Origin of the sequence: Sphingopyxis sp. GW247-27LB, from assembly GCF_002277025.1 — a bacterium.
Lineage (GTDB): Bacteria > Pseudomonadota > Alphaproteobacteria > Sphingomonadales > Sphingomonadaceae > Sphingopyxis.
Genome location: NZ_NIWD01000002.1, coordinates 1 through 456,561, shown reverse-complemented (window position 1 = coordinate 456,561; position 456,561 = coordinate 1). Strand labels below are relative to the sequence as shown.

At 66.9% G+C, this 456,561-nt stretch carries 424 protein-coding genes, 2 tRNA genes, 1 other RNA gene, 1 pseudogene and 1 riboswitch; of the genes and pseudogenes, 163 read left to right on the top strand and 265 right to left on the bottom strand.

The features are described from left to right. Nucleotides 1-7 precede the first annotated feature (7 nt). A complete protein-coding gene (locus CD928_RS02215; protein ID WP_141237062.1) occupies nt 8-745 on the top strand; it encodes a tetratricopeptide repeat protein in 738 nt (245 codons plus the stop codon). 48 nt (nt 746-793) lie between these two features. Here the strand turns inward: CD928_RS02215 and glmU are convergent, their stop codons facing one another. Continuing rightward, a complete protein-coding gene (glmU, locus tag CD928_RS02210; RefSeq protein ID WP_255247015.1) occupies nt 794-2,155 on the bottom strand; it encodes a bifunctional UDP-N-acetylglucosamine diphosphorylase/glucosamine-1-phosphate N-acetyltransferase GlmU in 1,362 nt (453 codons plus the stop codon). 59 nt (nt 2,156-2,214) lie between these two features. On the opposite strand from glmU, the gene CD928_RS02205 reads away from it, so the two are divergent. After that, nucleotides 2,215-2,883, top strand: coding sequence for an HAD-IA family hydrolase (locus tag CD928_RS02205; protein ID WP_095384269.1), 669 nt, complete (start codon nt 2,215-2,217; stop codon nt 2,881-2,883). Nucleotides 2,884-2,892: 9 nt separating this feature from the next. Here the strand turns inward: CD928_RS02205 and CD928_RS02200 are convergent, their stop codons facing one another. From CD928_RS02200 to CD928_RS02190, 3 genes are all read right to left on the bottom strand, one after another. Next, entirely contained in the window at nt 2,893-4,209 is a 1,317-nt protein-coding gene (locus CD928_RS02200) for an aspartate aminotransferase family protein (protein WP_095384266.1), read from the bottom strand. 22 nt (nt 4,210-4,231) lie between these two features. Then, nucleotides 4,232-5,167 (bottom strand): DUF808 domain-containing protein, encoded by a 936-nt coding sequence (locus CD928_RS02195; RefSeq protein WP_095384263.1) that lies wholly within the window; start codon nt 5,165-5,167, stop codon nt 4,232-4,234. 80 nt (nt 5,168-5,247) lie between these two features. Then, on the bottom strand, nt 5,248-6,219 hold the full coding sequence (locus CD928_RS02190; RefSeq protein WP_095384260.1) for a glucokinase: 972 nt from the start codon (nt 6,217-6,219) through the stop codon (nt 5,248-5,250). A 170-nt stretch (nt 6,220-6,389) separates the two neighbouring features. Between CD928_RS02190 and CD928_RS02185 the strand changes: the two genes are divergently transcribed. Beyond that, nucleotides 6,390-7,736 (top strand): MFS transporter, encoded by a 1,347-nt coding sequence (locus CD928_RS02185; protein WP_095384257.1) that lies wholly within the window; start codon nt 6,390-6,392, stop codon nt 7,734-7,736. A gap of 17 nt (nt 7,737-7,753) precedes the next feature. Here CD928_RS02185 and CD928_RS02180 read toward each other — a convergent pair whose 3' ends face one another. The 6 genes from CD928_RS02180 to CD928_RS02155 form a co-directional block, all read right to left on the bottom strand. Then, entirely contained in the window at nt 7,754-8,128 is a 375-nt protein-coding gene (locus CD928_RS02180; protein ID WP_095384255.1) for a glycine zipper 2TM domain-containing protein, read from the bottom strand. 431 nt (nt 8,129-8,559) lie between these two features. Then, nucleotides 8,560-9,468 (bottom strand): HAMP domain-containing sensor histidine kinase, encoded by a 909-nt coding sequence (locus tag CD928_RS23255; protein WP_176473411.1) that lies wholly within the window; start codon nt 9,466-9,468, stop codon nt 8,560-8,562. 503 nt (nt 9,469-9,971) lie between these two features. Beyond that, nucleotides 9,972-10,658 carry a response regulator transcription factor gene (locus CD928_RS02170; RefSeq protein ID WP_095384249.1) on the bottom strand — a complete coding sequence of 229 codons (687 nt, stop codon included), beginning with the start codon at nt 10,656-10,658 and terminating at the stop codon, nt 9,972-9,974. A gap of 52 nt (nt 10,659-10,710) precedes the next feature. Then, complete coding sequence (locus tag CD928_RS02165; protein ID WP_095384246.1) at nt 10,711-11,586, bottom strand: class I SAM-dependent methyltransferase; 876 nt, start codon at nt 11,584-11,586, stop codon at nt 10,711-10,713. Nucleotides 11,587-11,929: 343 nt separating this feature from the next. After that, nucleotides 11,930-12,646 (bottom strand): TVP38/TMEM64 family protein, encoded by a 717-nt coding sequence (locus tag CD928_RS02160; protein ID WP_176473410.1) that lies wholly within the window; start codon nt 12,644-12,646, stop codon nt 11,930-11,932. A gap of 14 nt (nt 12,647-12,660) precedes the next feature. After that, nucleotides 12,661-13,770 (bottom strand): glycosyltransferase family 1 protein, encoded by a 1,110-nt coding sequence (locus CD928_RS02155; RefSeq protein ID WP_255247014.1) that lies wholly within the window; start codon nt 13,768-13,770, stop codon nt 12,661-12,663. Between the two features lie 325 nt (nt 13,771-14,095). Here CD928_RS02155 and CD928_RS02150 point away from each other — a divergent pair, with 325 nt between their 5' ends. Both CD928_RS02150 and CD928_RS02145 read left to right on the top strand, forming a co-directional pair. Continuing rightward, nucleotides 14,096-14,374 carry a hypothetical protein gene (locus CD928_RS02150; protein ID WP_141237061.1) on the top strand — a complete coding sequence of 93 codons (279 nt, stop codon included), beginning with the start codon at nt 14,096-14,098 and terminating at the stop codon, nt 14,372-14,374. A 121-nt stretch (nt 14,375-14,495) separates the two neighbouring features. Continuing rightward, a complete protein-coding gene (locus CD928_RS02145; protein WP_095384235.1) occupies nt 14,496-17,681 on the top strand; it encodes an efflux RND transporter permease subunit in 3,186 nt (1,061 codons plus the stop codon). A gap of 42 nt (nt 17,682-17,723) precedes the next feature. Here the strand turns inward: CD928_RS02145 and CD928_RS02140 are convergent, their stop codons facing one another. Then, the gene (locus CD928_RS02140; protein WP_095384232.1) at nt 17,724-19,181 is read right to left on the bottom strand and encodes an efflux transporter outer membrane subunit; all 1,458 of its coding nucleotides are present in this window, start codon (nt 19,179-19,181) and stop codon (nt 17,724-17,726) included. 7 nt (nt 19,182-19,188) lie between these two features. After that, nucleotides 19,189-20,337: an efflux RND transporter periplasmic adaptor subunit gene (locus CD928_RS02135; protein WP_095384230.1), complete on the bottom strand. Its 1,149-nt coding sequence runs from the start codon at nt 20,335-20,337 to the stop codon at nt 19,189-19,191. 584 nt (nt 20,338-20,921) lie between these two features. Here CD928_RS02135 and CD928_RS02130 point away from each other — a divergent pair. The 6 genes from CD928_RS02130 (at nt 20,922) to CD928_RS02105 (ending at nt 25,577) form a co-directional block, all read left to right on the top strand. Further along, a complete protein-coding gene (locus tag CD928_RS02130; protein WP_176473409.1) occupies nt 20,922-21,476 on the top strand; it encodes a PepSY-associated TM helix domain-containing protein in 555 nt (184 codons plus the stop codon). Nucleotides 21,477-21,604: 128 nt separating this feature from the next. After that, nucleotides 21,605-22,750, top strand: coding sequence for a hypothetical protein (locus CD928_RS02125; RefSeq protein WP_141237060.1), 1,146 nt, complete (start codon nt 21,605-21,607; stop codon nt 22,748-22,750). Between the two features lie 4 nt (nt 22,751-22,754). Continuing rightward, the gene (locus CD928_RS02120) at nt 22,755-23,363 is read left to right on the top strand and encodes a DedA family protein (RefSeq protein WP_291718967.1); all 609 of its coding nucleotides are present in this window, start codon (nt 22,755-22,757) and stop codon (nt 23,361-23,363) included. A gap of 61 nt (nt 23,364-23,424) precedes the next feature. Further along, a complete protein-coding gene (locus CD928_RS02115; RefSeq protein ID WP_095384221.1) occupies nt 23,425-24,210 on the top strand; it encodes a sulfite exporter TauE/SafE family protein in 786 nt (261 codons plus the stop codon). A 103-nt stretch (nt 24,211-24,313) separates the two neighbouring features. Then, a complete protein-coding gene (locus CD928_RS02110; RefSeq protein WP_095384218.1) occupies nt 24,314-25,237 on the top strand; it encodes a LysR family transcriptional regulator in 924 nt (307 codons plus the stop codon). Between the two features lie 31 nt (nt 25,238-25,268). After that, a complete protein-coding gene (locus tag CD928_RS02105; protein WP_095384217.1) occupies nt 25,269-25,577 on the top strand; it encodes a hypothetical protein in 309 nt (102 codons plus the stop codon). A 14-nt stretch (nt 25,578-25,591) separates the two neighbouring features. Here CD928_RS02105 and CD928_RS02100 read toward each other — a convergent pair whose 3' ends face one another. From CD928_RS02100 to CD928_RS01995, 22 genes are all read right to left on the bottom strand, one after another. Further along, the gene (locus tag CD928_RS02100; RefSeq protein WP_095384214.1) at nt 25,592-25,816 is read right to left on the bottom strand and encodes a DUF2274 domain-containing protein; all 225 of its coding nucleotides are present in this window, start codon (nt 25,814-25,816) and stop codon (nt 25,592-25,594) included. After that, nucleotides 25,813-26,994: a TrbI/VirB10 family protein gene (locus tag CD928_RS02095; RefSeq protein ID WP_095385153.1), complete on the bottom strand. Its 1,182-nt coding sequence runs from the start codon at nt 26,992-26,994 to the stop codon at nt 25,813-25,815. Before CD928_RS02095 ends, CD928_RS02100 begins: the two co-directional genes overlap by 4 nt. Nucleotides 26,995-27,029: 35 nt before the next feature. Continuing rightward, on the bottom strand, nt 27,030-28,043 hold the full coding sequence (gene trbG, locus CD928_RS02090; RefSeq protein WP_095384211.1) for a P-type conjugative transfer protein TrbG: 1,014 nt from the start codon (nt 28,041-28,043) through the stop codon (nt 27,030-27,032). Then, nucleotides 28,040-28,723, bottom strand: a complete 684-nt coding sequence (gene trbF / locus CD928_RS02085) for a conjugal transfer protein TrbF (RefSeq protein WP_095384208.1) — start codon at nt 28,721-28,723, stop codon at nt 28,040-28,042. The genes trbG and trbF overlap by 4 nt, the downstream gene beginning before the upstream one ends. Nucleotides 28,724-28,727: 4 nt before the next feature. After that, a complete protein-coding gene (gene trbL / locus CD928_RS02080) occupies nt 28,728-30,032 on the bottom strand; it encodes a P-type conjugative transfer protein TrbL (RefSeq protein ID WP_095384205.1) in 1,305 nt (434 codons plus the stop codon). Between the two features lies 1 nt (nt 30,033). Beyond that, a complete protein-coding gene (gene trbK-alt / locus CD928_RS02075) occupies nt 30,034-30,336 on the bottom strand; it encodes a putative entry exclusion protein TrbK-alt (protein WP_095384202.1) in 303 nt (100 codons plus the stop codon). A 4-nt stretch (nt 30,337-30,340) separates the two neighbouring features. Beyond that, complete coding sequence (trbJ, locus tag CD928_RS02070; RefSeq protein ID WP_095384200.1) at nt 30,341-31,099, bottom strand: P-type conjugative transfer protein TrbJ; 759 nt, start codon at nt 31,097-31,099, stop codon at nt 30,341-30,343. Then, nucleotides 31,096-33,531: a conjugal transfer protein TrbE gene (gene trbE, locus CD928_RS02065; RefSeq protein ID WP_095384198.1), complete on the bottom strand. Its 2,436-nt coding sequence runs from the start codon at nt 33,529-33,531 to the stop codon at nt 31,096-31,098. The genes trbJ and trbE overlap by 4 nt, the downstream gene beginning before the upstream one ends. Beyond that, nucleotides 33,528-33,800: a VirB3 family type IV secretion system protein gene (locus CD928_RS02060; protein ID WP_095384195.1), complete on the bottom strand. Its 273-nt coding sequence runs from the start codon at nt 33,798-33,800 to the stop codon at nt 33,528-33,530. The genes trbE and CD928_RS02060 overlap by 4 nt, the downstream gene beginning before the upstream one ends. Beyond that, nucleotides 33,800-34,132: a TrbC/VirB2 family protein gene (locus tag CD928_RS02055; RefSeq protein WP_095384192.1), complete on the bottom strand. Its 333-nt coding sequence runs from the start codon at nt 34,130-34,132 to the stop codon at nt 33,800-33,802. The genes CD928_RS02060 and CD928_RS02055 overlap by 1 nt, the downstream gene beginning before the upstream one ends. Continuing rightward, nucleotides 34,129-35,115 (bottom strand): P-type conjugative transfer ATPase TrbB, encoded by a 987-nt coding sequence (trbB, locus tag CD928_RS02050; RefSeq protein WP_095384189.1) that lies wholly within the window; start codon nt 35,113-35,115, stop codon nt 34,129-34,131. The genes CD928_RS02055 and trbB overlap by 4 nt, the downstream gene beginning before the upstream one ends. Before the next feature lie 168 nt (nt 35,116-35,283). Beyond that, nucleotides 35,284-35,709, bottom strand: coding sequence for a CopG family transcriptional regulator (locus CD928_RS02045; RefSeq protein ID WP_069318827.1), 426 nt, complete (start codon nt 35,707-35,709; stop codon nt 35,284-35,286). A 9-nt stretch (nt 35,710-35,718) separates the two neighbouring features. Then, nucleotides 35,719-37,692: a conjugal transfer protein TraG gene (locus CD928_RS02040; protein WP_095384187.1), complete on the bottom strand. Its 1,974-nt coding sequence runs from the start codon at nt 37,690-37,692 to the stop codon at nt 35,719-35,721. 15 nt (nt 37,693-37,707) lie between these two features. Further along, nucleotides 37,708-39,468, bottom strand: coding sequence for a DUF3363 domain-containing protein (locus CD928_RS02035; protein WP_095384184.1), 1,761 nt, complete (start codon nt 39,466-39,468; stop codon nt 37,708-37,710). 238 nt (nt 39,469-39,706) lie between these two features. Beyond that, nucleotides 39,707-40,618, bottom strand: coding sequence for a lytic transglycosylase domain-containing protein (locus CD928_RS02030; RefSeq protein ID WP_095384181.1), 912 nt, complete (start codon nt 40,616-40,618; stop codon nt 39,707-39,709). Nucleotides 40,619-40,622: 4 nt separating this feature from the next. After that, entirely contained in the window at nt 40,623-40,958 is a 336-nt protein-coding gene (locus CD928_RS02025; protein ID WP_095384179.1) for a DUF736 domain-containing protein, read from the bottom strand. Nucleotides 40,959-40,994: 36 nt separating this feature from the next. Then, nucleotides 40,995-41,552 carry a S26 family signal peptidase gene (locus CD928_RS02020; RefSeq protein ID WP_095384176.1) on the bottom strand — a complete coding sequence of 186 codons (558 nt, stop codon included), beginning with the start codon at nt 41,550-41,552 and terminating at the stop codon, nt 40,995-40,997. Beyond that, the gene (locus CD928_RS02015; protein WP_095384174.1) at nt 41,549-42,055 is read right to left on the bottom strand and encodes a DUF2840 domain-containing protein; all 507 of its coding nucleotides are present in this window, start codon (nt 42,053-42,055) and stop codon (nt 41,549-41,551) included. The genes CD928_RS02020 and CD928_RS02015 overlap by 4 nt, the downstream gene beginning before the upstream one ends. Then, nucleotides 42,052-42,318 carry an AlpA family transcriptional regulator gene (locus tag CD928_RS02010; protein ID WP_095384171.1) on the bottom strand — a complete coding sequence of 89 codons (267 nt, stop codon included), beginning with the start codon at nt 42,316-42,318 and terminating at the stop codon, nt 42,052-42,054. The genes CD928_RS02015 and CD928_RS02010 overlap by 4 nt, the downstream gene beginning before the upstream one ends. 129 nt (nt 42,319-42,447) lie before the next feature. Further along, complete coding sequence (locus CD928_RS23690) at nt 42,448-43,116, bottom strand: DUF2285 domain-containing protein (RefSeq protein ID WP_255247013.1); 669 nt, start codon at nt 43,114-43,116, stop codon at nt 42,448-42,450. Further along, nucleotides 43,010-43,231 carry a DUF6499 domain-containing protein gene (locus CD928_RS23685; RefSeq protein ID WP_095384168.1) on the bottom strand — a complete coding sequence of 74 codons (222 nt, stop codon included), beginning with the start codon at nt 43,229-43,231 and terminating at the stop codon, nt 43,010-43,012. The genes CD928_RS23690 and CD928_RS23685 overlap by 107 nt, the downstream gene beginning before the upstream one ends. Nucleotides 43,232-43,377: 146 nt before the next feature. Beyond that, entirely contained in the window at nt 43,378-43,650 is a 273-nt protein-coding gene (locus tag CD928_RS01995; protein WP_095384166.1) for a DUF2285 domain-containing protein, read from the bottom strand. A gap of 169 nt (nt 43,651-43,819) precedes the next feature. Between CD928_RS01995 and CD928_RS01990 the strand changes: the two genes are divergently transcribed. Next, a complete protein-coding gene (locus CD928_RS01990) occupies nt 43,820-44,047 on the top strand; it encodes a helix-turn-helix domain-containing protein (protein ID WP_095384164.1) in 228 nt (75 codons plus the stop codon). Between the two features lie 149 nt (nt 44,048-44,196). On the opposite strand, the gene CD928_RS01985 is transcribed toward CD928_RS01990, so the two are convergent. The 5 genes from CD928_RS01985 to CD928_RS01965 all read right to left on the bottom strand — a co-directional run bounded on the left by CD928_RS01985 (nt 44,197) and on the right by CD928_RS01965 (nt 47,449). Continuing rightward, nucleotides 44,197-45,039: a DUF932 domain-containing protein gene (locus tag CD928_RS01985; protein ID WP_095384161.1), complete on the bottom strand. Its 843-nt coding sequence runs from the start codon at nt 45,037-45,039 to the stop codon at nt 44,197-44,199. A gap of 322 nt (nt 45,040-45,361) precedes the next feature. Continuing rightward, nucleotides 45,362-45,970, bottom strand: a complete 609-nt coding sequence (locus CD928_RS01980; protein WP_095384159.1) for a cation transporter — start codon at nt 45,968-45,970, stop codon at nt 45,362-45,364. A gap of 3 nt (nt 45,971-45,973) precedes the next feature. Continuing rightward, the gene (crcB, locus tag CD928_RS01975; protein WP_095384156.1) at nt 45,974-46,354 is read right to left on the bottom strand and encodes a fluoride efflux transporter CrcB; all 381 of its coding nucleotides are present in this window, start codon (nt 46,352-46,354) and stop codon (nt 45,974-45,976) included. A gap of 92 nt (nt 46,355-46,446) precedes the next feature. Further along, a riboswitch (Fluoride riboswitch) is annotated at nt 46,447-46,509 on the bottom strand. 95 nt (nt 46,510-46,604) lie between these two features. Next, nucleotides 46,605-46,904 carry a DUF736 domain-containing protein gene (locus CD928_RS01970; RefSeq protein WP_095384153.1) on the bottom strand — a complete coding sequence of 100 codons (300 nt, stop codon included), beginning with the start codon at nt 46,902-46,904 and terminating at the stop codon, nt 46,605-46,607. Nucleotides 46,905-47,197: 293 nt separating this feature from the next. Then, entirely contained in the window at nt 47,198-47,449 is a 252-nt protein-coding gene (locus CD928_RS01965) for a hypothetical protein (RefSeq protein WP_141237059.1), read from the bottom strand. Nucleotides 47,450-47,494: 45 nt separating this feature from the next. Here CD928_RS01965 and CD928_RS01960 point away from each other — a divergent pair, with 45 nt between their 5' ends. Genes CD928_RS01960 through arsH form a run of 4 tightly spaced genes read left to right on the top strand, consistent with a single transcriptional unit; the run spans nt 47,495 to nt 50,083 of the window. After that, nucleotides 47,495-47,827: a helix-turn-helix transcriptional regulator gene (locus tag CD928_RS01960; protein WP_095384147.1), complete on the top strand. Its 333-nt coding sequence runs from the start codon at nt 47,495-47,497 to the stop codon at nt 47,825-47,827. Between the two features lie 14 nt (nt 47,828-47,841). Continuing rightward, the gene (arsC, locus tag CD928_RS01955) at nt 47,842-48,270 is read left to right on the top strand and encodes an arsenate reductase (glutaredoxin) (RefSeq protein ID WP_095384144.1); all 429 of its coding nucleotides are present in this window, start codon (nt 47,842-47,844) and stop codon (nt 48,268-48,270) included. Then, nucleotides 48,270-49,337, top strand: a complete 1,068-nt coding sequence (arsB, locus tag CD928_RS01950; protein WP_217983705.1) for an ACR3 family arsenite efflux transporter — start codon at nt 48,270-48,272, stop codon at nt 49,335-49,337. The genes arsC and arsB overlap by 1 nt, the downstream gene beginning before the upstream one ends. Continuing rightward, nucleotides 49,337-50,083: an arsenical resistance protein ArsH gene (gene arsH / locus CD928_RS01945; RefSeq protein ID WP_095384138.1), complete on the top strand. Its 747-nt coding sequence runs from the start codon at nt 49,337-49,339 to the stop codon at nt 50,081-50,083. Before arsB ends, arsH begins: the two co-directional genes overlap by 1 nt. Before the next feature lie 155 nt (nt 50,084-50,238). Here the strand turns inward: arsH and CD928_RS01940 are convergent, their stop codons facing one another. Continuing rightward, nucleotides 50,239-52,317, bottom strand: a complete 2,079-nt coding sequence (locus CD928_RS01940) for a ParB/RepB/Spo0J family partition protein (protein WP_095384135.1) — start codon at nt 52,315-52,317, stop codon at nt 50,239-50,241. 664 nt (nt 52,318-52,981) lie between these two features. Between CD928_RS01940 and CD928_RS01935 the strand changes: the two genes are divergently transcribed. The 3 genes from CD928_RS01935 to CD928_RS01920 all read left to right on the top strand — a co-directional run bounded on the left by CD928_RS01935 (nt 52,982) and on the right by CD928_RS01920 (nt 55,696). Continuing rightward, entirely contained in the window at nt 52,982-53,230 is a 249-nt protein-coding gene (locus CD928_RS01935) for a plasmid stabilization protein (RefSeq protein WP_095384132.1), read from the top strand. Further along, entirely contained in the window at nt 53,227-53,649 is a 423-nt protein-coding gene (locus tag CD928_RS01930) for a type II toxin-antitoxin system VapC family toxin (protein ID WP_095384129.1), read from the top strand. Before CD928_RS01935 ends, CD928_RS01930 begins: the two co-directional genes overlap by 4 nt. Before the next feature lie 346 nt (nt 53,650-53,995). Beyond that, a complete protein-coding gene (locus tag CD928_RS01920; protein ID WP_095385144.1) occupies nt 53,996-55,696 on the top strand; it encodes a recombinase family protein in 1,701 nt (566 codons plus the stop codon). Here CD928_RS01920 and CD928_RS01915 read toward each other — a convergent pair. The 6 genes from CD928_RS01915 to CD928_RS01890 form a co-directional block, all read right to left on the bottom strand. Next, nucleotides 55,652-55,728: transfer RNA gene (locus CD928_RS01915), tRNA-Arg, on the bottom strand. The two genes, CD928_RS01920 and CD928_RS01915, sit on opposite strands and share 45 nt — an antisense overlap. A 52-nt stretch (nt 55,729-55,780) precedes the next feature. Next, entirely contained in the window at nt 55,781-58,459 is a 2,679-nt protein-coding gene (gene ppdK, locus CD928_RS01910; RefSeq protein WP_095384126.1) for a pyruvate, phosphate dikinase, read from the bottom strand. Between the two features lie 88 nt (nt 58,460-58,547). Further along, a complete protein-coding gene (locus CD928_RS01905) occupies nt 58,548-59,009 on the bottom strand; it encodes a hypothetical protein (RefSeq protein WP_095384123.1) in 462 nt (153 codons plus the stop codon). Between the two features lie 33 nt (nt 59,010-59,042). Continuing rightward, nucleotides 59,043-61,196, bottom strand: coding sequence for a glycine--tRNA ligase subunit beta (gene glyS, locus CD928_RS01900; RefSeq protein WP_095384120.1), 2,154 nt, complete (start codon nt 61,194-61,196; stop codon nt 59,043-59,045). Continuing rightward, on the bottom strand, nt 61,193-61,663 hold the full coding sequence (locus tag CD928_RS01895) for an endonuclease domain-containing protein (protein ID WP_095384117.1): 471 nt from the start codon (nt 61,661-61,663) through the stop codon (nt 61,193-61,195). Before CD928_RS01895 ends, glyS begins: the two co-directional genes overlap by 4 nt. Next, nucleotides 61,663-62,586 carry a glycine--tRNA ligase subunit alpha gene (locus CD928_RS01890; RefSeq protein ID WP_095384115.1) on the bottom strand — a complete coding sequence of 308 codons (924 nt, stop codon included), beginning with the start codon at nt 62,584-62,586 and terminating at the stop codon, nt 61,663-61,665. Before CD928_RS01890 ends, CD928_RS01895 begins: the two co-directional genes overlap by 1 nt. A 250-nt stretch (nt 62,587-62,836) precedes the next feature. Between CD928_RS01890 and CD928_RS01885 the strand changes: the two genes are divergently transcribed. Genes CD928_RS01885 through CD928_RS01870 form a run of 4 tightly spaced genes read left to right on the top strand, consistent with a single transcriptional unit; the run spans nt 62,837 to nt 65,585 of the window. Continuing rightward, the gene (locus tag CD928_RS01885) at nt 62,837-63,037 is read left to right on the top strand and encodes a helix-turn-helix transcriptional regulator (RefSeq protein WP_095384112.1); all 201 of its coding nucleotides are present in this window, start codon (nt 62,837-62,839) and stop codon (nt 63,035-63,037) included. Nucleotides 63,038-63,041: 4 nt separating this feature from the next. Then, complete coding sequence (locus tag CD928_RS01880) at nt 63,042-63,668, top strand: cytochrome c-type biogenesis protein CcmH (RefSeq protein ID WP_141237058.1); 627 nt, start codon at nt 63,042-63,044, stop codon at nt 63,666-63,668. A 55-nt stretch (nt 63,669-63,723) separates the two neighbouring features. Continuing rightward, the gene (locus tag CD928_RS01875; protein WP_095384109.1) at nt 63,724-64,689 is read left to right on the top strand and encodes a TraB/GumN family protein; all 966 of its coding nucleotides are present in this window, start codon (nt 63,724-63,726) and stop codon (nt 64,687-64,689) included. Beyond that, nucleotides 64,686-65,585, top strand: coding sequence for a TraB/GumN family protein (locus CD928_RS01870; RefSeq protein ID WP_255247012.1), 900 nt, complete (start codon nt 64,686-64,688; stop codon nt 65,583-65,585). Before CD928_RS01875 ends, CD928_RS01870 begins: the two co-directional genes overlap by 4 nt. Nucleotides 65,586-65,751: 166 nt before the next feature. Here the strand turns inward: CD928_RS01870 and CD928_RS01865 are convergent, their stop codons facing one another. Genes CD928_RS01865 through CD928_RS01830 form a run of 8 tightly spaced genes read right to left on the bottom strand, consistent with a single transcriptional unit; the run spans nt 65,752 to nt 73,382 of the window. Continuing rightward, nucleotides 65,752-66,774 carry a nucleotidyltransferase family protein gene (locus CD928_RS01865; protein ID WP_176473406.1) on the bottom strand — a complete coding sequence of 341 codons (1,023 nt, stop codon included), beginning with the start codon at nt 66,772-66,774 and terminating at the stop codon, nt 65,752-65,754. Next, nucleotides 66,771-67,637, bottom strand: coding sequence for an HprK-related kinase A (locus CD928_RS01860; RefSeq protein ID WP_095384107.1), 867 nt, complete (start codon nt 67,635-67,637; stop codon nt 66,771-66,773). The genes CD928_RS01865 and CD928_RS01860 overlap by 4 nt, the downstream gene beginning before the upstream one ends. Then, the gene (locus CD928_RS01855; RefSeq protein ID WP_095384104.1) at nt 67,634-67,915 is read right to left on the bottom strand and encodes an HPr-rel-A system PqqD family peptide chaperone; all 282 of its coding nucleotides are present in this window, start codon (nt 67,913-67,915) and stop codon (nt 67,634-67,636) included. Before CD928_RS01855 ends, CD928_RS01860 begins: the two co-directional genes overlap by 4 nt. Further along, the gene (locus CD928_RS01850) at nt 67,908-68,354 is read right to left on the bottom strand and encodes a MarR family winged helix-turn-helix transcriptional regulator (RefSeq protein WP_095384101.1); all 447 of its coding nucleotides are present in this window, start codon (nt 68,352-68,354) and stop codon (nt 67,908-67,910) included. Before CD928_RS01850 ends, CD928_RS01855 begins: the two co-directional genes overlap by 8 nt. Nucleotides 68,355-68,411: 57 nt before the next feature. Next, nucleotides 68,412-70,493: a TonB-dependent receptor gene (locus tag CD928_RS01845; protein WP_095384098.1), complete on the bottom strand. Its 2,082-nt coding sequence runs from the start codon at nt 70,491-70,493 to the stop codon at nt 68,412-68,414. After that, the gene (gene maiA, locus CD928_RS01840; protein WP_095384095.1) at nt 70,490-71,134 is read right to left on the bottom strand and encodes a maleylacetoacetate isomerase; all 645 of its coding nucleotides are present in this window, start codon (nt 71,132-71,134) and stop codon (nt 70,490-70,492) included. The genes CD928_RS01845 and maiA overlap by 4 nt, the downstream gene beginning before the upstream one ends. Nucleotides 71,135-71,142: 8 nt before the next feature. After that, entirely contained in the window at nt 71,143-72,168 is a 1,026-nt protein-coding gene (locus CD928_RS01835) for an SO2930 family diheme c-type cytochrome (protein WP_095384092.1), read from the bottom strand. Beyond that, entirely contained in the window at nt 72,165-73,382 is a 1,218-nt protein-coding gene (locus CD928_RS01830; protein WP_095384090.1) for a parallel beta-helix domain-containing protein, read from the bottom strand. The genes CD928_RS01835 and CD928_RS01830 overlap by 4 nt, the downstream gene beginning before the upstream one ends. Before the next feature lie 101 nt (nt 73,383-73,483). On the opposite strand from CD928_RS01830, the gene CD928_RS01825 reads away from it, so the two are divergent. After that, the gene (locus CD928_RS01825; RefSeq protein ID WP_095384087.1) at nt 73,484-73,897 is read left to right on the top strand and encodes a DUF2147 domain-containing protein; all 414 of its coding nucleotides are present in this window, start codon (nt 73,484-73,486) and stop codon (nt 73,895-73,897) included. A 28-nt stretch (nt 73,898-73,925) separates the two neighbouring features. Here CD928_RS01825 and CD928_RS01820 read toward each other — a convergent pair whose 3' ends face one another. The 5 genes from CD928_RS01820 to CD928_RS22895 form a co-directional block, all read right to left on the bottom strand. After that, entirely contained in the window at nt 73,926-74,624 is a 699-nt protein-coding gene (locus CD928_RS01820) for an aspartate/glutamate racemase family protein (protein WP_095384084.1), read from the bottom strand. 121 nt (nt 74,625-74,745) lie between these two features. Beyond that, a complete protein-coding gene (locus tag CD928_RS01815) occupies nt 74,746-76,245 on the bottom strand; it encodes an NAD(P)(+) transhydrogenase (Re/Si-specific) subunit beta (protein WP_095384081.1) in 1,500 nt (499 codons plus the stop codon). 1 nt (nt 76,246) lies between these two features. After that, nucleotides 76,247-76,528, bottom strand: a complete 282-nt coding sequence (locus CD928_RS01810; RefSeq protein WP_095384078.1) for a proton-translocating transhydrogenase family protein — start codon at nt 76,526-76,528, stop codon at nt 76,247-76,249. A gap of 24 nt (nt 76,529-76,552) precedes the next feature. After that, nucleotides 76,553-77,674 (bottom strand): NAD(P) transhydrogenase subunit alpha, encoded by a 1,122-nt coding sequence (locus CD928_RS01805; protein ID WP_095384075.1) that lies wholly within the window; start codon nt 77,672-77,674, stop codon nt 76,553-76,555. A gap of 10 nt (nt 77,675-77,684) precedes the next feature. Then, nucleotides 77,685-77,810 carry an aa3-type cytochrome c oxidase subunit IV gene (locus CD928_RS22895; protein ID WP_141237057.1) on the bottom strand — a complete coding sequence of 42 codons (126 nt, stop codon included), beginning with the start codon at nt 77,808-77,810 and terminating at the stop codon, nt 77,685-77,687. A 235-nt stretch (nt 77,811-78,045) separates the two neighbouring features. On the opposite strand from CD928_RS22895, the gene CD928_RS01800 reads away from it, so the two are divergent. The 3 genes from CD928_RS01800 (at nt 78,046) to CD928_RS01790 (ending at nt 80,552) form a co-directional block, all read left to right on the top strand. After that, nucleotides 78,046-79,479, top strand: coding sequence for a sigma-54 dependent transcriptional regulator (locus CD928_RS01800; protein WP_095384072.1), 1,434 nt, complete (start codon nt 78,046-78,048; stop codon nt 79,477-79,479). Between the two features lie 64 nt (nt 79,480-79,543). Next, nucleotides 79,544-80,200, top strand: a complete 657-nt coding sequence (locus CD928_RS01795; RefSeq protein ID WP_095384069.1) for an SRPBCC family protein — start codon at nt 79,544-79,546, stop codon at nt 80,198-80,200. Between the two features lie 10 nt (nt 80,201-80,210). Next, a complete protein-coding gene (locus CD928_RS01790) occupies nt 80,211-80,552 on the top strand; it encodes a helix-turn-helix transcriptional regulator (protein ID WP_095384066.1) in 342 nt (113 codons plus the stop codon). A 26-nt stretch (nt 80,553-80,578) separates the two neighbouring features. Here the strand turns inward: CD928_RS01790 and folP are convergent, their stop codons facing one another. The 7 genes from folP to glmM all read right to left on the bottom strand — a co-directional run bounded on the left by folP (nt 80,579) and on the right by glmM (nt 87,425). After that, nucleotides 80,579-81,709, bottom strand: coding sequence for a dihydropteroate synthase (gene folP / locus CD928_RS01785; protein ID WP_095384064.1), 1,131 nt, complete (start codon nt 81,707-81,709; stop codon nt 80,579-80,581). A gap of 122 nt (nt 81,710-81,831) precedes the next feature. Further along, nucleotides 81,832-82,971 (bottom strand): site-specific DNA-methyltransferase, encoded by a 1,140-nt coding sequence (locus tag CD928_RS01780; protein WP_095384061.1) that lies wholly within the window; start codon nt 82,969-82,971, stop codon nt 81,832-81,834. A gap of 228 nt (nt 82,972-83,199) precedes the next feature. Then, a complete protein-coding gene (locus CD928_RS01775) occupies nt 83,200-84,096 on the bottom strand; it encodes an oxidoreductase (protein ID WP_095384058.1) in 897 nt (298 codons plus the stop codon). A 27-nt stretch (nt 84,097-84,123) separates the two neighbouring features. Next, the gene (locus CD928_RS01770) at nt 84,124-84,687 is read right to left on the bottom strand and encodes a ribonuclease HII (protein WP_255247011.1); all 564 of its coding nucleotides are present in this window, start codon (nt 84,685-84,687) and stop codon (nt 84,124-84,126) included. After that, nucleotides 84,675-85,829, bottom strand: a complete 1,155-nt coding sequence (gene thiD, locus CD928_RS01765; protein WP_095384052.1) for a bifunctional hydroxymethylpyrimidine kinase/phosphomethylpyrimidine kinase — start codon at nt 85,827-85,829, stop codon at nt 84,675-84,677. The genes CD928_RS01770 and thiD overlap by 13 nt, the downstream gene beginning before the upstream one ends. Nucleotides 85,830-85,851: 22 nt before the next feature. Then, nucleotides 85,852-86,082 carry a DUF1272 domain-containing protein gene (locus CD928_RS01760; protein WP_095384049.1) on the bottom strand — a complete coding sequence of 77 codons (231 nt, stop codon included), beginning with the start codon at nt 86,080-86,082 and terminating at the stop codon, nt 85,852-85,854. A 2-nt stretch (nt 86,083-86,084) separates the two neighbouring features. Beyond that, nucleotides 86,085-87,425, bottom strand: a complete 1,341-nt coding sequence (gene glmM / locus CD928_RS01755; protein WP_095384046.1) for a phosphoglucosamine mutase — start codon at nt 87,423-87,425, stop codon at nt 86,085-86,087. A gap of 121 nt (nt 87,426-87,546) precedes the next feature. Between glmM and CD928_RS01750 the strand changes: the two genes are divergently transcribed. The 3 genes from CD928_RS01750 (at nt 87,547) to CD928_RS22890 (ending at nt 90,355) form a co-directional block, all read left to right on the top strand. Continuing rightward, on the top strand, nt 87,547-88,794 hold the full coding sequence (locus CD928_RS01750; RefSeq protein WP_095384044.1) for a dicarboxylate/amino acid:cation symporter: 1,248 nt from the start codon (nt 87,547-87,549) through the stop codon (nt 88,792-88,794). Beyond that, nucleotides 88,791-89,786 (top strand): aldo/keto reductase, encoded by a 996-nt coding sequence (locus tag CD928_RS01745; protein ID WP_095384041.1) that lies wholly within the window; start codon nt 88,791-88,793, stop codon nt 89,784-89,786. The genes CD928_RS01750 and CD928_RS01745 overlap by 4 nt, the downstream gene beginning before the upstream one ends. 83 nt (nt 89,787-89,869) lie before the next feature. Beyond that, complete coding sequence (locus CD928_RS22890) at nt 89,870-90,355, top strand: hypothetical protein (protein WP_141237056.1); 486 nt, start codon at nt 89,870-89,872, stop codon at nt 90,353-90,355. A gap of 165 nt (nt 90,356-90,520) precedes the next feature. Here CD928_RS22890 and CD928_RS01740 read toward each other — a convergent pair whose 3' ends face one another. Genes CD928_RS01740 through CD928_RS01720 form a run of 5 tightly spaced genes read right to left on the bottom strand, consistent with a single transcriptional unit; the run spans nt 90,521 to nt 96,398 of the window. Continuing rightward, nucleotides 90,521-91,075 carry a DUF1003 domain-containing protein gene (locus CD928_RS01740; protein ID WP_095385132.1) on the bottom strand — a complete coding sequence of 185 codons (555 nt, stop codon included), beginning with the start codon at nt 91,073-91,075 and terminating at the stop codon, nt 90,521-90,523. Nucleotides 91,076-91,082: 7 nt separating this feature from the next. Next, complete coding sequence (locus CD928_RS01735) at nt 91,083-91,784, bottom strand: NnrU family protein (protein WP_176473405.1); 702 nt, start codon at nt 91,782-91,784, stop codon at nt 91,083-91,085. Between the two features lie 53 nt (nt 91,785-91,837). Next, nucleotides 91,838-93,142 (bottom strand): amidohydrolase family protein, encoded by a 1,305-nt coding sequence (locus CD928_RS01730; protein WP_095384035.1) that lies wholly within the window; start codon nt 93,140-93,142, stop codon nt 91,838-91,840. Further along, nucleotides 93,139-94,551, bottom strand: a complete 1,413-nt coding sequence (locus CD928_RS01725) for an amidohydrolase (protein WP_176473404.1) — start codon at nt 94,549-94,551, stop codon at nt 93,139-93,141. Before CD928_RS01725 ends, CD928_RS01730 begins: the two co-directional genes overlap by 4 nt. Nucleotides 94,552-94,553: 2 nt before the next feature. Beyond that, nucleotides 94,554-96,398 (bottom strand): peptide MFS transporter, encoded by a 1,845-nt coding sequence (locus CD928_RS01720; RefSeq protein WP_095384032.1) that lies wholly within the window; start codon nt 96,396-96,398, stop codon nt 94,554-94,556. Between the two features lie 178 nt (nt 96,399-96,576). Here CD928_RS01720 and CD928_RS01715 point away from each other — a divergent pair, with 178 nt between their 5' ends. Next, nucleotides 96,577-97,158, top strand: coding sequence for a nitroreductase (locus tag CD928_RS01715; protein WP_095385126.1), 582 nt, complete (start codon nt 96,577-96,579; stop codon nt 97,156-97,158). 71 nt (nt 97,159-97,229) lie between these two features. Beyond that, the gene (locus CD928_RS01710) at nt 97,230-97,577 is read left to right on the top strand and encodes a GntR family transcriptional regulator (protein WP_095384028.1); all 348 of its coding nucleotides are present in this window, start codon (nt 97,230-97,232) and stop codon (nt 97,575-97,577) included. Nucleotides 97,578-97,781: 204 nt separating this feature from the next. On the opposite strand, the gene CD928_RS01705 is transcribed toward CD928_RS01710, so the two are convergent. The 5 genes from CD928_RS01705 to CD928_RS01685 form a co-directional block, all read right to left on the bottom strand. Then, on the bottom strand, nt 97,782-99,626 hold the full coding sequence (locus tag CD928_RS01705) for a tetratricopeptide repeat protein (protein WP_095384025.1): 1,845 nt from the start codon (nt 99,624-99,626) through the stop codon (nt 97,782-97,784). Further along, nucleotides 99,627-101,006: a PEP-CTERM-box response regulator transcription factor gene (prsR, locus tag CD928_RS01700; RefSeq protein ID WP_095385124.1), complete on the bottom strand. Its 1,380-nt coding sequence runs from the start codon at nt 101,004-101,006 to the stop codon at nt 99,627-99,629. Then, on the bottom strand, nt 101,006-103,117 hold the full coding sequence (prsK, locus tag CD928_RS01695) for an XrtA/PEP-CTERM system histidine kinase PrsK (RefSeq protein ID WP_095385122.1): 2,112 nt from the start codon (nt 103,115-103,117) through the stop codon (nt 101,006-101,008). Before prsK ends, prsR begins: the two co-directional genes overlap by 1 nt. A 2-nt stretch (nt 103,118-103,119) precedes the next feature. Continuing rightward, a complete protein-coding gene (locus CD928_RS01690; RefSeq protein ID WP_095384023.1) occupies nt 103,120-104,508 on the bottom strand; it encodes a TIGR03013 family XrtA/PEP-CTERM system glycosyltransferase in 1,389 nt (462 codons plus the stop codon). 110 nt (nt 104,509-104,618) lie between these two features. Then, entirely contained in the window at nt 104,619-105,350 is a 732-nt protein-coding gene (locus CD928_RS01685) for an energy transducer TonB (RefSeq protein WP_095384021.1), read from the bottom strand. A gap of 95 nt (nt 105,351-105,445) precedes the next feature. On the opposite strand from CD928_RS01685, the gene CD928_RS01680 reads away from it, so the two are divergent. The 7 genes from CD928_RS01680 to CD928_RS01650 all read left to right on the top strand — a co-directional run bounded on the left by CD928_RS01680 (nt 105,446) and on the right by CD928_RS01650 (nt 116,617). Continuing rightward, the gene (locus CD928_RS01680; RefSeq protein ID WP_095384018.1) at nt 105,446-106,480 is read left to right on the top strand and encodes a mannose-1-phosphate guanylyltransferase; all 1,035 of its coding nucleotides are present in this window, start codon (nt 105,446-105,448) and stop codon (nt 106,478-106,480) included. A gap of 65 nt (nt 106,481-106,545) precedes the next feature. Next, nucleotides 106,546-108,042 carry an amidohydrolase family protein gene (locus CD928_RS01675; RefSeq protein WP_095385120.1) on the top strand — a complete coding sequence of 499 codons (1,497 nt, stop codon included), beginning with the start codon at nt 106,546-106,548 and terminating at the stop codon, nt 108,040-108,042. Between the two features lie 89 nt (nt 108,043-108,131). Then, a complete protein-coding gene (locus CD928_RS01670) occupies nt 108,132-110,198 on the top strand; it encodes a TonB-dependent siderophore receptor (protein WP_095384015.1) in 2,067 nt (688 codons plus the stop codon). Further along, entirely contained in the window at nt 110,195-110,776 is a 582-nt protein-coding gene (locus CD928_RS01665) for a hypothetical protein (RefSeq protein WP_095384012.1), read from the top strand. The genes CD928_RS01670 and CD928_RS01665 overlap by 4 nt, the downstream gene beginning before the upstream one ends. Then, complete coding sequence (locus tag CD928_RS01660) at nt 110,773-112,116, top strand: PepSY domain-containing protein (RefSeq protein ID WP_095384009.1); 1,344 nt, start codon at nt 110,773-110,775, stop codon at nt 112,114-112,116. Before CD928_RS01665 ends, CD928_RS01660 begins: the two co-directional genes overlap by 4 nt. Before the next feature lie 268 nt (nt 112,117-112,384). After that, a complete protein-coding gene (locus CD928_RS01655; RefSeq protein WP_255247010.1) occupies nt 112,385-113,962 on the top strand; it encodes an MFS transporter in 1,578 nt (525 codons plus the stop codon). Between the two features lie 885 nt (nt 113,963-114,847). After that, on the top strand, nt 114,848-116,617 hold the full coding sequence (locus CD928_RS01650) for a hypothetical protein (protein ID WP_095384003.1): 1,770 nt from the start codon (nt 114,848-114,850) through the stop codon (nt 116,615-116,617). Between the two features lie 9 nt (nt 116,618-116,626). Here the strand turns inward: CD928_RS01650 and CD928_RS01645 are convergent, their stop codons facing one another. Continuing rightward, the gene (locus CD928_RS01645) at nt 116,627-118,015 is read right to left on the bottom strand and encodes a short-chain fatty acyl-CoA regulator family protein (protein WP_095384000.1); all 1,389 of its coding nucleotides are present in this window, start codon (nt 118,013-118,015) and stop codon (nt 116,627-116,629) included. Nucleotides 118,016-118,154: 139 nt separating this feature from the next. Between CD928_RS01645 and CD928_RS01640 the strand changes: the two genes are divergently transcribed. Next, entirely contained in the window at nt 118,155-119,747 is a 1,593-nt protein-coding gene (locus CD928_RS01640) for an isocitrate lyase (protein WP_095385117.1), read from the top strand. 174 nt (nt 119,748-119,921) lie between these two features. After that, nucleotides 119,922-120,224: a hypothetical protein gene (locus CD928_RS01635; protein WP_095385115.1), complete on the top strand. Its 303-nt coding sequence runs from the start codon at nt 119,922-119,924 to the stop codon at nt 120,222-120,224. Nucleotides 120,225-120,242: 18 nt separating this feature from the next. On the opposite strand, the gene CD928_RS01630 is transcribed toward CD928_RS01635, so the two are convergent. After that, on the bottom strand, nt 120,243-121,235 hold the full coding sequence (locus CD928_RS01630) for a TerC family protein (protein WP_095383997.1): 993 nt from the start codon (nt 121,233-121,235) through the stop codon (nt 120,243-120,245). A 69-nt stretch (nt 121,236-121,304) separates the two neighbouring features. After that, nucleotides 121,305-121,481 carry a DUF465 domain-containing protein gene (locus CD928_RS01625; protein ID WP_095385112.1) on the bottom strand — a complete coding sequence of 59 codons (177 nt, stop codon included), beginning with the start codon at nt 121,479-121,481 and terminating at the stop codon, nt 121,305-121,307. A 268-nt stretch (nt 121,482-121,749) separates the two neighbouring features. On the opposite strand from CD928_RS01625, the pseudogene CD928_RS01620 reads away from it, so the two are divergent. Then, nucleotides 121,750-122,502 (top strand): annotated as a pseudogene (locus CD928_RS01620) (crotonase/enoyl-CoA hydratase family protein). A 12-nt stretch (nt 122,503-122,514) separates the two neighbouring features. Here CD928_RS01620 and CD928_RS22885 read toward each other — a convergent pair. The 5 genes from CD928_RS22885 to CD928_RS01595 form a co-directional block, all read right to left on the bottom strand. Beyond that, nucleotides 122,515-122,910 (bottom strand): hypothetical protein, encoded by a 396-nt coding sequence (locus tag CD928_RS22885; RefSeq protein ID WP_141237055.1) that lies wholly within the window; start codon nt 122,908-122,910, stop codon nt 122,515-122,517. 17 nt (nt 122,911-122,927) lie between these two features. After that, nucleotides 122,928-124,238, bottom strand: coding sequence for an amidohydrolase (locus CD928_RS01610; protein ID WP_095383991.1), 1,311 nt, complete (start codon nt 124,236-124,238; stop codon nt 122,928-122,930). 18 nt (nt 124,239-124,256) lie between these two features. Continuing rightward, on the bottom strand, nt 124,257-124,883 hold the full coding sequence (locus CD928_RS01605; RefSeq protein ID WP_255247009.1) for a DUF4893 domain-containing protein: 627 nt from the start codon (nt 124,881-124,883) through the stop codon (nt 124,257-124,259). 88 nt (nt 124,884-124,971) lie between these two features. Then, nucleotides 124,972-125,757 (bottom strand): 3-hydroxybutyrate dehydrogenase, encoded by a 786-nt coding sequence (locus CD928_RS01600; RefSeq protein ID WP_095383989.1) that lies wholly within the window; start codon nt 125,755-125,757, stop codon nt 124,972-124,974. 29 nt (nt 125,758-125,786) lie between these two features. Next, nucleotides 125,787-126,956 (bottom strand): patatin-like phospholipase family protein, encoded by a 1,170-nt coding sequence (locus tag CD928_RS01595; RefSeq protein WP_095383986.1) that lies wholly within the window; start codon nt 126,954-126,956, stop codon nt 125,787-125,789. Between the two features lie 153 nt (nt 126,957-127,109). Between CD928_RS01595 and CD928_RS01590 the strand changes: the two genes are divergently transcribed. The 3 genes from CD928_RS01590 to CD928_RS01580 all read left to right on the top strand — a co-directional run bounded on the left by CD928_RS01590 (nt 127,110) and on the right by CD928_RS01580 (nt 131,636). Continuing rightward, nucleotides 127,110-128,015 (top strand): neutral zinc metallopeptidase, encoded by a 906-nt coding sequence (locus CD928_RS01590; protein WP_095383983.1) that lies wholly within the window; start codon nt 127,110-127,112, stop codon nt 128,013-128,015. Further along, nucleotides 127,988-129,271, top strand: coding sequence for an amidohydrolase family protein (locus CD928_RS01585; protein WP_095383980.1), 1,284 nt, complete (start codon nt 127,988-127,990; stop codon nt 129,269-129,271). The genes CD928_RS01590 and CD928_RS01585 overlap by 28 nt, the downstream gene beginning before the upstream one ends. A gap of 280 nt (nt 129,272-129,551) precedes the next feature. Continuing rightward, nucleotides 129,552-131,636 carry a S9 family peptidase gene (locus CD928_RS01580; protein WP_095383977.1) on the top strand — a complete coding sequence of 695 codons (2,085 nt, stop codon included), beginning with the start codon at nt 129,552-129,554 and terminating at the stop codon, nt 131,634-131,636. An 8-nt stretch (nt 131,637-131,644) separates the two neighbouring features. Here CD928_RS01580 and CD928_RS01575 read toward each other — a convergent pair whose 3' ends face one another. Beyond that, on the bottom strand, nt 131,645-132,886 hold the full coding sequence (locus tag CD928_RS01575) for a hypothetical protein (RefSeq protein WP_095383974.1): 1,242 nt from the start codon (nt 132,884-132,886) through the stop codon (nt 131,645-131,647). A 97-nt stretch (nt 132,887-132,983) separates the two neighbouring features. Between CD928_RS01575 and CD928_RS01570 the strand changes: the two genes are divergently transcribed. The 4 genes from CD928_RS01570 (at nt 132,984) to CD928_RS01555 (ending at nt 139,222) form a co-directional block, all read left to right on the top strand. Next, nucleotides 132,984-135,767, top strand: coding sequence for a valine--tRNA ligase (locus CD928_RS01570; protein WP_095383971.1), 2,784 nt, complete (start codon nt 132,984-132,986; stop codon nt 135,765-135,767). Then, nucleotides 135,764-137,224 (top strand): MATE family efflux transporter, encoded by a 1,461-nt coding sequence (locus CD928_RS01565; protein WP_255247008.1) that lies wholly within the window; start codon nt 135,764-135,766, stop codon nt 137,222-137,224. The genes CD928_RS01570 and CD928_RS01565 overlap by 4 nt, the downstream gene beginning before the upstream one ends. Nucleotides 137,225-137,315: 91 nt before the next feature. After that, nucleotides 137,316-138,488 (top strand): sensor histidine kinase, encoded by a 1,173-nt coding sequence (locus CD928_RS01560; protein WP_095385105.1) that lies wholly within the window; start codon nt 137,316-137,318, stop codon nt 138,486-138,488. Between the two features lie 2 nt (nt 138,489-138,490). Further along, the gene (locus tag CD928_RS01555; RefSeq protein ID WP_095383968.1) at nt 138,491-139,222 is read left to right on the top strand and encodes a LytTR family DNA-binding domain-containing protein; all 732 of its coding nucleotides are present in this window, start codon (nt 138,491-138,493) and stop codon (nt 139,220-139,222) included. Between the two features lie 57 nt (nt 139,223-139,279). Here CD928_RS01555 and CD928_RS01550 read toward each other — a convergent pair whose 3' ends face one another. Further along, the gene (locus CD928_RS01550) at nt 139,280-139,618 is read right to left on the bottom strand and encodes a UrcA family protein (RefSeq protein ID WP_176473402.1); all 339 of its coding nucleotides are present in this window, start codon (nt 139,616-139,618) and stop codon (nt 139,280-139,282) included. Nucleotides 139,619-139,842: 224 nt separating this feature from the next. Here CD928_RS01550 and CD928_RS01545 point away from each other — a divergent pair, with 224 nt between their 5' ends. Next, nucleotides 139,843-140,361, top strand: a complete 519-nt coding sequence (locus CD928_RS01545) for a hypothetical protein (RefSeq protein ID WP_095383962.1) — start codon at nt 139,843-139,845, stop codon at nt 140,359-140,361. Here CD928_RS01545 and CD928_RS01540 read toward each other — a convergent pair. Then, entirely contained in the window at nt 140,358-140,816 is a 459-nt protein-coding gene (locus CD928_RS01540) for a hypothetical protein (RefSeq protein WP_141237054.1), read from the bottom strand. The genes CD928_RS01545 and CD928_RS01540 overlap by 4 nt on opposite strands. A 117-nt stretch (nt 140,817-140,933) precedes the next feature. On the opposite strand from CD928_RS01540, the gene CD928_RS01535 reads away from it, so the two are divergent. Beyond that, the gene (locus CD928_RS01535; RefSeq protein WP_095383956.1) at nt 140,934-142,469 is read left to right on the top strand and encodes a BCCT family transporter; all 1,536 of its coding nucleotides are present in this window, start codon (nt 140,934-140,936) and stop codon (nt 142,467-142,469) included. A gap of 6 nt (nt 142,470-142,475) precedes the next feature. Here CD928_RS01535 and CD928_RS01530 read toward each other — a convergent pair whose 3' ends face one another. After that, complete coding sequence (locus tag CD928_RS01530) at nt 142,476-144,524, bottom strand: M13 family metallopeptidase (RefSeq protein ID WP_095383953.1); 2,049 nt, start codon at nt 144,522-144,524, stop codon at nt 142,476-142,478. Between the two features lie 218 nt (nt 144,525-144,742). On the opposite strand from CD928_RS01530, the gene uvrA reads away from it, so the two are divergent. Further along, complete coding sequence (gene uvrA / locus CD928_RS01525; RefSeq protein WP_095383950.1) at nt 144,743-147,637, top strand: excinuclease ABC subunit UvrA; 2,895 nt, start codon at nt 144,743-144,745, stop codon at nt 147,635-147,637. 604 nt (nt 147,638-148,241) lie between these two features. On the opposite strand, the gene CD928_RS01520 is transcribed toward uvrA, so the two are convergent. From CD928_RS01520 to CD928_RS01515, 3 genes are read right to left on the bottom strand one after another with little or no spacing between them, the layout of a single operon-like run. Beyond that, nucleotides 148,242-148,550, bottom strand: a complete 309-nt coding sequence (locus CD928_RS01520; protein ID WP_095383947.1) for a putative quinol monooxygenase — start codon at nt 148,548-148,550, stop codon at nt 148,242-148,244. Between the two features lie 8 nt (nt 148,551-148,558). Continuing rightward, nucleotides 148,559-149,074: a hypothetical protein gene (locus CD928_RS22880; RefSeq protein ID WP_141237053.1), complete on the bottom strand. Its 516-nt coding sequence runs from the start codon at nt 149,072-149,074 to the stop codon at nt 148,559-148,561. Then, on the bottom strand, nt 149,071-150,483 hold the full coding sequence (locus CD928_RS01515) for a DUF3696 domain-containing protein (protein WP_141237052.1): 1,413 nt from the start codon (nt 150,481-150,483) through the stop codon (nt 149,071-149,073). The genes CD928_RS22880 and CD928_RS01515 overlap by 4 nt, the downstream gene beginning before the upstream one ends. A gap of 132 nt (nt 150,484-150,615) precedes the next feature. Here CD928_RS01515 and CD928_RS01510 point away from each other — a divergent pair, with 132 nt between their 5' ends. The 6 genes from CD928_RS01510 (at nt 150,616) to phoB (ending at nt 156,724) form a co-directional block, all read left to right on the top strand. After that, complete coding sequence (locus tag CD928_RS01510; RefSeq protein WP_095383941.1) at nt 150,616-151,677, top strand: substrate-binding domain-containing protein; 1,062 nt, start codon at nt 150,616-150,618, stop codon at nt 151,675-151,677. Nucleotides 151,678-151,867: 190 nt separating this feature from the next. Next, a complete protein-coding gene (pstC, locus tag CD928_RS01505; RefSeq protein ID WP_095383938.1) occupies nt 151,868-153,244 on the top strand; it encodes a phosphate ABC transporter permease subunit PstC in 1,377 nt (458 codons plus the stop codon). Beyond that, nucleotides 153,237-154,493, top strand: coding sequence for a phosphate ABC transporter permease PstA (gene pstA / locus CD928_RS01500; protein WP_095383935.1), 1,257 nt, complete (start codon nt 153,237-153,239; stop codon nt 154,491-154,493). Before pstC ends, pstA begins: the two co-directional genes overlap by 8 nt. A gap of 2 nt (nt 154,494-154,495) precedes the next feature. Then, nucleotides 154,496-155,278 (top strand): phosphate ABC transporter ATP-binding protein PstB, encoded by a 783-nt coding sequence (pstB, locus tag CD928_RS01495; protein WP_095383931.1) that lies wholly within the window; start codon nt 154,496-154,498, stop codon nt 155,276-155,278. Nucleotides 155,279-155,303: 25 nt separating this feature from the next. Then, nucleotides 155,304-156,026, top strand: coding sequence for a phosphate signaling complex protein PhoU (gene phoU, locus CD928_RS01490; RefSeq protein ID WP_095383929.1), 723 nt, complete (start codon nt 155,304-155,306; stop codon nt 156,024-156,026). Beyond that, nucleotides 156,026-156,724: a phosphate regulon transcriptional regulator PhoB gene (phoB, locus tag CD928_RS01485; protein WP_095383926.1), complete on the top strand. Its 699-nt coding sequence runs from the start codon at nt 156,026-156,028 to the stop codon at nt 156,722-156,724. The genes phoU and phoB overlap by 1 nt, the downstream gene beginning before the upstream one ends. 343 nt (nt 156,725-157,067) lie before the next feature. On the opposite strand, the gene CD928_RS01480 is transcribed toward phoB, so the two are convergent. After that, the gene (locus CD928_RS01480; protein ID WP_095383924.1) at nt 157,068-158,447 is read right to left on the bottom strand and encodes an OprO/OprP family phosphate-selective porin; all 1,380 of its coding nucleotides are present in this window, start codon (nt 158,445-158,447) and stop codon (nt 157,068-157,070) included. A 195-nt stretch (nt 158,448-158,642) separates the two neighbouring features. Between CD928_RS01480 and CD928_RS01475 the strand changes: the two genes are divergently transcribed. After that, nucleotides 158,643-159,545, top strand: a complete 903-nt coding sequence (locus CD928_RS01475) for an SDR family oxidoreductase (RefSeq protein ID WP_095383921.1) — start codon at nt 158,643-158,645, stop codon at nt 159,543-159,545. A gap of 211 nt (nt 159,546-159,756) precedes the next feature. Further along, nucleotides 159,757-160,824 carry a hypothetical protein gene (locus tag CD928_RS01470; protein WP_095383918.1) on the top strand — a complete coding sequence of 356 codons (1,068 nt, stop codon included), beginning with the start codon at nt 159,757-159,759 and terminating at the stop codon, nt 160,822-160,824. Here CD928_RS01470 and CD928_RS01465 read toward each other — a convergent pair. The 7 genes from CD928_RS01465 to eno (CD928_RS01430) all read right to left on the bottom strand — a co-directional run bounded on the left by CD928_RS01465 (nt 160,802) and on the right by eno (CD928_RS01430) (nt 167,390). Further along, on the bottom strand, nt 160,802-161,149 hold the full coding sequence (locus tag CD928_RS01465) for a DUF2794 domain-containing protein (RefSeq protein ID WP_255247028.1): 348 nt from the start codon (nt 161,147-161,149) through the stop codon (nt 160,802-160,804). The genes CD928_RS01470 and CD928_RS01465 overlap by 23 nt on opposite strands. 264 nt (nt 161,150-161,413) lie before the next feature. Beyond that, complete coding sequence (cysE, locus tag CD928_RS01455; protein WP_095383912.1) at nt 161,414-162,127, bottom strand: serine O-acetyltransferase; 714 nt, start codon at nt 162,125-162,127, stop codon at nt 161,414-161,416. Nucleotides 162,128-162,212: 85 nt separating this feature from the next. Beyond that, the gene (locus tag CD928_RS01450; protein WP_095383909.1) at nt 162,213-162,854 is read right to left on the bottom strand and encodes a hypothetical protein; all 642 of its coding nucleotides are present in this window, start codon (nt 162,852-162,854) and stop codon (nt 162,213-162,215) included. 123 nt (nt 162,855-162,977) lie between these two features. After that, complete coding sequence (locus CD928_RS01445; RefSeq protein ID WP_095383905.1) at nt 162,978-164,381, bottom strand: pyruvate dehydrogenase complex E1 component subunit beta; 1,404 nt, start codon at nt 164,379-164,381, stop codon at nt 162,978-162,980. A 1-nt stretch (nt 164,382) separates the two neighbouring features. Continuing rightward, nucleotides 164,383-165,453, bottom strand: coding sequence for a pyruvate dehydrogenase (acetyl-transferring) E1 component subunit alpha (gene pdhA, locus CD928_RS01440; protein ID WP_095383903.1), 1,071 nt, complete (start codon nt 165,451-165,453; stop codon nt 164,383-164,385). Nucleotides 165,454-165,719: 266 nt separating this feature from the next. Next, nucleotides 165,720-166,046, bottom strand: coding sequence for a septum formation initiator family protein (locus CD928_RS01435; RefSeq protein WP_095383900.1), 327 nt, complete (start codon nt 166,044-166,046; stop codon nt 165,720-165,722). A gap of 69 nt (nt 166,047-166,115) precedes the next feature. After that, entirely contained in the window at nt 166,116-167,390 is a 1,275-nt protein-coding gene (gene eno / locus CD928_RS01430; protein WP_095383897.1) for a phosphopyruvate hydratase, read from the bottom strand. Nucleotides 167,391-167,590: 200 nt separating this feature from the next. Between eno (CD928_RS01430) and CD928_RS01425 the strand changes: the two genes are divergently transcribed. From CD928_RS01425 to CD928_RS01405, 5 genes are all read left to right on the top strand, one after another. Then, the gene (locus CD928_RS01425; RefSeq protein WP_255247007.1) at nt 167,591-168,145 is read left to right on the top strand and encodes a hypothetical protein; all 555 of its coding nucleotides are present in this window, start codon (nt 167,591-167,593) and stop codon (nt 168,143-168,145) included. 4 nt (nt 168,146-168,149) lie between these two features. Beyond that, the gene (locus CD928_RS01420; RefSeq protein ID WP_095383895.1) at nt 168,150-168,596 is read left to right on the top strand and encodes a phage holin family protein; all 447 of its coding nucleotides are present in this window, start codon (nt 168,150-168,152) and stop codon (nt 168,594-168,596) included. After that, on the top strand, nt 168,596-168,991 hold the full coding sequence (locus tag CD928_RS01415) for a hypothetical protein (RefSeq protein ID WP_095383892.1): 396 nt from the start codon (nt 168,596-168,598) through the stop codon (nt 168,989-168,991). The genes CD928_RS01420 and CD928_RS01415 overlap by 1 nt, the downstream gene beginning before the upstream one ends. Beyond that, nucleotides 168,975-169,331: a hypothetical protein gene (locus CD928_RS01410; RefSeq protein WP_095383889.1), complete on the top strand. Its 357-nt coding sequence runs from the start codon at nt 168,975-168,977 to the stop codon at nt 169,329-169,331. The genes CD928_RS01415 and CD928_RS01410 overlap by 17 nt, the downstream gene beginning before the upstream one ends. A 76-nt stretch (nt 169,332-169,407) precedes the next feature. Then, entirely contained in the window at nt 169,408-169,623 is a 216-nt protein-coding gene (locus CD928_RS01405; protein ID WP_095383886.1) for a DUF4170 domain-containing protein, read from the top strand. A 41-nt stretch (nt 169,624-169,664) separates the two neighbouring features. On the opposite strand, the gene CD928_RS01400 is transcribed toward CD928_RS01405, so the two are convergent. Further along, complete coding sequence (locus CD928_RS01400) at nt 169,665-170,369, bottom strand: hypothetical protein (protein ID WP_255247006.1); 705 nt, start codon at nt 170,367-170,369, stop codon at nt 169,665-169,667. 451 nt (nt 170,370-170,820) lie between these two features. On the opposite strand from CD928_RS01400, the gene CD928_RS01395 reads away from it, so the two are divergent. Then, entirely contained in the window at nt 170,821-171,438 is a 618-nt protein-coding gene (locus CD928_RS01395) for a TetR/AcrR family transcriptional regulator (RefSeq protein ID WP_217983704.1), read from the top strand. Nucleotides 171,439-171,570: 132 nt separating this feature from the next. Here CD928_RS01395 and CD928_RS01390 read toward each other — a convergent pair whose 3' ends face one another. Further along, complete coding sequence (locus CD928_RS01390) at nt 171,571-174,690, bottom strand: TonB-dependent receptor (protein WP_255247005.1); 3,120 nt, start codon at nt 174,688-174,690, stop codon at nt 171,571-171,573. 365 nt (nt 174,691-175,055) lie between these two features. On the opposite strand from CD928_RS01390, the gene CD928_RS01385 reads away from it, so the two are divergent. Continuing rightward, the gene (locus CD928_RS01385) at nt 175,056-175,919 is read left to right on the top strand and encodes a metal-dependent hydrolase (protein ID WP_095383883.1); all 864 of its coding nucleotides are present in this window, start codon (nt 175,056-175,058) and stop codon (nt 175,917-175,919) included. 74 nt (nt 175,920-175,993) lie between these two features. On the opposite strand, the gene CD928_RS01380 is transcribed toward CD928_RS01385, so the two are convergent. From CD928_RS01380 to CD928_RS01370, 3 genes are all read right to left on the bottom strand, one after another. Beyond that, nucleotides 175,994-176,272 carry an ETC complex I subunit gene (locus CD928_RS01380; protein ID WP_095383880.1) on the bottom strand — a complete coding sequence of 93 codons (279 nt, stop codon included), beginning with the start codon at nt 176,270-176,272 and terminating at the stop codon, nt 175,994-175,996. A 66-nt stretch (nt 176,273-176,338) separates the two neighbouring features. Then, on the bottom strand, nt 176,339-178,804 hold the full coding sequence (hrpB, locus tag CD928_RS01375; protein ID WP_176473401.1) for an ATP-dependent helicase HrpB: 2,466 nt from the start codon (nt 178,802-178,804) through the stop codon (nt 176,339-176,341). Nucleotides 178,805-178,808: 4 nt separating this feature from the next. Then, nucleotides 178,809-179,822, bottom strand: coding sequence for a polyprenyl synthetase family protein (locus CD928_RS01370; RefSeq protein ID WP_095383874.1), 1,014 nt, complete (start codon nt 179,820-179,822; stop codon nt 178,809-178,811). A gap of 109 nt (nt 179,823-179,931) precedes the next feature. Between CD928_RS01370 and CD928_RS01365 the strand changes: the two genes are divergently transcribed. Together CD928_RS01365 and CD928_RS01360 are read left to right on the top strand one after the other, a co-directional pair. Beyond that, the gene (locus CD928_RS01365; protein ID WP_095383871.1) at nt 179,932-180,219 is read left to right on the top strand and encodes a chorismate mutase; all 288 of its coding nucleotides are present in this window, start codon (nt 179,932-179,934) and stop codon (nt 180,217-180,219) included. Next, nucleotides 180,216-180,905 (top strand): glutathione S-transferase N-terminal domain-containing protein, encoded by a 690-nt coding sequence (locus CD928_RS01360; protein WP_095383868.1) that lies wholly within the window; start codon nt 180,216-180,218, stop codon nt 180,903-180,905. The genes CD928_RS01365 and CD928_RS01360 overlap by 4 nt, the downstream gene beginning before the upstream one ends. Nucleotides 180,906-181,089: 184 nt before the next feature. Here the strand turns inward: CD928_RS01360 and CD928_RS01355 are convergent, their stop codons facing one another. The 11 genes from CD928_RS01355 to CD928_RS01305 form a co-directional block, all read right to left on the bottom strand. Next, entirely contained in the window at nt 181,090-182,394 is a 1,305-nt protein-coding gene (locus tag CD928_RS01355; RefSeq protein WP_255247027.1) for a HAMP domain-containing sensor histidine kinase, read from the bottom strand. 114 nt (nt 182,395-182,508) lie between these two features. Further along, nucleotides 182,509-183,174, bottom strand: a complete 666-nt coding sequence (locus CD928_RS01350) for a response regulator transcription factor (RefSeq protein ID WP_095383863.1) — start codon at nt 183,172-183,174, stop codon at nt 182,509-182,511. A 111-nt stretch (nt 183,175-183,285) separates the two neighbouring features. Next, nucleotides 183,286-183,597 (bottom strand): hypothetical protein, encoded by a 312-nt coding sequence (locus CD928_RS01345; RefSeq protein ID WP_095383860.1) that lies wholly within the window; start codon nt 183,595-183,597, stop codon nt 183,286-183,288. 75 nt (nt 183,598-183,672) lie between these two features. Further along, nucleotides 183,673-183,747, bottom strand: a tRNA-Val gene (locus CD928_RS01340). Nucleotides 183,748-183,907: 160 nt separating this feature from the next. Further along, nucleotides 183,908-184,180, bottom strand: a complete 273-nt coding sequence (locus CD928_RS01335) for an HU family DNA-binding protein (protein ID WP_054588053.1) — start codon at nt 184,178-184,180, stop codon at nt 183,908-183,910. Nucleotides 184,181-184,350: 170 nt separating this feature from the next. Next, nucleotides 184,351-186,747, bottom strand: coding sequence for an endopeptidase La (lon, locus tag CD928_RS01330; RefSeq protein WP_095383857.1), 2,397 nt, complete (start codon nt 186,745-186,747; stop codon nt 184,351-184,353). Between the two features lie 209 nt (nt 186,748-186,956). Beyond that, nucleotides 186,957-187,292, bottom strand: a complete 336-nt coding sequence (locus tag CD928_RS01325; protein ID WP_095383854.1) for a YbaB/EbfC family nucleoid-associated protein — start codon at nt 187,290-187,292, stop codon at nt 186,957-186,959. Continuing rightward, nucleotides 187,289-188,959, bottom strand: coding sequence for a DNA polymerase III subunit gamma/tau (locus tag CD928_RS01320; protein WP_255247026.1), 1,671 nt, complete (start codon nt 188,957-188,959; stop codon nt 187,289-187,291). The genes CD928_RS01325 and CD928_RS01320 overlap by 4 nt, the downstream gene beginning before the upstream one ends. 82 nt (nt 188,960-189,041) lie before the next feature. After that, nucleotides 189,042-189,139: signal recognition particle sRNA small type (ffs, locus tag CD928_RS01315), an RNA gene on the bottom strand. Nucleotides 189,140-189,428: 289 nt separating this feature from the next. Continuing rightward, on the bottom strand, nt 189,429-189,767 hold the full coding sequence (locus CD928_RS01310; protein ID WP_095383848.1) for a 2Fe-2S iron-sulfur cluster-binding protein: 339 nt from the start codon (nt 189,765-189,767) through the stop codon (nt 189,429-189,431). After that, nucleotides 189,764-190,849: a cysteine desulfurase family protein gene (locus CD928_RS01305; RefSeq protein WP_095383845.1), complete on the bottom strand. Its 1,086-nt coding sequence runs from the start codon at nt 190,847-190,849 to the stop codon at nt 189,764-189,766. Before CD928_RS01305 ends, CD928_RS01310 begins: the two co-directional genes overlap by 4 nt. Before the next feature lie 276 nt (nt 190,850-191,125). Here CD928_RS01305 and CD928_RS01300 point away from each other — a divergent pair, with 276 nt between their 5' ends. Beyond that, nucleotides 191,126-191,782 carry an alpha/beta hydrolase gene (locus tag CD928_RS01300; RefSeq protein WP_053553654.1) on the top strand — a complete coding sequence of 219 codons (657 nt, stop codon included), beginning with the start codon at nt 191,126-191,128 and terminating at the stop codon, nt 191,780-191,782. 35 nt (nt 191,783-191,817) lie between these two features. On the opposite strand, the gene CD928_RS23250 is transcribed toward CD928_RS01300, so the two are convergent. Beyond that, nucleotides 191,818-191,982 carry a hypothetical protein gene (locus tag CD928_RS23250; protein ID WP_176473400.1) on the bottom strand — a complete coding sequence of 55 codons (165 nt, stop codon included), beginning with the start codon at nt 191,980-191,982 and terminating at the stop codon, nt 191,818-191,820. Between the two features lie 111 nt (nt 191,983-192,093). On the opposite strand from CD928_RS23250, the gene rpiB reads away from it, so the two are divergent. The 7 genes from rpiB to CD928_RS01265 are packed head-to-tail and all read left to right on the top strand — an operon-like array spanning nt 192,094 to nt 198,274. Beyond that, nucleotides 192,094-192,546, top strand: coding sequence for a ribose 5-phosphate isomerase B (gene rpiB / locus CD928_RS01295; protein WP_095383842.1), 453 nt, complete (start codon nt 192,094-192,096; stop codon nt 192,544-192,546). After that, entirely contained in the window at nt 192,543-193,850 is a 1,308-nt protein-coding gene (gene glyA, locus CD928_RS01290; protein ID WP_095383839.1) for a serine hydroxymethyltransferase, read from the top strand. Before rpiB ends, glyA begins: the two co-directional genes overlap by 4 nt. Before the next feature lie 2 nt (nt 193,851-193,852). Beyond that, entirely contained in the window at nt 193,853-194,065 is a 213-nt protein-coding gene (locus CD928_RS01285) for a hypothetical protein (RefSeq protein ID WP_095383836.1), read from the top strand. Between the two features lie 3 nt (nt 194,066-194,068). Then, on the top strand, nt 194,069-194,539 hold the full coding sequence (gene nrdR / locus CD928_RS01280; protein WP_053553650.1) for a transcriptional regulator NrdR: 471 nt from the start codon (nt 194,069-194,071) through the stop codon (nt 194,537-194,539). Then, a complete protein-coding gene (locus CD928_RS01275) occupies nt 194,536-195,279 on the top strand; it encodes an RNA methyltransferase (protein ID WP_095383833.1) in 744 nt (247 codons plus the stop codon). Before nrdR ends, CD928_RS01275 begins: the two co-directional genes overlap by 4 nt. Nucleotides 195,280-195,336: 57 nt before the next feature. Beyond that, on the top strand, nt 195,337-197,616 hold the full coding sequence (locus CD928_RS01270) for an FdhF/YdeP family oxidoreductase (RefSeq protein WP_095383831.1): 2,280 nt from the start codon (nt 195,337-195,339) through the stop codon (nt 197,614-197,616). A gap of 7 nt (nt 197,617-197,623) precedes the next feature. Continuing rightward, complete coding sequence (locus CD928_RS01265) at nt 197,624-198,274, top strand: DUF1345 domain-containing protein (RefSeq protein ID WP_095383828.1); 651 nt, start codon at nt 197,624-197,626, stop codon at nt 198,272-198,274. Here CD928_RS01265 and fdhD read toward each other — a convergent pair. The 7 genes from fdhD to CD928_RS01230 form a co-directional block, all read right to left on the bottom strand. Continuing rightward, nucleotides 198,271-199,077 carry a formate dehydrogenase accessory sulfurtransferase FdhD gene (gene fdhD, locus CD928_RS01260; RefSeq protein ID WP_095383825.1) on the bottom strand — a complete coding sequence of 269 codons (807 nt, stop codon included), beginning with the start codon at nt 199,075-199,077 and terminating at the stop codon, nt 198,271-198,273. The genes CD928_RS01265 and fdhD overlap by 4 nt on opposite strands. A gap of 113 nt (nt 199,078-199,190) precedes the next feature. Further along, nucleotides 199,191-200,879 carry a hypothetical protein gene (locus CD928_RS01255; protein ID WP_095383822.1) on the bottom strand — a complete coding sequence of 563 codons (1,689 nt, stop codon included), beginning with the start codon at nt 200,877-200,879 and terminating at the stop codon, nt 199,191-199,193. 39 nt (nt 200,880-200,918) lie between these two features. Then, nucleotides 200,919-203,600: a TonB-dependent receptor gene (locus CD928_RS01250; RefSeq protein ID WP_095383819.1), complete on the bottom strand. Its 2,682-nt coding sequence runs from the start codon at nt 203,598-203,600 to the stop codon at nt 200,919-200,921. Nucleotides 203,601-203,719: 119 nt separating this feature from the next. Further along, nucleotides 203,720-204,919 carry an alginate lyase family protein gene (locus CD928_RS01245; RefSeq protein ID WP_095383816.1) on the bottom strand — a complete coding sequence of 400 codons (1,200 nt, stop codon included), beginning with the start codon at nt 204,917-204,919 and terminating at the stop codon, nt 203,720-203,722. Next, nucleotides 204,916-206,145, bottom strand: a complete 1,230-nt coding sequence (locus CD928_RS01240; RefSeq protein ID WP_255247004.1) for an alginate lyase family protein — start codon at nt 206,143-206,145, stop codon at nt 204,916-204,918. The genes CD928_RS01245 and CD928_RS01240 overlap by 4 nt, the downstream gene beginning before the upstream one ends. Beyond that, the gene (locus tag CD928_RS01235) at nt 206,142-209,063 is read right to left on the bottom strand and encodes a TonB-dependent receptor (protein ID WP_095383813.1); all 2,922 of its coding nucleotides are present in this window, start codon (nt 209,061-209,063) and stop codon (nt 206,142-206,144) included. Before CD928_RS01235 ends, CD928_RS01240 begins: the two co-directional genes overlap by 4 nt. A 164-nt stretch (nt 209,064-209,227) precedes the next feature. Beyond that, a complete protein-coding gene (locus tag CD928_RS01230) occupies nt 209,228-210,379 on the bottom strand; it encodes a glycoside hydrolase family 105 protein (protein WP_095385088.1) in 1,152 nt (383 codons plus the stop codon). 117 nt (nt 210,380-210,496) lie between these two features. Between CD928_RS01230 and manD the strand changes: the two genes are divergently transcribed. From manD to CD928_RS01215, 3 genes are read left to right on the top strand one after another with little or no spacing between them, the layout of a single operon-like run. Then, on the top strand, nt 210,497-211,708 hold the full coding sequence (manD, locus tag CD928_RS01225) for a D-mannonate dehydratase ManD (protein WP_095383810.1): 1,212 nt from the start codon (nt 210,497-210,499) through the stop codon (nt 211,706-211,708). After that, complete coding sequence (locus CD928_RS01220; RefSeq protein WP_255247003.1) at nt 211,696-212,601, top strand: DUF4861 family protein; 906 nt, start codon at nt 211,696-211,698, stop codon at nt 212,599-212,601. Before manD ends, CD928_RS01220 begins: the two co-directional genes overlap by 13 nt. 34 nt (nt 212,602-212,635) lie before the next feature. Continuing rightward, entirely contained in the window at nt 212,636-213,382 is a 747-nt protein-coding gene (locus CD928_RS01215) for a FadR/GntR family transcriptional regulator (RefSeq protein ID WP_095383805.1), read from the top strand. A 78-nt stretch (nt 213,383-213,460) separates the two neighbouring features. On the opposite strand, the gene CD928_RS01210 is transcribed toward CD928_RS01215, so the two are convergent. Further along, nucleotides 213,461-213,721 carry a hypothetical protein gene (locus tag CD928_RS01210; RefSeq protein WP_095383802.1) on the bottom strand — a complete coding sequence of 87 codons (261 nt, stop codon included), beginning with the start codon at nt 213,719-213,721 and terminating at the stop codon, nt 213,461-213,463. Between the two features lie 93 nt (nt 213,722-213,814). Here CD928_RS01210 and CD928_RS01205 point away from each other — a divergent pair, with 93 nt between their 5' ends. Then, nucleotides 213,815-215,275 carry a DUF87 domain-containing protein gene (locus tag CD928_RS01205; protein ID WP_095383799.1) on the top strand — a complete coding sequence of 487 codons (1,461 nt, stop codon included), beginning with the start codon at nt 213,815-213,817 and terminating at the stop codon, nt 215,273-215,275. A gap of 110 nt (nt 215,276-215,385) precedes the next feature. Here the strand turns inward: CD928_RS01205 and CD928_RS01200 are convergent, their stop codons facing one another. After that, nucleotides 215,386-215,850, bottom strand: coding sequence for an Lrp/AsnC family transcriptional regulator (locus CD928_RS01200; protein ID WP_095383796.1), 465 nt, complete (start codon nt 215,848-215,850; stop codon nt 215,386-215,388). 105 nt (nt 215,851-215,955) lie between these two features. Here CD928_RS01200 and putA point away from each other — a divergent pair, with 105 nt between their 5' ends. Continuing rightward, nucleotides 215,956-219,555: a trifunctional transcriptional regulator/proline dehydrogenase/L-glutamate gamma-semialdehyde dehydrogenase gene (putA, locus tag CD928_RS01195; RefSeq protein ID WP_095383793.1), complete on the top strand. Its 3,600-nt coding sequence runs from the start codon at nt 215,956-215,958 to the stop codon at nt 219,553-219,555. A gap of 143 nt (nt 219,556-219,698) precedes the next feature. Here putA and CD928_RS01190 read toward each other — a convergent pair whose 3' ends face one another. Genes CD928_RS01190 through cyoA form a run of 7 tightly spaced genes read right to left on the bottom strand, consistent with a single transcriptional unit; the run spans nt 219,699 to nt 226,425 of the window. Next, on the bottom strand, nt 219,699-220,232 hold the full coding sequence (locus CD928_RS01190) for a response regulator transcription factor (RefSeq protein WP_095383790.1): 534 nt from the start codon (nt 220,230-220,232) through the stop codon (nt 219,699-219,701). Next, on the bottom strand, nt 220,229-221,533 hold the full coding sequence (locus CD928_RS01185) for an ATP-binding protein (protein ID WP_176473399.1): 1,305 nt from the start codon (nt 221,531-221,533) through the stop codon (nt 220,229-220,231). The genes CD928_RS01190 and CD928_RS01185 overlap by 4 nt, the downstream gene beginning before the upstream one ends. Further along, entirely contained in the window at nt 221,530-222,246 is a 717-nt protein-coding gene (locus tag CD928_RS01180; RefSeq protein ID WP_095383784.1) for an SURF1 family protein, read from the bottom strand. Before CD928_RS01180 ends, CD928_RS01185 begins: the two co-directional genes overlap by 4 nt. Then, entirely contained in the window at nt 222,243-222,620 is a 378-nt protein-coding gene (gene cyoD, locus CD928_RS01175) for a cytochrome o ubiquinol oxidase subunit IV (RefSeq protein ID WP_095383781.1), read from the bottom strand. Before cyoD ends, CD928_RS01180 begins: the two co-directional genes overlap by 4 nt. After that, nucleotides 222,617-223,246 (bottom strand): cytochrome o ubiquinol oxidase subunit III, encoded by a 630-nt coding sequence (gene cyoC, locus CD928_RS01170; protein ID WP_095383778.1) that lies wholly within the window; start codon nt 223,244-223,246, stop codon nt 222,617-222,619. Before cyoC ends, cyoD begins: the two co-directional genes overlap by 4 nt. A 1-nt stretch (nt 223,247) precedes the next feature. Next, complete coding sequence (cyoB, locus tag CD928_RS01165) at nt 223,248-225,257, bottom strand: cytochrome o ubiquinol oxidase subunit I (protein WP_095383775.1); 2,010 nt, start codon at nt 225,255-225,257, stop codon at nt 223,248-223,250. A gap of 19 nt (nt 225,258-225,276) precedes the next feature. After that, entirely contained in the window at nt 225,277-226,425 is a 1,149-nt protein-coding gene (cyoA, locus tag CD928_RS01160) for a ubiquinol oxidase subunit II (protein ID WP_095385085.1), read from the bottom strand. Nucleotides 226,426-226,596: 171 nt separating this feature from the next. Between cyoA and CD928_RS01155 the strand changes: the two genes are divergently transcribed. From CD928_RS01155 to CD928_RS01135, 5 genes are all read left to right on the top strand, one after another. Then, the gene (locus tag CD928_RS01155) at nt 226,597-227,937 is read left to right on the top strand and encodes an MFS transporter (protein WP_095383773.1); all 1,341 of its coding nucleotides are present in this window, start codon (nt 226,597-226,599) and stop codon (nt 227,935-227,937) included. A gap of 308 nt (nt 227,938-228,245) precedes the next feature. Continuing rightward, on the top strand, nt 228,246-229,037 hold the full coding sequence (locus CD928_RS01150; protein WP_176473398.1) for an NIPSNAP family protein: 792 nt from the start codon (nt 228,246-228,248) through the stop codon (nt 229,035-229,037). 13 nt (nt 229,038-229,050) lie between these two features. Further along, nucleotides 229,051-229,515 (top strand): DUF1579 domain-containing protein, encoded by a 465-nt coding sequence (locus CD928_RS01145; RefSeq protein ID WP_095383768.1) that lies wholly within the window; start codon nt 229,051-229,053, stop codon nt 229,513-229,515. Then, nucleotides 229,512-230,120: a glutathione S-transferase family protein gene (locus CD928_RS01140; RefSeq protein ID WP_095383765.1), complete on the top strand. Its 609-nt coding sequence runs from the start codon at nt 229,512-229,514 to the stop codon at nt 230,118-230,120. Before CD928_RS01145 ends, CD928_RS01140 begins: the two co-directional genes overlap by 4 nt. Before the next feature lie 65 nt (nt 230,121-230,185). Continuing rightward, on the top strand, nt 230,186-230,401 hold the full coding sequence (locus CD928_RS01135; protein WP_095383762.1) for a DUF2945 domain-containing protein: 216 nt from the start codon (nt 230,186-230,188) through the stop codon (nt 230,399-230,401). Between the two features lie 3 nt (nt 230,402-230,404). On the opposite strand, the gene CD928_RS01130 is transcribed toward CD928_RS01135, so the two are convergent. The 3 genes from CD928_RS01130 to CD928_RS01120 are packed head-to-tail and all read right to left on the bottom strand — an operon-like array spanning nt 230,405 to nt 232,118. Further along, nucleotides 230,405-230,995 carry a uracil-DNA glycosylase family protein gene (locus CD928_RS01130; protein WP_255247002.1) on the bottom strand — a complete coding sequence of 197 codons (591 nt, stop codon included), beginning with the start codon at nt 230,993-230,995 and terminating at the stop codon, nt 230,405-230,407. Between the two features lie 6 nt (nt 230,996-231,001). Next, nucleotides 231,002-231,613 carry a TetR/AcrR family transcriptional regulator gene (locus tag CD928_RS01125; RefSeq protein WP_095385080.1) on the bottom strand — a complete coding sequence of 204 codons (612 nt, stop codon included), beginning with the start codon at nt 231,611-231,613 and terminating at the stop codon, nt 231,002-231,004. Between the two features lie 40 nt (nt 231,614-231,653). Then, the gene (locus tag CD928_RS01120) at nt 231,654-232,118 is read right to left on the bottom strand and encodes an Lrp/AsnC family transcriptional regulator (RefSeq protein WP_095383759.1); all 465 of its coding nucleotides are present in this window, start codon (nt 232,116-232,118) and stop codon (nt 231,654-231,656) included. 127 nt (nt 232,119-232,245) lie between these two features. On the opposite strand from CD928_RS01120, the gene CD928_RS01115 reads away from it, so the two are divergent. Continuing rightward, nucleotides 232,246-233,301: a Glu/Leu/Phe/Val dehydrogenase family protein gene (locus CD928_RS01115; RefSeq protein WP_095385077.1), complete on the top strand. Its 1,056-nt coding sequence runs from the start codon at nt 232,246-232,248 to the stop codon at nt 233,299-233,301. A 169-nt stretch (nt 233,302-233,470) separates the two neighbouring features. On the opposite strand, the gene CD928_RS01110 is transcribed toward CD928_RS01115, so the two are convergent. The 6 genes from CD928_RS01110 to CD928_RS01085 form a co-directional block, all read right to left on the bottom strand. Beyond that, nucleotides 233,471-235,492, bottom strand: a complete 2,022-nt coding sequence (locus CD928_RS01110) for a glycoside hydrolase family 97 protein (RefSeq protein ID WP_095383756.1) — start codon at nt 235,490-235,492, stop codon at nt 233,471-233,473. Between the two features lie 24 nt (nt 235,493-235,516). Beyond that, nucleotides 235,517-236,551, bottom strand: a complete 1,035-nt coding sequence (locus CD928_RS01105; RefSeq protein WP_255247001.1) for a cupin-like domain-containing protein — start codon at nt 236,549-236,551, stop codon at nt 235,517-235,519. Continuing rightward, complete coding sequence (locus tag CD928_RS01100; protein WP_095385074.1) at nt 236,544-238,019, bottom strand: tryptophan 7-halogenase; 1,476 nt, start codon at nt 238,017-238,019, stop codon at nt 236,544-236,546. Before CD928_RS01100 ends, CD928_RS01105 begins: the two co-directional genes overlap by 8 nt. Then, nucleotides 238,016-239,563 (bottom strand): tryptophan halogenase family protein, encoded by a 1,548-nt coding sequence (locus tag CD928_RS01095; RefSeq protein ID WP_095383751.1) that lies wholly within the window; start codon nt 239,561-239,563, stop codon nt 238,016-238,018. Before CD928_RS01095 ends, CD928_RS01100 begins: the two co-directional genes overlap by 4 nt. 56 nt (nt 239,564-239,619) lie before the next feature. Beyond that, a complete protein-coding gene (locus CD928_RS01090; RefSeq protein WP_095383748.1) occupies nt 239,620-242,991 on the bottom strand; it encodes a TonB-dependent receptor in 3,372 nt (1,123 codons plus the stop codon). A 278-nt stretch (nt 242,992-243,269) separates the two neighbouring features. Beyond that, nucleotides 243,270-244,808 (bottom strand): MFS transporter, encoded by a 1,539-nt coding sequence (locus CD928_RS01085; RefSeq protein WP_255247000.1) that lies wholly within the window; start codon nt 244,806-244,808, stop codon nt 243,270-243,272. Between the two features lie 53 nt (nt 244,809-244,861). On the opposite strand from CD928_RS01085, the gene CD928_RS01080 reads away from it, so the two are divergent. Continuing rightward, on the top strand, nt 244,862-245,866 hold the full coding sequence (locus CD928_RS01080) for a LacI family DNA-binding transcriptional regulator (RefSeq protein ID WP_095383745.1): 1,005 nt from the start codon (nt 244,862-244,864) through the stop codon (nt 245,864-245,866). Nucleotides 245,867-245,872: 6 nt separating this feature from the next. Here CD928_RS01080 and CD928_RS01075 read toward each other — a convergent pair whose 3' ends face one another. The 10 genes from CD928_RS01075 to CD928_RS01030 all read right to left on the bottom strand — a co-directional run bounded on the left by CD928_RS01075 (nt 245,873) and on the right by CD928_RS01030 (nt 260,623). Further along, nucleotides 245,873-248,335 (bottom strand): glycoside hydrolase family 3 protein, encoded by a 2,463-nt coding sequence (locus tag CD928_RS01075; RefSeq protein ID WP_255246999.1) that lies wholly within the window; start codon nt 248,333-248,335, stop codon nt 245,873-245,875. A gap of 112 nt (nt 248,336-248,447) precedes the next feature. Then, entirely contained in the window at nt 248,448-249,644 is a 1,197-nt protein-coding gene (locus tag CD928_RS01070; protein ID WP_095383739.1) for an MFS transporter, read from the bottom strand. Beyond that, on the bottom strand, nt 249,641-250,702 hold the full coding sequence (locus CD928_RS01065) for a LacI family DNA-binding transcriptional regulator (RefSeq protein ID WP_095383736.1): 1,062 nt from the start codon (nt 250,700-250,702) through the stop codon (nt 249,641-249,643). The genes CD928_RS01070 and CD928_RS01065 overlap by 4 nt, the downstream gene beginning before the upstream one ends. Then, complete coding sequence (locus CD928_RS01060; protein WP_095383733.1) at nt 250,702-251,643, bottom strand: family 16 glycosylhydrolase; 942 nt, start codon at nt 251,641-251,643, stop codon at nt 250,702-250,704. The genes CD928_RS01065 and CD928_RS01060 overlap by 1 nt, the downstream gene beginning before the upstream one ends. Further along, on the bottom strand, nt 251,640-253,124 hold the full coding sequence (locus CD928_RS01055; RefSeq protein ID WP_095383730.1) for a tryptophan halogenase family protein: 1,485 nt from the start codon (nt 253,122-253,124) through the stop codon (nt 251,640-251,642). Before CD928_RS01055 ends, CD928_RS01060 begins: the two co-directional genes overlap by 4 nt. 14 nt (nt 253,125-253,138) lie before the next feature. Next, nucleotides 253,139-254,170, bottom strand: coding sequence for a cupin-like domain-containing protein (locus CD928_RS01050; RefSeq protein WP_095383727.1), 1,032 nt, complete (start codon nt 254,168-254,170; stop codon nt 253,139-253,141). Further along, nucleotides 254,163-254,882, bottom strand: coding sequence for a SapC family protein (locus CD928_RS01045; protein WP_095383724.1), 720 nt, complete (start codon nt 254,880-254,882; stop codon nt 254,163-254,165). Before CD928_RS01045 ends, CD928_RS01050 begins: the two co-directional genes overlap by 8 nt. Further along, entirely contained in the window at nt 254,882-256,417 is a 1,536-nt protein-coding gene (locus CD928_RS01040) for a tryptophan halogenase family protein (protein ID WP_095383722.1), read from the bottom strand. The genes CD928_RS01045 and CD928_RS01040 overlap by 1 nt, the downstream gene beginning before the upstream one ends. 116 nt (nt 256,418-256,533) lie before the next feature. Next, nucleotides 256,534-259,545, bottom strand: coding sequence for a TonB-dependent receptor (locus tag CD928_RS01035; protein ID WP_369679292.1), 3,012 nt, complete (start codon nt 259,543-259,545; stop codon nt 256,534-256,536). A gap of 172 nt (nt 259,546-259,717) precedes the next feature. Further along, nucleotides 259,718-260,623 carry a hydroxymethylglutaryl-CoA lyase gene (locus CD928_RS01030; protein ID WP_095383717.1) on the bottom strand — a complete coding sequence of 302 codons (906 nt, stop codon included), beginning with the start codon at nt 260,621-260,623 and terminating at the stop codon, nt 259,718-259,720. A 137-nt stretch (nt 260,624-260,760) separates the two neighbouring features. On the opposite strand from CD928_RS01030, the gene CD928_RS01025 reads away from it, so the two are divergent. Both CD928_RS01025 and CD928_RS01020 read left to right on the top strand, forming a co-directional pair. Beyond that, on the top strand, nt 260,761-261,918 hold the full coding sequence (locus tag CD928_RS01025) for a CaiB/BaiF CoA-transferase family protein (RefSeq protein WP_095383714.1): 1,158 nt from the start codon (nt 260,761-260,763) through the stop codon (nt 261,916-261,918). Between the two features lie 4 nt (nt 261,919-261,922). After that, nucleotides 261,923-262,627: a glutathione S-transferase family protein gene (locus CD928_RS01020; protein ID WP_095383711.1), complete on the top strand. Its 705-nt coding sequence runs from the start codon at nt 261,923-261,925 to the stop codon at nt 262,625-262,627. A 204-nt stretch (nt 262,628-262,831) separates the two neighbouring features. Here CD928_RS01020 and CD928_RS01015 read toward each other — a convergent pair whose 3' ends face one another. Continuing rightward, nucleotides 262,832-263,557, bottom strand: a complete 726-nt coding sequence (locus tag CD928_RS01015) for a glutathione binding-like protein (protein ID WP_095383708.1) — start codon at nt 263,555-263,557, stop codon at nt 262,832-262,834. After that, complete coding sequence (locus CD928_RS01010; RefSeq protein WP_176473396.1) at nt 263,557-264,060, bottom strand: DUF3237 domain-containing protein; 504 nt, start codon at nt 264,058-264,060, stop codon at nt 263,557-263,559. The genes CD928_RS01015 and CD928_RS01010 overlap by 1 nt, the downstream gene beginning before the upstream one ends. 132 nt (nt 264,061-264,192) lie before the next feature. Here CD928_RS01010 and CD928_RS01005 point away from each other — a divergent pair, with 132 nt between their 5' ends. From CD928_RS01005 to CD928_RS00995, 3 genes are read left to right on the top strand one after another with little or no spacing between them, the layout of a single operon-like run. Then, entirely contained in the window at nt 264,193-266,436 is a 2,244-nt protein-coding gene (locus tag CD928_RS01005; protein ID WP_176473395.1) for a TonB-dependent receptor, read from the top strand. Next, nucleotides 266,436-266,933, top strand: coding sequence for a nuclear transport factor 2 family protein (locus tag CD928_RS23245; RefSeq protein ID WP_176473394.1), 498 nt, complete (start codon nt 266,436-266,438; stop codon nt 266,931-266,933). Before CD928_RS01005 ends, CD928_RS23245 begins: the two co-directional genes overlap by 1 nt. Then, nucleotides 266,930-267,640, top strand: coding sequence for a glutathione S-transferase N-terminal domain-containing protein (locus CD928_RS00995; RefSeq protein ID WP_095383696.1), 711 nt, complete (start codon nt 266,930-266,932; stop codon nt 267,638-267,640). The genes CD928_RS23245 and CD928_RS00995 overlap by 4 nt, the downstream gene beginning before the upstream one ends. 9 nt (nt 267,641-267,649) lie before the next feature. Here CD928_RS00995 and CD928_RS00990 read toward each other — a convergent pair whose 3' ends face one another. Beyond that, nucleotides 267,650-268,417, bottom strand: coding sequence for an SDR family NAD(P)-dependent oxidoreductase (locus CD928_RS00990; RefSeq protein ID WP_095383694.1), 768 nt, complete (start codon nt 268,415-268,417; stop codon nt 267,650-267,652). A 106-nt stretch (nt 268,418-268,523) separates the two neighbouring features. Here CD928_RS00990 and CD928_RS00985 point away from each other — a divergent pair, with 106 nt between their 5' ends. The 7 genes from CD928_RS00985 (at nt 268,524) to CD928_RS00955 (ending at nt 273,967) form a co-directional block, all read left to right on the top strand. Further along, the gene (locus tag CD928_RS00985) at nt 268,524-269,819 is read left to right on the top strand and encodes an MFS transporter (RefSeq protein WP_095383691.1); all 1,296 of its coding nucleotides are present in this window, start codon (nt 268,524-268,526) and stop codon (nt 269,817-269,819) included. Then, a complete protein-coding gene (locus tag CD928_RS00980; RefSeq protein ID WP_095383688.1) occupies nt 269,816-270,703 on the top strand; it encodes an SDR family oxidoreductase in 888 nt (295 codons plus the stop codon). The genes CD928_RS00985 and CD928_RS00980 overlap by 4 nt, the downstream gene beginning before the upstream one ends. 9 nt (nt 270,704-270,712) lie before the next feature. Further along, nucleotides 270,713-271,108 carry a nuclear transport factor 2 family protein gene (locus tag CD928_RS00975; protein ID WP_095383685.1) on the top strand — a complete coding sequence of 132 codons (396 nt, stop codon included), beginning with the start codon at nt 270,713-270,715 and terminating at the stop codon, nt 271,106-271,108. 10 nt (nt 271,109-271,118) lie between these two features. Next, nucleotides 271,119-271,766: a carboxymuconolactone decarboxylase family protein gene (locus CD928_RS00970; protein WP_095383682.1), complete on the top strand. Its 648-nt coding sequence runs from the start codon at nt 271,119-271,121 to the stop codon at nt 271,764-271,766. Further along, entirely contained in the window at nt 271,763-272,677 is a 915-nt protein-coding gene (locus CD928_RS00965) for an SMP-30/gluconolactonase/LRE family protein (RefSeq protein ID WP_095383679.1), read from the top strand. Before CD928_RS00970 ends, CD928_RS00965 begins: the two co-directional genes overlap by 4 nt. 61 nt (nt 272,678-272,738) lie before the next feature. After that, a complete protein-coding gene (locus tag CD928_RS00960; RefSeq protein ID WP_095385068.1) occupies nt 272,739-273,356 on the top strand; it encodes a glutathione S-transferase family protein in 618 nt (205 codons plus the stop codon). Nucleotides 273,357-273,373: 17 nt separating this feature from the next. Further along, nucleotides 273,374-273,967: a VOC family protein gene (locus CD928_RS00955; RefSeq protein ID WP_255246998.1), complete on the top strand. Its 594-nt coding sequence runs from the start codon at nt 273,374-273,376 to the stop codon at nt 273,965-273,967. Between the two features lie 243 nt (nt 273,968-274,210). On the opposite strand, the gene CD928_RS00950 is transcribed toward CD928_RS00955, so the two are convergent. Beyond that, the gene (locus CD928_RS00950; RefSeq protein WP_095383673.1) at nt 274,211-275,776 is read right to left on the bottom strand and encodes a long-chain-fatty-acid--CoA ligase; all 1,566 of its coding nucleotides are present in this window, start codon (nt 275,774-275,776) and stop codon (nt 274,211-274,213) included. Between the two features lie 86 nt (nt 275,777-275,862). Here CD928_RS00950 and CD928_RS00945 point away from each other — a divergent pair, with 86 nt between their 5' ends. Continuing rightward, entirely contained in the window at nt 275,863-276,915 is a 1,053-nt protein-coding gene (locus CD928_RS00945) for a cobalamin-independent methionine synthase II family protein (RefSeq protein ID WP_095385065.1), read from the top strand. A 121-nt stretch (nt 276,916-277,036) separates the two neighbouring features. Here CD928_RS00945 and CD928_RS00940 read toward each other — a convergent pair whose 3' ends face one another. The 6 genes from CD928_RS00940 to CD928_RS00920 are packed head-to-tail and all read right to left on the bottom strand — an operon-like array spanning nt 277,037 to nt 283,716. Next, nucleotides 277,037-277,729, bottom strand: coding sequence for an alpha/beta fold hydrolase (locus CD928_RS00940; protein WP_095383670.1), 693 nt, complete (start codon nt 277,727-277,729; stop codon nt 277,037-277,039). Then, entirely contained in the window at nt 277,729-278,649 is a 921-nt protein-coding gene (locus CD928_RS00935) for an NAD(P)-dependent oxidoreductase (RefSeq protein WP_095383667.1), read from the bottom strand. Before CD928_RS00935 ends, CD928_RS00940 begins: the two co-directional genes overlap by 1 nt. Then, complete coding sequence (gene eno / locus CD928_RS00930) at nt 278,646-279,944, bottom strand: phosphopyruvate hydratase (protein WP_095383664.1); 1,299 nt, start codon at nt 279,942-279,944, stop codon at nt 278,646-278,648. Before eno (CD928_RS00930) ends, CD928_RS00935 begins: the two co-directional genes overlap by 4 nt. Further along, on the bottom strand, nt 279,941-280,921 hold the full coding sequence (locus CD928_RS00925; RefSeq protein ID WP_255246997.1) for a phosphotransferase family protein: 981 nt from the start codon (nt 280,919-280,921) through the stop codon (nt 279,941-279,943). The genes eno (CD928_RS00930) and CD928_RS00925 overlap by 4 nt, the downstream gene beginning before the upstream one ends. Nucleotide 280,922: 1 nt before the next feature. Beyond that, the gene (locus tag CD928_RS23680) at nt 280,923-282,056 is read right to left on the bottom strand and encodes a lysophospholipase (protein WP_255246996.1); all 1,134 of its coding nucleotides are present in this window, start codon (nt 282,054-282,056) and stop codon (nt 280,923-280,925) included. Nucleotides 282,057-282,081: 25 nt separating this feature from the next. Next, nucleotides 282,082-283,716, bottom strand: coding sequence for a long-chain-fatty-acid--CoA ligase (locus CD928_RS00920; protein WP_095383658.1), 1,635 nt, complete (start codon nt 283,714-283,716; stop codon nt 282,082-282,084). A gap of 180 nt (nt 283,717-283,896) precedes the next feature. Between CD928_RS00920 and CD928_RS00915 the strand changes: the two genes are divergently transcribed. Further along, nucleotides 283,897-284,325, top strand: a complete 429-nt coding sequence (locus tag CD928_RS00915; RefSeq protein WP_095383655.1) for a MarR family winged helix-turn-helix transcriptional regulator — start codon at nt 283,897-283,899, stop codon at nt 284,323-284,325. Between the two features lie 21 nt (nt 284,326-284,346). Here CD928_RS00915 and CD928_RS00910 read toward each other — a convergent pair whose 3' ends face one another. Next, nucleotides 284,347-284,922, bottom strand: a complete 576-nt coding sequence (locus CD928_RS00910) for an NADPH-dependent FMN reductase (RefSeq protein ID WP_217983703.1) — start codon at nt 284,920-284,922, stop codon at nt 284,347-284,349. Between the two features lie 70 nt (nt 284,923-284,992). Continuing rightward, entirely contained in the window at nt 284,993-285,499 is a 507-nt protein-coding gene (locus CD928_RS00905) for a MarR family winged helix-turn-helix transcriptional regulator (protein ID WP_095385062.1), read from the bottom strand. A gap of 185 nt (nt 285,500-285,684) precedes the next feature. On the opposite strand from CD928_RS00905, the gene leuD reads away from it, so the two are divergent. Then, nucleotides 285,685-286,269 carry a 3-isopropylmalate dehydratase small subunit gene (gene leuD / locus CD928_RS00900; protein WP_095383649.1) on the top strand — a complete coding sequence of 195 codons (585 nt, stop codon included), beginning with the start codon at nt 285,685-285,687 and terminating at the stop codon, nt 286,267-286,269. A gap of 325 nt (nt 286,270-286,594) precedes the next feature. Here the strand turns inward: leuD and leuC are convergent, their stop codons facing one another. Further along, a complete protein-coding gene (gene leuC, locus CD928_RS00895) occupies nt 286,595-288,007 on the bottom strand; it encodes a 3-isopropylmalate dehydratase large subunit (RefSeq protein ID WP_095383646.1) in 1,413 nt (470 codons plus the stop codon). Between the two features lie 381 nt (nt 288,008-288,388). Here leuC and CD928_RS00890 point away from each other — a divergent pair, with 381 nt between their 5' ends. After that, a complete protein-coding gene (locus CD928_RS00890; RefSeq protein WP_176473392.1) occupies nt 288,389-290,665 on the top strand; it encodes a TonB-dependent receptor in 2,277 nt (758 codons plus the stop codon). A gap of 79 nt (nt 290,666-290,744) precedes the next feature. After that, nucleotides 290,745-292,433, top strand: a complete 1,689-nt coding sequence (locus tag CD928_RS00885) for a sulfatase-like hydrolase/transferase (protein WP_176473391.1) — start codon at nt 290,745-290,747, stop codon at nt 292,431-292,433. A gap of 126 nt (nt 292,434-292,559) precedes the next feature. On the opposite strand, the gene CD928_RS00880 is transcribed toward CD928_RS00885, so the two are convergent. From CD928_RS00880 to coxB, 10 genes are all read right to left on the bottom strand, one after another. Beyond that, a complete protein-coding gene (locus CD928_RS00880; RefSeq protein ID WP_176473390.1) occupies nt 292,560-293,450 on the bottom strand; it encodes a class I SAM-dependent methyltransferase in 891 nt (296 codons plus the stop codon). Continuing rightward, a complete protein-coding gene (thrC, locus tag CD928_RS00875; protein WP_095383637.1) occupies nt 293,443-294,840 on the bottom strand; it encodes a threonine synthase in 1,398 nt (465 codons plus the stop codon). The genes CD928_RS00880 and thrC overlap by 8 nt, the downstream gene beginning before the upstream one ends. Nucleotides 294,841-294,980: 140 nt before the next feature. Continuing rightward, nucleotides 294,981-295,622, bottom strand: a complete 642-nt coding sequence (locus CD928_RS00870; RefSeq protein ID WP_255246995.1) for an SURF1 family protein — start codon at nt 295,620-295,622, stop codon at nt 294,981-294,983. Further along, nucleotides 295,615-296,013 carry a DUF983 domain-containing protein gene (locus CD928_RS00865; protein ID WP_255246994.1) on the bottom strand — a complete coding sequence of 133 codons (399 nt, stop codon included), beginning with the start codon at nt 296,011-296,013 and terminating at the stop codon, nt 295,615-295,617. Before CD928_RS00865 ends, CD928_RS00870 begins: the two co-directional genes overlap by 8 nt. Before the next feature lies 1 nt (nt 296,014). Next, nucleotides 296,015-296,890: a cytochrome c oxidase subunit 3 gene (locus CD928_RS00860; protein ID WP_095383631.1), complete on the bottom strand. Its 876-nt coding sequence runs from the start codon at nt 296,888-296,890 to the stop codon at nt 296,015-296,017. Between the two features lie 78 nt (nt 296,891-296,968). After that, nucleotides 296,969-297,535: a cytochrome c oxidase assembly protein gene (locus CD928_RS00855; RefSeq protein ID WP_095383628.1), complete on the bottom strand. Its 567-nt coding sequence runs from the start codon at nt 297,533-297,535 to the stop codon at nt 296,969-296,971. Beyond that, nucleotides 297,535-297,678, bottom strand: coding sequence for a hypothetical protein (locus CD928_RS23240; RefSeq protein WP_176473389.1), 144 nt, complete (start codon nt 297,676-297,678; stop codon nt 297,535-297,537). Before CD928_RS23240 ends, CD928_RS00855 begins: the two co-directional genes overlap by 1 nt. Beyond that, a complete protein-coding gene (locus tag CD928_RS00850) occupies nt 297,675-298,586 on the bottom strand; it encodes a heme o synthase (RefSeq protein ID WP_095383625.1) in 912 nt (303 codons plus the stop codon). The genes CD928_RS23240 and CD928_RS00850 overlap by 4 nt, the downstream gene beginning before the upstream one ends. A 58-nt stretch (nt 298,587-298,644) precedes the next feature. Further along, nucleotides 298,645-300,312 carry a cytochrome c oxidase subunit I gene (ctaD, locus tag CD928_RS00845; protein WP_095383622.1) on the bottom strand — a complete coding sequence of 556 codons (1,668 nt, stop codon included), beginning with the start codon at nt 300,310-300,312 and terminating at the stop codon, nt 298,645-298,647. An 18-nt stretch (nt 300,313-300,330) separates the two neighbouring features. Further along, a complete protein-coding gene (gene coxB / locus CD928_RS00840; RefSeq protein ID WP_095383619.1) occupies nt 300,331-301,422 on the bottom strand; it encodes a cytochrome c oxidase subunit II in 1,092 nt (363 codons plus the stop codon). A 229-nt stretch (nt 301,423-301,651) separates the two neighbouring features. Between coxB and pyrE the strand changes: the two genes are divergently transcribed. From pyrE to CD928_RS00815, 5 genes are all read left to right on the top strand, one after another. Further along, entirely contained in the window at nt 301,652-302,236 is a 585-nt protein-coding gene (pyrE, locus tag CD928_RS00835; RefSeq protein WP_095383617.1) for an orotate phosphoribosyltransferase, read from the top strand. Next, nucleotides 302,233-302,982, top strand: coding sequence for a pyridoxine 5'-phosphate synthase (locus CD928_RS00830; protein ID WP_095383614.1), 750 nt, complete (start codon nt 302,233-302,235; stop codon nt 302,980-302,982). The genes pyrE and CD928_RS00830 overlap by 4 nt, the downstream gene beginning before the upstream one ends. A gap of 121 nt (nt 302,983-303,103) precedes the next feature. Beyond that, nucleotides 303,104-303,508 carry a holo-ACP synthase gene (gene acpS / locus CD928_RS00825; protein WP_095383611.1) on the top strand — a complete coding sequence of 135 codons (405 nt, stop codon included), beginning with the start codon at nt 303,104-303,106 and terminating at the stop codon, nt 303,506-303,508. Continuing rightward, on the top strand, nt 303,508-304,359 hold the full coding sequence (gene lepB / locus CD928_RS00820) for a signal peptidase I (protein ID WP_095383608.1): 852 nt from the start codon (nt 303,508-303,510) through the stop codon (nt 304,357-304,359). The genes acpS and lepB overlap by 1 nt, the downstream gene beginning before the upstream one ends. A gap of 4 nt (nt 304,360-304,363) precedes the next feature. After that, entirely contained in the window at nt 304,364-305,455 is a 1,092-nt protein-coding gene (locus CD928_RS00815) for an AI-2E family transporter (protein WP_095383605.1), read from the top strand. 33 nt (nt 305,456-305,488) lie between these two features. On the opposite strand, the gene CD928_RS00810 is transcribed toward CD928_RS00815, so the two are convergent. Next, entirely contained in the window at nt 305,489-306,010 is a 522-nt protein-coding gene (locus CD928_RS00810; RefSeq protein WP_095383602.1) for an FKBP-type peptidyl-prolyl cis-trans isomerase, read from the bottom strand. 269 nt (nt 306,011-306,279) lie between these two features. Here CD928_RS00810 and CD928_RS00805 point away from each other — a divergent pair, with 269 nt between their 5' ends. Together CD928_RS00805 and CD928_RS00800 are read left to right on the top strand one after the other, a co-directional pair. Beyond that, nucleotides 306,280-307,764 (top strand): UxaA family hydrolase, encoded by a 1,485-nt coding sequence (locus CD928_RS00805; protein ID WP_095383599.1) that lies wholly within the window; start codon nt 306,280-306,282, stop codon nt 307,762-307,764. A 306-nt stretch (nt 307,765-308,070) separates the two neighbouring features. Continuing rightward, on the top strand, nt 308,071-310,851 hold the full coding sequence (locus CD928_RS00800) for a TonB-dependent receptor (RefSeq protein ID WP_095383596.1): 2,781 nt from the start codon (nt 308,071-308,073) through the stop codon (nt 310,849-310,851). A gap of 314 nt (nt 310,852-311,165) precedes the next feature. Here the strand turns inward: CD928_RS00800 and CD928_RS00795 are convergent, their stop codons facing one another. The 3 genes from CD928_RS00795 to CD928_RS00785 form a co-directional block, all read right to left on the bottom strand. Then, nucleotides 311,166-311,537 carry an L-rhamnose mutarotase gene (locus CD928_RS00795; protein ID WP_095383593.1) on the bottom strand — a complete coding sequence of 124 codons (372 nt, stop codon included), beginning with the start codon at nt 311,535-311,537 and terminating at the stop codon, nt 311,166-311,168. A 19-nt stretch (nt 311,538-311,556) separates the two neighbouring features. Further along, nucleotides 311,557-312,588 carry an aldo/keto reductase gene (locus tag CD928_RS00790; RefSeq protein ID WP_095383590.1) on the bottom strand — a complete coding sequence of 344 codons (1,032 nt, stop codon included), beginning with the start codon at nt 312,586-312,588 and terminating at the stop codon, nt 311,557-311,559. A gap of 137 nt (nt 312,589-312,725) precedes the next feature. Further along, entirely contained in the window at nt 312,726-313,445 is a 720-nt protein-coding gene (locus CD928_RS00785) for a GntR family transcriptional regulator (protein ID WP_095383587.1), read from the bottom strand. A gap of 58 nt (nt 313,446-313,503) precedes the next feature. On the opposite strand from CD928_RS00785, the gene CD928_RS00780 reads away from it, so the two are divergent. Together CD928_RS00780 and CD928_RS00775 are read left to right on the top strand one after the other, a co-directional pair. Next, nucleotides 313,504-314,652: a mandelate racemase/muconate lactonizing enzyme family protein gene (locus CD928_RS00780; RefSeq protein WP_095383585.1), complete on the top strand. Its 1,149-nt coding sequence runs from the start codon at nt 313,504-313,506 to the stop codon at nt 314,650-314,652. Nucleotides 314,653-314,698: 46 nt separating this feature from the next. Further along, on the top strand, nt 314,699-316,000 hold the full coding sequence (locus tag CD928_RS00775) for an MFS transporter (protein ID WP_095383583.1): 1,302 nt from the start codon (nt 314,699-314,701) through the stop codon (nt 315,998-316,000). Nucleotides 316,001-316,016: 16 nt separating this feature from the next. Here the strand turns inward: CD928_RS00775 and CD928_RS00770 are convergent, their stop codons facing one another. The 11 genes from CD928_RS00770 to CD928_RS00720 all read right to left on the bottom strand — a co-directional run bounded on the left by CD928_RS00770 (nt 316,017) and on the right by CD928_RS00720 (nt 330,643). Next, on the bottom strand, nt 316,017-318,143 hold the full coding sequence (locus tag CD928_RS00770; protein ID WP_095383580.1) for a pectate lyase: 2,127 nt from the start codon (nt 318,141-318,143) through the stop codon (nt 316,017-316,019). Nucleotides 318,144-318,160: 17 nt separating this feature from the next. Further along, nucleotides 318,161-318,931, bottom strand: coding sequence for an enoyl-CoA hydratase/isomerase family protein (locus CD928_RS00765; protein WP_095383577.1), 771 nt, complete (start codon nt 318,929-318,931; stop codon nt 318,161-318,163). Between the two features lie 10 nt (nt 318,932-318,941). Continuing rightward, nucleotides 318,942-320,129, bottom strand: coding sequence for a CaiB/BaiF CoA-transferase family protein (locus tag CD928_RS00760; RefSeq protein ID WP_095383574.1), 1,188 nt, complete (start codon nt 320,127-320,129; stop codon nt 318,942-318,944). A 164-nt stretch (nt 320,130-320,293) separates the two neighbouring features. Continuing rightward, on the bottom strand, nt 320,294-321,040 hold the full coding sequence (locus tag CD928_RS00755; protein ID WP_095383573.1) for an SDR family NAD(P)-dependent oxidoreductase: 747 nt from the start codon (nt 321,038-321,040) through the stop codon (nt 320,294-320,296). Continuing rightward, the gene (locus tag CD928_RS00750) at nt 321,037-322,227 is read right to left on the bottom strand and encodes an aldose 1-epimerase family protein (protein WP_095383570.1); all 1,191 of its coding nucleotides are present in this window, start codon (nt 322,225-322,227) and stop codon (nt 321,037-321,039) included. Before CD928_RS00750 ends, CD928_RS00755 begins: the two co-directional genes overlap by 4 nt. 159 nt (nt 322,228-322,386) lie before the next feature. Further along, complete coding sequence (locus CD928_RS00745) at nt 322,387-323,511, bottom strand: fumarylacetoacetate hydrolase family protein (protein ID WP_095383568.1); 1,125 nt, start codon at nt 323,509-323,511, stop codon at nt 322,387-322,389. After that, nucleotides 323,508-324,305 carry a kinase gene (locus tag CD928_RS00740; RefSeq protein ID WP_095385047.1) on the bottom strand — a complete coding sequence of 266 codons (798 nt, stop codon included), beginning with the start codon at nt 324,303-324,305 and terminating at the stop codon, nt 323,508-323,510. Before CD928_RS00740 ends, CD928_RS00745 begins: the two co-directional genes overlap by 4 nt. 13 nt (nt 324,306-324,318) lie before the next feature. Then, nucleotides 324,319-325,281: a D-glycerate dehydrogenase gene (locus tag CD928_RS00735; protein WP_095385044.1), complete on the bottom strand. Its 963-nt coding sequence runs from the start codon at nt 325,279-325,281 to the stop codon at nt 324,319-324,321. Beyond that, complete coding sequence (locus CD928_RS00730; RefSeq protein ID WP_255246993.1) at nt 325,278-326,915, bottom strand: glycoside hydrolase family 28 protein; 1,638 nt, start codon at nt 326,913-326,915, stop codon at nt 325,278-325,280. The genes CD928_RS00735 and CD928_RS00730 overlap by 4 nt, the downstream gene beginning before the upstream one ends. 9 nt (nt 326,916-326,924) lie before the next feature. Further along, nucleotides 326,925-328,562, bottom strand: coding sequence for a glycoside hydrolase family 28 protein (locus tag CD928_RS00725; RefSeq protein ID WP_255246992.1), 1,638 nt, complete (start codon nt 328,560-328,562; stop codon nt 326,925-326,927). Next, nucleotides 328,559-330,643, bottom strand: coding sequence for a right-handed parallel beta-helix repeat-containing protein (locus tag CD928_RS00720; RefSeq protein WP_141237050.1), 2,085 nt, complete (start codon nt 330,641-330,643; stop codon nt 328,559-328,561). Before CD928_RS00720 ends, CD928_RS00725 begins: the two co-directional genes overlap by 4 nt. A gap of 100 nt (nt 330,644-330,743) precedes the next feature. On the opposite strand from CD928_RS00720, the gene CD928_RS00715 reads away from it, so the two are divergent. Then, nucleotides 330,744-333,371 (top strand): glycoside hydrolase family 2 TIM barrel-domain containing protein, encoded by a 2,628-nt coding sequence (locus CD928_RS00715; protein ID WP_176473388.1) that lies wholly within the window; start codon nt 330,744-330,746, stop codon nt 333,369-333,371. Nucleotides 333,372-333,390: 19 nt separating this feature from the next. Here the strand turns inward: CD928_RS00715 and CD928_RS00710 are convergent, their stop codons facing one another. The 3 genes from CD928_RS00710 to rpsU all read right to left on the bottom strand — a co-directional run bounded on the left by CD928_RS00710 (nt 333,391) and on the right by rpsU (nt 336,106). Then, nucleotides 333,391-334,155: an SDR family NAD(P)-dependent oxidoreductase gene (locus CD928_RS00710; RefSeq protein ID WP_095383559.1), complete on the bottom strand. Its 765-nt coding sequence runs from the start codon at nt 334,153-334,155 to the stop codon at nt 333,391-333,393. Nucleotides 334,156-334,180: 25 nt separating this feature from the next. Further along, entirely contained in the window at nt 334,181-335,623 is a 1,443-nt protein-coding gene (locus CD928_RS00705) for an aldehyde dehydrogenase family protein (protein WP_095383556.1), read from the bottom strand. A gap of 276 nt (nt 335,624-335,899) precedes the next feature. Then, on the bottom strand, nt 335,900-336,106 hold the full coding sequence (gene rpsU, locus CD928_RS00700) for a 30S ribosomal protein S21 (protein ID WP_003047635.1): 207 nt from the start codon (nt 336,104-336,106) through the stop codon (nt 335,900-335,902). Nucleotides 336,107-336,384: 278 nt separating this feature from the next. Between rpsU and CD928_RS00695 the strand changes: the two genes are divergently transcribed. From CD928_RS00695 to CD928_RS00685, 3 genes are all read left to right on the top strand, one after another. Continuing rightward, nucleotides 336,385-337,149 (top strand): class II aldolase/adducin family protein, encoded by a 765-nt coding sequence (locus CD928_RS00695; RefSeq protein ID WP_095383553.1) that lies wholly within the window; start codon nt 336,385-336,387, stop codon nt 337,147-337,149. Between the two features lie 27 nt (nt 337,150-337,176). Then, on the top strand, nt 337,177-337,722 hold the full coding sequence (locus CD928_RS00690; protein ID WP_095383550.1) for a (2Fe-2S)-binding protein: 546 nt from the start codon (nt 337,177-337,179) through the stop codon (nt 337,720-337,722). 111 nt (nt 337,723-337,833) lie between these two features. Next, nucleotides 337,834-338,694, top strand: a complete 861-nt coding sequence (locus CD928_RS00685) for an RcnB family protein (RefSeq protein ID WP_255246991.1) — start codon at nt 337,834-337,836, stop codon at nt 338,692-338,694. A gap of 64 nt (nt 338,695-338,758) precedes the next feature. On the opposite strand, the gene CD928_RS00680 is transcribed toward CD928_RS00685, so the two are convergent. Then, nucleotides 338,759-341,386 carry an EAL domain-containing protein gene (locus CD928_RS00680; protein ID WP_255246990.1) on the bottom strand — a complete coding sequence of 876 codons (2,628 nt, stop codon included), beginning with the start codon at nt 341,384-341,386 and terminating at the stop codon, nt 338,759-338,761. Nucleotides 341,387-341,553: 167 nt separating this feature from the next. Between CD928_RS00680 and CD928_RS00675 the strand changes: the two genes are divergently transcribed. Beyond that, nucleotides 341,554-342,585, top strand: coding sequence for a fatty acid desaturase family protein (locus CD928_RS00675; protein ID WP_095383543.1), 1,032 nt, complete (start codon nt 341,554-341,556; stop codon nt 342,583-342,585). Nucleotides 342,586-342,588: 3 nt separating this feature from the next. Here CD928_RS00675 and CD928_RS00670 read toward each other — a convergent pair whose 3' ends face one another. Together CD928_RS00670 and CD928_RS00665 are read right to left on the bottom strand one after the other, a co-directional pair. Beyond that, nucleotides 342,589-343,068 carry an asparaginase domain-containing protein gene (locus CD928_RS00670; protein WP_095383540.1) on the bottom strand — a complete coding sequence of 160 codons (480 nt, stop codon included), beginning with the start codon at nt 343,066-343,068 and terminating at the stop codon, nt 342,589-342,591. Between the two features lie 115 nt (nt 343,069-343,183). Further along, nucleotides 343,184-344,800, bottom strand: coding sequence for a lysine--tRNA ligase (locus tag CD928_RS00665; protein WP_095385036.1), 1,617 nt, complete (start codon nt 344,798-344,800; stop codon nt 343,184-343,186). Nucleotides 344,801-344,906: 106 nt separating this feature from the next. Between CD928_RS00665 and CD928_RS00660 the strand changes: the two genes are divergently transcribed. The 4 genes from CD928_RS00660 (at nt 344,907) to CD928_RS00645 (ending at nt 349,786) form a co-directional block, all read left to right on the top strand. After that, the gene (locus CD928_RS00660; protein WP_095383537.1) at nt 344,907-345,275 is read left to right on the top strand and encodes a PilZ domain-containing protein; all 369 of its coding nucleotides are present in this window, start codon (nt 344,907-344,909) and stop codon (nt 345,273-345,275) included. 236 nt (nt 345,276-345,511) lie between these two features. Beyond that, nucleotides 345,512-346,354, top strand: coding sequence for a hypothetical protein (locus tag CD928_RS00655; protein ID WP_095383534.1), 843 nt, complete (start codon nt 345,512-345,514; stop codon nt 346,352-346,354). A 99-nt stretch (nt 346,355-346,453) separates the two neighbouring features. Continuing rightward, nucleotides 346,454-349,186: an ATP-dependent DNA helicase gene (locus tag CD928_RS00650; RefSeq protein WP_095383531.1), complete on the top strand. Its 2,733-nt coding sequence runs from the start codon at nt 346,454-346,456 to the stop codon at nt 349,184-349,186. Nucleotides 349,187-349,240: 54 nt separating this feature from the next. Then, nucleotides 349,241-349,786 (top strand): histidine phosphatase family protein, encoded by a 546-nt coding sequence (locus CD928_RS00645; RefSeq protein WP_095383528.1) that lies wholly within the window; start codon nt 349,241-349,243, stop codon nt 349,784-349,786. Here CD928_RS00645 and CD928_RS00640 read toward each other — a convergent pair. The 5 genes from CD928_RS00640 to rpmF all read right to left on the bottom strand — a co-directional run bounded on the left by CD928_RS00640 (nt 349,783) and on the right by rpmF (nt 352,868). Further along, nucleotides 349,783-350,184, bottom strand: coding sequence for a MerR family transcriptional regulator (locus CD928_RS00640; protein ID WP_095383525.1), 402 nt, complete (start codon nt 350,182-350,184; stop codon nt 349,783-349,785). The two genes, CD928_RS00645 and CD928_RS00640, sit on opposite strands and share 4 nt — an antisense overlap. A 14-nt stretch (nt 350,185-350,198) precedes the next feature. After that, entirely contained in the window at nt 350,199-350,492 is a 294-nt protein-coding gene (locus CD928_RS00635) for an integration host factor subunit alpha (protein WP_095383522.1), read from the bottom strand. Nucleotides 350,493-350,673: 181 nt separating this feature from the next. Beyond that, the gene (locus CD928_RS00630; protein WP_095383520.1) at nt 350,674-351,639 is read right to left on the bottom strand and encodes a beta-ketoacyl-ACP synthase III; all 966 of its coding nucleotides are present in this window, start codon (nt 351,637-351,639) and stop codon (nt 350,674-350,676) included. Beyond that, nucleotides 351,636-352,670 carry a phosphate acyltransferase PlsX gene (plsX, locus tag CD928_RS00625; RefSeq protein WP_095383517.1) on the bottom strand — a complete coding sequence of 345 codons (1,035 nt, stop codon included), beginning with the start codon at nt 352,668-352,670 and terminating at the stop codon, nt 351,636-351,638. Before plsX ends, CD928_RS00630 begins: the two co-directional genes overlap by 4 nt. 21 nt (nt 352,671-352,691) lie before the next feature. Beyond that, the gene (gene rpmF / locus CD928_RS00620) at nt 352,692-352,868 is read right to left on the bottom strand and encodes a 50S ribosomal protein L32 (RefSeq protein ID WP_095383514.1); all 177 of its coding nucleotides are present in this window, start codon (nt 352,866-352,868) and stop codon (nt 352,692-352,694) included. A 285-nt stretch (nt 352,869-353,153) separates the two neighbouring features. Between rpmF and CD928_RS00615 the strand changes: the two genes are divergently transcribed. Beyond that, complete coding sequence (locus CD928_RS00615; protein ID WP_095383511.1) at nt 353,154-353,594, top strand: MAPEG family protein; 441 nt, start codon at nt 353,154-353,156, stop codon at nt 353,592-353,594. Between the two features lie 127 nt (nt 353,595-353,721). Here the strand turns inward: CD928_RS00615 and CD928_RS00610 are convergent, their stop codons facing one another. From CD928_RS00610 to CD928_RS00590, 5 genes are all read right to left on the bottom strand, one after another. Then, a complete protein-coding gene (locus CD928_RS00610; RefSeq protein WP_303620931.1) occupies nt 353,722-354,387 on the bottom strand; it encodes an MBL fold metallo-hydrolase in 666 nt (221 codons plus the stop codon). 57 nt (nt 354,388-354,444) lie between these two features. After that, nucleotides 354,445-355,638: a chromate efflux transporter gene (gene chrA / locus CD928_RS00605; protein ID WP_095383508.1), complete on the bottom strand. Its 1,194-nt coding sequence runs from the start codon at nt 355,636-355,638 to the stop codon at nt 354,445-354,447. Between the two features lie 136 nt (nt 355,639-355,774). Beyond that, complete coding sequence (locus CD928_RS00600; RefSeq protein ID WP_095383505.1) at nt 355,775-356,329, bottom strand: TIGR02281 family clan AA aspartic protease; 555 nt, start codon at nt 356,327-356,329, stop codon at nt 355,775-355,777. Nucleotides 356,330-356,380: 51 nt separating this feature from the next. Continuing rightward, nucleotides 356,381-356,989 carry a hypothetical protein gene (locus CD928_RS00595; RefSeq protein WP_095383503.1) on the bottom strand — a complete coding sequence of 203 codons (609 nt, stop codon included), beginning with the start codon at nt 356,987-356,989 and terminating at the stop codon, nt 356,381-356,383. A 32-nt stretch (nt 356,990-357,021) separates the two neighbouring features. After that, entirely contained in the window at nt 357,022-357,750 is a 729-nt protein-coding gene (locus tag CD928_RS00590) for a folate-binding protein YgfZ (RefSeq protein WP_095383500.1), read from the bottom strand. A 140-nt stretch (nt 357,751-357,890) separates the two neighbouring features. On the opposite strand from CD928_RS00590, the gene pyrC reads away from it, so the two are divergent. Beyond that, nucleotides 357,891-358,913 (top strand): dihydroorotase, encoded by a 1,023-nt coding sequence (pyrC, locus tag CD928_RS00585; protein ID WP_095383497.1) that lies wholly within the window; start codon nt 357,891-357,893, stop codon nt 358,911-358,913. Here the strand turns inward: pyrC and rarD are convergent. After that, the gene (gene rarD / locus CD928_RS00580; protein ID WP_095383495.1) at nt 358,910-359,827 is read right to left on the bottom strand and encodes an EamA family transporter RarD; all 918 of its coding nucleotides are present in this window, start codon (nt 359,825-359,827) and stop codon (nt 358,910-358,912) included. The two genes, pyrC and rarD, sit on opposite strands and share 4 nt — an antisense overlap. Before the next feature lie 25 nt (nt 359,828-359,852). After that, complete coding sequence (locus CD928_RS00575; RefSeq protein ID WP_095383493.1) at nt 359,853-360,074, bottom strand: hypothetical protein; 222 nt, start codon at nt 360,072-360,074, stop codon at nt 359,853-359,855. Between the two features lie 178 nt (nt 360,075-360,252). Here CD928_RS00575 and CD928_RS00570 point away from each other — a divergent pair, with 178 nt between their 5' ends. The 4 genes from CD928_RS00570 (at nt 360,253) to CD928_RS00555 (ending at nt 362,668) form a co-directional block, all read left to right on the top strand. After that, entirely contained in the window at nt 360,253-360,657 is a 405-nt protein-coding gene (locus CD928_RS00570; protein ID WP_095385030.1) for a glycine zipper 2TM domain-containing protein, read from the top strand. A 185-nt stretch (nt 360,658-360,842) separates the two neighbouring features. Next, entirely contained in the window at nt 360,843-361,394 is a 552-nt protein-coding gene (locus CD928_RS00565; RefSeq protein ID WP_095383490.1) for a GNAT family N-acetyltransferase, read from the top strand. Beyond that, nucleotides 361,391-361,831, top strand: a complete 441-nt coding sequence (locus CD928_RS00560) for a DUF1330 domain-containing protein (protein ID WP_095383487.1) — start codon at nt 361,391-361,393, stop codon at nt 361,829-361,831. The genes CD928_RS00565 and CD928_RS00560 overlap by 4 nt, the downstream gene beginning before the upstream one ends. An 87-nt stretch (nt 361,832-361,918) precedes the next feature. Beyond that, entirely contained in the window at nt 361,919-362,668 is a 750-nt protein-coding gene (locus CD928_RS00555; RefSeq protein WP_095383484.1) for a hypothetical protein, read from the top strand. 4 nt (nt 362,669-362,672) lie between these two features. Here CD928_RS00555 and CD928_RS00550 read toward each other — a convergent pair whose 3' ends face one another. Further along, nucleotides 362,673-363,413: a Crp/Fnr family transcriptional regulator gene (locus CD928_RS00550; RefSeq protein ID WP_095383481.1), complete on the bottom strand. Its 741-nt coding sequence runs from the start codon at nt 363,411-363,413 to the stop codon at nt 362,673-362,675. A 129-nt stretch (nt 363,414-363,542) separates the two neighbouring features. Between CD928_RS00550 and CD928_RS00545 the strand changes: the two genes are divergently transcribed. Beyond that, the gene (locus CD928_RS00545; protein WP_095383478.1) at nt 363,543-364,952 is read left to right on the top strand and encodes a DUF1254 domain-containing protein; all 1,410 of its coding nucleotides are present in this window, start codon (nt 363,543-363,545) and stop codon (nt 364,950-364,952) included. 70 nt (nt 364,953-365,022) lie between these two features. Here the strand turns inward: CD928_RS00545 and CD928_RS00540 are convergent, their stop codons facing one another. The 3 genes from CD928_RS00540 to thiS form a co-directional block, all read right to left on the bottom strand. Beyond that, complete coding sequence (locus CD928_RS00540) at nt 365,023-365,205, bottom strand: CsbD family protein (protein WP_095383475.1); 183 nt, start codon at nt 365,203-365,205, stop codon at nt 365,023-365,025. 115 nt (nt 365,206-365,320) lie between these two features. After that, complete coding sequence (locus CD928_RS00535) at nt 365,321-366,094, bottom strand: thiazole synthase (RefSeq protein WP_095383472.1); 774 nt, start codon at nt 366,092-366,094, stop codon at nt 365,321-365,323. Between the two features lies 1 nt (nt 366,095). Beyond that, nucleotides 366,096-366,296, bottom strand: a complete 201-nt coding sequence (gene thiS / locus CD928_RS23995) for a sulfur carrier protein ThiS (RefSeq protein ID WP_176141558.1) — start codon at nt 366,294-366,296, stop codon at nt 366,096-366,098. Nucleotides 366,297-366,375: 79 nt separating this feature from the next. Here thiS and CD928_RS00525 point away from each other — a divergent pair, with 79 nt between their 5' ends. The 5 genes from CD928_RS00525 (at nt 366,376) to CD928_RS00505 (ending at nt 370,750) form a co-directional block, all read left to right on the top strand. Further along, on the top strand, nt 366,376-366,828 hold the full coding sequence (locus CD928_RS00525; RefSeq protein ID WP_095383469.1) for a type II 3-dehydroquinate dehydratase: 453 nt from the start codon (nt 366,376-366,378) through the stop codon (nt 366,826-366,828). 69 nt (nt 366,829-366,897) lie between these two features. Beyond that, nucleotides 366,898-367,377: an acetyl-CoA carboxylase biotin carboxyl carrier protein gene (gene accB, locus CD928_RS00520; protein ID WP_095383466.1), complete on the top strand. Its 480-nt coding sequence runs from the start codon at nt 366,898-366,900 to the stop codon at nt 367,375-367,377. An 8-nt stretch (nt 367,378-367,385) separates the two neighbouring features. Then, on the top strand, nt 367,386-368,744 hold the full coding sequence (accC, locus tag CD928_RS00515) for an acetyl-CoA carboxylase biotin carboxylase subunit (protein ID WP_095383463.1): 1,359 nt from the start codon (nt 367,386-367,388) through the stop codon (nt 368,742-368,744). Nucleotides 368,745-368,842: 98 nt separating this feature from the next. Further along, nucleotides 368,843-370,234, top strand: a complete 1,392-nt coding sequence (locus CD928_RS00510; RefSeq protein WP_095383460.1) for a L,D-transpeptidase family protein — start codon at nt 368,843-368,845, stop codon at nt 370,232-370,234. A gap of 39 nt (nt 370,235-370,273) precedes the next feature. After that, on the top strand, nt 370,274-370,750 hold the full coding sequence (locus tag CD928_RS00505; RefSeq protein ID WP_095383457.1) for a hypothetical protein: 477 nt from the start codon (nt 370,274-370,276) through the stop codon (nt 370,748-370,750). A 4-nt stretch (nt 370,751-370,754) separates the two neighbouring features. Here the strand turns inward: CD928_RS00505 and CD928_RS00500 are convergent, their stop codons facing one another. Then, on the bottom strand, nt 370,755-371,477 hold the full coding sequence (locus CD928_RS00500; protein WP_255247024.1) for a murein L,D-transpeptidase catalytic domain family protein: 723 nt from the start codon (nt 371,475-371,477) through the stop codon (nt 370,755-370,757). A 200-nt stretch (nt 371,478-371,677) separates the two neighbouring features. On the opposite strand from CD928_RS00500, the gene CD928_RS00495 reads away from it, so the two are divergent. Then, the gene (locus tag CD928_RS00495; RefSeq protein ID WP_095383454.1) at nt 371,678-372,022 is read left to right on the top strand and encodes an arsenate reductase family protein; all 345 of its coding nucleotides are present in this window, start codon (nt 371,678-371,680) and stop codon (nt 372,020-372,022) included. Between the two features lie 146 nt (nt 372,023-372,168). Here CD928_RS00495 and recF read toward each other — a convergent pair whose 3' ends face one another. Beyond that, complete coding sequence (gene recF, locus CD928_RS00490; RefSeq protein WP_095383451.1) at nt 372,169-373,278, bottom strand: DNA replication/repair protein RecF; 1,110 nt, start codon at nt 373,276-373,278, stop codon at nt 372,169-372,171. A 337-nt stretch (nt 373,279-373,615) separates the two neighbouring features. On the opposite strand from recF, the gene CD928_RS23675 reads away from it, so the two are divergent. Together CD928_RS23675 and CD928_RS00485 are read left to right on the top strand one after the other, a co-directional pair. Then, nucleotides 373,616-373,744, top strand: a complete 129-nt coding sequence (locus tag CD928_RS23675; protein ID WP_255246989.1) for a hypothetical protein — start codon at nt 373,616-373,618, stop codon at nt 373,742-373,744. 61 nt (nt 373,745-373,805) lie between these two features. Then, nucleotides 373,806-373,985, top strand: coding sequence for a PspC domain-containing protein (locus CD928_RS00485; protein WP_095383448.1), 180 nt, complete (start codon nt 373,806-373,808; stop codon nt 373,983-373,985). Nucleotides 373,986-374,097: 112 nt separating this feature from the next. On the opposite strand, the gene CD928_RS00480 is transcribed toward CD928_RS00485, so the two are convergent. The 6 genes from CD928_RS00480 to CD928_RS00455 all read right to left on the bottom strand — a co-directional run bounded on the left by CD928_RS00480 (nt 374,098) and on the right by CD928_RS00455 (nt 385,599). After that, nucleotides 374,098-374,937, bottom strand: coding sequence for a hypothetical protein (locus CD928_RS00480; RefSeq protein WP_095383445.1), 840 nt, complete (start codon nt 374,935-374,937; stop codon nt 374,098-374,100). A 48-nt stretch (nt 374,938-374,985) separates the two neighbouring features. Continuing rightward, on the bottom strand, nt 374,986-375,690 hold the full coding sequence (locus CD928_RS00475; protein WP_095383442.1) for a TonB-dependent receptor: 705 nt from the start codon (nt 375,688-375,690) through the stop codon (nt 374,986-374,988). 289 nt (nt 375,691-375,979) lie between these two features. Continuing rightward, entirely contained in the window at nt 375,980-380,263 is a 4,284-nt protein-coding gene (gene rpoC, locus CD928_RS00470; RefSeq protein WP_095383439.1) for a DNA-directed RNA polymerase subunit beta', read from the bottom strand. Beyond that, nucleotides 380,260-380,457, bottom strand: coding sequence for a hypothetical protein (locus CD928_RS00465; protein WP_141237048.1), 198 nt, complete (start codon nt 380,455-380,457; stop codon nt 380,260-380,262). Before CD928_RS00465 ends, rpoC begins: the two co-directional genes overlap by 4 nt. Before the next feature lie 26 nt (nt 380,458-380,483). Continuing rightward, entirely contained in the window at nt 380,484-384,662 is a 4,179-nt protein-coding gene (gene rpoB / locus CD928_RS00460) for a DNA-directed RNA polymerase subunit beta (RefSeq protein WP_095383433.1), read from the bottom strand. Between the two features lie 394 nt (nt 384,663-385,056). Further along, nucleotides 385,057-385,599 (bottom strand): redoxin domain-containing protein, encoded by a 543-nt coding sequence (locus CD928_RS00455; protein WP_255246988.1) that lies wholly within the window; start codon nt 385,597-385,599, stop codon nt 385,057-385,059. Nucleotides 385,600-385,856: 257 nt separating this feature from the next. Here CD928_RS00455 and CD928_RS00450 point away from each other — a divergent pair, with 257 nt between their 5' ends. Next, nucleotides 385,857-386,699 (top strand): hypothetical protein, encoded by an 843-nt coding sequence (locus CD928_RS00450; protein WP_176473387.1) that lies wholly within the window; start codon nt 385,857-385,859, stop codon nt 386,697-386,699. A 266-nt stretch (nt 386,700-386,965) separates the two neighbouring features. Here the strand turns inward: CD928_RS00450 and CD928_RS00445 are convergent, their stop codons facing one another. Further along, nucleotides 386,966-387,574 carry a TetR/AcrR family transcriptional regulator gene (locus tag CD928_RS00445; protein WP_303620930.1) on the bottom strand — a complete coding sequence of 203 codons (609 nt, stop codon included), beginning with the start codon at nt 387,572-387,574 and terminating at the stop codon, nt 386,966-386,968. Between the two features lie 87 nt (nt 387,575-387,661). Between CD928_RS00445 and CD928_RS00440 the strand changes: the two genes are divergently transcribed. Further along, entirely contained in the window at nt 387,662-389,101 is a 1,440-nt protein-coding gene (locus tag CD928_RS00440) for a carotenoid oxygenase family protein (RefSeq protein WP_095383427.1), read from the top strand. On the opposite strand, the gene CD928_RS23670 is transcribed toward CD928_RS00440, so the two are convergent. The 3 genes from CD928_RS23670 to CD928_RS00430 are packed head-to-tail and all read right to left on the bottom strand — an operon-like array spanning nt 389,022 to nt 390,911. Then, nucleotides 389,022-389,459 (bottom strand): hypothetical protein, encoded by a 438-nt coding sequence (locus CD928_RS23670; protein ID WP_255246987.1) that lies wholly within the window; start codon nt 389,457-389,459, stop codon nt 389,022-389,024. The two genes, CD928_RS00440 and CD928_RS23670, sit on opposite strands and share 80 nt — an antisense overlap. Then, nucleotides 389,419-389,883, bottom strand: coding sequence for an NTP transferase domain-containing protein (locus CD928_RS23665; protein ID WP_255246986.1), 465 nt, complete (start codon nt 389,881-389,883; stop codon nt 389,419-389,421). Before CD928_RS23665 ends, CD928_RS23670 begins: the two co-directional genes overlap by 41 nt. Beyond that, nucleotides 389,880-390,911: a phosphoribosylglycinamide synthetase gene (locus tag CD928_RS00430; protein ID WP_095383424.1), complete on the bottom strand. Its 1,032-nt coding sequence runs from the start codon at nt 390,909-390,911 to the stop codon at nt 389,880-389,882. The genes CD928_RS23665 and CD928_RS00430 overlap by 4 nt, the downstream gene beginning before the upstream one ends. A gap of 129 nt (nt 390,912-391,040) precedes the next feature. Here CD928_RS00430 and CD928_RS00425 point away from each other — a divergent pair, with 129 nt between their 5' ends. Together CD928_RS00425 and CD928_RS00420 are read left to right on the top strand one after the other, a co-directional pair. Next, on the top strand, nt 391,041-392,552 hold the full coding sequence (locus CD928_RS00425) for a hypothetical protein (protein ID WP_095383422.1): 1,512 nt from the start codon (nt 391,041-391,043) through the stop codon (nt 392,550-392,552). A gap of 164 nt (nt 392,553-392,716) precedes the next feature. Next, nucleotides 392,717-393,721: a hypothetical protein gene (locus CD928_RS00420; protein ID WP_141237047.1), complete on the top strand. Its 1,005-nt coding sequence runs from the start codon at nt 392,717-392,719 to the stop codon at nt 393,719-393,721. A 105-nt stretch (nt 393,722-393,826) separates the two neighbouring features. Here CD928_RS00420 and rplL read toward each other — a convergent pair whose 3' ends face one another. The 4 genes from rplL to CD928_RS00400 all read right to left on the bottom strand — a co-directional run bounded on the left by rplL (nt 393,827) and on the right by CD928_RS00400 (nt 397,405). Further along, nucleotides 393,827-394,204, bottom strand: a complete 378-nt coding sequence (rplL, locus tag CD928_RS00415; protein WP_095383416.1) for a 50S ribosomal protein L7/L12 — start codon at nt 394,202-394,204, stop codon at nt 393,827-393,829. Nucleotides 394,205-394,261: 57 nt separating this feature from the next. Continuing rightward, nucleotides 394,262-394,777: a 50S ribosomal protein L10 gene (gene rplJ, locus CD928_RS00410; RefSeq protein WP_095383414.1), complete on the bottom strand. Its 516-nt coding sequence runs from the start codon at nt 394,775-394,777 to the stop codon at nt 394,262-394,264. Between the two features lie 334 nt (nt 394,778-395,111). Next, entirely contained in the window at nt 395,112-396,050 is a 939-nt protein-coding gene (locus CD928_RS00405) for a hypothetical protein (RefSeq protein ID WP_095383411.1), read from the bottom strand. After that, nucleotides 396,047-397,405 (bottom strand): glycosyltransferase family 2 protein, encoded by a 1,359-nt coding sequence (locus tag CD928_RS00400; RefSeq protein ID WP_217983701.1) that lies wholly within the window; start codon nt 397,403-397,405, stop codon nt 396,047-396,049. Before CD928_RS00400 ends, CD928_RS00405 begins: the two co-directional genes overlap by 4 nt. A gap of 505 nt (nt 397,406-397,910) precedes the next feature. Here CD928_RS00400 and CD928_RS00395 point away from each other — a divergent pair. Then, nucleotides 397,911-398,465 carry a PadR family transcriptional regulator gene (locus CD928_RS00395; protein WP_095383408.1) on the top strand — a complete coding sequence of 185 codons (555 nt, stop codon included), beginning with the start codon at nt 397,911-397,913 and terminating at the stop codon, nt 398,463-398,465. An 11-nt stretch (nt 398,466-398,476) separates the two neighbouring features. Continuing rightward, nucleotides 398,477-398,806, top strand: coding sequence for a DUF2218 domain-containing protein (locus CD928_RS00390; protein WP_095385018.1), 330 nt, complete (start codon nt 398,477-398,479; stop codon nt 398,804-398,806). 7 nt (nt 398,807-398,813) lie between these two features. On the opposite strand, the gene CD928_RS00385 is transcribed toward CD928_RS00390, so the two are convergent. Further along, nucleotides 398,814-401,639 carry a DUF3857 domain-containing protein gene (locus CD928_RS00385; RefSeq protein WP_255246985.1) on the bottom strand — a complete coding sequence of 942 codons (2,826 nt, stop codon included), beginning with the start codon at nt 401,637-401,639 and terminating at the stop codon, nt 398,814-398,816. A gap of 55 nt (nt 401,640-401,694) precedes the next feature. Continuing rightward, on the bottom strand, nt 401,695-401,988 hold the full coding sequence (locus tag CD928_RS00380; protein ID WP_095383405.1) for a 4a-hydroxytetrahydrobiopterin dehydratase: 294 nt from the start codon (nt 401,986-401,988) through the stop codon (nt 401,695-401,697). A 53-nt stretch (nt 401,989-402,041) separates the two neighbouring features. On the opposite strand from CD928_RS00380, the gene CD928_RS00375 reads away from it, so the two are divergent. The 5 genes from CD928_RS00375 (at nt 402,042) to arr (ending at nt 404,707) form a co-directional block, all read left to right on the top strand. After that, the gene (locus tag CD928_RS00375) at nt 402,042-402,470 is read left to right on the top strand and encodes a metallopeptidase family protein (protein ID WP_141237046.1); all 429 of its coding nucleotides are present in this window, start codon (nt 402,042-402,044) and stop codon (nt 402,468-402,470) included. Beyond that, nucleotides 402,467-403,051, top strand: a complete 585-nt coding sequence (gene ccmA, locus CD928_RS00370; RefSeq protein WP_255246984.1) for a heme ABC exporter ATP-binding protein CcmA — start codon at nt 402,467-402,469, stop codon at nt 403,049-403,051. The genes CD928_RS00375 and ccmA overlap by 4 nt, the downstream gene beginning before the upstream one ends. A gap of 115 nt (nt 403,052-403,166) precedes the next feature. After that, on the top strand, nt 403,167-403,814 hold the full coding sequence (locus tag CD928_RS00365; protein WP_095383399.1) for a heme exporter protein CcmB: 648 nt from the start codon (nt 403,167-403,169) through the stop codon (nt 403,812-403,814). After that, nucleotides 403,811-404,227 carry a VOC family protein gene (locus CD928_RS00360; RefSeq protein WP_095383396.1) on the top strand — a complete coding sequence of 139 codons (417 nt, stop codon included), beginning with the start codon at nt 403,811-403,813 and terminating at the stop codon, nt 404,225-404,227. The genes CD928_RS00365 and CD928_RS00360 overlap by 4 nt, the downstream gene beginning before the upstream one ends. Nucleotides 404,228-404,284: 57 nt before the next feature. Next, on the top strand, nt 404,285-404,707 hold the full coding sequence (gene arr, locus CD928_RS00355) for an NAD(+)--rifampin ADP-ribosyltransferase (protein ID WP_095385012.1): 423 nt from the start codon (nt 404,285-404,287) through the stop codon (nt 404,705-404,707). Nucleotides 404,708-404,775: 68 nt separating this feature from the next. Here the strand turns inward: arr and rplA are convergent, their stop codons facing one another. The 5 genes from rplA to secE all read right to left on the bottom strand — a co-directional run bounded on the left by rplA (nt 404,776) and on the right by secE (nt 408,025). After that, nucleotides 404,776-405,471, bottom strand: a complete 696-nt coding sequence (rplA, locus tag CD928_RS00350; protein WP_095383393.1) for a 50S ribosomal protein L1 — start codon at nt 405,469-405,471, stop codon at nt 404,776-404,778. A gap of 4 nt (nt 405,472-405,475) precedes the next feature. Further along, entirely contained in the window at nt 405,476-405,907 is a 432-nt protein-coding gene (gene rplK, locus CD928_RS00345; RefSeq protein ID WP_095383380.1) for a 50S ribosomal protein L11, read from the bottom strand. Between the two features lie 310 nt (nt 405,908-406,217). Beyond that, entirely contained in the window at nt 406,218-407,153 is a 936-nt protein-coding gene (locus tag CD928_RS00340) for an acyl-CoA thioesterase II (protein ID WP_095383378.1), read from the bottom strand. A 109-nt stretch (nt 407,154-407,262) separates the two neighbouring features. Then, nucleotides 407,263-407,799 (bottom strand): transcription termination/antitermination protein NusG, encoded by a 537-nt coding sequence (gene nusG / locus CD928_RS00335; protein WP_095383375.1) that lies wholly within the window; start codon nt 407,797-407,799, stop codon nt 407,263-407,265. 28 nt (nt 407,800-407,827) lie between these two features. Then, nucleotides 407,828-408,025 carry a preprotein translocase subunit SecE gene (secE, locus tag CD928_RS00330; protein WP_095383372.1) on the bottom strand — a complete coding sequence of 66 codons (198 nt, stop codon included), beginning with the start codon at nt 408,023-408,025 and terminating at the stop codon, nt 407,828-407,830. Between the two features lie 506 nt (nt 408,026-408,531). On the opposite strand from secE, the gene CD928_RS00325 reads away from it, so the two are divergent. Beyond that, nucleotides 408,532-409,152, top strand: a complete 621-nt coding sequence (locus CD928_RS00325) for a PilZ domain-containing protein (RefSeq protein WP_095383369.1) — start codon at nt 408,532-408,534, stop codon at nt 409,150-409,152. A gap of 23 nt (nt 409,153-409,175) precedes the next feature. Here CD928_RS00325 and sugE read toward each other — a convergent pair whose 3' ends face one another. The 3 genes from sugE to CD928_RS00310 all read right to left on the bottom strand — a co-directional run bounded on the left by sugE (nt 409,176) and on the right by CD928_RS00310 (nt 413,047). Further along, nucleotides 409,176-409,496 (bottom strand): quaternary ammonium compound efflux SMR transporter SugE, encoded by a 321-nt coding sequence (gene sugE, locus CD928_RS00320; protein ID WP_095383366.1) that lies wholly within the window; start codon nt 409,494-409,496, stop codon nt 409,176-409,178. A 154-nt stretch (nt 409,497-409,650) separates the two neighbouring features. Then, entirely contained in the window at nt 409,651-411,744 is a 2,094-nt protein-coding gene (locus CD928_RS00315) for a malate synthase G (RefSeq protein ID WP_095383363.1), read from the bottom strand. Between the two features lie 103 nt (nt 411,745-411,847). Beyond that, nucleotides 411,848-413,047, bottom strand: a complete 1,200-nt coding sequence (locus CD928_RS00310; RefSeq protein ID WP_095383360.1) for a GGDEF domain-containing protein — start codon at nt 413,045-413,047, stop codon at nt 411,848-411,850. Between the two features lie 415 nt (nt 413,048-413,462). On the opposite strand from CD928_RS00310, the gene CD928_RS00305 reads away from it, so the two are divergent. Both CD928_RS00305 and CD928_RS00300 read left to right on the top strand, forming a co-directional pair. Then, a complete protein-coding gene (locus tag CD928_RS00305; protein ID WP_095385009.1) occupies nt 413,463-413,711 on the top strand; it encodes a hypothetical protein in 249 nt (82 codons plus the stop codon). Nucleotides 413,712-413,761: 50 nt separating this feature from the next. Continuing rightward, the gene (locus CD928_RS00300; RefSeq protein ID WP_095383357.1) at nt 413,762-414,517 is read left to right on the top strand and encodes an alpha/beta fold hydrolase; all 756 of its coding nucleotides are present in this window, start codon (nt 413,762-413,764) and stop codon (nt 414,515-414,517) included. Here the strand turns inward: CD928_RS00300 and CD928_RS00295 are convergent. The 3 genes from CD928_RS00295 to CD928_RS00285 all read right to left on the bottom strand — a co-directional run bounded on the left by CD928_RS00295 (nt 414,468) and on the right by CD928_RS00285 (nt 418,688). After that, nucleotides 414,468-415,505, bottom strand: a complete 1,038-nt coding sequence (locus tag CD928_RS00295) for an alpha/beta fold hydrolase (RefSeq protein ID WP_095383354.1) — start codon at nt 415,503-415,505, stop codon at nt 414,468-414,470. The genes CD928_RS00300 and CD928_RS00295 overlap by 50 nt on opposite strands. Nucleotides 415,506-415,566: 61 nt before the next feature. Further along, entirely contained in the window at nt 415,567-417,192 is a 1,626-nt protein-coding gene (locus CD928_RS00290; protein ID WP_095383351.1) for an MFS transporter, read from the bottom strand. A 116-nt stretch (nt 417,193-417,308) separates the two neighbouring features. After that, on the bottom strand, nt 417,309-418,688 hold the full coding sequence (locus tag CD928_RS00285) for a DEAD/DEAH box helicase (protein ID WP_095383349.1): 1,380 nt from the start codon (nt 418,686-418,688) through the stop codon (nt 417,309-417,311). A gap of 334 nt (nt 418,689-419,022) precedes the next feature. Here CD928_RS00285 and CD928_RS00280 point away from each other — a divergent pair, with 334 nt between their 5' ends. Beyond that, nucleotides 419,023-420,495 carry a glycerol kinase gene (locus tag CD928_RS00280; RefSeq protein WP_095383347.1) on the top strand — a complete coding sequence of 491 codons (1,473 nt, stop codon included), beginning with the start codon at nt 419,023-419,025 and terminating at the stop codon, nt 420,493-420,495. Between the two features lie 12 nt (nt 420,496-420,507). Here the strand turns inward: CD928_RS00280 and rpmE are convergent, their stop codons facing one another. The 12 genes from rpmE to rpsB all read right to left on the bottom strand — a co-directional run bounded on the left by rpmE (nt 420,508) and on the right by rpsB (nt 431,999). Then, on the bottom strand, nt 420,508-420,735 hold the full coding sequence (rpmE, locus tag CD928_RS00275) for a 50S ribosomal protein L31 (protein WP_095383345.1): 228 nt from the start codon (nt 420,733-420,735) through the stop codon (nt 420,508-420,510). Between the two features lie 227 nt (nt 420,736-420,962). Next, on the bottom strand, nt 420,963-421,442 hold the full coding sequence (fabZ, locus tag CD928_RS00270; protein ID WP_095383342.1) for a 3-hydroxyacyl-ACP dehydratase FabZ: 480 nt from the start codon (nt 421,440-421,442) through the stop codon (nt 420,963-420,965). A gap of 4 nt (nt 421,443-421,446) precedes the next feature. Then, a complete protein-coding gene (locus CD928_RS00265) occupies nt 421,447-422,151 on the bottom strand; it encodes an OmpH family outer membrane protein (protein WP_095383339.1) in 705 nt (234 codons plus the stop codon). Beyond that, a complete protein-coding gene (gene bamA, locus CD928_RS00260) occupies nt 422,151-424,841 on the bottom strand; it encodes an outer membrane protein assembly factor BamA (RefSeq protein ID WP_095383337.1) in 2,691 nt (896 codons plus the stop codon). Before bamA ends, CD928_RS00265 begins: the two co-directional genes overlap by 1 nt. A gap of 71 nt (nt 424,842-424,912) precedes the next feature. Beyond that, a complete protein-coding gene (rseP, locus tag CD928_RS00255; RefSeq protein WP_095383334.1) occupies nt 424,913-426,043 on the bottom strand; it encodes an RIP metalloprotease RseP in 1,131 nt (376 codons plus the stop codon). Then, nucleotides 426,036-427,199, bottom strand: coding sequence for a 1-deoxy-D-xylulose-5-phosphate reductoisomerase (locus CD928_RS00250; RefSeq protein ID WP_095383331.1), 1,164 nt, complete (start codon nt 427,197-427,199; stop codon nt 426,036-426,038). Before CD928_RS00250 ends, rseP begins: the two co-directional genes overlap by 8 nt. Nucleotide 427,200: 1 nt before the next feature. After that, nucleotides 427,201-427,878 (bottom strand): phosphatidate cytidylyltransferase, encoded by a 678-nt coding sequence (locus CD928_RS00245; RefSeq protein ID WP_095383328.1) that lies wholly within the window; start codon nt 427,876-427,878, stop codon nt 427,201-427,203. A 2-nt stretch (nt 427,879-427,880) separates the two neighbouring features. Then, nucleotides 427,881-428,567 (bottom strand): polyprenyl diphosphate synthase, encoded by a 687-nt coding sequence (uppS, locus tag CD928_RS00240; protein WP_095383325.1) that lies wholly within the window; start codon nt 428,565-428,567, stop codon nt 427,881-427,883. A gap of 121 nt (nt 428,568-428,688) precedes the next feature. Next, nucleotides 428,689-429,243, bottom strand: coding sequence for a ribosome recycling factor (frr, locus tag CD928_RS00235; RefSeq protein ID WP_095383322.1), 555 nt, complete (start codon nt 429,241-429,243; stop codon nt 428,689-428,691). An 11-nt stretch (nt 429,244-429,254) separates the two neighbouring features. Continuing rightward, the gene (gene pyrH / locus CD928_RS00230; protein WP_095383319.1) at nt 429,255-429,980 is read right to left on the bottom strand and encodes a UMP kinase; all 726 of its coding nucleotides are present in this window, start codon (nt 429,978-429,980) and stop codon (nt 429,255-429,257) included. A 116-nt stretch (nt 429,981-430,096) separates the two neighbouring features. Then, nucleotides 430,097-431,023, bottom strand: a complete 927-nt coding sequence (gene tsf / locus CD928_RS00225; protein ID WP_095383316.1) for a translation elongation factor Ts — start codon at nt 431,021-431,023, stop codon at nt 430,097-430,099. Between the two features lie 142 nt (nt 431,024-431,165). Then, the gene (gene rpsB, locus CD928_RS00220) at nt 431,166-431,999 is read right to left on the bottom strand and encodes a 30S ribosomal protein S2 (RefSeq protein WP_095383313.1); all 834 of its coding nucleotides are present in this window, start codon (nt 431,997-431,999) and stop codon (nt 431,166-431,168) included. Between the two features lie 239 nt (nt 432,000-432,238). Here rpsB and CD928_RS22875 point away from each other — a divergent pair, with 239 nt between their 5' ends. Next, complete coding sequence (locus CD928_RS22875; protein WP_141237045.1) at nt 432,239-432,535, top strand: hypothetical protein; 297 nt, start codon at nt 432,239-432,241, stop codon at nt 432,533-432,535. Between the two features lie 507 nt (nt 432,536-433,042). Then, nucleotides 433,043-433,303 carry a hypothetical protein gene (locus CD928_RS00215; RefSeq protein WP_095383310.1) on the top strand — a complete coding sequence of 87 codons (261 nt, stop codon included), beginning with the start codon at nt 433,043-433,045 and terminating at the stop codon, nt 433,301-433,303. Here the strand turns inward: CD928_RS00215 and CD928_RS00210 are convergent. After that, entirely contained in the window at nt 433,266-434,060 is a 795-nt protein-coding gene (locus tag CD928_RS00210; protein ID WP_095383307.1) for a phosphatidylcholine/phosphatidylserine synthase, read from the bottom strand. The genes CD928_RS00215 and CD928_RS00210 overlap by 38 nt on opposite strands. Beyond that, nucleotides 434,061-434,795: a phosphatidylserine decarboxylase gene (locus tag CD928_RS00205; RefSeq protein ID WP_095383304.1), complete on the bottom strand. Its 735-nt coding sequence runs from the start codon at nt 434,793-434,795 to the stop codon at nt 434,061-434,063. A gap of 136 nt (nt 434,796-434,931) precedes the next feature. Between CD928_RS00205 and CD928_RS00200 the strand changes: the two genes are divergently transcribed. After that, on the top strand, nt 434,932-436,146 hold the full coding sequence (locus CD928_RS00200) for an NADP-dependent isocitrate dehydrogenase (RefSeq protein ID WP_095383301.1): 1,215 nt from the start codon (nt 434,932-434,934) through the stop codon (nt 436,144-436,146). A 257-nt stretch (nt 436,147-436,403) separates the two neighbouring features. Beyond that, complete coding sequence (locus CD928_RS00195; RefSeq protein ID WP_095383298.1) at nt 436,404-438,191, top strand: cation:proton antiporter; 1,788 nt, start codon at nt 436,404-436,406, stop codon at nt 438,189-438,191. Nucleotides 438,192-438,197: 6 nt separating this feature from the next. Here CD928_RS00195 and CD928_RS00190 read toward each other — a convergent pair whose 3' ends face one another. Further along, nucleotides 438,198-441,152, bottom strand: a complete 2,955-nt coding sequence (locus CD928_RS00190; RefSeq protein ID WP_095383295.1) for a pitrilysin family protein — start codon at nt 441,150-441,152, stop codon at nt 438,198-438,200. A 95-nt stretch (nt 441,153-441,247) separates the two neighbouring features. Between CD928_RS00190 and CD928_RS00185 the strand changes: the two genes are divergently transcribed. Then, nucleotides 441,248-442,102 (top strand): carbon-nitrogen hydrolase family protein, encoded by an 855-nt coding sequence (locus CD928_RS00185; RefSeq protein ID WP_095383292.1) that lies wholly within the window; start codon nt 441,248-441,250, stop codon nt 442,100-442,102. A 136-nt stretch (nt 442,103-442,238) separates the two neighbouring features. Here the strand turns inward: CD928_RS00185 and CD928_RS00180 are convergent, their stop codons facing one another. Both CD928_RS00180 and CD928_RS00175 read right to left on the bottom strand, forming a co-directional pair. Next, entirely contained in the window at nt 442,239-442,475 is a 237-nt protein-coding gene (locus tag CD928_RS00180) for a hypothetical protein (RefSeq protein WP_095385007.1), read from the bottom strand. A 178-nt stretch (nt 442,476-442,653) separates the two neighbouring features. Then, nucleotides 442,654-443,451, bottom strand: coding sequence for an NUDIX domain-containing protein (locus CD928_RS00175; RefSeq protein WP_095383289.1), 798 nt, complete (start codon nt 443,449-443,451; stop codon nt 442,654-442,656). Between the two features lie 101 nt (nt 443,452-443,552). Between CD928_RS00175 and CD928_RS00170 the strand changes: the two genes are divergently transcribed. Next, nucleotides 443,553-444,170 carry a DUF4126 domain-containing protein gene (locus tag CD928_RS00170; RefSeq protein WP_095383286.1) on the top strand — a complete coding sequence of 206 codons (618 nt, stop codon included), beginning with the start codon at nt 443,553-443,555 and terminating at the stop codon, nt 444,168-444,170. 70 nt (nt 444,171-444,240) lie between these two features. On the opposite strand, the gene CD928_RS00165 is transcribed toward CD928_RS00170, so the two are convergent. The 6 genes from CD928_RS00165 to CD928_RS00140 all read right to left on the bottom strand — a co-directional run bounded on the left by CD928_RS00165 (nt 444,241) and on the right by CD928_RS00140 (nt 449,714). Next, nucleotides 444,241-445,209 carry a copper resistance protein B gene (locus CD928_RS00165; RefSeq protein WP_095383283.1) on the bottom strand — a complete coding sequence of 323 codons (969 nt, stop codon included), beginning with the start codon at nt 445,207-445,209 and terminating at the stop codon, nt 444,241-444,243. Beyond that, nucleotides 445,206-446,996: a copper resistance system multicopper oxidase gene (locus tag CD928_RS00160; protein WP_095383280.1), complete on the bottom strand. Its 1,791-nt coding sequence runs from the start codon at nt 446,994-446,996 to the stop codon at nt 445,206-445,208. Before CD928_RS00160 ends, CD928_RS00165 begins: the two co-directional genes overlap by 4 nt. A 94-nt stretch (nt 446,997-447,090) precedes the next feature. Then, entirely contained in the window at nt 447,091-447,657 is a 567-nt protein-coding gene (locus tag CD928_RS00155) for an RNA polymerase sigma factor (protein WP_095383277.1), read from the bottom strand. Continuing rightward, complete coding sequence (locus CD928_RS00150; RefSeq protein ID WP_095383274.1) at nt 447,654-448,091, bottom strand: periplasmic heavy metal sensor; 438 nt, start codon at nt 448,089-448,091, stop codon at nt 447,654-447,656. The genes CD928_RS00155 and CD928_RS00150 overlap by 4 nt, the downstream gene beginning before the upstream one ends. Then, a complete protein-coding gene (locus CD928_RS00145) occupies nt 448,092-448,358 on the bottom strand; it encodes a hypothetical protein (protein ID WP_095383271.1) in 267 nt (88 codons plus the stop codon). A 75-nt stretch (nt 448,359-448,433) separates the two neighbouring features. Beyond that, a complete protein-coding gene (locus tag CD928_RS00140; RefSeq protein ID WP_095383268.1) occupies nt 448,434-449,714 on the bottom strand; it encodes an MFS transporter in 1,281 nt (426 codons plus the stop codon). Between the two features lie 143 nt (nt 449,715-449,857). Between CD928_RS00140 and uxaC the strand changes: the two genes are divergently transcribed. Then, nucleotides 449,858-451,297: a glucuronate isomerase gene (gene uxaC, locus CD928_RS00135; RefSeq protein ID WP_095383265.1), complete on the top strand. Its 1,440-nt coding sequence runs from the start codon at nt 449,858-449,860 to the stop codon at nt 451,295-451,297. After that, a complete protein-coding gene (locus CD928_RS00130) occupies nt 451,294-452,718 on the top strand; it encodes a mannitol dehydrogenase family protein (RefSeq protein WP_095383263.1) in 1,425 nt (474 codons plus the stop codon). Before uxaC ends, CD928_RS00130 begins: the two co-directional genes overlap by 4 nt. Here CD928_RS00130 and CD928_RS00125 read toward each other — a convergent pair whose 3' ends face one another. Next, on the bottom strand, nt 452,719-453,753 hold the full coding sequence (locus tag CD928_RS00125) for a LacI family DNA-binding transcriptional regulator (RefSeq protein ID WP_095383260.1): 1,035 nt from the start codon (nt 453,751-453,753) through the stop codon (nt 452,719-452,721). A gap of 1,197 nt (nt 453,754-454,950) precedes the next feature. Here CD928_RS00125 and CD928_RS00120 point away from each other — a divergent pair. Beyond that, nucleotides 454,951-456,417 carry a TonB-dependent siderophore receptor gene (locus tag CD928_RS00120; protein WP_176473386.1) on the top strand — a complete coding sequence of 489 codons (1,467 nt, stop codon included), beginning with the start codon at nt 454,951-454,953 and terminating at the stop codon, nt 456,415-456,417. A gap of 31 nt (nt 456,418-456,448) precedes the next feature. Here CD928_RS00120 and CD928_RS00115 read toward each other — a convergent pair. Then, the coding region (locus CD928_RS00115) for an integrase catalytic subunit (protein ID WP_095385535.1) at nt 456,449-456,561 on the bottom strand (113 nt) is incomplete at its 5' end.

Here is a 456,561-nt window from a genome sequence, read left to right as displayed (position 1 = left end):
AGTGACGATGTTTCGACCAGTTGCCATGATATTTGCCGCGACCCTAAGCCTTGTCGCGGTTCCCGCATCGGCGGACACGCAGGACGATGCCGACTCGATCGCCATCGGAGAAGCCATGGATGCCTTGCGTGCCAAGGACTTCGGCCAGACTGTTGCCAAGGCACAGGAGATCATCGGGCGCTTCGAGGCCGGGCGCAGCCCCGACACCGCCTATGTCTGCGCGTCGGGACCGGGCGATACGCTGACCCAGTTGATGAGCGCCGCGGCGGCTGCAAACGAGGGAAGCAGCAAAGAAACTGCGACGACCGTCGCTCTGTCGCCCAATATCTGCGACGCCTATTTCCTCAAGGGATTTGCGCTGATCGACCTTGGCCGCCGCGATGACGCGCTGCCCAATCTCGAGGCGGCGGTCGCGATGGATCCTGACAATAATCACTACGCCAATGAACTCGGCGAATGGTACAAGGCCGGGCGCCAATGGGAAAAGTCGCTCGAAATCTTCACCCGGGCGAGCGAGACGAACGATCTGTCGCTCGACTTCATGGAAGACAAGGCCGCGGTGCAGCGCATTCGCAACAACCGGCGTTGCCGATCCTATCGCGGCATCGCCTTCAACCAATCCGAACTGCGCCACTGGGACGAGGCCCGCGCCGCGCTCGACAAATGCCTGGCGATCGTGCCCGGCGACGAAGCCTCGCTGCAGGAACTGAACTATATAGCCGAACAGAGCGGCAAGGATCGCTGACGCGAAACCGGACCTGGCGACGCGGCGCCGGGATCGAATGCCGGGAGGCTATTTCGTCCCTTTCTCCGCCGCCTTCTTCTTGCGCATCGCGTCGTGGAAGCGGTCGGCCCAGCCGGGCTTGACGAGTTGCTCGCCGCGGACGAGGCGCAGTTCGCCGTCGGCGACGTCGCGGGTCACCGCGCTGCCCGCGCCGACGATCGCGTCGCGGCCGATCTTCACCGGCGCGACGAGCGCGCTGTTCGATCCGATGAAGGCGTTCTCGCCGATCACCGTCTGATATTTGAAATAGCCGTCGTAATTGCAGGTGATCGTCCCCGCGCCGATGTTCGCGCCCGCGCCGACGGTGGCGTCGCCCAGATAGGTCAGGTGGTTCGCTTTCGCGCCCTTGCCGAGCACCGCCTTCTTGGTCTCGACGAAATTGCCGATCTTCGCCTTTTCGCCCAGCACCGTGCCGGGGCGGAGGCGCGCGAAGGGGCCGACCTCGCACCCCGCGCCGATCGCCGCGCCTTCGATATGGCTGTTGGCGCGGATCCGCACGCCGTCGGCGACGCTGACTCCGGGACCGAAGAAGACGTTGGGTTCGATCAGCACGTCGCGGCCGAGCTGAGTATCCCAGGCGAACCAGACGGTATCGGGCGCGATCAGGCTGGCGCCGCCCGCCATCGCCGCCGCGCGTCGCCGCGCCTGCCACGCGCCCTCCATCGCCGCGAGCTCGGCGCGGCTGTTGATGCCTGTGACGTCGAACGGATCGGTCGTGACCACCGCGCAGGGCCGCCCGTCGGCGTTGGCGATGTTGACGATATCGACGAGGTAATATTCCTTCGCCGCATTGTCGTCGGTGACGCGCGCGAGCAGCGCGAACAAATCCGTCGCCTTCGCGGCCATCAGCCCCGAATTGCAGAGCTTGACCGCGCGTTCGGCCTCGGTCGCATCCTTATATTCGACCATCTTCGTCACGCGATCGGCTTCGGTGATCACGCGGCCATAATGCTGGGCGTCGGCGGGCTCGAAGGCGAGCACGACGACCGCGGGCGCATCGGGCGCGTTCAGCCGGTCGATCATCGCCCGCATCGTCGCTGTGGGCACGAACGGCACGTCGCCGTAAAGGATCAGCACATCGCCGTCGAAGCCCGCGAGCGCCGCTTCGGCCTGCTGCACCGCATGGCCGGTGCCGAGCTGCGGCTCCTGCACCGCGAGGCTCGCGCTGCCGCCCAGCGCCGCCTCGATCTGATCGGCCTTGTCGCCGACGACCACGACCTTCTTTGCGGGGTTCAGCGCGTCGACGCTCGCCATCAGGTGCATCAGCATCGGCCGGCTGGCGATGGGATGCAGCACCTTGTGCAGGTCGGATTTCATGCGCGTGCCCTTGCCCGCGGCAAGGATGATGGCGGCGATCGGTCGGTTGCTCATGCGCGCTCCCATGCCAGCAAATCATTGCGGTTTCCAGACCGTCGCGGCATGCGCGGGCGATGAATGATTTTCCTTTCGCGATCGTCGGTTTCGACCTCGACGGAACGCTCGTCGACACCGCGGGCGACCTGACCGCCGCCGTCAACCACGCGCTGTCGCTGATCGGCCGCGCCCCGCTGACCGAAGCCGAGGTGCGGCCGATGATCGGACTCGGCGGCAAGCATATGCTCGAACAAGGGCTGGCGGCGACCGGCGGCATTCCGACCGATGATGTCGAACGGCTCTATTCGGAACTGCTGCGCTATTACGAAGCGCATATCGCGATCGGCAGCCGCCCTTTCCCGGGCCTGCATAAAGCGCTCGACCGGCTCGACGCGTTGGGCGTCCGTACGGCGGTCGTCACGAACAAGGCCGAGCGCCTGGCACGCAAGCTGCTGGGCGAACTCGACCTTGCGGACCGGATGGCGACCATCATTGGCGGGGACACGCTGGGGGCCGGCAATCGCAAACCGTCTCCGGCGCCGGTACTAGCGATGATCGAACGATGCGGCCGCGGCCGCACCGTCTTCGTCGGAGACAGCATCTATGACGTGAGGGCCGCGCGCGCAGCGAATGTGCCCTGCATCGCGGTTCGCTTCGGTTTCCTCGACCGCCCCGTCGAGGAACTGGGCGCCGATCATGTCATCGGCGATTATTCCGAACTGGTCCCGCTGCTCGAACGGCTTTGAAGCGGAGACTCAGGCGATCGTCTCGATCAGCTCGCCGAGCGTCCCGAACATTGCATCGATCTCGGCCTTCTCGACGATCAGCGGCGGCGACAGCGCGATGATGTCGCCGGTGGCGCGGACGAGCAGGCCATTGTCGAAGCAGGCATGGAACAGCTCCATCGCGCGCGCGGTCGGCGCGCCGGGCCGCGGCTCGAGTTCGATGCCGGCGACGAGGCCGATGGTGCGGATGTCGATGACATGCCGCCGGCCCTTCAACCCGTGCGCCGCATCTTCCCAATAGCCTGCCAGCTCGTCGGCGCGGTCGAACAGCCCGTCGCGGGCATAGAGGTCGAGCGCGGCGAGCCCCGCGGCGCAGGCGAGCGGATGCCCCGAATAGGTATAGCCGTGGAACAGCTCGATACCGCCGGGCGCGCTGTCGATCACCGCGTCGTGCAGTTCGCGCTTCACCGCGACCGCGCCCATCGGCACCGCGGCGTTGGTCAGCCCCTTCGCCATGGTGAGGATATCGGGGGTCACGCCCCACCGGCCGGCGGCCGTCGCGCCGCCGACGCGCCCGAAGGCAGTGATCACCTCGTCGAAGATGAGGAGAATGCCGTGCCGGTCGCAGATCTCGCGCAGCCGCTGGAGATAGCCGGCCGGCGGCAGCAGGACGCCGGTCGATCCCGCCATCGGCTCGACGATCACCGCCGCGATCGTTTCCGCGCCGTGCAGGTCGACGAGCCGCTGGAGATCGTCGGCAAGCTCGGCGCCATGCGGAGGAAATCCGCGCGAAAAGGCGTTGCGCGCGATATCGTGCGTGTGGCGCAAATGGTCGGCGCCGGGCAGCCCCCCGCCGAAGGTCCGGCGATTGCTGACGATGCCGCCGACGCTGATCCCGCCGAAGCCGACGCCATGATAGCCGCGCTCGCGCCCGATCAGCCGGGTGCGCGTCCCCTGCCCCCGCGCGCGCTGGATCGCGAGCGCGATCTTCAGCGCGGTATCGACCGATTCGGACCCGCTGTTGGTGAAGAAGATACGGTCGAGCCCCTCGGGCATCAGTGCCGCGAGTCGCTGCGCCAGCTCGAACGCCTGCGGATGCCCGAGCTGGAAGGTCGGCGCGAAATCGAGGCTCGCCGCCGCCTTCGCGATCGCCTCAGCGATCTCGGGCCGGCAATGCCCCGCGTTGCTGCACCACAGGCCGGCGGTGCCGTCGAGGATCGTGCGGCCGTCGGCGCTTCGATAGTGCATGCCGCTCGCCGAGACGAGCTGGCGCGGGTGCGCCTTGAAGGCGCGATTGGCGGTGAAGGGCATCCAGAAGGCCGCCAGCGGATCATTTTCGCCCTTCATTCGCCCGTCTCCTTTGGGTCGATCAATGCGCCTTCTTGCCCGGCAGCAGGTGGAGCAGCCCCACGATCAACCCGCCCAGCAGCAGCCCGAACACGCCCGCGCCCGCCGCTCCGATCAGCCATTCCCACGCGCCGCCCAGCGGCAACCCGCCGCCGATCCGGTGCGCGAAGTCGTGGAGGGCATGGCCAAGGCCGCCGATATGATATTCGTCGAGGCCGTGGAGGACGATCTGGCCGCCGACCCACAGCATCGCCGCGGTGCCGATCGTCGCGAGCGCGGCGAGCAATTTGGGCATCAGATGCACGAGCCCACGCCCGAGCGCGCGCCGCGCGCTCGATCCACGCTCGGCCATATGGAGCCCGATATCGTCCATCTTCACGATCAGACCGACCACGCCATAGACGGCGATCGTGATCGCGACCGCGACCAGCGCGAGCGTCGCCCCGCGCATGACCAGATGCTCGTCGAGCACTTCGTTGAGCGCGATCACCATGATCTCTGCCGAGAGGATGAAGTCGGTGCGCACCGCGCCCTTCACCATCGTCTCTTCATGCGACTTGTCGGCGACGATCGCGGCATCCTCGGCGAGGCTCGTCTTGTCCTCCTGCAGCGAATGCAGCACTTTCTCCGCGCCCTCGAAGCAGAGATAGGCGCCGCCGAGCATCAGCAGCGGCGTGATCGCCCACGGCGCGAGCGACGAGAGCAGCAGCAGCGCGGGCAGGATCAGGATCAGCTTGTTGAACAGCGACCCCTTGGTGATCCGCCAGATGATCGGCAGCTCGCGGTCGGGGGTGAAGCCGGTGACATAGCGCGGCGTCACCGCCGTATCGTCGACCACCACGCCCGCGGCCTTCACCCCCGCCTTCGACGCCGCGGCGCCGATATCGTCGATGCTCGCGGCGGCGACCTTGGCGATGGTCGCGACGTCGTCGAGCAGGGCAAAAAGGCCTGAAGGCATGAAAAATCCGTCCCCTGTTTCGTGATGCTGCTCCGCTCTACCGGGCGAAAGCGGCGCGCGAAAGGGGTGTTGCGAACGGGTCAGCCATGCTCGCGCGCGAAGGCCGCGGCGGCGCCGAACAGGCCGGGCTGCGGGTGGGTGATCAGCTTGACCGGGATCGCCGCCATGAAATTTTCGAACCGCCCCTTCGACACGAAGCGTTCGGGGAAGCCCGAGCGGACCAGATGATCGCGAATCCGAAGGCCAAGCCCGCCCGCGATCACCACCCCGCTCGCGCCCTGGGCAAGCGCCAGGTCGCCCGCGACGCTGCCGAGCGACAGGCAGAAGCGGTCGACCGCGGCGGCGGCGAGGCTGTCCTCCTGCGCCATGCCGCGCGTCCAGATCGCGACATCCTCCTCGGGCGTCACCGCCCGCCCCTCCATCGCCGCGAGCGTTTCGAAGATGTCGACGATGCCGGGCCCCGACACGATGCGCTCGACCGACACGCGGCGGTGGCGTTTCCTCAGCCGCGCGAGGATCGCGTCCTCGATGCTGTCGAGCGGCGCGAAGTCGATATGGCCGCCCTCGGTCGCCTGGACGCGATAGGCATCGCGGTCGCGCCAGACATGCGCGACGCCGAGCCCGGTGCCCGGCCCGATGACGCTGATCGTTCCGCTTTCGGGCAGCGGCTGGTCGGGGCCGCACAGCGGCTCGAAATAGCGCGCGTCGGCCTGCGCGACGGCGTGGCCCACCGCCTCGAAGTCGTTGACCAGCACATAATCGTCGACGTTCAGCTTTTCGCGGATCAGCGCCGGGCGGATGATCCACGGATTGTTGGTGAAGCGGATGATCTCGCCGCGTGTCGGCCCCGCGATGGCGATGGCGACGGCGCGCGGCAGGCTGCCGCCCTGGCGCCGCTCGAAATCCTGCCACGCGGTCTGGAAGCTCGCATGATCCTCCGTATGCAGGGTCGTGGCCTCGCCGAGCGCGATGCAGCGGCCGCCCTCCACCTCGGCGATCGCGAAGCGCGCGTGGGTCCCGCCGATATCGACCGTGACGATGGACTGGCTCATGTCTCTCCCTCGTGCGACCGAACGCCGCCTTTGGCCCAGATTGTCGCGGCCGCCGCGGCGACGCAACAGGGCATAGCTATGCGCGCAGCCCGGCCCGCTGCAAGGCGCGCCCTTCAAATCCCTGCTCGACCGTTCCATAGAGAAGGCGGGAGCGGCACGGGAGCGGGACTATGGAGCATGAGCAAAGGGCCGACCTGCCCTATCTGAAAAAGGTCGTCGGCGCCTCGATGGCGGGCACGGTCGTCGAATGGTACGAGTTCTTCCTTTATGGCACCGCCGCGACATTGGTGTTCGGCCAGCTTTTCTTCCCCGAGACCGGCAACGACCTCGACGGCATCATCGCCGCCTTCGCGACCTATGCGGTCGGTTTCATCGCGCGGCCGCTCGGCGGAGTGGTGTTCGGCCATGTCGGCGACCGCATCGGGCGCAAGTCGCTCCTCCAGTTCAGCCTGATCCTGATCGGCGCGTCGACCTTCCTGATGGGCTGCCTGCCGAGCTTTCAGAGCATCGGCTATTGGGCGCCCGCGCTGCTCGTGCTGCTGCGCTTCGTTCAGGGCTTCGCGCTCGGCGGCGAATGGGGCGGCGCGGTGCTGCTCGTGACCGAGCACAGCCCGAACAAAAGCCGCGCCTTCTGGGGCAGTTTTCCGCAGGCGGGCGTCCCGCTCGGCAATCTGCTCGCGACGGTCGTGTTGCTCGTCCTTTCGGCGACGCTGTCCGAGGAGGCGTTTCTTTCCTGGGGCTGGCGCGTCGGCTTCTGGCTGTCGGTGGTGATCGTCGCGATCGGCTATTACATCCGCACCCAGGTCAGCGATTCGCCGATCTTCGAGGCGGCGAAGGCGAAGGCCGAACGCGCGGCCGAGGCGGGCTATGGGCTCGTCGAGGTGTTCAAGCGCTATCCGCGCGGCGTGTTCACCGCGATGGCGCTGCGGTTCGGCGAGAATATCGTCTATTACATGATCGTCACCTTCTCGATCACCTATCTCCACCACCGCGCCATCGACACGACGCGCATCCTGGCGCTGCTCTTCGCGGCGCATATCCTGCATGTGGTCGTGATTCCGCTGGTCGGCGCGCTCGCCGACCGGGTGGGGCGGCGGCCCGTCTATATCGCGGGCGCCGCGCTCACCATGGCATGGCCCTTCGCCGCCTTTCCGATGTTCGACACCGGGGGCACCGTGATGATCCTCGCCGCGATCATGCTCGGCCTCGCGATCCACGCCTTCATGTATGCGCCGCAGCCCGCGATCATGGCGGAGATGTTCCCGACCCGGATGCGCTATTCGGGCGTCTCGATCGGCTATCAGGCGACCGCGATCGTCGCGGGGTCGTGGGCGCCGCTGATCGGCACCGCCTTGCTGCGCGAATATGACAGCTGGACACCGATCGCGATCTATATCCTGTTCGCCGGCGCCGTCAGCCTGATCGCCGCGCTGGTCATGCGCGAGACGCGCGGCGTGTCGCTGCTCGCGATCGACGAAGCCGACGCGCGCCGGACGGATGTATTACAGGATGGCTGAACGCGGGAGCGCGAACGTCAGCGGCATTTGAGCTCGCCGCGATCGATCGCCCGCCCGAGCAGGCCGCCGCCCGCCGCGCCGATGATCGTGCCGACCGTGCGGTCGCGCCCGCCGTCGAGTTCGCGGCCCACCAGCGCGCCGACCGCGGCTCCGATGATCAGCCCGGTCGTGCCATTGTCGCGCCGGCAGTGATAGCGTCCGTCCCTGCTCCGCCAGATGCGGTCGTCTCGCGACAGGCGGCGCGGCTCATAATAGCGGCCATAGCTGTCATAAAGGCCGCGATCCTTCGCGCGTTTCCCGTGGGCCGGGGCCCAGGGCGGCGGATCGGCGAACGCGGGAGCCGCGGGCAAGGCGAGGCTCGCGAGAATGGCGGCGGCAAGGAATTTCTTCACGGCTGATTCTCCTGAGAGGACCGGACCGGCATAGGGGGACGGACCCGAACCGTTGCTGAACGATAGCGCGGGCACGGCCAGCGGCGCAAAACCGGGGCGCCAAACGCTCGGTCGCGTCGGCGAGCCGCGTTGAAATCCGTCAATATGGGAGGAATGGCGCCCCGCACCGGATAAACATAACGAATATGTATCGCCGTTTGTACTACCCTAGGGCCGCCTGAGGCAGCCGCTCTCCGCCCTTCACAGCTCCGCGTCACCGTGAGCGCTACTGCTTGGGGCGAGAATCGCCGGGAGCGGACTTGCGGCTTTCGGTCTTGCCGAGCGGCGCTTCAGACCAGGGATTGATGCTTTCAATCACAAGCGTCTAGGTGGGCGACGAGAAAGGCCGCTTCCCGCACATCGCTGATCAACGGCCCGCAATTGCCGCCCTCTCAGTCTGAGATTGGCCGCGGTGATACCGGCAGCGTGACGCGCACCGCGCACCCTTGGCCATCAATGAAAGCGGCGTCTCCGCCGTGGCTCTCGGCAACATGCCGAACGATCGCGAGGCCAAGACCAGCCCCTGGCGCGGCGCTGTCGCCTTTACGAAAGCGCTCGAAGACCGTCGCGCGTAGCGCGGCTGGCGGGCCTAGTCCTTCATCCGTCACGGTGAGCACTGCAACGGTGCCGCTCAATTCGGTTTGCTGCTCGACAGCGACGGTGATTGCGCCAGCACCGTGGATGAGGGCGTTCTCAATCAAGTTGCGGGTCATATCGCGGAGGTCGTCCTCGGCTGCGTTGCGGACAGATACGGCCTCGGGCGCGTTAACGGACAGCGTGCGTCCAGCCTTCTCCACAAATGGCAACACAAGTGCCGCTGTTTCCCGAGCTACCCTGGAAAGATTGACGCGCCCCGTCCGAACGGTATCGCCCTGCTCCTTGCGTGCCAGATCGAGTAGTTGCCCCGTAAGGCGGTCGATTTGAGCGAAATCGCGTCGGATGGCGTCCCAGGCCATTGGGTTTTCCTCCGCGAAACCAGATTGCTCTAGACGCATTCGCAGCACCGCCAAGGGCGTGCGAAGCTCGTGAGCAGCGTCTGCGGTAAGACGTTTTTCTACCTGATAGGCTCTGTTCAGCCGGTCCAAGGCGCCGTTGAACGCAGCAGCAAGGGGGATGATCTCCGACGGCAGACCATACGGGTTCACTCGCGCGATCGGTGACGCGGGGCCAATGCGCGAGGCTTCGGAGGACGCCCGCTGGAGCGGACGCAGTGTGCGATTGATGACAAGGACAATAACAACGAAGCCGACGAAGATGAATGGAACGAACAAAAGCAGTGGCGTGGCGTCCTGCTCGATCAAGCTGCCAGCAAGAGCTTTGGGATCAGGGTCATCCCGAGAAACGACGAGAAAGTAGCTGTTGTCCGGTGCTCGCGTAGTTATCGCCGCGTTTCGACTTGGGCCAACAAAGTACACTGGTCCAAACTGCTCATTAGGGGCCGGGATTTCAATAAGCGGAAGGGACGCATTGCCCGCCCTGCTTGGCGATTCCGCCTTCAGTGAACCGTTTCGGTCGAAGAGAGCATAACCAAAGCCAGAATTGGGCTCAGTGTAGACGGGGTTCAGAGACCGACCAGAAGGGATGGTCGGTGCTCCGGCGGCATCCAAGCGGACGCTCTGTAACAGCTCACGCGCCTGCTCCTGAAGACTCCGCTCTTGCAGCGATCTGTGGATTGCCGTTGCCTCCCAATAAAAGAATAGGAGTGCTGCTAGGATCCCTACGGCAAAAGTAGCAGAGAGGATCAGGATAAGTCGCGCGCGTAGGCTCGATGGCGAAATGAGACGCCCGAGGCGAGCGCGAGGACTCATGAGGTCGGCTCCACGTCGGGTGTTATTCTATATCCAATACCGCGTTTGGTTTGAATGCACGTTCTAGCGCCGAGCAGTTCCAGCTTGCGACGGAGACGGGAAACGACTGCCTCGATCGCGTTCGGTGTGACCGGCTCGTTGAACGAATAGAGCCGCTCTTCCAGAACATCGCGGACAACAGTGCGGCCCTCGGCCCTCAGCAACACTTCCAGCATCGAAGCCTCTCGCCTGGCCAACGACATGGCTCGGTTACCAACGAAGCCTTCGCGAGATAACAGATCGAGCTTCACATCTCCGCAGGCAAGGATTCCGGTATGTCGCTCTCTGGGACGACGCAGAACGGCATGCGCCCTTGCCTGCAATTCAAGTAGATCGAAAGGCTTGACCAGATAATCGTCGGCCCCAGCATGCAGTCCCGCAATACGCGAAGCCAGGGCGTCTCGTGCAGTGATGATGATGATCGGAGGCGTTCCAGCCCGGCTTGCCATTTCTGCGACAAGGCTCAGGCCATCACAATCTGGCAGGCCTAGATCGAGAAGCAGAATATCATAGGTCGAGGTGGCGAGGGCGGCGCGCGCCTCGGCACCTGTCACGAAAGAATCCACGACGTACCCGCTGGCCGTGAGATACGACGCGATCATCCCGCGTAAATCAGGATTGTCTTCGATCAGCAGTGCCTTCATCGAGTTCCGCTCACATCATTACCTGCCCTACGCGAACAGCATTGAACCCGATTTATAGCACCAAAGCACCTTTTGCAGCGGTTTCAATAGTCTCACCCGGCGCCGATCTCTGCCGAGCGCTCCTAATCTCGCTGCTAAACCCGTCCCCGATCCTACGCCCCACAACAGTACCCTTCATCGTGTCGACATTGGAAAATTCGATGTCCGGGTATGCACGGCGCCAGCGCGAGAGGATTTTGCGCTCTCCAGACCGATGGGCGTCGTCCAGTAACACCATGCCGCCATTGCGAAGCTTGGCAAAGGTCGCAGGCCCGGCACTGCCTCTCGTTTCAGGATGCAGCGATGCTGGCGGACCATCAACTATGATAAGATCAATGGCGTGGGGAAGGTCGTTCGCATCATACCAGAAGCCGGGATGGTCCGCGCTCTCGGAAGGTCGCAGCGGGACGACACGAATGTCCGCCGACAGCCGCTGGCGTTCGAGCTGACGCCGCGTGAGCTCAGCAAATGCCGGGCTATGGTCGAAACTAATCAGGCGGCCGGTCCCGTTCATCTCCAGACACTTTGCGAGCACGAATGTGGATACACCGGACCCGAATTCGACAATCACCTCAGGACGTTCCGTGAGAACCGCTCGCGCGAGCAACAAGAGAAAATCGGGTGCTCCAGCGCAATTGCCTGTAGGAGGCAGCTCGCTAATCGAAATTCGCAGCAAATCAGCGAGATGCCGCAGGTCGTGATCTGCCCTCCTATAGCAATCCAGTTTGGTCCGTATTCCTCGCAGAGGGATCATATGACGGACCATTCGATCGGCAGACCACAGGAGGCGCAATAAGGCGCGGGTCGTGACAATCCACACCTTCGCTGCGAGCAAGTTGCTCCACCTCACCTCAATGGCGATAGCGCCGTCGACTGTTTGTGAACCCATATTCTGACTGCCTCATGCAATTCGCGAGATTCCGGTTCGCCGGAGTTGGCGCTCTTTGCTGACCACTTCCTGACACGCCGACTTTGTGGGGACAGGATGCGGCGAACGCCCGGTCAAGATCAGATCAGGTCGGGCGCCACGCCTGCCTGCCAGCACTGTCGGTAAGCCCGGCGGCACTCAGGCAGTGTGAGGCATGGTGCTCGCCGTGTGACTTGTGGCGCCGTTGGAGTCGGGGTTCCGCTCTTTGCCGGGCCACGTTCAGCTCGTGGCGGACCTTAAGGCAAATCGACGTGCTCCGCCTCGGCGACTGTAAGTCAGGCGACATGCCTCACCAATCGCAAACCTAACGCGAGACGTGTTTCGACCAGGTTCGCGAAAGCAGAGCTTTCATGAGCAGCGGAAGCACGCCGAGGAGCACCAGCGAGATGATCAATTGTGGAGAAAGCACATCAGCAGGTGTGCGGATGACTGCGACTTTAGATCCCGCATTAACATACAAAATGGATGACGGAATCAGCCCAAGGAGACTTACTGGGGCGAATATCCGTAAGCGCATGCGTGTAAGCGCCATGCCGACATTAATCACGAAGAATGGAACGGCTGCTGAGAGACGAAGGGAAAGGAGGTAGAGCGCTCCATTGCTTGAGATTTCGCGTTCGATGTAAGTCAGTTGCTTGGAGCAGCGTTCTCGAATCCAATCCCTCAAAAGGTGGCGGGCCACCAAAAAGCCTAAACTATCGCCGACGGTCAGTGAGGCAACTATTATAACCGAGCCCCAAAGTGGACCGAAAATCGCGCCCGCGACGACGCAAAAAGGGAGAACCGCTCCAGGTAGAGATAAAGTCAGAGCTAAAATGTGCAGAAAAACGAAGATCGACAAAAGCGGCAACGGGTTGCTTTCGAATGCAGCAGCTAAGTAATTTTGGTTTGATTGAATCGCGCTGATCAACTTTATTGGATCCAGCCCCAGCGCCTTTGCAGTGAACGCGGACAGGAAGAGGAAGCCAAATAGGATTAGCCTTCTTTGAGCGCTGGTATGAGCAACGGATTTCATCACCATGATGGTAGGACCGCTCAACATTGGACTGGGTGGGGGTGATATGAAACCGTGCGATCATATGCTTTCAGCACCTGATCGAGCACCGTTGGCCAACCACGTTGAGCGGCTGCCCGGACAGCGGCGAGCGCGATGTGCTGACGGCACGAAGGATTCTGCATCAGTCTGATCAGCAAGGAAGCGAAGCATTGGGTGCTGTGTGGATCGACAAGGAAACCAGTCTTGGAATCTTCGATCAGGGCCCTGGCGCTTGCGACGTCGGCACTGACGACCACAAGGCCCGACGCCATTCCTTCCAGATTGACATTGCCAAATGCCTCTGTGGTGCTGGGATTCAGAAGGATGTCGGCACATGCGACGGCGCGCCCGAGCTCGTGCCCTTCCAAGTGGCCGGTAAAGACGGCGTCGCCTACCAGCCGAGCCATCTCGGCCCGCGAGGGGCCTGCTCCAATCACTAAGGGTCGCACCGGCAGGCCGGCTGACCGGATTAAAGATACAATCTTGGCGAAGGTCGCGATGCCTTTCTCTCGAACCAATCGACCGAAAAAAAGGATGATCGGCTCGTCGTCCGAATACCCCAGGCCGCGCCTCCAACACATATCCCGACGGCTGGGTGAAAAAGTCGACTCGTCGACACCACGACTCCAGACCGCGACCTGCTCTTCCGGAAGAAACCGACGCAGCTCATCGGCAAGAGGCGGGGTCGGAGCCAAGACCAGGTCGCAACGACTGTAAAACGATCGCAAATAATATTCTACCCATCGTCGGGCGAAGTTTAGGCCGTAATATGTCAGATAGGTCTCGAATCTTGTATGCAAGCTTGCGACGACAGGGACACCTTGCTGTCGCCCAAGCGTTTGAGCGCTCCAGCCCAACGCATCGGGCGCCGAGACGTGAATTATGTTGGGGGCGAACGTCACAATGTCTGCACGAAGCGTTCGGGAGAGGGGGAGCCCGAAGCGGTATTCGGAGCGCCCAGGGATGTGGACCGACCGCACTGAGATCAGTTCACCAGCAGGGGCAAATGCCGGAGTTCGATTGGTCGGGGAATAGACCCGAACCGACGCGCCGCACCATTGCAGATGTTCGCAGAGGCGGTTGAGCGCATTGTTCGCACCGTCGCGCACGCAATTGTAATTACCGGAAAAGAGCGCAACTCGTCGCGCCCCCACCCTCACTCTCGGCGATTGACCAGTGCTTGTCCGCGACAACCACTCAGATTGGCACGGATAGCTGGATAATGGGCTACATTCTTCGTCTCTCATCCCAGCGCCGGTACGCGCCTTTACTGACGCTAGCCTGACGTGGCCGCTTAGGGCGCACGCGAGGGGACTGCAGAGGTCGGTCAGATTGCCGTCAGCTTTCGCTGCCATTTATGGTTCATGTTCATGCGATTTGTTTCTGGCGCGTGCCAATTCAGCGGCCGTTCGCCAGCAAGGCTGCCGCTCAATCGTGATGTTCGCCAGAGAAAAGAACTCGTGCGCCTCGATCTTGGCAAGCCACACAGTCAGCTTCTCCAGATCGCGATCAATTCTCTCCCACTCGGTGAAGCTGACCTTGTCCGCGGCCCTTCACCTCTCGATCTCCGCCAAAAGGCCGACCCCGCAGGTCGCGAACTCGCCATACTCGCTTGCGCTCGCGTCGCGCGGGATCTGGCCCCTCCTCGGCGACGGCTACGCGATGGCACGATTCTCGGTTTTCGAGCGGTCGGCGCTGCGCATCTTCCTCTAACGCTACACCCGCCATTTGAGGACAGCATCATTTTGACCGTGCCGCCGAGTTCCTCAGTAAGCGGGATTGACAGCCAGAACCGAAGAGGCGTTCGTCGCGGTCGTATCAAGGCCGTGGCCTCGTGATCAGCCAGCCGTTTATCGCCCGGCCGATCCTCGCTTGGGTCATCGCAATCGGGATCATGCTCGCCGGCGCGGGCGCAATCTTCACCCTGCCGATCGAGCAATATCCCGATATCGCACCGACACAGGTGAATGTGCGCGCCCACTATCCAGGCGCCTCAGCGGAAACGCTCGAATCCAGCGTCACGCAAATCATCGAACAGCAACTCACCGGCCTGCCCGGACTGCTCTATTTCTCCGCCACGTCGAGTTCGGACGGACAGGTCACCGTCTCGGCGATGTTCAACAAGGATATCGACCCCGACATCGCCCAGGTCCAGGTGCAGAACAAGGTGCAGCAGGCGCTCTCACGCCTGCCGCAAGAGGTCCAGGAGCAAGGGCTTACCGTTACCAAGTCGAACGACGACACGCTGTTGCTGCTGGCGATCTATGACGAAACCGACCGCCAAACGGACGGCGACGTAGCCGATTATCTGGTGTCAAACCTTCAAGACCTGATCGCCAGACTGCCCGGCGTCGATTCCACGAATGTCTTCGGCTCGCAATACGCCATGCGCATCTGGCTCGACCCGTACCGGCTCGCCGCCTTCTCGCTCATGCCCTCGGACGTGATTGCGGCGATCGAAGCGCAGAACACGCAAGTCGCCGCGGGCCAGATCGGCGGGCAGCCCTCGCCGCGGACTCAAATGCTGAACGCGACCGTGACGGCCAGGTCGCGACTCACGACCCCCGCGGAGTTCAGGAACATCATCCTGAAGACTCGGACCGACGGGTCGCAGGTGCTGCTGTCGGACATTGCCCGCGTCGAGATGGGCAACGAAAGCTATACGACGATCAGCCGCTACAATCGTCATCCCGCCGCGGGAATCACCGTCCAACTCGCGCCCGGTGCCGATGCCTTGGCGACCGCGGATAGCGTCAAGGCGTTGGTCGCGCGGCAGGCCCAATCGTTTCCATCAGGGTTCCGCTATGCGTTTCCGCGCGACAGCACGGTCTTTATCCGCCTGTCAGTCAGCGCGGTGGCCAAAACCTTGGTCGAAGCGATCGTTCTCGTCGTGGTGGTCATGTTCGTGTTCCTGCAAAGCTGGCGGGCGACGTTGATCCCGGCCATCGCCGTTCCCGTCGTGCTGCTCGGCACCTTCGGCGTGCTCGCGTTGTTCGGATACTCGATCAACACCCTCACCCTTTTCGGGCTCGTGCTGTCGATCGGACTCCTCGTGGATGACGCGATCGTCGTGGTCGAGAATGTCGAACGTGTGATGGAGGAGGATCCCGACATTTCGCCGCGGGACGCGACGCTCGCCTCCATGTCCGAGATCCAATCGGCGCTGATCGGGATCGCATTGGTGCTTTCAGCGGTGTTTCTGCCGATGGCCTTCTTTGGCGGCTCGATCGGCGTGATCTACCGGCAATTCTCGATTACCATCATCTCATCGATGATTCTATCCGTCGTGGTGGCGCTGATCCTCACCCCGGCGCTCACGGCCACCCTGCTCAAGCGTCCGGAATCGCACGCGGCCGAACGCCGATCGGGTCGCATCGCCCACATTGCAGCGCGGCTTCGGACGGGCTTCAATGATCGCTTCGACCGCACTCGAATCCGCTACGTGGCGGGGGTGGAGGGTGCGATTCGACGGCCCGGCGTGACGCTGCTCGGCTACGCCGGCATCGTCGGCCTTCTGATGATCGTCTTCCTTCAACTGCCCAAGGGGTTCCTGCCGATTGAGGATCAGGGGCAGGCGACTTTCGAATATACGCTGCCCACCGGCGCGACCACCGCCCGTACGCTGGAAGTCGCGGAGGCGGTCGAGCGCTACTTCCTTGGGCCGGAGAACGCCAACGTCGAGGGCGTCTTCACCGTGACGGGTTCGCGCTCGGGCGGAACGGGTCAGAATGTCGGACAGGGCTTCCTTCAGCTCGCCCCTTGGAGCGAGCGGGCGGGCACTGCCCACAGCGCCACCGGCATCACCGAGCGCGCGACCGAAGAACTGTCGGCGCTACGCGATGCCGATGTGGTCGCCCGAACGCCACCGCCAGTGCAAGGGTTCAGCCAGAGCGCCGGCTTTACCATGCAGTTCCAGAACGCGGCCGGCTTAGATCGCGAAACCTTCAAGGCCCGTCGTGATCAGCTCCTCGCGGCCGCCAGGGCCGATCCCGTTCTCGCGTCCGTTCGTCTGCGGAACCTTGAGGATACGACTACCCTGCAAGTGGAGGTGGATCAGGCCAAGGTTGGTGCGCTTGGCATCGATCAAGCCGATGTCGACGAGACGCTGACCGCCGCTTGGGGCGGCGTCTATGTGAACGACTTCGTTGATCGGGGCCGCGTGAAGCGCGTTTACGTCCAGAGCGACGCGTCATACCGGGCATCGCCCGAAGACCTGCGCAACTGGCATGTGCGGACCGCCGGCGGGCAGATGGCGCCGTTCGCTTCGTTCGCCACGACGAGCTGGTCACAGGCTCCCGCCACCCTCACCCGGTTCAAGGGACTGCCCTCGTTCGCGATCCAAGGGCAACCAGCGCCGGGGAGAAGCTCCGGCGAGGCGATGGCGAGAATGATCGAGTTAGCCGAGCAGGTGCCCGGCACTTCGGTGGATTGGAGCGGGCTTTCCTATCAGGAACGCCTGTCGGCCGGGCAAGCGCCGCTTCTCTACGCGCTCTCGATCCTGGTCGTGTTCCTGTGCCTGGCTGGCCTATACGAAAGCTGGTCGATCCCCATTTCCGTCCTGATGGTCATTCCTCTGGGGCTGGTCGGAGCGGTGCTGGCTGTCGCTCTGCGCGGGCTGGAGAACGACGTGTATTTCCAGGTGGGCGTGCTCACCACCATCGGCTTGTCCGCCAAGAACGCGATCCTCATCGTCGAGTTCGCGGAGCAGGCGGAGAAGGCGGGCAAGTCCATCCGCGACGCGGCTGTCCACGCGGCGCGGCTGCGGCTGCGGCCGATCCTGATGACCAGCGTCGCCTTCATCTTCGGCTCGCTTCCGCTCGCGCTCTCGACAGGTCCAGGCGCACAGAGCCGTCTGGCGATCGGCACCTCCGTGATCGGAGGCATGCTCGCCGCCACCGTTCTCGCCATCTTCTTCGTTCCGCTATTCTTTGTGGTCGTCCGCAAACTGTTCGGCGGAGGAACGGCGAGAAACGACGACGCTGGAACTGTTAATGGTGCCGGTCACCTTCGCCCAGACTGATACCGCCCGGCGCCATTGGTCGCCGCCGCGCGGTGGTCCCCGTCAGTTGCCGGTTGCCAGGTCCGACCGCCCATCAAGTCCAGGATCGCCCCCCAGTGTACGGTAGAGCGTAACCAGGTTTGTCGCGCGGATGAGCCGCGTCGTCACCAGCGTGCGCTGTGCCGCGTAGAGCGAGCGTTGCGCGTCGAGGACGGTCAGAAACGGATCGATCCCGCCGCGATACCGTGCCTCGGTCAGCCGGGCGGTATCCTGGGCGGCGGCGACCAGCGACGTATCGGCGCGGAGCTGGTCGCCAATGGTGCCGCGGCGAGCCAGCGCGTCAGCAACCTCGCGGAATGCCGTCTGGATCGCGCCTTCATAGGTGGCGAGCGCGGCGTCGCGCTCCGCCTGGCTCTGGCGCACGCCGGCGCGGCCTGCCCCACCCTGGAAGATGTTGTAGTCGACGCTAGGCGCGACCGACCAGTTGAACGAGCCATTGGCGAACAAACTGCTGAGCGCCGGGCTGGCAAAGCCAAGGGCCGAGGTGAGGGAGATCCGTGGGAACAGCGCCGCGCGGGCCGCGCCGATCCGGGCATTGGCGGCGCGCAGCTGATATTCCGCCTGGAGCACGTCCGGGCGGCGCAGCAGGACCGATGAATCGAGCCCGGCGGGCACTTCGCCCACGCTCTCAGCAACCTGTTCGATCGAAGCAGGCAGCAGCGCGGCGTCGACAGGCGCGCCGACCAGCAAGGTCAGGGCGTTGACGTCGCGGGCCAGCGCGGTGCGGCTTGCCGCCAGGTCAGATTGCGCCTGGGCCAGAATCTGCTCGGCCTGGCGCAGATCGGTGCGCGGGGCGATGCCGCCGCTCAGCCGCGCGCCGGTAAGCTCCACGCTGCGCCGGGCGTTGCGTTCGGTCTCTAAGGCGACGTCATAGAGGCTCTCGTCGGCCGCATAGGTGAGCCAGGCAGTCGCGATGTCGCCGACCAGGGTCAGGCGCGTGGCACGGGCTGCGGCTTCGGTGGCGAAAAACCGGTTGAGCGCCGCGTCGCTTAAGGAACGGATGCGACCGAACAGGTCGATCTCGAACGCGGTGATGCCGCCGCTTACCGTGTAGAAGGTCGAGACCGTCGCGGAATCCGTCGCGCTTTCGATCGCGCCCGAGGTGCCGCCGCGATTGCGATCGACGGTGGCGTTTGCGGCGACGACAGGCAGCAGTTCGGCGCGCTGGATGCGATATTGGGCGCGAGCGACTTCGATATTAGCGGCCGCCACACGCAAGTCGCGATTATTGACAAGCGCGGCCTCGATCAGTTGGCGCAGGCGGGCGTCGCGGACCACCTGATCGAAGCTCAAGCTGGCGAGATCTGCCTCGCTCTGGGGCAGATAGGCGTCGCCGACCGGCCAGGAGGGGGTGACCGGCGGCGGCGGCCGTTCATAACGTGGCGCAAGCGAGCATCCGCTCAGCAGGACCAGCGTCAGCGCAGCGATGACCGGCCGAGCGACGAAAGCGCGTGAAATCATAGCGCAATCAATCCCGCTTCGCCGCGCCGCCCGCTGGGCGGCGCGGCGCAACGCGCTGAGGCGTATCCGCCGGTACGACCACTACGGCCTGGCCGGGTCGCAGATTGGCGGTACCTTGCACGATAACCCGATCGCCCGGCGCAAGACCGTCGGTCACAACCCAGTAGCTTCCTTGCGTAAGATCTGCCCGGACCGTCTTTTCCACGACCTTCCCGTCGCGGCTCACCACCAGCACCCGTGCCTGTCCGCGGGGATCGCGGGTCAGGCCGGATTGCGGGACCAAAAAGGCGCGGGTGTTGATCGCCTGAGCAAAGCTGGCGCGCACGAACATGCCTGGCAACAACAATTGCTGCGGATTTGGAAAGCGCGCCCGCAGGGTGACGGTGCCGGTCGCGGGATCGACGATCACTTCGGAAAACTGGATGACGCCGGTGGGGCCGTAGTCGCTGCCATCCTCAAGCTTCAGTCTGACCACGGCTTCGGCCGCGGTCACGCCCTCACGGCCGAGCGACCGGCGCAGCGCCAGCAACTGGGCGCTGGACTGCTGGATGTCGACAAAGATCGGATCGAGTTGCTCGATCACCGCCAGCGGTTCGGTCTGGTTGGCAGTGACAAGGGCGCCCTGAGTCAACATTGATCGGCCGATGCGACCCGAGATCGGCGCGGGCACGCGCGTGAAGCCGAGGTTGATGCGGGCGGTTTCGAGCTGGGCCTGACCTAGCTGGACGGTCGCGGCCGCCTGGCGGGCGGCAGCGGCGGCATCAGTATACTCCTGCCGGCTGACCGCCTCGATATCGGCCAGCGGCTTCAGGCGATCAGCGCGCAACCGGGTCGCCTCGGCATTGGCGCGGGCGATCGCGACATTGGCTTGGGCCTCATTGACACTGGCACGATAGAGGCTGGGATCGATCTGATAAAGGGGCTGGCCGGCGCGGACCAGCGCGCCTTCGATGAACAGTCGGCGCTGGATAACCCCCGAAATCTGGGGGCGCACCTCTGACATTGCATAGGGTGCGGTGCGTCCGGCCAGTTCAACATCAACGGACACGCTAGTCGGCTGGACCGTGAAGACACCAACGGTCGGCGTTTCCTGACCGCGTGCGCCATTTCCGTGTTCTGCTTCGCCACCACATCCCGACAGCGCACACAGTATCATCGTCCAGCCGACGGCAAAGGCGGGGCGCAGCCATCTTTGCCGTCGTGGCACTAGCGTAATATCCAAGCGCCAAGTCGAGCAGATTGTACTGCAAGAATTCCTGATTGATCAGTTTTTTCCAAGTATAGTCTCCACCAAGACGGCAAGTGGCGATCAGGTCGCCCCAGCTTGTTAATAGCCGGGATTTGGGTTCCAGTTTGGACGCACGAGACAGATCAAGCAATTCGTCCAATCGGACTTGCCGGGGCGAGTGCGACGCAGCGCAAGCTTGGATTTTGCGCCGGACGAGCCTCTGTCCGTGATGATCGCTCGGAACGACAGTGGTCACTGGCCGATGGGCAACTCTCTCCGTATCGCATCGCAACTCCAGTACCTGCCTTTTCTGACGCCAGCCTGACGTGCTCGTTGAGGAAAATGGCGCGCGTACATAGAGCTTCGTCAGGTTGCGGTCAGCTTCCGGTGCCATCTACAGATCTTGTTCCCGCGATCTATTACTACCGCGCGCCGCTTGAGGAACGTCTTGATAGGCGCCACGGCACCCTTGCGAATATCACGGCACCCTTGCGAATATCATGGAGACGGTTATGCCCTCGAAGGGCTGGCACATCGAATTGCGGAAGTATCACAGATGGATCAGCGCAGTTGCTGCGCTGTTTCTCATCGTTGTTGCAGTCAGCGGCGTCATTCTTCAAATCCAGCGGTTAGGAGGCGAAGACTCTGATGCGGACCGGGCCGGTTCGACGGTGCTTTCGACGGCGATTCCATCTCCTGTTTACGGAGCGCTTGTCTCCCACACATTGGATGCGGTGCGTCAGCGCGCACCAAACGCGGTCATCGCATCCGTCTCGCTTCGCGGCGAAGGCAGCGATATCGAGGGCGTAGTTGACATGCCTGGCGATCCGCTCCGCGAGATCATTGTCGATGCCAACTCGGGCCGGATCAAGAGCGACGAACGCCGTGAGACAGAATCACTAATCCTCCGCATCCACAGCGGCGAAATTCTCGGAGAGCCTGGTGTGGTGCTGGGTGTGATGTGGGGCACGGCTTTGATCGTGCTCCTGATCACCGGAGGCTGGGTCTATGTCGATATGTATCGGCGCCGCCTCAAGGGCAGCGGCAAGCGCGGGTTGTTCTGGTGAGGGCCTTCTCCTGCCTTCCAATAGTCCTCGCGGCGGGTGCAGCGGCCGTTTCTGCGCCGGCTTGGGCGCAAGACTCGCTCGGTCCTCCGGCCCCGACCAGCTCCGAGTCGCCGCCCGCCCACCAAAATGTGACGCCGCCGCCCAAAGCGGACTTTTCATTCAACCCTGATGCCGGTGTGGTCTATCAATCAGGCGACTTCCGCGTCACCGCGTGGGGATATTCGGAGCGCGCGATCGACCCGGACGGTTCCGATTATTTCCGACGCGTCCGTCAAGGCATGGAAATCGACCTACCGCGCCTGTCTGACAGCCTGCGCCCCGCGATCGTCTATGAGGTCGATCTCACAAACACCAATTTCTTCGGCGACTTCGGTGGCAAGGGCGGTAACCTCGGCCGCCGCAACTTCGAGAACCTGTTCGTCGCGCTCCAGCACCCGGACGATCCCGGCAAGTTCCGCCTGCTCGTCGGCGAGAATACCCATATCCTTTCGCGCGAGGACAATCTGTCGTCGGGCAACCTGCCGACGATTAATCGCTCGCTGATCCTGGAAGAACATGGCTCGGTCAACAGCTTTGGGACACAGTTTGGCGTCCAGTTCCAGAGGGCGCTCTCCGACCGGCTGACGATCCAGCTCGCCGCCCTCGACAATCGGGGGTCGCTTAATGCTCCTGACCCTCGCTATTCGGTCGGCAACTCCTTCTCCGGCAAGGTCATCCTGACGCCGGTGAACTCCGATGGCCGAAAGCTCACTATCGGCGCGGCCGTGGATCATACCCGCGACATTCGCGATCGGGTGTTCACGCTCGCCACCGCGATCGGCGCAACGCCGCTGGGCGGCGTGGCCGCTACCGGCAATAAGCTCACCGGCGAAGCTGACATCGCTTACACCTTCCCGCTATTCGGCCGCCCGACGACAGTCGAGGCGGAAGCGCTCTATTCGACCTTCTCGGGCAGCAACGCCGACGTGGGCGGCGGCTATGCGATGGTCCAGTTCTCGTTGTTCGATGCGCCGCATACGGGTGATCTCGACCTGTTCGCGCGTTATGACCTGGTAAGTCTCGGCATCGACAGCATTGCCGGCCGGGCGACGCAGCGGGCGGTCCGTGTGGGGGCGAACTATAACCTCCCCTACACGAACAAGCTCGCCAGCCTGCACGTTGAGTATGCGCATAACGCGCTCTCTGGTCCCGCTGCGATCGTTACCGACCGCAACCCGGGAGATGAGTTCCGTGTGGTGCTGCGCGTCAGTCTCCAACGCTATCTTCGGCATTAGGGCGATGATGTTCGAGCACCTTGTCGAACTGTTGAACCGCGCCGGCTATCTCGGGATCGCCGTGCTGATGTTCCTCGAAAATCTGTTCCCGCCGATTCCTTCCGAAATCATCATGCCGTCGGCCGGCTATAGCGCCGGGCAAGGAAAGCTCAGCTTAGCGGGCGTGATCGCGGCGGGAACCGCAGGGTCGGTCGCCGGCGCGCTATTCTGGTATTACGTCGGCAAGTGGATCGGAACCGATCGCTTGAGACGCTGGGCGGGGCGACATGGCCGCTGGCTCACGCTCAAGCCCCTTGACGTTGATCGAGTCGATCGCTGGTTCCACCGGCACTGCGGCAAGGCCGTGTTTTTTGGTCGCCTCGTGCCCACCCTCCGCACGCTTATCTCGGTTCCAGCGGGGGTGTTCAGGATGAATCTGCCGCGGTTCCTGCTCCTTACGACGCTTGGAACGGCGCTCTGGACGGCATTGCTGGCGGGCGCGGGTTATTTGCTCCAAAATCGGTATCAGACCGTCGCAGAGTATCTGAACCCGATCTCGACCATCATCGTCGGGGGCATCGTCGTCGTCTACATCTACCGAGTGGTCACCTTCCGAGAGGGGTCGGCCGAATGAAAGCCCGGCTTTCCTTGCACCCGTCCTTGTCGAAGCGCGCGCGGCGCTCGGAGTAGGCGCGATGGACTATCTGATCATCGGGACGGTTGCTTTCCTGGCTTCAGGATTGACGCTTTACTCAGGTTTCGGCCTCGGCACGGTGCTGCTCCCTGCGTTTGCGCTCTTCTTCCCGGCGGAGACAGCCGTTGCGGCGACTGGCACCGTTCACCTCCTTAACAATCTCTTCAAGGGTGGCCTCCTGCGGCGGACCGCGGACTGGCGGATCGTGATGCGCTTCGGCCTCCCGGCAATACCTGCGGCTATCCTAGGGGCTTGGGTTCTCGCTCAGCTGGGCGAGACGGGAGTCGTTTACGATTGGAGCGCGTTTGGCCGCGCGTTTCGGCCATCGGGCGCAGGCGTTGTCATTGGGGCGCTTATGATCATATTCGCCCTGCTGGAACTCCAGCCGTGGTTCCAACGGCTGGCCGCGCCGCCTCGGCTGATGCCCTTAGGAGGGCTCCTGACCGGCTTCATCGGGGGCCTGTCGGGCCAGCAGGGCGCCTTACGCTCAATGTTCCTGCTGAAGTCCGGCCTTGATCCGCAGCACTACATCGCCACCGGCGTCATGATCGCCATCATCATCGACCTCTCGCGGCTGCCGACTTACGCGGCGAGCTTCAGCGGGGCGGCGTTGGGCGGTGATCAGGGGCTGAGATTGATAGTAGTAGGCACCCTTTGCGCGTTTGCTGGTGCCTGGCTCGGCGCCCGTTATTCCAAGAAAGCAACGGTTGGCGTGGTGAGGGCTATCGTCGCTTCGCTGATGCTCGCCATCGGTACGGCCCTGATACTTGGGTTTCTCGGGGCATAGGCTGAACCGGGACGAGCATGGAGGCTCGACCGGGCGCGGGAGCGTCCAAGGCTCTCTACGACATTTTTGTTTGACGTAAGTTGATGGCGTTCAGGAGTTCTGTGTGACATTCGACATTCGCCAGCTTCGATACGCTATCGCGGCTGCGGATCATGGCAGCTTCTACCGCGCGGCGCGCGCGCTCGACATCGAACAATCGACGCTCAGCCGGAACATCTTGAAGCTGGAGCGCTCCATCGGGATGCCGATCTTCGAGCGATCTCGCGCGGGTGTCTCTGCAACCCTTGCAGGCAGCACATTCCTCAGCGGCGCCAGGACAATGGTCGCCAGCGCTGACAAGCTAGTGGTAATGATGCGGGCCGCTGGACAGGGCCGGGCCGGCGGGCTGAGGCTGGGACACAACAATTCCGTCTCAGCCGGAAATCTGCGCGCGACGATGATGAGCTGGCGCGACGCGCATCCCGACGTGGAGGTCGAGTGTGTGGAAGCTGACCGCAGCGTCCTGCTCGCTGGGCTCGATATAGGCGAGATCGACATCGCGATCCTCATGGGCGCGGCCGGCCATGACGGGTTTCGCTGCGAGCCGCTATGGAGCGAACGGATGCTCATCGCGCTGTCCGCTTCGCATCCGCTTACTGACCGCGATGTGGTTCACTGGACGGATCTTCGGAGCGAACGGTTCCTGTTGCCCGCCGCTGATCCCGGCCCGGAGATGCGCGACCTGTTGCTCGGCCGACTGTCGGTGTCGGGCGCGAAACCCGACATTCGGATGCACCAGTCGAGCCGCGAGACGATCCTCAGCGTCCTCGGCGGCAGCTCCGGGGTGAGCATCGTCTGCGAGGGTTCAACGGGAGCGCGGTATCCCGACGTCGTTTATCGTCCAATACACGGTGAACAGGGGCCGGCGCTGACCGGCTATTCCGGTTGCTGGCGCGACGACAACGGCAATCCAGCCCTTCACCGTTTCCTTGGATTCATCAAGGCACGCTACGCGCTGTCTTTTGATTTTCTGCCGAGATTCCAGTAAAATGAACAGCTAGTTGTTGGAGTTGAGGGCCATGTCGCAAGGTAAGACAATCATCGTTGTGCTTGTCACTTTGCTTGTCGGTTTCGCGGGTGGATTTGTCCTGCGGCCGGTGATCGTGCCGGCGCAGCAGACAGCGCCCGTCGCCATCCCGTCGCCCATCGCTGCGGCGCCCAGCGAGGCGCGCGGCACGCAGTATTTCGTGGCGCATATCGACGAAGCGCGTCAGGTCGTTGCTGGATGCCAGGACGGCTCGGTGCGGGGCGGCGAATGCGCCACCGCCGAGGAAGCGATCATCAAGGTCGACGCCCAGGAACGGCGCAAGCGGTTCTTGGGCAACTGATCGCAGCGCAGCACTCAGTTTTTCGCGCCACCTCGCCGGCGCACGAATCCGCGGTCGCTCGCCATGAATCTCTCCAACATGGGCGCAACCAGCTTTTCCGGCGTGACCGGCTCACCGCCCGTCTCAACCGCGAGTGCGGCGGCATAGGCGACAAGATCGCGGTGGACGGCGGCGGGCACCTCCGCCGCTAATTTCACCGGCCTGTCATCGGCGAGCGCCCCCAGCTTCAACTTCGTCATCGTGATGCTCCAATCGGTTCGAGAACCAGGTCGCGGGTAAGAACGACGCGCAGCGGATGGCCCGGCCGGATGGTGAGCGTTGGTTGCACGTTGAGCTGCCGACGCACGATCTGCTGGCCGGTTTGATTAATGGTGTCTTGCGAGCCACGCCGTAGCGCGCGGGTCAGGTCGTTCTCGCTGTCCGCGCCCAGCTCGGCCCCGACGCCGAGCAGTGTCGAGATGGCGGCGGCCTTGAGCAAATTGCCCCAATGCTGATTCACCCGGTCCTGCAAGCCAGCGAACCCGGCTCCGTCCGCACCTGGCTGGCGCTCGAGAACGATCGAGCGGCCGTCCGGCATGATGAGCCGATCCCAGGCGAGCAGCACGCGGGTCTGGCCGGCGGCAACCTCGCTGTCATACTCGCCGAGCAGCCTCGCGCCCTGCGGGATGAGCAGGATGCGGCCGGTCGGGCTGTCGTAGACATTGGCCGTCACCTGGGCGGTGATCTGGCCGGGGAGGTCGGAACGGACGCCGGTGATGAGCGCGGCCGGGATGATGCTGCCGGCCTGCACGATGTTCGGCGATGCCGGGGCTGTCAGTCTTTCGACGCTGACCGTGCGCTGGTTCGACGCTTGGGCCATGAACGCGCGCTTACCGGCCTGGTCGCCCTGCGCAGCTTGCTGAACTGGCTCCTGCCTGGACGGTGCCGGCAAGCCGGGCGCCGCGACGGGCTCCGCACTTGCACGCGCGCCGCCGCTGCCGAGGAAGACCGAGCTGGTGCGCGCCGCATCGCGCTCCTGAGCGGCGCGCTGCCGAGCCGCCTCCGCCGCCTGCGCGCGCGGATCGGGCGGACCCGGCTGCGCACCGATCGTTGGCATAGGCACGTCCTCGCCCCCCTGCTGCGCCGACACGATCGGGCGGCCGAGGTCGCCGGGCAGCGGCGGCCCGAGCCGGGGCGTCTGGGCGTAGTCGCGCGGCCCGGACGTGATCGTCTCGGATGTTGCGCGGCTGTCAGTGTTGTAGAGTTCCTGCGCGGCCTTCTCACCCGGCGGCCGGAGCGCATAGATTAGCGAACCGCCGATGCCGAGGCCGGCGGCGACGCCGACGACGGCGAGTGCCTTACGGGACAGCCGCATGACGCGCGGCGGATCGCCGCGAAGCTGGAACGCGGCAGGATCGGGCCGTTCCGCTTGGGGCATGGGCCGGCCTTCAACGGCGGGATCGTGGCTGTCGGTCACGGCCGCCCCCTCCGCGCGTCGTCGCGCACGATGCGGACGCGCTGTTCGCTGCGCCGGTCGCCCAGGCGCAGCTCCGCGGCGGCGAACAGGCGATCGACCACCATGTAGCGGCCCTGCACGCGGTAATTGACCAGCTCGGCGTCACCGGTCGTCCCGGTGACGAACAGCGGCGGCATCTCGCCCTGCGAGATCCCGGCCGGAAACTCCACGAACACCTGCCGGCCATCGTCGAACGCGCGAACGGGCTTCCATGCCGCGCGGTCGCCCTCGATGCGGTAGCGGAAGTTCAGCGTGGAAACGTCCACGCCGGTCGCGACTGGCGCAGCGGCAACGGCCGCAGCGTTGCGACCCTGCAAGGCAATGAGATGGTCCTGCGGATAGGTCCAGCTCACCGACGCCATGTAGGTCGTCGGGTTAGCGCGTAATTCGAGATGATATGTGCGCCGGTCGGTGTTGATGACCAGGTTGGTGCCGAGATCGGGCCGGGTCGGCTTGACGAGGATATGCACGCGGGCCGTGGCGCCGCTGCCGCTCACCGTGTCGCCGATGATCCAGCGCACCGTGTCGCCGGCCGCGACCGGCCCCGGCCCCACGAGCTGCTCTCCTTCCTGCAACGCGATGTCCGTAATCTGGCCGGGCGCAGTATAGACCTGATAGAGCGCGCCATCCGTCCACGGGTATTGCTGGATGGCGTTGAGGAACCCATCGCGCACCGGCTGGATACGGGCGGCAGCGTTGGCGTCGCCCACGCGACGGCGCGGATCGGCGGGCTCCGCCGGTCGCGGGCTCTCCGCCAGCGGTTTCAATTGACCGGGCAGCGGTAGAGGTTCGGGGATCGTCACGATCTCGACGGCGCGCGGCGGCTCGGCCGCGAGCGTCGCCGCGACCGCGGGCGGCGGATCGTCATAGGCGATCACGGGCGGCCTCGCCGATGTGGTGGCGCAGCCAGCGAGAGCGGATGCGGAAACGAGGAGAACCGCCGAAGCGGAGCGGAATGGCGAGCGCATCATTGCGACAGTTCCTTTGACCAATTGAGGGCGTTGACGAAGACGCCGAGCGGGTTCTTGCGCAGGGCGTCTGTCGTGCGCGGCGGCTGGACGACGACGGTGAGGATCGCCGACCAGCGCTCGGTGGCGGAGAGGCTGCCATCCTGATAGCGCCGCTCGGTCCAGGCGACGCGGAAGCTGTCGGGCGACGCGCGGATGACGCTCGACACATCCACCGCGACCTGCACTCGGCCGACATTGGCGAACGGGTCGTTGGCACGCGCATAGTCGTTGAGTGCGAGCGCGCCGCGATCGGTCGTGAAGTCGTAAGCCCGTAGCCAGTTCTGGCGGACGATGACCGGATCGGCCGGGATCGCGCGGACCTGTTCGATGAAGCGCGCGAGATGGAACGCGACCTGCGGATCGGTCGGGCGATAGCCGGCCTCGGCCGGCGCAACGGCTTGCGCCTCGCCCAGCCGATCGACTTGCACTACCCAGGGCACGATATGGCCTCGCGTCGATTGCCAGACGAGGCCGCCGGCGAGCCCGCCGGACAGGGCGAGCGCGCCGAAGCACGCGAGCCGCCAGCTCCGCGCCTGAATGCGCGCCGAGCCGATGCGGTCGTCCCACGCTTGCGCCGCGCGCTGATAGGGCGTGGCCGGCTCGGGAGCCTGGCCGTATCGGATACTTGGGCGTCTAAACATGGCTTCAATCCTTCTGGCTGGTGTCGACGGACGCGCCGCCGCCGCCGCCGTCGCCGGAGCGCAGCGTGTGGGCGGCGACGGTCGCGCCGTGGGTCATGGTCTGGCGGCGTTTCATCGCCGCCGCCCAGGCGGGCTGGCCGGCCTCGGGCGATGGCGTGGCGCTGCCGCCCGAAATCGTTCCGCCCGTGGCGGTAACGGCGGCGCGGCCGCCGGAACGGTAGCTGTCCTTGAGCGAGGCTGCGGCCTTGCGGAGCGGCGACATGGCTGCGCCGGCCGCCGCTTGGCCAACGCCGCCAGCGCCGCCCGCGACGGCTGCCGCGCCGGTCTTACCGGTGGAGCCGAGCGCATAGGCGCTGTTGGCGGCGCCGGAGGTGAAAGCTGCCCCTCGGGCCGCACCGCCGATCGCGCCTGCCGCCGCGCCGACACCGAGGCGGGCGGCAGCGGCGCCGCCAGCCAGCGCGCCGCCGGCCGCGAGCACGGTTCCGGCCGCCGCGCCCGCGCCGAGCGCCGGGCCGCCGGAGACGATGCCGTTGGCAATTGACGGCCCGAAGATGCCGAGCCCCAGCAGGCAGAGCGAGGCGAGCGCGACGGCCAGCGCGTCCTCGATGCTCGGCTGCGCGCCGCCGAACCCTGCGCGGAACTCGTCGAACAATGTCGAGCCGATGCCAACGATGACGGCGAGCACCAACACCTTGATGCCCGACGAGATTACCAGCCCCAGCACACGCTCGGCCATGAAGGCGGTCTTGCCGAACAGGCCAAACGGGATGAGGACGAAGCCGCAGAGGGTCGCCAGCTTGAACTCGATCAGCGTCACGAAGAGCTGGATCGCCAAGATGAAGAAGGCGAGGATGACCAGCAGCCAGGCGATCAGCAGCACCGCGATCTGGATGAAGTTCTCGAAGAATGCGACCCAGCCCATCAAGTCTGAAATGGATTCTAGGATCGGCCGACCCGCCTCCAGACCGACTTGGGCGACGCGGCCCGGCTGGAGCAGCTCTGCGGCGGTGAAGCCGGTGCCGGACGCTTTGAGGCCGAGCCCGGCGAAGCTCTCGAAGACGATGCGCGCCAGGCTGTTCCAGTTGCCGATGATGTAGGCGAAGACGCCGACGAACAGCGTCTTTTTCACCAGCCGGGCGATGATGTCGTCGCCTTCGCCCCACGTCCAGAACAGCGCGGCCAAGGTCACGTCGATGACGATCAGGGTGGTGGCGATGAACGCCACCTCGCCGCCGAGCAGGCCGAACCCGCTGTCGATATAGCGCGTGAAGACATCTAGAAAGCGATCGACGACGCCGGTGCCGCCCATGTCAGTTCTCCTTGGCCGACGTGCCGTCGGCGATGCGGGCGGCGGGGCGCGCGCCGGGCGCAAGGAATCGGCGACGATTCTCCCCCCAAGCGCGAAGGCAGTCGGGGTCGCTCGCCCCGGCCGCGCCGATCGACTGGCATCGACGCAGCTCGATCAGCAGCGGGTCCGTCGCCGATGTCTCGGCGACGGCGGCTGACTCCGCACGCGCAGTTTCGGGAGCACGGCTCATCTCGATCGCCGTCATCGTGAACGCGATGGCAATGAAGATGACGGCGCCGATGCGCGCGAGGAGCTTGGTGTCCATCGACTCAGTCGTGGAACATGCGCGCGTTGCCCGGCTGGTAGCCGGTGCGCGGGGTCAGGAAGCGGCGCAGCCGTTCGCGGCTTTCGGCTTCGACGGCCGCATTGCGTGCGGAATCCAACGCCTGCGCACGGCCCTGCGCGGCGAGCAGCGCCGTCAGGTCCGCGAGCTGCTGCGATTGCAACGCGAGAAGCTGGTTGCCCGCCTGCGCAGCCTGAAGCGCACCGGTCGCCGACTGGCTAGACGAGACCAGGCCGTCCATCGTCGTGCGTGCGCCGTCGATATTGCCGACGACGCCGGCTTGAACGCGCAGCGCGTCCTCGAACGCACCGACGCTATCCTCCCAGCGCGCATTGGCGTTGGCGACCATCTGCGCGTGGGTTCCAGTCAGTGCCGCGCCCTTGTAGCGGCTGCTGAACACCTGCTGGACGTTCTGCACATCGTAGGCGATGCGCTGCGCTTCGCCGAGAAGCTGCTGGGTGCGCTGCACCTGCTGCTGCAACTGCTGAAGCGAGTTGAACGGCAGCGAAGCCAGATTGCGCGCCTCATTGATGAGGCTGGTCGCCTGCTGCTGAATTTGCTGGATCTGATTGTTGACCTGCTGGAGCGACCGGGCGGCCGTCAGCACGTTCTGCGCATAGTTGGTCGGGTCATAGACGATCCCGCCGAACTGGGCGTGAGCGGGCGTGGCGGCGGTGATGCCAATGACGCTCGACGTGGCGATGGCGCCGGCCAGGATGGCTCGGCGCAGGATGGTGGTCTTCATATCGGCAACTCCTGCTGGCTGGGGGGAAGAAGCTCGACGGCCCAGGCGCAGCCGCGATGGCGCAGCCATTCGGCGGCGAAGCGCTCGCGGCCGTGGGTCTCGACCAGCTCGGCGATGCGGAGCTGGTCGGTCTTGGAAGAGGCGGCGGCGAAGGCGAGCGCGACCTCGCCCAACCCCAGCTCGAACAGCCGGTCGCCGCGCCGCGACTGGCAGTAATAGTCGCGCTTCGGCGTGGCCCGGCTGAGGATTTCGATCTGCCTGGCGTTCAGGCCGAAGCGCTCATAAATGGCGGCGATCTGCGGTTCGGCGGCGCGCTCGTTCGGCAGGAAGATGCGCGTCGGGCAGCTCTCGATGATGGCCGGCGCGATGTTCGACGTCTCGATGTCGGCAAGGCTCTGCGTGGCGAACACCACGCTGGCGTTCTTCTTCCTGAGCGTCTTGAGCCACTCGCGGAGCTGCGCCGCGAAGTCCGGGCTGTCGAGGACCAGCCAGCCCTCGTCGATGATGATGAGGGTCGGCGAGCCGTCCAGCCGGCCTTCGATCCGGTGGAACAGGTAGGACAGGACCGCGGCGGCTGAGCCGGCGCCGACCAGACCTTCCGTCTCGAACGCCTGCACGTCGGCTTCGCCCAGGCGCTCGGCCTCGGCGTCGAGCAGCCGGCCCCACGGCCCGCCAAGGCAATAAGGGGCAATCGCCTGCTTGAGCTGCTGGCTCTGCAACAGCACAGCCAGGCCCGTCAGCGTGCGCTCCGACATGGGGGCGCTGGCGAGAGAGCCGAGCGCAGACCACAAATGCTCCTTGGCCTGCGGATCGACCGCGACGCCTTCGGACGTGAGAATCGCCGCCAGCCATTCGGCCGCCCAGGCGCGCTCGGCCGGATCGTCGATGCGGGCGAGCGGCTGGAGCTGGACGGCATCGCCCGCCTCGTCGGCGAGCATCCCGCCCAAGTCCTGCCAGTCGCCGCCCATGCCGATCGCGGCGGCGCGGATGCTGCCGCCGAAGTCGAAGGCGAAGACCTGCGCTCCCTCGTAGCGGCGGAACTGCATCGCCATCAGCGCGAGCAGCACCGACTTGCCAGCACCGGTCGGGCCGACGATCAGCGTGTGGCCGACATCGCCGACGTGAAGGGAAAACCGGAACGGGGTCGATCCTTCGGTCTTGCCGTAGAGCAAGGGGGGAGCACCGAAATGATCGTCCCGTTCCGGCCCCGCCCATACAGCTGACAGGGGGATCAGGTGGGCGAGATTGATGGTGGAGATCGGCGGTTGCCGGACATTGGCGTAGGTGTGGCCGGGAAGGCTCCCGAGCCATGCCTCGATCGCGTTCATGCCCTCGGGGATGACCGTGAAGTCGCGGCCCTGGATCACCTTCTCGGCCAGGCGCAGCTTTTCGGCTGCGATGGCCGGATCGCGGTCCCACACCGTCACCGTCGCGGTGACATAGGCCATGCCGGCATAGTCGGCGCCCAGCTCCTGCAGGGCGATGTCGGCGTCGGCCGCCTTGTTCGAGGCGTCGCTGTCGATCAGCGCGCTCGCCTCGTTGGTCATCACCTCTTTCAGAATGGTCATGACGCTCTTGCGCTTGGCGAACCATTGACGGCGAATGCGGCTCAGAAGCTTGGTCGCGTCGGTCTTGTCGAGCATGATCGCGCGGGTGGACCAGCGATACTCGAAGGCGAGCCGGTTCAACTCGTCGAGCAGGCCGGGGAACGTGACGCTCGGAAATCCCGTGATCGTCAGCGTGCGGAGGTGATGGTCGCCGAGCTTCGGTTCGAGCCCACCGGTCAGCGGCTCGTTGGCCAACAGCGCGTCGAGGTGCATCGGCGTTTCCGGCACCCGCACACGCTGGCGGCGGGTCGAGACGGTGGAGTGAAGGTAGGTCAGCGTCTCGGCGTCATCGAGCCAGCGGACCTCAGGCACGAAGCCTTCGACCAGATTGAGCACGCGGTCGCTGCGGTCGGTGAAGCCTTTGAGCAGCTCCCACGGATCGACGCCGGTCGTGGCCCGGCCCTCGTAGAGCCAACCTTCGGCGCGCGCGGCTTCCTCGGCGGGAGGCATCGACAGCAGCGTGAGGAAATAGCCGCTCTCGAAATGCGCGCCTTCCTCGCTGAACTGCTCGCGCCGCTCCATATCGACCAGCTCCGCTACGGGATCGGGGAAACTGGAGGCCGGGTAGTCGAGCGCTGGCGTCCGCTGCGCCTCGACGAAGATCGCCCAGCCCGAGCCGAGCCGGCGGAGTGCCCCGTTCAGCCGCGAGGTCGTGGCGACCAGCTCGGCAGGTGTCGCGCTGTCGAGATCGGGACCGCGGAAACGGGCGGTGCGCTGGAAGCTTCCGTCCTTGTTCAGAACGACGCCCTCGCCGACTAGCGCCGCCCAGGGCAGGAAGTCGGCCAAGTGCGCAGCCTTGCTGCGATATTCACGCAAACTCATCATGGCCGCATCCATGTCGGGTAACGGAGGTGGCGGCGGGCCACGTCCACGAATTGCGGATCGCGGCGCGCGGCCCAGACGGACAGCCCGTGGCCGACGGCCCAGATGACCAGGCCAGCGATCCAGAGACGCAGGCCGAGACCGATCGCGCCCGCCAGCGTGCCGTTGACGATGGCAAGCGAGCGCGGGGCGCCGCCGAGCAGGATCGGCTCGGTCAGCGCCCGGTGGACTGGCGCGAAATAGCCGGGGATCGGCTCGGCCCCGTCCAACATCAGACCAACGCCCCGCCGCCGAAGCTGAAGAAGCTGAGGAAGAACGAGCTGGCCGCAAACGCGATCGACAGGCCGAACACGATCTGGATCAGCTTGCGCGCGCCGCCCGACGTGTCGCCGAACGCGAGTGTCAGTCCGGTGATGATGATGATCATAACCGCGATGATCTTCGCCACTGGCCCCTCGATGCTTTCGAGGATGCTTTGCAGCGGCGCTTCCCACGGCATCGACGAGCCGCCCGCATGGGCGGGGGCGGCGATTGTCAGCGCGACGACGCTGGCGGTGGCGGCGAGCATGGCGCGGCGTGCGCCATACCGAACGGCATGGATCATTGTTCGTCTCCTTGGGGTGCGGATGTGAGGGAGGTCAGGCAGTAATCGCCGGTCGCGGCGTCGAGTCCTTCGACGCGGGCCAGTTCGGTGAGCCGGCGACCGTGTCCGTCGCGAACCAGCACGGCGATCAGGTCGATCGTCTCCGCCAGCAGCGCGCGCGGGACCGTGACAACGGCTTCCTGAATGAGCTGCTCCATCCGGCGCAGCGCCCCGAGCGCTGAGCCGGCGTGGATCGTGCCGACGCCACCCGGATGGCCGGTGCCCCATGCTTTGAGAAGGTCGAGCGCCTCGGCGCCGCGCACCTCGCCGATGGGGATGCGGTCCGGCCGCAAGCGCAGCGACGACCGAACCAGCTCGGACAGCGAGACGACGCCATCCTTGGTTCGCATGGCGACGAGATTGGGCGCCGCACATTGCAGTTCGCGCGTGTCTTCGATCAGAACGATGCGGTCGGTTGTCTTCGCCACTTCGGCGAGCAGCGCGTTGACCAGCGTCGTCTTGCCGCTGCCGGTCCCGCCGGCGACGAGGATATTGGCGCGGGTTTCGACACCGTGCCGCAGCGCCTCGGCCTGAACCGCCGACATGATCCCGGCACGCGCATAGTCGTCGAGCGTGAAGACGGCGACGGCCGGCTTGCGGATTGCGAAGGTGGGTGCGGCGACGATGGGTGGCAGAAGCCCTTCAAAGCGTTCCCCACCCTCCGGCAGCTCGGCTGAGACGCGCGGGGCGCGGGCGTGAACCTCGACGCCGACATGGTGCGCGACCAGGCGGATGATCCGCTCACCATCGGCGGCCGACAGTAACTCGTCCGTATCGCTGATGCCTGCGCCCAGTCGATCGACCCACAGCCGGCCGTCCGGATTCAACATCACTTCGATGACGGAGGGATCGTCAAGCCAAACGGCGATCGACGCGCCTAGCGCCGTGCGCAGCATCCGCGCGCCGCGTGTCTTGGCCTCGGATCGGATCGGCTGGACGTTCAAGGATCGGCCCCTAAAGTGGCCGGGCAAACCGCCGCCCGGCGTCAGGAGCACATCAAGAGACGCAGAAATATCGAGGCTGCAACAGCTACTTGGCGGCGTAGTAGAGGCGGCGGCCGATACTTGCGCGATGCGGACTACCAGTTCGCCACAGTCCGGCTTCAGATGCCTTTATTCCGAATCGGTCGGCGACTTCGGCCAGACATCCTCAGGGATTTCGTCCATCAAGCTCTTGCCGCTGGCGTAGCGCCGGCCAAGCGTCTCCACGAACCCCTCATAGCGCTTGCGGCCCTTCACCTGCGCGGCCGCCTGATCCTCGTCGGGCAGCGGCGGGGTCACGGACAGCCAGAACCGAACGAACAGCGCCAGCGCCTCGGTCGTCAGGCCGGTGTTGCGCTCCAACCGCAGCACCTGCCGCGACAGGCGGTCGAGCCGCCGCGCGAACGCCGCCTCCATCCGATCTGCCCCGTCCGGCGAAAGATAGGACGCCACCGCGGCTTCAACGATCGCCGAGCGCGAGATGCGGCGGCGGATCGCCAGTTCGTCGACCTGCTTGGCGAGCGCGGGTGGGAAATAGACGTTGAGCCGGGTTCGCACTGTCGTCTCCTAAAGCTCGATACCGTCGCCGGGGTCGAGCGACGCCTGCCGCGCGAGTCCTCGCATCTGGCGCCGTGCCGCCGCCTGCCGCACGGCGTCGTCGGGCTCGTCATCGACGATCGCAAATTCCTGCGCCGGCGAGGCCGGCGTCTCCGGCACGATCGCGACGTGCTCGGGCAGCTCGGGCTCGCGGCGCAGCCCGCCGTTGGCGGCGTCTTCCTCGTCGCGGACGATCCGTGCGACCTGCGCCGGATCGGCCGCCGCCGTCCGCCCGGTCCAATCATCCGTGCGCGCCACGACCGCGGCCGGCGATGGCGCGTCCATGATCCGTTCGGCGAGACGCCGGTCCTGATAGTAGCGCGCTTTCTTCGCCCGGATCGGATGCACGCCAGCCACCATCACGATCTCGTCGTCGGGCGAGAGCTGCATCACCTCACCGGGCGTAAGGAGCTGGCGGGCCGTCTCCGACCGCGACACCATCAGATGCCCCAGCCACGGCGACAGCCGGTGCCCGGCATAGTTCTTCATCGCCCGCATTTCGGTTGCGGTGCCGAGCGCATCCGACACGCGCTTGGCGGTCCGCTCGTCGTTGGTGGCGAAGCTCACCCGGACATGGCAGTTATCGAGGATCGCGTTGTTCGGGCCGTAAGCCTTCTCGATCTGATTGAGGCTCTGCGCGATCAGGAAAGCCTTGAGCCCGTAGCCCGCCATGAACGCCAACGCGGACTCGAAGAAGTCGAGCCGGCCGAGCGCGGGAAACTCGTCGAGCATCAACAGCACGCGATGGCGGTTATGCTTCGGAGTCAGCTCCTCGGTCAGCCGGCGCCCGATCTGGTTGAGGATGAGGCGGATGAGCGGCTTGGTGCGCGAGATGTCGCTGGGCGGAACGACCAGGTAGAGCGTCGCGGGCCGCTCGCCATCGACCAGATCCGATATGCGCCAATGACAGGCGCGTGTGACCTGCGCGACGACGGGATCGCGGTAGAGGCCGAGGAACGACATGGCCGTGCTGAGCACGCCCGACCGCTCGTTGTCCGACTTGTTCAGCAGCTCGCGCGCGGCCGATGCGACGACAGGGTGAACGCCAGTGTCGCCCAAGTGCGGCGTCGCCATCATCGCCGCCAGCGTCTGCTCGATCGTTCGCGCCGGATCGGATAGGAACCCCGCGACGCCGGCCAGCGTCTTGTCCGGCTCGGCGTAGAGGACGTGGAGGATCGCGCCGACCAGCAGCGAGTGGGAGGTCTTCTCCCAATGATTGCGGCGCTCCAGGCTTCCCTCGGGATCGACGAGCACGTCGGCGACATTCTGGACGTCGCGCACCTCCCACTGGCCGCGCCGCACCTCCAGCAGCGGGTTGTAGGCGGCCGACGCCGCGTTGGTCGGATCGAACAACAGCACGCGGCCGTGGCGCGCGCGGAAGCCAGCGGTTAGCGTCCAGTTCTCGCCCTTTATGTCGTGGACAACACAGCTTCCCGGCCAGGTCAGCAGCGACGGCACCACTAGGCCAACGCCCTTGCCGCTGCGCGTCGGGGCGAAGCAAAGCACATGCTCGGGACCGTCATGGCGCAGATACTCGCGCGCGAGCTTACCAAGCACGACGCCGCTCGGCTCGAGAAGCCCGGCCGTGCGCACCTCCTTTTCGCTCGCCCAGCGCGCCGAGCCGTAGGTCTCGGCGTTCTTCAACTCGCGCGCGCGCCACACCGACATGCCGATGGCGACGGCGATCGACGCGAACCCGCCGGATGCGGCGATATATGCCCCCGTCAGGAATATGTGGGGTGCGTAAGCGTCGAAGCTGAACCACCACCAGAAGAAGGCCGGTGGCGGATAGACTCGCCACTCGCCGAGCATGAACCAGGGCGGGCCAAGCTCGGGCTGATAGGCGAGCGCGGCAGCGGTCCATTGGGTCGCGCCCCACACAGCGGCGAGGACGATCAAGAACACGATGATGACCTGGCCCCATAAAATCTTGGTCGCGGACATGAGTTCTCTCCTGAGTCAGATGCCGAGGTCGCGCTTGCGGCCAAGCGTCCAGTCGATCCCGCCGCCGGCGCGGACAACGCCGGACACCTGACGGCCCAGCTGCTGTTCGAGGGTGCTGGCCCAAGGGACGAGACGGAAACCCAGGCCATCGTCGATCATGGCGAAGCGGCCGGACGCGAGGGCGAGGCGCTGGCGAACGACGCCCGCCACCTTTTCGCCGGACGCGGCGGGGCGATAGGCAAGCCCGGTTTCGCCCGCGATCTTCGCGCCCACGGAATCCAGTTCGCGCTTGCGCAGCGTGTCGAGCATTCCGCGCTCGAACACGGTGCGCTCGCCAAAGCGACGCGCCAGCCCCTCGCGGACGAGATGATCGGTGCGCGCGTCCATCGCACGTCGCACCTCCGCACCGAACCCGCCGTCCGCGACACCGGCGCCGCGCTCGATCAGGCGGTGGTCGAGCCAGGTCGCGCCCGGCGCCTTCACCTGTGCGGCGAGATCGAAATCGGAGCGGGTGGCAAGGGTCAGTGTCGGACGCTGCTCGCCCGGCCGGCCGATCGCCCGAGCTTCGACGATACCGCCGATCGCCGGGCTATGCTCAAGTGTCTCAATGCCGGGCAGGCGGACATGATGGGTGCGCCCGTCTGTGCCGTCGATCACGGCAAAGGCGGTGCCGGCCAGCTCGTCGTGCAAGCCCTTGTCGATCAGCCGGCCAACGATCGGTGTTTCGGGGGCGCCGCTCACCACGGCGTAGCTGTCGAGGGGTCGATCCTGTCCGTGATCTTTCAGAGCCTTGCCGATCGTGCGGATGATGTCGCCACGCGCGCCCAAGTCGCGCAGCTTCTGTTGCGCGCCATCCGCCATCGCCCACTGGCCGGGCTCGCCCTCGGCAGCCAGGCCCATCGTTTCAAGCTGCTGCAACCGCCCGATCATCAGCCTGCGAAGCTGGGGATCGTCCGGCCCGGAATGCTCGGGGCGCAGGTCAATGACGCCCAACTCGTCGGCCGCGCGGCCAATCTCGGAGTCGAGGCGAGTCCAACGCTCGGCCCTTACCTCGCGGTCTAGCGCACGCTGGATTTCCTGCTCGGGCTTCGGCCCGAGCTCGGCCTGTGCCAGCTCCTCGGCGTTCGAGCGCAGATTGTGGCTGATGTAGTCGCGCGCCATGACGAGATCGGCCCCCTGATCGGTCACGCCGCGGACGATCAGGTGGACATGGGGATTGTCGGTGTTCCAGTGATCGACCGCCACCCAATCGAGGCGCGTCCCCAAGTCCGTCTCCATCTGGCGGACAAGATCGCGGGTGTATTCGCGCAGGTCAGACAGCTCGGCCGCATCCTCGGGCGAGACGATGATCCTGAAATGATGCCGGTCGTCCTTGCACCGCTCAGCGAAACCGCGATCGTCGGCGCGGTCGCCCCCCGCGTCGAACATCCGCGTCGGCGAGCCGTCGCGGGTGACGCCCTCGCGCTTCAAATAGGCGACGTGCGCGGACAGCGGCGCCATGCGCCGTCCGCTGCGGCTTCGGTGGGTGACGGGCAGCGCCTTGACCATCACCCGCCGCCCCGATCCGAACAGGCGGCTGCGGGCGAACGCCGTGCGGCCTCGGCCGAAGCTCGACTGGCCCTGACGGCGCGACCCGCTCGAACCGCCGCGCCGGCCCCCACTATGGAGCGCGGCGACACGCAGAACCTCAGCGACCAGGCTGCGCGCGTTACGCCCTTGCGCCTTGCTGCGCTTCGCCTTGCCCGGCCGGACGCGGAACTCGCGCTCCTTGCTCATGGCCGGGCCGCTTCCCGCCGAAAATGGCCTATGGTGCCATTCGAGGCGTTGATATTGCTGACTTTTCTCTTCCGAGCGGCACGCTCGCCGACCGACGCCCCCGCGTGAAGCCACGGAAAAGCCTCGGCTTTTCGGCGAAACGGGGTGCGCCTTATATCTTGCCCTCGTCTGTCCCTGCCGTTTATTTCCTCCCCAGCCACAATGCTGTTTCGGACGGATGATGGGGATGTCAGACCGATCATTGCGGTCGGCCCGCGCGGGCGCGGGGGACGAACAGCGTGTCTGCCTGCCTGTCCGGCAACGGCGCTGCTGCGGTTTCCTCGTCCGCACCGATGCGTTCGGGCGGCAATCCGGACGCATCCGGCACGTCGCCCGATTGCACGGCGACTGCATCGGATGCGGCACCCCCAGTGCGCACGAACAGCGCCGCGCGGCGCCAGGCGAATGGATCGGGCGGAGCGCTCGCCGCCACCTCCGCCGCGCCCGACGTGCCGACTACGGCCGTGAGCTGGGCGAGATAGCCGACCGTCTCGGCGGGCAACGGCCTGCCGCGCGAGAGATAGTCATCGTAGCGGCCCGGCCCCGCATTATACGCCGCCAGCATCGCTCTCGCGTTGCCGTAGCGGTCGTGCATCTCGCGCAGGTAGGCCGCGCCCGCCATGATGTTGTCGCGCACGTCGAACGGATCGGCGCCAAGGCCGTAGCGCGCGCGAAGGTCGGTCCAGGTCGCGGGCATGATTTGCATCAAGCCCATCGCCCCGGCCGGCGAGACAGCGCGCGAAACGCCACGGCTCTCGACGCGCATCACCGCCCAAATCCAAGCCTCGGGGATGCCGAACCGCCGCGCAGCGTCGGCGACATGGCCGGCGTAAGGATGAACGGTCGCCGATCGCGCGGCCGGCATATCCTGCGCCAACGCCGCAACAGGCGCAGCGCTGCCGGACAGCAGCATGACGGCAAGCGCCACCGCCGATCCGACTCCGCTCCGCCGCCAGCCTGCCAGCGTGCTCGCTGCGGTAAAGGGTGTGCGCGGTGCGCCGGCCGCTGGCCGCCCTTGACCTTCGCTGCGCGCGCCGGCCGGCCTGCAACCGAGCGGGACGAAGGGATGAGACGGTCTTCCCGCGAACAAAGGGATGATGATTGGTCGCACCGGATCAATCCTGCTCGCGTGACTTCGGCTGGCGGTTCCAGCGCAGCGACCAGGCCGACTTGTCGCTGCCGCTCTGGAACAGGGCGGCGCGAATTGGCTGCGGAAAGGCAGGATCGTCGATGCGCAGCGAGACGTAATCGCCGGCGCGTTCGCCATTCTCGTTCCAGCCGGCGCCGATCTCCGGGCCTTCATCGCCGTCGCCGCGGTGAACTCGCCAGTCCGGCGCTTTGTCGGCGTCGCTCGGCTCGGCCGGAACGATGGAGATACGTATGTCGAGCGTCGCCGTCTCGATAATGCCCTCGTAGCCGTTGGCGGTGCGGAAGAAGCTACCGATCTGCATGGGATGGTCCTTTCGGTTGGCAGGTGGATGCGGGGATCAGGGACGGGCGGCGCGCCAGGTCAGCGGCGCGTAGGGCGTGTCTCGGGTGAGGATCGGGATCGCTCGGCCGAGCACGGTCGAGGCCGGCAGCGAACCGAAATAGCGGCCGTCCAGGCTGTCGGGATGAGCGGGATTGAGCAGCAGCAGTTCGCCGGAAGCGAGGGCGCGACAGCCTTGCCAGACGGGCAGCAAACGGCCGATGCGGTCGCGGGTCAGGGCGACGACGACCGGCCGTCCATCGACGCTCACCGCGACGCCGATCCGGCACACCCGCTGGCCGGCCGTGGCGGCGACGTGCTTCAACAGCGGCACGTCCTTGCCGAGATAGCCGCGCTCGGCCATCCACCGGCCGAGCCGCTCTGGCGGTGCGACCGCGACCAGCGCACCGCGCGGCAGATCGCGGTCCGGCACGATCCGGTAGAGGCCAATTGGCGCGCTCGCGCTGGCGTTCCAGACGACGCGCGGCAGCGGATCGGTGATCGCGATAACGGCGAATGTAATGGCGAACGCGGATGCCGTGATCGCCGTCGCGCGGATGTAGAAGCGGCGCGTCATCGTTCGATCTCCCGGCGCTTGAGCCATGCGCGATGGCGCTCCAGCGTGTAGGAGCGCGGCTGATGTCCGGCGACGATCCGGTTGTGGACGTGCCGCCAATGGTCGGGCGCGGCGTCGCAGGGATCGACGCCGACGGCTTCTGTCGCGTCGATCGCGGCGAGCACTTGGCTAACCTTGGGCCAGCCCTCAATCTTGAGCAGGATGTCGCCGCCGGGCCGCACGAACGGCAGGGTCGTGAACGGCTCGCCGGCGCCGACCGCGCACATGATGTCGATGCGCGAGCTGACCGTGCCGTAGTCGTTCGCCGCCCAGCGGACGAACGCGAAGATCGCACCCGGACGGAACCGGACGATGCGGCGGCGGCGGTCCACGATCTCGTCCACGGCGACGCGGCCGAACCTGATCCAGTGCTCGATCCGCTTCTCGATCCACGTCAGTTCGACGCGCGTCATGCCGTCGTCGGACGGCTGGCGGTGGCGCATGGGAGACGGCGGGACGGTCATCGCCGACTCCGGGCAAAGGCCGAGTCCGCGCGTGGCATGAGGTCGTCCTGCCCTGGATCGGAGGTGGAATGCTTGATGCCGATGTCGGCCCAGGCGCGCAGGTCATCGACCGAATAGACGACCCGGCCGCCGATCCGGCGGTAGGCCGGGCCGGTCCCGAAATAGCGGTGCTTCTCCAGCGTGCGGCCGGAGAGGCCGAGAAAGCGCGCGGCTTCCGGCGTTCGCAGGAAGCGGGGCGGCAGGTTTGCTGGCGTATTGGACAAGTGACGGCTCCTGCGGACGGTTGCGGCAGGAGGCGAAAGTGACGAAGCGGGCGCGGCCGGGTGGAGTATGAAGATGTGCGACCGCACGGATGTCGCCACCCCCGGAGAGGGTGCCACCGGGTGAGCGGATCAGCGGATGCGCAGCAGCTTGCGGTAGTCGCCGTTCATAAGCGCAGTCGCGTCGCGGACCAGCCGCACGACGAACGAGCGCGCGGACGAGATCTTCCACTCGGTCGCGGGAAGCCGGGCAGCGTCTTCGCGCCCCAGCTCGGCGGCGATCTGGCGGTATGTCGCGCCGCCGTGACGTAGGTCGAGCGCGCGGAGCATGAGGTCGAGGCGCGCCAGCCGGTAGGCGGTAAGCGGCCAGCCGCGCGGCAACGGCCCCGGCGCTCGGCCGAGCAGGCGGCGGTGAAAGCGAAGCAGGCTTGCGATGCGGGTGACGAAATCCTTGTCGAGCGGGACGATCGCGGCGAGAGGCCGGCCGGGCGTCGGGTCGCGCAGCCACAGCCGATGTTCGCCGGCGGCGTCCGCGACGATGATATGTCGTCCGTCTATACCGGCCTGATCGGCGAGCAGCGCGCCCAGCGCGCGCGGATCGACCGGGGCTGCGGTCTCGAACCCATCCGGCGCGGCGTCGAGAATGACCGTGACGGCAGTCAGTTCCGGGCGCCAGACAACCGGCTCTGCAAGATCATCCGGCGCCGTGGCGAAAGGATAACCCCCAGCGCCGCGCGAACGCCGACTCGGCGGCGTTCTTCGCGACGGCGCCGTCCGCGATGCGCTGCTGCATCTGCGCATGTTCGGCGCGGTAGGTGCGGTTTCGCCGAAGGAACTCGGCGGCTATGTCGGCGCGCCCGATCGCGTCGGACAGACTGCCGTCGCGTCGCTGGCGCCGTCGCTGTGGCGTCGGCATTGCATCCTCCCAACCGCGCTCCGCGCGGATTTCAGGAAGCGCAGCATCGACTTGGCCGCAAGGTCGCGACAGCGCGAAGGCAGCGCTCAACCATGCCGGGTGCGCCGTGGCGCCAGCAACGAAAGGACTCCAAAACGGATGAAATCTTAACGCTTTACTGGTCGCTCGCATCCGAGAAGATGGGCATAGCCAACCTCGGTCATCCATCTAGCTCGCGCAAGATGACTGTCGTGCATTGTCTTTGCCCTGTGCGGTTCGGAGGCGACGTCGATGCCGAGAATATGGGCGGCGGCCTCGCGCCAGTCTGCGCCTTCACCGTCAGCGTCCAGCAAACGCAGATAATCTACGAGATGGGTTTCATCGTAGGTGGTGAGCTGCGATACGTCCGGCGCGCGATCCGCGAATTGGCTGGTGCTCATGGCGCCCCCGTCATGTCTCCCGTTAACCAACCTAGACCAAATACAGACGCCGGTTACGCGCAGGTATCGCATCGTTCGATGCAAGAATTGCAGCGACAGCCCGACTCCGTGTCCTGATACACCTTATATGGGATAAACCGCATAGTGTGTATCGTCCAGCTTGGCGCGCATGGACATGCGCCGCCTTGTGGGACTGAATTTCGCCAGACTGAGGAAGGAGAAGGGCTTTACCCAAGAGCGTTTCGCCGAGACCTCGGGATTTACGCAGCAATATGTCAGTGATCTCGAACGAGGCCGCCGCAATCCTACGGTCGTGACGCTGTTTCACCTGGCTTCCCCACTTGGCATCACGCCGGCTGAACTTGTCGCCGAAATTGATGAGACCGACGCCGATTAGCCTTCTCTCAAATCGCGAGCCGGGCGCAAGCCCGGCGAGCGCGCCAGTAGCGGTGCCCGCGCGACCTTCGGGGAGCGCGGGCACTGCGATTTCGCCGGCCCCAGAAAAAGAGCCGTAGGACCGGAAGCCCGGCCCTACGGCGGTGCGGCTCACGCCGCCTTCAAGCGCTGCATTCCCTCTGCCAGCGTCCACAGCGCGCGGTTGAGGGTGACATTCTGGTCAATGCCGTTGATGGCGCGGGTCTGGCTGCGGCGGATGCGGCCTTCCGCGTTGCGCTTGCGGCCCTGCAATCCGCCCCGGACGACATTCTCCTGAATGACGTTGAACGTGGTCCATAGGCTACGCCCAACATCGTCGCGGCGGCGCGGCTCGATGACCTGTTCGGGCTGCAACGGGCTTTCGTCCTCGCCATAGCGGGCGACCAAGCTCACCTCGCCGAGCAAGCGCTGCTCGTCTTGGGAAAGCTGGATCTCCTTCATAGTCTCGCTGGCGTCGATCAGGCGCGGGAAGTCCTCCGCGACGGTGTAGACGCCCTCAATAATTTCATGCTGGATATTGCCCTTGTGCTGCACGCGGACCTCCTCGAAGCGCTCGCCCGCAATCATGCTGTTGGTGCAGACGAAGCGCAGCATCCCGGCGAACATCTGGTAGGCGCTGGTGCCATCGTGGCTGTTGACGATGATGACTTCGGCGGCCTCGGGCTTGCCGATACCGTCATCCCGGCGCAGGCGCAGCATATGCTTGGCGTGGCCGTGACGATTGCCGTCGCGGGGGACCGACTGAACGGCGAAGAACGGGAACCATCCCTCCCGGCGCAGCCCCTCCACGACTTCGATGGTCGGGACATAGACATACCGCTCCGACCGGCTGTCATGCGCCTCTCGGGCAAAGATGGACGGGACGTGCCGATACAGCGCCTCATTGTCGAGCGCCTCGCGCCCGCTGATCTGATGGGCGTTGCGGCCGAACCGGGTGGCAAGCTGGTGATACATGGTCTGTTCCTTCCTTGGGCTTGGGTTTCGCGCAGCGAAGCGCCGCGCTGAAACCCTGCCCGTCGGCGAGACCGGGGGTGCAAACGGAAGGCGGCTTCGCGGGGAACCGGCTGCACTGAGCGAAGCGAGGGAAGCTGGGCGGAAGCCGCTTGAAGTGCGCCGGGGGCGGAGCCCCAAGCACCGCGGCGCAGTCCGGCGACGCAGAATATCAAGACGTGCCGGAGCTCAGTCGAGATCGGACCTAGAGTCCTGCCTTGCTCCGGCGCCAACGCCTCCACGCTGACAGATCGTGGCGCAATGGCCTATTCACGACACCGGGATTTCAAGTTGCTGCCCGGCGCTCTTCGCGGGCCGCTTTCCAGACCTCGCGAGCAGCGTCAGCGTTCATCGCCGCGATGGCGATGCCCACGATCAGGTCCGGCCACGCCGAGCGCCACAGGGAGGCAGTAATCAAGCCGGCCGCCACGATCGCGACGTTGGCGAGCGCGTCGTTGCGGGCCGACAGAAACGCCGCTTTGGTCAGGCTGCCGCTGTGGTGGCGGTAACGCGCGAGCATGAAGGCGCAGGTTAGGTTCACCGCGAGTGCGCCCAGGCCCGCGAGCGACAGCAGTAGCGGGTCGGGGGCGACGGGGAGGTTGAACTTCTGCCACGCTGTCCAGAGCGTGGCGAGACCCGGCACGAGAAGGATCGCGGCGAGCGCCATGCCTACCTGCGCGCGGCGACGCATCGACCAACCGAGCGCGAGGAGGATCAGCAGGTTGACTGAGGCGTCTTCGAGAAAATCGACGCTGTCGGCGAACAGCGACACCGATCCGATCGCGAGCGCAACCGCGAACTCGATACCGAAATAGCCGAGGTTGAGGAGCCCCACGAGGAGGACCACTCGCCGAAGGCCGAGGTTTGTCGCGTCGTCCGAGCTATGCTGATCCATGAATCAGACTTTCACCAAAGAGCGGGTGATGGCCAGTGCCACGAACAATGCGGTGATCGACAGTATGACCGACGCCAGCACGTAGGCGGCGGCCAGCGCTGGCCTGCCGCGCTCGTAGAGCAGCGCAGCTTCCAGTGCGAACGCCGAGAAGGTGGTGAAACCGCCAAGGATGCCGGTGGTAAGGAACAGCCGCCAGTGCTGCGGCAGGTGCGCCTTCAGAGCAAAATACTCGACGATGACGCCCATCAGGAAGGAGCCGATTACGTTGACGGCGAGGGTGCTGGCCGGGAACGCCGTCCAGCCGAGCCGCAGGACGGCCACGTTCACGCCGTGACGCAGAGCGCCGCCGACGCCCGCTCCCAAGAACACGATCAGGTAATCCATGCCGCTCTCCGTCTCCTCGAGAGGGCAACAAAAAAACCCGCCGATGGCGGGTTCGCTTCGGACGCGCTCCCGCCACGGTTGGGCTGTTGGCCCTCGCAGCAGGAGCTATCAGCCCTCGCGGGCGGTTGTCGGGGAGCTCCATCCCCATCCCACGCAGCGAAGACTAACGCCGATCGAATCTGGGTCAAGGGTGTCGCAAAGCCTTTGGGGGGAGACGCCCCGCCCACTCGGAGCGGGGCGTCGTTGCCGATCAGCGCGACCAAATGAGCGCGTATTCGCCGGCGGTGTCGGTCTCGACCAAGGTGGGATAGATTGGAGCCGGAAACGTCGGATCGTCCAGCTTCACTACGATGTAGTCGCGGTTCTCGCGGCTGGTCTTCTTCCACCCGGCGCCGCATTCGACCGATCCAATGGCGAGGCGGTAGTCGGGGGCCTTGTCGCTCTCCTTGTCGACCGGGCGAATGGTCGTCTTTGCTTTGAGGGTGAGGGTCGTGATGGTCCCGTTGAAGTTGCCGTTGTCGGCCTTGGTGAAGGTGCCGATGGTCGCCATGTCGAAGTTCCTTTCGCTCTCGGGCCACGACCACCGCGGCCTCGATGGCGATCGGTGAAGCGGGGACGATCGGACGCGCACCGCTTGCGGCCGCAGCGCAGCGGAGGACGGCGGCGCGCGGCTTTTTTGCTTCGCGATGCAAAGCCGAAGGCGGCGGAAAAAAGCCGCGCGCCGCCGTTGCGCCAGTCCGATCGAGGCGGAGCCGGCCCCGGTTAGATCAAGCCAATCAAGAGGCCGTGTGGCTGTGGCTGCGCGGATGCGGATCGTGACGCGACAGCTCCTCGTCAGCTTCGTCAGCACACCGGAAATAGCGGACCATCCATTCCATCGTCAGCGAAATCGGTGACATCATGCCGGCCGTCGAGCCACATGGCGCCGTTTCCGCGCCGTCGGTTCGACGAGGTTCGCCGGGTGAAAAACCAGCCGCGATGATCTTGCCGCGACACGTCAAACTGGATGCTCTCCGCTCTGGCTGTCACCGCGCCGGTCGGGACCGAGCTGAAGACGGCTGCCGGCAGGCTCGTCCATGAGGCCGGCTCGAACAACAGAAAGTCTCTCGCCAGCGCCAACATATCGTTTAAGCTGGATATATGGAAAGCGAATCGGCCATTGCTGCGCTGAGTGCGCTCGCTCAAGGCACTCGTCTCTACGTATTCCGCCTGCTGGTGCGGCACGAACCGCATGGCCTCGCGGCCGGCGAAATCGCCCGCCAGCTCGACGTGCCGCAGAACACCATGTCAGCGCACCTGGGCATCCTCGCGCGAGCCGGCCTGGTCCGCTCGGAGCGGCATAGCCGCTCGATCATCTACCGCGCCGATCTGGACGGCCTGCGCGCGCTCACACTGTTCCTCGTCAAAGACTGCTGCGACGGAGACGCCAGCGTGTGCGCGCCGCTGGTCGCCGAACTCGCCCTCTGCCGCTGAAAGGACGCCAGCACATGCCCGTCGATATCATCATCTACCACAATCCCGAGTGCGGAACGTCGCGCAACGCGCTGGGCCTGATCCGCAATGCCGGGATCGAGCCGCATGTGGTCGAGTATCTGAAAACCCCGCCCTCGCGCGCGCTGCTGGTCCAGCTCATTGACCGCGCCGGGATCACTCCGCGCGACCTGCTGCGCGAAAAGGGCACGCCTTCTGCCGAGCTGGGTCTCGACGATCCCGCGCTGCCGGATGACGCGCTGGTGGACGCGATGATGGCGCATCCGATCCTCATCAACCGGCCGCTCGTCGTGTCTCCCTTGGGCGTGAAGCTCTGCCGACCATCCGAAGCCGTGCTCGATCTGCTGCCCGCGCCGCAGCGAGGCGCGTTCGCCAAGGAAGACGGCGAGCTGGTGATCGACGGTTCCGGCGCGCGGGTGGCCTGATGGCGACGCTTGCTTCCGAACAAACGCGCCCAAGCATGTCCACCTTCGAGCGCTATCTGACGCTCTGGGTGGCGTTGTGCATCGTCGCCGGCATCGCCTTGGGCTCGGTCATGCCGGGGATATTCGCGACCATAGCCGCGGCGGAGGTCGCGCGCGTCAATCTGGTCGTCGCCGTTCTGGTCTGGCTGATGATCGTCCCGATGCTGCTCAAGATCGATTTCGGCTCGCTCGGCAGCGTCCGCCAGCACTGGAAGGGCGTGGGCGTCACGCTGTTCATCAACTGGGCGGTCAAGCCGTTCTCGATGGCGGCGCTCGGCACGTTCTTCATCGGCTATCTGTTCGCGCCGCTGCTGCCGGCCGGCGAAGGCCCGTCCTACATCGCCGGGCTGATCCTGCTCGCCGCCGCGCCTTGCACGGCAATGGTGTTCGTCTGGTCCAACCTGTGTGACGGCGAGCCGAACTACACGCTCTCCCAAGTCGCTTTGAACGACGTGCTGATGATCTTCCTGTTCGCGCCGCTGGTGGCCCTGCTGCTCGGCGTCGCGGCCGTCACCGTGCCCTGGGACACGCTGATGCTGTCGGTCCTGCTCTACATCGTGGTGCCCGTCATCGTCGCGCAGGTGATCCGGCGCGGCGTGCTGGGAAGCGGGGGCAAGCCCGCGCTCGATCGGGTGCTCGCCCGCCTCGGGCCGGTGTCGCTGGTCGCGCTCTTGGCGACGCTGGTGCTGCTGTTCGGTTTCCAGGGCGAACAGATACTGGCGCGCCCGCTGGTGATCGCCCTCCTGGCCGTTCCCATCCTTATCCAAGTCTATTTCAACGCGGGCCTCGCCTACTGGCTCTCGCGCCGGTTCGGGGTCGCCTGGTGCGTGGCCGCCCCGGCTGCGCTGATCGGCGCGTCCAACTTCTTCGAGCTGGCGGTGGCGGCCGCGATCTCGCTGTTCGGGCTGAACTCGGGCGCGGCGCTCGCAACAGTGGTGGGCGTGCTGGTCGAGGTGCCCGTCATGCTCTCGGTCGTCGCGATCGTGAAGCGCACACGTGGCTGGTACGAGCGGGGCGCAGTCGCCTGATGCGGCTGCGCCAGCTCGTCGATTCCGATCATCTGCCGGCGCTCGATCCGGCCTATGCCCGCCAGCGCCCTGCAATCGGGCTGGGCTCGCTTGATCCAGCCCCGCGCATCCTCCTGCTCTACGGCTCGCTGCGGGAGCGGTCCTACTCGCGTCTATGCGTTGAGGAGGCTGCGCGCCTGCTGCGCTTCTTCGGGTGCGAGACGCGCATCTTCGATCCCGGCGAACTGCCGCTGCCGGACCAGGTAGCCGGAGACGACCATCCAGCGGTCCACGAACTGCGTGAGCTGTCAATGTGGTCGGAGGGGCAAGTGTGGTGCTCACCGGAGCGCCACGGCCAGATCACCGGCGTGATGAAAGTGCAGATTGACCATCTGCCGCTGAACATGGGCGGGATGCGCCCGACGCAAGGCCGCACGCTCGCGGTCATGCAGGTGTCGGCCGGGTCGCAGTCGTTCAACAGCGTCAACACGCTGCGCGTGCTCGGACGCTGGATGCGGATGGTCACGATTCCCAATCAGTCGAGCGTTGCAAAGGCGTTCAACGAGTTTGACGATGCTGGCCGAATGAAGCCGTCAAGCTATTATGACCGGATCGTGGACGTGATGGAGGAGCTGGTTCGGTTCACAGTGCTGCTGCGGCCCCATGCCGATCAGCTCGTGGACCGCTATTCCGAACGCAAGCAGGCCGGGGTGACATTGGATCCTGCCACGGACTGGTCGAGCATTGCAGTAGCGCGGCAAGGCTGACGCGCCGCCTCCTATCTCTATGCGCGAGCCGGGCCGTGGCCCGGCGAGCGCGCCGGTTCCATCAATGACGATCGGCCGCGCACCCAACGGGGTGCGCGGCCGATTTCCGGCGGGCCAGAAAAGACCGGGGCCGCTCGCGCGACCCCGGTCCACCGTTACTCGGCAGCGACAGCGTAAGGCTGGTCCGCCTCGTCCTCCGCTCCGGTTTCAGTCGCCTCCACTGCGGACGGCTGATCCGCATCCCCCGTATTGACGGCATCGGCTTCGATCGCCTTCGGCTCGGGCTGCGTGGTCCGCAAGGTCGCGGGCAACCATCCGGTCCCGGCCAGAAGCTGCTCGGCGGCTTGCGCCATGTCCGGCTTCTTCATGTCGGCGATGCGGCAGGCGGCGTCCTCCGACACGCCTTCCGTCACGGCCTCGACGATATGCGCCTTGGTGACGCGGCCAAGATAGCTGTCCACGGTGGGCGTCCAGTCCTTCGCCATATCAAGCCCCAGCGCGCTCGCCAGCCTGTCCGCCGTCTGCAACGAACGAGGCTTGCGGTCCCACGGCAGCCGCAAGGCGTTGACGGTGCGGGACGCGCAATGCGCCAGCAACGCCAGCCGCTTCGCATCGTCCAGCCCGACGATGAAGCCCCACAGGTCCGCCACGTCACGCGGCATCCGCTCGGCCCATGCCTCGTGCGCCTCGCTTGCGCGCGCCGCCAACGGGGTGTCGTCGATCCCATCGGCATGGCTGCCAAGCGGGGTGGCGGTCGGACGGACCTCAAGGCAACCGGCCTCGGCATAGCTGTAGAACAACTGCGCCGTCAGGGTGTGGGTGAGCGCCACCACCGCAAGGTCGGGCCGTTCGCCAAGCGCCACGCGCAAGGCGAGCGTCCGGTGCGCGGACAGGTCACGAATGAGGCTGTCGGAAATCGGCTTACCCGGCTCCTCTTCCTCGGCTTCCTGCTCGTCCTCGGCCTGCTCGTCTCCGCCCTCGTCCTCGTCTTCACCGCCGGACGAAACAACTTCGCCCTCCGGTTCATCCTCGGGCTGCGGGTCTGCCAGCGCCTCGTCCTCGGGCCGGACGAAACCGCGCTCGATCCGCGCCGTGCCGTCGTGATTGAGGATGACGAACACGCCGCCGTTGGCGATCACCTTCGGGTCGTAGGCCGAACGCTTGGCGCTGATGGCGTCGATCTCGTCGGACAGCCCCTCCAGCTTCTCCGCCAAGTCCTCGGGCATTTCGTCATAGGACGAATAGCCTTCGGCTAATGCGTCATGCTCGGTGGACAGCGCCTCCAGCCGCGTCTCGTCCTCGTCGGACAGGGCGACCGGCTCGGGATAGAAGCGCCGGAAACCGTTGGCGTGGGGATAGTCGATATAGGCTTCGGCCCATTTCCAGCCCTCGGCCTGCACCTCGCCCGCGATCTCGCGCAGCTTCTCGACGGCTAGCATGTCGAGCAAGCCAGCATCCTCGAAGAAGCCGCCCCGGTCCTCGCTGAACAGGTCGCGGATGATGTTGCCACCCGCCTCGACGTAAGCGTCTGCACCGACGAACACCGCGCGCCGATCTGTGGCGGGCACGTTGCTCGCGGTCATGTCGCGGCGGATGATCCACGGCTCGCGGTTATGATGCAGGCTCTCGAACACCTGCTCCTGCCGGGCATGATCCTCGGTGATGGCGAAGGCCATCAACTGGTCCAGCGTCAACCCGTCCTCGCGATAGACCTGCAACAGCTTCGGGGAGACAGCGCCCAAGCGGAGGCGCTGCTTCACCACAGAAGCCGACACGCCGAACCGCGCGCCGATTTCCTCCGCGCCGTAGCCCTTGCTCTCGGAAAGCTCACGGAACCGCTCGAACTGGTCGGCGGGGTGCATCGGGGTCCGGGTCACGTTCTCGTCCAGGCTGATCTCGGCCGGATCGTTCGCGGTATCGAGCCAGCAGCGCACGGCTTCCGACTTCTTGATCTGCTTGCGCTTGACGCGCAGCAGCATCGCCAGCCTGCGGCCCTCGCCAGCGGTGACGAGATAGTACCCGGTCGGCGTCCCGTCCTCCTTGACCTCGGGCTCGATCACAAGGTTCTGGATCAGCCCCTTGTGCTGGATCGAAGCGGCCAGCGCCACGATAGCGGCTTCCCCGTGCGGCACCTTGCGGGCATTGCGCGGAGACTTCTTGAGCTTGGCGAGCGGCACGAAAATCTCGACGCCAGACACAGGCTCTGCGGCTGCGGTTTCGGTAACAGCGTTCATCACACGACTCCTTCTAAAACCACACACACCCCGGAATGGGGTGGGCGGCGAAAGAGCGACCGGCAGGCCCGCCGGCGGAGCCGGGCAGCACCCGCAGGGCCGGAACGAAGAGGAGGTAAGCGCGGCACGCGCGTTGCGGCCCGGCGCGGCGGGCCTAGAGGGAAGCGACGCCCACCCCATCTCGGGGAGTGCAACGACCGTAAACGCGATCGGGCTGGCGCAGCCCTGGCCCGATCTCCGCAGCGTGCAAAGACATCGAACCCGCCCCGGCGGGTTCACCGATCAGCGCGCCACCGGCGCCGAACGAAACTGCGCACCCTTGCGGCTACCGGCCGGCGCGGCGGCGTGCGCGCGGGCCTGGGGGCCAGCCGCCGCCGCGCCCTCCGGGAAGAGCAAGAGTGCCACGCGGCCGTGACAACGCGCGCACCCTGTCGGCTTCGCCAGAAGCCGCAGAGAGCGGCCGATTGAATCCGCGTGCTGCTCGGCGCGGTAGCGCCGACCCGCCAGTCGGATCGTCACCCGGATGGGCCAAGACCCGTCAGGGGCTTGGTCGAAGCGCAGCGGAGATAGAGCGGCGGTCCCGCAGGGAGGCGCAAACTCCGCTAACCTTGCAAATTCCAACATCATCGACTAACATGCAGTCATTGACTTATGGAGGCCGGGCATGGCGGTGATGACGATCCGAAACATCGACGATGTAATCAAGAAGCGCCTCCGCGTGCGCGCGGCCGTCAATGGTCGGTCGATGGAGGATGAGGCGCGCGACATTCTGCGCTCGGCGCTCTCCACAGACGATCCGCGACCCCGCAATCTCGCTCATGCGATCCATGAGCGCTTCGGCCCGCTGGGCGGCGTCGATCTGCCAGTCGTGACGCGCGAAGCGATCCGGCCGACTGTGGACTTTAGCGAATGATCGTTCTCGACACCAACGTCATCTCCGAGCTGATGCGGCGCGAGCCTGACCCGAGGGTGATGGCGTGGATTGCCGAGCAGCCGATGGCCGGCGTGTTCACGACGACGCTGACGCAGGCGGAAATCTTCTACGGTCTGGCGCTGCTGCCAGAGGGACGCCGGCGCGACGATCTGCTGGCGGCCGCACGTCCGATGTTCGATGTCGATCTGGCGGGGCGTGTCCTGCCGTTCGATACCGACGCGGCGGTTGTCTATCCGGAGATCGCCGCCGGGCGGAAACAGGGTGGCAAGCCGATCAGCCAGATCGACGCGCAAATCGCCGCCATTGTCCGCTCGCGCGGCGCGCGGCTGGCGACTCGCAACGTCCGCGATTTCGCCGATTGCGGGATCACGGTCGTCGATCCGTGGGGCGAAGCATGACGCTCCCCGCAGCACGCCCCTATCTGCGCTACGCCGCGACAGAGGCTTTGCGCGAAGCGCGGTTTCCACGCAGCGTGTCTGGATGGCCCTTCCTCGCAAGCTCCGCCGCCGCACGCCCCGTCGCTGGGCTGAAAGTCCGGATGACCTGCACGACTATGTCAACCGCGCCGCGCCGCGCCGGGCTTCGCGTCGGTCGCGCGAGGACGACGGGCCGATCGTCGTCACCGACGACTGGCCGGAGCAAGTTCCAATCGGCGACGCCGAGTTGCGCGCGATCGAAGGCCATATGCGGCAAGAGCTGGACAAGCTGTTCGGACCGCTGCCGTGAAGTGAGGAGTGAAGCGTCATGACCAGCGCCGCCCTGCGACGAGATGAGGATGAGGCGCCGGTCGTGACGACCGCGCGCGCCGCGCTCTATCTGCGCGTCTCGACCGGACGGCAGGCCGAAAGCGACCTGTCGATTCCCGACCAGCGTCGCCAAATCGAAGGCTATTGCCTGTCGCGAGGCTGGGAAGTCGCGGCCGAGTTCGTCGAGCCGGGCAACACCGCGACCGATGATCGTCGGCCCTCGTTCCAGGCGATGATCGAAGCGGCGATGGTCAAGCCGCCGACCTTCAACGTCATTCTTGTCCACAGCTTCTCGCGGTTCTTCCGCGACCAGTTCCAGTTCGAGTTTTACGTCAGGAAGCTGGCGAAGAACGGCGTCCGGCTGATCTCGATCACGCAGGATTTGGGCGACGATCCGATGAGCGTGATGATGCGCCAGATCATGACGCTGTTCGACGAGTATCAGTCGAAAGAGAACGGCAAGCACACCCTTCGCGCGATGAAGGAGAACGCCCGGCAAGGCTTCTGGAACGGTGCGCGGGCGCCGATCGGCTATCGCGTGGTCGCGGCCGGCGAGCGCGGCGCGAAGATCAAGAAGAAGCTGGAAATCGACCCGATCCAGGCCGAGACGGTGCGGCGCATCTACCGCATGGCGCTCAACGGCGTCGAGGACCGGGGGCCGATGGGCCTCAAGTCTATCGCCACCTGGCTCAATGAAAATAGCATCCGCACCCGCGACGGCGGGCGCTGGGGTTTGGGCGCGGTCCATCAGGTGCTCACCCGCACGACCTATATCGGCCAGCACCGCTTCAACACCCGCGATCACAAGACGAAGACGCGCAAGCCCGAGAGCGAGCACGCGGTCATGGAAGTGCCCGCTATCGTCTCGGAAGCTGAGTTCGAGGCGGTCCAGCGCTCGCTCAGGGCGCGCAGCCCGAAGATGATGGCGCCGATGGCGGTGGGTGGCCCGACGCTGCTTACCGGCATCTGCTTCTGCGCGTGCTGCGGCGGTGCGATGACGCTGCGCACGGGCACCAGCAGCGTCGGCCGGGAGTATCGCTATTACACCTGCTCGACGAAGGCGCGGCAGGGTGCGACCGGCTGCCCCGGCATCACCGTGCCGATGGACCGGCTCAACGAGGCGGTGGTCGATCATCTCCAAGACCGGCTGCTCGACCCGGCACGGCTCGAAGCTCTGATGGATCAGATCCTCGAACGGCGCGATGAGTGGGTGAACCAGCGCCGCGAGCATGTCGCCGATCTTGAGCGCCGTGCGACCGAGGCGGAAGCGAAGCTGAAGCGCCTCTATGACGCGATCGAGAACGGCGTCATCGACGTGAGCGACCCGTCGCTCAAGGATCGAATCGCCGAACTGACCGCGACGCGCGACCAAGCCAAGGGCGACTCTGAGCGCGCCTTGGCGCATATCGTGAAGATTGGGCCAGCGATCACGCCGGAGAGCCTGCGCGCGTTCTCGGCCGCCCTGCGCAAGAAGCTGCGGAATGGCGACGGCACATTCGCCCGCGATCAAGTGCGCGCGGTTGCGCAGCGGGTGGAAGTCGTGAGCCGGAAAGAGGTCCGCATTCGCGGGTTGCGGAGCGAATTGCTCCGAACTCTAACCGCCGCCTCTGGCGTAGAGGCGGCGGTGCTAGGCGTTCGTGGTTTTGAACCGAAATGGCGCACCCGGAACGATTCGAACGTCCGACCCCCAGATTCGTAGTCTGGTGCTCTATCCAGCTGAGCTACGGGTGCGTGGAGAGGCGCCTTTAAGGCGGGTTGCGCGGGTGCGCAACCCCCTTTTTCCCTATTTCGCCTTGAGCGCCGCCTGTGCCGCCGCGAGCCGCGCGATGGGCACGCGGTAGGGCGAGGCGCTGACGTAATCGAGCCCGGTTTTCTCGCAGAAATGGATGCTCGGCGCGTCGCCGCCATGCTCGCCGCAGATGCCGAGCTTGATGCCCGCGCGCGCACCGCGGCCGCGCTCCGCCGCCAGTTCGATGAGCTGGCCGACGCCCTCGACGTCGAGGCTGACGAAGGGGTCGGTGACGAAGATGCCCTTGTCGACATATTGGGTCAGGAAGCGGCCCGCGTCGTCGCGGCTGATGCCGATCGTCGTCTGGGTCAAATCGTTGGTGCCGAAGCTGAAGAATTCGGCCGACCCGGCGATCTCGCCCGCCATCAGCGCGGCGCGCGGCAGTTCGATCATCGTGCCGACGAGATAGGCGATTTCGCGCCCCTTCTCGGCGAATACCGCCTTGGCGGCCGTATCGACGACCGCCTTCATCAGGTCGAACTCGCGGCGCGTCGCCACCAGCGGGATCATCACCTCGGGAATCGGCGCCGCGCCGGTTTCGGCGGCGACGTCGCACGCCGCCTCGAAGATCGCGCGGGCCTGCATCTCGTAGATCTCGGGATAGGTCACCCCAAGGCGGCAGCCGCGATGGCCGAGCATCGGGTTGAATTCATGCAGTTCGTTCGCGCGCGCCTTCAGCGCCTCGATCCCGACGCCTGCCGCCGCCGCGACCTCGGCGAAATCCTCTTCGCGCGTCGGCAGGAACTCGTGCAGCGGCGGGTCGAGCAGGCGGATGGTCACGGGCAGGCCCGCCATCACGCCGAAGATCGCGGCGAAGTCGCCGCGCTGTTCGGGAAGCAGCTTGGCGAGCGCGGCGCGGCGGCCCTCCTCGCTGTCGGCGAGGATCATCTCGCGCACCGCGGTGATGCGCGCGGCGTCGAAGAACATATGCTCGGTGCGGCAAAGCCCGATGCCCTCGGCGCCGAAATCGCGCGCGACCTGGGCGTCTTGCGGGGTTTCGGCGTTGGTCCGCACCTTCATGCGGCGCACCTTGTCGGCCCACGCCATCAAGGTGCCGAAATCGCCGACCAGTTCGGGAAGCAGCGTCGGCACCTCGCCCGCCATCACCTCGCCGGTCGAGCCGTCGAGCGTGATCACATCGCCTTCGCGCAGCTCGCGCCCGGCGACGCGCAGCACGCGCGCCGCGCCGTCGATCGCCAGCCCGCCCGCGCCCGAGACGCAGGGGCGCCCCATGCCGCGCGCCACGACCGCCGCGTGGCTGGTCATCCCGCCACGCGCGGTCAGGATGCCCTTGGCGGCGTGCATGCCGTGAATATCCTCCGGCGACGTCTCGACACGGACGAGGATCACCGCCTCGCCCATGCCCGCCGCCTTTTCGGCGCTGTCGGCGTCGAACATGATCTTGCCCGACGCCGCGCCGGGGCTCGCGGGGAGTCCCTTGGTCAGCACGTCGCGCGCGGCATTGGGGTCGAGCGTCGGGTGGAGGAGCTGGTCGAGCGCGCCGGGGTCGACGCGGCCGACGGCTTCCTCTTCCGAAATCAGCCCCTCGGCGGCCATGTCGACCGCGATCTTCAGCGCCGCCTTGGCGGTGCGCTTGCCCGAGCGCGTCTGGAGCATCCACAGCGTGCCGCGCTCGACGGTAAACTCGATGTCCTGCATGTCGCGGTAATGCGTCTCGAGCGTGTCGAAGACGCGGCCGAGTTCGCCGAAGGTCTCGGGCATCGCCTCTTCCATCGACAGCGGCTTGGCGCCCGCCTTTTCGCGGGCGATCTTCGTGAGATATTGCGGGGTGCGGATGCCGGCGACGACGTCTTCACCTTGGGCATTGATCAGCCATTCGCCGTACCAGGCGCGCTCGCCGGTCGCGGGGTCGCGCGTGAACGCCACACCCGTGGCCGAGGTGTCGCCCATATTACCGAACACCATCGCCTGCACATTGACCGCGGTGCCCCATTCGCCGGGGATCGAGTTGAGGCGGCGATAGACTTTCGCGCGATCGCTTTCCCAGCTCGCGAAGACGGCGCCGATCGCGCCCCACAGCTGGTCCTTGGGCTCCTGCGGGAAGGGCGCCCCGGTCTCGCGCTCGACGATCGCCAGATATTCGATGACCAGCGCCTGCCAGTCCTCGGCCGCCATCTCGGTGTCGAGATAGAAGCCCTTGTCTTCCTTGGCGATCTCCAGCGCTTCCTCGAACGCCGCATGGTCGAGCCCCATGACGACGTCGGCGTACATCTGGATGAAGCGGCGATAGCTGTCCCAGGCGAAGCGCGGATCGCCCGAGGCTGCGGCGAGGCCAGCGACGGTCGCGTCGTTGAGCCCGAGGTTGAGGACGGTGTCCATCATCCCCGGCATCGACACGCGCGCGCCCGAACGGACCGAGACGAGCAGCGGGTTCGCCGGATCGCCGAAGCGCTTGCCGGTGATGCCCTCGATATGCGCGATGCCGTTTTCGACATCATCGGTCAGGCCCGTGGGGAATTGCTCGCCATTCGCATAATAGGCGGTGCAGACCTCGGTCGTGATCGTGAAGCCCGGCGGGACCGGCAGGCCGATCGACGCCATTTCGGCAAGGTTCGCGCCCTTGCCGCCCAGTAATTCCTTCGCGCGCTCGGCCGTGGTGGCCGCACCGCCGAACAGATGCACCATATTCGTCTGGGTAGGCGTCGTCGTCATGTCAGGCTCCTGCTGCCCCTGGGGAGAAGGTTGGCGGGGGAATAGGTATGCAATGCGGATTGGTCGATTCAGTTTTGCTTTAGCGATGTCAGGCTGGCCTGCCTCCACCGCGGCGCTGCCACGCGTCGAAGAGCGCCTGCCCGGCCGCGCCGCCGAAGGTCAGCATCGGCACGTCGCGGCGAAAGGCGAGCTGCCACGCCTTGATCCAGAAGGTCTGGCGCGGCTCGATCGCGGCGACCGCGTCCCAGCCGAAGTGCAGCGGCGGATGGAACAGGCGAAAGAAGACCGGCGGGCGCAGATAGAAGCCGCGCGCGTCGATCCAGACGTTCATCGCATTCTTGTAGCTGACGCCGCCCGGAAAGCGGCCGATGACCATCGTCGCCCAGCCATAGCGGCGCGCGTCGGGCGGAATCGGGCGGTCCCAGGCGAAGGCGGGCAGATATTTCGACCAGCCCACCCACGACAGGATGCGGACGACGAACAGCCAGATCGCGACGAAAAACAGCGGAAAGCCGAGCGCGAAAAGCCAGATGAGATGGGTATCGTTCATGGTGCCATTCCCCCTGTGGATGATGGACGGACACTAACCCTCTATCTTCGAGAAATCGGCGACGCTGTGCACCGCGTCACGGAAGCGCGCGAGCAGCCCGAGCCGCCACGCGCGTGCCGCCGGATCGGGATCGTTGACCATCACGCCCTCGAAAAAGGCGTCTACGGCCGAGCGGAGCGAGGCGAGCGCGGCCATCGCGTCGGTGAAACGCCCGTCCGCCACCGCGGCGGCGGCCGCGGGCTCGGCGGCGTCGAGCGCGGCGAGCAAAGCGCGATCCACATCCGTCGCCCCCGCGAAGGCGGGGGCCGCTATTGTCGACGTGCCTTCGCCAGCCGCGGGGATGGCACCGTCCTTCTCCGCCTGCTTCAGAATATTCGCCGCGCGCTTGTAGCCCGCGAGCAGATTGGCGCCGTCGTCGGTCGCCATGAATGCCTGCAACGCTTTAACGCGGGCGAGCAGGCGGACGAGATCATCCTCGCCGCCGAGCGCGAACACCGCGTCGATCAGGTCGTGACGAACGCCGGCTTCGCGTTGCTGGACCTTGAGGCGGTCCAAAACAAAGTCTTTCAGATGCCCCAGATAGCTCCGTTTTAAGGTATCCAATACGGTGTCCCTCGCGGTCTCATGCGGAAGCGCATCGGGATATTCATCTTGAATGTTCTGCGCGAGATAAAGCTCACGTGCCCTAAGAAGCCACTCGGTCAACTCTCCGCGCAACCCATTCTCAAAAACCATCGCCAACTGCCCCAGCGTACTGCGGCGAAGTGCAAACGGATCTTTCGATCCACTCGGACGAAGTGACTTCATAAAAAAGCCGGCTAGGCTATCCAACTTATCCGCCAGCGCCACAGCCACCGTCACCGGCGCAGTGGGAACATCGTCGCCCTGCCCGACCGGCTTGTAATGGTCGCGGATCGCGTCGGCGACGGCGTCGGGCAGGCCTTCGGCGCGGGCATAATAGCCGCCCATCAGGCCCTGCAGCTCGGGAAATTCGCCGACCATTTCGGTGACGAGGTCGGCTTTCGCCAGCTCCGCCGCCCGCCGCGCGAGCGCGGGGTCGCAGTTCGGGACGATCCCTTCGCTCGCCAGCCATTCGGCGAGCTTCGCGACCCGCTCGACCTTGTCGGCGACCGTGCCGAGCTTTTCGTGAAAGGTGATGTTCGCGAGCTTCTCCGCGTGCTCGGCCAGCGTCTTCTTCTGGTCCTGTTCCCAGAAAAAGCGCGCGTCGGACAGGCGCGCGGCGAGGACCTTGCGGTTGCCCGCGACGATCTCGGCGCCGCCGTCGCTCGCGACGATGTTCGCGGTGCAGACGAAGCCGTTCGCGAGCTTGCCGTCGGGCCCGTTCACGACGAAATATTTCTGGTTCACCCGCGCCGTCAGCTGAATGACCTCGGGCGGCACTTCGAGGAACGCCTCGTCGAAGCGGCCGAGCAGCGGCACCGGCCATTCGGTGAGGCCGGCATTCTCGATCACCAGCCCCTCGTCCTCGACCAGCGTCAGCCCCGCATCGGCCGCGGCCTTCGCGGCGCCATCGCGGACGATCGCCTGCCGCTCCTCATGGTCGACGATGACATGGCAGGCGCGCAGCTTGTCGGCATAGTCCGCCGCCGAGCCGATGGTGATCTCGCCGGGGCAGTGGAAGCGGTGGCCGCGCGTCGCAAAGCCTGCGGAAATTCCGCCGACTTCGCACGGTATCAAATCTTCGCCGAAGATCGCGACGATGCCTGACAGCGGGCGCACCCAGCGCAGGCTCTCGCTGCTCGTGCTTTCGCGGCCCCAGCGCATCGACTTCGGCCATGCGAAGCCGCGGACGATCGCGGGGATCGCCTCGGCCAGCACCTCGGCGGTCGCGCGGCCGGGTTTGTCGAGCACCGCGAAATACACGCCGTCGCGGTCTTCGAGCTGGCCCTGCGTTAGGCCGGTCTTGCGGAGGAAGCCTTCGAGCGCCTGCGGCGGCGCGCTGGTGCGCGGGCCCTTGAGTTCTTCGCTGATCGCGGCGGTCGCGTCGGGCAGCCCCTTGGCGATCAGCGCGAGGCGGCGCGGGGTCGACCAGATGGTGAGCTCGCCCGCTTCGAGGCCTGCGGCCGCGAGCTGCGCGCGAAACAGCTTGTCGAGCTCGGCGCGCGCGCCGGCCTGCATCCGCGCCGGGATTTCCTCGCTGCGCAGTTCGAGAAGGAAGTCGGTCATTGAAAATCCTCCCCGCTTGCGGGGAGGGGGACCGTGCCGGAGGCATGGTGGAGGGGGTTATCGACCTTCGACCGCAGCTGAGCGATTACTCCGTCCATATTCTCCAGCACATCTTTTGCTGTCACGCGCACGACCTCAAATCCTTGTGCCGCCAGAAACGCATCCCGGGCGGCGTCACGCTGGGGCGCCGTTCCGCGATCATGCGCTTCGCCATCGATTTCAACGACAAGATTAGCCGCTATGCTACAAAAATCGGCGATATATGGGCCGATCGTATGCTGGCGCCGGAACTTCAGGCCAAGTTTCTGCCCGCGCAATTGCTCCCAGAGCAGGACTTCGGGCAGCGTCAATTTGCGGCGGAGCTTCCGAGCGGTGTAAACCTCCGGGCGTTGCGGGCTCCGTGAGCCCCCTCCACCACGCTTCGCGTGGTCCCCCTCCCCGTTCCGGGGAGGATTGGCAACGGCCATCACAGCACCCACCCCGGATATTGCGCGGTCCAGCGTTCGGACTGGCTGTCGATCCACGCCTTGCAGCTGCCCTTCGCGAGGTCGCGGACGCGCGCCATGTAGTTGGCGCGTTCCTGGACGCTGATCACGCCGCGCGCCTGGAGCAGGTTGAAGAGATGGCTCGCCTCGATCGCCTGGTCATAGGCGGCGAGCGGGACGTTCGCGGCGATGGCGCGCTGACATTCGGCCTCGGCCGCCTTGAAGCCCGCGAACAGGCTGTCGGTGTCGGCGACCTCGAAATTCCATTTCGAGAACTGCTTTTCATTCTCGAGGAAGACGTCGCCATAGCTCACCCCCGGCACGTCGCCGACCGCGTCGGAGAAGCGCAGGTCGTACACATTGTCGACATTCTGGATATACATGGCGAGGCGTTCGAGCCCGTAGGTGAGCTCGCCGGCGACGGGCTTGCAATCGAAGCCGCCCATCTGCTGGAAATAGGTGAATTGGGTCACCTCCATCCCGTCGCACCAGACCTCCCAGCCCAGCCCCCACGCGCCCAATGTCGGTGATTCCCAATCATCCTCGACGAAGCGGATGTCGTGGAGCAGCGGGTCGATGCCGATCGCGGCGAGGCTGCCCAGATATTGTTCCTGCAGGTCGGCGGGCGATGGCTTCAGGATGACCTGATACTGGTAATAATGCTGGAGCCGATTGGGGTTCTCGCCATAGCGGCCATCGGTCGGGCGCCGGCTCGGCTGGACATAGGCGACGTTCCACGGCTCGGGCCCGAGGCTTCGCAAGGTCGTCGCGGGGTGGAAGGTCCCCGCGCCCACCCGCATGTCGTAGGGCTGGAGAATCGCGCAGCCGCGGGCCGCCCAATAGGCGTGCAGCGTCAGGATCATGTCCTGAAAGCTGAGGGGTGTCTTATCCGCCGCGTCGGCCATTTTTCGCCTTCTTTCGCAGGTGCAACAATCGCCGCAGCCCTTGGCGCAGCGGGGCCGCAGGGTCAAGGGGACAGCGGGTGAAGCCGGCGGTAATGTGCCGAACGGGGCGCGAGTTTGCTTGTCCGGGGTGACGATGGTGATCGAACCCTCCAATGCCAAATGTCAGGTCTTGTTGACATGGTCAGCGAATCCTGTCATTTAGTCAATAACACCTGACATTCGGTCAGGGACGCATGACGAATGGATCCGCATGAACAACCAGCTGAAAGTGCTGCGCGCGATGCGAAACTGGAGCCAGGCAGAACTGGCCCAGCGGCTCGACGTGTCGCGGCAAGCGGTGAACGCGATCGAAACGGGCAAATACGACCCGTCGCTTCCGCTCGCCTTCAAGCTGGCGCGATTGTTCGACATGCCGATCGAGGAGATTTTCGACGATGGCTTCGAAGGATAGGATGATGGTCACCGAACCCCAGGAACCGCGTGCGCCGGGCTTCGTCTGGCCCACCCTGATCTGCTTTGGCGCGATCATGCTCGCCGGCGCCTTCGCCGGATACAACGCCGCCGCCGCCGAAGCGGGGGACGCGACGCTCGCGCCGTGGATCGGGCCGCTGATCGCCGCCGCGCTCGGCATCGGAGGCCTCTTCCTCTATTTCCGCCGCCACGCGGGCTGGTTCCGCGCGCTGTCGCCTCGCCAGCGCCGCTATTGGACCGCGCTCGGCCTGTCGGCGGTGGTCGGCGGCATCATCGGCGGCTGGCTCGTCCTCGATCAGCCGACCGGCCGCAGCGCGGCCGACCTGTTCAGCAGCGGCGTGCTGAGCCCCGGCTTCGCGATCGGCGCTTCGCTATTGTGGGTCGCGGGCCTCGCGGTCGGCATGGTCCTCTATCATCGCGCAATCGACGATCATGAGGAACGCGCCTGGCTGTGGGCGGGGCTCGCGGGCTGGTACGCCTTCGTCTTTCCCGCGCCGGTCTGGTGGGTCCTCCACCGTGCTGCTCTCGCCCCGCCGGTCAGCGTCATGGCGCTGTTCCTCCTGACCATGCTGGTCAACGCCGCCGTCTATCTGTGGTTCAAGTTCCGCTGACCCCCCTTTTCACTTTCCGTCCAACCGCTACAACCGCCCCAGAAAGGCCTCTCCCATGAAAAAATGGCTCAAGACGCTCGCCACCACCTGCGCGATCATCCCGCTGGCACAATGCGCGCTGATCCCGGGCAACAGCGTCGCGGCCGAACCGGCGCCGCAGTCCGCCCCCGTCGCGCCGCCCGCCGCGCCAGCCGAACCGGTCGCCACGACCGACGCCGATCCCGCGCTGTGGGTGGTCAAGGACGAGGACACCACCATCTATCTGTTCGGGACGGTCCATGTGCTGAAACCCGGCCTCAGCTGGTTCGACGAGGCGGTTAGGCAAGCGTTCGACAAGTCCGACCAGTTGATGCTCGAAATGGTGCTGCCGGAGAATCCCAAGGACATCGAAGACATCACGAAGGCGCTGACGATCGACCCCGAAGGCAAGACGCTGGCCAGCCGCATGACGCCGGAGGACCATGCGAGCTATGCCGCCGCCGTGGGCGCGCTGGGCCTTCCCGTCGAACGGTTCGAAACATTCGAGCCCTGGTACATGGGCATCAATCTTTCGATCCTGCCGCTCCTCAAACTCGGCTACAATCCGGCGGAAGGCCCCGAGATGGTCCTGACGGCCGCGGCGAAGGCCTCGAGCAAGCCCATTGCGGGGCTGGAAACGGTCGAGCAGCAGCTTGGCCTTTTCGACCAGCTGCCCGAAGTCCAACAGGTCGCGTTCCTGAACGCCGTGGTGAAGGACATCGATACGCTCGAACCCATGCTGAACATCCTGATCGACCAGTGGAGCAAGGGCGACTCCGACGCGCTCGCCGCAACGCTGAACGAGAGCATGGAGACGACGCCCGAGCTGGCGCAGATATTGCTGTTCCAGCGCAACGCCAACTGGGCCGACCAGATCAAGGCGCGGATGGATCAGCCGGGGACGGTCTTCGTCGCGGTCGGCGCGGGGCATCTCGCGGGCCAGCACAGCGTCCAGGACTATCTGAAGGAACGCGGGCTGACCGCGACGCGGGTCGACTATTGACCGGCGCGGGCCGCCCCGTCCGGCCCCGGGGCCGCCGCGTCGCGGCGGCCCTCTTCGCGTGCCTGCTCGCCGCCTGCTCGCCGCCCAAGGTGACGTTCGACGCGCATCCGGCGATGTGGCTCGCCGAGGACGGCGACACGCGCATCTATTTGCTCGGCACGATGCACGCGCTTCCCGAGAGCACCGACTGGGATCGCGGCAAGGTCGCCGAGGCCGTCGCGGCGGCCGACGAGCTGGTCATGGAATTGTCGCCCGAGGAGCTCGCAGCGGCGGGCGAGGAGTTCGAGCGCCTCGCGCCGCGCCGCGCGCCGCTGCCGATGGACGAGCGGCTGACGCCCGCCGCGCTTGCCCAATATCATGCGCTCGAAGCGGGTGGCCCCGACTTTCGCGCCGACGCGCTCGACGATTGGGCAGTGATGGTGCTGATGGGCCAGCGCGTCGCGCAGAAAGCGGCGCTCTCGTCCGACAACGGCGTCGAGGCGCGGCTGACCGAGGATTTCCGCGCCGCGGGCAAGCCGATCGGCGGGCTGGAGACCGCGCGCAGCCAGCTGATGCTGTTCGAAACGCTCGACCCCGCGACCCAGCGCGCGCTGCTCGCCAAAGCGGCCGAGGGCGCGAGCGACGCGGTGGCCGATGTCCGCGCGCTGACCGACGCCTGGTCGCGCGGCGATGTCGCGGCGCTCGAAAAGGTGATCAACGAGGATGTTGATGCCGTTCCCGCGGCGCGCGAGGCGATCATCACCGGCCGCAATCGCGTGTGGAGCGCCTGGGTGAAGCGCCGCATGGCGCAGCCGGGCACCTTGCTGGTCGCGGTCGGTGCCGGGCATCTGGTCGGCGCCGACGGCGTGCCGGCGATGCTCGCGGCCGAAGGCGTGAAGGTCCGGCGCGTACAGTGACGGCGTGATGGCCAGGGCGCGGTGGTTGTTCTTTTGAACGCGGGATAACATGGGCTGGAATCGTCATTGCGAGCGGCGAAGCCGCGCGGCAATCCAGAGCAGTCTACGCCACTCTGGATTGCTTCGGCTCCTCGCAATGACGAAGCGGGCCAATCGCCGACTCCTATCACCCCGCCGCGCGCTTGCGCCACTTCGTCCACAGATGCCGCGCGAGCAGCAGCGGCGGCATGCGCAGCCAGTGCGAGCGGATGTAGAAGGCCTGCTGAAGCGCGAAGTCGCTTGCGTGGCCCCAGTCGTCGCGCGCGAGCAGGCGGCGGCGGAACCAGCGGTCGCGCGGGTTGCTCCGGCCCCAGCCCTCCGGTAATTCGCTCGCATAGAGATCGCGCGCCAGCCGCGCGGCGCGATGCACCACCGCGCGCAGGCCATGCTTGGCGGCGCGCGCGTCGAGCCGCCCCCAGAAACCCGGATCGACGGCGGCGAAATCGCGCGTCAGGCAGTGGAAATCCCAGAGGTTGCGCAGCCCGCCCTGCAAATCGCCGTCGGCGAGCAGATGCGCCGCGCAGTGGCAGGCCATGTCGGCGGGCGCGAGCACCGCGAAGCCGCTCTCGGTCATCGCCGCGTCGGCCACCAGCGCCAAGGGATCGGGCGTCGTGCGATGCGTCTGCGGCAGGATCGTGTGGTGGACGTCGATCATCCGGTCGCGCGCCTTGTGGATCAGCGGCGGCAGCTCGTGCATATGCTCGCGGTAATAGGCGTCGTCATAGGGGTCGGACTTGACCCATTCCCACCCCGCTTCGAGCAGCTCGTTCTCGGCGCGGCCGATGTCGTGGGCGGGGACGAGGATATCGAGATCGCCGATCTGCCGTCCTTCGGCGCACGAAAGCCCCGCAGCGGCATAGGCGGTGCCCTTGAGCAGAACGAACTCGATCCGCTCGCTCGCCAGCGCTCGGCGGGCCATTTCGGCCTCCCACAGCGCCTGCTGCGTCGCGACCTCGGCGGCGGCGCGCTGGTCGGCAAGGAGCGCTGCGACCGGTGCCGGCAAGGCCGCGCCCTTCAACTGGTGCGCGAGCGTCGCGAGCATCGCCTCGGCGCGCGCGACGCCGATCACCCCGTCCCAGTCGCGCGGCGTCAGCATCGCCGCGTCGCGCCGCCCGGCAAGCAAATCGACGAAGGTTCCTACCGCGCTCACCGCTCCGCCTCGGCCCAGAGCTGCTCGACGAGCGCCAGCCCCGCCGCGCTGTCGGGATAGGAGATGCCGAACGCGGGCACCGCGCGCACCAGCCGCGTCAGCGCCTCGAACCCCGCCTCGCCGAGCGCGGTGTAGTTGGTCGACGCCTCGGTCAGCCGGACGAAAGCCTCGCCCTCGCCGAGTCGCTCGATCGCCGTGGCGCCGCCGAAGCGCGGGAAGAGCAGCAGCGCGGGGCGCGCGGGCTCGTGCATCGCCGCGACCGCGTCGGCGCGCGGGATCAGATGGCAGATATCGCCCTTCGGCGTCCCCGCGAGCAGCGGCCCGAGCCGCGTCGCATCGACCCGCGCCGCCATTTCGGCAATCGCCTCGTTCTTCAGGCTAACCGCGCGCGGGAAGGCGAGCGCGTCGCCGCTCGCGGGGTCGATCAGCGTGAATTCGTCGCCCATCAACCGCCAATCGCCCTCGCCGAGCAATGCCGCCAGCGTCGACTTCCCCGACCCCGAAACCCCCGACATCAGGACGCTGCGTCCATCGCGCGCCACCGCGCTCGCGTGGAGCAGCAGGTGCCGCCGCCAGCCGAGCGCGACCTGCAAATTCATTCCCATTTCGGCGGCGAGCAGCCCCATCGAAAGCGGCAGCGGCAGCGCGTCGGGCACGACGAAATCGCCGCCGATCTGCACCGACGGCCGCAGCCAGCGCCGCCACGGCCGCGCGGCGAACAGCCGTACCGTCGCGTCGGCGGGGCGCGCGGCGTCCTGCGGGTAGGCGGCGTAGAGCCGTTCGAGAGCAGCGACCGGCGCGCGCCAGTCGCTGCCGATGCGGAACTGCACCGGCCCGACCGCGATGCGCGTGCTGTGCCTCACGCAGGTTCCACCAGGCCGAGGCTCGCCAGCTCGCGCAGCCGTTCGCCGAGGATCGCCCGCGTCTCCGCCGCGTCGGGAAGGTCGAAGCTCGCCGCGAGCCGCGCGGCGAGCAGCGCCGCGTTGCACGCCTCGCCGCTCATCGCCTCCAATATCTCGGGCAGCGGCGACACGACGAGATGGGTCTGCATCGACCGGCGGTCGAAGATCGCGGTCAATTCGCCCAGCCGCTCGACGCGCAGCGCCTCGACCGGCGCGGCGCGATAGACGGGGTCAGCCATAATCTTGGGCGGCGGCGATAAGCTTGGCGAGGATCGCCATCAGCGCGGTGCGCTCGGACGCACTGATATGCGATTCGAGCCGCTCCTCGGTCGCGAGCGCCGCGGGGACGATGGCGTCGTAGAGCGAGCGGCCGGTCTCGGTGAGGTCGAGATGATGCGATCGCCCATCGGCCTCGTGCGCCTGGCGCGCGATGAGCTGGCGGTCGGCGAGTGCCTTGGCGGCGCGGTTGACCGTCACCTTGTCCATCCGCGTCGCCTGCACCAGCTCGCGCTGGGTCAGCGGCTTGCCCTCCCCCAGCACCGCCATCAGCCGCCATTCGGGAATCTTGAGCCCAAACTTGTTCTGATAATCGGCGGCGATCCGCTCCGACAGCGCGTTGGAGGCTATCGACAGGCGATAGGGCAGGAACTGGTCGAGGTTCAGCGTCTTGGCGGCCATAACTCGTATTTATCGCCTGTTCGGCGTCTGTGAAGACGGGCTGGTGATTAAATCCGCCTAAAAGGACAGTCGCGCGCCGACCCACAGCGTCCGCGGCGTCGCGCGCTCGACGATGCCCGCCGAGGAAATCGCGGCGGGCACGAGCGCGTCGAACAGATTCTCGCCGCGCGCCTCGAGGCTGACCGCATCCGAAACGCGCCACGACAGCCCGGCGTCGAGCGTCAGCGCGTCGTCCAGTGGCTGGAGCCCCAGATCGTCCTCATTTTGCTTGCCGACATAGCGCAGCGTCGCGAAGCCGCCGAGCGGGCCGTCCCCGCGGTTGCTCAGCGAGATGCTGCCGCTGTGCTTCGCGACCTGCGCCGGCCGCAGTCCGTCGAGCACCGCCGCGACGCCGGAGGCGTCGACGCGCGCGTCGGTGAAGGCATAGCTCGCGCGCAGCGTCAGCGGGCCGAGCGGCGCGTCGGCGCTGAATTCGACCCCCTTGCTGTCGATCGCGTCGAGATTCTGGCGCTGGCTGTAGGTCGCGCCCGCCGCGACGAAGCCGACGCCGGGAAAATTGCCAGGCCCGGTGCCGAGCGTGACATTGGCGATCGCATTTTCGAGCCGATTGCGAAACAGCGTGATCCCGACATGCGCCTCGCCGCTCGTCAGCTCAGCGCCGACCTCGCCGCCCCACAGGCGCTCCGGGCGCAGCAATTCGTTCGCCGCCGTCGCGTCGGGGCCGACGCGGAAAGGACGGTAGAGTTCGTTGAGCGTCGGCAGTCGCCAGCCGCGATACATGGCGGCGCGGATCGCGAGCGGCCCCGCGGTCCAGCGCAGCCCGGCGCGCCCGCTCGCCTCCCACCCCTGCCGCGCGGCATAGTGCGCGTCGGTGATCACCGGCCCGGCGATATTGGTCTCGAAGCGATAGCCCGCGCCGAGCCACCAGCGGTCGACCCGCACGCTCGCGGTCCACAAGAGCCCCTCGTCTGCCTCGCCCGAGGTCCATTCGGCGAAGGCGCCCACCGTGTCGCTGCTGCCCCCCGCGATGCGGTGGCGGCCGGGGACGAGCCCGGTGAACAGATAATCCTCCTGCGTGCGCCCGACCGTCCGCCGCCAGTCGACGCCGAGCCGCAGCGGAAAGGCGCTGCCGATCGCGGGGCGCAGCTCGACGCGCGCGCCGAGACCGGTCGCGGGCACCCGCTGGTGGAGCGCCGGGACCACGCTGTCACGATCCCCCGCGACGCTTGCGAAGCCGGTGTCGAACTCGCGGAGCTGGACATAGGCCAGGGCGAGCCACTGCACGCCCGCACCGGGCTGGTGGAGAAAGCGCAGGCTGGCGTCGATGCCATCGACGCGGCTTTCGCTGAAATCGGTGCCGCGATCGCGCCGATCCGAAAAGCCGCGCAGGCTTGCCTCGATACGGCTGTTGTCGCCCGCGTCGAAGCGCAGCCGCACGCCGAGGCCGCCCTGCTCGTAAGGCGCGGCGTGGTCGACCGCGCCGCGCTGGCTCTCGACGACGGGAACGAAGCCGTCGCCCCGGCTGTAGCGGCCGTCGACCGCGAACCAGCCGTCGCCGAGCCGCGTTCCCGCGCTCCCCGACAGGTCGACGCCATCGCGGCTGCCGTATGCGGCGCTCGCCTCCACCCCTTCGGTCATGTCCGAATAGAGGCCGATCGTCCCCGCGAGCGCGCCCGGCCCGTCGACGCCGCTGCCGCCGCCGCGCGCGACGATGATGCCGCCGAGCCGGATCGCGTCATAGGCGCTCCACGCGACCCAGCCGCCGAAGGGGTCGGCCTGCGGCACTCCGTCGAGGGTGATAAGCGCGCGGCTCGACGCATTGCCGCCGAGCCCGCGCAGCGTCACGCCCTGGCTCGTCGGATGCGCCGAGCGGCCATCGGAGCGGCGGAATTGCGCCAGTCCGCCCTCGTCGCGGAGGCGATTCTCGATGCGCGTGCCAAGGCCGGGGTCGAGATCGCGCAGGATCGCGGCCGACTGGACCGAATTGCCGTCGGTCGGCTTGAGCGATCCGCCTCCGACGACGACGATCTCCTCGGCCGGGACATGGCGCGCCGGGATGATGATCGGCTCGTCCTTGTCCTGCGCCATCGCCGCCGCCGGCAGCGCCAGCGCGGCTGCGCCCGCGAGCAGGCGGATCACGCCGCCTTCACCGCGTCGGGGTGCGCCCTTTTGAACGCGTCATGGTCCATGCACGCGGCGTCGATCGCGACGAGGCGCGGAAAGGCGTCGAGCGGCACGTCGAAGCGGCGCGCGTTGTACATCTGCGGCACCAAGCAGCAGTCGGCGATCCCCGGCGTGTCGCCGCCCAGATAACGCCCCTCGCCCGCCCCCGAATCTGCCATCGCCTCGAGCGCGTCGAAGCCTTCGAGAATCCAGTGGCGATACCAGTGATCCTTGGTCTGCTCGTTGAGCCCGAGGTCGCGTTTCAGATATTTGAGCACGCGCAGATTATTGAGCGGGTGGATGTCGCACGCGACGACATGCGCCTGCGCCAGCGCGACCGCGCGCGGCATCGGCTCGTCGGGAATCAGCCGCGGTTCGGGATGGGCGCGGTCGAGCCAGTCGATGATCGCGAGGCTCTGGATGATCGTCTCGCCGTCGGCGACGAGCATCGGCACGAAGCCCTGCGCATTCTGCGCGAGATAAGCGTCGCTTTTCTGTTCGCCCGCGATCAGGCTGACCTCGACGCGCTCGTAGGCAAGGCCTTTGAGGTTCAGCGCAATGCGGACGCGATAACTCGCCGAGGAGCGGAAATAGTCGTGGAGGACGAGGCTGGTCATGGCCCCGCCTAATGCCCGTCCTTCGGCATCTCCGCAATCCATTGCCGGAGCAGCGCCGCGCCTTCCTTGTGCACCGTCGAGCGGCTGAGTTCGGGCATCGCGATTCCCGCCTCGAGGCTTTCGAGGCGATAGATGAGAAAGCTGTGGTCGGGATCGCCCGGCTTTATCGCGAACTCCATCCCGCCGCTGCCGCGCCCGGCCGCGGTGGGGCGCTTGCCGATGCCATAGTTGACGCCGATGGGGTCGGTCCAGCGCAGGAACAGCCCGCTGTTCGACGCGCTACCCCGCGGGTTGTGGCAATGGGCGCAATTGACGTCGAGATAGGCGCGCGCGCGCTGCTCGAGCGAACCGCTCGCGGGGTCGTCCCAGCGCGGCATCGGCGCTGTAGTCCTCGGAACCTTGACGAAGAAGCGTGCGAAATCGGGGCGGCTGAGCGCGGTGCCGAAGTCGATATTCGCCGCCTTGGGCCCGATCGGCACGATCGTCCCCGCCTTGCTGTGGCATTCCTTGCACTGATTCTTGTTCGGCACCGCATAGCGGATGCTGTGCGCCGCGCCGTCGGGGCTCTTGAAGCTCACCGGCACGCGCCGCCCCGCGATGGCGAGCGTCGCGTCCTTGCCGTCGGCGTCCCAGATATAGGGCAGCGCGGTCCAGCCGCTGGCGCGGTGGAGGAGCAGCCGCGTCTCGACCGGCCGGCCGCCATTCTGTTCGGGCCAGCCGAAGCTCTTCACGATCAGGCTGCCGACCGGAAAGTCGATATGCCCGTCCGCCGCGACGCGCGCCTGCTGCCCCGCCGGCACCCAGATCAGCCGGTGCTTCTCGGCATAGTCGCTGAACAAGGGCGTGTGCAGCGTATAGGGCAGCAGCGCATCGACCGGCTCGCTCGTCCCGGCGCGGAAAATCCCGAAGGCGGAGAGCTTCGCCGGCATGTCCGCGCTGTCGATCACCGCCTGGTTCGGCCCCGGTTCGGAGACCGCGACCGCACCGCTCGCGCACAGCAGCGCCGCGGCGAAAGCTGCGGCGACGCGCTTCACTGGACCCGCGCCTCCATGCTTTCCGGCAGGGTGATGCCGGGCAGCGGCGCCGGCGCCTCGCCCTTCAGGTCCGCGGGCGACGGCTTGGCCTCGCTCTGCGGCGTCCCGACGTCGGGCAGGTTCAGCGACAGCACCGCGACGTCGTCGTTGACGACCGCGCTCCCCGCGCCGTCCCACAGCACCGGCGGGATGCTCCCGCCCATCGCCGCCGCGATCTCGGCTCCGCCCGGAAAGGCCGGCGCGAAGCCCGCCTTGCCGTGCTGATTGTCCCAGACGGCGATATCCTTGGGCAGCGGCTGGTATTTCTCGTCCTTGTAGGGATAGCGATAGCCGACGATCATCACATTGGCGGTGCCGTTGTCGGCCAGCATATTGTCGAAGACCTCGACCCGGCTGTTCGCCATCACCAGCACCCCGGTGCCGGTCGGCACGCTGGCGACGATATTGCCCTTCGGCGCGAAGTTCGGCGTGCTGTTGTCGTTCACCATATTGTCGAAGACACGGACATTGTGGCCGCCCTGCTGCGGCAGGCTGGGCAGGTCGAACACCAATATGCCGCCGGTGTTCTTGGTCGCGACATTGTCGTGGACGTCGGCGTCGTAGCAATTCTCGATCTCGATCCCCGCGACATTCTCCATCGCGATCGAATCGCGCACGACGATATTCTTCGACTGGCCGACATAGATGCCCGCGTCCGACGCGCCGCGGACATAGACGCTGTCGATCAGCACGTCGCTGCTCTCGACCGGATAGATGCCGTAGGCGCCGTTGGTTTCCTTCGGCCCCGCGGTCCATTCGACGCGGAGCTGGTGATAGACGATGCGGTCGGCGCCCTTCGACTTGATGCCGTCGCCTTTCGTGTTCAGCACCGCGAAATTGGTGAGATAGACGTCGTCGGAAGTGACGAGCAGCCCCTCGCCCGCGCCCTGCTGGCCCGCGAAATCGAGGATCGAACCCTCGCCAGCCTTCGTCCCCGCGCCGCGCACCGTGACATTGTCGACGTCGAGCGACAGCCCGTCGGTCAGCGTCCACGTTCCCGCGCCCAGTTCGACGACGTCGCCCGGTTCGGCGAGGATCAGCGCTTCCTGTAATTTCTCGTTCGCATCGGGGGTGCCGGCGCTGACGCTGATCGTCTTCGCGGCGGCGGGCGCCGCGGCGACGGCGAGCGCGGCAAAGGACAGCAGGGCTGCGCGCGGCAAATAGGTGACTCGCATATCTCTCTCCCTTGTTTTGCCCGTGTCATGCGGCAAGAGTGAGCGGAAGCCAAGCCATGTTGCTGACATCGGTGTAGTTAAAATAGGGGGGAGAGGTCGCAATGTTTCACATCTATCTCGTGGCGCTCGTCGCGCTCGCCGTTCCAGCCGCCGCCGCCGCGGCTCCGGCGCCGATCACAGGGCGGTGGAAGACCGACGACGGCAAGGGCATCGTCGACATCATGCCGTGCGGCGCCAAGCTGTGCGGCCGCATCCACCGCCTGCTGATCGACCAGCCCGCGGGAGGCCAGCGCGACGAGCGCAATCCCGACAAGGCCAAGCGCGGACGGCAGGTGACGGGGCTGCAAATCTACTGGGACCTGATCCCGCACGACGGCGGCTGGCGCGGCCAGGGCTACAGCCCCGAGGACGGGCGCTATTACAAGGCGCATCTCCGCGTCAGGGGCAACAAGCTGACGATGAAGGGGTGCGTCGCGGTTTTCTGCCGCACGGTAACCTGGACGCGGGTGAGTTGAGACCCTCCCGCGAGCGGAAGGGAGTCTGTCAGGGCGCGTCGCCCAGGATCCAGTCGACCCCGGCGGCGACGTGGATCCGCGCGGCATCGTAGATCGGCAGCACATTGGCATCGGGATCGACGAGCATGACGAGCTCGGTACAGGCGAGCACCAGCGCCTGGACGTCCTGCTTGGCGATGTCGGTGATGAAGGTGCGCATCGTGCGCCGCGAATCCTCGGTCACCTTGCCCTGCATCAGCTCATCGTAGATGATGCGGTCGATTTCCTCGGCGCGGCTGCCGTCATAGGGGGCGAGCGTCAGGCCGTAGCGTACGAGCCGCTGGCGATACCAGGCTTCGGTCATCACGTTGCGCGTGCCGATGACGGCCGCCGACTTGACGCCATCGGCGCGGATCTTTTCCCCCGTTTCGTCGACGATGTGGAGGAGCGGGATCGAGATCGCCGCGGCGACCTCTTCCGCCACCTTGTGCATCGAATTGGCCGCGATCATCAGCGCCGTCGCGCCCGCATCCTCGAGCCGCTTCGCCGATTCGATCAGCACATCCTTCGCGTGCGCCCATTGCTCGGGCGTGGTCAGCCGCGACAGCTCGCAATAATTGAGGCTTTCGAGCAGGATCGGCGCCGAACAGCTCGTCCCGATCCGCTTCTGCACGCCCTTGTTGAGATGGCGATAATAGATTTCGGTCGACGCCCAACTCATGCCGCCGATCAGGCCGATTTTACGCATAATTCCTCCATCGGTTGCGGCACCGGCCCGCCCCCCCACCCGGCCTCCCGATCATAGTATCCTATGGGAGGCCGGGTGGGGGAGCGGGCCGGTGCCGCCTGCGCCGTCAAGACGCAGAAAACTAGTGCCCGCCGCCGTTCAACGCCTTGACGATGTCGTCGGCCATCTTCTTGGCGTCGCCGAGCAGCATCATCGTCTGGTCCATGTAAAAGACGTCGTTGTCGACCCCGGCATAGCCGACCCCGCCCATCGAGCGCTTCACGAACAGCACCGTCTTCGCTTTTTCGACGTCGAGCACCGGCATGCCGTAGATCGGCGACGTCTTGTCGGTCTTCGCCGCCGGATTGGTCACGTCGTTGGCCCCGATGACGAAGGCGACGTCGGCCTGCGCGAATTCCCCATTGATGTCCTCGAGCTCGAACACCTCGTCATAGGGGACGTTCGCCTCGGCGAGCAGCACGTTCATATGGCCGGGCATGCGTCCCGCGACCGGGTGGATCGCATATTTGACGTTCACGCCCTCTTTTTTGAGCACATCGGCCATTTCGCGCAGCGCGTGCTGCGCCTGCGCGACCGCCATGCCGTAACCGGGGACGATGATGACGTTCTCGGCCTGGCTCATCAGGAACGCCGCGTCGTCGGCGCTGCCCGGCTTCCACGGACGCTGTTCCTTCGACCCGCCGCCCGAAGCCGCGGCGTCGGCGCCAAAACCGCCCGCGATCACGCTGATGAAGCTGCGGTTCATCGCGCGGCACATGATGTAGGAGAGGATCGCACCCGACGAACCGACGAGCGCGCCGGTGATGATCATCGCCGTATTGTGGAGCGTGAAGCCCATCGCCGCCGCGGCCCAGCCCGAATAGCTGTTGAGCATCGACACCACGACCGGCATGTCGGCGCCGCCGATCGGGATGATCAGCAGGAAGCCGATCACGAAGCTGAGGCCCGTGACGGTCCAGAACACCCAAGGGCTCTGGTCGACGGTGAAATAGGCGACGAGGCCGATGATCGCGGCGAGCGTGCCGAGGTTGATGACGTGGCGCAGCGGCAGCATGATCGGCGCGCCCGACATATTGCCGTTGAGCTTCAGGAAGGCGATGACCGACCCCGAAAAGGTGATCGCGCCGATCGCGATGCCCAGGCCCATCTCGACGCGGCTGACGGTGAAGATCTGCCCCGCCGCATCGGCGATGCCGAAGGCGCCGGGGTTGAGATAGGCCGCCGCCGCCACCGCGACCGCGGCAAGGCCGACGAGGCTGTGAAACGCCGCGACGAGCTGCGGCATCGCGGTCATCGCGATCTTGCGCGCCATGACGATGCCGATGACGGCACCGATGCCGATCGCGACGAGGATTTCGATCAGGCCGACCGTATCGAGAACAAAGCTTCCGTCTCCGTCGAGAACCATCGCCTCGGGCGCATGAGTGATCATGGTGGTGACCACCGCGATCGTCATGCCGATCACGCCGAAGCGGTTCCCGCTCTGCGCCGTCGCCGGGCTCGACAGCCCGCGCAGCGCGAGGATGAAGAGGATGCCCGACACCAGATAGGCGATGGCCGCGTAAGGATTTACCGCGCCATGGTTGCCGGTCGCGGCCGAAAGAATCGCTTGGACGTCCATCTCAGCGTCCCTTCTTCTTGTACATCGCGAGCATGCGCGACGTGACGGCGAAACCGCCGAAGATGTTGATGCTCGCCATCACGACCGCGGCGAGGCCGAGCCATTTCGACGAGGCCGAACCCGCCGCGGCGCTGGCGATCAGCGCGCCGACGATGATCACCGACGAAATGGCGTTGGTGACGCTCATCAGCGGCGTGTGCAGCGCCGGGGTCACCGACCAGACGACGAAATAGCCGACGAAACAGGCCAGAATGAAAATCGAAAAAATCGCAATGAAGTCCATGATATGTCTTCCGATCTTCGTTGGTTATCCGAGCAACCGCTCGTTCACGACCTTGCCGCCCTGCGTGAGGCGCACCGCGTTGCCGATTTCCTCGTCGAGCAGGGGCTTGCCCGCCTCCTTGTCCCAGAAGGCCGAGAGGAAGTTGAACAGGTTGCGGCTGAACAAGGCGCTGGTGTCGGCGGGCATCAGCGCGGCGATATTCTGCGCGCCGATCACGGTGACGCCGTGGATGCGCTTCGTCTCGCCCGCGACCGAGCCCTCGACATTGCCGCCGCTTTCGGCCGCCATGTCGACGATCACGCTGCCGCTGCGCATCGTCGCGAGCTGTGCGTCGCTGATCAGCCGCGGCGCGGGACGCCCGGGGATCAGCGCGGTGGTGATGACGATATCCTGCTTGGCGATGTGCGACGACACGAGTTCGGCCTGCGCCGCCTTATATTCGTCGGACATTTCGGTGGCGTAGCCGCCCGCGCCCTCGCCCTCGATCCCCGCGACGCTCTCGACGAAGATCGGCTTGGCGCCGAGGCTGAGGATCTGTTCCTTGGTCGCGGCGCGCACGTCGGTGGCGCTGACCTGCGCCCCAAGGCGCCGCGCGGTCGCGATCGCCTGCAGCCCCGCGACGCCGACGCCCATGATGAACGCCTTGGCGGCGCTTACCGTGCCCGCGGCGGTCATCATCATCGGGAAGGCGCGGCCATAGGCGTTCGCGGCGATCAGCACCGCCTTGTAGCCGGCGAGATTCGCCTGGCTGGAGAGGATGTCCATCGACTGCGCGCGCGTGATGCGCGGCATGAACTCCATTGCGAGGGCTTCGATCCCGAGTTTCGCATAGGCATCGACGCGCTCGCGCTCGCCAAAGGGGTTCAACCCGGCGGCGAGCCATGCGCCGTCGGCGAAGCCCGACAGCGTCTTGGGGTCGGGTCCCTGGATGCCGAGGATGATGTTCGCGCCCTTCAGCGCATCGGCGCGGCTGCCGACACTGGCGCCCGCGGCGGCATAATCGGCGTCGGCGATCGAGGCTGGCTCGCCCGCCCCCGCCTCGACGGCAACATCGGCCCCCAAGCCAATGAATTTCTTCACGGTTTCCGGGGTCGCAGCGACACGGGTCTCGCCGGGGGCGAGTTCCTTCAGAACGGCGATGCGCATGCCGGGCCGGTCAGGACGCGAGCAGGAGCACGACGAAGGCGGTCACGGCGATCGTGATGATCGCCCCCACCTTGAACAGGCTCAGGAAGCCCGAATAGGTTTCCTGTGCCGCTTTCATTTCCTGTTCGGACGCCATGGCTCTTCCCCTTTTGCTGCTCGCTTCGCGCACGCGCCGCGCGCGCGGGATCGAAATCTGGATTCGCGCTGGTCTTAGCCACGCCTCCCGCGATGCTCAAGGGGCGGAATGGTGCGCGCCGCCCGCGGCCAAAGCCGGACGGCCTTAATCGCCCCTTTACCCCTCTTGCATAAAACGGGCGGGGAGAGCGGAACAGCGGCCGGATCGGGCCGGCGAAGGGGCAGATTCGAGAGCGATGGCGAGCACGCGCGACACACGAACGGTGATGATCGTCGACAGCGAAGCAGCACAGCAGCGCTTCCTGTCGGCGCTGGTGTCGCGTGGCGGCTGGCGCAGCACCGTGGCGGCGGACACCGACACCGCGCTCGCCAAATTGGGCACGCAGGAGGGCATGGCGCTCGACGCGGTGCTCGTCGACCAGGGCGCACCCGGGATCGCCATCCCCGAATTCGTCGCCGAACTGCGCCGCTGGCGCCCCGCGCTACCGCTGATCGTCATCACGATGCGCAACGGGGTCGAGGTCGCGGTGAGCGCGATGCGCGCGGGCGCGAGCGATTTCGTGCAAAAACCCATCGCCCCCGATCGGCTGCTCGGCGCGCTCGACCGCATCGCCTCGACCGCCGGCCCGCAGGGCGAGCTTCGCCCGCTGACCGAAAAGCTCCGCGCGCCGCTCGCCTTCGAGGAGATCATCGGGTCGAGCCCCAATTTCCGCAGCGCGCTCGCGATCGCCGCCAAGGCCGCGCGCGCGCGTGTGCCCGTCATGATCAACGGCAAGCCGGGCACCGGCAAGGAAGTCTTCGCCCGCGCGATCCATAGCGCGAGCCCGCGCGCGCGCGGCCAGCTCGTCATGGTCGATTGCTCGGCGGTGTCGCCGGGGCTGATCGGATCGGGCCTGTTCGGCCACGAACGCGGCGCCTTTCCGGGCGCCTTCGACCGCCAGATCGGCCGGATCGTCCAGGCCGACGGCGGCAGCATCATCATCGACCATGTCGAGTGCATCCCGCTGGAAACGCAGGCGAAGCTCGTCGAATTCCTGAACACGGGCGAGGTGCAGATGATCGGCGGCACGATCCGCCAGAGCGTCGACGTCCGCATCATCTCGACCAGCGCGAGCCCGCTCGACAAGCTGATCGAGGCGGGGCATTTCCGCGAGGACCTGTTTTATGCGCTGTCGAGCGCGCAATTCACCCTGCCCTCCTTGAGCGAGCGGCGCGGCGATGTCGGCCCGCTCACGCGCCACCTGCTCGCGCGGATCGGCGGGCTTCCCGGCATGGGCCCGATCGGCGTCACCGACGACGCGCTCCGCCTGCTCGCCGCCTATGCCTGGCCGGGCAATGTCCGCCAGCTCCAGGATGTGTTGTTCCGCGCCGCGGTCGCGAGCAAGACCGACGTGCTCACCAGCGCCGATTTTACCGCGATCGAGGCCGCGCTGGGCGGCAGCGGGTCGAACGGACAGGGCGAGATCGCGATCAACGGCGAAGCGATCGGCGTCACCCTCTACCTTCCCGACGGCAATCTGCGCCCGCTCGAAGAAATCGAGGCCGACGTGATCCGCCTCGCGATCGGCCATTACCGCGGCCGGATGAGCGAGGTCGCGCGGCGGCTCGGCATCGGGCGCTCGACCCTCTATCGCAAGCTCAGCGATCTTGGCATCGATACCGCCGCATAATATAAGTCTGGACTTATATAATTACCGATTGATATGATCCCAGCCATCAGCCGGGAGAATCATCATGGCGTTCGATACCATCCAGCAAGCCGCCCTCGTCGTCCGCAAGGTCGAAGACACCACCCACGAAGGCCAGCCCGCGCGTGCCGTCGTCGCTTCGCGCGACTATGCGACCGGAATCGACGACCTGTGGAACGCGATCACCGACAAGGCGCGCATCCCGCGCTGGTTCGCACCGGTCGAGGGCGACCTCACCCTCGGCGGAAAATACCAGATCAAGGGCAATGCCGGCGGCACCGTCACCGCGTGCGAACCGCCGCGCAGCTTCGCGCTGACCTGGGAGTTCGGGGGCGGCACGAGCTGGGTCGAGGTCGGGCTGGCCGAAGCCGGCGACGGCGGCACCCGCCTGACGCTGCGCCATATCGCGCCGCTCGACGACAAGTCGGAGGAGTTCTGGGACCGCTTCGGCCCCGGCGCGGTCGGCGTGGGTTGGGACCTGTCGCTGCTCGGCCTCGCATGGCACCTCGAAACCGGTGAGGCGGTGAAGGAACGCTTCGCCGAAGAGACCTGGCCGCTGAGCGACGAAGGCAAGGCCTTCGCGACGTCGAGCAGCGACGCGTGGACCGCCGCATCGATCGCCTATGGAACCGCCGCGGACGCCGCGAACCGCGCGGGCGCCGACACGACCGCCTTCTACACCGGCGGCGCCGCGCCCCAATGATTCAAGCCTGATGCACGCCTTCGACATCCTCGGCGACCCGGTACGTCGCCGCATCCTCGAACTCCTCGCCGAGGGCGTGCGGAGCTCGGGCGAGGTCGTCGAGGTGATCGCCGCCGAGTTCGGCATCACGCAGCCCGCGGTGTCGCAGCATCTGCGCGTCCTGCGCGACCATGGCTTCGCGACCGCCCGCGCCGAGGGGCGACGCAGGATTTATGCCGTCGCACCCGAGCGTTTCGACGAGATCGACGCCTGGGTGCAACGCTTCCGGCGCACATGGGAGCCGCGCTTCGAAGCGCTGGCGACCGAGGTGGCGCGGGGGAAGAAGGCGCGGACGATGGAAGGTGAAAACTGATCCCACTCCTGCAAGTGGGAGGGGAACTAAGCGGTCAGTGCCGCATCCCGCAACCCGCGCCAGATGCGCAAGGCCTGCCGGTTTTCCGCAATGTCGTGCACGCGCAAGAGCTGCGCGCCCTGCGACGCCGCCTGATAATGCAGCGCCACCGTCCCGCCCAACCGTTGGTCGGCCGGCGCTTCATTGTCGAGCGCGCCGATCATCCGTTTGCGGCTGGCTCCGAACAGGATCGGGCAGCCGAGCGTGTGGAACAGCGCCAGACCGTTCACCAGCGCCAGATTGTCGGCGATCCCCTTGCCGAAGCCGAGCCCCGGATCGACGATGATCTTCGCGGGATCGACCCCCGCGGCGACGCACGCCGCGATGCGCTCGGCGAGCATGTCGTACACCTCGAACAGCACATGATCGTAGCCGCCGCCCTCGTGCGGGTCGCTCTTCGCCGACGGCGCGTGCATCAGCACCACCGGGCAGCCCGCGCGCGCGACGGCGTCCATCGCGCGGTCGTCGTAGCGGAGCGCCGAAATATCGTTGACGATCGTCGCGCCCGCCGCGAGCGCCGCTTCCATCACCGCCGCCTTGCGCGTGTCGATCGACACCGCGACGCCGCCTTTCGCGAGCGCCGCGACGACGCCCTCGACGCGCGCGATCTCGTCGCCTTCCCAGACCAGCGGCGCGCCGGGCCGCGTCGATTCGCCGCCGACATCGAGGATCGCGGCGCCCGCCGACGCCATCGCGAAGCCCGCCTCCGCCGCCGCCGCGGCATCGACATGCTTGCCGCCGTCGGAGAAGCTGTCGGGCGTGACGTTGAGGATACCCATCAATTGCGGTTCGCTCAGCCGCACCGTCCGCGCACCGAGCGCCAGCGCACCGCGCGGGCGCTGCACCGCGGCGCGCTGCACGGTTGCCGCTTCACCGAGCGCATCGGGCATGGCGGCGATCCAGTCCCCGAGCTGGGGAACCGGCACGACCGCCGATCGAACCGTGCCGCTGTCACGCAGGCTGACGTGCCACGCGGCGAACCAGAGCATCGTGTCGGCGAGCCGCAGGCAGGCGTCGTCCAGCTCGTGCGGCCGGTCGACGAAACAGGCCGGGCGGCAATAGATTTTGGCGCCGGGCGAGACGGCGCCGAGGCCGGGCCTGGTCAGTGGTGCGAACATGCCCGTTCCCCCCTATCCGTCGCCCCTGCGAAGGCGGGGGCCGCTGGCATCATTGAACCGCCACGTCGTGGTAAGCCGACTACGGCCCCCGCCTTTGCGGGGGCGACGATCATTCTTGCCTGTTACGCCTCGTTCGCGAGCAGCCAATCCTGCCGCACCGCGTCGATCACGCGCAATTGCTTGCCGTCGTCGACGTGCCAGAAGGTCCAGCCGTTGCAGCTCGGCGCGCCCTGCACGCCCGCGCCGACCTTGTGGATCGACCCCGGGGCCTGTCCCTCGCAATCGAGGCTGCCGTCGACGCGCACCTTGGCCTTCCAGCGGCGTTTCGTGTCGGTGAGCACCGTCCCGGGTGCGATCATCCCGCATTCGACGAGCGTGCCGAAAGCGACGCGCGTCGCCGCCTTGGGCGCCATCATCGTCTTCACCGCGCTTTCGTCGAGCGGCAGCGCCATCTCGATGCGCTCCTTCGCCGCCGCGATATAATCATCCTCGCGCTCGATGCCGATGAAATGGCGCCCGAGCCGCTTCGCGACCGCGCCGGTGGTGCCGGTGCCGAAGAAGGGGTCGAGAATCACGTCGCCGGGGTTCGAGCAGGCGAGCAGGATGCGATAGAGCAGCGCCTCGGGCTTCTGCGTCGGGTGAACTTTCGTTCCGCCCTTCTTCAAGCGCTCCTGCCCACCGCAGATAGGGATCAGCCAGTCCGAACGCATCTGCAATTCGTCGTTCAGCGTCTTCATCGCGCGATAGTTGAAGGTGTAGCGCGCCTTTTCGCCCATCGACGCCCAGATCAGCGTCTCGTGCGCGTTGGTGAAGCGCGTGCCCTTGAAATTGGGCATCGGGTTCGCCTTGCGCCACACGATGTCGTTGAGGATCCAGTATCCCTGATCCTGCAGCGCCGCGCCGACGCGGAAGATATTGTGATAGCTGCCGATCACCCAGATGCTGCCGCCGGGCTTCAGGATGCGCTTCGCTTCCTTGAGCCACGCATGGGTGAAGCGGTCGTAGGTCGCGAGGCTGTCGAACTTGTCCCAATCGTCGTCGACCGCATCGACCTGGCTACCGTCGGGGCGCAGCAGGTCGCCGCCGAGCTGGAGATTGTATGGCGGGTCGGCGAAGATCATGTCGACCGACGCCGCGGGCAGCGAGCGCATCATCTCGACGCAATCGCCCTGCAATATGCTGTCGAGCGGAAGGTCCGTGCGCGCCGTTTTCGCCGCGCGCTGCTTTACCGCCGGGGCCTTGACCCGCTCCATCACACCCATGCCGCTTGCCCCTGTTTCATTGCAAAGAAGGCCTTGATGAGTCCGGCGGAGTCCGCCGTCAAGCTCAGGATTCTAAGGAATCCGCGTGTCCAAATGGTTAAGGGGATGAGAACGAAAGGAGTCTGCCACGACATATGGAGCCTGTCGCGACTCGGAGACTCAACCACTGGTGGTGTGACCGGGAGGACTCAGTGGCGAAAAAATTCCTCTCCCTTGGGAGGAGAGGAATCAAATCCCCGGATCGACCCCGGTCAGGTCGACCGAGCGTTCCCACAATTCGCGCGCCAGCTTCGGGTCGCGCGCCATGCTCGTTGCGCGCGCCGGGCCCGAACGGCCGGTCACCTCGCCCAGCCCCTGCGGCCCCAGATAGTCGCCGCCCTGGACGTTCGCTCCGGTCGCCGCCTGCAGCGTCGGCCACGCACCCTGCGCCGCGCTGTTGAAGAAGGGCGTCGCGAGCGGGGTCATATAGCGCAGCGGCAACGGAAGGTGCCGCGTCAGCTCGGTGAGCGCGACGCCGGGATGGCAGCCGATCGCCTGCGTCGCCCGCCCCGCGGCACCGAGGCGCCGGTCGAGCTCGAACATCGTGAGCAGGTTGGCGAGCTTGCTCGTCTGGTAACGCTGCCAATTATGGTAGCTGCGGCTCGCGTCGAGATCGCTGTAATCCATCAGGCCGCCCTTGTGCGCGAGGCTCGCGGTGATCACGATGCGGTCGTCGACATGCGGATGAACAAGGCCCGTGAAGGCGAAGGGGCCGAGGTGATTGACCCCGAACTGCAGCTCGAAACCCTGTTTCGTCAATGTGCGCGGCGGGATCATCACGCCGGCATTGTTGATCAGCACGTCGATCCGCGGCCCCGCGAGCACCGCCGCCGCCGCGTCGCGCACCTGATCGAGGTCGGCGAGATCGAGCCGCAGAAAGCTGAACTCGGCCTTGGGCGCGTCGGCGCGGATCGCCGTCATCGCCGCATCGACGCGTGCCTCGTCGCGACACGCGAGCACGACATGCGCGCCGCGCGCGGCCAGTATCTTCGCGGTTTCGAAGCCGATCCCGGCATTGGCGCCGGTGACGAGGAAGCGCCGCCCGGTCTGCACGCCGACATTTTCGGCGCTGAATCCGCTGCGCATGCTCTCTCCCCTCCTCAGGCCCCTGCGTCAGACCAGCTGCATTTGCGCGACCGGTGCAAAACTGGTCCGGTGGAGCGGCGTCGGACCGTGCTGGCGCAGCGCCGCGAGATGCTCGCGCGTACCATAGCCCATGTTCGTCGCCCAGCCAAAGACCGGATAGTCGCGCGCCGCGGCGACCATGATGCGGTCGCGATGCTCCTTCGCGATGATGCTCGCCGCCGAAATGCAGGGGTGCAGCGCGTCGCCGCCGACCACCGCGCGGGCGCGATATCTCCAGCGCGGCAGCCGGTTGCCGTCGACCAGCACCTCGTGCGGGTCGCAGCCCAGCGCCTCGACCGCGCGCGTCATCGCGAGGAAGGTCGCCTGCAGGATGTTGATCGCGTCGATCTCGGCGACGCTCGCCTCGCCAACGCCCCAGCGGCAGCGCGTCTTGATCAGGATTTCCAGCTCGCCGCGCCGCTTCGCGGTCAGCTTCTTGCTGTCATCGAGCCCGTCGATCCCGTCCTCGCACAGGATCACCGCGGCCGCGACCACCGGCCCCGCAAGCGGCCCGCGCCCGGCTTCGTCGACACCCACCGTTAGATACGCCACGGCGGATACCTTCGATATTCACCCGCTTGATAGAGGCAGAGGCGGTTCCCCGCGGGATCGGTCAGTCGCGCCTCGCGCCAGCCCCATTCCTCGTCCTTCGGCATCTGGTCGAAGCGCACCCCGCGCCGCGCGAGATAGGCGACCCAGGCGTCGAGCGCCCCGCTCTCCAGATACGCCGTCGCGCCGCCCGCCGTGCCGTCACCGACGTGAATCGACAGAGTCACGCCGTTGGCCGCCTCGAAGCGCGCATAACCCCCAATTCCTTCAGCACCCGGACTGTCGACGATCTGCGTCAGCCCCATCTGCTTGTAGAAGGCGACCGACGCCGCATAGTCGGTCGCGGGCAGCGTGATCTGGTTGAGCGCGGGCCCCGTGAACAGCCCGTCGTTGCGCACCGCCTGCTGCCCCATCGGGCCGTGCCCCTCGCCCAGCCCCGGCGCATCGAGCAGCGCGAGGCGCACGAAATCGCGCGCGCGCGCGACCGCGGGCTCGATCGGCATGCCCTGCGCCAAACCGCACGCGATCGCGCTCGCCAGCGTGCAGCCGGTGCCGTGGGTGTGCGGCGTGTCGATCCGCGGCGCCTCCCAGCGCGCGACCTCGCCCGCGTCCGGTTCGAGCAGGCGGTCGGTCACCGTGTCGCCCTCGCCGTGCCCACCCTTGACGAGCAGCGCGCAGCCGTGCGCGAGGATCGCCTCCTCGCCGCCCAGCGCCGCCAGCTCGCCGAGGTTCGGCGTCGCCACCGCCGCGCGCGCCAGCAGCGCCTCGAACGCGCGGATCGTCGCGGCGTCGGCGAGCACCGAGCCGCTCGTCGAGACCATCACCGGGTCGAACACGACCGGCGCGCCGGCAAGGTCGGGCCGGGCGAGCCGCTCAGCGACCGCCGCGGCGGTTTCGGCGCTGCCGATCATCCCGATCTTGACCGCATCGACGCCGATATCCGACGCGATGCTGTCGATCTGCATCAGCACCATGTCGGTCGGCACCGGATGCACGCCCTGCACGCCGAGCGTGTTCTGCGCGGTGATCGCGGCGATGGCGGTCATCGCGTGGCCGCCGAGCATCGTCACCGTCTTGATGTCGGCCTGGATGCCTGCGCCGCCCCCGCTGTCGGACCCGGCGATGATCAGGACGCGCGCGGTCATCGAACAGGCTCGAAGTGAAAAATCATCGCGCGCCCGGATGCCGCCGCTCGGTCGACGCCGGGAACTTCGCCAGCGCCGCGCCTTCGCGCAACGGGCGGTCGAGCAGGTCGCCGCCGCAATTGGGGCAGCGCTCGTCGAGCTTGTCGGCACAATCGGCGCAGAAGGTGCACTCGAACGAGCAGATGAAGGCGCCGTGGATATTGGCGGGCAGGTCGCGGCCGCAGCGTTCGCAATCGGGTCGCATTTCCAGCATGTCTATTCTCCTGCGGCGACGCGCACTGCGTCGCAGATCATGTCGACGACCCGCTCGACCTCGCCGGCGTCGTCGCCCTCGGCCATCACGCGGATCACGGGTTCGGTGCCCGAGGCGCGGATGACGAGGCGGCCGCGGCCGTCGAGCGCGCCCTCCCCCTCGGCGATCGCCGCCTGGACCTGCGCGTCGTCGAGCGGCTTGCCGCCCTTGAAGCGCACATTCTTCAAAAGCTGCGGCACCGGGTCGAACTGGTGGAGCAATTCGCTCGCGGGCTTGCCCGACGTCACCAGCTCGGCGAGCACCTGGAGCCCGGCGAGCGTCCCGTCGCCGGTCGTCGCATGGTCGGACAGGATCATGTGCCCCGACTGTTCGCCGCCAACGTTGAAGCCGCCGCTCTTCATCCGTTCGAGCACATAGCGGTCGCCGACCTTGGTGCGCTCGAGGCGCAGCCCCTCGCCCTCCAGAAAGCGTTCGAGGCCGAGGTTCGACATCACCGTCGCGACGACGCCGCCGCCCTTCAGCCGCCCCTGCCGCGCCCAGCTCGCGCCGATCAGCCCCATGATCTGGTCGCCGTCGACGATCGCGCCCTTTTCGTCGACCACGATCAGCCGGTCGGCGTCGCCGTCGAGCGCGATACCGATGTCGGCCCCGCTCGCGACGACGGTTTCCTGCAGCAGCCCCGGCGCGGTCGAGCCGCAGCGGTCGTTGATGTTGATGCCGTTGGGTTCGACCCCGATCGCGACGACGTCGGCGCCCAGTTCCCAGAACACCGTGGGCGCGCTGTTGTAGGCGGCGCCGTTGGCGCAATCGACGACGATCTTCAGCCCGTCGAGCCGGGCCGCCTCGGGCAGGCTCTGCTTCACCGCGTGGATATAGCGGCCGCGCGCGTCCTCGATCCGCTTGGCGCGCCCGATCTGCGCGGGGGCGGCGAGCTTCGGCTGCTGCGCGAGCAGCAGCTCGATCTGCGCCTCGTCCTCGTCCGACAGCTTGTAGCCGTCGGGACCGAACAGCTTGATTCCATTGTCGTGAAAGGGATTGTGGCTGGCCGAGAGCATCACCCCCAGGTCGGCGCGCATCGAATGCGTCAGCATCGCCACGGCCGGGGTCGGCATCGGGCCGACCTGGACCACGTCCATGCCGACGCTGGTGAAGCCCGCGACGAGCGCGTTCTCGAGCATATAGCCCGAGAGGCGCGTGTCCTTGCCGATGACGACGCGGTGCTTGTGCGTGCCGCGCAGGAAATGGGCGCCGGCCGCCATGCCGACGCGCATCGCCACTTCGACCGTCATCGGAATCTCGTTCGTCATCCCGCGGATACCGTCGGTTCCGAAAAACTTGCGCATGGCACCTCTGCTACTTAAGCCGAACATCAGGACAAGAGCTTGCCCCGGCACCCCCGGGATGGCCCTAGGTCACCCATTTTTGCTTGGCAAGCAGGCCAGCGACTGCCCGGGGAATTTGAACGTGAAATCCGCATGGGTCATCCTCTCGGCGCTGGTCGTTGGAATGCTGCTGGGAGTCGGCGTGGAAAGCTGGTCGCCCGGCGGGGCGAGCGCGTCGCTGCGCATCGTCGAGCCCGTCGGCATCCTCTGGCTCAACGCGCTCAAGATGACGATCGTGCCTTTGATCGTCGCGCTGCTGATCACCGGCATCACCGCGACCGCCGACGCCGCGCGCGCGGGGGCGCTCGCCGCGCGCGCGGTCGCGACCTTCATCGCCGCGATCGTCATCACCGGCGCCATGTCGCTGCTGCTCACGCCGCTGCTGCTGCGGCTTTTCCCGCTGTCGACCGCGGCTGCCGATGCGCTTCGCCACGGGCTCGGCGGAGTGGTGGAAACGCCGGCTTCACCGACCTTCGCCGACTATCTGCTCAGCCTGGTGCCGACCAACCCGATCGCCGCCGCGGCCGATACCGCGGTCCTGCCGCTGATCGTCTTCACCACCATCTTCGCCTTCGCGATCACCCGCATCGGGCCCGAGCAGCGCGCAAGCCTGTCGGGGCTGTTCAAGGCGCTCGGCGACGCGATGCTGGTCGTGATCGGCTGGGTGCTCGCGCTGGCGCCGATCGGGGTGTTCGCGCTCGGCTACGCGCTCGCCGTCAAGGCCGGGTTCGCGGCGTTCGGCGGGCTCCTCCATTATGTGCTGATCGTCTCGGGCGTCGGGGTCGCCTGCGTGATCCTGGGCCTGATCCTCGCGTGGCTGGTCGTCGGGGTCGCGCCGCCGCGCTTCGTGCGTGCGATGATCCCGACGCTCGCGGTCGCGCTCAGCACGCAAAGCTCGCTCGCCAGCCTGCCCGCGATGCTCGACGCTTCCAAGACCCTCGGGGTCGATCCCAAAAAGGCCGACATCATATTGCCGCTCGCGGTCGCGCTCTTCCGCTTCACCAGCACCGCGATGAACCTGGCGGTGGTCGTCTACGTCGCCTGGCTGTTCGGCATCGGCCTGACGCCCTGGACGATGGCGATCGGCCTCGCGGTCGCGGTCGCCGCGGCGCTGAGCTCGGTCAGCCTGCCCGGATCGATCAGCTTCGTCACCTCGATCGCACCGATCGCGGTCTCGATGGGGGTTCCGGTCGCGCCGCTCGGCCTGCTCGTCGCGGTCGAGACTTTTCCCGATATCTGGCGTACGCTGGGCAATGTCGTCGCCGACGTCGCCGCCACCAAATATGCCGCCGACGGTGTCGCGGACGAACCTGCAGGAGAAACGCCATGAAATATCGCACGCTCGGCCACGGCCTTCAGGTATCGGCGATCGGGATCGGCTGCATGCCGATGATCAAGGGGGGCAACATCCTCTATGGCGACAATGTCGATCTGGACGAATCGACGCGCACCATCCACCGCGCGATCGACCTCGGCGTCACCTTCTTCGACACCGCCGAAATCTATGGCCCCTTCGCGAACGAGGAACTGCTTGGGCAGGCGATCAAAGGCAAGCGCGAGGGCCTCGTCATCGCGACCAAGTTCGGCTTCCAGTTCGACGGCAAGCGGATCACCGGCGTCGACGGCTCGCCCGCCAACGCTCGCCGCGCGTGCGAAGGCTCGCTCCAGCGGCTCGGCATCGACACGATCGACCTCTTCTACCAGCACCGCGTCGATCCGTCGGTGCCGATCGAGGAGACGGTCGGCGGCATGATGGAGCTGGTCAGGGAAGGCAAGGTCCGCCACATCGCGCTGTCCGAAGCCGGTCCCGACACGCTGCGCCGCGCCGCCAGGGCCGCGCCGATCACCGCGCTGCAGAGCGAATATTCGATATGGGAGCGGGACGTCGAAGAGGAAATCCTGGGCATCTGCCGCGAGAACGGCATCGGTTTCGTCCCCTATTCGCCGCTCGGCCGCGGTTTCCTCGCCGGCACGATCCGCAGCCGCGACGAGCTTCCCGAGCATGACTGGCGGCGGGGCGATCCGCGCTATTCGGACGAGAATCTGCCCGCCAACCTCGCGATCGTCGACGCGATCGCCGGCGTCGCGGCGAAACGCGGCGTCTCGAACGCGCAGGTCGCGCTCGCCTGGCTGCTGGCGCAGGGCGACGACATCGTTCCCATTCCGGGCACCAAGCGCCGCGCGACGATGGAGGACAGCGTCGCCGCCGCCGACGTCACCCTGACCGCCGACGATCTCGCCGCAATCGAAGCGGCGGCCCCGCGCGGCGGCACCAGCGGTCCGCGCTATGGCGAGCAGGGCATGCGGATGGTGCGGATTTAGAGGAGGACGGCGGTTTTTGATCGATTGCGGACCTTCGGATCTTCAGCGAATGGACGGTGGCAACAACCGGCAAGGATCATCGAATGAACCGGAAATTTCTGGTAGGCGTGTTAACCGGGGCGGCTCTTGGCATTTGTGCATGGGGAGCCGCAACGCTGTGGCATCGGGATGATCAACAGCCGCTATATCTCCGTCTCGTCGACGACGATTTTGATTACATTCTCGGATCGGATTACAAGCCTGAAACGGAGGGTCCTACGAGCCTCAAGGTGCTGCGGGACTGCAAGGTAGAAGCCTTTTTGACCGACGCTGGCGGCAATGACGCTGCATCCTCTTCATTCATCGCCCTAGATACAACCCCACCTGAGAAAGTGAATTGCCTGATCGGAGAGGCGCGTATCCGCTCAATGTCGATCGCCATTGTGCGAGGCATCGACACAACGCCGACCGATTGCTTGGGCGGCTGGCCGACGCGATTTCGCGACCGCGAGGCCGGCGATTTCAATTTATGCGTTGGGGGGAAGAATCCAAATCCGATTTACGTGCCCACGCCGCCGCCAAAGCGTTAGTCCGCTTCCGGCCGGAAGCAGGCTTATCTTACATCGTCATCCCGGACTTGATCCGGGATCCATTCTCTGAGCGCCGAATGAATGGATCTCGGATCAAGTCCGGGATGACGAAAACAGGGGAGCAATGTCTGCTCCCCACTCCGAAAGCCGCCTTCCGCCCCAGACCTATCCGCCTGAATCCCTCGTCTCCATCCGCGCGCACAGCGCATCGACCTTCTCCGCAAGCTCGCTGATCCGCATCTGGTCGATTTTCTCGTGCAGCCGCATGATCTCCAGCTCGGCGCGCAGGTTGATCTCGTAATCGAGTTTCTCGGTCAGCCGGTCCTTCGCCGCCTGCCGATTCTGGCTCATCATGATCACCGGCGCCTGGATCGCCGCGAGCATCGACAGCATCAGGTTGAGGAAGATGAAAGGATAGGGATCGAAGGTCAGCCCCAGATGCTCGAGCGCCTTCGAATTGATCAGCATCCACGCGAAGAGCACCAGCGAAAAGCCGATGATGAAGCCCCACGACCCGCCGACCGCGGCGACCCTGTCGGCGAGCCGGGCGCCGAGGCTCGGGCGCGTCGTCGGATCGTCGGCGTCGGCCCCGACGTCGCGACTCGTCGGCGCGCGTTCGGCGATGGCGCGGATGACGCGCCGCTCGCCCGCGTCGAGATCGTCGTAGGGGCAGCCGAGCAGCCGCAGCGACAGGTCCGAAATCTGCTCGTCGCGGCTCATCATGTCGCTAGCCGATCCAGTGCCAGATGCCCGCCGCCATATAGCCGAGCGCGCCGTGCGCCCAGGTCGCGGCGAGCCAGACCGCGATGCCGCCGAACAGGGCATGCGGCCGCGGGATGGTATCGCCCCACGGCGTCATGCCGCTGAGCTGGCGCGCGAAGGGCACGAAGCTCGTCCGTGCCGCCCAGTGGCGCCACGCGTCGCCCATCAGCCGCGCCTTCTTCACGTCCTGCCCCGCCGCCCCGACGAGCGCGAGGAAGGCGATGGTCGCCGACAGCACCATCTGAGCGCCCGTGGGCATGACGAGCGCGTGCGCGAGCGCCCACAGCGCGAAGCCCCACATCATCGGATGGCGCGTGATCGCATAGACGCCGCGCGGCGCGCCCTGCGCGGCGAAGGCGGCGCCGGGCGCGGGGAGCGCGGGGTTGCCGACCAGCGAGCCCATGAAGAGGATGCTCGCAAAGAGCACGATCAGCGACGCAAATGCCCACAGCCCGTCGCCGGCCGCCCACAGCGGCGGTTCGGGCGGCATGCCGCGCCACGCCTGGACGACCATCACCAATGTCGCGATCGCGACCACCGAATAGACGACCTGGAACGGCCGCTCGCCCATCCGCCCGGCGAGCGGCGCGCGCAGCGGGTGCGACAGCAAAAGATGCGTGCCCACGAACAGGATGCAGGTCACGATCAGCAACGTCATCGGTTCCACGGCCCGTCACCTCTCTTCACGGTGCCGCGTCGGTCAGGCGCGGTCTTTATCGGTCACCAGTCATAGGCGTTCGGCAGCGCGCCTTCCACCGGATCGGCATAGCGGTCGCGCAGCCGGTCCTGGCGCGTTGTCAGCGACTGGCGCTTGCCGTCGATCCAAATCGCGGTCGGGCGGCTGCCGAGTTCGAGCGGATCCTTGTCCCATATCACCACGTCGCCGGCACGGCCGGGCCGCAACGACCCGATCTGGCCGTCCATGCCCACCGCGCGCGCCGGGGCGCTGCTGATCGAGGCGAAGGCCTGATCCCAGCTCAGCCCGCTCGCGCCCGGCATTTTGGTCAGCCCGACCAGATTGCCGGCATATTGCGTCGCATAGCCCATTTTATGCGCGTCGTCGTCGTCGAACACGCCGACCGCGACGTCGATCCCCGCCGCCTTCATCCGCCCGGCGTTCGACTGGGTCGCCCCGAGCCGCTCGAAGCTCCCCGGCAGATCGGTCAGCGGCGACACCAGCACCGGCACCTTGGCCGCGGCGATCTCGCGCGCCACCATCCAGCCCTCGGTCGCGCCGACGAGCACGAGCTTCAGCGCGGGAAAATCCTGCTTCAGCTTCAGCACGTTGACGATGTCGGCGGCGCGGTCGACGCGGACGAAGAGCGGCGTCGCGCCGTCGATCACCCGCACCAGAGCGTCGGCGTCGGCGCGCTGGATCATCGCGTCATTGCCCCATTCGGCGAGCACCGCGGGGTTGCGGGCATAGCTGCGCGCGGCGAGCAATTGCTCGCGGAACAGAAGGAAGGTCGCGGCGCGGCTGCCGCCCGCCTTCGCCGATCCCGCCTCGCCGAAGGCGACGAACTGCAGCGCGCGCGGACGCGTCACCATGTCCATGTCGTCGGCGAGGTCGACGACCGCGCCCTGGCCCGCGAACAGATTGCTGCTGCCGCCCGGCGCGACGATCGCGCGGGTGACGCCCGCGGCGCGGTTCACCGCGATCGGCGATCCCATCGGGTTGAGCGCCGGGGCGATGTCGAGCCCCGCCGAAAAACGCGTGCGCGGCGCCGAACGGTCGTTGGTGCCGCCGACCGCATCGACCTCGGTCAGCCCGACGCGGCTGAACGCGGCGACGATGCCCGGGGTGACATAATGGCCCTCGGCATCGATGCGCTCCATCCCCGCGGGAACGACCACCCCGTCGCCGGCCGCGACGACCTTGCCGCCGCGGACGATCACCGAGCCGCCCTCGATCGGCGCGCTGCCGTCGCCGATGACGAGCGTTGCGTTGACGATCGCGACATCCTGCGCGGCCGCGGGCAGCGCGAAGGCGAGCGCGGCGGCCGAAAGCATCAGCGCGCGCATCATTTCACGTCCCCCTCGCCCGGCTGGCCCAGTTCGAAATCGCTCACCGGGCGCCGCTTCGGGTCCATCGCGTCGAACAGCAGCGCGCCGTCGATCCACACCTTTTCGGGGCGCGTATAGGCGCTGAATGGATTGCCGTTCCACAGCACCGCATCGGCCATCTTGCCCGGCTTCAGGCTGCCGGTCCTGTCGGCGATGCCCAGCGCCTTGGCGGGGTTGTAGGACAGCCAGGTCCACGCCTGCTCGTCGCTGATCTGCATTCCCATCCGGCGCCCGGCGGCGAGCGCCTTCGCCGCTTCCTGATTGAGCCGCTGGATCTGGTTCTCGTCATCCGAATGGACGATGGTGCAGGCGCCCGCGCGGTTCACCAGCGCGATATTCTCGGGCACCGAATCATAGGCCTCCATCTTGAAGCCCCACCAGTCGGCCCACATCGCGGCGCAAATGCCTTCCTTCTCCAGAAGGTCGGCGATCTTGTAGGCTTCGACCGCGTGGTGGAACGCCGTCACCTTGTATCCGAACTCATGGCTCATATCGATGACGAGCGCCATTTCGTCGGCGCGGTAGCAATGATTGTGGACGAGAATCTCGCCCGACAGCACCCCGGCGAGCGTTTCCATGGCGAGGTCGCGGTCGACCGCTTTCCCCTCGTCGAGCTTCTTCTTGTACGCCGCCGCTTTCGCCCAAGTCGCGCGGTCGACCGCGAAATTGCCCATGCGGGTCGAGGGCATCCGCCCCTTGCCGCCATAGACGCGCTTGGGATTCTCGCCGCACGCCATCTTCAGTCCATAGGTCGCGCCGGGGAATTTCATTCCCTGCACCGTGCGCGCCGGCACATTCTTCAGCACCACCGAGCGGCCGCCGATCAGGTTCGCGCTGCCCGGAAGGATCTGCAGCGTCGTGATCCCGCCATTGGCGAGCGCGCGGGTGAAGCCGGGGTCCTGCGGCCAGACGCTGTGCTCGACCCACACCTCGGGGGTCGTCGGGCTCGTCGCCTCGTTGCCGTCGTCGTGCGCGTCGACGCTGGGGGTCGGATAGTCGCCGAGGTGGCTGTGGACGTCGATCACGCCGGGGGTCAGATATTTGCCCGTCCCGTCTACGACCGCCGCGTCGGCTGGGATCGGCAGGTCGGCGCCGCCGACGCTCGCGACCTTGCCCTCGGCGAGCACCACCGTGCCATTGTCGATCCGCCCGCCCTCGCCGTCGAAGACCGTCACGCCGCGCACCGCGGTGACGCGGCCGGGGTAGGCGTGATAGGTCGACGGATAGGGATCCTTGCTGAACCGCTCGGCCTTCTTCTCGGCCGGCGGCGGCGCATCGCTCGCCGGCTTCGCGTCCTGCCCGGCCGCGGCGCAGCCCGCGAACGCCAGCGATACGGCGGCGAGCAGGCCGCCCTTCAGCCCCCGCCTCACGATCAGGTCGCAGGCTTGGGTTCGGGGTGGACGCCCGCGGCCTGCGCCTCGCCGAGTTCGCCCGATCCGGCGATATCGTCCTCGCGGTCGCGCAGCGTGTCGAGGTGCATCCACTTCTTCACGATCGGCGACAGTGCCAGCACGACGACGCTGACGCCCAGCGTGATCCAGCCGATCTCATTATAGATGGCGAGCGTCGCTTCCTTGGTCATCTCGCCGCTCTCGCCGCCCGTCGCCTCGCCGATCTTGCCGGCGACGAAATTTCCGACCGCGGTCATGTAGAACCAGGCGCCCATGATCAGCGACGCCATGAACGACGGCGCGAGCCGGTTCATCGCGCTGAGACCCACCGGCGACAGGCAGAGCTCCCCCGTGGTGTGGAGCAGATAGAGCAGGAAGACGAAGATCACCGGCGTCAGCGCCTCGGGTCCGACGCTGCGCGCGCCCCAGACGAAAACGAGGAAGCCGAGCCCGACCTGCGCGAGCGCCAGCGCGAACTTGGCCGGCGCCGACGGCTCGAGCCCGCGCTTGCCGAGAAGCTGCCACAGCGCCGCGAAGAACGGAGCGAAGATGATGATGTAGATCGGGTTGATCGACTGGAACAGCGACGCCGGCACCGAACCGATATCGACATAGCGGTCGGTATAGAGGTTGAAGCTGCCGCCCGCCTGTTCGAACAGACCCCAGAACAGCGGGTTGAGCCCGATCAGGAACAGGATCGCATAGATGCGGTCGCGCGCATGATGCTCGATGCGGAATTTCTCGATCGCCAGCCCCACCAGCACGACGAGCATGCCGACGATATAGATGAGCTGCGCGACCGTCAGGCCCATGATCTTGGCCCCATCGTCCGACAGCGGCAGGCCGAGCGCGTTCGACAGCGGCAGGAACAACATCGCGGCCATGCCCGCGATCAGGATGGCGCGGCTGTCGCCGGGCGCGCTGGCCATCTTGCCATAGGGAAGCTGCAGCGCCGCGACCGCGGCGACATAGACGAGCAGCAGCGTGCCAGACACGAGCAGCAGATTTTCGATGACGTCCTGATACTGGATGAGGCCCCACATCACGAGCACGGCGGCAAGGCCGGTGCCGTAGAGCGTCCATTCCTTTTGCCGGCTCAGCGGCGCCGGCGCCTCGCCAGCCCCGAGCAGCACCTTCTTGCCCAGCACGAAGACGATCAGGCCGGCGATCATGCCGATGCCTGCCAGCCCGAAGCCATAGGCCCAGCCGATCTTCTGTCCCAGATAGCCGACGAGGATGGTGCCGATCGCGGCGCCCGAGTTAATCCCCATGTAGAAGATGGTGTAGGCGGCATCGCGGCGCATGTCGGTCAGGCGATAGAGTTGCCCGACCATCACCGAGATATTCGCCTTCAGGAAGCCCGATCCGACGATGATCAGCGCGAGCGCCAGCCAGAAGATGTTGATTGTCGGGTCGTCCTGACCGCCGACTCCCTCGAAAGCCATGAACAAATGGCCGAAGGCGAGCAGGACGCCGCCGAACAGCACCGCCTTGCGCTGCCCCAGATAACGGTCGGCAAGATAGCCGCCAAGCACCGGGGTAATGTAGACGAGGCTGGTATAGGCTCCGTAGATCAGGTTCGACTTGCCGTCGGAAAACAGCCAGTGCTGGGTCAGATAGAGGATCAGCTGCGCGCGCATGCCGTAGTAGGAGAAACGCTCCCACATTTCGGCGAAGAAGAGCATGTAGAGGCCCTTGGGATGGCCGGCGAACTCGGGCTTCCGGCTCCCGGCGATCAGTGCGCCGATGGTCAGGAACGCGCCCAATACCACCAACGCGATGACGAAGGTCCAATCGCCCCCGTCCCAAAGGCTCATGTCTTTCATGCGAATGCGTCCCCTTGTCGCCGAATGTGTCGCCGAATGTCGTTTGCGGCCGTGCGCCGCCTATATCCGGCCAACCTAGCGCGAAAATTGCGCAATGGAAGAATCTAATTGCGCGTGAAACTGGTTGGGAGGCCAACGCGCTCTTGCGAAGGCTTCGCAAAAGAGCCACATGCGCCGCATGTTCAACGACACCTCCTCGCTCCGCTCGCACCTCGCCACCCGCCGCTCGGGCAAGGCGCGCGACATGGTCGCCCCCGGTCCCGACGCCGCGCAGCTCAAGGATATCATCGGCCTTGCGCTACGCACGCCCGACCATGGCAAGCTCGCGCCCTGGCGTATCGTCATGATCGCCGACGGCCAGCGCGAAACCTTCGCCAGCCTGCTCAAGCGCGCGTGGGTCGCCGAGAATCCCGGCGCCGCGGGGATGGATCTGTCGGCGCTCGACCAGTTCGCGCATCAGGCGCCGACGCTGCTCGTGCTGATCTCGACGCCGGTGCCCGGCGCGAAGATCCCGGTCTGGGAACAGCAGATGTCGGCGGGCGCGGTCGGCATGAACCTGCTCCACGCCGCGCACGCGCACGGCTTTGTCGGCAGCTGGCTGACCGGCTGGGCGGCCTACAGTCCCGAAGTCGTGGCCGCCTTTGGCGTCGGTGAGGGCGACCGGATCGCCGGCTATTTCTTCTTCGGCACGCCGGGCGAACCACTCAAGGAGCGGCCGCGGCCAGAATATGACGATGTGGTGAGCGGGTGGGACATATAATTTCGCGACATCGCCTCGCGAAGCAATGACCGCGATTTGACTGTGCTGCTGTCTTATGGCATTAAGGCGGCATGCTCGATCAGACCAAACCCGTGTACCAGCGCCTGCGCGACGTGATCGCCAACGCCATCCTCGACGGCACCTATCGCGACGGCGACATGCTGCCGTCGGTACGCTCGCTCGCCGCCGAGGAAGGCGCAAACCCGCTCACCGTCGCCAAGGCCTATCAGACCTTTCAGGACGAGGGGCTGGTCACGGTCAAGCGCGGGGTCGGCATGTTCGTCGCGGCGGGCGCGACCGACCGGCTGCGCGAACTGATGCGCGAGGATTTCCTGACCAACATCTGGCCCCCCGTCGCCCAGCAGATGCGCCGCATCGGCCTCGACGCGCGGACGCTGCTCGGCCTGACCGAGGCTTAGGCGGGCGGCTGTTAGGTCGGTTCGCGACCGGAAGGGGACGTTTCATTCTTCGTCACCCTGAACTTGTTTCAGGGTCCATGGCCTGCCCTTGAATTGGGCGCGGCGCAGAAGGGTGACATTGGGCCATGGATGCTGAAACAAGTTCAGCATGACGAGGTTGGGTGGCAGCTCCCCACCCCAGAGCTACCCCCAACCACACCCAACCTACCGCCCGATCTGCGCCGCCTTGTCACGCAGATCCGCCGCCGCTTGGCGGTCACCCTGCCCTTCGAGCAGGTCGGCATAAATCCCCATGATCTCCGCGTTCAGCGGCTGCAGCCGATAGGCGAGCGCGATCAGCGGCAGCGCGCGCTTCGGCTGCCCCTTCGCCGCCCAGGCGCGCGCGAGTTCGCGCAGCACCACGACGTCGCGATTGCCGACCCTCCGGCGCACCCGCTCGAAATGCGCAATCGCCTGGTTCCAATGCTCGAGATCCATCGCGAGGTGCCCGGCGAGCCGGTCGGCAGCGACGCTCGACGGCTGGCTGTCGCGCAGCGCGAGGATCGCCGCGCCCGACCCCGCGGGGTCGCCGGCCCGATAGAGCGCGTTGGCGAGCCGCAGCGTCGTGCGCTCGCCGGCGTCGAGGTCGCGCGCCTTGCGATAGGCGCCGACCGCCAGGTCGAAGCGCCCGTCGGCCAGCGCCGCGTCGCCGAGCAGGATATGCGCGTCGGCGACCCCCGGATTGGCGTCGCGCAGCCTCGCCGCGCGCGCGATCGCGCTTTGCGTCCGGCCGCTCGCGATGTCCGCCGAGATGGCGGGAATCGCCTTCGCCGGATCGAGCGGCGCCGCATCGGCGGCCATCGACACCAGCCCGTAGCGGTCGTCGACCGCAAAGGGCGCCGCATCGCCGCGCGTCAGCGCCGCCGCGCGCGCCTGATAGGCGGCCGAAGCGCGGCGATCGCCACGCTCCGCGGCGACACGCGCCGCGAGCAGCAGCGACCAGCTGTCGGCATCGTCGCGGTCGACGATCGGCGCCAGCGCCTCCGCCGCGCCATCGGCATCGCCGTCGGCCCAGTTTGCCGCCGCGAGGATGCGCCGCGCGGTTCCGTTGTGCGGCTGTTCGGTCAGCAGCCGGTCGGCCCAGGTCGCCGACACCGCCTCGCCGCCGAGCTCGAGCTCGACCACCGCGCTCAGCAGCATGAAGCCCGGCTCCTCGTCCATCTGCCCGCGCGTGCGCTGGAGTAGACTGCGCGCGAGCTGATAATCGTCGCCGCGCGCCGCGAGCACCGCCTGCAGATAATAGAGGCGCGGATCGCCCGGAACGATCATCGCGGCATGGCGCAGCGCCGCGAGCATGTCGTGATAGCGGCCGAGATCGCCAAAGGTCGCGGCCTGATCGATCAGCGCCCCGGCATTGTCGGGGTTGGCCGCCAGCGCCTTGTCGTACCAGGGAAGCGACGCGGTCATCCCCTCGCGCACGCGCACCAGATTGGCCTTGAGCGCGAGCGCGTCGCTGTTCGCGGGATCGAGCTCGATCGCATAATCGACCGCGTCGCGCGCACCCAGCGCATCGGCATTGGCGTCGCGGAAGCGCGCGACATCGACCCACAGCGCCGCGTCGCGCGGCAGTTCGCGCACCGCGCGGTCGAGCGCTTCGCGCGCCGCGCCAAGATCGCCGTCCGCCAGATGGACGGTGCCCGCGACCCACGCCGCCTCGCCCTCCATCTCGGGCGCGACCGGCCCCGCGCCGAGCGTCTGTAGCGCGCGCGCGCCGTCGCCCTGCAGCGCATAGGCGCGCGCGAGGAGCGGACGCAGCACTTCCACGCGCCCGCCCGCCGCGAGCGCCGCCTTCACCGCGGCTTCGGCCGCCACCCCGTCGCCGAGGCGAAAGGCGATGCGCGCGAGCTCGACCCGCGCTTCGATCGCGCGCGGATCGTCCGCGATGGCATCCTGCAATTCGGCGCGCCGCTGTTCGAGCGCCTGGCGCCCGCCCATCGGCCGCGGCCCGTCGCACCCGGCCAGCACCGCCGCAATCAGCAGCGTGCCCATCCAGACGCGACGCAGGGTCATTCAGGCCTGCATCCGATATTGCTTGAGCAGGTCGTAGAGCGTCGGCCGGCTGATCCCGAGCAGCTTGGCGGCGGCCGAGATATTGCCCTCGCTCTGCGTCATCGCACGGCGGATCGCGACGCGGTCGGCGGCTTCGCGCGCGCTGCGCAGGTTGAGCCAGTCGGCCTCTTCGCCCGCGTCCGCCGCCGACAGGTCGAGGTCGTCCTTCGTCACCAGTCTGCCGTCGGCCATGATCACCGCGCGCTTGACCCGGTTTTCGAGCTCGCGGACGTTGCCCGGCCAGCGCGCCGCGTCGATCGCCTGCAGTGCGTCGGGCGCGAAGCCGCGCACCCCGGGATTCATCTCGGGCGCATAATGGTGGAGGAAGTGCCGCGCGAGCAGCACCGCGTCGCCCGGCCGCTCGGCAAGCGATGGAATCTTCACCACCATCTCGGCGAGCCGGTAATACAGGTCGTCGCGAAAGCTGCCCTCGGCGATCATCGCATCGAGATCGCGGTGCGTCGCGCAAACGATGCGCGTGTCGACCGCGATCGCCTTGCGCCCGCCGATCCGCTCGATCGTCCGCTCCTGAAGGAATCGCAGCAGCTTGACCTGCAGCGGCAGCGGGATGTCGCCGACCTCGTCGAGGAATAGGGTGCCGCCGTGCGCCAGCTCGATCTTGCCCTCGGTCGTCTTGACCGCGCCGGTGAACGCCCCCTTCTCGTGCCCGAACAATTCGCTTTCGAGCAGGGTTTCGGGAATCGCGGCGCAGTTGATCGCGACGAACGCCCCGTCGCGCCGCGCGCTCGCCTCGTGCAGTCCGCGCGCGAGCAGTTCCTTGCCGGTGCCGCTCGCGCCGAGCAGCATCACCGACACGTCGAGATTGGCAACGCGCTCGATCGTCCGCGCGACCTTCAGCATCTCGGGCGCGCCGGTGATCATCCCGCCGAGCACGCGATTGTCGCTGGCGCCCACCTCGGCGAGCCGCGCATTCTCGACCTCGAGCGCGCGAACGTGGAAGGCGCGGCGGACGATCAGTCCCAGCTCCTCGATGTCGATCGGCTTCTGGTAGAAATCCCAGGCGCCGTTCGCGATCGCGGTCAGCGCGCTCGCGCGCTCGCCGTGCCCCGACACGACGATGACCTTGGTATCGGGCTTGGCCTCGAGGATCGCGCTCAGCACGCGGAATCCCTCGCGGATGCCGTCGGGATCGGGGGGCAGGCCGAGGTCGAGCGTCACCACCGCGGGCTCCTCGGCGCGCAGCAGCTCGATCGCGCGGTCGTGGTCGCCCGCGATCAGCACCTCATAATCCTCATAGGCCCATTTGAGCTGCGTCTGCAGCCCCGGGTCGTCCTCGACCACCAGCAGCTTGCGCCGCGCGTCGGTTCGGTCGCTCGTCATCATCCCACCTTCACCCATTCATTCCCGGCGGCGCTCGCGCCATCCTCACCCGCCGCCGGCAGCCACAGAGTGAAGCAGCTCCCCTTCCCCGGCTCGCTCGCCACGTCGATCGTCCCGCCCATCGCCTGCGCGAGCTGCAGCGCCTCGAAGGCACCGAGCCCGAAGCCCGCCTCCTTGGTCGACACGAAAGGCTTGAACAATTCGCCCTGGATGAAGGCGCGGCTCATCCCGACGCCCTGGTCGAGAATGTCGATCCGCACCCGCCCCGCCTCGCGTGCCGCGATCAGCTGCACCGGCGTGCCCTCGGGCGACGCGTCGATCGCATTGGCCGCGAGCTGCTCGACGATCTGGCGCAGCGACGCCGCGTCGGCCCAGGCGGCAAGCCCGGTCTCGCAGCCGACGACGAGCGGCGCGCGCGGCCGCAACTGCGCCGCGACGTCGCTGAGCACGGGCTCGACGAAGGTTCGCGCCGCCTCCGCCGCGCGGCCGCGCTCGCGCGGCGACAGGCGCGCGAGCAGCCCCGTCAGCCGGCCCGCCGACAGCTTCAGCGTCTCGACCATGTCGGCGCGGAATTCGGGCTTGTCCGCGTGCCGCTCGGCATTGCGCGCGAGCAGCGACAATTGGCTCGCGAGATTCTTGATATCGTGCATGATGAAGGCGAAGCGGCGGTTGAACTCGTCGAAGCGCTTCGCCTCCGACAGCGCCGCCTGGCTCTGCGATTCGGCGAGATAGCTCGCCGCCTGCCGCCCCGCGATGCGCAGCACGTCGAGATCCTCCCAATCGAGCGCGCGCGCGACCGGCGGACGGTGCAGCACCGCCGCCGCGATCATCCGCCCGAAATGCAGTACCGGCACCACGACCCAGGCGCGCGCATCGGCGACCAGCCAGCCGGGGATCGCCATGTCGTCGCCCGCCCCCGCGCCGCCGCGGCGCACCGCGTCGAGGTCGACGATATGCTGCGTCTCCTGCAGCACGAAGGCGCAGCGCAGCGGCAGCTCGGCCGCCTCGTCTACCCCGCCCGGCCAATGCCACTGGTCGGCGACGCGGAAATTCCCCTGCGCGTCGGGCAGCATCAGCAGCGCGCCGGGGCTGCCGGTCAGTTCGGCGAGCGCCTTGGCGACGCGGCGGTGGAGGTTCGTGCCGCCTTCGCCGTCCTCCGCCTGGCCCAGCGTCGCGGTGAAGCGCATCCATTCGGCGCGATAGTCGTAGCGATGTTCGAAGAAATGCTTCGAGATCATCACCGCGAGCCACGCCCGCACGCGGCCCGAGACGAAGAGCAGCCCGCCCGCGCCGAGCGCGACGAGCAGGAAGATGCCCTGCGCCAGTTCGCCATAATCGCCGCCGACCAGCCGCGCGACCGCGCCGGTCAGCCCGATCAGCATCAGATAGGCGGCGGCGCCGAGCAGAAGGATCGTGCGTGTCGCCGCGGTTCGCGACAACCGCATCCGCTCGCGCCCGACATCCATCGCGGCGACGATGAAGGTCGGCAGGATCAGGAGCGCCACCGCGGGCAGCAGCAGGATCAGCGTCGTCGCCGGCGCGCCGGTCAGCGCGCCGATCAGCTGAACGTTGAGCTCATAAGCCCACAGCATCGCGAAGCCGCCCGCGACCGCGAGCACCGGCATCCGCAAGCCCGCGCTGCCGTGGCGTACCCCGCTGTCGACGAGCAGCAACCCGCCCGACGCCGTGATCATCGCGACGATCGCGAGGCTCGGCGCCATCCATTCGACCGACAGCAGGCCGTCGCGCAGGAGGCTCCCGCCCGCCGCGATGAGCGCGACGGCGCAGAAGGTGACGAGCAGGCGCAGGATCAGCCGCAGCGGCCGCGACATCGGCGCCTGCGCGCTCCAGAAGGTCGCGCCGAGCCAGCCGAGCCATCCGATGCTGCGCAGCGCCCGCCCGGCGAGCGCCTGCGCCGATCCCGGCCCGAACGCATGGACGAGCAGGCACCAGATCGCCGTTGCCCCCGCCGCCGCGACCAGCCATGCGGGCGCCGGCATCAGCGCCCGCATCCGCCCGCGCGGCCGGCTGAGCAGCCACAGCGTCACGCCGGCGAACCCGACCAGCGCAAGTATCGCGAGCAGCTCCGACAGGGCGGCGAGCGCCGGCACGGTCAGCGCGCTCCCTCCGGCCACAGCACCACGCGCACGGTCTGGAGCAGGATCAACAGGTCGAGGAAGGGCGAATAATTCTTCGCATAATAGAGATCATATTCGAGCTTGACCCGCGCATCCTCGACCGACGCGCCATAGGGATAGTTGATCTGCGCCCAACCGGTCAGCCCCGGCTTCACCATGTGCCGCTCGGCATAATAGGGCAGTTCGCGCGTCAGTTCCTCGACGAAGCTCGGCCGCTCTGGGCGCGGCCCGACGAAGCTCATTTCGCCCTTCAGCACGCACCAGGTCTGCGGCAGCTCGTCGATCCTGAGCTTGCGGATGATGTGCCCGACGCGGGTCACCCGCGGATCGTTGGCGCTCGCCCACACCGCTTTCCCCGCGGCCTCGGCATCGGTCCGCATCGAGCGGATCTTGACGATATTATAGGGCTCGCCGAACAGCCCGACGCGCGGCTGGCGATAGAAAATGGGCCCCTTGCTGTCGAGCTTCACCGCGATCCCCGCGATCAGGATCAGCGGCAGCCCGATCACCAGCACCGCCAGGCTCGCGGCGATGTCGAACAGGCGCTTGCTGACCTTCGCGATCCGCTGTCCGGCCGAAAAGCCGTCCGAAAAGATCAGGAAGCTAGGGTTGGTGGTCGCAAGGTCGACGCGCCCCGTCTCGCGCTCGAGGAAGCTCGCCATCTCGTTGACATGCACCCCGGTGGTCTTGACGCGCAGCAGGTCGGCGAGCGGCAGCGCGCCGCGCCGTTCCTCCATCGCCAGCACCACCTCGCCCGCGCCCAGCGCGACGGCATGGTCGGCGAGGCTTGGTACCGACGCGCGCGGAACCGCGCCCGACACGGCGTGCTCCGCCTTGGTCATCGCAACGAAACCGACGATGCCGAGCCCGCTCCCCGGCGCCTCGGCGAGCGCCGCGAGCCGCGCCGCGCGCGGCCCGGCGCCGAGCACGAGGATACGGCGGCGAAAGGCATCGGCCCCCGCGCTCTGCGTCAGCGCGAGCCGGATCAGCAGCAGCGCCGCGATCGCGAGCGCCATCGCATAGAGGCTGTTCGCGCGCCACAGGGTCGCATCAGGCAGCAGGAAGCCGACGACCGACAGGAAGATGACGCCGAGCGAGATCGCCGCGAGCAGCCGCGCGGTCGCGAACCCCATCGCGCGCAGCGCCTCGGTCCCGTACATGCCGACCGCCATCATCGCGAGCGAGTTGGAAAGCGCGAAGGTGACGACCGGCAACCAGCGCCCCGCGAGCGGCCCGGCATCGAACCCCGCCTGATGCGCATAGAGATGCCACGCCGCCTCCGCCGACACGAGCAGCGCGGCGAACTCGAACAGCGCGAGCCAGACGACCGCGTGCGGCACATAATGTTTGAACAACCTGAACATGAAGACTGGCGCGCCCTTTCCGGCGCCCGATCCTAATCGCGAGGCGTCAACTGTCGGTTAATTTTACACTTGGCTGGTGGGTTTAGCGCATGGCGCAAGAGGGGGCCTTCCTACGGCTTGCCGAGAACCGCCGCGATGAACGGTTCACCGGGATTGCTTTTGCAGGTTTCCACCACTTGCGAATATGTCGGAAGGTCGAGATTTTTCTTGAGCTTTCCTGTCTGGACGGAATTCGCAAAAAGCAGGCCCGTGATCAACAGCCAGCCCCGGTATTGTTCGGGTTTTTCTTCCGGGAAATTATTCTGGTGCCAGGCTGTATCAATCAGAAATTGGTCGCATCTCTTGTTCGTGAATTCATCCTTGCCGATGCTGTCCTTCCAAAAATAGGTCGGATAGACGGCTTTGACATCTATCGGCTTCCCGTCGCGGTCGGTGGCTGGCGAAAAGACGCTGCGATTCACGATATCCAGGCCGATCGCATCGAGCTCCGGCGACCGTGAAGAGACCTTCACAGTCACATTGTGAGCGCGGCCATCCTTCCCGATCACGATATCGAAAATTATCCCCCCCTGAATCCCCCGTTGATAGAGGCTCGTCAAATCGGGCTCCTCAGGTGCCGACGCCAGCTTCGGCAGAGTTCCACCGAGAGTTCTGATCTGGCAGCCGGTGTAGATGGGATCTCCGTTTGCCCCGATCTCCGGAGCCACCGGATCGCAAGGCTTGGTCGCAGACGGCGGCGCGGCGGTCGCCTTGGCCGGCGCCGTTTGCGCGCCGACAGGCGCTGCGAACAGCATCGCGACCGCAAATGCCAGCTGACCTTTCATCCCCGCCCCCAATTTCATCTTGTGACCGCCAATACAGACGCCGCTTGCTGAAGCAACGCCTCACCTCCACGATAGCGCGTGACCGCCGCCCCGCAACCCGATAGAGCCGCCCCATGACGCTGATGATCCAACCCGTCATCCTCTGCGGCGGCGCCGGGACGCGGCTCTGGCCCGAATCGCGCGGCGATCACGCCAAGCAGTTCCTGACCCTCGCCGGTCCCGACAGCCTGTTCCGCCAGACTGTCCGCCGCACGCCCGCGGGCGCCGATTTCCTGCCGCCGGTCGTCCTGTGCGGCGACGCGCATATCGCCGCGATCCGCGAGCAGATGGACGCGCGCGAGGCGGCGCTGCTCGTCGAGCCGATGCCGCGCGGCACCGCCGCAGCGATCGCGCTCGCGGTGGCGGCGGCCGACGCGGACACGCTGCTGCTCGTGATGCCGAGCGACCATGTCATCGCCGACATTCCCGCCTTTCACGCCGCGATCGCCAAGGGCGCGCGGCTCGCGCAGCACGACTGGCTCGTCACCTTCGGGGTCGCGCCCGACCGCCCCGAAACCGGCTTCGGCTATATCGCGAGCGGCGACGCGCTGGGCGACGACGGCTTCGCCGTCGCGCGCTTCGTCGAAAAGCCGCCGCTCGCCAAGGCCGAGGCGATGCTCGCGGCGGGCGGCTACAGCTGGAACGCCGGCATCTTCCTCTTTCGCGCCGGGCGGATGCGCGACGCGATGCTCACCCATTGCCGCGCGATCTTCGAGGCCGCCGACCGGGCGCTCGCCGCCGGCCAGCGCGACGGCGACGCGCTCCACGCCGACGCGATCCCGTTCGAACAGGCGCCGACCGATTCGATCGATTATGCGGTGATGGAAAAGGACGACCGCGTCGCCGTCGTGCCCGTCGCGATGGGCTGGTCCGACCTCGGAAGCTGGCACGCGGTCCACGCGCTCGCCGACAAGGACGCCGGCGGCAATGCGCTGGGCGGCGACGCGTTCGTCCATGACAGCCGCGGCAACCTCGTCCGCGCCGGCGGCAAGCGCGTGTCGCTCGTCGGGATGAACGATGTCGCGGTGATCGTCGACGGCGACGACATCCTCGTCATCCCCCTCGCCCGCGCCCAGGATGTCCGCGCCGCCGCCAAGGCGCGCGAATAGCCACCCTTCATTCCCTCAGCGCGCGGTCGATGCTATCCTCGCCGCGGGCGGCGAAGGAGGATGCGATGCGACTCTTCTCGGACGAGGACCGCGCAGGATTCGACCCTGCCGACCGGCGCGAACCGCGCACGCCGCTGCCGGTGCGGATGGTCGCCAGCGAGGAATATCTCCCGGTGCGCCAGACCGCGAAGCAGCGCGAGACCGAGTGCCGTCTCTACGCGCTTGCCGACGCGATCGCGCCGCGGCTGGGGATCAGCCGCCGCCGCTTCTTCCAGACCTCGGCGGGCGTGGCGGCCGCCTTCGTCGCGCTCAACGACAGCTTCGGCGCGATCTTCGATGCCGGCCGCGCCGAGGCGATGAGCCCGGAGACCGCCGACGCCCGCGCCGAGGCGCTGTCGGACGAGTTCGTGATGGACATGCACACCCATTTCCTGCGCGACGACACGCGGCTCGCCAATTTCGTCAAGCTGCGCGAATCGGTCGCCGCGGCAGGGTGGAATCCCCACCTGTCGAGCGCGGGCGCCCAGACGCTCGATGATCTGAAATTCGACAATTATTACAAGGAGATTTTTCTCGACAGCGATACCAAGATCGCGCTCATTTCATCGGCGCCATCGGAGATTGCCGAGGACTGGTTCCTCACCAACCGCCAGATGGCGGAAGCGCGCACAAAGGTGAATGCGGCGGCAGGCGGCCGCCGCCTGATGACCCACGCGATCATCACCCCCGGACGCCCCGGCTGGCTCGATGACCTCGACGCCGCGCTCGAACTCGATCCCGATTCGCTTAAGGGCTATACGGTCGGCGACAACACCCACAAGGATCTCGCGCGCTATCCCTGGCGGATGGACGATGAGGAGGTCTATCGCGGCTATGAGAAGGCCGCGAAGGCGGGCATCCGCAACATCTGCGTCCACAAGGGGCTGTGGGGGCGCGGCATGGACGCGCGCTTTCCGGGCCTTGCACGCCATGCGCGCGTCGACGATGTCGCGCAGGCGGCGAAGGACTGGCCGCAGCTCAACTTCATCATCTACCATGCCGCCTACCGGCTCGACGACGCCGATTGGGCGCTCGCCGAGTTCGACCGCACCGGCCGCATCGACTGGGTCACCGATCTCGCCGAAATCCCCGCAAGGCACGGGGTGACCAACGTCCATGCCGATCTCGGGCAGATTTTCGCGCAGACGCTGATCGCGCAGCCGCGCATCTGCGCGGCGATCATGGGACAGCTGGTGAAGGGATTGGGCGCGACGCGGGTCTGCTGGGGCACCGACGCGGTGTGGACCGGCTCGCCGCAATGGCAGATCGAGGGACTGCGCCGGCTCGAAATCCCCGAGGACATGCGCAAGGCGCACGGGTTCGAGCCGCTCGGCGCGGCCGACGGCGCCGTCAAGCGCGCGATCTTCGGCGGCAACAATGCGCGCCTCTATGGCATCGAGCCCCAAAGCGCCGCCGCGGCGGTCGGCGACGATCGCTTCAGCGCGCTTCGCCGCGACTATCGCGCCGCCGGCTCCACCCCGTCGAACCGACGCTATGGTTATGTCGATACCGGCAGAAGCTGATGCAGAAATTTCGCGATAGACGTTGCTAATGCGATTGACTCGCATTAGGAGCCCCCTCGAACAACAATCGAGCTCGAAGGGGGCCTTTCATGACAGCCGCGCGTTTCACCCTGTTGGTCTGCACCGCACTCGCAAGCGGTCAGTTGCTGGCCCAGGAAGCCGCATCGTCCGACGATCAGGGGCAGGATCAGGGCCAGATCGTCGTCACCGGCTTTGCGGGGACCAAGACCGACACCGCGCTGACCGAATTGCCGCAGCCGATCAAGGTCATCACTGCCGAGCAATATGAGGCGCAGGGCGCGATCAACATCAGCGACACGGTGAAATATGCCGCGGGGGTCCTAGCCAATCCCTATGGACGCGACACCCGCGTCGACGGCTTCAACGTGCGCGGCCTCGACGCCTTGCAGTTCCGCGACGGCATGCGCGACATTTTCTCCTATTATGCCAGCATCACGTCGGACCCCTACAACTTCTCCCGCGTGGAGATCGTGCGCGGCCCCGCCTCGGTGCTGTTCGGCCAGGGCTCGATCGGCGGTATCGTCAACCTCGTCAGCAAGACGCCCGACTTCACCACGCGCGGCGAAATCAACCTCGTCTATGGCAGCTATGACCGCAAGGAGGTGCTGGGCGACGTCAACCTCGCGCTTGCCGACAATCTCGCGGTGCGTTTCGTCGGCCGCGCGCGCGACGCCGACACCTTCGTCGACCATGTGCCCGACGACCGCGTGATGTTCGCGCCCTCGATCCGCTGGCAGCCGACGCCCGACACCGACGTCGTGCTGACCGGTCTCTATCAGGAGGACGACACCGGCTCGACCTCGCAATTCCTGCCGATCGTCGGCACCTTCAGGCCCAACACGGTCGCTGGCGAGCAGCTCGATCGCTACACCTTCGTCGGCAAGGCCGGCTGGGACCGCTATGCCGGCCGTTCGCTGCAGGGCGGCGGATCGATCACGCATCGTTTCTCGGACAATGTGAAGCTCAGCCTCAAGGCGCGCTATATCGACAGTGACCTCGAATATAACACCCATTATGCCGACAGCTATACGAACCCGCAGGATCCCTTCTCGGTCTACGGGACAGACGGCCGCACGATCGCCCTGATCGCGGACGCCAGCGATGCGCGGATGAACGTCTTCTCGACCGACAATAATGTCGAGTTCAATTTCGGCACCGGCGCCAATATCGAGCACAAGCTCCTCGTCGGCATCGACTATAGCTGGAACAAGGTGCAAAAACGCAGTGCCGGCGGCTTCGAGCTCGTAGACCTTTACGACATCGATTATGACGCGCTGCTGACCTACGACCCCGCCGGTCCCTTCACCACGGAAAGCCAGAAGCAGCTCGGCATCTATGTCCAGGACCAGATCCGCTTCTACGACCGCATCTCGGTCGTGCTCGGCGCTCGCCGCGACCGCGTCACCGGCTCGTCGGGCCAGAAGGACAATGCCACCACCTTCCGCGCCGGCATCATCGGGGAGATCGGCGCGGGCTTCTCGCCCTTCTTCAGCTATACCGAAAGCTTCCTGCCGGTCGCCGGCCGGATCGACAATGGCGACGGCACCTTCGGCGATCCCTATCGGCCGCAGACCGGCACACAATATGAAGCGGGCGTGAAGTGGCAGCCGACGCCGAACACGCTGGTCACCGCGACCGCCTTCAAGATCAGGGAACGCAACCGCGTCCTCTATCTCGCCGCCGGCGGCACCACCCAGTCGGGCGTGCTCAACACCAAGGGTTTCGAGATCGAGGCCAGCCACACGCTGCCCGGAAATTTCGAGCTGCTCGCCAATTACGGCTATGCGAAGCTCAAGTCCGAAACCAACACCAGCCTCGACTATATGCCGCGCCACACCGCGTCGCTCTGGTCGACCAAAACCTTCGGCCTTCCGGACGAAGCGCAGCTGCGTCTCGGCGCCGGCGTCGTCTACAGCGGCAAAAGCGTCTCGACCAGCCCGGTCTGGTCGATCGTCACGCCGTCGCGCACGACGATCGACGCGCTCGCCGAGATCAGCTGGGACAATTGGCGCTTCGCCGTCAACGCGACCAACCTTCTGGGCAAGCAATATTTCGCCTCCTGCCTCGCGCGCGGCGACTGTTTCATGGCCGCGCCGCGCAACGTGATGGCGACCGTCGGCTATCGCTTCCGGTGAACGGCGCCTCGCCCCTCGTCTGGGCCGGCGCAGTCGCCGCGATCCTCGGCGTGCTGCTGCTTCGCCGCGCCTGGGGCCTGCCCCGGCGCTCGGCGGCGCTGAACGGCGCGGCGTGGGCGCTGCTCCTCGTCGGCGCCGCGCTCGGCGTCGCCGGCAACGGCGCATGGGGCGCCGCGATGGTGTCGCTGTTTGGCATGGGAATGGCGGCGCTGCTCCTCGCGCAGGCCGCCGCGGCGTCGCGCCCGGGCAAGACGCGCGCCTCGGACCGCAAGGCGCACATGCTTCCCGCGAAGGGCGAACCGCGCCGCATCGGACGCCGCCTGTTGACCTTTCTCGTCACCATACCGCTCGCGATGCTCGTCTCGCTGCTCGCCGCGCTCGCCGCACGCTCGCTCGCGGGGCTCGGCGGCTGGGCGGAGGCCGACGGCAACGGCCTTACCCTGCTCTTGCTGCCGCTCCTCTGGGGCATCCTCGCCTTCGCGCTGCTGATGATGCCGCGGCGGCGCACGCAATTCGCCTGGCTGCTGCTCCCCGCGGCGGCGAGCCTCGGGCTGATCTGGATCGGAGGGGCGGCATGACGGGACCGGTCGACAAGGGGATGGTGCAGCGCGCCCTCTCGGCGCACGCCGCGATCGGGCTGCTCGCCTCGGCGCTTCTCTACCTCGTCTGCCTGACGGGCACGATCGTCGTCTTCTATCAGGAATGGCAGCGGATCGAGCAGCCGGCGGCGCCCGAAATGGCGCGCATCGCGCCGGGCGCGGTGCAAAGCGCGGTCGCCGCGGTCCTCGCGACCGAAGAGGGCAAGCCCGCGACGACGCACCTCTACGTCCACCTCCCGGTCCCCGACCTGCCGCGCGCCACGATCACGACCGACAGCCAGGCGGTGCACGTCGACCAGGCCGGCGCGATCGCGGGGCCCGAAGGCAACGCCTGGTCCGAATTCCTCCTCGCCGTCCACTACCGGCTCAACATCCCCGGCCTTGTCGGCCTGATCCTCGTCGGAATCCTGGGGGTGATGATCGTTGCGCTGTCGCTGTCGGGGGTGATCGCGCACCCGCGCATCTTCCGCGACGCCTTCCGCCTCCGCGCCCGCGACAAGGAAGGAGTCGGGCTCGCCGACTGGCACAACCGGCTGAGCGTCTGGTCGCTCCCCTTCGCGCTCGCGATCGCGCTGACGGGCGCGATGATCGGGCTCGGCACGATCGGCGCCTACGGCCTCGCGGCGAGCTTCTACAAGGGCGATGTCGAGGCGGCCTACGCCCCGATCTTCGGCGGCGAGGGCAAGCCCGACGCGCGCGCCGCTCCCATCGCCGACGTTGCGACGCCCCTCGCCTGGATCGCCGCCACCCATCCCGAGCTGCGCCCGACCTACATCATCCTCCACGACCCCGGCACGCGCGGCCAGCATGTCCAGCTCCTCGCCGAACATCCGCAGCGGCTGATCTACGGCGAAAGCTATAATTTCGACGCGAACGGGCGCTTCCTCGGCGCCGTGGGCCTCGCCGACGGCCATCTCGGGCAACAGATGGCCGCCTCGACCTACAATCTCCATTTCGGTAATTTCGGGGGACTGCCGGTCAAATTCGCCTATTTCGGGCTCGGCCTCGCACTCACCATCGTCGTCGCGACCGGCACCTCGATCTGGCTCGGCAAGCGCGCGCGCCGCGGCCTTCACGAACCGCGGCTGCGCAGCCTGTGGGACGCGGTGCTGTGGGGCGTGCCGCTCGCGCTGGCGCTGACCTTCCTCGCGCGATTGCTCGCCGGCAACGCCGCGCCGCTCACCGCGATCTTCTGGATACTCACCGCGCTGATCCTGCTGGCGGCGGCGATCCGCCCCGAACCGCGACCCAAGCGGCTTCTGCAAAGGCTTTTCATCGCCAGCCTGGTCGCCAGCCCGATCGCCGCGCTGGCGGGGTGAGGCGGGTCCACCGTTACTGATCCTCCCTGTCGCGCGGCGATGGGGAGGTGGCAGCCCGCAGGGCTGACGGAGGGGCAAAGCGTAGCGCTCGCATACGCTCGCAGCCCCTCCACCATCCTTCGGATGGTCCCCCTCCCCACGGCTGCGCCGCAGGGAGGATTATATGCCAACGCTCTCCCCGACACCCCGACCCCACATCGCGATTGCCGCCTCCCCGGTCCTGTGAAATGAACGTTCCCACGAGTGGGCGCAGGGGAGGATGATTCGGGTGAGCGGGGCAATCGGCAGCGACCGGCGTCTGTGGGCGTTCGCGATCGGCGTCGCGGCGGTGACCGTCGGCGTCCTTCTTCACCTGCCGATGTTCTGGATGGGCCGCGACATGGGGTTCCGCATGGCGGGCATGCCGATGGATCATGGCATGATCGCGGGCATGGGACTGATCGTCGCCGGGATCGGCATCGCCGCCTATGGCCTGCTCCCCAAGGGCCTGTCGGCGCAGATGGCAGCGGCGAGCGAGCTTGTCGTCGCCGCGCCCGAGGACGCGCCGCTGTCGCGCGCGCACTGGCGGCTGATGGCCGTTCTGGTCGTCGCGCTGGTCATCGACATCATGAAACCCGCGAGCCTCGGCTTCGTGATCCCGGGCATGATCGATGAATATGGCGTGCCGCGCGAAACCGTGTCGCTCGTCCCCTTCTTCGCGCTCGTCGGCACGGTCGTCGGCTCCTTCCTGTGGGGCGTCGTCGCTGACATCTATGGCCGCAAGGCGTCGATCATGCTGTCGGCGGTGATGTTCGTCGGCACCTCGATCTGCGGGGCGATGCCCTCGCTCGCGTGGAACGTCGGCATGTGCTTCCTGATGGGCGCGGCGGCGGGCGGAATGCTGCCCGTGACCTACGCGCTGCTCGCCGAGATGATGCCGAGCCGCCATCGCGGCTGGAGCCTCGTCCTCGTCGGCGGCCTCGGCGCGGTCGGCGGCTATGCCGCCGCGAGCCTGATGGCGGTCTGGCTCGAGCCGATCTTCAGCTGGCGCAGCCTGTGGCTCGCCAACCTGCCGAGCGGCCTTCTGCTGGTGCTTCTGGGCGCCTTCATCCCCGAATCGGCGAAATTCCTGGTCGCGCGCGGGCGGACGGCCGAGGCGCAGCGCGTGATGGACCGTTTCGGGTCGGGAGTGCGCCGCCTCGCTCCGGTCGAAGGTGCTCCGCCGCGAACGGCGGCCTCGGCGCCCGTCGGACGCGCTCAGACCGCCAAGCTGATCGCGCTCAGCCTCACCGCCATCTGCTGGGGTCTCGTCAATTTCGGGCTGTTGCTGTGGCTGCCGGTCGAGCTGGTCGCGCGCGGCTACAGCATGGAGGTATCGAGCCGGCTTCTCGCCGCCTCGGCGCTGATCGCGCTTCCCACGGTTTTTCTCGTCGCGTGGATCTACAGCGCGTGGAGCACCAAATATTCGGTGTTGGCGTCGATCGCGGTGACGCTGCTCGGGCTTGCGGGCGTCCTCTGGCTCGCGCTGACCCGCGGCGCCAGCCCGGTGCTGCCGGTCGCGCTGCTGATCGTCGGCAGCAACGGCATCATCGCGATGATCCTGCCCTATTGCGCCGAAAGCTTTCCCCTGCGCATCCGCGGCCGCGCGACCGGCTGGGTCGCGGCGTGCAGCAAGCTCGGCGGCGTCTTTGCCCAGGCGCTCGCGATCCTCGCGATCATCCCGACTCTCGCCGTCAGCGCGCTGATGATCGCCGTTCCGACCGCCCTGTCGCTGATCCTCGTCGCGCGCCACGGCCGCGAGACGCGCGGCAGCGACCTGCGCGACCTCGATCCCGAGGGGCATGTCTTCGACAAGGCGGGATTATAGGGCGGGATTATAGAGCCGCATGGCACCGCATGACCTCGCCCTTGCGGGAAGCGGAGCGACGAAGCAATCCAGAGCGGTTTGCGCCACTTCTGGATTGGCGATCATATGGATTGCCAATGCAAGCGAGGAGGTCTGTTATGGGGTGGAAAGCGGGTGTCGCTTTATGTTCCGTCCGGCGGATAGCGAATCGATCCGCGCCCCAGAAGCGGGACCGAGGATCAAGCCTGTCCTGAGTCTGTCGAAGGGTCCGGGGGTGACGGGGAAGGAAGCACGGCGCTGCGTGATTTTATTTCCTAGGTTGTCAAACTTGTCACTCCCCTCGGGTAAAATAATACCCGTGGGGAATTTTGGGGCGCCGANCCGAGGATCAAGCCTGTCCTGAGTCTGTCGAAGGGTCCGGGGGTGACGGGGAAGGAAGCACGGCGCTGCGTGATTTTATTTCCTAGGTTGTCAAACTTGTCACTCCCCTCGGGTAAAATAATACCCGTGGGGAATTTTGGGGCGCCGACGCGCCTTGATGCGGCGCCGGTGGCGGAGGGATCCACGAAATGAAAGAGCCGATGGGAGAAGAGGCTGGCACGGCGCGATAATGTAGGAAAGCGTTTTTTGGGCGGCCGCTTTGGGGTGGGTTTGAGCCATTCCCCTCCCTTTCAGGGAGGGGTTAGGGGTGGGTGCGCGAGCGGAGCGAGCCCGCAAAAGAACGCCGCCTTCGGCGGCTACCCACCCCCAGCCCCTCCCTAGAAGGGAGGGGAGAAGACATGGCTGCTATCGGTCCCCGACATTCGCCACCTCCTCCCCCCTCGCGATTGCGCTTGGGCGCCTTCCCCCATTCATGATAGCCTTGCCCCGCTGTTTCGGGTTCGCCTGTTGGGGAGGGGAATGGGCATGCACCACGCGTTCAGGGCCGCCGCGATCGCCAGCATCGGTTTCTCTCTCGCCAGCTTCGCGCCGCCGACCGGTTTTTCGGCCGCCGCGCTCGATGCGCTCGACCCCGGCCGCCTCGCCACCCTGTTCTGCGGCGCCCGCCGCGCGGGCGCGACGCTCGCCCACGATCTTCTCGCCGCGGCAGCGGTCGCGGCCCCCGCCAGCCGGGTGGGGCCGATCCCGCTCTTTCCCGACCTGACCGCCTCGCCTTTCCCCGCGTCGACGCGCGATGATCAGGCGCGGCGCTATTTCAGCCAGGGCCTGCTCCTCACCTATGGCTTCAACCACGCCGGCGCGGTGCGCTCCTTCCGCGAGGCGCAGCGGCGCGATCCGGGCTGCGCGATCTGCTGGTGGGGGGAGGCGGTGGCGCTCGGGCCGAACATCAACGCGCCGATGGACGATCGCGACCATGGCGCGGCGCTCGCCGCTGTCGAGCGCGCGATGGCTCTGCGCGGCGAAGCCTCGCCGATGGAACGCGCGCTGATCGAGGCGGTCGCGCGGCGCTATTCGGCCGACCCCGCCGCCGACCGCGCCGCGCTCGACGCCCGCTACGCCGATGCGATGCTCGACGTCGCGCGCCGCTTTCCCGCCGACGACGATGTCGCGGTGCTCGCCGCCGAGGCCGCGATGGATACGACCCCGTGGAATTATTGGGAGGGCGACAAGCGGACGGCGGTGGGCCGCGCCGGCGAGGCGGTGCGGCTGATCGAAACCGTGCTTCGCCGCAATCCGGCGCATGTCCAGGCGAACCACCTCTATATCCACCTGATGGAGGCCAGCGATCCGCAGCGCGCCGAGGCGGCGGCGGATCGATTGTCGAACCCGGCGGCGCCCAGCGCCGCGCATCTCGTCCACATGCCCGGCCATATCTACCAGCTCCGCGGGCGCCACGCCGACTCGATCCGCGTCAACGTCGCCGCGGCGCGCGCCGACGAGGCGTTCATCCGCAGTGCCGGCGACCAGGGGCTCGTGCGCTACGGCTATTATCCGCACAATATCCACTTCATCGTCACGTCGGCGCAGATGGCGGGCGACATGGGCACCGCGATCCGCGAGGCGCGGCGCCTGCGCACCGTGCTCGACCCCGCGACCTCGGCGCGGATCGCGTGGATCCAGGCGATCGACGCCGCGCCCTATTTCGCGATGGCGCAATTCGCCGATGCCAAGGCCATATTGGCGATGCCCGCGCCCGACGCGCGGCTCGCCTATCCGGCCGCGATGCGCCATTACGCACGCGCCGTCGCCTATGCCCGGCTTCGCAACCGCGCCGGATTCGACGGGGAAATCGCCGCGATGGCGCGGATCGGCTCCTCGGACGCGCTTAAGGACATGATCGCGCAGGGCGTGCCGGCCGACGAGCTGATACGGCTCGCCGAACGGGTCGCGCGCGGCCGGTTCGCGGCGGCGCGAGGCCGCCCGGACGACGCGGTCGCCTTCTACCGTCAGGCGATCGAAATCGAGGGCCGCATTCCCTATCAGGAGCCGACCTACTGGTATTATCCCGTCCGCCAGTCGCTCGGCGCCGCACTTTTCCAGGCGCGGCGCTATGGCGAGGCCAGCGACGCCTTTCGCGCCGCGCTGACCCAAGCCCCCAATAACGGCTGGGCGCTCTACGGGCTCAGCCGCAGCGAAGCCGCGCAAGGCCGCAAGCTCGAGGCGGCCGCCGCCGACAAGGCGCTCGCGAAGGCGTGGCTCGGCGACCGGCGCTGGCTCCGCATGGACCGCCTTTAGGACTGGGGCTCAATCCCCCGCGAAGTCGAACGCGCTGACCCCGCGCTCGCCCTCGCGGAAGCGCAGCGGGCGGCCGAGCGGCGGCATCGAGCGCTGGACGCAGCCGGTACGGGTGCAGCGGCGGCAGCCGAGCCCGATCGGGGTCGCCGGCGAACGCATCAGGTCGATCCCGCGCGCGGCGATCAGCGGCGCCGCGACCTTGGCGTCGACCCCGACGCACACCGCGAAGCGCGCCGGGGTGCCGCTGCCGGTCGCGCCGGGCGCCGCGACGCTGCGGCTCTGCGTGAACCAGCGCGACCCGTCCTCGAGCTCGACCAGATCGGCGACGACTTCGCCAGGGCGCGCAAAGGCTTCGTGGACGCCCCACAGCGGGCAGCGCGCCTCGCCGTCGACCAGCGGCGACTGGCTCGCCCCCGCATAGCGCTTGCTCCCCTGCCCCGCGCGGTCGATGCGCAGCATGAAGAAGGGCAGCCCGCGCGCGCCGACGCGCTGCAGTGTGGTCAGCCGGTGCGCGACCTGCTCATATCCCGCCCCGAAGCGGCGCTGGAGCAGCAGCAGGTCGTAGCCTGTCGCGTCGCAGGCGCGCAGGAAACGGCCATAGGGCATCATCAGCGCCGCCGCGAAATAATGGATCAGGTGGCGCTCGAACAGCCGCGCCGACGCGGGCTCGGCGAATTCGGCGCCGGCGACGAGCGCGTCGATCTCGTCCTTCGCCTCGATTTGCGCCAATGTCGCCGCCGCCTGAAAGGTACGCGAGGCGGGGCGCAGCAGCTCGTTCAGCATCAATTGCCGCGCGTGCCAGTCGAGCCAGCGCAGCCGGTCGGGCATCACGTCGCTCGGCAATATGCGGATGCCGAGCTGGTGCCGCGTGCGCAGCCGCTCGGAAATCGTGCCGTAAAGATCGCCGCCCGCGAGCCGCAGTTCGTCGGCCAGCTCCTCGGCGCGGGCGTCGAGGTCGGCGAAATGGTTGCGCCATGTCTCGATCGCCCGGCGCACGGCGGCAACTTCGGGCGCGTCGGCTTGCGCCTCGCCGCGACCCTCGGGCGCCGCATCGAACAGCCGCGCGAAGGCCGCCGCGGTCGCGGGGGCGCTCTGCAGCCACTCCTCGACCTCCTCGGCGCCGATGCCGAGGTCGGCGAAGCGCGGGTCGGCGAGCCGGCGCCGCAGCCCCGCGAGCCCGCCGGGCACCTCTTCGCCCCCCAGTGATGCCGCGTCGAAACCGAACCGTTCGGCGAGGCGCACGATCACCGTTGCCGACAAGGGCCGCTGCGAATGCTCGATCAGGTTGAGATAGCTCGGCGAGATGGCGAGTGCCTCGGCCATCGCGGCCTGCGTCATCCCCGCCTCGCGCCGCACCTTGCGCACCGCCGGCCCCGCAAACACGCGCCGCTCCGTCATGATTTGTAACTTTCTTTACTAATTTACACGCCAATTTGCACTTTCACCGCATTTTTCACAAGAAAAATTGACAAAGCTTTTCACTTTCCGCGGCGCTTTCGCCAACGTCCACCCATCAGCTTCGAACAAGGACAAGATGATGGGCTACCAGGAAGACATGGCGCAGTCGGGCCGCCTGATCCGCGACTATGACGGCACGTGGGACGGCATCAGCGCCGAGAGCATCGCCCGCATGCGCGCCCAGAACAAGTTCCGCACCGGGCTCGACGTCGCGCGCTACACCGCGCGCATCATGCGCGCCGACATGGCCGCTTATGACGCCGACCCCGCCAACTACACCCAGTCGCTCGGCTGCTGGCACGGCTTCATCGCGCAGCAGAAGATGATCTCGATCAAGAAGCATTTCGGCACCGTCAAGGGCCGCTACATCTACCTCTCGGGCTGGATGATCGCGGCGCTGCGCAGCGAATTCGGTCCGCTGCCCGACCAGTCGATGCACGAGAAAACGAGCGTTCCCGCGCTGATCGAGGAAATCTATACCTTCCTGCGCCAGGCCGACGCCCGCGAACTTGGGCTTCTGTTCCGCGACCTCGATGCCGCGCGCGCCGAGGGCGACGAACTCAAGGCCAAACAGGTCCAGGCGGCGATCGACAATCATGAAACCCACGTCGTGCCGATTATCGCCGACATCGACGCGGGCTTCGGCAACGCCGAGGCGACCTATCTGCTCGCCAAGAAGATGATCGAGGCCGGGGCTTGTGCTTTGCAGATCGAGAATCAGGTCTCGGACGAAAAGCAGTGCGGCCACCAGGACGGCAAGGTCACCGTGCCGCACGAGGATTTCATCGCGAAGATCCGCGCCTGCCGCTATGCCTTCATGGAGCTCGGCGTCGAGGACGGCATCATCGTGACGCGCACCGACAGCCTCGGCGCGGGCCTGACCAAGCAGATCGCCGTCTCGAAGGAGCCCGGCGACCTCGGCGACCAGTATAACGGCTTCCTCGACTGCGAAGAGGTCGACGGCGCGGGCAACCCCGGCGACGTGCTGATCAACCGCGACGGCAAGCTGATGCGCCCGAAGCGCCTGCCCTCGAACCTCTATCAGTTCCGCCCCGGAACCGGCGAGGACCGCTGCGTCATGGACTGCATCGCCAGCCTGCAGAACGGCGCCGACCTGCTGTGGATCGAAACCGAAAAGCCGCATATCGAACAGATCGCCTCCATGGTCGACCGCATCCGCGAAGTCGTGCCCAATGCGAAGCTCGCCTACAATAATTCGCCGAGCTTCAACTGGACGCTCAACTTCCGCCAGCAGGTGTTCGACGCCTGGGAGAAGGACGGCAAGGACGTCAGCGCCTATGACCGCGCCAGGCTGATGAGCGTCGACTATGACGGCACCGAACTCGGCGACGAGGCCGACAACCGCATCCGCACCTTCCAGCGCGACGCGGCGAAGCGGGCGGGCATCTTCCACCACCTGATCACGCTGCCGACCTACCACACCGCCGCCTTGTCGACCGACAATCTGGCGAAGGAATATTTCGGCGACGAGGCGATGCTCGGCTACGTCAAGAACGTCCAGCGCGCCGAGATTCGCCAGGGCATCGCCTGCGTGAAGCACCAGAATATGAGCGGAAGCGACATCGGCGACGACCACAAGGAATATTTCGCCGGTGAAGCCGCGCTGAAAGCGGCGGGCAAGGACAACACGATGAATCAGTTCGCCGCCTGACACGAGCTTGGCGCGGGGGAATTCGTTGCCCCCCGCGCCTCCAGAGCTTTCCTGGGGAGGAAAGCCTGCCCGTCGGAAGCCTTCGCGCTTCCGGCGGGCATTTTCGTTGCGATCGACTACGTATCTTGCGCGGTGGCGCTTGCCTCCATCGCCGCGCCGAGGCATTATGGTGCGATGCACAACGATCCGCGACTGACTTTCATGCAGGCCATTGCGCTGAAGCGCAAGGTGGTGGCCAGCTACAACGGCGCCCGCCTCGACCTCGCCCCGCATCTGATGTTCGAGCGGCACGGCGACCTATTCGTCAGCGCGCTCAACCTCGGCAAGAGCTGGCGGTCGGACGAAGAGCCGCGCCTCGGCCATTTCAAGCTCGACGGCCTCCGCGACGTCGAATTGCAGGAAGAGGAATTCGATCCCCTTCCCGCCTTCGCGCCCGAGCCGCCCAAGCCCGACGACATATTGATCCTCGCCGTCTGACACCGCTTCCCGGCCGGTTCAGGAGTGGATCGAGGGCGCCTCCTCCCCGCTTCGCGTCTTCACCAGCGACCAGACCACCCCGCCCGCGATCAGCGCCACGGTGACGCCGAGGCTGATCAGCGACGGGAATTTCGCGCCGCTCAGCAGGAAATCGGCGACGAAGATCTTCGACCCGATGAAGACGAGCACCAGCGCGAGCGCATATTTGAGATAGTGGAAGCGGTGCACCATCGCCGCGAGCGCGAAATAGAGCGCGCGCAGGCCGAGGATCGCCATGATGTTCGACGTATAGACGATGAAGGTGTCGGTCGTGATCGCGAAGATCGCCGGCACGCTGTCGACCGCGAAGACGAGGTCGGCGAGATTGATCACGACGAGCGCGAGGAACAGGGGAGTCGCGGCGAGCGCCAGCTTGCCGGTTCGCGGGTCGGGGACGCGGACGAAGAATTTCTCGCCGTGCAGGTCCCGCGTGATCGGGATGCGCCGCGACAGCCAGCGCACCACCGGATTGCCCGCGACGTCCATCGGCTTCTCGCTCGCGAACAGCATCTTGACGCCGGTGAAGACGAGGAAGGCCGCGAAGACATAGAGCAGCCAATGATATTCGGTGACCAGCGCCGCACCGCCCGCGATCATGATGCCGCGCAGCACGATCACCGCGACGATGCCCCACAGCAGCGCGCGATATTGATAGCGCGCCGGGATGGCGAAGGTCGCGAAGATCAGCGAGATGACGAAGATATTGTCGATCGACAGCGCCTTCTCGATAAAGAAGCCCGTATAATATTGGAGGCCGGCCTCGCCGCCCTTAGCGGCCCAGATCCAGCCGCCGAACGCCAGCGCGATGCCGATGTAGAGCGCCGAGAGTTTGAGACTCTCGGCGATGCCCATCTCCCTGTTCTCCTTGTTCAATATCCCAAGGTCGAAGGCGGTGAGCGCAATGACCAGCCCCAGAAAGGCCAGCCAGAACCAGACCGGCGTACCCAGCCAGTCGGCGAAGAGAAATTCCATGATCGATATCCCCGGACAGGCGAAGCGCGCCGCCGGAGGGCAGCGCGCTTCCCGAAATTCATTGGAGCTTTAGCGGGCGTAGAGCGGGCGCCGCATCAGCGCCGCGAGCCGGTCCTTGACCGCGAGCTTCAGCTTTTTCAGCCGCAGCACGCGAAACGGGTCGCCGCCGCGGCGGCGCACTTCGCGCCGCACCGCTTCATCGAGCCGCCGATGCAGCACCGTCAGGCGATAGATATGGGGATTCACAGACATAAGGCCTCCTGATTGAGCGAACTCAAGACAGGTGACGCCGATGCCGGGACCCGTTTCAGGGGGGAGAGCTGGGCCGCAAAGCATCGGTGTCACCCGATGCGGTCCGACATCACGCCGCGGGAATAATCCCGCCGACGCCAGAGGGGCCCGGCCCGCATAAGTTGTATCTAGGGTGGCGCGTGCGGGCTTTCAACCCTTGGACCGATGCGCCATCTTGTCTGATGACGCCGTCACCCATCCCTCTTGGCCCGAAGGAAATCCCATGTCCGTTCTCGTCGCGCGCGATGGCCCGGTCACCATCGTCACCATCGACCGGCCGGCGAAGCGCAATGCCGTCGACCCGGCGACCGCCATCGCGCTGCGCGAGGCTTTCGCCGCCTTCGCGGACGATGCCGAAGCGCGGGTCGCGATCCTCACCGGCAGCGAAGGACATTTCTGCGCGGGGTTCGATCTCGGCGCGGTCGGCACGACCCGCTACGATCCCGACGGGCCCGCGCCGATGGGGCCGACGCGGATGCTGCTCGACAAACCGGTAATCGCCGCGGTCGAGGGGCATGCGGTCGCGGGCGGGCTCGAACTCGCGCTCTAGTGCGACCTGCGAGTCGCGGCGGCGAGCGCGATATTCGGCGTCTATTGCCGGCGCTGGGGCGTCCCGCTGATCGACGGCGGGACGGTGCGGCTGCCACGCATCGTCGGCCAGGGCCGCGCGCTCGACATGATCCTGACCGGCCGCCCCGTCGCCGCCGACGAAGCCCAGCGCATCGGCCTCGCCGACCGGATCGTCCCTGACGGCGACGCGCTGTCCGCCGCCGTCGCGCTCGCGAAGCAGATTGCCGCCTTTCCGCAGCTCTGCATGACCAGCGACCGGATGAGCGCCTATCGCCAATGGGATTTCGACCTCGCTGCCGCGCTCGTCCACGAAGCCCATGCCGGCGTCGCACCGCTACGCGAAGGCGCGACCGAGGGGGCGCAGCGCTTTACCGGAGGCGCGGGGCGTGCGGGCAAATTTGACTGAAACCGCGGAAGGTCAGTCGACCGTCAACTTGCCATAGCTGATCGAGATGCCGTCAGAACGCGCCTGATTCTTGAATATTCGTGCTTCATTCACGCCGGCAACGTGAAGGTGACGGGCGTCGAGCCAGGTTACGCGCACCACGGGTCCGCCGCGGTCGAACGTGGTGGCTCGGCCATGATTGCTGTCGGCCACGAATACTTCCTGCGCGGAGTCTTTGTCAGCATCGCTGCGACCGACCCACACCACAGTAGCGAAATCCGCGGTCGCTCCGCAGTTCCTGCCCGTCACATACGCAATATGATTATTATCGGGAGCGAAGTTGCGACTGATCGGGACTTCTTCACAAGGCGCCGAGCACCCGCCCAGCAGGGCAACCACAAGCAGGATCGGGCCACGGACTCTCATCATCGACGCACGCTTGCCGTCTATCTCGCCATCAGCTCCATCGTCATGGTGGCCAGCGCCTCGGTCGCGGTCGAGATTACCGCCGGGGCGTCGGGCGCCCAGAAGGGCGAATGGAGGCTCGGCAGGGTACGGCCTTCCGTCTTCGCCGCCTCGATCTCCGCGGGCGGGACGCCGCCGACCCAGAAGATCAGACTCTTGATGCTCTTGTCCTCGCGGCCATAGCGTCCGAAATCCTCGCCGCCCATGACCGGCGGCATCTGGACGACGCGCTGCTCGCCAAAGCGCGTCTTGAGCAGCGCCGCCATCTCCTCGGTGAAATCGGGCGTGTTGAAGGCCGCGGGGGTATATTCGGTGCGGTCGACCTTCACGACCGGCATCTTGTCCTCGGGCATGCCCGCCGCGATCGCCTCGCCCTTCGCGACGCGCGCGATGCCGTCGAGCAGCTTGTTCCGCACGTCGTCGGTATAGCTGCGGACGGTAAGCTGCAGCTTCGCCTCGTCGGGAATGATGTTGTGCTTCGCACCGGCGTGGAAGCTGCCGACGGTGACCACCGCCGAATCGAGCGGGCTGATCTCGCGCGACACGAGGGTCTGCAGCGCACCGACGATCCGGCTCGCGAGGACGATGGGATCCTTCGTCGTCTGCGGATAGGCGCCGTGGCCGCCGATGCCCTTGACCGTGATGTCGACGCTGTCGACATTGGCGAGCGCGTAACCCGGCGTGTAGCCGATCATTCCGGCCGGGAACTGCGCCGCGTCGTGAAAGGCGAGCGCATATTGGGGCTTCGGAAAGCGCGTGTAGAGCCCGTCCTCGAGCATCATCCGCGCCCCCGCCCCGCGCTCCTCGGCGGGCTGGCCGATCATCACCAGCGTCCCCGACCATTTCGCCTTGTTCGCCGCCATCAGCCGCGCGACGCCGATCCAGCTCGTCATGTGGGTGTCGTGGCCGCAGGCGTGCATCACGCCGGTCTCGACGCCCTCGTCGGTGGTCACGCGCACCTTCGACGCGCCGGGCCAGCCCGTCTGCTCGGTCACCGGCAGCCCGTCCATGTCTGCGCGGACGAGGACCACCGGCCCGGCGCCGTTCTTCATCGCCGCGACGACCCCGGTGCCGCCCACCTTCTCGGTGACCTCGAAGCCGAGCTTGCGCGCCTCGGCGGCGAGGATGCCCGCCGAGCGGACCTCGTGAAAGCTGAGCTCCGGATTGGCGTGAAGGTCGGCGTAGATCGTCATCAGTGACGGCATCTCGGCCTTCACCTGCTCGCCCAGCGTCTGCGCCGATGCCGGCGCCATCAGCGCCAGCGCCGCGATGCCCGTCCACACAATCCGCATAGTCGCCCCTTTTTCCTATCAGCCCGCCGGTACCAGTTCGATCACGTCGAGCAGCGATTCATAGGCGGGTGCCGGCAGCACGAGCCGCCAGCGATTGTCGCCGATCCGCTCGATCAGCCCCGCCATGTCGCGCATCCGGTCGCTGCCGTAATTGACCGGCACCGTCTCGTCGCCGAGTTCGAGCGTGCCGAGAAAGATCTGGCGCTTCAGATTGTCGGGAAAGATCAGCCCGACCGGCCGCTGCGATCCCGTGAGCTTGGTCAGGCTCGCCAGCCCCTGCTCGGCCGAGACGCGGCAGCGGAACCAGTCATAGGCGATGAAGCCCAGCGTCCCCGTCTGCGCGCCGACCTTGATCGTGCGGCAGCGATAGTCGCCCGCGGGCAGGTGCGGGTTCGGCAGCGCCGCCATCGGCTGGAGCAGCACGCCCTCGCGATCGAGGTCGGCGCCGTAGCCGCGCGCGCGCGCATCGGCGAGCGCCATCTCCCAGCTCTTGTACCAGTTCCGGATACGCCCGCGATCCTGCTCGGTCGCGGTCGCCCGCCATGTGCCCGTATCGGGTGTGTCCGCGGCCGACGGCGGCATCGACGGCACCGTCTGGCACGCGGCGAGCGCGAGGCTCCCCGTCACGGCCGAAATCAACTTCATGCGCCCCCACATCATTTCTCTCCTGGTCTGGTCCCCGGCCGAGCTTAGGGGGGCGAGAAAAAATGCTCAAGGGCGTGGCCGAACCCGGTCAGGCGGCGGTCCAGCCACCGTCGACGCTGAGGTTGGCGCCGGTGATGTTCGCCGCCTCGTCGCGGGTTAGGAAGGCCGCGAGCGCCGCGACCTGCTCGACCGTGACGAACTGCTTGGTCGGCTGGCCGGCGAGAAGCACGTCGTTGATCACCTGCTCGCGCGTCATGTTCCGCGCTTTCATCGTGTCGGGAATCTGATTCTCGACCAGCGGGGTCCAGACATAGCCGGGGCTGATGCAGTTGACGGTAATTCCCGCCTCGGCCACCTCGAGCGCGACGGTCTTGGTCAGCCCGGCGAGCCCGTGCTTCGCGGCGACATAGGCCGATTTGAACGGCGAGGCGACGAGCGAATGCGCCGAGGCAGTGCCGATGATCCGTCCCCAGCCCTTCTTGCGCATCCCCGGCACGGCATGGCGGATGGTGTGGAACGCCGACGACAGGTTGAGCGCGAGGATCAGGTCCCATTTCTCGGGCGGGAAATCCTCGATCGGCGACACGAACTGGGTGCCGGCATTGTTCACGAGGATATCGACCCCGCCCATTTCCTTATCGGCGCGCGCGAACATCTCCCCGATCGCGTCGGGCTTGGTGAGGTCGGCGCCGTAATAGGCGGCCTTGGCACCCTTCACCCCTTCGAGCGCCTTGCGCTCGGCCTCGATCGCATCGGCGTCGCCGAAGCCGTTGATGATGATGTTGGCGCCATGCGCCGCGAGCGCCTTCGCGATGCCGAGCCCGATTCCCGAGGTCGATCCGGTGACGAGAGCGGTCTTGCCTTTGAGGTGCATATGCTTGTCCTTTCTTCGGAAGGGGAGACTCAAGGATTATCGGGGGGAGTGTCGGGAACGGCCTTGGGCTGCAACCCGCCGGGCTGGACGGCGAAGCTTTCCGAGCGCCCCTCGGCGATGCTGTCGGCGAGCAGATGGCCGTCCTTCATCGCGGCCTCGACTGCGGCGCGGCCCTGCGCCCAATTGGCCTCCATCGTCGCGCGCGAAAATTCGAAATCGCGCGCGCCGGTCTGCCACGCGGGCGGCTGGTGCACCAGTTGCACGACGTTGAGCGCCTTGCGCTCGACCATGCGCTCGACCGCCTTGACCTCGGGCAGGTCGCGCAATTCGTCGGGCAGTTTCTTGAGCATCCGGTCGATCAGCCGATGCTCCTTGCGGCGGCGCACCAGCCCGTCCGAAATGCGCCGGGTGCGGCTCGAAAAGCGGATGTCCTTTTCGCGCGACCAGGCTTCTTCCAGATCGTGCGGCCGATCGCCGCGCGCGGGGAACAGGTCGACCTGGAACGCGAGCATATCCTCGCGCGCCGACTGGACGACATATTCGAGCGGAGTGTTCGACACGAGCCCGCCGTCCCAATACCAGACGCCATCGATCTCGACCGGCGGCAATCCCGGCGGCAATGCCCCCGACGCCAGGATATGGCGCGCGTCGATGCGATCGCATTTCGTGTCGAAATAGCGGAAATTGCCGGTCTCGACCGCGACCGCGCCGACCGACAGCCGCACCTTGCCCGTATTGACCCGATCCCAGTCGACGAGCCGGTCGAGCGTCTCGACCAGCGGCGCCGTGTCGTAGAGGCTGACCGCGGCGGGGGTTTGCGGTTCGGCCAGCATCGGCGGCGGCCAGCGCGGGGTGAAGAATCCCGGCACGCCGAAGGTCGCGACCTGCCCCGCCGCCGCGACATGCGTCCATTCGCGGATCAGGTCGTTGTCGACCATTGGCAGCGACGGCAGCGCCGAAGAGACGCCGTCCCAGAACTGCCGCAGTTTCCCCACCGCTTCGTCGCGGGGATTGCCGGCGATGATCGCGGCGTTGACCGCGCCGATCGAGATGCCCGCGACCCAGTCGAGCTCGATGCCGAGGTCGATCAGCGCCTCATAGACCCCCGCCTGATAGGCGCCGAGCGCGCCGCCGCCCTGCAGCACCAGCACGACGAGATCGGGCAGCGGCAAGGCGGCGGGAGCGGCGCGGCGCGGCATGGGACTCGGGCGATCCTTTGGCTGGGCTCTGCGAAGGCCCGCTAGGTGGACCCCGCGCGCCGGCTTTGCAAGCCCGCCCTCGAAGCCTCTTCCCAACCGCCCACGCTGCTGCCACAACAAGCGCAAGATACGGCAACCGGCTGGAGAATTCCCATGCGCCTCGACGATTATGATCCCGGCGACGACATCCGCGATCTCGGCCGCGGCGGCGGCGGGTTCGGCGGGGGTGGAGGCGGCGGCATGGGCGGCCTGCTCGTCGGCCTGCTGCCGATGCTGCTTGGCCGCAAGATGGGCTGCGGAACGATCATCCTGCTCGGCATCCTCGCCTTCGTCTTCCTGGGACCGGGCGCGAACATGCTGAGCACCGGCGGCGGCTCGTCCGACCCGATGGCCGACAGCCGCGGCGGCGCCAATGTCGCCTGCGACACCGCCGCGGAGAAATTCGCCTGCAACGTCTTCGGCTCGACGCATCAGGTGTGGAGTCAGGTCATCAACGGCTATCAAAAGCCGTCGCTCAATTTCTTCACCGACCAGAACCAATCGGGCTGCGGCGCCGCGCAGGCCGCGATGGGCCCCTTCTATTGCCCCGCCGACCAGGGCGTTTATCTCGACACCGCCTTCTTCAACGAACTCGCGCAGCGCTTCGGCGCCGCCGGCGACGCCGCGCAGGCCTATGTCGTCGCACACGAGGTCGGGCACCATATCCAGACGATCACCGGCATTTCGGATCAGGTCCGCCAGCGGCAGCAGCGCGCCTCGCAGGCCGAAGGCAATGCGCTGCAGGTCCGCATGGAGTTGCAGGCCGACTGCTACGCCGGCGTCTGGGCCGCGCTCGCCAAGACGCGCGACGGCCAGCCGGTCATGGAACCCGGCGACATGGAGGAGGCGATGACCGCCGCCAACGCGATCGGCGACGACACGCTGATGCGCTCCGCAGGTCAGCGACCGGTCCCCGAAAGCTTCACCCATGGCACCAGCGAGCAGCGCATGACCTGGCTGCGCCGCGGGCTGCAAACGGGGGATCCGCGCCAGTGCGATACCTTCAGCGCGCCCATCTGACCGTCGCGCTGGCGGCCGCCCTCGCCGCGACGCCCGCGGCGGCGGCGACGCTCTATGTCGAGGCCGGGCGCCTGATCGACGGCGTGTCGGGCGAGGTTCGCACCGGCCAGTGCGTCACGATCGCGGACGAGCGCATCGCGGCGGTCGGGCCGTGCGGGGAGACGCCCGGGGGTGCGACGCGGATCGACTGGTCGGGCTATACCGTGCTGCCCGGCCTGATCGACCTCCACACCCATCTCGCCGACCTCGGCCAGAGCGCCGATCTCGCCGCGCCGATCAAGGCCTCGCCCGCCGAGACCGCGCTCGTCGGCGCACGCAACGCGCGGGTCACGCTCGACGCGGGCTTCACCAGCGTGCGCGACGTCGGCTGCTATCGCGGCCTCACCGACGTCGCGCTGCGCAATGCGATCGAACGCGGCGACGTGCCCGGACCGCGCATGTGGGTCGCGGGCGCCTATATCACCGTCCCCGGCGGCGGCGGCGAACTCAACGGGGTCGTTCCCAATGATCAATTGCCGCCCGACATGCGGCTCGGCGTCGCGGCGACGCCCGAGGAGGCGGCCGCGAAAACCACCTTCCTGCTCGATCATGGCGCCGACTTCATCAAGACGATCGCGACCGGCGCGGTGCTCGCGATCGGCACCGAGCCCGGCGCGCCCGAACTGACCGAGGATCAACTCCGCGCGGTTGTGAAGGTCGCGCACGCCCGCGGCAAGCGCGTCACCGCGCACGCGCACGGCGCCGAGGGGATCAAGAATGCCATCCGCGCCGGGGTCGACAGCATCGAGCATGCGAGCCTCGCCGACGAAGAGGCGCTGCAAATGGCGAAGGCGCACGGCACCTGGCTCGTCATGGACATCTACAACGGCACCTATATCGACGAGGAAGGCACGCGCGAGGGCTGGCCCGAGGAATATCTGCGCAAGAACCGCGAGACCACCGACACCCAGCGCGCCGCCTTCCGCCGCGCGGTCGAGATCGGGGTCAAGATCGGCTACGGCACCGACGCCGGCGTCTATCCGCACGGGCTTAACGCGCGGCAGTTCGCGAACATGGTCAAATATGGCATGACCCCGATGCAGGCGATCGAGGCCGCCACCGGCCGTGCCGCCGAGGAAATGGGCCGCGAGGACGTGGGCGCGATCGTGCCCGGGCGTTACGCCGACATGGTCGCGATCAAGGCCGACCCGCTCGCCGACATCACGGTGCTGGAAAAGATCGATCATGTGATGAAGGGCGGCGCGATCGTCCGCTAGCCGGCTGGTTGCGGTCCTATCCGACGTGCTCCCCGGCGAAAACTGGGGTTCACCAAGTGCTGTCACCTGGCGTGCCCTCTTTTTCATCGTCACCCCGGACTTGATCCGGGGTCCCGCTTGATATCGAAGCCAGTCGATGCATCAAAAAGCGGGATCCCGGATCAAGTCCGGGATGACGAGGGAATTAAAGCGACGTCCACTCCCCACCCCAAAGCCACCCTCCAGCGACCCGCCCCATCAACAGGGTTGAACCCTCCCGCCGCGCCGCTAAACCGCTTTCATGCGAAACCATCTCATCCCCAGCGCGATCGCGCTTGCCGCCGCCCTTTCCTCCTCCCCCACCCTTGCCCGGCCGATGACCGAGGTCGATCTCGCGACGTTGAAGCGCGTTGCGGCGCCGACCGCTTCGCCCGACGGGCGCTGGGTCGTGTTCCAGATGACCGAGACCGAGGATGCGACCTACAAGCGCTCGACCGGCCTGTGGATCGTCGACCGCACGGCGAAGGATGCGAAGCCGGTGCGGGTCGCCGATGTCGCAGGCAAGAACGAGACCTCCCCGGCGTTCCACCCGGACGGCACGCTCTTCTTCGTTTCCGACGCGTCGGGCAGCGACCAGGTCTGGCGCGTCGACACGCGCTCGATGGCCACACCGGCGGTTCAGGTCACGACCGAAAAGGCCGATGTCGCGGGCTTCAAGCTGTCGCCCGACGGCAGCAAGCTGCTCGCGTGGGGCGATATCGCCAAGGAATGCATCAGCTTCGGCTGCGACGCCAAGGACGTGAAGGACAAGGGCGCGCTCGTCGGTCCCGGCAGCGGCCGCCTCTACAAGGATGGCGCTGGCTTCGTGCGCCATTGGGACCAGTGGGAGACGCCGGGCACTTACAGCCGCCCCTTCGTCTTCGACCTCGTCGACGGCAAGGCGACCGCGGGCCGCGCGATCGACGGCGGCCTGATCGGCGATACGCCTTCCAAACCTTTCGGCGGCGGCGAGGAACTCGCCTGGGGCGCCGACAGCCGCTCCGTCTATTTCACGCTGCGCAAGGCCGACCGCGACGAGCCGCGCTCGACCAATCTCGACATCTATCAGGCAAAGGTCGACGCGCGCATCGCGCCGGTCAACCTGACCGAGGCCAATCAGGCGACCGACACGCTTCCCGCCCCCTCGCCCGACGGCAAATGGCTCGCCTATGCCGCGATGGCGCGGCCGGGCTATGAGGCCGACCGGCAGGTGCTGATGCTGCGCGACCTGGCGAGCGGCGAAACGCGCAAACTCACCGACGCCTGGGACCGCTCGGTCGCCTCGATCGCCTGGGCGCCCGACGGCAAGTCGCTTTACGTCACCGCGCAGGACGTGCTCGACCATCCCGTTTTCCGCGTCGACGCCGCGAGCGGCAAGGTCGAGCGGCTGAAGGCATCGACCGAGGAATTCGACGGCAATATTGGCGACGTGACCCCGCTTGCGGGCGGCGGCCTCCTCTATTCGCGCAACAGCGCGCTCTTGCCCACCGACATCTATGTCCGCGACGCGAAGGGCAAGGTCGCGCAGATCACCGCGGTCAACGCCGACCGCCTCGCCGCCTTCGACCCGATCAAGCTCGATCGGATGCAGTTCGCCGGCGCGAACGGCGACAAGGTGTGGGGCATGATCCTGAAGCCCGCGAATGCCGCCGCGAAGCTCCCCGTCGCCTTCATCGTCCACGGCGGCCCGCAGTCGAGCTTCGGCAACAGCTGGTCGACGCGCTGGAACCCGCGCCTCTTCGCCGAACAGGGCTATGGCGTCGTGACCGTCGATTTCCACGGCTCGACCGGCTATGGTCAGGCCTTCACCGACAGCATCAACAAGGATTGGGGCGGCAAGCCGCTCCAGGACCTGAAGCTCGGCCTAGCCGCCGCGGGCCAGCAGGACGCGCAGCTCGACGTCGCCAACGCATGCGCGCTCGGCGCCTCCTATGGCGGCTACATGATGAACTGGATCGCGGGGCAGTGGACCGACGGCTTCCAATGCCTCGTCCAGCACGACGGCGTCTTCGACGCGCGCGCGATGGCCTATGAGACCGAAGAGCTGTGGTTCGACGAATGGGAGCATGGCGGCCCCTATTTCGAGGTTCCCGAAGAGTTCGAGAAATGGAACCCGGTGAACCATGTCGCCCAGTGGAAGACGCCGATGCTGGTGATCACCAGCGAGAAGGATTTCCGCATCCCCTATACGCAGGGCCTCGCCGCCTTCACCGCGCTTCAACGCCGCAATATCCCATCGCAGCTTCTGGTCTTCCCCGACGAGAATCACTGGGTGCTGAAGGGCGCGAACAGCGTCCAGTGGCACCGCACGGTGTTCGACTGGCTGGGCAGCTATCTGAAGAAATAGCGCGGCCGCTAGTAAAAGGTGAGCAGCGCCCGGAAGAGCCGAAGGCGCTGCTTTTCCGGCTGGGCGGCGATGCGTTCGAGGATGCGCGTCCCTTCGCGGCAGTCGCGTTCCTCGGTCGACCGCGCGAACGGCGATTGCCCGCCGGTGCCATAGTCGAAGAGGTGCGTGGCGATCAGGTCGGCCGCCTTGTCCTCCGACATAGGCTTCTTCCACCGGGTCAGCGCGAGCAGCTCGGCTAGCACCGCATCCTCGCTCGCGTTGACCGCGGCGTCGGCGGCCGCTTCGCCGGGCGACGGCGCATAATTCGCCGTGCATGTCCGGTATCCGTTCGCGCGCGCTTGCCGCGACCGCCGGGCCTCGACATCGAGCAGACGCGCCACGAGCGGATCGGGCGCCCGCGCCGCCTCGTGCATCAGCCGGTTCACCCACGTGTCGCGCACGATCGCCAGCGCATCGCCGGTCGTCCGCCCGCTGTTCCGCTGGCGCCACATATCGTCGGTAGCCTCGCCCCATTGCTGCGGGCGATGCTGCCGCAGGGCGTCCCACAGCGGCCCCGTCAGCGCGGCGGTCGCCTCGGCCCGGCCGATCGCCCAGGACGGGCCCGCGACGAGACCCGTGGCCTCGCGGCGCGTGATCGCCTTCGCCGCCAGCAGTTCGTCGGCGGCGGGATACCACATGTCGTCGGGCGGCGTCGCGAGCGCGTGGCCGATAAAGGCGGTGTCGACCCCAGCGTCGGCCATGATTCGGCGCATCATGGCATCGCCGAAAAGGCCGGGCGCGCCCGCATCGGGCTGCGCCGGTCTGGGATTGCCCGAAATTTTCGAATCCGCGCTTTCCTTCATCGCTGGCGGGGGCGGCAGCGCGGCGACATAGCTCTGGTGAAAGCCGATCCGGGCGGCAGGCCCCATCGACCGGTCAGCGCCGGCCATCAGCACGATCGTACAGGCCGATGCGCAGAGATGCTCGACATGCACGGCGAGGTGCTGGCGGTTGACGATCGAGGCCATCAGGCGCGCGGCCATCACCTCGCCGCCGGGCGAGGAAATGACGAGCCGCTTCGCGCCGCGCCGCGCCGTCGCCAGCGCGTGAAACGCGTTATAGCCCGCGAGGTCGATCTCACCCGCGAAATAGAGCGTCGCGCCGTCCGCCGATGCCTCGATCCGCGCGCCGCCCGGCTCCGCAGTTTGCGCCGCCGCCCCGCCCGCCGTCAAGACAAGCGCCAGCGCCGCGATCCCCAACCCCTTCGTCATGAGCCCATCCTGCACAGCGCCGCGCGCAAGGCAAGCGCCGCAAGGCAGCGCATAAGGGCTTGCCGCCCCCTTTCCCCGCTGGCAAAGCGCCCCGGCTATGCCGATGGAAAAGACGTTCGATCCCGCCGCTATCGAGGCGAAATGGGCCCATTTATGGGAAAGCCGCGGGCTGTTTCGCCCCGCGCGTCCCGACGCGACGCCGTTCACGATCGTCAATCCGCCGCCGAATGTCACCGGCGCGCTGCATATCGGCCATGCGCTCGACAACACGCTGCAGGACGTGCTCGTCCGCTATGAGCGGCTGCGCGGCAAGGATGCGCTGTGGGTGGTCGGCATGGACCACGCCGGCATCGCGACCCAGATGGTCGTCGAGCGCCAGCTCGAGGAACGGCAGGACAAGCGCACCAACTACACCCGCGACGAATTCGTCGAGAAGGTGTGGCAGTGGAAGGCGGAAAGCGGCGGCCAGATCACCGGCCAGCTTCGCCGCCTCGGCTGCTCGATGGACTGGGCGAACGAGCGCTTCACCATGGACGACGGGCTCAACCGCGCCGTCGCCAAGGTGTTCGTCGATCTGCACAGCCAGGGGCTGATCTATCGCGACAAGCGCCTCGTGAACTGGGACCCCAAGCTCAGGACCGCGATCAGCGACCTCGAGGTCGAGACGCACGAGGTGCAGGGCGGTTTCTGGCACTTCCGATATCCGCTCGCCGACGGCGTGACCCTCGACGACGGGCGCGACCATATCGTCGTCGCGACGACGCGCCCCGAAACGATGCTCGCCGACATGGCGGTCGCGGTGCACCCCGACGACGAACGCTACAAGAGCGTGATCGGCAAGGATATCCTCCAGCCGATCACCGGCCGCCGTTTCAAGGTGGTCGCCGACGAGCATGCCGATCCCGAACTCGGCAGCGGCGCGGTGAAGATCACGCCGGGGCATGATTTCAACGACTTCGAGGTCGGCAAGCGCGCGGGGTTCAAGCCCGGCGAAATGCTCAACATGTTCGACGCCGAGGCGAACGTCACCCAGACGAGCGACGGGCTGATCCCGTCCGAATATCTCGGCCTCCATCGCTTCAAGCGCGACGGCACGGACGGCGCGCGCGAACTGGTCGTGCGGCGGATGAAGGAACAGGGGTTCCTGATCCCGCACATCGACAAGGACGGCGGCGAGCATGACGCCGAACCGCGCACGATCCAGACCCCCTTCGGCGACCGCGGCGGCGTGGTGATCGAGCCCTGGCTGACCGACCAATGGTATGTCGACGCCGAAACCCTCGCCCAGCCGCCGATGCAGGCGGTGCGCGATGGCCGCATCAACATCGTCCCCAAGACGTGGGAAAAGACCTTCTTCAACTGGATGGAGAATATCCAGCCCTGGTGCGTGTCGCGCCAGCTCTGGTGGGGTCACCGGATTCCGGCGTGGTATGGACCTGAGCTTGGAAACCCAACCAACTTCATCCCCTTTGTGGCTTCTAATGAAGACGAGGTTCGTCAAAACGCAGCAGAATATTATGGCTGCCCTCTAGACCAGATCGACATTCGCGAGAATCGAAGTGCTTGGGATTCCAGCGTCACGGAATCGGGAGCTATTCCTTATTGCTTGGTTCGCGACCCCGACGTTCTCGACACCTGGTTCTCGTCCGCCCTCTGGCCCTTCGCAACGCTCGGCTGGCCCGACGATACCGAGATGCTCCGCCGCCATTACCCGAACGACGTGCTCGTGTCGGGCTTTGACATCCTCTTCTTCTGGGATGCGCGCATGGCGATGCAGGGAATGCACTTCCTGAACGAGGTGCCGTGGAAGACGCTCTATCTCCACGGCCTCGTCCGCGCGCCCGACGGCGCGAAAATGTCGAAATCAAAGGGCAATGTCGTCGATCCGCTCGGCCTGATCGACCAGTACGGCGCCGATGCGCTCCGCTTCTTCATGGCGGCGATGGAAAGCCAGGGCCGCGACATCAAGATGGATGACGCGCGCCTCGCGGGCTATCGCAATTTCGCGACCAAGCTCTGGAACGCCGCGCGCTTCTGCGAAGCCAACGGCATTTCGGCCTCGACCAGCCTCGAAGCGCCCGCGGCGAGCCTGCCGGTCAACCGCTGGATCATCGGCGAGGTCGCGGACACCGTCGCGGAGATGGAGCGGGCCTTCGCCGCCTACCGCTTCGACGATGCGGCGAATGCGATCTACAGCTTTGCCTGGGACCGCTTCTGCGACTGGTATCTGGAGCTGATCAAGGGGGCGATCGACGAAGAGACCAAGGCGGTCGCGGGCTGGGTGCTCGACCAGATTCTCGTGATGCTCCACCCCTTCATGCCCTTCATCACCGAAGAGTTGTGGACTGGACTCGGCGACCGCGAAGCCTATCCGCTGATCACCGCCAAATGGCCCGAACCGAAGGCGGAGCGCGACGCGGAGGCGAGCGCCGACATCGACTGGCTGATCAGGCTGGTCGGCGAACTGCGCGGCGCCAAGGCCGAACTCGGCCTGCCGCCGGGCGCGCGATTGACGGCGCATTTCCCGGCGTCGCTGAAGGGCCGCACCGACAAGCTCGCGGCGCAGCTCGACCGCCTCGCACGCCTCGAGGCGATCCGCTTCGACCCCGCGCCCGCCGGCGCTTCCGCGCAGCTCGTCGTCGAGGGCGAGACGATCATAGTCCCCCTCGAAGGCGTCATCGACATCGCCGCCGAACGCGACCGCCTGACCAAGGCGCTCGCCGCGGCCGCCAAGGAGCGCGACGGCCTAGCCGGCCGCCTCGCCAATCCGAGCTTCGTCGAACGCGCCAAGCCCGAAGCGGTCGAAAAGGCACGCGCCGACCATGCCGCCAAGGCGGCCGAAGCCGACCGCCTGACCGCCGCGCTGGCGCGGCTGGGGTGAGCGAAGACACGCCCATCCTTCCCGTCGCCACGGCGGCCGACCCCGCCGCGGGGCCGGTGCCACCGCGCCAGACGGCGCGCGGCGGCGAACGGATGGACCTGACGAACGGGCCGATCACCAGGACGCTGATCCTCTTCGCGCTCCCCACGCTCGCCTCGAACATCCTCCAGACGCTGTCGAGTTCGGTGAACTCGATCTGGGTCGGGCAATTCCTCGGCGAAAGCGCGCTCGCCGCGACCGCCAACGCCAATATCATCATGTTCCTGATGTTCGCGAGCTTCTTCGGCTTCGGCATGGCGGCGACGGTGCTGATCGGCCAGTCGATCGGCCGCGGCGACATCGACGCCGCCCGGCGCGCGAGCGGCGGGGCGATCGGGCTCGCGCTGATCTTCTCGGTCGTCATCGCCATCACCGGCTGGTTCGCGTCCGACGCGATCCTGCGCGCGCTCGAAACCCCGGCGGAGGCCTTCGCGCTCGCGCACGACTATCTGCGCGTCACCTTCATCGCCGTGCCGGCAAGCATGCTGATGGTCACGCTGATGATGGCCTCGCGCGGCGCGGGCGACGCGGTGACGCCGCTGCGTTTCATGATCTTCTCGGTGGCGCTCGACATTGTCCTCAACCCGGTGCTGATCCTGGGTCTCGGTCCCTTCCCGCGCCTCGGCATCGCGGGCAGCGCGCTCGCCACCGCCAGCGCGGGGACGATCAGCCTCGCCGCGATGCTCGTCTGGTTCTATGCGAAGGACCATGTGCTGCGCCTGCGCGGGCGCGAGCTGTCCTATCTGATCCCCGATATCGAGGAACTGCGCTTCATTATCGGCCGCGGTCTGCCGATGGGGGCGCAGATGCTCGTCATCTCGGGCGCGGGGCTGGTCATAGTCGGGCTCGTCAATCGCGAGGGGCTCGTCACCGCCGCCGCCTATGGCGCGACGCTGCAGCTCTGGAACTATGTCCAGATGCCCGCGCTCGCGGTCGGCGCGGCGGTCAGTGCGATGGCGGCGCAGAATATCGGCGCGCACCGCTGGGATCGCGTCACCTCGATCACCGGCAGCGGCATCGCGATCAATCTCCTGATGACCGGCGTGCTGATCGCCCTCCTCCTCGCCTTCGATCGCGCCGCGCTCAGCCTGTTCCTCGGCAGCGGCAGCGAGGCGATAGAGGTCGCACGGCATATCCAGCTGATCGCGACCTGGACCTTTCTGCCCTTCGGCACGACGATCGTCATCATCGGCACGCTGCGCGCCAACGGATCGGTGGTGCCGCCGCTGATCATCCTCGCACTGTCGATGTTCCCGATCCGCCTCGGCATCTATTGGCTCGGCTATCCGGCGCTCGGCGGCGATGCGATCTGGTGGAGCTTTCCGCTCTCCTCGCTCGCGTCGCTAGCGATGGCGTGGATCGTCTATAAACGCGGCAACTGGCGGCGCACGCTCCACCAGCCCGGCGTTCCCGGCTGAGGGGCGGCATTCGACCAACTCCCCCTTCGCTTCGACTGGCGGCGCGCGCGGTGCTGGCCTTTGGCGGCCGCCGTGCGATAGGGGAAGAATGATGAATGCGTCCGATCCCCGATTGCTACAACGCGACACGCGCGCGCGGCTGCTCGCGGCCGCCCCCGACTGGCGCGCCTCCGACGCGCGCGTCAATCCGCGCGTCGCGATCGGGTCGATCGTCGCGATGTGGCTGCTCTATTTCCTGATCACCACCGGCCTCGCCATGCTCTCGGGCGCGCCCGATCAATGGGCGTTCATCGGCCGCCGCGCGATCGTCGTCGTTGCCGGAATCTTCTGCACCTTCGTGCTTTATCAGCTCCTTCAGCGGGTCCAGCCGCGCAGCTTCGGCGCCCGGCTCGCCACCGCGATGGGCGCCGCGATTCCGCTCGTCATCGTCTATGCGACGGTCAACCTGCTCGTCTTCTTCTATTGGTTTCCGTCGAGCGACACGCACAAGATCATCGCGGAAGTGCAGGCGAAATTCCCCGTCGCGTGGGAAACGGTGCTGATCCTCGACAGCTCGATCCGCTGGTATTTCTTCTTCGCCGTCTGGGCCGCGCTCTATGTCGCCTTCGGCTATGCGAACGAAATGCGCGCGGTCGAGCGGCGCGCGAACAACTATCGGCTCGAAGCCAAGAATGCGCAGCTCCGCGCGCTCCACTATCAGGTCAATCCGCACTTCCTGTTCAACACGCTCAATTCGCTGTCGACCCTCGTCATGCGCGGGTCGAAGGCGGAGGCCGAGGCGATGATCATGAATTTGTCGGCATTTCTGCGAACGAGCCTTGCGATCGACCCCGAACAGTTCGTCAGCCTCGACGAGGAAATCGCGCTCCAGCGGCTCTATCTCGACATCGAACAGGCGCGTTTTCCCGACCGACTCCAGGTCGAGGTCGAGGTGCCGGGCGATCTGGAAAGCGCCTGCGTCCCGGTGCTGATCCTGCAGCCGATCATCGAGAATGCGCTCAAATACGGCGTCGCGCCCAGCAAGGGGAAAATCGGCGTCCGCCTGACCGCGAGCCACGAATATGGGCTGCTCGTGCTGCGCGTCGAGAATGACGTCGACGCCTCGGTCCCGATGCCCGAATCCGGCACCGGGCTGGGGCTCGGCAATGTGCGCGAGCGCCTCCTGACCCGCTACGGCCCGTCGGCGGGCTGCGAATGGGGCCGGTCGGACGGTGGCGGCTTCTTCGTCTCGCTGTGGCTGCCGCTGTCGCGCGAGGGCTGCTGAGGGTGACGCAGACGCTCCGCACCCTGATCGTCGACGACGAGCCGCTCGCGATCGAACGGCTCCAGATCCTCGCGGGCCAGCAGGACGGCGTGTCGCTGGTCGGCACCGCGAGCGACGGCGCCTCGGCGCTGCGCATGGTCGACGCGCTCGCGCCCGACCTCCTGCTCTGCGACATCGCGATGCCCGACCTCAACGGGCTCGAGGTCGCATCCGCGATCGACAAGCTCGACAATCCGCCCGCGGTCGTCTTCGTCACCGCCTTCGACCGCTATGCGGTCGCCGCCTTCGACGTCGCCGCGGTCGACTATCTCCTCAAACCCGTATCGCCCGACCGCCTCGCCCGCGCGCTGGCGCGGGTGCGCGAATGGCGCGCGACCGATCACAGCCGCGCGCGCAAAAGCCGGTGGATCGGCGAATTCTGGGTCCAGAACCGCGGCGAGATGCTGCGCATCGACGCGAACCAGGTCGACCTGATCGAGGCCGAGCGCGACTATATGCGGCTCCACGTCGGCGCGCGAAGCTGGCTCATTCACCAGACGATCAAATCGCTGGAGGCGCGGATGGACCCCGACCAGTTCATGCGCATCCACCGCTCGAAAATGGTCCGCCGCGACGGCATCGTCGGGCTCAAGCATCACGGCGACGGCGCGTGGAGCGTCGACCTTGGCGAAGGCGGCCTCCACCGCATCGGCCGCACCTACCTCCACGACGTCAAGGCGATCATGCAGCCCTGACCGCGCGGCGCGAAAGCGGTCATGCGCGGGGCATGACCGCTTTCCGGCACTGGTCGGTCAGTTCGCCGCCACGTGCAAGGGACCTCCGTCCGCCAGCTTCTGACCGGCGAAAAGGCTGGCGAGCTGGGGTTCGGCGCTCCGCATCGCCGCGGCGCGGCATTCGCGGTACGCCAGGACTTCATTGAGGTTCGGCCGGACCGTCGAGCGGCCTCCGCAAACCTCGTGCGCCGCGCGCTTGACGCGCGCGGTCAGTTTCCTGCGGCCGTCGGCGTTGGCGAGATCGAGGTCGCCGTAAGGAACCATGACCTGCTTTCCGACGCCGTCTTCGGCCGCCATCAGAGGCGCGCCGGTCGCGATGAAGGGAGCGGCGAGGAGAAAGAGGGGAAGCTTCGCCATCGAAAAGTCCTTTCGAACCAGGGGATGCGGAATAGAAGGCCCGGACCGGGGAGACCGCTGCCTCCTATCCCGCAGGGTCTTGATGCCTGCGCCGCGCCGCCGGCGCATCCGGCGTTCGACGGACCACGACGCGCCCTCGATCGGGGGATGAAGGGCGTTCGCCTATCGACCAATGGCCGGCGGACGCCGTGCAACCTCTTCGCGCGTCGCGGCGTTGATGGCGCATGGTCCGGCATGGGGGATCGAAGCATAGCGCCGACGCGCTGGTCAAAGGCACATTGTCCTGCCTGTTGCTCGCTGGCGCGGGCGCGATCGGCGGGATGTTCCTCGGCGAATTCGTCGTCGGCGAGAGCCTGCACGGCTCGATACCCGCAAGCGCGAACTACGCCGACCTCAGCAGCAATCCCGATGCCATCGGCGCGGACGGACTGCCATCCTCTTCCTGCCATGACTGCGCGGACGGATATGTACCGGCCACGCGGGTCTTTGCGGCGCGGCACGGCGACGGGTTCGACGCGTTCGATCCGTCCGAGCCGGTCACGATCGACTATGCGTCGCCAGCGCCCGCCGACGACGGCTATCGCTATGGCGGAACGTTCGCGGACGTCGCGCCGCCGTCACCCGCAGAGGCAATGGCGCGCGAGGTCGGCGATTCCAGGCTGCTGGTGTTGCCCGCCGATACCGTGCCGGATGCGCCGGTGCCGGCACCCGTTCCGATTCCGGCTGCGAACCAGGCCCCCTAGGGCTTCGGCGGCGTCGCGGGCTGCGCGCAGCGTGTCGTATCGCCCGCCTTGCACGCCGCGACATCGGCCTCCCATTTCTGCCGCTGTGCAGCCGCCTCGGCAGCGACGCGCGCCTTTTCGGCTTCGTAGGCCGCGGTCTCGTCGGCATAGGCCGCCTGCGCCGCCGCTTCCTCCTGCGCGGCGGCCGCGACCTGCTGTTCATAGGCGGTATTTTCGGCCTTGGCGCGCGCCGCCTGCTCGGCGTTCAGCCGCGCGGTGTTCGTGCGCTCCTCGGGCGTCGTGCCGTCGGGCTGCTCCTTGTCCTTGGCAAGGTCGGCGGCAACCGCGTCGAGGTCGGTGGCCCCGGTCGCCGGCTGCTCGGTCGCCGGTTCTTCGGTCTGCGTTTGAAAGGCGGCGGCCGATCCGGCGCCCAGCAACGCCAAGACGCCAACCGCCGTCAAAATCATCCTCGTCATCGAAGCGCCTCCTTCTCCAACATAGCTGTCTGCCGCCGAAAACGCTTCGCCGCGACTTGCGTTCCCCTCATCGCCGCATTTGACGTTGCTCCATGCCGCCGTCATGCTGGCGGCTCGATGACAGCGCCCCAGCCTCGTCCGATCAACCGCCCGGTCTTCTTCATCCCGCTCGCGGTGCTCGCGACCGCGTTGGTGGCGAGCCTGTGGCAAGGGGCGCGCTTCCTCGCCGCCGAGACGGCCTTCAACGACTGGATCTTGCGTAACTTCGGCCCCGTTTTCACCGTCACCAGCGTGGTCTTTCTCGTGCTGCTCGCCGGCATCGCGCTGTCGCCCTTCGGCGGCACGATCATCGGCGGCGCGGGCGCGAAGCCGCTGCTCGGGCGCTGGCGCTGGTTCGCGGTGACCTTGTGCACCACCATCGCCACCGGCATCCTCTTCTGGGGCGTCGCCGAGCCGCTGTTCCACCTCAATGCGCCGCCGAAGATGCTGGGGCTCGCACCGGGCAGCGATGCCGCGGCGACCTTCGCCATGTCGACGATGTTCCTCCACTGGACGCTGACGCCCTATGCGATCTACACCGTCGCCGCGCTCGCCTTCGCGATCGTCTATTACAACCGCCGCGAGCCCTTTCGCCTGTCGTCTCTGTTCGTGCCCCTGATCGGGCAGCGCGCGCACGGGCCGGTCGGATCGGCGGTCGATATCCTGTGCCTCTACGCGCTCGTCGCGGGCATGGCGGCGTCGCTCGGCGCCGGCATCCTGTCGCTCGCGGGCGGCGTCGAGGGGCTCGGCGGCTTTTCGGGCGGCGTGCCGCTGCGCTGGGCCATCGCGGCGCTGATCGTCGCCTGTTTCCTGATCTCGGCCGCGACCGGGCTGCAAAAGGGCATCGCCGGCCTGTCGGTGCTCAATACCTGGCTGTTCTTCGCGATCATCGCCTTCGTGCTCTTCGCCGGGCCGCTCGGCGACATGCTGGGCCTGTCGCTGCGCGGCGGCGCCGACTATGTCCGCACCTTCGTGCCGCGCAACCTCGGCCTCGACGTCGATGCCGACTGGCACCGGCAATGGACGATCTTCAACTGGGCCAACTGGTTCGCCTGGGCGCCGGTGACCGCGCTGTTCCTCGGCCGGCTCGCGGTCGGCTACAGCGTGCGCGCCTTCATCCTCATCAACCTCATCCTGCCCGCGCTGTTCGGCGCGGTGTGGATGACGGCGATCGCCGGCGCGACGATCGCGATCGACCAGCATAGCGGCGCCAGCCTCTACGCCGTGCTCGCGAGCCAGGGCCCCGATCCCGTGCTGTTCCGCCTGTTCGACGCGCTCGGCGGCGGCTCCTTCGTCACCGCGACGGTGCTGTTCGCGATCTTCCTCTCCTATGTCGCGGGCGCCGACGCCAATGTCTCGGCGATGAGCGCGCTGTCGACGCACGGCATCTCGCCCGACGCACCCGAGGCGCCGCTGGTAGTCCAGATCGTCTGGGGCGTCACCGTCGGCCTCGTCGCGATCGTCCTCGTCGCGTCGTCGGGGATCGACGGCATCCGCATGATGTCGGTGCTCGGCGGCTTTCCGGCGCTGTTCGTGATCGCGGGGGCGGCGCTGTCGCTGTGCGTGATGGCGGTGCGGGGACGGCGCGACGCCGCCCCCGTCCTGCCCGGATAGGTCGGCTTACCAGATCCGGGTGCGATCCTCGGGCTTCAGATAATATTTGGCGTCGGGCGTCACGCCGAACGCCTTGTACCACGCATCGACGTTGCGGAGCGGGCCGATGATGCGCCAGCGCGCCGGGCTGTGCTCGTCGCTCGCCACCTGCTGCTTGATCGCATCGTCGCGCGCCTTGTCGCGCCACGCCTGCGCAAAGGCGAGGAAGAAGCGCTGGTCGCCGGTCAGCCCGTCGATCACCGGCGCCTCCTTGCCGCCGAGCGAGCGGTGGTAGGCGTCATAGGCAACCTCGAGCCCGGCAAGGTCGGCGATATTCTCGCCCATCGTCAGGTCGGGGTTGATGAAGGCGCCGGGAGCCGCCTCGTAGCTCGCATATTGCGCGCCGAAGCCCTTGGCCTGCGCCTCGAAGCGCGCGGCATCCTCCTTCGTCCACCAGTCGCGCACCGCGCCGCTCGCGTCGATCTTGCGCCCCTGGTCGTCGAAGCCGTGGGTGATCTCGTGGCCGATGACGGCGCCGATCGCGCCGTAATTGACCGCGTCGTCGACGCCCTCGCTGAAATAGGGCGCCTGCAGGATCGCCGCGGGGAAGACGATCTTGTTCTCGAGCCCGCCGTTATAGGCGTTCACCTCCTGCGGGTTCATCGACCATTTCTTGCGGTCGACCGGCTTGTTCAGCTCGCTCAGCGCATAGGCGTATTCGAACGCCGCGCTGCGCTCGACATTGCCATAGAGGTCGGCGGGATCGATCTTGAGCCCCGAATAGTCGCGCCATTTGTCGGGGTAGCCGACCATGACGTCCATCTTTTCGAGCTTGGCGAGCGCCGCCTCCTTGGTTGCGGGCGCCATCCAGCCATTGCCGCGGATCCGGTCGCCCATCGCAAGCTTCAGATTGGCGACCAGCGTCTCCATCTTCGCCTTGGCGCTCGGCGGGAAATATTGCCGGGCATAGGTTTCGCCGACCAACTCGCCGAGGCTGCCGTCGACCAGGGTCAGCCCGCGCTTCCAGCGCGGACGCTGCGCGCTGACCCCGCTCATCGCCTTCGCATATTCGAAGCGGCTGTCGACGAACGCCTTCGACAGATAGGGGGCGGCATTGTCGGCGACGTGGAAGGCCTGCCACAGCTTGATCGTGTCGAGCGGGGTCTTCGCATAGACCGCCGCGATGTCGCGGATCGCGCTGTTCTCGTTGACGATGATCCGCTTCTGCGGCGCGATGCCGGCGCCCGCGAACCACGCGTTCCAGTCGAGCCCCGGCGCATAGGCGGCGAGTTCGGCCGACGACATCGGATTGTTGATCTTGCCGAGGTCGCGGCGATCGGCGATCGCCCAGCTCGCCTTGGCGATGTCGGTCTCGAACGCCATGATCGCGTCGGCCGCCTTTTCGGGCGCGGCATTGCCGACCATCTGCATCGTCCGCGCGATATAGGCGCGATAGGCGTCGCGCTGCGCCTTGAACTCGTCGGACAGATAATATTCGCGGTCGGGCAGTCCGATGCCGCCCTGGCCGAGCCACAATATGTTCATCGTCGGATCGGCGGTGTCGGCATAGGGCTCGCCGCCGACGATGCTCGCGCCGAACGCGCCCTGCGAGCGCCCCATGAAGCGCGCCATTTCGGCCTTGTCCTTGATCGCCTCGACCTTGGCGATGTCGGCCATCAGCGGCTTGGCGCCGAGCGCCTCGACCCGCGCCTCGTCCATGAAGCTTTGATAGAGGCCGCCCACCTGCCCCGTCGCCGGCGCGCCGGTCACCAGCGCGCGAAGCTGCCGCTGGGTCAGGTTATAGACGTCGTAATCAACCCCCGCCGAAGCCTGATCGGCCGGAATCTCGGTGTTCCTGAACCAGGTGCCGTTGGCGTAGCGATCGAAATCGTCGCCCGGCTTCACCGACATGTCGCGCGCGCCGAGGTCGACGCCCCAGCTGCCGAAGCTCAGCGGCTTGAGCGAGCCGGCGTCCGCGGGCGCCGATTGCGCCGCGGGCGCGTCGTCCGAATGGGCCAGCGCGGCGGAGCCGGCCAGCGCAAGCGACGCCGCCGACAAGAGCAAGAGTGTCTTCATCACATGTCCCCGTTTTCAACTGATGCCCATAAGGGCGATAGCCTCGCATGGCCGCGCCGCCGCCGGCTGGCACGATATTTGTGGCAAGCGGCGGAATTGCTTCGACGAACGCAGGGACGCCATCGGCGGACCTTGCGGTTGGTGCCGCTGCGTCCCATGTTCCGGGCTGGCGCAGACCCTCTTGCGCCGTAAGAACAAATCTGGAACAAGCCTCCCCCATGAGTCTCACTCACATCTCCGTGCGCGGCGCGCGCGAGCATAATCTGAAGGGCGTCGACGTCGACCTCCCGCGCGACAGCCTGATCGTCATCACCGGGCTTTCGGGCTCGGGCAAATCGAGCCTCGCCTTCGACACCATCTATGCCGAGGGACAGCGGCGCTATGTCGAGAGCCTGTCCGCCTATGCGCGCCAGTTCCTCGAGATGATGCAGAAGCCCGACGTCGAGCATATCGACGGCCTGTCGCCCGCGATCAGCATCGAGCAGAAGACAACGAGCCGCAACCCACGCTCGACCGTCGCGACGGTGACCGAGATCTACGACTATATGCGCCTCCTCTGGGCGCGCGTCGGCATCCCCTATTCGCCCGCGACCGGCGAGCCGATTTCGGCGCAGACCGTCAGCCAGATGGTCGACCGCGTGATGGAGCTGCCCGAGGGCACGCGCGCCTATCTGCTCGCCCCCGTCGTGCGCGGCCGCAAGGGCGAGTATCGCAAGGAACTCGCGCAATGGCAGAAGGAAGGCTTCACCCGCGTCCGCATCGACGGCACCTTCCACGAGATCGAGGACGCACCGGCGCTCGACAAGAAGTACAAGCATGACATCGAGGTCGTCGTCGACCGCATCGTCGTGCGCGAAGGCATCGAGACCCGGCTCGCCGACAGCTTCGAGACCGCGCTGAAACTCGCCGAGGGGCTGGCGTATGTCGACCTGGCCGACGGCGTGGTGCCGGGGCGCGAGGAGGAAGACACCGGCGGGGCGATGAAAGGCGCCGGCATTCCCCTCAACCGCATCATCTTCTCCGAGAAGTTCGCCTGCCCCGTCTCGGGCTTCACCATCGCCGAGATCGAGCCGCGGCTGTTCAGCTTCAACGCGCCGCAGGGCGCCTGCCCCGCGTGCGACGGGCTCGGCGAGCGGCTCGAGTTCGATCCCGAGCTCGTCGTCCCCAACCATGCGCTGAGCCTGAAGAAGGGCGCGGTGGTGCCGTGGGCGAAATCGAACCCGCCCTCGCCTTACTATATGCAGGTGCTCGAAAGCCTCGGCAAAGCCTATGACTTCGGGCTCGACACGCCGTGGCAGGACCTGCCCGGCGGGGTGCAGGAGATCATCCTGCACGGCACCGGCGGCATGCCCGTCGAGCTGACCTTCAAGGACGGCAAGCGCACTTACACGACGCACAAGGCGTTCGAGGGCGTGATCGGCAACCTCAATCGCCGCATGCTCCAGACCGAGAGCGCGTGGATGCGCGAGGAGCTGGGCAAATATCAGACCGCGCAGCCGTGCGAGACCTGTCACGGCGCGCGGCTGCGCCCCGAGCCGCTCGCGGTGAAGATCGCGGGCGAGGACATCAGCCAGTCGGCGCGGCGCAGCGTCGCCGACGCGCTCCACTGGTTCGGCACGCTCGAGGAGAAGCTGAACGAGCAGCAGAAGCAGATCGCCAAGGCGATCCTGAAAGAGATCAACGAGCGGCTCGGCTTCCTCAACAATGTCGGGCTCGACTATCTCAACCTCAACCGCACCAGCGGCACCTTGAGCGGCGGCGAGAGCCAGCGCATCCGCCTCGCCAGCCAGATCGGCAGCGGGCTGTCGGGCGTGCTCTACGTCCTCGACGAGCCGTCGATCGGCCTCCACCAGCGCGACAACGACCGGCTGCTCGCGACGCTCAAGCGGCTGCGCGACCTCGGCAACACGGTGATCGTCGTCGAGCATGACGAGGATGCGATCCGCCACGCCGACTATGTCGTCGACATGGGCCCCGGCGCGGGCCTCCACGGCGGCGAGATCGTCGCCGAAGGGACGCTGAAACAGGTGCTCGCGAACAAGAAGAGCCTGACCGCGGCCTATCTGACCGGCGCGAAACGGATCGAGGTGCCGGCGCACCGCCGCCCGGGCAACGGCTTCGACCTGGTGCTGAAGGGCGCGCGGGCGAACAACCTTCGGGGCGTCACCGCGACGATCCCGCTCGGCACCTTCACCTGCGTCACCGGCCTGTCGGGTTCGGGCAAGTCGAGCCTCGTCATCGACACGCTCTATGCCAGCGCGGCGCGGACGCTCAACGGCGCGCGGCTCGTCGCGGGGCCGCACGACGCGCTGACGGGGCTCGAGCATTGCGACAAGGTGATCGACATCGACCAGTCGCCGATCGGCCGCACCCCGCGGTCGAACCCCGCCACCTACACGGGCGCCTTCACCGTGATCCGCGACTGGTTCGCGGGGCTGCCCGAGGCGCAGGCGCGCGGCTACAAGCCCGGGCGCTTCAGCTTCAACGTCAAGGGCGGGCGCTGCGAGACCTGCACCGGCGACGGGCTGATCAAGATCGAGATGCACTTCCTGCCCGACGTCTATGTGACGTGCGAGACGTGCCACGGAAAGCGCTACAACCGCGAGACGCTGGAGGTGAAGTTCAAGGGCAAGAGCATCGCCGACGTGCTCGACATGACGGTCGAGGATGCCGCCGACTTCTTCAAGGCGGTGCCCGCGATCCGCGACAAGATGGCGATGCTGTGCCGCGTGGGCCTTGGCTATATCAAGGTCGGGCAGCAGGCGACGACGCTGTCGGGCGGCGAGGCGCAGCGGGTGAAGCTGGCGAAGGAGCTGTCGCGGCGCTCGACCGGGCAGACGCTCTACATCCTCGACGAGCCGACGACGGGGCTGCATTTCGAGGACGTCCGCAAGCTGCTCGAAGTGCTGCAGGCGCTGGTCGACCAGGGCAACAGCGTCGTGGTGATCGAGCACAACCTCGACGTCATCAAGACCGCCGACTGGATCGTCGACCTGGGCCCCGAAGGCGGCGTCAAGGGCGGCGAGATCGTCGCGGCGGGCACGCCCGAACAGGTGGTGAAGGAGAAGCGCAGCTTCACCGGGCAGTATCTGGCGCCGCTGCTGGGGAAATAGGGCGGCGACACCCTTCCCCCTCTTCATTGTCACCCCGGACTTGATCCGGGGTCCCGCTTATCACCATGGCTGGGCGGGACCCCGGATCAAGTCCGGGGTGACGGAAACGGGTTGCGCTATGCCGATCCCATCAGCCTCGCGGTAACACTCTCGGCAGCATCGATGCGCATCGCGGGCGGTTGCGGCGATCGCGCGCCCCGACGATCCAAAGTTCAGTAAAGTTCAGCCTTGTGCGCCGATTTGCCGCGGCCATACCCCGCGCGCCGCGGCGAAGCCAAACCGGGCCGCGCCCGCACGCCGGGCGCCACCGCTTTTGTCCATGATGCGAAAGAGCCAGGATCAAGGCTGGCACAGCCGAATAATGTAGGAAAGCGATTTTTGTCCTTCTCCCCTCCCGCTGGCGGGAGGGGCCGAGGGGCGGTGCTTTTCATCTCCCCTTCTTCGTGGCTTCGTGTCTTTGTGCGAGCCGAAAAATCTCGCACAAAGACACAAAGCCACGAAGAAGAGCGCGATTCCCGCTTTAGCGGGAATGACGAGAGAGGGATGAAGGAGGCTGGCGAGCCTCTGCCTCTCCCGCAGGAGGGAGGGGAGTTTCGCCCCGCCCCTACCCCATCAGCTTCGCGGTGATATCCTCGGCGGCGTAGATGCGGATCGCGGGCGGCTCGGGCGAAAGGCGCCGCATCTCGGCGACGAAGGCCCCCGACGCGGGCACCGCGAAATGCGCGCGCACGGCGTCGACGCTCTCCCACTCCTCGACGAAGACGAGGCGGTCGGGGTGCTCGACATCGACATGGCAATGATGCGCCAGACACCCCGCCTCGGAACGCGACCGCGCGCTATGCTCGGCGCCGAGCGCGATCATGCGCTTGCGATGTTCGGGGGTGAGGATGACGTGGCCGGTGATGAGGATCATCTATCGGATTACCCAAAACCCGAACAAAAATTTTCGACTTCTTCGCAGCAGATCACGTCAGCTCCAGTCTGTCTTTTTATATATCTTCTTGTTTGACCCCGTCCCGACGCCCTAATTTTTGCCTTAATTTTAGCTGGTGCCTTTTTTAATTTACAGTCTATAAGATCTATATCATTGGTAATAACTGCAACAGCAGAGCTTGACTTTGCCAATCTAATCCATTTGTGATCGGGCTTAGGAATTCCTTGAGCTGTCATTTCTTTGAATGAAGGCTGATCGCCAAGTGGGCAGTACTTAATTTTTCCATCGACCATCCGATCGGCGATCCAGTCCATCAAGTTGAGTGGATATTTAGCCAGTGCACAGTTCATCCATTCGGTTTGACATTTTTCTTCCGCATCAAGCGCAACGAAGCCGATATTAAATACTGCGGAAATGGCTGCTGAACCGATACCGGGATCCTCCCGAACTCGCTCTTCTTGAAATACATGAACGACGTTTGCGTCCACAACAAACGCGTTCATTGTGGCTTCTCCGGATATTTAAAATCAAGCTCATGCTGCTTACCGACCGATCGCCGCTGCATCGCAGCCCTCGCAAGAAGCAAGCTTTCAGACTGCCTCTGTGGAAAGAAGCCTTGAGGCCAATCTGGTTTGAAAGTCCCATCTTCCCCGATTGAAATTTCCTGAACTCGGTCCTCGCCACTATCTGACACGAAAAAGATGGCCACGTCTTCTGGCTCGATATCACCCAGCGCTACATGGCGCGCGACGCGGAGCACGAGATTGTCACTATGCGTCTCTATAAATATCTGACCACCCCTAGGAACTAAGCTTGAAAAAAAAGAACCCATCGCTGCCTGGGCATCAGGATGAAGATGTATTTCTGGCTCCTGTACAATCATAATTCTTCGTCTTTGACTTGGAGTAATATTATGAAATAAACTCAGTCCAGAAACAAGAACTGGTAAAACTTGACTACATCCAAATCCAACATCACATATATTATGCTTTGTTCCATCATTTGATATCAGGCACAGTTCAAAATGCCTAGGTGTAAGACTCTCGACTTCAATTGATCGAGCAATACCAGTATATTCAAACCACTCAGAAACTTGACCGACTAGATTCTTCCTTAAACTCCCTCTCCTTGAAGCGTCCGCCGCCAACATAACCGCCATATTCGAACCAGTAATGCCAACACGACGAGCAGTCTCTCCGCTATAAAGGTACGTCCGTTGCGGGCGATCCCGAAAGGGAGAAATACTATCGAATTTATCGAAATGCTCAAAAAGAGAACGTCTGGCACGCGAAAGCGCCATCGACGCGTCCCTATACATCTCTTCCGCAGTTTTAAATGACCCGGTTCCCGACCTATTCATAGAGTAAATATCTCTAATAAAGTTAGTCATTGGGAAGAAGTTATTGAATCTCGGTCTTATTTTTCTATATCCTTGAAATATATTTTCAAATCTATTTCCATTTACATGGATATCGTAAGAGTCTTTCGCTTCAAAATATTTATATTTTGAATTACCATCTTGGGATAATTCAAAATTTACAAGCTCTATTTGCCTTCTTTGGGTTCTATATTTAAATTCTGTTGATATCAAAAAATTGTCAAAACTTATATCAATGCCCATCTTTCTTCTTGATATATTCCCACTGACAACATCGATAAACGTTCCAAGCTGGTCAAAATGGCCGTTTAAGATGAGGGGAGTTCCATCCAGATCTGTGTCTTGTATTGTTTGAGCCAAGACATTTAAAGCGCTCAGCGCGCTAGATTTCCCGGAATTATTTCGTCCCACAAAGATGTTAAGCTTTTTAAAATGAAACGTCTGCTGCTTGAAAGCGCGAAAGTTTCGAAGCGTTATAAAGTTTATCATCGTCGCCTCCCAGTTGCCTTGTATCATTGGTGGTTCATCGATCAAGCATAACGAACCATGACACTTCCATGACACTCCCTGTCACAAACTCGTCACACAAAACCCCCATTGGCGGCTCAGCGAGTCGCCGCGGGGGTGGCGGCTTGGTTCGGTAACGACCCCCGACAGGATTGCCCCATGTTCCAGAAATTCGGCCCCAAGGTCCTTGGCTTCGCCGGCGCCGCGACGTGCGCGCTGGCGCTTTCCGCGTGCCAGGATCAGGCGTCCTCGGGCGGCGGTGCGCGCGATTATATCAGCGCGGTCGGATCGTCGACCGTCTATCCCTTCGCCACCGCGGTGGGCGAGAAGTTCGCCGAAGCCACCGGTAACAAGACGCCCAAGATCGACAGCACCGGGACCGGCGGCGGCTTCGAACGCTTTTGCCAGGGCGTCGGCGGCGACACGCCCGATATCGCCAACGCCTCGCGCCGGATGAAGAAGAAGGAGTTCGACACCTGCGCCGCGAACGGCGTGAAGGACATCGTCGAAATCCAGGTCGGCATCGACGGCATCGCGCTTGGCGAGGCTTCGCGCGGCCCCGGCTTCAAGCTGACCGAGGAAGACGTCTACAAGGCGCTCGCGGCGAACCCCTATGGCAAGCCCAACACCGCGAAGACGTGGAAGGACGTCAACCCGGCGCTGCCCGCGGTCGGCATTTCGGTCTTCGGCCCGCCGTCGACCAGCGGCACGTACGATGCGTTCAAGGAGCTGATCCTCGGCAAGGGCTGCGACGCCAACCCCGCGATGAAGGCGCTGAAGGACAGCGACAAGGACAAGCATGAGGCGGTGTGCACCGGCCTGCGCGGCGCGCCCTTCTATGTCGAGCAGGGCGAGAATGATAACCTCATCATCTCGAAGCTCGACAAGAATCCCGACAGCCTGGGCATCTTCGGCTTTTCCTACCTCGACGCCAACAAGGACAAGATCAAGGCCGTGCCGGTGCAGGGCGTGCCGCCGACCTATGCGACGATCGCCGACGGCAGCTACCCCGGATCGCGCCCGCTGTTCATCTATGTGAAGAAGGCGCATGTCGGCGTCGTCCCGGGGCTCGCGGACTATGTGGCGGAATTCCTGAAGGGCGCGGCCGAGGGCGGCTATCTGGCGCCCAAGGGCCTGATAGTCTCGCCGAAGGACGTCGCGGACACCGCGAACGCCGCGGCGAAGGGCATGACGCCGCTCGACGGATCGGTGCTGAAATAAGGGCTCTCCCCGCCTGGCGGCCGGGGCGGGTTCGCCCTTCCCCGGCCGCCGATTTTTTTACGTTGCATTCTCCTCTTTCCGTTCGTGCTGAGCTTGTCGAAGCACCGTCCTTCTGCTTCCGGTTGAAGACAAGAACGGCCCTTCGACAAGCTCAGGGCGAACGGAATTGGGGGCAGGTTAAGAGAAGCAAGTGACCTTCAACGCCGCCGCCCTGTTGCTCCTGATCCTCGGCCTCGCGCTGATCGGCTGGCTTGCCGGCCGGGCGCGGTCGGCGCTGCTCGCGGGGCGGGCGGGGGCGAAGCTGCATTCGCGGCCGCAATATCATGGCTGGTACGTCGCGCTGTGGCTGTTCGCGCCCGCCGCGATCTTCCTCGCGGTGTGGGCGAGCGTGTCGCCCGCGCTGGTCACAAACCAGGTGCTGGCGACCGACGCCGCGCAAAGTCTGCCCGCCTTCGGCTTCGAGCGCGGCGCGATATTGTCCGACGCGCGCAATGTCGCGCAGGGGCGGCAGGCGGCGGTGCGCATTCCCGCCGCGGCGCCGCTGGTCGCGCCCTATGCCGCGGCGACGCGGCATTACGCGTGGATCGGCATCGCGGCGATGCTCGCGCTCGGGCTGGCGGGGGGCCTTTACGCCTTCACGCGGATCAGGCCCGATTTCCGCGCGCGGTCGCGGGTCGAGCGGATCGTGATGGGGCTGTTGCTGCTCGCCTCGCTCGTCGCGATCCTGACCACTTTCGGCATCGTGCTGTCGCTGCTGTTCGAATCGATCCGCTTCTTCCGCCTCGTCCCCGCGACCGAGCTGCTGTTCGGCACCTATTGGAACCCGCAGAGCGGCGCGCCGGTCGCCGACACCTTCGGCGGCATTCCGCTGTTCTGGGGGACGGTGCTGATCGGGGCGATCATCGCGATGATCGTCGCCATTCCCATCGGCATGATGACCGCGGTCTACCTGACCCAATATGCCGCGCCGCGCGTGCGCCGCTGGGTGAAGCCGTGCCTCGAGATCCTCGCGGGGGTGCCGACGGTCGTCTACGGCTATTTCGCGGCGCTGACCGTGGCGCCGGCGCTGCGCAATTTCGCGGTGATGCTGGGCGTGCCCAACGCCTCGACCGAAAGCGCGCTCGCCGCGGGCATCGTGATGGGGGTGATGATCATCCCCTTCGTCTCGTCGATGGCCGACGACAGCATCAACGCGGTGCCGCAGGCGATGCGCGACGGCTCGCTCGCGCTCGGCGCGACGCCGAACGAGACGATCCGCCAGGTGCTGATCCCCGCCGCGCTGCCGGGCGTGATGGGCGGCATCCTCCTCGCGGTCAGCCGCGCGATCGGCGAGACGATGATCGTGGTGATGGCGGCGGGCCTCTCCGCCAACCTGACCGCCAATCCCTTCGCCAGCGTCACCACGGTGACCGCGCAGATCGTCAAGCTGCTCACCGGCGACCAGGAGTTCGACAGCGCGAAGACGCTCGCCGCCTTCGCGCTCGGCCTCGTCCTCTTCCTCGTCACGCTGCTGCTCAACATCGTCGCGCTGCGGATCGTGAAGAAATATCGCGAAGCTTATGAATAGAAACACCGCCCCCACCGACTGGACGGCTCCCGCGATGCAGAAGCGCATCGCGGCGCGCTACGCCGCCGAGCGCCGCTTCAAGGCGCTCGGGCTCGGCGCGGTGCTGCTGTCGGGCCTGTTCCTCGCCTTTCTGCTGACCGTCATGGTCGGCAATGGCGCGCGCGGCTTCACCTACACCCATGTGTCGGTGCCGATCGACTTTCAGGCGACCCCGCTGACGGTCGACGCGGCGCGGCTAAGCGACGCCGACGCCGACCAGATGATCGCGAACGCCGGGCTCGCCGACATCGTCGCCTTTGCCGCCGACGAGGCGCTGGGCGACGGCGGGTCGGCGCTGATCAGCGAGAATGCGTGGAAAGAGGTGCGGACCGAGATCAAGGCCGACCCCGAGATCTTGATCGGCAAGAGCGTTTTCGAACTGCCCGCGTCGAGCGAGGTCGACATCGCCGCCAAGGAGGGCGCCAAGGGCGAGCTCGGCGCGCGCGTCGACGCGCTGGAACGCGACGGGCGGCTCTCGACCGGCATCCACTGGCCCTTCTTCCGCAACGCCGACGCCACCGACCCCGCGGTCGCGGGCATCTGGGGGGCATTGAAGGGATCGCTGCTGACGATCGTCATCGCCTTCCTGATCGCCTTTCCGACCGGGGTGCTCGCGGCGCTCTATCTCGAGGAATATGCGCCCAAGAACCGCTGGACCGACCTGATCGAGGTGTCGATCAACAACCTCGCCGCGGTGCCCTCGATCATCTTCGGCCTGCTCGCGCTCGCGGTGTTCATCAACTGGTTCGGGCTCTGCCAGGCGAGCCCGCTCGTCGGCGGGCTGACGCTGGCGCTGATGACGATGCCGGTGATCGTCATCGCCGCGCGCAACGCGATCAAGGCGGTGCCGCCGTCGATCCGCGACGCCGCGCTGGGGGTCGGGGCAAGTCCCGTGCAGGTGGTGTTCCACCATGTCCTGCCGCTCGCGCTGCCCGGCATCCTCACCGGCACGATCATCGGCATGGCGCGCGCGCTGGGCGAGACCGCGCCGCTGCTGCTGATCGGCATGCGCGCCTTCATCGGCGACGTGCCGGGCGGCATCTGCTCGCCCTCGACCGTGCTGCCGATGCAGATCTTCCTCTGGTCGGACGAGGTCGACCGCGGCTTCGTCGAGAAGACCTCCGCCGCGATCATCGTGCTGCTCATCGTCCTTTTGTCGATGAACGCGCTCGCGATCTATCTTCGCAACAAGTTCGAAAAACGCTGGTGAACATGACCCAAGACGATCTCACTATCGCCGATCCCAAGATGAAGGCCGAAGGGGTCGACGTCTTCTATGGCGACAAGCAGGCGATCAGCAACGTGTCGATCGACGTCGGCACCGACCTCGTCACCGCCTTCATCGGCCCGTCGGGCTGCGGCAAGTCGACCTTCCTGCGCTCCTTGAACCGGATGAACGACACGGTCGCGAGCGCGCGCGTCACGGGCAGGATCACCCTCGACGGCGAGGACATCTATGCGCCGTCGATGGACGTGGTGCAGCTTCGCGCCCGCGTCGGCATGGTGTTCCAGAAGCCGAACCCCTTCCCCAAGTCGATCTACGACAATGTCGCCTATGGCCCGCGCATCCACGGGCTGGCGGCGGCGAAAGCCGACCTCGACAGCATCGTCGAGCGCGCGCTCGTCCGCGCCGGCTTGTGGGACGAGGTCAAGGACCGGCTTGGCGAGAGCGGCACCGCGCTGTCGGGCGGCCAGCAGCAGCGCCTGTGCATCGCGCGCGCGATCGCGGTCGACCCCGAGGTGATCCTGATGGACGAGCCCTGCTCGGCGCTCGACCCGATCGCGACCGCGAAGATCGAGGAACTGATCCACGAGCTGCGCGGCAAATATGCGATCGTGATCGTCACCCACAATATGCAGCAGGCGGCCCGCGTGTCGCAGCGCACCGCCTTTTTCCACCTCGGGACGCTGGTCGAATATGGCAAGACCACCGAKATCTWCACCAACCCGAAGCAGGACCGCACCAAGGATTACATCACCGGCCGCTATGGCTGAGCCATAGCCGCGAAAGGAAGTTACGATGGCAATAGTCAACGAACATACCGTCAAGGCCTTCGACGAGGATCTGAACCGCCTGCGCGGGCTGATCAGCGAGATGGGCGGACGCGCGGAACAGGCGCTGCTCCAGGCGATGACCGCGCTCGGCAAGGGCGACCAGGAGCTTGCGGCACAGGTCGTCGAGGGCGACAAGAAGATCGACGCGCTCGAGGCCGAGGTCGAACAGCTCACCGTCCAGACGATCGCCCTCAGGGCCCCGATGGCCGACGACCTGCGCGAGATGATCGCGGCGCTGAAGATCGTCTCGGTGGTCGAGCGCATCGGCGACTATGCGAAGAATATCGCCAAGCGCGTCGCGCTGATGGACCCGACGCGCTCGATCGAGGCGATCCCGGTGCTGACCTCGATGTCGTCGCTGGTCGCCGAGCTCGTCCATGACGCGCTCGACAGCTTCGCGGCGCGCGACGCCGAGCTCGCGGTGCGGGTGACCGTGCGCGACAAGAATGTCGACGATTTCTACAACAGCATCTTTCGCACCCTCGTGACCTTCATGATGGAAAATCCGAAGCATATCACCGAGAGCGCGCACCTGCTGTTCGTCGCCAAGAACCTCGAGCGCATGGGCGACCATGCGACCAACATCGCCGAGATGGTCTATTATGTCGTCACCGGCGAGCGGATGGAGGAGCGCGAGCGCGGCGAGACCCCCGAAGACAGCGCCGCAGCGGAGAAGGAGCCAGGCTGATGCCGCAGCCCGACCTCCTGCTGATCGAGGATGACGAGGCGATCGCCGAACTCATCGTCTGGCATTTCGCGCGCGAGGGCTTTTCGGTTCGCCAGACCCCCGACGGCGAGCAGGCGCTCGTCCTGGTCGAGGAACGCGTTCCCGACATCGTCCTGCTCGACTGGATGATCGAGAGCCTGCCGGGCATCGAGGTGTGCCGGCGCCTGCGCCGCAACTCCAAGTCGGCGAACGTCCCGATCATCATGCTCACCGCGCGCGGCGAGGAGGAGGACCGCATCCGCGGCCTCGAAACCGGCGCCGACGATTATGTGACCAAGCCGTTCAGCCCGCGCGAACTGGTCGCGCGCGTCCAGGCGGTGCTCCGCCGCCTTCGCCCCGCGCTCGCCGGCGAGATGCTGAGCTATGCCGACATCGAGCTCGATTCGGTCGCGCACAAGGTGGTGCGCGGCGGCCAGATCGTCGCGATGGGCCCGACCGAATTCCGCCTGCTGCGCCATTTCATGGAGCATCCGGGCCGCGTCTTCTCGCGCGGGCAATTGCTCGACAGCGTCTGGGGCCAGGACAGCGACATCGAGCTGCGCACCGTCGACGTCCACATCCGGCGGCTGCGCAAAGCGATCAACCTGCCCGGCACCGCGGACATCATCCGCACCGTGCGCTCGGCGGGCTATGCGCTCGACGCGGGGAAGAGCGTCTGAAGGTTCGCGAGGCCCGGCGACAATAAACCAAAAAGCCGGGTTTCTCTGCTCGTCACCCCGGACTTGATCCGGGGTCCCGCTTTTTTGAGGCATCGACTGGCTTCGGTATCTAGCGGGACCCCGGATCAAGTCCGGGGTGACGAATGTCTAAAACCGACCGATTGCGGTCATTCATCTCCCCTCCCGCAGGCGGGAGGGGTCGGGGGTGGGCAGCGACGGGGCAAGAGCCCACCCCGCTGCGGCTAGGCAGCAAGCTGCCAAGCCTCGCTGCCCCTCCCGCCTGCGGGAGGGGGCATCAAATCAACCTTCAGACCACAGCTCCCCACCCCCAAAGTCGCCCCGATCAGAAGTCGATCTGCGTCCGCAGCCCGAAGGTGTCGGCGGTATAATCCCGGTCGCCCGTCGCGGTCGCGACGCGGGCGTCGTCGATCCATAGCTTGCCGTAGTTGGCGGTCAGGCGGATATAGTCGATCGGCGCCCAGACCAGCGAAAGCAGCGCCGCCTGCTGGCGGCCGCCGACAAGCCCCGCGTCGTTGAGGTCGAGATGGTCGTAGCGCGCGTTGAGCTCGATCGCGCCGATGCCGCCCTCGGTGATCGGCTTCGAGGGCTTGAGCCGGTCGAAGGCGCCGTCCTTGTAGCCGCGGCGGTCGCCGGGGGTCAGCACCATGCCGACCTCGGCATAGCCGCCGAAATAGGTCGGGTCGACCGACGCGCGGCGCTGGACCGTCTGCCAATAGCCCTCGCCCGCCGCATGGAACGGCCCCGCGATCACCGCGGCCTCCAGCCCCATGCCGCGTTCGCCCTTGGCGTCGAGCTCGCCCGTGTCGACGAGGCGCACGTCGGTCGTGTGGGCGAAGGGTCGCGCCCGGTAGCGGACGGTCGCCGCGGGATTGCCGAGGTCGCGCAGATGCAGCGAGCCGCCGAGGTGCAATTGCACGTCACCCAGCTTCGGCATCCACACCGCGCGCCCGTCGACGCTCATGCTGCGATTGTCGTCGTCGAGCAGGTCGCGGGCGTTCGCCCCGAACACCCCGCCCTGCAGCAGCACCGCGCCGCGCTTGTATTGCGCCGACAGGCCGACGCGGCGTTCGAAGCCGAACGCCTGCGAAAAGGCCGCGCGCTCCATCGCGCTGGTGAACAGGTCGCTCGTCATCTCGTCGAGCGACCAGAAGGGCTTGACCTGCCCCACGGTGACCGAGAGCGGGCCCGTGCCATAGGTGAAATAGACGTCGGTCAGCTCGACCGCATTGTTCGCGACATCGGCCTCGACGCGGTAGGAAAAGCCGCCGGGAATCTTGCCGTCGACGCCCAGATAGACGCGGCGGAACTCGGTCGCGAGGCCGCTTCGGATACCGGCGCCGTCGGGCGCGTCGACCCCCGCGATGTCGATCTGCACCCGGCCGCGCGGCTTGAAGCTCCAGCCGTCGGCGGTCCTGATCTCGGGCGCGCCTTTCCACGCGATCTCGGTCGCGGGCTTCGCGGTCACCGGCGGAGTGCCGGGGGCGGGCGCCGGTGGGGGCGCCAGCGACGATGCCGGCGCCGGAGCGGGCGCGGTCTGCGCAGCGTCGAGCCGGGCTTCGAGCGTCTCGACCTTGGCGCGCAGCGCCGCGAGCTCGGCGCGCAGCGACGCCGCTTCCTCGGCGCTCATCGCCTGCGCATGCGCTTCGGCGGGCATCGCGAACATCGTCGTCGCCAGCAGGGCGGCGGTCAAGCGGGTGCGCATGCGGTGTTGCTCCATTGCGTAAGGGTGACAATCTGGGGGCGCTGTTATGACCGATAGATGACAGTTGCACGTCAATTGGGTGACATTTCGGTGACAGGCGCGATTTCTTTCGCCCCTTGCCAGCGCGCCGCGAACGGCTAAGGACGGGCCAGTTTTCATGGGCAACCCATCGGGGCCCTGCTTTGGGAGTTCATCATGACGATCAATTTTGACGGACGCGTGGCCATCGTGACCGGCGCCGGCGGCGGCCTCGGCCGCGCCTATGCGCTCGAACTGGCGCGGCGCGGGGCGAAGGTGGTCGTCAACGACCTCGGCGGCGCGCGCGACGGCACCGGCCATTCGGACGCGGCGCTGGCCGTCGTCGAGGAAATCCGTAGCCAGGGCGGCACCGCCATGTCGAACGGCGGCAGCGTCACCGAATATGATCATATGGCCGAGATGGTGGCACGCGCAAAAGAGGAATGGGGCGGCGTCCATATCCTGATCAACAACGCCGGCATCCTGCGCGACAAGAGCTTCGCGAAGATGACGATGGAGGATTTCAACCTCGTCGTGCAGGTCCATTTGCTCGGCAGCGCCAACGTCACCAAGGCGGCGTGGGACCTGATGCGCGAGCAGGCCTATGGCCGCATCCTGATGACCGCCTCGTCGACCGGGCTCTACGGCAATTTCGGGCAGGCGAATTACGGCGCCGCGAAGCTGGGGCTCGCGGGGCTGACCAAGACGCTCCACCTCGAAGGCGCGAAATACAATATCCGCTGCAACACGATCGCGCCGGTCGCGGGGACGCGGATGACCGAGGACATCTTCCCGCCCGAACTGTTCGAGAAGTTCACGCCGGAGAATGTCGTGCCCGCGGCGCTGTTCCTCGTCAGCGAGGACGCCCCCACCAACATGATCGTCGGCGCGGGCGCGGGCGCCTATCACGCCGCCTATGTCACCGCGACCCCCGGCGTCGCGCTGCCCGAGGATGAGCGCACTCCCGAAGGCATCGCGGCGGCGTGGGACAGGATCATCGACCGCAATGGCGAGATCGTCCCGCAGTCGGGCAGCGAGCAGTCGATGATCGTGATGAAGGCGTTGCAGGCGCTGGGGTGAGTCAGCCGCCCGTCGTTCAAGCGGAGGCCTGGAGTTACGGTTGATACAGTCAACCCAACCTCCCGATAATGTCGTCATGCTGAACTTGTTTCAGCATGACGAGGAGAGCGGAGTTGCGCTCTCCACCCGGCGACACACTGTATTGACACACTAACACGCCTATGCGATAACCACCGCGGGGCAAGGGGATCGGTCTAGAAGGACGACCCCGATGTATAGTGAAAGCGACCTGCAAGCCGCGGTCGATGCCAGAGTGTTGACGCCGGAGGCCGCCGCGGCTTTCCGGTCGCACATCGCGTCGGCCCGCTCCGCCCCCGGCGCGGACGAGGAACATTTCCGCCTCATCACCGGATTCAACGATATTTTCGTCAGCATCGCGGCGGTGATCCTGCTCGTCGCGGTGGCGTGGATCGGCGATTCGATCCATCCGGCGCTCGCCGGCGTCGGCGTCGCCGCCACGGCGTGGGGCCTCGCCGAATATTTCACCCGCCAGCGCCGCATGGCGCTTCCCAGCATCGTCCTCGTCCTCGCCTTTGCCGGCGGCGTGCTCGGTTCGATGATCGGCTTTCTCGTCAAGCATGGCGAAGATATTTTCGGCCGCCATCCCGACGAATCGGTGATCGCGATTGTCGCCGCGGCGATGGCGCTGATCACCGCGGCCGCGACCTGGCTGCACTGGAAGCGTTTCATGGTGCCGATCACCGTCGCCGCGGGCAGCGCCGCGCTCGCCGGGACCGCGATCGCGCTGATCCTCGCGGTGGTCGGCGGCGCCGACAAGCCCAATGTCGACCTGCTGATGTCGCTGGTGCTCGTCGCCGGACTCGGGGTCTTCACGATCGCCATGTGGTGGGATCGCAGCGACCGGGTGCGTCAGACGCGTCGCAGCGACGTCGCCTTCTGGCTCCACCTGCTCGCCGCGCCGATGATCGCGCACCCGATCTTCCACCTGCTCGGCGTGACGCAGGGCGACAATATCTCGAGCGGCGCGGCGGTGCTGGTGGTCGGCATCTATGTTCTGTTCGGGTTGGTCGCGCTGGCGATCGACCGCCGCGCGCTGCTCGTCTCGGCGCTCGCCTATGTGCTGTTCGCGCTGACCCAGCTGTTCCAGACCTTTGGCGCGGTCGAGCTCAACGTCGCGCTGACCGCTTTCGTGATCGGTTCGGCGCTGCTGCTGCTCTCGGCCTTCTGGCAGAACGCCCGCGCGGCGGTGGTCGGGGTGCTGCCCGCCAATCTGGCGAGCCAGCTGCCGGCGACGATCAGCCCCCAACCAGCTTCATAAGCTTGCGTTCGACGGGGGCGAGCACATTCGAAAGCTCGTCCCCGCGCTTCAAGATCGCCCCGCCTTCGGAGACCAGCGCCCACATGCCCTGGCGGCTCCGCAAGGCGGGGCGTTTTTCGATGCGATATTCGGGGCGCTCGGCGGTACGGCGAAAGGCCGAGAAGGTCGCGACGTCGCGCTGGAAATCCATCGCATAGTCGCGCCACTTCCCCGCCGCGACCATGCGGCCGTAAAGGTCGAGGATGCGGGTCAGTTCGTGCCGGGCGAAGCCGGTCTGCAGCGGGATGGTCCGCGGATTGTGCGGCCAGGGCGTGACCGTTCCCACAGGGTCAGAATCCATTCATTGCGCGTTCGAGGCGTCGAAATGGCGAAGATATCGGCTTCGGGCGGATGCAGCGGGTAGTGGTTCTACCCGCAAAGCCGCCCGAAGCCGAGATCGAAGCCATTTCGGCGTCCCTTCGGGATTTGACCGATTTTGTCCATGGCCGCGTCAGCGAGCCTTGGAATATTCTCATATGCCTGCGCCTCGCTTCCTCGCCCTGAACAAAATCGCTTCAAACCTCGAACGCGCAATGAATGGATTCTGACCCTAGGCGCGATTCCGGCTCCCTTTGCGCCGCGGCGCGTCGTCGCCCTCGGCATCGCGTTCGGCGATCAGCGCCGCGAGCTGTTTCTGCATCTGTTCGAGCTGGCACTGGAGAATCTCGATCTTCTGCGTCGCGGGGTCGAAGGTCTCGCTGCACGGCGTGCCATAGGGCACGAACTCGCGCGCATATTCGGCGGCGTCGACCAGCGTCGAGCGCGCCGGGATGCCGACCATCACCGCGCCTTCGGGCACGTCCTTGGTCACCACCGCATTGGCGCCGACGCGCGCGCGTTCGTGGACGGTCACCGGGCCCAATATCTGCGCGCCCGACCCGACGATGACGTCGTCGGCGAGCGTCGGATGGCGCTTGCCGCCGATGCCGTTCGCGGGATCGGTGCCGCCGAGCGTCACGTCCTGATAGATGGAGACATTGTCGCCGATCTCAGCCGTTTCGCCGATGACGACGCCAAAGCCGTGGTCGATGAACAGGTGGCGGCCGATCTTCGCGCCCGGATGGATGTCGATCCCGGTCAGCCAGCGCGCCAGATGATTGACGAAGCGCGCGAGGAAAAACAGGTCGGCCTCGAACAGCCAGTGCGCGACGCGGTGCATGCCGACCGCGAGCAGCCCCGGATAGAGGAGGATCTCCCAACGCGACCGCGGCGCAGGGTCGCGCGCCTTGATCGAATCGAGATAGGCGACCAGCCCGTTGAACATGCAATGTCCCCTGCGACCCTATTTCTGTACCGCGCAAGATAGATGTTCGGCGGCGCCATTTCCACCCCCGGCGCATTTTATTCGATCAGCGGCCGATGAGCCCGATCCGCAGCAGCAGCAGTCCTTCGCGCCGCCAGCGCCGCTCGCCGCCGCGCGCCGCGATGCCGCCCGCCCAGCGATCGAGCATCAGCAGCGCGCGCGCTCCGGCGAAGGCGGCGCGCGGCGGCGCGGGTTCGGCACGCGCGGCCGCGAACAGGTCGCGCGCCGCGGTTTCGTCCTCCTGCAAGGCGGCGCCCCAGACCAGGCCCCAGCGGTTTCCGGCGGTTTCCGCGCCGCCCGAGAGACCGAACAGCGCAGCACCGAAGGCCTTCGCCGCATCGCGCCGCGCCTCGCCGCTTTCGGCGAGCAGCATCGCCTCGGCAGCGTCGGCGAGGGCGCCGAGCCCGCCCTGCCCCGCCCAGCTCGCTTGCAGTTCGGCGAGCAGCGGCTCGCCCTTGGGTAGCGCGGCGGGGTCGCTCGCGAGCAGCGCCAGCATGTCGCGCCACCAGGCGAGCTTGATCTGCCCGATCAGCGGCTCGCGCGCGTCATGGAGCAGCTTCGTCAGCCGCTCGGCGAGCGCCCACAGCGTCGCGAGCGCCGCGCGGCGTTCGCGCGGCACCGCGACCGTCACGCGTGGATCGCGGAGGTCGGGGGTGAGGCTGGGTTCGGATTCAGCGGTGCGGTTCATCCGGGACGCGCTATCATCCCATTACCGTCATTGCGAGCGCAGCGAAGCAATCTCCAGCCGGCGACCTGTAGACCGATGGCTGGGGATTGCTTCGTCGCTTCGCTCCTCGCAATGACGAGGACGTTAGCCGCGGTTGGTGACCGCCTTCACCGCCGCGATCACGCGCGGGGTGTCGACCAGCGCCGCCTTTTCGAGATTGGCGGCGTAGGGCAGGGGCACGTCCTCGTTGCACACGCGGGTGACCGGCGCGTCGAGGTCGTCGAAGCCCTGCTCCATCGCGACCATCGCGAGTTCGCTGGCGATCGAGCAGGTCGGCCAGCCTTCCTCGACGATCACGAGGCGGTTGGTCTTCTTGAGGCTCGCGAGCACCGTCGCGGTGTCGAGCGGGCGCAGGGTGCGAAGGTCGATGACCTCGGCCTCGATCCCCTCGCCCGCCAGCGCGTCGGCCGCTTCGAGCGCGAGCCCGACACCGATCGAATAGCTGACGATGGTAACGTCGGTCCCTTCGCGCATGATCCGCGCCTTGCCGATCGGCAGCACGAAATCCTCGACCTCGGGCACGTCGAAGCTGCGGCCGTAGAGCAGCTCGTTCTCGAGGAACACGACCGGATCCTCGCTGCGGATCGCGGCCTTCAGGAGCCCCTTCGCATCGGCGGCGTCATAGGGCGAGATCACGATCAGGCCGGGGACGCTCGCATACCAGGGCGCGTAATTCTGGCTGTGCTGCGCCGCGACGCGGCTCGCCGCGCCATTGGGGCCGCGGAACACGATCGGGCAGCGCATCTGGCCGCCCGACATATAGTTGGTCTTCGCCGCCGAGTTGATGATGTGGTCGATCGCCTGCATCGCGAAGTTGAAGGTCATGAACTCGATGATCGGGCGAAGCCCGCCCATCGCCGCGCCGGTGCCGAGCCCTGCAAAGCCATATTCGGTGATCGGCGTGTCGACGACGCGCTTGTCGCCGAATTCGTCGAGCAGACCCTGGGTGACCTTGTAGGCGCCCTGATATTCGGCGACCTCCTCGCCCATCACGAAGATGCGGTCGTCCTTCCGCATCTCCTCGGCCATCGCATCGCGCAGCGCCTCGCGCACGGTGAGCCGCTGCATCGCGGTGCCGGCGGGGATCGCGGGGTCGGATGCGCGTTCGGCGGGGGCTGGCGCCTTGACCGGCGCGCTCGCGGAGGCGGGGGCTGCTGGCGTCGGAGCGGCTTCGGGAGCGGCCCCGGCTTCCGCTGGGGCGACGTTCTTGGCGGGAGCGGGAGCGGGCGCCGGAGCCGCCTCCTCCCCCTCGCCCGCGATCGTCGCGATCACGGTGCCGACCTTCACATTATCGGTGCCTTCGGGAACCAGAATCGACGCGATCGTGCCTTCGTCGATCGCCTCGAACTCCATCGTCGCCTTGTCGGTCTCGATCTCGGCGAGGATATCGCCCGATTTGACCGTGTCGCCTTCCTTGACGAGCCACTTGGCGAGCGTGCCTTCTTCCATCGTCGGCGACAGTGCCGGCATCTTCAGTTCGATCGCCATCTCAATATTGCTCCACCAGCACGTCGGTATAGAGTTCGGGAAGGTCGGGTTCGGGCGCGCTTTCGGCGAAGTCGGCCGCCTCGCTCACCACGCCGCGGATTTCCTTGTCGATCTCCTTGAACTTGTCCTCGCCGATCCCGGCATCCTGCATCAGCTTCTTGAGATGTTCGATCGCGTCCGACTTGTCGCGCACCGCCTGCACTTCCTCGCGGCTGCGATATTTGGCGGGGTCGGACATCGAGTGGCCGCGATAGCGGTAGGTCTTGAGTTCGAGCAGGATCGGTCCCTTGCCCGCGCGCACCCATTCGAGCGCCGCCTCGGCCGCGCCGCGCACCGCGAGCACGTCCATGCCGTCGACCTGCATGCCGGGGATGCGGAAGCTCTCGCCGCGGCGATAGAGTTGGTCCTCGGCCGACGAGCGATTGACCGAGGTGCCCATCGCGTACTGGTTGTTCTCGATCACGAAGATGATCGGCAGCTTCCAGAGCTCGGCCATGTTGAAGCTCTCGTACACCTGGCCCTGGTTCGCGGCGCCGTCGCCGAAATAGGCCATCGCGACGCCGCCGTCGCCGCGGTATTTGTGCGCGAAGGCGAGCCCCGTGCCGAGCGACACCTGCGCGCCGACGATGCCGTGACCGCCGTAGAATTTATGCTCGACGCTGAACATGTGCATCGAGCCGCCCTTGCCCTTCGAGATGCCGGCCTGGCGCCCCGTCAGCTCGGCCATGATGACCTTGGGGTCGATGCCATAGGCGAGCATGTGGCCATGGTCGCGGTAGCCGGTGATCACGCTGTCCTTGTCGCCGTCGAGCGCCGACTGCAGGCCCACGGCGACCGCTTCCTGGCCGATATAGAGGTGGCAGAAGCCGCCGATCAGGCCGAGGCCGTAGAGCTGGCCCGCCTTTTCCTCGAAGCGGCGGATCAGCAGCATCTCGCGATAGAAGGTCTCGAGTTCCTCCGGCGACGCCTCATAGGGCGCGGGGTCGCGGGGCTTCTCGCGGTTGGTCGTGGGAGCTGGGGTGGAAGCGGATTTTTTTGGCGCGGCAGGTTTGCGCGCGGGTGCTTTGGCCAAGGCGATTTCCTTTGCGTTTAGCCGTTACGGCAAGGCTCCCTATAGGAGCGCCCCGCCCTGTTTGGCAACGCCCGCATGGGCGGCGGAGCGCGCACGCGTTACGTATGCAATTTTTGCAATCGGGGGTGTGTAAGGAAAGCCGCTCCTCTTCAGAGGAGGGGTTGGGGTGGTGGACGCCGGTGCAGGAGCACCACCCCGCTGCGACTAGCGAGCAAGCTCGCAAGTCTCGCTGCCCCTCCTCTGAAGAGGAGGGGTTTGGATATCATTCAAGGCTTCTCGTTCCCGTCCATCGGGATCGCGATTTCGTCGGGGTGCATCACGCCCAGCTTCTCGCGCACATATTCGTCGGCGAGGTCGGGATCGACACGGCGACGGTCGAGCAGGTTGACGCGGTTCTGGAGCTCGCTCTGCTTCTTGGCCAACTCGGTCAGCACGACGCGCTTCTTCTCGACCGACTGGCTGTAATCGCCCCAGGCGTAGAGGCCGGTCGGACCGAAGATGATATAGCCGATCATCGCCGCCACCGCGATCACCGCGACGGTCGGACCGATGGCCCGGTTCACCGATTTGCGGACTTTGTGGCGCTGCGTCATCGGACCGCTTGAATCAGAGTTGATTCGCGGCGTCAAGGCGCCGCGTGACGCCTATCCACGCTTTTGCGATCAGCCGAAAATCGCCATCCCCGGATAGCGGGCCATGTCGCCCAGCTCTTCCTCGATGCGGATGAGCTGGTTGTATTTCGCGAGCCGGTCCGATCGCGCGAGGCTGCCGGTCTTGATCTGGCCGCAGTTGGTCGCGACCGCGAGGTCGGCGATCGTCGAATCCTCGGTCTCGCCCGAGCGGTGAGACATCACCGCAGTGTAGCGCGCGCGATGCGCCATATCGACCGCGTCGAGGGTCTCCGACAGCGTGCCGATCTGGTTGACCTTGACGAGCAGCGAGTTGGCGAGGCCGGTCTTGATGCCCTCTTCGAGGCGCAGCGGATTGGTGACGAACAGGTCGTCGCCGACGAGCTGGCACTTGTCGCCGACGAGGTCGGTCAGCGCCTTCCAGCCCGCGAAATCATCCTCGCTCATCCCGTCCTCGATCGACAGAATCGGATAATCCTTGACCAGCGCGGCGAGATAGTCGGCCATCTGTTCGGGGCTCAGCGACAGCTTCTCGCCGCTGATCTCATATTTGCCGTTTTTGAAAAACTCGGTCGCGGCGCAGTCGAGCGCGAGGACGACGTCGCTGCCGAGCTTGAAGCCCGCCTGCTCGACCGAGGCGGCGATGAAGTCGAGCGCGTCGCGCGTCGAGGCGAGGTTCGGGGCGAAGCCGCCCTCGTCGCCGACCGCGGTGGCGAGGCCCTTTTGCGCGAGGCCCTTCTTCAGCGTGTGGAAGATTTCGCTGCCCCAGCGCACCGCGTCGGCGATGCTGCCCGCGCCGACCGGCATGATCATGAATTCCTGAACGTCGATCGGATTGTCGGCATGCTCGCCGCCATTGATGATGTTCATCATCGGCACGGGAAGCGTGCGCGCCGAGACGCCGCCGACATAGCGATAGAGCGGCAGCCCGCGCGCATCCGCCGCTGCTTTTGCGGCGGCGAGGCTGACGCCGAGGATCGCGTTGGCGCCGAGGCGGCCCTTGTTCGGCGTGCCGTCGAGGTCGATCATCGCCATGTCGAGTTCGCGCTGATCCTCGGCATCGAGGCCGATCAGCGTCTCGGCGATCTCGCCGTTCACCGCCGCGACCGCCTTGGTCACGCCCTTGCCGAGGTAGCGCGCCGCGTCGCCGTCGCGCAGTTCGACCGCCTCGTGCGCGCCGGTCGACGCGCCCGAGGGCACCGCGGCGCGGCCGAAGCTGCCGTCCTCGAGCAACACATCGACCTCGACGGTGGGGTTGCCGCGGCTGTCGAGGATTTCGCGGCCGTGGATGTCGATGATGGCGGTCATGGATGTCGTCCTGCTGGCGGCCGCAAAGGAGCCGGGTGGGAAAGGCGCCCGCCTGTTATCGGCGGCTTTGCACGAGCGCAAGACGCATAGGAATTTTGCGGCGCTATGGAACCATTGCGCGCGCCTTGCTATATATTCTGACAGGACCAAAAAGGGACGCGCACGACCGGCAGGCGTGACGCCCGGAACGAGAAGAGGACATGATGATGGCAAAGGCCGCTACTCCCGCGACGAAGAAAGCCGCTGCTCCCCGTCCCAAGGCGCCCGCGAAGGCCGGCGCGACCAAGGCGGCGCCCGCGCGCAAGCCGGCGACCGTGAAGGCCGCGAAGGATCACCCGATCCGCGACCAGCTCGCCGCGACGCGCGACACCATCAAGTCCGAAGCGTCGAAGAAGGCCGCATCGTTGAAGGACGAAGCGACGGCGTTCAAGAACCAGGCCTCGGCCAAGGCGCGCGACGCCGCGACCAAGGGCAAGGACAAGGCGGCCGAAGCCGTCGGCAGCCTCGCCAAGATGCTCGAGGACAGCGCCGGCACCGTCGACAGCAAGTTCGGCAAGCAGTACGGCGACTATGCCCGCTCGGCCGCCTCGACCGTCGCCGGCCTCGCCTCGACGCTCGACAAGAAGGATCTCGACGAGCTCGCCGCGTCGACCAAGGACATGGTGAAGAAGAATCCCGCGGTCGCCGTCGGTGCCGCCGCGGTTCTCGGCTTCGTGCTCGCCCGCATGCTGAAGGGCGGATCGAATAACGGCTGATCCCTTGTCGTCCTCCGAACCCGATACCCCGAACCCGCCCCAGCGCAGCTTCGATGGCGTGAGCCACGGCTATGCGCCCGACGGTCGGCCGGTCACGCCGCCCCCGGTGCCGCTCGAAAAGATCGTCGGCGACGTCGTCGACGATCTGCGGGCGACGGCGGAGGCCGAGCTGACGCTGCTCAAGGCGCGCGGCGCGCTCGCATATCATGGCGTCGGCTGGACCTCGGCGTGGGGCTTCATCGCCGCCTGCGCGCTGCTCGTCGCCATGCTCGCGCTGGCGTTCGGCGCGATCCTGGTGCTGGCGCAGCATATCGGCCCGCTGCTCGCGACGCTGATCGTGTTCGCGGTGCTGCTGCTGGTCGCGGCGGTCGCCGGCTGGCGCGCGCGGCTCAACTATGGCGACGTCAAGGCAGCGTTCCGCGACGACCTTCTCGCCCGGGGAGATGATTGATGCGCCCGTCTCGCGCCCGCCTGATCAACGCCGTGCGCCGGTCGATGATCCAGCGCGCCGAATTGCGGCGCAAGCTGCACGTCGCCGGCGACGCGCTGAAACCCAAATCGCTGCTCGACCGCGGCAAATATCGCGTCGGCGAAAAGGTCGACGACGCCGCGCATGTCGTTCGCGAGCAGTTCCGCGACAACCGCCTGCCGATCGCGCTCGCCGCGGCGGCGGGGCTCGCATGGCTGTTCCGCGAGCCGATCAAGGAGCATGTCCCGCGCCTAGGCCGCAAGTTGCGCGACCTCGCCGACGGCGCGATCGCGCATCTGCACCCGGCGCACGCCGAAGACGAAGCGGCCGACGACGCCGAAACCCCTATGGAGGAAGATGATGAAGCCCCTCGGTGAAACCGCGCGCGAAACGCGTGCGAAAGCGAGCGAACTGGCGGAGAAAACCGCCGAAAGCGCAAAGGCGACCGCCGAGGCGGCGCGCGCGCGGCTGCAGGACGGCTACGACCGCGCCCGCGAGGCGACGAGCGAGCTCGCCGCGAAGGGCCGCGAACAGGCCGACGCCGCGCGCGAGGCCGCGGGACAGGCTTATGAAAAGGGCAAGGCGCAGGCGAAGCGCGCCAACAGCAAGCTCAAGGACGTCGCCGAAAAGCAACCGATGGCGCTCGTCGCGGGCGCGGTCGCGATCGGCGCGCTGCTCGGCTCGCTGCTCCCGAAGTCGGGCCGCAAGGACGACTGACGCGCTTGCCGTAAGGGCGCGGCGCTGTTAGGGGGCGCCCCATTCCTCCCCCGCGCCCCGCGCCAAGGACAGCATCATGAGCAAATTGCACCTCGTATTCGGCGGACGCGTCAGCGATCCGCAGGGCCTCGATTTCGTCGACCTCGGCGCGCTCGACGTCGTCGGCCTGTTTCCCGATTACAAGTCGGCCGAAAAGGCCTGGCGCGCCGCCGCGCAGCGCACCGTCGACGACGCCGAGATGAAATATGTCGTCGTCCACCTGCACAAGCTGCTGCAGCCCGACGGCGAATAAGCGGAACCCCTATCCGGCCGCCGCCGACGCGGCGGCATCGTTCAGGACACGCGGCCGAAGGGCAGCAATTGCCTGGCGAGGCGCGAGGCGCCCTTCGCATCACCCGCGTTGACCAGCGCGAGGACGCGCTTCGCCGCGGCCTGGGTGATCCGGTCGACCTCGGACGGCGCCGCAGCGCCGGCCGCCTTCTGGAGCAAGGGCTTCGCCGCGGCGGTGTCCCCCGAATCCAGCGCGATCCGCGCCAGCCCGGCATAGGCAGGGAAGAAAGCGCGGTTGCCGCCCAGGCGAACCGCCCTGTCGAGCGCGGTCAGCCCCTTGCTCTTGCTGGCACCGAGCGCGGTGCCGCCGACAAATCCCCCCACCTCGCCGATCACCGTGAGATGCCATCCGCCGAGCGCGATCTGCGCTTCGGGGTCGCTGGGATGACGCTTCGCGAAGGCCGTCAGCAGGTCGCGGCCGCGGCGCGCATCGCCCATCGATCGCGTCAGCTTGCCACGATAGCCGAGCGCGATCCCCTGCTGGAGCTGCGCATCGCGGTTCGCGGGCGCCTTTGCCAATGTCGCGTCGATCGCGCCGATCGCCTTGTTGACCAATGCGAGCGCCTGCGTCTTGCTCGTCGTCTGGAATGCCGCGGTGACGAGCGTGGCGCGTGGGCTCGAGGCAGGAGCGGCCGACGAGGCCGCCGGCGCGGCCAGGACGATCGAAACGGCGCCCATCAAGGCGGTCGGTTTGTACATGTTGTACATGGGGGGAGCTCCATCCTCGTTTGCGATGCCGGCCTCGATTTCATATTTTGACATATATGTCAATTATAGATGACCGCCACATCATGGGCCAGTTGAAAACCGCCTGTTTTCCATCAGCCCCGGTCCCGCCAATCTCCACTTTTCCAATTCATATGTTTGTTCATGTCAAATTCGCACGAACAGCCTCCAACTCGCGGAGCTTATGCGAAGGGCCGGCATCGCTGTGGAGACATGGCCCCTGCCCGCCCCGCCGCACGGCATCCTTCCGATGCGGGGCTCCTATGCATAAAAGCTCCGCCGGACACGAATGGTCTGGTCGGCGCCGGACGGCCTGATCCCCTTTTCAACATTGCTGTCATATTGACGAAACCGCCCCGGGGGTTCAGGGAAGACCCATTGGACCGTTGCGCCCCCTGCGGCGCACGCAACGTGGGGCGACAAGGGAGCGGCATTGACTCAATCGGCGAACGCGAAGCCGCCGCGCGTCCGGCGGCGCAAAAGACAGGGCGAGGTCGCGCGCGAGGAAGGGCTGGTCGCGGCGCGCAAGCTGCTGCTCGAACGCGGCCCCACCGGGGTGACGCTCGCCAATGTCGGCGACGCGATCGGCATGTCGCACGCCAATGTCCTCTATCATTTCGGCTCGGCGGCCGATCTGCAGTCGGCGCTGATGGGGTCGATGATCCGCGACCTGACCGACGCGCTCGACGGCGCGGTCGAGCGGATCAAGACCGACGGCGCCGCGCCGCGCGTGATCGTCGACCAGGTGTTCGACGCCTTCGGCGAGGGCGGCGCGGGGCAGCTCGCGGCCTGGATCGCCCTGTCGCGCGACTTCTCGCACCTCGAGCCGGTGCGCGAGGCGGTGAACAGCCTCGTCGTCGCCTTTCGCGACAAGTTCCTCGACGAGGACGCCGACCCGCGCGTCCGTTCGGCGGTGCTGATGATCGCGGTCTGCGCCTTCGGCGACGCGGTGATCGGGCCCCAGCTGCGCGACATGCTGGGGCAGGACGACGACGCGATGCGCAGCCTCGCCGCGAAGCTGCTGCCGATGTTCGTCATCGGGCCGCTTTAGGGCTGCCTGCTGCGGGCGGCTCAGCCTGCGTAGCGGCAGCTTTTCACGCTTTTCGGCGAACAAAAGCGGCGGGTCGAAACCCGCCGCAGGGAGAGGAACGAAGAGGCCTCGCTCCGGAGACCAGCCGCGCAATCAGAAGGTCTTGCTGATGTTGAACCCGATGATCCGCGGATCGAGCACGAAGATGTTCGTGGTCAGCGCGGCATCGTCGCTGTTGAGGAAGGAGTCGGTGATCGGCGTCGAATTGAAGACATTCTTCACATAGGCCTCCATGTGCAGGCCCTCGGGCCCGTCGACCGCGAGCGTCAGGTTGAAGTTCGTCCAGCTCCTCAGCCGGTCATAGAGGTTGAGATTATAAACGCGCGCCCAGCTTTTGGCCTGCCAGTAACCGTCGCCGCGGATCGTGGCGCTCCAGTCCTCGCTGAACGGGATCGTATATTCGGCGCCCAGATTGACCGTCCAGCGCGGCGAGTTGGGCATCTCGTTGCCCGAAATGTCGGTCTTGAGGCCCGCCCCGCCATTAAGCTCGGGATAGTTGGCGGGATCATAGGGCGCGCCGGTAGCAGGATCGGTCGGCGGAGCGCCGATCAAGCCCAGCAACCCCCCGATACCGCCGCAGACCGACCAATAGTTGACCAACTCCGTCGTATTCTGGAGCCAGGATTCGGCGACCGCCGTTGGAACGACGCAGTTCGAAGGCAATTGCACCCACGGCCGGAAAACCGTGTAGTCGGGATTGCCCAAATTGCGGTTCATGATGTCGATCGACGTTTCGCCCTTGCCGATCTTCGTCTTCAGATACCCGACATTGGCGATCAGGCGGAAATTGGGCGTCGGCGAAAAAGCTGCCTGCAACTCGGCGCCATAGATCGTCGAATCGAAATTCTCGTTCACCGCGGTGCGGTCGCGAATCTGCGAAACCTGATAGTCCTTATAATCGTAGAAAAAGGCGCTGGCGTTGAGGATGAGCGCGCCGCCGAGCAGGCTGTTTTTCGTTCCGACCTCGAACGCGTTCACATATTCGGGCTTGAAGGTCCGGTCATATTCGACGCTTCTCAGAGTCAATATGTTCAAGAGATCCGGGTTGGTGGCGAGAATGGCGTCATATAGGCCATCTCCCGGTCGGAACACGCCCGCTTCCACAAGCTGCTCGCCGGTCGGATATCCGGGGCTCGGGGGGTTCATGCCGCCGCCCTTATATCCGCGCGAATAGAAGGCGTAGATCATCGTTTCGTCGGTGAAATCAAGCACCGGCTTCCAATCGACACCGAAGCGGCCGGTGAAGGTGCCCCATTTCAAATTGATGTCGGGATCGGGGATGAAACCGGTGCCGGTGAGGCCGCCGCCAATAAGCGTCGGCGCCAGCAGAAGCTGGCTCGGGATCGGGGTGAAGCGCTTCTTGTCGAGCGTATAGCGCAGCCCGGCGGTCAGTTTCAGGTCGGGCGTGATATTCCAGTAGGCTTCGCCGAAGAGCCCGTATGATTTGAGCGAATAGGGGTTCGAACTGCGGAAATAATTATGACCGAGCCCGTCCATGGTCGCGACCGGATTGGGGTCGATATAGGGGCAGAAGCTGTTCTTGATCGGGATCGGCGAATTAGCCGGTTCAAGTGCGGGGCCAGAGAACCCGCAATTCGTTATGTCGCTGCCGTTATTGAACGGGAAGATCAAGGAGAGCGCCGTTAGAACGTTGCTCATGATATAATAATCTTCCTGCGCCTTGAACTTCGTGAAATTGGCGCCGAGGCTGAAATTGAACGGGCCGTCAAAGTCCGATTGCAGACGCAGTTCCTGCGAAAATTGTTTCGAATCGGATGATGCGACGTCGAAGGTCCCGATCGTGTTCGAACATCCGATCTGCGGGTCGCAGAATATTCCTCCCGGCGCGAGATCACGATAGTCAAAGCGACCGTAAGGCTGGGGCATCGTCGTATTGATATCGATCACGCTGGTGTCGTTGAACACCGGCACCGTGTTGAAACGGTTGAAATCCTGGAAGCTATAGACATGATCCCAGTTGTAGGCGGTCTGCGACGACAGCGTCAGCGTATCGGTCAGATCGACATCGAGATTGAACTGAAGAATATCGGCGCCGGCGCGATAGATCGGATCGTTGAACGAGGCGATCTCACGCAGATTGCGCGACTGCGTTACCCCGCCATAGGGATCGACCGGATTTATCAATGTCACCGGATTACCGCTGGCATCATATCCAAAGCCGAAAAGGGTGTTGAGCTCGATCAGCGCCGCGATCGGCGGGAACGAAAGGCCGTTGGGGGTGCCATAGGCGTCGTCATCGTATAAACTGCCCGCCTTGCACCCGGTGCTGAACAGCGCCCTTCTGATATTGTTGAACCCCCTGCCTTCCGGATCGCCGGCATCGTCCTCCACCACCGGGGTCGATCCGACAATGTCCGGTCCGTCGTCGCGGTGACATATCTGCTTGCCGGTGCGCGAGCGGTCGTCCTTTTCGTGGAAACGCTCCCAGATCAGGCTGCCCCGCACGCTCGGCACGGGCTCGAAGCCCAGCGTCACGCGCCCCGACCACAGGTCGCGCCCGTTGATCCGATGCTTGGTGACGCTGTTATAATCATAGCCGTCGCGCTGGGTCATCGACCCGGCGAGGCGCAGGCCGAGCTTGTCGGTCACGATCGGGATATTCAGCATCCCGACGAGCCGGCGGCTGTTGTAATTGCCGACCTCGCCCTTGATGCTGCCTTCGAACTTATTGAGCTTGGGCTTGGCCGAGATCAGGTTGATGACGCCCGCCGTGGCGTTGCGGCCATAGAGCGTGCCCTGCGGCCCGCGCAGCACCTCGAGCCGCTCGACGTCGAAATATTCCTGTTCGAACAGTCGGTTGCGGAGCAGCGTCGTGTTGTTGAAGCTGACGGCGGCGCCGGCATCCGACGTCGTCGAGATCGACTTGGTGCCGATGCCGCGGATCGAGATATTATAGCCCGAGAAATTATTCTTGCTGAAGGTCAGGTTCGGCACCGCCTTCATCAGGTCGAACCCGCCTTCGACCTTCTGCGCGTTCAGATCCTCGCCGCTGAACGCCGAAATAGCGATCGGCACGTCCTGGACTTTCTCGACGCGCTTCTGCGCGGTGACGACGATCTCGTTCGCCGAGCGCGCGGGAGGCGCTTCCTCCTGCGCCGCCGCGTCCTGCGCCTGCGCGGACATCGTCAGCCCGATCGAAACGGCCATCAAGCTCACCGCGCCGCAGACGCGCGTCACCCTGTGCGATCGCATAACCCATCTCCCCTGAGAACGGCGGTTGATCCGCCGCACATTATTCGTTGCGCCTTCAGATGGGCGATTGCTGATATTAATGTCAATATCAAATTTATACCCCCTCCCCATCCGGGCGATCGAGCCGGACGGCCCTGGTCCCTATCAACCGCCAATCGCTGCCCGGACCCGCGCCACGGAAAGGAATATTCCTGTATTTCAGCATGAAAGCCACATAAAACCGGGCTCATCTTTCCTATCTGGCGGCTATTCGACTTGTCACGCCCGGCCAGCGGGAAGGCGGAAGGGGCGCCTCGCAAGTTTGTGTTGACACCAATGTCTATAAGCATTTATATTGACATCATTGTCAAAACGGAGTCGAGCCCATGCCCCCCGAAACGCCCAGCGAGGCCAGAAGCCCCAGCGACCTGTCGATCCGCGTCCGCAACCTCCAGTTCCGCTTCGACGATGCGACGCGCAGCCAGCGCTGGTGGCACGGTGGCGATCCGGTCGCGACGGCCTTCTTCAACGCCCTGTCGGCGACCTTCCCCGACGGCGAGAAATTCTTCATGGACAGCGTCCGCCACTTTCGCCACCTGACCCACGAACCGCTGCGCTCGCAGATCAAGGATTTCGTCGGGCAGGAGGCGGTCCACAGCCGCGAGCACCGCACGTTCAACGCGCTGGCGACCGATGCCGGCTACGACATCGCCCGGCTCGAGGCACGGACCCGCAAGGTCATCGCCTTCGGTCAGCGCAATGCGAAGATCCGCCAGCTCGCCGCGACCTGCGCGCTCGAGCATTTCACCGCGATCCTCGCCCATGCGCTGCTCGCCGCGGGCAGCACCGACCTGACCGGCGCGCCCGAGGAAGCGCGACGCATGTGGAGCTGGCACGCGATGGAAGAGCTGGAGCACAAGGCGGTCGCCTTCGACACGATGCGCGTCGCGACGCGCGACTGGTCGCCGCTGCGGCGCTATCTGCTGCGGACGCTGACGATGGCGGCGAGCACCTTGCTCTTTTTCTGGACGATCGGCGCCAACATGGCGTCGCTGTACCGCGAGGACGGCCTCAACACGCCGCGCACCTGGTGGCGGACCGCGAAATATCTACTGGCGGAGCCCGGCGTGCTGCGCCGCTGCTTCCGCCCCTATCTCCAATATTACCGGCCGGGGTTCCACCCATGGGACCATGACGACCGCGCCCTGCTGGCGCAAACCGAAGCCAGGCTGGGGCTCGCCGCGGGCTGACATGGCGAGGCGCCCGGGGGCGCACGGCGATCGAAGGAATCAGGGCTTTGCCGGCGCCAGCCTGACCCGGCCGCCTACCGGAAATTGTCGGCGTAGGCCTGAATCTTCAGCGTGCGCGCGGGGGTCGACACGACCTCGGCCTCGATGCCGTTGCGCGCCGCATAGGCCAATGCCTCGTCGCGGCTCGCGAAGCCGAGGCGGAGCTGGCGCCGCGTGTCGCCGCTGCCCGCCCAGCCCATCAGCGGGTCGGCCTTGCGCGCTTCGGCGGGGGCGAATTCCAGCATCCAGCGCTGCGTTCCGGCGCGGCCGGACTGCATCGCATTCTTGGGCTTCTGGAAAATCCGCGCTTTCATCGCTCGTCCTCGAAATAATGTCTGTGCCGCCGCCTTAGCCGGTCGCGCGGCGTGCGAAAAGAGGGCTTATGCCCCGTCGCGCCGCGCCTGCGCCGCCTTGGTGAGCAGGGTCGGCCGCGCGCCCGCCGGGTCGTCGGGCCAGCTATGCTTCGGATAGCGGCCGCGCATCTCGCGCGCGACGTCGTGCCAGCTGCCGCCCCAAAAGCCCGCGATGTCGCGCGTCGTCTGGATCGGGCGGTGCGCGGGCGAGGTCAGCGCGAGGACCAGCGGCACCGGCGGCTCGCCGACGCTCGGATGGCGCGTCAGGCCGAACAGCTCCTGCACCCGCACGGCGACCGTCGGGCCGCCCTCGGCGCCATAGTCGATCGGGTGGCGGCTGCCCGCGGGGGTCGCATAGTCGGAAGGCGCGCGCTTTTCGAGCAATTGCCGCGCCGGCCAGTCGAGCAGGCCCATCAGCGCGTCGGTGAGCTTGCGATCGGGAATGTCGCGCAGCCCCCGGCTGTCGGCGAGCAGCGGCGCGAGCCACAGGTCGAGGCTGTCGGCGAGCGCGCCGGGCGACAGCGTGTCGAGCCCCGCGAAGGACGCGCGCTGGCGCAGCGCCTGCGACGCCGGCCCCCAGCCGATCAGCCCGAACCCCTTGCCCTCCACCGCTGCGAGGCGGACGGCGACATCGTCCTCGGCGCCCTCGCCGCGCCCCGCCTTGCCGCTCGCCAGCGCGATCGCGCCGAGCCGCCGTTCGCGGCGATGATCGACGCGGTCGCTCGCCGCGTCGTATCGGCTCGCGGCGTGCGCGACGATGCGGTCGGCGAACAGCGCCTCGACCTCGGCCGCGTCGATCGGCGCGGCGGCGAGGATGCGCACGCCGGCCGCGTGGCCCTGCGCGTCGGCGATGGCGAGCCACTCGCCGTTCGCGAGCGGATCGACGGGGTCGAGCCGGTAGGCACGCCCACCGACGCTCAGATATTCGCCGCGCTGTCCGGCGCGCGCCCGCGCGACGCGGTCGGGCCAGGCGGTCGCGATCCAGCCGCCGATCGAGCGCGACGGCACCCGGTCGCTGCCCGCCGCGAGCCGCTCGCCAAGGCTCGCAAGCCGCCGCGCAAGCCGCCACGCGCCTTCGCTGCGCTCGCCCTTGGCGCCGCGCCAGCGCTGCAGCCGCGCCTCGACATCGACCCCGCGCCCGCCGAGCCCCGGCTCGGTCAGCAGCACTGCGAGCCGCGCCGCCAGCTCGGCCTCGCCCGCCGCGGCGGCGTCGAGGAGCATATGCGCGAGCGGCACCGGCAGCGGCACCGCGGCAAGCGCCTTGCCGTGCGCGGTGATCCGCCCGTCCTCGCCGAGCGCGCCGATCGCGATCAGCCGCGCCTTGGCCTCGGCGATCGCGGCGGGCGACGGCGGGTCGAGCCAGCCCAGTTGGCGCGGGTCGACAATCCCCCAGCTCGCGCAGTCGAGCACGACGGGCATCAGGTCGTTCTCGTGGATCTCGGGCGGGTCGAAGGGCGGCATCCCCGCGGTCGCGGGCGCCTCCCACAGGCGATAAGCGACCCCCGGCCCCTGCCGCGCCGCGCGACCCGCGCGCTGGGTCGCCGACGCCTGGCTCGCGCGTTCGGTGACGAGCCGCGCGATTCCCGCCGCCTTGTCGAAGCGCGGGCGCCGCGACAGGCCGGCGTCGATGACGATCCGTACCCCGTCGATGGTCAGGCTGGTCTCGGCGATGCTCGTCGCGAGGATCAGCTTGCGCCGCCCCTCGGCATCGCGGACCAGCGCCCGGCGCTGCATCGCCGGGTCGATCTGTCCGTGGAGTCGGTGGACTGCGAGCGGCAGCCGCGCCTCCTCGACCGCCGTCGCGGCGCGCTCGATATCGGCGGCGCCCGGCAGGAAGGCGAGCATGTCGCCTTCCCCCTCGTCGGCGAGCGCCTGCCGCACCGCGGCGAGCACGCTCGCCTCGAGCCGATCCTCAGGCCGGCGGCCGACATGGCGGAGTTCGAGCGGCCAGCTCTTGCCCTCGCTCTTCACCAGCGGCGCATCGCCGAGCAGCGCGCCGAAGCGCGCGCCGTCGAGCGTCGCCGACATGGCGACGAGGCGCAGGTCGTCGCGCAGCCCCTGCTGTGCGTCGATGGCGAGCGCGAGCGCGAAATCGCCGTCGAGGCTGCGTTCGTGCACTTCGTCGAACAGCACCGCGCTCACCCCGGCGAGTTCGGGATCGGCAAGGATGCGGGTGCGGAACAGCCCCGGCGTCATCACCAGCAGCCGCGTCGCCGCCGACTGCTTGCTGTCGAGCCGCGTCGCATAGCCGACGGTGCCGCCCACCGCCTCGCCCATCTCTTCGGCGATGCGCTCCGCCGCCGCGCGCGCGGCGAGGCGGCGCGGCGACAGCAGCCACACCGCGCCCGTGCACCACGGCTGGTCGAGGATCGCCGGCGCGACGCGCGTCGTCTTGCCCGCGCCCGGCGGAGCGACGACGACGGCATTGGGCTTGAGCACCAGCGCCGCCATGATGTCGGGCAGCACCGCATCGATCGGCAGCGCCTGCCTCATGATGTTAATAAGCGCGCGCCACCGCGAAGGCGACGGCCTCGGTCAGCGCCGCGCGCGCCTGGCTGGCGCGGAACCCGCCGATCGCGTCGACCGCGCGTTGGCCGTAATGCCGCGCGCGCGCCAGCGTGTCGGCGATCGCGTCGTGCTTCAAAAGCAGGCCCTTGGCGTGAGCGAGGTCCTCGTCCGAGGTCCGGTGGCCGACGATCGCCTGCTTCCAGAATTCGCGCTCCTCCGCCGTGCCGCGCGCATAGGCGAGAATGACGGGCAGCGTGACCTTGCCGTCGCGGAAATCGTCGCCGACGCCCTTCCCCATCGTTTCGGCGTCCGACACATAGTCGATCGCATCGTCGACGAGCTGGAAGGCGATGCCGAGGTTGCGGCCATAGGCGTCGAGCGCCGCCTCGGTCGCCTCGTCGCGCTCGGCGACCACCGCCGCGATCTTGCACGCGGCGGCGAACAGCTCGGCGGTCTTGGCGTTGATGATCGCGAGATACTGGTCCTCGCTCGTTTCGATGCGGCGCTGCGCCGAAAGCTGGTTGACCTCGCCCTCGGCGATCACCGCCGAGGCGCGCGACAGGATCTTCAGCACCTTCAGCGAGCCGTCCTCGACCATCACCTCGAAGGCGCGGCTGAACAGGAAGTCGCCGACGAGCACCGAGGCGCTGTTGCCCCAGATGGTGTTGGCGGTCTTGCGCCCGCGGCGCAGGTCCGACTTGTCGACGACATCGTCGTGGAGCAGGGTCGCGGTGTGGATGAACTCGACCGCGGCGGCGAGCTTGCAGTGGCGGTGGCCCGGATAGTCGAGCAGCTGGCCGCAGGCGAGCGTCAGCATCGGTCGCATCCGCTTGCCGCCGCCCGCGATCAGATGCCCCGCGAGCTCGGGGATCAGCGGCACCTCCGACTGCATCCGGTCGAGAATGACCGCATTCACCTCGTTCATGTCGGCGGCGACGAGCGCCATCATCGGGTCGAGCGAGGGCGGGCGGTCCCCGTGGAGCTGATGGATTTCCGCAGTCATGGCGAGCGCTCCCTTGGCCGCGCGGGGGGCAATTTGCAACGACTTTCGGCTTGCCAGCGCCCCCTTTGCGGTGCCAAGCGTGCCGCGAACGAGAGGAGCCGCCCGCCCGATGGACGACCAGTTGAGCCGTTACCGCCAGAGCATCGACAATATCGACGCCGCGCTCGTCTATATGCTCGCCGAACGTTTCAAGGTGACGAAGGCGGTCGGCGAGCTCAAGGCGACGATCGACCTGCCCCCCGCCGACCCCGACCGCGAGGCGCGGCAGATCGAACGGCTGCGCGCGCTGGCGCGCGAGGCCGACCTCGATCCCGAATTCAGCGAGAAATTCCTGCGCTTCATCATCGACGAGGTGATCCGCCACCACGAGCAGGTCAAACGGGAGAAGGACGCATGACCCATCCGATCTTCGCGCGCTGGCCCGCGCAGCATCCGAACCGCCTCCAGCTCTTTTCGGCGCCGACCCCCAACGGGGTGAAGGTGGGCATCATGCTCGAGGAAACGGGCCTCGCCTACGAGCCGCATCGCATCGACATCATGGCGAACGAGAGCCAAGACCCCGCCTTCCTGACGCTCAACCCCAATGGCAAGATTCCCGCGATCTACGACCCCGACGGGCCGAACGGCACGCCGCTGGCGCTGTTCGAATCGGGCGCGATCCTGATCTATCTCGCGGACAAGACGGGGCAATTCCTTTCCGCCGACCCGAACGCGCGCTACGAAACGATCCAGTGGCTGATGTGGCAGATGGGGGGCGTCGGGCCGATGTTCGGCCAGCTCGGCTTCTTCAACAAATTCGCCGGCAAGGACTATGAGGACAAGCGCCCGCGCGATCGCTACGCGGCCGAATCCGCACGCCTGCTCGGCGTTCTCGACGCGCGGCTGGCGGAACGGACGTGGGTGATGGGCGACGACTACAGCATCGCCGACATCTCGCTGCTCGGCTGGGTGCGCAACCTGATCGGCTTCTACGAGGCGCGCGAGATCGTCGGGTTCGATCGCTTCGTCCATGTCCAGCGCTGGCTCGACCGCGGCCTCGCCCGGCCGGGCGTGCAGCGCGGGCTGGAAGTGACGGCGGGCTGAAGGCGGCCGAAATCCGACCGATTGCGGCCATACCTTCTCCCCTCCCTTTTAGGGAGGGGCTGGGGGTGGGTAGCCGCCGAAGGCGGCGTTCTTTCGTGGGCTCGCTCCGCTCGCGCACCCACCCCTAACCCCTCCCTAAAAGGGAGGGGAAGAGCTCAAATCACCCCAAAGCCTACATTCCACCCTACCCCGCCGGCAGCCTCAATCGCACTAGCAGCCCGCCCAGGTCCTCGCTTTCCTCGAGCCCGATGCTGCCGCCATAAATCTCCGCGACGTCGCGGACGATCGCGAGGCCCAGCCCGGTGCCGGGCTTGTTGCTGTCGAGCCGCACCCCGCGGTCGAAGATGCGCACGCGGTCGGCCGGCGAGATGCCGGGGCCGTCGTCCTCGACCAGTATCTCGGCCATGCCGCCCTCGCGCTCGATCGTCACGAAGATGCTACCGCCCCCATATTTGGCCGCGTTCTCGAGAAGGTTGCCGACGAGTTCGTCGAGATCCTGCCGCTCGACCCGCGCGATCAGCGACCTGTCGCCCGCGGCGTCGAGCCGCGCGTCGGGATAGAGGGCCGCAACCGCGCGCGACACGCCCTCGACGCTGTCCCACACATTCGCGCGCGCCTGCGCCGCGCCGCGGCGCCCGACGGCGCGCGCGCGCGCGAGGTGGTGCTCGACCTGGCGCTGCATCGTCGCCGCCTCGCGCCGCACCGTGTCGGCGAGCGGATCGTCGGAGCCGGTGGCGCTGTTGACGAGCACGGTCAGCGGCGTCTTGAGCGCATGGGCGAGGTTGCCCGCGTGGAGCCGCGCTTCCTCCGCCTGTTTCTCGTTATGCGCGAGCAGCGCGTTCAATTCGTCGACCATCGGCTGCACCTCGAGCGGCAGCGGCGCGATCACGCGGCGGTTCTGCCCGCCGCGCATCGCCGCGATCGCGCGCCGGATGTGGCGGAGCGGCCAGAGGCCGTAGAAGGTCTGGAGCGCCGCGAGGACGATCAGCCCGAGCCCGAGCAGCCCCAGGCTGGGAATCAGCGTCGCACGCACCGCGCGGATCTGAAGGTCGAGCGCGTCGCGCGACTGGGCGATCTGGAACCGCCACTTGGTGTTGCTGCCCGGCAGCACGACGTCGCGTTCGAGCACGCGCAATTCCTCGTCGGGGAACTGGTGGCTGTCATAGGTGTGGAGCTGCTGATCCTCATGCTTGTCCGACGTCGCGAGCCGGCGCTCCCACAGCGAGCGCGAGGGATATGGTTCCTGCCCACCGCCGCTGATCTGCCAGTAAAGGCCGCTATAGGGTTCGAGGAAGCGCTGGTCGCCGAGCGGCTGGAGCAGGCGGACCTCGCCGTCGGGGCCGATTTCCGACGAGCGGATCATCGCGATCAGCACATATTCGAGGCCCGAATCGAAATTGCGCGTGATCGCGCCGGTGAGCACCCGGTCGAGCGCGAAGCCGCCGCCGAGCAGCAGCACCGAAATCCAGATCGCCGCGATCGCGATCATGCGCCGCGCCAGCGAGCCGGTGATCCGGCTCGTCAGCGCCTGCGGTTTTTCCGCCGCATCCGGGTCCGTTTCGACCGCCGGGGCGACGCGGGCATCGGCCATGCGAACGCCGCGTCAGCCCTGCGGGTCGTCGAGCTGATAGCCGAGACCGCGGATCGTCGTGATGATGTCGGCGCCCAGCTTCTTGCGGATGCGCGTCACGAAGACCTCGATCGTGTTCGAATCGCGGTCGAAATCCTGGTCGTAGATATGCTCGATCAGCTCGGTGCGCGACACCACCTTGCCCTTGTGATGGAGAAGGTAGGACAGCAGCTTATATTCCTGCGCGGTCAGCTTCACCGGCTGGCCGTCGAGCGTGACGCGGCCCGAACGCGTGTCGAGGCGCACCTTGCCCGCGATCAGCTCGCTCGACGCATTGCCCGAGGCGCGGCGGATCAGCGCGCGCAGGCGGGCGATCAACTCCTCGGTCTGGAAAGGCTTGGCGAGATAGTCGTCGGCGCCGGCGTCGAGCCCCGCCACCTTGTCCGACCAGCTGTCGCGCGCGGTGAGCACGAGCACCGGAAAATTGCGTTTTTCCTTGCGCCAGCGGTCGAGGACGGTCAGCCCGTCGATCTCGGGCAGGCCGAGGTCAAGGACCGCGGCGTCATAATCCTCGGTCGATCCCAGGAAATGGCCGTCCTCGCCATCGGTGGCGAGATCGACGGCATAGCCGTTGCCTTCGAGCGTGGCCTTGAGCTGCGGCCCCAGCGTGGGCTCGTCCTCGACAATCAAAATCCGCATTCAGGCGCCTTTCAACCGCGGGCCGGCGACGCGCCGGTCCGTTCATTCGTCTCTATCAAGTCGGAACGGTCATCGCAAAAAGTCGTTGCGGGGGTGCCGCAAAAACCCCGATCAGGGCCGGCGCCCGACGATGCGTCCGGTGCGCGCGTCGACATAGACGATCACCACCTGGCTGCCGTCCATGAATTTCAGCGCATAGATCATGCGGCGCGCGTCGAACTGCGGCCCGCCCAGATAGGTCATGTCGCTGTAGGGCGCGCGCGAGCGGACTTCGGCGATCAGCTTGCCCAGCGGGATCACCTGCCCCTGCGCGGCCGCCTCGCGCAGATTGTCCTGGTCGCGGTCGCGGTCGCCGCGCGCGGCGGCGGGCGTCCCGGCGAGGAGCAGCGCGGATGCAAGCGAGAGGGTCAAAGCGCGGATCATGGCCCCGGTCCTAAGGCAAGCGCATTGAATAGGCGATGAATGATCCGTTCGGCGGCCGTTCGGCCTTCGGGATCATGGTGGGCGCGGCAAGGATTGAACTTGCGACCCCACCCGTGTGAAGGGTGTGCTCTACCACTGAGCTACGCGCCCGTTCCGGCTCCGACGAAGCGGACATCCGAAAGCGGGACGTCCATAGCCGTTGCGGCGATGATTGCAACGGCGATTTGCATGCGACCGGTCGATCGGATGCAAATCGGGCCGCGGTTTGACGCCGCGGCCCGAATGACATTCGCCAGAAGGCGCCGGCAACTTAGTTGCAGGCGTCCTTGAGGGCCTTGCCGGCCTTGAACTTCGGCTGGTTCGACGCCGCGATGGTCATCGTTTCGCCGGTGCGCGGGTTGCGGCCGGTCGACGCCTTGCGCTTGCTGACCGAGAACGTCCCGAAACCGACCAGACGGACTTCGCCGCCCTTCTTCAGGGCCGCGGTGACCGCGTCGAAAACGGCTTCAACCGCCTTGCTCGCATCGCCCTTGGTGAGGCCGCTCGAGTCAGCGACGGTGGCGATCAGGTCTTGTTTGTTCATGCCTAAGGAACCCCTGTATGTGGTTGGATAAGTGATTCATGGCCGGGCCATGGCGCGCCACTAACGCTGTTTGACCCCGGCTTGTCAAAGCAAAAAATGGCGGGAAACGTCATAAAATGACGTTTTTGCGACGAAAAGACGGCCCGGCGGCGATCACCGGGCCATCCGGATCAGTGGCGAATCGCCGTTTCGGGGTCGGCGCCCGGCGCGTGCGGGGGCGACGCGGCCAGTTCGTCGGCCTCGGTCCACTCGATCGGTTCGACCGGCGACACCAGCGCCTCGGCGAGCACCTGGTCGACGTGGCTCACCGGAATGATCTTGAGCTGGTCGGTGATATTCGCCGGAATCTCGACCAGATCCTTTTCATTTTCCTCGGGAATCAGCACCGTGGTGATCCCGCCGCGCAGCGCCGCGAGCAGCTTTTCCTTGAGGCCGCCGATCGCGAGCACGCGGCCGCGCAGCGTGACCTCGCCGGTCATCGCGACATCCTTGCGCACCGCGATGCCGGTCAGCGTCGACACCATCGCCGTCACCATGCCGACGCCCGCCGACGGGCCGTCCTTCGGCACCGCGCCTTCGGGCAGGTGGATATGAATGTCCTTGCGTGCGAACAGGCTGGGCTTGATGCCATAGGCCGGCGCGCGCGCCTTCACGAAGGAGAGCGCGGCCTGCACCGACTCGGTCATCACCTCGCCGAGCTTGCCGGTCGTGCGGACCTGCCCCTTGCCCGCGACGGTGACCGCCTCGATGGTCAGGAGTTCGCCGCCGACCTCGGTCCAGGCGAGCCCGGTGACCGCGCCGACCTGGTCCTCGCGGTCGCCGACGCCGTGGCGGAACTTCCGGACGCCCGAGAATTCGGACAGGTTTTCGGGCGTGATCTTCACGCTCTCGGCCTTGCCCTCGAGAATCTTGCGGAGCGCCTTGCGCGCGAGCCGCGCGATCTCGCGCTCGAGCGTGCGAACGCCCGCCTCGCGAGTGTAGAAGCGGATGAGGTCGCGCAGCCCCTCTTCGGTCAGCTCGAATTCGCCCGGCTTCAGTCCGTGCGCCTCGACCTGCTTGGCGATCAGGTGGCGCTTGGCGATCTCGACCTTCTCGTCCTCGGTATAGCCTTCGAGCCGGATGATCTCCATGCGGTCGAGCAAGGGCTGCGGCAGGTTGAGCGAGTTCGCCGTCGTCACGAACATCACGTCGGACAGGTCGACGTCGATCTCCAGATAATGGTCCTGGAACTTCGCATTCTGTTCGGGGTCGAGCACTTCGAGCAGCGCCGACGCCGGATCGCCGCGAAAATCCTGGCCGAGCTTGTCGATCTCGTCGAGCAGGAACAGCGGGTTCATCGTGCCGGCCTTTTTAAGGTTGGTCACGATCTTGCCCGGCAGCGAGCCGATATAGGTGCGGCGGTGACCGCGGATCTCGGCCTCGTCGCGCACGCCGCCCAGCGACTGGCGCACGAATTCGCGACCGGTAGCCTTGGCAATCGAACGGCCGAGCGAAGTCTTGCCGACCCCCGGAGGGCCGACGAGACAGAGGATCGGGCCTTTCAGCTTGTTGGTCCGCGCCTGCACCGCGAGATATTCGACGATCCGGTCCTTGACCTTTTCGAGCGCATAATGGTCGTCGTCGAGCACCGCCTGCGCGGTCGCGATGTCCTTCTTGAGCTTGGACTTCTTGCCCCACGGCAGCCCGAGCAGCGTGTCGAGATAGTTGCGCACGACCGTCGCCTCGGCCGACATCGGCGCCATCGCGCGCAACTTCTTGAGCTCGGCGTCGGCCTTGGCGCGCGCTTCCTTCGACAGTTTGAGCTTGTCGATCTTGGCCTGCAGTTCGGCGAGGTCGTCGCCGCCCTCGCCATTGTCGTTGCCGAGCTCGCGCTGGATCGCCTTCAACTGCTCGTTGAGATAATATTCGCGCTGGCTCTTCTCCATCTGCCGCTTCACGCGGCCGCGAATCTTCTTTTCGACCTGCAGCACGCCGAGTTCGCCCTCCATGAAGGCGAACACCATCTCCAGCCGCTTCGCGGGCGCATCCTCGACCAGCAGCGCCTGCTTGTCGGCGACCTTGATGTTGAGGTTGCCCGCGACCGAGTCGGCGAGCCGCGAGGCTTCGTCGATCTGCGAGAGCTGCACCGCGGTCTCGGCGGGCATCTTCTTGTTGAGCTTGGCATAGTTTTCGAACTGGTCGACGACCGAGCGCATCAGCGCCGCGGTGTCGACGCTGTCGTCGATCGTGTCGGCGATCGGCTTGACGCTCGCCATCACCGCCTTGTCTTCGGCGGCGAGCGCGAGGAGCTTCGCGCGCTCCTTGCCCTCGACGAGCACGCGAACGGTGCCGTCGGGCAGCTTCAGAAGCTGGAGCACGGTCGCGATCACGCCGACGTCGTACAGGTCGTCGCGCTGCGGGTCGTCCTCGCCGGGATCGAGCTGGGCGACGAGGAAGATTTCCTTGTCGGCTTCCATCGCCGCCTCGAGCGCGGCGACCGAACGGTCGCGGCCGACGAACAGCGGCACGATCATGTGCGGAAAGACGACGATGTCGCGCAGCGGCAACAAGGGGAAGGATTGCGTCATTATGGCTCCTGGGCGGCGTCGCGAACCGGCGCGCCGCCCGTCTATAGGGTGGTCCGCACTAATATGGCGTAACTTGCGCCGCGTTCAATGACGGTGGGGTGAATGGGTGTGGATCGTCGCCTCCGCGAAGGCGGGGGCCGCTGGAGGCCCATTCCGGCTTCTCCGGCATGAAACGACGGCGGCCCCCGCCTTCGCGGGGGCGACGGAACTCAAAACGGCAGCTTGAACCCCGGCGGCAGCGGCAGGCCGCTGGTCATCTTGCCCATTTCCTCGTTGCTCGCCTGGTCGGCCTTTTCGCGCGCGTCGTTGAACGCGGCGGCGAGCAGATCCTCGAGCATCTGCTTGTCGGCGGGGACGATCAGGCTGTCGTCGATGCGGATCGACTTGATCCGGCCCTTCGCGCTCGCGACGATCCGAACGAGACCGCCGCCCGAAACGCCCTCGACCTCGACGCTGTCGAGCTTCGCCTGCGCCTCCTGCATCTGCGCCTGCACCGTGGCGGCGGCTTCCTGCGCCGCCTTCATCATCTCTTCGATCGATTTCATGGGTTCGACCTATGGCGATTGTCTTCGGGGGGTTCAAGCGTCGCATCGGGAAAAGCCGCCAGGGCGGCCTTCACGACCGGCAGTTCGCGGATGCGCGCGTCATGGTCGGCGATCTTCGCCTGCTGGATCTCGCCGAGGCTCGGCCGCGCCGTCCCCTCGCCGCCGCGCACATGCCAGCGGCTCCCCGTCGCGGCGAGCAGCGCCTCGCCGAGGTCGCGCGCAAAGCCGTCGCCGAGCGCCGGCACCGGCGCGAAGACGAGGCTGCCGGGTTCGAGTTCGATCAGCTTGAGATGGTCGTAGACAAGGCCAGCAAGGCGATGATTTCCCATGCTTTCGAGAAGCTGATGAATCTGCGCCACGGTCAGCGCGGACGCGGGCGCCTCGGGGGTGGGCGCTTCGGCCGCGGCGGGCGCCTCCGCCCTGTCCTCCTTCCCCCCGGAGGGCGCAGGCAAAGGCTGCGGAAGCGCCGACAGACCGCCCGATTCGAGCAGCTTCGCGAGTTCGCCGGGGTCGGGCATCGACGCCGCGTAGATCACGCGCAGCAGCAGCATTTCGAGATGTTCGAGCGGGTTGTTCGCGCGCAGCACCTCGTCATGTCCCTTGAGCAGCAGTTGCCAGAGCCGGTTCAGGGGCGCGAAGCCCAGCTTTTGCGCCCAGTCGCCGATCCGCTCGCGGTCGGCCGCGGCCAGCGCCGGGTCGTCGTGGCGCGACACTTTGGCGAGGGTGATCGCGTGGACCAGGTCCATCAGCCCGCGCACCATCGCGACCGGCTCGATCCCCAGCGCATATTGCGCGCGCGCAAGGTCGATCGCGCCGCCCGCCTCGCCTTCCAGGATCGCCGCCATCAGCTGCGCGATCGCCGAGCGGTCGGACAGGCCGAGCATCACACGCACTTGGTCGGCGCTGATCGTGCCGCCGCCCTCCAGGTCGGCGTGCGCGATCGCCTGGTCGAGGATCGACAGCCCGTCGCGCACCGAGCCTTCGGCGGCGCCCGCGATCAGCCAGATCGCCGGCGCCTCGGCCTCGACGCCTTCCTTCTGCAGGATCGCGCTGAAATGCGCGAAGAGCATGTCGGGGGTGATGCGGCGGAGGTCGAAGCGCTGGCAACGCGACAGCACCGTCACCGGCACCTTGTTCACCTCGGTGGTGGCAAACAGGAATTTGACGTGCGGCGGCGGCTCTTCGAGAGTTTTCAGCAGCGCATTGAAGGCGTTACGCGACAACATGTGCACTTCGTCGATGATGTAGATCTTGTAGCGCGCCGACACCGCGGCATAGCGCACCGCCTCGATGATCTCGCGCACGTCGTCGACGCCGGTGTTCGACGCGGCGTCCATCTCGATCACGTCGATATGGCGCCCCTCGGTGATCGCGCGGCAGGGTTCGCAGACGCCGCACGGGTCGATCGTCGGCCCGCCCTGCCCGTCGGGGCCGATGCAGTTCAAGGCCTTGGCGATCAGCCGCGCGGTCGACGTCTTGCCGACCCCGCGCACCCCGGTCATCAGGAAGGCGTGCGCCAGCCGGTCGCGCGCGATCGCGTTGCCGAGCGTCTTGACCATCGCGTCCTGGCCGATCAGCTCCGCGAAGGTCTGCGGGCGATATTTGCGCGCCAGAACGCGGTACGGACCGCTCGAAACCGCAGCCGCAGGCGTCTCGGGCAGGTCCATGCCCAGCATCGGGGTATCGTCGTCGGCGGAATCGTCCATGCGCCCGTCTTAGGGGCGACGCGCGATCTTGTCGAAGGGGGAAATGGGTGGGAGCCGGAACGACCCGCAGCGAATTCGTTGCGGCTGCTTCCTTCCGGACCTGACCGGGTTGGCGAAGACTGCGTCCGCCCGACTCCCGCGGCGCATATGGCGGGCGCGCGCGCGAAATGCAAGTGATCGAGGTGCAAACCCGTTCGGCCACCTAGTCCTCACTCGCTGCTCCATTTTGTTTCGCACGAAGCCACGAAGCCACAAAGAAGCACTCAAAAATCGTTCGCCCTGAGCTTGTCGAAGGGCCGTTCTTCCTTCTTCCGACGCCGAAAGAAAGGACAGTGCTTCGACAAGCTCAGCACGAACGGTTTGGATAAGCCCCATCTTTGTGGCTTCGTGGCTTCGTGCGAACAATTTGAACCGCGGCTCAATCGGAGCCTCAACGCGGCCCCTGCATGTTGCGGCTTTCCGCCGGGATATGGACCGTCAGCCCGTCCAGTTCCTCGGTCAGTACGATCTGGCACGACAGGCGGCTGGTGCGGCGCGCGCCGGCGGCGAGGTCGAGCATGTCCTCCTCCTCCTCGCTCGCGCGCGGCAGGCGGTCGAAATCCTCACGCGCAACGATGACGTGGCAGGTCGAGCAGGCCATCTGGCCCTCGCACGTCCCTTCGAGCGGCATCAGATGCGCCTGCGCGACGTCGAGCAGGACGTCGCCGGGGTTCGCCTCGGCCTCGGTGCGCCCCTTGCCGTCGGCGTGGACGAAGGTGACGCGCATCAATTGACCCCCTGCAGCCGCGCCGCGGCCTTGATGGCATCGAGGCCGTCGCGAAGCTCGGTCTCGCTCGTATAGCGCCCCCAGCCGAGGCGGATCGACGCGCGCGCGTCGGCTTCGCTGACCCCCATCGCGCGGAGCACATGGCTGACCTTGCCCGACCCGCTGCCGCACGCGCTGCCGAGCGAGAAAGCGACATCGCGCGCGTCGGACATCAGGCGGAGGCCGTTCACGCCTTCGCGCCGGACGTTGAGATTGCCGTGGTAGCGCGGGCTCGCCGCGCCGTTGATCGTCCATTCGGGCAGCATGTCCATCGCGAGCGACCACAGCCGCTCGACATGCGCGGCGTCCGCGTCGAAGCGCTCGGCCGCGAGCGCCGCGGCGGCGCCGAAACCCGCGCACAGCGCCGGCGAGACGGTGCCCGAGCGCATCCCCTGCTCCTGCGCGCCGCCGACCATCAGCGGTTCGAGGTCGACGCCGTCCCGAACCCACAGCGCGCCGATGCCCTTGGGCCCGTGGATCTTGTGCGCCGACAGCGCGATCAGGTCGGGGCCATCGGGAATCGCGACGCGGCCATAGCCCTGCACCGCGTCGCAGAGCAGCAGGCTGTTCTTCGCATGGGCCGCGGCGGCGAAATCGGCGACGGGCTGGATCGTGCCGACCTCGTTGTTGACCAGCATCGTCGCGACGATCCCATTCTGGGGGATCAGCACCTCATCGGACGGCAGCGCGAGCCCCTCGCCATCGACCGGCAGGATCGCCGCGTTCAGCCGTTCGAGGCATTGCAGCGACGCCGCATGTTCGATGCTGAGCCCCGCGACCCCGCCCGGCTTCGCGTCCGCCCCGCGAAACAGCGCCCAGTTGAGCGCCTCGGTCGCGCCCGAAGTAAAGAAGACGCGCCCGCCCCGCGGCAGCAACGCCGCGACCTGATCGCGCGCCACCTCGACCGCGGCGGCGGCGGCGCGGCCGGCCTTGTGCGTGCTGGAGGGATTCGCAAAGCTGTCGCCTTCGTCGCCCAGCCAGCGCAGCATCGCCTCCCGCGCCTCGGGTGCGAGCGGCGTCGTGGCCTGGTAATCGAGGTAGATCATCTTGCGAGCCTCTGCCCCCTAATCCCGTTCGTGTCGAGTAACGCATGAAATCCTCGTCACCCCGGACTTGATCCGGGGTCCCGCTTATCACCGCCGCTGAGCGGGGCCCCGGATCAAGTCGGGGGTGGCGAACGAAGGATGGCAAGGCTTCTTATTGCGAACGATTCGCAAAAGTTGCAACTTGCTACCCATTTTCTATATAGGCGCCGCTTCCGCTCCGCCACCCCGTCTCCCGGCGAATCACTGGCAAGCCCAAGAACCATAGAAGGTGCGCCCATGCCCGACGTCATTTTCCCCGGCCCCGAGGGCCGCATCGAAGGCCGCTTCTCTCCCCCGCCGCGCCCGCGCGCGCCGGTCGCGCTGATCCTGCATCCGCATCCGCAGGGCGGCGGCACGATGAACGACCGCATCACGCAGGCGATGTACAAGAGCTTCGTCGCGCGCGGTTTCGCGGTGCTGCGCTTCAACTTCCGCGGCGTCGGGCGCAGCCAGGGCACGTTCGACAACGGCATCGGCGAGCTCAGCGACGCCGCCTCGGCGCTCGACTGGGTCCAGTCGATCCACCCCGAGGCGCAGACCACCTGGGTCGCGGGCTTCAGCTTCGGTGCGTGGATCGGCATGCAGCTTCTGATGCGCCGTCCCGAGATCCGCGGCTTCCTGTCGGTCGCGCCGCCGGCGAACATGTACGACTTCAGCTTCCTCGCGCCCTGCCCTTCATCGGGCATCATCGTCGCGGGCGGCGCCGACGAGATCGTGCCGCCGGCCGCGGTGCAGAAGCTGGTCGACAAGCTGCGCACGCAAAAGGGCATCACCATCCACCACGACGAGATCCCGCGCGCCAATCACTTCTTCGAACATGAGCTCGAACAGCTGATGAAGTCGCTCGACAATTATCTCGACATGCGCCTCGCGCCGGACTCGCCGATCCGCTGAGGAAAGACCGTCGCCCGCCTTCGCGGGGGCGACGGTCACTTCGTCGGCACCAGCCAGATCGCGATATTGGCGAACATCACCAGCGCCGCGACCAACATCAGCAGCGCGCGGCGGCGGTCGCCCATGCGGAAGACATAGGCTGCGCCGCCGGTCAGGACGACCCCGGTGAGCATCAGCAGGGACATGATGGTGTCGGACATGGCGCGGCTTTACCCCCCGCGTCACAAATTTGCCACCTGGCTTATGGCCAATCTCCCCTCCTTCCACTAAAGCGCGCTCATCGATTCCCTCTTCGCCGCAGGAGACGCGCCATGCGCATCGCCATCGCCTCCGACCACGCCGCCTATGAGCTGAAGGCGCTGCTCGCCGACTGGCTGCGCGGCGAAGGACACGAGGTCGCCGACCTTGGCACCAACGGTCCCGAAAGCGTCGACTATCCCGATTATGGATACCGCCTCGCCGAAGCGGTCGCGAACGGCAGCGCGGAGCGCGGCGTCGCACTGTGCGGATCGGGGATCGGCATCTCGATCTCGGTCAACCGCAACCCGGCGTGCCGCTGCGCGCTCGTGTCCGAACCGCTGTCGGCGAAGCTCGCGCGCGAGCATAATGACGCCAACGTCGTCGCGCTGGGCGCGCGGCTGACCGGCATCGACATGGCCAAGGCGTGCGTCGCCGCCTTTCTCGCTACCGATTTCGCCGGCGACCGCCACGCGCGCCGCGTCGACAAGCTTTCCCACCCGCCCGTCCTGGAGAACAGCCGATGACCACCGAAACGCTCGACAAGCCCATCAAATCGGCCGGCTATTTCACCGATGGCGTCGCCGCCGTCGACCCCGCGGTCGCCGCGGCGATGAAGCATGAACTCGAACGCGAACGCTATCAGATCGAACTGATCGCAAGCGAGAATATCGTCTCCAAGGCGGTGCTCGAGGCGCAGGGATCGGTCTTCACCAACAAATATGCCGAGGGCTATCCGGGCCGCCGCTATTATCAGGGCTGTGCCCCCTCGGACGAGGTCGAGACGCTGGCGATCGACCGCGCCAAGAAACTGTTCGACTGCAATTTCGCGAACGTTCAGCCGCATTCGGGCGCCCAGGCGAACGGCGCGGTGATGCTCGCGCTGACCAAGCCCGGCGCGACGATCCTCGGCATGAGCCTCGACGCCGGCGGCCACCTGACCCACGGCGCGGCGCCCGCGATGTCGGGCAAATGGTTCAACGCGGTCCAGTACGGCGTGCGCGCCGATGACCATCTCGTCGATTTCGATCAGGTCGAGGCGCTGGCGAAGGAACATCGCCCGGCCCTCATCATCGCGGGCGGTTCGGCCTATCCGCGCACGCTCGACTTCGCACGCTTCCGCGCCATCGCCGACGATGTCGGCGCGCTGCTGATGGTCGACATGGCGCATTTCGCGGGGCTCGTCGCCGGCGGCGCGCACCCGTCGCCGATGGAGCATGCGCATGTCGTCACCACGACCACGCACAAGACGCTGCGCGGCCCGCGCGGCGGCATGATCCTGACCAACGACGAGGCGATCGCCAAGCGGATCAACTCGGCGGTCTTCCCCGGCCTGCAGGGCGGCCCGCTGATGCACGTCATCGCCGCGAAGGCCGTGGCGTTCGGCGAGGCGCTGCGCCCCGAGTTCAAAGCCTATGCGAAGGCGACGATCGCCAATGCGCAGGCGCTCGCGAACCGGCTGAAGGCGCGCGGCGCCGATGTCGTGGCGGGCGGCACCGACACCCACCTCGCGCTCATCGACCTGCGCCCGCTCGGCGTCACCGGCCGCGACGCCGACGAGGCGCTCGAGCGCAGCGCGATCACCTGCAACAAGAACGGCATCCCCTTCGACCCGCTGCCGCCGATCAAGACCAGCGGCATCCGCGTCGGCTCGCCCGCCGGAACCACGCGCGGCTTCGGCATCGCCGAATTCGAGGAAATCGGCGACATGGTCGCCGATGTGCTCGAAGCGCTGCGCGACAAGGGCGAGCATGGCGACGCCGATGTCGAGGCCGACGTTCGCGGGCGTGTTCGCGCGCTCTGCGAGCGCTTCCCGATTTACGGAGGCTGATCATGGCGAAGCCCGAAATCGAAACATTGCTCGGCGACACGGTCGAAGAGATCAAGGCGATGGGCAAGCAGGGGATGGACCATCCTTCGACCAAGCCCGTGCTCACCGGCGGCGCGATCGGCGCCGTCGCGGGGGCCGTGCTGCCCGTGATCAGCTGGCCGGTCGGCCTGTTCGCGGGCGCCGCGATCGCGCTCTACAGCCGGATCCGACGCTGATCCATGCGCTGTCCCTATTGCGGCCATGAAGACAGCCAGGTGAAGGACAGCCGTCCGACCGAGGACGGCGCCGCGATCCGCCGCCGCCGCCAGTGCGAGGACTGCGGCGCGCGTTTCACCACCTTCGAGCGCATCCAGCTGCGCGAAGTCGCGGTGCTCAAGGCGGGCGGCACCCGCGAGCCCTTCGACCGCGAGAAGCTGATGCGCAGCGTCCAGATCGCATGCCGCAAGCGCCCGATCGACGGCGCGCGCATCGAACGGCTGGTCTCGGGCATCCAGCGCCAGCTCGAAACCTCGGGCGAGAACGAGGTGCAGGCGGCGCAGATCGGCGCGATGGTGATGGAAGCGCTGAAGGGCTTCGACAATGTCGCCTATATCCGCTTCGCCAGCGTCTATCGCGATTTCACCGAAGCCAAGGATTTCGAGGAATTCGCCGCGACGATCAACGAAGCGGCGCACAAGAACGGCTCGTGAGCAAGGCCCCTCCCCCCGTCATCGTCCTCGTCCGCCCGCAGCTTGGTGAGAATATCGGCAAGGCGGCACGCGCGATGCTCAATTTCGGGCTGACCGAGTTGCGCCTCGTCGCCCCGCGCGACGGCTGGCCCAATCCCGACGCGGGGCCCGCCGCCTCGGGCGCCGACCGCGTCCTCGCCGACGCCGTGGTGTTCGACAGCCTTGCCGAGGCGGTCGCCGATTGCGGCCACATCTATGCGACCACGGTGCGCAAGCGCGGCGTGACCAAGCCGGTGCTGACCCCCGAGGCGGCCGCGCGGCAGGTTCATGCGACCGCGCTGCGATCGGCCTATGTCTTCGGGCCCGAACGCTCGGGCCTCGAAAGCGACGACGTCGCGCTCGCGCACGAGATCGTCACCGTGCCGATCAACCCCGAATTCGGGTCGCTGAACCTCGCGCAGGCGGTGATCCTGCTCGCCTATGAATGGTCGAAGGGCATGAGCCTCGCGAGCCCGCCCGACGTGCCGCTCGATCCCCCCGCCCCGCACGGCGAACTCGAGGATCTGATCGAACACCTCGTCCGCGACCTCGACGCCGCGGGCTATTTCTTCCCGCCCGAGCGGACCACGGCGACGCTGCGGACGCTGCGCACCGCGCTGACCAAGACCGGCTGGTCGCACAACGACATCCGGATGATGCACGGCATCGTCACGACGCTGGGCCGCGCGCGCAAGTCGGCGCGCGGGAGCGGAGGCGACTAGCTTGAGGCGCGTCGCGGTTGGCGATAGGGTGAGGCACCTCCGAGGAGCCCGGCGCGAATGACGGACAGCAAGCCGAGATATCGAAGCTACACCAGCCCCGCGGGCGGCTGGGGCGCCGCCGCCGCGACCGCGAAGGTGCTGCTCGAACAGAGCGTCGTCACCAAGGGCTCGCGCGCGCTGCTGTCGATGAACCAGCCCGGCGGCTTCAAATGCCCGAGCTGCGCCTTCCCCGACGCCGATTGCACCAAGACGCTCGAATTCTGCGAAAATGGCGCCAAGGCGCTCGCGCACGAGGCGACGAAGTTCCGCGTAACGCGCGATTTCTTTGCGCAGCACAGCGTGGCCGAGCTGATGGCGCAGTCCGACTATTGGCTCGAAATGCAGGGCCGCCTGACCGAGCCGATGCGCTACGATCCCGCGACCGATCATTATGTGCCGGTGAGCTGGGACGAGGCCTTCGCGACGATCGGCCGCCATCTTCGCGCGCTCGATGACCCCAACGCGGCCGAATTCTATACCTCGGGCCGCACCCCGAACGAGGCCGCCTTCCTCTATTCGATCTTCGTGCGCGAATATGGCACGAACAATTTCCCCGACTGTTCGAACATGTGCCACGAACCGACGAGCCGCGGCCTGCCGCCCGCGATCGGGGTCGGCAAGGGCACGGTGGTGCTCGAGGATTTCGAACAGGCGCAAGCGATCTTCGTCATCGGCCAGAACCCCGGCACCAACGCGCCGCGGATGATGACCCTGCTCGTCGAGGCGCGGAAGCGCGGCGTCCCCATCGTCGCGGTCAACCCGATGCCCGAACGCGCGCTGATCCGCTTCACCGAACCGCAGGACGCCATCCAGATGGCGACCTTCGGCTCGACCGAGATCGCGAGCGAGTTCGTCCATATCCGCGTCGGCGGCGACCTCGCGCTGCTCAAGGGCATGATGAAGGTGATGGTCGAGCGCGAGGCGGCGGGCGAGACCGTCTTCGACCACAACTTCCTCCGCGAGCACACCGAAGGCTTCGCGGAGCTGAAGGCCGATATCGAGGCGCAGGACTGGGCCGACATCGTCGCGGCATCCGGGGTTTCGGAAGAGCAGATTCGTCGCTGCGCCGAAATCTACATCCGCTCGAAGGCGACGATCATCTGCTACGGCATGGGGTTGACCCAGCACCAGCTCGGGTCGCGGCTGGTGCAGCAGGTCGCGAACATCCTGCTGCTCAAGGGCAATTACGGGCGGCCCGGCGCGGGCATCTCGCCGATCCGCGGCCATTCGAACGTCCAGGGCGACCGCACCGTCGGCATCGACGAAAAGCCGGGCGCGGCCTATCTCGACCGGGTGCGCGACGTCTTCGGTTTCAACCCGCCGCGCGCGCACGGCCATCACACGATCGAATCGGTCGAGGCGATGCTCGCAGGCACCGCGAAGGTCTTCATCGGGCTCGGCGGCAATTTCGTCCGCGCGGTGCCCGACACCGAGCGGGCCTATGATGCGATGCGAAAGCTCGACCTGACCGTCGGCATCGCGACCAAGCTCAACCGCGGGCACCTCGTTCACGGCAGGGAGGCGCTGATCCTCCCCGTCGTCGCGCGCTCCGAGCGTATCGAGACCGCGGCGGGCGAGCAGTTCGTGACGATCGAGGATTCGATGTCGAACGTCACCGCCTCGCGCGGCGTGCTCGACCCCGCGAGCCCGCATCTGATGCCCGAGGTCGAGATCGTCTGCCGCATGGCGATGGCGGCGCTGCCGGCCAGCAAGGTCGACTGGGCGGGCTATATCGACGATTATGGCCGCATCCGCGACAAGATCGCCGAGGTCTATCCCGCGATCTACGAAGGCTTTTCGGAGCGGATCAAGGCGCCGCGCGGCTTCCACCTCGATATCCCGCCGCGCCGCCGCGTGTGGGCGACCCCCAACGGCAAGGCCAATTTCCTGGTCCTGCCCGGCCTCGCGGTCAACGCCGAGATCGCCGACCCCGCGATGCTGCGGCTCGCGACGGTGCGCTCGCACGATCAGTTCAACACCACCATCTACAGCTACAACGACCGCTATCGCGGCGTGCGCGGCGACCGGATGATACTGTTCATGAACGCCGCGGATCGCGAAGCGCGCGGGCTCGACGCCGGCGCGCGCGTCGCGCTCGAAACGATCAGCGACGACGGCGTCGAGCGGCGCGTCGACGGGCTGACGATCATCGACTATCCGATGTCGCGCGGCGCCGTGGCGGGCTATTATCCCGAGCTCAACCCGCTGCTGCCGCTCGACCATTACGACCGGATCAGCGGCACGCCCGCGGCGAAGTCGATCCCGGTTCGCGTCGTCGCTCCGGCGGCGAAAGGCTAACGCGCCGATGGCCGCACGGCGCGATTTCGCTCCGGGGGATCGCATCGCGCCCGCGCGCTTCCTGCTTTTCGTTGCGACCTTCCTCGCGGCGGGCGGCGCGGCGATGGCGGCGGACGCTCCCCCGCGCATCGCGCTGCTGACCGGCTTCGACGCCGCCGCCTTCCTCTTCCTCTGCGCGGCCTGGCCGCTGCTCGGCGCCGACCCCGACGCGATGCGCCGCACCGCCGAGCGCAACGACGCCAACCGCGCAGGCCTCCTCGCCATCTCGGTGCTCCTGTCGCTCGTCATCCTGTTCGCGGTCGGTTCGCTGATCGCGGGGCCGCAGGCGCTCGGCCGCGGCGACATCGTGCTGATCGTCGCGACGCTCGCCCTCTCGTGGCTATTCGCGAACCTCGTCTTCACGCTCCATTATGCCCATCTCTTCTATCTCCAGCCGCACGGCCACGACCGCGGCGGGCTGGAGTTTCCGGGCGCGGGCGAGCCGGGCTATTGGGACTTCCTCTATTTCAGCTTCACGCTCGGCATGACCTTCCAGACCTCCGACGTGACGATTTCAGGCGCGCATATGCGGCGCGTCGTGCTCGGCCACTCGCTCGCCGCCTTCCTGTTCAACATGGGGATATTGGCATTCACGGTGAACGCGATCGGCGGCGCCTAAAGCCCGCTGACCGCCTCGCCGCTGATGACCAGCGCCGAATCGGGCCGCGCGAGCGCGATCAGCGTCAGCCCCGCGGCAGCGGCGCGCTCGGCGGCGAGGCTGGTCGGCGCGGAGATGGTGACGAGCATCGGGCAGCCCGCGCGGACAGTCTTTTCGACCAGTTCGTAGCTGCACCGCGCCGACAGCAGGATGAAGCCGCTCGCGGGATCGATGCCGGCGCGCGCGAGCGCCCCGATCAGCTTGTCGAGCGCATTGTGCCGCCCGACATCCTCGCGCGCGAGCCGGATCGCGCCGTCCGGCGAACAAAAGGCCGCGGCGTGGACCGCGCCCGTCGCGCGCCCGAGCGGCTGGTGATCGCCGAGCGATGCGAGCGCGGCGGCGAGTCCCGCGCGATCGACCGCGATGCTTGCAGTGACCGCGGGCAGCGGGCGCAGCACCTGCTCGATGTTCTCGATCCCGCACAGCCCGCAGCTGCTCTCGCTCACCCGGTTTCGCGCCCGCTCCAGCGCCTGCGCGGCGCGCTCGGGCGGCAGCCAGATGCGCAGCGCCCAGCCGCCCTCGATGGCCTGCGCGTCGATGCCGCGAACCTGACCGGGGCCGTCGACCAGCCCCTCGCTCATCGCGAAGCCGAGCCCATAGTCCTCGAGGTCGGAGGGCGTCGCCATCATCACGGCATAGCCGATGCCGCAGACTTCGATCGACACCGGCGCCTCGATCGGCACCGCACGCGTCAGCGCGTCATCGCCGGGTTCGCCCAGACCGATGCGCCGGACCGGAAGCGCGATCGAGTCGCGTTCGAACATTCGGGAATCGGACTCTTCCATCTACGGCACCTCGGATCGGGGCGAACGGATTGTCCGCCCGCCCCGGTCTATCCGAATATCCGCCGCAAATCGCCTGCCCGTTTGCAGGTGCGCTATCGCGCCGACGGGGTCCGCCGCGCGAGCTGATAGTCGTAAAGCGATGGCGCGCTGGCGACCGCCTGCCCCGTCCCCTCGATATAGGGCGTGGGGTTATAGTGGACCGCGATCGCGCGGTTCGCGTGCAGCCCGACGATCCGCTCGCCGGGGCCCTCGAGCCCGCTGTCGATCATCACCGTCGCGTCGTGCGGAACATTGTCGGGAATGACGAGCCGCGCGTTCCAGACGGTGTTGTAGAGGCCGTGCCCCGGCTTCCAATAGGGTGCGCCGCCGCCGACCCACAATTGATAGCGCCAGTCGCCCTTCACCAATCTGGGGTCGATCCGCAGCGTCACCTGATCGAACAGATTCTGGTGGTTCGATCCGCTGTGCTGGTCGATCATCGCGTGCGTCTCGACATCGGCGCGCAGGAACACCGAGCGCGTCGAGCGCGTGTTGACGCTCAGCGGATGGATCACCGGGTTTGCGACCTTCAGATTCTTCACCAGCACATTGTGCACGGCGCCGACGTGCACCGAATAATGCGCGCGGCGATCGCCCGTGGTCGTGATGTCGGAAATCGTCAGGCTCGCGGCATTGTCGGTGAGGATGCCGCTGTCCGAGCGATCGATCGTCAGCTTGCGGATCCAGCCGTCGAACACGCCGGTCATGTAGATGCCGTTATAGCCCTGCTCCAGATGGTGACCGAAGGCGGGCGCCTCTGGAAATTGCAGCCGCAGATTCTGGATGCCGATGTTCGAAAGATGCTCCCACCGCGCCACCACCGCGGGCTGGTCGGCACGCACGTCGTGGAGCAGCGGATCGCCGAGGGTCACCGTCTTGCCGCGGATCGCCGCGACGCGCGTCGACTGGACCACGACCGGCCGGTTCGGCGAACTCCAGTGGTGCGACCCGATCGGCAGGTCGGTGTCGCCGTAAAGCGATTTCAGTATCCGGCTATCGGGCCCGTCGACCGAGAACCATTGGAGCTGGACGACATCGCCGACGTGCAGCTTCGCCGGATCGTCGACGGTCAGCATACGCCCGAACTGCTTGCCCGCGACGCCGTTCGCGAGCACCGGATCGCGAACGTCCTTGCTGCCGTCGTAGGAGACGGGGCGCGTATTCTCCGGCCCGACGAAGATCATCCCGCCGGCCCAGCTATATTCGGTGAACAGATAGTCGATATTATGCTCGGGCTCGACCTGATATTTCTTCTCGTGCACCAGATAGGCGCGAAGCTCGTCGAAAGCGTGGCTCTTGTCGATCAGCTTCAGCGGCCGCGGAAAGAAGAGTTCGCTTCCCCCCGCCCCGTCCCCGGCGCCGTCGAGAACGATGTCGCTGCGCGTGATCCGCAGCACCTCGGTGATCTGCGTCCGCCCCGCCGGAAAGCGCAGCGTGACCTTGCCCTTCACCTTGTTCGCGGCATCGAGCGCGCGCAGCACCGCCTTGCTGTCGTCGAGCCCGTCGTCGGGGACCACGCCATAATCGGTGACATCGACCACCGTCCCCGCATCCTCGGGGATCGGCGCGGTGCCGAAGCCGTAGCCGGCATAGCTGTAATCGGGCAACGGCTGCGCCGCCTGCGTCGCGGGATCGGCAAGGATTTTCGGCAGTGCCGGCGGCTCGGCGCGCGCAGACACCGCGCCGGCGGCGGCGGCCAGGATGATGCAAAAGGCGCGTGTTCCCGCGCTCGGCGACCTCATGGATTCTCTTCCCTTTCCCGCTTCAGAATTTGGCCCGCTTCAGAATTTGGCGCGCAGCCCGACCGAAAAGCGCCGCTCGGACAGCGCATAGCTGTTGAGCGCGGTCGGCACGAAATTGCTATACTCCTGCGTCGCCGATTTCTTCGGCATCAGATTCTGCGCCTGCAGCGACAGCGCGAAATTCTTGGTGATGTCGAAGCCGATCTGCGCGTCGAGCTGCGACCGCGGGCCGATGAAGCTCGGCCGCCCTTCGGAGAATTCGAACACCGCCTCGTCGCGGTAATTATAGGCGAGGCGCGCCGAAAACGGCCCTTTCTCGTAGAGGCCGACGAGGTTGTAGCTGTTCTTAGACACCGCGACGAGCGGGAAGCCCGCATTATCCTCCGAGTCCGACCAGGTATAGTTGGCGATGATCCCGAAGCCGTCGAGCGGCGACGGCAGGAAGTCGAGGAATTGCTGGATGCCGACTTCGAACCCCTTGATCTTCGCGCTCGCCAGATTCTCGGGCCGCGAGAAGACGAGTTCGCGCCCCTGCGGGTCGAGGTTCAGGTCGACCCCGGACGTCACGAAATTGGCGATGAAGTTGGTGACGTCCTTGTAGAAGACCGCGCCCGAGATCAGCGAGCTCTTGCCCGTATAATATTCGAAGCTGATGTCGGCCTGCGTCGACATGGGCGGTTCGAGCCCCGCATTGCCCCCGGTCACCGACAGGTTGGTCGCGTTGAAGAAGGTCGAGGGCGCGAGGTCGGCGATCGACGCGCGCTGCATCGTCTGCGACCCCGACACGCGGATCATGAAATTGTCGGTGATGTTGAACGCGATGTTCGCGCTCGGCAGCACGTTGGTATAGCGATTCTTGTCGGTGACGAGCGTGCTCGTGCTGCCGACGTTGAGGAAAGTGTCGACCGACAGCCGCGTGCTCGCGATGCGGACCCCCGCGTTGGCGCGGAAGGGGATGCCGCCGATCTCCCCCTCGCCCGACACCATCAGATAGCCCGCGAGCGTCCGCTCGCTGAAATCATAGTCGCGCTGCGAATTGGGAAGCAGCGTCGACCGCCCGTCCGCATCGGGGTTCGGCTGCGCCGCCTGCGCGCGGTTGAAGACATAATCGTAGGTCGGCGCGGTGCTCAGGAAGCCGCGCGGAAAGGTCCCCGCGATATCGGGCAGGAAGTCGCCCGCGTCGATCAAGGTCAGATAGGGTTCGATCTCGTCGCGCGTCGGGGTGACCTGGCTGCGGAAGGCGTTCGAGCGCGCGTGAAGATCGGTATAGCGCACCCCCGCCGACACGGTGACGCCGCTATCGCTTTCATAGGCGACGTCGAACTTGCCGGTCCATTCCTCGAGCAGCCCGAGCAGCCGGTTGCTGCGCACGCCGTTGTTGGCGGGATTGTAGGACGCATAGTCGGCGGGGTCGAACGTGCCGCCGAGCGTCAGCGACGGAACGGCGTTGTCCCGGAAATCGAACGCGCCCGGAACCGGCGCCGCCGCCTGCAGCGTGATGATCTGGATCGTCTGGTCGATCGTGCCCTTGCTGTAATAGCCGTCGGCCTCGATCGTCAGCCCGCCGCTCTCATATTTGCCGTTGAGGCCATAGAGGAAGCTCTCGGTCGGCTCGTTGCGGATCTGCCCCGCGGTCGTCACCGTGCCGTTGGCATTGCCCGCGACGACCATTCCATCCTCGACCACCGCATTGGTCACGGGATTGGCCCCGGTCGGCAGGCGGAAGGCGAAGAAATCCTGGTGCCGCCCGGTCTTGAGCTTCGAATAGAGCGCGTCGGCGGTCAGCGTGAATTCGGGCGTCACCTCGAACTGGATCGCGCCGTTGAGCCCGAGCCGCGAACGGTCGACAACGAAATTCTCGTACTGCAGCAGCACCGGCGTCGGCTGCGCCACCGTCCCGCCGGTCCCGGTGTAGTTGCGGTTCAGGAAATTGTTGCGCTCGAACGCCTGGGTGGTCGAGGTGCGCTTCTGATATTCGCCCGCGATCATCACGCCGATGCGCCCATCGGCGAATTTGGTCGTCGCGAAGCCGGTGATCGCGGGCTCGAACTTGTCCGAATTTTCCGAATAGACCCCCTGCACGCGCAGCGACGCGGTCGGCTCCTTGAAGCTCAGCGGCTTGGGCGTGACGAGATTGACCGTCCCGCCGAGCCCGCCCTCGGCCTGGCTCGCGAGCGGCGACTTGCGCACCTCGAGGCTGCCGAACAGGCTCGACGGCACCGAATCGAGCCCCGACGAGCGGCCGAGCTGGTCGTTCTCGGGCGGCGACAGCCGCGCCGACCAGCCGAGCAGGGTGCGGCCGTCGACCTCGACCCGCACCTGTTGCAGCCCGCGCACCGACACCGCCTGCCCTTCGCCGAACACGCGCGTGATCTGGACGCCGGTCACCCGTTGCAGCGCCTCCGCGACGTTCGAATCGGGGAGCTTGCCGACATCCTCGGCGGTGATGACGTCGAGGATCTGGTCGGAATCGCGCTTGATCTCGGCCGCCTGCTCGAGCGAGGCGCGGATGCCGGTGACGATGATCGCATCGTCCCCCGCCGTCGCGTCGCCTGCGGGCGCGTCCTGCGCGAAGGCCGGAGCCATAGCGAGCGCCGCGAGCGAAACCCCGCCCGCCAGCCGCGCCACGATGCCGGCCGCATCTCTTCCGCGAATAGCCATCTCATCCTCCCCACGTTCGGCGCCGCGACATTCGTCGACGCCCTTGTCATTGTCTGTCATTGTCCGGCCTTGGTAACCGGTGTCATGAATGATCTGCCTGCACCGCCGCGCTGTCAAGAAAAAATTGTATGACAACTATGCGGGCGCGAACCGCCGAACCCGATTGGAAAATTATACCTCTAATTCAATATGTAATCCCGATCCTCGGCAAGCCACAGCAAAGGCTGCCGAACCGGAAAATTGCGCACCACCTCGCCGATCGCCGGATCGGGGTCGAGCCGCCGCCAGAGGTCGAGCCAGTCGTCCCTGCCCGCTGCGAGCCCGCCGAAGAACAGGCTCGGCTGGCGCACCGGAAAGCCCTCGAAATATTCGACGTCGGGCGGATAGGGCCAGCGCGCCTTGTCGGCGATGAACGGCGCCATGAAGGCGATCGCGCCGGCGATCGAGCGCCCGTCGGCAGTCCTCCACGCGATCAGTTCGCCGCTCTCGCCCGCGAGCAGCCATGCCGTCGTCGCCAACACGTCGAGATTGAACAGCGAATAGGCATAGGGCTTGGTCCGCGCGAGTTCGAGCGGCTGGCGGCCGTCGAGCGCGATCTGGGTCGGGATCAGCACCGTCCGCAGCCGGTCGCGCGCCTCGGCCAGCACATCGCCGCGCCCGACCAGCGCCGCGAACGCCGCCGCCTGGAGCAGCCAGCAGCTGCCGTGATTATTCTCCTGATCGCGCTCCTCGACCCCGAAGGGCGAGGTGGCGAGCCAGTCCAGATAGCGCGCGAACCAGTCCTCGACCCCGGCGCGGATGCGCGCATAACCCGGCGCGCCGCGCGTCGCGAACAAGGTCGCGGCGCGTGCGACCTCGACGATCTGCAGCGTGTCGATCACCCCGATCGCGCGCCCGCCATTCACCCCGATGATCGCCTGCGCATGGTCGAGGTTCGGGTTCATCCGCGTCGCCGGATCGACGAACCACGCATCCATATGGCGCGCCGCAGCCTCAGCGAAGCGCGCCTCGCCCGACAGCGCCCACGCCGCCGCGAGCGTCGGCACCGTCCGCCCGAAGGCGATCAGCGCGTCGCGGTGGCCGTCGAACTTGTCGGGGTTCGACCGGCCGTCGCGGCGAACATAGGGACCGCCCGGATGCGCGGGGTCGGGCCACCAGTAATCGCCTTCCGAATAATAGACCTGCGGGCCCGCCGGACTGCGCGGCGCCGGAATCGCCGCTATGGTGCGCGGCGCCTCGCTCAGCAGCGCGGCGGCGCGCGGCAGCACCCGCCGCCGCTCGATCGCGCCGATGTCGAGCGGCGCTTCAGCACTGCGCGCCAAAGCCGCCGCCGGTCCCGCAAGCAGCGCCGCGGCGAGCAGGGCGCGGCGCGCGATCATCGCTCCTCCGCCACCGGGGCGACCGGAAAGGCATCGGCGCCCCACGCCCGGCGCGCGCGGACCAGCAGCTCGTCGAGCATCGCGGCGGGCCAGCGCAGCTCCTTGTGCGGCCAGTCGGCGGCGCGGCCGCGATAGGCCGCGACATAATCGGTTGCGCGGCGCAGCGAGCGGCCTTTGTCATCACGATAGCCGTAAAGATCGACCCCGAGGCACGCCGCGCTGTCAGCGAGCGTATAGGCCGCCTGCAGCGCGTAGAGCGAATAATGAAAACTGCGCGTGCGCGTCAGCTCATGCGGCAGCGCGCCCGACGGGTCGAACTGCCGCGCGATCCGCGCCTTCGGAAAATCGGCGACCACCGCGCGCGACACCTCGGGCCGGCGCGCGAACAGCGCGAAGCGTGCGAGCTGCGCGTCGTACCAGAGGCCGTGGTTGTTGCCCGCCTTGCGCTCGGCGCGGCCGTTGGCGCTCGTCGTCATCCAGTCGATATAGCGCGAAAACCAGCGCTCGAGCGCCGCGCTCTCGGCGGGCGACAGCGCGCCCGACGGCGCGATCAGCCCGGCCGCGTCGATCACGCCGATGAAGCCGCTCGTCTCCAGCACGCCTTCCGCTCTGCCGTTCGACCGCCCCGGCACCGCCTGCGCATAGGCCATGTTCGGGTTCATCGCCGTCGCCGGATCGAGGAACCAGGCGCGGATCACCCGCGCCGCGCCCTCGGCATAGCGCGGCTCGTCGCTGTAATAATAGGCGAGCGCGAGCGTTTCGGCGTCGCGCGCCATCCGGCCCAGCGCGGTGCGGTCGAAGCGGTCGGTCGCGCGCGCGGGATTCACCTGGCCGTCGCGGCGGACATAGGGCGCCTCGGGGTCGGCGGGGTCGGGCCACCAATAGGGCGCGAGGCTCAGGTAATCGTGGCGATCGCCCGACAGCGGGATCGTCCGCTTGTCCATCACCGATCCGGGCCGGCGCGCGATCGCGCGGTCGGCCTCGGCGATCAGGTCGCGATAGGCCGGCGCCGACGGATCGGCCGCGAAGGACGCCTTGGTCGCGGCGAGTTCGTCGGGGCGCAGCGCGAAGATGCGCCGCCCGCCGAACGCCCCGGCGTAGCCGTCGCTCGCCTGGCAGGCGGGGGGTGGAGTTGGCGGCGGGGAAAGAGCCGCCGCCGCAGTCGGAAGACATACGGCGGCGGCAGTCAGAGCCCATGGGTGGAGGGCTTTTCCTTTTCGCCTCACAGGCGGACCCGGAATCCGAAGAAATATTGCGGGCCGCTGTGCGAAACTTCGGCGATGCTGTCGTATCCGCCCTTGATCATGACGTCGTTGGTGCCGGTGACGTTGAGCGCCTGCAGCTTCAGCTGCACATTCCTGGTCAGATCATATTGCGCCGACAGGTTGAGATAGGTCGCCGACCGGATCTCGCGGTTCGTGCCGCTGTTCGGCTTGTAATAGCCCGAGCGGTAGCGGAGGTTCGCGCGCAGCGAGAGCCCCCATTTCTCGAACCAGACCGACCCGCTCGCTGTCCATTTCGACAGGCCGATCAGGTTCGCCGGATCGACGTAATCGGCTATCGGCGAGGTGTCGGGATATTCGAAATTGGCGAAGGCGCGGTTGACCGATCCCTGGATGCCGAAGCCGTCGAGCGGGTCGGGCAGCCAGGTGAAGGCGTGGCTGAAGGTCGCCTCGACGCCATAGAGATGGCGCGTCTCGCTGTCGTTCGCCGGAGCGGTGGGCGAGATGGTGACGGTCTCGGTCACCGGCGCGCCGCCGTCGCGGATCGTCGTGATGGTGACGTCGGTCGGAATCGGCTGCTCGGCGCGGATCACCGTGCCCTTCGCCCATTTATAATAGCCCGCGAGCGAGACGAGCGTGTCCTTCGACGCATAGAGTTCGAGGCTCGCGTCGAGGTTCCACGCGCGCAGTGGCTTGAGGTTCGGATTGCCCGTCGTCGCGTCGAAGATGATGTTGTCGAGCCCGGTGCCCTCGGACGGATTGAGATCGATCCCCGCGCCGAAGCTCTCGATCCCCGACCGCGCGATCGCGCGATAGGCGGCGAGGCGCAGCTTCAGTTGCTGCGACAGGTCGAACGAGACGTTCGCGCTCGGCAGGAAATAATTATAGCTGCCCTTCGCGCTGTTCCGGACCAGCTCGCCATTCGGATCGACATCAACGGTATAGGTGTCGCCCGCGGTGTCGACCGTCAGGATATAGGCCTGGCGATAGCCGATCGAGGTGATGTCGGTCTTGACCCAGCGCAGCCCGACATTGCCGCTGAACGGAATGCTGCCCGCGTCGGAGGCGAAATTCGCCATCGCATAGGCGGCATAGATGCGCTCGGTGACGTCGATGTCGCTCGGGTCGCGCCCGTCGGTCGGATAGGGCAGCGCGTCGTCGCTGCCGGTGAAGGTGCGGAACAGGCAGTCGTTGTCGAAGGTCGCCCAGCGCGTGACGTTGGTTCCCATTCCCTGCATGTAGGAGGTCGTCGTGAACGGCGCGCGGCACTGCGCGTTCGCCTGCGCGATCAGTTCGGCCGGGGTCAGGCCGTCGACCGGGATCAGCGTGTTGCGGTCGCTGTTGCGGGCATTGTCGTTCGTGCGCTGGTGATCCGAATAGCGCCCCCCGACCTTGATCGAGGTGACGAAGCCGTCGAGTTCGCGCTCGGCGTCGAGCTTCGCCGCCCAGATCGTGTCCTGGCGGTCGGTCACGAAGCGGTTGCGCGCGTAGACCGAATTGGCCGCGGTGGTCAGGAACAGGTCGTGGTCGGTGATGTCGAAATCGTCGAACTCGACGTTCGGCACGACATCGTCGTCCAGATAGGTCAGCGTATAGCCGACGCGCCGGTTCGACCGCATCCGCGTCGCCTTCTGCGTCTCGGTGCGATGGCTGTCCGAATAGGACCCGTCGAGCGAGACCGTCCAGCGGTCGGGGGTCCAGATGATATTGACCCCGCCGCCCTTGTAGGTTTCGTTGCGCTGGCGCGTTTCGAGCTGGTTCTCGATGTTCGAATTGCCGCGATAGCTGATCAGCGCGCCGGGCGAATAGCCGTTGCTGCCGTTGCCGATGACCAGCGGCTCGATTCCGCGCAGCCCCTCGGCGATGCCGAGCACGTTGCGGTCCTCGAGGCTGCGGCGTTTCGAATATTGGCCATCGATCGCGATTTCGAGCGTCGGCGACGGCCGCCACTGGATCGCCGCGATCAGCCCGTCGCGAATCTCCGACGTCCTTTGCGTGCGAAAGCTGCGCGACGACGTCGGGAAATAATAGTCACCGATCGTCTCGCCCACCGTCACCCCGTTCGCGGTGCGCGGCCCCTCTGCGAAGGTGCAGTTGACGTTGGCGCCCGCGGCCGCCTGCGTCGCCGAATTGCCGGTGAGCTGCCACGGATCGTTGGCGGAGGTGTTGCAGAGCTGGAAGGTCGAATTGCCGTTGTAATAATCCTCGGGCGCGGTCGTGTCCTGCCGCTGGTAGCCGATCGACACGCCGATATCGCCGAGCCCCGTCTCATACTGGTCGGTGTAGGAGAAATTGGCGCGATAGCCGAGCCCGTCGTGCTGATAGACGTCGTCGTCCTGCGGCTGGAAATCGCCGCGCACCTCGAACTGGATACGCCGCTTGCCATAGTCGAGCGGCCGCATCGACCGGAGCTCGATCACCCCGCCGACCCCGCCTTCGAGGAAGTCGGCGCGCTGCGTCTTGTAGACGAGGACGCCGTTCATCAGCTCCGAGGGGAATTGCTGGAAGGCGACCGAGCGGTCGGGGCCCGCGGTCGACACCTCGCGGCCGTTGAAGGTCGAAAAGCTCAATGTCGGCCCCAGCCCGCGCACCGACAGCTCGTTGGCGTTGCCCTTGAAGCGGTCGGCCGAGACGCCGACGATGCGTTCGAGCGTGTCGCCCACCGAATTGTCGGGGGTCGCGCCGATCTCGTCGCTGACGAGCCCGTCGACGACGACGTCGGCGTTGCGCTTGAAATCGATCGAACTGCGCTGAGTCGCGCGCACGCCCGAGACGATGATCTCCTCGCCGGGCGCGGGCGCCGCCGCGATCGCTTCGCTTGCCGCCGGCGATGCGTCCTGCGCGAAGGCCGGGGCGGCCACCGCCAGCATGTTGGATGCCAGAAGCGTCGCGCGGGCTGCCTGGACCGGTCGTGATGTCATGTCGCTCTCCCTGTTGACCCCTCTCGCGGAGGGCCTGATCGCCGATTGATACCGGTGTCAGTTTTAGATGTATGACAACTACAGTTGTATTACATCTTTTTTGACGGTGTCAACCGGGAGGGGAAAAAGGGCGGCCGGCGCTGATGAAACGCGCGCATAACCGCCTATTTTGAAGGCTTACCATCCTTCCGCGCGAGGTCGTACATCGCGGTCCCCGCGAGCAGGAAGGCGCCGCTGCCATAGAATTGCGTCTCGCTCGCCGACACGCTGTCGGGGCGGTCGCCGACCTGCTGGACCCAGCCGAGCATCCCGCTGGGCTGCACCGCCTGCACCAGGGCCCGCCAGCCCCGAATCGCCGCCGGCTGATAGGTCGCGCGGTCGAGCAATCCCGCGTCGATTCCCCAGGCGAAGGCATAGGTGAAAAAGGCGGTGCCGCTGGTTTCGGTCTTCGTGCCCGGATCGGTATCGAGCAGCGAGGCCGACCAATAGCCGTCGGGCTTTTGCAGCGTGACGAGCCGCGCCGCCATCTCCTTGAACAGCGCTTCGTACCGCGGCCGCTGCGGATCGCCCGGCGCCATCGCCTGCAGCATCCGCGCGATCCCGGCGATCACCCAGCCGTTGCCGCGGCTCCAGAACAGCTTGCGCCCCTGGTCGTCGCGCATCTCGAAAAAGCGGCTGTCGCGGAAATAAAGATGTTCGGCGGGGTCGAACAGATAGTCGGTCGTCGCCTTGAACTCTTCATGCGCGAAATCGGCGTAGCGCGCATCGCCGGTCGCCTGCGCGAGCCGCAGCAGCGTCGGCGGCGCCATGAACAGCGCGTCGCACCAGCACCAGCGGTCGGTGCAATCCGACGTTCCCTTCCCCGGCGCGTGCGGCAGGAATTCGAGACTCACCGTGGGCCGGTTCGCGAGCACATGGTCGAAATAGGCGCGCGCGGGGGCGATCGCCGCCTCCCCCGCCCCGTGCCGCGCCGCCCAGATCCACGCCTGCGCGATCAGCTGGTCGTCGGCATGAAAGGGCTTGTCGCCGAGTTTCCATTCGACCTCGCGACCCAGCGCGAACAGCGGCTCGGCGTAGCGGCGGTCGCGGTTCGCGAGTTCGCTCAAGGCGACCCAGAAGGTCGCCTGTTGCCAGTCGCGCGGATTGCGCACGCTCTTGCGCGCCAGCGGCATCGCCGCCCAGTTGGTCCGGTTGGCGAGCTGCCAATCGGCGACGCGGCGCGTCTCGGCTAGGATTTCGGACGCGCGCGGCATCGCGGGCGCGGCCTCTGCCGGCGCGGCGGCGAGGACAAAGGGCACAAGCAGGCTCAGCGACATATGATCTCCCTTATTGCGGAACGGCATGGTCTCTGACACCGGTAACAATCTCTTTCCTTTTCGCACGGATATGTCAATAATGTTGTCAGACAACTTTCACGACCAAGAGGGAAACGAATGCCGAAAATCGTGTCAGCCCGGGTGATCACCACCTGTCCCGGGCGCAATTTCGTGACGTTGAAGGTCGAATGCGACGACGGCACGACCGGCGTCGGCGACGCGACGCTCAACGGGCGCGAGCTCGCGGTCGCCAGCTATCTCTCCGACCATGTCGTGCCGTGCCTGATCGGGCGCGACGCGCACCGCATCGGCGACATCTGGGAATTCCTCTATCGCGGCGCCTATTGGCGGCGCGGGCCGGTCACGATGACCGCGATCGCCGCGGCCGACATGGCGCTGTGGGACATCAAGGGCAAGCTCGCGGGGCTGCCCGTCTATCAGCTGCTCGGTGGCGCGGCGCGCGAAGGCTGCATGGTCTACGGCCATGCCAATGGCGCGACCGTCGCCGACACGATCGAGGCGGCGCTCGACTATCAGCGCCAGGGCTACAAGGCGATCCGCCTGCAATGCGGCGTACCCGGCCTGCCCTCGACCTATGGCGTCAGCGGCGACCGCTATTTCTACGAGCCCGCCGACGCCGACCTGCCGACCGAGAATATCTGGTCGACCGAAAAATATATGCGCGTCGTCCCCGAACTGTTCGCGGCGGCGCGCGAGGCGCTGGGGTGGGACGTCCACCTGCTCCACGACATCCACCACCGGCTGACCCCGATCGAGGCCGGACGGCTCGGCCGCGACCTCGAGCCCTGGCGCCCCTTCTGGATCGAGGATGCGACCCCGGCCGAGGATCAGGAGGCGTTCCGGCTGATCCGCCAGCACACCACCACTCCGCTCGCGGTGGGCGAGATATTCTCGTCGATCTGGGACTGCAAGGCGCTGATCGAGAACCGGCTGATCGACTATATCCGCGCCACCGTGCTCCACGCCGGCGGCATCACCCATATGCGCGCGATCGCGGCGCTCGCCGATCTCCACCAGGTCCGCACCGGCTGCCACGGCGCGACCGACCTGTCGCCGGTGACGATGGCGGCGGCGCTTCACCTTGGTCTTTCCATCCCCAATTTCGGCATCCAGGAATATATGCGCCACACCGCGGAGACCGACGCGGTCTTCCCGCACGCCTATCGCTTCGCGGACGGCATGCTCCACCCCGGCGACGCGCCGGGGCTCGGCGTCGATATCGACGAGGCGCTCGCCGAAACCCACCCCTATTCCCGTGCCTATCTGCCGGTGAACCGGCTGGAGGACGGGACGATGTGGAACTGGTGATGCGCGCGCTGCTTCTCGCCGCCGTCCTGCTAGGCACCGCGGCCGTGGCCAGCGAGCATCAGCCGATGCGCCCGGCCACCGCCGGGGAGCGGCAACAGCATGCCGCGGCGCTGATCGCCGATTATCGCTACGACGACCTCCTCTGGGAAAACGACCGCATCGCCTACCGCATCTATGGCCGCGCGCTCGAAGCCGCCGAACCGCCTTCCTCGTCGGGGATCGACGCCTGGGGCAAGCGCGTGCGCTGGCCCTATATGGACCGCCAGCTGCGCACCGGCGACCAGCACGCCGACCATGGCGAGGGGCTCGACTTCTACAATGTCGGCACGGGCCGCGGCGTCGGCGGTCTCGGCGTCTGGTACGACAACAAGCTGTGGACCTCGCGCAACTATGTCCGGCCGCAGATCCTGAGCGCCGGCCCCGACGCCGCCGACTTCACCGTCGACTACGACCCCTGGCCGGTCGACACGGTGCGAACGGTGCGCGAGACGCGGCGCTTCACCCTCCCCGCGGGCACGAATTTCACCCGCCTGACGTCGACCATCGCGTCGAGCAGCGCCGACCAGCTGGTGATCGGAATCGGGATATCGAAACGGCCGATCGATGGCGGCGCGCTGGGCGAAATCCGCAAGGACGCAAAGGCGGCACGGATGAGCTGGTGGGGGCCCGTCGACGGCGACAAGGGGCGGATGGCCGCGGCGGTCATCGTCGACCCCGCGGCCTTCGCGGGCTTTGCCGAGGATGCCGACAATTATCTGATCCTCGTCCGCGTCGCGCCGGGCAAGCCCTTCGTCTATTACAGCGGCGCCGCATGGGGCAAGGGCGGCGACTTCGCGGGCCAAGCCGACTGGAGCAGCTATGTCGATGCCGAGCGGCCGGATTTCCGGCCCTAGCCAGCGCCAAAGGCCGATGATAACGGTTCCGGCCATGGCAACGAAGGCGGCGTCGCTGGCCGATGATCTGGTCCAGCGATTCGAGGAACAGATCGAATCGGGGGAAATGCCGCCGGGTGCGCGTTTTCCGACCGAAAAGGCGATCACGGAGGCGTTCGGCGTCAGCCGCACCGTCGTGCGCGAGGCCTATTCGCGCCTCGCCGCGCGCGGGCTGCTCGAATCGCGGCGCGGGTCGGGCGCCTATGTCCCCGAAGGCGCCCAATATCGCGCCTTCCAGATCGCCGCCGACGAGGTCGGCGAGATCGAGGATGTGCTGAAGCTGCTCGAAATGCGTATGGGGTTCGAGGCCGAAATGGCCGACCTCGCGGCGCGGCGGCGCACCGACGCAGATCTCGCCGCGATCCGGCGCGCGCTCGACGCGATGGAGGACAGCGCCGACGTCGACGCCTCGGTGAGCGCCGACGCGGGCTTCCACGCCGCGATCGCCGCGGCGACGGGCAATGTCTATTTCCTTCGCTTCACCCAGTTCCTCGGGGTGCGGATGGTTCCCTCGCGGCGGCTCTATCTGCAGGGCAGCGACAAGCCGAGCCACCAGCATTATGCGCGCACGATCAACCGCGACCACCGCGCCATCTATGCCGCGATCGAGGCCGGCGACCCCACTGCCGCCCGCCGCGCCGCGCGCCGCCACATGGAAAAATCGATCGCCCGATACCGCGCGATGCAGGACGCGATGCCCTCAGCCCTGTCATTGCGAGCGAAGCGAAGCAATCCAGAGTAGCGTAAACCGCCCTGGATTGCTTCGCTTCGCTCGCAATGACGGTGATAAATCAGGGTCTTGATGCATTGAACGTCTCCCTCACCCGCCTTCGCTCCGGTCGATCATGTCCATGAAATCGCGCGCCGCATCGCGCTCCGCCGTATCCTCGAACGCGACGTCGAGGTCGGGCGCCGCGCCGAGCATGTAGAGCAGCGACCAGAGCGCGAAACGGCGCCCGCGGTTCGTCTCCAGCCCCAGGTCGACGCGCATCCGCTCGGTCCCCGCCGCGAGCGCCTCGGGGTGGACCACGGTGAGATCCGCCGTCCCGAAATAGCGCCTGAGCTGGTCGTCGAAATCCATCGCCTGCCTCTTTCCTCGCCGTCCCGGCCGGCTCGAACCGAAGGCCGCCGCCGTCCGGTTGTCAAGCCGCGGGCGCCCCGGTAGGGCGGCGGCGTGAACAACAGCATCGAAATCGGAACCGACGCCGCCGGCCGGCCCGTGCATGTCAACGTGCAGGAACTGCTCGCGACGCGCCTGCTCGTCCAGGGCAATTCGGGATCGGGCAAGTCGCACCTGCTGCGCCGGCTGCTCGAGGAAAGCGCGGGACTCGTCCAGCAGGTCGTGATCGATCCCGAGGGCGATTTCGTGACCCTCGCCGACGCCTACAGCCATGTCGTGATCAACGCCGGCGACTATAACGAGCGCGAGATCGCGACGATGGGCGCGCGCATCCGCGAGCATCGCGCCTCGATAATCCTCAGCCTCGACGCACTCGATATCGAGGCGCAGATGGGCTGCGCCGCCGCCTTTCTGAACGCGCTGTTCGACGCCCCGCGCGAGCACTGGTTTCCCGCGCTGGTCGTCGTCGACGAGGCGCAGATGTTCGCGCCGAGCGCGTCGGGCGACGTCTCCGACGCGGTGCGCCGCGCCAGCCTCGCCGCGATGACCAACCTGATGTGCCGCGGGCGCAAGCGCGGGCTCGCGGGGGCGATCGCGACCCAGCGCCTCGCCAAGCTCGCCAAGAATGTCGCGGCCGAGGCGAGCAATTTCCTGATGGGCCGCACCTTCCTCGACATCGACATGGCGCGCGCCGCAGATCTGCTCGGCATGGAGCGGCGGCAGGCCGAGGCGATCCGCGACCTCGAACGCGGCTGCTTCCTCGGGCTCGGCCCCGCCATCGCGCGCCGCCCGGTCTCGGTGCGGATCGGGTCGACGCAGACCCATTCGCGCGCGGGAACGCACGGGCTGCTGCCACTCCCCGATGCCGAGCCGCAGGACATGCGCACGATGCTGTTCGCGGCGATGGAGACCGCCCCGCCCCCGCCGCCTCCGCCCGCGCCTGCTCCGGTCGCCGCCGGCGAGTTGCTCCGCCGGATCAGCGAGAGCGACGACAGCGCCGCCCCGGCCGCGCCGACGGTCCCCGAAGACGCCGAGGCCGACGCCACCGATGTCGAGGAAGCGATCGCCGCGGCGCTGCGCGAAATGCTCGCCGACCCCGAATGCGCCTTCCACCCCGAAAGCTTTCTCTATCAGGATTTCTCGGTGCGCTGCCGGATGCAGCGGCTCGCGCGGGTGCCGCTCGATCTCGCCGCCTTCCGCCGTCGCTTCGCGCTCGCCAAGGGCGGCATCTTCGATCCCGCCGAACCGCGCTGGCACGAGATGCTGGGCGCGGCGGCGCGGCTCCCCGACGACATGCTCGCCCCCTTCGTGCTGATCGCGCGTGCCGCGGCCGAGGGACTTCCCTGCCCCGACGACGACGAACTCGGCCGCGCCTACGGCACCCGCTCGCCGGGCCGCGTCCGCCGGCTCGTCGAATATATGGAGCGGCAGGGCGCGGTCGTCGTCCGCTCCGACTTCGGCGGCCGCCGCTCGATCGGCATCCCGGAGTTGGGGCTCAGCACCGGGGCGGATTAACCTATTTCGTCATTGCGAGCGAAGCGAAGCAATCCAGGGCGGTTTACGCGGGTTCTGGATTGCCGCGTCGCTTCGCTCCTCGCAATGACGGTTCAATTTTAATTCTGAGCCTAGCTCCAGCTGTCCTTCACCGTCTCCATCGCGACGAAGGTGGAGGTGCTCGCGACGTGCGGCAGGCTCGATATGCGTTCGCCGAGGACGACGCGGTAGCGGTTGATGTTCGCGGTGCGGACCTTCAGCAGATAGTCGAAGCTGCTCGCGATCATGTGGCATTCCTCGACCTCGGGGATGCGCCGCACCGCCGCGTTGAACTCCTTGAGCGCCGCCTCGCGCGTGTCGCTCAGCTTGACCTCGGCGAAGGCGACATGGTCCATGCCGATCCTCGCGGGATCGATCGCGGTGCGGAATCCCCGGATCACCCCGCTGCCGATCAGCCGCCGCAGCCGAACCTGGCACGGCGTCTTCGACAGCCCGACCCGCTCGGCGAGCTCGGTCACGGTGATCCGCCCCTCATCGCGCAGAATCGCGAGCATTTTCCGGTCGAACTCGTCCAGATCGCCTGACTTATCGGTCATCTCTAGTCCTTTCGACCATATACCCCCTCAATATAGGCCGATCGACCTGGAGCTTTCCATATCAAAAGTCACCTGCCGGTGGACGATGATAGTAAGGTTGCGGCCATGCCGATCTTCGCCGACTTCGCCCCGCCGATCCGCTCCGCGACCCCGCTCCGCGACGCGATCACCGCCGCCACCCGCCGCGACGAAGCCGAGGCGCTCGCGCCGCTGCTCGAAGCCGCGACGCTGCCCGATCCGCTCCGCGCCGAGATAAGCGAGACCGCCCGCCGCCTCGTCACCGCGCTTCGCGCGGGTCGCAAGAGCAGCGGCGTCGAGGGGCTGGTGCAGGAATATTCGCTGTCGAGCGAGGAAGGCGTCGCGCTGATGTGCCTCGCCGAGGCGTTGCTGCGCATTCCCGACGATGCGACGCGCGACGCGCTGATCCGCGACAAGATCGCCGACGGCGACTGGAGCGCGCATCTCGGCGACGGCCGCTCGCTGTTCGTCAACGCCGCCACCTGGGGCCTCGTCGTCACCGGCAAGCTCGTCGGCAGCGTCGACGACCGCGGCCTCGGCGCCGCGCTCGCGCGCCTCGTCGCGCGCGCCGGCGAACCGGTGATCCGCCGCGGCGTCGACCTCGCGATGCGGCTGATGGGCGAACAGTTCGTCACCGGCGAGACGATCGCCGAGGCGCTGAAGCGCGCCAGGGCGATGGAGGCCAAGGGCTTCGCCTACAGCTACGACATGCTCGGCGAAGCCGCGACGACGATGGCCGACGCCGACCGTTACTACGACGATTACAAGCGCGCCATCGACGCGATCGGCAAGGCGTCGGCGGGGCGCGGCATCTATGCGGGGCCGGGCATCTCGATCAAGCTGTCGGCGCTCCATCCGCGCTATTCACGCGCGCAGGCGGGCCGCGTGGTGGGCGAGCTCTTGCCGCGGGTGAAGGCGCTCGCGCTGCAGGCCAGGGGCTACGACATCGGCTTCAACATCGACGCCGAAGAGGCCGACCGGCTCGAACTCTCGCTCGACCTTCTCGAAAGCCTCGCGCTCGACCCCGATCTTTCGGGCTGGAACGGCCTCGGCTTCGTGGTTCAGGGCTATGGCAAGCGCTGCCCCTTCGTCATCGACTGGATCGTCGACCTCGCGCGCCGCGCCGGGCGGCGGATCATGGTGCGACTGGTCAAGGGCGCCTATTGGGACGCCGAGATCAAGCGCGCGCAGGTCGACGGGCTTGAAGGCTTTCCGGTCTACACGCGCAAGGTCCACACCGACGTCGCCTATATCGCCTGTGCGCGAAAGCTGCTTGCCGCGACCGATGCGGTCTTCCCGCAGTTCGCGACGCACAATGCCCAGACGCTCGCCACCATCTATCGCCTCGCGGGCGATGATTTCGCGATCGGGACATATGAGTTCCAGTGCCTCCACGGCATGGGCGAGCCGCTCTACGAGCAGGTGGTCGGCGCGAAGAAGCTGAACCGGCCGTGCCGCATCTACGCCCCCGTCGGCACCCACGAGACGCTGCTCGCCTATCTGGTGCGCCGCCTGCTGGAAAACGGGGCCAACTCCTCCTTCGTCAACCGCATCGCCGACCCCGCGGTGCCGGTCGACGAGCTGATCGCCGACCCCGCCGAGATCGTCCGCGCGATGCCGCATCCGGGCGCGCAGCACGACCAGATCGCGCTCCCCGCCGACCTCTACCCCGACCGCCGCAACTCGGCGGGGCTCGACCTCAGCAACGAGCGCCAGCTTGCGGCGCTCGCCGACGCGCTGAAAGAAAGCGCGGCGATCGACTGGCGCGCCGCCCCGGCCGATGGCGAAGGCACGCCGCGCGCGGTGCTCAACCCCGCCGATCATCGCGATCATGTCGGCACCGTCGTCGAAGTCTCTCCCGACGCGGCACGCGCCGCCGTCGCCCGCGCCGCGGCCTCCGGCTGGGGCGCGACCCCCGTCGCGGCGCGCGCCGCGATGCTCGACCGCGCCGCCGACGCGATGCAGACGCGCATGCCGATCCTCCTCGGGCTGATCGTCCGCGAGGCGGGCAAGTCGCTCCCCAACGCAATTTCGGAGGTGCGCGAGGCGATCGACTTCCTGCGCTATTACGCCGCGCAGGCGCGCGCGACCTTCGGCTCCGGACAGGCGCCGCTCGGCCCGGTCACCTGCATCAGCCCGTGGAACTTCCCGCTCGCCATCTTCACCGGCCAGGTCTGCGCGGCGCTGGTCGCGGGCAATCCGGTGCTCGCCAAGCCCGCCGAGGAAACGCCGCTGATCGCCGCCGAGGGCGTGCGCCTGCTCCACGAGGCGGGCGTGCCCGCCGACGCGCTGCAGCTCGTCCCCGGCGACGGCGCGATCGGCGCGGCGCTGGTCGCGGCGGCGGAGACGGCCGGAGTGATGTTCACCGGCTCGACCGAAGTCGCGCGGCTGATCCAGGCCGAACTGGCGAAACGCTTGTCGCCCGCGGGCAGGCCGATCCCGCTGATCGCCGAGACGGGCGGGCAGAATGCGATGATCGTCGACAGCTCGGCGCTCGCCGAGCAGGTTGTCGGCGACGTCATTGCCTCGGCCTTCGACAGCGCGGGCCAGCGCTGTTCGGCGCTGCGCATCCTCTGCCTGCAGGACGATGTCGCCGACCGCACCCTCGCGATGCTGAAGGGCGCGCTCGCCGAACTCGCGCTCGGCCGCCCCGACCGGCTCGCGGTCGACATCGGCCCCGTCATCACCGCCGAGGCCAAGGCCAATATCGAAAAGCATATCGACGCGATGCGCGCGCTGGGCCATCGGATCGAGCAATTGCCGCTCCCGGCCGAGGCCGCGCACGGCACCTTCGTGCCGCCGACGATCATCGAGATCGCGGACATCGCCAACCTGAAGCGCGAGGTTTTCGGGCCCGTTCTCCACGTCCTGCGCTACCGTCGCGAGCGACTGGGCGAGGTGATCGACGCGATCAATGCCACCGGCTACGGCCTGACGTTCGGCCTTCATACGCGGCTCGACAAGACGATCGCCGACGTGCTCGCGCGGGTGAAGGCGGGCAATTGCTACGTCAATCGCAACACCATCGGCGCGATCGTCGGCACCCAGCCCTTCGGCGGCTGCGGCCTGTCGGGCACCGGGCCGAAAGCCGGGGGCCCGCTCTATCTCGGCCGGCTCGTGGCCACTCCGCCGGTGTTCGCGGCGCGCGCGGGGCATCTCGATACGCCGCTCGACGATTTCGCCGACTGGCTCAGCGCGCAGGGTGAGGCGGAGGCCGCGGCGACCGCGCGGCGCTATGAGGGCGCCTCGGCACTCGGCGCCGAACTGCTGCTCCCCGGCCCCGTCGGCGAGCGCAACGTCTACGCGCTCCACGCGCGGGGCCGCATCCTGCTGCGCCCCGCGACGCGCGCGGGCCTGTTCGAGCAGATGGCGGCGGTGCTCGCGACGGGCAATCGCGGCGTCGTCGAAGGGATGGTCCTGCCCGCGGGCCTGCCCCGGCGCGTCGCGGCGGTCTTTTCGTCCGGCGGCGAAGGCCCGTTCGGCGCCGCGCTGGTCGAGGGTGACGCCGCGCGGGTCGCCGACACCGCGGCGGCCGTCGCGGCCCTTCCCGGTCCGATCGCCTCGCTCCATGCGGCGAGCCGCGAACCCGGCCTCGCCTATCACCCCGACTGGCTGCTCGAAGAGGTCTCGACCTCGATCAACACGACCGCCGCGGGCGGCAATGCCAGCCTGATGATGATTGGGTGAGCGTGTAAGGCGAGATTACCTTAGATTGACCCACCTTCGTCATTGCGAGCGCAGCGAAGCAATCCAGGGCGGGTTACGCCTACTCTGGATTGCCGCGTCGCTTCGCTCCTCGCAATGACGATTCAATGGATGCCGTCCCACAACTACCGCAGCTGCCGCTTCTCCAGCTTCCGCGCCAGCGTGCGCCGGTGCATGCCGAGCCGCCGCGCGGTTTCGGAGATGTTGAAGCCCGTTTCGACGAGCGTCTGGTGGATATGCTCCCACTCGACGGTCTTGATCGACGACGGCCGGGCGTCCAGCGGCGCATCGACATTGCCCTCGGCGCGATCGAACGCCGCCTCGATGTCGTCGGTGTTCGACGGCTTGGCGAGATAATAGGAGGCGCCCAGCTTGATCGCCTCGACCGCGGTCGCGATGCTCGCGAAACCGGTCAGGACGACGATCCGCATCGCGGGGTCGGCGGCGCGCAGCGTCTGGACGCAGGCCAGCCCGGAGGCGCCACCCAGCTTCAGGTCGACCACCGCATAGCCCGGCCGATAGTCGGCTAGCACCGCCTCCATCGCGTCGGGGCTCGCCGCGGTGCGCACATCGTAATCGCGCCGCTCGAACGAGCGCTTCAGCGTCCGCGCGAACGCCTCGTCGTCCTCGACGATCAGCAATTGCCGCCTGCCGGTCATGGCGCCTCTCCCTCGCCCTGCGCGATAGCCGAAAGCGGCAACAGGATGCGCACGAGCGCACCGCCCGCGTCGCGGTTCGCGACGCTCGCGCCGCCGCCCAGCTTGCGCAGCACGTTGACGAGCAAGAACAGCCCCAGCCCGCCGCCCGGCCGCCCCTTGGTCGAACGATAGGGCTGGCCGAAATGTTCGAGCATCTCGTCGCTGAACCCCGGCCCGCGGTCGGCGATCTCGATCACCGCCATGTCGCCGTCGCGCGAGGCGGTGACGCCGATCCAATCGGGCGACACCTCGGCCGCATTGTCCATGACGTTGCCGATCACCTGCCGCAGCGCGGGGTCGGAGACGATGGCGACGTCGGCGCCGAACAGATCGTTGAATTCGACCGTCCCCGGCAGCCGCCCGGCGCGCGAATCCTCGACGATGTCGGTCAGGAAGGCGCGCATCGTCGTCAGCCGCGGCGCGACGCCGCGCGCCTCGCCCGCCGACATCAATATGCCGCTGACGATCGTCTTGCAGCGCCCCACCGCGGCATCCATGTCGACGAGATCCGCCTGCAACTCGCCATCCTTGGCGAGCCGCGGCGCGCTCCGCCAGTCGCCGATCAGCACCGACAGCGTCGACAGCGGCGTCCCCAGTTCGTGCGCCGCGCCCGACGCGAGCAGGCCCATGCGGACGATATGATCCTCCTCCGCCGCGCGCTGGCGCGCCGCCGCGAGCGCCGCGTCGCGGTCGCGCAGATTGCGGCTGATCCGCGTGACGAAGGCGACGAGCAGCACCGCGATCAGCACGAAGCAGACGAGGCTGCCCTGGAGGTAAAGGCCGAGCGGATCGGCGGCGTAGCGCGCGGGGAGCAGCAGCGGCGTCGGGTCGACGCGCAGCGCCGCGAGCGCGGCGAGCGTCGCCGCGACGATCGCCCACGACGAACGCGGCGTCAGCAGGATCGCGCCGATCACGACCTGGAGCAGGAAGAGCGAGGCGAAGGGGTTGGAAAGCCCGCCGCTATGGTGAAGCTGCCACGCCAGCGCCGCGACGTCGAACAGCAGCGCGGCGGTCAGTTCGATGTTGGTGACCGTGCGCCCGCGGCGGAGCAATCCAAGGCTGACGATGTTGATCGCGACCAGCACCGCGACCGCCGCGAGCAGCGGCGCCAGCGGCAGCGCGATGCCCATCAGCCCGATGACGACGCCGATCGTCGCGAGCTGGCCGCCGACCGCGAGCCAGCGGAGCTGGATCAGCAACGTCATGTTGCGGCGGCCGGCGTCGGCTTCCGGCAGCGCGGGCATCGGGGGCTGCATGGTCATCGGGCGTTACTATTGGACCGAAGCCGCGCCGGACGCCACAGCAACCAGGCGAAAAACAGGCTGAGCGCGGCGAGCGCGAACCAGGTCAGCGCATAGACGAGATGGCTATCGCGAAAGCGCACCACGGTCAGCCCGCCGACCGGATAGCCGCCCGCATTGGGCGCGGCGTCCGCATCGAGGAAATAGGGGGCGACGCGCCGCAACCCACGCGCGCTGGCGATGGCCGCGACGTCGCGCGAATACCAGCGCCCCGCCGCCGCATCGTTGGCGCGCAGAAAGGCGCCGCCGGGCTCGCTGATGCGCAGCAGCCCCGTCACGGTGACCATTCCGCCCCGATTCCCCGCGGCGCGCGTCGTCGCAGCGCGCTTGTCCGGCGGCACGAAGCCGCGGTTGACGAGCAGGGTAAAGCCCGGCGTCTCGAGCGGGGTCAGGACCCAATAGCCCGCGCCGCGTGTCGTCACCGCCTGCACCAAAGTCTCGCGATCGTGGCGAAAGCGGCCGGTCGCGCTGATCCGGCGATAGGCATCGCGCGACGCCGAAATGCCCGGCCACTCGGCCGACCCCGGCGCGGCGACCGGCGGCCGATGGGTGCGCGCATCGACCGCGGCGATCAGTTCGTGCTTCCACGCGCGCCGCTCGACCTGCCAGATGCCGAGCGCGACGAAGCCCGCCGCGAACAGCAGCGCCAGCGCCGTCAGCAGCCGGCGTTTCACGGCAACTGGTTCATGTCGTGCGGCATCGGCATCATGTTGGTGTTGAGGTGGTGCATCACCCACAGCGACCCCGCGAGCGCGATACCGAGGACGATGATCGTGAAGACGAGCGAGATCAGCGACCAGCCGCCTTCGGCCTTCGGCGTCATATGGAGGAAGAAGACCATATGGACGACGATCTGCGCCATCGCGAAGCCCATGATGATCGCCGCGGTGGCGCCCGCCGAGAGCGGCATCGTCATCACCAGCCAAAAGGGGATGGCGGTCAGCACGACCGACAGCGCGAAGCCGATCAGATAATCGCGCAGCGAGGCGTGCGGCATCTCGATCTCGTGCGGGTGGTCCGCATGACCGGGGGTGGATTCGCGGCTCATTGGAGCATTCCCATCAGATAGACGATCGTGAAGACGCCGATCCAGACGACGTCGAGGAAGTGCCAGAACATCGAAAGGCACATGACGCGGCGCTTGTTCGCGGCGATCAGCCCGTGCTTGTTCAGCTGGACCATCAGCGTGATCAGCCAGACGATGCCGAAGGTGACGTGCAGCCCGTGCGTCCCGACCAGCGTGAAGAAGGCGGAGAGGAAAGCGCTGCGCTGCGGCGTCGCGCCGATATGGATCAGGTGCCGGAACTCGTAGAGCTCGATCGCGAGGAAGGCGGCGCCGAACAGCGCCGTCACCGCGAGCCAAATCTGCGTGCCGCGCACCTTGCCTTGCTGCATCTGAAGCACCGCGAAACCAAAGGTGATCGACGAGATGAGCAGCATCGCGGTGTTGAGCGCGACGAGCGGCAGCTCGAACAGGTCCTTCGGCGCCGGCCCCGCGGCATAATTGCCGCCGAGCACGGCGTAGCAGGCGAACAGGATCGCAAAGATGAGGCAGTCGCTCATCAGATAGATCCAGAAGCCCAGCATCGTGCTGTGCCCCTCGGGATGGGCATGTTCGTCGAGGTCGTAGAAGCGCAGCTCTTCGTCCGCGGCGGCGAGGGTCTTGGTGCTCATGTCAGGCTCCCGTCGCCGCGAGCTGGCGGGTGCGCGCGTCTTCGACCGCCGCGACGGTCGCCGCCGGAATGTCGAAATCGCGCTTGTAGTTGAAGGTGTGGACGATCGCCGCGCCGATCAGCGCGATGAAGCTCGCCGCCACGAGCCACCAGATATGCCAGACGAGCGCGAAACCCATCACCAGGCTGATCCCCGCGAGGATGATCCCCGCGCCGGTGTTGCTCGGCATGTGGATGTCGCGGAAGCCCGTCACCGGGCGGCCGTGGCCGCGCCGCTTCATGTCGTGCCACGCGTCGAGGTCGTGGATCACCGGCGTGAAGGCGAAATTATAGTCGGGCGGCGGCGAGCTGGTCGCCCATTCGAGCGTGCGCCCGTCCCACGGATCACCGGTCTCGTCGCGAAGCTGGTCGCGGCGCCAGATGCTGACCGCGAACTGGACGAGCATCGCCGCGATGCCGACCGCGATCACCGCGGCGCCGATGCCGGCGACGACGAACCAGATCTGCAGGCTCGGGTCGTCGAACACCCGCATCCGGCGGGTGACCCCCATCAGGCCGAGGATATAGAGCGGCATGAAGGCGAGCCAGAAGCCGACGACCCAGCACCAGAAGCTGATCTTGCCCCAGAAGACGTCGAGCTTGAAACCGAACGCCTTGGGCCACCAGTAATTGATCGCCGCGAACAGGCCGAACAATACACCGCCGATGATGACGTTGTGGAAATGCGCGACGAGGAACAGCGAGTTGTGCAGCACGAAGTCGGCGGGGGGCACCGCGAGCAGCACCCCGGTCATGCCGCCGACGACGAAGGTCAGCATGAAGGCGACCGTCCACATCATCGGCAGCTCGAAGCGGATGCGGCCGCGGTACATGGTGAACAGCCAGTTGAAGAGCTTCGCGCCGGTCGGGATCGAGATCACCATCGTCGTGATGCCGAAGAAGCTGTTGACGCTCGCCCCCGACCCCATGGTGAAGAAATGGTGCAGCCACACGAGATAGCTGAGAATGGTGATACAGATCGTGGCGTAAACCATCGATGTATAACCGAAAAGCCGCTTGCCCGAGAAGGTCGAGGTGACTTCGGAGAAGACCCCGAACAGCGGCAGGATCAGGATATAGACTTCGGGGTGACCCCAGATCCAGATCAGGTTCACATACATCATCGGCGAGCCGCCGAAGTCGTTGGTGAAGAAATTGGTGCCGGCATAGCGATCGAGGGTCAGCAGCGCGAGCGTCGCGGTGAGCACCGGGAAGGTCGCGACGATCAGGATGTTGGCGCAGAGGCTGGTCCAGGTGAAGACCGGCATCTTCATCAGCCGCATGCCCGGCGCGCGCAGCTTGAGCATCGTCACGATCAGGTTGATGCCTGACAAGGTCGTGCCCACGCCGGCGATCTGGAGCGACCAGATATAATAATCGACCCCGACATTGGGACTGTAGGCGATCCCCGACAGCGGCGGATAGGCGAGCCAGCCGGTCTGCGCGAATTCGCCGACGAACAGCGAGATCATGCACAATACCGCGCCCGCGGTCGTCATCCAGAAGCTGAAATTGTTGAGGAAGGGAAAGCTGACGTCGCGCGCGCCGATCTGCAGCGGCACGATATAGTTCATCAGGCCGGTGATGAACGGCATCGCGACGAAGAAGATCATGATGACGCCGTGCGCGGTGAACACCTGGTCATAATGGTGCGCGGGCAGATAGCCCTCGGACCCGCCGAACGCCATCGCCTGCTGGAGCCGCATCATGATCGCGTCCGAAAAGCCGCGCAGGAACATGATGAGGCCGAGGATCATGTACATGATCCCGATCCGCTTGTGGTCGACGGTGGTGAACCATTCCTTCCACAAATAGCCCCAGAGGCGGTATTTGGTGATCGCGGCGACGAGCGCGAGACCGCCGATCGCGACCGCGATGAAGGTGATGACGAGGATCGGCTCGTGCAGCGGCAGCGCGTCGAGCGACAGCTTGCCGAGCAGGGGGCCGGTTTCGGGAGCGGGATGCGGGGTCATGACGATCTCTTGCAGGCGATCAGGAATGCGGCGGCGCGGAGCGGTCGGCGAAGGCGGTCTGTTTGAGGCCGGCGCCGGTCAGCGGGGCCAGGTCGACGGGAGTCGCGTCGGGGCGGTCGCCGCTCGCGATCAGCGGCGAACTGCACAGCGCGCCGACGTAGCGCCGGCCCCAATAGCCGGGCTCGGTGCCGCGCGCGGCGAACTTGTCGTAGGTCAGGCTGCGGACGTTGCCGATCCCCGCGACGCCGGCGCCGCCCGCGGCGTCGATCGACATCATGTCGTGCATGCACATCTTACCCGGCTCGACGCACATGTTGACGACGGCGTCGAACAGTTGCGGATCGACCGACGCGAAGCGCTGCGCCGCCACCTTCTCGCTCGGCTTTTCGAGCTTGAGATAAACGGCGCGGTCGAGCGTGCCTCCCCCCGCCTTGGTCGCCGCGACCCACGCCGCGAAATCGGCGTCGGACAGGCTCTTCACCGCGAAGCGCATGTCCGAAAAGCCCGCGCCCGAATAATTGGCCGAGAAACCCGTATATTGCCCGGTATTGTTGAACACGCCGTGAAGCTTGGTCTCCATCCCCGGCATCGCGTAGATCTGCCCGGCGAGCGCGGGAATGTAGAAGCTGTTCATGACCGAGGAGGCGGAGATGCGGAAGCGTACCGGACGATGCGCGGGAAGCGCGAGTTCGTTGACGGTCGCGATGCCCTGTTCGGGGTAGATGAACAGCCATTTCCAGTCGAGCGCGACGACCTGAACCTCGACCGGCCGCACCTCGGCCGTCACCGCCTGCCCCGGCGCGGTGCGCGCGAGCGGGCGATAGGGGTCGAGCAGGTGCGTCGCGACCCAGGTCAGCGCGCCGAGACAGATGATGATGAGCAGCGGCGCCGCCCAGATCACCAGTTCGAGCTGGGTCGAATGGTCCCAGTCGGGCTTATAGGTCGCCTCCTTGTTCGCGGCGCGATAGCGCCACGCGAAAAGCACCGTCAGGATCATCACCGGGACGATGATCAGCAGCATCAGCGCGGTCGAGATCAGGATCAGATTGCCCTGCTGGCGTGCGACGTCGCCGGCGGGGTCGAGCACGACCATATTGCATCCGGCGAGCAGCGGCAGCAGGCCGAGCGGCGCCAGCAGCTTGAATCGGGCGGTCGAACGGGGAAGCATCTTGGGCATATGGCGCGCCTAGGCCTGGTTTGTTGCAGTGCACATAGGACATTTTGTCCAATCCCCCCGCGGGGCGCTTTGGCGCAGGGGGCATTCCATCATGGGGCCTTGCCCCTGTTTCCGACTCGCGCGCCCATGTGCTAGGGTGCCAGCAGCAGGACCCGAAGATCAATGTCTGCCGATACCGCGCCCAATACGAGCCCTCATACGACGCAGGCCGAACGCGATGCCCGCGCGCTGCACGACGACGGCCACAGCCTCGCGCCCGCGGAGATCGCGATCGGCGTGATCATCGGGCGAACCTCCGAATTCTTCGACTTCTTCGTCTATGCCATCGCCTCGGTGCTGGTGTTCCCGAAGCTGGTGTTCCCGCACCTCGATCCGCTGACGGGCACGCTCTGGTCCTTCGCCATCTTCGCCCTCGCCTTCGCCGCGCGCCCGGTCGGCACCGTCATCTTCACCGCGATCGACCGCAGCTATGGCCGCGGCGCAAAGCTGACCATCGCGCTCTTCCTGCTCGGCGGCTCGACCGCGGCGATCGCCTTCCTGCCAAGCTATGAGACGGCCGGCCTCGGCGCCGCGCTGCTCCTCGCGCTGTTCCGCATGGGCCAGGGCGTCGCGCTCGGCGGCTCGTGGGACGGGCTCGCCTCGCTGCTCGCGATCAACGCGCCCGAGGGCAAGCGCGGCTGGTACGCGATGATCCCGCAGCTCGGCGCCCCGCTCGGCCTGATCGTCGCCAGCCTGCTCTTCATGTTCCTGATCGCGGCGCTGCCGGCGCAGGATTTCCTCGACTGGGGCTGGCGCTATCCCTTCTTCGTCGCCTTCGCGATCAACGTCGTCGCGCTGTTCGCGCGGCTGCGCATCGTCGTGACCCCCGAATATGAGCAAGGCTTCGCAAACCGCGATCTCGAACCCGCGCCGCTCCTCGAAACCGTGCGTTCGGAATGGCGGGTCATCGTCGCGGGCGCCTTCGCGCCGCTCGCGAGCTTCGCCCTCTTTCACATGGTCACCGTCTTTCCGCTGTCGTGGGTGTTCCTCTTCACCGACGAGACCCCGGTGCGCTTCCTGATGATCGAGGCGATCGCCGCGGTCTTCGGCGTCGCCGCGATCATCGCTTCGGGCACCATCGCCGACCGCATCGGGCGGCGCACCCTGCTCGGCGCGACCGCCGCCGCGATCGCGGCGTTCAGCGGCTTCGCCCCGCAGCTCCTCGGCGCGGGCGAGGTCGGCGAGGCCGCGTTCATGATCCTCGGCTTCATCCTCCTGGGCCTCGCCTTCGGCCAGTCGTCGGGAGCCTTGTCGTCGAACTTCCACCCCCGCCACCGCTACACCGGATCGGCCTTCACCTCCGATCTCGCCTGGCTGTTCGGCGCGGGCTTCGCGCCGATGGTCGCGCTGTGGCTGTCGAGCGAGTTCGGCCTGCTCGCCGCGGGGGCCTATCTCCTCTCGGGGGCGATCGGCACGCTCGTCGCGCTGTGGCTCAACCGCGAACTCGCACGCACGATCGACTGAGCGGCTTCCATCGAAATACCCCCCTTTTCCGAGCCTCGGGAAGGGCGGCTCATGATCCTCCCCGTCGCGTAGCGATGGGGAGGTGGCAGCGGCGTAGCCGCTACGGAGGGGCCGAGCGCGCAGCGCTCGCTGCGCTCGCAGCCCCTCCACCGCCTTCGGCGGTCCCCCTCCCCACCGCTTCGCGGCAGGGAGGATATCATGTCCAGATCGGTGGAGAGAAATCCGATCACCTTTCGGCCGCCGCCCACATCTCCGCACCCTTGACAAAACAGGTCGACCCGTCTGTATTGGACTCGGAGGACGCATTCATGGTCAAACCCCTGTTCAAGGCAGCATCGATAGCGGCGATCGCGGCGGCGGGCATCGCGCCCGCAATGGCGAAGGAGGGCGACGCCCAAGTCGTCGAACTCCGGCAGTACAAGCTGGCCGAGGGGCGTCGCGACGCCTTCGTCGAGCTGTTCGAGGACAGGTTCGTCGAAAGCCAGGAGGCGCTCGGCATGCGGCTCGTCGGCCAGTTTCGCGACCATGCCGACCCCGACCGCTTCACCTGGATTCGCGCCTTCGCGGACATGCCGTCGCGCGCGACGGGGCTGAACGCCTTCTATTTCGGCCCGGTCTGGCAGGCGAACCGCGAGGCGGCGAACCCGATGCTCGTCGACAACGACAATGTCCTGCTGCTGCGCCCCGCCGCACCCGACCTCGCCTTCGCGCCCGCCGCGCCGCGCGAAGCCGCCGGCGCGCCGGGCGGCGCGGTATGGGTGGTCATCGAATATCTGTGGAAGACGCCCGACGAAGGTTTCGCCGCCTTCTTCGATGAGCGGATGAAGCCGGCGCTGGCCGCAGCCGGATTGAAGGTCGTCGGCGCCTATGTGCCGCTCGCCGAGCCCAATAATTTCCCGCGCCTTCCGGTCCGCGACGACCGCAAACTGCTCGTCTGGTTCGTGCGCGGCGACAGCCATGCAGCGATCGAGGCCGCGCTCGCCTCGGCGCGAGCGTCGCCGCGCTGGCGGGCCGAGGTCGAAGCGCCGCTGCGCGATGCCGAGGAGCGCGCGCCGCAGATATTGCGCCTCGACCCGACCCCGCGCTCGGCGCTGCGCTGACGGGAGGGGCGACATGAAGGGACTGCATGATTTCGCCTTTCAGACCGGCGACTGGCGGGTGCGGCACCGCAAGCTGCGCCAGCGGCTCGCGGGGAGCGACGACTGGCACGAATTCGGCGGCACCTGCCGCGGCTGGGAAATGCTCGGCGGCGCGGGCAATGTAGACGATCATTGGCTCGATGACCCCGCGGGCGCGTACGCCGCCGCGACGGTGCGGCGCGCCGATCCCGCGACCGGCATCTGGACGATCTGGTGGATCGACCTGCGCTTTCCGGGTCTCGCCGCGCCGCTCGACGGCCGCTTCGAGGATGGCATCGGCACCTTCTTCGGCAAGGACGAATGGCAGGGCCGGCCGATCGACATGCGCTTCATCTGGTCCCGGATCACCCCGGCGTCGGCGCGGTGGGAGCAGGCCTTCTCCGCCGACGGCGGCGCCAGCTGGGAAACGAACTGGATCATGGACTTCACCCGCGCATGACCGCCTATACGCTGTTCGGCAGCCTCCATTCGGGCCATTCCTACAAGGCGCGGCTCGCGCTGCTGCTGCTCGGGATCGATCATGATTATCGCGCGATCGACATCGCGGTGCCGCGCGCCGCGCGCGATCCCGAATGGCGGCGCCACAGCCGCTTCGGCGAAGTGCCGGTGCTGATCGCGAACGGCGTCCCCATCGTCCAGTCCGACGCGATCCTCCTCCACCTCTGCCGCACGCATGGCGCGCTCGGCTGGCCGGAGCAGGCCGACGGCGTCACGAGCTGGCTGTTTTGGGAAGCCAACCGCATCGGCTTCTCGCTGCCCAACTACCGCTTTCACGCCCTGTTCGGCGATGGTCCGGGCACTGCGGTGATGGCGTGGCTGCGCGGCCGGATGCTGGCCGATCTCGCGGCGCTCGAGGAGGCGGTGACGGCGTCTCCCTTTCTGCTCGGCGACGCGCTCACCGCCGCCGATATCGCGTGCGGCGCCTATCTTCTCTACCGCGACCTCCCCGGCCTCGACCTAGAGATCTATCCCGCGATAAGCGCCTGGCTCGCGCGCATCGAGGCCCGTCCCGGCTGGCGCGCGCCTCAGGACGTGATGGGATAAGCGCCTCCGCGCGTGCAACGATCCGGCCCCAGAACTCGTTTCTGGTCCATCGCGGGAGACGAACAATGAGCGATCGCTTCAAGGTGGGCGACCATGTCGGATGGAACTCCGAAGCCGGGCACGTCAGCGGCCACATCCTCAAGATCCATACCAGCAACGTCGATTACAAGGGCTATACGCATCACGCGAGCCCGTCCGAACCGCAATATGAGATCAAGAGCGACAAGACCGACCATGTCGCGATGCACAAGGGGTCGGCCCTGCGCAAGATCGCGGACTGACGCCTACAGGCCCAGCGAGCACACCGCCGCCCGGACGTGCGGCACCAGTTCGGCCTCGAACCACGGATTCTTCGCCAACCAGGGCTGATTGCGCGGCGAAGGGTGCGGCAGGGGAAGAAAGCCCGAAGGCAGATAATCGCGCCAGGCGCGCACGGTCTCGGCCAGCGTCGCCCTGCGGCTGCGGCCCAGATACCAGGCCTGCGCATAGTGCCCGACCAGCACGGTCAGCCCGATATCGGGCAACAGCGCCGTCAGCCTGCCATGCCACAGCGGCGCGCATTCGGGTCGCGGCGGATTGTCGCCCGACCCAGCCTTGCCGGGATAGCAGAAGCCCATCGGGGCGATCGCGACCTTCGCCGGATCATAGAAGGCGGCGGGCGTCAGCCCGAGCCAGTCGCGAAGCCGCCGGCCCGAGGCATCGTCCCACGGAATGCCCGTTTCGTGCACCTTGCTGCCGGGCGCCTGCCCGACGATGCAAAGCCGCGCGGTTTCCGCCGCCTGCACGACCGGGCGCGGACCGCAGGGCAGATCGTCGGAGCAGCGCCGGCACGCGCGGATATCGTCGAGCAATTGGCTCAGCGGATTCGCATTCACAGCGACCTAAGCCCTCAACAGCCGCATCAGGATCGCGACCGTCGCGTCGAGCCGCTCGGGTGACTGCTCGGCCTTCGCCATCGTCATCGCGCCCGAATAGGCGGCGACGATGAAGCCCGCGAGATCGTGCGCGCTGACGCCGGCGAAGGCGGACGGCTCGGGTTCCGCCGCCAGCCGCGATGCGATCGTCCGCTGCCAGTCGGCGAAGATCGCCTGCAAGGCCTCGCGGAAATCCGAATCCGAAAAGGCGAGCTCGACCGCCAGATTGTTGACCGGGCAGCCGCGCACGAAGCCCTGCGCGCGCAAGTCGCCGCTCGTCGCGCCGATCGCGTCCCGTACCCCCTGGGCGACCGTCGGCGCCGCGAGCAGCGGGTCGAGCCACGCCTCGCGCAGCGCGCCCGACACGCGGTCGTTCACCACCGCGAGGCCCAGCGCCTTCTTCGATTCGAAATGATGGTGGAAAGCGCCGCTCGACACCTCCGCGACGCGCTTCACATCCTGCACCGACGTATCGTGATAGCCGCGCGCCTGGAACAGGTCGGCCGCGGCGTCGAGGATGCGCGCGCGCATCCCCTCGGGGTCATTGATCCTCAGCTTGCCGCGGCTTTTTCGTTCCATCGCATCCATCATTAGGCGATTTTCGGACCGGCGAACAGCATCAGCCCAGCGGCAGTTCGGTCGTCGACTTGATCTCGGAGAGCGCGACGGTCGAATTGATTTCCTGCACCCCCGGCAGCTTGCTCAACTGGTCGAAGAAGAAGCGCTCATAGGCGTCGATGTCCTTCGCGACGACGCGCAGCATGAAGTCCATCGACCCCATCAGCACATAGGCGTCGAGCACCTCGGGAAAGGCGCGGATCGCCTCGCTGAACTCGTCGAGGTTGGCGCGGCCGTGCGCGTTGAGCTTCACCTGCGCGAACACATGCGCGTTCAATCCGACCTTGCGGCGGTCGACCACCGCGACGCGCTTGCGGATGAACCCCTCGCGCTCGAGCCGGTCGATCCGCCGCCAGCAAGGCGAGGAGGAGAGCCCGACGCGCTCGGCGATCTCGGCCGTCGTCTGATTCGCGTCACGCTGCAGTTCGCGGAGGATCTTTTTCTCGAATGGATCAAGGTCGGTCATAATATTCCCATATCACCGATTATCCGGTCATAACATCCCCATATTTGCGCAAATCCGCGGCAATGCGCGAAAGATTATCCTCGTCGGCGGTGCGATGATCCCGGCTCCACTCGAAGGAGCAATGACGATGGTTTCCCGCCCTGCCCGCCTGACCCCGCCCGTCGAATGCGTGCGGCTTTTCGACGCCGCCAGCGGGCTCGACGGCGTCATCGCCATCCACTCGACCGCGCTCGGGCCGGGCGCGGGCGGTTGCCGCCTGTGGAGCTATGACGACATGGACGCGGCGCTCGCCGACGCGCTGCGGCTCGCCGAGGGGATGAGCTACAAGAACGCCCTCGCCGGGCTGCCCTTCGGGGGCGCCAAGGCGGTGCTGCGCCGGCCCGCGGGCGATTTCGACCGCGCCGCGCTGTTCCGCGCCTTCGGCGAGGTGGTCGAAAGGCTCGGCGGTCTTTACGTGACCGCCGAGGATGTCGGCACCAGCGTCGACGACATGCACGAGGTCGCACGCGTCTCGCGCCACGTCGCGGGCCTGCACGCGAAGGACGGCCGTGCCGGCGGCGACCCCTCGCCGTGGACCGCGCTCGGCGTGTTCGAGGCGATGAGGGCCGCGGCGCGCTTCGCGCTGGGCAGCGAGCTCGAAGGCCTGACCGTCGCGGTGCAGGGCACCGGCAATGTCGGCGCCGACCTCTGCCGCCGCCTCGCAGGCGCGGGCGCGAAGCTGGTGATCGCCGACCCGAATCCCGATCGCCGCGACCGGCTCGCCCATGTTCATGACGCGCGCGTCGTCGGGGTCGACGAAATTGCCCTCGCCGATGCCGACATCTTCGCGCCCTGCGCGCTCGGCGGCGCGCTCGACCGCGACACCGTGAAGCGCATGAAGGCGCGGCTCGTCTGCGGCGCCGCGAACAACCAGCTCGCGACGCCCGACGTCGCCGCGCTGCTGCTCGATCGCGGCATCGCCTACGCCCCCGATTATGTCGTCAACGCGGGCGGGATCATCAACGTGTCCGCCGAATATCTGGGCGAGGATGAAGCGAGCGTCGCCGCGCGCGTTGCCGGAATCGCGCCGCGCGTCGCCGACATTCTCCGCGTTGCCCGGGAGGAAGAGCGCTCCCCCGCCGCGGTCGCCGACGAGATGGCCGAGGCGGTGATCGCGGGCGCCCAGCGCGCTGTCGCGGCGTAAGCGAGCGCGGCGAGTCATAAATATCAGCCGCATCCCCGAGCGAAGACGAGGGGCATTGCCGAGCGAAGTCGAGGCCGCGGCGCCCGCGGGTTCTCGCTTCGCTCGAACGAGCCCCTCGTCTTCGCTCGGGGATGCGGATAGATTAACGAGCTTCGCGCTAGCCCGCGCCCTAATCCAGCAACCGGAACCGCACCGCCGCGCCGCCGCCCGGCGCCAGCGCCAGCGCCAGCGTGTCGGCGCGCGTCACGATCCGCCTGGAGATCGCCAGTGCTTCGGGGTTGGTCCGGTAATCGGCGCCCGGCGCGTCGGCGTATATCTGCGCCTCGTAACGTTTCCCCGCAGCGAGGAAGCTCAGCGGCTGATCGAGGTTGCGCGCTTCCTCGTCGCCGATCGCGCCCAGATACCAGTCGCCGCCGCCGCGCGCCTGCCGCGCGACGACGACATAGTCGCCGATCGCGCCCTGCAGCGTCTTCGACGTCTCCCAGTCGGCCGGCACGTCGCGGATGAAGCGGAAGGCGTCGGGCCGCGCCTCGTAATTCTCGGGAAGGTCGGCGGCCATCTGGATCGGTGAATAGACGACGACATATTCGGCGAGCTGGGTCGCGAGCGTCGACTGCACCCGCCGGGTCAGCGCCTTGCCGCCGCGCACGATGTCGAAGATGCCGGGAGTGAAATCCATCGGCCCGCCGAGCAGCCGCGTGAAGGGCAGGATCGTCATATGCTCGGGCGGATTGCTCGGGTCGCCCCAGGCGTTGAACTCCTGCCCGCGCGCGCCCTCGCGGCTCACCCAATTGGGCCAGGTCCGCCGCAGCCCGGTATCCTTGACCGGTTCGTGGGTATCGATCGCGATATGATGCTTCGCCGCGCGCTGCACGACGTCGAGGTGGTGGCGCACCGCATATTGCCCCGCGAACCACTGCTGCCCGCCCTCGCCGTCGACCATCGTCCCGCTCGGGCGGACATAGCCGGTCTTGATCACCGACACGCCGTGATCGGCATAGAGCTTCAGCGCGGCGTCGAGCTGGCGCGCGTAATTCTCGATAGCGCCGCCGGTCTCGTTATGCCCGATCAGCTTGACCCCCTTCGCCTTTCCGTATCGCGCGATCGCGTCCATGTCGAAATCGGGATAGGCTTCGGTGAAGCTGAACTTGTCGCCGTTGGCGATCCAGTCGCCGTCCCAGCCCCGGTTCCACCCTTCGACGAGCACGCCGTCGAAGCCGTATTTCGCCGCGAAGTCGATATAGCGCTTCACGTTCGCGGTGGTCGCGCCATGTTTCGGCCCGCTGCCCCAGGTCGATTTTTCGAGGTGCATCTCCCACCACACGCCGACATATTTGCCGGGCTTGAACCAAGTCCCGACGTCGGGAAGCTTGCTCGGCTCGTTGAGGTTGAGGGTGATCCGGCTGTCGGCGAGCGCGGCCGGGCTATCGCCCACCAGCACGGTTCGCCACGGCGTCGCGAAGGGCCCGGTCTTCTTCGCCAGCGTCCCGTCGGGCCACGGCATCAGCCAGGCGTCATAGGTTCCCGCGCCGTTGCCGCGAAGCAGCATCGACGGAAAATCGACCAGCGCCGCCTCATGGAAGCTCAGATACAGCCCATTGTCGCCCTTCAGCGTCAGCGGCGTCTCGGCGAGGGTGATCCGGCGCGCATCGCTCTGTTTGTACAGATATTCGTCGCGGTCGACGCCGAGCGCCTCATACCACCACGCCTGATAGGTGCCGACGGTGCGAAACTGGCTGTGATCAGCGGTCACCGCGACCGCCTGCCCCGCGGGGATGGCGGCATAGTCGTAGCGAAAGCCGAAACCGTCGTCGAAGAGGCGGAAGGTCACGCCGACCGCCCGGCTGAGCGGCGTGTCCCCCGCCAGCGTCACCCGGAGTTCGCCATGATCGTCGCGGATCAGCCTTTGCTCGCCCCAGGGCTGTTCCCATGTCGTGTCCGACGCGCCGCGCGCCACATCGGTGATCGCCGCATAGCGCGGGTCGGCCTCGCCCGCGAAGGCGAGCCCCAGCCGCGACGGCGCGATCACCGTCACCTCGCCGCGCGTCACCTCGTAAAGCGCCTTGCCGTCGGCCACCGACACGCAGAGCTCGAGTATCTTGCTCGGCGACCGGACGCATTCGCGCGCCGCGGCGGGGCTCGCGAGCGCCAGCATCGACAGACCGAACAGCAACGGGGTTTTCAGCGTCATCCTATCTCTCTTTCGGGGGGAGGGTCATGTCTGGAAGGCGGCGGCGAGCCGGCGGCGCAGCACCGCGCGCTCGTCGGGCCGCATCGCCCCGAGCGCGCCGCGCAGTCCTTCGGGGATATGGCCCGCCGAGGTCCCGGGGTCGCCGAACACATGCGTCTCGACCATCGCGCGCCAATAGGTCCGCGCGCCCGGCGGCAGGTCCTTCAGCGCGAGCAGCGCGGCAAGGAAGGCGTCGTAGGGCGCATCGCTTCCGCCCCACCAGTAATTGACCATCGCGTTGAACGGATCCCGCGAGGTCACATGGTGCCACCAGTAACGCGGCAGGAACAGCGCATCGCCGGGTTCGAGCAGCGCGACCCGCGCCGCCGCCATCGCCTTGCGAAAGCGCGGGAAGCGCTCGTAATCGGGCGCCTCGGGGTCGACGAGCGACAGCGGCGGCGGGTTGTCCAGCGGCCCGACATAGAGGTTCGCGACCTGTTCGGGCGGGAACAGCAGGAAGCGGCGGCCGCCTGCGATCAAGCAGGCGAGATTATGGTCGCGGTCGTTGTGCGTCTGCGTCTTCACCGCGCCGCCGAGCCACAGCTTCGGCCCGGTGCCGGCGGGCAGCAGCGGCATCGGGTTCTGAACCGCGAAATCGGGCATCGCCTCGGCGAGCGGCAGCATCTGGATCGCGGCGGTCGGCGCTCCCTCGCGCCCGGTCAGCGCCTCGATCCGCGCCAGCGCCTCGCGCAGCGGCGCGTGCCGCCTGGTGAAGGTGAATTCGCGCATGTCGGCGCGGTAGGCGAAACGCCCCCCGGCGCGCGCCGGCGCCTCCATCACCGGGACGGGCACCCCGCGGTCCATCCCCGCCAGATAGGCGATCAGGCGGCCGGGCGACGCGCGCCCGGCCGCCAGCGCGACCCAGTCGTCGAAGAGTCCCTTCAGCACGACGGGGGTTTCCGCCGCGACGATCGCGGCGAAATCGGCGGGCGCCGGCGCGCGCCGCGCCGCGATACGCGGCAGCGCGTCGAGCGGCGACGGCGCATCGCCGGGCGCGTCGAGGCGCGCGGGTTCAGCCACGCGAGGCTTGCGCGATGCGCGCCAGATAGGCGTCATGGGTCGGCTGGCGCAGCACCTGCTCGCGCACGAAGCCCAGCATCTTGCGGAAATGCGCCTTCGCCACATCGGGCGGCAGGCGGTCGGCGGCCGGCCGCCACCCCTCGGGCACGACCCCGAGCCCGGTGAACAGCGCGCGCCATGCGTCGGGCGGCAGGCTCTCGCCCTCCTGCGGCGCGATCTCGCCGCGCGCGCGAAACAGCGCGATCAGATGGTCGAGCTCGGGCGAAAGCGGCACGCGCCGCGCCGCATCCCAGAATGGCCCCGCATGCCGCTGCAAGACGAAATGCGCGGCCTCGAAATCGCGCACCCGCGCGATGTGCATCGCCATCTGCCGGTTATATTCGGCACGCCGCGCCTCCATCGCGCCGCCCGCCGGGAAGCAGGCGATCAGATGGACGAGCCCGAGTTGCAGCGCGTGCAGCGCGAAGCCGTGCAGCGGATCGAACCCCGCCGCCGCCTCGCCGACCCCGACGACATTCGCGGTCCACGGCTCATGGACGAAGCCCGGCGCTACCGTCCGGACCGCCGGCGCTTCGAGCGCGAGCCCGCTCGCCGCACTGGCCGCCTCCAGCGCCTCCTCGTCGCTCGCCGCCGCGCTCGACCAGACATGCGCCACGTGCAGATGCGTCAGCCCCGGATAGAGCGCGGTCCAGCCCTCAGCGCCCGCGCGCACCTCGGCATAGGCCGGCACCGAAGCGAGCCGCGGAGCCCGCGCGGTGAGCATCCGGTCGCCCGGCGCCGCCCACGGCACGAACGCCTCGCCCAGCCCTTCGCGTAGCACCACGCCCTCGCGCGTCGCATCGACGAACAGCGCCGCCGCGATACGCGTCCCGTCGTCGATCCGCAGCGCCGCCACCCCCGCCTCGCCGCGCTCGACGTCGACCGTCTGCGTCTCGGCAATCCGCACTCCCAGATGCCGCGCGATCGCCTTCAGGCTCTTCGCATAGCCCGCGGCGGGCAGATGATAGCCATAGTCGGCGCGGCCATAGCGCGCGCTGGCCTCGTCGGGCAGGAACAGCCGGCCCTGATGCGCCGCGCTCGCGGTCAGCGAGAAATCGTCGAGCCCGACGCCGAGCCGGTGATGCCGCGCCTTCACCCAGTGCGGAAAGAAATCCTCACCCTCGATGCGCGTCCCATATCCGCCGTGCGCGAGCAGCAAGGGTGGCTGTTCCGCCCCGCTCCGGTCGACAATGTTGCGGCCCAGCGTAAACGCCCCGCGCGCGCCGCGCAGCAGTGCCGCCTCGTCGATTCCGATCTGATCGTGCAGCGCCTCGATCGCCGGCCAGGTCGGATAAAGGTCGCCCGGCGCGGCGTCATCGGGCAATGCGACCGCATCGATCTCGACCCCCGCCGGCGCCAGCGCGCGCCGCAGCGCCGCCGCCGCGAGCCACAGCGGCGCGCCGCGCCCGAGGATCGCGACCCCGCTCATGCCGCGCTCGCCGCGATGCCGGGCAAGGCGACGCCCTCCGCCGCGCAAGTGCCGGCGAGGAATTCGGCGAGCGGCGTCATCTCGGCGGCGTTGACCGCGATGCGCTCGGCCAGATCGTCGAGCCGGCGCTGCACTTCGGGCAGCGGCACGCGTTCGGCGATCGGGCTGTGCGCGCGCGGCACGACCCCCTGCCCCTCGAACACCGACAGCCAGCTATCGCGCGAGAAGAGGCCGAGCGCATAGTCGGGGGCGATCGCGCTTTCGCGGAACAGCTCGATCTTGTGCGCCAGGCTGTCGGGCAGCGCCATGTGGCGGACATGATCCCACAGCGGCTCGCCCTCGCGCGCGTTCGCCGCATAATGAAGGACGATGAAATCGCGCGTGCGGTCGTAATGCACTTCGAACAACCGGTTGAACTCGGCGCGCAGCCGCGGATCGACGCGCTGCCCGCGCCGCGGCATCAGCGCGGCGAGGTCGGTCACCGCCGCCTGGATCAGAAAGATGCTCGTCGATTCGAGCGGTTCGAGAAAGCCGCTCGACAGCCCGATCGCGACGGCATTGCCCGCCCAGCCGGCGCCGCGCCGCCCCGCCTGGAAACGCAGCAGCCGCGGCTCGCCCTGCGCCTCGCCGTCGATCGCGCCGCGCAGCGTCCGCTCTGCCTCCTCCTCGCTGCAAAATTCGCTCGCGAAGACATGGCCGTTGCCGATGCGATGCTGGAGCGGGATGCGCCACGTCCACCCGCCAAGCTGCGCGGTGCAGCGCGTGAAGGGCAGCATCGGCGCGGTTCCCGCGCACGGCAGCGCGAGCGCGCGGTCGCACGGCAGCCATTCGCTCCAGTCGTGCCACGGCACCCCCATCGTCTGTCCCAGCAGCAGCGAACGGAAACCCGAGCAGTCGACGAACAGGTCGCCCGCGATCTCGGCCCCGGACTCGAGTGCCAGCGCCGCGACGTCGCCGCTCTCCCCGTCGCGCCGGACGCTGGCGACCTTCCCTTCCAGCCGCCGCACCCCGCGCGTCGTCGTCCATTCGCGCAGATAGCGCGCATAAAGGCCCGCATCGAAATGATAGGCATAGGCATAGGTCGAGCGGATCGAATTCGGGTCTTCGCCCGGATGCTCGAACCCCGCGGCACGGCACACCGCGACCGCGAAGCTGTAATCCTGCAGCGAGCGGCGGTCCGATCCCGCCAGCCGCGCGCGCGCCCAGTGGTGCTGGAAATCGGCGCCGGCCCAGCGCTCGCCGAAGGTGCCGAAGGGGTGAATATAGCGCTCGCCCTCGCGCGCCCAGCCGACGAATTCGATGCCGACCTTGAAGCTCGCCATCGTCGCGCGCATGAATTCGGCCTCGTCGAGCCCGAGCATGTCGTTGAACGTCTTGATGTGCGGCAGCGTCGCCTCGCCCACCCCGACCGTCCCGATCTCGTCGGATTCGATCAGCGTGATGTCGTAATCGGCGGCGGGCAGCAGCCGCGACAGCCCCGCGGCGCACATCCACCCCGCGGTCCCGCCGCCCAATATGACGATCCTGTAGGGGCTGTCCGTCATGGCCGCTCCGCTCGTGCGAAAAAAGGGGCGGCGCCCGGCCGCCCCTTCCCCTTTGGTCAGAATTTCACGCGCGCGCCGAACTGGAAGCGGCGGTCGACCCGGCCCCAGTTGGCGTCGCGATAGACCGGCTTCGCGCCCGGCGTGAGCACCGTGTCGCCGAAGATCTGCTGCTGATAGACGGTCGTCGTGTTGAGCAGATTCTGACCCTCGATCGACAATTCGAGCCACGGCGTCGGCGAGAAGCGGATCGACCCGTCGAGGAAGCCGACCGGCTTCTGGAACACCGGCAAGCCGATGCAGCAGTCGAGATTGTTGGTCAGGAAGCGCGAGCGCCAATTATAGGCGAGGCGCAGCGCGATCGGTCCCTTTTCATAAAGGCCGACGAGGTTGAACGTGTGCTTCGATATCCCTGCGAGCCGGTGCGAGTCGATCACCGCGCCGCGGCCGCCCGATACGTCGAGCCCGGCCCCGAAGCCGCCGGTGCCGCCGCCATCGAGCGCGCCCTGCGTCACCAGGTTCGAATTGTTGATGCCGCTCTGTTCGACCAGCGTGTAGTTCGCCTGCATGCCAAGGCCCGAAAGCGCCCCCGGCAGGAAATCGAAGAAGGTCTGGAAGCCGGTTTCGAAGCCATAGAGCTCGCCGCCGTCCTTCACGTTGCGCGGACCGCGCATCACCACCGTCTGTTCGGACCCGCCATTGTCGAAGGTGCGGATGAACTCGCCGTAGGAGGTGGTGTTGCGCAGCTTCTTGTAGAAGATATCGGCGTGGAACGAGGTGCTGCCCCGATAATGTTCGAAGGTCAGGTCGAACTGGTCGGCGAGGATCGGCTTCAGCCCCGCGAAACCCGATTCGGCGCGGAAGAGGAAATTATAACCGGTGATGTTGCCCGCGCCGTCGCGGACGATGAACGGGCTGTCGGCGGTCGCGTCGATCAGCGGCGCCTGGATCGAGACGAAGTTCCGCAGCAGCCCGAAATCGGGCCGCGCCATCGCGCGCGAATAGCCGAAGCGAATGAAGTTGTGGTCATCGAGCCCGAAGCGCACGTTAAAGCTGGGCAGGACGTTGGTGTAAGATGATTTGAGGTTGTTCGGCGTCCCGCTGCCGTCGGCGAAGGCGATCAGCTCGGGCGTCAGGTAACAGGCCGGGTTGACCACCGCGTCGGGCCCCAGCGGGGTGCCGCACGGCGTCGCGAGCAGCTGCGCGAAGACGTTCGGCTGCGGAAAGCCGACATTGCCGGCGCTGTCGATATTGGTCTGGACGATCCGCACGCCGATGTTGCCGCGCACGTTGACATTGCCCATCATCGCATTGTCGCCGCCGAAGCGCAGCACCGCATAGGCGGCCTTGGTCTTTTCCGTGACCTCCATCACCTCGGACGGGGTGAAGCATCCGACCGTCGCCTCGCCGCGATCGCAGATCGGCGTCCAGCCCGGCAGGATCGGCGGATTGACGTTCGACCCGCGCAGCCCGTCGACCAGCCGGCTGCGATCGCGGATTGCGTCGCGGCCCAGGAAGACGAGGTCGCCATTGTCGTAGGCGGTGCCGTTGTAGAAGCCGCCGCCGAGGCTATAGGGTTCGAACAGGCCGGCGCCATAGCCCTGGAAATCGGGGCGCGCGCCGCAGCCCGCCGGATAGGCGGCCGGGGTGCTGTTGTCGACGTTGAAGCCCGGCCCGTTGCAGTTCCAGCTCGCCGCGATCGGCGTCCAGTTGAAGGTCGAATAGCGGACATTCTGGTTGCGGTCCGAATAGCGCACCCCGACCTTCAGCGAGTCGATCCAGTCATTGCCCTCGAACTCATATTCGGCGTCGGCCTTCAGCGCGAGTTCCTCGGCGTCATTGTCCTCGAGATGCGCCTGGATGAACGGGATCCAGTAGTTGTGCGGATTGGCGAGGCCGCCGTCGGCATAGTTGACGTGCGATCCGGGCAGCAGCGTGATCTCGGGCGTGCCGTCGGCGTTCACGCGATAGTCGTAGTCGGCCATCGACCCCGTCGCGACCAGGATGTCGTCGTTGGTCGTGCTCGCCTTGATCCACTGCGCGTCGAAGTTGAAATGCAGCCGGTCGGTCGCATCCCACTGGAGGTTCGCCGACAGGTCGCGCGTCTTTTCGCGATGGTCGAAATTGCGCGCCTCGTTCTGGAAATACATGCCGTTGGTGCACGCCGCGGGGTCGGGGCAATAATCGACGAAAGGCTGGCCGGGGACCGCCGATCCGGTGTCGGTCATCTCGGCCGCGCTACCGAAACTGCCGCGCCAGCTGCCATAGGCCTGGGTCAATATCCCCGATTGCAGCATGCCGTCGGGGCCGAAGGTGAAGGCGCCGCTGCCCATCTGCGGGCGCAGGATCGTCGAGGCGACCGGGTTGAACGCCGGCGTCCCGTAATAGGTCCCTTCGAGGATCGCATGCGAGGCGTTTTCGAGCCAGGCATTGTGATAGGAGGATTTGATGAACTGCACCGTCGCGCGCACATTGCCGGTCGGGCTTTCATATTGGCCCGCGAGCGCGATGCCCTCGCGCGTGCGGTCGTAATCGACCAGCGAATAGCGCACGCCGTCGGGGGCGAAGGCCCAGCCCGTGCCGCCGAACGGATTGCTGTCGCACGCGACGCTGCCGTCGGCATTGACGATGCCGCTGCCGTCGGGGTTCGTCGCGCCCGACGAGCAATAGCTGCGGATCTTGTCCATGATCACGCTCTCGGTGCGCGTGACGACATGGCTGCGCGCATAGTCGGCCATCAGCCCGAAGCGGCCGATCGGCGTGTCGAACGTCTTGCTCGCCAGCACCGAAAATTCGCCGTTCCACTTGTCCGACCGGTCGCCATAGGTCGCCTTGGCGTTAGCGGTGATCACCAGCCCCGGCTCGTCGAAGGGCAACCGCGTGCGCAGGTCGACCGTCCCGGCGATCCCGCCCTCGATCATGTCGGCGGTCTGGTTCTTGTAGGCATCGACCCGCGCCATCAGTTCGGGCGAGATGTCGTTGAAGTTGAGCCCGCGATAGCTGTCGGCCGAAAAGCTGTCGCGGCCGTTGACCTCGGTGCGCACGAAGGTCAGGCCGCGGATCAGCACGCCCGCAGGCTCGCCCGACGGGTGGGTGCTGTCGTCGGTCGACTGCAGCCGCGACACGGTGATGCCGGGAACGCGCTGCAGCGCGCTCGCCACCGAATTGTCGGGGAAGGCGCCGATGTCGGTCGCGTCGATCGAATCGACGACGGTGTCGGCGTTCTTCTTGCGGTCCTGCGCGCTTTGCAGCGCGGCGCGGACGCCGACGACGACGATCTCGTTGCCCGTGCTGTCCGCCGCCGTGTCGTCGGCGGGCGCCGCCGCTTCCTGCGCCGCGGCCGGCACGGCCATCAGCAACCCCGCCGCCGCCAGCACCGACAGCGACGCGCCACCGCGCAAATCCACGCCTCGTCCGAATCCGTTGAGCATCACGGCTCTCCCCTTCCCTGCTGACCCATTTTTCCGGGCCTTTCGTTCGCACGGACAGACGGCCGATCGCCGCTGCATCCGTTTGCACTATTTTGCGTATTGTTGCAGGAATGGCAAGCCCGTTTTCCGTGGATGGCTATCTATTTGATTACAGCTATATAATTAGCTAAAATCCTAGAATTTCCTGAGAGTAATCCCGATAAAACAACCGAATCCCCTCGCCGAATACGATTGCATAGAGGCATATTTTATGCAAATATTTGCACATGAAAAGCCGATCAACCGCGCTCCGCAGCGCTTTCGCCAACTTCAGGGCGCGACCGGATGGACAGCGCCGCGCCGGCCGCGAGCGCGAGCAGCACGCCCGCGAGCCCCAGCGCCGGGCCGGGCTCGCCGCCGAACAGATGACGGATCGCGGGGCCGAGGCACACCGCCGCGACGAGCTGCGGCACGACGAGGAAGATATTGTGGATGCCCAGGTAAACCCCGACCTTCTCGAGCGCGACTGCGCTCACGATGATCGCATAGGGCAGCGACAGCACCGCCGCCCAGGCGAGCCCGATACCGAGCGAGGCGAGCCAAAGCAGACGCGGATCGGGCAAGGTCACGAAGCCCGCCATCCCCGCCGCGCCGCACAGCAGGCACAGCGCATAGGTGCGCCGCTCGCCGATCCGCGCGGCGACGGCGGGCAGGGCCAGCGCGGCGAGCGCGGCAACGGCATTGTAGCCGGCAAAGAGAATCCCGACCCAGTCGGCGGCGGCGTTGAACGGCGCCGAGGCGGCATCCGCGGTGCCGTAATGCGCCCGCGCCACCGCCGGCGCGGCATAGATCCACATCGCGAACAGGCCGAACCAGGTGAAGAATTGGACGAGCGCGAGCTGACGCAGCGCGTGCGGCATGCGCCGGAAATCCTCGACGATCTGCAGCATCCCGAGCGCGCCGTCGCCGCGCGCGCGGCGCCGCGCCACCGCGATCTCGGCCGCCCCGATCAACAGCGCCGCTCCCGCGAGCAGTGCCACCTCCCATTGCCAGTCGAGCGCGAGCGACAGGACCATCAGCCCGCCCCCTCCGGCGGCGAGTCCCCAGGCGCGGCGCAGCACCGGCGGCTCCGCCTCGCGCGCGTCGTCCGGGCGGCGGATGGGGCTGTCGGCGGGCCGCTCGGGCGTCGTCAGCACGGTCCACAGCATCGAGGCGAGCAGGCAGGCGGCGCCGATATAGAAGGCATAGCGCACCGACGGCGGCAGACCGCCCGCCTCGCCGACCCCCGACACGCCGAACCAGTTGACGAGCACCCACGGCAGCGACGAGGCGAAGACCGCGCCGGTGCCGATGAAGAAGACCTGCACCGCATAGCCGCGCGCCCGCTGCGCCTGCGGCAGATTGTCGGCGACCAGGGCGCGCGACGGGTCCATCGCGATATTGTTCGACGCGGTGAGCAGCCACAGCGCCGCGATCGCCGCCCACAGCGTGGCGGCATTGGGCATCAGGATCAGCGCGAGCGCCGACAGCAGCCCGCCGGCAACCAGAAACGGACGGCGCTTGCCGTGGCGCGAGCGCGAATGGTCGCTCAGATGCCCGATGATCGGCTGGACGATCAGCCCGGTGATCGGCCCCGCGATCCACAGCAGCGGCAATTCGGCGACGTCGGCGCCGAGCGCCTGGAAGATGCGGCTCGTGTTGGCGTTCTGCAGCCCCCAGACGATCTGGATGCCGAACAGCGCGAAGCACATGCTCCACAGGCGAAAGCCGTCCGCGCTGCGCGCGCGCGAAGCCTCGCCCCGAAGCGCCACCCCCTCGCCGCTATGCAAATCTTGCATTGCCCTCCCCTGCGCGGCTAACGCTCGCGGCGCCAGACACGGATGATCTGTTTATGACCCAGAGCAATACCAGATTGGAAGACCTCGCGAAGATGGCGGGCGTTTCGACCTCGACCGTGTCGCGCGCGCTCAACGATCATCCGCTCATCAGCCTCAAGACCAAGAAGAAAATCTGGGCGCTGGCGCGCGAGAATCATTATCCCTTCCGCAGCTCGATGCCCGCGGCACCGCTCGGGTCCGAAGGCTCGATCGTCGTCGTCACCCCGCATATGCAGGGCCGGCCGCTGCCGCTCTCGCACCCTTTTTTCCTCGAACTGCTCGCCAGCATCGGAGAGGCGGCGCGCGCGCGCGACTGCGACTTCACCGTCAGCCACACCGCGCCGCGCGATTTCGACGACCTCGTCGCGGTCACGACGACCAGCCGGGCCAAGGGCGTGATCTTTCTCGGCCAGTCCATGCTCCACGACGAATTCAACCGGCTCGCCGATTCGAACGGCAATTTCGTCGTCTGGGGCGCGCATCTGCCGGGACAGAAATATCGCTCGGTCGGTTCGGACAATCTGCTCGGCGGTCGCCGCGCGACGCTCCATCTTCTCCGCCTCGGGCGCCGGCGGATCGCCTTCCTCGGCAGCAGCGACCCCGAAGCGATGCAGCGCCGCCAGGGCTATCTCGAAGCGCTCGAATCGAGCGGCGTGGCTTTCGACGCCGCACTCGACGTCCGGGTCGATTTCGGCTTCGAATCGGCAGAAAGTGCGGCCGCCAAGCTCTTGGCACGTGGGCAGGAAATCGACGGCATCGTCGCGACGAGCGACCTCATCGCGCTGGGCGCGATCCGGGCGTTGCGCAAGGGCGGCCGGGCGGTCCCAAAGGATGTGTCGGTGGTCGGCTACGACGACATGCTGCTCGCACGGCTCAGCACCCCCGCGCTCACCACGATCCAGCAGGACACTGCCGAGGCCGGGCGGCGGCTGGTGTCGCAGGTCATGGATTCGGATTCGGAACAGCCGCCCGAATATCTGCCGACCAATCTGATCGTGCGGGAATCGTGCGGGGCGTAGCGCCCGCTATTCCGCCTTCGCCGGACAGGGCAGATTCTCGCCCACCGCCTCGACCTTCGCAGCGAGCAGCGTCGCCGCGAAGCCCTTGTCGGCGGTTACCGACACCGCATGGTCGACCCGCGCCAGATTGGCGCCCGCGTCGGCGAAGCAGCGGAGCGGGACCTTCAGCGTCGAAATCTCGCCCGCCGGCGCCGCCTTGACCATCGCGCCGACATCGAGCCGCACCCCGCCGAGCGCCAGCCTGACCGGGGCGCTGCCCGCGGCGTCGATCCGCCAGTCGAGCCGCAACGCGAAGCTGTTGTTGAGCTGGCGCGTCATGTCCGCGACCGGACCCGACAGATTGAAGGTCGCGGGGCCGGTCCACACGAAAGCCTTGCCGTCCTCCTGCGCCTTCACGTCGACCGAGCGCGTCTGGAGCAGGCCATAGCTGCTGTCCTGCGGTGCCGACCCGACCTGGCGCGAGCCGCCCGCGTCGGCGATCGACAGCGTCCACGGCGCCCGCGCGCGGCCGCCCGCGAAGAAATTCTCGACATTCATCATCGCCGCGACATCGACCCCCAGATCCTCCGGAAGCGCAGGCACGGTCTTCTTGTCGGCATAGGTCAGCCCATAGCCGACCGCGAACTGCGGCTTTTCGACCGGCGAGCGCGCATCGGCGGGCCACGCGAAGGGCAGCGTGCCGGTGAAATCCTTCGGTGCCTTTCCGTCCGCGCCCGCCACGAGCACATCGGCGACCCCGGCGCCTTGTGATCCCGGCAGCCACGCCGCGACGAAGGCGTCGGCGGCGTTGATCTCCGGGTTGGTGAACATCGGCCGGCCCGACAGGAAAAGCGCGACGACCGGCACGCCCGCGGCCTTGAGCTTCTTCAGCGTCGCAAGGTCGGTCGCTTCGGCAGGCTGATAGTCGAGCGTCGGCACGTCACCCTGAAACTCGGCATAGGGCTCCTCGCCGAATACGACGATCGCGACGTCGGGCTTGTCGGTGAAACTGCCGTCGGCCGACAAGGTCGCGCTGCCGCCCGCGGCCTCGGCCGCCTGTTTCAGCCCTTCCCAGATCGTCTGGCCGTTCGGAAAATCGTCGTGGGTGACGTCGGTGCCCTGCCAGCTGATCGTCCAGCCGCCTGCCTGCATCGCCATATTGTCGGCGCCGGGCCCCGTTACGAGCAGTTTGGCACCCGGTTTGATCGGCAACAGGCTCCCATTATTCTTGAGCAGCACCAGCGACTTGGCGACCGCTTCGCGCGCGACGGCGAGGTGATCGGGCGCGCCGACCGCCGCGAAATCGCCGCGGTCGACATGGTCGGTGTCGAACAGGCCGAGCTTGTATTTGACGCGCAGGATGCGGCGCACCGCATCGTCGAGCCGCGCCGCGCCGATCGTGCCGTCCTTCGCCTCCTTGAGCGTGCTTTCGTAAAGCCCCTTCCAGCTATCGGGCGCCATATACATGTCGAGCCCGGCGTTGACCGCCGACGCGCAGTCGGTGACGCTGCACCCCGCGACCTGGCCGTGGCCGTTCCAGTCCCCGACGACGAAACCCTCGAAGCCCATCTTGCCCTTGAGCGCATCGGTGAGCAGCCCCTTGTTGCCGTGGTTCTTGACCCCGTTCCAGCTCGAGAAGCTGGCCATCACGGTCAGCGCGCCGGCGTCGATCGCGGCGGGATAGCCTTGCGCATGCTTGGCGATCAGCTCCGCCTCGCCAATCTTGGCATCGCCCTGATCCTTGCCCTCGAAGGTGCCGCCGTCGGCGAGATAATGTTTGGCGGTCGCCGCGACATGCGTGGCGTCGACCGGCCGACCGGTCGCGAGCTTGCCTTGCAACCCGAACACCATCGCGCGCGCATAATCGGCGACGAACTTGGGATCGGACGAATAGCCTTCGTAGCTGCGCCCCCAGCGCAGATCCTGCGGCACCGCGAGCGTCGGGGCGAAAGTCCATTCGATGCCGCTGCCGGAGATTTCCGCGGCGGTCACCGCGCCGATGCGCTGAATCAGTTCGGGATCGTGCGCGGCACCGAGCCCGATATTGTGCGGGAAGAGCGTCGCGCCGGGGATATTATTGTGTCCGTGCACCGCGTCGACGCCGAAGATGATCGGGATCGCGACGCCATTGTCCTGAGGGCGCAGCGAGACGGCGCGGAACTCGCCGACCAGCTTGGCCCAGTCGGCGGCGCTCGACCGTTCGTTGCCGTTGGGTCCGCTGTTGCCGCCGGCGAGGATCGATCCGAGCGGATAGGTTTCGAGGTCCTTGGGGGTGACGGTGCTGATGTCGGCCTGGATCAGCTGGCCGACCTTCTGCTCGATCGTCATCCGCGCCATGAGGTCGTCGATGCGCTTCTCGGTCGCGGCGTCGGTGATCGCAGCGGGGCTCTTCGCCGCGGGCCAGAGTTCGGGATGGACGGTCGCGGTGCCCGCGCCCTCTTCGGGAGCGGCCGCCAGGGCGGTTCCCGCCAGCAAAAGCGCCGTCGCCATCGCAAGTGCCGATCGCTGCATCTCTATCCCAATCCCGATTATGTGAACGTTATCAATAATCGTCTTGCATAGCGCCTTCCCGAAATCAAGGGCTAGTTTGTGCGCCAGCGTCTCAGCGGATGCGCGGCATGGTCGCGAGCAGCAGCACCGCGCCCCCCGCGAGCGCGGCGAGCAGCAGGAACAGCACCCCGAACCCGAAGCCGGGGACGAGCGAGATCGTCAGCCACGGCATGATCAGCGACGGGACGGTGTTGGTGAGGTTGAACACGCCAAGGTCGCGCCCACGGCGGTCCGATCGCGGCAAAATGCGCAATGTCTGCCCCGAATGGAGCGAAAGGAACACCGTCGTCGCGATTCCGAAGACGAGGTAGCTCGCCTTCGCCGTATCGGCGTCGCCCGCGAGCGCCATGCCGACGAGCCCGACCGCCGAGACGCTCGCGCCGAGCACCAGCGGCCGAAAAGGGCGGTCCTTGCGGTCGGCCCAGCGCCCGGCGAGGAGCGCGATCGGCACCGCGGCGGTCAGCGCGAGGCTGAACAGCCGCGCCTTTTCATTGTCCTGCATGGCAGGGTCGATCGCACGAAACCAGAAATAAAGATAAGCAAACAACGCCGCCTCGGCGATCTGGACGAGCAGCCGCGCGAGCCACATACGAACCGCCGGTCCCTTCGGCCGCGCCGCGACATCGCCGTCGGCCTCGACCGGCGGGGGCGCCGTCAGCTCGGGGAAAGGCCGCGGCCGGCCGAGCAGCAGCACCGGCAGCACGGCCGCCGCGACGAGCAGCGCAACGACGCCGAGCCGGCCGTCGACCGACACGAGCCCGGGCATCGTCGCGATCGCGCCCGACCAGGCGCCGAGCGCGGGCGACAGCGCGAGCAGGCCGCCGAGCAGCCCTTTCTGCTCGTCGGGCACGCAGTCGCCCGCCCAGGCGGCGAGCGGGCCGAGCATCATGTTGAGCGCCAGTTGCCAGACGATGATAATGCCGATCAGCGTCCATACGTCCTTCGCGAGCGGCACCGAGAGCAGCAACGCGATCGTCAGCACCAACCCGCCCGAGACCCAGCCGCGGCGGTTGCCGGTGATGTCACTGAGCCAGCCGAAGAGGATGCCGCCAAGACTCGCGGCGACGGCGCCGCAGAAGGTGATATAACCGAGATACTGGACGTCGGCCTGACCCGCGAGTGTGGTCATCCGCGCGGGCAGCAAGATCGTCAGGAAAGGCACATAGGCCATCGCGCCGCCCGCGGCGGCGAGCGCATAGAGCAGCAGAAAGCCGAGCGATTGGCGGCGCGGAAAATCGCCGTCCCTCATGCCCGTCCGGGCGGCGGCGGCGCGGTCGACGCGCGCTCGACCAGGCTGCCGCGCACCACGGTCGGCGCGTCGACCTTCGGCTTGCCGCGTTGCTGGGCGATGATCAATTCGACCGCGCGCGACACCGTCTCGGCGATCGGCTGATCGACCGCGGTCAGCGGCGGCTGGGTGAAGCGAACGATCGGCGTATTGTCGAAGCTGATGATCGACAGGTCGCGCGGAATTTCGAGCCCGCGCGACCGTGCAACCTTGAGCGTCGCGAGTGCCATCTGGTCGTTGCTGACGATGATCGCGGTCGGCGCATCGGCGCCGTCGAGCAGGGTTCGCGCCGCTTGTTCGCCCGACGCATAGCTGAAGTCGCCTTCGACCAGAAGATCGTCCGTGCCGAGCCCAGCCGCTTCCATTTCCTCGCGCCAGCCCTCCACGCGCCAACCGCTCAGGCTATATTCGGGCGATCCGGCAATGAAACCGATCCGCCGATGGCCGAGGTCGATCAGGTGCCGCGTCGCGAGCTGCGCCGACCCTTCGTCGTCCATCGTCAGCGCGATGCCCGCCGCGCCGCCCAGCGACCCGATGCGCGCAAAAGGAATCTTCGCCTTGTCGAGCAGGCCCACGATCAGCGGATTGTCCGAATGCGGCGGGGTCAGGACCACTCCATCGGGCTGCAGCGCAGCGATCGTCGCGCGCAGTTCGCGCTCGACGTGGTCGTTGTGCGTGTCGACCAGTTCGAAGATCATCCGGTAGCCGAGCTCGGCGCATTTCAGCATCCCGCCGAGCAGCATCTGGTCGACCCAGTCGATCCCCTGCCGCCCCCGCCAGTCGGCGATGGTGCGCTCGCGGTCGTTGATCGCGAGGATCAGATAGGAACGCGAGCCGCTCATCCGCTGCGCCGCGATCGAGGGGACATAGCCGAGCTTGTCGATCGACGCCTGCACCCGCTCCTTCATCTCGGGGCGGACGTTGGGCTCGTTGTTGATGACGCGGCTCACCGTCTGCAGCGACACGCCCGCGTCGGCCGCAACATGCTTGATCGTCACCGACTGCCGCCGACGCCCCATCAGTCCTTCCGCCCCTCCGTCACGCCTTTATCCGTGCTGCTAGCGCCCTCTTCGCCGCTTTGCCAGACGCGAACCCAATCTATTTCCATCCTTTTCGGATAGCCCTCCGCGTCGACGCCGCCGACCCCGCGGCTCTCGGCCAGTCCGCCGCCGATCGCGAGGTTCAGGATCAGGTGGAAAGGCCGGTCGAAGGGCGCCGCCGGATCGCTCGACGCGCTCGTGCTCCAGTCGCCCGCGACCTGCGTCGCATAGACCCGGCCATCGACCGTCCAGTCGATCCGACCCTTGCGCCAGACGAGGCCGAAGACGTGCCAGCCGTCGAGTGGCGCGGCAAGCGCGGTTTCCGATCCCTTGTGCTTGTTGCCCGGCCACGCACCGCCGAAATGGAGCGTGCCGAGGATGCGGTTCTCGATCCCGCCCGCGCAGCCTGCGCAGCGCACGCCGAGGTTGACCGCCTCCAATATGTCGATCTCGCCCGACGCGGCCCAGGGGCCGTAGTGCGGGGTCTCGGGCAGCATCCAGATCGCGGGCCATGTTCCCTGCCCCTGCGGCAGCTTCGCGCGCACCTCGATCCGGCCATAGGTCCACGCCGCCTTGCCGCGGGTAACCAGGCGCGCCGAGGTGAAATCCCTGGTCGCGATCGCATCGGCCTTCGCGGGATCGCTGCGCTGCGATAGGGGAAAGGCGGGGCCGGTGCTGCGTTCGCGACGCGCCGTGATCACCAGCTTGCCATCCTCGATCGCAGCGTTGCGCGGATCGTCGGTGTAGCATTGCCGTTCCTCGTTGCCGCCGCCCCAGCAATCGACGTCGAAATCCCATTTCGCGGCGTCGATCCGCGGCCCGTCGAACTCGTCCGACCAGACGAGATGCCAGCCCTCCTTCGGCGCAGCCGCGGGCGCCGCCATCGCCGCGGCGAGCATCAGGCCGAGCGCGCCGATCATGCCGCCTGCGGCACCTCGGCGCCGCAATAGCGCGCGACATAAGATTGATGATCGGGCAGCGAGGCGACGGTGTCGGCGACTTGGCCGCGGATCATGCGAAGGAGCCTGTCAAGCTCGTCGTCGCGCAGCTTGGCCGCGATCGGGTGATAGCTTTCGGGTTCGACCCCCTGCCCCATCATCACCTGCACCCAGCTGTTCTCGGCGAACAATTCCTCGTTGCGGCGGAAGACGCGCCCTGTCTCGCGGAACAGCTCGATCTTCTGCTCGAGCGTGTCGGGGATCGGCATCGCCGCGCAATGCCGCCAGAAGGGGCTGTCGCGACGGTTGGTCACCTTATAGTGGCAGACGAGGAAGTCGCGGATCTGCACCATGTCCTGCATCTGCTGGTCGTTATATTCGGCGATGTCGCGTTCGCTGACCCGGCCCGCGGGCAACATCCGCACGAAGCGCAGCACCGAACGCTGGATCAGGTGGATCGCGGTCGATTCGAGCGGCTCCATGAAGCCCCCCGACAGCCCGATCGCGACGCAGTTGCGATGCCATTGCCGTCGCCGCGTTCCCGCGGTGAAGCGCAGGAAATTGGGCTCGGTCAGCGGATCGCCCTCGATATTGCCGAGCAGGCGTTCGAGCGCGGGCTCGCGGTCGAGGTAGCGGCTGCAATAGACGAGCCCGTTGCCGGTGCGGTGCTGCAGCGGGATGCGCCATTGCCAGCCGGCATCGTGCGCCATCACGCGGGTATAGGGCGTCGGCGGGCCGACGTTCGGGGTCTGGATCGCGATCGCAGAATCGCAGGGCAGCCAGTGGCTCCAATCCTCGAACCCCGCGTGAAGCGCGCCCTCGATCAGCAGCGCGCGAAAGCCGGTGCAATCGATGAAGATGTCGCCTTCGATCCGCCGGTCGCCATCGAGGACGAGCGCGGCGATGTCGCCGCTTTCGCCGTCGAGTTCGACGCGCGCGATCCGGCCCTCGATCCGTTTCGCGCCGTCGCCCTCCGCCATCTGGCGCAGGAAGCGCGCGTAGAGCCCGGAGTCGAGCTGATAGGCATAGTTGAGCCGGTCGTCCGGAAGATGCGCGAACTTGCCCTGAACCGCCGCGGCCAGTTCGAGGCAATAATCCTCATAGGGCGCGTCGTGCCCCTTCGCGCGTCCATGCAGCCAGAAATGCTGGAAACCCGCCGACCAATGATCCTTGCCGGTCAATCCGAAGCTGTGGAAATAGCGGGTGCCGAGGTCCTTCCAGTCGTCGAACAAGATGCCGAGCTTGAAGGTCGCCTGCGTCGCGCGCATGAAATCGGCCTCGTTGATCCCGAGCAGCCGGTTATAGTTGACCAACGGCGGGATCGTGCTTTCGCCGACGCCGATCGTCCCGATCGCCTCGGACTCGATCAGCGTCAGCTCGACGACCGGCCCCAGCGTCCGCGCGATCGCCGCCGCCGCCATCCAGCCCGCGGTGCCGCCGCCCGCGATCACGATCCGTCGCATTGCTTGCTCTTCCTTCATCGGCTCAGGGTCCTCAACAGATAGGCGCGGAGCTGCCCCGCGGTTTCGGCGGTCAGCGGCGCCAGCACGCCGCGCCCGGTTTCGGGAATATGGTCGGTGACGGTTCCGTCGTTCGCGAACACATAATGGTCGAAGAGCGCGCGCCACATCGCCTTGTCCTCCTCCGGAAGGTCGCGGATCGCGAGGATCGCGTGGTTGAGCGCGCCCTGCGGCTGGCCGAGCCACGCCGGCGTATCGCGCCACCAATAGTTGACGAGGATGTTGAAGGGCTCGAGCCCCTCGACATGGTGCCACCACATCGACGGGATGAATATCGCGTCCCCGGGCTCCAGCTCGACCGTCTGCGCATGGGCCATGGCGTCGACGAAACGCGGATGCGCGGCGAGGTCGGGCGCGTCGAAATCGACGAGGCTCACCGCGCGTCCGGCGGGCGTATTGTCGATCGGCCCCAGATAGAGGTTGCGGAACTGATCGGGGGGAAACAGCGTGAAGCGGCGCCGACCGGCCGCGCAGCAGGCGAGATTGTCAGGAAAATCGTTGTGCGCGGCGATGCGCGTGCGGGTGCCGATCCAGATGCTCTTGAACGGCTCGCGTGCACCGAGGTCGATCGGGTTCGCTTCGTCGAGCCCGTCGAAATGCGAGGGGATGTCGATCGAGGCGAGATAGACGGTGCGCGCCTCACCCTGCTCCTCCGCCGTGTCGAGCCCCGCGAAGATGTCGGGCAGCTTGCCGGTCCCGGTGCGGAAGTTCATCGCCATGCCGGCGTCGTAGAACAGCCGCCCGTCGTGTCCCGGCGGCCCGATCGCGACGGTGAAAGGGCGGTCGCGCGCGTGGTCCAGCAGATGCCGCCGCGCCGCGCGTGCCGATTGCCGTCCCGCCCGGACCAGCGGCCAGTCGGCGACCAGCCCGCGCAGGACAAAGGGCTCGCGCGCGCCTTTCAGCAACGCGTCGAGCCCCGCCCCCTTATCCCATTCGCGCTCGGGAACGCGCGCGAGCCGGTCGTAGATCGGGCCGTCGCGTTCAGCCACCGCGCGTCCGCCGGTTCTTGCGCTCGACCAGCGCCGAAATCTGCGACAGCGAGGCGAGCGCCATGAAGATCGGCATCAGATGGCCCGCCGCGTGCAGCTTGCCGAGCGTATCGGCGCCGAGCGCCGCGAGCTTCGCCTCGTCGATGATGTGAAAGCCGACGAGCGAATGCTTCGACCCGTCCGTAAGCGGCACTTCGAGCGTGAAGGGCTCGAGCAGGTCATGATCGCGCAGCGCCGCGAAAAATTCGCCGCTCGCGCGATAGCCCTCGTCGAGCGCACCGAGCCGTTCGGCGATCGCGTCCAGAAAGGGGGTCGCCATGCCGTCCTCGTCGAACAGTCGCACGCCCTCGCCCCCTTGGGCGATGCGCGGATGGTCGAGGTCGATATGGACCTGCCCCGGCCCCTCGCCGCCCGCCGGGCGCCCGACCAGAAAGGGCTGGATCGCGAGCGACCAGGGGCGATAGCGCGCGTCCCAGCGGTCGCCGTCGAGCATCAGATTCTCGCCATTCTCGAATCCGAAGAGCGCGAGCGCCATGAAATCGCCCTGCCCCGGCTCGCGGCGGAAGAGGATCGGGAAATGGCCCTGCACGCTGCGGAATTCGCTCGGCACCGTCAGCGTCGCCATTACCGCGTCGCCGAGCGCCGCGCCGACGTCGGTGCGCACGCGCAGGTCGCGATGAACATTCTTGTCGAGGGGCGCGTGGCTCGTCATCAATGCCCTTCCATATGTGCCGGCCCGGCGCCGCCCTCGGCGAGCAGCGCGTCGAGATAGGCCCGGTTGGTCGGCAGCGCCGCCGCGAGCGTGCGGGCGCGCTGCCCATTCGCGGCGAGCGCCGCCCGCGCGCGCTCGGTCGCGGCCTGCCCATCGGGCGCCGGGTGCCCCATGCCGTAGAGGATATATTGGTGGCTTTCGGCCGAGAAAATCTCCTCGGCCTGCGGGAAATCCCACGTCGATGGCGGCTGGTCGCGCCACAGCGCGAGCATGTCGGCGAGGCCCTGCGGCACATGCGCCGGGTCGCGCTGCGCGCGCCAATAGGGTTCGTCGCGGCGGCTCAACACATAATGGAGCTTCAGAAATTCGACGACCCGGTCCCAGCGGTAGCGGAACAGCGCGTTGAAGCGCCCGGCGTGGATCGGCATCGCGACGCGGCTCGCGGGAAAATTCTCGGTCAGCGCGCGCAGCGACAGCTCGATCAGCACGATCGCCGAGGATTCGAGCGGTTCGATGAAGCCCGCCGACAGGCCGACCGCGACGCAATTGCCCTGCCAGAAGCGCGCGCGGTGCCCGGTGGGGAAGCTGAGCTTGCGTATCGGAACGTCGGGGGCATCGGGCAGCGCAGTGGCGATATAGGATCGCAGCACCGTTTCGGCCGCCTCGTCGTCCATGAAGCGGCTCGCATAGACGCAGCCGATGCCGCGGCGAGCAGGGAGGCCGATGTCCCAGATCCAGCCTGCGGCATGCGCGGTCGCGACCGTCTGCGAGGCGATGGGGCTGCCCCGCAACACCGGCACCTGCGCCGCGAGCGCGCGGTCGTTAATCAGCACATCGCCGCGGTCGATCCATTCGACATCCAGATGCCGCCCGATCAACAGCGCCGCATGGCCGGTGCAGTCGAGGAACAGGTCGGCGGCGATCTCGCCATTTTCACGCGTGACGACGGCGGCGATTCCTCCTTGTCCGTCCGCCCGCACATCGACGACATGGTCCGCGAGATGGTTCACGCCGAGCCGCTGGACCGCGTGGCGCGCGAGCAGCGCCGCGAACTTCCCCGCGTCGAGATGATAGGCATAGTTGGCCGCGCCCTGATAGTCGGGCATCGCCCGCTGGCGCGGTGCGAGATCGCGCTCGCAGACATGGACCTGCGGGGTCATCGCTGCCGCGAAGGGCAGCTCGCTCGCATCGTCGCGCCATGCCGCAAGCAACGCGTGGGCAGGCATCCCTGGCGGCGAGGTGAAGGGGTGGAAATAGCGGTCGTTCGGGGCGCCATCGACCCAGCCGTCGAAACGCGACCCCTGCTTGAAGGAAGCGTCGCAGGCGGCGAGGAATTCGGCCTCGCCGATGCCGATCGAGGCGAGCGTCGCGCGCATCGTCGGCCACGTCCCCTCGCCGACGCCGATTGTCGGAATGTCGGGCGCCTCGATCAGCGTGACCGAAAGGTCCGGACGCGCCGCCGCGAGCGAGCAGGCCGAGAGCCAGCCGGCGGTGCCGCCGCCCACGATGACCACTCTCCCGACCATTCCGTTCATTGCCGATATCCCTGGGTCCTGACCCTATGCGAGCCGGCCCGCCGCGTCACGCAAAAGAGCCGCACCTGGGAGGAGGTGCGGCTCCCTCGCCAGAGCCATGGCGGGGCGCCGCCCCGTCAGAAGTTGAACCGTATCCCCGCCGCGTAGCGGGCAAAGCCCGGCGATGCGAAGGTCACGTTGTTCTTGTGACGCAGGTGCCCGCGGCGTCCTTCGCCGGTCAGGTTGATCGCCTCGACGAAGCCGGTGAAGCCGGGGATGAACTCATAGCTCGCGCTGGCGTCGATCTGCCAATAATCCTCGACATAGAAGGGGTTGGGCCCCGACCCTGCCAGGAATTCGTCGCGCCAGTTCCACGCGACGCGCGCCTGGATCGGCCCCTTGTCGTAATAGGCGACCGCGTTGGCGCTGTCGCTGAGCCCGACGAGCGCGAACTGCGCCACCGACGAAGGCTGCGTGTTGTCGTAGGTCGCGTCGCCGTTGACGATCGTATAGTTCAGGATCACGCCGAAGCCGGTATCCCAGAAGCTGTGCTGGATCGCGAACTCCCACCCGTTGAGCGAGGCGGTCTGGTCGCTGTTGATCGGCTGGTTGATCTCGAAATTGACCAGCGGGTCGCCCGCCGCGGCATGGATGATGCCGGTATAGCTGCCAGCCGTCCCGCCGGTGATCGTCACCGTGTCGGGGAAATGTTCGAAGATATATTGCCGGATGTCGCCGACCGTCGCGTTCGCACCCAGCGCCGCGACCGCCGCCTGCCAGCGTGGTCCTTCGACCGGTGTCGTCAGCCCGAACGCCGTCGAGTCGACCCGGGTCGAAGAGATGAAATTGCTCACATCCTTGTGGAACCATCCCACCGACACATAGCTGTCGCGCCCGTAATACCATTCCGCCGACAGATCGATATTCTTCGACTTGAACGGGATCAGGCCGGGATTGCCCTGCGCGCCCGTGCCCCCGCCGACGCGGAACAGCGTGTCGAGCGTGCGCCCGCCCTGCATGCTCGCATAGTCGGGCCGGGTGATCGTGTGGCTGTACGATGCGCGCAGCTTGACGTTCTCCATCGGCGAAACATCGAGGTCGAACGCGGGGAGCCAGTTCTGGTACGACCCCTTGAAGCGCGTGAATTCGCTGTCGCCCGACAGGACGATGTTGAACTCATTCTCGCCTACCCAGTCGGTGGTCTCGGGCGCCGGTACGAGCGCCGCCGACGAGATGGTCGTCGTTTCATAACGCACGCCGGCGACGAAATGCCCGGGATTGCCCATCAGGTCGAACTGCGTCGCGACCTGCAGATAGGGTGCCAGCGTCTTTTCGCTGATCCGGCGGTCGGTGTTGAAGTTGGCGAGACAGGTTCCCGGCTGCGCCGACCCGGTCACCGGATTGCTGCACGCCTGGTAATTCTGCTCGACGAGATCGGCGAGCCGCTCGAAATCGAAGGTGTAGAAGCTGTCGATCATCCCCGGCTGCGCGAGCCCGGGGAATTTGTCGGGCAGCGTCACGAGGCTGAAGATGTCGTCGGGGATGTCCGAAGCCGGGCCGGCGCCGCCCCAGGTATCGTCGTTCTGGATCGTGCCGAAGGCCGAGCGCACCTTGCTGTCGACATAGGACACGCCGAAATCGATGCTGTCGAGGAAGCCTTCGTCATGGTCGTAATGCCCCCGCACCTGCACCTGGTTGATGCGGTTGCGGAAATAGGCGTTGCGGAAGGCGTTGCCGGTCGGGGTGATCATCGCCGGGTCGAGCGGGTCGATCCCGGGATACATGCCGTAGGAGATGACCGGCAGGTCGTTCTCGAAGTTGATCGTCTGATTCTCGACCCCGAACACCGCATTGCCGAGCGACATGCTCGACCCGAAGCGGTTGACCGGATTCACCTGCGCGGTCGAATGATGGGCGTCGAGCTCCATCGTGACGCCGCCCGGCGCTTCCCATTCGAGGTTGAAGCCCAGCGACTTGTTCTCGGCGCGGTTCTTGGTCAGCGCGCCGCTGTACGACAGATCCTTGCCGCCATAGAGGGCGTTGGGGCTCGGCACGCCCGCGGGAGCGCCGAAATGCTCCGAGTAGAAGATCGGGCCGGCGATGGGGCCGTCGGTCCACGCGCTCGACGTGTCCTCATGATTGAACCACACGCCGACGTTGCTGTTGCGCGTTTCGACGGTGTTGCGCGAATAGATATAGTCGACCGTCGCGGTCAGCCCATCGGTCGGGCGGAACTGCAGCACCGCCTGGCCGTTGATGCGCTCGCGGTCGATGTCGTTGAGGTCGTAGGACGCATTCTGCGGGACCTGGTAGACGTCGTTGCCTTCGGGGCGATTGGTGATGTTGTCGTACCGCGGATCGCCGGGCTGCGCGAGCGAGCCCCAATTGTTCTCGCTGCCCAGATAGCCATCGCGCCAGCCGACGTTCGCGGTGTTCGTGCTCGACTTGCGCTTCTGATACGACCCGGCGATCATGACGCCGATCGTGTCGTCGGCGAAGGTCGTGCTGATGATGCCCGACACCTCGGGGGTGATCGGATTCCCCTCGTTGCGCGACGTGTCGTAGACGCCCTTGACCGACAGGCTGCCGCGCAGCCCCGGATTGTCGAGCGGACGCGGGGTGCGGATGTTGATGGTCGAGCCGATGCCGCCCGATTCCACGGTCGCGCGGCCGCTCTTGTAGACCTCGACCGCAGCGATGCCTTCGGAGGCGAGGTTGGCGAAGTCGAACGAGCGCGACGAGGGCGCGCTGCCGCCGTCGCCGATCAGCGCGGTCGGGACCTGACGGCCGTTGACCGTGACCAGGTTGAACTCGGGACCAAAGCCGCGAACCGTGACCAGCGAACCCTCGCCATTCTGGCGGTCGATCGAGACGCCGGTGATGCGCTGCAACGACTCGGCGAGGTTGGTGTCGGGGAATTTGCCGATATCCTCGGCGGAGATCGCGTCGACGACGCCCTGTGCATCGCGCTTGATGTCGGCCGATGCGGCAAGGCTCGCGCGGATGCCGGTGACGACGATCGCGTCGCCGTCGGCCACGCTGTCGCCCGGCGCTTCCTGCGCCATCGCGCTCGGCGCGAAACCCATCAGCGAGCACGCCGACGTACCGACGAGCAAGCTGGCGAACCAACGCTTATGAGATGCCTGCACCCCTATCCTCCCCAATGTCAGCCGCTCATATCGGCGGCATTCGTCTTATGTGAACGTTCACTAATTGATAACGTTCTCTTTGTCAATGCGGAGCGCATACGATTGCGATGCGGATGGTGCAAAAATGCCGCACCACGGAGCGCAGCAAAAGAGCGCGCCGGAAGGCCGGAAATCAGCCCGGAAAAGCGGGTGCCCGGCTGACCATCGCAGGCAAGGGGCGGTCCATCACGCCCGCCAGCCAGTGCGCGGCATCGACCGCCGCGGGCAGCATGAGGCCGGTCGCGACGCCGCTGCGCTCCAGCATATAGGCGACATCCTCGGTCGCGACATTGCCCGCCGCGCCGGGCGCGAACGGGCAGCCGCCGAGCCCGCCGAGCGACGCGTCGACAGTCGCCGCCCCCTCTCCCACCGCGGCCCAGACATTGGCGAGGCCGGTGCCGCGCGTATTGTGGAAATGCACGCGCACCGGCAGCGGCGCGATCGCCTCGGCGACCCGCCCCACCATCTCCGCGACCTGCGCGGGCACGCCGACGCCGATCGTATCGGCGAGCGCGACTTCGCGCGGGGCCGCATCGGCGGCGCGCTTCGCCGTCTCGACGACGCGGGCGAGAGCGACCTCGCCCTCGAACGGGCAGCCGAAGGCGGTGGCGATGGTGATCTGCCCGCTCCGCCCCGCCGCCCTCGCCATTCCCACGATCTCGATCGCCGCAGCGAGCGATTCGTCCGACGACTGCCCCTGGTTGCGGATGCCGAAGCTGTCGCTCGTCACGCACACCGCGCCGAGTTCGTCGATCCGCCCGGTCGCGAGCGCGCGCTCGGCGCCGCGGCGGTTGAGCACCAGCCCGATATAGGTGACGTCGTCGCGGTCGGGCAGCAACGCCACCAGTTCGTCGGCATCGGCGAGTTGCGGCACCTTCTTCGGGTTGACGAAGCTCGTCACCTCGATCCGCCGCGCGCCATAATCGATCGCGCGGCGAACGAGCGCGGCCTTGTCGGCGGTCGCAACGATCGCCGATTCGTTCTGCAGCCCGTCGCGCGGGCCGACTTCGACCATTTCCACCGTTCGATTTTCCGCCATTTCGCGCTTCCGTTTTCGCTCGAGTCATTTTGCTGGTTGAAAATTACATAGCATGCTAAGTATATCATGACCACAAGAGTTGATGCCAGCCGCCGCAACAGGCTTCATAGACCGGCTCGGGCACCGAAAGGAACGCAATGACGATACATGGGGGAGCGCTGGACGGCATCAAGGTGGTCGAGATGGGGCAACTCATCGCGGGCCCCTTCTGCGGCCAGCTGCTCGGCGACATGGGCGCCGAGATCGTCAAGCTCGAACCGCCGGGCACCGGCGATCAGATGCGCCACTGGGGCCAGGGTGACAAGCCGAGCTGGTGGCGCGTCATCGCGCGCAACAAATATTCGGTCGCGGCCGACCTGCGCAGCGAAGAAGGCCAACAGCTGGCGCGCGACCTGATCGCGAAGGCCGATATCCTCATCGAGAATTTCCGCCCCGGCACGCTCGAGAAATGGAATCTCGACCCCGCCGAACTGCGCAAGACCAACCCGGGCCTGATCGTCGTGCGCGTGTCTGGCTATGGCCAGACCGGCCCTTATTCGGCGCGGGCCGGCTTCGGCGGCATCGGCGAGGCGATGGGCGGCTGGCGCGGCATCGTCGGCTATCCCGACCGGCCGCCCGCGCGCATGGGGGTGTCGATCGGCGACACGCTCGCCGCGACCTACGGCTGCATGGGCGCGCTCGCCGCCCTCCATCATCGCAGCAAAACTGGGGAAGGCCAGATCGTCGACTCCGCGCTCTACGAAGCGGTGCTGCAAGTGATGGAATCGACGGTGTCGGATTATTCGGCGAGCGGGACCAAGCGCCGGCGCACCGGATCGACCCTGCCCGGCATCGCGCCGTCGAACGTCTATCCGTGCCGCGACGGCGAATATCTGATCGGTGCCAACCAGGACGGCGTCTTCGCGCGCCTCGCCGCGGCGATGGGACGCCCCGGGCTCGCGACTGACGAGCGCTATGCGACGCATCGCGCCCGCGGCGCGCGGCAGGAGGAGCTCGACGCGCTGATCGGCGAATGGACGAAAGCGATGACGATCGACGAGCTGGAAGCGAAGATGGTCGAGGCCGGCGTTCCCGCGGGCCGCGTCTATGATGCCGAGGACATGCTCGCCGACCCGCATTTCGCCGCGCGCGAGGCGCTGGTCACCGTCCCCGACGAAGAGCTGGGCGAAATCCGGATGCAGGGTATCTTCCCCAAGCTGTCCGGAACCCCCGGCAGCATCCGCCGCCCCGCCCCGCTCCGCGTCGGGCAAGACGGTGCCGAGGTGCTGAAACGCTGGCTCGGCCGCGAAGGATAAGGCGATGATCACCCTCTACGGCGGCCCGACCCCCAATGCGCGCAAGATCACGATCGCACTCCTCGAAATGGAGCTCGAATGGCGGCTGGAGCCGGTCGATATCCTCGCGGGGGACCAGCTGACTCCCGAATTCCTCGCGCTCAACCCGAACAACAAGACCCCGGTGATCGTCGACGACGAGGGACCGCACGGCCCCGGCTTCGTGCTGTGGGAAACCGGCGCGATCCTGCTCTATCTCGCCGAAAAGACCGGGCGCTTCCTGCCCGCAGACCCGGTGGAGCGCGCCATCTGCTGGCAGTGGCTGATGTTTCAGGTCTCGGGTGTCGGCCCGATGTTCGGACAGGAAGCGCACTTCACCCATTATGCGAAAGACCGGCACGACTATGCGATCGAGCGCTATTCGCGCGAGGTCGACCGGCTGATGATGGTGCTCGACAAAAGGCTGGGCGAGGCCGAATGGCTCGCCGGCGACGCGTATACGGTCGCCGACATGGCGACGCTCCCCTATCTGCGCCGCCAGTTCATCGACAAGGCGGGACGCTTCCCGAACGTCGAGCGGTGGGGCGCCGCGATGCTCGAACGCCCCGCGGTCGCCGAGGGCATGCAGGTCGGCATCGCGCGCGCCGAGACGATCGAGGGCGGGCTGACCGGCTTTACCGACGAGCACCGCGCGATCCTGTGGGGCGACCGGCAGCATGTGAAGCGTTGAGGCGACTGCGGGAAGCTTACGAATGGCAAGTTTGGGGTGGATTTGAGCCATTCCCCTCCCTTTTAGGGAGGGGTTAGGGGTGGGTGCGCGAGCGGAGCGAGCCCACGAAAGAACGCCGCCTTCGGCGGCTACCCACCCCCAGCCCCTCCCTAAAAGGGAGGGGAGAAGGTATGGCTGTTATCGACCGCAACCAAACCTCCGGCCTCAATCCCCCTTCACCGCCGCATGGTTCGCATCGCCGAACATGTTCGACCATTCCTTTTCGTCCAGCGCCTGATGCCGCCCGACATATTTCGCCGGCGCCTTCAGATCCTCGCGGTTCATCGCACGCGCGACGGCGGGCCGTTCGCGGATGCGTTCGAACCAGCGGTGCATCGCCGGCCATTCGTCGAGCCCCATCCCCATGACGAAGGCCGAGGCGCGGCCGGGCCAGATCGCCATGTCGGCGATCGTATAATCGTCGCCGGCGACATAGGCGCTCTTTTCCAGCCGCCGTTCGAGCACGGTGAGCAGCCGATTGAGTTCCTTGGTATAGCGTTCGATCGCATAATCCTGCCCCGCGGGCGCATAGCGCAGAAAATGGCTCGCCTGCCCGCCCATCGGGCCGAGCCCCGCGACCTGCCACGTCAGCCACGACAGCGCCGCCGCGCGCGGCGCGCCCGACGCGGGCAGGAAGCGCCCGCTCTTTTCGGCCAGATATTGCAGGATCGCGCCCGATTCGAACACGGTGACCGGGTCGCCGCCGCCCGCCGGGTCCCGGTCGACGATCGCCGGCAGCTTGTGGTTCGGATTGATGCGCCCGAATTCGGCGGTAAGCTGATCGCCCTCGAATATGTCGTAGGCGATCACGCGACAGGGCTCGGCGATCTCTTCGAGCATGATCGCGATCTTCTGGCCGTTCGGCGTCGCCGAATAGTGAAGGTCGATCATCAGCCGACCTCATGGAAGACGTGCCGGACCCCGAAGCTCGTGACCTCGCCGACGCCGACCGCCAGCGTGCCGTTGAGCCAGCGATATGTTTCGCTCGCGGTCTCGAACACCGCCGCGATGCGCAGATAATAGCGCGACGGATCGACGGGCGGCTTGGCGGGGTCGGCGAACAGCACGCGGACGTCGTCGGGGATCAGGCTGCGCCCGGTGTAGGTCAGATAGATGAGGTCGCCCTCGTCGGTCTTCCACACCGCCCGCGCATCGAAGGTCCCCACAGCGGCGTCGCCGAGTCGCCCCGAGCGCGGCCAGTTGCCGCCTCCGGGCAGGACTTCTCCGCTGATCCGCGGCCCCGATATGCGTCCACCGGTGACATAGCCGACGCGCTGTTCGCCGAAGGGCGACGCGCCAATCGCGATAATTCCGCCACTTACGTCGAATTCGACGGTGCAGAGGTGGCGGCTTTCGAGCGCGGGCGGAACCGGCGCCGAAACTTGCTGGGTCATGCTGAATCCTCCTTCCAAGACTATGGACAAGTATAAAACCATTAGTATACTAAGGGTCAATCAGATTGACGGATGGAGCCGCTTCGGCGTCTCCCGCGACCGTCGACGGGATCACTCAATGGGAGGGTGCATATGAAGGCTCTGAATCATCTTCTGCTGTCGGGCGCGGCGATTGCCGCGATGACGTCCTATGCCGTTCCGGCGTTCGCGCAAGCGAGCGACGCAGGCGATGCGGCGGCGGCGAGCGACAGCGGCGGCGGCAACGAAATCATCGTCACCGCGCAGAAGCGCGAGCAGAGCCTGCAGGACGTGCCCATCTCGATGGAGGTCGTCAGCGGCCAGAAGCTCGCCGAATTCAACTCGAACGACATCAAGGCGGTGATGAACTACACGCCGAACGTCTTCGTCCAGTCGACCGCGGGCAACGACGTCATCTATATCCGCGGCTTCGGCTCGCCGCCGGCCAACTTCGCCTTCGACCAGTCGGTGTCGCTCTATGTCGACGGCGTCTATGCCGGCCGCTCGCGCCAGGCGCAGGCGCCCTTCTTCGACCTCGCGCGCGTCGAGGTGCTACGCGGCCCGCAGGGCGCGCTGTTCGGCAAGAACACCGCGGCGGGCGCGGTCAGCGTCGTTTCGGCGGGCCCGACGAGCACGCCCGAAGGCGCCTTCACCGCGCTCTATAATTTCGACCACAAGGGCATCGACGTCTCGGGCTATATCTCGGGCCCGATCAGCGACACGCTGAGCGCGCGCCTCGCCTACAAGATCGTCAACCAGGATGGCTATATCCGCAATCTGGCGACCAACCACGACGACCCCGAGGTGCGCCAGCAGCTCGCGCGCCTGACGCTGAAATGGGAGCCGTCGAGCGACTTCGACTATACGGTGAAGGCCGAATATGCGAACCGCGACGTCATCGGCGGCATCACCGTGTCGAGCCCGCTCGACGGCCCGCAGGATCCGCACACGACGCGCTATCTCGAACGCTCGGCGCTCGGCGACGAAGGCACGCGGACCGAATCGGTGATGGTGTCGGGCACCGGCAATATCGCGCTCGGCGATTACACACTGACCTCGGTCACCGGCTACTCGTGGTTCAACGCCAACATCGTCAACGGCTTCGACCAGACGATCCCCGGCGGCGGCGGCGCAGCGACCAACAATTCGGTCTACAACAGCTTCCCCGAACGTTTCGACCAATTCTCGCAGGAACTGCGCATCCTGTCGCCGACGGGCCGCACCTTCGAGTTCATCGCGGGCGCCTATTACGACCGCTCAAACTACCGGCTCGACCAGCTCCAGGGCTTCAACATCGAGGATCTGTTCGGCAGCCCCTATTTCGGCCGCATCGACAGTCGCTTCAACCAAAAGGCCGAAAGCTGGTCGGTCTTCGGCCAGGGCACGCTGAACCTCAGCGACGCCTTCCGCATCATCGGCAGCCTGCGCTACAGCCACACGAGCAAGGATGGCGATTTCGCCTCCCGCCTCGTCTACGGCCCCTTCGCGATCCGCCCGATCTCGAGCGCCGAGGGTTCGATCAGCGAGGGCAATGTCGACCCCTCGATCACGCTGCAATATGACATCGCGCCGCGCGTCATGGTCTATGCGACCTATGGCCGCGGGTCGAAATCGGGCGGCTTCGTGTCGAACACGCTCGGAACGGTCGATTCGACCTTCACCTTCGAGCCCGAACGCTCGACCAACTATGAGGCGGGCATCAAGTCGACGTTGTTCGATGGCGCGGTGGTCGCCAACGTGTCGGCCTATCACACCGAGTTCAAGGATCTGCAGGTCTCGGTCTATCAGCCCGAATCGTCGAGCTACCTGACCGGGAACGCCGCGAGCGCGACGTCGAAGGGAATCGAGGGGTCGCTCAGCATCTTCCCCTTCCCCAACTTCGACGTCACCGCGTCGGGCGCCTATCAGGATATCAAATACGACGATTATCCGGGCGCGGCCTGCCTCGCCTCGCAGCCCGCCACCTGTACGCCCGCGACCAACAACCTCGCCGGCTACAGCCCCGCCTATACGTCGAAATGGACGGGCAGCATGACGGCGCATGCGCGCTTCGACCTGCCGAGCGACCTGAAGCTCGATATCACCGGGGTCGCCGCGGGCCGGTCGAAATATTTCGACTCCGACGACCAGAGCCCGATCTTCGGCGTCCAGAAAGGCTATGTGAAGCTCGACCTGCGCGTCCAGCTGTCGGATCAGGACGCAGGCTGGCATCTCGCGCTGGTCGGCAAGAATCTGACCAACCAGCTCACGACCGGCAGCGCCTTCCGCCTGCCCGCGCCGATCACCGGCGTGTCGCGCGCGATCCTCTACCTCGAACCCACCCGCAATATTTCGGTCGAGGCCGGGTTCAAATTCTGATGTCCCAGCGATCGGCCGCGATCGACGCTTTCCTCGACAGGGAAGCGGCGGTCGCGGCCGTGACCTCTTACGCGGGCGCACTCGACGCGCGCGACTGGGATGCCTATCACGCCCTCTTCACCGACGAGATCGCGATCGATTACGGCGCGATCGGTTCGCTCGTCGCCATCATCCCTGCCGACGAATGGACAAACCGCTGCCGCGCGCTCGAAGGCTTCGATGCGACCGCGCACCGGCTCCACAACATCGTCACGGCAATCGACGGCGACGCGGCGCTGGTCACCAGCATCGTCGATGCCGCCCATTTCATCGCCCTCGATGACCGAGAATTGATGGGCGATCTCATCGGCCATTATGCCCACCGCCTCGTTCGCGAGAACGGCTGGAAAATTGCCGGCGTCACCTTGACCGTCGTTGGCTATCCCGCCGGCAAAGCCGCCTTCGACGCGGCCTTCGCCGCCGCGCGCGCCATTTTTGCCGAAAGACACGCCCGATGATCGACGTCTATTTCACGCCCACTCCCAACGGCCACAAGGTCTCGATCATGCTCGAAGAGACCGGGTTGCCGCACCGGCTGCTCAAGATGGACATGCTGGCGGGCGATCATCTGACCCCCGAATATCGGCGCATCAACCCCAATGGCCGCCTACCTGCGATCATCGATCATGAGCCCTTAGGCGGCGGCGCGCCGCTGCCCATATTCGAGAGCGGCGCGATCCTGCTCTATCTCGCCGAAAAGAGCGGGCAACTGCTTCCCGCCGACCCGCGGCGGCGCAGCCAGGCGCAGCAATGGCTGATGTGGCAAATGGCGAGCTTCGGCCCGATGCAGGGCCAGGCCCACCACTTCATTCGTTACGCACCCGAGGGGCAAAGCTATCCGGTCGAACGCTATCGCAACGAAACGCTGCGTCTGCTCCACGTCCTCGACGGGCGGCTGCGCGAGGCCGACTATCTGGCCGAGGAATATTCGGTCGCCGACATCGCATGCTGGCCGTGGACGCGCGCGATCCGCGCCATCGGGCTGGCCCTTGACGACTATCCCGCGGTCGCCGACTGGTTCGCACGCATCGGCGAGCGCCCCGCGGTGATCGCCGGCACGGACGTCAAGAATGCCGCCAACCTGTCGAGCGCGCGCCCGGTGCTGACCGACGAACAATGGTCGAACCTGTTCGGGAAGAATATGCTGGAAGCGCCGACGCGCTAATTCCCTTCATCAAACCGTGTCGGCATGCCCCCATTGATATTCGACCTTCCCGTTCAGCCGCCGCACCGCAACCCAGTCGCCACCCGCCAGGCTGTCGTCCCCGATCAGCGCCATGACCCCCTCGGCGATGTCTTCGGGCCTGCAGGCCTCGTTGTTCGCGAGCACCGTTTTCATCCACTCGGACTTACCGCCAGCTCCGGTCGTGTCGAGGATCGGCGTGTCGACCAGCCCCGGCAGCATGCCCGCGACGCGAACGTTGCACTCCTCCTTCAGGGACGCGCAGCAGCGGGTGAACATCATCACCGCCGCCTTGGTGGTCGCATACATCGCGTCATAGAATCCGGTCCCGAGCGCGACGGTCGAAACCGTGTTGACGATCACCCCGCCACCGCGCGCCTTCATGGCCTGCGCGGCGATCTGCGTTGCCGCGATTAGCGACGTCACGTTGACGTTGACGATCCAAGCGATCCGCGCCGCATCGACGTCGGGAAACTGGGGCAAGCCCGACACGACCCCCGCATTATTGTGCAAGATGTCGACGTCGCCATGCGCTTGGAACCACGTCTCGGTCGCGGCGACGTCCGACAGGTCGAGCCGGTGGACGCTCGCCCGCGCGCCCGCGGCTTCGACCAGTCGCGCGGTTTCCGCGAGCCCCGCTTCATTGACATCGACCAGCGCGACCTCCGCCGCCCCACGCGCGGCCAGCATCACCGCCGTCGCGCGGCCGATACCGCCTGCGGACCCGGTCACGATCGCCGTCTTGGCGTTGATATCCATGGCTTCTCTCCCGCCTATCCTGCCGCTACCGTAAAGCACATTGACAGATAAACTTAAATACCTAAGTATTTTTCGAACGAGAAGACTCGTCGCGTTGAGGAGAGTTATGTCAGAGGCCACCGTCGTCGATCGCGGCACCGCCGCGTCCGGTTCCAGCCTCGCGCTGCGCCGCAATCTGGCGCTCGCAATGCTGTTCCTCGTCGGGACGATCAACTTCGTCGACCGCCAACTGCTGTCGGTGCTCGTCGAGCCGATCCGGGCCGAGATGCAGTTCAGCGATACCCAGTTCGGGCTGCTGACCGGTCTCGCCTTCGCGCTCTTCTATGCCGCGATGGGGGTCCCTGTCGCGATGATCGCCGATCGCTGGAACCGGGTGAAGCTGATCGGAATCGCGTGCGTCGTGTGGAGCGGCTTCACCGCCGCGTGCGGCATGGTGTCGAATTTCTGGCAACTGGCATTGATGCGCTTCGGCGTCGGTGCTGGCGAGGCGGGCGGTACCGCGCCGTCGCTGTCGGTGATCGCCGACCTCTACCCATCGGCGCAGCGCCCGCTCGCGATCGGCCTCTTCACGCTGAACGGCCCGTTCGGCGTCTTCGTCGGCGCCGCCTTCGGCGCGTGGGCCGCGGCGAACATCGGCTGGCGCAATGCCTTTCTGGTCATCGGGGTGGTCGGCGTCATCGTCGCGCCGCTGCTGATCTGGCTGGTGCGCGAGCCCGCGCGCGGCGCGATGGACGCGCACAAGCCCGCCGACGAAGCCCTGCCCTTCGCGCAGAGCCTCGCCATGTTCGTCCGCCGCCCGTCGCTGCGCATGGTGATGATCGGCAGCGGCCTCGCCGCCTTCGTCAGCTATGGCATGCTCAACTGGATCCCCGCCTTCCTGATGCGGACGCAGGGCATGCCGCTCGACGCGATGGCCACCTGGTTCGCCCCTGCCGCGGGCATCACCTTCGGTATCGGCATCCTCGGCGGCGGCTGGCTGGTCAGCCACGCCGCGAAGCGCTCGCCGCGCGCCTATGGATCGATCCCCGCGCTCGCGACCGCCGTGCTGATCCCGACGTTCGCTGCCGCGCTGCTCGTCGATACATGGCAGCTCTCGCTCGCGCTGATGCTGATCCCGATGGCCGCGTGCACCGCCTATGTCGCCCCCGCGCTGGCGCTGGTCCAGAACCTGACCCCGCCGCGCAGCCGTGCGACCGCGGCGGCGGTGTTGATGCTGATGTTCAACATCGTCGGCCTCGGGCTCGGCCCGCTGTTCATCGGCGTCGTCAGCGACGCGCTCAAGCCGGGGCACGGCGACGAAAGCCTGCGCTGGGCGCTGATGACGATCATCCCCTTCGCGGTCGCCGCCGGTCTCGCGCAGTTCGCGATGACGCGCCATCTCGAAAAGGATTTCGCCGAATGACCGAGGTGACCGGAAAGACCGCCTTCATCACCGGCGGCGCAAGCGGCATCGGCCTTGCGACCGCGCGCGCCTTGGCGGCGAAAGGCGCGCGCGTCATTCTGGCCGACATCGACGGCGCCGGCGCCATCGCGGCCGCCGAAGCGCTGCGCGGCGAAGGCGCCGATGCGCTCGGTCTCCAACTCGATGTCACCGACGAGGCGAGTTGGACGAAGGCCGGCACCGCCGCGCGCGATTTCGGACCGGTGCGCATCCTGTTCAGCAATGCCGGGGTCGGCGGCGGGTCGGGACCGTTCGAGCAGTATGACACCGACGTCTGGCGCTGGAACTATGCCGTCAACGCGCACGCCCACCTCTATGCCTGCCGCACCTTCCTCGGCGACATGAAGGCGAGCGGCGAGCCGAGCCACCTCGTCATCACTTCGTCGATGGTCGCGATCGTGCCGCCGCCGATTTCGGTCGCCTATATCAGCTCCAAATATGCGACGCTGGGCATCGCGATGGCGCTGCGCAACGAACTCGCCGAGACCTGCGTCGATATTTCGGTGCTGATGCCCGGCATGTCGGCGACACGGATCGTCGAGACGACGCGCGATCTTCGGCCGGTCGACCAGGAGGTCGGCAAAGCGGCCGCGACGAGCCAGGCGATGCAGGGCGTCCTCGCAGGCGGCATGTCGCCCGACAGGATCGGCGCGCGCGTCGCACAGGCGATCGAGAATGGCGATTACTGGATCTTCACCCACCCCGAATGGAAGGCGATGGCCGAACTGGTGACCCAGGATATGCTGTCGGCGTTCGGGCCGTCGGCCGATCCGGCGTACAGGGGCGACGATATCGATGGGCTGATCGCGGCCAATGGCGGCCGCATGTTCGGCGCGAAACACTAGGAGAGAAACATGGCCGAAGAGAATGAGATCCGCGACATGGCGAAGCGCTTCTTCGACGCGATCGAAGCGGGCGACATCGAAACGATGCAGGACAGCTTCACCCCCGACGCCGAGATCTGGCACAACACCGACGAGTTGATCGTCACCCCCGCGCAGACCGCGCAGACGCTGACCGGCATGGTCGCGCGGATCAAGGACCGCGAATATGCCGACCGTCGCCTCACCGCCTTTCCCGGCGGCTTCGTCCAGCAGCATGTCCTGAAGGGCAAGCGCGTCCACGACGACGGCGAGGTCCGCCTGCCCTGCGCGATCATCTGCAAGGTCGAGAATGGCAAGATCACGCGGCTCGACGAATATTTCGATTCGGCGCACGTTGCCGAATTCCGCAAGTTCGCGAACGCCTGAGGAGTATCCCATGCCCGTCCTGCGCCAGGTTCCCCGCTCGGAAGTCACCGACGAGACCGTCACCGCCTATTACAACCGCCTGTTCGGGGAGCGCGATCCGGTGGCCGAGCCCGGCACCGCGACGGGCACGCCCGGCGACTGGTGGACTGTTTTCGCACTGTCGCCCGACATCTTCGAACATGCGGTCAAGGGCTTCGCCGTCTATCGCAACCCCGCCCGCACGATCGACCCGGTTCTTCGCGAACTCGGCCAGACGCGCGCCGGCTGGGTCAAGGGCAGCCAGTTCGTCTTTTCGCAACATTGCAAGTCGCTCCGCGGCCTTGGCGTCAGCGAGGAGAAGATCGCGGGCATCCCCTATTGGACCGTCGCCGACTGCTATAGCGAGCAGGAACGCACGGTGCTCGCCTATGCCGACTGCCTCAGCCAGGCCGGAGGGCGCGTGCCGCTCGAAGTGTTCGACAAGCTCAAGACCTTCTGGAACGACGAGCAGATCTTCGAGTTCACCTACATCACCTGCCTTTACGACATGCACGCGGTGATCACCCGCGCGCTGCGCATGGAATATGACGCGCGCGAGGACCCGATCGTCGAGATCGCTGCACCCGAAGGCTTCAGCGCCGCCGACTTCCTCAGCGCGCCGCGGCCGAAATCCGAATGAGCGGTTTCGGCGCGCCCGAGGTCGTCGCGACGGGCCTTCGGTTTCCCGAAGGGCCGGTGCCGATGCCCGACGGGTCGGTGCTGCTTGTCGAGATCGCGCGCGGCACGCTGACCCGCGTCTTGGCCGATGGTAGCCTGTCGGTCGTCGCCGAGCTTGGCGGCGGGCCGAACGGGCTGGCGATCGGCCCGGACGGCGGCGCTTATGTCTGCAACAACGGCGGCTTCCAGTGGGTCGAGGCCGGCCCGCTGCTCTTCCCCGGGCATGCCGCCAACGAGGCGGCTTGCGGGTCGATCCAGCGCGTCGATCTCGCCACGGGCGCGGTGACGACGCTCTACGACGGGTTCGAGGGTGAAGCGCTGAAAGGGCCGAACGACATCGTCTTCGATGGCCACGGCGGCTTCTGGTTCACCGATCACGGCCAGGTGCGCGCCAGTGGCCGCGATCATGGCGCGATTTATTACGCCAAGACCGATGGCTCGCATATCACCCGCCAGCGCGCCGAGGTGATGGGCCCGAACGGCATCGGCCTCTCACCCGACGGCCGGACGCTCTATGTCAGCGAGACGATGACCGCGCGCGTCTGGGCGATGGATGTCGTCGCACCGGGCGAACTCGCGCCGCCGCCGCCGTGGGCGCCCGGCCGCTTCGTCGGCACGCCGCCGTCCTTTCGCCTGCTCGACAGCCTGGCGGTCGAGGAAAGCGGGCGCATCTGCGTCGGCACGATGGTCGAGGGCGGGATCACCATCTTCGATCCCGACGGCGGCCCGCCCGATTTCCTGCCGCTGCCCGACATCGGCATCACCAACATCGCCTTCGGCGGCCCCGATCGGCGCGACGCCTATATCACCGCGTCGACGACGGGAACGATCTATCGCGTGCGCTGGCCCCGATCCGGGCTGCCGTTGCATTAATCGTCAATTTACTTGACAGTTAGCGCAGAATATGCGAGAAAGCGAAACTGAGAGGATGGCCATGAAATTTTATACCAGCGTCGGCCCCAATCCCCGCGTCGTGGCGCTGTTCATGGCGGAAAAGGGGATCAGCATTCCCGAGGTCGTGGTCGACCTTCGCGGCGGAGAGAACCGGCGCGCGCCCTATAATGTCGACGTCAATCCCGCGGGTCAGACCCCGGCGCTCGAACTCGACGACGGCACGATCCTCACCGAAATCACCGCGATCTGCGAATATCTCGAGGAGCGCTTTCCCGATCCCGCGCTGATCGGCACGACGCCCGAGGAGCGCGCGGCAACGCGCATGTGGACGCGCCGCATCGACCTCAAGATCTGCGAGCCGCTCGCCAACGGCTTCCGCTTCGCCGAGGGGCTGCCCCTCTTCGAATCGCGGATGCGCTGCCTGCCCGAGGCGGCGGCGGGGCTGAAAGCCGTTGCGCAGGACGGGCTCCGATGGCTCGATCCGCTGATCGCCGAACGCGAATTCGTCGCCGGCGACCGGATCAGCCTGGCGGACATTCTGCTCTTCGCATTCCTCGATTTCGGGGCCGGGGTGGGACAGCCGCTCGACCCCGCCAATGGCAATATCCTGCGCTGGTACGAGGGCATGAAGGCCCGGCCCAGTGCCAACCCCAGCTAAGACAAAGGAGACGGATGATGGCAGAGACGAATAGCGAATTCGAGTTTTGCGGCGTCAACCATTTGGCGCTCGTGTGCAAGGACATGGCGAAGACGGTCGAATTCTATCGCGACATCCTCGGCATGCCGCTGACCAAGACGATCGACCTGCCTGGCGGGCGCGGCCAGCATTTCTTCTTCGACATCGGCAATGGCGACAGCCTCGCCTTCTTCTGGTTCCCGAATGCGCCCGAAGCGGCGCCGGGTGTGTCGGCCCCTGCGGCGCTGCCGACAAAAGGCAGCTTCGTGTCGGCGCACGGTTCGATGAATCATATCGCGATCAACGTCCGCGCCGAGAAATTCGACGAATATTACCAGCGGCTGGTCGACAAGGGCGTCGAGGTGACGCCGATCCTCAACCACGACAACTCGCCGACCCAGTCGTCGCCCGAAATGAACGACGACGTCTTCGTCCGCTCGGTCTACTTCTTCGACCCGGACGGCGTGTGCCTCGAATTCGCGGCCTGGACTAAGGTGTTCGACGAAAGCGACGTCGCGCACGATCCGATCCGCGCCGACGGCACCAAGGCCGAGGGCATGATCACAGGCCGCACGCCGGTCCCGGCGGAATAGATTTCTCCTCTGAGAAGACCCCTGGAGCCCGGCGTTCGCGCCGGGCTTTTTTTGCACGAAGGCGGCGACCGGATTGGGCCGGAAGCGGTCATACCTTCTCCCCTCCCTTTTAGGGAGGGGCTGGGGGTGGGTAGCCGCCGAAGGCGGCGTTCTTTGTAGGCTCGCTCCGCTCGCGCACCCACCCCTAACCCCTCCCTAAAAGGGAGGGGGATGGCTCAAATCACCCCAAAAGCGGGCGCATCCCTACCCTACGGCGCGATCGCGGCCTTCCCAATAGGGGGTGCGCAATTCGCGCCGCAGCACCTTGCCGGAAGGATTGCGCGGCAGCGCGTCGAGGAAGTCGACGCTCTTGGGCGTCTTATAGGCCGCGATCCGCTCACGCACCCAGGCGATTACCTCGCCCGGATCGGGAGCCGCACCGGGCACGGGCACGATCAGAGCCTTTACCGCCTCACCCCATTTGTCGTCGGGAACGCCGATCACCGCGACGTCGGCGACCCCGGGGCAGCCCATGATCGCGCTCTCGACCTCGGCCGGATAGATATTCTCGCCGCCCGACACGATCATGTCCTTGATCCGGTCGTGGACGAAATAAAAGCCGTCGGCGTCGCGATAGCCGACGTCGCCGGTGTGCAGCCAGCCGTCGACCACCGTCTCCCCGGTCGCCTCGGGCCGATTCCAATATTGCTTCATCACGATGTCGCCGCGGATCGCGATCTCGCCGATCTCGCCGTCGCCCATCGCCCGTCCCTCGCCATCGAGGATCGCCATCTCGGTCCCCGGCCACGGCTGGCCGCACGAGGTAAGCTTGCCCGGCAGGTTGTGTGCCGCAGGCGACAGATAGGAGCCGCCGCCCGAGCTTTCGGTCATGCCATAGAATTGCACGAAGTCGCAGCCGAAGGTCGTCCGCGCGCGGCGCAGCACATCCTCAGCGATCGGCGAGGCGCCATAGGCGATCGAACGGAGCTGCGAATAATCGCCGGCCGCCGCCTCGGGCTGCTGCAGCATCATCTGGATCATCGCCGGCGCGAGGAAGGCGTGCGCAACCTTCTCCTCGTTCATCATGCGGATCGCGTCGGGCGCAGCGAAATCCTTGACCAGCACCAACCGCCCGCCCTGTGCGAGGCCCGAAAAGCTGACGTTCGTGCCCGCAACGTGGAACAGCGGCATGACGATCATCACCGTCTCGTCCTCGCCATAGGCGAAGCCGTCGACCTCGGTCGCCATTTCCAGGAAGCGGCGGTAGTTTTTATTCGCGAGCACCACACCTTTCGGCCGCCCGGTGGTGCCGCTGGTGTAGAGCTGAAGCACATCGTCGCCGAGGTGTGGCTCGTCGGCGGGCGGCGTCGCAGGGGCATCGCCCAACCACGCATCGAGGCTCTCGAAGGCCGGATGTCCGCCGTAGAGCGCGATCAGCCGCGGCGGATTGTCGAGTTCCGCGACCGCTGCGAGCGCGGTGTCGAAGAAATCCTCGCCGACGAACAGCAGCTTCGGCGCCGCATCGCCGAGAATGAAGGCGATCTCACCTGCCGCGAGCCGGCAGTTGACCGGCGCGAGGCAGGCGCGCGCCCGCGCGGTTCCGAAAAAGAGCGGATACCATCCGTCGTGATTCTTGCTGAGCACCGAGACGCGATCCCCCGGAACCACGCCCGAAGCGATCAGCGCGTTCGCGACGCGGTTCGACCGCGCATCGAGTTCGGCGAAGCTCGTCTCGCGCGTCCCGAACTTCACCGCGATCGCATCGCCGCGCGCGCGCGCCTGCGCGGCCGGAATATCGGCCAGCGTCCTTATCGCATCCAGATCGATCATTTCGCTCTCCCACCGTCACTTTGACCTTGAATTAGATAGAATACTAAGCAAATGTTTGACCAGCCCAAAAATCGAGAGGAATGGCCTTGTTCGACCACCCCATCCTGCCCACGACGATCGTCGGAAGCTACCCCCAACCCGACTGGCTGATCGATCGCGAGCGGCTGAAGGCCAGCCTGCCGCCGCGCGTGCGTGCCGAGACGCTATGGCGCATTCCCGAACCCTGGCTTGCGGACGCGCAGGAGGCGGCGACGCTGATGGCGATCCGCGACCAGGAAGAGATCGGCATCGACATCGTGGGCGACGGCGAAATGCGCCGCGAAAGCTATTCGAACCGGCTCGCGACCGCGCTGTCGGGGATCGATCGAGAAAAGCACGGGACCGCGATCGACCGCACCGGCAACGCCAACCCGGTGCCGCTCGTCTCCGGCCCGATCCGCCGCGTCGCGCCGATCGAGGCGCAGGACGCGGCCTTCCTGCGCCGCCATTCGACGAAGCCGGTCAAGCTCACTCTCCCCGGCCCCTTCACCATGACCCAGCAGGCGGAGAATGGCTATTATCCCGACGCCCGCGCACTCGCGATGGATTATGCCGACGCGGTCAATGCCGAAGTCACGGATCTGTTTGCGGCGGGCGTCGACGTCGTCCAGCTCGACGAGCCCTATTTGCAGGCGCGTGCCGACGCCGCGGGCGCTTATGCGATCGAGGCGATCAACCGCGCGCTCGACGGGGTCGACGGCACGACCGCGCTCCACATCTGCTTCGGCTATGCGATGGTGCACCACGGCGCGGGCGCGACGGGACCGAAGCCCAAGGCCTATGATTTCCTCGCCGAGCTCGAAGCCTCGAATATCGACGTTATCTCGATCGAAGCCGCGCAGCCGGGGCTCGACCCCGCCATCCTCGCCGAACTGCCGACCAAGACGATCATGTACGGCGTGCTCGACCTGTCGATTCCCGAGGTCGAAACGCCCGAGGTGGTCGCGGGACGCATCCGCGAAGCGCTACGCTATGTCGATGCCGAACGGCTGTGGATCGCCCCCGATTGCGGGATGAAATACCACAGCCGCGAACATTCGCAGGCGAAGCTGAAGGCGATGGTCGACGGCGCCGCGCTGGTGCGGGCGGAGTTGAAATAACCTAGCTCGTCATTGCGAGGAGCGTAGCGACGAAGCAATCTCCAGATACCGGCCTTCGGTTACCAGCCTTGCGGAGGGCCGATAGCTGGAGATTGCTTCGCTTCGCTCGCAATGACGAAGATTATCGATCGATGAAATCCGTCAGCAACGGCACCACCACCTCGGGCGCCTCGACGGTCGGCAGATGCCCGACGCCCTCAATCACCTCCAGCCGCGCCCCCGGAATCGCCTCCGCGATCTCGTCGTGATGCGCGCGGCTGGTGATGCCGTCCTGCTCGCCCCAGAGCAGCAAGGTCGGCACCGCAATCTCGCCGAGCCGCGGGCGACTGTCGATGCGCGCCATGATCGCGCGCTGCTGGGCGAGGAAGGTGTCGGCGCCGGTGTCGGCCGCCATCTGCCGCGCGATGCGGAGCAGGCGCTCGTCGCCGCGCTTCTCCTCGGGAAACAGGATCGGGATGCGCTCTTCGACAACCTGGTCGAAATTGCCGCTCTCGACGAGGTCGATATAGCCCTGCCGCCGCGCCGTCTGTGCCGGGCCGTCGGCCGAAGCGAGCGTCGAGATCAAGGCAAGTTTCGCGACGCGCTCGGGCGCCCGGCGCATCACCTCGAACGCGACGAAGCCGCCCATGGCGTGCGCGACCAGCACGAACTTCGGCGGGGCATTGTCGAGCAATCGCTGCGCAAAGCCTCCGATCGTGTCGTCGCCGCGATTGTCGGCGACGATCACCTCGCGGTCGGCCCACGCATCGAGCAAGGGCTGCCACACCGCATCAGTCAAAAGCTGGCCGGTTATGAGGATGATAGGAAGCGACATTAGACCACCTGATGAAGAAGCGCCTCGCCCGCGGCGAGGCGGCGGCAATTTTCCTGCGCAACCGACAGGCTGCGGACGAGCGTTTCGGGCGTCAGCCACGCGATATGCGGCGCCAGCACCGCATTGGGCAGGCCGAGCAGCGGATTGCCGCGCGGCAGCGGCTCTTCGGCGAAGACATCGAGTCCCGCTCCGCGCAAATGACCCGATGTCAGCGCCTCGACCAGCCGAGCCTCGTCGATCAGTTCGCCGCGCGCCGTATTCACCAGCACCGCGCCTTTCTTCATGGCCAAGGGATCGATCGATGCGCGCGTCTCGTCGGTCAGGGGGATATGCAGCGACACGATGTCGCTTTCCGCCAGCAACCGGTCGAGCGGCCAATAATCGTAGGGCACATCGCGCGCGTTCCGTGCGGTATAGACAACCCGCGCGCCCAGCGCCGCTAGCACCGGCGCGAGCAACTGGGCCGAATGGCCGAAGCCGACCAGCCCGACGGTGCGCCCCGCAATCTCTCCCACGCTGTCGAGTTCGGACGGATCTGCGGTCCACCCCTCACCCGCGCGGGTGCGCGCGTCGAAGAAGCAGGTGCGCCGCAGCACCGCCATCATCAGCGACAGCGCCATTTCGGCGACCGCCTGGCTGTTGGTGCCAGGCATGTTGCATACCGCCACGCCATGATCGCGCGCGGCATCGAGCGCGATCGTGTTCACTCCGACGCCGAGCTTCTGGATCAGCTTCAGTTTCGGCGCCGAGGCGATGAAGTCCGGCGTGACCGGGGTCAGCACATGGAGCAACACGGAGATCTCGGGCGCCACTTCATCGAGCGGCGCCGCCTCATCAACATGCACGACGACGCCGGGGCCGAAAATCGCATCGACCGCTTCGCTAAAACCGGGGCTTGGACGCGCGTGGAGGACGATCATGCCGCCACCCGCCCGATCGACCCGGCGAAGGCCGAGAAACCGGCGAATTCGGCGTCGCCGCCCATCGCCTCCTCGATCCGCAGCATCTCGTTCCACTTCGCCATGCGTTCGGAGCGCGTGAAGCTGCCAACCTTCAATTGCCCCGCGTCCCAGCCGGTCGCGAGGTGCGCGATGGTGACATCCTCGCTCTCGCCCGAGCGCGCCGAGACGATCGCGCCCCAGCCGCGCGCCACCGCCGCGTCGAGCGCCGCCTTCGCCTCGGTCACGGTGCCGACCTGGTTGACCTTGATCAACGCCGCGTTGCACACCGCCGCCTCTCCCGCGCGCGCGACCCGCGCTGCGTTGGTCACGAGCACATCGTCGCCGATGATCTGCACCCGCTCGCCGATCGCCGCGGTCACCGCCGCCATCGCCGTCCAGTCATCCTGCCCCGCCGGATCCTCGATCGACAGGATCGGATAGGCCTTCGCCCATTCGACGATCCGCGCCGCCATCTCCTCGCTCGTCAGGCGGCCGTCATCGAGCGCGAGGCTGTAGCCCGACGCATCACCGAGTTCATTCGCGGCGATGTCGAGCGAGATGAACACCTCCTCGCCCGCGCGGTGGCCGCTCGCCTCGATCGCCTTTGTCAGCGTGTCGAGCGCATCCTCGTTGGAATCGAAATTCGGCCACCAGCCGCCCTCGTCGGCGACGCCCGACAGCGGACCCTTCGCCTCCATCAGCCGCCCCGCGGCGCGATAGACATCATCGGTGATCTCGAGTGCGCGGCGGAAGCTGCCCGCCTTCGGGCACATGACCATGAAATCCTGCACATCCGTCCGCCGCCCGGCATGCGCTCCGCCGCCGAAAATCTGGATTTCGGGAAGTGGCACACGCACCTTGCGCCCGTCCGCCAGATAGCGCCACAGCGGCTCGCGCGCATCGGACGCGGCGGCGTGGAGCACCGCCATCGACACCGCGACCACGGCATTGGCGCCGAGCCGCGCCTTGTTCGGCGTGCCGTCGAGGTCGCACAGCATGCGGTCGACTCCGGCCTGATCGCGCGCATCCATGCCCGCGATCGCGCCCGCAATCTCGGCGCCGATCCCCGCGACCGCGCCGTTCACGCCAAAGCCACCGTATGCTTCGCCGCCGTCGCGCAGGTCGATCGCTTCATGCGCGCCGCGCGAGGCGCCGGCGGGAGCAATGGCGCGGCCGACCGCGCCCGATTCGAGCACAACCTCGGCCTCGACGGTGGGCCGGCCCCGCGAATCCCAGAGCTGGCGGCCGGTGACGGAGGCGATACGCGAAGTCATGGGAGAGTCCTTTTCCAGTGGGCGACGAGTTCGCCGAGCGGCGACGGCGCCCGGATCAGCGTCCGCGCCTGATCGCGCACGATGCGCTTGTGGTCGGGGTCGGTAAGATAGGGCGCCGGCGACTTGCCCTCGACCCGCGCCAGGAGCAGCGCGGCGGTCAGCTTGCCTGCGCGCAGCAGCACCTCCTCGGCATCTTCCCAGTCGATCCCCGTGCGATAGGCGGCAACCAGCGCGGCGGCCGCTTCGCTCAGCCGCGCGTCGCCCGACCACACCGCCTTCAGCAGCAGGTGCGTCGTACAAAAGGCGAGATCGAACGCCGGGTCGCCATAGACCGCGCATTCGGCGTCGAGGAACACCGGGCCGTCGGCGCTGACGAGAATGTTCTTGGGACTGACGTCGCCATGGACCAGCGCGATCTTGCGCCCCGAAAGATCGTCGGCGAGCGCAGTGAGCGCGGGCGCGAGTTCGACGTCATGCTGCGCAACATAGAGCAGAAACGGATCGACGCGCAGCGCGCGGAACATCTCGTCGTTCGGAAAGTCGGCGCGATCACCTTCGTTATGCGCGGTGGCGGCATGGACCGCGGCGATGCCCCGCCCCACTTCTCCTGCGAAGGGGACGTCGACACGCCCCGCCATCAGCTCGTCTTTCCACACCGGGCAGCCGGGCAGAAAGCGCATCGCGAACGCATGCCCCGTCGGTAGTTCGGCGAGCACCTCGGGCGCGATGCTCGGCTTCACGCCGCGCGCGCGCCGCAGCCAGCGAACTTCACTCGTCCCGCGCTCGACCGGTGCGAGCCATTCGGCGGCGACGCGCAGCTGCGGCAGCGGGCGCTTGACGACGATCGGACCGGTCGGTGTCTCGACCTTCCACACGTCGCACGACACGCCGCCGGTCAGCGGCTCGAGGATGATTTCGCCCTCGCCCGTCAGACCGGCGCCCTGCAATCCGGCAATGATTTCGGCCTCCGCCGTCACGTCACAGCTTCTCCCGGATCCATGCACCGACCAGGTCGGCGGCGTTCCGGCGTTCCTCGATCGAGTCTTCGAAATAATGCGCGCCGGGGATGAGTTCGAGCTTCTTGTCCTTCGAGCCCAGGAAATCGAAGATCTTGCGCGCATCGCTGGGGAAGACGCCGGTGTCGGCGCTTCCCTGCACGACGAGCGCAGGGGTGTCGTGCTTGGCGAGATGCGGCTGGCCCTGGCACGGTGAGGTTTCGAGGCTCCACATGTTGAGCCACGTCTTGATGGTGTTCGCGCGGCCGATGCTCGGCGTGCGGTTGGCGATCGCCGGATCACCGCGATAGCACCAGTTGGGCTTGCGATCCGACGGGTCGATCGCGGGATCGACGCAGCGGATGTCGCCCCAGCAGCGGAACATCGGGAAGATGCGGTCGGGAATACCCGCATCGTTGAGGCGCTTCAGTTCCGCCTTCGCCCAGTCGGTGATCCGCTGGTTGCGCGCGCGCTGCGCGGCGCGATATTTGGCGATGAACGCGTCCGAATAGGGCGGGCCGTTGTCGGGGTTGAACGGGTCGAGTTCGGGGTCGGTCAAGGTCGGATCATTCTCGTCGATCACCGACGCGTCCATCCAGTCGGTCAGCACTTCGGGCCGCCCCTGGTGTGCGTTGAAACTGATGTAGAGGTCGCCCTTCACGAGGTTCGCCAGCGCGTCCTGTCCGACCGAGGGCAGCCGGTCGGTCAAGGTGGGCGCGATCGCCTCAGCCTGATAGGCACCCATCAAGGAGCCGCCGCCCGAATTGCCGAGGATGACGATCTGCTCGACCCCCGCCTCTTCCTTCAGCCATTTCATGCCGACGCCGATGTCGAGCACCGCATGTTCGAGCAGGAACTGGTCCTCGACGCCGCGATAACGCGTGTTCCAGCCGAGGAAACCGAAGCCCTGACGGGCGAAATAGGGCGCGATATAATGTTCGGAGAAGTCGACGTTGTAATGGGTAGCGATGATCGCGACCTTCGGGCGCTTGCCCGCCTCGGTCCAATAGATGCCCTGGCAGGGATGCCCGCCCGCCTGAATGCGCGGCGCGGTCGGCGACACGCGGCCGATGAATTGCGCGTCCAGTCCTTCGATCCCGTTCGGGTCCACCATCATCGTCTCTCCTGATTATCTGCTTGGGTCAGCGGGTCACGTCGAAAGGCAGCGTGTAGCCGTCCAGCCCGGCACGGATCGCCTTCTTGTCGATCTTTCCGGTGGGGCCGAGCGGAATGCCGTCGACGAACAGCACGTCGTCGGGCATCCACCAGCGCGCGATCTTGCCGTCGAGAAAGGCCTTGAGGTCGTCCGCTGAGGCCGTCATGCCCGGCTTGAGCTCGCACAGCAGGATCGGGCGTTCGTCCCATTTGGGATGCGCGACGCCGACGACGGCAGCATTGGCGACCGCCTCATGCCCCATGGCGATGTTCTCGATCTCGATCGAGCTGATCCACTCGCCACCCGATTTGACCACGTCCTTGGCGCGGTCGGTGATCTGCATATAGCCTTCGGCATCGATCGTGCTGACGTCGCCGGTGTCGAAGAAGCCCTCTTCGTCGAGCACGTCGCCGCCCTCGCCGCCGAAATAGCCCGCCGCGATCGTCGGCCCCTTGATCATCAGCCGGCCCGGTGTCTTGCCGTCGTGCGGCAGGCGGTTTCCGGCATCGTCGACCAACTTCATCTCGAGCCCGCAGAGTAGCCGGCCCTGCTTGAGCTTGTAGGCCATCTGCTCGTCGTCGGACTTCGCCGCGACCGACGCGCTCGGCACCGACACCGTGCCGAGCGGCGAGGTTTCGGTCATGCCCCAGCCCTGGATGACATCAACGCCATAATCGTCGCGGAAGGTGCGGATGATCGATTCGGGGCACGCCGAGCCGCCGATCGTCACGCGCTGCAGCGTCGTGAAGCGCTTGCCATTCTCCTGCATATACTGGAGCAGCATCTGCCACACGGTCGGCACCGCGGCCGAGTAAGTGACGCCCTCCTGCTCGATCAGATTATAGATCGACTCGCCGTCCATCCGCTGCCCCGGCAGGACGAGCTTCGCCCCGACCGCGGGCGCCGAATAGACGACGCCCCACGCATTGGCGTGATACATCGGCACGACGAGTAGCACCGTGTCGCGCGCCGACAGCGCGAGCGCGTCGCGCTGCAAGGTCATCAGCGCGTGGATATAGTTGGAGCGGTGCGAATAGAGCACGCCCTTGGGATTGCCGGTCGTGCCGCTGGTATAGCAGAGGCCGCAAGCGGCGTTCTCGTCGAACCCGCCCCAGCCATGGTCGGTCGGCTGCCCCGCGATCCAGTCGTCGAAGGCGATCGCATCGAAGCTGGTCTTCGGCATCGACGCCGCGTCGCAGAAGAAGATCACCTTCTCGATCGACGGCACCTGCGGCAGCAATTCCTCGACCAGATCGGCGGTCGCCGGATCGGCGATCAGCAGCCGGTCGCCAGCGTGGTTCGCGATATAGGCGATCTGCTCGAGGAAGAGCCGCGGATTGAGTGTGTGGAGTACCGCCCCCATCCCCGCCGCGCCATACCAGGCGGCGAGATGCCGCGCGCCGTTCCATGCCATCGTCGCGACGCGATCGCCGGGCTTGATGCCTTCGGCGGCCAGCGCATTCGACACGCGCTTCGCATCGGCATGAACGTCGGCATAGGTCGACCGGGTGACGCGTCCCTCGGCATCGCGCGACACGATCTCGCGGCCGCCGTGCCAGTTCGCCGCATGGTCGAGGATCCGGTCGACCGTCAGCGGCACATTCTGCATCAACCCGTCCATGTCGGCCCGCTTCTCCCAATCGTGGCTATCGTTGCGCCCATTGTCCTACCTTATCGCAGAAAGATAGTATACTAAGTATTTTACCTTTGCAATGCCGCTCCGCCTTGCCTCGCCCCGGCCCTTCTTCTAGCGTGATGCCGTTGGCGCTTGGCCGGCAAACGGGGACTATCGCGGCTCTTCATGCGCACCAATCAGCTTATCATCGCCCTTTTCCAACGCTTCTGCTGGCTCGACGAGGGGCTGCAGGCGCGCCTCCACGATCATGGCTGGCCCGACGTCAACCGGCCGCAGTCGATGGTGATGACCAACATCGTCAGCGGCATCGTGCGCCCGTCGGACATCGCACGCAACCTCGGCATTTCGCGCCAGGCGATCCACAGCACGATCGGCCAGATGGTCAAGCTCGGCATCGTCCAGCTCGAGGTCGATCCGAGCGACCGGCGCCACATGATCGTCTCGTTGACCGACCTCGGCGCCCGGATGCGCGAGGACGCGCAGCGCTCGATGGACGCGCTGTCGGCGCAGATCGCCGCGCGGCTCGGCCAGGACCGGTTCGACGCGCTGCTCGCCGCGCTCGAAGCCGACTGGGGCGAAAATATCGAGCGATAGCGCCCCGCGGCGGCGGAGCGCCTAGGCGGCGAGCGCCGCCGCGACCCTGACCAACCGCGCCGCGGTCATGTCGACCAGCGAGGCCGGCAGCGGTTCCTTGAGCTGACCGTCTTCCCCGAAGCCCGTGTGCGCCAGCGGCACCAGCACCTGCTCGGGGATCACGACCATCTGGATCGTGTTCAAGATCTGCCGCAGATGCGTCAGCCCGCGCAGCCCGCCGAAGGGGCTGACGGATGCCGACATGATGGCAGCCACCTTCCCGCGGAAGGCGGTCAGCGCCACCGGGCCCTCGTCGCCGGTCGGCCGCGACGCCCAGTCGATCGCGTTCTTGAGCAGCGCGGGGATCGAGCCGTTATATTCGGGCGAGACGAAGAGAATCCCGTCCTGCGCGGCGAGCAGCTGCTTGAGCGCGAGCGCATCGGGCGGAAAGGCGCCCTTTTCGAGCGCGTCCGAATAGATGGGCAGGTCGAGCGTCGCGAGATCGAGCGCCGTCACCTCGGCGCCATGCGCCGCAAGCCGCGCGGCGGCGAGCCGCGCCAGCGCCCGGTTATAGGACCCGTCGCGCGTGCTGCCGACGATTACCGCAATCTTTGTCATCATTCCTCCCGAACCAGATCATTAGAATACTAACTGATGATTCGGGCGAAACGCAACTCCCGCTTCGCGCTCAGGCCTTCACGTCCGAAAGCACCGATAATTTGCGCGTCTCGTCCGCCAGATTGTCGATCACCCGGCGCATCAGCGCCTGCAGCGTCTCGACCTCGTCGTCGGTCATGCCGCGCGTCGCGATCTCGTGGATCTCGGCGTTCATCGGCGCGAGGACGAGTTCGAGCTTCTTCGCGTGCGGGGTCAGGAAGATGAAGGTCTTGCGCCGGTCGTCCTCGGTCTTCTTGCGCGTGATGAAGCCGGCCTTCTCCAGACCCTTCAGCGCCACGACCGTGGTCGGCTCGCGCATCCCGACGCGTTCGCTGAGCTCGCGCTGGGTGATGCCGTCCTCGCGCCACAATTGGCGCAGGAAGCGCCATTGGCCCGCGGAGACGTCATAGGCGAGCGTGCGCCGCTCGAGCAGACGTGAAAAGGAGCGGAAGACGACGCGCGCCAGATAGCCGATGCTGTTTTCCGGGTTGGTGTAGAATTCGGCCGGGTGCCGATAGCTTTTTGTTTTCTTGGCCAATTTCCATTCCCCTTCGGCCATTTTCGGTGGCGGGCCCGCAGCCCGCCTCTGCGCGAACCTTAGAGGCCGAAGATTCGCCCGGCAAGGCGCTTCGTCGCCGGAACGGCGCCACAAGCCCGCGATAGCATTGGACAAAGCCCGAAGATACGATATACTTAGAATACTAAGTTATAGGAGTCCCCCCTTTGGAAAAATTCGTGCGGGTGACGGCGGTGGCCGCCCCTCTGCCGCTCGCCAATGTCGACACCGACATGATCATTCCGGCGCGCTTCATGAAGGCGCTCACCCGGGACGGGCTCGGCAAGCATCTGTTCCAGGAACTCCGCTATGCCGGCGACGGCAGCGAGCGCGCGGACTTCATCCTCAACCGCCCCGCGTGCCGCCGCGCCGGAATCCTCGTCGCCGACCGCAATTTCGCTTGCGGCTCGTCGCGCGAGCATGCGGCGTGGGCGCTCACCGATTTCGGAATCCGCTGCGTGATCGCGCCGAGCTTCGGCGACATCTTCGCGAGCAACGCACGCAAGAACGGCCTGCTGCTGATCCGCCTGCCCGATGCCGTCTGCGAACGGCTGCGGAGCGAGATCGAATTGTCGCAATATGCTCCGGTCGAAGTCGATCTCGAAGCGCAGACGATCCGGCTCGCATCGGGCGAGACGATCGCGTTCGCGGTCGATCCCGACGACCGCCGCGTCCTGCTCGAAGGGCTCGACGACATCGGCCGCACGCTGCGCCACGCGGGTGCGATCACGCGTTTCGAGGAGGCGGGGTAGGCTCGGAGCCTGAATCGAGCCGCATCCGAGGGAAATTTGGCTGGAATGACCGGAAACGAGCGGAGTTGGTCGCTTCCCCTCTTTCGTCGACCCGGGCCCTCTTTCGTCATCCCGGACTTGATCGGGGATGACGAGAGGCTGAAAATCGCGCTCAGCATCTCTTATCTTCGTCATTCCCGCGAAAGCGGGAACCCAGAGTGGGGTCAGCCGACGCTCGCTCTGGGTTCCCGCTTTCGCGGGAATGACAAAAGTAGGAAATGTCCGCTCCCACCCCAAAACCGCCTCTGGCGGGTTGCGGGCGATGCCCCTCCCCTTGTTTGGCGCTCTACGCCAAGCTCTCCGGCGAGGCGATCGCCCCCGCGATCGCGCTTGCCGCCGCGAGCGCGGGGCTCATCAGGTGGGTGCGGCCGCCGCGGCCCTGGCGGTTCTCGAAATTGCGGTTCGAAGTCGCGGCGCAGCGTTCGCCCGGGTTCAGCCGGTCGGGGTTCATGCCGACGCACAGCGAGCAACCGGGCTCGCGCCAGTCGAAACCCGCCGCGCGCAGCACGTCGGCGATCCCCTCCTCCTCCGCCTGCCGCTTCACGAGACCGGACCCCGGCACGACCATCGCGCGGACATGCGGCGCGACACGGCGGCCGCGCACGATGGCGGCGGCGACACGCAGATCCTCGATCCGGCTGTTGGTGCAGCTACCGATGAACACGCGATCGAGCCGGATATCGGCGACCGGCGTTCCGGGCGTCAGATCCATATATTTGAGCGCGCGCTCGGCCGCGGCGCGCAACTCGGCATTGGCCAGCATCGTCGGGTCGGGAATCCGGCCGTCGACCGGCACCACCTGCGACGGATTGGTACCCCAGCTCACCATCGGCCGCACCGCGGCGGCATCGATCCGCACCTCGCGGTCGAAGCGGGCATCGGCGTCGCTCGACAGCAGGCGCCAGCGCGCGCGCGCCGCGTCCCACGCCGCACCGATGGGCGTCGCCGGTCGGCCCTCCAGATAGGCGAAGGTCGTGTCGTCGGGCGCGACGAGCCCGGCGCGCGCGCCCATCTCTATGCTGAGGTTGCACAGCGTCATCCGCGCTTCCATCGACAGCGCGCGGATCGCCGGCCCCGCATATTCGATCACATGCCCGCCCGCGCCGTCGACCCCGATGGCGCCGAGGATATGGAGCGCCAGATCCTTGGCGAAGACATGCGGCGCCAGCATGCCGTCGACGGCGATCCGCATGTTGCGCGACCGGCGCTGGCGGATGGTCTGCGTCGCGAGCACATGTTCGACCTCGCTGGTGCCGATCCCGAAGGCGAGCGCGCCGAAGGCGCCGTGGGTCGAGGTGTGGCTGTCGCCGCATACGATCGTCATGCCCGGCTGCGAGCGCCCCTGCTCGGGCCCGACGACATGGACGATGCCGCCGCGCGGATCACCCATCGCGAAACGCTCGATCCCGAATTGGTCGGCGTTGGCGGCGAGCGCCTCGAGCTGCGCGCGCGCCTGGTCGTCGGCGACGCCCGCCGGGCCCGCCGCCTGCCCCTCGGTCGGGACATTATGGTCGGACAGCGCGAGCGCGCGCGAAGGCTGCCGCACCCGCCGCCCGGCCGCGGCGAGCGCGGCAAAGGCCTGCGGCGACGTCACCTCGTGGAGCAGGTGGAGGTCGATGTAGAGCAGGGTCTCGCCCTCGTCCTCGGCGACCGCGTGGGCGTCCCAGATCTTGTCGTAGAGCGTCCGCGCGCCGGTCATCGCATTCCCCGTCGTTTCGTTATCGTCAGCCGCTCCGCCGCCATCGAATCGCTTTCATCATTTACTTAGTATACTAACTTATATGCAGACGACACGAACCTTCGCAAGCGGCAGCCGTCGGAAAAGCGTTGCCCTCGGAAAATAATACTTAGCACTTGAAGTATTTTTGTCATCTGCTAGAGCGACGATGGGAACGGGGATCATCCGTCCGCACGATGGCGAGCGCGAAGGCGACAGATCTTCCCCGCCACCCGGACCATGCGGCAGCCGTCGGGATCGGCCCGCTTCCCTCGAGACAGAAAAGGCCGGATGCGCGAGCCGCATATCCGCCGCGGTGGTGCGTGCGGAAAGCGGAACCGCGCGGCCAGTTTGGAGGACAGCATGACGACCCGCTATCTATTGCTTTCGACCGCGATGGCCGCCCTGGCGGCAACCCCGGTTCACGCCCAGTCGACCGATGCCGCCGCAGCGAGCGACGACAGTGCCGCCACGGCGCCCGCCGACGACAGCTATGGCGGCGACATCGTCGTCACCGCGCAGCGCCGTTCCGAAAGCGTGCAGGACGTGCCGATCGCGATCTCGGCCTTCAACAGCGAGATGGTCGAGGCGAGCGGCAGCACCAACATCACCAGCCTGAATGGCCTCGCACCCAACGTCGTGCTGCAGACGCAGGGCCTGGTCGCCAACGTCCCGATGATCTCGATCCGCGGCATGAGCACCGCCGACCCCGACCCCAATGCCGACCCCAAGGTCAGCACGATCATCGACGGCGTCTATATCCCCTTCGTGTCGAGCACGATGCTCGACCTGTTCGACGTCGAGCGGATCGAGGTGCTGAAGGGCCCGCAGGGTGTGCTGTTCGGCAAGAACAACCTTGCCGGCACGATCAACGTCATCACCGCGCGGCCGACCGACGATTTCGGCGGCGAAGTGCGGCTGACCGCGGGCTCGTTCGGGCTCAAGCAGTTTCGCGGCAAGATCAACACCGGGCGTTTCGCGGGCGACGCGCTCGCCGCCAAGGTCTCGGTCAATTTCCGCGACTATGACGGCTACAGCCGCAACGTCATCACCGGCAACCGGCTCAACGGCGCCAACGTCAAATCGGTGCGCGGCGCGCTCAATTTCGACCAGGGCGGCGCCTTCGATTCGACCGTCGTGGTCGACTGGCTGAAGCAGAAGACGACCGGCCCCGCGCCGCACGTTCTCGACAATGGCGATGCCAACTGGGACCTGCTGCCCGATGAGGTGAAGACCGACGTGCGCAAGGCGGCGGTGCCCTTCGACCCCTATGCCAATACCGAAAGCTATGGCGGGTCGTGGACCTCGAACCTCGACGTCGGCTACGGCACGGTCACCGCGGTGCTCGGCTATCGCCACCTCGACTATGTGACGCGCGGCGATTTCGACGGGCTGATCACCCCCGCGCCGCAGCTCGACGTGACGCGCGATTTCTCGGGCAATTCGAAGAGCGCCGAGCTGCGCTACGTCTCGCCCGCCGACGAGCCGGTCGATTTCGTCGTCGGCGCCTATTATCAGGCCGACAAGTGGCGCCAGTTCAACACCGTGCTCGCCAATCCGACCACGACGACGCTCGCGCAGCTTCACCAGGACACCGAAAGCTACGCGCTGTTCGCGCTGGTCAACGCGCACCCGACCGACAGCCTGACGCTGTCGATCGGCGGCCGCTACAGCCACGATCGCAAGAAGTACGACATCGCCTCGCAGGTGCTGGTGAACAATGTCCAGCGATCCTCGTTCCAGAGCAGCCTCGAGGCGAGCTGGGCCGAGTTCACCCCGCGCCTGACGGTCGAGTACAAGATCGGCCCGTCGGCGATGCTCTACGCCAATTATTCGCAAGGCTATAAGGCCGGCGGCTATAATTCGCGCGGCACGATCCCCGAGAATGTCGGCCCCTATGATCCCGAGCGCGTCAACGCCTTCGAGATCGGCGCGAAGACCGACCTGTTCGACCGCCTGCTCCGCTTCAACGTCGCGGGCTTCGTCAACAATTACCGCGACCTGCAAAGCTCGGTGACCAAGATGGGCTCGGTGCGGCCGGAGAATATCACGACCAATGTCGCCGCCGCGAAAATCTATGGCTTCGAGGTCGAGACGCTGCTGCGCCCGTCGCACAATTTCACGCTGGGCGCGAACATCGCCTATCTGCACGCGCGCTACACCGACTTCTGCGCGGACACCGACGGCGTGTTCACGAACGGTGCGCCCGAGCCCGGCCAGTGCGGCCCCGCGGTGCCGATCCTGCTCAACGGGGTTCCCAACGGCACCTTCGCGGTCCCGACCGATTCGACGGGGCTCGAACTCGCCAACGCACCCAAGTGGAGCGGCAGCGTCTCGGCCGACTATGTGATCCCGATGTCGTTCGGCGAGATCAAGCTGCACAGCGACGCGCGCTATTCGAGCCGCTTCAACACCTGGGGCCGCGACAACGACCCGGGCTATTACCGCAAGGAGGTCGTGTTGCTGAACGCCAGCGTCGCGGTCGCGGGCGAGGACGACAAGTGGAAGGTCACGCTTTACGGGTCGAACCTCACCGACCAGAAGGTGATTTCGGGCGCGATCTCGGCCGGCGCGACGCCGATCCAGCAATTCTACCAGCCGCCGCGCGAATTCGGCGTCGACGTGGCGTTCAAATTCTGAGCGTTCGGCCCGCGGCGCAGCCTAGCTGCGTCGCGGGCGAAGCCGACAAGACAATGGGAGACGGGTTATGGGTTGGGATGTGAATCGCCGCACGTTCGTCGGCGGCATGGGCGCGCTGGCGGCGGCGGGACTGGCGATGCCGGCCTATGCGAAGAACGGCAAGAAGCTCAACGTCCTGATGATCGTCACCGACCAGGAACAGAGCATCGCGAGCTATCCCAAGGGATTGCTCGAAAAGCTGCCGGCGCACCGCGAACTGCTCGAACGCGGGCTGCTGGTCGAGAATTATCACGTCCACACCACCCCCTGCACGCCGTCGCGCTCGACGATCTTTCAGGGGCACCATACCCAGCAGACGGGGCTTTTCCTCAACAGCGACAACGCCCCCTATCCGGTCGCGGCCGAGGACATGCCGACGCCCGGCCACATGATGCAGGCCGCGGGCTATTACACCTGCTACAAAGGCAAGTGGCACCTCAGCCGCATCAACAACGATCGCAACTGGACGCGCATTCCGGGCGGCATCTATCCGACCACCGAAGATGCGATGGAGAAATACGGCTTTCACGATTACGGCTTCGACGGCGAGGAAGTCGGGCTGACGTGGGACGGCTACAAGGCCGACATGTTCGTCGCGGGCGACGCGGCGCGCGCGATCTTCGACTATGCGCGGCGCGACAAGGCGGGCGGGAAGCCGTGGTTCCAGGTCGTCGGGCTGGTCAATCCGCACGACATCATGTTCTATGACGCGACGGGCAAGCAGGCCGAAAGCCGTCCCGATCCGAACATCCTGGGGCCGCTGCGCCGCGAGCCCGGCGACCCGCTCTACGAGGTCGACAACAAGTTCGACCTGCCCGAGAGCTTCTACAAGGACGACCTCAGCACCAAACCCGAGGCGCACCGCGCGATCGTGCGGCTCAACGACCTCTTCTACGGCACCATGCGCCACGACGACGAGGAAAGCTGGCACCGCTTCATCAACTATTATTACAACTGCCTGCGCGACGTCGACCGGCGGCTCGGGCAATTGCTCTGGGCGCTCAAGGAGAGCGGGCAGATCGACAATACGATCATCATCTACACCAGCGACCATGGCGAGCGCGCGGGCGCGCACGGGATGCGCCAGAAGGGCGCGACCATGTACCGCGAAGAGGTGAATATCCCGATGATCATCGCCCACCCCGACGTCGCGGGCGGGCGCACGACCAAGGGGCTGATGGGCGCGATCGACATCGCGCCGACGCTGATGAGCCTCGCGGGCCTTTCCGCCGACGAGCAGGCGAACCGCTTCCCCGGCCTGCCGGGCCTCGACGTGTCGGGCCTGCTGACCGCGCCGACCGCGCCGACCGAGCGCGACCGGCAGGGGCATCTCTTCAACTATGCCGTCGTCCATTATTGGGAGCCGACGAAGGACCGGACCGCGACGCTGCCGTCGGGCGAACCCGACTATTCCAAACGCTTCGATCTGACCAAGCGGCGCCTGCACCGCGGCGTCCACGACGGGCGCTACAAGTTCGCGCGCTATTTCGCGCCGGCGCACCACAATATGCCGGCCGACTGGAAGGCGCTGACCGCGATGAACGACCTCGAGCTCTACGACACCCACGCCGACCCGGGCGAGATCGTCAACCTCGCGAACGACCCGAAGCACAGGAAGGATGTCCTGCGCCTCAACAAGATGGCGAACGCGCTGATCAAGCGCGAGGTGGGTATCGACGACGGCCGCGAATATCCGGGGCCGACCGAGATGTACAACCAGCCGGTTTAGAATAGACTCGTCATTGCGAGGAGCCGCAGGCGACGAAGCAATCTCCAGCTATCGACCCGCCTCGCCGATAGCTGGAGATTGCTTCGCTCCGCTCGCAATGACGATTCCATTCAATGTCACGCCGCTCTAGCGGCTCCAGCGCGCGAAGATGGCGGTGGGGAGGAGCAGCCCGCGCGCTTCTTCGCGCACCGCGAGTTCGCCGCATTCGACCGTGCCGGGCAGGTCGGCGAAGCACTGCGCGAGCAGTTCGCCGATCGCCAGCGCCGACATGCGCACGGCATAGACGGTCAGGAACAGCGCGCGGCTGTCGGCGTCGAGCAGCTGGCGGCAATCGGCGAGCAGCGGCGCCAGCCCCTCCTCGATCTGCCAGCGCTCATTGTTGGGGCCGCGGCCGAATTTCGGGGGGTCGAGCAGGATCGCGTCGTAGCGCCGCCCGCGCCGCACCTCGCGCGCCGTGAATTTCCCCGCATCGTCGACGATCCAGCGGATCGGCTTCTCGGCCATTCCCGCGAGCGCGGCATTGTCGCGCGCCTGGGCGACCGATTTCTTCGACGCGTCGACATGGGTGACCGTCGCCCCCGTCGCGGCGAGCGCCTGGCTGCCGACCCCGGTGTAGCCGAAGAGGTTGAGGAAGGCCGGGTCGGCCTTGTCGGCGGTGCATTCGCGCAGCCAGTCCCACACCGGCGCCATGTCGGGAAAGAAGCCCAGATGCCGGAACGGCGTGCAGGAGGCGGTGAAGCGCGTCTCGCACCAACCGAGCGGCCAGCCCTCGGCGGGAACGGGCCTATGGAAATACCAGCGTCCGCCGCCATCCTCATCCGACGCGGGGACGAACTCGCCGTCGGCCTCGTCCCACGCGCTCGCAGGCAGCGCCGGCGCCCACATCGCCTGGGGTTCGGGGCGGATGAAGCGATAGCGGCCATAGCGTTCGAGCTTGCGCCCGCCGCCGCTGTCGATCAGCCCATAATCCTCCCACGCCTCGCCGATGAGCGTGCGCAAGGGAAGCAGGTCAGCCACGGGCCGCTTCGGCGAGGATATGGGCCTTCACCGCGTCATAATCGCCGGGGAGCTTCTCGTAGCGCTCCTCGCGGTCGAACAGATTGCCGAGCCGCGCCGGCAGCGGTGGGCGCACGCCGGTCGCGCGCTCGACCGCATCGCGGAACTTCGCCGGATGCGCGGTCGCCAGCGTCACCACCGGCACGGCAGGACCGATGTCGAGATCGCGCGCGGCCGCCAGCCCGACCGCGCTGTGCGGGTCGATGATCTGCCCGCCATGCTCCTGCGCCCAGCGCAGCGCGAGCGCCATCGCGTCGCCGTCGATCCGTGCGCTGGAGAACAGCCCGCTCGCCCCGCGCAGCATGTCGGCGGGGATCGTCATCGCGCGGCTTTTGTCGAACTCGCCCATCATGGCCGAGATCGCCGCGCCGTCGCGGCCCGAAAGATCGAAGAGCAACCGCTCGAAATTGCTGCTGACCTGGATGTCCATGCTCGGCGTCGCGGTCGGCGTCACCGTGCCGGCGCTGTAATCGCCGCTGGTCAGCGCGCGGTGGAGAATGTCGTTGACGTTGGTCGCGACGACCAGCCTTGCCACGGGCAGCCCCATCTGCGCCGCAACATAGCCCGCGAAGATGTCGCCGAAATTACCGGTCGGCACGCTGAACGCGATTGCGCGGTCGGGCGCGCCGAGGCGGACGGCGGCGTAGAAATAATAGACGATCTGCGCCATCAACCGCGCCCAGTTGATGCTGTTCACCGCCGACAGCGTGACCTGGCTCCGCGCCTCCGCGTCGCCGAACAGCCGCTTCACCATCGCCTGCGCGTCGTCGAAGCTGCCGTCGATCGCGATATTGTGGACGTTCGGCGCGAGCACCGTCGTCATCTGCCGCCGCTGCACGTCGCTGACCCGGCCTTCGGGATGGAGCATGAAGATGCGGATATGCTCGCGCCCCGCCACCGCCTCGATCGCCGCCGATCCGGTGTCGCCCGACGTCGCGCCGACGATCGTGATGTCGGTGTCGCCGCCCGCGAGGAAGGTCTCGAAAAGCTGACCGAGCAATTGCAGCGCGACGTCCTTGAACGCCAGCGTCGGCCCGTGGAACAATTCGAGCAGCCAGTGGCGATGGTCGAGCTGAACGAGCGGGGTCACCGCGTCGTGGCCGAAACGGCCATAAGCGGCGGTGCACAGCCGCCGCAGTTCGTCCTCGGAGAGCACCCCGACGACGAAGGGCGCCATGATCCGCACCGCGGTTTCGACATAATCGAGGCCCGCGAGCGCGCGAATCTCGTCGGCGCTCAGCCGCGGCCATTGCGCCGGCACATAGAGCCCGCCGTCGCCGGCGAGGCCGGCGAGCGTGGCGGCACGAAAATCGAGGGTCGGCGCAGAGCCGCGCGTGCTGATATAATCCATGGCGGGAATGCGCCTAAAACGATTCCGCGCCAAAGGGAACATCCGCCGATGCGTGGAAGGCGACAAAAGCGAAAAGCCGTCCCCTGTCCCTCGTCATGCTGAACTTGTTTCAGCATGACGAAGATGGAAGGTGCCCCGGCTCAGCGCTGCAAGCGGCGGCGAACTGCCAATATGTAGATGACCACCGCCGCGAGGGCAAAAAGGAACCATTGCACCGCATAGGCAAGATGATTGTTGGGCAGGTCGGCGCCGTTCGGCACCGCGCTGGCGCGCAGGCCCGCGACTGGCGCATCGGCGACGAGCATCGCGCGCGCGGGCGCCGCCTTGCCGGTCAGCCGCGCGATCAGGCTCGGCTGCTCGGGGCCGGGCACGATCGTTCCCGCCACGATCCCGCCACTCCATTTCGGCGGCGTGAAATCGTCGGCGATACCGACATCGACCAGCACGCCGGGCCCCTCTGCGCCAGTGCGGCAGTCGGCGACCATGCGGATGCCCGATTTTCCGGCACGGTCGGTACCGCTGCGCGGATCCCAGCGCACCGGTTCGAGGCAGGTCACGCTGCTCTTGCGAAAAAGCAGCGCGTCGGGGACCGGCGGCAGCTCGGGATAGGCGACCGTCGCCGACATCGCGCGGTTCCGATCGTAGAGCGCGATCAGCGCCTCCTTCTCGCCCTTGCGCTGAAGCTGCCACACGCCGAGCGCGACCATGACCGCGGCGGCGGCGATCACGAGCAGCGTCGGGATCAGCGGCCAGCGGCGCGCGGGAGCGGCGGGATCAGTCATGCGGTTCCTCCTCCACGCGGCGGCCTTCGGCGGCCTGGCGCTGGTGCTCGCTCGCGAGGAGCGCCGCCTTGCCGACGCGCAGGCCGTAGACCACGGCAAGCGCGGTCAGCGGTATCCACAGGATGACATGAACCCACAGCGGCGGGTGCAGCAGCGCGTCGAGCGTCAGCGCGAGCGCGATCAGCAGCGCGCCGACGATCAGGGTCAGAAAGGCCGCGGGCCCGTCGCCGACATTGTAGCGGCCATAGTCGAGCCCGCAGGCGTCGCACTTCGCGCGGAACTTCACCGGCCCGTCGAACAGGGTCGGCGCGCCGCATTCGGGGCAGAGACCAAAAAGGGCAGCGCGCGCAATCGGCGGCTGCCCCTTTGGATTGGAATCGCTGTCCGGCAATTTAGTGCGCAGCGACCGGCGCGCCCCAGCCGCCCCAGACATAGACGATGATGAAGAGGAACAGCCACACCACGTCGACGAAGTGCCAGTACCAGGCCGCGGCTTCGAAACCGAAGTGCTGCTGCGGCGTGAAATGGCCCTTGTAGGTGCGGACGAGGCAGACGATCAGGAAGATCGTGCCGACGAGCACGTGGAAGCCGTGGAAGCCGGTCGCCATGAAGAAGGCCGAGGTATAGTTGATCGTGCCGAAGGGGAACGGCGCCTCGGCATATTCATAGGCCTGGATCGAGCTGAAGGTCAGGCCGAGGATGATCGTCAGCCACAGCCCCTTCTTCAGCCCTTCGCGGTCGCCGTGGATCAGCGCGTGGTGCGCCCAGGTGATCGTGGTGCCCGAGCAGAGCAGGATCAGCGTGTTGAGCAACGGCAGCGAGAAGGCGTCGATGACGTGGATGCCCTTCGGCGGCCACTGGGTGATCGCCGCAGCGCCATCCTGGCCGAACAGCGAGGACACCGCGCCGTCGACGATCTCGACCGGCACCGGGAACAGCGAGAAATCGAACCACGCCCAGAACCAGCCGACGAAGAACATGACTTCCGACGCGATGAACAGGATCATGCCGTAGCGCAGGTGAAGCTGCACCACCGGCGTATGGTCGCCGGCATGCGCCTCGTTGATGACGTCGGCCCACCATTGGAAGAAAGTCAGGATCACGCCCGCGACGCCCAGACCGAACACCCATTTGCCCGCGCCGCCGAAATAGTCGGCGTGCATCCACATCACGCCGCCGAAGAACATGACGAGCGCCGCGATCGAGCCGATCATCGGCCAGACGCTGGGGTTTACGAGGTGATAGTCATGATGTTTGGCACCGGCCATGTCATTATTCCCGTTTAGCTGCCCCAGCATCGCGATTCCCCATCGCCCGCCGGTCCTTGAAGACTCTCGATCGCGGCCTTAGCTCGCCTTTTTGCCCTCGTCCACAGGGTAGAAGGTGTAGCTCAGCGTGATTTCCTGAATGTCGCGCGCATCGAGGTCGTCCTTGATCTTCGGATCGACGAAGAAGAGCACCGGCATGCGAATCTGCTCGCCCGGCTGCAGGGTTTGCTGGGTGAAGCAGAAGCACTGGATCTTGGTGAAATATTTGCCCGCCTGATCGGGCGTGACGTTGAAGGTCGCGGTGCCGGTGATCGGGTGCGGCGAATTATTCTGGGCGATGAAGATCGCCATGTCGCGCGCGCCGATGCTCACCGTGTCGGTCGGATGCTCGGGATAGAATTTCCAGGGCAGCTTGGGCGAGACGTTGGCGTCGAAGCGCACCGAGATGGTGTCGCTGAGGACCTTCGGCTGCTCCGCGGCGGCGACCGGGTCGTAGCGCTGGGTCGTCCCGCCGAAGCCGGTGACCTTGCAGAACAGATTATAGAGCGGCACCGCGGCGAAGCCGAGCCCGACCATCGCCGCCGCCAGCAATCCCGCCAGCCCGGCGGTCCGGAGATTTCTCGAACGGATCGCGTCGCCGCTCATCAGTGCACCATCCGCGCCATGGTGATGAAGAAGAAGAGCAGCGCCAGCGCGCCGAGAATCCACGCCATCAGATTGGCGCGGCTCCGCTGGCGGCGGCGATATTCGGCTTCGTCGAAGGGTTCGGGGGTCGGGTCCTGGGTCATAGCGGCCATATATGGTCGGCGACAACGGCGCCGAACAGGATGAAGAGATAGGCGATCGAATAGGCGAACAGCCGCTTTTCGGGGCGCATCGCATCGCTCGCGCCCGTCTGCCGCACCCCGACCTGCACCGACAGCGCCACGAAGAGCGCAGACAGCAGGATCGCGGTCCAGCCATAGAGCGCGCCGGTGTAACCGAGCGGCCAGGGCGCGATCGCCGCCGCCGCCATGATCAGCGCATAGAAGAGGATCTGGCGACGCGTCGAGCGCTCGCCCGCCACCACCGGCATCATCGGGATTCCCGCCGCGGCATAGTCCGAGCGCACGAACAGCGCGAGCGCCCAGAAGTGCGGCGGCGTCCACAGGAAGATGAGGAGGAAGAGCATCACCGGCAGCGGCGCGACCGATCCGGTCGCCGCGACCCAGCCGATCAGCGGCGGAAAGGCGCCCGCCGCGCCGCCGATCACGATATTCTGCGGCGTCCGGGGCTTGAGCCACATGGTGTAGACAAGGACGTAGAAGAGGATCGAGACGGTCAGCAGCGCCGCGGCCTGCCAATTGGCGGCGAACAGCATCAGGAAGACCGAAAAGGCGGCGAGCCCGACCCCGAAATGGAGCGCGGTCTGCGGGTCGAGCCGGCCCGCCGGAAGCGGCCGGTTCGCGGTCCGCTTCATCTTCGCGTCGAGCCCCGCCTCATACCATTGGTTGAGCGCCCCCGACGCGCCCGCGCCGAGCGCGATCGCGAGGATCGAGGAGAAGCCGAGCACCGGATGGACATGCCCCGGTGCCGCGAGCAGCCCGCACAGCGCCGTGAAGACGACGAGCGACATCACGCGCGGTTTGGTCAGCGCGAACAGGTCGCGCCAATCCGCGGGCAGCGTCATTTCGCCGTGTGTCAGGCTCTGCGCCAATTCATCCTCCGGCCGGATGGGCAGACCCCCTGCCGGATGTAGCAGGGGGTCATACCGATCAGGCGATACGCGGCAGTTCGTTGAACTGGTGGAACGGCGGCGGGCTCGACAGCGTCCATTCGAGCGTCGTCGCGCCCTCGCCCCACGGATTGTCCGCCGCCTTCTTGCCCGCGACGAACGCATAGACGAGGTTCAGGAAGAAGAAGAACATGCCGACGGCCATGATCGCATAGCCGATCGACGAGATATGGTGCCAATAGGTGAAGGCTTCCGCATAGTCGGGATAGCGGCGCGGCATGCCCTGCTGGCCCAGGAAGTGCTGGGGGAAGAACAGGATGTTGACGCCGATGAAGAAGATCCAGAAGTGGAGCTGGCCCAGGACCTCGCTGTACATCCGGCCCGACATCTTCGGGAACCAGTAATAGAAGCCCGAGAACAGCGAGAAGACCGCGCCGAGCGAGAGCACATAGTGGAAGTGCGCGACGACATAGTAAGTGTCGTGCAGGTTGGTGTCGACGCCGCCGTTGGCGAGCACGACGCCGGTCACGCCGCCGACCGTGAACATGAAGATGAAGCCGAGCGCCCAGACCATCGGCGTCTTGAAGCTGAGCGAGCCGCCCCACATGGTGGCGATCCAGCTGAAGATCTTGATGCCGGTCGGGACCGCGATGACCATCGTCGCGGCGGTGAAGTACATCTTCAGGTTCACGCTCATGCCGACGGTGAACATGTGGTGCGCCCACACGATGAAGCCGACGACGCCGATCGCGACCATCGCATAAGCCATGCCGAGATAGCCGAACACCGGCTTGCGGCTGAAGGTCGAGATGACCTGGCTGACGATGCCGAAGCCCGGCAGAATCATGATGTAGACTTCGGGGTGGCCGAAGAACCAGAAGAGATGCTGGTAGAGCACCGGATCGCCGCCGCCCGTCGCATCATAGAAGGTGGTGCCGAAGTTGCGGTCGGTCAGCAGCATGGTGATCGCGGCGGCGAGAACGGGCAGCGCGAGCAGCAGCAGGAAGGCGGTGACCAGCACCGACCACACGAATAGCGGCATCTTGTGCAGGGTCATGCCCGGCGCGCGCATGTTGAAGATGGTGGTGATGAAGTTGATCGCGCCGAGAATCGACGCCGCGCCCGCGAGGTGGACTGAGAAGATCGCCATGTCGACCGCGGGGCCGACCGATCCGCTGGTCGACAGCGGCGCGTAAAGCGTCCAGCCGGTGCCCGCGCCGAGGCCGCTGCCGCCGGGGAAGAACATCGAGGCGACGAGCATGACGAACGCGACGGTGGTCAGCCAGTAGCTGATGTTGTTCATGCGCGGGAAGGCCATGTCGGGCGCGCCGATCATCAGCGGCACGAACCAGTTGCCGAAGCCGCCGATCATCGCCGGCATGACCATGAAGAAGATCATGATCAGCCCGTGCGCGGTGATCAGCACGTTCCAGAAATGCTTCGCCTGCGTGTCGCCGGCGGCGGGGTCGAAGAATTGCGCCCAGCCGTGCAGATACTGGATGCCCGGCTCGGCGAGTTCGAGGCGCATCATCCCCGACATGACACCGCCGACGATGCCGGCGATGATCGCGAAGATCAGGTAGAGCGTGCCGATGTCCTTGTGGTTGGTCGACATGAACCAACGGACGAAGAAGCCGGGCTTGTGGTCATGGTCGTCGTGCGCATGATCGTGGCCGTGGGCGGGTGCAGTCGCTGCGATATCGGTCATCTGTCGGACCCCTTGTCTTTAATTCTTGGCGGCCGGGGCGGCGGCGGGAGCCGCAGCCGGCGCGGGTTCGGTCGTGGCGGCGGGGGTCACGGTCGCGGCTGGCACCGGACCGGCCGGCGCGGGCGCGGCGGCGGCGGGCGCTGCCGCCTGCGGGTCGGGATTGCCGCCCTTCGAGCGGACCCACGCCTTCCACTTGTCCATCGGCAGCGCCTCGACCGCGATGGGCATATAGCCATGGTCGACGCCGCACAGTTCGGAGCACTGGCCGTAATAGACGCCCGGCTTGTCGACGGTGAAGGTGGTTTCGTTGGCGCGGCCGGGAACCGCGTCCATCTTGGTCCACAGCGCGGGAACCGCGAAGCTGTGGATCACGTCGGCACCGGTGATGATCAGCTTCACCTGCTTGCCGACCGGCACGACCATGCGGTTGTCGACGGCGAGGTGATAGGGCTCGCCGGCGGTCTCGGCCTGGTCCTCGGTCAGCATCTTCGACACATATTCGCCGATGCCCTGGTCGGGATAGGCATAGCCCCAATACCATTGGTAGCCGGTGACCTTGATCGTCAACGCGTCCTTCTTCGGCGGCTCATACTGCTGCGCGAGCAAGCGGATCGACGGCACCGCGATCACCGCGAGGATCAGGACGGGGATCGCGGTCCAGATGACCTCGATGAAGGTGTTGTGCGTCGTCTTCGACGGCACCGGGTTCGCGGCGGCGCGGTAGCGGACGACGACCCAGAGCAACAGACCGAGGACGAGGAGCGAGATGACCGTGATCACCGGCAGAAGGATATAGTGATTGAACGTATAAGCCGTCTCGCCGACCGGGCTGACCTGCGGCTGGAAATTGATGCCGCCGTCGACCGGCTGGCCAACGCCGGGGGTCGGCTTCATCGGCACATAGGTCGCGTCGCCGGCGGGCACGGCGGCGGTCGTCGTGGCCGGAGCCGGCATCGTCGCGGCCGCATCGGGGGCGGCCGGCGCCGGAGTCGCCATCGTGGTCGCAGCCGGGGCCGCGGCGGGCGCCGCCGCCGGGGCCTGCGCATGCCCAGCGCCCATCGCTCCAAGCGACAAGGCTGCCGCAATACCAAGGGTTTTCAAGCTCTTCATAAGGATAGTGCCGCCCGTTGCCTGTTGTGTTCTCGATCCTCCAGCCTATCCGAACCGGCCGCCGGACACGGGTCGCGACGGCCGAAGGACAGGCTGAATCTCGCGGGCGCTATAGACCCGCTTGCCGCTTGCCTCAAGCATCTCTAACACTATTTTGCGGCTGGCAAATCCGCGCCGCCAAAACCCGGTCGCCCGCGCGGGCGACGATAGGAAAAAGACCGATCTCCCGATGACCGACGACGAAATCCTGGCCGAGTTCCGCGCCGCCGACGCCCTGCTGCACGGACACTTCCTCCTCTCCTCGGGCCGCCACAGCGAATATTATCTGCAGTGCGCGCGCGTGCTGATGGACACCGACCGCGCCGGCCGCCTCGCCTCCGCGCTCGCCGCGAAGCTGCCGCGCGAGCTCAAGCAGGCGATCGATCTCGTGGTCTCGCCGGCGATGGGCGGTGTGATCATCGGGCACGAAATGGGCCGCGCCCTCGGCAAGCCCGCGATCTTCGTCGAACGCCCCACCGGCACCTTCGAGCTGCGCCGCGGCTTCGCGATCGACCGGGGCGCGAAAGTGCTGATGGTCGAGGATGTCGTCACCACCGGCCTCTCGTCGCGCGAGGCGATGGAGGCGGTGCGCGCCGCTGGCGGCGAGGTGGTCGCCGAGGCGGCGCTCGTCGACCGCTCGGCGGGCAGCGTCGATCTGGGCGTGCCCTTCTATCCGCTCGTCGCGATCAACTTCCCGACCTACGCCGAGGACGAGCTTCCCGAGCATCTCGCGGCGTCGCCCGCGGTCAAGCCGGGGAGTCGGGCGGCGGCATGAGCGCCCCCCTCCCCTCCGGCGCGCGGCTGCGGCTCGGCGTCAACATCGACCATGTCGCGACGATCCGCAACGCGCGCGGCGGCGACCATCCCGACCCGGTGCGCGCCGCCGAGATCGTCGCGGCGGTCGGCGGCGACGGCATCACCGCGCACCTGCGCGAGGACCGGCGCCACATCCGCGACGACGACCTCGCGCGCATCCAGGCCGCGACCGACCTGCCGCTGAACCTCGAAATGGCGGCGACCGACGAGATGCTCGCCATCGCGCTGCGCCACGCGCCGCACGCCGCCTGCATCGTTCCCGAGAAGCGCGAGGAGCGCACGACCGAAGGCGGGCTCGACGCCGCGGGCCAGCACAACCACCTCGCGCCCATCGTGTCGCGCCTGTCCGACGCCGGCATCCGCGTCAGCCTGTTCATCGAGCCCGACCCGCGCCAGATCGAGGCGGCGATGCGGCTGAAGGCGCCGGTGGTCGAATTCCACACCGGCCGCTACGCCCATTGCGAGGGCGAGGAACGCGCCGCCGAGCTCCGCCGCCTCGCCGACGCCGCCGCGCTCGCGTGGAAAAACGGCATCGAACCGCACGCGGGCCACGGGCTGACCTATGACAATGTCGTGCCGGTCGCCGCGATCCCGCAGCTCGCCGAGCTGAACATCGGCCATTATCTGATCGGCGAGGCGATATTTACCGGACTCGAAGACGCGGTGCGCCGGATGCGCGGGTTGATGGACGAGGCGCGAGGGTGAAGAATTTCGTCATTGCGAGGAGCCGAAGGCGACGCGGCAATCTCCAGCTATCGGCCCAGCTCGCGGCCGATAGCTGGAGATTGCTTCGCTTCGCTCGCAATGACGGCATTGGGTTGATGGCATGATCATCGGTCTCGGCTCCGACCTCTGCAATATCGAGCGCATCCAGGCGTCGCTCGACCGTTTCGGCGAGCGTTTCGAAAATCGCGTCTTCACCGAGGTCGAGCGCGCCAAGGCGGCGCGGCGGCCCTTCACGCGCGCGGGCACCTATGCCAAGCGCTTCGCCGCCAAGGAGGCCTTCTCCAAGGCGGTCGGGACCGGCTTCAAGCGCGGCGTGTTCATGAAGGACATCGGGGTCGTCAACGCGCCTTCGGGGGCGCCGACGCTTGCGCTCACCGGCGGCGCAGCAGACCGGCTCGCGCAGATGGTCCCGGCGGGGCATCGCGCGCATATCCACCTGACATTGACCGACGACCACCCCTGGGCGCAGGCCTTCGTCATCATCGAAGCGATCAAGGACGAATAATGGCGAAGAAGAAGAAGGCCGACGACGAGGGAAGCTGGGGCAAGCTGATCCGCGATATCGTGGTGATATTGCTGCTCGTGCTCGGCATCCACAGCTGCGTCGCCAAACCCTTCTATATCCCGTCGGATTCGATGATGCCGACCCTGCGCAACGGCGACCGGCTGATCGTCAGCAAATATCCCTATGGCTGGTCCTATGCCTCGGTGAGTTTCCACCTCGCGCCCAAGGTCGAGGGCCGGTTGTTCGGAGCGCTGCCGCAGCGCGGCGATATCGTCGTGCTCGAACATCCGGTAACCCGCATCGACTATATCAAGCGCGTCATCGGCCTGCCCGGCGACACGATCGAGCTCAAGGGCGGCGCGCTGATCATCAACGGCAAGCCGATCAGGCGCGAGGTTCAGCCGATGCTGACGATCCCCGCCGATCCCAATCTGCCCGGCCCCGACAGCAGCCTGTTCCGCTTCGTCACCCGCGACGCGAAGGGACGCGAGGTGCTCGAACTGCCGATCGTGCGCGAGACGCTGCCCGGCGGCGCGACCTTCGACACGATCGACATGGGACCCGGCTATGCGACCGACGATTACGGGCCGGTCAAGGTGCCCGCGAACCATCTGTTCCTGATGGGCGACAACCGCGACGGCAGCGCCGACAGCCGAGTCTCGGTCGACCGCAAGGGGCTGGGCGGACCCGTCCCCTTCGACGCGATCGCCGGGCGCGCCGAGATCATCAGCTTTTCGACCGACGGCACCACCGAATGGTATAATCCGCTGAGCTGGTTCGAGGGGCTGCGATCGGGCCGCGCCGGAACCGATCTCAGGCCCGAGCGTGAGAGCAGCGGCAACAGGGAGTGACGCGATGGCGGAGAGGAAAGAGCGCGCCGCGGCGCAAGCCAAGGCGAGCGCCGAGGCCCCCGGCCCCACCGAGATCCGCAGCCAGCTCGTCCGCACCGAACTGTTGAGGGCGGGCGTCTGGTTCGGCCTCGCGCTGCTGATCGGCGCGTGCATCATCCTGATCCAGCCGATCCTGCTGATCTTCGCGGGCATCGTCATGGCGTCGATGCTCGACGGCGGCACCCGCCTGCTCGGCCGGGTGCTGCCGATCGCGCGCGGCTGGCGCCTGCTGATCGTCTGCCTGTCGCTCGTCGCCTTCCTGACCTGGACGATCCTGTTCGCGGGTTCGCAGATCGCCGATCAGGCCGCGACCCTGCAAAAGGTGGTGATGGGACAGGTCGAACGCATCGCGGCGTGGGCCAGCGATCATGGCATGGGCAATCTCCAGCTCGACACCAAGACGATCACCGACAATCTCGCCGGCACGGTCGGGCGCGTGACCGCCGCCGTCGGCACCGTGCTCGGCGCGCTGACCAGCCTCGTCATGATCCTGGTGCTCGGCATCTTCCTCGCGATCGAGCCGCGCCTCTACGAGCGCGGCGTCGCGTGGATGCTGCCGATGAAATCGCGCGAGAATTTCTACATCACCACCGCGCGCATGGGCTTTACCTTGCGGCGGCTGATGGCGGGGCGGCTGCTCGGCATGCTCGTCGAGGGCGTCGGCACCTGGCTCGCCTGCCTCGCGGTCGGCATTCCGATGGCGGCACTGATGGGCCTCTTGACCGGCCTGCTCGCCTTCATTCCCAACATCGGGGCGATCGTCTCGGGCGTGCTGCTCGTCCTCGTGGGCTTCTCGGCGGGGACCGACACCGGCCTTTACGCGATCATCATCTATTTCGTCGTCCAGACGGTCGACGGCTATCTGATCGTCCCGATGGTCGCAAAGCAAACGGTCGACCTCGCCCCCGCGCTTGTTCTCGCCGCGCAGATCTTGTTCGGCGCGCTGCTCGGCATCATGGGGCTGTTCCTCGCCGACCCGATCGTCGCGATGATCAAGGTCGCGCTGGAGCGCGAGGCCGAACGCAACGCCGGGGCGCAGGGCAAGGTAGCAAAATAACGTCATCCCAGCTTTCGCCGGGACGACGATCGGTTACTGCTGCGGCATGCCCGGCGGAGGGCCGCCGGGTCCACCGGGGCCGCCCTGCATCATTTGCTGCTGCTGCATCATCTGCTGCATCGCGCGCACCTCGGCTTCGGAGCGGAAGTCGATCAGCGTCACGTCGAAATGCAGCGTGCTGCCCGCGGGGATCGGCCCCACGGCGCGGTCGCCGTAGCCGAGCTGCGGCGGGATGGTGATCTTGTACTCACCGCCCTTTTTCATCCGGGTCAGTGCTTCGGAAAAGCCGGGAACGACTTGCGACACCTGCATCGGCGCCTGTTCGTTGGCGTCGAAGACCGTGCCGTCGTCGAGCTTACCTTCATATTTCACCAGCACGATGTCGGCCTTGGTCGGGCTCGCGCCCGTGCCCTCCTTGACGACCTCGAAGCCGATGCGCGGGGTGCTATGGACCGCGAAGGCAACCGCCGCCGCGACCAGCACCGCCAGGCCGATCCACAGCAGCCACAGCCCGCCCTTGCCCACCGGGCGCAATGGAACCGTCGTCACACTCATCGTCGCTGATCCTTCGCTGGCGCCCGCGGGCGCGAATGTCGGGCCCGCCTATAGGCGGAGGGGGCGCGGGCGGTCCAGTGGCAATCGCGAGGCCCGCGGGGATCGACAGACCAGCATGTCCCCTTGTAAGCGCATGGGACCGCCGGCCCGCGGAAGCGTGCTTGCGGGTACCGATCGAATGGTGATATATAAATTCGACATATTGATATATGACACCGCTTCCCATTGAAGCCAAGCCAGCCCGACAAGGCAAGGATGCCCCGCCGCCCATGACCGCGAATACCGCAATTTTCATCGACCCCCGCGATTCGGTCGCCACCGCGCTGCGCGACCTCGAGGCCGGCGAGCGGCTCGCCGTCGCGGGCGGGGTTGCGTTGACCGAACCCGTGGCACGCGGGCACAAGATCGCCGTCGTCGACATCGCCGCCGGCGCACCGGTCATCAAGTTCGGCTTCCCGATCGGCACGGCGAAGGCGGCGATCGCGCGCGGCGCGCATGTCCACAGCCACAATATGGCGACCGCGCTCAGCGCGGAGGGCGGCCATGACTATCGCCCGGCGGCCGATCCGGCGACGCCGCTTTCCGACCCGCCGACCTTCCTGGGCTATCTGCGCGCCGACGGACGCGCGGCGACGCGAAACGAGATCTGGGTGCTGCCGACCGTCGGCTGCGTCGCGCGCATCGCGGCCAAGATCGCCGAGGCGGCCGACCGGCGGCATCGCGGCCGGGTCGACGGGGTGCACGCCTTCACCCATCCCTTCGGCTGCTCGCAGCTCGGCGACGATCTCGACGGCACGCGCGCGATCCTCGCGGCGCTGGCGTCGCACCCCAATGCCGGCGGGGTGCTGCTCGTCGGGCTCGGCTGTGAATCGAACCAGATCGACCGGCTGATCGAGGCGATCCCGCCCGAGGCGCGCGGCCGCGTGCGGAGCCTGCGCGCGCAGAGCGCGGGCGACGAGGTCGACGAAGGCCTGGCGCTGATCGACGAGCTCGTCGAAGCGGCCGCAACGGCAAAGCGCGGACCGCTGCCGCTCGGCAAACTGGTCATAGGGGTCAAGTGCGGCGGGTCTGACGGGCTCAGCGGGCTGACCGCCAACCCGCTCGTCGGGCGGATGAGCGACGCGGTGACCGGGGCCGGCGGCCAGGCGATCCTGACCGAGATCCCGGAGATTTTCGGCGCCGAGCATCTGCTGATGGCGCGCGCCGCCGATCGCGAGACCTTCGAGGCGATCGGACGGCTGGTCGACGGCTTCAAGACCTACTTCACCGCGCATGGCGAGCCGGTTTCGGAAAATCCGTCGCCGGGCAATATCGCGGGCGGGCTGACGACGCTCGAGGAAAAGTCGCTCGGCGCGGTGCAGAAGGCGGGGCGCGCGGTGGTCACCGATGTGCTCGGCTATGGCGCGCGCGCGTCGAAGCCGGGGCTGACCCTGCTCGAGGCGCCGGGGAACGACGCCGTCTCCTCGACCGCGCTGTCGGCGGCGGGCGCGACGGTGATCCTGTTCACGACCGGGCGCGGGACGCCGCTCGGCTTTCCGGTGCCGACGATCAAGGTCGCATCGAACCACGAGCTCGCCGCGCGCAAGCCCGGCTGGATCGACTTCGACGGCGGGCAGGTGCTCGACGACGGGATGGACGCGGGCGCCGCCGCGCTGCTCGGGCTGATCGCCGAGGTCGCGTCGGGACGCGAGACGGCGGCCGAGCGCAACGGCGAACGCGAGATCGCGATCTGGAAGCGCGGCGTGACGCTGTAACCCGCCCGTTGCGCGCCACGCTCGCGGCGCCTCCCGTTCCCATCGCCGCGGAACACCGATGCCCGCTTCGCGGGCGCGGGATCGGCTGAAAATATAATAATACTAACAACTAAGGCGCGGACGACCGGCGGCGCTTGTCCGTGGTGCCGCGTGCGTCAGGCTTTTCCGACCCGATCGCTCGTCTTTTTCGGCACCCGGCGTCGAAAAATCTGTTGCCATTGCCATGTCAATTACTGTATCTGAAATATCAGATAAGGGCGGTGCGATTTCTGACGACACTGCCGTTTCCCTGTGGAGGAGGTTTTCATGTCTGTTTTCAAGCGCATCCTGACCGGCGGCATTGCCGCGTCGGCCCTGAGTGTCGGCCTGTCCACGGCCGCCCTGGCCCAGACCGAGTCGGCCGATGCGCCGCAGCCGGCCGCCGAAGAACAGGGCGACGCGATCGTCGTCACCGGCATCCGCGCCAGCCAGCGCGCCTCCATCGACCTCAAGCGCGAGAATATCGCGGTCGTCGATTCGATCGTCGCCGAGGACCTCGGCAAGCTGCCCGACCAGAATGTCGCCGAATCGCTCCAGCGCATCGCGGGCGTGACGATCGAGCGCAACCGCGGCGAAGGGCGCTTCGTGACCGTCCGCGGCTTCGGGCCGAAGTTCAACGCGGTGACCGTCAACGGCCGCACCCTCGCCACCGACAACAACGGCCGCGAATTCTCGTTCGACGTCCTGCCGTCCGAAGTGATTTCGGGCGCCGACGTCTATAAATCGCCGCAGGCCAACATCAACGGCGCGTCGATCGGCGCGACGGTCGACATCCGCACGATGCGGCCGCTCGACCAGCCCGCGGGGTTCAAGTTCGCGGGATCGGGCACGCTGCAATGGTCCGAGCTGTCGGACAAGTATAATCCCGAGGTCGCCGCGGTCGGCAGCTGGCGCAACGACGCCGGCAGCTTCGGCGTTTCGCTGTCGGCGGTCTGGGCGAAGCAGAAGAACCGCGACGACGAATTCACGATCGGCGCGGGCCATGTCCGCCGGTCGAGCACCGATTCCTACTATACCGCGGGCGGTGTCGCCGGCGCCCGCATCGGGCCCGATGTCGAGCCGTTCGCCAATGTCTCGATGCCCTCGAACCTCTCGCCCTTCTTCTTCGAGCGCGACCTGAAGCGCTGGGGCCTGAGCGGCGCGATCCAGCTTCGTCCGTCGGATCGCTTCACGGTGACGATCGACGGCCTCTACACCAAGTCGCGCTTCATCGAGCAGCAGACCGGCCTCGCCTACGACTTTTCGGGCGGCACGCTGGTCGAGCAGGTGGTCGAGGGCGGCAGCGTCGTCAATGGCGTCCAGACCGGCGGCGAAGCGGTGTACCAGCGCTATGTCGGCGGTTTCGTCGACGAGATCATCCAATATGACGACCGCGACGTCACGACGGACCAGCTCGGCGTCAACGTCGACTGGCAGGCGACCGACGATCTGAAGGTCCGGCTCGACATGTCGCTGTCGAACGCGCGCAAGCGCGGGGGCGAGAATAATCTGTTCACGACGATCCGCCGCAAGAACATCGACCATTGGTTCGACCGCCGCTCGGGCAGCCCGATCTACGATTATGGCTTCGACAGCCCCAATTACGCCAATGCGGCGACCAATCCGCAGGGACTGACCGCGCACTACTATATCTGGGGCGGCGGTGCGGAGGCCGACGACGAGATCCAGGAGTATCGCGGCGACCTCGAATGGAATCCGGGCGGCGGCGACCTGACGCTGGCCGGCGGCTTCATGGCTTCGTCGCGGATCAAGACGATCAACGGCTTCGAAATGCCCTTCGGCCAGCAATGCGCCTATTGCGGCTCCGACCGCGCGCTGCCCGAATCGCTGTTCCAGTCGACCAACCGCGATTTCTTCAGCGGCTATGACGGCAATATCCTGCACGACTGGATCATCTACGATCCGCGCGAACTGGTGAATGTCGTCGACGGTTACGCCGCGGCGGACGGGATCGCCTTCGACCCCGCCGTCCGCTCGGCTTCGGCCTCGTCGGTCATCAACGAAAGCGTTCGCGCAGCCTATCTGATGGCGTCGCTCGACACCGAGCTTGGCGGCATGCGGCTCGCGGTCAACGCCGGCGTGCGCTTCGAGGACACCGACTATACCTCGTCGGGGGCGTCGCGCACCGTGCTGAGCGCCAAGCCGCGCGTCGACCAGAACGGCAATCCGACGGGGCAGAACGACATCGTCGTGTCGGACATCATCCCGGTCAGCTTCCGCGGCAAATATCAGGACTGGCTGCCGTCGCTGAACGTGCGGCTCGACGTCACCGACAATCTGGTGCTGCGCTTCGCGGGATCGAAGGTGATGACCCGTCCGACGCTGACCGACCTGTCGCCGCGCCAGTCGATCCAGACCAATCCGGGCAACGAGACGATCCGCCGCGGCAACCCCGACCTGCAGCCCTTCCGCGCGTGGCAGGCCGAGGCTGGCGTGGAATGGTATTTCGCGCCCGAATCGCTGCTCAACGCGGCGGTCTTCTACAAGAAGATCGACAGCTTCGTGACGCTGATCACGACCCCGCAGACGGTCGACCAGATCACCTTCCAGGTCACCGTGCCGGGCAATGGCGACGGGGCGACGGTGAAGGGCTTCGAGCTCGGCTATCGCCAGTCCTTCGCCAACTGGCTGCCGGCGCCGTTCGATGGCTTCGGCGTCCAGACCAGCTTCAACTACACCAAGTCGAACGCCAATTATCCGAGCGTGGTGGCGGGGGCGACCTACAGCCTCGAGGGCCTTTCCAAATATTCCTACAGCCTCGTCGGCTATTATGAGAAATACGGGATCCAGGCACGCGTCGCCTACACCTATCGCGACGACTTCCTGCAGACCGCGGTGGGCCGCAACAGCGAACAGGAATATTTCAACGGTTACGGCCAGCTCGACGCGAGCCTGTCCTATGACCTGACCGACAATTTCACGATCTTCGCCGACGGGCTCAACCTGACGAATTCGAAGGAGTTCCTCTATTCGATGACGCCCGACCGCACCAAGGAATATCGCATGACCGGCCGGCGGCTGTCGTTCGGCGTGCGCGCGAAATTCTGACCCGATCCTCCCGGCGGCCACCCTCATGGCCGCCCCCTAGCACCGAGGGGTCTTCCGCATGTCGGAAGGCCCCTCTTTTTTTGCGACTATGTGTTTTGCGAGAACCCCTTGCGCCGGTTTTCGCCGGTGGCGGATATATCCCGCAGAAAGCCGGGGCCCAGAGGGTAGTCACGCGACGCCGGCTTTCTACCGCCCTGGGCCCCCGCTTTCGCGGGGGGTGCACAATGGGATGGCAACACCCGCTCTCTCCCCCAAAGGAGACGTCCTCGCGTGCGTTTTGGCAGGCGAGCGATGCCGCGCCGCGCAACCAGCCGTCAGCGGTCGATGGCGTGGAAGTCGAGGTGGTCGGTCAGGCGATAGATGCAGTCCATCGCCATCCACGTCCCGTCGGGGCCCGCGGCCGGGATCGGCTGCTGGAACCGCTGCATCAGCGCGATCCATTTCTGCACATGCGGGTTGGCGGCGTCGGCGCGCGCCTTCGCTTCGTCCGAATAACGGTCTTCGGCATCAATGATCATGAACAGGCGATTGCCCGCCCGATAGATTTCCATATTGGCGATCCCCGCCTCGCGGATCGAGCGCACGATCTCGACCGGCGCTTCGCCGGGGCGGTGCCAGCGTTCATAGTCGGCGATCAGTTCGGCATCGTCGACGAGATCGAGCGCGAGGCAGATGCGGCGGGTCATTCGCGTTCCCCTTCGGGTTTCAGGCAGGGGTGGGAGCATCGGCGCGGATCAGGCCCGCGGCGCGCAGGTCCGCCCAGAAGGCGGCGGGAATTTTCCGCTCGGTCAGCGCGACCGCCTCGCCAACGCGCGCGGCGCTGTTCATGCCGGGGATCACCGAAGCGACCTGCGGATGGGCGAGCGGGAATTGCAACGCGGCGGCGGCGAGCGGCACGCCATGCGTGTCGCACAGCGCCTCGATCGCCGCGACACGCGCGACGATTTCGGGTGAGGCGGGCTGATATTCGTAATGGAACGGCCCCGGCCCCTTCACGCCATGCGCGAGGATGCCGCTGTTGTAGGGGCCGCCGATGACCAGCCGGACACCGCGCGCCGCGCACAGCGGCAGGAAGCTGTCGAGCGCCCCCTGTTCGAGCAGCGTATAGCGGCCGGCGAGCAGCATCATGTCAAACTCGCCGGCGGCGAGCGCTTCCTCGCACACCTGCCATTCGTTGACGCCAAGCCCGATCGCGCCGACCGCGCCGCCGTCGCGCAGCTCGCGCAGCGCGCGGTAGCCGCCGTCCATCAGCTCGCGGAACAGCCGCGGGTGCGCGTCGCCATGCGCGTAGCGGCCGATGTCATGGACATAGAGGATGTCGATGCGCTCGCGACGCAGCCGCCGCCGGCTGTCCTCCCACGAGCGCATGACCGCGTCGTAGCTATAGTCGAACACGCTTTCATAGGGTTCGGGCGAGACGAAGGCCTGGCGCACCGCCGACAGGTCGGTGCCGGGCGCGACCGCGTCGAGCCGGCGCCCAACCTTGGTCGAGATGATGGTGCTTTCCTGGGGATCCGCCTCGGCGAGCGCGGCGCCGAGCCGCTTTTCGGCGAGTCCGAAACCATAGTGCGGCGCAACGTCGAAATAGCGGATTCCGGCATCGAGCGCGGCACGCACGGTCGCCGCCGCCGCCGCGTCGCTCATCGGCCGATAGAGATTGCCGAGCGTGGAGGCGCCGAAGCCGAGACGGCCGAGCGTCGCTTGGTCGAAGCGGTGGGCGGCAGGTGCGTTATCCATGGTCTGCGCCTAGTCTGATATCTCAAAAATCTCAATTCATATTTCAGATGGATGAGAGGGAAAGCAGCGCGTGACATTATCCGCTTCATCACCCCGGACTTGATCCGGGGTGACGACAAGGCAAGGCGGCAGACCGATCAGAACATGCCCAGAATGCGCTGCAACGCCGCCTGGAAGTGCGACGCGATCGCCGCTTCGGCGCGGTCGGGATCGCGGGCGACGAAGGCTTCGAGAATTTCGAGATGCTCGCCCAGCGTCCGCAGCGCGAGCGGCGCGGTGACGAGCCGGTCGAGACGGATCAGCGTGACATAATTCTTCAGCCGCTGCGCGGTCGTCTCGATCAGCGGATTGTTCATATTGGCGATCATGCTGCCGTGCAGTCCGACCTCGAGCACTTCGAGCGCCTCGAGCGCGCCGTCGGTCAGCCCCTCCTTCTCGATCCGCGTCATCAGCGCCTTGTGACCCGCGATCAGCTCGCGGGCCTTTTCGGCGTCGCCGGTTTCGGCATAGCGCCGCGCCGCCGCGCGCTCGATGATCGAACGGAACTGATAGGTGCTCCGCGCGAGTTCGAGGTCGGGCTTCAGGAACTGGATGCCCGAGCGCGGGTGGATGGTGAGCACCCCTTCGGCCTCGAGCACGCGCAGCGCGTCGCGCAGCGGCTGCACCGGAATGCCAAGCAGGCGGACGAGATCGTTCTGCGAGACGAAGGCGCCCGCCGGCACCTTTTGGTCGAACAAACCTTGCAGGATCGCCCGATAGGCGACGTCGCTGAGCCGTTCGCCGTTCGCGGGGCGCTCCCCACCGGCTTCAGCCGCTTCGATGACGAATCCAGCTTGCCGTTTGCCCCCATCTGTCATATCTAATCCCTATCATTGATATTTCACGTTTGGCATCTGGAAGATGGTAGCACCGAATATGCCCATAGTCGACTTTCGCATTACCCGCTTTCAGTTCGCCCGCGACCGGGTGATCGGCGACAGCCAGGTGCGCGCCGACGACGTCCATGTCGCGGCGCTGGAACTGGTCGATTCGGCGGGGCGGACCGGCCTCGGCTTCGTGCAGTCGCTCTTCCATCCCCTTCCCGCCGAGGCCGAACTCGAACGCGTGTTCCGCAGCGAGGCCTGGCCCGCGCTCGAAGGCGAAAGCGCGCTCGCGCTCGCCCACCGGGTCGGCAGGCCGCGCGGCGGCAATATCCGCCGGATGAGCGTGCCCTTCGAGGAAGCGCTGCAGCAGGCGATATGGGATCTGGCGGCGAAGGCGGCCGACCTGCCGCTGTGGAAGATGCTCGGCGCGCGCCGCGACCGCGTCCGCGCCTATGCGAGCGGGCTCGATTTCCATTTGTCCGACGAGGATTTCGGTGCGCTGTTCGCCGCCGCCGCCGAGCAGGGTTATACCGCGTTCAAGATCAAGGTCGGCCACCCCGAACTCGACCGCGACATCCACCGCCTCGACCTGCTCAAACGCGCGGTCGGCAAGGACGCGGCCGTGATGATCGACGCGAACGAAGCCTGGTCGCCCAAGCAGACGCTTCAGAACATCGCCGCGATGCGCCGTGCGGGCCATGCGATCTATTGGATGGAGGATCCGATCCTGCGCTCGGATTTCGAGGGCCTTCGGATGCTGCGCGGCGCGCTCGGCGAGACGCAGCTCAATTCGGGCGAATATCTCGACGTTTCGGGCAAGCGCGCGCTGATCCAGGCGGGCGGCGCCGACATGCTCAACGTCCATGGCCATGTCACCGACGTGATGCGGATCGGCTGGCTCGCGGCCGACATGGGGGTCGAGGTGACGATGGGCAACAGCTTCCTGGAGGTTGGCGTCAACATGGCGCTGGCGCTGCCCGAGGTCGCCTGGGTCGAATACAGCTTCCAGAATTTCGAGCATATGGTCGAACGGCCCTATGAGATAAGGGACGGCTTCATCCACGGCAGCGACGCGCCGGGGCACGGTCTCGTCCTCAGCGAAGCCGCGCGCCGCGACGAGCGGCGGCCCGAAATATTGGAGCGCGACGCGCTCGGAACCGCGCCGGTGCAGCAGCGGGTGGATATCAGGAAAGCCGCATGACGGCGTGACCCGCGGCGGAACGGCGCCGCGGGGACGGGAGAGAGCGATGTCGGACCTGAATGCCGCCTATGCCGGCGGCGCGCCCGAAGAGGCCGCTTTTCTGCAAGGCTCGACCGGCCATGTCGCCGGGCGCGGGAAATGGGTGCTGCTCGTTTCGATGACCGCGGTCTTCTTCGTCCTGCTTGCGCTCTACGCGGCGGTGCTGGCGGTGCTGCTTCCCAATCAGATCCAGGCGCTCGATCCCGCGAACAAGGCGAGCGGGCTGGCGGTGGTGTTCGCGATCACCTCAATCTTCAGCACGCTGACGACGCCGATCGCCGGGGCCCTTTCGGACCGCACCCGCACCCGCTGGGGACGGCGGACGCCGTGGATCGTGACCGGATCGGTGGTCGGCGGCCTCTGCCTGTTCGCGGTGCCGCAGATGACGAGCCTGTGGGCGATCGCCCTGTTCTGGGTCGGCGCCGTGATCGCGCTCAATGCGATGCAGGCGGCGCTGACCACGGTGGTCGCCGACCGCTTCGCGCCGAACGAGCGCGGCACCGCGTCGGGCTTCGTCGGCGCGGGCATGACCTCGGGCCTGACGGTGGGCACGATCGTCGCCGGATTGCTCGCCGGGACGATCACCTTCGCCTATTGGCTGTTCGCGGGGGCGATCATCGTCGTCTGCCTCGCTTTCGTGGCCATCAACCGCGAGCCCAAGGTCACCGCGGCGCTGCCGCCCCCTTTCCGCGCGTCCGAGTTCCTCAAGAGCTTCTGGGTCAGTCCGCGCGAGCATCCCGATTTCGCCTGGGCCTTTTTCGGGCGCTTCACCATCTACATGGGTTATCAGGGCGTGATCACCTACATGCTCTATATCCTGCAGGATTATATCGGCCTGTCGCTCGCCGACGCGAACAAGACGATCGCGACGCTGTCGACCATCACCTTCTTCGCGCTGGTGTTCGCCGCCTTCACCTCGGGCCTGCTCTCCGACCGCATCGGGCGGCGCAAGCCGATCGTCTTCGCCTCCAGCATCGTCATGGGCGCCGCGCTCACCGTGCCGCTGTTCCTGCCTTCGCTGCAGGGGATGCTGATCTATGCGGCGCTGATCGGGATCGGCTACGGCGCCTTCATGTCGGTCGACATGGCGCTGATGACGCAGGTGCTGCCCAAGGCCGATGGCGAGGCGACCGGCAAGGACCTCGGCATCCTGACCACCGCGGTGAACATCCCGCAGATATTGAGCCCGGTGTTCGCAGCCTGGCTGCTCAGCCTGTCGGGCGGCGACTATACGGCCCTGTTCATCGCCGCGATCGTCTTCGTCTATGCCGGATCCTTCTTCGTCCTGCCGATCAAGAGCGTGAAATAGCCGTCGCCGCCGGCTTTCACTCGCCGGCAGGCTTCGGCGCCGTCTTCGGATTGTTGCGGCCATAGGTACCGCGGCCGTTCGGCAAGGGTGCCGGCAGGCCCAGCTTGGGGCGAGGCTTGTAATCGAGGTAGGACGGCACCTTGCTTTCGGCCTCGAGCCCGGCATGGCCCATGACGTGCAGCGCGCCGCCGGGCCAGCTATCGAACAGGACGACATGATCGTCCTCGATCCGGTTGTTCATATAATCGTTCCAGATGCCGCCGACATTGACCGCCTCGTGCCAGTTGCCGCGCGCGACATTGTTCATCGAATTGGTGCGCCCCGGCTGGAAGGCGCTCGCCGTGTTGACGTTCAGCCACTGGCGGACGCCGCCCTCGACGACATTGTCGCGGACGGTGAAGCCGCGTGAGCCTTCGTCGAGATAGAGCGCGACGCGCGGGCCGATGTCGAAGATATGGTTCTCGGCGATGACGCAATCTTGGCACGCCGACAGATTATAGATCGCCCCGCCGTCGTCGGCGACCTGCTTGACCTTGTAGAGGCGATTGAAGGCGACGATCGCGTCGCGGCGGATCGTCGGTGTGTCCCAGACCCGATTGACGCCCGAATCATAGCCGCGCTGGCGGGCGCGATAATTGGGGTTGCCGCCCTGGTCGACATAGCCCCAGCCGAAGCCGATATCGATGCCGTCATAGGGGGCGTCGGAGATATCGTTGTGGATGATGACCGACCCGTCCCAATAGGTCGCGAGCACCGCGGCATTGTCCGTGTAATCGCGCCCGACCCCCTGGATCAGATTGCCGCGGATCATCAGCTGGCGGTTCGTCAGTGCAGGGTCGGAGGGATGGTGGGCGTCGGGCCGCACCCCGCCGGCGACGATCGCGCCGCCCGACAGGTCGGCGAACAGATTGTCGCGCACGGTGACGTCGACCGTGGCGAGGCCGACGCCCGAGACATTGGCGTTGGCGTCCATGCCGACGCCCAGCGCATATTGGCCGAGATGCGCGAAGACATTCCCGCTGATCGTGACATGCTGCGCCGCGGAGACCTGCACCGCCGCCGGCATCTGGCGCCAGACGTTGCGCTCATTCTCGAACTCGGGGCAGCCCTGCCGGCAGGTCCTGAGCGGGTCGGCGGGGAAAGCCTTCGACTGGCCGGTGATGAAGGTGCCGCTCTGCTGGTTGGCGTAGCCGTCGAGCGATGGGCCGGTCCAGCTCGTATGGGAAAAGCGGAACCCCGACAGGGTCAGGTCGCGGATCGGATGCTGCGCCGTCCCCGACACGCTGACCAGCACCGGCAGGCGGGGAAGCCGGACGTCGGCCTTCGCCATGTCCATGCCCGCGGCGGGCTTGTAATAGAGTTTGCCCGCCTCCGGATCGAGATACCATTCCCCTTCTTCATCGAGGAAGGCCAGCGCATTGGAGACATAGAGGCGCGCTCCTTCCGGGTGAAAGGGGTCGGGGATGGTGTCATAGCCCCAGATATTGTTGTTCCACGCCGGCTGGCGCATGTCGAGCCGCGCCCCCACGATGCGCTCGACGGGGGAGAAGCGGTGGGTGAAGAAACCGGTCGCCTCGACGTCGACGTGCCGCTCGCCCGCCGCCTGCGCCACGATATCGGCGCCCGCGCCCGTGAAGCTGATGCCGCGCGCGTCGAACCGGGCATCGCCGCGGTCGATCCGGGTGCGGGCGCGCCGCGCCAGCTTGCCGTCGACCCAGAGCTGGCGGGCGGACGTTCCCTTTGGCACATCGGCCGCGTAGATGCCGCGCGTCTTGTCCTGAACCGTCCAGCCCGTGACGGCGATGCCGCTGGTGATCAGCGGCCGCGCGTCGTCCGCGCCGCGCCAGCGAACCCCAAAGCCGTTCTGCCCGCCATCCTTCGCGGTGAAGATCAGCGGCTCGATCCGCGTCCACACGCCGCCATGAACGATGACGGTCACGTCCTGATGGGCGTTGGCCGCGCGGACGGCGGCCTGCGCGCGCTCCAGCGACCGGAACGGCGCCGCGGCGCTGCCCGCCGCCTTATCGTCGCCGTCGGGGGAGACGTGGAAGGTGGTGTTCGGCTTGTCCCACACCGTCTGCGCCGGCGCGGCGGCCGGCAAGGCCGCCACCGCGATCGCGGTCATCGCTCGCCACATCGTCATTCACCCCTCCCTCGGGTTCAGCGCCGGCGGAATCGCGGCGGGCGCTTTTCGGCGAAGGCGGCGCGCCCTTCCTTCGCATCGTCGGTCGCGAAGCAGATCGCCTGCAGGTCGCGCTCATATTCCATGGCCTTGTCGAGCGGCATCGACACCGCCGCGCGCAGGTTGAGCTTCGCGGTCTCGGCGGCGATCGGCGCGCGCGAGGCGATGGTCACGGCCAGCTCGCGCGCGCGGTCCATCAGCGCCTCGGGCTCGACCACCTCGCTGACCAGCCCCCATTGCAGGGCGCGCTGCGCGTCGATCAGGTCGCCCGACATGATCATCAGCGCGGCGTTCGACAGGCCGATCGAGTGGGCGAGCATCGCCGCCATGCCGCCGCCGCCGATCCAGCCCAGCTTGATCTCGGGCGCCGCGAAACGCGCATTGCTCGACGCGAGGCGGATGTCGCACGACAGCGCGGTTTCCAGCCCGCCGCCGAGCGCATAGCCGTTCACCGCCGCGATCGTCGGCTTCAACAGCCGGTGGATCGCGTCGCAATAATCGGAGCGGTTGCGAAAATCCCAGGGTGTCGCATAGCTGTCGAGTTCAGCAATGTCGGACCCGGCGCAAAAAGCCTTCGGCCCCGCGCCGGTGACGATGACGCAGCGGATGGTATCGCTGTCGTTGCACGCCGTCACCGCCGCGACGATCGCCTTCGCCATTTCGGGGGTCGCGGCGTTGAGCTTGTCGGGGCGGTTGAGCGTGATCGTCGCGACGGCGCCGTCGACGGTGAAAAGAACGTTGTCGGTCATGGCTCGCGCCTCAGTCCTGCTTCACGACGCCGCCCGCGAGCAGCCGGTCGATCTCGCCGGCGGCGACTCCGGCCTCGGCCAGTATCTCGCGGCTGTGCTCGCCGACCTGCGGCGCGCCGCGGTCGAGCGTCGAGGGGGATTTCGAAAAACGGATCGGGAACCCCGGCGTCTTCACCCTGCCCTCGCTCGGATGGTCATATTCGATGAAGCTGCCGTTGTGCCGGACCTGCGGGTCGTCGACCAGCTCGGCATAGCCGTGGACCGGCCCGGCCCAGACGCCGGCGGGCAGCAATATGTCGAGCCATTCGGCGGTGGTCTTCGCCTTCAGCCGTTCGCGCGTCCTCGCGAAGATTTCGTCGCGATGGGCCCAGCTGTCGGTCTCGTCGTCCATCCCGGCGAAGCTCGGTTCGCCGATCAGCCTGCCGAAGGCGTCGAGGCTGGCGAAGGCGACGACGATATAATGGTCGGCGGTCTCGAACACCCCATAAGGCGCGCGGATATAGCTGTGCGCGTGCGGCTCGGCCGAGCGCGTCTGCGCCTTGCCGCCGACCGTATGGACCGAGATTTCCTGCATCTGCACCGCGGTCATCGCATCGAGCATATTGACCTCGACAAGCTGCCCCTCGCCGGTGCGCTCGCGGTGGAGGAGCGCGGCGAGCGCGCCCTCGAACGCGGTGTAGGCGGTGATCGCGTCGGCGAGAAACTGCCCCGCGGGCTGCGGCGGATCGCTTTCGCGGCCGGCCGAGAGCATCGCGCCCGACAGTGCCTGAAGCAGCAAATCCTGCCCCGGCCGGTCGACATAGGGCCCGCTCTCGCCATAGCCCGACATGGAGACGTAGATCAGGCGCGGGTTGATCGCCGACAGCGTCTCATAATCGACCCCGAGCCGCTTCGCGACGCCGGGGCGGTAGTTCTGGATGAAGACGTCGGCGCTCTTGACGAGGTCGAGCAGGATCGCCTTGCCCTCCGGCGCCTTGAGGTCGACCGCGAGCGAGCGTTTGTTGCGGTTGAGCGAGAGGAAGGAGACGTTGATCCGGTTCCCGCGGGCGCCGCCCGCCGAGGCATAGCGTTGCCATTCGCCGGTGACCGGCTCGACCTTGACCACATCGGCGCCGAGATCGCCCAGCCGCTGCGCCGCGAACGGCCCCGCCATCGCGATCGAGCAATCGAGAACCCGATAGCCGCTCAAAATACCCATGATCCGTTGCTTTCCTCGTTTCAGGGCCGGTCGCAATTTGGCTCCCGGTGAGTCGAAAATGGTGGCTTTTTGCGACCCGGAGCGCAGCGTGCTTCTGCACGTGAGCACCGGAAGCGCTAAAAGTCGCCATTTGCAGGCCGCCGGGGGCCAAAGGGCGGCCGGTCCTAATGCATGACCCAGCCGCCATCGACATTCAGCGTCTGGCCAGTGATGAATCCCGCCGCGTCGGAGGCGAGGAAGGCGAGCGCTTCGGCGATGTCGTCGGGGGTGCCGCGGCGCTTGACCGCCTGATGGTCGAGCACGAAGCGCGTATAGCCTTCGGGGTCGGGGTGGATCTTTTCGGCATCGGTCGGGAAGGCGCCGGGCGCGATCGCGTTGACGGTGATGCCGTCGGGGCCGAACTCGCGCGCCCATGCCCGCGTCAGCCCGACCAGCGCGCCCTTCGACGCGACATAGGGCGACAGCAGCGCCCAGCCGCCGTAGAAGGTCACGCTGGCGATATTGACGATGCGGCCCCAGCCGCGCGCACGCATCGTCGGCAGCGCGACCTGCACCGCGACGATCCCCGCGTCGACATTGACGCGCTGCACCGCCTGATGCTCCTCGACGGTGAATTCGTCGAAGGGCTTGGACGGATAGATGGCGGCATTGTTGATCACGACGTCGAAGCCGCCGGTCGCGGCGCTTGCTTCGGTCAGCGCGGCCCGGAAGGCGTCGAGATCGGACATGTCGGCCGCGACCAGGTGCAGCCGTTCGTCGCCCCCCGCCGCTTCGGTCAGCGCCGCGATCTTCGCGGGGTCGTGGTCGACCGCGACGACGCGCGCGCCTTTCGCCAGCAGCGCCTGCGTCGAGCGCAGTCCTAATCCACCCGCGGCGCCGGTATAGAGGATGGTCTTGCCCGCGACGCTCATGCCCGCGCCTCCCGCCCGGCGATCGGCCGGTAATCGCCCGTCGGTTCGGGATAATCGGTGTCGGGCTGCGGCGAGATGGCACGGATACGCCGCTCGCAGGCGGCGATCGCCTCGCCGCCGTCGAGGACGCGCAGCACCGTGTCGTAGCGGCGTTCGTCGCCATGTTCGAGCCAGATCAGTTCGCCGCGCTCGCGCGCGAAGGGCTTGCCGAGAACATGGTTGGTCGAAGGCTCGATGCCCATCGCATATTGGCCCGACTGCAGATTCTGCCATTGATACTGGCAGGGGAACTGCTCCTTGCGCGTCACCACCTCGAAGCCGAGGCCGGCCGCGTCGTTGACCAAGGCGACCGGCACCTCGCCGGCGGCGTCGGCGACCATCTCGTGCTGCCACACCTGCTCGTGGAAATTCATCTGCGGCGCGGGAAGGGTGCGATAGCCGGCGCCCTGTCCCCGATAATCGTCGCCGGCATGCGCGGCCCAGACCGTCTCGCCAATCGGCGCAAGATAGCGCGAGCCCTCGGCGAGTACCGGATGGCCGACGTTGATATGATAGCAATACATGTGCGGGGTGCGGTAGAAGCCGTGATTGACGACCCGGTCGTGGAGCCGGATCTCGTCGCTGCCGACCCTTGCCTCGATGCGGCGGATCAGGTGGAGGTCCTCGCCGAACACGGTCGACTGCTGGACAACGCCCTCGCACCACAGCGTGCATTCGTCGCCGTCCCAGCGCTCGCCGTAACCGGTCAGCCGCGCCGGGATCGTCCCGATCCGGCCGTGGAGCGAGGAGGAGACCGTCTCGCGCGGGCCATAGACATAATGGGTCGCGTCGTCGTCATCCATGAACAGGATATGGTCGAGCCCGCAGGTGACGATCAGGCCCGAGAAGGAGCGCAGCCAGGACAGCCCGCCCTCCCCTTCATAGTCGTGCAGGCCGGGATGGCGGAAGCCCGCGGGCGAGTTCCAGCCGACCGCCCGGCCCTTGTGCTCGCAGTCGGCGATGTCGAGCGCGCGGTCGACGAGGACGGTGAAGCGCAGCCCGGTCCCGGTGCGGAATTCGAGCATGCGGATGCCGCGCTCGACCCCGTCGCCGAGCGTCATCAGGCGCACGCCCGCGAATTGCGACAGCGCGCCGCAATGCGCGGCGACGTCGCGGCGGCTCATGCGGCGGCCGAAAAGCTCGACCATCAGAAAACCCTCTCTGCTGTTATACGATGAGCATATACAGAGAGATCAATTCAATCAACAGATATATCAGTAATGATGACGTGGTTTGACTTTCCTCCTCCTCGTCACCCCGGACTTGATCCGGGGTGACGAGGAGGAGGAACCATCACGTCACCACCATCAGTTCAGCAGGCCGCGCCGTGCGAGATTGCGCATCAGCGCGCCGATGCCGCGGGTCCAGGCGGGGGCTGCGGCGCTCGTCCGCACGCTATTGACCAGCGCGCCGAGCCGCGGCTCGGCGATGCGCACCACGTCGCCGACCTTGTGCGTGAAGCCTCGGCCCGGCTCGTCGCGATCCTGCGTCGGCGCGAACAGCGTGCCGAGGAAGAGGACGAAGCCGTCGGGATAATGATGTTCGCTCATCGCCTGGCGCAGCAATTCCTCGGGATCGCGGCTGATCTGGTCCATCGCGCTGCGGCCTTCGAGACGATAGCCCTCGGGCCCGTCGATGGTCAGCTCGACGACCGCGCCGCGCACCTCGTCCATGCCGAAATCGTCGCCGAACAAGCGGATGAAAGGACCGATCGCGCAGGAGGCGTTATTGTCCTTCGCCTTGCCGAGCAGCAGCGCCGAGCGCCCCTCGAAATCGCGCAGGTTGACGTCGTTGCCCAGCGTCGCGCCGACCGCGCGGCCGTCGGGGCCCACGACGAGCACGACCTCGGGCTCGGGATTGTTCCAGGTCGAATCGGACCGCACCCCGATGTCGCCGCCCGCGCCGACGGTCGACAGCACCGGCGACTTGGTGAAGATCTCGGCGTCGGGGCCGATCGCGACCTCCAGATATTGCGACCACAGCCCCTCGCCGATCAGCGCCTCCTTGAGCGCGGCGGCGGCGTCGGTTCCCGGAACGACCGAGCGGATGCTGGCGCCGACGCGCGCTTCGAGCGCGGCGCGGATCGCGCCCGCGGCCGCCGCATCGCCGCGCGCGCGTTCCTCGATCACCCGTTCGACCGCCGACAGGGCGAAGGTGACCCCCGCGGCCTTCACGCATTGCAGGTCGATGGGTGAGAGCAGCGCCAGCGTCGGCGCAAGGTCTTCCAGCGGGCCGAGCGTGCGCCCGGCCCCCGCGTCGAAGGCGTGCGCTTCGATCAATGCCGAAACCGTCGGGGCGACCGCGCTCATGTCGTGGACGATGCCGCCCTCGACGAGCACCGGGGTCGGCCCGTCGGCGGTCTCGATCCGCCCGAGCAGCCGCGCATCCCGCCAGTCGTCGGGAAGCCAGTCGAGCGTGAAGGGAAGCGTCATCGGGATATATCCTTGCTGTCGGCGCGGATCACGCGCCGGTCGGGGTCGAGGTGAAGGGTGAGGTCGGCGCGGCCGGGCATCTCGGCCAGGATGTGCCGCGTCAGCCGCTCATAATGCTGGACGAAGGCGGCGACCGCGGCAGCGTCCATCAGGCCCGCGCCCTCGGGCCTGCGCGCGCGCAGTTCCTCTTCCTGTTGAAGCCGCCAGCGATGCACGACGTCGAAGCCGGGCGCCGCGAGCAGGATCAGCCGGTCGATGCGGCCGAACAAGGCGCGATAGGGACCGGCGAGCGCGGCGTTGACATGGCGCCGCCAGACGCCGCCCACATCAGCGTCGGCTTCGAGTGCGTTGACGGGCCGGGCAAGATCGTCCGCCGCCTGCGGCGCGGCGCCGACGCACCAGCCCTCGAACAGGATGACGTCGAACGGCCCCTCGACAGTCGCGGGCGCGGCGCGGTCGTCGGTCGCCTTGTCGAAGCGCGGCAGGGCGACCGGTCCCGCTTCGCCGAGCCGGCTCAGAAGCGCCAGACCGAGTTCGGGATCGTGCGTGCCGGGGACGCCGCGCACGCGCAGCAGCGGATGGACCGCGCCCGCCAGCGCGACGCGGTTGGCGGCGGGGAGATAGAGGTCGTCGAGGGCGAGGATGGCGGTGCGGTATCCGGCGACGTTCAGCCGATCCGCGAGCGCGGCGGCGAGGGTCGACTTGCCGCTGCCCTGCGCGCCGCACAGGCCTACGACCAGCGGGCGCGGCGCATTCGGCTCCGCCGCCCAGCCCGCGATCGCGGCGGCGGCGATGGCGGGGGCATCGTCAGGCGACACGGTCGGGCAGGTCGCGGCCCGCGAACCAGGCTTCCAGATTGGCGGCGGCGCGCATCCCCATCGCGGTGCGCGCCTCGATCGTCGCGCTGCCGAGGTGCGGCAGCAGCACGGCATTGTCGCAGGCGAGCAGCGCCGGATGCACCGCCGGTTCGCGCTCGAAGACGTCGAGCCCGGCGGCGGCGACGTGCCCGCTCGCGAGCGCCGCGGCGAGCGCGGCCTCGTCGATCGCGCTGCCACGCGCGGTGTTGACGACGACCGCGCCGGGCCTCAGCGCGGCGAGCAGCGGCGCGTCGATCATGTGCCGCGTCTCGGCGCCGCCGGGAACGTGCAGCGACAGGATATCGACGGCGCGGGCGAGCGCCTCCAGCGTCGGGTAAAAGACCGCGTCCCCCGCATCCTCGGCTTCGCGGCGGCTGAAATAGGCGATTGTCATGCCGAAGCCGGCGCGCGCCCGCTCGGCGGTGGCGCGGGCGATGCGGCCGAAGCCGACGAGGCCGAGTGTCTTGCCCGCCAGCCCCTGGCCGATCAGGTGGGTCGGGCGCCAGCCGGTCCAGCGTCCGGCGCGCAGTTCGCGCTCGCCCTCGCCGGCGCGCCGCGTCGCCATCAGCATCAGCAGGATGGCGAGATCGGCGGTCGCCTCGGTCAGCACGTCGGGGGTGTTGGTGACGGCGATGCCCGCGCGCTCCGCCGCGGCGAGGTCGATATGCTCGAAGCCGGCGCCGTAATTGGCGAGGATCTTTACCGTTGCCTTCTCCGTGCCCAGCACCGCCGCGTCGAAGCGGTCGGTGATCGTCGGGCAGATGGCGTCGAACCGCGTCATCGCAGCGCGCAGCGCCGCGGCGTCGAGCGGCGTGTCGGCCGGGTTGAGCTCGACGTCGTAATGGGCGCGGAAATGATCCTCGACGGCGTCGGGCAGCCGGCGGGTGACCAGCAGGCGGGGTCGGGTCATCAGCCTAGTTGCACCGTGTCGACCGCCTTCACCCGGCCGCCATTGCGGGCCACGACCGCTTCTTCCGGCGCGTGCTGCGACCGCAGGCCCGAGACGAAACCGCTGCTCTGATTGTCGAACAGGATCGCGGGCCGCGCGTCGGGCTTTTCGGTGACGAAGCTGCAATCGACCGCCGCGATCCGCTGCGCGTGGCGGACATAGAGGCCATGCGCGGGAAAGGTTTTCATGAAGCTCGGTTCCAGGCTGCTGTTGCGGCGCTCGGGCGGCTCCAGCGCCGCATCGGCCGCCGTCCCGCCGCCCTCGCTCGACACATGGACACCGGAGAAGGTGACGTCCTGGATGATCCCGTCCTCGATGCCGACGACGCCGCAGGCGTAGCGGCTGTTGGCGCCCGACACGTTGATATCGTCGAAGCGCACGCGCCGCACCGTCGCGACGCCAGCGTCGCGCGGCGCGCGGTTGCGCACCGACAGGCGGACGAAGATCGGATGGTTGACGATGTTGCGCATCGTGATGTCGCTGAAGGTCACATCCTCCAGTGTGCCGCCGTCGATCGCCCCCATCTGCAGCCCGCGCGAATTTTCGCATGTACAGCCGGTGACCAGAATGTTGCGGAAGCCGCCGACCGAATCGGTGCCGAGCTTGATCCGCCCGAGCACGCCGACATCGTCGGGCGCGCGATAGTCGGATAGCCGGTAGCTGCCGTCGAGCATCGTGCCGAGCGCATAGCCGCTGGTCTTGCAGCCGATGATGGTCACATCCTCGCACACGACCTTGCGTTCCAGCGCATAGCTGCTCTTGAGCACGATCGCGTCGTCCTTGTGCGCGTTGACGGTGCAGTTGCTGACCTTGACGTCGCGGCAGCAGTCGATGTCGATCCCGTCGCGGTCGGTGTCGACGCGCAGATTGTCGATCGTCATCCCCGAACAGCCGAGCGCATATAGGCAGAAATGGCCGCCCTGCAGGATGGTGATGTCACGCAGCAGGATATTGCGGCAGTTCTTGAAGGCGAGCGCCTTGTTGCCCTTGCCCTCCTCGGCGCGCTCGGCGGGATCGCTGAGCCGCGCCTCGTGCGGGTCCATGCCGCGCGCCTTGGGCGACACCCAGCCCTTGACGCCGTGCCATTTCGGTCCCGGCCCCTCGCGGCGCAGGCCGAGCCCGTGGATCATGCCGGGGCCAAGCACCGCGACATCGCTGACACCGTCGCCATAGATCAGGCTGTTGTGATAATGGGCGAGCCCGTAATCGACATATTGCTCCTCATAGACCCCCTCGGGCGGGTCGTACCGGCCGGGATGTTTCGTAGGGTCGGCGGCTTCGAGCACCGCGCCCTGCGCAAGGATGAGCGTGATGTGGCTTTGCAGCCGGATCGAGAAGGACAGATAGCGGCCCGGCGGGATGATGACCGTGCCGCCGCCGGCGCGCGAGGCGGCCATGATGGCCTTGTTGATCGCGTCCGAATCGACCGTGCGGCCGTCACCCTTCGCGCCATAGTCGCGCACGTCGTGGAAACCCGACAGCGCGCCCGTAGCGCGGACGATCGAGGGACTCATCGCCGCGGCGGTGGCGACGCCGAACAGCGCCGCGCGCCGGCTGACGTCGGCGCGGGCCAGCATATGATCTGAAACTCCGGTCATGGATTCTCCCTATCCGAGCGTCCGCACGTCGCCGAGCGCCACATTGCTGCTGCCGCGCTGGACCAGCGCCTTGCCGCGCGGCTGCGCGGAGGTCACGCCGTCGATCGTCGCGCCCTGAACGTCGTCGAGCAGGAACAGCGGCCGCGCGTCGGGTTTGTCAGTGACGAATTCGACATTGCGCACCGTCAGCCGCTCGGCATGGCGGGCATAGAGACCCTGCGCGGGCAGCGTGCCGAGATAGGTGACTTCGAGGCTCGACGCCGGCCGCTCCTCGGGCACCCGCGCGGCGTCGGCCGCGGTGCCGCCGCCGGCGCTCTGGACGAAGATGTTGGAGAAGGTCACATCCTCGACCGGATAGCCCTTCTGCCCCGTCAGCCCGCACGGGAAGCGCGGATTGGCGCCCGAGACCTGGATATTGTCGAAGCGGATGCGGCGGCATCGGCCGATCGTCGTGCCTTCGGGCGCGCGCAGGCGGCCCGATTGATGAACGAACAGCGGATGATTGACCGGATCGCGCATCACGATGTCCGACACCACCACATCCTCCATGGTACCGCCGTCGACGACGCCGATCAGGATGCCGCGGCTCGCTTCGCAGGTGCAGTCGGAAATCAAAATATTGCGAAAGCCGCCGTTGGTCTCGGTCCCCATCTTGATCCGGCCGAGCGGGCCGATCTTGTCGGGGGCCATATAGTCCGACTTGCGATAGCTTCCGTCGAGCAGGCTGCCCATCGCATAGCCGCTGGTCTTGCAGCCGAGGATCGCGATATCCTCGCACCGGACCTTGCGTCCCAGCGCATAGCTGCTCTTGAGCACGATCGCGTCGTCCTTGGGCGCGTTGACGATGCAGTTCGTCACGCGCACATCGCGGCAGCAGTCGATGTCGATGCCGTCGCGGTCGGTGTCGATCGTCAGCGCGTCGATCGTCATGTTGGTCACGCCGTGGGCGATCACGCCGAAATGGCCCGCCTGCAGAATGGTGAAGTCGCGCAGCAGGATGTTGCGGCAGTTCATCAGCCCGATCGTCTTGTTGGCGCGGCCCAGCGTGGCCTGCTCCTTGGGATCGCGCAGCAGCAACTCCCTGGGCGAAAGGCCGAGCGCCTTCGCCGACTGCCACCCCTCGACCCCGTGCCAGTGTGCGCCGGGGCCCTCGCGGTCGAGCCCCAGCCCGTGCAGCATCCCCCGGCCGACGATCGCGGCATTGCTGACGCCGTCGCCATAGATCAGGCTGTTATGGACGTGCGTGATTCCGAAATCCTGGAATTGCTCCTCCAGATAATTTTCGGGGGCGTCATAGCGGCCACCATGCCTGGCGGGGTCGGCGGCCTCGATCACCGCGCCGGCCGCGAGAGCGAGCGTGACGTCGCTCTGCAAGCGGATCGAGAAGCAGAGATAGCGGCCCGGCGGGACCACGACGGTGCCGCCACCGGCGCGCGCGGCGGCCATGATCGCCTTGTTGATCGCGTCCGAATCGACGGTACGGCCGTCGCCCTTCGCGCCATGGTCGCGCACGTCGTGGAAACCCGCCAGCGATCCCGTGGCGCGAACCATCGACGGGCTCATCGCCGCGGCGGTGGCGACGCCGAGCAGCGCGGCGCGCCGGCTGACCTCGGCGCGGTTCAGCATGTCAAGCGATACGCCGGTCATTCGCCCTTCTTCGCCCTGGCATGGGGATTGGGGTGGGCGCGAACGTCGCCATAGGATATGTCGCCGGCGGCGGGCTCGATCCCCGCATTGGCCATCACCGCGACCGCCTCGGCGGGCCAGGCGTCGCCCGTGACGGGATGATCCTGTTCGATCCGGTTGTTCAGATAGGCGGTCCACCAGCCGCCGACCTCGCCGCCTTCATGCCAGTTGCCGGTCGCGAGATTGTCGGTCGAGATGCGCAGCCACATCTTCACCGCCGGGGTCACCGCATTGATGTTGAGCCAGGTCCCGGCGCCGTCGACGACATTGCCCCGCACCGTGATGAACTTCGACCCCTCGTCGAGGTAAAGCGCGATGCGTCGGTTGAGGTCGAAGATGTGGTTTTCGGCGATCACCGTGCCCTGGCTCGCCGACAGATTGTAGATCGCGCCGCCGTCCTCGAAATGCTTCTTGGTGTCGTAGATGCGGTTATAGGCGACGACGACGTTGCGGTGAGTGGTCGGGGTTTCATAGACCTTGTTCTGCGGCCAGTCGTAGCCGTGCATCCGCGTGCGGTAATTGGCGTTGCCACCCGCGTCGTGCATCCCCCAGCCATAGCCGATGTCGATCGCGTCATAGGGTGTGTCGCTGATGTCATTGTGGACGATCTGCGCCCCATCGACGTAGGTCGAGAGGATCGCACTGTTGTCGCTGTAATCCTTCGACACCGACCGGATGAGATTGTTGACGATGGTGAGCTGGCGGTTGGTCATCCGCGGATCGGAGGGGTGGTGCGCGTCGCGTCGCACCCCGCCCGCGACGATCGCGCCGCCGGCAAGGTCGGTGAAGACGTTGCGCGAGACGACGACATCGACCGCGCCCAGCCCGACGCCCGAGGCATTGGCGCTCGGATCGTTACCGATGCCGAGCGCATACTGGCCTATGTGCGCGAAGATATTGCCGTCGAAGCGGATGCCCTCGACCGCCGACACCTGTACCGCGGCGGGCATCTGCGACCACTCGTTGCGTACGCTTTCGAACTCGGGGCAGCCCCATTTGCAGGTGACGAGCGGGTCGGTGGGATAGGCGGCGGCGCGGCCGGTCAGATAGGACCCGCTCTGCTGGCTCGCATAGCCTTCGGGCCCGTTGGGGCCGCGCCAGCTCGTGTGCGAGAAGCGCAGGCCGTTGACCGTCACGTTGCGCACCGGCGCGTCATAAGTGCCCGCGATGTGGAGCAGGCTTTCGAGACGCGGCAGCTCGACGTCGAGCTTCGCGATATCGGCGCCATCGGCGGGGCGGTAATAGAGCTTGCCCGCCGCGGCATCGAGCACCCACTGGTTCGGCCGGGCCAGGAAGGCGAGGTCGCCGCGCAGATAGAGCTTGCCTTCTTTGGGGTTATAGGGGTGCGCGAGCGTGTCATAGCCCCAGATATTGTTCGCCCACGCGGGCTGCTTCATCACCAGCGTCCGGCCCTCGATCCGCTCGACCGGCGAAAAGCGGGTGGTGAAATGGCCGAGCCCGACCAGTTCGAGCGCCCCGTTCCGGCCGAGGCGCGACAGGTCGCCGGCGGCGGGATCGTTCACTTCGAGCCCCTGATTGGTGAAGCGGACCTTGCCGCGGTCGAGTTCGACCGCGGCGCGATCGGCCATCCGGCCGTCGACGAACAGATGCCGGCTGGCGATACCGCGCGGCACGTCGGCGACATAGATATGGCGCGCCTTGTCGTGGAGCTTCCACCCCGTCACCGCGATCCCGCCCGACAGCACGGGCTTCGCGCCGGGCGCCGCGGCCCAGGTGACGACCCAGCCCTTCTGCCCGCCGTCGGCGGCGGCGAGGGTGAGCGGCGCGTCGAGGCGATAGACGCCGTCGGCGATCCGCACGACGACGTCGCTTTTGGCATTGGCGTCGCGCACCGCGACCTGCGCGCGGGTCAGGGTGCGAAAGGGATGGTCCGCGCTGCCGTCGGCGGCGTCGTTGCCGGCCGGCGATACCGCGATGGTAACGGTCGGGCGCTTCAAGCCCTCGGTCTGCGCCGCGGCCGACGGCGCCAGCATCGCGGCGCCCAGCACCGCAAGGCTTGTCGTTCCGATTCGGCCCGGCATGTCGCGTCTCCCCGATTTTGCGTTTCGGGCGACGTTATGCCTTGGCGTTTCTGAGATATCAATATATGATTCTTATATTTCAGAAACGCGGGAGATGGATGTGCGGTGGATCGCGACGATTTCGGTTCTGGCCCTGGCGGCGGCGATGCCCGCCGAGGCGCGCGAGACGCAGGCGCTTGCCGACGGCTGGTCCTTCGACTTCGGCATCGCCGACGAATCTCCCGTGCAGCCGGGCTTCGACGATAAAGGCTGGGCGAAGGTCGCGGTGCCGCACACGTGGAACCGGCTCGGCAATCCCGGCATGGCCCGCGACGCGACGATCGACGCCGACCGCGGCATGGGCTGGTATCGCCGCCCCCTCTGCGCGCCCGCGGCGGGCAAGCGCAGCTTCCTCGAATTCGACGCGGCGAGCATCGTCGCCGACGTCTGGCTGAACGGCGTCAAGCTCGGCCGCCACGAGGGCGCCTTCTCGCGCTTTCGCCTCGACGCGACCGCGGCGATGCGGCCCGGCTGCGACAATGTGCTGGCGGTGCGGACCGACAACAGCAAGCCCGATCCGGGCAGCGCGACATGGCATGTCGTGCCGCTGTCGGGCGACTTCATGATGTTCGGCGGCCTCTATCGCCCGGTGACGCAGATCGCCGTCGATCCCGTCCATATCGACCTGATGGATCATGGCGGCCCCGGCGTTTACGGCCATGTCGCCGCGCTCGACGCGGCGGGGGCCGAGGTCGTGGTGCGCACGCGCCTCGCGAACGACGGCGCGAAGGCGGCCGAGGCGCGGCTGCGGGTGACCATCCTCGACGCCGATGGAAAGGCGGTCGCGCGCAGCGACCGCAAGATGCCGCTCGCCGCCGACACGGTCGCCAGCGACGAGACGCGGCTGCGCGTCGCCGATCCGCATCGCTGGGACGGGCTCGCCGACCCTTATCTCTATCGCATCCTGGCCGAGGTTCGCGACGCGAAGGGACGGCTGATCGACCGGGTCGAACAGCCGCTGGGCATCCGCACCATCGCCATCGACGCCGAAAAGGGCTTTTTCCTCAACGGCAAGCCGCTCAAGCTCCATGGCGTGTCGCGCCACCAGGACCGCTATGCCAAGGGCTGGGCGCTCGACCAGGCCGACCATGAAGAGGATATGAAGCTGATCCGCGACCTCGGCGCCAATACGGTGCGGCTGTCGCACTATAATCAGGCGACGCCCTTCTATGACCTCGCCGACAGCACCGGCATGATCCTGTGGGCCGAACTCGGCCTCGTCAACCAGACCGCGCCCAAGGGGGTGAAGGACACGCCGCCCGAAATGCTCGCCAATGCCCAGATGCAGCTCACCGAACTGATCCGGCAGAATTACAACCATCCCTCGGTCGCGATGTGGTCGATCGGCAACGAGGTCACCAACTGGAGCTGGAAGGGACTGACCCCGTCCAACCCGCGGCCGCTGATGGAGGCGCTGAACGCGCTCGCCAAACGCGAGGACCCGACGCGCCCGACGACGATGGCGACCTGCTGCGAGCCGTTGCCGGGCGAGGATGACGACCGCCCGATCCTGACCGGCATCGCCGATACCGTCGGCTTCAACCGCTATATCGGCTGGTACGGCAAGGGCTATGTCGACGAGGTCGAGGATCTCGCCGCGCATCTGACCGAATTGCATCGCAAATTCCCCGGCCTGCCCGTTTCGCTCGGCGAATATGGCGGCGGCGGCGCGCTCAGCCAGCACACCGACAACGTCCATGGCGGCAAGGTCATGAACGTGTCGCGCCCGCAGCCCGAAGAGATCGAAAGCTATATCCACGAGCGCTCGTGGGCGCAGATCAAGGGGCTCGAGTGGCTCTATGGCGCATGGGTCTGGCAGATGTTCGACGCCGCGAGCGAGGTGCGCGAAGAAGGCGACACCACCGACGTCAATACCAAGGGGCTGGTCAGCTTCGACCGCAAGGTGAAGAAGGACGCCTATTATTTCTATCAGGCCGCGTGGCGGACCGACGTGCCGGTGCTGCACCTGACCGGCAAGCGCTACACCGACCGCGCCTATCGCAGCATCGACGTGCGCGCCTATTCGAACCAGCCGCGCGCGCGCCTGTCGGTCAACGGCCGCGACATCGGCTGGACGAATTGCATCGACGCGGTTTGCGTGTGGAAATCCGTCCGGCTCGATGCGGGCGCGAACAACCTCGTCGCCGAGGCGGGATCGGTGCGCGACAGCGCCGAATGGCGTTACGACGGCGGCGCAAACGACGTCCATATCCGCAGCGGCACGCTGACCGGCACGGTGGTGGGCGGCGTCCGCTATGGCTCGGACAATTATTTCGAGGGCGGCAAGGGCGCGCCGCTCAACCGCTTCCGCCGCGAGATCTATGCCGCGCCGGGCAGCGAGAAGCAGGACCCGGTGCTGCAGGTGACCGGGACCGACGCGCCCGCTCTCTACGAGAATTACCGCAGCGGCATCGCCGCCTACCGCGTTCCCGTCGCCAACGGCAGCTACCGCGTGACGCTCCATCTCTTCGAGCCGGCCGAGGACACCGCGGGCAAGCGCGTGTTCGACGTCGCGGTCAGCGGCGGCGCCACGCGACGCGGGGTCGACCCCTTCGCGCTCGGCAAGGGAAAGCTGAAGGCGGCGACGATCGTCCTGCCGGCGAGCGTGTCGGACGGGATGCTGACGATCGACTTTGCAAAGCGGGTCGGCGAACCGATCGTCTCGGCGGTCGATATCGTCGCCGACTAGGGTCAGGACCTGGGGCGCGTCAGAAGGCGTGGAGCGCGCCGCCGTCGACCGCCAGCACCTGCCCGGTGACATAGGCGGCGGCGGGGGAGGCGAGATAGACCATCGCCAGCCCGATCTCCTCGGGCGTGCCGAAGCGGCCCATTGGGATGCGCCGGTTGATCCGGTCGACGCGCGCGGGGTCTTTCGCGCTCGCGCTCCGGAACAGCGGCGTGTCGATCCAGCCCGGCGCGACCGCGTTGACGCGCACGCCGCGCGGCGCCAGCTCGGTCGCCAGCGAGCGCGTCAGGCCGACGAGCGCCGCCTTCGCCGCCGAATAGCCCGCGATCTCGGGGATGCCGAGGAACGACGCCATCGACGCGGTGAACAGCACCGACCCCGCGTCCTGCGCGGCGATCTGAGGCAGGAAGGCGCGGGTGAGCGCGAAGGCACCCGAAACATGGACGTCGAGCACTGACTGGAAATCGGCGGGCGTCATCGCGTCGAGCGGCTTCTTGACCGTGTTGCCGGCATTGTTGACCAGAACCGATACCGGACCATGCCTATCGGCGACGCGCGCGGCGAAATCCTCCGCCGCATCGACCGCGGTGACGTCGAACGCCACCGCCGACACGTCACCCAGCTCGGCCTTAGCGCGGCTCAGCTTCGCCGCGTCGCTCCCGACGATCGTAACCGCCGCCCCGGCATCGCGCATGCAGCGCGCCGCCGCGAGGCCGATCCCGCTGCCGCCGCCGGTGATCAGCGCATGATGGCCGGAGAGACCGAAGGGCGACGCAAGATCGGCCATGACTTCCTCCTCGTCGGCGCCGCCGTCAGTCGGCGGTATAGACGGTCTTCATCTGCGTGTAGAATTCGACCGCGGCAAAACCCTGTTCGCGCGGACCATAGCTCGACCCGCGCGTGCCGCCGAAGGGGACGTGATAGTCGACTCCGGCGGTCGGCAGGTTGACCATGACCATCCCCGCGCGGACATTGCGGCGGAAATGGCGCGCGTGCTTGAGCGAGGTCGTGACGATGCCCGCCGACAGTCCGAAATTCCCTTGGTTGGCCAGCGCGAGCGCTTCCTCGTAAGAGTTGACGCGCACGGTGGAGACGACAGGGCCGAACACCTCCTCCTGGTTGATCCGCATCGCGGGATCGGTGTCGGCGATCAGCGCCGGGCTCATATAATAGCCGGGCGCCGCGAGCCGCAACGCCTCGCCGCCGGTGACGAGCCGGCCGCCCTCCTGCTGGGCGAGTTCGACATAATGGCGGTTCTGTTCGAACTGCTGCTCGCTCGCCGCCGGACCGACCTGGGTATCGGGGTCGAGCGCGGCGCCGACCTTCAGCGCCCGCGCGCGTTCGGCGAGCGCGGCGACGAAGCGATCGTGGATCGCGTCCTCGACGATCACGCGGCTCGACGCCGTGCAGCGCTGGCCGGTCTGGAAGAAACCGCCGTCGAGCGCGATGGCCACCGCCTTGTCCAGATCGGCGTCGGCGAGGATGACGAGCGGATTCTTGCCGCCCATCTCCATCTGCACCCGTGCCTGCCGCGCCATCGCGGCCATGCCGACCTTGGCGCCGACCGCCTGCGATCCGGTGAAGCTGACCCCCGCGATACCGGGATGGTCGGCGATCGCCGCGCCGACCCCGCCCTGGCCGAGCACCAGGTTGAAGATGCCGGCCGGCGCCTTCAGGCTGTCGGCGGCTTCGTGGATGATCGCCGCGAGCGCGTGGGCGATCGCCGGGGTCGCGTTGGCGGGCTTGATGACGACAGTGTTGCCGAAGGCGAGCGCGGGCGCGGCTTTCCACGCCGGGATCGCGATCGGGAAATTCCACGGGGTGATCAGGCCGAACACGCCGACCGCCTCGCGATACGTCGCGGCGTCGACGCCGGGGCGCGTCGATTCGAGCGTCTGGCCGTGGCGGCGCGGCGCCTCGCCCGCGAAATATTTGAAGATGCGCGCGGCGCGCAGCACTTCACCCGTCGCCTCGGCGCGGGTCTTGCCTTCCTCGCGCGCGAGCAGCTCGCCGAGCGCGGCCGCCTGTGCGAACAGCTCGGTCCCGACGCGGTCGAGCAGATCGGAGCGCAGCTCGGGCGACGCCTGCGACCAGGCCGGGAAGGCGGCGGTCGCGGCCTCGACCGCCGCATCGACCTCGGCCGCGCCGCCGGCGGGATAGGTGGCGACGATCTCGTCGGTGTTCGAAGGGTTCAGGCTCTCGAACGGCGTGTCGGCGGCGACGGGCTTGCCGCCGATGAAATGGGTGAGCTGCATGCGATCCTCGCTGACCGGTGGCGGGCTGGGGGCGAATGGGCGGGGGTGCACCTCGCCGTCTGTCCCGGCTATACAGGCTCGACAGGCGCTGTGTAAATCACGTTATTATATGATTATATAGCGCAGGCCCCGGGATCGCCATCGACCCGACCCTGGCTTCGCAGGCGCGTCCACCGTCGACTCCCGCCGCCATCCGCGCTTCGAGGGCAACGAAAAAGGGCGCCGCGTTGCCGCGGCGCCCTTTTCACGATCAGGATCCCGAACGGGAAACGGGTCTTACTTGATCCCGTCGCGCTCCATCCGCTTGCGCTCCATCTTGCGGGCGCGGCGGACAGCGGCGGCGCGTTCGCGCGCACGCTTTTCGCTGGGCTTCTCGTAGTGACGGCGCAGCTTCATTTCGCGATACACGCCCTCACGCTGCAGCTTCTTCTTGAGCGCGCGAAGGGCCTGGTCGACATTATTGTCGCGAACGATGATCTGCATACGCCGTGTCGTCTCCTGTTCGTCCAAACGATCTGGGCCGCCGGATGCTCCGGTCTGCCGTAAACCGCCGATATTCGGGCAATAAAAAGAGCGCCGCGAAAGCGCGACGTTCCGATGAAGCGCCGACTAAAGAGATTCGCGGCAAAATGCAAGCCCCGCGCGGCGAACTGCCGCCAGCGCGCCATCGAACCGCCCAGCGCCCTGCCGGGATTGTGCCCGCCCCTTGCCTTGTGGCATAGGTAGCAGGACGAAACTAACATCAGGACGAGGGACAGGCCATGGCGACCCAGCTCAAGCGCAACAGCAAATATAGCGAAGCCGAATGGACGGCGCGGCAGGAACTCGCCGCCTGCTATCGCATCTTCGCGATGATGGGCTGGGACGAGATGATCTTCAACCATATCACGGTGAAGGTGCCCGACGAGGAGGGCAGCTATCTGATCAACCCCTATGGCATGCATTTCAGCGAGGTCACCGCGTCGAGCCTGATCAAGATCGACATCGACGGCAACAAGGTCGACGCCGACAATCCCTGGCACGTCAACAAGGCGGGCTTCGTCCAGCATAGCCTGTTCCATCGCGTCCTGCCCGACGCCCACGCGATCATCCACACGCACACCACCGCGACGACCGCGGTCTGCGCGCTCGAAGGCGGGCTGCAGCCGGTCAATTTCTATGCCTGCAACTTCGCCGGCCAGCTCGCCTATCATGATTTCGAGGGCGTGACGGTGCGCGAGGAGGAGGGCGAGCGCCTCGTCCAGAACCTCGGCGACAAGCGCATCCTGATGCTGAGGAATCACGGTCCCGTCGTGATGGGCAAGACGCTGACCGAAGCCTTCATCAAATATTGGGCGCTCCAGCGCGCGTGCGAGATCCAGCTCGCGACCATGAGCATGGGCAAGCCGATCGTCGTTCCGGACGAAGTGATCGCGGTCCACCAGCGCGACCTGTTCATGGCCTCGATCCCCGGACAGGCCGGCAAGGCCGAATTCGACGCGATGGTGCGCAAGGTCGACAAGATCGACACAAGCTGGCGTGACTAATCCGTCAAACCGGTCCATCAGACCCGCATGACGAAATTCTCGGTCAACGACCGGCCGGTCGAATATCGGATGGAGCCCGAAACGCCCCTTTTGTGGGCGCTGCGCGACGCATCGAACCTGACCGGCACCAAATATGGCTGCGGCACCGGCGATTGCGGCGCCTGCACCGTCGACATCGACGGCGAGGCGATCCGCAGCTGCCTGGTCACCATCGCCGAATGCGAGGGGCGCTTCGTCACCACCATCGAGGGCCTGTCGCGCGACCGCAGCCATCCGGTGCAGCAGGCGTGGGTCGCCGAGCAGGTGCCGCAATGCGGTTTCTGCCAGTCGGGAATGATCATGGCGGCCGCCGCGCTGCTGCGCACCAACAGCAATCCCAGCGATGCCGAGATCGACGCGGCGATGACCAATATCTGCCGCTGCGGCACCTATCCGCGCATTCGCGGCGCGATCCGCCTCGCCGGGCGCGTGCTGCGCGGAGAGGAACGGGTCGCCGCCGCGCCGCCGCCGGGCATCCGGCCCGAGGACGCCGCGCGCGCGGTCCCCGCGATGCGCCCGCCGCGCGGAAGCTGAACCGCAGACAACGCCCCGGTCAGCACCGACTCATCTTGCGGGGCGTAGGAATCGCTCCATCATCCCGACTGGCGCCTCCAGTATGCGGGACATGGATTGGAGACTGGCGACATGAAGAAGATGTTCGGAGGGTTGCTGATGGCAGCAACGATCCTGACCCCGCTGGGCCCCGCCTTCGCGCGACCCGACAGTGCGGGCGTGCAGGTGGCGCAGCGCGGCGGCGAACGCGGCCACCGCGGCTCGGAAGGCCGTCGCGGCGAGGCTCGCGTCCAGCGCGAGCGCGCACCGCGACCGCAAGTCCAGCGGCAACGCCCGCAGGTCCAGCGCGACCGGTCGCAGCGCCCGCAGGTGCAACGTCAGCAGGTTCAGCGCCCGCAGCGCAGCGAGCGCGACAATCGCTGGCGCGACCGCCAGCGCACCCAGCAGACGCAGCGCCGCGGCGGCAGCTACGACCGCAACCGCGACGGCCGCCCCGACCGTCAGTGGGACCGCAACCGCAACGGCCAGGTCGACCGGCGCTATGATCGAGACCGGAACGACAACCGCTGGAACCGCAACGATAACCGGCGCTACGACCGCAACGACAATCGCCGCTGGGATCGGAACGACAACCGCCGGTGGGACCGCAACGATAACCGCCGCTACCGCGACAACGACCGGCGCAACTGGAGCCGCGACTGGCGCCATGACCGCCGCTACGACTGGCGGGACTACCGCAATTCGCACCGCAGCTATTACCGCATGCCGCGCTATTATTCGCCGTATCGCAACCATCGCTATACGCGGTTCAGCATCGGTTTCACGCTGGGGTCGCTCTATTACGGCCAGCGCTACTGGATCAACGATCCCTGGTATTATCGCCTGCCGCCGGCCTACGGCAATTACCGCTGGATTCGTTATTATGACGACGCGCTGCTCGTCGATGTCTACTCGGGTCAGGTGGTCGACGTCATCTACGACTTCTTCTGGTAATATTCCTTTCGGTTACCGGAAGCCAACTGGAGGGCCGGCCTTGCCGGCCCTTCTTTTGTAACGCTCAGGCCGCGCGATTGGCACGGCGGCGCGGGGCCGACGATCGGCCCTGTCCCGCCTGTCCGATCAGCGCCTCGATCTCGATCGCGTCGGCGAAGCGCACTCCGACCCGATTGTCGTTCGACCAGCGCGCTACGGCGTCGAGCCGCATTCCGGGCCCGAATTCGAGCGTCAGCGGCGTGCCGGGCGGCACGTTCCACAATCCCTCGATCAGCGCCCCGCCCGACGAGATGTTGCGAACGATCGCCTCATAGCGATAGCCGCCGCTCATCACATGGATCGCGCGCAGGATGTGGCGGCGCGGCTCGCGCGCGCTCTGATAGCCCTGCGCGACCACCTGGCCGCCGCTTTCGCCGAGCAGCGCCAGCATCCCGTCGAGGTCCATCGGACGCCCATAGATATAGCCCTGGACGTGGCTGCACCCGAGCCGGCGGACGAGCGCGAGGTCGTCGTGGGTCTCGACCCCTTCCGCCGTCGTCTCCATGTCGAGCGCGGTCGCGAGGCCGACGATCGACGAGATGATCGCCGCGTTCATGCTGTTCTTGTCGGCGGCGCCGAGCACGAAGCTCTGGTCGATCTTGATCTTGTCGAACGGCGCCTTCTTCAGATAGCCGAGCGCCGAATAGCCGGTCCCGAAATCGTCGAGCGCGAGCCGGACGCCGGTGCGCTTCAATCGCTGGAACATCTCCAGATTTTCGGCGCTCTCGTCGAGGAAGACCCCTTCGGTGATCTCGAGTTCGAGCTGTTCGGGTGCGATGCCCGACGCCGACACCGCGCTCATGATCGTCGCGGGCAGCCGGTCGTTGGCGAACTGCCGCGGCGACACGTTGACCGCGACGCGATAGCCGGGGCCGATGCGCGCGATCGTGTCGCAGGCGGTGCGGATGATCCATTCGCCGATCGGCACGATCAGGTTCGATTCCTCGGCGATGGGGATGAACTTCGACGGGCTGACCGCGTCGCCGTCGCCGCGCTGCCAGCGGATCAGCGCCTCGAAGCCCGTGATCCGCTCGCGCGCGACGTCGACGATCGGCTGATAGAGCAGCTTCAGCTCGTCCTTCGCCAGCGCGTCGCGCAGCGCGTCCTCGATCGCCTTGCGCTCGCTCGCCTGGTTGTGCATCGCGTCGGCGTAGAAGCGATAGACACCGCGCCCCGCATCCTTCGCGGCATAGAGCGCGAGGTCGGCGTTGCGCACCAGCGCCGCCGCGCTCACCGCCTCCCCGTCCGCGACCGCGATGCCGACCGACGATCCGATCCGCACCTGTTCGCCCTCGATCGCGAAGGGTTTGGCGAGGCTCAGGATGATCGCGTTGGCGATGCTCGCGAGCTTTTCGGCCTGATTGATCTGCGGCAGCACGATCTGGAACTCGTCGCCGCCCAGCCGCCCGACCTGCCCCTTGTCGCCGATGATCTGCGTCAGCCGCCCGGCCGCCTGCTGGAGCAGCTGGTCGCCGACCGGATGGCCGAGCGTGTCGTTCACCGCCTTGAAGCGGTCGAGGTCGAGCAGCAGCAACGCGCAGGGCTGCGGCTGTCCCATATGGTTTTTGAGCGCGCGTTCGAGCAGGTCGGTGATGTGCAGCCGGTTCGCGAGGCCGGTCAGCGTGTCGTAGCGCGCGAGCTGGTTGATCTCGCGTTCCGACCTCTTCTTTTCGGTCAGGTCGGTGCCGCTGCCGCGAAAGCCGAAGAAATGGCCGAACTCGTTCGAGATGGGATGGCCCGAGATCGACCACCAGCGCTCCTCGCCCGGCACCGCCGCCTGGACCGTCAGGTCGTTGAAGGGGGTGCGCGACGACAGGCTGAAACCCAGCGTCCGCTCCTCGCTCTCGTCGTTGCCGATCCGCTTGCGGATGATGTCGGTGAACGGGCGGCCGAGCACCTCGGCGAGCGGTCGGCCGAGCTTCGCCGCGATGGTCGGCGAAATATAGACGAGCTGGCCGTAGCGGTCGGTTTCCCAGAACCAGCCGCGCCCCGCGCGCTCGAAATCGCGGACGAGGTTCAGCGCCCGCTGCTGCTCGCTGACCGCGAGCCGTCCCGCGCGCGTCGCGCGGCGCTGGTGGCGCATATCCTCGCGCACCATCACGATCAGCAGCGCCAGAAAGACCATGCCCGCGACGGCGAAGGGCCACGAGGCGACGCCGATCGCGCCGCCGAAGGCGGCCGCGCCGGCGAAGGCGAAAAAGGCCGGCCGGGCGATCGCCGACGCCGAGGCGGCGACGAGGATCGCGCCGAACACCATCGCCGTGAAGGCGTCGAAATAGAAGCTGCCGTCGGGCATTGCCGTCGCCGCGAACATCGCCGCCGAGGTCAGCAGCGTCCCGAGCGCGACCAGCGCCATCGCCAGCGCCGCCGCGATACGCAGGCGCCGCGGCGGCAGGCTGGGCCGCGACCGCGACATCTGGCCGAGCACGGTCAGGACGAGATCGCAGCCGACGCCGACCGCCATCGCAAGCCATTGCGGGCGATGATCGAGGAAGCCGTGGACGCCGGGAAAGAAGGCAAAGGAGAAGAAGGCGAGCGCCCGCGCGATGAACACATAATGCCATAGCTGCGCGACGCGGCTCAGCCGGGTCACGAACTCGGGCGAGTCGAGCAGCGATTCGTCCGAAGACGCCGCACCGGAAAGCGGTCGCACTATGGAACGCTTTGACGCCAAAATCCCTTGATCCTGCTGGTTCGACCCGGATGGAGCACTGTCAGAAAGGGGTTTCCAAATCCTTATTCCGAAAGGCGAAATCCCCCCATTGTTGCGCCATATCGGGAGGGGTTGGGTTTCGGTTCGCAACTTGTTATACCCAAGTCATGCCCGCCGTCCGCCTCTTGCCGCCCGACCGTTTCTTCGACCGCACCGAATGGGCCGCGGTGACGCGCGCTTCGTCGTGGCGCGGCGTCTGGCTAGTCGCGCACGCCTGGATCGTCAGCATCGCGGCGATCGGCCTCGCCGCCTGGTCGGGCAATCCGGCCGCATGGCTGCTCGCGGTAATCCTCGTCGGCGGGCGCCAGCTCGGCCTTGCGATCCTGATGCACGATGCGGCGCATGGCGCGCTCCACCCGAACCGCAAGGTCAACAATTTCCTCGGCCAGTGGCTCACCGGCGCCGCGGTCGGATCGGACCTGATCGCCTATCGCACCTATCACCTGCAGCATCACAAATACACGCAGCAGCCCGAGGACCCCGACCTCTCGCTGTCGAAGCCCTTCCCCACCACCCGCGCCAGCCTGGCGCGCAAGATCGTGCGCGACCTGACCGGGCAGACCTTCTTCAAGCAGCGCATGGCGCAGTTCGCCTATGCGATCGCCGGCCTCAAGGCGATGCTGCGCGGCGAAAGGCCGGAAAAGGCCCCCGCCGGGACGAAGGCGGGCACGCCGTTCAACAAGCAGTCCGACGACGGCATGACGTCGCCGACCGCCGACGTCGCGGGCGCGATGGCGGTGACCCGCGCGGTCGGCCGCTTCCTGCTGGTCCAGGCAGTGCTGCTCGCGGCATCGCTGCTGCTCTATGGGTGGACACCCTATCTGCTGTGGCTCGCGGGGCTCGCGACGACTTTCCAGCTCTATCTGCGCATCCGCAACATCGCCGAGCACGCCTGCACGACGACGGGGAGCCAGGACCCCTTCACCCATGCGCGCACCACCCATGCGGGCTGGATCGCGCGGGCGACGGTCGCACCCTATTGGGTCAATTATCACGCCGAACATCATTTGTTCATGGGCGTGCCCTGCTATCGCCTGCCGGAGGTCCACGCCGCGCTCGGCCGCGCGGGCAAGCATGAGGCGATGACGATCGCGCCCAGCTACGGCGCGGTCCTGCGCCAGGTGACCGCGCTGGGCTGAGCCCTATTCGGCGACGAAGCGGGCGCCGGCGCGGTCCTTTACCGTCGTCGCGGGGTCGAAGAGCATCCCGTTCATCGCGATATAGACCCCCGGCGGCAGCGTCTGCACCGCGGCGAGCGCGAAGCCGACGTTGAACTCGGCATCGCTCGCGCGCACCGAAGCCGGCTGCATCGCGCCGGTCATCACGATCGTCTTTCCCGCGATCCCCGCGAGCACACGGCCGGTGACGACCATCGTGTCGGTCCCGTGGGTGACGAGGATGCGGGCGGCATCGCTCGCCGCGACCGCGGCGCGGATCGCCTCGCGGTCGGCATCGGTAAGCTCGAGGCTGTCCTTGCGCATAAGCTGGGTGACGCGATGCGGGACATGGACATTATTCTCACGCAGCATGTCGGGGATCGCCGCGGGGCCGATCTGGAACTCCGAAAGCGCGTCGAAATAGACCTTGTCGATCGTCCCGCCGGTGGTGAAGATGTCGATCATAAGCACCCCTTGGTCATTGCGAGGAGCGCAGCGACGAAGCAATCTCCAGCTCTCGGCCCTAGCGCATGGCCGATGGTTGGAGATTGCTTCGCTTCGCTCGCAATGACGTTCCGTTTCACGCCAAAGCCTCGGCGATCAGCCGCCGCGTATTCTCCACCCCGAACAGCGCGATGAAGCTGCCCATGCGCGGGCCCGCGCTCGACCCGAGCAGGGTCTCGTAGAGCGCCTTGAACCAATCGCGAAGATTTTCAAATCCATAGGCTTCGTTCTTGCCAATCTCATACACGATATTCTGGATATCGTCGGCCGAGGCGTCGGCGGGGAGCGCCGCGAGCTTGTCGTCGAGGTCGCGCAAGGCCGCGCCCTCGCCGCCCTGTGGCTTGCGGCGCTGCAAGGTTGGCGCGACGAAGTCGCGGTTATACGCCATCGCATTGTCGATCAGCCGGTCGAGCTCGGGATAGCTGCCCGCATTCGCGCCCGCGACATATTGGCCGAGGTAGCGCCAGATCTGATCCTTCGACGCATCGGCGCCCATCACCCCGACGAGGTTGAGGAGCAGGCCGAAGGTGACCGGCAGCACCGCATCCGGCATATCCTCGCCGCGCGCGACATGGACATGATGCACCGGGTTGCCGAGCTTCTTGTCGGCTTCCTGCGCCGGATAATTGCCGCGCATCTGCAGATATTCGTCGACCGCCTTCGGGATCACCCCGATGTGGAGCTGCTTCGCCGACTTGGGTTCGCGATAGATGTAGAAGGCAAGGCTTTCCTCGCTGCCATAGTCGAGCCATTGTTCGAGGCTGAGGCCATTGCCCTTCGACTTCGAGATCTTCTCGCCCTTTTCGTCGAGGAACATCTCGTAGATCAGCCCCTCGGGCTTGCGCCCGCCGAGCGCCTTCGCGATCTTGCCCGACTGCACGCCGCTGTCGGTCAGATCCTTGCCGTACATCTCGTAATCGACGCCCAATGCGACCCAGCGCATCGCCCAGTCGACCTTCCACTGCAGCTTGGCGCCGCCCGACAGGATATTGTGCGTGACCGTCTCGCCCTCGTCCTCGAACGCCACGAGTCCGGCGTCGGCGTCGACCACCGTCACCGGGACCTGGAGCACGATGCCCGACTTGGGGCTGACCGGCAGGATCGGCGAATAGGTCGCCGCGCGCTCCGCGCGCAGCGTCGGAAGCATGATGTCGAGGATATCCTGGTTGTGGCGCAGGACATTCTTCAGCGCCTCGTCGAACGCCCCCGACCGGTAGCGCTCGGTCGAGCTGACGAATTCATAGTCGAAGCCGAAACGGTCGAGAAATTCGCGCAGCATCGCATTGTTATGATGCGCGAAACTTTCATACTTTCCGAACGGATCGGGGATCGCCGTCAGCGGCTTGCCCAGATATTCGCGCAGCATGTCGCCGTTCGGCACATTGTCGGGAACCTTGCGCAGCCCGTCCATGTCGTCGCTGAACGCGACGAGCCGCGTCGCCGCAGGCACTCCGGATTCATTGGCGGTCAGCGCCTCATAGGCACGGCGCACCATCGTCGTGCGCAGCACTTCGTTGAAGGTTCCGATATGCGGCAGCCCCGATGGGCCATAGCCGGTCTCGAACAGCACCGGCTCGCCGCCCGGCTTGCCATCGGGATAGCGTTTGACCAGCTTGCGCGCTTCCTCGAACGGCCAGGCCTTGGAGCTTTGCGCGGGTTCGCGTAGCGACGGATGAAGGTGCAAGTCGGTCATGGCAGCGCCCATAGCGGCAAGCAGGGCGGAATCGAAAGGCAAAATTGCCCGCACGCCGCGCATCATGGTTACCCGAAATTTACCATCTTTGCCGTAGCGTCGCGGCATGACCAGCTCCCTGCCCCGCACGCCGCGCCATCACAAGCGCACCACCGTCGACCTCGACATCGTCGTCAACGGCGTCCTCAACCATGTCGAGGGGCGGATCATCGACCTTTCCGAAGGCGGCGCGCGCATCGACGGCGCGAGCCTACCCGCGCGATCGCGGTGCGAGATCCATTATGGCGGCCAGACCGTCTATGCCGTCGTCATGTGGTCCGAGGTCGACCGCATGGGGGTGCGCTTCCCCTATGAACTGACCCACGGCCCGCTCCACAAGGCGCTCGAACGCGCGCGCGGCGCGGCGATGGTCGAGCCGGGACAGATTTTCCGGGCGATGCGCCCGACGGGCTTCGGGCGCCGCGGGCTGAATTGAGTCCCAGCACCAAACCCGATCTTCCTCATTCCCACGAAGGCGGGGACACCGACTGGCGCTCATTCCCGGCCGATCGCGATCCGGCAGGAGGCGACAACGGCGTTTTTTCTGGTCCCGGCCAGGCACGTCGGCTAGTTAGCGGGTGAAGAAGATCTTGCGATGAAGCTGTGCGCGAGGCAGCGGAGGCTTTCCGGTCGACGTCCATCGTGCAGACATGTCGATAGGGAGATCCGAGCATGCCCGACGACGATCCGGCCGCAAAGGCCGATGTCACGAAAGACTGGCAGGCAACCCAGGCCCAGACCTCGACGGCCAAGCGTCTTCGAATTTTTGCCCTGATCGCATGGATCGTCGCCATCGGCGGCGAGGTCGCCGGCATCGTCATGCTGTACCGGCACATGTTCGATCACGGAAACCTCGGGCTGCTGATAGGGCTTCTGGTCGGGATCGCTGTCTTTGCGATTGCCGGCAGCTTGATGTGGAAGGCGGCCAACAAGCACGATCCGGCCCGCGCATCGGAAAAGTTCCGCTTCTTTATCCAGAACCAGCTTGGGGCGATCATCACCCTGGTCGCCTTCCTCCCCCTGGTTGTCCTGATCTTCATGGACAAGGATATGGATCCGAAGAACAAGAAGATCGCCGGGGGTGTCGGGGCCGTCCTGGCTGTCGTCGCCACGCTGATCGGGGTGAGCTATAATCCGCCGTCGGTCGAGCAATATACCCAGGATATGAACCAGTGCGCGGCCCAGATCAAAGCCGGCCAGCCCACCACGGCCTGTTCACCCGAGGTCGCGGCTCAGGCGCAGGACATCGCCCGCGATTCAAACGCGGTGGCCGATGCGACGAAGAACGCCGAAAACCCGGCTGGTCAGGATGTCGTGTACTGGATCGCTCCCGAAAACGGGGCCAAGAAATCCGCGACACCGCATGTCTTTCATCTTTGCGCGAATGTGAGTCCGCTCGCTGGAAAGACCGTGAATCAAGGCTCCGTGACGGAAGCCTATGCGGAGAATGCCAGCCGCATCACCAAGCAGATCGAGATGGAACAGGCGCAGTGCGGGTTCGCGAAATCGCAGTAACCCCGCTCCTCGCGTTTTCCGATAGGCTTTGCCGGAATAGCGAAATCGAGGTGGCGCCCCGCCCTTGCCGCGTTCCTCTTTTGTCCCTAGCGTCGGGACATGGCGTCCGCTCCGCTCCCCCTCCCCGCGATCCATGCGAGCCATGTCGGTATCTGGATCGCCGACGCCGCCGGGCGCGTGCAGCGGGTCGGGCGCGGCGAGGCGATCGCGGCGGTCGCGGCGACTCCGCACCTGCTGCTCGGCGCGCCGCTGACCGGCGACCGGCTGGGCTATCCCGAGCTGTCGGGGCTCGACCTGCTCGAACTCTTCGCCTTTCTTTATCCCGCGCGCTTCGCGGTGCCGACGCCGGCGGGCTTTGCCGCCGCGCTCGGGATCGATCCGCCGAAGGCAGAGGCCGAGATCGCGGCCTTCCTGCCGCGCGCCGCCGCCGCGATGCTGAACAGCCTTGGCGATTCGGGCTGGCCCGAGCGCGAGGGCGCCTGGCATAGCCTGCAGGCGCTCGCGCGGCAGCGCTGGCCGTGGGCACCGCTGATCCAGCCGCGGCTCGATACGCCCGACAAGGCCGACCGCTGGCTGTTCGCGCGCCTGCCCGAATGGGAGGAGGTGCCACCGCGCGGGGCGCCGCGCCAGATCCGTATCGAAGCGGCCGATGTCGCGGCGCGGCTCGACCGGCTGACCGGCGACGGCGCCGAGCGCCGCCCCGGCCAGCAGGATTATGCCCGCGCCGTCGCCGCCATCTTCGAACCGCGCGAGCGCAAGGATGCGCCGCAGATGCTGGTGGCGGAAGCGGGCACAGGGATCGGCAAGACGCTGGGCTATCTCGCCCCCGCCAAGCAGTGGATCGACGCCTCGGCGGGCGCGGTCTGCATCTCGACCTTCACCAAGGCGCTGCAGCGCCAGTTGGCGCGCGAGACCGAAAAGCTCTACCCCGACGCCGCGACGCACCGCGAAAAGGTCGTGGTGCGCAAGGGGCGCGAGAATTATCTCTGCCTTCTGAACCTGGAGGACGCGCTGCAGGGCGGTTTTTCGGGCCGCGCCGCGATCCTCGCGCAGCTCGTCGCGCGCTGGGCCGCCTATACGCGCGACGGCGACATGATCGGCGGCGACCTGCCCGGCTGGCTTCCCGCGCTGTTCCGCCGCAACGGCGCCACCGCGCTCACCGACCGGCGCGGCGAGTGCATCTATGCGGGCTGCCCGCATTTCCGCAAATGCTTCATCGAGCGCTCGGCGCGCGCGGCGACCCAGGCCGACATCGTCATCGCCAACCATGCGCTGACGATGGTGCAGGCGGCGCGCCCGCGGGACGGCGGGGGGCCCGCGACGCGGCTGATCTTCGACGAGGGCCATCATCTGTGGGACGCCGCCGATTCGATGTTCGCCGCGGCGCTGACGGGGCAAGAGGCGGTCGAGATCCGCCGCTGGATCCTGGGGCCCGAGGGCAAGTCGCGCGGGCGGCGGCGCGGGCTCGCGGCGCGGCTCGCCGACGTCGCGAGCTATGACGAGGCGGGCGAGCAGGCGATCCAGATGGCGATCGCCGCCGCCGCCGAGCTGCCCGGCGACGGCTGGCTCGCGCGGCTCGCCGAGAACGAGCCGTGGGGCGCGATCGAGCGGCTGCTCGCGGCGGTGCGCGCGCAGGTCTATGCGCGCGGCGCCGACCCGAAGGGCGCCGACAGCGGCTATGGCCTCGAAACCGAACTCGCCGATCCCGACGGCGCGCTGGTCGGCGCCGCCGCCGCGGCGAGCGACGCGATCGAGGCGCTGTTGCGTCCGCTGCTCACGCTCGGCAAGCGGCTCGACGCGCTGATCGAGGACCCGCCCGACTGGCTCGACGGACAGGCGCGCGCGCGCGTCGACGGGGCGCGCGCCAGCCTCGGCAGGCGGATCGATACGCTGGGCGCGTGGCTGTCGCTGCTCGGCCGCGTCGGCGGGCCCGCCGACCCCGACTTCGTCGACTGGCTCGCGGTCGACCGCTTCGACGGACGCGAATATGATTGCGGCCTGCATCGCCACTGGCTCGACCCCGCGCGCCCGGTCGCCGAGATCGTCTACCGCCCGGCGCAGGGCGTGCTTGTCACCTCGGCGACGCTGCGCGGCGGGCATCATGCCGGCGCGGGCTGGGCCGACGCCGACATTCGCACCGGGGCGCGGCACATGGACGGCAATGTCGGGCATTTCGCCGTCGCGAGCCCCTTCGACTATGCGCGCCAGTCGGAGGTGTTGATCGTCACCGACATCGCGCGCGGCGACCTCCCCGCGCTCGCGGGCGCCTACAGCCGGCTGATCGAGGCCTCGGGCGGCGGGGCGCTCGGCCTGTTCAGCGCGATCCGGCGGCTGCGCATCGTCCATGCGCGCATCGCCGACCGCCTCGCGCGCGCGGGCCTGCCGCTCTATGCCCAGCATGTCGACCCGCTCGACACCGGCACGCTCGTCGACATCTTCCGCGCCGATCCGCACGCCTCGCTGCTCGGCACCGATGCTTTGAGGGATGGCGTCGACGTTCCGGGCGATTCGCTGCGGCTCGTCGTCATGGAGGGCGTGCCCTGGCCGCGCCCGACAATCCTCCACGCCGCGCGCCGTGCAGCGCAGGGCGGCGGCGCCTATGACGATATGGTGATCCGCGGCCGCATCGCGCAGGCGTTCGGCCGGCTGATCCGCCGCGCCGACGATTTCGGGCAGTTCGTGATGCTCTCGCCCTCCTTCCCCTCGCGGCTGCTCAGCGCTTTTCCCGAAGGGACGCCGATCCGCCGCCTGCCGCTCGACGAGGTGGTGAACCATGTCGCCGCCGCCAATGTCGCGCAGCGCGGCCGCGCATATGCCTTCCCACCGTCATGAGTTTGCGGCACAAGGCGGCGATTCGGGGACAGCGCCGACAGGTGGGGAGAGACTTTGAAGACGTTGACGATCCTGCGCCACGCCAAATCGGGCTGGGACGCCCCCGTCGAGCGCGATTTCGACCGTCCGATCAACGCGCGGGGCCGGCGCGGCGCCGAACTGGTCGGCCAATATCTGAAGCGGCAGGGGCTGCCGGTCGAACGCATCGTCGCCTCGCCCGCGGTGCGCGTCACCGAGACGCTCGACATCTTCCAGCCCGCGGCGGGACTCGTGGCTATCGAGCCGCACTGGGACCGGCGCATCTATCTCGCCTCGGCGGCGACGCTGATGGAGGTGGTCCGCGACACCGGCGGCGACGCCGATCATGTGCTGATCGCGGGGCATAATCCCGGGCTCGAGGATCTGATCCTGATGCTGGTCCCCGAATCGGCGGGCGATGCGCTGCGCGCCGAGGTCGAGGAAAAGCTGCCGACCTCCGCGCTCGCGCGGCTCGAACTCGACATCGACGATTGGCACGCGCTCGAGGCGGGACAGGCGCGCTTCGCGCTGTTCATCCGCCCGCGCGACCTCGACCCGGCGCTGTCACCCGCGATAGATTAGGCGGCGTCGAGCGCCGCGGCCAGCCGCTGGCGAAGCGCGACGAGCGCCGCGAGCGGCACGCCGCCCGCGGCAGGCACCGGCGGCGACGCAGTGTCCAGGGGCGGCGCGGGCGCGGCAGCCGGTTCAGCCGCTTCGCTGCCCGACAGTGCCTTGCGCGCGCCCTCGACGGTGAAGCCCTTCACATGCAGCAGATGATGGATACGCTCGGCGAGCGCGACATCCCCCGGGCGATAATAGCGGCGGCGGCCCGAGCGCTGCAGCGGCCGAAGCTCGGGAAAGCGGGTTTCCCAATAGCGCAGCACATGGGTGGGAACGCCGATCCGGTCAGCAAGCTCGCCGATCGACAGCATCGCGCCCGCCGCCTTGCTGCCGTCGCCGCGCTCGTCGAAATCGGGCATGGCCGATCCCCGGCTCAGCTGCCGGCGACGCGGGCCCGCATCGCCTGGCTGGCGCGAAAGGTCATCACGCGGCGTGGAAGGATGGGCACCTCGATGCCGGTCTTGGGATTGCGGCCGATACGCTGCGCCTTGTCGCGCAACACGAAGGTGCCGAACCCCGAAATCTTCACATTCTGGCCTTCGGACAGCGCGTCGGACATGTGCGACAAGATGCTCTCGACGATCGTCGCCGATTCATTGCGCGACAGACCCACCATCTGGTTGATTCGCGCCGCGATGTCGGCGCGGGTAAGCGTTCCTGCAGCCATGTTAATCCCTTCCCCTCCTGAAACGATAACCGAAGCCGGTTCCCGGAAGGCCCCCACCGTCACGAGTCCCGCGCACAGTTGTAACAAAAGCGAATAAATCCGCAAAACTGAAACGGATGGACGGAGAAGTTGAAGCGACGAACGCCGCAAACGCGGCCTTGTTGCCGCGGGTATCCCGGATTCAGACCCGCAGGACCGCCGCCCCCCAGGTAAAGCCGCCGCCCATCGCCTCGAGCACGACGAGGTCGCCGCGCCGGATTCGCCCGTCGCGCACCGCGAGGTCGAGCGCGAGCGGCACCGACGCAGCCGACGTGTTGGCGTGCTGGTCGACGGTCAACACGACGCGCTCGGCGGGAAGGCCGAGTTTCTTCGCGGTCGCGTCGATGATGCGCTTGTTCGCCTGGTGCGGCACGACCCAGTCGATGTCGGTGGCCGACAGCCCGACGTCGGCCAGAACCTCGCCGAGCACGGCGGCGAGATTGGTGACGGCGTGGCGGAACACCTCGCGCCCCTGCATCCGCACATGGCCGACGGTTCCCGTCGTCGAGGGGCCGCCGTCGACATAGAGCATGTCGCAATATTGGCCCTCGGCATGGAGCCGCGTCGCGAGGATGCCGCGGTCGTCCGCGACCTCCTCGGCCGACAGCACCACCGCGCCCGCGCCGTCGCCGAACAGCACGCAGGTCGTGCGGTCCTCCCAGTCGAGGATGCGGCTGAAGGTTTCGGAGCCGATGATCAGGGCATGCTTCGCCGCGCCGGTGCGCAGCATCGAATCGGCGACCGAAATCGCGTAGAGAAAGCCCGAGCAGACCGCGGCGACGTCGAAGGCGATGCAGTCGGGCGCGCCGAGCAGCGCCTGCACCTTGGTCGCGCTCGCCGGGAAGGTATTGTCGGGGGTCGCGGTCGCGACGATGATCAGCCCGATGTCCGATGGCTCGAGCCCCGCGGCGGCCAGCGCTTCCTTCGCCGCGGCGGCGGCAAGCGTCGCGGTCGTCTCGTCGGGCTCGGCGATATGGCGGAAGCGAATGCCGGTGCGCTCGACGATCCATTCGTCGCTGGTATCGACGCGCCGCGCGAGTTCTTCGTTCGAGACGCGCGTGCGCGGCAGCGCCGAGCCGGTGCCGGCGAGGATGGCGCGAAGGGTCATGCCGCGGCACTCCCGCGGAAATTGGCGAGATCCTCGGTCACCTGACGCGTGATATCCTTTTCGACGAGTTCGGCGCACAGATGCACCGCATTGGCGACGCCCTTCGCGTCGGCGCTGCCGTGGCTCTTGAGCACCACGCCGTTGAGGCCGAGGAACACGGCGCCATTGTGATTATTGGGGTCGAGATGGTGGCGCAGCAATTCGGTCGCCGGGCGCGAGATCAGGAAGCCGATCTTCGAACGAACCGACGAGGTGAAGGCGCGGCGGAGCAGGTCGGTGACGAAGCGCGCCGTCCCTTCGATCGTCTTCAATGCGATGTTGCCCGAAAAGCCGTCGTGAACGACCACGTCGACATGGCCGCGCGACAATTTGTCGCCCTCGATGAAACCGGTGAATTCCATCGGCAGATGCTCGGCGCCGCGCAGCATCGCGGCAGCGTCGCGAATCTCGTCGGTGCCCTTGAGTTCCTCGGTGCCGATGTTGAGCAGCGCGACGCGCGGGCGTTCGAGCCCCATCGCGGTGCGCGCATAGGCGGCGCCCATCACCGCGAACTGGACGAGGTTGGTCGCGTCGCAATCGGTGTTGGCGCCCAGGTCGAGCATGACGACGTCGTTGTCGCCAAGCGACGGCAGCAGCGCCGCGAGCGCCGGCCGGTCGATCCCCGGCATGGTCCTGAGGGCTAGCTTCGCCATCGCCATCAGCGCGCCGGTGTTGCCCGCCGAGACGGCGCCGCCCGCGTCGCCGCGCTTCAGCGCGTCGATCGCGAGCCCCATCGAGCTGCCGCGGCCGTTGCGGAGCGCCTGGCTCGGCTTGTCCTCGCCCGACACGACCTTGTCGGTGTGGATGATCTCCGACGCCGCGCGCAGGTTCGGATGGTTGTCGAGCGCGGTCTTGATCCGCGTCTCGTCGCCGACAAGCAGAAAGCGGAGACCGTCGTGCTGATGACGCGCCATCGCCGCGCCCGCGCACATCACGCGGACGCCGACGTCACCGCCCATCGCATCGATCGCGATTCGCGGTGTCAGGCTCATCGGGACACTCTCCGGCTTGGCTTAAGCGCCGGCCACCACTTCGCGGCCGTTATAATGGCCACAAGCGTTGCAGAGGTTGTGCGGACGCTTCAGCTCGCCGCAGTTCGGGCATTCCTGATAGGCTTCGACCTTCAGGCTGTCGTGGCTGCGACGCATGCCGCGCTTCGAGGGCGATGTTTTTCGCTTGGGGACGGCCATGATATATCCTGTATTCTCAAACTGTTCGTTACGAATCGGCAAACCCGGATTTGTCGTGCCCGTTACCGGAAACGACTGGCCCGCCCGCCGCGCCGAAGGCTGTTCCCGTTCGAAAAGGACAGGAAAATCTTCCGCCGGAAGGTGCCTCAACGCCTGATGGTGTCGGGTGCCGGATCGGGCGCGGCTATAGCGTTTCTGCCCGCAAAGGCAAGCCCCTCGGCAATGCTTGCCCGCGAGGCGCGACAATGCCACATCGGATGCGATAACCGCAGGAGGGGAAAGCCGATGACGATGTTGCCGATCAGCCTGACGATCGCCGCGGGGGCGGCGCTGCTCAACATCTGGCTCGCGACGCGCGTCGGCCGGGTGCGGACGAAGGAAAAGATCTTCGTCGGCGACGGCGGCAACGAGGCGGTGATCCGCCGGATGCGCGCGCACAGCAATTATGTCGAGAACACCGCCTTCGTGCTGATCCTGCTCATTCTCGTCGAACTGGGACTCGGTTCGTCGATCTGGCTGTGGGCGGTCGGCGCGCTCTATCTGGTCGGGCGCATCCTCCACGCGCTGGGCATGGACGGCATGATGTGGGGGCGCATGGCGGGGACCGCCATCACCATGCTCACCCAGGCCGGACTCGCGATCACCGCGCTGATCGCGGTCTACACGACCCCGACGACGATCGTCGCGACCGAAGTGCAGGAAACCGAGTCCGTCGCTCCGAACTGACGGCCTCCCCTCCCGCAGGCGGGAGGGGTCGGGGGTGGGCCAGCAACGTCGCATCCGCCCACCCCGCTGCGACTAGCGAGCAAGCTCGCAAGCCTCGCTGCCCCTCCCGCTTGCGGGAAGGGAAATTCTACGCTTCGAGCGCCGCATCGCCGACATAGGGATTGGTCCGCCGCTCCTGCGCGAAATTGCTGTGCGGGCCGTGCCCCGGCAGGAAGACGGTGTCGTCGCCGAGCGGCCACAGCTTTTGCGTGATCGATGCGAGCAGCTGCTGATGGTCGCCGCGCGGGAAATCGGTGCGGCCGATCGAGCCCTGGAACAGGACGTCGCCGACGATCGCCAGCTTCGAGGGGCGGTGATAGAAGACGACGTGCCCCGGCGTATGCCCGGGGGTGTGGATAACGTCGATCGTCAGATTGCCGACCGTGACGGTGTCGCCGTCGACGAGCCAGCGGTCGGGCTCGAACGGCTCGCCCGACATGCCGAAGCGCGCGCCGTCCTCGCCGAGCCGCTCGATCCAGAAGCGGTCGTCCTCGTGCGGCCCCTCGACCGGCACGCCCAGTTCCTTCGCGAGCACCCCCGCCTGCCCGCAATGGTCCATATGACCATGGGTGACGAGGATCTTCTCGACCTCGACCCCGGTCTGGCGCACCGCCTCCTTGAGCTTGTCGAGATCGCCGCCGGGGTCGACGAAGGCCGCCTTGTTCGTCTCGGTGCACCAGAGCAAGGTGCAATTCTGCTGAAAGGCGGTGACGGGCACGACGGCGGCGCGCAGGGGCGGATTGGGAGCGTTCATGGCCGCTGATGTGGGGAAAAGCGGCGGGGATGGCAAGGGTTGTCGCCCCCCCCAACTCTACGGCATGACCAGCCAACCGGCGATGGCCCCGCCCGCCACGAGCGCGGGCGTCACCCACATGCCCTTGAGGCGCCAGGCAGCGACCAGCGCGACGCCGAACAGCAGGCCAGCGGCCACCCCGTTCGATATGCGCGCGCCCGTCGCCTCGCCGAGCTGGACGAAGGTCGCGGCGATGATGCCGACGACCGCGGCGGCGACCCCCGCCAGCAGACGATGGAGCGCGTGACTCTCGACCACCGCCTCCAGCCGTTCGAACAGGATCAGCGAAAAGGCGAAGGCGGGCAGGAACATGCCGGCGGTGATCGCCAGCGCCCCGCCGATCCCGCCGGCGACATAGCCGACGAAGGTCGCGAAGATGACCAGCGGCGCCGGCAGCACGCCCGCGAGCGCGATGCCGTCGAGGAAGGTCGCGTCGCCGATCCAGCCGCGCCCCACGGTGTCCGCACGAACATAGGGAATGGCGGTATAGGCGCCGCCGAAGGTCAGCATTCCGCCCTTCAGCCCCGCCACGAACAGCGCCGCGAGCGTCACGGGTTCGGCGACAGCCGATGCGGTGGCACCCGACGGCGCCAAGCCATGCACTGCCGCGGCGACGCCGATGGCCGCGACCAGAACGGCGGCCGCGACGAGCGGCCGGTCGGACGCGGCATAGGCCAGACCCGCCGCGACGAGCGGAATCCAGAAGGGAACCCCGGCCAGCGTCGCGATCAGGCTCGCCACCGCTATCGCTCCCGACAGCCAGTCCTCGACGATATGCTCGCCGATCCGGACCACCGCGCGCAGGATGATCGCCAGCACGACGATCTGCACCCCCAGCAACAGGCTCGACAGGCCGGCATCGCCGGCGATCCACGTCACATAGAGCCAACCCGCGAGCAGCATCAGCGCCATCCCCGGCAGCATGAAGCCCAGCCCCGCGAGCAGTCCCCCCACCCGGCCGCGAGCGACCATGCCCAGATGCACGCACAGTTCGTGCGCCTCGGGTCCCGGCAATATCTGCAGCACGGCGAGCAGCCGGTTGAAGCGGGCCGGCTCGATCCAGCGTTCGTCCTCGACCAGCGCCTGCCGGATCATCGCGATCTGGGCGACCGGGCCGCCGAAAGCCAGAAAGCCGAAGCGCAAGAATTTCAGGAACAGCGCGGTCAGGCTCAGCCGCAACGGGTGGACAGAGGCGGGGATGTTGGTCGTCATATAACGCTCCGAGCGCCGCGAACGCGGCGGGTGGAGCGGAACTTGAACGAACCCGTCTGAACGGGCGTCCGCGTCGGCCCGTCCCGCACCTTATCGGTCCGTGCCGATGCGCGAGTCAATGCGTTACCCGCGGCTCCTACCGCAGCGTCATCGTGTCGCCTTCGATCGTCACCGCGTCGAGTTTCGACAAATAGCTCTGGCCGAGCAGCGAGACGCCCATGTCGGTGTCGACCACCGCCGCCGCGACGCCGCGCACTTCGATACCGTCGACCTCGACGCTGCGCAGCATCACCGGGCGCACCGGGACGTCGCCGCCCGCGGTGCGCGCGCTGCCCGCGACGGGAAGGCGATCGACGTCGATGCCGATCGCCTCGGCGTCGCGCCGGGTGAGCGCGACGATCGAGGCGCCGCTGTCGATCATCATCCGGATGTTCGCGCCGTCGACGTCGGCGTCGGCATAGAAATGCGAATCGCCCGCGCGGTCGAGCCGGACCTCGCCTGATGCTCCGGCCGCCGCCGGCGCCGGCGACCAGCCGCCCTGGGCGCGGTGCTCGGTCGTCCAATTGCCGTTGTCGCCACCCGAATCCGAGGACGCCTGCGCGCGATCGGGGGCCGAGCGGCTGGCGATCCCCGCCATGCCGATCGACGCCGCCGCGATCACCGCGGCCAGACCGAGAAATCGCCCCAACATGCCGCGCTTTTCGCACAATGGCGTTGGGGAATGGTTAAACGCGAAGCGGGCTCAACCGCGCTCGACGAAGGCGCGCCAGCTCGGCGCGCCGCCGCGCAGCGAATAGGTGATGCGCGCGCAGGCATAGGGCCGCCCCGCCCTGTTGTCCGCCTCGGCGGCGGTTTCCGGCCACGCCGCCACGCCGTCCTGCCCGGCGGCCCAGCACACCAGCGCCTCGGCCTCGGGCCGCGCCGCGATCTGGGCGCGGTCGGCGGCACTGTAGGTGGCGGGGATGCTCCAGCCGAAGATCCGGCGCTCGATAGGCTCCGACGCCGCGAACAGCGGTGCGAAGGCGGCGCAGCGGTCGGCGAGCAGCGCGGCGACCGCCCGCCGTTCGGCCGCGCCGAGCCAGCGTCCGCCGAGCAGCGGCTGCCAGCGCGCGGGTTCGCGCGAGCGCAGCGCGGGGAGCAGCTCGTCCGCCGCCGCGGCGAAGCGCGCGAGCCAGGGCGAATCCGCGGCGAGCGGCGCAAGTCTCGCGGGCTCGGCGGCGGGTTCGGGCTCGATCGGCACCAGCGGCGCCGTGCCGGCGATCGGCGCAGGGGGCGCGGCGCAGTCCTGTGCTGCGGCCGGCAGGGCTGCGAAAGCGGCGATCAGCGCCGACGGGATCAGAAGCGCGCGCATGGCCGGCATCATATCACGTCCCGCTGCATGCGTCATGAACCGGATGCGGCCAGCCCTTCGCGCAGCCACCCCGGCGCCTTTGCGGCGTCGATCGTCTCGACGCGGCGATGCTCGACCGACCAGCCGAGTTCGGGATAGGCGACGATCTGCCGCGCTGGTTCGGCCGCGGCGATCGGCACCACGACCAGCCGCCGGTTGACCTTCTGCCGCCAGTTCATCCGCGCGGTATTCTCCTGCCCGACATAGCAGCCCTTGGAAAAGCTAACGCCATTCAGCTCGGCGGCATTGCATTCGAGCCACAGCGTCGTGCCGTCGCCGAGCTCGGTGCGCCCTTCGGTGACGCCGAGCGGCAGCCGGTGCGCGCGCCAGCCGGCGTCGACGCCCTCGCCCTCGTCCGCCGGCCCGAGCCAGCGCTGGCCGAGGTCGGCGAGCCGCGGGTCGGGTTCGCCGAGATCGCCAAAGGGCGCCCAATGCACCGCGAGCCCCTCTTCGCGCGCGATGGTGATCGCGCGGCGCAGGCGATAGAGGGTCAGGCGCTTGACAAGGTCGTCGGCGGCCTCGCGCTCGCAATCGATCAGCAAATCGTCCTCGTCGCCCCAGATGAGGAAGTCGAACAGCACCTTGCCTTGCGGGGTCAGCAGCGCCGCCCAAACCGGCAGATTGCCCGCCACGTCGTTGGTGACGAGGCCCTGGAGGAAGCCGCGGACATCGTCGCCCGACAGGCGGATGAGGGCACGATCGTTGAGGGTTGTGTTAGACATGAGCGGACAATAGGGAGCGCGTGAGCCAACTTAAAGCCCCTCCCCTTCAGGGAAGGGGTTGGGGTGGGGTCCATCGACCTTGCTCTATGTTTCGAGACCCCACCCCCGGCCCCTCCCCTGAAGAGGAGGGGGGAGACAGTATGACCGACCGCCTGACCATCCGCCGCCCCGACGACTGGCACGTGCATCTGCGCGACGGCGCGATGCTGGCGCATGTCGCTCCGTACACGGCGCGCCAGTTCGCGCGCGCGATCGTGATGCCGAACCTGTCGCCGCCGGTGACGACGGCCGCCGAGGGCATCGCCTATCGCGACCGCATCCGGGCCACGGTTCCCGCCGATCTCGACTTCACTCCGCTGATCGTCGCCTATCTGACCGACCACAGCGACGCGGGCGAGATGGCGCGCGGCCATGCCGAGGGCATTTTCACCGCCGCGAAACTCTACCCCGCGCATGCGACGACCGGGAGCGCGCATGGCGTCACCGACGTCGCGAACATCATGCCCGTGCTCGAACGCATGCAGGCCATCGGCATGCCGCTGCTGATCCACGGCGAGGTTACGGACGCTGACGTCGACATCTTCGACCGCGAGGCGGTGTTCATCGAGCGCACCCTCGCGCCGCTGGCGAAGGCGCTGCCAGAGCTCAAGATCGTCCTCGAACATATCACCACCGCCGAAGCGGCGCAGTTCGTCGCCGACGCGCCCGCCCATGTCGCCGCGACGATCACCCCGCAGCATCTCCACATCAACCGCAACGCGATGCTCGTCGGCGGCATCCGGCCGCACGCCTATTGCCTGCCGGTCGCCAAGCGCGAGCATCACCGCCTCGCGGTGCGCGCCGCCGCCACCTCGGGATCGCCCAAATTCTTCCTCGGCACCGACAGCGCGCCGCACGCGGTCCACACCAAGGAAGCGGCGTGCGGCTGCGCCGGAATCTTCAACGCGCCTTACGCGCTCGAATCCTATGTGACGGCGTTCGACGAGGATGGCGCACTCGACCGGTTCGAAGGCTTCGCGAGCGAACATGGCCCGCGCTTCTACGGCCTGCCGCTCAACGAGGGCACCATCACCCTCGAGCGCGGCGAAACCGTCGTTCCCGACCGGGTCGGCGAAGTCGTTCCCTTCCACGCCGGCGAAACGCTCGGCTGGCGGATCGTCTAGGGCGTCGGCGGCACGCGCGGCGCGCGGGCCTTCACCCACATGTCAAAGCTGAACACCGCGATGCTGATCCAGATCAGCAGGAAGCAGAAGAGCTGCGCGGGCTTCAGCGGCTCGTCGAACAGGAAGAGGCTGAGCAGGAAGACGATGCTCGGCGCGAGATATTGGCAGAAGCCGAGCGCCGCATAGCTCATCCGCCGCGCCGCTGTCGCGAACATCAGCAGCGGGATAGCGGTCACCGCGCCCGCCGAGACAAGCAGCCAACTGATCGCGCTGCCCGACCCGAAGCCGACGCCGTCGCCGGCCTGGACATAGAAGGCCGCGATCGCGAGCGCGGGCAGAAACAGCAGCGTCGTCTCGACCGCCAGCCCCGGCAGTGCGCCGACCGGCGCCACCTTGCGGAGCAGGCCATAGACGCCGAAGCTGAGCGCCAGCGTCAGGCTGATCCACAGCGTGTCGAGCGCGCCCGCGAGCAGGATGGCGACCCCGACCCCGGCGATCGCCACCGCGACCACCTGCAGCCGGCTCAGCCGCTCGCCGAGGAAAACCATGCCCAGCATCACATTGACCAGCGGATTGAGATAATAGCCGAGGCTCGACGCGAGCACATGGCCCGAGAAGATCGAATAGATATAGACGAGCCAGTTGAGCGCGATCAGCAATGCGCTCGCGAGCAGCAGCCGCAGTACGCGCCAGTCCTTCAGCGCCGCCAGGTAATCGCCGATCTGGCGGCGGAAGAGCATGATCACGAAGCAGAGCGGCAGCGACCAGATGATGCGCTGTGACAGCACCTCGACCGGCGGCACACTTTCGAGCAGCTTGAAGAAAAGCGGGACGAAGCCCCAGATCGTGTAGGCGCCCAAGGCATAGGGCAGCCCTCCCTGGTCGCTCCCCGCGGGGGCCGGCGGTCGGTTCATGGTCTTGCTCGTGCGGTCGGTGGGATCAGATGATGCCGCCGCCCATCATCAGGCGCAGCACGCCGATGACGATGACGACGATATTGAGGTTGCGGCCGCTGGTCCGGTTCGACATCGCGCCGAGCGCGAGCCCGACGACCGCGATCGGCACCACCACCCAGTTCGCCCAGCCGAGCAGCGGGATGAAGGCGGGAATGGCCAGAATCAAGGCGATAACCCCGATGACGATCGATACGATGTTGAGCATGGCGCCATTCTCGCACGCGGAGAAAAGGGGAGCAAGGGCCTTTCGGTTCGTCGACGCCAGCACTCGCTTCGTCTTGTTGCCCAGGGTTCATGCAACGCAGTTCAGCCTGCGCTCGTTCTCCCATCGAAGCGCCGGATGCCCTCATGGACACAGGCGTCGAACCAGGAAAGGACTTATGATGCGTAAATTCACCAAGGGCCTGTTGGGCGCGTTCGCGGCGATCAGCGTTGCCGCCACCGCCCCCGCCTACGCCGGTCTGTCGACCGCGGCGCCGGCGCAGGGCCACGGCCTGTTCAAGGCCGATCAGGACGCCGGCTTCTATCGCAAGAAGCGCCACCACCGCAATTATGCGCGCGACCAGCGCGTCAATTCGAACACGCGCATCTGGCGCGGTAGCGACGGCCGCTATCGCTGCAAGAAGGACAATGGCACCACCGGCCTGCTGATCGGCGGCGCGGTCGGCGGCCTCGCGGGTCACGAGATCGCGGGCGACGGCGACAAGCTGCTCGGCACCGTGCTCGGCGCCGCCGGCGGCGCGCTGCTGGGTCGCGAGATCGACCGCGACAAATATCGCTGCCGCTAAGGCACAGGAAACCGTTACGGGTGCGGGTCCGAGACCCCTCCACCCGCACCGCGTGATGGAGAGGGCGTCGACTTCGGTCGGCGCCCTCGTCGTTTGCGCCCGATGCGCCAGCGATTGCGCCTTGCCCCCGCTGGCGTCTTCGCCCAGAAACGAAAGCCTTGTCCCGCCGCCCCGAAAGGATCGCCATGCTGAACGGCCCCCTTCTCGTCACCGAGCGGCTGATCCTGCGCCCGCCCGCCGCCGAGGATTTCGACGCCTTCGCCGAAATGTGCGGCGAGGAGGACACGATGCGCTTCATCGGCGGCACCTGCCCGCGCGCGCAGGCGTGGCGGCTCTGGTGCACGCTCGCGGGCGCGTGGCACATCCGCGGCTTTTCGATGTTCTCGGTGATCGAGCGCGCAACCGGCGAATGGGTCGGGCGGCTCGGGCCGTGGGAACCCGACGGCTGGCCGGGCGCCGAAATCGCCTATGGCGTGCGCGCGAAATTCGCCGGCAAGGGCTATGCCTTCGAGGGCGCGGTGGCCGCGTGCGACTTCGCGGTCGAGTTCCTGAAGTGGCCCGAGCTGATGCACAGCATCGACCCCGCCAACACCCGGTCGCAGGCGCTCGCGAAGCGGCTCGGCGCGACGAACAGCGGCCCCACCCGCCTCCCCGCCCCCTTTCAGGACGCCCCGGTCGACGCCTGGACGCAAAGCGCCGACCAGTGGCGGCAAAAGCGGAAGGAGCTGACGCCATGACCGACCATCATGTCGACCCCGAACGCGCGCAGTTCGACGCCTTCAAGGCGCTGCCGCGCGACACGGTGATCCATATGCTCAACCTCGTGCGCTTCCGCGACACGGCCGCCTATCCCGCCGACCATCCGCTCGCCGGACAGGATCTGACCGGCGCGGAGGCCTATGCCCATTACGGCACCGACAGCGGCCCGATATTCCAGCGTGTCGGCGGGCGCATCGTCTGGCGCGGCACGATGGAAACGATGGTGATCGGCCCCGAGGGCGAACGCTGGGACGCGATCTTCGTCGCCGAATATCCGAACAGCGGCGCCTTCATGGAGATGGTCACCGACCCCGTCTACCGGCAGGCGGTGGTCCATCGCCAGGCGGCGGTCGAAACCTCGCGCCTCATCCGTTGCGACCCGAAAGCGTCCCGGCCCGAGACAGTTTTCGGCTAACAAAGCCTTACCGATTAACGCTTTTTCCTCACATCTTCTTAACCAGAATTCGGCTAGTCCGGATGAAAGATTAAGGGAGTGTTAGCGATGATGTTGCGGGGAAAATGGCTCGTTGCCGGCTTGCTGATGGCAACCGCGGGGCTCGCCGGCTGCCGGGACAATCCCGACGGCAAGGCCGAACTCGCGCCGCTCGATGACGGGCTGACCAATGCCGATCCCGCGATCAAGGGCGCGCTCGAAGACAAGATCATGGTCGACCCCAAGCTCGCGGGCCAGGCCAACCGCAACGCCGCCGGCCCCGGCAACCGGCCGGTCGATGGCGGGGTTCCCGGTATCGCCGCGGGCAAGGCGGCGACCGCCGCCGAAGCCGCCGCGGCGATGAAGGCGGGCAAGCTGCTCGCCGCGCCCAGGGCGCTGCCCTTCGAGGAAGGCTGCGCCGGCGACTGCGCCGCCAAGCGCCCCGCCACTATCGGCGCGCTCGCGCGCGAGCAGACGAAGGGCAGCTGCGACGCGAAGCTGACCTATGGCAACGGCTGGGCCGACCGCATGCCCGCGGCCTTCCCCGTCTATCCGCGCGCGACTCTGCGCGAAGCGGCCGGCATAAACGGCGGCAAGTGCAACATCCGCGTCGTCAATTTCCAGACCGCCGCCTCGATCCAGGGCGTGCTCGACTATTATCACACGATGGCAATCCGCGCCGGCTACACGAGCGATCATCGCGTGCGCGGCAACGAGCATACGCTCGGCGGCACCAAGGGCGAGCTTGCCTATGTCGTGATGCTGCGCCGTGACGGCGGCATGACCGACGTCGACATCGTCGCCTCGGGCGGCCGCTGAGTCTTCAGGCTACCCGCGCTGCGATCCCGTCCAATGCCGCTGCATCGCGGATCGTGATGCGGTTATAGTCGATCGCGATCACGCCGGCGCGCTCCATGTCGCGCAGCACGCGGTTGACGCTCTGCCGCGTGACCCCCAGCATCGCGCCGAGCTGCTCCTGCGGCAGCCGCAGCCCCAGTTCGGTGCCTCCATCCGCCGCGATGCCGTGAATCCGGCCGAGATGGGCGAGCGTCGCCGCCATGCGCTGCTCGAGCGTGCCAAGCGTCTGGTCGTGGAGCAGGCGCAGGCTGTCGCCATGGCGGGTGCAGAGCAGCAGCGCGACGTCGCGCCACAATATCGGTTCGGCATCGAGGATCGCGGTCAGCGCGTCGCAAGGCAGGTGCAACAGCACGCTGTCGGCATAGGCGCGGAAATCATAGGGTAATCGCACATCCGACAGGAGCAAGACGAGCGCCAGCACCTCAGGCGCGCTCGCGAGGCCGAGGACGAAGCGCTTGCCCTCCGCCGAGGCGCTGCTGATCTCGACGCCGCCCGCGGCGACGATGATCACGTCGCGGCTGCGGGGATGGTGGTGCGTGCCTATATCCGTGCCGCGCGCATAGGATCGCGCGCGGGCGATCGCCGCGACCTCGGTCAGCCGCGCCTCGGGCCAGTCGCGAAACAACGGGCAGAGCCGCAGCGCGCGGAGGCGCGCGTCGGGGCCCCAATGTTCGGGCGATCGGTTCGCCTGCGGCCTCGTCGACATGCTTTCGCTCCCCTTCGCTGCCGACCTCTATGCCGCACATCCGAAAATCCCAAGAGATTGTCGGCTGGATGACAGACTGGCGGCGCGGCCATCGCTAGCGGAAGGCGAGATCGAGAGGAGACCTATCGCATGAAGATGCTTCTTGCCCTGGCCGCGATGGCGGCGGCCGTCCTGTCCGGCCCGGCGCGCGCCGCGCCGCAAGCGACACCCCAGGAAACGACGACGACCGAGGAGGACGCCTACGCCATCGGCCTCGAAGCCTATACCTACGCCTATCCGATGGTGCTGATGGACGTGACGCGCCGCGTGTCGACCAACGCCCGCGAAGGCCGGCTGCGCGCACCGGTGAACCAATTCGCGCACATGAAGACCTATCCCGACGCGAGCTTCAAGGATGTGGTGCGCCCCAACGCCGACACCCTCTATTCGACGCTGTGGTTCGACGTCGGCCGGGAACCGCTGATCCTGACCCTGCCGGACACTGCGGGCCGCTATCATGTCGTGCCGATCATGGACATGTGGACCGAGGTGTTCGCGACGCTCGGCACGCGCACCACGGGCAACGACGGCGGCACCGTGGCGCTCGTCGGCCCGCACTGGCAGGGGACGCTGCCCGCGGGAATGCGGATGGTGCGCAGCCCGACCGAGCAGGGCTGGATCATCGGGCGCATCCAGACCAACGGCGCCGCCGATTACGACCATGTCCACCAGCTGCAGGCGGGCTATGCCGCGACGCCGCTGTCGGGTTGGGGCAAGCCGCAGGCCGCGGCGGAGGCGAAGGCCGATCCGTCGGTCGACATGAAGACTCCGCCGGTCGAGCAGGTCGCGCAGATGGCGCCCGGCGCCTTCTTCGCGCTGTTCGCCGAGACGCTGAAGCGCAACCCGCCGCACGCGAGCGACTATGCCATGCTGTTGCGCATGGAGCGCGTCGGGCTGGTGCCGGGGAAGAGCTTCGACCTCGCCGCCGCCGACCCCGCGGTGCAGCGCGGCCTGACCCGCGCCGCGGCCGACGCCTATGCGCGGATCCTGAACCGCCGCAAGGGGCTCAGCCTGACCAAGAACGGCTGGGTCGCGATGGGCAACGCGCTCGGCGTCTATGGCAACGACTATCTCCAGCGCGCCTTCATCGGCTATGCGGGCCTCGGCGCGCTGCCGCCCGAGGAGGCCATCTATCCGATGGTGCCGCTCGACGGCGAGGGCCAGCCGCTCAGCGGCGCGGCGCGCTACGTCCTGCACTTCGACAAGGACCAGATTCCGCCCGCCGACGCCTTCTGGTCGCTGACCATGTACGGCGCCGACCAGTTCTTCGTCGCAAACCCGATCGACCGCTTCGCGATCGGCGACCGCGACAAGCTGGCCTTCAACCCCGACGGCTCGCTCGACCTCTATATCCAGAAGGATAATCCCGGTGCGGACAAGGAAGCCAACTGGCTCCCCGCGCCCGCGGGACCGTTCACGATGAACCTGCGCCTCTACCTGCCGCGGCGCGAGGCACTCGAAGGGCGCTGGACGCCACCGCCGCTGAAGCGGCTGCCCTGAACCGGCGGCGCACGCAAAGAAAAGGCCCCCGGTCGTCCGGGGGCCTTTTCTGTTCGGGAAAGGTCGAGCGTCAGATCTTGTCGCCGAGCGCGCCCTTGACCTTGCCGCTCAGATTCTGGGCTTCGCCCTTGCGCTCCTGCGCTTCGCCTTCGGCGCGCAGACGTTCGTTGTCCGTCGCCTTGCCGACCGCCTGCTTGGCGTTGCCGGCGGCTTCGTTGGCGAGGCCCTTGGCTTTGTCCTTGAATTCACCCACGGGGAGTCTCCTTGGCTGGCACGAGGCGGCATAGCCTCGTGCCCGATCAACGAGCGCGCGCCGTCGGCGTTCCATGGAAACGCATCAAGCCATTCAATTAAAAGAGAAAACTAACCTAGATTAGTCCCGCGAGCGGACTCGATGGATCGGCATAGCGGCGCTGGCCCATGCGGCCCGACAGATAGGCGTCACGTCCCGCCTCGACCGCGAGCTTCATCGCGCGCGCCATGCGGACGGGATCCTTCGCCTCGGCGATCGCCGTGTTCATCAGCACGCCGTCGCAGCCGAGTTCCATCGCCACCGCCGCGTCGCTCGCCGTGCCGACGCCCGCATCGACGAGCACCGGCACCGACGCGCCCTCGACGATCAGGCGGATCGTCACGCGGTTCTGGATGCCGAGCCCCGACCCGATCGGCGCGCCCAGCGGCATGATCGCGACCGCGCCCGCATCCTCGAGCTGCTTCGCGGCGATCGGATCGTCGACGCAATAGACCATCGGCAGGAAGCCCTCTTTCGCGAGCACTTCGGTCGCCTCCAGCGTCTCGCGCATGTTGGGATAGAGCGTCTTCGCCTCGCCGAGCACCTCGAGCTTGACGAGGTCCCACCCCCCCGCCTCGCGCGCCAGCCGCAGGGTGCGGATCGCGTCGTCGGCGTTGAAGCAGCCGGCGGTGTTGGGAAGATAGGTGATCTTCTTGGGGTCGATATAGTCGGTGAGCATCGGCGCGGCCGGGTCCGAGACATTGACGCGGCGCACCGCGACGGTGACGATCTCCGCCCCCGACGCCGCGACCGCGGCGGCGTTCTGCTCGAAATCCTTATATTTGCCGGTGCCGACGATCAGCCGCGACGTGAACGTCCGTCCGGCGACACTCCACTGGTCCGCTGACACCTCAACCGCCTCCTACGAAATGAACGATTTCCAGCGCATCGCCCTCGGCGAGCGCGACGTCGGCAAGGGTCGAGCGGGGGACGATCTCGCGGTTGCGCTCGACCGCGACCTTCTTCACGTCGAGCCCGAGCGAGGCGACGAGATCGGCGATGCTGCCGCTCCGCACCTGCCGCTGTTCGCCGTTGAGGACGATCGAAATCACCGCTGCACCCTTGCTTTGCCTTTTGCCGAGCAGCCCATATAGGGGGAGCGAGCAACGTAGCAACCGAAAGCCCGCCCCCTTGCCCCAAGAGCGTTCCGAACTTCCGACCGTCTATGTCCTTTCCGGCCCCAATCTCAACCTGCTCGGCACGCGCGAGCCGGAGATTTACGGACACGACACGCTCAACGATATCCACGCCCGGCTCGAGGCGCAGGCTGCGGGACTCGGCCTCCGCGTCGAATGCCGGCAGACGAACCATGAGGGCGTGCTGATCGACTGGCTGCACGAGGCCTATGTCGCGGGGGCGAAGGCGGTGCTGCTCAACGCGGGCGGCTATACCCACACGTCGATCGCGATCCACGACGCGATCAAGTCGATCAAGGTGCCGGTGATCGAGGTCCATCTGTCGGACCCGATGAAACGCGAAAATTTCCGCCATATCAGCTATGTGGGCATGGCGGCGGCCGCGCATTTCGCCGGGCATGGCGCCGACAGTTACACGCTGGCGCTGGACGCCGCCGCGCGCTTCTGACAAGAGGCGCGATCAGAAACAGGGGTCAGGGCGCCTCCAATCCGGCGCCGCAACAACGGGAAATTACATATGGGTGACCATAAGGAGCAGGGCATCAACATCGATCCGGCGTTCGTCCGCGCGCTGGCCGAACTGCTCGACGACACGCAGCTTTCGGAAATCGAGGTCGAGGACGGCGATCGCAAGGTGCGCGTCGCGCGCACGCTGACCGCCGCCGCCGCGCCGCTGGCTTACGCCCCCGCTCCGGTCGCCGCGGCCGCCGCTGCGCCGGCCGCACCGGCAGCCGCATCGGCAGCCCCCGCCCCCGACAGCTTCGCCGATGCGGTGAAGTCGCCGATGGTCGGCACCGTCTATCTTGCCCCCGAACCCGGCGCGCCCAATTTCGCGAGCTCGGGCGCCGCGGTGAAGGAAGGCGACACCATCCTGATCATCGAGGCGATGAAGGTGATGAACCCGATCACCGCCCCCAAGTCGGGCACGCTTCAGGCCGTGCATGTCGAGAACAGCCAGCCGGTCGAGTTCGACCAGCCGCTGTTCACCATCGGCTGATCCAGCCCATGAGCATCGAAAAGCTCCTGATCGCCAATCGTGGCGAGATCGCGCTGCGCATTCATCGCGCGTGTCATGAAATGGGCATCAAGACCGTCGCGGTCCACTCGACCGCCGACGCCGACGCGATGCACGTCCGCTTGGCCGACGAGGCGGTGTGCATCGGCCCGCCCGCGGCGAAGGACAGCTATCTCAACATTCCGGCGATCATCTCGGCCGCCGAGGTGACCAACGCCAACGCGATCCATCCGGGCTACGGCTTCCTGTCGGAAAACGCCCGCTTCGCCGAGATCATCGAGGCGCACGACCTGGTCTTCGTCGGCCCGAAGCCCGAGCATATCCGCACGATGGGCGACAAGGTCGAGGCGAAGCGCACCGCGGTCCAGCTCGGCCTGCCGGTCGTCCCGGGCTCGCCCGGCGCGGTCACCTATGGCGAGGAGACGAAGACGCTCGCGCGCGAGATCGGCTATCCGGTGCTGATCAAGGCCGCCTCGGGCGGCGGCGGGCGCGGCATGAAGGTCGTTCCCGACGAGGACAGCCTCGAAAGCCTGATGGGCCAGGCGTCGAGCGAGGCGGCGGCGGCGTTCGGCGACCCGACCGTCTATATGGAGAAATATCTCGGCAACCCGCGCCATATCGAATTCCAGGTGTTCGGCGACGGCAACGGCAACGCCATCCACCTCGGCGAGCGCGACTGCTCGCTCCAGCGCCGCCACCAGAAAGTGCTCGAGGAAGCCCCCTCGCCCGTCATCTCGGCCGAGGAGCGCGCGCGGATGGGCAAGATCTGCGCCGACGCGATGGCCAAGATGCACTATCGCGGCGCGGGGACGATCGAATTCCTCTGGGAAAACGGCGAGTTCTTCTTCATCGAGATGAATACCCGCATCCAGGTCGAGCATCCGGTGACCGAGATGATCACCGGCTTCGACCTCGTCCGTGAGCAGATTCGCATCGCCGACGGCCGCGGCCTGTCGGTGCGGCAGGAGGATCTCGAATTTCGCGGCCATGCGATGGAATGCCGCATCAATGCCGAGGATCCGCGCAGCTTCCTGCCCTCGCCGGGCAAGGTCACCCAATATCACCCCGCGGGCGGCATGCACGTCCGCGTCGATAGCGGACTCTACGCGGGCTATGCGATCCCGCCCTATTACGACAGCATGATCGGCAAGCTGATCGTCTATGGCCGCACGCGCGAAAGCTGCATGATGCGGATGCGCCGCGCGCTTGAGGAAATGGTCGTCAGCGGGGTCAAGACCAACATCCCGCTCCACCAGGCGCTGCTCGCCGCGCCCGACGTGATCCATGGCGACTATACGATCAAATGGCTCGAGGAATGGCTCGCGCAGCAGGACGCGGCGGAGGCCTGAGCACCGACCGCCTGCCCTCTCCTCTGAAGGGGAGGGGCGGTCACCGATCGCGCGCGCGCTCCTTCCAAACCTCTGTTTTTTTGGCTATGGCGGCCCCCATGGTCAAAAACTCTCCCTTTTCCGCACCCGCCGCGGCGCTTCTCCTCCCGCTCGCGCTCGCTGGCGCTCCCGCACTGGCCCAGACGTCGGATGTGAAGGAGGACTCGGTCGTCTTCCAGCCCGACAAGGTGGCCGACGATGCGCCCGTCGTCGAAACGCTGGCCGAGGCGAACCTGCCGAGCTGGTCGAAGGACAACGCCCGCGCGCTGCTCGCCTTCATCGCGACGGTCGGCGGCGAAGGGCTCTTCCCGAAAGATTATAATTCCGAAGGGATCGAGGCGGCGATCGCCAGCGGCAATCAGGTCGAACTCGATAAGGTGGCGACCGACAGCTTCCTGCTGCTCGCGACGCACCTGCGCGACGGCCGCACGCCGAACGCGGCCCGCAAGCAGTGGTTCATGACCGACAGCGACGCCGACGGCACCCCGCTGATCCCGCTGCTCAGCTATGCGCTGACGGCGAACGACATTCCGGTGGCGCTCGGCGGCCTCGATCCCGTCCACCCCACCTTCGCGCTTTTGAAGGCGTCGCTCGCCTCCGCCAAGACCCCTGCAGAGGCCAATGCGATCCGCGTCAACATGGAGCGCTGGCGCTGGATGCCGCGCGACCTCGGCACCGGCTATGTCGTCAGCAACGTCCCCGAATATCTGACCCGCGTCATCCACGACGGCGTCGTCATCGCAACGCACAAGGCGGTCGTGGGCAAGCCCACCACCCCGACGCCGCAGCTCAACCCGATGGCGACCGGCGTCATCGTCAACCCGACCTGGACGCTGCCGCGCAGCATCATCAACGAGGGCATCGGCGCGACGATCGCCAGCAACCCCGCCCGTGCCCGCGCGCAGGGCTATACCTGGACCGGCAAGGGCAAGACGCTATCGGTCGTGCAGCAGCCGGGGCCGGGCAATTCGCTCGGCGTGATGAAGATGGAGATGCTGAACCCGCACGCCATCTACCTCCACGACACGCCGTCGAAAGGCGCCTTCGCCGCCGACAAGCGCGCGTTCAGCCACGGCTGCATCCGCACCGAAAAGGCGCTGCATTTCTCGGGCCTGATGGCGGTGATGTTCGCGGGCAAATCGCCCGAGGAATTCGGCGAGGCGATCGCCAGCGGCAAGACGACGCGCTTTGGCTTCGACCAGCCTTTCCCCGTCTATGTCGCCTATTGGACGGTGGTGCCCGACGGCAAGGGCGGCGTGAAGAAGCTCGCCGACCTCTACGGCCGCGATGCGCCCGTCGTCGCGAGCTTCGCCAAGCCCGGCCGCCCGACCGCGGTGCTGATCTCCCCCACCCCCCCGCCGGTCGTCCCGACGACGACGACCGCTGCGCGCCAGCCGGCACCGGCGAGCGCGCCGAGCGCAACCGCGCCGGGGACCTCGGGGATTTATTGAGCAGTCATGGAAGCTGGGCGCTCAACTGGCAAAGGTCTGATGGCGCTGGCGATCCTGCTTTCCTTGGTTGTGCCGCCTGCCATCTCCGCAGAACGTCCCGACGCGCAATTTCAATGCGACGCGACGACAAGGAACGAATGGCTCGCCTCCCCTTCCAACGTGGACGAAGGCGAGAAAATCGATCCGGCGCTCGTTCGCCCCATATCAAGCAATATCAAGCGGGCGATCGCGCTGCTGGGCGATCGAAGCGCCATTCCCCTGACGCACGGTCAACTTGTCGAGTTCATGGGAACGAAGGCCTCCGAAACCATCCCGCCGGGCGATCAGTATCATGCCTATCTGGTGCGTGCGGTGTTTCCCACCGGTCGACCCACACTCAACGTTCGCTGGAGCGGCAATGACCTCCATGTCTTTGCCGCCGGCCTGGGGTGCGCGCCCTTTACAAAGCATCCGGTGATTGTTTTCCTCACCCGCGAGCCCGCGCGCGTATTCGTGACGGCTTCGGCCGCCCTCTGACGATTCAATCCGCGGTCCCCGGCATCACCCCGCTCGTCGCGCTCGTCCGGACGATAGCCTCGGTCCCCGGCGGCGGCGGCAGCACGGGTTGCGGCGGCGGAAGGCTCAGCTTGTCGGCGAACAGCAGCCGGCCCGGGCCGAGCTTGTAGAGGATTTGCGGCAGCAATTCCTCGCCGAACACGAAACAGCCCTCGCTGCGCCCCAGCTTGCCCTGCGTCGCGATCAGCGACGGTTCGGCGTACCAGGCGCCGTGGACGACGATCGCGCGCATGTCGGCGTTGCTGTTGTCGGGATCGAGCCCGGCGAGCCGCATCGACGAGCCGTTCGATCCCCAATAATAGTCGCTGGTGCGATAGGCGCCGCGCGAGCTCGCGAGGCTGCCGGGGGCGTTCGAGAAGCTCTTGAGCCAGCCGTCGTGCTGCGGGTCCGAGCCGCGGCCGTGCGTCACCGGATAGAGGTCGATCCGCCCCGCGACCATGTCGACGAGCGCGAAGCGCGGGCGGGAGGACGGAAGCCCGAAATCGACGATGCCAACGCGGTCGGTCAGCGCGATATGACGGCCCTCGCGCGCGAGTTGCGCGCGCGCCACCGCGAGATAGTCGACGGGCGGAGCCGCCGGCGCCTGCGGGTGCTGGGCGATCCAGTCCGGCACCTGCGCGCGCGCCTCTGCCGCCGCGAAGGCGCCCGCACTCGCGAGCCCCGCCAGCATCGACCTGCGATCGATCATCTTGTTCACGTGCAACCCAACCCCGCATGCCGCCTCTGGCGGTCCTTCGTCGGGACATTAGCCGCAGCTTGCCCTCTAAAGGCAAGACGCATCATCGTCTTCATGCGGGGTGTTGTGCCATAATCGCCATGAACAGCGGGTTTACGCGCCGCCCCCACCCGCCCTTGCCCCGCCCGCACCGGCGCGATAGAGCCGCTCCCATGAAAGCGACCATCTGGCACAACCCCGCCTGCGGCACCTCGCGCAAGACCCTCGCAATCCTCGAGGAGACGCCGGGCGTCGACGTCACCGTCGTCGAATATCTGAAGACGCCCTACGCGGCGGACAAGCTGCGCCAGCTTTTCGCCGGCGCCGGCCTGACCGCAAAGGAGGCGCTGCGCCTCCGCGGCACCGACGCCGAGGAGCGCGGCCTGCCGGACGCGAACGAGGATGCGATCATCGCCGCGATGGTCGCCAATCCCGCCTATGTGAACCGGCCGTTCGTCGAGACCGACAAGGGCGTCCGCTTCTGCCGCCCGCAGGATGTGGTGCGGGAGATTTTGTAGATTCGGGAATGAACGCTCATCTCCCCTCCCGCTCGCGGGAGGGGGCAGCGAGGCTTGGCAGCTTGCTGCCCAGCCGCAGCGGGGTGAGCTATCGCACGGTCGCTGCGCACCCCCGACCCCTCCCGCAAGCGGGAGGGGAGCATAAGCTACCCCGCCGAAATCCGCCCCCCCGCAATCCGAAACCGCGTCACCGGCCCCGGCATATCCTCGAACAGCGCCGCCTCGGTCCCGGTCAGCCACGCCTGTCCGCCCTGCCCCGCGAGCCGTTCGTAAAGCGCGGCGCGGCGCGAGGGGTCGAGATGCGCGGCGACCTCGTCGAGCAGCAGAACCGGCCGCCGCCCGCGCGCCCGCGCGACGCAATCGCTGTGCGCGAGGACGAGCGACAGCAGCATCGCCTTCTGCTCGCCGGTCGAGCAGCGCGCCGCCGCGCGGCCGCTGGCGGCGTGGACCGCGGCAAGGTCGTCGCGGTGCGGTCCCGCGGTCGCGCGCCCCGCCGCGGCGTCGATCCGCCGCCGCCCCGCGAACAGCGTGCGTAGCGCCTCCTCGCTCCACGGTTCCTCGCGCGCCGCGCCTTCGCTGTCGACGAGCGTGAGCAGCGGCCGCGCGAAGGGGGCGTCGGGTTGCTCCGCCAGCTCCGCCGACAGCGCGGCGAGCGTGCGCTGCCGCGCCGCGTCGATCGCCGCGCCATGCTCGGCGAGCTGCGCCTCGAGGCTCGTCAGCCACCGCGCGTCGGCCCCCGCGAGATCGGCGAGCAGCTTGCCGCGCGCGCGCAGCGCCGCCTCGTAGCGGTTGCCGTGCTGCGCGTGGCGCGGGTCGAGCGCGAGGACGAGCCGGTCAAGGAAGCGCCGCCGGTTTCCCGCCGTCTCGACGAACAGCCGGTCCATCGCGGGGGTCAGCCACAATACCGCGAGCCAGTCGCCGAGCGCGGTCGCCGCCGCGGGGCTGCCGTTGATCCGCACCAGCCGCCGCCCCGGATGCGCGGGCTCGATCCCGGTGCCGAGCGCGACCGGGGCGAGTCCCTCGCCCGCGAGCACCTCCGCGAACACCGCGAAGCCCCCGCCCGCGCCGTCGCGCACCATCTCGGCAAGCGGCGCGCGCCGCAGCCCGCGCCCGGGTGCGAGCAGCGAGATCGCCTCCAATATGTTGGTCTTGCCCGCGCCATTGTCGCCATGCAATGCGACCAGACCCGGCCCCGCGCCCAGATCCGCGCCGGCATGATTGCGAAAATCGGTCAGCGAAAGGCGGGTCAGCGTCATCCCGATCGCGCGTAGGATATTTCCTGCGTGGAGGGAAATGTCCTTTCTTCCTTCCCTGCTGCCCACTCCTCGTCGCCCCCGCGAAGGGGGGCGCTGGAGGCTCAAGGCTGCGTCGCTGCGTAAACCGCCGCCGGCCCCCGCCCTCGCGGGGGCGACGTTGAAAAATTTTTCTCATAATCTGAAATTTTCACCATATGACGGCAAAACTTCCAACGAAACAAAATTCCAAAACCGGAAAAACCGCGCTTAACCGCCCATGAATGAAATTGGCACGCCTCCTGCAACAGTGTCGGCATCCACCGGATGGTCCGGATGGGAGGAACGAAAGGATTTCAACATGGCTCACTTCACCACCGAATCGCTCAAGAGCTACGCGATCGCCGCGGTCGCCTCGCTCTACTGCTCGCTGATGTTCCTGGCCGCTGTCGGCCCGAACGGTGCCGAACTCGGCCGCCTGGTCATCTGACCAGCGGCCGGTTCGCCCACCCCATGATGCCGGCCCTCGCGCCGGGACGGAAAGGAAAAAAATGAAACAGGGTTTTCGCAAGAATCGTCGCGATGGCATGGTCTTCGGCGTCTGCGCCGGCATGGCCGACCACTTCGGCTTCGACGTCTTGTGGACGCGCGTCGCCTTCGTGGCGCTGACCTTGCTGGGCTTCGGCCTGCCGCTGCTGCTCTATATCACGGTCGCGATCCTCGCACCCTAGCAGCCCCGGGCCGGCCGCCTTCCAGGCGCAGTCGCACCGGCCCGCACATTCCCAAGGACCAAGGGCTCACCGGCCGCGCCGGTGGGCCCTTTTATTTGGACGCAAAAGAGCTTCAGCCGGGCAATGACATCGGGAGCCAGAGGAATGTTGACGGCATCTCCTTTCCCGAACCGAAGGCAAGAAACGCGGCCAGGGCTTGTTCGAAGGAGAAGCGGAGACGCGCGTCATCGGTATCCAGAACCCCCCGCCGCGCCGCCTGAAAATGCGATCCGGTCCCGCGGCGCATTTCGATCGTGAAGCTCCCATCGCGCAACATGGTCTGGATATAATCTTCGGACGCCCTCTCTAAGATTGCGAAATCCCCCTCCCCCAAACCAAGCAGTGCATCGTGAACGGCCAACGCCGAAGCCGGAGCATCGCGCTCCCGGCTCCCCACTATGAGGGTCAAGCCCTCGGATATTTCATGCCGTTCAGACGTGGCACGAAGCGAACGGCCGGTCGCGGTAAGAATATCACGCAAGAAACGCACCAGGGGCTCCGCTTCGCGGCGATCGCTATGGGCCAACCAGAAACATAGAAGCATCAGCAAAATGAAGCCGCCGATGACGGCAATATCACTCCACTCATGCTGCACCGCGGCAAGCATCCCGAAAAGAACGAGAACAAGCCAGGGAAGCGATATCGCGACCAGCAACACACCGTTGAGGTCCGAACCGGCTCTGCCATGAATTCGCGAACCGAAGCCATCCTGCCGTATCAGGCCGAACAGCATCGGGCCGTAACGGTCGAACGCGCTGAACCAGAGGCAGATGAACGGGCCGCAAATCCAGCCGCGGGCGCCATAGCCCGGATCGAACCATCCCTTTTTTCGCGCGCGTATGTCGGCTTTCACATCGGCCACTCTCGATGCCGAGCGGATGTCAAACTTATAACCAAATGGCTGAAATGCCATTACGTCCTCCAACGCGTCCCCAACATCGATCGCTGCGGCGAGTCCCGATCATTTCGGCCGCACCGAGAACCGATAGGGAATATAGAGGAACACCTCGGTGGCGCTCGCCTGCGCCCAGATCAGCTGTTCGTTGAGCCCCGCGACCTCGACCCCATAGTCGGGTCCGAACGCCGCGGCGGTCTTCAGCGCCTCGGCGGCGACCAGCTTGACGATCGGCTCGCGATACTGGTCGGGGTTGATGATCGTCAGCGTGATGCCGCCGCGCTTTTCGATCAGCGCGCGCCCGGTCGCCGGCACCGACTTGATGAAGCTGTCGATCCGCCCCTGCGCGCCGCCGACCGACCCCGCGAGGCTCGCCTTGACGAACAGCCCGATCTCGCTGGTGTCGGGCCGCGCGCCGCGCGCGAACGCCAGATCCTTGTAATTCGCCAGCGTCACCTTCGCGAGTTCGAAGTCGCCGGTCGCCAGCTCGACCCCCGCCGCGTCGGCGCGCCGGATCGCCGCCTCCAGCATCGCGTGGATTTCCTGCTTGCGCATATCCTCGTCGCGCGAGTCCGAGGTGAATTTCACCGGCTGGATCGCGCTGTCGGCGGTGCGGCGCAGTCCGACCACCGTCTGCTCATCGGACAGATAGTCGGCCGAGGCGCGCTGCCCCGTCACCACCACCTCGCCCACGATATTGCTGTTGTCCTGCGCCACGGCCGGCGTCGCCGCCGCGAACAGCGCGGCGCCAAACAGAAAAGCCCGCATCATCCCTCTCCTCCCGATCGGAAGGGCGAAGCTATCAGCTTGGCGGCAAAGGGGAAGGCCCGAGGTAGCAGGCCGCTGACGGCCGATAACAGCCCTCGCCCCCGCGAAGGCAGGGGCCGCTGTCGGCCTTCTCCTGCGCCGCTGCGTAAGACGACGGCGGCCCCCGCCTTCGCGGGGGCGACGAGTTATGCAACATCCGCTCCCCACCCCAAACCATCTTCACCCAAAGAAAAAACCCCGCCGGATCGCTCCGGCGGGGCTCTTTTCCGTCAGGCCATCGGGCCGGCGAGGCTTATTCTTCCTCGCCGCCTTCGGGGCGCTCTTCGACCATCACGTCGTCGGTCGTGAAGTCCTCGCCCTGCACCTTGCCGAGCGGGTCGTCGCCCATCGCGGCTTCGGGCCCCTGCGCCAGTTCGGCCTCATGCTCCTCGGCCGCGGTCTGCGGCGCGATCAGATGCTCCTGGTTCGCCCGCATCGCGGCGCGGAGCGCGGCATCCTTCGACGAGGCGGTGACGCGGACGCGGTTCATGGCAGCGCCGGTGCCCGCCGGAATCAGGCGGCCGACGATGACATTTTCCTTGAGGCCCATCAGCGAGTCGACCTTGCCCTGCACCGACGCTTCGGTGAGGACGCGGGTCGTTTCCTGGAAGGACGCCGCCGACACGAAGCTGCGCGTCTGCAGGCTCGCCTTGGTGATGCCCAGCAGCACCGGGCGCCCTTCGGCGGGCTTGCCGTTCTTCGGCAGCTTCGCGTTATATTCCATCATCTCCAGATAATCGAGCTGTTCGCCCGGCAGCAGCGTGGTGTCGCCGCCGTCGGTGATCTCGACCTTCTGCAGCATCTGGCGGACGATCACCTCGATGTGCTTGTCGTTGATCTTCACGCCCTGGAGTCGATAGACTTCCTGGATTTCCGCGACCAGATATTCGGCCAGCGCCTCGACGCCCATGACGTCGAGAATGTCGTGCGGGTTCGGCGAGCCCGAGATCAGCGCGTCGCCGCGCTTCACATGGTCGCCTTCCTGCACTTCCAGAACCTTCGACTTGGGGATCAGATATTCGATCGGATCGCCTTCCTCCGGAACGATCGCGATCTTGCGCTTCGCCTTGTAATCCTTGACGAATTCAATGCGACCGCTGATCTTCGCGATGACGCTGTTGTCCTTCGGGATGCGCGCTTCGAACAGCTCGGCAACACGCGGCAGACCGCCGGTGATGTCGCGCGTCTTCGACGCTTCGCGGGTCACACGAGCGAGAACGTCGCCCGCCTGCACTTCCTGGCCGTCCTCGACCGACAGCATCGTGCCGACCGCGAGCAGGTAGCGCGCGGCTTCGCCCGAGGTGTCGTCGAGCAGGGTCAGGCGCGGCTGAAGGTCTTCCTTCTTGCCGCGGCCGGCGGCGCGATATTCGATCACGACGCGCTGCGCGATGCCGGTCGCTTCGTCGACCTGTTCGATCAGCGTCTTGGAATCGATCAGGTCCTGATACTTCACGACACCGTTCTTTTCGGTGATCAGCGGCATGGTGAACGGATCCCATTCGGCGATCCGGTCGCCCTTCTTCACCTTTTCGCCGTCCTTGTGCATGATCTGCGCGCCATAGGGCAGCTTGTGGGTCGCGCGTTCGCGGCCCTCGCTGTCGATGACCGCGATCTCGCCCGAACGCGACAGCGCCAGGCGGCGGCCGCGCTGGTCGACGATCGTCGCCATGTCGCGATATTCGATCGTGCCGTCGGAGATGGCTTCGAGGTTCGACTGCTCGTTGACCTGCGCCGCGCCGCCGATGTGGAAGGTCCGCATCGTCAGCTGGGTGCCGGGCTCGCCGATCGACTGGGCGGCGATGACGCCGACCGCTTCGCCGATGTTCACAGGCGTGCCGCGCGCCAGGTCGCGGCCATAGCATTTGGCGCAGACGCCCAGCGTCGCTTCGCAGACCAGCGGGCTGCGGATCTTGACCGCCTGCACTTCGGCGTCCTCGATCTTCGCGACCATCGCTTCGTCGAGCAGCGTGCCCACCGGAGCGATGACGTTGCCGTCCTTGTCGGCGACGTCCTCGAGCGTCGTGCGGCCGAGGATACGCTCGCCGAGCGAGGCGATCGTCGAACCGCCCTGGATGATCGCGCGCATTTCCATGCCGCGTTCGGTCCCGCAATCATCCTCGATCACGACGCAGTCCTGCGACACGTCGACGAGTCGGCGGGTCAGGTAACCCGAGTTCGCCGTCTTGAGCGCGGTGTCCGCGAGGCCCTTGCGGGCGCCGTGGGTCGAGTTGAAATATTCAAGGACGGTCAGGCCTTCCTTGAAGTTCGAGATGATCGGCGTTTCGATGATCTCACCCGACGGCTTGGCCATCAGGCCGCGCATGCCGGCAAGCTGCTTCATCTGGGCCTGCGAACCACGGGCACCCGAGTGCGCCATCATGTAGATGGAGTTGATCGGAGCGAGACGACCCGTCTTCGGATCTTTCGGCTCGGCGCGGATTTCGTCCATCATCGCGTTCGCGACCTTGTCGCCACACTGCGACCAGGCGTCGATCGCCTTGTTGTATTTTTCCTGCTGCGTGATCAGACCGTCCTGATACTGCTGCTCGAAATCCTTCACCAGCGCACGGGTTTCGTTGACCATGCCTTCCTTCGAATCGGGGATGATCATGTCATCCTTGCCGAAGGAAATGCCCGCCTTGAACGCGTTGCGGAAGCCCAGCGCCATGATGGCGTCGGCGAACAGCACCGTCTCTTTCTGGCCGGTGTGACGATAGACCTGATCGATCACGTCGCCGATTTCCTTCTTGGTCAGAAGGCGGTTGACGACGTCGAAGGGCACGGTGTGCGACTTCGGCAGGCATTCGCCGATCAGCATGCGGCCCGGCGTGGTTTCGAAGCGGCGCAGATATTCATTGCCCTGCTCGTCGGTCTGCGGAACGCGGCTGATCACCTTGGTGTGCAGCGTCACCGCGCCGGTGAACAGCGCTTGATGCACCTCGGCCATGTCGGCGAGCAGCATCCCCTCGCCCGGCTCGCCTTCGCGCTCCATCGAGAGATAATAGAGACCCAGCACCATATCCTGCGACGGCACGATGATCGGCTTGCCGTTCGCGGGGCTGAGGATGTTGTTGGTCGACATCATCAGCACGCGCGCTTCGAGCTGGGCTTCGAGGCTCAGCGGGACGTGCACGGCCATCTGGTCGCCGTCGAAGTCGGCGTTGAAAGCGGCGCAGACCAGCGGGTGAAGCTGGATCGCCTTGCCCTCGATCAGCACGGGCTCGAACGCCTGGATGCCGAGGCGGTGGAGCGTCGGGGCGCGGTTCAGCAGGACCGGGTGCTCGCGAATGACTTCGTCGAGGATGTCCCAGACTTCCTTGCGTTCCTTTTCGACCCACTTCTTCGCCTGCTTCAGGGTCATCGACAGACCCTTGGCGTCGAGGCGCGCGTAGATGAACGGCTTGAACAGTTCGAGCGCCATCTTCTTCGGCAGGCCGCACTGGTGCAGCTTGAGTTCGGGACCGGTCACGATGACCGAACGGCCCGAATAGTCGACGCGCTTGCCGAGCAGGTTCTGGCGGAAGCGACCCTGCTTTCCCTTGAGCATGTCGCTGAGCGACTTGAGCGGACGCTTGTTCGCGCCGGTGATCGTGCGGCCGCGGCGGCCGTTGTCGAACAATGCGTCGACGGCTTCCTGCAGCATGCGCTTTTCGTTGCGGACGATGATGTCCGGCGCGCGCAGCTCCATCAGCCTCTTGAGACGATTGTTGCGGTTGATCACGCGGCGATAGAGGTCGTTCAAATCCGACGTCGCGAAGCGGCCGCCGTCGAGCGGCACCAGCGGGCGCAGTTCGGGCGGAATGACCGGCACGACTTCGAGGATCATCCACTCGGGACGGTTGCCCGATTCGATGAAGCTCTCGACGACCTTCAGCCGCTTGATGATCTTCTTGGGCTTGAGCTCCGACTTGGTCGTCGCCAGCTCTTCCATCAGGTCGACGCGTTCCTGTTCGAGATCGAGATTCTCGAGCAGCACGCGGATCGCCTCGGCACCGATGCCGGCCGAGAAGGCGTCCTCGCCATATTCGTCCTGCGCGTCGAGCAGTTCGTCTTCGGTCAGAAGCTGGAACTTCTCGAGCGGGGTCAGGCCGGGCTCAAGGACGATATAGGCCTCGAAATAGAGGACGCGCTCGAGCTGCTTCAGCTGCATGTCGAGCAGCAGGCCGATGCGCGACGGCAGCGACTTCAGGAACCAGATGTGCGCGACGGGCGCGGCGAGCTCGATATGGCCCATGCGCTCGCGGCGAACCTTGGTCACCGTGACTTCGACACCGCACTTCTCGCAGACGATGCCCTTGTATTTCATGCGCTTGTACTTGCCGCACAGGCACTCATAATCCTTGATCGGACCAAAGATGCGCGCGCAGAACAGGCCGTCACGCTCGGGCTTGAACGTGCGGTAGTTGATCGTCTCGGGCTTCTTGATCTCGCCGAACGACCACGAGCGGATACGCTCGGGGCTCGCGATGCCGATCTTGATCATGTCGAAGGTCTCGGGCTTCGCGACCGGGTTCATGAAGTTGGTAAGCTGGTTCATTTTTCAGTTCCCTTGGGTTGGGACAAAAACTTTTCGATCTCGCGGTCAATTTTATCCGGCGCGGCAGTCTCGTAGATCCAGTAGAGTGCTAATCCACCGATAAGAAAGAATACGAAGACACCCCAGTTAATCGATCGAGGATCGGCCGACAGGAAGCCTGCAAGCAAGGCATGCTCGATGACCAGAAAGGTCAACGCTGCATGCCTCACCTGCATTTGCTTTACTCCGCCGCTTCCGGCAGCGCCTCAGGACCTTCGTCGGGATCTTCGTCCGCGTAGGACGAAAGCTCGACGTTGAGGCCCAGCGAGCGCATTTCCTTGACGAGCACGTTGAAGCTCTCGGGAATGCCGGCCTCGAAGGTGTCATCGCCCTTGACGATCGCTTCGTAGACCTTGGTGCGGCCGATCACGTCGTCGGACTTCACCGTCAGCATTTCCTGCAGCGTGTAGGCCGCGCCATAGGCCTGGAGCGCCCAGACCTCCATTTCACCGAAGCGCTGACCACCGAACTGCGCCTTACCGCCCAGCGGCTGCTGGGTAACAAGCGAGTACGGGCCGATCGACCGCGCGTGGATCTTGTCGTCGACGAGGTGGTGGAGCTTCAGCATATAGATGTAGCCCACGGTCACCTTGCGGTCGAACTTGTCGCCGGTGCGGCCGTCGTAAAGGTCCGACTGGCCCGACGAGTCGAGACCCGCCAGCGTCAGCATGTTCGACACGTCGGCTTCCTTCGCTCCGTCGAACACCGGCGTCGCGAACGGGACGCCGACCTTCAGGTTCGACGCCAGCTCGACGATGCTGTCGGCATCGCGCGAATGGATGTCGGCCGTATATTCGGCGCCATAGACATGCTCCAGCGTGTCGCGCACCGCTTCGGGCATCTGGCCGCCGGTCGCGTCGGGGTTGGCGTCGCGCCAATCCTCCAGCGCCTGCGTGACCTGCCGCCCGAGGCCGCGCGAGGCCCAGCCGAGGTGTGTCTCCAGGATCTGCCCGACGTTCATGCGCGACGGCACGCCCAGCGGGTTCAGCACGATGTCGACCGGCGTCCCGTCTTCGAGGAACGGCATGTCCTCGTTCGGCAGGATGCGGCTGATGACGCCCTTGTTGCCGTGACGGCCGGCCATCTTGTCGCCCGGCTGCAGCTTGCGCTTCACCGCGACGAAGACCTTGACCATCTTGAGCACGCCCGGCGCCAGTTCGTCGCCGCGCTGCAGCTTCTCGACGCGGTCTTCGTACTTCGCGTTGATCCGCTTGATCGCGTCGTCATACTGCGCCTTGATCGCCTCGAGCGCGGTCTGCGCCTTGTCGTCGACGACGGCGAGCTTCCACCAGTCGGCGCGTTCGAGGCCGGTCAGCATCTCCTCGCTGACCTCGTCGCCCTTCTTCAGGCCCTTCGGCACCGCGCTGGTCGTCTGACCGATCAGCAGGTCCTTGAGGCTGGAGAAGGTCGCGCGGTTGAGGATCGCGCGCTCGTCGTCGGCGTCCTGCTTCAGCCGCTCGATTTCCTCGCGTTCGATCGCGATCGCGCGCTCGTCCTTGTCGATGCCGTGACGGTTGAAGACGCGGACCTCGACGACGGTGCCCGACACGCCCGGCGGCAGGCGAAGCGAGGTGTCGCGCACGTCGCTGGCCTTTTCGCCGAAGATCGCGCGCAGCAGCTTCTCTTCCGGCGTCATCGGCGATTCACCCTTGGGGGTGATCTTGCCGGCCAGAATGTCGCCCGGGCCGACTTCGGCGCCGATGTAGACGATGCCCGCCTCGTCGAGGTTGCGCAGCGCTTCCTCGCCGACGTTCGGAATGTCGCGGGTGATATCTTCGGGGCCAAGGCGCGTGTCGCGCGCGGTGACTTCGAATTCCTCGATATGGATCGAGGTGAAGACGTCGTCCTTCACGATGCGTTCGGAAATGAGGATCGAGTCCTCATAGTTGTAGCCGTTCCACGGCATGAACGCGACGAGCACATTCTTGCCGAGCGCCAGCTCGCCGAGCTCGGTCGACGGGCCGTCGGCGATGATGTCGCCCGAGCGGACGACGTCGCCCACCTTCACCAGCGGACGCTGGTTGATGCAGGTGTTCTGGTTCGAGCGCTGGAACTTCTGCAGGCGATAGATATCGACGCCCGACTTGCCCGGCTCGACCATGTCGGTCGCGCGGATGACGATGCGGGTCGCATCGACCTGGTCGATCACGCCGCCGCGGCGCGCCACGATCGCCGCGCCCGAATCGCGCGCGACGGTGCCTTCCATGCCGGTGCCGACGACCGGCGCTTCGGCGCGAAGCAGCGGCACCGCCTGGCGCTGCATGTTCGAGCCCATCAGCGCGCGGTTGGCGTCGTCGTTTTCGAGGAACGGGATCAGCGACGCCGCGACCGAAACGAGCTGCTTCGGCGACACGTCCATCAGCGTGATCTGGTCGCGCGGCGCCATCAGGAATTCGCCCGCCTCGCGCGCCGAGATCAGCTCGTCGATGAAGCTGCCGTCGGGATTGAGGTCGGCGTTCGCCTGCGCGACGGTGTGCTTCTGCTCTTCCATCGCCGACAGATAGACGACCTCGTTGGTCACCTTGCCGTCGATGATCCTGCGGTACGGCGTCTCGATGAAGCCGTACTTATTGACGCGCGCGAAGGTCGCGAGGCTGTTGATCAGGCCGATGTTCGGCCCTTCGGGCGTCTCGATCGGACAGATGCGGCCATAGTGGGTCGGGTGGACGTCGCGGACCTCGAAGCCCGCGCGCTCGCGGGTCAGACCGCCCGGCCCGAGCGCCGACACGCGGCGCTTGTGGGTGACTTCCGACAGCGGGTTGGTCTGGTCCATGAACTGCGAAAGCTGCGACGAGCCGAAGAATTCGCGCACCGCGGCGACCGCGGGCTTCGCGTTGATCAGGTCGTTCGGCATGACGGTCGAGACGTCGACCGACGACATGCGCTCCTTGACGGCGCGTTCCATGCGCAGCAGGCCGACGCGATACTGGTTCTCGAGCAGCTCGCCGACCGAACGCACGCGGCGGTTGCCGAGATTGTCGATATCGTCGATCTCGCCCTTGCCGTCCTTCAGGTTCACCAGTTCCTTGACCACGGCGAGGATGTCCTCGGCGCGCAGCGTCGTCACCGTATCCTCGGCATCGAGGCCGAGGCGCATGTTGAGCTTGACGCGGCCGACCGCCGACAGGTCGTAGCGCTCGGGGTCGAAGAACAGCCCGCCGAACAGCGCTTCCGCGGTCTCGCGCGTCGGCGGTTCGCCGGGGCGCATGACGCGGTAGATGTCGCTGAGCGCCTGGTCGCGGTCCTCGGCCTTGTCGGCCTTCAGCGTGTTGCGGATCCAGGGGCCGGTGTTGTTGTGGTCGATGTCGAGCAGCACGAGCTTGTCGATGCCCGCAGCGTCGAGCTTCTCCAGATTCTCGGCGGTCACCTCGTCTCCGGCCTCGATGTAGATCTCGCCGGTCGCTTCGTTGATCAGGTCATAGGCCGAGTAACGGCCGAAAATTTCCTCGGTCGGGATCAGCAGCGTGTCGAGACCGTCCTTCGCCGCCTTGTTGGCGAGGCGCGGGCTGATCTTGTGGCCGGCGGCGAAGACGACTTCGCCGGTCTTGGCGTCCACCACGTCGAACGCGGGCTTCGAACCGCGCCAATTCTCGACCACGAAGGGAACCTTCCAGCCGTTTTCGGCGCGCTCGAAGATCAGGCGGTCATAGAAATGGTTGAGGATTTCCTCGCCCGACATGCCCAGCGCATAGAGGAGGCTGGTGACCGGCAGCTTGCGCTTGCGGTCGATGCGGACGTTGACGATGTCCTTGGCGTCGAACTCGAAGTCGAGCCACGAACCGCGATAGGGGATCACGCGCGCGGCGAACAGGAACTTGCCCGACGAGTGGGTCTTGCCGCGGTCATGGTCGAAGAGCACACCCGGCGAACGGTGCATCTGCGACACGATGACGCGCTCGGTGCCGTTGACGAAGAAGGTGCCGTTCTCGGTCATGAGCGGCATGTCGCCCATATAGACGTCCTGCTCCTTGATATCGAGAACCGAGCGGGTGTCGGTTTCGCTGTCGACCTCGAAGACGATCAGGCGCAGCGTGACCTTCATCGGCGCCGCATAGGTGATGCCGCGCTGACGGCATTCCTCGACGTCGTATTTCGGGTCTTCGAGTTCGTAATGGACGAAGTCGAGCTCGGCGGTGCCGGCGAAATCGCGGATCGGGAACACGCTGCGCAGCGTCTTCTCGAGGCCCGAAACATAGCCGACCGAGGGGTCGGACCGCAGGAACTGCTCATAGGATTCGCGCTGCACCTCGATGAGGTTGGGCATCTCCACCGCTTCGTGGATATTGCCGAACAGCTTGCGGATTCGCTTGCTAGCGGTTGCTTCGAGGGCCTTGCCCACCGACTTCGCCTTGGTCGCCATATGTGATTGTCTCGCCTCAATAAAATCAAATCGCGAGCGCGATAGAGACGCAAAAAGGCCGCGAGCAACCGTTGCCGGTTTACCGCAGCTTCTCAACGCATCTCGAAATCCCCGGCGCCCTATTCCTGTGGCCCGATGCGCAAAGTCAGGCCGCGTCCCGGACGCTGGGGTGTGCAAGCCATATAGGATTGGGGGCGCGCGAAGTCAACGCTGGGGGGGCGTGGTTCGAGTGCGACGTCGCTTGACTTGCGAAGGCTCCGTTACCCCGTCCACCCTCGTCACCCCGGACTTGATCCGGGGTCCCGCTCAGCAACGTCGAAAAGCGGGACCCCGGATCAAGTCCGGGGTGACGAAGAAAGAAAAACATCACCCGCTCCACCGAATTTCGCCACCATCAGCCGCAATCGCCCCCGACCGCGCAGCTTTCGCCGCCGCCTTCGGCCACCACGGCCACGCCCTTCCCTTCGCCTTCGTCGAGCAGCTGCTGGATCGCCGCGCCGACCGCGAGGTCGGGCACATGGCCGAAGCGGTGGAGGCGAAGGCGCCCCTGCCGGTCGATCAGCAACAGGCTCGGCGTGCCGCGCAGGCCATAGCGCGCCATGGTGACCGGCACCCCCGCCGGATCGTCGTGGCGGTCGACCGCGACAGGCCAGGCGATGCGATATTCATGAAGAAAGGGCTCGAGCGACACCGGCGTCATCGCGGCGTGATGCTCGAACACGCTATGCAGGCCGATCACCGTTACCGCGTCGCCGGGAAAGATCTCGTGGATGCGCCGAAGCTGCGGCAGGCTCTCGGCGACGCAGCCGGGGCACAGCATCTGGAACGCCCCGATGACCACGACGCGCCCGCGCAGGTCGGCAAGCGACAGCGGCGCGCTGTTGAACCAGCGCGCGATGTCGAGTTCGGGTGCCGTCGCTGCGGTCATGGTCGTCATCCGCCTTTCCTTTCGCGCGCCGGGACTCGGTCGACCGGCGTATTCGGCGATCCTAGGGCGGCGAACCCCGAGTATAAACCACGACCTTCTGCCGCTCAGCGCAGCAGGATGTGCGCCACTTTGAAACGGTTCATCCCGCAACAGCCACGGCTCGGCAGCATTTCCGTGGTCATCGCCCGCGCGGATGCGTTGAGACTCTGACCGCAATCACCAAATTTTCAAGGAGAGACGACGCGATGCGAAAGATCGCTGCTTTTGTGACTTCCCTTTCCCTCGGCATGGCCCTCGCGGCCGGTGCGCCCGCGATGGCGCAGGGTACGCCCGCCGCTGCCCCGGCCGCCGGCCCCAACCTTGCGCCCGGCACCGTCGTCTACGACAGCGAAGGCGCGACGATCGGCCCCGTCGCCAGCGACGCCGGCGACAATGTCGTCGTGACGCTGAACGGCAAGCCGGTCACCCTGCCCAAGAACGCCTTTGCAAAGGGCGAGAAGGGCCCGACGATCACTGTCACCGTCGCCCAGCTGACCGCCGCGGTCGATCAGGCCGCCGCCGCCAGTGCCCAGGCGCTCGACGCCGCGCTCAAGCCCGGCGCCGAGGTGCGCAGCGCCAACGGCTCGACCGTGCTCGGCACGGTCAAGCTCGCCGACGCGTCCGGCGTTGTCGTGACCACCCCGACCGGCGACGTCAAAGTGCCGAAGAACGCCTTCTTCGTCGCGCAGAACGGCCTCCAGACCAGCTTCACCGCCGACCAGTTCGCCGCCGCGATGCAGCAGGCGAGCCAGGCTTCGGCGGCCGATGACGCCGCGGTGACCGCGGCGCTGAAGCCGGGCGCCGAAGTGCGCGGCCTCCAGGGCACGGCGGTGCTCGGCACGGTCAAGTCGTTCGACGCCGCCAATGTGGTCGTCACCACGACGAGCGGCGACGTCGCGCTGCCGCGCAGCGCCTTCAACATGGGCGCGAGCGGCCTCACCGCCGCCTACACCGCCGATCAGTTCGCCGCCGCCGTCGCCCAGGCGACCGGCGCCGAGGCCCCGCAAACGGCCGACGCCGATGCGGCCGCCGCGGCCGCGGACGAACCGCAGGCGAAGGAAGCCAACTAAGCTCGGCGGGCTTTCACGAAAGGGCGCGAGAACAACGGTTCTCGCGCCCTTTTGCTTGCGCATGGAGCGAAGGAGCTTTCGGCCGGTTTCGGCCATAGCTTCTCCCCTCCCTTTTAGGGAGGGGCTGGGGGTGGGTAGCCGCCGAAGGCGGCGTCCTTTGTGGGCTCGCTCCGCTCGCGCACCCACCCCTAACCCCTCCCTAAAAGGGAGGGGAATGGCTCAAATCCACCCCGAAACCGCCATCCGCCAGCGCCCGAACCGATCCCTCAATCCACCCCGCCGAAGGTCAGCCCGACCACCCGCGCGACCATCGCCTCGTCCCAGTCGACGCGCCGGTCGAGCACCAGCATCGCGAGGCCGTGGACCAGCGCCCAGGCGTGGAGCGCGGCGGCGTCGACCGACTCCGCCGGGAACACCTCGCCCACCCCGGCGCGCAGCAGATTATAGGCGACCTCGCCGCCGTCGCCCTCATCCTCGCCCTTGCGCTCAGGCATCTGGCGCGTGAAGCTCAGGCGGAACAGCGCGGGCTCGTCATGCGCGAAGCGGACATAGGCGATGCCGGTCGCCTTGAACCCCGCGCGCCCGCCGCCCGCCTTCAGCCACGCCTGCGCCTGCAGCGCGCCCAATCGCCGCAGCCCTTCCTCGGCGAGCGCATCGAGCAGCGCCTCCTTGTCGGGGAAATGCCGATAGAGCGCGGTCGCGCTGACCCCCACATCGCGCGCCAGCGCGCGCAGCCCCAGCTCGCCCGCGTCGCCTCCGGCGAGCCGCTCGAGCCCCGCCGCGATCACCGCCGCGCGCAGGTCGCCATGATGGTAAGCGCGCCCGGCCTTCGCGGGCGCATCTTTTATGTTGACACTGTTATCTTTGTTCGCCATCATGTTTCCACTGTAAACATTGCGAGTCGGTTCCGCAACCCACGCTCCGCGGCACCTTCGCCAACTTCCGGCTTAAGGAGAAGCGTCATGGCCAGCAACGTCGAAACCCTGATCCGCAGCGCGGTGACCAAAGGCATCGGCAAGGTCGCCGACTTCAACCGCAAGCGCCTCCCCCGCCCCACCGACGCCCATCCGTATCTCACCGGCATCCACAAGCCGATGACCGAGGAGTTCACCCTCGAGGAACTGCGCGTCGAGGGCGAGATCCCCACGGCGCTCTCCGGCCGCTATCTGCGCAACGGTCCCAACCCGGCTCTCCCCCCCGATCCCGCGAGCTATCACTGGTTCACGGGCGCCGGCATGGTCCACGGCATCCGCATCGAGGGCGGCGCCGCGCTCTGGTATCGCAACCGCTGGGTGCGCGGTGCCGAGGCGTGCGCGAAGCTCGGCGAGGAGATACCTCCCGGCCCGCGCGCCGAGGGCTTCGACGCGCCCAACACCAATGTCGTCGGCCTCGCCGGCCGCACCTTCGCGATCGTCGAGGCGGGGGGCAAGCCGGTCGAAATGTCGGACACGCTGGACACCATCGCGCACAACCCTTTCGACGGCACGCTCGCCGGCCCCTACACGGCGCATCCGCACCACGACCCCTTCGCGGGCGAAACGCACGCGATCACCTATCAGGGCGAGCAGCCCAACAAGGTGTGGCACGTCGTGCTCGACGCCAACGCGCATGTGATCCGCGAGGAAGCGGTCGCGGTCGCCGACGGCCCGTCGATCCACGACTGCGCGATCACGCAGAATTACGTCCTCGTCTTCGATCTGCCCGTGACCTTCTCGATGAAGTCGCTGCTCGCGGGCTATCGCTTCCCCTATGCGTGGAACGAGGCGCACCCGGCGCGCGTCGGCCTTCTCCCGCGCACCGGCGCGGGCAGCGAGATCGTCTGGGTGCCGGTCGACCCCTGCTATGTCTTCCACCCCGCCAACGCGTTCGAGACGGCGGACGGTAAGGTGATCGTCGATGTCGCCGCGCACGAGACGATGTTCGCGGAATCGAAACGCGGCCCCGACAGCCCGCGCTCGCGCATGGAGCGCTGGACGATCGATCCGGCCGCGGGCACCACGACCCGCGCCGTCATCCACGATCACAACCAGGAATTCCCGCGCTACGACGAGCGGCGGACGACGCGGCCCTATCGCTATGTCTACAGCGTCGCGCTACCCGACGGGCCGGGCGAGCTGGCGATCGCCGACACCCGCCTGTTCCGCCACGACCTCGAACGCGGGATCACCGAGACGCGCGATTTCGGCCCCGGCCGCCACCCCGGCGAGTTCGTCTTCGTGCCGCGCGCTACCGAAGGGGCCGAGGATGACGGCTGGCTGGTCGGCCTCGTCGTCGACAGGAACGACGAGACCACCGACCTCATGATCCTGAACGCCGACGACTTTATGGGACCGCCGCAAGCCGTCGTGCATCTGCCGCATCGGGTGCCGCCGGGCTTTCACGGAAACTGGGTCGCGGACTGACCGCGGCCCGGCGCCCCATCAGCGTCTCGGTGACGCGCAGCGAGCGTTCGTTGTCGACGTCGATCGCCGTCTGCCCGTCGCTGACCAGCAGCGGAGCGATGTCGACCTTCAACTGGCGCGAGATGCGGCGGAAGATGTGGTGGATCGGGCCGAGCCCGAAGCGGAAGCGCAGCAGGTTGATCAGCCCGAAGGCCTGCATCACCCGGATCGGCTTCTTGACGAACTGGCCGCCGCCGCGAAACGCCTCGGCGGCCTTCAGCGCACCGCGGTCGCCGATCCAATAGGCGTTGCAGTTCGACACCGCGACATCCGAAAATTCATAGAAGCGCCGCTGTCCCTCGGGATGGACCGCGAGCACATCCTCGCGCCGCGCGAGCGCGACCCCCCGCGCCGGCGCCGAGCCGCGCCGCTTCGCGGCCGATCTCGGCGATCGTGTCGGGGGTGAGCAGGCAATTGTCGGCGGTGGTGATCAGCAGCGGAAAAGCCGCGAGGCCGGCGACCGCGAGCACCGAGTCCGCGAGATTATCGGCGGCGGGAACCACGACCAGCCGCTCGCCCAGCGCGGCGATGACCCGATCGTCGATGTCTTCGAGAAGCGTGGTGTGGTGCGTCGACACGAAGATCCGCTCGGCACCGCTTGCCGCCGCACTGTCGAGGACATGCGCGATCATCGGCCGCCCGGCGACGGGCACCAGGCATTTGTCGGCGACGCCGTGCGCCGCCGCGAGCGCGTCGACCGCCCCGGGGCGGCGGCCGGCCAGGATCAGGATCGAGCCGGTCATGCGGCGTCGCGCCGCGCGCCGGCGGCCTCTACCTGCCGGATCATGCTTTCGGCGACGATCGTCTCGATCAGGTCGGCCTGGGTGAAGCCCGCCGCCACCGCCGCGCGGCCGAAGACCTTCTCGGACCAGAGGTTACAGTTCAGATTGACCTCGAGCAGCCGCACCTCGCCGCTCGCGAAATCGACCCGGAACTCGAAACGGCCATAGTCGAACGGCCGAAAGACCTCGACCATCTGCTCTACATGGGCGGCGATCCGCGCCTCCAGTTCGGCGTCGTCGAACAGCCGCAGGCTGTATTTGGCGCTGCGGTCGACGAGGTCGCGCTTCTCCTGATAGGTTCGAAGGTGCGTCGGATCGGTCTGCTCGAAGATCATCATCGGCAGGATAGCGGGCGCGCCGCCTACCGTGATCACCGGCACCTCGACATCGCTGCCGTCGATGAAGGGTTCGACGATCGCGTCATGGTCGAGCGCGTGGATCTCGGCCACTGCCTGCGCCAGCTCGCCGCGGTCGTGCGCGTCGCGAATCCCCCACGAGGCCGAGCTGTTGTTCGGCTTGATGACCCAGCGCCGCGCGGGCGGGCAGCGCGCGACGTCGACCGGCGCGCCGCGGCGGAACAGCGTCCAGGGCGCGGTCGGCACGCCGCGCGCCGCCGCCTCCAGCTTGGTCAGATGCTTGTCGTCCGACAGCCCGCGCACGATCGGCGAGGCACCCACATAGGAAAGGCCGACGCGGTTGCAGAGCAGCGGCAGCAGCATCTCCGAATTGAAGAAGCCGCCGCGGTTGAGCAGCGGAAAGACGAAGTCGGCGTCGGGCCGGTCGAACAGCGCGGCATAGCTGTCCGCCACCGACAGTCGCAGGCCCAGCCCCTCCAATATCTCGCGCACCTCGCGGTGGTAGAGGGCGTGATTGCCGTCTTCGGGGTGCAGGCCCCCGGTCCAGCGGGCGTGCTTGGCGATGAACAGAAGCCGCTGCGTATCGCGAAGGCGATCGGGCAGCCGGGTCGGGACGAGGTCGGTCGTTTGCATGTTGCGATCCGACCACAGCCAGGTTGCAGGGGCATGACCGTTCGATGACAGCGCTGAAACCGAAACGCCAAATCACTGTCATCTTGGCGCGCTAGCCCGGCCGAGGCTCCTCTTCCGGAAAGGCCCCTCATGCTGCTCACCGCGTCCGCATCCCACCAAGGCCGCGCAGCGCCCTGGCCCCGCGACGCCGCCCGGCTCGCGTCCGCGCTGGTGAGCGGCGGCGACGCCCGCATCCGGCCCGACGCCAGCGGCTGCAACCTATATTACGCCAGCGTGCTGCCGTCGGACGCGCTCGCTTATGGTTCGTCGACGATCAGCAGCATTTCGCGCCCGGCGTTCGACACACTCGCCGCGCGCTGGGGCACGCGCCTCGACCGCCCCGTCGCCGACGAGGATTATGCCGAGGGGCTGGCGATCCTGCGCTTCAAGCTCGCCGCCTATTTCGGCCTTACCGACACCGCGATCGTGTTCGCGGCGTCGGGCACCGACCTCGAATATGCGGGGCTCGCCGCGCGGCACGACGGGCGGCCGGTCACCGCGGTCCTGCTCGGGCGCGACGAGGTCGGCAGCGGCTGCGTCCACAGCGCGGCGGGCCGCTTCTTCGCGGGCGAGACCGCGACGGGCGCGCGCGTCGTCGCGCAGGCCGCGATCGACCCCGCCTTCGCGGGAACCGAGCTCGTCGACGTCGCCATCCGCGACGCGGCGGGAGCGCCGCGCGCCTCGGCCGCCGTCGCCGCCGAACTGTCGCTCCATATCGAGCGCGCCGCCACGCGCGGCCGCCGCGCGGTGGTGCATGTCGTGCACGGGTCGAAATCAGGCCTGACGCTGCCCGTGCTCGCCGACGTCGAGCGGCTCGTCGCGACGCACGGCGATGCGGTCACGATCGTCGTCGATGCCTGCCAGCTCCGCATCGCCGCCGCGGCGATCCGGCAATATCTCGCGCTCGGCTGCGTCGTCCTGCTCACCGGGTCGAAATTCGCGGGCGGCCCACCCTTCAGCGGCTTCGCGCTGATTCCCGAAGCGATGCGGGAACGGGCGCTGCCGCTACCCGTCGGCTACCGCCGGATCGCGAACCGCGCCGAATGGCCCGCCGACTGGCCGGGCGCCGACGCGCTACCCGCGTCGGGCAATTTCGGCCTGCTGCTGCGGCTCGAAGCGGCGATGATCGAGCTCGAGCGCTTCGCCGCGCTGCCCGCCGAGCGCGCGGGCGCCGTCGCCGCGCGTTTCGGTCACCACGCCGCCCGGCTCGCGCAGCGGCTCGAGCTCGCCGAGGTGCCGGGCACCGGCACGGCCTGCCTCGCCACCGAGACGCTGCGCACGCTCGATCTCACCGCGCGCTGGCCCGATTGCGACTTCGACGCCGCGCGCACGATACACGGCCATATCGCCCGCCGCTCGCGCCTCTGGCTGGGACGCGAGGTGCGGCTGGGGCAACCCGTCCGCACTCACCGGATGTCCGACGGCCGTGCCGCCGGCACGCTGCGCCTGTCGCTGTCGATGCCGCTGATCGCGGAGCTTGCCGCCCTGCCCGATCCCGCACTCGACGACCGGCTCGACCGCGACATGGCGCTCGTCGGCGCCGCGATCTCCGCAGCGGCATCGACAACGCTCGACAAGCACGAAGCCGCCGCGCTCGGCTGACCGCAAAAGCGGTTCTTGGACACGACGAAGGGGGCCCGATTCTTCGTCCAGCCGCCCGGCGGCCACCGTTCATCGCGAAAACCGGCGCTTTTCGGCAGCACTTTGCGAGCGCCGCTCGTTTCTCCTTCGCCATGACAAAGAATATTCCCCTCTCCCGCCCCGCCATGAGCGCGATTGCCGCGTTCCTGGCTCTCTCCGCTCCCGCCGCTTTGGCGCAGGAGACCCCGACCGTTCCGATGACCTCGCCCGTCGGCACGCCGCCGCCGGTCGCAGCCCCGGCGCCTGCCCCTGCACCCAACCCGACAGCACCCGCCCCGGCGCAGCAGACCGCGCAAACGCCGGCGCCCAAGCCCGTCATCCGCGTGCCGCTCGACCTGCCGCCCGTTCCCGACGAGCCCGCGCCCAAGGCCGAGGCGCCCGCCGCCTCGACGGCGTCCGAGCGCGCCGAGCGCCCCGCGCCCCGCCAGCGCAGCGCCGAACGGGCCCCCGCCGCTTCGCCGAAAGCCGCCGCGCCCGCCCCTGCCGAAGCGTCGGCCGATGCGGTGTCTGGAACGGAAGCCGGATCGACAACCGCGCCCATGACGACCCTGCCCGAACCGGTCGCCGACGCCGTGCCGGCTCCGGTCGAAACGGCCGCCCCGGCCGACGGTGATTTTCCCTGGGAGCTGGCGGGCGGTGCCGCCGCGCTGCTGATCGTCGGCGGTGCCGGCCTTGCCTTTGCCCGCCGCCGCCGCCACGCGGGCGAAGCGATCGACGAAGGCATGAGTTACGAGGAGATGGCGGCGGCCGAAGCGGTCCCCTATAGCCCGCCCGCCGCCGAGCCGGTTGCGCCCGCCGCACCGCCCGAGCCGCGCTCCACGCCGGCTTTCGCCGCGGCGCCGCACGGCAGCATGGGTCGCCACGAAGCGATGGCGCTCGCCGGGCCGACGCCCGACAATCCGTTCGCTACCCTTGCCAAGCGACTGAAACGTGCGCGCTTCCTCGATCAGCAGGAGCGCCAGGCCTATGAGGACACGCTGGCCGGGCAGAAGGACCTGCGCCGCAAGCCCGCGAGCGCGTGGGAAATCTCGCACCGCGTCGAACCCGCGCCGGTCGAGCAGGAAGTGCGCCGCCCCGAGCCCGCCCGCGGCCGCTCCGGCGATCTTCGCCCTGGCTGGACCCGTCGCTGATCGCTCCGCTGGAACGCCATGAAAAAAGGGCGGTGCCTCGCGGCACCGCCCTTTTTCTTTTCATCGGAACAGAGCCGGCGAACCGGCCCCCGTCCGCGAACCGAATTACTTCAGTTCGACGGTCGCGCCGGCGGCTTCGAGCTTCTTCTTCAGCTCTTCGGCTTCGGCCTTGTTCACGCCTTCCTTGACGGCCTTCGGCGCGCCTTCGACGAGCGCCTTGGCTTCGCCAAGACCCAGGCCGGTGATCGCGCGGACTTCCTTGATGACGTTGATCTTCTGACCACCGTCGCCCGTCAGGATGACGTCGAACTCGTCCTTCTCTTCAGCGGCGGGAGCAGCGGCGCCCGCGCCGCCCGGAGCGGCAACCGCCACGGCAGCGGCGGCCGAAACGCCCCACTTTTCTTCGAGCAGCTTCGACAGGTCAGCCGCTTCGAGGACGGTCAGCGCCGAAAGGTCTTCAACGATCTTTGCAAGATCAGCCATGTTCATTCTCCATCAGAACCGGGATATCCCGGCAGTAAGTTTCAGTTCAGTTCGAAATCACGCTGCTTCTTTGGCGGCATATGCGCCAAAAACCCGCGCCAACTGGCCCGCCGGGGCCGCGGCAATCTGCGCAACCTTGGTGGCCGGAGCCTGCACCAGACCGATGATCTTGGCGCGGAGCTCGTCGAGCGAGGGAAGCGAAGCCAGCGCCTTCACGCCATCGACGTCGAGGAGCACATCCCCCATGCCGCCACCAACGATCTCGAGCTTGTCGTTGGTCTTGGCAAATTCCACGGCGATCTTCGCAGCCGCCACCGGATCGGTGGAGGTCGCAAGCGCCGTGGGACCGGTCAGCAGGTCGCCGATGCCGGTGTAGGACGTGCCATCGAGCGCGATTTTGGCAAGACGGTTCTTCGTGACGCGAAAGTCGGCCCCCGCATCGCGCATCTGCTGGCGCAGCACCGTCGACTGGGCGACGGTCATGCCAAGGTTGCGGACGACCACAACCGAGGCAGCTGACGACAGCGTAGCGTTCAGCGAGGATACGGCTTCGGCCTTTTCCGTACGATCCATGCCTATACTCCACTCATCTGCCCGGATGCCCGCACGCCGAAGCATGCGCGCCGCCGGGCGGCTAACACACGCGAAGACAGACATGGGACGTATCCGCCTGTCCTTCGCGCAACGATGTCCGATGGGGTCGGTCAAGACGCGTCGCCTGAATACAGGCGGGCGACCGATAAAGACTGTTCCCCGTCTCGGCTGGAAATTAAGAAGGGCAGAGTCCCTTCACCAACTGTCTCGGACGGAATTGCCGGGGCCGAAACCCGCGGCAACACGGGGCGCCTCATAGCGGCAGGCACGGCGAAGTCAAGGCGCGTGGCGCCGCGACGTCGCCGCCCCGGCCTCAGAAGACGCGGGTCAGCCCGACCGTCGCCTGCCCATAGTCATAGGCGCCGCTGTTCTGCGGGATGTTGTTGTATTGCACGCTCGCCTTCAGGAACCAGTTGCGACCGACCTCCGGGCTCGTCACCTCGGCGGCGGCATAATAGGAAGCGCGCCAGTCGCTGATCGAATCGCGCTGCGCGCCGACCCCGCCCGCAACCATGTAGCGCCAGCCGCCGCTGTAGCGCCGCATCTGCAGCACCGGCAGAATCTGGGCGTACCAGCGCGGCGAGTAATAATCATATTCGCCGGGCTCGGTGCTGTGGAAATAGCGGGTGCGAAGCTGCGCGCTGAGGCCCCATTCGGGCTTCACCACATGCACATAATTGGCGCGCGCGTGCAGGCGGACATTCTTGCCCGTGAATTCCTGCGCGCCCGCGACGACCGTGAAGCTGTTGCGATCGTCGACCGGCAGGTCGAGCGCCGCCCCGGCGAAGGTGTAATAGATGCCCTCGTTCACGCCGCGCGGGGTTTCGACCACGTCGCGCTCGACGAAGAATTCCTTCCGGAAGGCGGCATCGTCGTGGATCGAGGCCGACCCGATCACCCTGTCGCCGTCGGTGCCGACCTGCGCGTTCCAAGCCCAATGGCCGCCGGTATCGGCGTAGCGCAGGAAGACGCGCTCCTTGCCCACCGTCTTCTGGCCGAGCGGGCGGTACCAGGCCTTTTCGACGCGCACGCCCAGATAGTCCTGCTGGTCGCGATAGCGAAGGTCGAGGTTCAGCCCGGCGCGATAGACGTCGGTGTTGTCGGCGTCGGTCGACGCGAAGAGGTCGAGGCCGACGGCGTGCCGCACCGGCGCCTCGGCTTCGGCGGCCGCGGCGGCGCTGTCCTGCGCGGTCGCGGGCAGGCTGGTCAGGGCGATCAGCCCGGTCGCGGCGATGATCGATGCCCGTTTCACTTGGTGTCCCATTTCTTCTTCATCCCGATGATCTCGACGACATAACCCCACACGCAAACCGGTTGCATCAGCAGGCTGTACGCCAAAGCGTAAAAGAGGAATCCCATCGGATTCCGCCGCACCTTCAAATCCTCGCCCTCAAAGACGCCCCGCTGGATGCGGAAGATGACGATGTTCCAGAGCGCGGCGAGCGGCAGCACCGCGAGCGTCAGCGGCCCAGCGATGTAGAAATAGCCGAACAGGGCGAGGATCAGCCCCGGAATGAAGACGAAGCTGTAGACGACGTCGAGCGGCAGGAAGCACACGTTCCACCAGATGAACAGCGTCGTCATCCGCCGCTTGAACAGCAGGCGCCAATGCGCCTTGAACGCCTCCATCAGCCCGCGCGACCAGCGCTTGCGCTGCAGCGCGAACTGGCGGAATCCTTCGGGCACGTTGGTGAAGGCGAGCGCATTGTCGGCATAGCCGATGCGATAGTCGCGCTCGAGCAGCGCCCACGACACGACGATATCCTCGCCGACGCATTCGGGCCAGCCGCCGACCTCTTCGAGCGCGTCGCGGCGATAGAGCGAGAAGGCGCCCTGCGCGACGAGCGTGCCATGGTACATGCCCTGCATCCGCTTCACCGACGCGATGCCGTGGAAATAATCCCACTCCTGCGCGCGGGTCAGCAAATTGGTCCGCGAGTTGCGGACCATCACCGCGCCCGCCACCGCGACCGTATTGTCCGGGTCGGACAGATAGCGGCTGACGATCTGGGTCAGCGCGTTGGTGCGCATCCAGCAATCGCCGTCGATGGTCACGATCAGCCCGTGCGCCGCGGCGCGCAAGCCGTCGTTGAGCACCGCCGACTTGCCGCGGTTGACCGCGAAATCATGGAGGGTGAAGGTGGCGCCCGCCGGCAGCGTCAGCGAGGCCAGCAGTTCGCGAACGATGGTCGCGGTCGTGTCGGACGATCCGTCGTTGAGGACCAGAACCTCGAGCGGCCCGCGATAATCCTGGCGCGCGAGGCTGGTCAGCGTGTCGCGGATGGCGCTCGCCTCGTTATAGGCGGCGACGAGGACGGTAACCCCCGGCAGCGCCTTTGCGGGCATCCGGGCGATGGGCCTGCGATCGAGCGACAGCGTCGCGATCAGAAAGGCGTTCATGAAGCCGGGCACATAGGCGATGAAGATGATCGAGACGAGCGCGAACGGCCAGTAGGTAACCGCCGCCAGATCGATCAGCCAGCGCTGCGACAACCAGACGCTCAGCGCGGTCCACAGCGTCGCGATCGACACGGCGAGCAGGAACTTGCCGCGCACGCCCAGATAGAGGCGGCGCCACCGTTCTTCGCGCGCCGACGGCATCGGCATCGCGCGATCCGCCGGCGCAAGGGCACCGCGCCCCCGCGCGGAAGCAAATAGTCCCGACATGTTTCTAATCCCACCATCCCGCGCATCGGGCCGGCACGAGCCGCGGCGGCGCACGACCTGCACCGCTCGGCACCTCGATGAACCGGACCCGCCCACGCGCGAGCCAAAACTGATCTGACGAAAAACTCCGTATCCGCCCCGGCCCCGCCCGTTCGCGGAATCCTGGTACCGGCAATTCGCGGCCGCATCCTTGGCGGTCTCAGCGACGCGCGCTTCTAGTTTCCGTCGAAACCAAGTCAAGCCATGACGTCATTCAGAATCGACGAACCGAGTGCCGTGCGGTCGGCTCGGCGACGGCCTCGCGCCCTGATCGGCTGCCGAGATGCAAATCGCCCTTGCAAGATAGCATTTAAGATATATCTTAGACCTATCACGAATCACTCTAAGGAAAAATGAGATGCGTAATCACAGAGAATTTTCGGGCTCTTGCGGCCATCGTCACGGGATGCATCGCGGCGGCCGCGGCCGCGGTTTCGGCCATGGCTTCGGACGCGGTTTCGGCGGGCGCCATGGCGATGACGACGAGGGTCGCGGGCCGCGGCGGCGGATGTTCGACAGCGGCGAGCTGCGGCTCGTCCTCCTGAAGCTGATCGCCGACGAGCCGCGCCACGGCTACGACCTGATCCGCCAGATCGAGGAGCTGACCGGCGGCGCCTATGCGCCGAGCCCCGGGGTCATCTACCCCACGCTTACCCTGCTCGACGACATGGGCCAGATCGCCGCGCAGCAGAGCGAGGGCGCGAAGAAGCTGTTCGCCATCACCCCCGAAGGCGAGGCCGAACTCGACGCGAACAAGGCGCTGATCGACGCGCTGATCGCGCGGCTGGCCGCGGTCGGCGAAGAGCGTCAGCGCACCGATTCGGCGTCGGTGCGCCGCGCCATGGGCAATCTTCGCCAGGTGCTGATGAACCGCCTCGGCCGCCGCGAGGCGGATGCGGAAACGCTGCACGCGATCGTCGCCCTGATCGACGACGCGGCGCAGAAGATCGAACGCCTGTGAGCGAGGACCGCATGACCGTTTCGGCCACCGCGCATGTTCCGACCGGACAGGCGAGCAAATATCTGCAGCAGCTCTGCAAGCATTGGCAGCATAATCTGGCGGTCGAGTTCACCGCCGATCACGGCACCGTGACCTTCCCCAGGGACGCGCGCGGTGCCGATTGGCCGGGCGATGCGCTGGTGACCTTCGATGCCGGTGCGGATGCGCTCGCCGTCCGCATCGACGCGAGCGCCGAGGGGCAGCTCGAGGCGCTGAAAGGCGCCGTCGCGCGCCACCTCGACCGCTTCGCCTTCCGCGAGGCACCGCTCGCCTTCGACTGGCAACCGTCCGCGAGCGGCTAGCCCGCTATCAGGGCTTCAGCCCATAGCGCGCATATTCGCGTTCGAGCGACGGCGCGATGCGGCGCGCGGCCGCGAGGTCGCGGTTCGCATCGTCGATCCGGCCCATCCGCTTCAGCACGATCGCGCGCAGCAGGCGGCTCGACCCGAGGTCGGGCGCCTGCAGCAGCGCGGCGTCGAGATCGCGCAGCGCATCCTCGTCGCGGCCGAGGCGCATCCACGCGAGCGCCCGGCTGTCGAGGATCGACGCGCTGCTGTCGCTCAGTTCCATCGCCGACGTGCAGTCCTTGAGCGCCGACTCGACTTCGATCTCGCGCGTGCCCTTGATCCAGCAGCGCGCGTTGAGCAGCCACGGCGAACCCGGCTTTTCCTCGATCATCGCATTGACGACGTCGAGCGCCGTCTGCGCGTCGCCATATTCGCCGAGCAAGCTCGCCTTCCCCAGCTTGTAATCGTCGCGCTGCTTGCCGCCGATCGCGATCCGCTCGTCGAGCATCGCGACGGCCTTGTCGACGTCGCCCTGTTCGGCGGTCAGCATTGCGACCGCACCGATCGCGTTCGACGACGATGGGTCGAGCTTGCGCGCCGCCTCGGCATCGGCGAGCGCGCCCGCGACATCGCCCACCGACTGCCGCGCGTAGCTGCGGCTGAGATAGGTATCGGCCGACGGCAGGATCGCGAGCATCCGCGTATAATCCGCGATCGCCGCCTTATAATCGCCGATTCCGCTGTGAAACGAAGCCGCGCCCGCCAGCGGGGTCACATTGTCCTCGTCGGCATCTTTCGCGACCTTGGCGAAGATCGCTTCGACGGCGGCGAGCTGCGTTCCGCTTGGGCGGTCGCTCGCGGCGAGCTGCCACCGGCGCCGCGCATCCTGCGGCGCGATCAGCCGCGGCGCCCGCGCCGTCATCGTCGCAAAGCGGTCGCGCTCGGCGGGGACATCGGCCGCCGCAATCTCCGCGCCCGACGAGGCGAGCGTTTCGTCGACCGTGACGGCGCCGTCCGCCAGCGTCACCGATCGCTTGAGACCATAGCCCGCAAAGCGGCCGTCGAGCGCGCCCTCGCCCTCGACCTTATAGCCTTCGCCGCCGTTCGGCAGGCGGATTCGCATGCGATAGTGGGCGAGGTCGGGTGCGGCGGTGGCGACGGGAATGTCGGCCCATGCCGGTCGCGCGCGATCGGGTGCGAAGCTCAAGAGATCGGGGATGCGCGACAGCCAGCGCTCCATTCGCCGATCGTCGCGCTTCCAGCCCGTCGAAAAAACGCCGCGCCCCTTGATCGTCGCCGTTCCCGCTTCGGCATCGGTGGTCGTCGTCAGCGATTCATATTGCGCCTGTCCGACATAGGATTGCAGGAACTGTTCGGTCAGCTTGCGTTGCTCCTTCGGGCCGAGCTGCGCCGAGGCGAGCGTCAGCAGGCTCGCGAACCTGCCGCGCATCACCATCGTCAGATCGATCACCGAGGGCAGGTCGATGCTCGTGCTCTCGTCGGCATCGATGCTGAGGTCGATATAGGGGCGCGCCGGCGGGCGCATCGCGATCTTGAGCAGGTCGGCGCCCTCGGCTCGCACCGGCAGGACATAGCCGAGCGCGGGGGTGTCCCGAATGTCGGCAAGCCGGGTGCCGAGATCGGTGCCGTCGAGCCACAGCGTCTCGCCGCCGATCGTCGCGCGCACGAGGACATGGTTGAAGGCCAGCGCGCTCGGCACGCGGCTCGCGACGATATCGCCCAGCCCCGCGTGCGCCGTCACCGGCTCGGCCTCGATATCCATCGCGTGGAGCAGCGCGAGCAGCAGCAGCGTCTTCGCCTTGCAGTCGCCGTAGCGCACCTCCCAGGTCTTGGCGGGCGCCTGCGGGACGTAATTGCCGCCGTCCATGCCGACCGCGAGGTAGCGGATCTTGTCCTGCACCAGTTGCAGCGCCATCGCCGCGCGCTTCAGCGGATCATCGGTCGCGGCCTCGATCGTCGCGACTTCGGCGGCAAGCGGACTGCCATCGGCGATGGTGCCGTCGGTCGCATAGAGCGGCGCCATCGTCCGCGAGACGTCGGCCCAGTCGGCGAAGGTCGACGCCTCGATGACCGGCGGCATCTGGTAACGCGCCGGCGCGTCGCCGGGCATCTCGGGCTGTTTGGCGATCGGCACGGCAAAGCTGAGGTCGGAAAAGCCGCCGCTCTTTCCGACCTTCGCATCGACGCCGCTCGCGAGCAGCTTCCACTGCGTCTTGTCGGTGCTCCGCCACGACAGATGATAGTTGGCGGCCGCGACGCGCGCGGGCTGCGCGACAAGCGGCAGCGACAGCTGCGCGCGGCCGCCGAGCGCCGCGTCCTTCACCGTCGTCGACATGCGCAGGCGCAGGACGTCGCCGACGCGCAGCCCTTCCACCGCGAGCGTCGCCGACAATATGCCGGTCAGCTCGCGTTGCTCGAGCGTCTGCTCGCGGCGCAGCACGGTGAATTTCTGTCCCCCGGCGAGCGCGTCGATCACCTCGCCGTTTCGCACGATCGACAGCTCGTGGATGATCAGGTCGCCCTTGTCGGGCAGCCAGGCGAGCGTCACATTGCTGTTCTGCGACAGTGCCTCGGGCGTATCGAGTTTGACCGCGGTGTCGAAATAGCTCCACACCGTCGCGCCGTCGATCCGCTGCTGCGCGTCGTACAGCATCGGGCCGCCGCCGGACTCGCTCGCATCGGGAAGCCTGGTCGCGACCACCCACGCCGGCGCGGCTTCATAGAGCGGCTGTTCGCCCGCATAAACCACGGTGGGCGCGACAATCGCCGCCACGAACGCCAACTGGCGCCAAACCATCATCGAAATCTGCCCCCTGCCCCATTTCATACCCGCCGCCAAACTGCATGGGGGTGCCCGCCGTGGCAACCCCTTTTCCCTGCCGCTATGGCCGGAGCAGCGCCTCGATCGCTTCGGCGAGCCGGGCGTCGCGCTCCGACAGGCCATCGCAATCGTGGGTGGTCAGCAATATGTCGACGCGGTTGTAGACGTTCGACCATTCGGGGTGATGATCCATCTTCTCCGCGACGATCGCGACGCTCGCCATGAAGCCGAAGGCCTGCGCGAAGTCGGCGAAGCGGAAGCGGCGCGTGATCGCGTCGCGCGCCGGATCGTGCGTCCATTCGGGAAAACGGGCGAGCAGCGCGGCGCGCGCATCGTCGTCGAGTTTCTGAACCACCGCATTTTTCTCCCGCTGGTCAAGCCGTGCCGCCCGCCATAAGGAAGGGCGCGATGAGCGACAAGCCCGCCCTCTCCGACCTTCCCGACGGCTGGACCGGCGGCGCGCCCGATGCCGACGCTTTTCACGCGATGGCCGAGGCCGCGCTCGCCACATTGCCCGCGGTGTTCGCGCCGCATGTCGCGGGCCTCGTCATCGCGATCGAGGAGATCGCCGACGACGAAATCCTCGCCTCGCTCGACATCGAGCATCCCTACGAACTCACCGGTCTCTACGAAGGCCGCCCGCTGACCGAGCGCAGCATCGACCAGAGCGGCGGCATGCCCGACCGCGTAACCCTCTATCGCATCCCGATCCTCGTCGAATGGATCGAGGAAGGCGAGCGGCTCGACTGGCTGGTCCGTCATGTGCTGATCCACGAGATCGGCCATCATTTCGGCTTTTCCGACGACGACATGCACGCGCTCGAGGATATGGCGTGACCGCATTGCTTCTGCTCGACGGCGTGGCCTGCATCCGCGGCGACCGGCTGTTGTTCGAGGGCCTGTCGCTGACGCTGAACCGCGGCGACGCGCTCTGGCTGCGCGGCCCGAACGGCGCGGGCAAGTCGAGCCTGATCCGCCTCGCCGCCGGCCTGCTGCGTCCGGCCGCGGGCACCGTGACGCGCCGCGAGCGGATCGCGCTGATCGACGAGGCCTCGGCGCTCGATCCCGAATTGCCGTTGCGCCGCGCGCTCGATTTCTGGGCGCGGATCGACACCGTCGACGGGCATGCGCTGGGCCGCGCGATGGACGCGATGGCGCTTGGCAACCTGGCCGACGTGCCGGTGTCGATGCTTTCGACCGGCCAGCGCAAGCGCGCGGGCCTCGTGCGCGTCATCGCGAGCGGCGCGCCGATCTGGCTGCTCGACGAGCCCGCCAACGGCATGGACGAGGCGGCACAGGCGCGACTCATCACGGCGATCGCGACGCATCGCGCGAATGGCGGGGCGGTGCTGCTGGCGTCGCACTTCGCGCTGGGCGTGCCCGACATGGCGGAGCTGGACATGGGAGCGCTGGCGTGACCCGCCTCCCGTCATTGCGAGCGGAGCGAAGCAATCTCCAGCCATCCGCCTTGAGCAAGGTCGATGGCTGGAGATTGCTTCGTCGCTACGCTCCTCGCAATGACGGTGACGGCGAATGACCGCCCTTCTCGCCCTCTTCTGGCGCGACCTGCGCCGCGCATGGGGCAGCGGCGCGCTGTGGCTGCCGGTCGTCTTTTTCCTGCTCGTCGCGACCGCCTTTCCCTTTGCGGTCGGCCCCGACGCGCCGCTGCTCGCGAAGACCGGTGGCGGCATGGTCTGGGTCGCCGCGCTGCTCGCGGCGCTGCTGCCGATCGACCGGCTGGTGCGGCCCGACCGCGACGCCGGGGTGCTCGACCAGCTCGCGGTGCGGGGATTTTCCGACGAGCTGATCGCGGCAGTGAAGATCGCCGCGCACGCAATCGGCTTCGGCCTGCCGCTGCTCGTCGCGCTGCTTCCCGCCGCGGCGCTGCTCGCGCAGGACGGCGCGCGCGTCGCGACGCTCGCGACGGGGCTCGCCATCGCGATCCCCGCGCTCGCCGCGCTCGCGGTGCTCAGCGCCGCGCTCACCGCGAACCTCAAGGGCGGTAGTGCGATCGGCGGCCTGCTCGTGCTCCCGCTCGCGGTGCCGCTGCTGATCTTCGGCGCCGGGATGCTCGATCCGTCGGGGCGCGGGGCGGTGAAACTGCTCGCGGCGTCGAGCCTGCTGCTCACCGCGATCGGGCCCTTCGCGGCGGGGGCGGCGCTCAGGGGGCTGCGCGAATGACCGCGCCCCGCCAATCGCTGGCGCACGTCGCGCTCGTCGTTCGCGATTATGACGAGGCGATCGACTTCTACGTCGGCACCCTCGGCTTCACCCTCGTCGCCGACGACTATCAGCCCGCGCAGGACAAGCGCTGGGTGCTCGTGGCGCCGCCGGGCAACGCCGACCGCGGCGCGACCATCCTGCTCGCACGCGCCGCCAATGAGGAACAGGCGAAGTTCATCGGCGACCAGGCCGGCGGGCGCGTCTTCCTGTTCCTGCGCACCGATGATTTCTGGCGCGACTATCGGCGGTATCAGGACGCCGGCGTCACTTTCGTCCGCGACCCGCTCGAGGCCGACTACGGCACCGTCGCGGTCTTCCTCGACCTTTATGGCAACCGATGGGATCTGATCGAGTTTCGCAAGGCGGGCTGAGTTTCGCGGACTTTGGCACCGATTGAACGCACCCGCTGAAAGGCAAGGACGATGACGATGACCGAAGTGCTCGACGAGGGTCCGTTCTTTCACGGCACCATCGCCGATTTGCGCGTGGGTGATTTGCTTACAGCGGGATTCCGGTCGAACTATCGCCCCGAGGTGGTGATGAACCACATCTATTTCACTGCCTTGGTGGACGGCGCGGGGCTCGCCGCCGAAATCGCGGCGGACCTCACCGAAGGCGGGGCACTTCCGCGTGTGTATGCCGTAGAGCCGACCGGGGCGTTCGAGAACGACCCGAACGTGACCGACAAGAAATTTCCCGGCAACCCCACCCGGTCGTATCGCAGCAGCGCACCGCTCAGGGTCACTGGCGAAATCACGCATTGGACCAGGTTGACGCCCGAAGCCCTGCAGGTGTGGAGAGAACGACTGGCCGCACTGCGCGCGGACGAGCGCGGCGAAATCATCAACTGATGCGCGGCACCCCATAGGAAAAGGGCCGGAGTTTCCTCCGGCCCTTCCCTATAGCTTGTGCGCTTCGATCAGGCGCCGATTTCGGCGGTGTCGACCTTCACGCCCGGGCCCATCGACGACGACAGCGCGATCTTGCGGACATATTTGCCCTTCGCGCCGGCCGGCTTCGCCTTGACGATCGCGTCGACGAAGGCGTCGAAGTTCTGGCGCAGCTTCTCTTCGCCGAACGACAGCTTGCCGATGCCGGCGTGGATGATCCCGGCCTTTTCGACGCGGAATTCGATCTGACCGCCCTTGGCGGCCTTCACGGCTTCGGCGACGTTCGGGGTCACGGTGCCCAGCTTCGGGTTCGGCATCAGGCCCTTCGGACCCAGCGTCTTGCCGAGGCGGCCGACGATGCCCATCATGTCCGGCGTCGCGATGACGCGGCCATAGTCGAGGTTGCCCGCGAGCATGTCTTCCATCAGGTCTTCGGCCCCGACCTTGTCGGCGCCGGCGGCCAGCGCCTTGTCGGCATTGTCGCCGCGCGCGAAGACCGCGACCTTGACGTCCTTGCCGGTGCCGGCGGGCAGCGTCACGACGCCGCGGACCATCTGGTCCGCGTGGCGCGGATCGACGCCCAGGTTCATCGCGATTTCCAGCGTCTCGTCGAACTTGGTCGACGCGAGTTCGCGCACGGTCTTGATCGCTTCGTCGACGGCGTGCAGCTTCAGCGCGTCAACCTTGCCCTCGAGGGCCTTCTGCTTCTTGGTCAGCTTTGCCATCGGTTCAGCCCTCCGTCACTTCGAGGCCCATCGAGCGGGCGCTGCCTTCGATGATCTTCGTCGCCTGTTCGATGTCGTTGGCGTTCAGATCCTTCATCTTGATCTCGGCGATCTCGGCGAGCTTCGAACGCGCGATCTTGCCGCCGCTGATCTTGCCGGGCTCCTTCGAACCCGACTTCAGGTTCGCGGCCTTCTTGATCAGATAGGTCGCCGGGGGCGTCTTGGTGACGAACGAGAAGCTCTTGTCCGCATAGACGGTGATGATGGTCGGGGTCGGGGTGCCCTTGTCCATGGAATCGGTCGCGGCGTTGAACGCCTTGCAGAATTCCATGATGTTGACGCCGCGCTGGCCGAGCGCCGGCCCGAGCGGCGGCGACGGGTTGGCGGTGCCGGCGGGCACCTGCAGCTTGATGTAGCCGCTGATCTTCTTGGCCATGATGGCCTCCTTTCTTTCTGTCGCCCCGGATTAGGTCCGGGACTCAAAATAAGCGGTCGAACGGAAGGGCATCACCCCTTCCTCCCGCGCGGAATCACGCCCTTGTCTGACGCGAAGCGCGGCGCATAGGCGCAAGCGGGAAAAATTGCAAGCGGAGGCGCAGGCCGGTGGTGACTCGGTTTGAAGGCAAGCGTGCGATTTTTCTTTCTTCGTCACCCCGGACTTGATCCGGGGTGACGAGGCAGGGAACGACGCCTTCCAAATCCAAACTGAGCCACCACCCGCAGGCCGGGATCTCGCCCTGGCGTTCCTACCCGGCCGGCGGCCGATACCGTAGCAATCCTTCCTGCACGACGCTCGCGATCAGCGTGCCATCCTGGCGATAGATGGAGCCGCGGCACAGCCCGCGGTCGCCGCCCGTCCACGGGCTGTCCATGACGAAGACGAACCATTCGTCGACGCGGACGTCGGCATGAAACCACATCGCATGGTCGAGACTGGTCGACACCACGCCTGGCGTCCAGAAATTCACCCCGTGCGGCAACATGGCCGAGGACAGCAGCCCCATGTCCGACGCGAAGGCCAGAAAGCCGCGATGGACCAGCGGATCGTCGCCGATCGGCGCCGCGACGCGGAACCATTGATAATGCTGCGTCGCTTTCGCCGACGCCGGCGGGCGATAGCTGCGCACCTCGAACGGCCGCGTTCGCGCCATATTGGCGAGCTGCCGGTCGGAAATTTCGGGCGCCGCCGCGACGAAATCGGTGAAGTCCCAGCATTTTTCGGGCGGCAGCAGGTCGGGCATCGGCACCTGATGCGCCAGCCCCTCGGCGCGCACCTGGAACGAGGCGGTCAGGTTGAAGATGACCTTGCCGTCCTGGCGCACCACGACGCGGCGGTTGGAGAAGCTGCGCCCGTCGAAGTCGCGGTGGATGCGGAAATGCAGCGGCTTGGTCTCGTCGCCGCCACGCAGGAAATAGGCGTGGAGCGAATGGACCTGCTTGCCCTCATCGACGGTGCGCGCGGCGGCCATCATCGCCTGCGCGATGACCTGCCCGCCGAAGATGCGGTCGCGCGCGGTGGTCGCCAACGCGGGAAAGGTGAATTCGTCCGCGAGGCCGGGGACGGGATCGAGATCGAAGAGCCGCGCGACCGCGCCGACCACGGTTTCCGCCGGCACGCTGGCGTTGATCTCGCGCGCGCGGGCGATGCGAGCCTGGATCTCCGCGGGAGAGAGCGTTGTCACGATGCAGAACCCCTTTCGTCATTCCGGCGAAAGCCGGAATCTCCCGCTATCGTTCCGTAATGACGCACGAGATCCCCGCGTTCGCGGGGATGACGACCTGTCGGGGTCGTCACTTCATCCGTTCGACCTGCTCGAAATCGAGCTCGACGGGGGTGGCGCGGCCAAAGATCGACACCGAGACCTTGACCCGCGCCTTGTCGAAATCGAGTTCCTCGACGACGCCGTTGAAGCTCGCGAACGGGCCCTCGAGCACCTTGACCTGATCGCCGATCTCGTAGTCGACGCGGATTTCGGTCTTCGGGCGCGCCGCGGCCTCTTCCTTGCTGTTCAGGATGCGCGCGGCCTCGGCCTCGCTGATCGCTTGCGGCTTGCCCATCGAACCCAGAAAGCCCGTGACCTTCGGCGTATTCTTGACGAGGTGATAGACGTCGTCGGTCATCGTCAGCTTGGCGAGGACATAGCCGGGGAAGAATTTGCGCTCGGCCTGCACCTTCTTGCCGCGCTTGACCTCGGTGACCGTTTCGACCGGCACCTCGACGGCTTCGACGAAATCGGTGAGGCCCATGCGTTCGGCTTCGGCCACGACCGAATCGCGGACCTTGTTCTCGAAACCCGAATAGGCGTGAATGATGTACCAGCGCGCCATAAGTCTGCGTATCCCCGTGTGAGCGCGCTTAGCGCGCGAGCGACGTCAGCCAGCCGACGATCGCGTTGAAAACCGTATCGATGCCCAGAAAGAACAGCGCGAGCAGCGTCGTCATGATCAGCACCATGATCGTCGTCTGCATCGTCTGGCGACCGGTCGGCCACACGATCTTGGTGGCTTCGGTCTTCACCTGGTTGACGAATTCGCCAATCTTCGGCTTCGCCATGTCGATCGTCCTGTTCCTGCCTGTCCAATGGTTCCGGCCAAATGGGTTGCCGCTCCGTCCGCGTCAAGCGTTTCGGGCAATAGTCCGCCCACCCTCCCCGGGCATGCCGGCGAAAGGCGGAACGAAAACGGCGCATCTGTCCGAATGAAAGCGGCCTTTAGCCGTGCCCCCTGCCCTTGGCAAGCGATAGCCGCATCGCGCCGGCCCCGATGGGCCGCACGGGAAAATCCCTTTTGTATCGTCCGCCTTTTTTCGCGCAAATTTGTCCCACTTCGCGCCAGAAGCCCGATCTATCGCTGCAAGGCTGGCAGCGATCGGAATTAAGCCGCTGATAAATCGAGATTATATATAATATTACAAAGGGGTGAAGATTAATATTAGATTAGCGATGTTGCGGCGATAATCTTTGTAAATTTACATCATCAGCAATTGGAGCCACATGTCGCACACAACCAAAACATTCGCTGGCTCTGTCTGGGCGCGCAGTCTTTGATACGGAGAATGGCATGAATGTATCCCGGGTCCCCCACCCATCGGGAATCGCTTCCGACCTGACGGACGCCGATCGGCGGAACAGTAGCCGCCACTGCACCGTCTACCGCATCGCCACGATCGAGCGCGAGGGCGACGCCGGCTTCTGGCGCGTCCGCAATATTTCCGACGAGGGCATGATGCTCGCGGCGAACGTGCAGGTCGACCCCGGCGAGCGCCTGCAGATCGCGCTGTCGGACAGCATCAGGCTGTCTGCGGAGGTCGTCTGGGCCGAAAACGGTCGCTGCGGCGTCGCGTTCGACACGCCGGTCAATGCGGCGGAATTGCTGAAACAGCTGGCGGCCGAGCAAAAGGCTTCGGGCTACCGCCCGCCACGATTGGCGGTTCGCGGCCATGCGACGATCGTGACCGACGACGGCCCCCGCGAAATCGACGTGGTCAACCTGTCGCAGCAGGGCGCGGGGCTCGTCCATGACGGCGAGCTCGAAGTCGGAACGAAGCTCGAACTGGTGCTGTGGGGCGGCGTCCGCCGCCGCGGCATCGTCCGCTGGTCGCGCAAGGGCCAGAGCGGCGTCTGGCTCACCGCACCGCTCGAACAGGCCGACCTCGAAAGCATCCGGCGCTTCGAGAGCTGACCCCGCGCGATATCGTCGCCGGTTCAGGCCGGCGACGATAGCTTCATCAGCACGAGCCCGGCGACGATCAGCAGCGCCGCCGCGATCCGCATCGCGCTCGCGGCCTCGCCCAGCACCCATATGCCGACCAGAAACGCGCCCACCGCGCCGATTCCGGTCCAGATCGTGTAGGCGGTGCCGAGCGGCAGCGCCTTCATCGACAGCGCCAGCAGCGCGAAACTCGCGATCATCGCGGCGATCGTGACGATCGACGGGCCGAGCTTGCTGAAGCCCTCCGATTGCTTCATCGAAAAGGCCCAGACGACTTCGAGAAGTCCGGCAATCACTAGGTAAATCCACGCCACGGGCAGCCTCCTTCAAGGGCCGCCGGGCCGTCCCGGACTTCAAACCCGCGCGCCGGCGGGCGGGGACGTGGCCCCGATGGCTGCCCGGGAAGGGCAGCGGCCAATCCCCTACCCATCCCCCGGCCGGCTGGCAATCCTACAGGAACGCGCCGCCTTATGCCGCCTTCTTCGCCTGCCGGAACTTGTGCAGCAGCGGCTCGGTATAGCCCGACGGCTGCGTCGCGCCCTCGAAGATCAGCGCGCGCGCCGCCTGCCAGGCGATGCCGTCGGGGGTCAGCTTTTCGTAGAGCGGGTCGCCGGCGTTCTGCGCGTCGACCTTCGCCGCCATGCGCGCAAGCGCGGCGTCGACCTGCTGCGCGGTGCAGACGCCGTGGAGCAGCCAGTTGGCGAGCGCCTGGCTCGAAATCCGCAGCGTCGCGCGATCCTCCATCAGCCCGACGTCGTCGATGTCGGGCACCTTCGAGCAGCCGACGCCCTGGTCGATCCAGCGAACGACATAGCCCAATATGCCCTGGCAATTATTGTCGAGCTCACGCGCCACCTCGGCCTCGCTCCAGTTGCGCCCGTTCGCGACGGGGATGGCGAGCAGCCGGTCGAGCCCCGGAACCGCCTCGCCCGCGATCTCCTTCTGCCGCGCGAACACGTCGACCTGATGATAGTGGAGCGCGTGCAGCGTCGCGGCGGTCGGCGACGGCACCCAGGCGGTGTTCGCGCCCGATTTCGGATGACCCACCTTCGCCTCGAGCATCGCGTGCATCAGGTCGGGCATCGCCCACATGCCCTTGCCGATCTGCGCCTTGCCCGAAAGCCCGCAGGCGAGCCCGATGCGGACGTTGCGGTCCTCATAGGCGGCGATCCAGTCCGACGCCTTCATCTCGCCCTTGGGGATCATCGGGCCGGCCTGCATCGAGGTGTGAATCTCGTCGCCGGTGCGGTCGAGGAAGCCGGTGTTGATGAAGACGATGCGGTCCCTCACCGCTTCGATGCACGCGGCGAGATTGGCGCTGGTGCGCCGCTCCTCGTCCATCACCCCGACCTTGATCGTGTGGCGCGCGAGGCCGAGCATGTCCTCGGCCGCATCGAACAGACGGTTGGTGAAGCTGCATTCCTCGGGCCCGTGCTGCTTGGGCTTGACGATATAGATGCTGCCCGCGCGGCTGTTCGTCAGCGTGCCGAGCCCCTTCAGATCGTGGAGCGCGCAGAGGCTGGTGATCACCGCGTCGCAGATGCCCTCGGGCGCTTCGGCGCCGTTCGGCAGCCTGATCATCGGCGTCGTCATCAGATGACCGACGTTGCGCACGAACATCACGCTGCGGCCGTGCAGCGTGAAGGGTTCGCCCGACGGCGACGTCCATTCGCGGTCCGCCGCCATCGCGCGCGTGACCGTTCGCCCGCCCTTGTCGAAGCTCTCGACGAGGTCGCCGCGCATCAGCCCGAGCCAGTTGGTATAGCCGAGCGCCTTGTCCTCGCCATCGACCGCCGCGACGCTGTCCTCGAGGTCGATGATCGTCGTCAGCGCCGCCTCGAGCACGACATCGGCGATGCCCGCGGGGTCGGTCTTGCCGATCGCGCTGTCCGGATCGATCACCAGTTCGATGTGCAGGCCATTGTGGCGGAGCAGAATGCCGCCCGGCTTGCTCCCCGCCCATTGCGACGGGTCGGCAAGCGTCACCTGCCCGCCCTGCCAGTCGGCCCAGCTTCCCGACGCGAGCGGCACCGCCTCATCGAGGAACGCCTTCGCCCGCGCGATCACCGCCGCACCGCGCGCCGTGTCATAGCCGCCAGGCTTCGCCGCCGGTGCGTCGAGCGCGTCGGTGCCGTAGAAGGCGTCGTACAGGCTGCCCCAGCGCGCATTGGCGGCGTTCAGGGCGAAGCGCGCGTTCAATGCCGGGACGACGAGCTGCGGCCCCGCCATCGTCGCGATCTCGGGGTCGACATTCGCGGTGCCGACCGCGAACGGTGCCGGCTCGGGAACCAGATAGCCGATCTCGCGCAGAAAGGCCTGATAGGCGGCCGCGTCGTGCGGCTGTCCGGCGCGCGCGCCGTGCCAGGCGTCGATCTTCGCCTGCAGGTCCTCGCGCTTGGCGAGCAACGCCATATTCTCGGGCGCGAAGCGACCCAGCAGCGCGGCGAAATCCGCCCAGAAGGCGTCGGCGTCGAGCCTGGTTCCGGGAATAGCCTTCTCCTCGATGAAGGAGACGAGGCGCGAATCGACCGACAGGCCGCGGCGATCGAGAAAATCAGTCATGCAAACACCCTATGGTCGGCGCGAACGCGCATGGGATCCGGGGAGGAAGGGCCCGCGCCCTATGCCGCGATTGCCGCGCGATGGCAACCGCCCCGCGCGACGATCAGCCCGATAGCTTGCGCACCCCCATCGGCGTCGGCGTCGGCGGCAGTTCGCCGAGCGCGACGCACACCCGGTTGCGCCCGCCCGCCTTCGCCCGGTAGAGCGCGGCGTCGGCGCGGCGCGACAGGTCGAACAGGGTATCGCCCGCCATCGCCTGCGCGACGCCGAAGGAGGCCGAGATCGTGCCGTCGATCCCCAGCCCCGCGAACGATGCGGCGCGAAAGGCGCGCCGCGCGGCCTCGGCCTGACGGCGCCCCTCGGCAAGGTCGGCACCCGCGAGCAGCACCGCGAACTCCTCGCCGCCCAGCCGGCTCACGACCGCGCCCTCCGCCACGGCATGGCGAAGAACATCGGCGAAATGCGCGATCACGCCGTCGCCCGCCGCATGGCCGTAGCCGTCGTTGATGGCCTTGAAATGATCGAGATCGGCGGCAATCAGAACCGCGGGCGCTCCGGTGCGCAGCGCGCGCTCGATCCGCCGCTCGGCGTGCCGGTCGAAACCGCGCCGATTGAGGAGCCCCGACAGCGAATCGGTTTCGGATCGGACCAGCATCTCGGCCGTCGTGTCGCGCATCATCACGAGCAGCAGGACGAGCGCGAGCGCGACCAGCGTGACCGCGCCGATGCTCTGCGAAATCGCCGCATAGGTCGACGCCATATAAGCCTGCGGCGTGCTGGCCGCGCCGACCGTCCAGGCGATCAGCGGCTTGACCGCATAGAGGAGGGCCGACAGGACCGCCAGCCCGATCAGAAGCAGGTCGAGCGCCTGCCGCCGCCCCGACCGCAGCACGACGAAGCCGAACAGGAGCTGCGTCGCGATGTAGGGCAGCTGATAGAGCGCGCGGCGCAGCACCGAAGTGACCGGCATGGCGAAGAGAAGCGGAACGGCGAGAAGGCTGAGGACCCAGATCGCGGCGATGGCCTTCCACGGCGGCGCGACGTCATAATGGCGCGCGACGCCGATCAGGCAGAGCGTCAGCGCGAGCAGAAAGGTCAGGAAGATGCCGATCCCGACCGGCGTCGGGTTCGACTGGATCCGCAGCAGGAATTCGAGCGCGACGTCGACGATACCCGTCGCATAGCCCGACGCCATCCACAGCGCACCGCGCGCCGACCGGTTGGTCGCGGCGACCACGCCAAAGGCAATGGCGAAGATGCCCGCGATGACCATGTTGATGCCGAGGACGAACGCCGCTGTCATATCGCGGCTTGCTTAGCGAATTTCCGCGACTGCCGCGCGGGAGAATTTTGCGACGGCGTGATTTTCGGGGAGGGCATTGCGTGCGAATGCGTCCGTTCCCGACCGGAAGGGGACATAGGCGGAGAGAAAGCCCCTCCCCTTCAGGGGAGGGGTTGGGGTGGGGTCTATCGGCCTTGCGCAAGGCGGATAGACCCCACCCCACTCCGACTAGGCAGCAAGCTGCCAAGTCTGCGTTGCCCCTCCCCTGAAGGGGAGGGGCTCATCGGGACGCAACGTCCGCTCTCCACCCCAAAATCGACGTTTGCCCGTCATCCCCCTTCCCTCGCATGTCGGATTAACTTACAGTTTACCATAAGCCCGGTGCGCCGATTCCCCGATTTGCGCCAGTGGCATGGCTTTTGCTGGACCGATGATGATGTGGAACAAAATCCGACGACTCTTCGTCATCAAGACCCGGTTCGAGGCCTGCCTGATCATCTATGCGCTCGGCGTCGGCGCGATGGCGCGCGGGATGGCCTATCTCGACCATTATCCGGGGATCGGCGGCAAATTGCTGCTCGTCGCGTGCAGCGGCTCGGTGTTCCTCGCGGGCGCGAAGATCTTCGACTGCCTGCGCTATGAACAGGCGGCGAAGGCGGCTGCGGCGTCCCAGCCTGCGACATAGGCGGCGCCCGGACTTTCCCCCGTCATCAGGATATGCCAAGGCAGCCCGCGATGAGCAGGATCGCCGGCAACCCCATTCTCGACATGCAGCGCGCCTATGGCCTGACGCTGCGCGTCGCGCGCTGGCGTGAGGGCGCGGCCGGGACGCCGCTCGTCTTCCTCAATGGCATCGGCGCCGACATCACCGCCGCCGCGCCGCTGCTCGCGCAGATATCGGGGCGCGAGGTGTGGACGCTCGACATGCCCGGTGTCGGCGGCTCGCCCGATGCGCTGATGCCCTATGGCGCGCCGACGATGGCGGCGATCGTGGTGGAGATCGCCGACCGCTTCGGCCACGACGCGATCGATCTCGCGGGCTTCAGTTGGGGCGGCGCGCTGGCGCAGCAGATCGCGGTCCAGTTTCCGGGGCGCGTCCGCCGCCTCGTGCTGATGGCGACCACTCCGACGGTCGCGGCGCCGGGAATCGGCTGGGCGGCGCTGCTCGACGACGACATGCTCGCGAGCGGACTCAAGCTGCCCACCGCGACCCCGCTCGGCCTGGCCTATCAGGCTGCGGCGATGGCGGGCTGGACGAGCGCGCCGATGCTGCCGTCGCTGAAGAATCTGCCGACGCTGGTCCTGATGGGCAAACGCGACGGCGTCGTCCCGGCGTGCCACGGCCAGACGATCGCCGAGCTGATCGACGGCGCGGTGCTGGAGGTGGTGCCGGGATCGCACCTCTTCCCCTTTACCCATGCCGCGACGGTCGCGGCGCGGATCACGGCGTTTCTGGACCAACCGCAGACGGCGGCGCGAGCCGCCGCTTGAGGAAATCGGCGATCGCCGCGGCGGTCGCATCGGGCGCCTCCTCCATCGGCAGGTGGCCGATCCCGCCCAGCAGCACGACCTCCGACCCCGCGATACGCTCATGGAATGTCTCGGCCGCGCTCGGGTTGATCAGCCGGTCCTCCTTGCCGAACAGGATCAGCGTCGGCGCCTTGATCGCTCCGATCCGGTCGGCCATCGCCGGTTCGCGGTCGAGCTTCGCACGGAGCGAGGTCGCTTCGCGGTTGCCCGGAAAGCGCAGCAGCTCCCAATAGCGGTCGACCATCGCGTCATCGACGATCTCCTGCCGCGCGACCGACCCGCGCAGCGACTTTTCGACCAGCGCGCGCGGCGTGATCTGGCTCGCGAGCCAGCGGCCGAACGGATATTGGAGCAGGCGGAAGCCGACGTTCGACGGCGCGCGCTTTTCGCCCTTGCGTAGCGGCATGCCGGCGGCGTCGAGCAGCAGCAGCGCGTCGACCCGGCCGGGCTCGGCGAGCGCATAGCGCCAGGCGACCCAGCCGCCCATCGAATTGCCGCCAAGAATGAAATGATCGAGGTCGAGCCGCGCCGCGACGACATCGACCGCGGCGATCATGCCATCGGCCCCATAATCCTTGTCGGGCGTCGCGCCGGTCAACCCGTGGCCGGGAAGGTCGAGCGTCACGATGCGATAGCTTCCGCCGAGCCGCTTCACCAGCGGCTCCCATGTCTGGAGGCTGCTGTTCGATCCGTGGAGCAGCACCATCGCGGGCCCGTCACGCCGGCCTTGGTCGCGATAATGGATGTGCTGTCCCGCCGGACCCAGCGCGAACTGGACGTCGGGGCCGCCATATTTGGCGATCATCGCGTCGCGATCGCTATCGGGGGTGCGCAGCGCGAGGAAGGCGATGAGAATCGCCAGCACTACGCCCAGCGGGATCAGGACGCGCTTGCGCCGCAGGAGCGGGCGCCGCGGCGGCGGCCCCTCGAATTCGTCATCGTCGATCATAAAGCCTCCCCGACCCCGCCTTCGACCCTAGCGGGTGCCCCGGCGGGGTCAATCCGCGCCGCTAATGAATCGTGCGGCGGAAGGTTTCGGGAAGAAACAGCAGGCCGACGACGAGGGTCAGCAGCGCGACCGCGACCGGGTACCAGAGGCCATAATAGATATTCCCCGTCGCCGCGACCATCGCGAAGGCGGTCGTCGGCAGGAAGCCGCCGAACCAGCCGTTGCCGATATGGTAAGGCAGCGACATCGCCGAATAGCGGATGCGGCTGGGGAAAAGCTCGACGAGCAGCGCGGCGATCGGGCCGTAGACCATCGTCACCAGCAGCACGAGCCAAAAGAGGATCGCGACGACGAGCGGCTTGTCGATCGCCTCAGGGTCAGCCTTCTCGGGGTAGCCCGCCTCGGCCAGCAATCGCGGGAGGGCGACACCGAAGCTTGCCTTGTCAGTAACGGGAAGCACTTCTTCGCCAACGTGGACCACCGCTCGGCCATCATAGGTCCCATCCTCATTGGCGTATGGAATCCCCGCCTTGGCCAGCCCGGACTTGACAATATCACAGCCGGTCCGGTCGAACGAGGTTCGGCCGATGGGGTCGAACTGGAACGAACAAGTCTCTGCTTGAGCGAACACGACGACGGGCGCGCGCGCTTGCGCTTCGGCGAGTGCCGGATTGGCCGCGGCGGTCAGCATCTGGAAGGCGGGAAAATAGGTGAGCGCCGCAAGCGCGCAGCCGGCGAGGATGATCGGCTTGCGTCCGATCCGGTCGCTAAGCCAGCCGAAGAGGATGAAGAAGGGCGTGCCGAGCGCAAGCGCGATGGCGATCAAGATGTTCGCGGTCGCGCCGTCGACCTTCAGCGTCTTTTCGAGGAAGAAGAGCGCGTAGAATTGCCCGGTGTACCAGACGACCGCTTGGCCCGCGACCGCGCCGAGCAGAGCGACGAGCACCCATTTGAGGTTGACCCAGCGGCCGAAGGCTTCGGTGAGCGGCGCCTTCGAGGTCGTGCCTTCTTCCTTCATGCGGCGGAACACCGGGCTTTCCTCGAGCTGGAGGCGAATCCACAGCGAGACGCCGAGGAGGATGACCGAGACGAGGAAGGGGATGCGCCAGCCCCAGTCCGCGAACGCCTCCTCGCCGACGAGGAAGCGCGTCGCGATGACGACGAGCAGCGCCGCGAACAGGCCGAGCGTCGCGGTGGTCTGGATGAAGCTGGTGAAGAGACCGCGCTTCCCCTCGGGCGCATGTTCCGCGACATAGGTCGCGGCGCCGCCATATTCGCCGCCGAGCGCGAGCCCCTGCACGAGCCGGAGCACCACGAGCAGGATCGGCGCCGCGACGCCCACCGCCGCATAGCTGGGCAGGACACCGACGAGGAAGGTCGACAGGCCCATCAGGCCCATCGTCACGAGAAAGGTATATTTGCGCCCGACGAGGTCGCCGAGCCGGCCGAAGACCAGCGCGCCGAAGGGGCGCACCGCGAAGCCCGCGGCGAAGGCGGCGAGCGCGAAGATGAAGCCGGTGGTTTCGTTGACCCCCGAAAAGAACTGCGCCGAAATGATCGTCGCGAGCAGCCCGTAGAGGTAGAAATCATACCATTCGAAGACGGTGCCGAGCGAGGAGGCCAATATGACCTTGCGTTCGCTCTGCCGCGTTTCGGTGGGAGCCACTGCCGCGGTATCTTTGGCCATCTCTTCCCCCGTTTGCCCTGAGCCTGTCGAAGGGCCGTTCTTGCTTTAGCGATGCTAAGGAAAGGACGGTGCTTCGACAAGCTCAGCACAAACGGAAAATGAGGTTTGTCTGTGATTTAACCGACGCGCGTCACCGCGCCCTTGTGCGCGCCGACGCCGCCGCGGCGCGGGCGAAAGCGGCGCTTGCGCTGGCCTTGGCCATCGGCGGCGGGAGCCGCTTCGTGGCGCGGGCCGCGATCGCCGCGCGGCTTGCCGCCGTCACGCTGGCGCTGCGCGTCCTCGCGCTGGCGCTGCGGATCGCGGCCCTTGCCGCCGGTGTTGCGCGGCGGCTGGGCGGGCTTGGGCAGGTTGCGGACCATTTCCGAAAAGCCGTCGGGCAGCTTGACCGGCTCGGCGCGGGTGCGCGTGACGCGCTCGATGTCGCGCAGATAGGCCTTTTCGTCGGGGGCGACGAAGCTGATCGCGATGCCCTCCGCCCCGGCGCGCGCGGTGCGGCCGATGCGGTGGACATATTGTTCGGGCACGTTCGGAATCTCGAAGTTGATCACATGGCTGACCCCGGAGACGTCGATGCCGCGCGCGGCGATGTCGGTCGCGACGAGCAGCCGCACCTGCCCCGAGCGGAAGGCCTGGAGCGCCGTCGTGCGCTGCGCCTGGCTCTTGTTGCCGTGGATCGCATAAGCTTGGATGCCCGCACCCGCGAGGTGGCGAACGACGCGGTCGGCGCCGTGCTTGGTGCGGGTGAAGATCAGCGCGCGGTCGATGTCCTCGGTCTTGAGGACATGATGGAGCAGCGCCTGCTTCTCCTTCTGCTCGACGAAGGTGATTTGCTGGCGGACCTTTTCGGCGGTCGTCGCCTGCGGCGCGACCGAAACGGTAACCGGATCGTTCAGGAACTGATCGGCGAGACCCGCGATTTCCTTGGGCATGGTGGCAGAGAAGAACAGATTCTGACGGCGCGACGGCAGCAGCTTGGCGACGCGGCGCAGCGAATGGATGAAGCCCATGTCCATCATCTGGTCGGCCTCGTCGAGGACGAAGATCTCGACATCGTCGAGGCGCAGCGCGCGCTGGTCGATCAGGTCGAGCAGGCGGCCGGGCGTGGCGACGAGAATGTCGACGCCCTTCGCCAGATCGCGAATCTGCTTGTTGATCGGCACGCCACCGAAGACGGTCGAGACGCTGAGCTTGGTGAAACGGCCATAGTCGCGGCAGCTCTGCGCGATCTGCGCGGCGAGTTCGCGCGTCGGCGCCAGCACGAGCATGCGGCAGCCGCGCGGCGTCGCGCGATGCGGGTAGGTCAGCAGATGATGGATCGACGGCAGCGAGAAGCCGGCCGTCTTGCCAGTGCCGGTCTGCGCGATACCGCACAGGTCGCGACCCTTCATCAGCGGCGGAATCGCCTGGACCTGAATCGGGGTCGGGATGGTGTAATCCTTGGCGGCAAGCGCGCGATTGATGTCGGCATGCAGGCCAAAGTCGTTAAAAGTCGTCATAAAATACTCACATAGGGCGACGCGCAGGCGCATCCGTTCGCATCGAACGGACGGCGCACGGCCGCGGGTTCGAAACGACCCGCGTGAAAGGGTGCCTCTGGGGACAAAGCGCTGGTCCGGCTCGCCCGCGCCTGAAAATGGGCGGGAAATCACGCTGCCGGGGGTTGCGGCGAATCGATCCGCCATGCTGCGCTGCACAATCATATGGCATGCGTTGCGAAGGAATGCAAGATTATTGCGCCTACCGTCACCCCGGGGTTGACCCGGGGTCTGTCTTTCCCTTCAAAACAGGCGGGCCCCGGGTCAAGCTCAGGGTGACGATGGGAGAGATATCTTGGCCGAGAAGATCATCGTCATCGATGAAGGCACCACCTCGACCCGCACGATGTTGTTCGCCGCCGATGGCACGCCGCTCGGCAGCGCGCAGCGCGAGTTTCGGCAGCATTACCCCGGCCCCGGTCTCGTCGAGCATGATGCCGCCGAAATCTGGAACGCGACCCTCGCCTGCACGCGATCGATGATCGACAAGGCGGGCGGTTCGGATCGGATCGCGGCGATCGGTATCACCAATCAGCGCGAAACGGTGGTGTTCTGGGACCGTGCGACCGGCGAGCCGCTCGCCCCCGCGATCGTCTGGCAGGACCGGCGCACCGCCGCCGAGTGCGCGGCGCTCAAGGAGGCAAGGCACGAGGCGGCAGTGCAGGCGACGAGCGGCCTGCTGCTCGACCCCTATTTTTCGGGAAGCAAGATTGGCTGGGCGCTGAAGAATTGGCCGCAGCTTCGCGAGGCAGGCGATCGGCTCGCGGTCGGGACGATCGAATCCTATCTCGTCTATCGCCTGACCGGCGGCGTCCATGTCAGCGATGCGACCAACGCCTCGCGCACCCTGCTGATGGCGATCGACGGCGCGCACGGCTGGGACGAGGGGCTGTGCGACCTGCTCGGCGTACCAAGAGCGCTGCTGCCCGAGATCGTGGGCTGCACCGCGACCGTCGGCACCACCGCCCCCGACCTGTTCGGCGGCGCGATCCCGATCTGCGGCATGGCGGGCGACCAGCAGGCGGCGACGATCGGACAAGCCTGTCTCGCGCCGGGGCAGACCAAGGCGACCTTCGGCACCGGCGCCTTCATCCTCTCGGCGAGCGGGCTTACCCGCCCGCATTCGGCGAACCGCCTGCTCGCCACCGTGCTGGTGCAGGAGGGCGACGCGCGGTCCTACGCGCTCGAAGGGTCGGTGTTCGTCGCGGGCAGCCTGATCCAATGGCTTCGCGACGGGCTCGGCCTGCTCGCGAGCGCGGGGGAGAGCGAGGGGCTGGCGCGTTCGGTCGCCGACAATGGCGGGGTCTATCTGGTGCCCGCGCTGTCGGGTCTCGGGGCGCCGCACTGGCGGCCGAACGCGCTCGCGGCGCTGTCGGGGCTCAGCTTCGCGAGCGGCAAGGCGCATGTCGCGCGCGCCGCGCTCGAGGCGCAGGCCTATCAGGCGCACGATCTGAAATCGGCCTTCGCCGCCGACGGGGTCGACTGGGCGGAGCTCAGGATCGACGGCGGCATGGCGGCGAACAACTGGATGGCGCAAGACCTGGCCGACATGCTCGACCTGACCGTCGAGCGGCCCGAATTCGTCGAAAGCACCGCGCTCGGCGCCGCGATGCTCGCCGCGACCGGGGCCGGGCTCTACCCCGACCTCGCGAGCGCCGCCCGGGCGATGCGCGGGCGCACGACGCGCTTCACCCCGGCGCTGGATGCGCAACAACGCAAAACGCGCCTTGCCGGGTGGCAAAGCGCGCTTGCAAAGGTTTTGAGGTAAGTTCGAAGCGCCTTAGCGCTTGAGCGTCAGACCGCCGAAACGCTTGTTGAACTTGGCGACCTGGCCGCCCGCGTCGAGCATGCGGCCCTGGCCGCCGGTCCACGCCGGGTGCGCGGTGGGGTCGATTTCGAGCGTCATCACGTCGCCCTCGCTGCCCCAGGTCGAGCGAGTCTGATATTCGGTGCCGTCGGTCATCTTGACCGTGATCATGTGATAGTCGGGGTGAATGTCTTTTTTCATCTTATAGCTCCTGCGCCGCTGGTTTCCGACCAGCGGCTGAGTCCGTGCGCCCGGGGACGCTAAGGCGCGCCCTTACCGGGCAATCGCGGGAAAAGCAACACCCTCCCCTCGTCATTGCGAGCGAAGCGAAGCAATCTCCAGCTATCGGTCTTGCGCAAGGCCGATGGCTGGAGATTGCTTCGTCGCTGCGCTCCTCGCAATGACGGCGAGAACGAAATGGATTGGGTTCAGTCGCCCGGTGGATCGGCGATCATCGCGGTGAACTGGCACTCGGTCGCCAATTGCCCGTCCAGCATCGCGCGTCCTTCGAACTTGCAGATGTTCCGCTTCGCCTGGAGGATGGTGACGTGAAGGTCGAGCAGGTGGCCGGGTTCGACGGGTTTCCTGAACTTCACCCCGTCGATGCCCATGAAATAGACGAGCTTGCCCGTCCCCGCGAGCCCCAGCGATTCGATCGCGAGGACCCCGCCCGCCTGCGCCAGCGCCTCGACGATGAGGACGCCGGGCATGATCGGCCGGCCGGGGAAATGGCCCTGGAAGAAGGGCTCGTTCATCGTCACCGCCTTGACCGCGTGGATCGAGGTGTCCTTCACCATCGCGACCACCCGGTCGACGAGCAGCATCGGATAACGATGCGGCAGCAGCGCCAGGATCCGGCGGATGTCCGCCGGACCCAGAGCGCCTTCCGCCTTGTCCCCCTCGCCCATCGCCTTAGCGCGTGGTCGGAGGCGTGCCGGCGGCCGGAGCGGGCGCCGCGGGTGCCGTCTGACCCTGACGGGCGCGGGCGGCGTCTACGATCGCCTGATTCTTCTGCTGCATCAGCTGGCCCGGCTGATAGCCGGCCGGCACCGCGATCGAGACGGCCGGCAGCAGGGTGTTGAGCTCGGCGGTGATCGCATCGGTGATGTCCACCGGCGGCTGCGCGGCGAGAACGACCTGCTGATCATAGTTCAGAAGCAGGTCGACCTTGCGCTTGGTCATCGCGCCCTTGACCGCGTCGTCGAGACGCACGGTGATCTGGTCGATCACATAGGCGCGCGCCAGTTCGTAGGGCTGGGCCATCTGGGCGAGTTCGCGCTGCGCGGCCGCCGACTTGTCCTGGAAAGCCTTGACCGCGGCGTCGATCGCCGCCTTGTTCTGCGGCGTTTTCTTGGCTTCCTCGTTCGCCTTGGCGCGCAGCACGTTCAGCTCGGCGCCCAGCGTCTGATCGCGAGCCTCGACCTGATCGATCTGCGCCTTGTAGGTGGTGCGGATCTGCCCCAGCGCGGTCTGGTAGGCGCTCGAGCGCGTCGTCGCCACATCGAGGTCGGCGATGCCGATCCCGGTCTTCGATTGGGCCGCGGCGGGGGCGGCGACCATGGGCGAAACCGACAGCGCGGCGATCGCGAGCGCCGAAGCGACAAAAATTTTCTTCATCAGAATTGGGTTCCTACGTTGAATGAGAAGCGTTTCGTATCATCGCCCTCTTCTTTGCGAAGGGCGTAAGCGAAGTCGATCCGGAAGGGACCGAAGGGAGAATTCCAGTTGACGCCGGCGCCGATCGACACACGCGGCATCCAGGTGTCGCCATAGAAGCGTTCCTCGAACGGAGCCATCGACGAATAGCCATCGGGACAGATACTGTAGTTACCGGTAGGTGCGCCGTTCGAATCCGTCCCCTGAGTCCCGAACTGCTGGTCGCCGGTTGCCGCGTTGCGGCATAGATATTTGGTGAGATTGTCCGCCGGATCCTTGAAGTTGGCGAGCGTCGTCAGATTCGGCCGCTTCACGCTGAACACCGAACCGACGTCGAGGAAGATCGACGGACGCAGCCCCATTTCCTTGGCGCCCGAGCCGAGCGGAATATCGACCTCGACGCGGCCCTGATAATAGGCACGGCCGCCGAGCGCGTCGTCGATGAGCTGGTTGCGGTCGATCGTCGTGTCGAGCACCGGGTTCGCCGGGTCGCTGATATCGACGCTGGAGTAGCGGATCACGCGCGGGCCGAGGCCGCGAATGTCGAAGCCGCGCATCTGCGGCTCGCCCAGGAAGAAGCGGTCGGTCAGCCGGACCTTGTCGCTGGTCGGCGTCGGCCGGCCGCCGAGAGGATAGATATAGCCGCCTTCCGCCGAGAGGTTGAGGATGAAGCGGCTGCCGAGGTTGAAATGCTTGCTCGCCGCGGCGCGGCTGCGGACATATTTGACGCTGCCGCCGAGACCCGCGAAATCCTGGCTGAACGAGAAGGACTGGCCGCGCGTCGGACGGCGGCTGTTGTCGCGGTCGTCATAGGCGAGCGTGAAGCCGAGAAGCGATGTCGTGCGCTTGCCGATCGCGTCGCACAGATAGCGGCCGGCCACCAGCGGGTCGCACTCGTCGCCGAAATAATAGATGCTGCGGTCGAGCGACACATCGTCGAAGTTGAGGCTGTAGCGGCCGAAAGCCGACATATATTCGGTCAGCGGCACGCCGACGTTGATCTGGAAACCCGTCGTCGTCTGCTCGAACGTCGTCCGGCGGTCGTTGTTGATGAAGTTGAACGAATTGAGGTCGCGACGATAGACGCTGCCGCCGAGCGAAATGTTGCGGTCGAACAGATAGGGCTCGGTAAAGCCGAGCTCGACCGATTTCGAATAGCTCGAATAATTGACCGAGGCCTGCAGCTGCTGGCCGAGACCGCGGAAGTTGCGCTGGCGGATCGACGCTTGGACGAGGAAGCTCTCGATCGACGAGAAACCCGCCGAGAGCGACAGTTCGCCGGTCGGTTTTTCCTCGACATTGGTTTCGAGGATGATGCGGTCGGGGGCGCTGCCTTCCTTGCGCTCGATCTCCAGATTTTCCTGGAAATAACCGAGGCTGTTGAGGCGGCCTTCGGTGCGCTTGACCGCGAAGCTGTTGAACGCGTCGCCTTCGTTGAGGCGGAATTCGCGGCGGACCACCTTGTCCTGCGTCAGCGTGTTGCCGTTGACGTCGATCCGCTCCACGTAAGTGCGCGGGCTTTCGCCAACGTTGAAGGTGATGTCCATCGTCCGCGTTTCGGGGTTGCGATGGAATTCGGGATTGATGTCGGCGAAGGCGTAGCCGAACAGGCCCGCCGTTTCGCTGAGGCTTTCGACCGTGTCCTCGACCTGCTTGGCATTGTACCAGTCGCCGGTCTTCATCGGCAGCATCGCCTTCATCGTCTCCGGCTTGAAGTCGCGCAGACTGCTTTCGAGGTTCACGTCGCCGAACTTGTAGCGTTCGCCTTCCTCGACGACATAGGTGATGATGAAGTCCTGCTTGTTGCTGGTCAGCTCGGCGACCGCCGAGATGACGCGGAAGTCGGCATAGCCGTTCTGCAGGTAGAAAAGGCGCACCTTCTGCTGGTCGTAGGCGAGGCGGTCGGGATCGTAGGTGGTGTTCGACGAGAGCATCGTGAGAAGCCCTGTCTCCTTGGTCGCCATCTCGTCCTTGATATCGCCGTCGCTGAACTTCTCGTTGCCAAGAATGTTGATCTGGCGAACCTTCGACTTCGGCCCCTCGTTGATCTCGAACACCACGTCGACGCGGTTCTGGTCGAGCTGCACCATCTTGGGCTCGACGGTCGCGGCGAAGCGGCCCTGGCGCTTGTAGAGCTCGATGATGCGCGCGACGTCGGCGCGAACCTTCGACCGGGTGAAGATCTGGCGCGGCGCGAGCTTGATCTCGGGCCGGATCTTGTCTTCCTTCAGGCGCTTGTTGCCCTCCAGGATCACGCGGTTGATCACCGGATTCTCGGTGACCTGGATCGTCAGCGCGCCGGCATCGTCGGTGATCTGATAATCCTTGAACAGTTCGGTCGCCGCGAGGTCCTTCAGCGCCTGGTCGAGCGTCGCGCGGTCATAGGACTGGCCGACACGCAGGCGCAGATAGGAGAGGATCGTCTGGGATTCGAGGCGCTGGTTGCCGGTAACGGTGATCGACCTGATCGTCGATGCGGTCGGAACGGCTTCGGGCGCCGGAACCGGAAGGGTCGGCACGACCGGCGGCGGCGGCGGCGCGGCTTCCTGGGCGAGCAGCGGCGCGGCGGGCCACGCCAGCATCGTTCCCGCCATAAGGAGTGCCGACAGCTGCGTCCGCGCCGTGAAATTGTGTGAAGCCACGCTGTTCATCCCGCCAAAATAACTCAAAAGCGACAAACCCGCTTGCCTGCGGGTTGGCGCGCACTCCTGCACCAGTCCGCTTATCCAATCAAGCGCGCGATCCGGTCCCAGGCCCCGATTGAGCCCAAATCGTTGAAAGTCACGACCAACATCAGCGCGACGATCGCCACGAAGCCGAACCGGAACGCCCATTCCTGCACTTCCAGCGGCGCCGGACGCCGCCGGATCGCTTCATAGCCGTAAAAGAGCAGATGGCCACCATCGAGCATGGGCAATGGCAACAGGTTTATGAACCCCAGATTGATGGAGATGAGCGCCGCGAGAAACACGAGCTGGGACGCGCCGAGGCTGGCCGCTTCCCCCGATACCTGCGCGATCTTGACCAGTCCGCTCAAATCCTTGATCGAACGGTTGCCGGTAAGCAACTGTCCGAGCACTTCCCAGGTCTGCCGGACGATTTGCGCCGTCTGGCGCGCCGCGACCAGAGGCGCCTCGGCGAGCGGGACTTTCTCGAACTCGACCTTGCCCGGTCCGATGCCGATCAGGCCGCGCTCGAAGACGTTGCCGAACCGGTCCTTTTCCTTGACCAGCCGCGGCGTCAGGCGGACGGTCCGCTCGCCGCCGCCTCGTTCGAAACGGACGTCCATCGCCTCGCCCGGACGATGCGCGACGGCCATCGGGATATCGATGAACTTTTCCATCGGTCGCCCGTCGATCGACAGAATCCTGTCGCCGGGACGCAGTCCCACGGATTCGGCGACCGAACCGGCCTCCACCATTCCGACAATCGCGGGGGTGGTCGGCACGCCGCTGAGCGAAGCGAAGCCGGCAAGGATCAGGATCGCGAACAGGAAGTTGGTGACCGGCCCCGCGGCGACGATCAGCGCGCGCTTCCACACCGGCTGGGCGGGAAAGCTGTGCGCCCGCTCGTCGGCGGGCAGGTTCTGCCACTCGGCGTCGGGCTGGCTGACCGCGTCGCGGTCGCCGGCGAACTGGACATAACCGCCGAGGGGCAGCCAGCCGATCTTCCATTCGGTCCCGCGCCTGTCGGTCCAGCCGAGAATCCTGCGCCCGAAGCCGATCGAGAAGGCATCCGCCTTCACGCCGCACCAGCGGCCGACGATATAATGGCCATATTCGTGCACGAAGACCAGCGGCCCGAGCACGAGAAGGAAGGCGACAAAATAGAGCCAAATCGGCACATTAGGCATGTTCAAGCTGGTCCACAAAATGCTGCGCGGCCGCGCGCGATGCGGCATCGACGCTGAATATGTCCTGAAGCGACACCGGATGGGCGGGCGCCTCGGCGTCGATCACGCGGCGCACGGTGTCGACGATCGCCGGGAAGGGAATACGCCCGGCGAGGAAGGCGGCGACCGCCACCTCGTTCGCGGCGTTGAGCTGCGCCGGGCGCGCGCCGCCCGCGGCGATCGCGGCGCGGCAGAGCGCGGTCGCGGGGAAGCGCGTTTCGTCGGGCGCCTCGAAATCGAGCCGGCCGATGGCCGCGAGGTCGAGCGGCGCGCACGGCGTTTCCATGCGCTGCGGCCAGGCGAGCGCGCTGCCGATCGGAATGCGCATGTCGGGCGAGCCGAGCTGCGCGAGGGTCGAGCGGTCGACATATTCGACCATCGAATGGATCACCGACTGCGGATGAACGAGGATCTCGATGCGGTCGAGACCCACGGGAAAAAGATGATGCGCCTCAATGAGTTCGAGGCCCTTGTTCATCATCGTCGCCGAATCGACGCTGATCTTCGCGCCCATCGACCAATTGGGATGCGCGACCGCCTGCGCCGGGGTGACATGCGCCATGTCCGCCGCGCGCATCGTGCGGAAGGGCCCGCCGCTCGCGGTGAGGATGATCCGCCGCACCTGATCGATGCGCCCGCCCGCGAGGCACTGGAAGATCGCATTATGCTCCGAATCGACCGGCAGGATCGTCGCGCCCGACGCGCGCGCCGCCGCGGTCATCAATTCGCCTGCGGAGACCAGCGCCTCCTTGTTGGCGAGCGCGACGTCGTGACCCGCCTCGAGCGCCGCCATCGTCGGAGCGAGCCCCGCGCAGCCGACGATCGCCGCCATCACGAGGTCGGCGGGCCGCCGCGCCGCTTCGACCAGCGCCTCGGCGCCCGCCGCGACCTCGATGCCGGTTCCCGAGAGCGCATCCTTCAGCTCGCTGTAGCGCGCTTCCTCGGCGATCACGGCGAGGCCGGGGCGGAATTCGCGCGCAAGCCTCGCCAGTTCGGGCACGTCGCTGTTCGCGGTGAGCACCGATAGCGCCCATGCGTTGCCGTCCTGCCGGACGAGGTCGAGCGTCGAGCGCCCTACCGAGCCCGTGGCCCCGAACAGCGACAGGCGGCGTGTCATTTCAGCCCGCCGCCCGCACGGCGATGTGCCCGAGCACCGCAAGCGCGCCGAGGACCAGCGCGACCGGAAGCAACCCGTCGACGCGGTCGAAGAGACCGCCGTGGCCGGGGATCAGCTTGCCCGAATCCTTGACGCCGGCGCGGCGCTTCATCCAGCTTTCGCCCAGATCGCCGAGCTGCGCGAGCAGGCCCATGACAAGGCCGATCCACAGCGGCACGCCCGTGATGCCGCCGCGGTCGCCCAGCGTCGCGCTGACGATCAGCGCCGCGACCATCCCGCCGATCAGCCCCGACCAGGTCTTCGACGGGCTGATTTTCGGCGCGAGGCGCGCGCCGCCAAAGGCGCGGCCGGCGAAATAGGCGCCGATGTCGGTCGCCCAGACCATGCCGAACACCCAGAGCGCCGCGGTGACGCCCAGGCGGTCGCGGATGAACCAGAGCCCGGCGATGGCGCCGAGCACGAGGATCGGCCCCGCCACCATCAGCGCGCCCTTCACCCCCCCGCCGAGCGTCATCGCGCGCACCAGCGCGAACCATTCGACAAGCACCAGCGCGCCGCCGACGAGCAGCAGCAGGCCGAAGGCGATGCCCCCGAACCACAGCGCCGTGCCGGCGATCGCGAACAGCACGAGCGCCGATGCGATCCGCACCCAGAGGTCCGATCTTGCCGCTGTCGCCATTCCTACAACCCTCCGAAGCGGCGTTCGCGCCGCGCAAACTGGTCGAGCGCCGCCGCCAGATCGGCGGGCGTGAAATCAGGCCACAGCCGATCGGTGAAATATAGCTCCGCATAGGCCGCCTGCCACAGCAGGAAATTCGACAGGCGCACCTCACCCGAAGTGCGGATGAGCAGGTCGAGCGGCGGCAGGTCGGCGGTGTCGAGATGCGCCTCGATCGCCTCGGCGGTGATCGCCCCCTCCCCCGCCGCGGCGCGCGCGGCGCGCACGATCTCGTCCTGCGCGCCATAGTTGAGCGCGACCGCGAGCGTCGTGCGCTTGTTGCCCGCGGTGCGCGCCAGCGCGTCCTCGATCAGCGCGACGACATCGGGGGCGAGCGCGCGCCAGTTGCCGACGATCTTGAGGCGCACGTCATTGGCGGCGAATTCGTCGATGTCGCTGACGATGAAGCGCTTCATCAGCCCCATCAGGTCGCTGACTTCCTCCTCGGGGCGCTTCCAGTTTTCCGACGAAAAGGCATAGAGCGTCAGCGCTTCGAGGCCGAGATCGCCCGCCGCGCGCACGATCTTTCGCACCGCTTCCACTCCCGCGCGGTGGCCGGCGACGCGCGGCAGGTGGCGCTTTTTCGCCCAGCGGCCGTTGCCGTCCATGATGATGGCGACATGGCGCGCGCGGTGGTCAGTCTCGGGCACTGGAAAACCTAAAACTCCGCTCGCCCTGAGCTTGTCGAAGGGCCGTTCTTTCTTCCGGAAGGAAAGGACGGGGCTTCGACAGGCTCAGCCCGAACGGTTGAAAGGGAAGCACGAGCGAACACTAGCCCAGGATTTCCTTTTCCTTGGCGGTCGCGGCGGCGTCGATGTCGGCGATCGTCGCGTCGGTGAGCTTTTGCACCTCGGTCTCGTGGCGCTTGCGCTCGTCCTCGCTGATTTCCTTCTTGTTCTCGTCGGCCTTCAGATTGTCCATGCCGTCGCGGCGAACGTTGCGCACCGCGACGCGAGCCTTTTCAGCATATTGGCCGGCGAGCTTCGACAACTCCTTGCGGCGCTCCTGCGTCATTTCGGGGATCGGCAGGCGCAACATCTGGCCGTCGACGATCGGATTGAGGCCGAGACCCGCCGAGCGGATCGCCTTGTCGACCGGGCCGACGTTCGACTTGTCCCACACCTGCACGGTCAGCATGCGCGGTTCGGGCGCGCTGACCGAGGCGACCTGGTTCAGGGGCATGTGGCTGCCGTAGACCTCGACCGTCACCGGATCGAGCAGTGCGGTATGCGCACGACCGGTGCGCAGTCCCGCGAGGTCGTGCTTGAGCGATTCGACCGCGCCGTGCATGCGGCGCTCGAGGTCGGCCTTGTCATATTTCGCCATCGTCTTTTCCTCTACTGGGCGGCGTCGCCGACGACGGTGGCGACACCGTTGCCCGCCAGGACGCGTGCGAGATTGCCGGGTTCGCGGATGTTGAACACGACGATCGGGATATGGTTGTCGCGGCACAGCGCCACCGCGCTCGCGTCCATCACCTTCAGATTGTCGGCGAGAACGCGGTCGTAGGTCAGCCGGTCGTAGCGGGTCGCGGTCGGATCCTTCTTGGGGTCGGCGTTATAGACCCCATCGACGCTCGTGCCCTTCAGGAGCGCGTCGCACTTCATCTCGGCGGCGCGCAGCGCGGCGCCGCTGTCGGTGGTGAAATAGGGGGCGCCGACGCCGGCGGCGAAAATCACCACCCGGCCCTTTTCCATATGGCGTTCGGCGCGGCGGCGGATGACCGGTTCGCACACCTTGTCCATCTCGATCGCCGACTGGACGCGCGTCTCGACGCCGAGCTGTTCGAGCGCATTCTGCATCGCGAGCGCGTTCATCACCGTCGCGAGCATGCCCATATAGTCGGCCTGCGCACGGTCCATGCCCTTCGCCGCGCCCGCCATGCCGCGAAAGATGTTGCCGCCGCCGATGACGAGGCAGATTTCGAGCCCGCGATCCTTGGCCGCCTTCACCTCGGCCGCCATGCTGGCGACGGTATCGGGATCGATCCCGAAGGCGCTGGAGCCCATCAGCGCCTCGCCCGACAGTTTGAGCAAGATGCGTTTCAGGCCGGGCAATGCCATGGGGGAACCTCTATCGATGGGGTCACAATATGCGAATGGCGCGCACCCTAGTCAGAGTGCGCGCCATTGCCAAGCGGACTACCGCGCAGCGAAGCGCGGCAGCCGCAGCTTTCAAATCAGCGGCCGGCGGCGGCGGCGACTTCGGCGGCGAAGTCGCTCTCTTCCTTCTCGATGCCCTCGCCGAGCTGGAAGCGGACGAAGCCCTTCAAGGTGATCGTCGCGCCGACGTCCTTGCCGGCGGCGGCAACGACTTCGGCGACCGGGGTTTTGCCGTCGATCACGAAGGGCTGCGACAGCAGCGCGTTTTCCTTGCGGAACTTCGCGATCGTGCCGTCGACCATCTTCGATACGATGTCGGCGGGCTTGCCCGATTGCGCCGCCTTTTCCTCGGCGATCGCGCGTTCGCGCGCGACGAGGTCGGCGTCGAGATCGTCGCCGTTGAGCGCGAGCGGGTTCGCGGCCGCGACGTGCATCGCGAGCTGCTTGCCGAGCGGTTCGAGCACATCGGCGCCGGCGGTCGATTCGAGCGCGACGAGCACGCCGATCTTGCCCATGCCGGGTGCGGCAGCATTGTGGACATAGCCGGTGACGACGCCCGAGTTCACCGAAACGATCGCGCTGCGGCGCAGCGACTGGTTCTCGCCGATCGTCGCGATATTCTGGGTCAGCGCTTCGGCAACGGTGCCGCCCGAGGGATAGGCGGCGGCCGCCAGCGCTTCGGCGTCGCTGATGCTGCCGGCGAGCGCGACCTGGGTCACGTCGCGGACGAAGCCCTGGAACTGTTCGTTCTTGGCAACGAAGTCGGTTTCGCTATTCACTTCGACCATCGCGCCCTTGGCGCCGTCGGTGGCGACGCCGACGAGACCCTCGGCGGCGACGCGGCCGGCCTTCTTGGCGGCGGCGGCGAGACCCTTGGTGCGCAGCCAGTCGATCGACGCTTCGATGTCGCCGTTGTTTTCGGCGAGCGCCTTCTTGCAGTCCATCATGCCGGCGCCGGTGCGGTCGCGCAGCTCCTTGACGAGAGCGGCCGTAATCTCAGCCATGGGAATATCCTTTCCAAAAGCGGCAGGCCCTTGCTGTCGGCCTGCGATCTGCCCGCGCGCATGGCGGGGCGATAAGTCAAAGTGATGACCGGGACGGCGCGCCGCCTGTCGCCGCGCGCCGTCCCGTCATGCGAGCGTTCGCTTAGGCGTCGCTCTGACGTTCGGTTTCGGCAGCGGCTTCGGCCGGAACCTGCTCGTCCTCGGTCGCCGGAGCGGCAGCCTCTTCCACGAGCGCGGGCTCGGCGACGGGCTCGACCGCCGCACCCAGGTCCTCGCCGCGGTCGGCGCGGGCCTGCTGGCCGCCGCGCGTCGCCGCCTGGGCAACCGCGTCGCAATAGAGACGGATGGCGCGCGCGGCGTCATCGTTCGCGGGAACCGGGAAAGCGATGCCGTCGGGCGAGACGTTCGAATCGAGGATCGCAACGACAGGAATGCCGAGGACGTTGGCTTCCTTGATCGCCAGCTCTTCCTTGTTCGCGTCGATCACGAACATCACGTCGGGAATGCCGCCCATGTCGCGGATGCCGCCAAGCGACATTTCGAGCTTGTCGCGTTCGCGGGTCTTGTTGAGCACTTCCTTCTTGGTGAGGCCCGAAGTATCGCCCGAAAGCTGTTCCTCGAGCGTCTTGAGGCGCTTGATCGAGTTCGAGATCGTCTTCCAGTTGGTGAGCATGCCGCCCAGCCAGCGGTGGTTGACGAAATGCTGACCCGACGCACGCGCCGCGTCGGCGATCGGACCCTGCGCCTGGCGCTTGGTGCCGACGAACAGCACCTTGCCGCCCGCGGCCGAGGTCGACGAAATGAAGTCGAGCGCGCGCGCGAAGAGCGGCACGGTCTGCGACAGGTCGAGGATGTGGATGCCGTTGCGCGCGCCGAAGATATACGGCTTCATGCGCGGGTTCCAACGGTGGGTCTGGTGGCCGAAGTGGGCGCCGGCCTCGATAAGATTCTGCATCGTGACGACAGGGGTCGCCATAGTCTTTCTCCTTCCGGTTAGTCCTCTGGAAGGCAAGAACCGAGGCATCCGCGAAGGGATGGGCCCGGCACCGGTATGTGCGCCTTCCATGTGGAATGGGCGGCCCGTTAGCGACGTTCGCGGCGAAAAGCAAGCGGGAAGGAGGAGGGGGGTGGGCTGGCGGGGCTTCGGTGAGAGTGGCATGACATGGCTAACGTCGACCGGTTGCGGACATTACTGAAATATGAGAACGAACAGGCATGGCGGCATTGTATTCCATCACCTTCGACCCGAGAAGCGGCAGACCTATTCCGCCCATGTGGTGGAAAGTCGTTCCCTTTTTCACGGCATATGCATGGATCACGGCTGCACTGATGGCATTCTTGGTCATGCTCGCCATTCGTGAACGCCAGCCTGAATGGATCGCCGGACCGTCCGTCGCTGGAGTTGCGATACTTTTATTCACCTATTGGCATAAGCAAAGGGTTGCTCGGTCAAAACAGCGGTTCGCCAAGCTGATCACAGATTACGAAGAATCCTTTTCGCGCGCTAAATAATGTTCCGACTGCTAGTCTGGCGGTCTGTAGCCGCCCTGACAGCTTCCCACCCCAAAGCAGGCATCGGCGTCAAATAGGCCTTTCCTACATTATCGGGCTGTGCCAGTTTTGTATCCGGCTCTTTCATTTGGTGGATAAAAGCGATGACGGTCCAGCTTGCGGGGGCGGCCACGGCGAGGCGTGCTGGGCGCGTTCAGCGCTCTTCAAGGCCCCGATTGGGCACGCAATAGGCTGAACTTTCCTGAACTTTGGAATGACCACGCGCTCCTTGCGCCGACCAGCCCCCGGGATCCAAGCTGCGATAACGCAAGAAGGCAGGGCAGATTTCCACCCCGAAACCGACGCGCCTTCGATCATCATCCTGCCCCGCGCATACTCGATTCATCGACGAAGCAACTCGCTTCATCGCAATATCATTGAGAACAAATAGGGAACATGGAACGAGGAGCGCAAGGAAACCGTCCGCTGGACACGGGTTTCGCACACAGAAGCCGGAAGGACAAGATCATGGTTCAGATCGCCACCGCTCTCCTCTTCGCCCTGGCCGCCGGGCTGGGCATCACCGTGATTCTGGGCATGCTGAGGACCAATAGCGAGGCGATCCTCTCGGCGCTCGTCGGCGAAGGCGCTTTTCCGATCGTCGCGGGACCGCAGACCGGCCCGTCATCGAAGATCGTGCCGCTGCGCCGTGCGACCGGCCGCCGCGATGCGCCGCGGCCGGTGCGGATCGCTATGCCCGCCCGCCCGCCGCTGAGCCGCGCCGCCTGACCTTCGCATAGCTCGCGACGCCGAACGGCAGCAGCACGAGATAGATTGCGCAGACCACAAGCAAGGTCGGCCACGGCGCGGTGACCAGCGCCGCGCCGAGCAGGCCGACCCCGGCGAGCGCGAACAGCCGCCACGAACGGCGGAGGCGGATCGACGACCAGCTGTAGGTCGGGATCGCCGAGATCATCAGCATCGCGACGCCGAGCGCCCAGGGCATCACGACATACCAGGCGCGGAACAGCTCGTGACCTGTCGCGAGCCACAGATAGACCGGAACGAAGGCCAGCCCGGCGCCGGCGGGGGCCGGGATGCCGGTATTGAAACCCGCCGACTTGTGCGGCTGGAAATCGGCCTCCATGCGCGAGTTGAAGCGCGCGAGCCGCAGGGCGCAACACACCGCGAGCGCGAGCGCCGCAGTCCAGCCGAACTTGGGCGCGTCATCGAGCGACCAGAGGAAGAGGATCATCGCCGGCGCGACCCCGAAGGCGATCACGTCGGACAGCGAGTCGAGCTCGGCGCCGAATTTGCTCTGCGCGCGCAGCAGCCGCGCGATGCGCCCGTCCATCCCGTCGAGGACACCGGCGAAGATCACCGCCGCGAGCGCCTTTTCCCATTCCCCGCCGATCGCGAAGCGCACCCCGGTCAGACCGAAGCAGAGTGCCAGCGCGGTGATCGCATTGGGCGCGAAGGCGCGCAACGGAATGCCGCGGATGCCGCGCCCCGGCGCGCCGGGCGAAGGGACGGCCGGTTCGGCCATCTATTGCCCGACGCCGTCGAGGATCGCGCCGTCGCCGATCCGCGCGACGATCGTCTCGCCAGCCAGCGTGCGCTGGCCGAGCAGCACCTGCGGCGTCGTGCCGGCGGGCAGATAGACGTCGACGCGGCTGCCGAAGCGGATCAGGCCGACGCGCTGCCCGGTCGAAAGCTCGGTCCCCATGCTGACGAAGGGCATGATCCGGCGCGCGACCAGCCCCGCGATCTGGGTGAAGCCGATACGGATGCCGTCGGGCCGCTCGACGACGAAATGCTGGCGCTCATTATCCTCGCTCGCCTTGTCGAGGTCGGCATTGAGGAAACGGCCGGGAATATAGGCGAGCTTGCGCAGCGTGCCTGCGACCGGGGTCCGGTTGATGTGGACGTCGAACACGCTCATGAAGATCGACACGCGCAGCATCGGCGCGTCGCCGAGCCCGTCGGGCCCCGCGATCTCGGGTGGCGGCGCGACTTCAGCGATCTGGGTCACCAACCCGTCGGCGGGCGCGATCACGAGGTCGGCGCCGAGCGGGGTAATGCGCTCCGGGTCGCGAAAGAAGGCGCCGACCCAGACGGTCAGGCCGAACATCAGCCACCCCGCGATTTCCCAGCCGAGCAGCCAGAAACAAAGGGTGACGATCGCCGCGATCAACAGGAATTTGCGGCCTTCGGGGTGGATCGAGGGCCAGCGCCACTTGATGCCGCCGCCGGGGCGGTTGGAAGAGATGGTCGTGGACATGGCGGTTCTTCTACGGTGCGCTCCCCATACTGACAATCGAATTAGGCGGCGCGGGTTCCGTCAGGGCGGTTGATCAATCGAACCGCATTGCCTAAGGCCCGCTGCAATTCGACTCCCCACAGGAAAAGGCACGCATATGGGCAAGATCAAGGTAGCCAACCCCGTCGTCGAACTCGACGGCGACGAAATGACCCGGATCATCTGGCAATGGATCCGCGAGCGGCTGATCCTGCCCTATCTCGACATCGACCTCCATTATTACGACCTGGGAATCGAGGAACGCGACCGCACCGACGACAAGATCACGGTCGAGGCCGCCAACGCGATCAAGAAGCACGGCGTCGGCGTGAAGTGCGCGACGATCACCCCCGATGAGGCGCGCGTCGAGGAGTTCGGCCTCAAGAAGATGTGGAAGTCGCCGAACGGCACGATCCGCAACATCCTGGGCGGCGTCGTCTTTCGCGAGCCGATCGTGATGAAGAACGTCCCCCGCCTCGTCCCCGGCTGGACCGACCCGATCGTCGTCGGCCGCCACGCGTTCGGCGACCAGTATAAGGCGACCGACTTCCGCGTCCCCGGCCCCGGCAAGCTGCGCCTGGTGTTCGAGGGCGAGGATGGCACGCTGATCGACGAAGAAGTGTTCCAGTTCCCCACATCGGGCGTCGCGATGGGGATGTACAATCTCGACGATTCGATCCGCGACTTCGCGCGCGCCAGCCTGAACTACGGCATCGCGCGCCAGTGGCCGGTGTATCTGTCGACCAAGAACACGATCCTCAAGGCCTATGACGGCCGCTTCAAGGATCTGTTCGAGGAAATCTATCAGACCGAATTCAAGGCGAAGTTCGACGAACTCGGCATCACCTATGAGCATCGCCTGATCGACGACATGGTCGCCTCGGCGCTCAAGTGGAGCGGCAAGTTCGTCTGGGCCTGCAAGAATTACGACGGTGACGTCCAGTCGGACACGGTCGCGCAGGGCTTCGGCTCGCTCGGCTTGATGACCAGCGTGCTCATGACCCCCGACGGCAAGACGGTGGAATCGGAGGCTGCGCACGGCACCGTCACCCGCCACTATCGCATGCACCAGCAGGGCAAGGCGACCTCGACCAACCCGATCGCGTCGATCTTCGCCTGGACCGGCGGCCTCAAGCACCGCGGCAAGCTCGACGGCACGCCCGAAGTGGTGAAGTTCGCCGACGACCTCGAAAAGATCTGCGTCTCGACGGTCGAGAGCGGCAAGATGACCAAGGACCTCGCGCTCCTGATCGGGCCCGACCAGAACTGGCTGACCACCGAAGGCTTCTTCGAGGCGATCGTTGAGAATCTCGACAAGAAGATGGGCGCCTGAGGGATAGATTTGAGCCATTCCCGTCCCCTCCTCTTCAGAGGAGGGGCAGCGAGACTTACGCGCTTGCGCGTTAGTCGCAGCGGGGTGGTGCTGGACGTCGTGCGCGCTGCCGCGGCCACCACCCCAAACCCCTCCTCTGAAGAGGAGGGGCTTACAATGGCCGTTTCCACCCATCCGCATGGCCCTGCCATCCTCAAACAAGCGTTTTGATTGACAAAGGCATAGCCAAGCCCCGCACCGCTCCCTAAGACCATTTCATGTCCATCGAAACGGAAGCATCCAGCCTCAGCAACGCCCTCGTTGTCCTGGGGGCCGCGGGGATCGTGATCCCCGCTTTCGCGCGCTTCCGCATCACCCCGGTGATCGGCTTCATCCTCGTCGGCCTGCTCGTCGGGCCGTCGGGGCTCGGCGCGCTCGTCGGGGATTATCCGTGGCTGCGGCACATCACGATCCGATCGCCCGAGGACATCGCGCTGTTCGGGGAGTTCGGCATCATCCTGCTGCTCTTCTCGATCGGCCTCGAACTCTCGTTCCGGCGCCTCTGGCAACTGCGCAAGCTTGTTTTCGGCGTCGGCGCGGCCGAGCTGCTGATCAGTGGCGCGATACTCGGCGGCCTGCTCTACATGATCGGGACGCTGTCGCCGCCCGCGGCTTTCGGACTCGGCATCGCCCTCGCTCTCTCCTCGACCGCACTCGTCCTGCCGATCGCGGGGACCAAGTCGGCGGTCGGCCAGGCGTCCTTTTCGATGCTGTTGTTCGAGGACCTCGCGATCGTCCCGATCATCTTCGTCCTCGGCGCCTTCGCCCCCAGCGCGGGGGGCGACAATGCCGAACTGTTGCTGACGACCCTCTGGCAGGGCGCGCTCGTCGTCGCCGCGCTGGCGATCGGCGGGTGGTTCCTGCTGCCGCGCATCTTTGCCCAGGCGGCGCGCGCGAAGGACCCCGAACTATTTCTCGCCGCAAGCCTGCTCGTCGTGATCGTCGCCGCGCTGGCGACCGCAACGGTCGGCCTATCGCCGATCGTCGGCGCGCTGCTCGCGGGGCTGATGATCGCCGAGACCGAATATCATGGCGAGGTCGAGGCGATCACGGCGCCGTTCAAGGGGCTCGCGCTCGGGGTCTTCCTGATCAGCGTCGGCATGGGGCTCAACCTGAAGACGATCGCCGGACAATGGCCCGCGCTGGTCGCCGCAGTCGTCGGGGTCGTCGCGATCAAGGCGATCGTGACCGCGACGATGCTGCGCTTTTCGGGGTCCGCCAGCCGCGGCACCGCCGCCGAGGTCGGCCTGCTGATGGCGAGCCCGTCGGAAACCACGTTGATCGTGCTCGCCACCGCCTTCCAGGCGCAGCTGATCAGCCGCCAGACCGCCGAATTCTGGCAACTCGTCACCGCGATCGGGCTGACCATTACTCCGCTGCTCGCGCGCATCGGCCACGACATCGCGCGGCGCATCGAGATGAGCAATGTCGAGGCGGAGGCCGATGACACGCCGCCGAAACGCACCGTCGTCATCGGCTTTGGCCGCGTCGGGCGGATCGTCGCCGAACTGCTGCGCGAGCATCAGCGGCCTTATATCGCCGTCGATGCAGACATCGACGCGGTCGCCCAGGCCCGGCGTGACGGCTTCATCGTCCGCTATGCCGATGTCGCGCGGCCCGGCAGTCTCGACAAGCTGGGGATCGAAGGCGCCGATGCGGTCGTGCTGACGATGGACGATCCAGTGCAGCAGCTGCGCATGACGCGCCAGCTCCGCCGCAAACACCCCGATCTGCCGATCATCTCGCGCGCGCGCGGCGCCGACCATGCCGCCGCACTCTATCAGGCGGGGGCGACCGATGCGGTGCCCGAAACGCTCGAAAGCTCGCTGCAACTTGCCGAGGCGGTGCTGATCGACCTCGGCGTCGCGATGGGGCCGGTGATCGCCTCGATCCACGACGTGCGCGCCAAGATGCGCCACGACATCATGACCAAGAGCCATCTCGACCGCGAACCGCGCATCCGCAGGGTGCGATCGACGCCGGCGCCCGCGGGCGAAGAGAGCTAGGGCTTCCTAGCGCCCGCCAGCCGCCGCGGCCGGAGTGACGTCCAGCGCGGCGGCCTCGGCAAGCGTCATCCCCTTGGGCAGAATCGCCAGCGACCATTGCCGCGCGGGCTGGAGATATTGCTTTGCGAGCCGCTGGATATCGGCGGGAGTAACCGCCATGATATCGTCCTGGACCGACAGCGCCGCCGCGGCGATCCGCGGGTCGCGCGTCGCGCCCTCGAGCAGGAACATCCAGTAGACATTGCCGGTCGAGGCGCGCGCGACCTGCTCGCGGATCGGGCCGGCGTTGCGCGCCAGCTCATCGGCGGTCACCGGCTTGGCGACGAGGTCGGCCGCGATGTCCCTGGCAATGGCATAGAAGCGGTCGACATCCTTCGGCGCCAGCAGGCTGCCGACCAGCAGATAGCCGCCGCTGTCGAAGGCGGTCGGCCAATGGCTGTCGACCACCGGGCCATAGCTCGCGCCCTGTTCGGCGCGCAGCCGGTCGAACAAGCGATCGTTGAAGATCGCGGCGAGCACCTGGAGTCCCTGCTGGTCGCGCGGCGCGGTGAGGCCGCCGCTCGTCGGCCAGGCGGTCATCGCCGCGGCCTGCCCCTTCTCGCCGCGATGATAGGCAAGTTCGGGCACCGTCACATGCTTGGCGAAGGCGACCTTCTGTCCACCCGGCGGCGCGAGCGGCTTGCGCGGCGGCAGCGCGCCAAGGGTGTTCGCCAATATCTGCTTGTAGTCGACGCTCGCGAGGTCGCCGAAAATCTGCACCTCGATCGGCCCGCTCGCGAGGCGTGGCGCCCAGAAAGCCTTGAAGGCCGCTGGCGTCAGCGCCTCGATCTCGGCGCGATCGGGCGGCGCCCAGCGCGTGTCGCCTCCGGACAGCCAGCCGCGCAAATTGCGGTCGAGCACGGCATTGGGGGTCGCGTCGTTGAGGTCGTAACCGGTCAGATAGCCGACGCGCAGCCGGTCGACCGGCGCCGCGTCCCACCGAGGAAAGGCCAGCTTGCCGGCGATCAGCTTCATCTGGTCGGCGAGGTCGGCGGGCTTGCTTTCCGCCGACAGTTCGAACGCATCGTCGTCGACCGCGAAGTTGAGCTGGATCTGGCGGCCGTTGGTGAGCTGGTCGATCGCATTCTGGCCCCACGGTCCAATGCCGCTCGCAACGAGCGCATAGTCGCCGGTCCACAAGAGATTCGGCGCGTCGGCGGCGACGCTGCGGTTGCCGCTGCCGAAACGGACGTTGACGCGAACCTTGCCCGGTTCGATCGGGTTGTTCGACACCAGCGCGGTAACGCCGTTCGCGAACTCGATCCGCTCGGCACGCAATCCACCGATCGTCGTGGTCGAGACGATCATGCCCGGCGTCCCGATCGGCGGGAGTTGGCTGAAATCGGCCTTGATGGCGGTCAGCCTCTCATCCTTGATCGTCGCGGGGCGCGCGAGCGCGGCGAGCAGCGCACCGTCGCCACCCTCGACGGGGGTGGGCGTCGTGAGGACGAGGCGGGTCGCGGGACCAGTGAAGATGGCGCGGCTGATGTCGAGCATCACCTGCGGCGTCGCCGAAGCGCGGATCGCCTTGAACATGTCGACCTGTGCCTGCGGGCTCGTCACCGTTTCGTTGATATCGACCGCGCGGACGAGGTCGTCGGCAAGGCGTGCGCCGGGTTCGTTGCGGGCGTTCTCCAGTTCCTTTTGCAGGAACGCCTCGATCTCGTTCGCCTCGCGGTCGATGTCGGCCTGCGACGGCGGCGTCTTCATCGCGTCGGCGATGACGCCGCGCACGTCGGCGAGCGCGGCCTGCCAGTCGGTGAGCGGGACGATCTGCGCCATGGTGATGTCGGCGCTGCGGTTCATATATTCCTGTTCGACCGTCGCGACGAGATAGGAGCCGCCGCTGCGCGCCCGATTTTCGAGCCGCCGATTCACCAGCGCGACAGCGAGGAACTCGAGATAGAGCCGGCGCGTGTTCTCCACCGTGTCGATGCGCTTGATCCACGGGCGGATCGTCGCGAGCGTAAGCGACAGCGGCTGATTGGGCTCGACGATCGTACGGGCAACGGGCGCCCTGGGATCCGGCTTGCCGAAATCGGGCTGCTTCGGGTTCGGTCCGTCGCCCTTCCAATCGCCATAATATTTCTCGATCAGTCGCGCGAACTCGGCCGGATCACCATCGCCGACGATGACCACCACGGCGCGGTCGGGCCGGTACCAGCGATCGTGAAAAGCTGCGACGGTGCCGGCGCGCGCGGCGGTCAACGATTCGACCGTACCGATCGGCGAGCGATCTCCGAGCAATTGTCCCGCGAACAGATGCGCCGATGTCGCGTCGGCGATCCGCTTTTGCGGTCCGTCGGATTCGCGCAGCTCGGACAATACGACCCCGCGCTCCGCGGTCACCGCGGCTTCGGAAATGCGGGGTTCACGGACCATGCCCGCGAGCAATTTCATGCTTTCGTCGAGGCTCGCGGGCGTCACGCTCGGCAAGTCGAGTTGATAGACCGTTTGCGACGGCGTCGTCTGGGCGTTCGAATCGCTGCCGAAGGTCACCCCGAACCGCTGCCAGATACGCTTGGCCTCGCCGTCGGGGATATGCTCCGAGCCGCGAAAGGTCAGATGTTCGAGCAGGTGCGCAAAGCCGCGTTCCTTGTCGGTCTCGAACATCGATCCGACGTCCATACGCACGCGGATCGACACCTGTCCCGGCGGGACGCCATTGTTACGCACAGCATAGCGCAGACCGTTGGGAAGCTCGCCGAACTGCCAGCCGGCATCGCGCGGAATATCGCTGCCCTCGTAAAGCCAGCTGTCCGCCGCGGGTTTGAGCGAAGCGGGCGGCGCGGGCGCAGTCGGCGTCGCGGGAGCGACCTGCTGGGCCTCGGCAAGTGGCGGCGCGACCAGCAGGGCGAGAGCGGCGGCGGACAGGATCGAGCGGGCGAGACGCAGCGGCGCCGGCGCGGGGAGAATGGACATCGGCCGATCTTATCGCGTTCGAACCTTGCTGGCCACTGAACTATGGGCATCGGGAGGTGCTTGCGCGACGGATCGCATCTGCCTAGCGATGCGATATGGAAACCTCGGCGCAGCTTTCCCGCATCGCACTGGTCCAGATGACCAGCGGCATCGACCCCGACGCGAATCTGGCGGCAATCGACCGCGCGCTCGCGGACGCGGCGGCGGGCGGGGCCGCGATGGCGTTTCTGCCCGAAATGTCGCTGTTGCTCGATCGCGACCGCGAGCGATCCGCGGCGCATATCGCACGCGAAGCCGACAGCCCGTGGCCCGCGGCATTGCAGGATATGGCACGCCGCCATGGTCTGTGGCTGCATTCGGGATCGATGCCGCTGCTCGCCGAAACCGGCGACCGGCGCGTCAATCGCAGCCATGTGATCGCCGCCGACGGCACGATCCGCGCGCGATACGACAAGATCCACATGTTCGATGTCGACCTGCCCACCGGCGAGCGCTGGAGCGAATCGGCGAGCTATGCCGGAGGCGATGCGCTGGCGGTGGTCGAAACGCCGGTCGGGATGCTCGGTCTCAGCGTCTGCTACGACCTGCGCTTTCCCGAGCTGTATCGCGCGCTGGTCGATCGCGGCGCCACGCTGCTGGCGGTCCCCGCCGCCTTCACCGTCCCCACCGGCGAGGCGCACTGGCATGTGCTGCTGCGCGCGCGGGCGGTCGAGACCGGCTGCCATGTCGTGGCGGCGGCGCAATGCGGCCCGCATGCCGACGGCCGCGCGACCTATGGCCACAGCCTGGTTGCCGATCCATGGGGCGCGATAGCGATCGACGCGGGTGGCTATCCCGAGGATTCCGGCTTCACGCTGGCCTTTGCAGAGATCGACGCCGCCGCCGTCCAAAGGGCGCGCGCAGCCATTCCGCTGGCGCGATCGCGCACGATCCGCAATATCGAACTCTAGCGCTGACGAGCCTCGTCGGGCAGCCCCCATCCTCCAAGGCAAGGCTTGCGGTGAGCCGGGGAGTTTCCAAGCACCAAACGCAAAAAGGGCCCCGGACGTCGTCCGGAGCCCCTTGAAACTTGCGTGACCGCCGAATTTACGGGCTGGTCGGCGAGTCGTCGTTGTTGCCCGCGGCGATCACGATGCCGCCGACGATGGCAATAAGCGCCAGGAGGCCGATGAGCCAGCCCGAGCTGCCTTCGAGTTCGCTCTGGCCGTCAACGCGCGACACTGCGCCAGCGTCCGCAACCATCGGAGCAGCCGATGCTGCAACCGGCGCCGCAATCATCGAAGTCGCTGCGAGGGAGATCGCAGCTTTCTTGAGCAGATTCATCTTTTTCTCCATCCACTGGAACTTTAATCTTCTCGAATCGAGCAGGAGAATCGCTTCCCCACCTCGTTTCTGCAGGGCCCTTCTAGGCACGGTCGCCAACAATTGCAACGACTTTCGTCCTGTAGCGGCAACCCCGTCGAAAAACGCCGGTGCAGTAAAGTTCCCGGCAGGCCCACCCTCATCCCCGGCGAACGCGCTCGAACGGTTCGCTGGTGACCGGATAGCCCAGATGCCCGGGGATGCAGAGATGCGATTCGCCGCCGCGCTCTTCGATCCACGGAGTCACCAGTTCGACCGGATGGTCTGCGGCATGAGCCGAAAATGCGGTGAAATCATCGACCTGCGCAAGGCGTTCAAGGTTCCGCCGTGTCGGGAAGATGATCGATACCTCGCCGCGGTCGGCCATTGCCAGCGTCGCACGCGCACTGGCCCAGAAGATGTGGCTGTGCTCGGCCGCCTCGACGGTCAGTTCGTGCCCATGCGGCGGCGCCTCGACCGCGTAGAAGCGGGTATCGAAGGTCCGCGCTTCCTTGAAGTTCGGGCACCAGCGCGCGAAGGAAACAAGGCTGTCGAGCGCGAGCCGGTCGCCGCGCGCGGCCAATATGCCCGAAAGCGGATTCTCGGCGAGCAGCGCGCGGCGAACATCGCCGGCCTCCGCTTCGACGAGGGTGGGCCAGCCGACCGCCAGGCCCGTTTCCTCGAGCGTTTCGCGTAGCGCGGCCACGCGCGCCGCCCCCTCGACATCGCCCTCGGCAAAGCCGTGCCGCGCCGCGACCAGATAGTCGTCGGGGTCGATCCGCCCGCCCGGAAAGACGACCGCGCCGGCGGCGAACGCCATCGTCGTCGCGCGTTTCACCATCAAAATCTCGTCGGGCCCGCCCGTTTCGGAACGCCGCATGATCACGAGGGTCGCGGCGGGAATGGCGTCGGCGGGCAGCGTCGGGGACGCGTTCGTCTGCAAGCTGTTATCCGTCATGAGAAGACCGATACCGGGCCTTCGCCCCCTTGTCATCCGGCCATTGCGGCGGCTGCGGCGACGGTGCAGGATGCCGCCGGGACGACAGCCGGGAGCGGGCCATGGGAATCATCGAGATATTGGGGGTCGCGGGCAGCCTCAGCCTGCTCGCCGGATGGCGGCTCTATCTGACCATATTGGCGACCGGCATCGCGATGTATTTCGGATGGCTGCCGCTACCCGAGCATCTGAAGGCGCTGCAGATCCTGGCCAATCCATGGGTGCTCGGCGTCGCAGCGGCCGGCACCCTCGCCGAGTTCCTCGCCGACAAGATCGCTTGGGTCGATTCGGCCTGGGACGGCATCCACAGTATCGTCCGGCCCCTGGGCGGCGCGCTGCTCGCGCTCGCGCTCGTCGATTCGTCGGACCCCGCGTGGCAGGTGGTCGCCTTCCTGCTCGGCGGGGGCGGCGCCCTGCTGAGCCACGGCGCCAAGGCGACGACGCGCGCGGTCGTCAACGTCAGCCCCGAGCCCTACAGCAACGCGGTGGTATCGACCGGCGAGGACGTCGCGACAGGCGGATTGCTCGCGCTCGCGATCGCCTACCCACCGCTCGCCATCGTGATCGCGATCCTCCTCGCGGTCGCGGCGGTGGTCGTAATCGTCGCGCTCCGTCGCCTGCTTCGCAACATCAAGGCGACGCTGAAGAAGGCGCTCGGCGACGCCGAGGCGAGCGGTTAGCCGGAAAGCACACCGCCACCCACCGCGATCCGCATCGGCGCGGGCGGCGATCTTCAAAGCGAGGTTGCGCCTAGAACCAAGCGCGCACTCCCATGACGAAACCGACGCGGTTCGCATCCTCGCCCGCGTCGCGCGCGAAACGCGCGGTATCGCTCAACTTCCGTGCCCACTCGACCCCGACATAGGGGGCGAACTCCTGGACGATCTCATAGCGCAACCGAAGTCCCAACTCGATGTCGGAGAACCCCGACCCCGTGCGCGTTTCGGGAATATCCTGCGCGGCGAAATTGACTTCGGCGCGCGGCTGCAGGACCAGTCGCTGGGTGATGCGCTGGTCGTAATAGCCTTCGAGCCGCCCCAGAAAATCGCCCTTGCTCGACAGGAACAGCGCGCCTTCGACCTCGAACCAATAAGGTGCGAGCCCCTCGAAGCCGACCGTCGCATAGCTGCGGTCGGGGCCTTCGCCCAGATCCTGCCGCACGCCGGCCTGGAGGTTGAAATAGGGTCCGATCGCGCGGCTGTAGAGCAATTGAAGCTCGGCCTCCTCGACGCCTTCGCCCCAGGTGCCCTCGCCTTCGCTCTTGATCGTCAGGCGGTCGATGTCGCCGCCATACCAGCCCTCGATCCCCCAGCGGAATCCGTCGCGTCCCTTGCGCGCCTGATATTCGGCGAGATCGAAATTCAGAAAGGCGATCGTCTGCCCGCCATTCTCCTCCATCATCGCGCGGCGCGACCGGTCCATCGCGGCCTGGGGGTAGATCCGGTCGGCATACCAGTCGCCCGGCGGCGGCGGCGCGGGCGCATCCCCAGCGGGCAGGTCGGTGCCAACCGCGCGCGACCTATTATCGGACGGCATGGTCCTGGGCGTGCAGTGCCCCATTCGGGCATGTTCCGGCGGGTAGTCCGGGTCGGATGCCGCAGGGGCGGGCTTAACCTCGGGCACCGGCTCGGCTGGCGGCATCTCGTGCATCGAATGGTCCTGCGCCACCGCCGGAACGGCGAACGCCAGCGTTGCGAAGGCGAGCGCGAGCCGGGTCATGCCGCCTCTCCCCGCGGACGGACGCTGACGACGCGCATCATCCCGGCGTGCATGTGATAGAGAAGGTGGCAGTGGAACGCCCAGTCGCCGAGCGCGTCGGCGGTGAAATCGAAGGTCGCGGTCCCACCCGGCTGGACGAGCACCGTATGCTTGCGCGGCGCCCGATCGCCCTTTCCGGTGACCAGTTCGAAGAAATGGCCGTGCAAGTGGATCGGGTGGCTCATCATCGAATCGTTGATGAGGTTCACCCGCACCCGCTCGCCTTCGAGAAATGGAATGGGTTCGTGATGGTCCGACATCTTCATGCCGTCGAACGACCACATGAAGCGTTCCATGTTCCCCGTCAGATGGATGTCGAGCGAGCGCTCGGGCGCCCGGACGTCCGGATTGCGGTCGAGTGCGACGAGATCCTTGTAGGTCAGGACATCGTGCCCGACATCCTCGAGACCCTGGCCCGGCTCGCCCATCCGGTCGACGGGCATCGGTGAGATCGTCTGGACGCTCGGGTCGCGCTTGACCTGCGGCGCGACGTCGAAGTCGCGCATGCCGTGCTCCATTGCAGCGCCCGACCCATGATCCATGCCCGCCATCGCGGCGCCGCCCGCCGGCGTGCAATGGCCCATCGCGGCATGTTCGGGAGGGCACGCGGCATCGCCGCCCGCCATCGCGCCCATATCGCCCATCCCCATGTCCTTCATGGTCGCGAGCGGCCGTTCGCGCAGCGGCGGGACTTCGGCCGCCATTCCGGCGCGCGGCGCGAGCGTCGCGCGCGCCAGTCCCGACCGGTCGCTGGCCTCGGCGATGAATGTATAGGCGCGATCCTCGGTCGGGGTCACGATGACATCATAGGTCTCGGCGACCGCGATCTGGAACTCGTCGGTTTCGACCGGCACGATGTTCAGGCCATCGGCCTGCACGACCGTCATCCGCAACCCCGGGATGCGGACGTTGAAGATCGACATCGCCGACGCGTTGATGATCCGCAGCCGCACGCGCTCGCCCGGGCGGAAGAGCGCGGTCCAATTGTCGCGCGGGCCGTGGCCGTTGACGAGAAAGCTGTATGTCGAGCCGTTGACGTCGGCAACATCGGTCGGGTCCATCCGCATCGCGCCCCATGCCAGGCGATCCTTCAGCGGCTGGTCCCTGCCCGCGAGCAGCCCGGCGAGCGTCTGGCGCTGCCGGTTGAAATGGCCTGGGTTGACCTTGAGCTTGCGGAAGATCGCCTCGGGCGAGATCCGGCTGTGGTCGGACAGCACGACGACATGCTCGCGGTCATAGGCAACCGGGTCGGCGCCCTCCGGATCAATGACGATCGGCCCATAATGGCCGAGCTGCTCCTGAAGGCCCGAATGGCTATGATACCAATAGGTCCCCGCCTGGACGACCGGAAACTCGTAGACGAAGGTCGATCCGGGCGTGATCCCGGGAAAGCTGACGCCCGGCACGCCGTCCATTTGAAACGGCAGGATCAGCCCGTGCCAGTGGATCGAGCTGTCCTCGTCGAGGTCGTTGACGACGGTCAGCCGCGCGGCCTGGCCCTGTTTCAGCCGGATCAGCGGCGCGGGCACGGTGCCGTTGATGCCGATCGCGCGGCTGACCTTGCCGTCGATCCGCATCGTCTGGCGTGCGATGCGCAGCCTGATGTCGCTGCCCGACACGGTGGGAATGGGAGCCGCGATGCCGGGTGACACCGGCTGCGCCCAAGCCGGAAACCAGCTCGCCATCGCAGTCGCAGCAGCGCCGCCGCCCAGAGCCGCACCGACGAACCGACGCCTGTCTATCTGCATGTTCTTCCTGACCGTTTCCGCTGTCTCTTGAGAACCATACGCGGGCGGCACTGGCGACCCTCACCAAAAACGCCTCGGCCGGCGTGTCGTCGGATCAAAGTTCGGCCAGCAAGGCTTTCAAGCGAATCCGCGCCCGATACAGGCGCGTTTCGACCGCCTTCTCGCTGACGTTCAACATCGCCGCCGCCTCGGCCTGGCTGACCTCCTCCACCCCGCGCAGAACGAGAACCTCGCGCAGCTTCTGGGGCAGCCTCGCCATCGCGGCCTGGACGCGGGCGAGTTCGGAGCGGTCGTCCGCCTCCCTGTCGGGAAGCGGCGTGTCGCTGACGACGGCGTGCGCGGCTTCGATGGGGAGCGCGCGCGCGAAGAAAGCGCGCACCTTGCGCCGCCGCGCCCAGTCGCGGCACTTGTTGATCGCGATGCGGCTGATCCAGATGCGAAACGATCGTTCGCCGTCATAGCGGTCGATCGCCGCGAAGGCCGCGACAAAGGCTTCCTGGGTCAGGTCCATCGCCTCGTCGACATCGCCGACCTGCCGGACGATCAGCCCGAAAACCGCTGCCTTGTAGCGCGCCAGCAGCTCACGATAGGCGCGCTCGCGCCCCGCGCGAGCCTGCGCTGCCAGCTCCTTGTCGGAGCATTGCGAAAGGTCGGAACTCACCGCGCATCGGCGGTCAGCGCCTTGACCACGCTCTTGTCGAACATCCGCGCCTGATCGCGGTCGAGGACGGCGCGCATCGCGAAGAGATGTTCCAGCGTTTCCTTTTGCAGCGTTCCCATGACCCGATGACTATGGTCGATCGCCTCGGTCACGCGCGGGCCATAGCCATGCTCGGCCTCGATCGCCTGCGCGAGCCGCACGTTGGCGGCGCGCATCTCCTGCTCCAGCGCACGGCGGCGGCCGGCGAAATCGGCTTCGATCTTCTCGATCCGGGCCTCCTGCTGCGCCGTCAGGTGGAGCTGGCTGTGAAGCAGCGCATGCAGTTCGGTCTCGCTGGCCCTTGGTGCCTGCGTGACCATGCGCCCGACGAACACGCCGGCGATGGCGGCGGCGAAGGCGATGAGCCCGACAAGAAGCATGCGACGCGACGGCATCTACTGCGCATCCAGCAGGGTCGAAGGGGCGAGCACGCTGGCCGGTCCAAGCGGGCTGAGCGGGCTGGCCGCGACCGCCGGCTGCACGACCGCGCTGCCCGCGACGATGCCCCCGCCCAGCGATACGAAGGCGGCGAGCGCCATCGCCCGGCGCATCGCCGCCGCCTCGCGGCGACGCACGCCAAGCGCTTGGATGATCCGGTCGTCGAGCGCATCCAGCGCCGCCGGCGCATCGATCCTGCCCAAGATGCGAAGTTCGTCGTCCATGACCCGTCCTGCCGACTACCCACTCCCCTATAAGCATACGCGGCGGCAGCGATCATCCCTCAAACGACGCGACGATCACAGCTGCACGCGATCAAGGCGCGGCGACAGGAGATGCACCGCGGCGAGCGCGAGGAAATAGGCACAGGCAGCAACGCCGAACAGCACCGTGTAGTTGTCGGGATCGGCATCGAGGACCCAACCGGCTCCCTTCGCCATCAGCATGCCGCCAATCGCGCCCATCGTCCCGCCGATGCCCACCACCGACCCGACCGCCCCGCGCGGGAAGGTGTCGGACGGAAGCGCGTAGAGATTGGCCGAAAAGGCCTGGTGCGCCGCCGTCGCAAGGCCGATCACCAGCACCGCGAGCCAGACATTGTCGATGCTTTGGGCGAAGAAAATCGGCACCACCGCGCAGGCGCAGATGAACATCGTCATTTTACGCGCGAAATTGGCGCTCCGTCCCGCCTTCATCAAGCGCGACGACAGCCATCCGCCCGCGACCGATCCGACATCGGAGAGCAGATAGATGGCGGCCAGCGGCAGACCGAAGGTCAGCAGGTTGAGGTCATAACGCTCGAGCAGATAGCCCGGCAGCCAGAAGAGAAAGAACCACCAGATCGGGTCGATGAAGAATTTGCCGAGCGAATAGGCCCAGGTTTCGCGGCGGGTGAGAACGGCGCCATAGCCCATCGGGGTGACGGGGTCGGCGGGGTCCTGCTCGATCCAGGCGAGTTCGGCCTCGCTCACCTTCTTGTGCTCGCGCGGGCGGCGGTACATCACCAGCCAGAAGCCGAGCCAGATGAAAGCAGCGAGCCCGGTGACGACGAACGCCGTCCGCCAGCCCCAGGCGACGACGATCAGCGGTACGACAAGCGGGGTGATGATCGCGCCGATATTCGCGCCCGCGTTGAAAATGCCGATCGCGAGCGCGCGCTCCTTCGCCGGGAACCATTCGGTCACCGCCTTGATGCCCGCCGGGAAGTTGCCCGATTCGCCGATCCCGAGCCCGAAGCGCGCCATCGCGAACTGCGTCATCGAATAGGCGCCGCCGTGCGCGATATGCGCGAGCTGCCAGATGACGAAGGCGATGGCGTAGCCGAGGCGCGCGCCGATCATGTCGACGACCTTGCCGAACCCGATATAACCGATCGCATAGGCGAACTGGAACCAGACGATGACGCCGGCATAATCGGCCTCGGACCATTTCAGATCCTCCATCAGCGTCGGCTTGAGGACGCCGATCATCTGGCGGTCGACATAGTTGATCACGGTCGCGGCGAAGAGCAGCGCGACGATGCCCCAGCGATAGCGCCCTGCCCGTGCCGCGGCCGCCCGAATTGGCTGTTCCTGTCCCATGCCCTCTCCCGATTTCACTGTTCTTGGCTCGCGATCGCGCCGCGGTCCATCTTTGACGTCATCGTGGCTACACAATTGCCAGCGCTGGCACAAGAGACTATAGCCCCGCGAAAGATGCCCATCACGAGCGAATGGAGAGGTAAATGCCCGAGCTTTCCCTGAACCCCGACCGGCTGTTCCCCGCCGATCCGTCGACGCGGGGCATTGCGCGGTCGCTCTACGAAACGGTCGCCGACCTCCCGATCATCTCGCCCCACGGGCACACCGACCCCGCATGGTTCGCGACCGACGATGCGTGGGAGAATGCGACCGAATTGTTCCTCGCGCCCGACCATTATGTCTTCCGCATGCTCTACAGCCAGGGCATCGACCTCGACGCCCTGCGCGTGCCGCGGCTGGACGGCGTTCCCGCGACCGATCCGCGCGCGGCCTGGCGGCTGTTCGCAAGCCACTATCACCTGTTCCGCGGCACACCGTCGCGCATGTGGCTCGACCATGTCTTCGCCGACGTCTTCGGCTTCGACCGGTTGCTCGATGCGTCGAGCGCCGACGATTATTACGACCGCATCAACGCCGCGCTCGCGACCCCCGGCTTCCGCCCGCGCGCGCTGTTCGAACGCTTTCGGATCGAATTTCTCGCGACGACCGAGGGCGCCGACGATCCGCTCGAGCATCATGCCGCGATCCGCGATTCGGGCTGGCAGGGCCGCGTCGTCACCACCTATCGCCCCGATTCGGTGATCGACGTCGAACATGAGGCCTTCGGCGGCGCGCTCGCGGCGTTCGGCGCGCTGACCGGCGAGGACGTCCATAGCTGGAGCGGCTACCTAGCCGCGCACCGCAAGCGCCGCGCCGACTTCCGCGCGGCGGGCGCGACCGCGACCGACCATGGCTTCGCCACAGCGCAGACGGCGAACCTGTCGGCGGCCGAAAGCGAGGCGCTGTTCGGGCGCATCCTTTCGGGCAAATGGTCGCCCGCCGATGCCGAACTCTTCCGCGCCCAGATGCTGACCGAAATGGCGAAGATGAGCGTCGAGGACGGCATGACGATGCAGATCCATCCGGGTGCCTGCCGCAACCATAATGCGCAGCTGTTCCGCAGCCACGGCCGCGACAAGGGTGCCGATATCCCGACGCGCACCGATTATGTGCAGGCGCTGAAACCGATGCTCGACGTCGTCGGCAACGAGCCCGACCTGACGGTCATCCTCTTCACCCTCGACGAAAGCAGCTATGCGCGCGAGCTGGCCCCGCTCGCCGGTCATTACCCGTGCCTGCGGCTCGGCCCGTCGTGGTGGTTCCACGACAGCCCCGAAGGGATGCGCCGCTTCCGCGAGATGACGACCGAGACCGCCGGTTTCTACAACACCGTCGGGTTCAACGACGACACGCGCGCCTTTTTCTCGATTCCCGCGCGCCACGATGTCGCGCGGCGCATCGATTGCGGCTTCCTCGCGCGCCTCGTCGCCGAAGGGCGGCTGGCCGACTGGGAAGCGGCCGAACTCGCCTATGAACTGACCAACGGCCTTGTCCGCAAGGCTTATAAGCTCGATGCCCCCGCGAAGACGGCGCAGCCCGCATGACGCGCCTCGCCAACGGGACGTTGAGCCGCTTACCCGACGCCGTCGCCCGGCCCGGCTATGATCGCGCGGCGATGCTGCGCGGCGTCGTCCATTTCGGCCCGGGCGCCTTCCATCGCGCGCATCAGGCCGCGGCGTTCGACACGCTGCTCGCGCATGATCCGCGCTGGGGAATCACCGGCGTCAGCCTGAACTCGACCTCGGTCGCCGACGCGCTGGGCCCGCAGGACGGGCTCTACACGCTCGCGCTGCTCGACGCCGAGACCGGATATCGCGTGATCGGATCGATCGCCCATGTCCTGACGGGGAGCGAGCGCGAGGCGATCCGCGCGGCGCTCGCCGCGCCGGCGACGCGCATCATCAGCACCACCGTCACCGAAAAGGGCTATTGCCTCGGCCCCGACGGAAAGCTCGATTTCGACCATCCGGCGATCGCCGCCGATCTCGCGCAACCGGCGGAACCCAGGTCGGCGATCGGCTGGATCGCCGCGGGCCTCGCCGCACGGCGGCACGCAGGGTTGGGCGGCGTGACCGTGCTTTCCTGCGACAATCTCGCCGACAACGGCCGCAAGGTCGGTGCGGCGGTGCGCGCCTTCGCCGCGGCGACCGACCCCGACACGGCGCGCTGGATCGGGGACGAGGTCCGTTTCCCGAATGCGATGGTGGATTCGATCACGCCCGCGACCGACGATGCGCTTCGCAACCGGGTCGCCGCGGCGATCGGTATCGAAGACGCCTGGCCGATCCAGCGCGAGCGCTTCACCCAATGGGTGATCGAGGACGATTTCGCCGGCGAGCGCCCCGAACTCGAACGCGCGGGCGTGACCTTCACGCGCGATGTCCATGGCTATGAGGCCGCGAAGCTCCGCCTGCTCAACGGCGCGCATTCGACGCTCGCCTATCTCGGACTGGGTCTGGGCCATGGCAATGTCGCGCAGGCCATGGCGGATACGCGCCTTGCCGCCTTCATAGGCCGACTGATGCGCGAAGACATCGCGCCATCGCTGTCGCCCCCCGCCGGGCTCGACCTTTCGGCCTATATCGGCGATATTTTGGCCCGTTTCGCCAATCCGGCGATCGATCACCGGCTGTCGCAGATCGCGTGGGACGGCTCGCAGAAACTGCCCTACCGCATCCTCGACACGGTGCGCGACGCGCGCGCGGCCGGGCGGCCGATCGGTCGGCTCGCGGTTCCCGTCGCCGCATGGCTGCGCTTCATCGAACGCGCGGCGGAAGGCAGTCAGCGCATCACCGACCCGCTCGCCGATCGCTTGCTCGCCCATGGTGGCGATTGGCGCGCGATCCTCGCCATGCGCGAGGTTTTCAGCGACCTGTCGGCGGACGATGTCTTCGTCGAGACAGTCGGCCGGGCGCGGATCGCCCTCATGGATCCCCAAGGTTTCGACGCCTTGGCGGCAGCCTGATCAAAGGGGAGGCGGCGCGGTCGAGCCGCCCTCCACGATCACGAGTGCCGCCCCGAGGTCGGATCGTTCGGGCACGCCCTCGATCAGGTCGAGCAAACACCGCGTCGTTTTTTGCGCCATTTCGCCCAGCGGGCGATGCACGGTGGTCAGCGCGGGAGTCAGCATCTGGGCGATCATGCTGCCGTCGAAACCGACGACGGACAGCATGTCGGGCACGGCGATTCCGCGCGCGAAAGCGGCTTTCAATACTGCGGCGGCCATGATGTCGTTGGCGGCGAAGATAGCGGTCGGGCGCGGATCGAGCGCGAGCAAGCGTTCGGCCGCGGCATAACCCGACGCAAAATCATAGTCGCCCTCGGCCTCTCCGGCGAGCGACAGCCCGCTTTCGACCAGCGCCGCAGTGAAGCCCGCCCGGCGCTCGGATGCCGAAAAGAAGGCCATCGGGCCGTTGATCGTCGCAATGCGACGATGGCCGAGGCCGACGAGATAGTGCGCCACATCGGCCGCCGCGCGACGCTCATCGGAAACCAGAATCGCCGAAAAGCCTTCGATAGGCACCGACGAAATCGCGACGGCGGGCACGCCCGCGTCGCGAAGCGCCGCGCCCATGCCGGGCACGCCCGAAACCGGCGACAGGACGACCACCCCGTCGACGCGCGACCGCCGCACGAAATCCAGCACGTCCTGGACCGACCCCTCCGCACTGGCGGGAGCCGGATGCACGACGAGTTCGTAACCCCGCGCCGACGCCTCGGCGACGACGCCGCGCTGGACAGCGTCGAGCACCAGTGCATTCCGGTCGTTATGGACGACGCCGATCAGATAGGATCGCCCCGTGGCAAGCCCTCGAGCCCGTGGACTCGGGTTGAATCCCAGGCGCGCAATAGCTGCCTCGATCCGAGCACGCGTGTCCCGATTGACCTTGGGACTCTTGTTAATCACCCGCGAGACGGTTCGGATCGAAACCCCCGCTTCGCTCGCGACGTCGTTGATGGTGACCCCGGCCCCCGTGCGGCCGCGCGACAGATGTTCCATGAAAGGATGTGCTAGCCGGATCGCCTTTCGCGTCAAGCGATGCCGCGCCGGACGGGAGCGGCAAAGCGGGGAGGCGCGATCTCGTTCCCTGGCTGCCGACCGCGGGGCGATGGCCGCACCGCGGACGAATGCACCAATGCACCAATGCACCAATGCACCATCGCAATCGGTGGCCACGAAAATCGCCGACGCAAAGCGCTCCGAAATCACGCCCCCTCTAAACGTCCGATCTAATATTAAATAATATCAATATTTTAATTTGGATGGTGCGCCCAAGATGACGAAGATGAGAACTGGGCGATCATTGTTTGAGGACCAGATGGCCTGACCTACCAATCAATATCAGGCCCACGTAGTCCTGCCCAAAGCTCAAACTCGTCCACTTAGCCAGAAGTCCGCTATTGCGGACTTTCCCGAAAGTCCGCATCGGGCCGGTTGATTGGCATGAGCCGCCCTTTGTTCAGCTAGTCTGGATGCAGCGATGGGCCTTTCACTCGCGGACCCGGACCCAATTGACCAACCTCCATTCACCAGCCAATCCGTTCGATCGCTCCATGTCTCGGGTTGGATTCATCGTCGTGCCCGACCGCGAGGCCCGGGATGAGATGGGTCGCCGTCGCCCGAAAACTCGCCATCATCCTTCATTGCATCTGGGTGGATGGAACCGAGTTCGAATGGGAAATAGCCTGCCTGACCGCCATATCCACCCTGAGATTGCAGGACTGACGCCAAACCTATGATGATCCACCGGGACGGTGGTTGCGGTGATCTCGTTCAAACGGCTGGGGACTTCCAGGACCGCGTTGCGCACGTTGAGGCACCCGACCCGGACATCATCATGAAGCTATGACCCGGAAAAGGACCATGACCCGGGTTCGGATCAAAAAAAGGCTTGACGGATACCCGCAATTAAAGGGCCGTTTGAGACTCATCCCGCAACGACAATCCCAGGACAGAGAGCGCGCCACCGACTGGCGATGCAAAGCGCGTGCGCACAATCGCCAGCCAAGGGTTGAAAAGTCCGAACGCGTTTGCTAGGGAATTTCTATAAATGAAATGATATTCCGTTCAACGGAATAATACAAGGGAGGTAAGTAGTGCACCACGACAACTCTTGGGCGTTCCGTGACGATGCGTGGTTCAGTGCTTGCGCTCGAACTGAAATTACAAATGACTGAATATTGGGAGGAGAGATTCATGGCTATTCGGCTGAACGGGTCGGTATCGACTATCGCCATAGTGTTGGCGGCCTCGTCTTTGGGGGCCGTGCCCGCGTTCGCGGCCGAACAGGCAACCGAGGGGCAACAGAAAACCGGGGGAAAGCGGGTGCCCGAGCAGAAAGCCGGGGAGGACGAGGCTGAAAAGGAAATTGTCGTCACTGGCACGGCCATTCGCGGCGTCGCACCAATTGGGTCGAACCTCGTTACGCTGGATCGGGATTATGCTGAAAAAACGGCGTCGACCGACATGAGCGAACTGCTCAACACCGTACCGGCAATCACCACCGCGGGCGCGGATGCAGGCGAGAACGTCTTTTCCTATTACTCGCCGCAAATCCACAGCCTGGGGGGGGCCGCGAGCAACACGACGTTGGTTCTGATCGACGGTATGCGGATCCCCGGCGGCGGCACACGAACCGCTCAGACGGATCCGAACATCATCCCGAGCAGCGCGGTCCAGCGGGTCGAGGTGCTCGCCGACGGGGCCTCATCCATCTATGGCTCCGATGCTGTCGCGGGTGTCGTGAACTACATCACGCGGTCATCGTTCAGCGGAGCGGAAATAGACGGAAAAGTCGGGTTCGCCGATAATTGGCACACCTACGACGTCAACGGCATCGTGGGAACGAAATGGAACACCGGCGGCATCTATGTCGCCGCTCAGCATACGTATCGAAGCCCGCTGGCGATGAAGGACCGAGATTTCCTGAGCAGGGGCGATTTCCGCTCGGTCGGCGGCCGCAACACCAACAATTTCAACTGTTCGCCGGCCACAATCCGCACGCCTTCGTCTGGAAGCGAAGTCTATTTGTCCCCCTCGGCGACGACGACGACAGCCGTGGTGACGGAGAACGCCCCTTGCAATAGTGATGCGATCTATGCGGATGCGCTTGGAAACCACAAGCGCACGAATGTTCTGCTGCGCGTCCACAACACGTTTGGCGACCGGTTGACGGTAACCGGCACCGCCAATTACCAACATTTGCGCGCCGTGTATCGCTTCGGTCCCGCGGAGATCAACAATGTGACCGTCTTCGGTCCGGGGTCGGCGTCGAGTCGCAGTGACCAGATCAATCCGTTCTATATAGCGCCAGCGGGAGACCCCACGGCGACGCAACAGGTGATAACCTGGTCCGCGATCAGGCCCGGGAATGACTACGGAACGCAGGTGGCGAAAAATGACACGCTCTATCTTTACGGCGATGCCGAATACAGGCTGTCCGACAGCTGGACCGTGACTCTCAGCAATGCGTTCGGGCACAGCCGCAGCTACACGAACAACTACGGCCTTATCTGCACCGCCTGCGTATACGAAGCGCTGAACGGCACCACGGCCGCGAGCGGAGCACGTAGTCGCGTTACAAACGTCCCGTTGACGACGGCGAACGCGCTGGACGTCTGGCAACCCAATGGCGGGAGAACCTCGGCCGAGGTGCTGGCGTGACCGGCCCCCACCGAGTGGTCCGCTGGGATTGTTAGTGCATTGACGCGTCCATCGCCAGTGTTGGCCGCAGGTGGAGCGAAGCGGAACCGGCGGGCGACACTGGCGATGGAACGGCCTCCGGCGCCGGTGGTCGATATCCCAGCG

Bases quoted from the DNA above. Each gene is read 5' to 3' on its own strand.
- CD928_RS01815 (WP_095384081.1), bottom strand. From the start codon at position 76,245: ATGGACGTCCAAGCGATTCTTTCGGCCGCGACCGGCAACCATGGCGCG.
- CD928_RS01360 (WP_095383868.1), top strand. From the start codon at position 180,216: ATGACCCATCCGATCTTCGCGCGCTGGCCCGCGCAGCATCCGAACCGC.
- CD928_RS00175 (WP_095383289.1), bottom strand. From the start codon at position 443,451: ATGACGGATAACAGCTTGCAGACGAACGCGTCCCCGACGCTGCCCGCC.
- arr (WP_095385012.1), top strand. From the start codon at position 404,285: ATGACCGAAGTGCTCGACGAGGGTCCGTTCTTTCACGGCACCATCGCC.
- CD928_RS01100 (WP_095385074.1), bottom strand. From the start codon at position 238,019: ATGAGCGGGGTCGCGATCCTCGGGCGCGGCGCGCCGCTGTGGCTCGCG.
- CD928_RS01370 (WP_095383874.1), bottom strand. From the start codon at position 179,822: ATGACTGCGGAAATCCATCAGCTCCACGGGGACCGCCCGCCCTCGCTC.
- ppdK (WP_095384126.1), bottom strand. From the start codon at position 58,459: ATGACGACGACGCCTACCCAGACGAATATGGTGCATCTGTTCGGCGGT.
- CD928_RS22885 (WP_141237055.1), bottom strand. From the start codon at position 122,910: ATGATGAGAGTCCGTGGCCCGATCCTGCTTGTGGTTGCCCTGCTGGGC.
- CD928_RS22890 (WP_141237056.1), top strand. From the start codon at position 89,870: ATGAACCGGAAATTTCTGGTAGGCGTGTTAACCGGGGCGGCTCTTGGC.
- CD928_RS00985 (WP_095383691.1), top strand. From the start codon at position 268,524: ATGTCAGAGGCCACCGTCGTCGATCGCGGCACCGCCGCGTCCGGTTCC.
- CD928_RS01190 (WP_095383790.1), bottom strand. From the start codon at position 220,232: ATGACCGGCAGGCGGCAATTGCTGATCGTCGAGGACGACGAGGCGTTC.
- CD928_RS00545 (WP_095383478.1), top strand. From the start codon at position 363,543: ATGAAGATGCTTCTTGCCCTGGCCGCGATGGCGGCGGCCGTCCTGTCC.
- tsf (WP_095383316.1), bottom strand. From the start codon at position 431,023: ATGGCTGAGATTACGGCCGCTCTCGTCAAGGAGCTGCGCGACCGCACC.
- CD928_RS01065 (WP_095383736.1), bottom strand. From the start codon at position 250,702: ATGGGGCGTCGGCGGCAGTCGGTGACGATCAAGCATGTTGCGGCCGAC.
- coxB (WP_095383619.1), bottom strand. From the start codon at position 301,422: ATGAAGAGCTTGAAAACCCTTGGTATTGCGGCAGCCTTGTCGCTTGGA.
- CD928_RS02105 (WP_095384217.1), top strand. From the start codon at position 25,269: ATGTCGCAAGGTAAGACAATCATCGTTGTGCTTGTCACTTTGCTTGTC.
- CD928_RS00915 (WP_095383655.1), top strand. From the start codon at position 283,897: ATGCGCACCAATCAGCTTATCATCGCCCTTTTCCAACGCTTCTGCTGG.
- plsX (WP_095383517.1), bottom strand. From the start codon at position 352,670: ATGAGCCTGACACCGCGAATCGCGATCGATGCGATGGGCGGTGACGTC.
- CD928_RS01235 (WP_095383813.1), bottom strand. From the start codon at position 209,063: ATGACATCACGACCGGTCCAGGCAGCCCGCGCGACGCTTCTGGCATCC.
- CD928_RS00245 (WP_095383328.1), bottom strand. From the start codon at position 427,878: ATGGCGACAGCGGCAAGATCGGACCTCTGGGTGCGGATCGCATCGGCG.
- CD928_RS01405 (WP_095383886.1), top strand. From the start codon at position 169,408: ATGAGCAAATTGCACCTCGTATTCGGCGGACGCGTCAGCGATCCGCAG.
- CD928_RS02100 (WP_095384214.1), bottom strand. From the start codon at position 25,816: ATGACGAAGTTGAAGCTGGGGGCGCTCGCCGATGACAGGCCGGTGAAA.
- CD928_RS01115 (WP_095385077.1), top strand. From the start codon at position 232,246: ATGGTTTCCCGCCCTGCCCGCCTGACCCCGCCCGTCGAATGCGTGCGG.
- CD928_RS00630 (WP_095383520.1), bottom strand. From the start codon at position 351,639: ATGACCCTTCGCGCCATCCTCGCCGGCACCGGCTCGGCGCTGCCGCGC.
- CD928_RS01270 (WP_095383831.1), top strand. From the start codon at position 195,337: ATGACGGACAGCAAGCCGAGATATCGAAGCTACACCAGCCCCGCGGGC.
- CD928_RS22880 (WP_141237053.1), bottom strand. From the start codon at position 149,074: ATGAACGCGTTTGTTGTGGACGCAAACGTCGTTCATGTATTTCAAGAA.
- arsB (WP_217983705.1), top strand. From the start codon at position 48,270: ATGGCGACGCTTGCTTCCGAACAAACGCGCCCAAGCATGTCCACCTTC.
- CD928_RS00665 (WP_095385036.1), bottom strand. From the start codon at position 344,800: ATGACCGACTTGCACCTTCATCCGTCGCTACGCGAACCCGCGCAAAGC.
- CD928_RS00780 (WP_095383585.1), top strand. From the start codon at position 313,504: ATGCCCATAGTCGACTTTCGCATTACCCGCTTTCAGTTCGCCCGCGAC.
- CD928_RS00150 (WP_095383274.1), bottom strand. From the start codon at position 448,091: ATGCCGTCGCGTCGCATGCTTCTTGTCGGGCTCATCGCCTTCGCCGCC.
- cyoD (WP_095383781.1), bottom strand. From the start codon at position 222,620: ATGAGCCGCGAATCCACCCCCGGTCATGCGGACCACCCGCACGAGATC.
- rpsU (WP_003047635.1), bottom strand. From the start codon at position 336,106: ATGCAGATCATCGTTCGCGACAATAATGTCGACCAGGCCCTTCGCGCG.
- CD928_RS01380 (WP_095383880.1), bottom strand. From the start codon at position 176,272: ATGAAAGCGCGGATTTTCCAGAAGCCCAAGAATGCGATGCAGTCCGGC.
- CD928_RS00200 (WP_095383301.1), top strand. From the start codon at position 434,932: ATGGGCAAGATCAAGGTAGCCAACCCCGTCGTCGAACTCGACGGCGAC.
- CD928_RS01110 (WP_095383756.1), bottom strand. From the start codon at position 235,492: ATGACGCTGAAAACCCCGTTGCTGTTCGGTCTGTCGATGCTGGCGCTC.
- CD928_RS01005 (WP_176473395.1), top strand. From the start codon at position 264,193: ATGAAGGCTCTGAATCATCTTCTGCTGTCGGGCGCGGCGATTGCCGCG.
- CD928_RS00285 (WP_095383349.1), bottom strand. From the start codon at position 418,688: ATGACGACTTTTAACGACTTTGGCCTGCATGCCGACATCAATCGCGCG.
- CD928_RS01390 (WP_255247005.1), bottom strand. From the start codon at position 174,690: ATGCGATCGCACAGGGTGACGCGCGTCTGCGGCGCGGTGAGCTTGATG.
- CD928_RS00305 (WP_095385009.1), top strand. From the start codon at position 413,463: ATGTGGAACAAAATCCGACGACTCTTCGTCATCAAGACCCGGTTCGAG.
- rseP (WP_095383334.1), bottom strand. From the start codon at position 426,043: ATGCCTAATGTGCCGATTTGGCTCTATTTTGTCGCCTTCCTTCTCGTG.
- CD928_RS00185 (WP_095383292.1), top strand. From the start codon at position 441,248: ATGGAAACCTCGGCGCAGCTTTCCCGCATCGCACTGGTCCAGATGACC.
- CD928_RS00570 (WP_095385030.1), top strand. From the start codon at position 360,253: ATGCGTAAATTCACCAAGGGCCTGTTGGGCGCGTTCGCGGCGATCAGC.
- CD928_RS00770 (WP_095383580.1), bottom strand. From the start codon at position 318,143: ATGACGATGTGGCGAGCGATGACCGCGATCGCGGTGGCGGCCTTGCCG.
- hrpB (WP_176473401.1), bottom strand. From the start codon at position 178,804: ATGAGGCAGGCGCTGCCGATCGATGCGGTGCTGCCCGACATCATGGCG.
- CD928_RS02025 (WP_095384179.1), bottom strand. From the start codon at position 40,958: ATGCAGATCGGTAGCTTCTTCCGCACCGCCAACGGCTACGAGGGCATT.
- eno (WP_095383664.1), bottom strand. From the start codon at position 279,944: ATGACTTCGCGTATCGCCTCCGTCACCGGCCGCCAGCTCTGGGATTCG.
- CD928_RS00215 (WP_095383310.1), top strand. From the start codon at position 433,043: ATGGTTCAGATCGCCACCGCTCTCCTCTTCGCCCTGGCCGCCGGGCTG.
- CD928_RS22895 (WP_141237057.1), bottom strand. From the start codon at position 77,810: ATGGCGTCCGAACAGGAAATGAAAGCGGCACAGGAAACCTATTCGGGC.
- CD928_RS00510 (WP_095383460.1), top strand. From the start codon at position 368,843: ATGGTCAAAAACTCTCCCTTTTCCGCACCCGCCGCGGCGCTTCTCCTC.
- CD928_RS00955 (WP_255246998.1), top strand. From the start codon at position 273,374: ATGGCAGAGACGAATAGCGAATTCGAGTTTTGCGGCGTCAACCATTTG.
- CD928_RS01895 (WP_095384117.1), bottom strand. From the start codon at position 61,663: ATGGCCGTTGCCAATCCTCCCCGGAACGGGGAGGGGGACCACGCGAAG.
- CD928_RS23245 (WP_176473394.1), top strand. From the start codon at position 266,436: ATGTCCCAGCGATCGGCCGCGATCGACGCTTTCCTCGACAGGGAAGCG.
- CD928_RS00795 (WP_095383593.1), bottom strand. From the start codon at position 311,537: ATGACCCGCCGCATCTGCCTCGCGCTCGATCTCGTCGACGATGCCGAA.
- CD928_RS00125 (WP_095383260.1), bottom strand. From the start codon at position 453,753: ATGGAACATCTGTCGCGCGGCCGCACGGGGGCCGGGGTCACCATCAAC.
- CD928_RS00425 (WP_095383422.1), top strand. From the start codon at position 391,041: ATGCTGCTCACCGCGTCCGCATCCCACCAAGGCCGCGCAGCGCCCTGG.
- CD928_RS02215 (WP_141237062.1), top strand. From the start codon at position 8: ATGTTTCGACCAGTTGCCATGATATTTGCCGCGACCCTAAGCCTTGTC.
- eno (WP_095383897.1), bottom strand. From the start codon at position 167,390: ATGACCGCCATCATCGACATCCACGGCCGCGAAATCCTCGACAGCCGC.
- CD928_RS01920 (WP_095385144.1), top strand. From the start codon at position 53,996: ATGACCAGCGCCGCCCTGCGACGAGATGAGGATGAGGCGCCGGTCGTG.
- CD928_RS02015 (WP_095384174.1), bottom strand. From the start codon at position 42,055: ATGACCGTCCCGCCGTCTCCCATGCGCCACCGCCAGCCGTCCGACGAC.
- CD928_RS00965 (WP_095383679.1), top strand. From the start codon at position 271,763: ATGAGCGGTTTCGGCGCGCCCGAGGTCGTCGCGACGGGCCTTCGGTTT.
- CD928_RS02035 (WP_095384184.1), bottom strand. From the start codon at position 39,468: ATGAGCAAGGAGCGCGAGTTCCGCGTCCGGCCGGGCAAGGCGAAGCGC.
- CD928_RS00685 (WP_255246991.1), top strand. From the start codon at position 337,834: ATGAAGAAGATGTTCGGAGGGTTGCTGATGGCAGCAACGATCCTGACC.
- CD928_RS00385 (WP_255246985.1), bottom strand. From the start codon at position 401,639: ATGAAATGGGGCAGGGGGCAGATTTCGATGATGGTTTGGCGCCAGTTG.
- pyrH (WP_095383319.1), bottom strand. From the start codon at position 429,980: ATGGCATTGCCCGGCCTGAAACGCATCTTGCTCAAACTGTCGGGCGAG.
- glmM (WP_095384046.1), bottom strand. From the start codon at position 87,425: ATGCGCAAGTTTTTCGGAACCGACGGTATCCGCGGGATGACGAACGAG.
- cysE (WP_095383912.1), bottom strand. From the start codon at position 162,127: ATGTTCAACGGGCTGGTCGCCTATCTCGATTCGATCAAGGCGCGCGAC.
- CD928_RS01580 (WP_095383977.1), top strand. From the start codon at position 129,552: ATGCGAAACCATCTCATCCCCAGCGCGATCGCGCTTGCCGCCGCCCTT.
- recF (WP_095383451.1), bottom strand. From the start codon at position 373,278: ATGACGCTGACCCGCCTTTCGCTGACCGATTTTCGCAATCATGCCGGC.
- CD928_RS01800 (WP_095384072.1), top strand. From the start codon at position 78,046: ATGGCGAGCACGCGCGACACACGAACGGTGATGATCGTCGACAGCGAA.
- CD928_RS00395 (WP_095383408.1), top strand. From the start codon at position 397,911: ATGCATCGCGGCGGCCGCGGCCGCGGTTTCGGCCATGGCTTCGGACGC.
- CD928_RS00180 (WP_095385007.1), bottom strand. From the start codon at position 442,475: ATGAATCTGCTCAAGAAAGCTGCGATCTCCCTCGCAGCGACTTCGATG.
- CD928_RS01600 (WP_095383989.1), bottom strand. From the start codon at position 125,757: ATGCACCTCAAAGGCAAGACCGCTCTCGTCACCGGATCGACCTCGGGA.
- CD928_RS00555 (WP_095383484.1), top strand. From the start codon at position 361,919: ATGATGTTGCGGGGAAAATGGCTCGTTGCCGGCTTGCTGATGGCAACC.
- CD928_RS01210 (WP_095383802.1), bottom strand. From the start codon at position 213,721: ATGGATTTCGACGACCAGCTCAGGCGCTATTTCGGGACGGCGGATCTC.
- CD928_RS01520 (WP_095383947.1), bottom strand. From the start codon at position 148,550: ATGATCCTCATCACCGGCCACGTCATCCTCACCCCCGAACATCGCAAG.
- fabZ (WP_095383342.1), bottom strand. From the start codon at position 421,442: ATGGGCGAGGGGGACAAGGCGGAAGGCGCTCTGGGTCCGGCGGACATC.
- CD928_RS01020 (WP_095383711.1), top strand. From the start codon at position 261,923: ATGATCACCCTCTACGGCGGCCCGACCCCCAATGCGCGCAAGATCACG.
- CD928_RS01470 (WP_095383918.1), top strand. From the start codon at position 159,757: ATGTATAGTGAAAGCGACCTGCAAGCCGCGGTCGATGCCAGAGTGTTG.
- CD928_RS01010 (WP_176473396.1), bottom strand. From the start codon at position 264,060: ATGACCCAGCAAGTTTCGGCGCCGGTTCCGCCCGCGCTCGAAAGCCGC.
- CD928_RS00445 (WP_303620930.1), bottom strand. From the start codon at position 387,574: ATGGCGAACAAAGATAACAGTGTCAACATAAAAGATGCGCCCGCGAAG.
- CD928_RS01135 (WP_095383762.1), top strand. From the start codon at position 230,186: ATGAGCGATCGCTTCAAGGTGGGCGACCATGTCGGATGGAACTCCGAA.
- CD928_RS01215 (WP_095383805.1), top strand. From the start codon at position 212,636: ATGGCAACGAAGGCGGCGTCGCTGGCCGATGATCTGGTCCAGCGATTC.
- CD928_RS01610 (WP_095383991.1), bottom strand. From the start codon at position 124,238: ATGCGGATTGTGTGGACGGGCATCGCGGCGCTGGCGCTGATGGCGCCG.
- CD928_RS01410 (WP_095383889.1), top strand. From the start codon at position 168,975: ATGAAGCCCCTCGGTGAAACCGCGCGCGAAACGCGTGCGAAAGCGAGC.
- rplK (WP_095383380.1), bottom strand. From the start codon at position 405,907: ATGGCCAAGAAGATCAGCGGCTACATCAAGCTGCAGGTGCCCGCCGGC.
- rarD (WP_095383495.1), bottom strand. From the start codon at position 359,827: ATGAACCGACCGCCGGCCCCCGCGGGGAGCGACCAGGGAGGGCTGCCC.
- CD928_RS00860 (WP_095383631.1), bottom strand. From the start codon at position 296,890: ATGGCCGGTGCCAAACATCATGACTATCACCTCGTAAACCCCAGCGTC.
- CD928_RS01250 (WP_095383819.1), bottom strand. From the start codon at position 203,600: ATGACAGACAATGACAAGGGCGTCGACGAATGTCGCGGCGCCGAACGT.
- CD928_RS01075 (WP_255246999.1), bottom strand. From the start codon at position 248,335: ATGGCGACGGCGCTTTTGCTGGCGGGAACCGCCCTGGCGGCCGCTCCC.
- CD928_RS01545 (WP_095383962.1), top strand. From the start codon at position 139,843: ATGGTCCGGCATGGGGGATCGAAGCATAGCGCCGACGCGCTGGTCAAA.
- CD928_RS01090 (WP_095383748.1), bottom strand. From the start codon at position 242,991: ATGCTCAACGGATTCGGACGAGGCGTGGATTTGCGCGGTGGCGCGTCG.
- CD928_RS01720 (WP_095384032.1), bottom strand. From the start codon at position 96,398: ATGAAAGACATGAGCCTTTGGGACGGGGGCGATTGGACCTTCGTCATC.
- CD928_RS23250 (WP_176473400.1), bottom strand. From the start codon at position 191,982: ATGTCCGACACCATCATGTCCCTGCTGATGCTCACCGGGGTCGTCCTG.
- folP (WP_095384064.1), bottom strand. From the start codon at position 81,709: ATGTTCGCACCACTGACCAGGCCCGGCCTCGGCGCCGTCTCGCCCGGC.
- CD928_RS01325 (WP_095383854.1), bottom strand. From the start codon at position 187,292: ATGAAATCGATCGAAGAGATGATGAAGGCGGCGCAGGAAGCCGCCGCC.
- CD928_RS01855 (WP_095384104.1), bottom strand. From the start codon at position 67,915: ATGGCTGACCCCGTCTATCGCGCCGCGCCGGTCGAGGCGCTGCGCGTC.
- maiA (WP_095384095.1), bottom strand. From the start codon at position 71,134: ATGACCAGCCTCGTCCTCCACGACTATTTCCGCTCCTCGGCGAGTTAT.
- bamA (WP_095383337.1), bottom strand. From the start codon at position 424,841: ATGAACAGCGTGGCTTCACACAATTTCACGGCGCGGACGCAGCTGTCG.
- CD928_RS01650 (WP_095384003.1), top strand. From the start codon at position 114,848: ATGCACCACGCGTTCAGGGCCGCCGCGATCGCCAGCATCGGTTTCTCT.
- CD928_RS00950 (WP_095383673.1), bottom strand. From the start codon at position 275,776: ATGATCGATCTGGATGCGATAAGGACGCTGGCCGATATTCCGGCCGCG.
- CD928_RS00365 (WP_095383399.1), top strand. From the start codon at position 403,167: ATGACCGCCCTTCTCGCCCTCTTCTGGCGCGACCTGCGCCGCGCATGG.
- CD928_RS00195 (WP_095383298.1), top strand. From the start codon at position 436,404: ATGTCCATCGAAACGGAAGCATCCAGCCTCAGCAACGCCCTCGTTGTC.
- CD928_RS01635 (WP_095385115.1), top strand. From the start codon at position 119,922: ATGCACAACGATCCGCGACTGACTTTCATGCAGGCCATTGCGCTGAAG.
- CD928_RS00600 (WP_095383505.1), bottom strand. From the start codon at position 356,329: ATGTTGGGGCGATTTCTCGGTCTGGCCGCGGTGATCGCGGCGGCGTCG.
- CD928_RS00375 (WP_141237046.1), top strand. From the start codon at position 402,042: ATGAGCGACAAGCCCGCCCTCTCCGACCTTCCCGACGGCTGGACCGGC.
- CD928_RS00695 (WP_095383553.1), top strand. From the start codon at position 336,385: ATGGCGACCCAGCTCAAGCGCAACAGCAAATATAGCGAAGCCGAATGG.
- CD928_RS01540 (WP_141237054.1), bottom strand. From the start codon at position 140,816: ATGACGAGGATGATTTTGACGGCGGTTGGCGTCTTGGCGTTGCTGGGC.
- CD928_RS01630 (WP_095383997.1), bottom strand. From the start codon at position 121,235: ATGGAATTTCTCTTCGCCGACTGGCTGGGTACGCCGGTCTGGTTCTGG.
- CD928_RS01605 (WP_255247009.1), bottom strand. From the start codon at position 124,883: ATGAAGTTGATTTCGGCCGTGACGGGGAGCCTCGCGCTCGCCGCGTGC.
- CD928_RS00765 (WP_095383577.1), bottom strand. From the start codon at position 318,931: ATGACCGACAACGTTCTTTTCACCGTCGACGGCGCCGTCGCGACGATC.
- CD928_RS00130 (WP_095383263.1), top strand. From the start codon at position 451,294: ATGACGCGCCTCGCCAACGGGACGTTGAGCCGCTTACCCGACGCCGTC.
- CD928_RS22875 (WP_141237045.1), top strand. From the start codon at position 432,239: ATGGCGGCATTGTATTCCATCACCTTCGACCCGAGAAGCGGCAGACCT.
- CD928_RS02055 (WP_095384192.1), bottom strand. From the start codon at position 34,132: ATGATCCATGCCGTTCGGTATGGCGCACGCCGCGCCATGCTCGCCGCC.
- trbF (WP_095384208.1), bottom strand. From the start codon at position 28,723: ATGTTTAGACGCCCAAGTATCCGATACGGCCAGGCTCCCGAGCCGGCC.
- glyS (WP_095384120.1), bottom strand. From the start codon at position 61,196: ATGACCGACTTCCTTCTCGAACTGCGCAGCGAGGAAATCCCGGCGCGG.
- prsR (WP_095385124.1), bottom strand. From the start codon at position 101,006: ATGACGAGCGACCGAACCGACGCGCGGCGCAAGCTGCTGGTGGTCGAG.
- CD928_RS00590 (WP_095383500.1), bottom strand. From the start codon at position 357,750: ATGTCTAACACAACCCTCAACGATCGTGCCCTCATCCGCCTGTCGGGC.
- CD928_RS01960 (WP_095384147.1), top strand. From the start codon at position 47,495: ATGGAAAGCGAATCGGCCATTGCTGCGCTGAGTGCGCTCGCTCAAGGC.
- CD928_RS00390 (WP_095385018.1), top strand. From the start codon at position 398,477: ATGACCGTTTCGGCCACCGCGCATGTTCCGACCGGACAGGCGAGCAAA.
- CD928_RS00325 (WP_095383369.1), top strand. From the start codon at position 408,532: ATGAATGTATCCCGGGTCCCCCACCCATCGGGAATCGCTTCCGACCTG.
- CD928_RS02170 (WP_095384249.1), bottom strand. From the start codon at position 10,658: ATGAAGGCACTGCTGATCGAAGACAATCCTGATTTACGCGGGATGATC.
- CD928_RS00420 (WP_141237047.1), top strand. From the start codon at position 392,717: ATGAGCGCGATTGCCGCGTTCCTGGCTCTCTCCGCTCCCGCCGCTTTG.
- CD928_RS00250 (WP_095383331.1), bottom strand. From the start codon at position 427,199: ATGACACGCCGCCTGTCGCTGTTCGGGGCCACGGGCTCGGTAGGGCGC.
- uxaC (WP_095383265.1), top strand. From the start codon at position 449,858: ATGCCCGAGCTTTCCCTGAACCCCGACCGGCTGTTCCCCGCCGATCCG.
- CD928_RS00750 (WP_095383570.1), bottom strand. From the start codon at position 322,227: ATGGTCGAGCTTTTCGGCCGCCGCATGAGCCGCCGCGACGTCGCCGCG.
- CD928_RS01985 (WP_095384161.1), bottom strand. From the start codon at position 45,039: ATGTATCACCAGCTTGCCACCCGGTTCGGCCGCAACGCCCATCAGATC.
- CD928_RS01535 (WP_095383956.1), top strand. From the start codon at position 140,934: ATGACAGCGCCCCAGCCTCGTCCGATCAACCGCCCGGTCTTCTTCATC.
- CD928_RS01810 (WP_095384078.1), bottom strand. From the start codon at position 76,528: ATGGACTTCATTGCGATTTTTTCGATTTTCATTCTGGCCTGTTTCGTC.
- CD928_RS00300 (WP_095383357.1), top strand. From the start codon at position 413,762: ATGAGCAGGATCGCCGGCAACCCCATTCTCGACATGCAGCGCGCCTAT.
- CD928_RS01030 (WP_095383717.1), bottom strand. From the start codon at position 260,623: ATGGCGGAAAATCGAACGGTGGAAATGGTCGAAGTCGGCCCGCGCGAC.
- CD928_RS01640 (WP_095385117.1), top strand. From the start codon at position 118,155: ATGGGCTACCAGGAAGACATGGCGCAGTCGGGCCGCCTGATCCGCGAC.
- CD928_RS23685 (WP_095384168.1), bottom strand. From the start codon at position 43,231: ATGCCGACGCCACAGCGACGGCGCCAGCGACGCGACGGCAGTCTGTCC.
- CD928_RS00870 (WP_255246995.1), bottom strand. From the start codon at position 295,622: ATGACTGATCCCGCCGCTCCCGCGCGCCGCTGGCCGCTGATCCCGACG.
- CD928_RS01930 (WP_095384129.1), top strand. From the start codon at position 53,227: ATGATCGTTCTCGACACCAACGTCATCTCCGAGCTGATGCGGCGCGAG.
- CD928_RS00475 (WP_095383442.1), bottom strand. From the start codon at position 375,690: ATGATGCGGGCTTTTCTGTTTGGCGCCGCGCTGTTCGCGGCGGCGACG.
- acpS (WP_095383611.1), top strand. From the start codon at position 303,104: ATGATCATCGGTCTCGGCTCCGACCTCTGCAATATCGAGCGCATCCAG.
- CD928_RS01805 (WP_095384075.1), bottom strand. From the start codon at position 77,674: ATGCGCATCGCCGTTCTGAAGGAACTCGCCCCCGGCGAGACCCGTGTC.
- CD928_RS01675 (WP_095385120.1), top strand. From the start codon at position 106,546: ATGCGACTCTTCTCGGACGAGGACCGCGCAGGATTCGACCCTGCCGAC.
- nusG (WP_095383375.1), bottom strand. From the start codon at position 407,799: ATGGCGCGCTGGTACATCATTCACGCCTATTCGGGTTTCGAGAACAAG.
- CD928_RS00800 (WP_095383596.1), top strand. From the start codon at position 308,071: ATGTCTGTTTTCAAGCGCATCCTGACCGGCGGCATTGCCGCGTCGGCC.
- CD928_RS00785 (WP_095383587.1), bottom strand. From the start codon at position 313,445: ATGACAGATGGGGGCAAACGGCAAGCTGGATTCGTCATCGAAGCGGCT.
- CD928_RS00495 (WP_095383454.1), top strand. From the start codon at position 371,678: ATGAAAGCGACCATCTGGCACAACCCCGCCTGCGGCACCTCGCGCAAG.
- uvrA (WP_095383950.1), top strand. From the start codon at position 144,743: ATGAGTCTCACTCACATCTCCGTGCGCGGCGCGCGCGAGCATAATCTG.
- CD928_RS02200 (WP_095384266.1), bottom strand. From the start codon at position 4,209: ATGAAGGGCGAAAATGATCCGCTGGCGGCCTTCTGGATGCCCTTCACC.
- CD928_RS01285 (WP_095383836.1), top strand. From the start codon at position 193,853: ATGGCGAAGCCCGAAATCGAAACATTGCTCGGCGACACGGTCGAAGAG.
- CD928_RS01995 (WP_095384166.1), bottom strand. From the start codon at position 43,650: ATGAGCACCAGCCAATTCGCGGATCGCGCGCCGGACGTATCGCAGCTC.
- rplL (WP_095383416.1), bottom strand. From the start codon at position 394,204: ATGGCTGATCTTGCAAAGATCGTTGAAGACCTTTCGGCGCTGACCGTC.
- CD928_RS01385 (WP_095383883.1), top strand. From the start codon at position 175,056: ATGCCCCCCGAAACGCCCAGCGAGGCCAGAAGCCCCAGCGACCTGTCG.
- CD928_RS00440 (WP_095383427.1), top strand. From the start codon at position 387,662: ATGGCCAGCAACGTCGAAACCCTGATCCGCAGCGCGGTGACCAAAGGC.
- CD928_RS01265 (WP_095383828.1), top strand. From the start codon at position 197,624: ATGGCCGCACGGCGCGATTTCGCTCCGGGGGATCGCATCGCGCCCGCG.
- CD928_RS00920 (WP_095383658.1), bottom strand. From the start codon at position 283,716: ATGGACGGGTTGATGCAGAATGTGCCGCTGACGGTCGACCGGATCCTC.
- CD928_RS01745 (WP_095384041.1), top strand. From the start codon at position 88,791: ATGAAATATCGCACGCTCGGCCACGGCCTTCAGGTATCGGCGATCGGG.
- cyoB (WP_095383775.1), bottom strand. From the start codon at position 225,257: ATGACCCCGCATCCCGCTCCCGAAACCGGCCCCCTGCTCGGCAAGCTG.
- CD928_RS01305 (WP_095383845.1), bottom strand. From the start codon at position 190,849: ATGATCTACCTCGATTACCAGGCCACGACGCCGCTCGCACCCGAGGCG.
- CD928_RS01125 (WP_095385080.1), bottom strand. From the start codon at position 231,613: ATGGAACGAAAAAGCCGCGGCAAGCTGAGGATCAATGACCCCGAGGGG.
- CD928_RS00745 (WP_095383568.1), bottom strand. From the start codon at position 323,511: ATGACGCTTCCCTTCACGCTCGACTGGCTTCCCGACGACTGGCGGGAT.
- glyA (WP_095383839.1), top strand. From the start codon at position 192,543: ATGACCACCGAAACGCTCGACAAGCCCATCAAATCGGCCGGCTATTTC.
- CD928_RS01450 (WP_095383909.1), bottom strand. From the start codon at position 162,854: ATGAACCGCACCGCTGAATCCGAACCCAGCCTCACCCCCGACCTCCGC.
- CD928_RS01690 (WP_095384023.1), bottom strand. From the start codon at position 104,508: ATGTTCAGGTTGTTCAAACATTATGTGCCGCACGCGGTCGTCTGGCTC.
- CD928_RS00810 (WP_095383602.1), bottom strand. From the start codon at position 306,010: ATGAGTGTGACGACGGTTCCATTGCGCCCGGTGGGCAAGGGCGGGCTG.
- CD928_RS02060 (WP_095384195.1), bottom strand. From the start codon at position 33,800: ATGTTGGACGGGGCCGAGCCGATCCCCGGCTATTTCGCGCCAGTCCAC.
- trbL (WP_095384205.1), bottom strand. From the start codon at position 30,032: ATGGGCGGCACCGGCGTCGTCGATCGCTTTCTAGATGTCTTCACGCGC.
- CD928_RS01510 (WP_095383941.1), top strand. From the start codon at position 150,616: ATGTTCCAGAAATTCGGCCCCAAGGTCCTTGGCTTCGCCGGCGCCGCG.
- CD928_RS00360 (WP_095383396.1), top strand. From the start codon at position 403,811: ATGACCGCGCCCCGCCAATCGCTGGCGCACGTCGCGCTCGTCGTTCGC.
- CD928_RS01155 (WP_095383773.1), top strand. From the start codon at position 226,597: ATGTCTGCCGATACCGCGCCCAATACGAGCCCTCATACGACGCAGGCC.
- CD928_RS00315 (WP_095383363.1), bottom strand. From the start codon at position 411,744: ATGACTGATTTTCTCGATCGCCGCGGCCTGTCGGTCGATTCGCGCCTC.
- CD928_RS01045 (WP_095383724.1), bottom strand. From the start codon at position 254,882: ATGACGAGCCACGCGCCCCTCGACAAGAATGTTCATCGCGACCTGCGC.
- CD928_RS00805 (WP_095383599.1), top strand. From the start codon at position 306,280: ATGACCGCGAATACCGCAATTTTCATCGACCCCCGCGATTCGGTCGCC.
- CD928_RS00710 (WP_095383559.1), bottom strand. From the start codon at position 334,155: ATGGCCGATCTTGCGTCGCCCTTCGGTCTCTCCGGCCATCATGCGCTG.
- CD928_RS01435 (WP_095383900.1), bottom strand. From the start codon at position 166,046: ATGACGCAGCGCCACAAAGTCCGCAAATCGGTGAACCGGGCCATCGGT.
- CD928_RS00705 (WP_095383556.1), bottom strand. From the start codon at position 335,623: ATGCAGCTCACCCATTTCATCGGCGGCAAGCCCGTCGCCGCCGACACG.
- CD928_RS00910 (WP_217983703.1), bottom strand. From the start codon at position 284,922: ATGACAAAGATTGCGGTAATCGTCGGCAGCACGCGCGACGGGTCCTAT.
- CD928_RS00970 (WP_095383682.1), top strand. From the start codon at position 271,119: ATGCCCGTCCTGCGCCAGGTTCCCCGCTCGGAAGTCACCGACGAGACC.
- rpsB (WP_095383313.1), bottom strand. From the start codon at position 431,999: ATGGCGACCCCTGTCGTCACGATGCAGAATCTTATCGAGGCCGGCGCC.
- CD928_RS00140 (WP_095383268.1), bottom strand. From the start codon at position 449,714: ATGGGACAGGAACAGCCAATTCGGGCGGCCGCGGCACGGGCAGGGCGC.
- CD928_RS01570 (WP_095383971.1), top strand. From the start codon at position 132,984: ATGCCGATGGAAAAGACGTTCGATCCCGCCGCTATCGAGGCGAAATGG.
- CD928_RS01055 (WP_095383730.1), bottom strand. From the start codon at position 253,124: ATGCGACGGATCGTGATCGCGGGCGGCGGCACCGCGGGCTGGATGGCG.
- CD928_RS01230 (WP_095385088.1), bottom strand. From the start codon at position 210,379: ATGTCGCTGAGCCTGCTTGTGCCCTTTGTCCTCGCCGCCGCGCCGGCA.
- CD928_RS01085 (WP_255247000.1), bottom strand. From the start codon at position 244,808: ATGCAAGATTTGCATAGCGGCGAGGGGGTGGCGCTTCGGGGCGAGGCT.
- thrC (WP_095383637.1), bottom strand. From the start codon at position 294,840: ATGGATTATATCAGCACGCGCGGCTCTGCGCCGACCCTCGATTTTCGT.
- CD928_RS01560 (WP_095385105.1), top strand. From the start codon at position 137,316: ATGAATGCGTCCGATCCCCGATTGCTACAACGCGACACGCGCGCGCGG.
- CD928_RS00975 (WP_095383685.1), top strand. From the start codon at position 270,713: ATGGCCGAAGAGAATGAGATCCGCGACATGGCGAAGCGCTTCTTCGAC.
- CD928_RS01880 (WP_141237058.1), top strand. From the start codon at position 63,042: ATGGTCACCGAACCCCAGGAACCGCGTGCGCCGGGCTTCGTCTGGCCC.
- CD928_RS01710 (WP_095384028.1), top strand. From the start codon at position 97,230: ATGCTCGATCAGACCAAACCCGTGTACCAGCGCCTGCGCGACGTGATC.
- CD928_RS01575 (WP_095383974.1), bottom strand. From the start codon at position 132,886: ATGACGAAGGGGTTGGGGATCGCGGCGCTGGCGCTTGTCTTGACGGCG.
- CD928_RS02205 (WP_095384269.1), top strand. From the start codon at position 2,215: ATGAATGATTTTCCTTTCGCGATCGTCGGTTTCGACCTCGACGGAACG.
- CD928_RS01335 (WP_054588053.1), bottom strand. From the start codon at position 184,180: ATGAACAAACAAGACCTGATCGCCACCGTCGCTGACTCGAGCGGCCTC.
- CD928_RS01320 (WP_255247026.1), bottom strand. From the start codon at position 188,959: ATGGACCTGCCCGAGACGCCTGCGGCTGCGGTTTCGAGCGGTCCGTAC.
- CD928_RS00610 (WP_303620931.1), bottom strand. From the start codon at position 354,387: ATGAACGCTCCCAATCCGCCCCTGCGCGCCGCCGTCGTGCCCGTCACC.
- CD928_RS01145 (WP_095383768.1), top strand. From the start codon at position 229,051: ATGAAGGGACTGCATGATTTCGCCTTTCAGACCGGCGACTGGCGGGTG.
- CD928_RS01080 (WP_095383745.1), top strand. From the start codon at position 244,862: ATGACCCAGAGCAATACCAGATTGGAAGACCTCGCGAAGATGGCGGGC.
- CD928_RS23665 (WP_255246986.1), bottom strand. From the start codon at position 389,883: ATGACCGGCTCGATCCTGATCCTGGCCGGCCGCCGCCCCGGGGCGGTC.
- CD928_RS01300 (WP_053553654.1), top strand. From the start codon at position 191,126: ATGCCCGACGTCATTTTCCCCGGCCCCGAGGGCCGCATCGAAGGCCGC.
- putA (WP_095383793.1), top strand. From the start codon at position 215,956: ATGCCGATCTTCGCCGACTTCGCCCCGCCGATCCGCTCCGCGACCCCG.
- CD928_RS01185 (WP_176473399.1), bottom strand. From the start codon at position 221,533: ATGACCATGCAGCCCCCGATGCCCGCGCTGCCGGAAGCCGACGCCGGC.
- CD928_RS01685 (WP_095384021.1), bottom strand. From the start codon at position 105,350: ATGAAATTGGGGGCGGGGATGAAAGGTCAGCTGGCATTTGCGGTCGCG.
- CD928_RS00505 (WP_095383457.1), top strand. From the start codon at position 370,274: ATGGCGCTGGCGATCCTGCTTTCCTTGGTTGTGCCGCCTGCCATCTCC.
- CD928_RS01820 (WP_095384084.1), bottom strand. From the start codon at position 74,624: ATGCGTAAAATCGGCCTGATCGGCGGCATGAGTTGGGCGTCGACCGAA.
- CD928_RS01475 (WP_095383921.1), top strand. From the start codon at position 158,643: ATGACGATCAATTTTGACGGACGCGTGGCCATCGTGACCGGCGCCGGC.
- CD928_RS01480 (WP_095383924.1), bottom strand. From the start codon at position 158,447: ATGCGCACCCGCTTGACCGCCGCCCTGCTGGCGACGACGATGTTCGCG.
- phoB (WP_095383926.1), top strand. From the start codon at position 156,026: ATGCCGCAGCCCGACCTCCTGCTGATCGAGGATGACGAGGCGATCGCC.
- accC (WP_095383463.1), top strand. From the start codon at position 367,386: ATGAGCATCGAAAAGCTCCTGATCGCCAATCGTGGCGAGATCGCGCTG.
- arsH (WP_095384138.1), top strand. From the start codon at position 49,337: ATGCGGCTGCGCCAGCTCGTCGATTCCGATCATCTGCCGGCGCTCGAT.
- crcB (WP_095384156.1), bottom strand. From the start codon at position 46,354: ATGGATTACCTGATCGTGTTCTTGGGAGCGGGCGTCGGCGGCGCTCTG.
- CD928_RS00960 (WP_095385068.1), top strand. From the start codon at position 272,739: ATGAAATTTTATACCAGCGTCGGCCCCAATCCCCGCGTCGTGGCGCTG.
- CD928_RS00815 (WP_095383605.1), top strand. From the start codon at position 304,364: ATGGCGGAGAGGAAAGAGCGCGCCGCGGCGCAAGCCAAGGCGAGCGCC.
- CD928_RS01550 (WP_176473402.1), bottom strand. From the start codon at position 139,618: ATGGCGAAGCTTCCCCTCTTTCTCCTCGCCGCTCCCTTCATCGCGACC.
- CD928_RS02115 (WP_095384221.1), top strand. From the start codon at position 23,425: ATGGACTATCTGATCATCGGGACGGTTGCTTTCCTGGCTTCAGGATTG.
- CD928_RS01760 (WP_095384049.1), bottom strand. From the start codon at position 86,082: ATGCTGGAAATGCGACCCGATTGCGAACGCTGCGGCCGCGACCTGCCC.
- CD928_RS01345 (WP_095383860.1), bottom strand. From the start codon at position 183,597: ATGATCCGCGCTTTGACCCTCTCGCTTGCATCCGCGCTGCTCCTCGCC.
- CD928_RS01660 (WP_095384009.1), top strand. From the start codon at position 110,773: ATGACGGGACCGGTCGACAAGGGGATGGTGCAGCGCGCCCTCTCGGCG.
- CD928_RS01780 (WP_095384061.1), bottom strand. From the start codon at position 82,971: ATGGGTGTGATGGAGCGGGTCAAGGCCCCGGCGGTAAAGCAGCGCGCG.
- CD928_RS02135 (WP_095384230.1), bottom strand. From the start codon at position 20,337: ATGATACTGTGTGCGCTGTCGGGATGTGGTGGCGAAGCAGAACACGGA.
- CD928_RS01060 (WP_095383733.1), bottom strand. From the start codon at position 251,643: ATGATCGGCGCGCTCGGCCTGATGCTCGCCGCGGCGATGGCGGCGCCC.
- CD928_RS01025 (WP_095383714.1), top strand. From the start codon at position 260,761: ATGACGATACATGGGGGAGCGCTGGACGGCATCAAGGTGGTCGAGATG.
- nrdR (WP_053553650.1), top strand. From the start codon at position 194,069: ATGCGCTGTCCCTATTGCGGCCATGAAGACAGCCAGGTGAAGGACAGC.
- CD928_RS01015 (WP_095383708.1), bottom strand. From the start codon at position 263,557: ATGATCGACCTTCACTATTCGGCGACGCCGAACGGCCAGAAGATCGCG.
- CD928_RS00995 (WP_095383696.1), top strand. From the start codon at position 266,930: ATGATCGACGTCTATTTCACGCCCACTCCCAACGGCCACAAGGTCTCG.
- CD928_RS00500 (WP_255247024.1), bottom strand. From the start codon at position 371,477: ATGATCGATCGCAGGTCGATGCTGGCGGGGCTCGCGAGTGCGGGCGCC.
- CD928_RS00120 (WP_176473386.1), top strand. From the start codon at position 454,951: ATGGCTATTCGGCTGAACGGGTCGGTATCGACTATCGCCATAGTGTTG.
- CD928_RS01530 (WP_095383953.1), bottom strand. From the start codon at position 144,524: ATGAAGACACTCTTGCTCTTGTCGGCGGCGTCGCTTGCGCTGGCCGGC.
- CD928_RS00655 (WP_095383534.1), top strand. From the start codon at position 345,512: ATGCCCGACGACGATCCGGCCGCAAAGGCCGATGTCACGAAAGACTGG.
- CD928_RS01415 (WP_095383892.1), top strand. From the start codon at position 168,596: ATGCGCCCGTCTCGCGCCCGCCTGATCAACGCCGTGCGCCGGTCGATG.
- CD928_RS01740 (WP_095385132.1), bottom strand. From the start codon at position 91,075: ATGAGCCGCGACGAGCAGATTTCGGACCTGTCGCTGCGGCTGCTCGGC.
- CD928_RS01790 (WP_095384066.1), top strand. From the start codon at position 80,211: ATGCACGCCTTCGACATCCTCGGCGACCCGGTACGTCGCCGCATCCTC.
- CD928_RS00650 (WP_095383531.1), top strand. From the start codon at position 346,454: ATGGCGTCCGCTCCGCTCCCCCTCCCCGCGATCCATGCGAGCCATGTC.
- CD928_RS01645 (WP_095384000.1), bottom strand. From the start codon at position 118,015: ATGACGGAGCGGCGCGTGTTTGCGGGGCCGGCGGTGCGCAAGGTGCGG.
- CD928_RS01830 (WP_095384090.1), bottom strand. From the start codon at position 73,382: ATGCGAGTCACCTATTTGCCGCGCGCAGCCCTGCTGTCCTTTGCCGCG.
- trbK-alt (WP_095384202.1), bottom strand. From the start codon at position 30,336: ATGGACACCAAGCTCCTCGCGCGCATCGGCGCCGTCATCTTCATTGCC.
- CD928_RS01875 (WP_095384109.1), top strand. From the start codon at position 63,724: ATGAAAAAATGGCTCAAGACGCTCGCCACCACCTGCGCGATCATCCCG.
- rpmE (WP_095383345.1), bottom strand. From the start codon at position 420,735: ATGAAAAAAGACATTCACCCCGACTATCACATGATCACGGTCAAGATG.
- CD928_RS01255 (WP_095383822.1), bottom strand. From the start codon at position 200,879: ATGAGGTCGCCGAGCGCGGGAACACGCGCCTTTTGCATCATCCTGGCC.
- CD928_RS01940 (WP_095384135.1), bottom strand. From the start codon at position 52,317: ATGAACGCTGTTACCGAAACCGCAGCCGCAGAGCCTGTGTCTGGCGTC.
- rpoB (WP_095383433.1), bottom strand. From the start codon at position 384,662: ATGGCGACCAAGGCGAAGTCGGTGGGCAAGGCCCTCGAAGCAACCGCT.
- arsC (WP_095384144.1), top strand. From the start codon at position 47,842: ATGCCCGTCGATATCATCATCTACCACAATCCCGAGTGCGGAACGTCG.
- CD928_RS00725 (WP_255246992.1), bottom strand. From the start codon at position 328,562: ATGACCGGCGTATCGCTTGACATGCTGAACCGCGCCGAGGTCAGCCGG.
- CD928_RS00210 (WP_095383307.1), bottom strand. From the start codon at position 434,060: ATGGCCGAACCGGCCGTCCCTTCGCCCGGCGCGCCGGGGCGCGGCATC.
- CD928_RS02120 (WP_291718967.1), top strand. From the start codon at position 22,755: ATGATGTTCGAGCACCTTGTCGAACTGTTGAACCGCGCCGGCTATCTC.
- rpiB (WP_095383842.1), top strand. From the start codon at position 192,094: ATGCGCATCGCCATCGCCTCCGACCACGCCGCCTATGAGCTGAAGGCG.
- rplA (WP_095383393.1), bottom strand. From the start codon at position 405,471: ATGGCAAAGCTGACCAAGAAGCAGAAGGCCCTCGAGGGCAAGGTTGAC.
- CD928_RS00755 (WP_095383573.1), bottom strand. From the start codon at position 321,040: ATGAGCGTCGCGGGCAAGACCATCCTCTATACCGGCGCCGCGGGTGGA.
- CD928_RS00170 (WP_095383286.1), top strand. From the start codon at position 443,553: ATGGGAATCATCGAGATATTGGGGGTCGCGGGCAGCCTCAGCCTGCTC.
- CD928_RS00675 (WP_095383543.1), top strand. From the start codon at position 341,554: ATGCCCGCCGTCCGCCTCTTGCCGCCCGACCGTTTCTTCGACCGCACC.
- accB (WP_095383466.1), top strand. From the start codon at position 366,898: ATGGGTGACCATAAGGAGCAGGGCATCAACATCGATCCGGCGTTCGTC.
- CD928_RS00760 (WP_095383574.1), bottom strand. From the start codon at position 320,129: ATGGGTATTTTGAGCGGCTATCGGGTTCTCGATTGCTCGATCGCGATG.
- CD928_RS01355 (WP_255247027.1), bottom strand. From the start codon at position 182,394: ATGATCGCGATCGCGGCGATCTGGATTTCGGTGCTGCTGCTCGGCGGC.
- CD928_RS00430 (WP_095383424.1), bottom strand. From the start codon at position 390,911: ATGCAAACGACCGACCTCGTCCCGACCCGGCTGCCCGATCGCCTTCGC.
- CD928_RS02160 (WP_176473410.1), bottom strand. From the start codon at position 12,646: ATGGTGATGAAATCCGTTGCTCATACCAGCGCTCAAAGAAGGCTAATC.
- CD928_RS01825 (WP_095384087.1), top strand. From the start codon at position 73,484: ATGTTTCACATCTATCTCGTGGCGCTCGTCGCGCTCGCCGTTCCAGCC.
- CD928_RS02190 (WP_095384260.1), bottom strand. From the start codon at position 6,219: ATGAGCCAGTCCATCGTCACGGTCGATATCGGCGGGACCCACGCGCGC.
- lepB (WP_095383608.1), top strand. From the start codon at position 303,508: ATGGCGAAGAAGAAGAAGGCCGACGACGAGGGAAGCTGGGGCAAGCTG.
- CD928_RS01680 (WP_095384018.1), top strand. From the start codon at position 105,446: ATGACGCTGATGATCCAACCCGTCATCCTCTGCGGCGGCGCCGGGACG.
- CD928_RS01425 (WP_255247007.1), top strand. From the start codon at position 167,591: ATGATGATGGCAAAGGCCGCTACTCCCGCGACGAAGAAAGCCGCTGCT.
- secE (WP_095383372.1), bottom strand. From the start codon at position 408,025: ATGGCGAAGCCGAAGATTGGCGAATTCGTCAACCAGGTGAAGACCGAA.
- chrA (WP_095383508.1), bottom strand. From the start codon at position 355,638: ATGACGACCAACATCCCCGCCTCTGTCCACCCGTTGCGGCTGAGCCTG.
- CD928_RS00935 (WP_095383667.1), bottom strand. From the start codon at position 278,649: ATGATCGTCCTCCACGCGCGTCCAAGCCCCGGTTTTAGCGAAGCGGTC.
- leuC (WP_095383646.1), bottom strand. From the start codon at position 288,007: ATGACCGGCGCGCGGACGCTCTACGACAAGATCTGGGACGCCCACGCG.
- CD928_RS00265 (WP_095383339.1), bottom strand. From the start codon at position 422,151: ATGAAGAAAATTTTTGTCGCTTCGGCGCTCGCGATCGCCGCGCTGTCG.
- phoU (WP_095383929.1), top strand. From the start codon at position 155,304: ATGGCAATAGTCAACGAACATACCGTCAAGGCCTTCGACGAGGATCTG.
- CD928_RS01070 (WP_095383739.1), bottom strand. From the start codon at position 249,644: ATGAGGGACGGCGATTTTCCGCGCCGCCAATCGCTCGGCTTTCTGCTG.
- pyrE (WP_095383617.1), top strand. From the start codon at position 301,652: ATGACCGACGACGAAATCCTGGCCGAGTTCCGCGCCGCCGACGCCCTG.
- CD928_RS00190 (WP_095383295.1), bottom strand. From the start codon at position 441,152: ATGTCCATTCTCCCCGCGCCGGCGCCGCTGCGTCTCGCCCGCTCGATC.
- CD928_RS01885 (WP_095384112.1), top strand. From the start codon at position 62,837: ATGAACAACCAGCTGAAAGTGCTGCGCGCGATGCGAAACTGGAGCCAG.
- CD928_RS01040 (WP_095383722.1), bottom strand. From the start codon at position 256,417: ATGAACGGAATGGTCGGGAGAGTGGTCATCGTGGGCGGCGGCACCGCC.
- CD928_RS00550 (WP_095383481.1), bottom strand. From the start codon at position 363,413: ATGTCGACGAGGCCGCAGGCGAACCGATCGCCCGAACATTGGGGCCCC.
- CD928_RS00595 (WP_095383503.1), bottom strand. From the start codon at position 356,989: ATGCGCGCGCTTCTGATCCCGTCGGCGCTGATCGCCGCTTTCGCAGCC.
- CD928_RS00830 (WP_095383614.1), top strand. From the start codon at position 302,233: ATGAGCGCCCCCCTCCCCTCCGGCGCGCGGCTGCGGCTCGGCGTCAAC.
- CD928_RS02095 (WP_095385153.1), bottom strand. From the start codon at position 26,994: ATGCCCCAAGCGGAACGGCCCGATCCTGCCGCGTTCCAGCTTCGCGGC.
- CD928_RS01850 (WP_095384101.1), bottom strand. From the start codon at position 68,354: ATGGCCGCCAAGACGCTGAACCTCGACCAGTTCCTGCCCTATCGCCTG.
- CD928_RS00730 (WP_255246993.1), bottom strand. From the start codon at position 326,915: ATGACCGGAGTTTCAGATCATATGCTGGCCCGCGCCGACGTCAGCCGG.
- CD928_RS01990 (WP_095384164.1), top strand. From the start codon at position 43,820: ATGGACATGCGCCGCCTTGTGGGACTGAATTTCGCCAGACTGAGGAAG.
- ctaD (WP_095383622.1), bottom strand. From the start codon at position 300,312: ATGACCGATATCGCAGCGACTGCACCCGCCCACGGCCACGATCATGCG.
- CD928_RS00615 (WP_095383511.1), top strand. From the start codon at position 353,154: ATGACGATGTTGCCGATCAGCCTGACGATCGCCGCGGGGGCGGCGCTG.
- CD928_RS01140 (WP_095383765.1), top strand. From the start codon at position 229,512: ATGACCGCCTATACGCTGTTCGGCAGCCTCCATTCGGGCCATTCCTAC.
- CD928_RS00560 (WP_095383487.1), top strand. From the start codon at position 361,391: ATGACCGACCATCATGTCGACCCCGAACGCGCGCAGTTCGACGCCTTC.
- CD928_RS02130 (WP_176473409.1), top strand. From the start codon at position 20,922: ATGCCCTCGAAGGGCTGGCACATCGAATTGCGGAAGTATCACAGATGG.
- CD928_RS01590 (WP_095383983.1), top strand. From the start codon at position 127,110: ATGCGCCTCGACGATTATGATCCCGGCGACGACATCCGCGATCTCGGC.
- rpmF (WP_095383514.1), bottom strand. From the start codon at position 352,868: ATGGCCGTCCCCAAGCGAAAAACATCGCCCTCGAAGCGCGGCATGCGT.
- CD928_RS01980 (WP_095384159.1), bottom strand. From the start codon at position 45,970: ATGGATCAGCATAGCTCGGACGACGCGACAAACCTCGGCCTTCGGCGA.
- CD928_RS01350 (WP_095383863.1), bottom strand. From the start codon at position 183,174: ATGCGGATTTTGATTGTCGAGGACGAGCCCACGCTGGGGCCGCAGCTC.
- CD928_RS00980 (WP_095383688.1), top strand. From the start codon at position 269,816: ATGACCGAGGTGACCGGAAAGACCGCCTTCATCACCGGCGGCGCAAGC.
- trbG (WP_095384211.1), bottom strand. From the start codon at position 28,043: ATGATGCGCTCGCCATTCCGCTCCGCTTCGGCGGTTCTCCTCGTTTCC.
- frr (WP_095383322.1), bottom strand. From the start codon at position 429,243: ATGGCGAAATATGACAAGGCCGACCTCGAGCGCCGCATGCACGGCGCG.
- CD928_RS23680 (WP_255246996.1), bottom strand. From the start codon at position 282,056: ATGATGGTGGACCCGAACGGGATCGAAGGACTGGACGCGCAATTCATC.
- CD928_RS01715 (WP_095385126.1), top strand. From the start codon at position 96,577: ATGTTCAACGACACCTCCTCGCTCCGCTCGCACCTCGCCACCCGCCGC.
- CD928_RS00775 (WP_095383583.1), top strand. From the start codon at position 314,699: ATGTCGGACCTGAATGCCGCCTATGCCGGCGGCGCGCCCGAAGAGGCC.
- CD928_RS01670 (WP_095384015.1), top strand. From the start codon at position 108,132: ATGACAGCCGCGCGTTTCACCCTGTTGGTCTGCACCGCACTCGCAAGC.
- CD928_RS01935 (WP_095384132.1), top strand. From the start codon at position 52,982: ATGGCGGTGATGACGATCCGAAACATCGACGATGTAATCAAGAAGCGC.
- CD928_RS00400 (WP_217983701.1), bottom strand. From the start codon at position 397,405: ATGCCGATGCCGTCGGCGCGCGAAGAACGGTGGCGCCGCCTCTATCTG.
- cyoC (WP_095383778.1), bottom strand. From the start codon at position 223,246: ATGAGCACCAAGACCCTCGCCGCCGCGGACGAAGAGCTGCGCTTCTAC.
- CD928_RS00165 (WP_095383283.1), bottom strand. From the start codon at position 445,209: ATGACCCGGCTCGCGCTCGCCTTCGCAACGCTGGCGTTCGCCGTTCCG.
- CD928_RS01095 (WP_095383751.1), bottom strand. From the start codon at position 239,563: ATGACGGACAGCCCCTACAGGATCGTCATATTGGGCGGCGGGACCGCG.
- CD928_RS02195 (WP_095384263.1), bottom strand. From the start codon at position 5,167: ATGCCTTCAGGCCTTTTTGCCCTGCTCGACGACGTCGCGACCATCGCC.
- CD928_RS23675 (WP_255246989.1), top strand. From the start codon at position 373,616: ATGGCTCACTTCACCACCGAATCGCTCAAGAGCTACGCGATCGCCGCG.
- CD928_RS00455 (WP_255246988.1), bottom strand. From the start codon at position 385,599: ATGACGACCATGACCGCAGCGACGGCACCCGAACTCGACATCGCGCGC.
- CD928_RS01150 (WP_176473398.1), top strand. From the start codon at position 228,246: ATGGTCAAACCCCTGTTCAAGGCAGCATCGATAGCGGCGATCGCGGCG.
- CD928_RS00205 (WP_095383304.1), bottom strand. From the start codon at position 434,795: ATGTCCACGACCATCTCTTCCAACCGCCCCGGCGGCGGCATCAAGTGG.
- CD928_RS00855 (WP_095383628.1), bottom strand. From the start codon at position 297,535: ATGAGCGGCGACGCGATCCGTTCGAGAAATCTCCGGACCGCCGGGCTG.
- CD928_RS00295 (WP_095383354.1), bottom strand. From the start codon at position 415,505: ATGATCGACGATGACGAATTCGAGGGGCCGCCGCCGCGGCGCCCGCTC.
- CD928_RS00485 (WP_095383448.1), top strand. From the start codon at position 373,806: ATGAAACAGGGTTTTCGCAAGAATCGTCGCGATGGCATGGTCTTCGGC.
- CD928_RS00640 (WP_095383525.1), bottom strand. From the start codon at position 350,184: ATGCCCGATTTCGACGAGCGCGGCGACGGCAGCAAGGCGGCGGGCGCG.
- CD928_RS02185 (WP_095384257.1), top strand. From the start codon at position 6,390: ATGGAGCATGAGCAAAGGGCCGACCTGCCCTATCTGAAAAAGGTCGTC.
- rpoC (WP_095383439.1), bottom strand. From the start codon at position 380,263: ATGAACCAGCTTACCAACTTCATGAACCCGGTCGCGAAGCCCGAGACC.
- CD928_RS00290 (WP_095383351.1), bottom strand. From the start codon at position 417,192: ATGGCCAAAGATACCGCGGCAGTGGCTCCCACCGAAACGCGGCAGAGC.
- CD928_RS00790 (WP_095383590.1), bottom strand. From the start codon at position 312,588: ATGGATAACGCACCTGCCGCCCACCGCTTCGACCAAGCGACGCTCGGC.
- pstA (WP_095383935.1), top strand. From the start codon at position 153,237: ATGAATAGAAACACCGCCCCCACCGACTGGACGGCTCCCGCGATGCAG.
- CD928_RS02165 (WP_095384246.1), bottom strand. From the start codon at position 11,586: ATGGGTTCACAAACAGTCGACGGCGCTATCGCCATTGAGGTGAGGTGG.
- trbE (WP_095384198.1), bottom strand. From the start codon at position 33,531: ATGATGAGTTTGCGTGAATATCGCAGCAAGGCTGCGCACTTGGCCGAC.
- CD928_RS01795 (WP_095384069.1), top strand. From the start codon at position 79,544: ATGGCGTTCGATACCATCCAGCAAGCCGCCCTCGTCGTCCGCAAGGTC.
- CD928_RS00990 (WP_095383694.1), bottom strand. From the start codon at position 268,417: ATGGATATCAACGCCAAGACGGCGATCGTGACCGGGTCCGCAGGCGGT.
- CD928_RS01905 (WP_095384123.1), bottom strand. From the start codon at position 59,009: ATGAACGATACCCATCTCATCTGGCTTTTCGCGCTCGGCTTTCCGCTG.
- cyoA (WP_095385085.1), bottom strand. From the start codon at position 226,425: ATGCTTCCCCGTTCGACCGCCCGATTCAAGCTGCTGGCGCCGCTCGGC.
- CD928_RS01730 (WP_095384035.1), bottom strand. From the start codon at position 93,142: ATGATGCGCGCGCTGATGCTTTCGGCCGCCGCGCTCGCCTTCGCGCTG.
- CD928_RS00690 (WP_095383550.1), top strand. From the start codon at position 337,177: ATGACGAAATTCTCGGTCAACGACCGGCCGGTCGAATATCGGATGGAG.
- CD928_RS00480 (WP_095383445.1), bottom strand. From the start codon at position 374,937: ATGGCATTTCAGCCATTTGGTTATAAGTTTGACATCCGCTCGGCATCG.
- pyrC (WP_095383497.1), top strand. From the start codon at position 357,891: ATGACCGACCGCCTGACCATCCGCCGCCCCGACGACTGGCACGTGCAT.
- CD928_RS00890 (WP_176473392.1), top strand. From the start codon at position 288,389: ATGACGACCCGCTATCTATTGCTTTCGACCGCGATGGCCGCCCTGGCG.
- CD928_RS01595 (WP_095383986.1), bottom strand. From the start codon at position 126,956: ATGCCGCGCCGCGCCGCTCCCGCCGCCTTGCCGCTGCCCGATCTCGTC.
- CD928_RS01970 (WP_095384153.1), bottom strand. From the start codon at position 46,904: ATGGCGACCATCGGCACCTTCACCAAGGCCGACAACGGCAACTTCAAC.
- CD928_RS00160 (WP_095383280.1), bottom strand. From the start codon at position 446,996: ATGCAGATAGACAGGCGTCGGTTCGTCGGTGCGGCTCTGGGCGGCGGC.
- manD (WP_095383810.1), top strand. From the start codon at position 210,497: ATGCCGAAAATCGTGTCAGCCCGGGTGATCACCACCTGTCCCGGGCGC.
- CD928_RS00145 (WP_095383271.1), bottom strand. From the start codon at position 448,358: ATGGACGACGAACTTCGCATCTTGGGCAGGATCGATGCGCCGGCGGCG.
- CD928_RS01775 (WP_095384058.1), bottom strand. From the start codon at position 84,096: ATGCGCAGCGGATTCAGCGCCGAAAATGTCGGCGTGCAGACCGGGCGG.
- CD928_RS01445 (WP_095383905.1), bottom strand. From the start codon at position 164,381: ATGGCGATCGAACTGAAGATGCCGGCACTGTCGCCGACGATGGAAGAA.
- rplJ (WP_095383414.1), bottom strand. From the start codon at position 394,777: ATGGATCGTACGGAAAAGGCCGAAGCCGTATCCTCGCTGAACGCTACG.
- thiD (WP_095384052.1), bottom strand. From the start codon at position 85,829: ATGACCGCGCGCGTCCTGATCATCGCCGGGTCCGACAGCGGGGGCGGC.
- CD928_RS00660 (WP_095383537.1), top strand. From the start codon at position 344,907: ATGACCAGCTCCCTGCCCCGCACGCCGCGCCATCACAAGCGCACCACC.
- CD928_RS01400 (WP_255247006.1), bottom strand. From the start codon at position 170,369: ATGTACAACATGTACAAACCGACCGCCTTGATGGGCGCCGTTTCGATC.
- CD928_RS01120 (WP_095383759.1), bottom strand. From the start codon at position 232,118: ATGACCGACCTTGATCCATTCGAGAAAAAGATCCTCCGCGAACTGCAG.
- CD928_RS02020 (WP_095384176.1), bottom strand. From the start codon at position 41,552: ATGACGCGCCGCTTCTACATCCGCGCGACGGCGATCACGGCATCCGCG.
- CD928_RS23690 (WP_255247013.1), bottom strand. From the start codon at position 43,116: ATGCGCAGATGCAGCAGCGCATCGCGGACGGCGCCGTCGCGAAGAACG.
- CD928_RS00670 (WP_095383540.1), bottom strand. From the start codon at position 343,068: ATGATCGACATCTTCACCACCGGCGGGACGATCGACAAGGTCTATTTC.
- lon (WP_095383857.1), bottom strand. From the start codon at position 186,747: ATGACGCAATCCTTCCCCTTGTTGCCGCTGCGCGACATCGTCGTCTTT.
- fdhD (WP_095383825.1), bottom strand. From the start codon at position 199,077: ATGTTCGAACGCGACTCGATCGCGCTTCCGGTCCGGCGCATCGGTCTG.
- trbJ (WP_095384200.1), bottom strand. From the start codon at position 31,099: ATGAAGACCACCATCCTGCGCCGAGCCATCCTGGCCGGCGCCATCGCC.
- CD928_RS00720 (WP_141237050.1), bottom strand. From the start codon at position 330,643: ATGCCGGGCCGAATCGGAACGACAAGCCTTGCGGTGCTGGGCGCCGCG.
- CD928_RS01890 (WP_095384115.1), bottom strand. From the start codon at position 62,586: ATGGCCGACGCGGCGGATAAGACACCCCTCAGCTTTCAGGACATGATC.
- CD928_RS01365 (WP_095383871.1), top strand. From the start codon at position 179,932: ATGGACGACCAGTTGAGCCGTTACCGCCAGAGCATCGACAATATCGAC.
- CD928_RS00575 (WP_095383493.1), bottom strand. From the start codon at position 360,074: ATGCTCAACATCGTATCGATCGTCATCGGGGTTATCGCCTTGATTCTG.
- CD928_RS00635 (WP_095383522.1), bottom strand. From the start codon at position 350,492: ATGGCTGCAGGAACGCTTACCCGCGCCGACATCGCGGCGCGAATCAAC.
- CD928_RS00310 (WP_095383360.1), bottom strand. From the start codon at position 413,047: ATGACAGCGGCGTTCGTCCTCGGCATCAACATGGTCATCGCGGGCATC.
- CD928_RS00940 (WP_095383670.1), bottom strand. From the start codon at position 277,729: ATGTCGCTTCCTATCATCCTCATAACCGGCCAGCTTTTGACTGATGCG.
- CD928_RS01245 (WP_095383816.1), bottom strand. From the start codon at position 204,919: ATGATCGCGCGCCGCGCCCTGCTCGCCGCGGCGCTGCTTGCGGGACCG.
- CD928_RS23240 (WP_176473389.1), bottom strand. From the start codon at position 297,678: ATGACCCAGGACCCGACCCCCGAACCCTTCGACGAAGCCGAATATCGC.
- glmU (WP_255247015.1), bottom strand. From the start codon at position 2,155: ATGAGCAACCGACCGATCGCCGCCATCATCCTTGCCGCGGGCAAGGGC.
- CD928_RS00565 (WP_095383490.1), top strand. From the start codon at position 360,843: ATGCTGAACGGCCCCCTTCTCGTCACCGAGCGGCTGATCCTGCGCCCG.
- CD928_RS02140 (WP_095384232.1), bottom strand. From the start codon at position 19,181: ATGATTTCACGCGCTTTCGTCGCTCGGCCGGTCATCGCTGCGCTGACG.
- CD928_RS01200 (WP_095383796.1), bottom strand. From the start codon at position 215,850: ATGACCGATAAGTCAGGCGATCTGGACGAGTTCGACCGGAAAATGCTC.
- CD928_RS01705 (WP_095384025.1), bottom strand. From the start codon at position 99,626: ATGACCCTGCGTCGCGTCTGGATGGGCACGCTGCTGATTGCGGCGGTG.
- CD928_RS02040 (WP_095384187.1), bottom strand. From the start codon at position 37,692: ATGTCCGCGACCAAGATTTTATGGGGCCAGGTCATCATCGTGTTCTTG.